Annotated in this window: 431 protein-coding genes, 67 pseudogenes, 2 riboswitches and 5 other annotated features (2 of these 505 only partly in view); of the genes and pseudogenes, 119 read left to right on the plus strand and 379 right to left on the minus strand. The window is 41.5% G+C overall.

Features of this window, described 5'->3' with window-relative positions; genetic code table 11:
• Together M5V91_RS16705 and M5V91_RS16715 are read right to left on the minus strand one after the other, a co-directional pair.
• Window positions 1-626 (minus strand): annotated as a pseudogene (locus M5V91_RS16705) (GerAB/ArcD/ProY family transporter) (it extends 495 nt beyond the left edge of the window).
• A 30-nt stretch (window positions 627-656) separates the two neighbouring features.
• Window positions 657-914: a hypothetical protein gene (locus M5V91_RS16715; RefSeq protein ID WP_284521350.1), complete on the minus strand. Its 258-nt coding sequence runs from the start codon at window positions 912-914 to the stop codon at window positions 657-659.
• 212 nt (window positions 915-1,126) lie between these two features.
• Between M5V91_RS16715 and M5V91_RS16720 the strand changes: the two genes are divergently transcribed.
• Window positions 1,127-2,653, plus strand: a complete 1,527-nt coding sequence (locus tag M5V91_RS16720; protein WP_251174004.1) for an FAD-dependent oxidoreductase — start codon at window positions 1,127-1,129, stop codon at window positions 2,651-2,653.
• Between the two features lie 476 nt (window positions 2,654-3,129).
• Here the strand turns inward: M5V91_RS16720 and M5V91_RS16725 are convergent.
• From M5V91_RS16725 to M5V91_RS16765, 8 genes and pseudogenes are all read right to left on the minus strand, one after another.
• Window positions 3,130-4,487 (minus strand): annotated as a pseudogene (locus M5V91_RS16725) (IS1182 family transposase).
• A 121-nt stretch (window positions 4,488-4,608) separates the two neighbouring features.
• A complete protein-coding gene (locus M5V91_RS16730) occupies window positions 4,609-4,743 on the minus strand; it encodes a hypothetical protein (RefSeq protein WP_019382593.1) in 135 nt (44 codons plus the stop codon).
• A 62-nt stretch (window positions 4,744-4,805) separates the two neighbouring features.
• The gene (locus M5V91_RS16735) at window positions 4,806-6,281 is read right to left on the minus strand and encodes an amidase family protein (RefSeq protein ID WP_284521351.1); all 1,476 of its coding nucleotides are present in this window, start codon (window positions 6,279-6,281) and stop codon (window positions 4,806-4,808) included.
• 128 nt (window positions 6,282-6,409) lie between these two features.
• Window positions 6,410-7,534 carry a DEAD/DEAH box helicase gene (locus M5V91_RS16740; protein ID WP_009334990.1) on the minus strand — a complete coding sequence of 375 codons (1,125 nt, stop codon included), beginning with the start codon at window positions 7,532-7,534 and terminating at the stop codon, window positions 6,410-6,412.
• A gap of 165 nt (window positions 7,535-7,699) precedes the next feature.
• Window positions 7,700-10,090, minus strand: a complete 2,391-nt coding sequence (locus tag M5V91_RS16745; protein WP_251174005.1) for an immune inhibitor A domain-containing protein — start codon at window positions 10,088-10,090, stop codon at window positions 7,700-7,702.
• A 232-nt stretch (window positions 10,091-10,322) separates the two neighbouring features.
• Window positions 10,323-13,887, minus strand: a pseudogene (locus M5V91_RS30560) (bifunctional 2',3'-cyclic-nucleotide 2'-phosphodiesterase/3'-nucleotidase).
• A gap of 212 nt (window positions 13,888-14,099) precedes the next feature.
• Window positions 14,100-15,338 carry an ATP-binding protein gene (locus tag M5V91_RS16760; RefSeq protein ID WP_019382597.1) on the minus strand — a complete coding sequence of 413 codons (1,239 nt, stop codon included), beginning with the start codon at window positions 15,336-15,338 and terminating at the stop codon, window positions 14,100-14,102.
• 138 nt (window positions 15,339-15,476) lie between these two features.
• Window positions 15,477-16,610 (minus strand): zinc-dependent alcohol dehydrogenase, encoded by a 1,134-nt coding sequence (locus M5V91_RS16765; RefSeq protein ID WP_251156785.1) that lies wholly within the window; start codon window positions 16,608-16,610, stop codon window positions 15,477-15,479.
• A 267-nt stretch (window positions 16,611-16,877) separates the two neighbouring features.
• Between M5V91_RS16765 and M5V91_RS16770 the strand changes: the two genes are divergently transcribed.
• The gene (locus tag M5V91_RS16770; RefSeq protein ID WP_284522285.1) at window positions 16,878-18,089 is read left to right on the plus strand and encodes a S8 family peptidase; all 1,212 of its coding nucleotides are present in this window, start codon (window positions 16,878-16,880) and stop codon (window positions 18,087-18,089) included.
• 66 nt (window positions 18,090-18,155) lie between these two features.
• On the opposite strand, the pseudogene tatC reads toward M5V91_RS16770, so the two are convergent.
• The 4 genes and pseudogenes from tatC to M5V91_RS16790 all read right to left on the minus strand — a co-directional run bounded on the left by tatC (window position 18,156) and on the right by M5V91_RS16790 (window position 22,406).
• Window positions 18,156-18,880, minus strand: a pseudogene (gene tatC / locus M5V91_RS16775) (twin-arginine translocase subunit TatC).
• Between the two features lie 45 nt (window positions 18,881-18,925).
• A complete protein-coding gene (locus tag M5V91_RS16780; RefSeq protein WP_284521353.1) occupies window positions 18,926-19,120 on the minus strand; it encodes a twin-arginine translocase TatA/TatE family subunit in 195 nt (64 codons plus the stop codon).
• A 9-nt stretch (window positions 19,121-19,129) separates the two neighbouring features.
• Window positions 19,130-20,770, minus strand: coding sequence for a PhoX family protein (locus M5V91_RS16785; protein WP_009335006.1), 1,641 nt, complete (start codon window positions 20,768-20,770; stop codon window positions 19,130-19,132).
• A gap of 178 nt (window positions 20,771-20,948) precedes the next feature.
• Window positions 20,949-22,406, minus strand: coding sequence for an alanine/glycine:cation symporter family protein (locus tag M5V91_RS16790; protein ID WP_009335008.1), 1,458 nt, complete (start codon window positions 22,404-22,406; stop codon window positions 20,949-20,951).
• 265 nt (window positions 22,407-22,671) lie between these two features.
• Here M5V91_RS16790 and M5V91_RS16795 point away from each other — a divergent pair, with 265 nt between their 5' ends.
• A complete protein-coding gene (locus tag M5V91_RS16795; RefSeq protein WP_009335010.1) occupies window positions 22,672-23,880 on the plus strand; it encodes an MFS transporter in 1,209 nt (402 codons plus the stop codon).
• Between the two features lie 39 nt (window positions 23,881-23,919).
• Here M5V91_RS16795 and M5V91_RS16800 read toward each other — a convergent pair whose 3' ends face one another.
• From M5V91_RS16800 to M5V91_RS16840, 9 genes are all read right to left on the minus strand, one after another.
• A complete protein-coding gene (locus tag M5V91_RS16800) occupies window positions 23,920-24,321 on the minus strand; it encodes a VOC family protein (RefSeq protein ID WP_139266796.1) in 402 nt (133 codons plus the stop codon).
• Window positions 24,322-24,368: 47 nt separating this feature from the next.
• Window positions 24,369-25,703 (minus strand): CoA-disulfide reductase, encoded by a 1,335-nt coding sequence (locus M5V91_RS16805; RefSeq protein ID WP_251174008.1) that lies wholly within the window; start codon window positions 25,701-25,703, stop codon window positions 24,369-24,371.
• Window positions 25,704-25,804: 101 nt separating this feature from the next.
• The gene (locus M5V91_RS16810; protein ID WP_284521354.1) at window positions 25,805-26,593 is read right to left on the minus strand and encodes a class II aldolase/adducin family protein; all 789 of its coding nucleotides are present in this window, start codon (window positions 26,591-26,593) and stop codon (window positions 25,805-25,807) included.
• A 204-nt stretch (window positions 26,594-26,797) separates the two neighbouring features.
• Complete coding sequence (locus M5V91_RS16815; RefSeq protein WP_439649943.1) at window positions 26,798-28,030, minus strand: S8 family peptidase; 1,233 nt, start codon at window positions 28,028-28,030, stop codon at window positions 26,798-26,800.
• A 433-nt stretch (window positions 28,031-28,463) separates the two neighbouring features.
• Window positions 28,464-29,525, minus strand: coding sequence for an S-methyl-5-thioribose-1-phosphate isomerase (gene mtnA, locus M5V91_RS16820; protein WP_019382605.1), 1,062 nt, complete (start codon window positions 29,523-29,525; stop codon window positions 28,464-28,466).
• Window positions 29,526-29,538: 13 nt separating this feature from the next.
• Window positions 29,539-30,762, minus strand: a complete 1,224-nt coding sequence (mtnK, locus tag M5V91_RS16825) for an S-methyl-5-thioribose kinase (RefSeq protein WP_019382606.1) — start codon at window positions 30,760-30,762, stop codon at window positions 29,539-29,541.
• Window positions 30,763-30,915: 153 nt separating this feature from the next.
• Entirely contained in the window at window positions 30,916-31,731 is an 816-nt protein-coding gene (locus M5V91_RS16830) for an STAS domain-containing protein (RefSeq protein ID WP_009335020.1), read from the minus strand.
• A 120-nt stretch (window positions 31,732-31,851) separates the two neighbouring features.
• Window positions 31,852-32,148 carry a hypothetical protein gene (locus M5V91_RS16835; RefSeq protein WP_009335021.1) on the minus strand — a complete coding sequence of 99 codons (297 nt, stop codon included), beginning with the start codon at window positions 32,146-32,148 and terminating at the stop codon, window positions 31,852-31,854.
• A gap of 147 nt (window positions 32,149-32,295) precedes the next feature.
• On the minus strand, window positions 32,296-33,060 hold the full coding sequence (locus M5V91_RS16840; protein WP_192908262.1) for a hypothetical protein: 765 nt from the start codon (window positions 33,058-33,060) through the stop codon (window positions 32,296-32,298).
• Window positions 33,061-33,185: 125 nt separating this feature from the next.
• On the opposite strand from M5V91_RS16840, the gene M5V91_RS16845 reads away from it, so the two are divergent.
• Window positions 33,186-34,226 carry a lactonase family protein gene (locus M5V91_RS16845; RefSeq protein ID WP_251174009.1) on the plus strand — a complete coding sequence of 347 codons (1,041 nt, stop codon included), beginning with the start codon at window positions 33,186-33,188 and terminating at the stop codon, window positions 34,224-34,226.
• 110 nt (window positions 34,227-34,336) lie between these two features.
• Here the strand turns inward: M5V91_RS16845 and M5V91_RS16850 are convergent, their stop codons facing one another.
• The 8 genes and pseudogenes from M5V91_RS16850 to M5V91_RS16885 form a co-directional block, all read right to left on the minus strand.
• The gene (locus M5V91_RS16850) at window positions 34,337-35,332 is read right to left on the minus strand and encodes a zinc-binding dehydrogenase (RefSeq protein ID WP_019382609.1); all 996 of its coding nucleotides are present in this window, start codon (window positions 35,330-35,332) and stop codon (window positions 34,337-34,339) included.
• Window positions 35,333-35,410: 78 nt separating this feature from the next.
• Window positions 35,411-36,667, minus strand: coding sequence for a tyrosine--tRNA ligase (tyrS, locus tag M5V91_RS16855; RefSeq protein WP_019382610.1), 1,257 nt, complete (start codon window positions 36,665-36,667; stop codon window positions 35,411-35,413).
• Window positions 36,668-36,715: 48 nt separating this feature from the next.
• Window positions 36,716-36,923: a binding site (T-box leader), on the minus strand.
• A 133-nt stretch (window positions 36,924-37,056) separates the two neighbouring features.
• Window positions 37,057-37,797 carry a type I methionyl aminopeptidase gene (gene map, locus M5V91_RS16860; RefSeq protein ID WP_009335026.1) on the minus strand — a complete coding sequence of 247 codons (741 nt, stop codon included), beginning with the start codon at window positions 37,795-37,797 and terminating at the stop codon, window positions 37,057-37,059.
• A 58-nt stretch (window positions 37,798-37,855) separates the two neighbouring features.
• The gene (locus tag M5V91_RS16865; RefSeq protein WP_251174011.1) at window positions 37,856-38,422 is read right to left on the minus strand and encodes a hypothetical protein; all 567 of its coding nucleotides are present in this window, start codon (window positions 38,420-38,422) and stop codon (window positions 37,856-37,858) included.
• 17 nt (window positions 38,423-38,439) lie between these two features.
• Window positions 38,440-39,072 carry an NUDIX hydrolase gene (locus M5V91_RS16870; protein ID WP_009335028.1) on the minus strand — a complete coding sequence of 211 codons (633 nt, stop codon included), beginning with the start codon at window positions 39,070-39,072 and terminating at the stop codon, window positions 38,440-38,442.
• Window positions 39,073-39,324, minus strand: a pseudogene (locus tag M5V91_RS16875) (DUF2268 domain-containing putative Zn-dependent protease); the annotation flags it as partial.
• A complete protein-coding gene (locus M5V91_RS16880; RefSeq protein ID WP_284521355.1) occupies window positions 39,294-39,893 on the minus strand; it encodes a DUF2268 domain-containing putative Zn-dependent protease in 600 nt (199 codons plus the stop codon). The gene M5V91_RS16880 and the pseudogene M5V91_RS16875, both read right to left, overlap by 31 nt.
• A 58-nt stretch (window positions 39,894-39,951) precedes the next feature.
• Window positions 39,952-40,362: a GNAT family N-acetyltransferase gene (locus tag M5V91_RS16885; RefSeq protein ID WP_019382613.1), complete on the minus strand. Its 411-nt coding sequence runs from the start codon at window positions 40,360-40,362 to the stop codon at window positions 39,952-39,954.
• A gap of 188 nt (window positions 40,363-40,550) precedes the next feature.
• Here M5V91_RS16885 and M5V91_RS16890 point away from each other — a divergent pair.
• The 6 genes and pseudogenes from M5V91_RS16890 (at window position 40,551) to M5V91_RS16915 (ending at window position 46,701) form a co-directional block, all read left to right on the plus strand.
• A pseudogene (locus M5V91_RS16890) lies at window positions 40,551-42,319 on the plus strand (LytS/YhcK type 5TM receptor domain-containing protein).
• A pseudogene (locus tag M5V91_RS16895) lies at window positions 42,288-43,018 on the plus strand (LytR/AlgR family response regulator transcription factor). The pseudogenes M5V91_RS16890 and M5V91_RS16895 overlap by 32 nt, the downstream one beginning before the upstream one ends.
• 107 nt (window positions 43,019-43,125) lie before the next feature.
• On the plus strand, window positions 43,126-43,611 hold the full coding sequence (locus M5V91_RS16900) for a hypothetical protein (RefSeq protein ID WP_284521356.1): 486 nt from the start codon (window positions 43,126-43,128) through the stop codon (window positions 43,609-43,611).
• Window positions 43,612-44,126: 515 nt separating this feature from the next.
• Window positions 44,127-45,578 (plus strand): carbon starvation CstA family protein, encoded by a 1,452-nt coding sequence (locus M5V91_RS16905; protein WP_217025791.1) that lies wholly within the window; start codon window positions 44,127-44,129, stop codon window positions 45,576-45,578.
• Window positions 45,578-45,724, plus strand: coding sequence for a hypothetical protein (locus M5V91_RS16910; protein WP_019382616.1), 147 nt, complete (start codon window positions 45,578-45,580; stop codon window positions 45,722-45,724). The genes M5V91_RS16905 and M5V91_RS16910 overlap by 1 nt, the downstream gene beginning before the upstream one ends.
• 56 nt (window positions 45,725-45,780) lie before the next feature.
• Window positions 45,781-46,701: a ketopantoate reductase family protein gene (locus tag M5V91_RS16915; RefSeq protein WP_009335034.1), complete on the plus strand. Its 921-nt coding sequence runs from the start codon at window positions 45,781-45,783 to the stop codon at window positions 46,699-46,701.
• Between the two features lie 42 nt (window positions 46,702-46,743).
• Here M5V91_RS16915 and M5V91_RS16920 read toward each other — a convergent pair whose 3' ends face one another.
• Window positions 46,744-47,145: a hypothetical protein gene (locus M5V91_RS16920; RefSeq protein WP_284521357.1), complete on the minus strand. Its 402-nt coding sequence runs from the start codon at window positions 47,143-47,145 to the stop codon at window positions 46,744-46,746.
• Window positions 47,145-48,569 carry a M6 family metalloprotease domain-containing protein gene (locus tag M5V91_RS16925; protein ID WP_284521358.1) on the minus strand — a complete coding sequence of 475 codons (1,425 nt, stop codon included), beginning with the start codon at window positions 48,567-48,569 and terminating at the stop codon, window positions 47,145-47,147. The genes M5V91_RS16920 and M5V91_RS16925 overlap by 1 nt, the downstream gene beginning before the upstream one ends.
• Window positions 48,570-48,851: 282 nt before the next feature.
• Between M5V91_RS16925 and M5V91_RS16930 the strand changes: the two genes are divergently transcribed.
• The 3 genes from M5V91_RS16930 to M5V91_RS16940 are packed head-to-tail and all read left to right on the plus strand — an operon-like array spanning window position 48,852 to window position 50,470.
• A complete protein-coding gene (locus tag M5V91_RS16930; RefSeq protein ID WP_284522317.1) occupies window positions 48,852-48,974 on the plus strand; it encodes a hypothetical protein in 123 nt (40 codons plus the stop codon).
• On the plus strand, window positions 48,974-49,168 hold the full coding sequence (locus M5V91_RS16935; RefSeq protein WP_009335037.1) for a YwbE family protein: 195 nt from the start codon (window positions 48,974-48,976) through the stop codon (window positions 49,166-49,168). The genes M5V91_RS16930 and M5V91_RS16935 overlap by 1 nt, the downstream gene beginning before the upstream one ends.
• A gap of 48 nt (window positions 49,169-49,216) precedes the next feature.
• Window positions 49,217-50,470 carry an ATP-binding protein gene (locus M5V91_RS16940; RefSeq protein WP_009335038.1) on the plus strand — a complete coding sequence of 418 codons (1,254 nt, stop codon included), beginning with the start codon at window positions 49,217-49,219 and terminating at the stop codon, window positions 50,468-50,470.
• 58 nt (window positions 50,471-50,528) lie between these two features.
• On the opposite strand, the gene M5V91_RS16945 is transcribed toward M5V91_RS16940, so the two are convergent.
• Both M5V91_RS16945 and M5V91_RS16950 read right to left on the minus strand, forming a co-directional pair.
• Complete coding sequence (locus M5V91_RS16945; protein WP_217025795.1) at window positions 50,529-51,137, minus strand: exonuclease domain-containing protein; 609 nt, start codon at window positions 51,135-51,137, stop codon at window positions 50,529-50,531.
• A 70-nt stretch (window positions 51,138-51,207) separates the two neighbouring features.
• Window positions 51,208-51,432, minus strand: a complete 225-nt coding sequence (locus M5V91_RS16950) for a hypothetical protein (RefSeq protein ID WP_009335040.1) — start codon at window positions 51,430-51,432, stop codon at window positions 51,208-51,210.
• A 114-nt stretch (window positions 51,433-51,546) separates the two neighbouring features.
• Between M5V91_RS16950 and M5V91_RS16955 the strand changes: the two genes are divergently transcribed.
• Together M5V91_RS16955 and M5V91_RS16960 are read left to right on the plus strand one after the other, a co-directional pair.
• Window positions 51,547-52,290, plus strand: coding sequence for a DUF3784 domain-containing protein (locus M5V91_RS16955; RefSeq protein WP_061791934.1), 744 nt, complete (start codon window positions 51,547-51,549; stop codon window positions 52,288-52,290).
• Window positions 52,291-52,374: 84 nt separating this feature from the next.
• Window positions 52,375-53,330 (plus strand): annotated as a pseudogene (locus M5V91_RS16960) (calcium/sodium antiporter).
• A gap of 34 nt (window positions 53,331-53,364) precedes the next feature.
• Here M5V91_RS16960 and M5V91_RS16965 read toward each other — a convergent pair.
• From M5V91_RS16965 to M5V91_RS16985, 5 genes and pseudogenes are all read right to left on the minus strand, one after another.
• Entirely contained in the window at window positions 53,365-54,588 is a 1,224-nt protein-coding gene (locus M5V91_RS16965; protein ID WP_284521359.1) for an MFS transporter, read from the minus strand.
• A gap of 80 nt (window positions 54,589-54,668) precedes the next feature.
• Window positions 54,669-56,138: a cbb3-type cytochrome c oxidase subunit I gene (locus tag M5V91_RS16970; protein WP_284521360.1), complete on the minus strand. Its 1,470-nt coding sequence runs from the start codon at window positions 56,136-56,138 to the stop codon at window positions 54,669-54,671.
• Entirely contained in the window at window positions 56,131-56,682 is a 552-nt protein-coding gene (locus tag M5V91_RS16975) for a cupredoxin domain-containing protein (RefSeq protein ID WP_284521361.1), read from the minus strand. The genes M5V91_RS16970 and M5V91_RS16975 overlap by 8 nt, the downstream gene beginning before the upstream one ends.
• Before the next feature lie 129 nt (window positions 56,683-56,811).
• Window positions 56,812-57,610: pseudogene (locus M5V91_RS16980) on the minus strand (GNAT family N-acetyltransferase).
• The gene (locus M5V91_RS16985; RefSeq protein ID WP_009335047.1) at window positions 57,591-58,088 is read right to left on the minus strand and encodes a DinB family protein; all 498 of its coding nucleotides are present in this window, start codon (window positions 58,086-58,088) and stop codon (window positions 57,591-57,593) included. Before M5V91_RS16985 ends, M5V91_RS16980 begins: the two are co-directional and overlap by 20 nt.
• A 141-nt stretch (window positions 58,089-58,229) precedes the next feature.
• On the opposite strand from M5V91_RS16985, the pseudogene M5V91_RS16990 reads away from it, so the two are divergent.
• Window positions 58,230-59,743: pseudogene (locus M5V91_RS16990) on the plus strand (glycine betaine uptake BCCT transporter).
• A gap of 39 nt (window positions 59,744-59,782) precedes the next feature.
• Here the strand turns inward: M5V91_RS16990 and M5V91_RS16995 are convergent.
• From M5V91_RS16995 to M5V91_RS17010, 4 genes are all read right to left on the minus strand, one after another.
• Window positions 59,783-60,646 carry an AraC family transcriptional regulator gene (locus M5V91_RS16995; protein WP_061791927.1) on the minus strand — a complete coding sequence of 288 codons (864 nt, stop codon included), beginning with the start codon at window positions 60,644-60,646 and terminating at the stop codon, window positions 59,783-59,785.
• A 381-nt stretch (window positions 60,647-61,027) separates the two neighbouring features.
• Window positions 61,028-63,115: a catalase gene (locus M5V91_RS17000; protein ID WP_251174015.1), complete on the minus strand. Its 2,088-nt coding sequence runs from the start codon at window positions 63,113-63,115 to the stop codon at window positions 61,028-61,030.
• A gap of 135 nt (window positions 63,116-63,250) precedes the next feature.
• Window positions 63,251-64,528: an MFS transporter gene (locus M5V91_RS17005; RefSeq protein WP_019382627.1), complete on the minus strand. Its 1,278-nt coding sequence runs from the start codon at window positions 64,526-64,528 to the stop codon at window positions 63,251-63,253.
• A complete protein-coding gene (locus M5V91_RS17010; RefSeq protein ID WP_019382628.1) occupies window positions 64,529-65,002 on the minus strand; it encodes an ArsR/SmtB family transcription factor in 474 nt (157 codons plus the stop codon).
• A gap of 261 nt (window positions 65,003-65,263) precedes the next feature.
• On the opposite strand from M5V91_RS17010, the gene M5V91_RS17015 reads away from it, so the two are divergent.
• Together M5V91_RS17015 and M5V91_RS17020 are read left to right on the plus strand one after the other, a co-directional pair.
• The gene (locus M5V91_RS17015; protein ID WP_284521362.1) at window positions 65,264-65,908 is read left to right on the plus strand and encodes a sensor histidine kinase family protein; all 645 of its coding nucleotides are present in this window, start codon (window positions 65,264-65,266) and stop codon (window positions 65,906-65,908) included.
• Window positions 65,909-65,949: 41 nt separating this feature from the next.
• Window positions 65,950-66,522, plus strand: a complete 573-nt coding sequence (locus tag M5V91_RS17020) for an ATP-binding protein (protein WP_369425991.1) — start codon at window positions 65,950-65,952, stop codon at window positions 66,520-66,522.
• A gap of 37 nt (window positions 66,523-66,559) precedes the next feature.
• Here the strand turns inward: M5V91_RS17020 and M5V91_RS17025 are convergent, their stop codons facing one another.
• The 7 genes from M5V91_RS17025 to M5V91_RS17055 all read right to left on the minus strand — a co-directional run bounded on the left by M5V91_RS17025 (window position 66,560) and on the right by M5V91_RS17055 (window position 70,417).
• Window positions 66,560-67,156 (minus strand): histidine phosphatase family protein, encoded by a 597-nt coding sequence (locus tag M5V91_RS17025; protein WP_019382630.1) that lies wholly within the window; start codon window positions 67,154-67,156, stop codon window positions 66,560-66,562.
• A gap of 87 nt (window positions 67,157-67,243) precedes the next feature.
• A complete protein-coding gene (locus M5V91_RS17030) occupies window positions 67,244-67,477 on the minus strand; it encodes a hypothetical protein (RefSeq protein ID WP_251174017.1) in 234 nt (77 codons plus the stop codon).
• A 47-nt stretch (window positions 67,478-67,524) separates the two neighbouring features.
• Window positions 67,525-68,046 (minus strand): signal peptidase I, encoded by a 522-nt coding sequence (gene lepB, locus M5V91_RS17035; protein WP_284521363.1) that lies wholly within the window; start codon window positions 68,044-68,046, stop codon window positions 67,525-67,527.
• A complete protein-coding gene (locus M5V91_RS17040) occupies window positions 68,043-68,582 on the minus strand; it encodes a DinB family protein (RefSeq protein ID WP_019382633.1) in 540 nt (179 codons plus the stop codon). The genes lepB and M5V91_RS17040 overlap by 4 nt, the downstream gene beginning before the upstream one ends.
• 58 nt (window positions 68,583-68,640) lie before the next feature.
• Complete coding sequence (locus tag M5V91_RS17045; protein WP_009335057.1) at window positions 68,641-69,465, minus strand: MBL fold metallo-hydrolase; 825 nt, start codon at window positions 69,463-69,465, stop codon at window positions 68,641-68,643.
• A gap of 94 nt (window positions 69,466-69,559) precedes the next feature.
• Window positions 69,560-69,958 carry a GNAT family N-acetyltransferase gene (locus M5V91_RS17050; protein ID WP_019382635.1) on the minus strand — a complete coding sequence of 133 codons (399 nt, stop codon included), beginning with the start codon at window positions 69,956-69,958 and terminating at the stop codon, window positions 69,560-69,562.
• Window positions 69,959-70,024: 66 nt separating this feature from the next.
• The gene (locus tag M5V91_RS17055; protein WP_217025808.1) at window positions 70,025-70,417 is read right to left on the minus strand and encodes a DUF3139 domain-containing protein; all 393 of its coding nucleotides are present in this window, start codon (window positions 70,415-70,417) and stop codon (window positions 70,025-70,027) included.
• A 137-nt stretch (window positions 70,418-70,554) separates the two neighbouring features.
• On the opposite strand from M5V91_RS17055, the gene M5V91_RS17060 reads away from it, so the two are divergent.
• Window positions 70,555-72,249 (plus strand): hypothetical protein, encoded by a 1,695-nt coding sequence (locus tag M5V91_RS17060; protein ID WP_251174018.1) that lies wholly within the window; start codon window positions 70,555-70,557, stop codon window positions 72,247-72,249.
• A 41-nt stretch (window positions 72,250-72,290) separates the two neighbouring features.
• Here the strand turns inward: M5V91_RS17060 and M5V91_RS17065 are convergent, their stop codons facing one another.
• The 5 genes and pseudogenes from M5V91_RS17065 to M5V91_RS17085 all read right to left on the minus strand — a co-directional run bounded on the left by M5V91_RS17065 (window position 72,291) and on the right by M5V91_RS17085 (window position 78,499).
• Window positions 72,291-73,136 carry an STAS domain-containing protein gene (locus M5V91_RS17065; protein WP_019382638.1) on the minus strand — a complete coding sequence of 282 codons (846 nt, stop codon included), beginning with the start codon at window positions 73,134-73,136 and terminating at the stop codon, window positions 72,291-72,293.
• 78 nt (window positions 73,137-73,214) lie between these two features.
• Window positions 73,215-74,522, minus strand: a complete 1,308-nt coding sequence (locus tag M5V91_RS17070) for an MFS transporter (protein WP_019382639.1) — start codon at window positions 74,520-74,522, stop codon at window positions 73,215-73,217.
• Window positions 74,523-74,818: 296 nt separating this feature from the next.
• Window positions 74,819-76,042 carry a C4-dicarboxylate transporter DctP gene (gene dctP, locus M5V91_RS17075; protein ID WP_232292531.1) on the minus strand — a complete coding sequence of 408 codons (1,224 nt, stop codon included), beginning with the start codon at window positions 76,040-76,042 and terminating at the stop codon, window positions 74,819-74,821.
• Between the two features lie 189 nt (window positions 76,043-76,231).
• Entirely contained in the window at window positions 76,232-76,918 is a 687-nt protein-coding gene (locus tag M5V91_RS17080; RefSeq protein WP_009335064.1) for a response regulator, read from the minus strand.
• A pseudogene (locus M5V91_RS17085) lies at window positions 76,908-78,499 on the minus strand (ATP-binding protein). Before M5V91_RS17085 ends, M5V91_RS17080 begins: the two are co-directional and overlap by 11 nt.
• 89 nt (window positions 78,500-78,588) lie before the next feature.
• Here M5V91_RS17085 and M5V91_RS17090 point away from each other — a divergent pair.
• Window positions 78,589-79,644 (plus strand): TRAP transporter substrate-binding protein, encoded by a 1,056-nt coding sequence (locus M5V91_RS17090; RefSeq protein ID WP_251174019.1) that lies wholly within the window; start codon window positions 78,589-78,591, stop codon window positions 79,642-79,644.
• Between the two features lie 51 nt (window positions 79,645-79,695).
• On the opposite strand, the gene M5V91_RS17095 is transcribed toward M5V91_RS17090, so the two are convergent.
• The 3 genes from M5V91_RS17095 to M5V91_RS17105 form a co-directional block, all read right to left on the minus strand.
• Entirely contained in the window at window positions 79,696-80,889 is a 1,194-nt protein-coding gene (locus tag M5V91_RS17095) for a class I SAM-dependent rRNA methyltransferase (protein WP_251174020.1), read from the minus strand.
• 106 nt (window positions 80,890-80,995) lie between these two features.
• Window positions 80,996-82,528, minus strand: coding sequence for a succinyl-CoA:acetate CoA-transferase ScpC (gene scpC / locus M5V91_RS17100; RefSeq protein WP_251174021.1), 1,533 nt, complete (start codon window positions 82,526-82,528; stop codon window positions 80,996-80,998).
• 132 nt (window positions 82,529-82,660) lie between these two features.
• The gene (locus tag M5V91_RS17105; protein ID WP_019382644.1) at window positions 82,661-83,305 is read right to left on the minus strand and encodes a LytTR family DNA-binding domain-containing protein; all 645 of its coding nucleotides are present in this window, start codon (window positions 83,303-83,305) and stop codon (window positions 82,661-82,663) included.
• Between the two features lie 139 nt (window positions 83,306-83,444).
• Here M5V91_RS17105 and cbpA point away from each other — a divergent pair, with 139 nt between their 5' ends.
• Window positions 83,445-84,089 carry a cyclic di-AMP binding protein CbpA gene (gene cbpA / locus M5V91_RS17110; RefSeq protein WP_009335070.1) on the plus strand — a complete coding sequence of 215 codons (645 nt, stop codon included), beginning with the start codon at window positions 83,445-83,447 and terminating at the stop codon, window positions 84,087-84,089.
• A gap of 36 nt (window positions 84,090-84,125) precedes the next feature.
• Here cbpA and M5V91_RS17115 read toward each other — a convergent pair whose 3' ends face one another.
• The 25 genes and pseudogenes from M5V91_RS17115 to M5V91_RS17235 form a co-directional block, all read right to left on the minus strand.
• Window positions 84,126-84,581, minus strand: coding sequence for a hypothetical protein (locus M5V91_RS17115; protein ID WP_009335071.1), 456 nt, complete (start codon window positions 84,579-84,581; stop codon window positions 84,126-84,128).
• Window positions 84,582-84,641: 60 nt separating this feature from the next.
• Window positions 84,642-85,849, minus strand: a pseudogene (lhgD, locus tag M5V91_RS17120) (L-2-hydroxyglutarate dehydrogenase).
• A gap of 18 nt (window positions 85,850-85,867) precedes the next feature.
• A complete protein-coding gene (locus tag M5V91_RS17125) occupies window positions 85,868-87,133 on the minus strand; it encodes a (Fe-S)-binding protein (RefSeq protein WP_019382646.1) in 1,266 nt (421 codons plus the stop codon).
• Window positions 87,126-88,541 carry an FAD-binding oxidoreductase gene (locus M5V91_RS17130; RefSeq protein WP_217025815.1) on the minus strand — a complete coding sequence of 472 codons (1,416 nt, stop codon included), beginning with the start codon at window positions 88,539-88,541 and terminating at the stop codon, window positions 87,126-87,128. Before M5V91_RS17130 ends, M5V91_RS17125 begins: the two co-directional genes overlap by 8 nt.
• A complete protein-coding gene (locus M5V91_RS17135; protein ID WP_284521364.1) occupies window positions 88,538-89,203 on the minus strand; it encodes a FadR/GntR family transcriptional regulator in 666 nt (221 codons plus the stop codon). Before M5V91_RS17135 ends, M5V91_RS17130 begins: the two co-directional genes overlap by 4 nt.
• A 66-nt stretch (window positions 89,204-89,269) precedes the next feature.
• A pseudogene (locus M5V91_RS17140) lies at window positions 89,270-90,961 on the minus strand (TRAP transporter permease); the annotation flags it as partial.
• Window positions 90,916-91,233, minus strand: coding sequence for a hypothetical protein (locus tag M5V91_RS17145; protein ID WP_284521365.1), 318 nt, complete (start codon window positions 91,231-91,233; stop codon window positions 90,916-90,918). The pseudogene M5V91_RS17140 and the gene M5V91_RS17145, both read right to left, overlap by 46 nt.
• 13 nt (window positions 91,234-91,246) lie before the next feature.
• Window positions 91,247-92,263 carry a TAXI family TRAP transporter solute-binding subunit gene (locus tag M5V91_RS17150; protein ID WP_009335077.1) on the minus strand — a complete coding sequence of 339 codons (1,017 nt, stop codon included), beginning with the start codon at window positions 92,261-92,263 and terminating at the stop codon, window positions 91,247-91,249.
• A gap of 236 nt (window positions 92,264-92,499) precedes the next feature.
• Complete coding sequence (locus M5V91_RS17155; protein WP_009335078.1) at window positions 92,500-92,997, minus strand: GNAT family N-acetyltransferase; 498 nt, start codon at window positions 92,995-92,997, stop codon at window positions 92,500-92,502.
• Window positions 92,998-93,015: 18 nt separating this feature from the next.
• Entirely contained in the window at window positions 93,016-94,299 is a 1,284-nt protein-coding gene (locus M5V91_RS17160; protein ID WP_251267252.1) for a M20 family metallo-hydrolase, read from the minus strand.
• Between the two features lie 193 nt (window positions 94,300-94,492).
• Window positions 94,493-94,945 (minus strand): hypothetical protein, encoded by a 453-nt coding sequence (locus M5V91_RS17165; RefSeq protein ID WP_009335080.1) that lies wholly within the window; start codon window positions 94,943-94,945, stop codon window positions 94,493-94,495.
• Window positions 94,938-95,759 carry a DUF3100 domain-containing protein gene (locus tag M5V91_RS17170; protein WP_009335081.1) on the minus strand — a complete coding sequence of 274 codons (822 nt, stop codon included), beginning with the start codon at window positions 95,757-95,759 and terminating at the stop codon, window positions 94,938-94,940. The genes M5V91_RS17165 and M5V91_RS17170 overlap by 8 nt, the downstream gene beginning before the upstream one ends.
• 25 nt (window positions 95,760-95,784) lie before the next feature.
• Window positions 95,785-96,645, minus strand: a complete 861-nt coding sequence (locus M5V91_RS17175; RefSeq protein WP_009335082.1) for an NAD(P)-dependent oxidoreductase — start codon at window positions 96,643-96,645, stop codon at window positions 95,785-95,787.
• 11 nt (window positions 96,646-96,656) lie between these two features.
• Window positions 96,657-98,153, minus strand: coding sequence for an aldehyde dehydrogenase family protein (locus M5V91_RS17180; RefSeq protein WP_251174024.1), 1,497 nt, complete (start codon window positions 98,151-98,153; stop codon window positions 96,657-96,659).
• A 108-nt stretch (window positions 98,154-98,261) separates the two neighbouring features.
• Window positions 98,262-98,801, minus strand: coding sequence for a PucR family transcriptional regulator (locus M5V91_RS17185; RefSeq protein WP_284521366.1), 540 nt, complete (start codon window positions 98,799-98,801; stop codon window positions 98,262-98,264).
• A gap of 10 nt (window positions 98,802-98,811) precedes the next feature.
• Entirely contained in the window at window positions 98,812-99,846 is a 1,035-nt protein-coding gene (locus M5V91_RS17190) for a GAF domain-containing protein (protein WP_284521367.1), read from the minus strand.
• A 72-nt stretch (window positions 99,847-99,918) separates the two neighbouring features.
• A complete protein-coding gene (locus tag M5V91_RS17195; protein WP_009335085.1) occupies window positions 99,919-100,302 on the minus strand; it encodes a MazG nucleotide pyrophosphohydrolase domain-containing protein in 384 nt (127 codons plus the stop codon).
• A gap of 56 nt (window positions 100,303-100,358) precedes the next feature.
• Window positions 100,359-101,372, minus strand: a complete 1,014-nt coding sequence (locus tag M5V91_RS17200; protein WP_284521368.1) for a benzoate/H(+) symporter BenE family transporter — start codon at window positions 101,370-101,372, stop codon at window positions 100,359-100,361.
• Window positions 101,258-101,563 carry a hypothetical protein gene (locus M5V91_RS17205; protein ID WP_284522318.1) on the minus strand — a complete coding sequence of 102 codons (306 nt, stop codon included), beginning with the start codon at window positions 101,561-101,563 and terminating at the stop codon, window positions 101,258-101,260. Before M5V91_RS17205 ends, M5V91_RS17200 begins: the two co-directional genes overlap by 115 nt.
• A gap of 105 nt (window positions 101,564-101,668) precedes the next feature.
• Window positions 101,669-102,058, minus strand: a complete 390-nt coding sequence (locus M5V91_RS17210; RefSeq protein ID WP_284521369.1) for an STAS domain-containing protein — start codon at window positions 102,056-102,058, stop codon at window positions 101,669-101,671.
• On the minus strand, window positions 102,052-102,453 hold the full coding sequence (locus tag M5V91_RS17215) for a GAF domain-containing protein (RefSeq protein WP_284521370.1): 402 nt from the start codon (window positions 102,451-102,453) through the stop codon (window positions 102,052-102,054). Before M5V91_RS17215 ends, M5V91_RS17210 begins: the two co-directional genes overlap by 7 nt.
• Entirely contained in the window at window positions 102,440-102,823 is a 384-nt protein-coding gene (locus M5V91_RS17220; RefSeq protein WP_284521371.1) for a cobalamin B12-binding domain-containing protein, read from the minus strand. The genes M5V91_RS17215 and M5V91_RS17220 overlap by 14 nt, the downstream gene beginning before the upstream one ends.
• Window positions 102,781-103,083, minus strand: a complete 303-nt coding sequence (locus M5V91_RS17225) for a B12-binding domain-containing protein (protein WP_284521372.1) — start codon at window positions 103,081-103,083, stop codon at window positions 102,781-102,783. The genes M5V91_RS17220 and M5V91_RS17225 overlap by 43 nt, the downstream gene beginning before the upstream one ends.
• Window position 103,084: 1 nt before the next feature.
• Window positions 103,085-103,450, minus strand: coding sequence for a globin family protein (locus M5V91_RS17230; RefSeq protein WP_019382658.1), 366 nt, complete (start codon window positions 103,448-103,450; stop codon window positions 103,085-103,087).
• The gene (locus M5V91_RS17235) at window positions 103,447-103,752 is read right to left on the minus strand and encodes an antibiotic biosynthesis monooxygenase family protein (RefSeq protein ID WP_009335090.1); all 306 of its coding nucleotides are present in this window, start codon (window positions 103,750-103,752) and stop codon (window positions 103,447-103,449) included. The genes M5V91_RS17230 and M5V91_RS17235 overlap by 4 nt, the downstream gene beginning before the upstream one ends.
• A 1,067-nt stretch (window positions 103,753-104,819) precedes the next feature.
• Here M5V91_RS17235 and M5V91_RS17240 point away from each other — a divergent pair.
• Together M5V91_RS17240 and M5V91_RS17245 are read left to right on the plus strand one after the other, a co-directional pair.
• A complete protein-coding gene (locus M5V91_RS17240; protein ID WP_251174028.1) occupies window positions 104,820-107,879 on the plus strand; it encodes an efflux RND transporter permease subunit in 3,060 nt (1,019 codons plus the stop codon).
• Window positions 107,880-108,066: 187 nt separating this feature from the next.
• A complete protein-coding gene (locus tag M5V91_RS17245; RefSeq protein ID WP_284521373.1) occupies window positions 108,067-108,363 on the plus strand; it encodes a hypothetical protein in 297 nt (98 codons plus the stop codon).
• Here the strand turns inward: M5V91_RS17245 and M5V91_RS17250 are convergent.
• Window positions 108,335-108,850, minus strand: a complete 516-nt coding sequence (locus M5V91_RS17250) for a CBO0543 family protein (protein ID WP_284521374.1) — start codon at window positions 108,848-108,850, stop codon at window positions 108,335-108,337. The genes M5V91_RS17245 and M5V91_RS17250 overlap by 29 nt on opposite strands.
• A 140-nt stretch (window positions 108,851-108,990) precedes the next feature.
• Here M5V91_RS17250 and M5V91_RS17255 point away from each other — a divergent pair, with 140 nt between their 5' ends.
• Window positions 108,991-109,350, plus strand: coding sequence for a hypothetical protein (locus tag M5V91_RS17255; RefSeq protein ID WP_251174029.1), 360 nt, complete (start codon window positions 108,991-108,993; stop codon window positions 109,348-109,350).
• A gap of 46 nt (window positions 109,351-109,396) precedes the next feature.
• Here the strand turns inward: M5V91_RS17255 and M5V91_RS17260 are convergent, their stop codons facing one another.
• Together M5V91_RS17260 and M5V91_RS17265 are read right to left on the minus strand one after the other, a co-directional pair.
• Complete coding sequence (locus tag M5V91_RS17260) at window positions 109,397-110,155, minus strand: MerR family transcriptional regulator (RefSeq protein WP_251174030.1); 759 nt, start codon at window positions 110,153-110,155, stop codon at window positions 109,397-109,399.
• Window positions 110,156-110,318: 163 nt separating this feature from the next.
• Window positions 110,319-110,690, minus strand: coding sequence for a hypothetical protein (locus M5V91_RS17265; protein WP_019379353.1), 372 nt, complete (start codon window positions 110,688-110,690; stop codon window positions 110,319-110,321).
• A gap of 134 nt (window positions 110,691-110,824) precedes the next feature.
• On the opposite strand from M5V91_RS17265, the gene M5V91_RS17270 reads away from it, so the two are divergent.
• Window positions 110,825-111,082: a DUF3949 domain-containing protein gene (locus M5V91_RS17270; RefSeq protein WP_009335096.1), complete on the plus strand. Its 258-nt coding sequence runs from the start codon at window positions 110,825-110,827 to the stop codon at window positions 111,080-111,082.
• Between the two features lie 52 nt (window positions 111,083-111,134).
• On the opposite strand, the gene M5V91_RS17275 is transcribed toward M5V91_RS17270, so the two are convergent.
• Window positions 111,135-112,235 carry an acyl-CoA dehydrogenase family protein gene (locus M5V91_RS17275; protein WP_284521375.1) on the minus strand — a complete coding sequence of 367 codons (1,101 nt, stop codon included), beginning with the start codon at window positions 112,233-112,235 and terminating at the stop codon, window positions 111,135-111,137.
• A 125-nt stretch (window positions 112,236-112,360) separates the two neighbouring features.
• Window positions 112,361-112,789 (minus strand): acyl-CoA dehydrogenase family protein, encoded by a 429-nt coding sequence (locus M5V91_RS17280; protein ID WP_284521376.1) that lies wholly within the window; start codon window positions 112,787-112,789, stop codon window positions 112,361-112,363.
• Window positions 112,790-112,881: 92 nt separating this feature from the next.
• Here M5V91_RS17280 and M5V91_RS17285 point away from each other — a divergent pair, with 92 nt between their 5' ends.
• The 5 genes from M5V91_RS17285 (at window position 112,882) to M5V91_RS17305 (ending at window position 116,769) form a co-directional block, all read left to right on the plus strand.
• A complete protein-coding gene (locus tag M5V91_RS17285; RefSeq protein ID WP_284521377.1) occupies window positions 112,882-113,070 on the plus strand; it encodes a MerR family DNA-binding transcriptional regulator in 189 nt (62 codons plus the stop codon).
• A 26-nt stretch (window positions 113,071-113,096) separates the two neighbouring features.
• A complete protein-coding gene (locus M5V91_RS17290) occupies window positions 113,097-113,270 on the plus strand; it encodes a hypothetical protein (RefSeq protein ID WP_284521378.1) in 174 nt (57 codons plus the stop codon).
• Between the two features lie 29 nt (window positions 113,271-113,299).
• Window positions 113,300-114,784 carry a class I adenylate-forming enzyme family protein gene (locus tag M5V91_RS17295; RefSeq protein ID WP_251174032.1) on the plus strand — a complete coding sequence of 495 codons (1,485 nt, stop codon included), beginning with the start codon at window positions 113,300-113,302 and terminating at the stop codon, window positions 114,782-114,784.
• 369 nt (window positions 114,785-115,153) lie between these two features.
• A complete protein-coding gene (locus M5V91_RS17300; RefSeq protein ID WP_175502191.1) occupies window positions 115,154-115,318 on the plus strand; it encodes a hypothetical protein in 165 nt (54 codons plus the stop codon).
• A 572-nt stretch (window positions 115,319-115,890) separates the two neighbouring features.
• Entirely contained in the window at window positions 115,891-116,769 is an 879-nt protein-coding gene (locus M5V91_RS17305) for an aminoglycoside 6-adenylyltransferase (protein ID WP_019379358.1), read from the plus strand.
• A 26-nt stretch (window positions 116,770-116,795) separates the two neighbouring features.
• On the opposite strand, the gene M5V91_RS17310 is transcribed toward M5V91_RS17305, so the two are convergent.
• On the minus strand, window positions 116,796-118,103 hold the full coding sequence (locus tag M5V91_RS17310; RefSeq protein ID WP_217036172.1) for a uracil/xanthine transporter: 1,308 nt from the start codon (window positions 118,101-118,103) through the stop codon (window positions 116,796-116,798).
• A gap of 285 nt (window positions 118,104-118,388) precedes the next feature.
• The gene (locus tag M5V91_RS17315) at window positions 118,389-119,615 is read right to left on the minus strand and encodes a DUF819 family protein (protein ID WP_251174033.1); all 1,227 of its coding nucleotides are present in this window, start codon (window positions 119,613-119,615) and stop codon (window positions 118,389-118,391) included.
• A gap of 206 nt (window positions 119,616-119,821) precedes the next feature.
• Here M5V91_RS17315 and M5V91_RS17320 point away from each other — a divergent pair, with 206 nt between their 5' ends.
• Both M5V91_RS17320 and M5V91_RS17325 read left to right on the plus strand, forming a co-directional pair.
• Window positions 119,822-120,511: an ABC transporter ATP-binding protein gene (locus M5V91_RS17320; protein ID WP_019379362.1), complete on the plus strand. Its 690-nt coding sequence runs from the start codon at window positions 119,822-119,824 to the stop codon at window positions 120,509-120,511.
• Window positions 120,508-121,845, plus strand: a complete 1,338-nt coding sequence (locus M5V91_RS17325) for an ABC transporter permease (RefSeq protein ID WP_009335104.1) — start codon at window positions 120,508-120,510, stop codon at window positions 121,843-121,845. The genes M5V91_RS17320 and M5V91_RS17325 overlap by 4 nt, the downstream gene beginning before the upstream one ends.
• A gap of 40 nt (window positions 121,846-121,885) precedes the next feature.
• Here the strand turns inward: M5V91_RS17325 and M5V91_RS17330 are convergent, their stop codons facing one another.
• The 6 genes and pseudogenes from M5V91_RS17330 to M5V91_RS17355 form a co-directional block, all read right to left on the minus strand.
• Window positions 121,886-122,287 carry an SRPBCC family protein gene (locus M5V91_RS17330; protein ID WP_439649944.1) on the minus strand — a complete coding sequence of 134 codons (402 nt, stop codon included), beginning with the start codon at window positions 122,285-122,287 and terminating at the stop codon, window positions 121,886-121,888.
• A 129-nt stretch (window positions 122,288-122,416) separates the two neighbouring features.
• Window positions 122,417-122,677 (minus strand): MerR family transcriptional regulator, encoded by a 261-nt coding sequence (locus M5V91_RS17335; RefSeq protein WP_284521379.1) that lies wholly within the window; start codon window positions 122,675-122,677, stop codon window positions 122,417-122,419.
• Between the two features lie 244 nt (window positions 122,678-122,921).
• On the minus strand, window positions 122,922-123,851 hold the full coding sequence (locus tag M5V91_RS17340) for an iron-hydroxamate ABC transporter substrate-binding protein (RefSeq protein WP_251174034.1): 930 nt from the start codon (window positions 123,849-123,851) through the stop codon (window positions 122,922-122,924).
• 245 nt (window positions 123,852-124,096) lie between these two features.
• Complete coding sequence (locus tag M5V91_RS17345) at window positions 124,097-124,312, minus strand: hypothetical protein (RefSeq protein ID WP_284521380.1); 216 nt, start codon at window positions 124,310-124,312, stop codon at window positions 124,097-124,099.
• A 71-nt stretch (window positions 124,313-124,383) separates the two neighbouring features.
• Window positions 124,384-124,563, minus strand: a complete 180-nt coding sequence (locus tag M5V91_RS17350) for an alpha/beta hydrolase (protein ID WP_019379368.1) — start codon at window positions 124,561-124,563, stop codon at window positions 124,384-124,386.
• A 292-nt stretch (window positions 124,564-124,855) separates the two neighbouring features.
• Window positions 124,856-125,584, minus strand: a pseudogene (locus M5V91_RS17355) (DUF1836 domain-containing protein).
• 175 nt (window positions 125,585-125,759) lie between these two features.
• Between M5V91_RS17355 and htpX the strand changes: the two are divergent.
• Together htpX and M5V91_RS17365 are read left to right on the plus strand one after the other, a co-directional pair.
• Window positions 125,760-126,640: pseudogene (htpX, locus tag M5V91_RS17360) on the plus strand (protease HtpX).
• 254 nt (window positions 126,641-126,894) lie between these two features.
• A complete protein-coding gene (locus M5V91_RS17365) occupies window positions 126,895-127,128 on the plus strand; it encodes a DUF378 domain-containing protein (protein ID WP_009335113.1) in 234 nt (77 codons plus the stop codon).
• 32 nt (window positions 127,129-127,160) lie between these two features.
• On the opposite strand, the gene M5V91_RS17370 is transcribed toward M5V91_RS17365, so the two are convergent.
• From M5V91_RS17370 to kynU, 6 genes and pseudogenes are all read right to left on the minus strand, one after another.
• Complete coding sequence (locus M5V91_RS17370) at window positions 127,161-127,748, minus strand: class I SAM-dependent methyltransferase (protein ID WP_251174035.1); 588 nt, start codon at window positions 127,746-127,748, stop codon at window positions 127,161-127,163.
• 73 nt (window positions 127,749-127,821) lie between these two features.
• Window positions 127,822-128,658, minus strand: a complete 837-nt coding sequence (locus tag M5V91_RS17375; RefSeq protein ID WP_009335115.1) for an STAS domain-containing protein — start codon at window positions 128,656-128,658, stop codon at window positions 127,822-127,824.
• Window positions 128,659-128,859: 201 nt separating this feature from the next.
• Window positions 128,860-130,202 (minus strand): annotated as a pseudogene (locus tag M5V91_RS17380) (sodium-dependent transporter).
• 79 nt (window positions 130,203-130,281) lie between these two features.
• Window positions 130,282-131,133, minus strand: coding sequence for a tryptophan 2,3-dioxygenase (gene kynA, locus M5V91_RS17385; RefSeq protein WP_019379372.1), 852 nt, complete (start codon window positions 131,131-131,133; stop codon window positions 130,282-130,284).
• Window positions 131,134-131,439: 306 nt separating this feature from the next.
• Window positions 131,440-132,069: an arylformamidase gene (gene kynB, locus M5V91_RS17390; protein ID WP_019379373.1), complete on the minus strand. Its 630-nt coding sequence runs from the start codon at window positions 132,067-132,069 to the stop codon at window positions 131,440-131,442.
• Entirely contained in the window at window positions 132,066-133,334 is a 1,269-nt protein-coding gene (kynU, locus tag M5V91_RS17395; protein WP_019379374.1) for a kynureninase, read from the minus strand. The genes kynB and kynU overlap by 4 nt, the downstream gene beginning before the upstream one ends.
• 117 nt (window positions 133,335-133,451) lie before the next feature.
• On the opposite strand from kynU, the gene M5V91_RS17400 reads away from it, so the two are divergent.
• Window positions 133,452-134,069 (plus strand): TetR/AcrR family transcriptional regulator, encoded by a 618-nt coding sequence (locus M5V91_RS17400; protein ID WP_019379375.1) that lies wholly within the window; start codon window positions 133,452-133,454, stop codon window positions 134,067-134,069.
• A gap of 144 nt (window positions 134,070-134,213) precedes the next feature.
• On the opposite strand, the gene M5V91_RS17405 is transcribed toward M5V91_RS17400, so the two are convergent.
• The 6 genes from M5V91_RS17405 to M5V91_RS17430 all read right to left on the minus strand — a co-directional run bounded on the left by M5V91_RS17405 (window position 134,214) and on the right by M5V91_RS17430 (window position 141,161).
• The gene (locus M5V91_RS17405; RefSeq protein ID WP_019379376.1) at window positions 134,214-134,912 is read right to left on the minus strand and encodes an ABC transporter ATP-binding protein; all 699 of its coding nucleotides are present in this window, start codon (window positions 134,910-134,912) and stop codon (window positions 134,214-134,216) included.
• A gap of 14 nt (window positions 134,913-134,926) precedes the next feature.
• On the minus strand, window positions 134,927-136,387 hold the full coding sequence (locus M5V91_RS17410) for an ABC transporter permease (RefSeq protein WP_251174036.1): 1,461 nt from the start codon (window positions 136,385-136,387) through the stop codon (window positions 134,927-134,929).
• Between the two features lie 13 nt (window positions 136,388-136,400).
• Window positions 136,401-137,279: a peptidylprolyl isomerase gene (locus M5V91_RS17415; RefSeq protein ID WP_251174037.1), complete on the minus strand. Its 879-nt coding sequence runs from the start codon at window positions 137,277-137,279 to the stop codon at window positions 136,401-136,403.
• Window positions 137,280-137,293: 14 nt separating this feature from the next.
• Window positions 137,294-138,493: a S1C family serine protease gene (locus M5V91_RS17420; protein WP_019379378.1), complete on the minus strand. Its 1,200-nt coding sequence runs from the start codon at window positions 138,491-138,493 to the stop codon at window positions 137,294-137,296.
• 310 nt (window positions 138,494-138,803) lie between these two features.
• Entirely contained in the window at window positions 138,804-140,345 is a 1,542-nt protein-coding gene (locus M5V91_RS17425) for a vanadium-dependent haloperoxidase (RefSeq protein ID WP_284521381.1), read from the minus strand.
• Window positions 140,346-140,699: 354 nt separating this feature from the next.
• Window positions 140,700-141,161, minus strand: a complete 462-nt coding sequence (locus M5V91_RS17430) for an MmcQ/YjbR family DNA-binding protein (protein ID WP_284521382.1) — start codon at window positions 141,159-141,161, stop codon at window positions 140,700-140,702.
• 190 nt (window positions 141,162-141,351) lie between these two features.
• Between M5V91_RS17430 and M5V91_RS17435 the strand changes: the two genes are divergently transcribed.
• The gene (locus tag M5V91_RS17435; RefSeq protein ID WP_251174039.1) at window positions 141,352-142,725 is read left to right on the plus strand and encodes a PepSY-associated TM helix domain-containing protein; all 1,374 of its coding nucleotides are present in this window, start codon (window positions 141,352-141,354) and stop codon (window positions 142,723-142,725) included.
• Window positions 142,718-143,212 (plus strand): FixH family protein, encoded by a 495-nt coding sequence (locus M5V91_RS17440; RefSeq protein WP_226280685.1) that lies wholly within the window; start codon window positions 142,718-142,720, stop codon window positions 143,210-143,212. Before M5V91_RS17435 ends, M5V91_RS17440 begins: the two co-directional genes overlap by 8 nt.
• Window positions 143,213-143,247: 35 nt before the next feature.
• On the opposite strand, the gene M5V91_RS17445 is transcribed toward M5V91_RS17440, so the two are convergent.
• From M5V91_RS17445 to M5V91_RS17465, 5 genes are all read right to left on the minus strand, one after another.
• Complete coding sequence (locus tag M5V91_RS17445) at window positions 143,248-143,487, minus strand: DUF3951 domain-containing protein (RefSeq protein WP_009335129.1); 240 nt, start codon at window positions 143,485-143,487, stop codon at window positions 143,248-143,250.
• Between the two features lie 230 nt (window positions 143,488-143,717).
• The gene (locus tag M5V91_RS17450) at window positions 143,718-144,839 is read right to left on the minus strand and encodes an NADH-dependent flavin oxidoreductase (RefSeq protein WP_019379384.1); all 1,122 of its coding nucleotides are present in this window, start codon (window positions 144,837-144,839) and stop codon (window positions 143,718-143,720) included.
• Window positions 144,840-145,061: 222 nt separating this feature from the next.
• A complete protein-coding gene (locus M5V91_RS17455; RefSeq protein ID WP_284521383.1) occupies window positions 145,062-145,307 on the minus strand; it encodes a GreA/GreB family elongation factor in 246 nt (81 codons plus the stop codon).
• Window positions 145,292-145,510 carry a hypothetical protein gene (locus tag M5V91_RS17460; RefSeq protein WP_284521384.1) on the minus strand — a complete coding sequence of 73 codons (219 nt, stop codon included), beginning with the start codon at window positions 145,508-145,510 and terminating at the stop codon, window positions 145,292-145,294. Before M5V91_RS17460 ends, M5V91_RS17455 begins: the two co-directional genes overlap by 16 nt.
• A gap of 222 nt (window positions 145,511-145,732) precedes the next feature.
• Complete coding sequence (locus M5V91_RS17465) at window positions 145,733-146,449, minus strand: DUF2711 family protein (RefSeq protein WP_284521385.1); 717 nt, start codon at window positions 146,447-146,449, stop codon at window positions 145,733-145,735.
• A 572-nt stretch (window positions 146,450-147,021) separates the two neighbouring features.
• Here M5V91_RS17465 and M5V91_RS17470 point away from each other — a divergent pair.
• Complete coding sequence (locus tag M5V91_RS17470) at window positions 147,022-147,171, plus strand: hypothetical protein (protein WP_157380255.1); 150 nt, start codon at window positions 147,022-147,024, stop codon at window positions 147,169-147,171.
• A gap of 106 nt (window positions 147,172-147,277) precedes the next feature.
• On the opposite strand, the gene M5V91_RS17475 is transcribed toward M5V91_RS17470, so the two are convergent.
• Both M5V91_RS17475 and norA read right to left on the minus strand, forming a co-directional pair.
• A complete protein-coding gene (locus tag M5V91_RS17475; protein WP_217025850.1) occupies window positions 147,278-147,721 on the minus strand; it encodes an SRPBCC family protein in 444 nt (147 codons plus the stop codon).
• Between the two features lie 89 nt (window positions 147,722-147,810).
• Complete coding sequence (norA, locus tag M5V91_RS17480; protein WP_251174043.1) at window positions 147,811-148,998, minus strand: multidrug efflux MFS transporter NorA; 1,188 nt, start codon at window positions 148,996-148,998, stop codon at window positions 147,811-147,813.
• Between the two features lie 99 nt (window positions 148,999-149,097).
• Between norA and M5V91_RS17485 the strand changes: the two genes are divergently transcribed.
• Window positions 149,098-149,925 (plus strand): MerR family transcriptional regulator, encoded by an 828-nt coding sequence (locus M5V91_RS17485; RefSeq protein ID WP_019379390.1) that lies wholly within the window; start codon window positions 149,098-149,100, stop codon window positions 149,923-149,925.
• A gap of 247 nt (window positions 149,926-150,172) precedes the next feature.
• On the opposite strand, the gene M5V91_RS17490 is transcribed toward M5V91_RS17485, so the two are convergent.
• Window positions 150,173-150,373: a cold-shock protein gene (locus M5V91_RS17490; protein ID WP_009335135.1), complete on the minus strand. Its 201-nt coding sequence runs from the start codon at window positions 150,371-150,373 to the stop codon at window positions 150,173-150,175.
• A gap of 573 nt (window positions 150,374-150,946) precedes the next feature.
• Between M5V91_RS17490 and M5V91_RS17495 the strand changes: the two genes are divergently transcribed.
• Window positions 150,947-151,480 carry an MEDS domain-containing protein gene (locus M5V91_RS17495; RefSeq protein WP_009335137.1) on the plus strand — a complete coding sequence of 178 codons (534 nt, stop codon included), beginning with the start codon at window positions 150,947-150,949 and terminating at the stop codon, window positions 151,478-151,480.
• Between the two features lie 91 nt (window positions 151,481-151,571).
• Here the strand turns inward: M5V91_RS17495 and M5V91_RS17500 are convergent, their stop codons facing one another.
• The 3 genes and pseudogenes from M5V91_RS17500 to M5V91_RS17510 form a co-directional block, all read right to left on the minus strand.
• Window positions 151,572-151,988: a GtrA family protein gene (locus M5V91_RS17500; protein WP_251263894.1), complete on the minus strand. Its 417-nt coding sequence runs from the start codon at window positions 151,986-151,988 to the stop codon at window positions 151,572-151,574.
• Window positions 151,963-152,998: pseudogene (locus tag M5V91_RS17505) on the minus strand (glycosyltransferase family 2 protein). The gene M5V91_RS17500 and the pseudogene M5V91_RS17505 overlap by 26 nt, the downstream one beginning before the upstream one ends.
• Window positions 152,999-153,014: 16 nt before the next feature.
• A pseudogene (locus tag M5V91_RS17510) lies at window positions 153,015-154,641 on the minus strand (DUF6044 family protein).
• Between the two features lie 170 nt (window positions 154,642-154,811).
• Here M5V91_RS17510 and galU point away from each other — a divergent pair.
• On the plus strand, window positions 154,812-155,672 hold the full coding sequence (galU, locus tag M5V91_RS17520) for a UTP--glucose-1-phosphate uridylyltransferase GalU (protein WP_034297303.1): 861 nt from the start codon (window positions 154,812-154,814) through the stop codon (window positions 155,670-155,672).
• On the opposite strand, the gene galE is transcribed toward galU, so the two are convergent.
• From galE to M5V91_RS17550, 6 genes and pseudogenes are all read right to left on the minus strand, one after another.
• Entirely contained in the window at window positions 155,667-156,659 is a 993-nt protein-coding gene (gene galE, locus M5V91_RS17525) for a UDP-glucose 4-epimerase GalE (RefSeq protein ID WP_251174044.1), read from the minus strand. The two genes, galU and galE, sit on opposite strands and share 6 nt — an antisense overlap.
• A 589-nt stretch (window positions 156,660-157,248) precedes the next feature.
• Complete coding sequence (locus M5V91_RS17530; protein WP_251174045.1) at window positions 157,249-159,111, minus strand: FtsX-like permease family protein; 1,863 nt, start codon at window positions 159,109-159,111, stop codon at window positions 157,249-157,251.
• Window positions 159,086-159,848, minus strand: a pseudogene (locus tag M5V91_RS17535) (ABC transporter ATP-binding protein). The gene M5V91_RS17530 and the pseudogene M5V91_RS17535 overlap by 26 nt, the downstream one beginning before the upstream one ends.
• 87 nt (window positions 159,849-159,935) lie before the next feature.
• Window positions 159,936-160,937: a sensor histidine kinase gene (locus tag M5V91_RS17540; protein ID WP_217025854.1), complete on the minus strand. Its 1,002-nt coding sequence runs from the start codon at window positions 160,935-160,937 to the stop codon at window positions 159,936-159,938.
• Between the two features lie 14 nt (window positions 160,938-160,951).
• Window positions 160,952-161,640: pseudogene (locus M5V91_RS17545) on the minus strand (response regulator transcription factor).
• Window positions 161,641-161,713: 73 nt separating this feature from the next.
• The gene (locus M5V91_RS17550; protein ID WP_071158027.1) at window positions 161,714-162,181 is read right to left on the minus strand and encodes a hypothetical protein; all 468 of its coding nucleotides are present in this window, start codon (window positions 162,179-162,181) and stop codon (window positions 161,714-161,716) included.
• A 189-nt stretch (window positions 162,182-162,370) separates the two neighbouring features.
• On the opposite strand from M5V91_RS17550, the gene M5V91_RS17555 reads away from it, so the two are divergent.
• From M5V91_RS17555 to M5V91_RS17580, 6 genes are all read left to right on the plus strand, one after another.
• Complete coding sequence (locus M5V91_RS17555) at window positions 162,371-162,529, plus strand: aspartyl-phosphate phosphatase Spo0E family protein (RefSeq protein WP_019379400.1); 159 nt, start codon at window positions 162,371-162,373, stop codon at window positions 162,527-162,529.
• A 123-nt stretch (window positions 162,530-162,652) separates the two neighbouring features.
• Window positions 162,653-163,204: a hypothetical protein gene (locus M5V91_RS17560; RefSeq protein ID WP_284521386.1), complete on the plus strand. Its 552-nt coding sequence runs from the start codon at window positions 162,653-162,655 to the stop codon at window positions 163,202-163,204.
• A 393-nt stretch (window positions 163,205-163,597) separates the two neighbouring features.
• Window positions 163,598-164,344: an ABC transporter ATP-binding protein gene (locus M5V91_RS17565; protein WP_019379402.1), complete on the plus strand. Its 747-nt coding sequence runs from the start codon at window positions 163,598-163,600 to the stop codon at window positions 164,342-164,344.
• The gene (locus M5V91_RS17570; RefSeq protein ID WP_284521387.1) at window positions 164,341-164,628 is read left to right on the plus strand and encodes a hypothetical protein; all 288 of its coding nucleotides are present in this window, start codon (window positions 164,341-164,343) and stop codon (window positions 164,626-164,628) included. The genes M5V91_RS17565 and M5V91_RS17570 overlap by 4 nt, the downstream gene beginning before the upstream one ends.
• The gene (locus M5V91_RS17575) at window positions 164,607-165,356 is read left to right on the plus strand and encodes an FtsX-like permease family protein (RefSeq protein WP_284521388.1); all 750 of its coding nucleotides are present in this window, start codon (window positions 164,607-164,609) and stop codon (window positions 165,354-165,356) included. Before M5V91_RS17570 ends, M5V91_RS17575 begins: the two co-directional genes overlap by 22 nt.
• A complete protein-coding gene (locus M5V91_RS17580; RefSeq protein WP_284521389.1) occupies window positions 165,356-166,294 on the plus strand; it encodes an FtsX-like permease family protein in 939 nt (312 codons plus the stop codon). Before M5V91_RS17575 ends, M5V91_RS17580 begins: the two co-directional genes overlap by 1 nt.
• Before the next feature lie 6 nt (window positions 166,295-166,300).
• On the opposite strand, the gene M5V91_RS17585 is transcribed toward M5V91_RS17580, so the two are convergent.
• The 16 genes and pseudogenes from M5V91_RS17585 to M5V91_RS17660 form a co-directional block, all read right to left on the minus strand.
• The gene (locus M5V91_RS17585; RefSeq protein ID WP_009335151.1) at window positions 166,301-167,296 is read right to left on the minus strand and encodes a sensor histidine kinase; all 996 of its coding nucleotides are present in this window, start codon (window positions 167,294-167,296) and stop codon (window positions 166,301-166,303) included.
• Window positions 167,293-167,967: a response regulator transcription factor gene (locus M5V91_RS17590; RefSeq protein ID WP_009335152.1), complete on the minus strand. Its 675-nt coding sequence runs from the start codon at window positions 167,965-167,967 to the stop codon at window positions 167,293-167,295. The genes M5V91_RS17585 and M5V91_RS17590 overlap by 4 nt, the downstream gene beginning before the upstream one ends.
• A gap of 187 nt (window positions 167,968-168,154) precedes the next feature.
• Window positions 168,155-168,463: a hypothetical protein gene (locus tag M5V91_RS17595; RefSeq protein ID WP_251174047.1), complete on the minus strand. Its 309-nt coding sequence runs from the start codon at window positions 168,461-168,463 to the stop codon at window positions 168,155-168,157.
• Between the two features lie 168 nt (window positions 168,464-168,631).
• Window positions 168,632-168,973, minus strand: coding sequence for a hypothetical protein (locus tag M5V91_RS17600; RefSeq protein WP_251174048.1), 342 nt, complete (start codon window positions 168,971-168,973; stop codon window positions 168,632-168,634).
• Window positions 168,974-169,079: 106 nt separating this feature from the next.
• The gene (locus tag M5V91_RS17605; protein WP_192908227.1) at window positions 169,080-169,565 is read right to left on the minus strand and encodes a nitroreductase family protein; all 486 of its coding nucleotides are present in this window, start codon (window positions 169,563-169,565) and stop codon (window positions 169,080-169,082) included.
• A gap of 51 nt (window positions 169,566-169,616) precedes the next feature.
• A complete protein-coding gene (locus M5V91_RS17610; RefSeq protein ID WP_019379407.1) occupies window positions 169,617-170,870 on the minus strand; it encodes a multidrug effflux MFS transporter in 1,254 nt (417 codons plus the stop codon).
• Between the two features lie 18 nt (window positions 170,871-170,888).
• The gene (locus M5V91_RS17615) at window positions 170,889-171,299 is read right to left on the minus strand and encodes a hypothetical protein (RefSeq protein ID WP_284521390.1); all 411 of its coding nucleotides are present in this window, start codon (window positions 171,297-171,299) and stop codon (window positions 170,889-170,891) included.
• 160 nt (window positions 171,300-171,459) lie between these two features.
• Entirely contained in the window at window positions 171,460-172,443 is a 984-nt protein-coding gene (locus M5V91_RS17620) for a DUF3231 family protein (RefSeq protein WP_251174049.1), read from the minus strand.
• Window positions 172,444-172,514: 71 nt separating this feature from the next.
• Window positions 172,515-173,404 (minus strand): annotated as a pseudogene (locus M5V91_RS17625) (EamA family transporter).
• 92 nt (window positions 173,405-173,496) lie between these two features.
• The gene (locus M5V91_RS17630) at window positions 173,497-174,189 is read right to left on the minus strand and encodes an AraC family transcriptional regulator (RefSeq protein WP_009335160.1); all 693 of its coding nucleotides are present in this window, start codon (window positions 174,187-174,189) and stop codon (window positions 173,497-173,499) included.
• A gap of 194 nt (window positions 174,190-174,383) precedes the next feature.
• Window positions 174,384-175,261: pseudogene (gene vanY, locus M5V91_RS17635) on the minus strand (VanY-A/VanY-F/VanY-M family D-Ala-D-Ala carboxypeptidase).
• An 89-nt stretch (window positions 175,262-175,350) separates the two neighbouring features.
• Window positions 175,351-176,479: pseudogene (locus M5V91_RS17640) on the minus strand (sensor histidine kinase).
• Entirely contained in the window at window positions 176,472-177,167 is a 696-nt protein-coding gene (vanR, locus tag M5V91_RS17645) for a vancomycin resistance response regulator transcription factor, VanR-F/VanR-M family (RefSeq protein WP_009335163.1), read from the minus strand. Before vanR ends, M5V91_RS17640 begins: the two are co-directional and overlap by 8 nt.
• A gap of 107 nt (window positions 177,168-177,274) precedes the next feature.
• Window positions 177,275-177,607 (minus strand): DUF4181 domain-containing protein, encoded by a 333-nt coding sequence (locus tag M5V91_RS17650; protein ID WP_284521391.1) that lies wholly within the window; start codon window positions 177,605-177,607, stop codon window positions 177,275-177,277.
• A 523-nt stretch (window positions 177,608-178,130) separates the two neighbouring features.
• A complete protein-coding gene (locus tag M5V91_RS17655) occupies window positions 178,131-178,628 on the minus strand; it encodes a methylated-DNA--[protein]-cysteine S-methyltransferase (RefSeq protein WP_019379412.1) in 498 nt (165 codons plus the stop codon).
• On the minus strand, window positions 178,618-179,193 hold the full coding sequence (locus M5V91_RS17660; RefSeq protein ID WP_251174052.1) for a bifunctional transcriptional activator/DNA repair enzyme AdaA: 576 nt from the start codon (window positions 179,191-179,193) through the stop codon (window positions 178,618-178,620). The genes M5V91_RS17655 and M5V91_RS17660 overlap by 11 nt, the downstream gene beginning before the upstream one ends.
• Window positions 179,194-179,312: 119 nt before the next feature.
• Here M5V91_RS17660 and M5V91_RS17665 point away from each other — a divergent pair.
• A pseudogene (locus tag M5V91_RS17665) lies at window positions 179,313-180,232 on the plus strand (DNA-3-methyladenine glycosylase 2).
• Window positions 180,233-180,401: 169 nt separating this feature from the next.
• Here M5V91_RS17665 and M5V91_RS17670 read toward each other — a convergent pair.
• Window positions 180,402-180,596, minus strand: a complete 195-nt coding sequence (locus M5V91_RS17670; protein ID WP_071158045.1) for a hypothetical protein — start codon at window positions 180,594-180,596, stop codon at window positions 180,402-180,404.
• Between the two features lie 87 nt (window positions 180,597-180,683).
• Window positions 180,684-181,292 carry a YitT family protein gene (locus tag M5V91_RS17675; RefSeq protein WP_019379415.1) on the minus strand — a complete coding sequence of 203 codons (609 nt, stop codon included), beginning with the start codon at window positions 181,290-181,292 and terminating at the stop codon, window positions 180,684-180,686.
• Between the two features lie 120 nt (window positions 181,293-181,412).
• On the opposite strand from M5V91_RS17675, the pseudogene M5V91_RS17680 reads away from it, so the two are divergent.
• Window positions 181,413-181,879: pseudogene (locus M5V91_RS17680) on the plus strand (GNAT family N-acetyltransferase).
• A gap of 72 nt (window positions 181,880-181,951) precedes the next feature.
• Here the strand turns inward: M5V91_RS17680 and M5V91_RS17685 are convergent.
• On the minus strand, window positions 181,952-183,841 hold the full coding sequence (locus M5V91_RS17685; protein ID WP_009335172.1) for a Xaa-Pro dipeptidyl-peptidase: 1,890 nt from the start codon (window positions 183,839-183,841) through the stop codon (window positions 181,952-181,954).
• A 269-nt stretch (window positions 183,842-184,110) separates the two neighbouring features.
• The gene (locus M5V91_RS17690) at window positions 184,111-185,367 is read right to left on the minus strand and encodes a YeeE/YedE family protein (protein ID WP_251174054.1); all 1,257 of its coding nucleotides are present in this window, start codon (window positions 185,365-185,367) and stop codon (window positions 184,111-184,113) included.
• Between the two features lie 664 nt (window positions 185,368-186,031).
• Between M5V91_RS17690 and M5V91_RS30565 the strand changes: the two are divergent.
• The 3 genes and pseudogenes from M5V91_RS30565 to M5V91_RS17705 form a co-directional block, all read left to right on the plus strand.
• Window positions 186,032-186,544, plus strand: a pseudogene (locus M5V91_RS30565) (DUF3298 domain-containing protein); the annotation flags it as partial.
• Window positions 186,469-186,642, plus strand: a pseudogene (locus M5V91_RS17700) (polysaccharide deacetylase family protein); the annotation flags it as partial. The pseudogenes M5V91_RS30565 and M5V91_RS17700, both read left to right, overlap by 76 nt.
• Before the next feature lie 33 nt (window positions 186,643-186,675).
• On the plus strand, window positions 186,676-186,972 hold the full coding sequence (locus tag M5V91_RS17705; RefSeq protein WP_284522319.1) for a polysaccharide deacetylase family protein: 297 nt from the start codon (window positions 186,676-186,678) through the stop codon (window positions 186,970-186,972).
• Window positions 186,973-187,007: 35 nt separating this feature from the next.
• On the opposite strand, the gene M5V91_RS17710 is transcribed toward M5V91_RS17705, so the two are convergent.
• Entirely contained in the window at window positions 187,008-187,490 is a 483-nt protein-coding gene (locus M5V91_RS17710; RefSeq protein WP_009335178.1) for a GNAT family N-acetyltransferase, read from the minus strand.
• Window positions 187,491-187,673: 183 nt separating this feature from the next.
• On the opposite strand from M5V91_RS17710, the gene M5V91_RS17715 reads away from it, so the two are divergent.
• From M5V91_RS17715 to M5V91_RS17730, 4 genes are read left to right on the plus strand one after another with little or no spacing between them, the layout of a single operon-like run.
• Entirely contained in the window at window positions 187,674-189,008 is a 1,335-nt protein-coding gene (locus M5V91_RS17715) for a spore germination protein (RefSeq protein WP_019379419.1), read from the plus strand.
• Complete coding sequence (locus M5V91_RS17720) at window positions 188,998-190,077, plus strand: GerAB/ArcD/ProY family transporter (protein WP_019379420.1); 1,080 nt, start codon at window positions 188,998-189,000, stop codon at window positions 190,075-190,077. The genes M5V91_RS17715 and M5V91_RS17720 overlap by 11 nt, the downstream gene beginning before the upstream one ends.
• Complete coding sequence (locus tag M5V91_RS17725; RefSeq protein ID WP_284521393.1) at window positions 190,064-190,627, plus strand: Ger(x)C family spore germination protein; 564 nt, start codon at window positions 190,064-190,066, stop codon at window positions 190,625-190,627. The genes M5V91_RS17720 and M5V91_RS17725 overlap by 14 nt, the downstream gene beginning before the upstream one ends.
• A complete protein-coding gene (locus M5V91_RS17730) occupies window positions 190,525-191,145 on the plus strand; it encodes a Ger(x)C family spore germination C-terminal domain-containing protein (protein WP_284521394.1) in 621 nt (206 codons plus the stop codon). Before M5V91_RS17725 ends, M5V91_RS17730 begins: the two co-directional genes overlap by 103 nt.
• Window positions 191,146-191,434: 289 nt before the next feature.
• On the opposite strand, the pseudogene dnaB reads toward M5V91_RS17730, so the two are convergent.
• The 4 genes and pseudogenes from dnaB to M5V91_RS17760 form a co-directional block, all read right to left on the minus strand.
• Window positions 191,435-192,744 (minus strand): annotated as a pseudogene (dnaB, locus tag M5V91_RS30570) (replicative DNA helicase).
• Entirely contained in the window at window positions 192,665-193,084 is a 420-nt protein-coding gene (locus M5V91_RS17745) for a replicative helicase loader/inhibitor (protein WP_500797328.1), read from the minus strand. Before M5V91_RS17745 ends, dnaB begins: the two are co-directional and overlap by 80 nt.
• Window positions 193,077-193,828 (minus strand): annotated as a pseudogene (locus M5V91_RS17755) (conserved phage C-terminal domain-containing protein). The gene M5V91_RS17745 and the pseudogene M5V91_RS17755 overlap by 8 nt, the downstream one beginning before the upstream one ends.
• Window positions 193,829-194,008: 180 nt before the next feature.
• A complete protein-coding gene (locus tag M5V91_RS17760) occupies window positions 194,009-194,449 on the minus strand; it encodes a GNAT family N-acetyltransferase (protein WP_019379425.1) in 441 nt (146 codons plus the stop codon).
• A 297-nt stretch (window positions 194,450-194,746) separates the two neighbouring features.
• Here M5V91_RS17760 and M5V91_RS17765 point away from each other — a divergent pair, with 297 nt between their 5' ends.
• Window positions 194,747-196,714: a M6 family metalloprotease domain-containing protein gene (locus M5V91_RS17765; RefSeq protein WP_251174057.1), complete on the plus strand. Its 1,968-nt coding sequence runs from the start codon at window positions 194,747-194,749 to the stop codon at window positions 196,712-196,714.
• A gap of 73 nt (window positions 196,715-196,787) precedes the next feature.
• On the opposite strand, the gene M5V91_RS17770 is transcribed toward M5V91_RS17765, so the two are convergent.
• From M5V91_RS17770 to M5V91_RS17820, 11 genes are all read right to left on the minus strand, one after another.
• Window positions 196,788-197,288, minus strand: a complete 501-nt coding sequence (locus M5V91_RS17770; RefSeq protein ID WP_192908210.1) for a hypothetical protein — start codon at window positions 197,286-197,288, stop codon at window positions 196,788-196,790.
• Window positions 197,285-197,911, minus strand: a complete 627-nt coding sequence (locus M5V91_RS17775) for a DUF5957 family protein (protein ID WP_251174058.1) — start codon at window positions 197,909-197,911, stop codon at window positions 197,285-197,287. Before M5V91_RS17775 ends, M5V91_RS17770 begins: the two co-directional genes overlap by 4 nt.
• Before the next feature lie 899 nt (window positions 197,912-198,810).
• Window positions 198,811-199,500 (minus strand): response regulator transcription factor, encoded by a 690-nt coding sequence (locus M5V91_RS17780; RefSeq protein WP_009335192.1) that lies wholly within the window; start codon window positions 199,498-199,500, stop codon window positions 198,811-198,813.
• A complete protein-coding gene (locus M5V91_RS17785) occupies window positions 199,466-200,425 on the minus strand; it encodes a sensor histidine kinase (RefSeq protein WP_284521399.1) in 960 nt (319 codons plus the stop codon). The genes M5V91_RS17780 and M5V91_RS17785 overlap by 35 nt, the downstream gene beginning before the upstream one ends.
• Window positions 200,419-200,589, minus strand: coding sequence for a hypothetical protein (locus M5V91_RS17790; protein WP_284521400.1), 171 nt, complete (start codon window positions 200,587-200,589; stop codon window positions 200,419-200,421). The genes M5V91_RS17785 and M5V91_RS17790 overlap by 7 nt, the downstream gene beginning before the upstream one ends.
• A gap of 248 nt (window positions 200,590-200,837) precedes the next feature.
• Window positions 200,838-201,038: a hypothetical protein gene (locus tag M5V91_RS17795; RefSeq protein ID WP_009335194.1), complete on the minus strand. Its 201-nt coding sequence runs from the start codon at window positions 201,036-201,038 to the stop codon at window positions 200,838-200,840.
• Window positions 201,035-201,235: a hypothetical protein gene (locus M5V91_RS17800; protein WP_019379431.1), complete on the minus strand. Its 201-nt coding sequence runs from the start codon at window positions 201,233-201,235 to the stop codon at window positions 201,035-201,037. Before M5V91_RS17800 ends, M5V91_RS17795 begins: the two co-directional genes overlap by 4 nt.
• A 280-nt stretch (window positions 201,236-201,515) precedes the next feature.
• Complete coding sequence (locus M5V91_RS17805; protein WP_284521401.1) at window positions 201,516-203,552, minus strand: Fn3-like domain-containing protein; 2,037 nt, start codon at window positions 203,550-203,552, stop codon at window positions 201,516-201,518.
• Window positions 203,531-203,962, minus strand: a complete 432-nt coding sequence (locus M5V91_RS17810; protein WP_284521402.1) for a S8 family serine peptidase — start codon at window positions 203,960-203,962, stop codon at window positions 203,531-203,533. The genes M5V91_RS17805 and M5V91_RS17810 overlap by 22 nt, the downstream gene beginning before the upstream one ends.
• Window positions 203,905-205,002, minus strand: coding sequence for a S8 family serine peptidase (locus tag M5V91_RS17815; RefSeq protein WP_284521403.1), 1,098 nt, complete (start codon window positions 205,000-205,002; stop codon window positions 203,905-203,907). Before M5V91_RS17815 ends, M5V91_RS17810 begins: the two co-directional genes overlap by 58 nt.
• 62 nt (window positions 205,003-205,064) lie before the next feature.
• Window positions 205,065-205,343 carry a hypothetical protein gene (locus M5V91_RS17820; protein WP_284521404.1) on the minus strand — a complete coding sequence of 93 codons (279 nt, stop codon included), beginning with the start codon at window positions 205,341-205,343 and terminating at the stop codon, window positions 205,065-205,067.
• Between the two features lie 758 nt (window positions 205,344-206,101).
• On the opposite strand from M5V91_RS17820, the gene M5V91_RS17825 reads away from it, so the two are divergent.
• The 4 genes and pseudogenes from M5V91_RS17825 (at window position 206,102) to M5V91_RS17840 (ending at window position 209,540) form a co-directional block, all read left to right on the plus strand.
• The gene (locus tag M5V91_RS17825) at window positions 206,102-206,287 is read left to right on the plus strand and encodes a hypothetical protein (protein WP_019379435.1); all 186 of its coding nucleotides are present in this window, start codon (window positions 206,102-206,104) and stop codon (window positions 206,285-206,287) included.
• 33 nt (window positions 206,288-206,320) lie between these two features.
• Window positions 206,321-206,961: pseudogene (locus M5V91_RS17830) on the plus strand (pyridoxamine 5'-phosphate oxidase family protein).
• A gap of 162 nt (window positions 206,962-207,123) precedes the next feature.
• Window positions 207,124-208,686 (plus strand): histidine kinase N-terminal 7TM domain-containing diguanylate cyclase, encoded by a 1,563-nt coding sequence (locus M5V91_RS17835; protein WP_284521405.1) that lies wholly within the window; start codon window positions 207,124-207,126, stop codon window positions 208,684-208,686.
• A 29-nt stretch (window positions 208,687-208,715) separates the two neighbouring features.
• Window positions 208,716-209,540 carry an MBL fold metallo-hydrolase gene (locus M5V91_RS17840; protein ID WP_251174062.1) on the plus strand — a complete coding sequence of 275 codons (825 nt, stop codon included), beginning with the start codon at window positions 208,716-208,718 and terminating at the stop codon, window positions 209,538-209,540.
• A 57-nt stretch (window positions 209,541-209,597) separates the two neighbouring features.
• Here M5V91_RS17840 and M5V91_RS17845 read toward each other — a convergent pair whose 3' ends face one another.
• The 3 genes from M5V91_RS17845 to M5V91_RS17855 all read right to left on the minus strand — a co-directional run bounded on the left by M5V91_RS17845 (window position 209,598) and on the right by M5V91_RS17855 (window position 211,277).
• Window positions 209,598-210,203, minus strand: coding sequence for a hypothetical protein (locus M5V91_RS17845; protein ID WP_284521406.1), 606 nt, complete (start codon window positions 210,201-210,203; stop codon window positions 209,598-209,600).
• Between the two features lie 172 nt (window positions 210,204-210,375).
• Entirely contained in the window at window positions 210,376-211,035 is a 660-nt protein-coding gene (locus tag M5V91_RS17850) for an NAD(P)H-binding protein (RefSeq protein ID WP_019379440.1), read from the minus strand.
• A gap of 56 nt (window positions 211,036-211,091) precedes the next feature.
• Window positions 211,092-211,277 (minus strand): hypothetical protein, encoded by a 186-nt coding sequence (locus M5V91_RS17855; protein ID WP_251174064.1) that lies wholly within the window; start codon window positions 211,275-211,277, stop codon window positions 211,092-211,094.
• A gap of 249 nt (window positions 211,278-211,526) precedes the next feature.
• Here M5V91_RS17855 and M5V91_RS17860 point away from each other — a divergent pair, with 249 nt between their 5' ends.
• Window positions 211,527-212,015: a pyridoxamine 5'-phosphate oxidase family protein gene (locus M5V91_RS17860; protein ID WP_019379442.1), complete on the plus strand. Its 489-nt coding sequence runs from the start codon at window positions 211,527-211,529 to the stop codon at window positions 212,013-212,015.
• 516 nt (window positions 212,016-212,531) lie between these two features.
• On the opposite strand, the gene M5V91_RS17865 is transcribed toward M5V91_RS17860, so the two are convergent.
• Together M5V91_RS17865 and plsY are read right to left on the minus strand one after the other, a co-directional pair.
• Window positions 212,532-213,011, minus strand: a complete 480-nt coding sequence (locus M5V91_RS17865) for a DinB family protein (protein ID WP_009335211.1) — start codon at window positions 213,009-213,011, stop codon at window positions 212,532-212,534.
• Window positions 213,012-213,106: 95 nt separating this feature from the next.
• Complete coding sequence (gene plsY / locus M5V91_RS17870) at window positions 213,107-213,682, minus strand: glycerol-3-phosphate 1-O-acyltransferase PlsY (RefSeq protein ID WP_019379444.1); 576 nt, start codon at window positions 213,680-213,682, stop codon at window positions 213,107-213,109.
• Between the two features lie 277 nt (window positions 213,683-213,959).
• Here plsY and M5V91_RS17875 point away from each other — a divergent pair, with 277 nt between their 5' ends.
• Both M5V91_RS17875 and M5V91_RS17880 read left to right on the plus strand, forming a co-directional pair.
• Window positions 213,960-214,766, plus strand: a complete 807-nt coding sequence (locus M5V91_RS17875) for a Ger(x)C family spore germination protein (protein ID WP_284521407.1) — start codon at window positions 213,960-213,962, stop codon at window positions 214,764-214,766.
• A 29-nt stretch (window positions 214,767-214,795) separates the two neighbouring features.
• On the plus strand, window positions 214,796-214,930 hold the full coding sequence (locus M5V91_RS17880) for a hypothetical protein (RefSeq protein ID WP_284521408.1): 135 nt from the start codon (window positions 214,796-214,798) through the stop codon (window positions 214,928-214,930).
• A 452-nt stretch (window positions 214,931-215,382) separates the two neighbouring features.
• On the opposite strand, the gene M5V91_RS17885 is transcribed toward M5V91_RS17880, so the two are convergent.
• The 3 genes and pseudogenes from M5V91_RS17885 to M5V91_RS17895 form a co-directional block, all read right to left on the minus strand.
• Window positions 215,383-215,619 (minus strand): hypothetical protein, encoded by a 237-nt coding sequence (locus tag M5V91_RS17885; RefSeq protein WP_284521409.1) that lies wholly within the window; start codon window positions 215,617-215,619, stop codon window positions 215,383-215,385.
• A pseudogene (locus M5V91_RS17890) lies at window positions 215,616-216,490 on the minus strand (helix-turn-helix transcriptional regulator). Before M5V91_RS17890 ends, M5V91_RS17885 begins: the two are co-directional and overlap by 4 nt.
• 251 nt (window positions 216,491-216,741) lie before the next feature.
• The gene (locus M5V91_RS17895) at window positions 216,742-217,188 is read right to left on the minus strand and encodes an Lrp/AsnC family transcriptional regulator (protein ID WP_217027610.1); all 447 of its coding nucleotides are present in this window, start codon (window positions 217,186-217,188) and stop codon (window positions 216,742-216,744) included.
• Between the two features lie 118 nt (window positions 217,189-217,306).
• On the opposite strand from M5V91_RS17895, the gene M5V91_RS17900 reads away from it, so the two are divergent.
• A complete protein-coding gene (locus M5V91_RS17900) occupies window positions 217,307-217,861 on the plus strand; it encodes a cysteine hydrolase family protein (RefSeq protein WP_251174066.1) in 555 nt (184 codons plus the stop codon).
• A gap of 107 nt (window positions 217,862-217,968) precedes the next feature.
• Here M5V91_RS17900 and M5V91_RS17905 read toward each other — a convergent pair whose 3' ends face one another.
• The 12 genes and pseudogenes from M5V91_RS17905 to M5V91_RS30995 all read right to left on the minus strand — a co-directional run.
• Window positions 217,969-218,217: a P-loop nucleotide/nucleoside kinase family protein gene (locus M5V91_RS17905; protein ID WP_251174067.1), complete on the minus strand. Its 249-nt coding sequence runs from the start codon at window positions 218,215-218,217 to the stop codon at window positions 217,969-217,971.
• Between the two features lie 7 nt (window positions 218,218-218,224).
• Window positions 218,225-218,500: a P-loop nucleotide/nucleoside kinase family protein gene (locus M5V91_RS17910; RefSeq protein WP_251174068.1), complete on the minus strand. Its 276-nt coding sequence runs from the start codon at window positions 218,498-218,500 to the stop codon at window positions 218,225-218,227.
• 306 nt (window positions 218,501-218,806) lie between these two features.
• Window positions 218,807-219,322 carry a DinB family protein gene (locus M5V91_RS17915; protein ID WP_217027605.1) on the minus strand — a complete coding sequence of 172 codons (516 nt, stop codon included), beginning with the start codon at window positions 219,320-219,322 and terminating at the stop codon, window positions 218,807-218,809.
• Window positions 219,323-220,523: 1,201 nt separating this feature from the next.
• The gene (locus M5V91_RS17920) at window positions 220,524-220,718 is read right to left on the minus strand and encodes a hypothetical protein (RefSeq protein WP_019379451.1); all 195 of its coding nucleotides are present in this window, start codon (window positions 220,716-220,718) and stop codon (window positions 220,524-220,526) included.
• Between the two features lie 153 nt (window positions 220,719-220,871).
• Window positions 220,872-221,603, minus strand: coding sequence for a class I SAM-dependent methyltransferase (locus M5V91_RS17925; protein WP_019379452.1), 732 nt, complete (start codon window positions 221,601-221,603; stop codon window positions 220,872-220,874).
• A gap of 225 nt (window positions 221,604-221,828) precedes the next feature.
• Window positions 221,829-222,239 (minus strand): NUDIX hydrolase, encoded by a 411-nt coding sequence (locus tag M5V91_RS17930; RefSeq protein ID WP_251174069.1) that lies wholly within the window; start codon window positions 222,237-222,239, stop codon window positions 221,829-221,831.
• Between the two features lie 146 nt (window positions 222,240-222,385).
• Window positions 222,386-222,731 (minus strand): annotated as a pseudogene (locus M5V91_RS17935) (HAD hydrolase family protein); the annotation flags it as partial.
• Between the two features lie 7 nt (window positions 222,732-222,738).
• Window positions 222,739-223,251: a DinB family protein gene (locus M5V91_RS17940; RefSeq protein WP_251174070.1), complete on the minus strand. Its 513-nt coding sequence runs from the start codon at window positions 223,249-223,251 to the stop codon at window positions 222,739-222,741.
• 239 nt (window positions 223,252-223,490) lie between these two features.
• Window positions 223,491-223,886, minus strand: a complete 396-nt coding sequence (locus M5V91_RS17945) for a DinB family protein (RefSeq protein WP_306576524.1) — start codon at window positions 223,884-223,886, stop codon at window positions 223,491-223,493.
• Between the two features lie 9 nt (window positions 223,887-223,895).
• Window positions 223,896-224,048 (minus strand): hypothetical protein, encoded by a 153-nt coding sequence (locus tag M5V91_RS17950; protein ID WP_019379455.1) that lies wholly within the window; start codon window positions 224,046-224,048, stop codon window positions 223,896-223,898.
• Window positions 224,049-224,123: 75 nt separating this feature from the next.
• A complete protein-coding gene (locus M5V91_RS17955) occupies window positions 224,124-224,255 on the minus strand; it encodes a VOC family protein (RefSeq protein WP_019379456.1) in 132 nt (43 codons plus the stop codon).
• A 214-nt stretch (window positions 224,256-224,469) separates the two neighbouring features.
• Window positions 224,470-224,535, minus strand: a pseudogene (locus M5V91_RS30995) (ABC transporter ATP-binding protein); the annotation flags it as partial.
• 199 nt (window positions 224,536-224,734) lie between these two features.
• Between M5V91_RS30995 and M5V91_RS17960 the strand changes: the two are divergent.
• Window positions 224,735-224,896 (plus strand): hypothetical protein, encoded by a 162-nt coding sequence (locus M5V91_RS17960; protein ID WP_019379457.1) that lies wholly within the window; start codon window positions 224,735-224,737, stop codon window positions 224,894-224,896.
• A gap of 210 nt (window positions 224,897-225,106) precedes the next feature.
• Here the strand turns inward: M5V91_RS17960 and M5V91_RS17965 are convergent, their stop codons facing one another.
• The 4 genes and pseudogenes from M5V91_RS17965 to M5V91_RS30580 form a co-directional block, all read right to left on the minus strand.
• The gene (locus tag M5V91_RS17965; RefSeq protein ID WP_019379458.1) at window positions 225,107-226,267 is read right to left on the minus strand and encodes a YycP family beta-propeller protein; all 1,161 of its coding nucleotides are present in this window, start codon (window positions 226,265-226,267) and stop codon (window positions 225,107-225,109) included.
• 77 nt (window positions 226,268-226,344) lie between these two features.
• Window positions 226,345-227,103, minus strand: a complete 759-nt coding sequence (locus M5V91_RS17970; RefSeq protein WP_019379459.1) for a YiiX/YebB-like N1pC/P60 family cysteine hydrolase — start codon at window positions 227,101-227,103, stop codon at window positions 226,345-226,347.
• A gap of 449 nt (window positions 227,104-227,552) precedes the next feature.
• Complete coding sequence (locus tag M5V91_RS30575) at window positions 227,553-227,735, minus strand: hypothetical protein (RefSeq protein ID WP_369425898.1); 183 nt, start codon at window positions 227,733-227,735, stop codon at window positions 227,553-227,555.
• Window positions 227,736-228,080: 345 nt separating this feature from the next.
• Window positions 228,081-231,127 (minus strand): annotated as a pseudogene (locus tag M5V91_RS30580) (efflux RND transporter permease subunit).
• A 130-nt stretch (window positions 231,128-231,257) separates the two neighbouring features.
• On the opposite strand from M5V91_RS30580, the gene M5V91_RS17985 reads away from it, so the two are divergent.
• A complete protein-coding gene (locus M5V91_RS17985) occupies window positions 231,258-231,602 on the plus strand; it encodes a PadR family transcriptional regulator (protein ID WP_019379462.1) in 345 nt (114 codons plus the stop codon).
• A gap of 4 nt (window positions 231,603-231,606) precedes the next feature.
• Window positions 231,607-232,122, plus strand: a complete 516-nt coding sequence (locus M5V91_RS17990; RefSeq protein WP_019379463.1) for a hypothetical protein — start codon at window positions 231,607-231,609, stop codon at window positions 232,120-232,122.
• Window positions 232,123-232,170: 48 nt separating this feature from the next.
• Here M5V91_RS17990 and M5V91_RS17995 read toward each other — a convergent pair.
• The 19 genes and pseudogenes from M5V91_RS17995 to M5V91_RS18085 all read right to left on the minus strand — a co-directional run bounded on the left by M5V91_RS17995 (window position 232,171) and on the right by M5V91_RS18085 (window position 259,143).
• Window positions 232,171-233,666: pseudogene (locus tag M5V91_RS17995) on the minus strand (aldehyde dehydrogenase family protein).
• A 2-nt stretch (window positions 233,667-233,668) separates the two neighbouring features.
• On the minus strand, window positions 233,669-235,036 hold the full coding sequence (gabT, locus tag M5V91_RS18000; RefSeq protein ID WP_251174073.1) for a 4-aminobutyrate--2-oxoglutarate transaminase: 1,368 nt from the start codon (window positions 235,034-235,036) through the stop codon (window positions 233,669-233,671).
• Window positions 235,037-235,215: 179 nt separating this feature from the next.
• Complete coding sequence (locus tag M5V91_RS18005) at window positions 235,216-235,428, minus strand: MbtH family protein (protein ID WP_019379466.1); 213 nt, start codon at window positions 235,426-235,428, stop codon at window positions 235,216-235,218.
• A gap of 22 nt (window positions 235,429-235,450) precedes the next feature.
• Window positions 235,451-237,100: a cyclic peptide export ABC transporter gene (locus M5V91_RS18010; RefSeq protein WP_251174074.1), complete on the minus strand. Its 1,650-nt coding sequence runs from the start codon at window positions 237,098-237,100 to the stop codon at window positions 235,451-235,453.
• A complete protein-coding gene (locus M5V91_RS18015; protein WP_284521411.1) occupies window positions 237,097-241,314 on the minus strand; it encodes a non-ribosomal peptide synthetase in 4,218 nt (1,405 codons plus the stop codon). The genes M5V91_RS18010 and M5V91_RS18015 overlap by 4 nt, the downstream gene beginning before the upstream one ends.
• A gap of 26 nt (window positions 241,315-241,340) precedes the next feature.
• Window positions 241,341-242,396, minus strand: coding sequence for an AMP-binding protein (locus M5V91_RS18020; protein ID WP_284522291.1), 1,056 nt, complete (start codon window positions 242,394-242,396; stop codon window positions 241,341-241,343).
• Window positions 242,333-243,697, minus strand: a complete 1,365-nt coding sequence (locus M5V91_RS18025; RefSeq protein WP_284521412.1) for an AMP-binding protein — start codon at window positions 243,695-243,697, stop codon at window positions 242,333-242,335. Before M5V91_RS18025 ends, M5V91_RS18020 begins: the two co-directional genes overlap by 64 nt.
• A pseudogene (locus tag M5V91_RS18030) lies at window positions 243,694-244,364 on the minus strand (condensation domain-containing protein). The gene M5V91_RS18025 and the pseudogene M5V91_RS18030 overlap by 4 nt, the downstream one beginning before the upstream one ends.
• Window positions 244,365-244,426: 62 nt before the next feature.
• Entirely contained in the window at window positions 244,427-246,181 is a 1,755-nt protein-coding gene (locus tag M5V91_RS18035; RefSeq protein WP_284521413.1) for a non-ribosomal peptide synthetase, read from the minus strand.
• Between the two features lie 134 nt (window positions 246,182-246,315).
• The gene (locus M5V91_RS18040) at window positions 246,316-247,347 is read right to left on the minus strand and encodes a condensation domain-containing protein (RefSeq protein ID WP_284521414.1); all 1,032 of its coding nucleotides are present in this window, start codon (window positions 247,345-247,347) and stop codon (window positions 246,316-246,318) included.
• On the minus strand, window positions 247,326-247,547 hold the full coding sequence (locus M5V91_RS18045) for a hypothetical protein (RefSeq protein WP_284521415.1): 222 nt from the start codon (window positions 247,545-247,547) through the stop codon (window positions 247,326-247,328). The genes M5V91_RS18040 and M5V91_RS18045 overlap by 22 nt, the downstream gene beginning before the upstream one ends.
• Window positions 247,548-247,561: 14 nt before the next feature.
• The gene (locus M5V91_RS18050) at window positions 247,562-248,584 is read right to left on the minus strand and encodes a TauD/TfdA family dioxygenase (protein ID WP_019379470.1); all 1,023 of its coding nucleotides are present in this window, start codon (window positions 248,582-248,584) and stop codon (window positions 247,562-247,564) included.
• Window positions 248,585-248,637: 53 nt separating this feature from the next.
• The gene (locus M5V91_RS18055; RefSeq protein WP_284521416.1) at window positions 248,638-252,780 is read right to left on the minus strand and encodes a condensation domain-containing protein; all 4,143 of its coding nucleotides are present in this window, start codon (window positions 252,778-252,780) and stop codon (window positions 248,638-248,640) included.
• 5 nt (window positions 252,781-252,785) lie between these two features.
• On the minus strand, window positions 252,786-254,333 hold the full coding sequence (locus tag M5V91_RS18060; protein WP_369425993.1) for a condensation domain-containing protein: 1,548 nt from the start codon (window positions 254,331-254,333) through the stop codon (window positions 252,786-252,788).
• A complete protein-coding gene (locus tag M5V91_RS18065) occupies window positions 254,330-254,578 on the minus strand; it encodes a condensation domain-containing protein (RefSeq protein ID WP_284521417.1) in 249 nt (82 codons plus the stop codon). The genes M5V91_RS18060 and M5V91_RS18065 overlap by 4 nt, the downstream gene beginning before the upstream one ends.
• 14 nt (window positions 254,579-254,592) lie before the next feature.
• Window positions 254,593-255,306, minus strand: coding sequence for a condensation domain-containing protein (locus M5V91_RS18070; RefSeq protein ID WP_284521418.1), 714 nt, complete (start codon window positions 255,304-255,306; stop codon window positions 254,593-254,595).
• A pseudogene (locus M5V91_RS18075) lies at window positions 255,303-256,404 on the minus strand (condensation domain-containing protein). The gene M5V91_RS18070 and the pseudogene M5V91_RS18075 overlap by 4 nt, the downstream one beginning before the upstream one ends.
• A gap of 20 nt (window positions 256,405-256,424) precedes the next feature.
• Window positions 256,425-257,618 (minus strand): amino acid adenylation domain-containing protein, encoded by a 1,194-nt coding sequence (locus M5V91_RS18080; protein ID WP_369425994.1) that lies wholly within the window; start codon window positions 257,616-257,618, stop codon window positions 256,425-256,427.
• A 145-nt stretch (window positions 257,619-257,763) separates the two neighbouring features.
• Window positions 257,764-259,143: a condensation domain-containing protein gene (locus M5V91_RS18085; RefSeq protein ID WP_284521419.1), complete on the minus strand. Its 1,380-nt coding sequence runs from the start codon at window positions 259,141-259,143 to the stop codon at window positions 257,764-257,766.
• A 553-nt stretch (window positions 259,144-259,696) separates the two neighbouring features.
• Between M5V91_RS18085 and M5V91_RS18090 the strand changes: the two genes are divergently transcribed.
• Window positions 259,697-260,971: a helix-turn-helix domain-containing protein gene (locus M5V91_RS18090; RefSeq protein ID WP_019379473.1), complete on the plus strand. Its 1,275-nt coding sequence runs from the start codon at window positions 259,697-259,699 to the stop codon at window positions 260,969-260,971.
• 8 nt (window positions 260,972-260,979) lie between these two features.
• Window positions 260,980-261,135 (plus strand): hypothetical protein, encoded by a 156-nt coding sequence (locus M5V91_RS18095; RefSeq protein WP_157888523.1) that lies wholly within the window; start codon window positions 260,980-260,982, stop codon window positions 261,133-261,135.
• A 49-nt stretch (window positions 261,136-261,184) separates the two neighbouring features.
• Here M5V91_RS18095 and M5V91_RS18100 read toward each other — a convergent pair whose 3' ends face one another.
• Entirely contained in the window at window positions 261,185-261,907 is a 723-nt protein-coding gene (locus M5V91_RS18100; protein ID WP_019379475.1) for a thioesterase II family protein, read from the minus strand.
• 50 nt (window positions 261,908-261,957) lie between these two features.
• Window positions 261,958-262,677, minus strand: a complete 720-nt coding sequence (locus M5V91_RS18105; RefSeq protein WP_157888522.1) for a 4'-phosphopantetheinyl transferase family protein — start codon at window positions 262,675-262,677, stop codon at window positions 261,958-261,960.
• A gap of 296 nt (window positions 262,678-262,973) precedes the next feature.
• Between M5V91_RS18105 and M5V91_RS18110 the strand changes: the two genes are divergently transcribed.
• Both M5V91_RS18110 and M5V91_RS18115 read left to right on the plus strand, forming a co-directional pair.
• Window positions 262,974-263,906 carry an arginine deiminase family protein gene (locus M5V91_RS18110; protein WP_251174079.1) on the plus strand — a complete coding sequence of 311 codons (933 nt, stop codon included), beginning with the start codon at window positions 262,974-262,976 and terminating at the stop codon, window positions 263,904-263,906.
• A gap of 377 nt (window positions 263,907-264,283) precedes the next feature.
• On the plus strand, window positions 264,284-264,514 hold the full coding sequence (locus tag M5V91_RS18115; RefSeq protein WP_251174080.1) for a tyrosine-type recombinase/integrase: 231 nt from the start codon (window positions 264,284-264,286) through the stop codon (window positions 264,512-264,514).
• A 359-nt stretch (window positions 264,515-264,873) separates the two neighbouring features.
• Here the strand turns inward: M5V91_RS18115 and M5V91_RS18120 are convergent, their stop codons facing one another.
• The 7 genes from M5V91_RS18120 to M5V91_RS18155 form a co-directional block, all read right to left on the minus strand.
• Window positions 264,874-265,371 (minus strand): DinB family protein, encoded by a 498-nt coding sequence (locus M5V91_RS18120; protein WP_019379478.1) that lies wholly within the window; start codon window positions 265,369-265,371, stop codon window positions 264,874-264,876.
• A 466-nt stretch (window positions 265,372-265,837) separates the two neighbouring features.
• Window positions 265,838-266,236, minus strand: coding sequence for a GyrI-like domain-containing protein (locus M5V91_RS18130; protein ID WP_026041533.1), 399 nt, complete (start codon window positions 266,234-266,236; stop codon window positions 265,838-265,840).
• Between the two features lie 164 nt (window positions 266,237-266,400).
• A complete protein-coding gene (locus tag M5V91_RS18135) occupies window positions 266,401-267,078 on the minus strand; it encodes a GNAT family N-acetyltransferase (RefSeq protein ID WP_284521420.1) in 678 nt (225 codons plus the stop codon).
• 330 nt (window positions 267,079-267,408) lie between these two features.
• Window positions 267,409-268,365, minus strand: coding sequence for an ATP-grasp domain-containing protein (locus M5V91_RS18140; protein ID WP_251174081.1), 957 nt, complete (start codon window positions 268,363-268,365; stop codon window positions 267,409-267,411).
• Window positions 268,366-268,380: 15 nt separating this feature from the next.
• Entirely contained in the window at window positions 268,381-269,430 is a 1,050-nt protein-coding gene (locus M5V91_RS18145; protein ID WP_217027598.1) for an LLM class flavin-dependent oxidoreductase, read from the minus strand.
• Between the two features lie 110 nt (window positions 269,431-269,540).
• Window positions 269,541-269,644: riboswitch (SAM riboswitch) on the minus strand.
• Between the two features lie 117 nt (window positions 269,645-269,761).
• On the minus strand, window positions 269,762-270,745 hold the full coding sequence (locus M5V91_RS18150; protein ID WP_251174145.1) for an ABC transporter permease: 984 nt from the start codon (window positions 270,743-270,745) through the stop codon (window positions 269,762-269,764).
• A 7-nt stretch (window positions 270,746-270,752) separates the two neighbouring features.
• The gene (locus M5V91_RS18155; protein ID WP_071157929.1) at window positions 270,753-271,679 is read right to left on the minus strand and encodes an ABC transporter ATP-binding protein; all 927 of its coding nucleotides are present in this window, start codon (window positions 271,677-271,679) and stop codon (window positions 270,753-270,755) included.
• Window positions 271,680-271,786: 107 nt separating this feature from the next.
• Here M5V91_RS18155 and M5V91_RS18160 point away from each other — a divergent pair, with 107 nt between their 5' ends.
• On the plus strand, window positions 271,787-272,557 hold the full coding sequence (locus M5V91_RS18160) for an SGNH/GDSL hydrolase family protein (RefSeq protein ID WP_251174082.1): 771 nt from the start codon (window positions 271,787-271,789) through the stop codon (window positions 272,555-272,557).
• Between the two features lie 111 nt (window positions 272,558-272,668).
• Here the strand turns inward: M5V91_RS18160 and M5V91_RS18165 are convergent, their stop codons facing one another.
• The 14 genes and pseudogenes from M5V91_RS18165 to M5V91_RS18225 all read right to left on the minus strand — a co-directional run bounded on the left by M5V91_RS18165 (window position 272,669) and on the right by M5V91_RS18225 (window position 282,915).
• Window positions 272,669-273,418 (minus strand): ABC transporter permease, encoded by a 750-nt coding sequence (locus M5V91_RS18165; RefSeq protein WP_217027590.1) that lies wholly within the window; start codon window positions 273,416-273,418, stop codon window positions 272,669-272,671.
• Entirely contained in the window at window positions 273,419-274,180 is a 762-nt protein-coding gene (locus tag M5V91_RS18170) for an ABC transporter ATP-binding protein (protein ID WP_251174083.1), read from the minus strand.
• 171 nt (window positions 274,181-274,351) lie between these two features.
• Window positions 274,352-274,693, minus strand: a complete 342-nt coding sequence (locus M5V91_RS18175; protein ID WP_009335229.1) for a DUF1048 domain-containing protein — start codon at window positions 274,691-274,693, stop codon at window positions 274,352-274,354.
• A 72-nt stretch (window positions 274,694-274,765) separates the two neighbouring features.
• Complete coding sequence (locus M5V91_RS18180) at window positions 274,766-275,086, minus strand: PadR family transcriptional regulator (RefSeq protein ID WP_019379484.1); 321 nt, start codon at window positions 275,084-275,086, stop codon at window positions 274,766-274,768.
• 265 nt (window positions 275,087-275,351) lie between these two features.
• Window positions 275,352-275,694 (minus strand): annotated as a pseudogene (locus M5V91_RS18185) (VOC family protein).
• A 99-nt stretch (window positions 275,695-275,793) separates the two neighbouring features.
• Window positions 275,794-276,441, minus strand: a complete 648-nt coding sequence (gene catA, locus M5V91_RS18190) for a type A chloramphenicol O-acetyltransferase (RefSeq protein WP_071157925.1) — start codon at window positions 276,439-276,441, stop codon at window positions 275,794-275,796.
• Between the two features lie 478 nt (window positions 276,442-276,919).
• Window positions 276,920-277,537: an alpha/beta hydrolase gene (locus M5V91_RS18195; RefSeq protein ID WP_284521421.1), complete on the minus strand. Its 618-nt coding sequence runs from the start codon at window positions 277,535-277,537 to the stop codon at window positions 276,920-276,922.
• Window positions 277,538-277,710: 173 nt separating this feature from the next.
• Window positions 277,711-277,911 (minus strand): hypothetical protein, encoded by a 201-nt coding sequence (locus tag M5V91_RS18200; RefSeq protein WP_284521422.1) that lies wholly within the window; start codon window positions 277,909-277,911, stop codon window positions 277,711-277,713.
• On the minus strand, window positions 277,887-278,252 hold the full coding sequence (locus M5V91_RS30585) for a hypothetical protein (RefSeq protein WP_369425900.1): 366 nt from the start codon (window positions 278,250-278,252) through the stop codon (window positions 277,887-277,889). Before M5V91_RS30585 ends, M5V91_RS18200 begins: the two co-directional genes overlap by 25 nt.
• On the minus strand, window positions 278,249-278,785 hold the full coding sequence (locus M5V91_RS18205) for a CopD family protein (RefSeq protein WP_284521423.1): 537 nt from the start codon (window positions 278,783-278,785) through the stop codon (window positions 278,249-278,251). Before M5V91_RS18205 ends, M5V91_RS30585 begins: the two co-directional genes overlap by 4 nt.
• Before the next feature lies 1 nt (window position 278,786).
• Complete coding sequence (locus M5V91_RS18210; protein ID WP_251174085.1) at window positions 278,787-279,332, minus strand: copper resistance CopC family protein; 546 nt, start codon at window positions 279,330-279,332, stop codon at window positions 278,787-278,789.
• A gap of 523 nt (window positions 279,333-279,855) precedes the next feature.
• A pseudogene (locus M5V91_RS18215) lies at window positions 279,856-281,990 on the minus strand (heavy metal translocating P-type ATPase).
• The gene (locus M5V91_RS18220; protein ID WP_019379488.1) at window positions 281,983-282,351 is read right to left on the minus strand and encodes an ArsR/SmtB family transcription factor; all 369 of its coding nucleotides are present in this window, start codon (window positions 282,349-282,351) and stop codon (window positions 281,983-281,985) included. Before M5V91_RS18220 ends, M5V91_RS18215 begins: the two are co-directional and overlap by 8 nt.
• A 183-nt stretch (window positions 282,352-282,534) precedes the next feature.
• Window positions 282,535-282,915 (minus strand): FixH family protein, encoded by a 381-nt coding sequence (locus M5V91_RS18225; protein ID WP_251174087.1) that lies wholly within the window; start codon window positions 282,913-282,915, stop codon window positions 282,535-282,537.
• 201 nt (window positions 282,916-283,116) lie between these two features.
• Here M5V91_RS18225 and M5V91_RS18230 point away from each other — a divergent pair, with 201 nt between their 5' ends.
• Window positions 283,117-283,614, plus strand: a complete 498-nt coding sequence (locus M5V91_RS18230; RefSeq protein WP_284521424.1) for a PCYCGC motif-containing (lipo)protein — start codon at window positions 283,117-283,119, stop codon at window positions 283,612-283,614.
• A 143-nt stretch (window positions 283,615-283,757) separates the two neighbouring features.
• Window positions 283,758-284,221, plus strand: a pseudogene (gene trmL, locus M5V91_RS18235) (tRNA (uridine(34)/cytosine(34)/5-carboxymethylaminomethyluridine(34)-2'-O)-methyltransferase TrmL).
• A gap of 398 nt (window positions 284,222-284,619) precedes the next feature.
• Here the strand turns inward: trmL and M5V91_RS18240 are convergent.
• From M5V91_RS18240 to M5V91_RS18255, 4 genes are all read right to left on the minus strand, one after another.
• Window positions 284,620-284,907, minus strand: coding sequence for a hypothetical protein (locus tag M5V91_RS18240; protein WP_217027571.1), 288 nt, complete (start codon window positions 284,905-284,907; stop codon window positions 284,620-284,622).
• A 158-nt stretch (window positions 284,908-285,065) separates the two neighbouring features.
• The gene (locus M5V91_RS18245) at window positions 285,066-285,689 is read right to left on the minus strand and encodes an FMN-binding negative transcriptional regulator (protein ID WP_009335243.1); all 624 of its coding nucleotides are present in this window, start codon (window positions 285,687-285,689) and stop codon (window positions 285,066-285,068) included.
• 21 nt (window positions 285,690-285,710) lie between these two features.
• Window positions 285,711-286,229 (minus strand): spermidine/spermine N(1)-acetyltransferase, encoded by a 519-nt coding sequence (paiA, locus tag M5V91_RS18250; RefSeq protein WP_251174088.1) that lies wholly within the window; start codon window positions 286,227-286,229, stop codon window positions 285,711-285,713.
• A gap of 12 nt (window positions 286,230-286,241) precedes the next feature.
• Window positions 286,242-286,667 (minus strand): MarR family winged helix-turn-helix transcriptional regulator, encoded by a 426-nt coding sequence (locus M5V91_RS18255; RefSeq protein WP_009335245.1) that lies wholly within the window; start codon window positions 286,665-286,667, stop codon window positions 286,242-286,244.
• Between the two features lie 279 nt (window positions 286,668-286,946).
• Between M5V91_RS18255 and M5V91_RS18260 the strand changes: the two genes are divergently transcribed.
• Window positions 286,947-288,722, plus strand: coding sequence for a beta/alpha barrel domain-containing protein (locus tag M5V91_RS18260; protein WP_251174089.1), 1,776 nt, complete (start codon window positions 286,947-286,949; stop codon window positions 288,720-288,722).
• A 61-nt stretch (window positions 288,723-288,783) separates the two neighbouring features.
• Here the strand turns inward: M5V91_RS18260 and M5V91_RS18265 are convergent.
• Both M5V91_RS18265 and helD read right to left on the minus strand, forming a co-directional pair.
• Window positions 288,784-290,303 (minus strand): annotated as a pseudogene (locus M5V91_RS18265) (DHA2 family efflux MFS transporter permease subunit).
• A 62-nt stretch (window positions 290,304-290,365) separates the two neighbouring features.
• Window positions 290,366-292,702 (minus strand): RNA polymerase recycling motor HelD, encoded by a 2,337-nt coding sequence (gene helD / locus M5V91_RS18270; protein WP_251174090.1) that lies wholly within the window; start codon window positions 292,700-292,702, stop codon window positions 290,366-290,368.
• 453 nt (window positions 292,703-293,155) lie between these two features.
• Here helD and M5V91_RS18275 point away from each other — a divergent pair, with 453 nt between their 5' ends.
• From M5V91_RS18275 to M5V91_RS18290, 4 genes are all read left to right on the plus strand, one after another.
• A complete protein-coding gene (locus tag M5V91_RS18275) occupies window positions 293,156-294,787 on the plus strand; it encodes an ATP-binding protein (protein WP_251174091.1) in 1,632 nt (543 codons plus the stop codon).
• A complete protein-coding gene (locus M5V91_RS18280) occupies window positions 294,784-295,311 on the plus strand; it encodes a response regulator (RefSeq protein ID WP_284521425.1) in 528 nt (175 codons plus the stop codon). The genes M5V91_RS18275 and M5V91_RS18280 overlap by 4 nt, the downstream gene beginning before the upstream one ends.
• A complete protein-coding gene (locus M5V91_RS30590) occupies window positions 295,308-295,478 on the plus strand; it encodes a hypothetical protein (protein WP_369425901.1) in 171 nt (56 codons plus the stop codon). Before M5V91_RS18280 ends, M5V91_RS30590 begins: the two co-directional genes overlap by 4 nt.
• A gap of 280 nt (window positions 295,479-295,758) precedes the next feature.
• Window positions 295,759-297,084, plus strand: coding sequence for a CitMHS family transporter (locus tag M5V91_RS18290; protein WP_071157922.1), 1,326 nt, complete (start codon window positions 295,759-295,761; stop codon window positions 297,082-297,084).
• A 367-nt stretch (window positions 297,085-297,451) separates the two neighbouring features.
• On the opposite strand, the gene M5V91_RS18295 is transcribed toward M5V91_RS18290, so the two are convergent.
• The 8 genes and pseudogenes from M5V91_RS18295 to M5V91_RS18330 form a co-directional block, all read right to left on the minus strand.
• Window positions 297,452-297,886 carry an NUDIX hydrolase gene (locus M5V91_RS18295; RefSeq protein WP_217027556.1) on the minus strand — a complete coding sequence of 145 codons (435 nt, stop codon included), beginning with the start codon at window positions 297,884-297,886 and terminating at the stop codon, window positions 297,452-297,454.
• Window positions 297,887-298,060: 174 nt separating this feature from the next.
• Window positions 298,061-298,387 carry an antibiotic biosynthesis monooxygenase family protein gene (locus tag M5V91_RS18300; RefSeq protein WP_217027553.1) on the minus strand — a complete coding sequence of 109 codons (327 nt, stop codon included), beginning with the start codon at window positions 298,385-298,387 and terminating at the stop codon, window positions 298,061-298,063.
• A gap of 448 nt (window positions 298,388-298,835) precedes the next feature.
• Complete coding sequence (locus M5V91_RS18305; protein WP_374940684.1) at window positions 298,836-299,399, minus strand: DUF402 domain-containing protein; 564 nt, start codon at window positions 299,397-299,399, stop codon at window positions 298,836-298,838.
• A gap of 38 nt (window positions 299,400-299,437) precedes the next feature.
• Window positions 299,438-299,914, minus strand: a complete 477-nt coding sequence (locus M5V91_RS18310) for a GNAT family N-acetyltransferase (protein ID WP_009335254.1) — start codon at window positions 299,912-299,914, stop codon at window positions 299,438-299,440.
• A gap of 107 nt (window positions 299,915-300,021) precedes the next feature.
• A complete protein-coding gene (locus tag M5V91_RS18315; protein WP_009335255.1) occupies window positions 300,022-300,645 on the minus strand; it encodes a class I SAM-dependent methyltransferase in 624 nt (207 codons plus the stop codon).
• 258 nt (window positions 300,646-300,903) lie between these two features.
• Entirely contained in the window at window positions 300,904-301,320 is a 417-nt protein-coding gene (locus tag M5V91_RS18320; RefSeq protein WP_009335256.1) for an NUDIX hydrolase, read from the minus strand.
• A gap of 294 nt (window positions 301,321-301,614) precedes the next feature.
• A pseudogene (locus M5V91_RS18325) lies at window positions 301,615-302,633 on the minus strand (flavin-containing monooxygenase).
• 210 nt (window positions 302,634-302,843) lie between these two features.
• Entirely contained in the window at window positions 302,844-303,371 is a 528-nt protein-coding gene (locus M5V91_RS18330) for a CueP family metal-binding protein (RefSeq protein ID WP_251174095.1), read from the minus strand.
• Window positions 303,372-303,552: 181 nt separating this feature from the next.
• On the opposite strand from M5V91_RS18330, the gene M5V91_RS18335 reads away from it, so the two are divergent.
• Window positions 303,553-304,506, plus strand: a complete 954-nt coding sequence (locus M5V91_RS18335) for an arsenic resistance protein (protein ID WP_071157912.1) — start codon at window positions 303,553-303,555, stop codon at window positions 304,504-304,506.
• Between the two features lie 115 nt (window positions 304,507-304,621).
• On the opposite strand, the gene M5V91_RS18340 is transcribed toward M5V91_RS18335, so the two are convergent.
• Window positions 304,622-305,161: a PadR family transcriptional regulator gene (locus M5V91_RS18340; protein ID WP_251174096.1), complete on the minus strand. Its 540-nt coding sequence runs from the start codon at window positions 305,159-305,161 to the stop codon at window positions 304,622-304,624.
• A 135-nt stretch (window positions 305,162-305,296) separates the two neighbouring features.
• Window positions 305,297-306,528 (minus strand): annotated as a pseudogene (locus M5V91_RS18345) (cytochrome P450).
• 546 nt (window positions 306,529-307,074) lie between these two features.
• On the opposite strand from M5V91_RS18345, the gene mleCBF reads away from it, so the two are divergent.
• Window positions 307,075-307,917, plus strand: a complete 843-nt coding sequence (mleCBF, locus tag M5V91_RS18350) for a CBF family alpha/beta fold macrolide esterase (protein WP_251174098.1) — start codon at window positions 307,075-307,077, stop codon at window positions 307,915-307,917.
• Window positions 307,918-308,380: 463 nt separating this feature from the next.
• On the opposite strand, the gene M5V91_RS18355 is transcribed toward mleCBF, so the two are convergent.
• Window positions 308,381-308,884 carry a DinB family protein gene (locus M5V91_RS18355; protein WP_251174099.1) on the minus strand — a complete coding sequence of 168 codons (504 nt, stop codon included), beginning with the start codon at window positions 308,882-308,884 and terminating at the stop codon, window positions 308,381-308,383.
• Window positions 308,885-309,213: 329 nt separating this feature from the next.
• Entirely contained in the window at window positions 309,214-309,693 is a 480-nt protein-coding gene (locus M5V91_RS18360; protein ID WP_251174100.1) for a GNAT family N-acetyltransferase, read from the minus strand.
• Window positions 309,694-310,151: 458 nt separating this feature from the next.
• Here M5V91_RS18360 and M5V91_RS18365 point away from each other — a divergent pair, with 458 nt between their 5' ends.
• Window positions 310,152-311,381: an IS110 family RNA-guided transposase gene (locus M5V91_RS18365; RefSeq protein WP_009333976.1), complete on the plus strand. Its 1,230-nt coding sequence runs from the start codon at window positions 310,152-310,154 to the stop codon at window positions 311,379-311,381.
• A 598-nt stretch (window positions 311,382-311,979) separates the two neighbouring features.
• Window positions 311,980-312,138 carry an aspartyl-phosphate phosphatase Spo0E family protein gene (locus tag M5V91_RS18370; protein WP_251174101.1) on the plus strand — a complete coding sequence of 53 codons (159 nt, stop codon included), beginning with the start codon at window positions 311,980-311,982 and terminating at the stop codon, window positions 312,136-312,138.
• Between the two features lie 508 nt (window positions 312,139-312,646).
• Here the strand turns inward: M5V91_RS18370 and M5V91_RS18375 are convergent.
• Entirely contained in the window at window positions 312,647-312,853 is a 207-nt protein-coding gene (locus M5V91_RS18375; protein WP_251174102.1) for a His/Gly/Thr/Pro-type tRNA ligase C-terminal domain-containing protein, read from the minus strand.
• Between the two features lie 626 nt (window positions 312,854-313,479).
• Between M5V91_RS18375 and M5V91_RS18380 the strand changes: the two genes are divergently transcribed.
• A complete protein-coding gene (locus M5V91_RS18380; protein WP_009333976.1) occupies window positions 313,480-314,709 on the plus strand; it encodes an IS110 family RNA-guided transposase in 1,230 nt (409 codons plus the stop codon).
• A gap of 206 nt (window positions 314,710-314,915) precedes the next feature.
• Here the strand turns inward: M5V91_RS18380 and M5V91_RS18385 are convergent, their stop codons facing one another.
• Complete coding sequence (locus M5V91_RS18385) at window positions 314,916-315,416, minus strand: DinB family protein (protein WP_251174103.1); 501 nt, start codon at window positions 315,414-315,416, stop codon at window positions 314,916-314,918.
• A gap of 274 nt (window positions 315,417-315,690) precedes the next feature.
• On the opposite strand from M5V91_RS18385, the gene M5V91_RS18390 reads away from it, so the two are divergent.
• A complete protein-coding gene (locus tag M5V91_RS18390; RefSeq protein WP_166672469.1) occupies window positions 315,691-315,840 on the plus strand; it encodes a hypothetical protein in 150 nt (49 codons plus the stop codon).
• Between the two features lie 403 nt (window positions 315,841-316,243).
• On the opposite strand, the gene M5V91_RS18395 is transcribed toward M5V91_RS18390, so the two are convergent.
• The 3 genes and pseudogenes from M5V91_RS18395 to M5V91_RS18405 form a co-directional block, all read right to left on the minus strand.
• Entirely contained in the window at window positions 316,244-316,633 is a 390-nt protein-coding gene (locus tag M5V91_RS18395) for a hypothetical protein (protein ID WP_009335265.1), read from the minus strand.
• Window positions 316,634-316,764: 131 nt separating this feature from the next.
• A pseudogene (locus tag M5V91_RS18400) lies at window positions 316,765-317,603 on the minus strand (tyrosine-type recombinase/integrase).
• A 236-nt stretch (window positions 317,604-317,839) separates the two neighbouring features.
• Window positions 317,840-318,862 carry an alpha/beta fold hydrolase gene (locus M5V91_RS18405; RefSeq protein ID WP_009335267.1) on the minus strand — a complete coding sequence of 341 codons (1,023 nt, stop codon included), beginning with the start codon at window positions 318,860-318,862 and terminating at the stop codon, window positions 317,840-317,842.
• Window positions 318,863-319,005: 143 nt separating this feature from the next.
• On the opposite strand from M5V91_RS18405, the gene M5V91_RS18410 reads away from it, so the two are divergent.
• Complete coding sequence (locus tag M5V91_RS18410) at window positions 319,006-319,914, plus strand: LysR family transcriptional regulator (RefSeq protein WP_034297479.1); 909 nt, start codon at window positions 319,006-319,008, stop codon at window positions 319,912-319,914.
• Window positions 319,915-320,206: 292 nt separating this feature from the next.
• Here the strand turns inward: M5V91_RS18410 and M5V91_RS18415 are convergent, their stop codons facing one another.
• Window positions 320,207-320,362, minus strand: a complete 156-nt coding sequence (locus M5V91_RS18415) for a hypothetical protein (RefSeq protein WP_009335269.1) — start codon at window positions 320,360-320,362, stop codon at window positions 320,207-320,209.
• Between the two features lie 124 nt (window positions 320,363-320,486).
• The gene (locus M5V91_RS18420; RefSeq protein WP_009335270.1) at window positions 320,487-320,930 is read right to left on the minus strand and encodes a hypothetical protein; all 444 of its coding nucleotides are present in this window, start codon (window positions 320,928-320,930) and stop codon (window positions 320,487-320,489) included.
• A 501-nt stretch (window positions 320,931-321,431) separates the two neighbouring features.
• Between M5V91_RS18420 and M5V91_RS18425 the strand changes: the two are divergent.
• Both M5V91_RS18425 and M5V91_RS18430 read left to right on the plus strand, forming a co-directional pair.
• Window positions 321,432-321,775: pseudogene (locus M5V91_RS18425) on the plus strand (PadR family transcriptional regulator).
• The gene (locus M5V91_RS18430) at window positions 321,766-323,037 is read left to right on the plus strand and encodes an FtsW/RodA/SpoVE family cell cycle protein (RefSeq protein WP_251174104.1); all 1,272 of its coding nucleotides are present in this window, start codon (window positions 321,766-321,768) and stop codon (window positions 323,035-323,037) included. The pseudogene M5V91_RS18425 and the gene M5V91_RS18430 overlap by 10 nt, the downstream one beginning before the upstream one ends.
• Window positions 323,038-323,345: 308 nt before the next feature.
• Here the strand turns inward: M5V91_RS18430 and M5V91_RS18435 are convergent, their stop codons facing one another.
• The 8 genes and pseudogenes from M5V91_RS18435 to M5V91_RS18470 form a co-directional block, all read right to left on the minus strand.
• On the minus strand, window positions 323,346-323,591 hold the full coding sequence (locus M5V91_RS18435) for a YciI family protein (protein ID WP_232292533.1): 246 nt from the start codon (window positions 323,589-323,591) through the stop codon (window positions 323,346-323,348).
• Window positions 323,592-323,894: 303 nt separating this feature from the next.
• Window positions 323,895-324,536, minus strand: a complete 642-nt coding sequence (locus M5V91_RS18440) for a uridine kinase family protein (protein WP_034297389.1) — start codon at window positions 324,534-324,536, stop codon at window positions 323,895-323,897.
• 186 nt (window positions 324,537-324,722) lie between these two features.
• Window positions 324,723-325,181, minus strand: coding sequence for a GNAT family N-acetyltransferase (locus M5V91_RS18445; protein ID WP_009335275.1), 459 nt, complete (start codon window positions 325,179-325,181; stop codon window positions 324,723-324,725).
• Window positions 325,182-325,443: 262 nt separating this feature from the next.
• Window positions 325,444-325,785, minus strand: a complete 342-nt coding sequence (locus M5V91_RS18450) for a DUF3221 domain-containing protein (protein WP_251174105.1) — start codon at window positions 325,783-325,785, stop codon at window positions 325,444-325,446.
• Between the two features lie 647 nt (window positions 325,786-326,432).
• Entirely contained in the window at window positions 326,433-326,804 is a 372-nt protein-coding gene (locus tag M5V91_RS18455) for a VOC family protein (RefSeq protein ID WP_009335277.1), read from the minus strand.
• 142 nt (window positions 326,805-326,946) lie between these two features.
• Complete coding sequence (locus M5V91_RS18460; protein ID WP_071157464.1) at window positions 326,947-327,315, minus strand: YunG family protein; 369 nt, start codon at window positions 327,313-327,315, stop codon at window positions 326,947-326,949.
• Window positions 327,316-327,397: 82 nt separating this feature from the next.
• Window positions 327,398-328,131 (minus strand): annotated as a pseudogene (locus M5V91_RS18465) (SDR family NAD(P)-dependent oxidoreductase).
• Window positions 328,132-328,261: 130 nt separating this feature from the next.
• Complete coding sequence (locus tag M5V91_RS18470) at window positions 328,262-328,987, minus strand: alpha/beta fold hydrolase (protein WP_009335280.1); 726 nt, start codon at window positions 328,985-328,987, stop codon at window positions 328,262-328,264.
• A gap of 629 nt (window positions 328,988-329,616) precedes the next feature.
• Between M5V91_RS18470 and M5V91_RS18475 the strand changes: the two are divergent.
• Both M5V91_RS18475 and M5V91_RS18480 read left to right on the plus strand, forming a co-directional pair.
• Window positions 329,617-330,629: pseudogene (locus tag M5V91_RS18475) on the plus strand (helix-turn-helix transcriptional regulator).
• Window positions 330,630-330,661: 32 nt separating this feature from the next.
• Window positions 330,662-331,450: an SDR family NAD(P)-dependent oxidoreductase gene (locus M5V91_RS18480; RefSeq protein ID WP_374940685.1), complete on the plus strand. Its 789-nt coding sequence runs from the start codon at window positions 330,662-330,664 to the stop codon at window positions 331,448-331,450.
• A gap of 762 nt (window positions 331,451-332,212) precedes the next feature.
• Here the strand turns inward: M5V91_RS18480 and M5V91_RS18485 are convergent.
• The 3 genes and pseudogenes from M5V91_RS18485 to M5V91_RS18495 all read right to left on the minus strand — a co-directional run bounded on the left by M5V91_RS18485 (window position 332,213) and on the right by M5V91_RS18495 (window position 334,485).
• The gene (locus tag M5V91_RS18485) at window positions 332,213-332,722 is read right to left on the minus strand and encodes a DinB family protein (RefSeq protein ID WP_071157454.1); all 510 of its coding nucleotides are present in this window, start codon (window positions 332,720-332,722) and stop codon (window positions 332,213-332,215) included.
• A 282-nt stretch (window positions 332,723-333,004) separates the two neighbouring features.
• Window positions 333,005-333,459: pseudogene (locus M5V91_RS30595) on the minus strand (NUDIX hydrolase).
• A 588-nt stretch (window positions 333,460-334,047) separates the two neighbouring features.
• The gene (locus tag M5V91_RS18495; RefSeq protein WP_071157452.1) at window positions 334,048-334,485 is read right to left on the minus strand and encodes an Lrp/AsnC family transcriptional regulator; all 438 of its coding nucleotides are present in this window, start codon (window positions 334,483-334,485) and stop codon (window positions 334,048-334,050) included.
• Between the two features lie 157 nt (window positions 334,486-334,642).
• Here M5V91_RS18495 and M5V91_RS18500 point away from each other — a divergent pair, with 157 nt between their 5' ends.
• A complete protein-coding gene (locus tag M5V91_RS18500) occupies window positions 334,643-335,695 on the plus strand; it encodes an alkene reductase (RefSeq protein ID WP_009335286.1) in 1,053 nt (350 codons plus the stop codon).
• Window positions 335,696-335,995: 300 nt separating this feature from the next.
• Here M5V91_RS18500 and M5V91_RS18505 read toward each other — a convergent pair whose 3' ends face one another.
• Window positions 335,996-336,142 (minus strand): hypothetical protein, encoded by a 147-nt coding sequence (locus M5V91_RS18505; RefSeq protein ID WP_251174107.1) that lies wholly within the window; start codon window positions 336,140-336,142, stop codon window positions 335,996-335,998.
• 152 nt (window positions 336,143-336,294) lie between these two features.
• Between M5V91_RS18505 and M5V91_RS18510 the strand changes: the two genes are divergently transcribed.
• On the plus strand, window positions 336,295-336,558 hold the full coding sequence (locus M5V91_RS18510; protein WP_251174108.1) for a hypothetical protein: 264 nt from the start codon (window positions 336,295-336,297) through the stop codon (window positions 336,556-336,558).
• A gap of 63 nt (window positions 336,559-336,621) precedes the next feature.
• Here the strand turns inward: M5V91_RS18510 and M5V91_RS18515 are convergent, their stop codons facing one another.
• The 6 genes and pseudogenes from M5V91_RS18515 to M5V91_RS18540 all read right to left on the minus strand — a co-directional run.
• Entirely contained in the window at window positions 336,622-337,128 is a 507-nt protein-coding gene (locus M5V91_RS18515) for a hypothetical protein (protein ID WP_009335288.1), read from the minus strand.
• Window positions 337,106-337,597 carry a hypothetical protein gene (locus tag M5V91_RS18520; protein ID WP_284521427.1) on the minus strand — a complete coding sequence of 164 codons (492 nt, stop codon included), beginning with the start codon at window positions 337,595-337,597 and terminating at the stop codon, window positions 337,106-337,108. Before M5V91_RS18520 ends, M5V91_RS18515 begins: the two co-directional genes overlap by 23 nt.
• 193 nt (window positions 337,598-337,790) lie before the next feature.
• Window positions 337,791-338,001, minus strand: a pseudogene (locus tag M5V91_RS18525) (cyclase).
• Between the two features lie 287 nt (window positions 338,002-338,288).
• Window positions 338,289-339,317 (minus strand): DUF3231 family protein, encoded by a 1,029-nt coding sequence (locus M5V91_RS18530; RefSeq protein WP_217034620.1) that lies wholly within the window; start codon window positions 339,315-339,317, stop codon window positions 338,289-338,291.
• A 202-nt stretch (window positions 339,318-339,519) separates the two neighbouring features.
• Window positions 339,520-340,452: a D-2-hydroxyacid dehydrogenase gene (locus M5V91_RS18535; RefSeq protein WP_251174110.1), complete on the minus strand. Its 933-nt coding sequence runs from the start codon at window positions 340,450-340,452 to the stop codon at window positions 339,520-339,522.
• A 136-nt stretch (window positions 340,453-340,588) separates the two neighbouring features.
• A pseudogene (locus M5V91_RS18540) lies at window positions 340,589-340,681 on the minus strand (GNAT family N-acetyltransferase); the annotation flags it as partial.
• A gap of 213 nt (window positions 340,682-340,894) precedes the next feature.
• Between M5V91_RS18540 and M5V91_RS18545 the strand changes: the two are divergent.
• Window positions 340,895-342,305: pseudogene (locus tag M5V91_RS18545) on the plus strand (PQQ-dependent sugar dehydrogenase).
• 67 nt (window positions 342,306-342,372) lie between these two features.
• Here the strand turns inward: M5V91_RS18545 and M5V91_RS18550 are convergent.
• The 15 genes from M5V91_RS18550 to M5V91_RS18620 form a co-directional block, all read right to left on the minus strand.
• Window positions 342,373-342,933 (minus strand): hypothetical protein, encoded by a 561-nt coding sequence (locus M5V91_RS18550; RefSeq protein WP_251174111.1) that lies wholly within the window; start codon window positions 342,931-342,933, stop codon window positions 342,373-342,375.
• Between the two features lie 179 nt (window positions 342,934-343,112).
• Window positions 343,113-343,490, minus strand: coding sequence for a cupredoxin domain-containing protein (locus M5V91_RS18555; RefSeq protein ID WP_009335296.1), 378 nt, complete (start codon window positions 343,488-343,490; stop codon window positions 343,113-343,115).
• Between the two features lie 181 nt (window positions 343,491-343,671).
• Entirely contained in the window at window positions 343,672-344,562 is an 891-nt protein-coding gene (locus M5V91_RS18560) for a mechanosensitive ion channel family protein (protein ID WP_217026138.1), read from the minus strand.
• Window positions 344,563-345,141: 579 nt separating this feature from the next.
• Window positions 345,142-345,621, minus strand: a complete 480-nt coding sequence (locus M5V91_RS18565; RefSeq protein ID WP_071157443.1) for an SRPBCC family protein — start codon at window positions 345,619-345,621, stop codon at window positions 345,142-345,144.
• A 231-nt stretch (window positions 345,622-345,852) separates the two neighbouring features.
• Window positions 345,853-346,179, minus strand: coding sequence for an RNA polymerase alpha subunit C-terminal domain-containing protein (locus M5V91_RS18570; RefSeq protein WP_374940680.1), 327 nt, complete (start codon window positions 346,177-346,179; stop codon window positions 345,853-345,855).
• Window positions 346,180-346,538: 359 nt separating this feature from the next.
• Window positions 346,539-346,832 carry an antibiotic biosynthesis monooxygenase family protein gene (locus M5V91_RS18575; RefSeq protein ID WP_009335300.1) on the minus strand — a complete coding sequence of 98 codons (294 nt, stop codon included), beginning with the start codon at window positions 346,830-346,832 and terminating at the stop codon, window positions 346,539-346,541.
• 189 nt (window positions 346,833-347,021) lie between these two features.
• The gene (locus tag M5V91_RS18580) at window positions 347,022-347,534 is read right to left on the minus strand and encodes a DinB family protein (RefSeq protein ID WP_019379525.1); all 513 of its coding nucleotides are present in this window, start codon (window positions 347,532-347,534) and stop codon (window positions 347,022-347,024) included.
• Between the two features lie 207 nt (window positions 347,535-347,741).
• On the minus strand, window positions 347,742-349,289 hold the full coding sequence (locus M5V91_RS18585; protein WP_251174112.1) for a glycine betaine uptake BCCT transporter: 1,548 nt from the start codon (window positions 349,287-349,289) through the stop codon (window positions 347,742-347,744).
• A 967-nt stretch (window positions 349,290-350,256) separates the two neighbouring features.
• Window positions 350,257-351,462: an aminotransferase-like domain-containing protein gene (locus M5V91_RS18590; RefSeq protein WP_251157288.1), complete on the minus strand. Its 1,206-nt coding sequence runs from the start codon at window positions 351,460-351,462 to the stop codon at window positions 350,257-350,259.
• Window positions 351,463-351,512: 50 nt separating this feature from the next.
• Window positions 351,513-352,781: an MFS transporter gene (locus M5V91_RS18595; protein ID WP_284522295.1), complete on the minus strand. Its 1,269-nt coding sequence runs from the start codon at window positions 352,779-352,781 to the stop codon at window positions 351,513-351,515.
• A 147-nt stretch (window positions 352,782-352,928) separates the two neighbouring features.
• A complete protein-coding gene (locus tag M5V91_RS18600; protein ID WP_251157286.1) occupies window positions 352,929-354,317 on the minus strand; it encodes an aminotransferase-like domain-containing protein in 1,389 nt (462 codons plus the stop codon).
• A 98-nt stretch (window positions 354,318-354,415) separates the two neighbouring features.
• Window positions 354,416-354,871: a VOC family protein gene (locus M5V91_RS18605; protein ID WP_251157285.1), complete on the minus strand. Its 456-nt coding sequence runs from the start codon at window positions 354,869-354,871 to the stop codon at window positions 354,416-354,418.
• Window positions 354,872-355,037: 166 nt separating this feature from the next.
• Entirely contained in the window at window positions 355,038-355,838 is an 801-nt protein-coding gene (locus tag M5V91_RS18610) for a peptidoglycan-binding protein (protein WP_217026143.1), read from the minus strand.
• A 192-nt stretch (window positions 355,839-356,030) separates the two neighbouring features.
• A complete protein-coding gene (locus M5V91_RS18615) occupies window positions 356,031-356,414 on the minus strand; it encodes a VOC family protein (protein ID WP_026041539.1) in 384 nt (127 codons plus the stop codon).
• Between the two features lie 111 nt (window positions 356,415-356,525).
• Entirely contained in the window at window positions 356,526-356,804 is a 279-nt protein-coding gene (locus M5V91_RS18620) for an ArsR/SmtB family transcription factor (protein WP_009335310.1), read from the minus strand.
• A 96-nt stretch (window positions 356,805-356,900) separates the two neighbouring features.
• On the opposite strand from M5V91_RS18620, the gene M5V91_RS18625 reads away from it, so the two are divergent.
• Complete coding sequence (locus tag M5V91_RS18625) at window positions 356,901-357,119, plus strand: DUF3231 family protein (RefSeq protein ID WP_009335311.1); 219 nt, start codon at window positions 356,901-356,903, stop codon at window positions 357,117-357,119.
• Window positions 357,120-357,217: 98 nt separating this feature from the next.
• Here the strand turns inward: M5V91_RS18625 and M5V91_RS18630 are convergent, their stop codons facing one another.
• Entirely contained in the window at window positions 357,218-358,105 is an 888-nt protein-coding gene (locus tag M5V91_RS18630) for a UCP032817 domain-containing protein (RefSeq protein WP_192908143.1), read from the minus strand.
• A 210-nt stretch (window positions 358,106-358,315) separates the two neighbouring features.
• Between M5V91_RS18630 and M5V91_RS18635 the strand changes: the two genes are divergently transcribed.
• Window positions 358,316-358,468 (plus strand): hypothetical protein, encoded by a 153-nt coding sequence (locus tag M5V91_RS18635; protein ID WP_009335315.1) that lies wholly within the window; start codon window positions 358,316-358,318, stop codon window positions 358,466-358,468.
• 411 nt (window positions 358,469-358,879) lie between these two features.
• Here the strand turns inward: M5V91_RS18635 and tatA are convergent, their stop codons facing one another.
• The 3 genes from tatA to M5V91_RS18650 form a co-directional block, all read right to left on the minus strand.
• The gene (gene tatA, locus M5V91_RS18640; protein WP_009335316.1) at window positions 358,880-359,116 is read right to left on the minus strand and encodes a twin-arginine translocase TatA/TatE family subunit; all 237 of its coding nucleotides are present in this window, start codon (window positions 359,114-359,116) and stop codon (window positions 358,880-358,882) included.
• A gap of 72 nt (window positions 359,117-359,188) precedes the next feature.
• On the minus strand, window positions 359,189-360,637 hold the full coding sequence (locus tag M5V91_RS18645) for an alkaline phosphatase PhoX (protein ID WP_226280678.1): 1,449 nt from the start codon (window positions 360,635-360,637) through the stop codon (window positions 359,189-359,191).
• A gap of 414 nt (window positions 360,638-361,051) precedes the next feature.
• The gene (locus M5V91_RS18650; RefSeq protein ID WP_009335318.1) at window positions 361,052-362,092 is read right to left on the minus strand and encodes an NAD(P)-dependent alcohol dehydrogenase; all 1,041 of its coding nucleotides are present in this window, start codon (window positions 362,090-362,092) and stop codon (window positions 361,052-361,054) included.
• A 244-nt stretch (window positions 362,093-362,336) separates the two neighbouring features.
• Between M5V91_RS18650 and M5V91_RS18655 the strand changes: the two genes are divergently transcribed.
• A complete protein-coding gene (locus M5V91_RS18655; protein WP_009335319.1) occupies window positions 362,337-362,747 on the plus strand; it encodes a MerR family transcriptional regulator in 411 nt (136 codons plus the stop codon).
• A 295-nt stretch (window positions 362,748-363,042) separates the two neighbouring features.
• Here M5V91_RS18655 and M5V91_RS18660 read toward each other — a convergent pair whose 3' ends face one another.
• The 10 genes from M5V91_RS18660 to M5V91_RS18705 form a co-directional block, all read right to left on the minus strand.
• Window positions 363,043-363,639, minus strand: coding sequence for a nitrite reductase (locus M5V91_RS18660; protein WP_284522296.1), 597 nt, complete (start codon window positions 363,637-363,639; stop codon window positions 363,043-363,045).
• Between the two features lie 125 nt (window positions 363,640-363,764).
• Window positions 363,765-363,956, minus strand: a complete 192-nt coding sequence (locus M5V91_RS18665) for a hypothetical protein (RefSeq protein ID WP_369425995.1) — start codon at window positions 363,954-363,956, stop codon at window positions 363,765-363,767.
• Between the two features lie 104 nt (window positions 363,957-364,060).
• The gene (locus M5V91_RS18670; RefSeq protein ID WP_284521429.1) at window positions 364,061-364,732 is read right to left on the minus strand and encodes a DUF8832 domain-containing protein; all 672 of its coding nucleotides are present in this window, start codon (window positions 364,730-364,732) and stop codon (window positions 364,061-364,063) included.
• Window positions 364,733-364,897: 165 nt separating this feature from the next.
• The gene (locus M5V91_RS18675) at window positions 364,898-367,315 is read right to left on the minus strand and encodes a heavy metal translocating P-type ATPase (RefSeq protein ID WP_009335322.1); all 2,418 of its coding nucleotides are present in this window, start codon (window positions 367,313-367,315) and stop codon (window positions 364,898-364,900) included.
• A gap of 111 nt (window positions 367,316-367,426) precedes the next feature.
• Window positions 367,427-367,642 carry a copper chaperone CopZ gene (gene copZ, locus M5V91_RS18680; protein WP_009335323.1) on the minus strand — a complete coding sequence of 72 codons (216 nt, stop codon included), beginning with the start codon at window positions 367,640-367,642 and terminating at the stop codon, window positions 367,427-367,429.
• 106 nt (window positions 367,643-367,748) lie between these two features.
• Window positions 367,749-368,039 (minus strand): metal-sensing transcriptional repressor, encoded by a 291-nt coding sequence (locus M5V91_RS18685; protein WP_009335324.1) that lies wholly within the window; start codon window positions 368,037-368,039, stop codon window positions 367,749-367,751.
• Window positions 368,040-368,163: 124 nt separating this feature from the next.
• Complete coding sequence (locus M5V91_RS18690; protein ID WP_009335325.1) at window positions 368,164-368,469, minus strand: metal-sensing transcriptional repressor; 306 nt, start codon at window positions 368,467-368,469, stop codon at window positions 368,164-368,166.
• Between the two features lie 265 nt (window positions 368,470-368,734).
• Window positions 368,735-369,214, minus strand: coding sequence for a GNAT family N-acetyltransferase (locus M5V91_RS18695; protein WP_009335326.1), 480 nt, complete (start codon window positions 369,212-369,214; stop codon window positions 368,735-368,737).
• Between the two features lie 84 nt (window positions 369,215-369,298).
• On the minus strand, window positions 369,299-369,856 hold the full coding sequence (locus M5V91_RS18700; RefSeq protein WP_009335327.1) for a GNAT family N-acetyltransferase: 558 nt from the start codon (window positions 369,854-369,856) through the stop codon (window positions 369,299-369,301).
• The gene (locus M5V91_RS18705; protein ID WP_009335328.1) at window positions 369,853-370,548 is read right to left on the minus strand and encodes an RNA polymerase sigma factor; all 696 of its coding nucleotides are present in this window, start codon (window positions 370,546-370,548) and stop codon (window positions 369,853-369,855) included. The genes M5V91_RS18700 and M5V91_RS18705 overlap by 4 nt, the downstream gene beginning before the upstream one ends.
• Window positions 370,549-370,637: 89 nt before the next feature.
• Here M5V91_RS18705 and M5V91_RS18710 point away from each other — a divergent pair, with 89 nt between their 5' ends.
• Entirely contained in the window at window positions 370,638-371,048 is a 411-nt protein-coding gene (locus M5V91_RS18710) for a VOC family protein (RefSeq protein WP_009335329.1), read from the plus strand.
• Window positions 371,049-371,124: 76 nt separating this feature from the next.
• Here M5V91_RS18710 and M5V91_RS18715 read toward each other — a convergent pair.
• A pseudogene (locus M5V91_RS18715) lies at window positions 371,125-371,655 on the minus strand (SF0329 family protein).
• A 197-nt stretch (window positions 371,656-371,852) separates the two neighbouring features.
• Between M5V91_RS18715 and M5V91_RS18720 the strand changes: the two are divergent.
• Both M5V91_RS18720 and M5V91_RS18725 read left to right on the plus strand, forming a co-directional pair.
• Window positions 371,853-372,632 carry an ABC transporter ATP-binding protein gene (locus M5V91_RS18720; protein WP_009335330.1) on the plus strand — a complete coding sequence of 260 codons (780 nt, stop codon included), beginning with the start codon at window positions 371,853-371,855 and terminating at the stop codon, window positions 372,630-372,632.
• A gap of 2 nt (window positions 372,633-372,634) precedes the next feature.
• Window positions 372,635-374,277, plus strand: a pseudogene (locus tag M5V91_RS18725) (hypothetical protein).
• 272 nt (window positions 374,278-374,549) lie between these two features.
• On the opposite strand, the pseudogene M5V91_RS18735 reads toward M5V91_RS18725, so the two are convergent.
• The 3 genes and pseudogenes from M5V91_RS18735 to M5V91_RS18745 all read right to left on the minus strand — a co-directional run.
• Window positions 374,550-374,648, minus strand: a pseudogene (locus tag M5V91_RS18735) (molybdate ABC transporter permease subunit); the annotation flags it as partial.
• A gap of 47 nt (window positions 374,649-374,695) precedes the next feature.
• Window positions 374,696-375,505, minus strand: coding sequence for a molybdate ABC transporter substrate-binding protein (gene modA, locus M5V91_RS18740; protein WP_009335332.1), 810 nt, complete (start codon window positions 375,503-375,505; stop codon window positions 374,696-374,698).
• A gap of 417 nt (window positions 375,506-375,922) precedes the next feature.
• Window positions 375,923-377,281 (minus strand): IS1182 family transposase, encoded by a 1,359-nt coding sequence (locus tag M5V91_RS18745; protein ID WP_284521432.1) that lies wholly within the window; start codon window positions 377,279-377,281, stop codon window positions 375,923-375,925.
• Between the two features lie 398 nt (window positions 377,282-377,679).
• Here M5V91_RS18745 and M5V91_RS18750 point away from each other — a divergent pair, with 398 nt between their 5' ends.
• Window positions 377,680-378,102: a hypothetical protein gene (locus M5V91_RS18750; protein WP_009335334.1), complete on the plus strand. Its 423-nt coding sequence runs from the start codon at window positions 377,680-377,682 to the stop codon at window positions 378,100-378,102.
• A gap of 544 nt (window positions 378,103-378,646) precedes the next feature.
• Here M5V91_RS18750 and M5V91_RS18755 read toward each other — a convergent pair.
• The 10 genes and pseudogenes from M5V91_RS18755 to M5V91_RS18800 form a co-directional block, all read right to left on the minus strand.
• A complete protein-coding gene (locus M5V91_RS18755) occupies window positions 378,647-379,414 on the minus strand; it encodes an SDR family oxidoreductase (protein ID WP_009335335.1) in 768 nt (255 codons plus the stop codon).
• Window positions 379,415-379,597: 183 nt separating this feature from the next.
• Entirely contained in the window at window positions 379,598-380,158 is a 561-nt protein-coding gene (locus M5V91_RS18760) for a DUF4256 domain-containing protein (RefSeq protein WP_034297489.1), read from the minus strand.
• Window positions 380,159-380,376: 218 nt separating this feature from the next.
• Window positions 380,377-380,520: a hypothetical protein gene (locus M5V91_RS18765; RefSeq protein ID WP_157380263.1), complete on the minus strand. Its 144-nt coding sequence runs from the start codon at window positions 380,518-380,520 to the stop codon at window positions 380,377-380,379.
• A gap of 290 nt (window positions 380,521-380,810) precedes the next feature.
• Entirely contained in the window at window positions 380,811-382,073 is a 1,263-nt protein-coding gene (locus M5V91_RS18770) for a cation:dicarboxylate symporter family transporter (protein ID WP_009335337.1), read from the minus strand.
• A 129-nt stretch (window positions 382,074-382,202) separates the two neighbouring features.
• Window positions 382,203-382,352, minus strand: a riboswitch (cyclic di-AMP (ydaO/yuaA leader).
• A 756-nt stretch (window positions 382,353-383,108) separates the two neighbouring features.
• Window positions 383,109-383,701 (minus strand): annotated as a pseudogene (locus tag M5V91_RS18775) (dienelactone hydrolase family protein).
• Window positions 383,702-383,878: 177 nt separating this feature from the next.
• Window positions 383,879-384,849 (minus strand): annotated as a pseudogene (locus tag M5V91_RS18780) (NAD(P)H-dependent flavin oxidoreductase).
• Window positions 384,850-385,023: 174 nt separating this feature from the next.
• Entirely contained in the window at window positions 385,024-385,236 is a 213-nt protein-coding gene (locus M5V91_RS18785) for a hypothetical protein (RefSeq protein WP_009335341.1), read from the minus strand.
• Window positions 385,237-385,544: 308 nt separating this feature from the next.
• Window positions 385,545-385,706 carry a hypothetical protein gene (locus M5V91_RS18790; RefSeq protein WP_284521433.1) on the minus strand — a complete coding sequence of 54 codons (162 nt, stop codon included), beginning with the start codon at window positions 385,704-385,706 and terminating at the stop codon, window positions 385,545-385,547.
• Between the two features lie 50 nt (window positions 385,707-385,756).
• A complete protein-coding gene (locus M5V91_RS18795; protein ID WP_284521434.1) occupies window positions 385,757-386,143 on the minus strand; it encodes a hypothetical protein in 387 nt (128 codons plus the stop codon).
• Window positions 386,144-386,264: 121 nt separating this feature from the next.
• On the minus strand, window positions 386,265-386,990 hold the full coding sequence (locus M5V91_RS18800) for a DUF421 domain-containing protein (RefSeq protein ID WP_009335343.1): 726 nt from the start codon (window positions 386,988-386,990) through the stop codon (window positions 386,265-386,267).
• Window positions 386,991-387,246: 256 nt separating this feature from the next.
• On the opposite strand from M5V91_RS18800, the gene M5V91_RS18805 reads away from it, so the two are divergent.
• Window positions 387,247-387,780, plus strand: a complete 534-nt coding sequence (locus M5V91_RS18805; RefSeq protein WP_009335344.1) for a GNAT family N-acetyltransferase — start codon at window positions 387,247-387,249, stop codon at window positions 387,778-387,780.
• A gap of 87 nt (window positions 387,781-387,867) precedes the next feature.
• Here M5V91_RS18805 and M5V91_RS18810 read toward each other — a convergent pair whose 3' ends face one another.
• The 10 genes from M5V91_RS18810 to M5V91_RS18855 form a co-directional block, all read right to left on the minus strand.
• Window positions 387,868-388,290: a VOC family protein gene (locus M5V91_RS18810; RefSeq protein ID WP_009335345.1), complete on the minus strand. Its 423-nt coding sequence runs from the start codon at window positions 388,288-388,290 to the stop codon at window positions 387,868-387,870.
• Between the two features lie 71 nt (window positions 388,291-388,361).
• Window positions 388,362-389,384, minus strand: coding sequence for a DUF4871 domain-containing protein (locus M5V91_RS18815; protein WP_009335346.1), 1,023 nt, complete (start codon window positions 389,382-389,384; stop codon window positions 388,362-388,364).
• On the minus strand, window positions 389,368-389,922 hold the full coding sequence (locus tag M5V91_RS18820) for a sigma-70 family RNA polymerase sigma factor (protein WP_009335347.1): 555 nt from the start codon (window positions 389,920-389,922) through the stop codon (window positions 389,368-389,370). Before M5V91_RS18820 ends, M5V91_RS18815 begins: the two co-directional genes overlap by 17 nt.
• 244 nt (window positions 389,923-390,166) lie before the next feature.
• Window positions 390,167-390,616, minus strand: a complete 450-nt coding sequence (locus M5V91_RS18825; protein ID WP_071157405.1) for a hypothetical protein — start codon at window positions 390,614-390,616, stop codon at window positions 390,167-390,169.
• 128 nt (window positions 390,617-390,744) lie between these two features.
• Window positions 390,745-390,978, minus strand: a complete 234-nt coding sequence (locus M5V91_RS18830) for a hypothetical protein (protein WP_009335349.1) — start codon at window positions 390,976-390,978, stop codon at window positions 390,745-390,747.
• Between the two features lie 77 nt (window positions 390,979-391,055).
• Window positions 391,056-391,229 (minus strand): hypothetical protein, encoded by a 174-nt coding sequence (locus M5V91_RS18835; protein WP_175502172.1) that lies wholly within the window; start codon window positions 391,227-391,229, stop codon window positions 391,056-391,058.
• 46 nt (window positions 391,230-391,275) lie between these two features.
• Window positions 391,276-391,452 carry a DUF5316 family protein gene (locus M5V91_RS18840; RefSeq protein WP_342026167.1) on the minus strand — a complete coding sequence of 59 codons (177 nt, stop codon included), beginning with the start codon at window positions 391,450-391,452 and terminating at the stop codon, window positions 391,276-391,278.
• A gap of 444 nt (window positions 391,453-391,896) precedes the next feature.
• A complete protein-coding gene (locus tag M5V91_RS18845; protein ID WP_251157273.1) occupies window positions 391,897-392,217 on the minus strand; it encodes a hypothetical protein in 321 nt (106 codons plus the stop codon).
• Window positions 392,218-392,488: 271 nt separating this feature from the next.
• Entirely contained in the window at window positions 392,489-393,142 is a 654-nt protein-coding gene (locus M5V91_RS18850) for a lysozyme inhibitor LprI family protein (protein ID WP_251157272.1), read from the minus strand.
• 225 nt (window positions 393,143-393,367) lie between these two features.
• Window positions 393,368-393,817 carry an NUDIX hydrolase gene (locus M5V91_RS18855; protein ID WP_009335354.1) on the minus strand — a complete coding sequence of 150 codons (450 nt, stop codon included), beginning with the start codon at window positions 393,815-393,817 and terminating at the stop codon, window positions 393,368-393,370.
• 151 nt (window positions 393,818-393,968) lie between these two features.
• Between M5V91_RS18855 and M5V91_RS18860 the strand changes: the two genes are divergently transcribed.
• Window positions 393,969-394,178: a hypothetical protein gene (locus tag M5V91_RS18860; RefSeq protein ID WP_019379571.1), complete on the plus strand. Its 210-nt coding sequence runs from the start codon at window positions 393,969-393,971 to the stop codon at window positions 394,176-394,178.
• 48 nt (window positions 394,179-394,226) lie between these two features.
• Here the strand turns inward: M5V91_RS18860 and M5V91_RS18865 are convergent, their stop codons facing one another.
• Both M5V91_RS18865 and M5V91_RS18870 read right to left on the minus strand, forming a co-directional pair.
• Window positions 394,227-394,757: a GrpB family protein gene (locus tag M5V91_RS18865; protein WP_009335355.1), complete on the minus strand. Its 531-nt coding sequence runs from the start codon at window positions 394,755-394,757 to the stop codon at window positions 394,227-394,229.
• Between the two features lie 188 nt (window positions 394,758-394,945).
• Window positions 394,946-395,472: pseudogene (locus tag M5V91_RS18870) on the minus strand (DUF6434 domain-containing protein).
• Window positions 395,473-395,646: 174 nt separating this feature from the next.
• Here M5V91_RS18870 and M5V91_RS18875 point away from each other — a divergent pair.
• Window positions 395,647-396,210, plus strand: a complete 564-nt coding sequence (locus tag M5V91_RS18875) for a restriction endonuclease (RefSeq protein WP_019379573.1) — start codon at window positions 395,647-395,649, stop codon at window positions 396,208-396,210.
• 130 nt (window positions 396,211-396,340) lie between these two features.
• Here the strand turns inward: M5V91_RS18875 and M5V91_RS18880 are convergent, their stop codons facing one another.
• On the minus strand, window positions 396,341-396,898 hold the full coding sequence (locus tag M5V91_RS18880; protein ID WP_009335358.1) for a cysteine hydrolase family protein: 558 nt from the start codon (window positions 396,896-396,898) through the stop codon (window positions 396,341-396,343).
• Between the two features lie 295 nt (window positions 396,899-397,193).
• The gene (gene proS / locus M5V91_RS18885; protein ID WP_071157399.1) at window positions 397,194-398,633 is read right to left on the minus strand and encodes a proline--tRNA ligase; all 1,440 of its coding nucleotides are present in this window, start codon (window positions 398,631-398,633) and stop codon (window positions 397,194-397,196) included.
• Between the two features lie 61 nt (window positions 398,634-398,694).
• Window positions 398,695-398,911 (minus strand) — a binding site (T-box leader).
• Window positions 398,912-399,115: 204 nt separating this feature from the next.
• On the opposite strand from proS, the gene M5V91_RS18890 reads away from it, so the two are divergent.
• Window positions 399,116-399,532, plus strand: a complete 417-nt coding sequence (locus tag M5V91_RS18890; RefSeq protein WP_251174130.1) for a DUF1284 domain-containing protein — start codon at window positions 399,116-399,118, stop codon at window positions 399,530-399,532.
• A 143-nt stretch (window positions 399,533-399,675) separates the two neighbouring features.
• Window positions 399,676-400,143, plus strand: coding sequence for a DUF3291 domain-containing protein (locus M5V91_RS18895; protein WP_009335361.1), 468 nt, complete (start codon window positions 399,676-399,678; stop codon window positions 400,141-400,143).
• Window positions 400,144-400,185: 42 nt separating this feature from the next.
• On the opposite strand, the gene M5V91_RS18900 is transcribed toward M5V91_RS18895, so the two are convergent.
• Window positions 400,186-400,740: a TetR/AcrR family transcriptional regulator gene (locus tag M5V91_RS18900; protein ID WP_009335362.1), complete on the minus strand. Its 555-nt coding sequence runs from the start codon at window positions 400,738-400,740 to the stop codon at window positions 400,186-400,188.
• Between the two features lie 172 nt (window positions 400,741-400,912).
• Here M5V91_RS18900 and M5V91_RS18905 point away from each other — a divergent pair, with 172 nt between their 5' ends.
• Entirely contained in the window at window positions 400,913-402,373 is a 1,461-nt protein-coding gene (locus M5V91_RS18905; protein WP_251174131.1) for a DHA2 family efflux MFS transporter permease subunit, read from the plus strand.
• 87 nt (window positions 402,374-402,460) lie between these two features.
• Here M5V91_RS18905 and M5V91_RS18910 read toward each other — a convergent pair whose 3' ends face one another.
• From M5V91_RS18910 to M5V91_RS18940, 7 genes and pseudogenes are all read right to left on the minus strand, one after another.
• On the minus strand, window positions 402,461-402,943 hold the full coding sequence (locus M5V91_RS18910) for a 2-thiouracil desulfurase family protein (RefSeq protein WP_251157270.1): 483 nt from the start codon (window positions 402,941-402,943) through the stop codon (window positions 402,461-402,463).
• A 131-nt stretch (window positions 402,944-403,074) separates the two neighbouring features.
• Window positions 403,075-403,344, minus strand: coding sequence for a hypothetical protein (locus tag M5V91_RS18915; protein WP_251157269.1), 270 nt, complete (start codon window positions 403,342-403,344; stop codon window positions 403,075-403,077).
• Window positions 403,345-403,479: 135 nt separating this feature from the next.
• The gene (locus M5V91_RS18920; protein ID WP_009335366.1) at window positions 403,480-404,448 is read right to left on the minus strand and encodes a DUF4822 domain-containing protein; all 969 of its coding nucleotides are present in this window, start codon (window positions 404,446-404,448) and stop codon (window positions 403,480-403,482) included.
• A gap of 29 nt (window positions 404,449-404,477) precedes the next feature.
• Window positions 404,478-405,185: an ankyrin repeat domain-containing protein gene (locus tag M5V91_RS18925; RefSeq protein WP_340999974.1), complete on the minus strand. Its 708-nt coding sequence runs from the start codon at window positions 405,183-405,185 to the stop codon at window positions 404,478-404,480.
• Window positions 405,186-405,374: 189 nt separating this feature from the next.
• A complete protein-coding gene (locus M5V91_RS18930; RefSeq protein WP_009335368.1) occupies window positions 405,375-406,061 on the minus strand; it encodes a response regulator transcription factor in 687 nt (228 codons plus the stop codon).
• Window positions 406,058-407,506 (minus strand): sensor histidine kinase, encoded by a 1,449-nt coding sequence (locus tag M5V91_RS18935; RefSeq protein ID WP_071157390.1) that lies wholly within the window; start codon window positions 407,504-407,506, stop codon window positions 406,058-406,060. The genes M5V91_RS18930 and M5V91_RS18935 overlap by 4 nt, the downstream gene beginning before the upstream one ends.
• Window positions 407,507-407,693: 187 nt before the next feature.
• Window positions 407,694-408,307 (minus strand): annotated as a pseudogene (locus M5V91_RS18940) (flavin reductase family protein).
• A 93-nt stretch (window positions 408,308-408,400) separates the two neighbouring features.
• Between M5V91_RS18940 and M5V91_RS18945 the strand changes: the two are divergent.
• Complete coding sequence (locus M5V91_RS18945; RefSeq protein WP_019379576.1) at window positions 408,401-409,096, plus strand: ArsR/SmtB family transcription factor; 696 nt, start codon at window positions 408,401-408,403, stop codon at window positions 409,094-409,096.
• 346 nt (window positions 409,097-409,442) lie between these two features.
• Here M5V91_RS18945 and M5V91_RS18950 read toward each other — a convergent pair whose 3' ends face one another.
• The 5 genes from M5V91_RS18950 to M5V91_RS18970 form a co-directional block, all read right to left on the minus strand.
• Window positions 409,443-409,841: a cytidine deaminase gene (locus M5V91_RS18950; RefSeq protein WP_019379579.1), complete on the minus strand. Its 399-nt coding sequence runs from the start codon at window positions 409,839-409,841 to the stop codon at window positions 409,443-409,445.
• Window positions 409,842-409,992: 151 nt separating this feature from the next.
• Window positions 409,993-410,337: a short-chain dehydrogenase gene (locus M5V91_RS18955; protein WP_071157384.1), complete on the minus strand. Its 345-nt coding sequence runs from the start codon at window positions 410,335-410,337 to the stop codon at window positions 409,993-409,995.
• 60 nt (window positions 410,338-410,397) lie between these two features.
• Window positions 410,398-410,622 (minus strand): hypothetical protein, encoded by a 225-nt coding sequence (locus tag M5V91_RS18960; protein WP_071157382.1) that lies wholly within the window; start codon window positions 410,620-410,622, stop codon window positions 410,398-410,400.
• Window positions 410,623-410,863: 241 nt separating this feature from the next.
• Window positions 410,864-411,067, minus strand: a complete 204-nt coding sequence (ynzI, locus tag M5V91_RS18965) for a small membrane protein YnzI (protein WP_019379583.1) — start codon at window positions 411,065-411,067, stop codon at window positions 410,864-410,866.
• A gap of 148 nt (window positions 411,068-411,215) precedes the next feature.
• Window positions 411,216-411,677: a GNAT family N-acetyltransferase gene (locus M5V91_RS18970; RefSeq protein ID WP_071157380.1), complete on the minus strand. Its 462-nt coding sequence runs from the start codon at window positions 411,675-411,677 to the stop codon at window positions 411,216-411,218.
• Window positions 411,678-411,895: 218 nt separating this feature from the next.
• On the opposite strand from M5V91_RS18970, the gene M5V91_RS18975 reads away from it, so the two are divergent.
• From M5V91_RS18975 to M5V91_RS18990, 4 genes and pseudogenes are all read left to right on the plus strand, one after another.
• Entirely contained in the window at window positions 411,896-414,055 is a 2,160-nt protein-coding gene (locus M5V91_RS18975; RefSeq protein WP_251174133.1) for a YhgE/Pip domain-containing protein, read from the plus strand.
• 67 nt (window positions 414,056-414,122) lie between these two features.
• Window positions 414,123-414,357 (plus strand) — a binding site (T-box leader).
• 40 nt (window positions 414,358-414,397) lie between these two features.
• Window positions 414,398-414,631: a binding site (T-box leader), on the plus strand.
• Window positions 414,632-414,671: 40 nt separating this feature from the next.
• Window positions 414,672-414,904: a binding site (T-box leader), on the plus strand.
• A gap of 51 nt (window positions 414,905-414,955) precedes the next feature.
• Window positions 414,956-416,154 (plus strand): annotated as a pseudogene (gene thrS, locus M5V91_RS18980) (threonine--tRNA ligase).
• A gap of 152 nt (window positions 416,155-416,306) precedes the next feature.
• Window positions 416,307-416,795 (plus strand): SRPBCC family protein, encoded by a 489-nt coding sequence (locus M5V91_RS18985; protein WP_009335375.1) that lies wholly within the window; start codon window positions 416,307-416,309, stop codon window positions 416,793-416,795.
• 164 nt (window positions 416,796-416,959) lie between these two features.
• Entirely contained in the window at window positions 416,960-417,316 is a 357-nt protein-coding gene (locus M5V91_RS18990) for a cyclic-phosphate processing receiver domain-containing protein (protein WP_009335376.1), read from the plus strand.
• A 185-nt stretch (window positions 417,317-417,501) separates the two neighbouring features.
• Here M5V91_RS18990 and M5V91_RS18995 read toward each other — a convergent pair whose 3' ends face one another.
• From M5V91_RS18995 to M5V91_RS19015, 5 genes and pseudogenes are all read right to left on the minus strand, one after another.
• Window positions 417,502-418,677 (minus strand): M20 family metallopeptidase, encoded by a 1,176-nt coding sequence (locus M5V91_RS18995; RefSeq protein WP_071157377.1) that lies wholly within the window; start codon window positions 418,675-418,677, stop codon window positions 417,502-417,504.
• Between the two features lie 3 nt (window positions 418,678-418,680).
• Window positions 418,681-419,943 carry a Zn-dependent hydrolase gene (locus tag M5V91_RS19000; protein WP_071157375.1) on the minus strand — a complete coding sequence of 421 codons (1,263 nt, stop codon included), beginning with the start codon at window positions 419,941-419,943 and terminating at the stop codon, window positions 418,681-418,683.
• Window positions 419,944-419,961: 18 nt separating this feature from the next.
• Window positions 419,962-421,168, minus strand: a pseudogene (locus M5V91_RS19005) (hypothetical protein).
• A gap of 247 nt (window positions 421,169-421,415) precedes the next feature.
• Entirely contained in the window at window positions 421,416-421,937 is a 522-nt protein-coding gene (locus tag M5V91_RS19010; protein WP_009335380.1) for a GNAT family N-acetyltransferase, read from the minus strand.
• Window positions 421,938-422,043: 106 nt separating this feature from the next.
• A complete protein-coding gene (locus M5V91_RS19015) occupies window positions 422,044-422,874 on the minus strand; it encodes a glycerophosphodiester phosphodiesterase (RefSeq protein WP_019380248.1) in 831 nt (276 codons plus the stop codon).
• Window positions 422,875-423,483: 609 nt separating this feature from the next.
• Between M5V91_RS19015 and asnA the strand changes: the two genes are divergently transcribed.
• Window positions 423,484-424,446 (plus strand): aspartate--ammonia ligase, encoded by a 963-nt coding sequence (asnA, locus tag M5V91_RS19020; protein ID WP_217026191.1) that lies wholly within the window; start codon window positions 423,484-423,486, stop codon window positions 424,444-424,446.
• A gap of 161 nt (window positions 424,447-424,607) precedes the next feature.
• On the opposite strand, the pseudogene M5V91_RS19025 reads toward asnA, so the two are convergent.
• Together M5V91_RS19025 and bla are read right to left on the minus strand one after the other, a co-directional pair.
• Window positions 424,608-425,461, minus strand: a pseudogene (locus tag M5V91_RS19025) (manganese catalase).
• A 529-nt stretch (window positions 425,462-425,990) separates the two neighbouring features.
• Entirely contained in the window at window positions 425,991-426,932 is a 942-nt protein-coding gene (gene bla / locus M5V91_RS19030) for a class A beta-lactamase (RefSeq protein ID WP_217026161.1), read from the minus strand.
• A gap of 291 nt (window positions 426,933-427,223) precedes the next feature.
• Between bla and M5V91_RS19035 the strand changes: the two genes are divergently transcribed.
• Window positions 427,224-428,957, plus strand: a complete 1,734-nt coding sequence (locus M5V91_RS19035) for a BlaR1 family beta-lactam sensor/signal transducer (protein WP_284521436.1) — start codon at window positions 427,224-427,226, stop codon at window positions 428,955-428,957.
• A 34-nt stretch (window positions 428,958-428,991) separates the two neighbouring features.
• Window positions 428,992-429,378, plus strand: coding sequence for a penicillinase repressor BlaI (blaI, locus tag M5V91_RS19040; protein WP_009335386.1), 387 nt, complete (start codon window positions 428,992-428,994; stop codon window positions 429,376-429,378).
• Window positions 429,379-429,652: 274 nt separating this feature from the next.
• Here the strand turns inward: blaI and M5V91_RS19045 are convergent, their stop codons facing one another.
• From M5V91_RS19045 to M5V91_RS19060, 4 genes and pseudogenes are all read right to left on the minus strand, one after another.
• Complete coding sequence (locus M5V91_RS19045; RefSeq protein ID WP_175502171.1) at window positions 429,653-429,811, minus strand: hypothetical protein; 159 nt, start codon at window positions 429,809-429,811, stop codon at window positions 429,653-429,655.
• Window positions 429,812-430,047: 236 nt separating this feature from the next.
• Entirely contained in the window at window positions 430,048-430,608 is a 561-nt protein-coding gene (locus M5V91_RS19050) for a sugar O-acetyltransferase (RefSeq protein ID WP_009335388.1), read from the minus strand.
• Between the two features lie 21 nt (window positions 430,609-430,629).
• Window positions 430,630-431,855 (minus strand): annotated as a pseudogene (locus tag M5V91_RS19055) (MFS transporter).
• Between the two features lie 13 nt (window positions 431,856-431,868).
• A complete protein-coding gene (locus M5V91_RS19060) occupies window positions 431,869-432,906 on the minus strand; it encodes an ROK family transcriptional regulator (protein ID WP_071157362.1) in 1,038 nt (345 codons plus the stop codon).
• A 313-nt stretch (window positions 432,907-433,219) separates the two neighbouring features.
• Between M5V91_RS19060 and M5V91_RS19065 the strand changes: the two genes are divergently transcribed.
• A complete protein-coding gene (locus M5V91_RS19065; RefSeq protein WP_284521437.1) occupies window positions 433,220-433,735 on the plus strand; it encodes a hypothetical protein in 516 nt (171 codons plus the stop codon).
• Between the two features lie 297 nt (window positions 433,736-434,032).
• Here M5V91_RS19065 and M5V91_RS19070 read toward each other — a convergent pair whose 3' ends face one another.
• The 15 genes and pseudogenes from M5V91_RS19070 to M5V91_RS19140 all read right to left on the minus strand — a co-directional run bounded on the left by M5V91_RS19070 (window position 434,033) and on the right by M5V91_RS19140 (window position 451,102).
• A complete protein-coding gene (locus M5V91_RS19070; protein WP_083390488.1) occupies window positions 434,033-434,962 on the minus strand; it encodes a bifunctional helix-turn-helix transcriptional regulator/GNAT family N-acetyltransferase in 930 nt (309 codons plus the stop codon).
• A 166-nt stretch (window positions 434,963-435,128) separates the two neighbouring features.
• Complete coding sequence (locus tag M5V91_RS19075) at window positions 435,129-435,338, minus strand: hypothetical protein (protein WP_009335393.1); 210 nt, start codon at window positions 435,336-435,338, stop codon at window positions 435,129-435,131.
• A gap of 156 nt (window positions 435,339-435,494) precedes the next feature.
• Window positions 435,495-436,200 (minus strand): annotated as a pseudogene (locus M5V91_RS19080) (DNA alkylation repair protein).
• A gap of 49 nt (window positions 436,201-436,249) precedes the next feature.
• Window positions 436,250-436,944: pseudogene (locus M5V91_RS19085) on the minus strand (Type 1 glutamine amidotransferase-like domain-containing protein).
• A gap of 118 nt (window positions 436,945-437,062) precedes the next feature.
• Complete coding sequence (locus tag M5V91_RS19090) at window positions 437,063-438,307, minus strand: MFS transporter (RefSeq protein WP_071157358.1); 1,245 nt, start codon at window positions 438,305-438,307, stop codon at window positions 437,063-437,065.
• Window positions 438,308-438,691: 384 nt separating this feature from the next.
• Window positions 438,692-439,753, minus strand: a complete 1,062-nt coding sequence (xylF, locus tag M5V91_RS19095) for a D-xylose ABC transporter substrate-binding protein (protein ID WP_284521438.1) — start codon at window positions 439,751-439,753, stop codon at window positions 438,692-438,694.
• Window positions 439,754-439,759: 6 nt separating this feature from the next.
• On the minus strand, window positions 439,760-441,331 hold the full coding sequence (locus M5V91_RS19100; RefSeq protein WP_284521439.1) for a response regulator: 1,572 nt from the start codon (window positions 441,329-441,331) through the stop codon (window positions 439,760-439,762).
• A complete protein-coding gene (locus M5V91_RS19105) occupies window positions 441,306-442,766 on the minus strand; it encodes a sensor histidine kinase (RefSeq protein ID WP_284521440.1) in 1,461 nt (486 codons plus the stop codon). The genes M5V91_RS19100 and M5V91_RS19105 overlap by 26 nt, the downstream gene beginning before the upstream one ends.
• Window positions 442,763-443,739: pseudogene (locus M5V91_RS19110) on the minus strand (sugar ABC transporter substrate-binding protein). The gene M5V91_RS19105 and the pseudogene M5V91_RS19110 overlap by 4 nt, the downstream one beginning before the upstream one ends.
• 212 nt (window positions 443,740-443,951) lie before the next feature.
• Window positions 443,952-445,127, minus strand: a complete 1,176-nt coding sequence (locus M5V91_RS19115) for a sugar ABC transporter permease (protein ID WP_071157352.1) — start codon at window positions 445,125-445,127, stop codon at window positions 443,952-443,954.
• A gap of 12 nt (window positions 445,128-445,139) precedes the next feature.
• Window positions 445,140-446,659: pseudogene (locus tag M5V91_RS19120) on the minus strand (ATP-binding cassette domain-containing protein).
• 81 nt (window positions 446,660-446,740) lie between these two features.
• On the minus strand, window positions 446,741-447,853 hold the full coding sequence (locus M5V91_RS19125; RefSeq protein ID WP_071157348.1) for a sugar ABC transporter substrate-binding protein: 1,113 nt from the start codon (window positions 447,851-447,853) through the stop codon (window positions 446,741-446,743).
• Window positions 447,854-448,082: 229 nt separating this feature from the next.
• Window positions 448,083-448,856, minus strand: coding sequence for a TerC family protein (locus M5V91_RS19130; protein ID WP_019380227.1), 774 nt, complete (start codon window positions 448,854-448,856; stop codon window positions 448,083-448,085).
• Between the two features lie 133 nt (window positions 448,857-448,989).
• Window positions 448,990-449,847 (minus strand): manganese catalase family protein, encoded by an 858-nt coding sequence (locus tag M5V91_RS19135; RefSeq protein WP_009335405.1) that lies wholly within the window; start codon window positions 449,845-449,847, stop codon window positions 448,990-448,992.
• 46 nt (window positions 449,848-449,893) lie between these two features.
• The gene (locus M5V91_RS19140; protein WP_251174134.1) at window positions 449,894-451,102 is read right to left on the minus strand and encodes an erythromycin esterase family protein; all 1,209 of its coding nucleotides are present in this window, start codon (window positions 451,100-451,102) and stop codon (window positions 449,894-449,896) included.
• Window positions 451,103-451,270: 168 nt separating this feature from the next.
• On the opposite strand from M5V91_RS19140, the gene M5V91_RS19145 reads away from it, so the two are divergent.
• Both M5V91_RS19145 and M5V91_RS19150 read left to right on the plus strand, forming a co-directional pair.
• Entirely contained in the window at window positions 451,271-451,594 is a 324-nt protein-coding gene (locus M5V91_RS19145) for a DMT family transporter (RefSeq protein ID WP_019380225.1), read from the plus strand.
• 1 nt (window position 451,595) lies between these two features.
• Window positions 451,596-451,943, plus strand: coding sequence for a DMT family transporter (locus M5V91_RS19150; RefSeq protein WP_019380224.1), 348 nt, complete (start codon window positions 451,596-451,598; stop codon window positions 451,941-451,943).
• Window positions 451,944-451,992: 49 nt separating this feature from the next.
• Here the strand turns inward: M5V91_RS19150 and M5V91_RS19155 are convergent, their stop codons facing one another.
• The 8 genes and pseudogenes from M5V91_RS19155 to M5V91_RS19190 form a co-directional block, all read right to left on the minus strand.
• Window positions 451,993-452,832, minus strand: a complete 840-nt coding sequence (locus M5V91_RS19155) for a MurR/RpiR family transcriptional regulator (protein WP_217034757.1) — start codon at window positions 452,830-452,832, stop codon at window positions 451,993-451,995.
• A 156-nt stretch (window positions 452,833-452,988) separates the two neighbouring features.
• Complete coding sequence (locus M5V91_RS19160) at window positions 452,989-453,681, minus strand: N-acetylmannosamine-6-phosphate 2-epimerase (protein WP_009335410.1); 693 nt, start codon at window positions 453,679-453,681, stop codon at window positions 452,989-452,991.
• 24 nt (window positions 453,682-453,705) lie between these two features.
• A pseudogene (locus M5V91_RS19165) lies at window positions 453,706-455,237 on the minus strand (maltose/glucose-specific PTS transporter subunit IIC).
• A 393-nt stretch (window positions 455,238-455,630) separates the two neighbouring features.
• Window positions 455,631-456,173, minus strand: a complete 543-nt coding sequence (locus tag M5V91_RS19170; protein WP_192908118.1) for a GNAT family N-acetyltransferase — start codon at window positions 456,171-456,173, stop codon at window positions 455,631-455,633.
• Between the two features lie 185 nt (window positions 456,174-456,358).
• Complete coding sequence (locus M5V91_RS19175; RefSeq protein ID WP_009335413.1) at window positions 456,359-457,477, minus strand: sensor histidine kinase; 1,119 nt, start codon at window positions 457,475-457,477, stop codon at window positions 456,359-456,361.
• Window positions 457,467-458,150, minus strand: a complete 684-nt coding sequence (locus tag M5V91_RS19180; protein ID WP_009335414.1) for a response regulator transcription factor — start codon at window positions 458,148-458,150, stop codon at window positions 457,467-457,469. Before M5V91_RS19180 ends, M5V91_RS19175 begins: the two co-directional genes overlap by 11 nt.
• A gap of 20 nt (window positions 458,151-458,170) precedes the next feature.
• Window positions 458,171-458,734: a VanZ family protein gene (locus tag M5V91_RS19185; protein ID WP_009335415.1), complete on the minus strand. Its 564-nt coding sequence runs from the start codon at window positions 458,732-458,734 to the stop codon at window positions 458,171-458,173.
• 188 nt (window positions 458,735-458,922) lie between these two features.
• Window positions 458,923-459,123, minus strand: a complete 201-nt coding sequence (locus M5V91_RS19190) for a hypothetical protein (RefSeq protein ID WP_009335416.1) — start codon at window positions 459,121-459,123, stop codon at window positions 458,923-458,925.
• A gap of 159 nt (window positions 459,124-459,282) precedes the next feature.
• Between M5V91_RS19190 and M5V91_RS19195 the strand changes: the two genes are divergently transcribed.
• Window positions 459,283-459,753 carry an SRPBCC domain-containing protein gene (locus tag M5V91_RS19195; RefSeq protein ID WP_009335417.1) on the plus strand — a complete coding sequence of 157 codons (471 nt, stop codon included), beginning with the start codon at window positions 459,283-459,285 and terminating at the stop codon, window positions 459,751-459,753.
• 45 nt (window positions 459,754-459,798) lie between these two features.
• Here M5V91_RS19195 and M5V91_RS19200 read toward each other — a convergent pair whose 3' ends face one another.
• The 4 genes from M5V91_RS19200 to M5V91_RS19215 all read right to left on the minus strand — a co-directional run.
• On the minus strand, window positions 459,799-460,002 hold the full coding sequence (locus tag M5V91_RS19200) for a ChaB family protein (protein ID WP_251174135.1): 204 nt from the start codon (window positions 460,000-460,002) through the stop codon (window positions 459,799-459,801).
• A gap of 112 nt (window positions 460,003-460,114) precedes the next feature.
• On the minus strand, window positions 460,115-460,441 hold the full coding sequence (locus M5V91_RS19205) for a hypothetical protein (RefSeq protein WP_192908115.1): 327 nt from the start codon (window positions 460,439-460,441) through the stop codon (window positions 460,115-460,117).
• 12 nt (window positions 460,442-460,453) lie between these two features.
• Window positions 460,454-460,789 (minus strand): hypothetical protein, encoded by a 336-nt coding sequence (locus M5V91_RS19210; protein WP_251174137.1) that lies wholly within the window; start codon window positions 460,787-460,789, stop codon window positions 460,454-460,456.
• A gap of 261 nt (window positions 460,790-461,050) precedes the next feature.
• Window positions 461,051-461,373, minus strand: the 3' portion of a protein-coding gene (locus tag M5V91_RS19215; RefSeq protein WP_009335421.1) for an Lrp/AsnC family transcriptional regulator. 154 nt of this gene lie beyond the right edge of the window; the window shows 323 of its 477 coding nt (coding positions 155-477); its start codon lies off the right edge, out of view; the stop codon is at window positions 461,051-461,053.

Genomic DNA, 461,373 nt, shown 5'->3' on the forward strand with positions numbered 1-461,373 from the left:
GTTGGTTACAACTGGAAGAATGAGTGTAAATGCAATAAGCTCTCCGAAAGGGAACACGATCAAAGTTGGAAATAGCGCATTCAAAACCGGTTTAAGCCCATCTCCGAGCACAGGCTTAATCTCATATAAATTGGCATTGCCGCTTGCAAATAATAGGATGGTCAAAAGAAACAAAAAGCCGAATAAATAAGGAGTAAAAATTTCCGAGGTTCTGCCAAGGACTTCAAGACCGAGATATAAAATATAGGCCATCAGCAGACAGATAGTCAGCGAGATAATTTCAATCGGCGTCGACGGCAGAATGGCCGAAGCAATCAATTCGCCAAAATCACGGACCACCCTGCAGGCAAGGTATAAGAAATAAACCACGTAAGTAATAGAAAAAATAATTGCAATCGGCCTTTTAAAGCCAAACTCCATAATCTCGAAAAAATTTTTCCAGGCACACGGCTAATTAGGAGGTAATAGAATAGCATGACTCCAAACCCTATCATTATGGCGGCTGCGATCGCAATCCAGGCATCCTTCTTGGCATCCCCGCCTACTCCGACAACAATGGCGCTTCCTAAAAGGAAATTGATCAACAATGTCAGCAGCTGGCTGAGAGAGATATTCTCTTTTAACATTCCATCACCAATCCCTTTTAAAATGTTCGTTCAGTTAGCATGTCCCAGCGATTCCTTACCTGGATGACCCTGATTTTTTTTCGCTTTAAAAAGACGAAAATCAATGACTGCACTTGAAAGCAGTCCAATAAGTACAGAAACAACAACGATCATTCTTCCAGTGGCAATTTCTGTATACAGTAAATTCCTCAAAGCTTCCAATATCGTATAATCAAATATTTTCATATCAAAAAGTGCAGCTAATATAGTCAATAGCAGAAAAATGCTCAGATAGCTAAATGTAATCATGACTGTACCCCATTAACATTCGATACTGTATATCTTTTCTCGGCCTGCACATTTTATCCAGAAATGATGAAAAAAACAGTGAAAAACCGGTTTCACCCTTCCACCTGATTAATTAACAATTTAATGGGTATGGTTATAGAAGGAGAATTTGTATAGGAATAGGGTTTGCAGGAAAAATTATGAACGAATATAACGTTACAGGAGGACAGGGTATGACGACATCCAACCACAAAACGCCCCAATATCCAGAGCCTTATTGGAGGGAGGAGGAACTTCCGGCCTTTGATAAGCTCAGAGAAGATGCTCAAACGGAAATTGCCATTGTAGGCGGCGGCATCACAGGCATTACAGCGGGTTACCTTCTTGCCAAAGAAGGCTATAAAGTGTCCATTCTTGAAGCCGGCAATATATTAAACGGGACTACCGGCCATACGACAGCAAAATTAACAGCACAGCATGGATTAATTTATGATGAATTGATCAGTCATTTTGGCGAGGAAAAAACCAAACTCTATTATCAGGCTTCAACAGATGCTATAGAATTTGTCCGGAACATTGTATCAGAAAAACAAATTGATTGTGATTTCAGTAACGAAGAAGCAATCATATATGCTGTTTCAGAAGAGTATGCACGAAAAGTTGAAAAAGAGCGGCAAGCATACGAAAAACTCGGAATTCCAAGCGGAATGAAAGAGAGCATTCCTTTTAACATCAACACAACAGCGGTGCTCTCCATGTTTGATCAAGCCCAGTTTCATCCGCTGAAATACCTGAAAAAGCTTCTTAAAGAGTTTGTGGATTTGGGCGGTATTGTTTATGAAAATACAACAGCTGCAGACATTGAAGATGGCAGCCTGCCTGATGTCGTGACCAGAGAAGGCCATCGCCTGAAATGCAAATATGTCATTGCAGCTTCCCACTTCCCTTTTGCGGATAAGAAAGGTTTTTATTTTGCCAGATTATCTCCGGAAAGATCTTATGTACTTGGCGTAAAAACTAAAGAGGATTTTCCTGGAGGCATGTATTATAGTGCCGATTCACCGACCCGCTCACTGAGGTACACACCCTATAACGGAGACAAACTCATTTTAGTGAGCGGCGACAGCCACAAGACGGGTCATGGACCAGATACGATGAAGCATTACGAAGCCCTTGAAGCCTTTGCGGAAGAGGTGCTCGGCATAACCGATTATCCTTATCGCTGGTCTGCCCAGGATTTATATACGCTTGATAAAGTCCCGTATATCGGCCCAATTACGTCCAAACAGAAGAATATCTTTGTCGCAACAGGCTACCGGAAATGGGGAATGACAAACGGGACAGCAGCTGCAATGCTGATAAAAGATCAGATTATGGAAAGGGAAAACCCTTATGCCGAGCTGTTTACCCCATCCAGATTTCAGGCTGACCCAAGCATCAAGAAATTTATTGCAGCCAATACTGATGTAGCTGGACAGCTGATTAAAGGGAAGCTTGAGTTTGTGCCTAAAGAAACGGCAGATCTGTCTCATGATGAAGGCGGGGTCGTGATGATCAATGGGAAGCGGACAGGTGCTTACAGGGATCCTGAAGGCAGCCTTCATCTTGTAGATACAACCTGCACCCACATGGGATGTGAATGCGAATGGAACCACGGCGACCGCACCTGGGACTGCCCATGCCACGGCTCCCGCTTCTCCTATGACGGAACAGTCGTTGAAGGTCCGGCAGCCAAGCCTCTGAAAAAGGTTGAAGAATAACTTGAAGAAAAAGACAGTTCTCCTGAGAAAACTGTCTTTTTCTATGGATTTATCAGCATTTTTGCGAGGATTCACTTGCTTGTTTTGGAGATAGTACCAATTTATGAGCGGATAAGCACTTTTCTGTGCAGATACCCCACTTTTATGTGCGGATAGCTTATTTTTATGTGCGGAAGCACTTTTACTATATAAATCTGGCTGCCTGAGAGATTGTGACTGCTTTTACTTTCGGATAGCTGGGTTTTACTTGCAGATAGCTCTTTTTTATTTTCGGATAAACCCTTTTATTGCCGTATAACTCATTTTTATTTTCAGATAGCCTTTTTCACGCCTAACAAAAAATCCTCCTTCTATAAAGGAGGATTCAGTTTGTAGACAAAAAGAGTTCGGAATAGTCTCATTCCGAACTCTTTTTTTGATTTTTTGTAGGACTTCAAGTAGTTACAGAGAATTGCAGACCTCTCCGAGGTTATCATTTAGGCCATTTCTGGACCTTGCCAAGTCCAGTTGGCCATTTTCTTCAAATTCATGGCAGCGAAAGTAAGCATCGCCTGCATCGACATTTTTTTAAGTCCCCTGAGGGTTGTCCAACGCATGCCATGCTTTTCTTTTGCATCTGCGAATACTCGTTCAATTGTTTCTTTGCGTTTTTCATAGATCGGTTTGACGTCTTGATGGTGGCGAAGATGATCTGCTTCTTCCACATGTTCCTCCCACACATGACGTTGAATCAGTTTTTGATGTGCTTGACTCTGTGTGCATTGAGACAAGAAAGGGCATCCAGCACAAATTCGAGGATCTGATTTATATTGACGATAGCCTTCCTTTGTAGTTGTAGTATATTTTAATATCTCACCAGTTGGGCAAATGTAACAGTCAAAATGCTCATCATAAACATACTCATGTTTTCTGAAGAAACCCTCTTTTGTGCGAGGTCGTGTGTAAGGTAAAGCAGGTGTGATGTCGTTTTTCAATAAGTAGCTCGTGATAGCAGGTGTTTTATAGGCTGCGTCTGCCGCAACAGCTTTTGGTTTACTAACTTTCTCAATGACTTGTTCTACCAATGGCTCTAAAATATGACTATCATGCGTGTTACCAGGGGTTACAATTGCGCCTAACACGAAGCCGTTGCGGTCTGCAGCCGCATGGAAAGAATAAGCGAACTGTTTTGTACGCTCATCTTTTACATAGTAGCCACTCTCTGGATCTGTTGTACTTTCCTTGATTTCTTTGTATTCTTCTTTATCAAACTTATCAGGTGGAAACGGCTTTTTCCATGATCCTCGCGGTCTTGGTTAATCTCCTCTTGAAGGCGTTCTTGATAAGCACGGGTTTCTTTTCGAACAACTTTCTTTTCAAATTTGCGTTTATTTGCACTCGCTTTTACATGAGTAGAATCTACAAAAACGTGTTCAGCACTAATTAAATTCTTTTCAGCTGCGGTTTTTAAGATTCGGTAAAATATTTGTTCAAAGAGATCGGTGTCTTTAAATCGGCGCTCATAATTTTTACCGAAAGTTGAGAAGTGAGGAACTTTATCGTGAAAGCCATATCCTAAAAACCATCGATAAGCCATATTCGTTTTCAATTCTTCAATTGTTTGACGCATGGAGCGAATACCGAAGGTATATTGAATAAATGTGAGTTTAATTAATATTACAGGGTCAATACTTGGGCGGCCTTTTTCTGAATACTTATCTTTTACCAAGTCATAGATGAATGAGAAATTAATCGCCGCTTCAATTTTGCGGACCAAATGGTCCGCCGGTACAAGTTCGTCTAAAGCAACCATTTCAATTTGATCCCGTTGAATTGGATTATGTTTTGAAAGCATTTAAATCACCTCAAGCATTGTATTACTTCTATTTTAAAATAAAAAAGACTGCAGACAAGCACGATTTTCATCGAGTTTGTCGACAGTCTGAATCCTCCTTCTATAAAGGAGGATTTGCTCATCAGTCCTGCACGTTGTTTTCTTTCTTTTCTTTGCTTCCCGTTGTGAATTCAACAAGCTCTTCGCTTGTGCGCTGCGGTCTGTGTTTATTGTTATTGCGCTGTGCATTGCCGTTTCCGCGTTTAGTTCTGCCCATATTCTCATCTGCTCCTTTTTTGTTTTTCAGAAGTAGTATGAGTCAATTAACCGGCAGTTATTCTATGCCAGCACTCCAAGTTCTGGAGCTTTCCTATGCCTGGTGGCATGCTCAAAGGCATAAGCAAGCTTAATAAGGAGCGGCTCACTGTAGGCAAGTCCTGTAAATGTAATGCCCACAGGCTCACCTTCAGGCGTATAGCCGGCCGGTACTGTGATGGATGGATATCCCGCTTTTGCAGGGATGCCTGCTCCATAATTATTCGGAAACACGATGGCATCGAGGTGATGCTCTTTCATCACGTAATCAATGCCCTTCTCTCTTGAAAAATAAATATCTTTCTCAAGTGCAGATATATAGGCCATTTCCGTCAGATTTCCGCTTGTCTCCTCTGCCTCAATCAGGATGGATTGGCCGTATTTTAAGCACTTTTCGCTATTATTTTCATTAAAATGAATGACATCGGACAGGGTGCGAATATTAAGGTGCGGTGCGACCGTTCGCAGGTAAGCATTCAAATCTGCCTTAAATTCATATGTCAGGACATCTCGGCTCCACTCCTCTTTAGTGGATGGGATCACCACCTCGTCTACCACCTCTGCACCCAGCTCCTTTAAATCGTTTACTGCCTTATTCATGACTGAGAGCTTTTCAGAACTTAGGTAGTCAAAATAAGTCTCCCGGGCAATGCCGATTCGTGTACCTTCTAATCCGGCTTCATCAAGGAAAACGGTAAAATCCTTGCCCCGCAGATCTTTATTTGTCATGGTAATCGGATCATTTTCGTCAGGTACTGCAAGTACGTTTAATAATAAAGCGGCATCCTTAACCGTTCTCGCCATAGGACCGGCAGTATCCTGGCTATGGGCAATTGGAATAATGCCGGTTCGGCTGACAAGTCCGACTGTCGGCTTAATTCCAACGAGAGAATTCTGACTGGCAGGACTTAAAATGGAACCTGATGTCTCCGTTCCGATGGCTGCGGCCGCAAAATTAGCGGCGATGGCTGCACCCGATCCTGCACTGGAGCCACCCACATCAAATTTACCCGGTCCATATGGATTCAGCGTCTGTCCGCCTCGTGAGCTGTATCCGCTTGGCATCCCTTCCGTCATAAAATTGGCCCATTCTGTCATATTGGTTTTTCCTAAAATGACGGCTCCCGCTTGCCTTAATTGAGAGGCCACAAACGAATCCTTCTGTGCACAATGATTCTTCAAGGCAAGTGAACCTGCAGTTGTCTGCATTTTGTCCCCTGTATCGATATTATCCTTTAACAATATGGGAATGCCGTGAAGAGGGCTGCGCGGCCCCTGTTCTTCTCTTTCCGCATCTAGAGCAGCTGCAATATGCAATACATCCGGATTGAGTTCTAACACAGAATGAATGTTTTCATCCAGCTGTCCAATCCGGTTCATGTACATCATTACAAGGTCTTTGGAGGTAATTTCCCCATTCTGCAATTTTTCCTGCAATTCATCTATCGTCGCTTCAAGCAGATCTTCATCATGAAAGCTCTTTAGCCTTGGATTCTCCATTATTTGATTTCCCCTTATTCTTTAGTTAAATAAAGCTCCACTTACTAATTCGCTTAGAAAAGGGGAAATTCCTTTATATAAGAAAAATGCCAGGCACCAACTGATATAGGTGCCTAGCTGTTTGATCTTTATACGATATGGCCGCCTCGCATTACTTTCTTTTCTGCAGTGTGGCCTAGTTCTTTTGCCATTTTCTTGAGTTCGCGCTCTTCTCTTTCAGTAACCAGAGAGATAACGGTTCCGCTTGCACCGAATCTTCCTGTTCTTCCCGAGCGATGGACATATTGATTCATATCTTTCGGGAAGTCGAAATGCACCACATGGGTGACTCCTTTGATGTCCAGCCCTCTTGCCGCAACATCTGTAGCAATCAGCATATTGGTTTTGCCTGTGCGGAAGTTTTTGATTGCTTTCTGTCTGTCGAATTTGCTCAGATCGCTGTGCAAAGTGCTTGAAGAGATGTTTTTAAAATCAAGCTTTTCTGCCATGACGGTCAGGTTGCCAATATCCTTAACGAATACCAGTGCTTTAATGTCCTCAAGCCTTGAGATTTTTTCGAGCATCTTAATTTTATCCCTTGCTTCTGCCACAAAATAAATATGGTCCACACCTGCAGCCTGAATGGTTTCATCCTTCTCAACACGAATCACTTCAGCATCAGCTGTCAGCTCTTTCGCAAGCTGTTCAACAACCGGAGGCAGTGTGGCTGAGAATAGCAGGACCTGGCGTTCTTTAAGCGTAGACTTAACAATATTTTGGACAGTCTGAGCATGTTCTGGAACAAGAAGCTGGTCTCCTTCATCGAGAACAACTGTTTTCACTTCATGCATTTTCAGCTTTTTCTGTTTAATCAGCTCAAGCACCCGGCCTGGCGTTCCCAAAGCAATATGCGGATGCTTCTTCAATTTTTCAAGCTGCCTTTTTACGTTGGCTCCGCCAATAAAAGAAGCGGCTTTAATCCCACTGCCTTCTGCCCATTTTTGGATCTCGCTTAATATCTGCATCACAAGCTCCTGTGAAGAGGCTAAAATGACGGCCTGAACCGCCTGTTTATCCGGGTCAATATTTTCAAGGACCGGCAGCAAGTAAGCAAGTGTTTTGCCTGTTCCAGTCGGGGACTCGGCAATAATATCCCTGCCTTCCAAAGCCAGCGGAACCGCCTCTGCCTGAACGGTCGTCGGCTGTGCAAATGCAGACTTTTCCCATGCCTTCTGGATAAATGGCTTCATATCTTCAATAAAAGATTGTGTCATATGTTACTCCTTTTAACTTTATTACGTGTAATCAAATAATTATTTTTAGTATAGCCGAAAATCGGAAAAAACTAGTATCGGTAATGATACTAGCTTATAGGCAGGAAGTTGTCCACCCTTAACAGAAAAAGGCGCGAAGCCATTTCTGGCTCGCACCTTTAAATCTTATTTGTGAATCCATACGGCTCCGGCAGAGTTGTCCTTTGCTTCACCGACCACTTGGAATTTCAGGCCATGTTCCGGAACAATTCGTCCAGCATCAGGAATGAGGCTGTTGATGTATGTTTTAGAATCATCAAAAACAGATATTCCCTTTAAACCTGGGTAGTCATAATCACCGCGGGTTGGCGAGCTTACTTCCCATGCTGGTGTTTTGTCCAAGGAAAACGCAGCATCTGCAATCTGATATCTTGTGCTTTGAGATACCGTTTCTTTTCCATCTAGCAGACCGGTAATGGCTTCCGGATGTGAATCCACCACTCCAAGGAAACCTTCTCCAGGATGCACGCCAACCCAGTTATCTGTGTGGCTGTCATCTGCATACCAAACAACTAAACCAGTGTTATATTTTACTCCTCTTGATTGGGCAAGTGCCGTATCAGAGCCTGAGTAATTTCTCCACTCCAGATAATAATGGTTCTTCGCATAGCTGATTCCGTTGGAAACAATGAATCCGTCAAGAGTCATCTGAGATTCGCCTTCAGCATCGTCGGTAAAAATAACTTCCTCATCAGCCGTTACGGAAATATTATCAATAGCAAATCCATCTAATGCCAGTCCGCCATCTGTTACATATTCGAATGTCAGGCTAACTTTTTTACCGGCAAATTCGCTTAAGTCATATGTCTTATCTGCCCATTGTCCTTTTGAAGATTCAGCACGGGCATCGCCATCTGTATCATCATCACCAATGACATCGAGCTCAGCTTCTGTCCCATCGGCTGCTTTTGCAGTAACCGTTAGATAATCATAATCAAACTCAATATCATAATAAACTTTCGCATTGAAGGCAGCTGTTTCAGCATTTGTTAAGTCAAATTCAGGTGTCGTCAAAGTGGTATGAAGGTCATCGCCTTTTGTGCTGTAGTAATATTTCTCACCGAACGCAGGTGCAATTCCCTTCACTTCTTTTTCAGGAAGATTTACTTTTACAATTCCCGGGTTTTTAGATTTGGTTACACTTTGGTCAATAACAGTTGCCAAGCCTTTTTTATCAATATCTGCATAATTTATTTCCATAATATTGGCCCAGTTTCCGCCCATGCCTTTTTGAAAGAATTCTTTGTTTTGCGGCGAGAAGCTTGTAGGCTCAGTACCTGCAATTTTTCCGTTCCAGCTGCCGCCGCTCATGATGGACCAGGAAGCAACCGGCTCACCTTGACCGGTGTATTGTGTATCATACTCATCCGGCAATCCCAAATCATGTCCGAACTCATGTGCAAACACCCCGACAGCTCCGTCTTCAGGCTGAATCGTATAATCAAATGCGCCCATTTTTCCGCCCCAATAATCTACCTTGGCAGTTGTATTCGGAACTGCAAATACTCCGTCAAGCGTCCAGCGGTGAGACCAGATGGCATCATCACCGAGCGCACCTCCGCCAGCTTCCTGCCCTGTACCAGCGTGGATAATCATGAGATGGTCAACTAATCCATCAGGCTCATTAAAGTTACCATCTCCATCTAAATCATATAGATCAAATTCATCGTATGCAGAAAGATCCATTCCAGCGTCTGCAGCTGCTTTTAAAGCCTCTTTTACTAAGTCCCGTGGCCCAAGAGGAGATAGATTGTCATGGCCTCCGTTAGGGCTATCATCACCATAATCACTCGCATTTCCAGGGATCGTCAGCCATTCAGAAACAGTGCCGTCAACCGTATAGCTGCCTCCGGACTGTTCTTCATAGAACTGCTTAAATGTTTTTACTTTATCTCCATTAAATAATTCAAACTCAGTATCGCCAAACATTAGTTTTTCATAGTGCTCTTTGCTGAAATCATCAGCATACATATAGCCCTCTTCCTGTATTACATTGTTATGCTTGAAATCTTCAAATTCAGTTAATAGCACAAGCACTTTGTCTGTTCTGACACCGCCATTGTAGTTTGCTTCTTTGGCCGGATCTACTTTTACATAGCCGTCCGGTTTGCCCTTTTTATAGTTTTTATGGCCTTTATTCAGCTGCTTTGACAGCTTGTCTTTTTGTTTGGTTAAGAAATCTTTTGTTTTTTTGTCAAACTCATCCTTATGGTCATGGCTATTTTTTGTACTTCCAGGCTGCTTTTCACCTTGTTTTTCATTTATGTAATCCTTTACTGCCTTTTCTACTTCTTTTGAGGAAGCATCCTTTTTAACTAATCCTCTTTCTTTTAATGCCTTTCCCAGGCGTTCTTCATTCACAATGTTCAAATCAATCGGTGCAGAAAGTTCCTCAGCTGAAGCTTTTGAAGGAGCTGCTGTTGTCCCGGCAAAAGATCCCGCAAATAGTGCAGCTGCCATCATCGTGCTGGCTGTAATGGAAGATACAACCTTAAAAGGTTTATTCTTATTACTCATTCTTATAGCCTCCTATTTAGTTTTTCTGAATTTTCGAAGTGCGAGATTAATTCTATCAAACTAACATAAAGTTTTTAATAGTCTAACAATACTGTTATTTTAATATTTTGATAATATTTGAATGGGTAATTGTAATTAATTCATTCGCTGAAACGAGAAAAATAGGTACTTTCACCTATTTTGAGGACATATAGAAAAGGGAGCATCAGACTGCTCTGATGCTCCCTTCCTATTATTTATTCAATTTTGTAATCCTTCCTTCAACCGCTGGGTTTACTTCTTTCTGTTCTTTGATGTAGCTGATTAAAGCATCAAGGTCGACAATATCCACTGTGCGGTTTTTACCGTTTAAAAGAGCGCTGTAGCCGTCTCCGCCATCAGCCATATAGTTGTTTACCGTCACAGAATATTCCTGTTCAGCAGCGATTGGCGTTCCATCTGTCTTTACTAAAGATACGATCCGATCTCCGGCAGCTCTCGAAGAATCATACGTTACCTTTAAGCCGGAAACATGCATGATTCTCTCTTTTGAACCCCATTGCTGTTCAAAAAGTTCTTTTATCTGGGCACCGGTCAATGTCAATGTCACAAGGTCATTTCCGAAAGGCTGTACCGTAAAAGCTTCTTTCCACGTAATATCTCCAGCATCAATGCCTGCACGGACGCCGCCTGAGTTCATGAAGGCAAAATCGGTATTGGTCTGCGCAATCATGGAATCTGCAATCAGGTTGCCCATCGGAGATTCTCCATCAGCATTTACCTCTCTCGTAATACCTGTTGAAGAATGACCGATGACTTCATTTAAAATCGGAGCGACATCAGCAATATAAGCATCAAGCATTTGCTTAATTTCTGCAACAGGTTCAACGTCACGTGTGGCGCTTACGATTTCAGCCTTTTTAGCAACAATATCTTTTGTCACTGGATCAATTGTTAAGTCCACATCGGAAAAAGCAGTTCCATACGAATAAGATTGAACAAGCAATTTCCCGTCCACCACAGTATTTGTGTACTGATGGTTATGGCCGCCAAACATCACATCCACTTCATCATCAACTGCATTCGCAATGTCAGCGAGTTCCTCTTGAGGGTTAGACCCATCTATATCGGACTTTACAGGGTTATGAGTAATGACCACAATCGATTTAACACCCTGTTCCTTCAGCTCAGCTGTGTACTTGTTGATTGCTTCCGCTTCGTCCGTGAATTCTACACCTGCCGTTCCGCTTGGCGTAACAATTCCAGGAGTATCGGAATAGGCAATGCCAATAAAGCCGACTGGCACTCCATTTACTTCTTTAATTACATAGGGATCAAGGATTGGCTCCTTTGTTGTTTCATCCACTACATTAGCTGCAACATACGGGAAGTTTGCTCCTTCAAACTCGCCATACTTCTCCACAGTTTTTGGATGGGCCCCGCCATTGATAAGGCGTCGCATTTCGTCTACCCCTTCATCGAATTCATGGTTGCCGACTGTACCTATATCAAAGCCGATCTCATTAAGCATTTTAATTGTTGGCTCGTCCTGAAGAAGGGCCGAAACAGGGGAGCTCGCCCCTACTGCATCACCTGCATGCAGCATAATTGTATTGGGATTCTCTGCTTCACGCTGTTTTAAGTGTGCAGCTAAATACTCGATTCCACCCGCATTCAAACCGGAATTAAATGTATCAAGCTGACCATGGATATCATTGATCCCCAAAAGTTGGACTTCAAATGGCTTTGGCTCCGGGAATTGAAGCGAATATTTCGCAAAGCCATTGGCTGCTTCCCCGCATAGCCGATTCCGCTGCCTTCAGCAATCGCATCCTTTGCATCCGGTGAAGATTCGAACGTTACATTTACGCCACCGGCAACCGGTGCAAATGACCAATTGGCATCTGCAGAAGGATCGATGGTTTGTTCTTCTCGGATATAATCAATGATCGCCTGGCGGTTTTCATCCGGATAAAGCTCTACTGCCGTGTTGTTTCTAACTCCAGGGAAAGTGCCGCTGGCCCGATAATTATTTGTCACAACGATGAATTCCTGATCCGGATCAATAGGTGCTCCGTTATACTGAAGATTTTTGATTCTGTTTGCATCAGCATTAACCTGCTTGCCATCTTTATCATACTTAGCAGGTTCTGTTACATCGATCTCATATGTCACACCATCGATTACATCATAGTTATAAGTAGGGAAATCATTATTAATGAGTGACTGTTCTCCCGCTTCATTATCTTTTATCTGATTGAACTGGCCTGCAGACATTTCAAGCCATTCCTTCACATCTGCCCCTTTAATTTTTACCGTAGCGACTGTATTCGGATACAGGTATAGATCGGCTACATTTTTAATGGCGATTGTGCCTTCAGGGATATATGTGTAATAGCTTGCCCCGTTGCGGCCGCCTGCTTTAAAAGGAGCTCCCGCCGAAAGCACTGGTGTATTTTCATCTGGTGTTCCTTTTAATTGCTTCTCAATATACCACTTCTGTGCATTCGTCACAATTTGAATGGACGGGTCATCTTTTACAAGTGCAAAATAGCTGTGGATATCAGCTTTTGTTTCCCCGACAGGCTGGCGGACATAATTCACGGTTCCTTCATGCTCTTCCTTTACAGCTTTCAAAATAGCAGGATCTGCATCTGCAAGACTTTCCTTGACGGTCGCGCCGGATTCATTTTTATAACTTCTAAAAATAGACCTTAAAGATGACTGGGAATCCTTAACCTCCCACTTGCCCTTTACCTTGGCAATAGTCAGGTCCATAACGCCAAGCTGATTGCCCCAGCTGCCAGGCATGATGAAGGGCACCCCGTTGACCGTTCCCTTTTCTGCATCCACTTCAGGAAGATCGGTGAAATCTCCCGGAAAATTCTTATGGTTGTGTCCGGAAATAACCGCATCAATGCCTTCTACTTTTGTTAAGTCGTAGGCTGCATTCTCTTCCATCTCAGCATATGCTGCGTCCCCCATGCCGGAGTGCGCAAGTGCAATGATAATGTCCGCACCTTCTTCTTTCATTTTAGGAATATTGGCTTTTACTGATTTTACAATGTCTTTTGTGATGATTTTTCCATCAAGATTGGCTTTGTCCCATTGTGTAATCTGCGGAGTCACAGCACCGATAACCCCAACCTTAATGACCTGTTTTCTTCCTTTTTCATCAACGACTTTTTCTTGATGATTTTATATGGTTTAAAGTAATTTTTATCGTTTTCCGGATTATTATCATCGTCGTCTTTGTAGACATTGGCATTTACATAAGGAAATGGCGCATCATCCAGAACCTCATCCAGATATTCGAGGCCATAATTGAATTCATGGTTTCCTACCGTAGCGGCATCATAATCTAATAGTTCCATAGCCTTGAACACGGGATGCATTTCCCCATCCTCAAGCTGATCTACTTTTGCTTTATAATCGCCAAGCGGATTACCCTGAATGAGGTCTCCGTTGTCAAATAATAATGTATTCTTTGCTTCTTTTCTTGCCTGTTTGATTAAGGTAGCTGTTTTAGCCAGACCAAATTCAATGGTTTCTGCATCTTTATAGTAATCATAGTTATAAAGGTGTGTATGTATATCTGTTGTTCCCAGTATCCGCAGGCTTACTTCATGGCTGAATTTAAGTTCCGGTTTCCCTGTATGATCAGGCTTTGCCGCCATGACAGAATCATATGAAATAGGAGCTGCTAAGACAGATAGGGCCATCGTTGTTGCGAGTATCGTCTTTCCAAGTTTGCGCATAGGCTTTTTCAAATGAATACATCTCCTCAAATTATAGTAGATTAGGATGATAACATTCATAATTCTATCTATTTTTAGACTTATTTGAGAATGAGCAATTAGTCGGAATTAACATAGGAAAATTATTAAATTTTTGTAAAAAGAAGCCTATTTGCCTAATAAAATACAGCACCCTCATAGGGTGCTGTACGATTTCGAATAGTATTATTATAATGTCAGTTACTAATTTCCAGGTCTGCCCTGTATATTAAATGACATCACCCTGAATTCTTTTATTGGGTTGGCTGCTCTATAGGAATAGTAAGAGTCACAATTGTCCCTATCCCCTTTTCACTTTCAAACGTGATTTCCGCCTTGTGTTCATCCACAATCTGCTTGGTAACCATCAGCCCTAAACCGGTTCCATCCGGCTTAGTTGTATAAAATGGATCCACGACCCGTTCCATATTCTCAGCATCAATCCCGCAGCCTTCATCTTTAATGCTGATTAAAACCTTGTCACCCTCCGCCACTTTGGCCGAAATCAGGATCGTGCCGCCTTCTGGCATAGATTCCATCGCATTCTTGATCAAATTAATAAAAGACTGCTTCAGCATATTTTCGTCACACTGAACTTTAGGAACAGCTTCCAGATTTTCTGTTTCGACACGGATATTCTGATTGGCTGCCTGTTCATGTATGATCGAGATGACATAGTTAATCACTGCATTCAGTTCAACTTTTTTAAACAGAGGAAGCCTTGGCTTGCTTAGGATCATAAGGTCATCGGCAATCAGATTAATGCGGTCGATTTCCTCAATCATGATCTTGTAGCGGTCCTGGTCTTCAGGATGTTTTTCCATCTGCAGCTGAGTAAATCCTCTTAAAGCTGCTAAAGGATTTCTTACTTCATGGCCGACTGCGGAAGCCATCTGTCCGACAGCAGCCAGCTTTTCAGTCTGGCGGAGCTCCTGGAAAACATGTGTAAGCGAGTGAATATAGGAATAGAAGCGATTCAGCAGAACATATGAAACACTTGAAAAAATGGCCATAAGCACGATTGGCACCATTACCTTTTGGCTGCTCAACAGTAAACCAGCCAGAAGATACTTCGCAATCATTCCGCCGGTTACTATCCAAAAATAGCGCTTATTCACAAAAATCGGCGCAAATATAATAAATAAAAGTTCTACTGCGCTTCCGCTCTGAAATTCCTTCGACTCACCGAAATAGATCAGCATGCTGTTACTAAAATCTATCAGGAAAAAGCCTGCAAAAAATAAGTATTTTACCTGAAAAGGGCGTTTTGTCCTGATTAAATACAGCGCTAAGGGCAGGAGTCCGATAATAGCCAGATAATACCCCCATCCAAGCCCGCCCTTTGGCAGGCCGGTACTGCCGCCAGTATTGAGGGGAAACAGATAATAATAAAACAAATCATAAAGTGTTAATATAATAAAGAATAGCCATATAAAAAGCTTAACTGCTTTTGTTTCTTCTTTTATCAAAGTCTGTTGGTTAAAGCCTTTCATTTCCATGCTCCTTGGTTAACTCTATTAATAATGTGTCTTTAGCACTATTATATACGTTTATGTCGAAATATGTATATTATGTTATATTCTTAAACTTCAAAAAACCAGCCAGGGTATATCCAGGCTGGTTTGTGTTTGTTAAGGTTTTAAGATGACTTTAATGCAGTCATCTTCATGGTCATTAAAAATTTTATACGCCCGATCAGCTTCTTCGAGCGGAATCTGATGGGTGATGATAGACTTCGGATCGAATTCCTTATTCGTTATTTTTTCAAATAGCTCAGGCATGTAGTGAACCACAGGCGCCTGGCCCATTTTAATGGTGATGTTTCTCGAGAAAAATTCCTCCAGCGGGAACATATTATAAGTCAGCCCGTACACACCTGTCAGCTGGACAGTTCCGAATTTGCGGACAGCTTTCGTCGCGATTTGGATCGGGCCCAGCGTTCCGCCCTGGAGCTTAAGCTTCTGCTCGATTTTTTCAACAGCGGATTTCTTCCCGTCCATGCCGACACAATCAATGACTACATCAGCTCCGCCCTGGGTGATTTCTTTTAGATAAGCTCCCATGTCATCATATTTCGTAAAGTCATAGACTTCCACATCATTGGTAAGCTTGGCGTGATTGAGACGGTAATCGAGATGATCTACTGCAATTACCCGTTTAGCTCCTTTCATCCAGGCAAATTTCTGGGTCATTAACCCGATGGGACCGCAGCCGAGGACGACGACTGTGTCTCCCGCTTTAACGCCTGAATGTTCTACACTCCAATAGGCTGTCGGCAGAACATCCGATAAAAAGAGCAGTGATTCATCCTCCAGTTCGCACGATTCCGGTATAACAAATGGCATGAAATTGCCAAACGGCACCTTTAGAAACTCTGCCTGGCCGCCCGGATGGTTTCCGTATTTCTCGGTATAGCCAAAGTAGCCGCCTGAATCATTATGCGGGTTCGAATTATCACATTGGCTTTCCATATCATGCTGGCAATAGAAGCAATGCCCGCACGATACATTAAATGGGATGACCACCCTGTCGCCTTTTTTTACCCGTGTCACATCAGGACCTGTCTCCTCAACGATCCCCATGGGTTCATGCCCGATAACATAACCTGGCCGCAATGGCATATTCCCCTGATATAAATGAAGGTCCGATCCGCAAATGGCGGTTGACGTGATGCGGACAATGACATCATCCCGCTTTTCAATTCTGGGATCCTCTACATTTTTTACTTGAATATCTTTCGCTCCCTGGTAGGTTACAGCTCTCATATTTCACACTCCTTTATTGACTTAATAGGCTATACCCTCGTTGGGGATCAAATAACTCCATTTATATCCAATTTACAGATTGAAATATTTTCCTCGAATGTAAATTTTCATTAAAATCAGAAAAATAGTACAAAAGGTCCGTTTAATTATTCTGAATTTTGTAAATATAATAGAGTCACAGCTATTCAGCTGTGACCATACATATTCTGAGAGGAGATTTTGGATGAAGAAAAAAGAGTCATTGGGTCAGCATTACTAAGTGCAGCAATGGGACTATCTGTATTTGCGTCAGGGGCATTCGGTCAGCAGGTTGAGAGCAATGAAACCTATCGGGTTGTCATTCAGGGCCCAAGTGCAGAAAAAGCAAAGGCAAAATCGAACTATGGAGCACGATGGGATTTTGGCCAGAAAGGTTTTACTACTACGGTTAATGCTAAACAGTATCAGGCACTTTTAAAAAATAAAAACTTAAAGATTGATAAAGTTGAAGAAGTAAAGAACTCACCTGTGACCGCAGCAAAACCTGGATCAGGGGCTGCATCAGCTCCGGCAGACGGTACACCTTGGGGAATTGAGGCCATTTATAATGACAGCTCCATCCAAAGCACTTCAGGCGGAAACGGGGTAAAGGTTGCCGTGCTGGACACAGGTGTAAATACAGCACATGCTGATCTTGCCGGACAAGCTGAACAGTGTAAGGACTTTACACAAAGAAAGTCACCTTTAATTGACGGCAGCTGCGGGGATAAGAACGGACACGGCACACATGTTGCGGGTACTGTACTGGCTCATGGCGGTGATAACGGACAAGGTGTTTATGGGGTAGCCCCAGACGCAGATCTCTGGGCATATAAAGTGTTAAATGACAGAGGATCAGGGTATTCTGATGACATCGCCGGAGCTATTAAGCATGCGGCCGATGAAGCGGTCCGCACAGGATCTAAAGTGGTCATTTCCATGTCATTGGGTTCAAGCTCTAAAAGCACATTGATTGCAGATGCAGTTGATTACGCCTACAGCAAAGGTGTCCTGGTAGTTGCTGCTGCCGGAAATGATGGTCCTGCCGATAACACGATTGGCTATCCTGGCGCATTGGTGAATGCTGTTGCAGTAGCGGCTCTTGAAAATGTTCAGCAAAATGGTTCTTACCGTGTTGCAGATTTTTCATCAAGGGGCAACCCTGCTACTGATGGCGACTACCTAATCCAGGAGCGTGATGTCGAGCTCTCTGCACCAGGCAGAGCAATTGAATCCACCTGGTATGATGGCAGCTACAGCACAATCAGCGGTACATCCATGGCTACTCCTCATGTATCCGGATTAGCTGCTAAGATCTGGGCTCAGAATCCATCCATGAGCCACACCCAGCTTCGCAGCGAGCTTCAGAACCGGGCCAAGCAAAATGATATTCTTGGCGGAACAGGAGCTGCAGCTGGTGACGATTATGCATCAGGCTTTGGCTTCCCTCGTGTTAAGTAAGAGAATAATAGAAAAGCTTGGACATTTACGGTCCAAGCTTTTTTTGTGTTTTGATTTTTATTATAGTTACTGCAAAACAGCCTGCTTTTTCTGCTTTCGGTTATAAATGATTTTGGACAGGCTTACACTCACCTCGTACAGCAGCAGGAGAGGCAATGTAACCAAAATATCTGAAATAAAATCGGGCGGTGTAACTAAAATCGCCACCACAATCAGCACGAAATAGGCATACTTCCTTATCTTCTGCAGCGAATAGGGATTGAGGATGCCAAGGCTGGTCAGGAACATAATCACAACCGGAAGCTCGAACAGAAAGCCGAATGGCAGTGTTAAATGCAGCACGAATTGAAAGTATTTTTCCGTTGTAAAAAAGGCGGTGAACATATCTCCCGATAAGGTCATTAAAAAATTCAGAACCAGCGGCAAAAGAATGAAATATCCGAATGCTATACCGGTAATGAACAGGAAAAATAACGCGGGAATATAGGATAAGGCTACCTTTTTTCCATTCCGGTAAGCGCCGGGCTGACGAACAGCCAGATTTGATGGGCAGCTACCGGGATGGCGGCTGCAATGGCGACAACAGACGCAAGCATAAAATAGACCCATAGAATCTCAGAAGGACCGAGAACAGCCAATTTAAAATCCAGATCCCTAACCAGCCACTGGTAAATGTCGCTGACAAAAATAAAGGATAGTGCCAAGAACGCTATAAAGACAGCCGCTATAATCATCAGCCTCTTCCGAAGCTCTTCAAAATGCTGGAGGACATTTACTGCCTCATTATTCATATTATTCACCTCACTATAAAAGGAAGGAAGATATCTCTCCCTTCCCTATTCATTCTTATAGCAATTCTTTTTCTTTTCTTCCGGCTGTTCGTCTGAAACCAGTTCGCGTGTGGATTTTTTAAATTCTTTCAGGGTTGTGCCGAATGCCCTGCCGATTTCAGGAAGCTTGGATGGGCCGAAAATGATCAGCGCCAGCACTAGAACAATAATCAATCCTGGTATCCCGATATTTGATAGCATAATAACCTCCTAGTATTTGAAGCCTGTAATCGCCACAACTCCCGGGCGCGGCATAGTATCTCCCTTGCGGTGCGGCCATTTGCTTGTCAGATTGTTCAGGTCTTCCGTCTCTTCTCCCGGATGCTGAATGGACAGGAACAGGGTTGTTTCGTTTGGTGTAAAGGATGGTCCAGTTAGTTCTGCTTCAACGGGAGCTGAAGCAAACTGAAAGGCTTCGCCGGTATTTTTTCCGATAGTCGGGATGACGAACATGCCATTGTTGGCGAAATGCGTGTAGATTCCTGTATTCAGCTTGCTTGATGACATATCTGTTACCGTCCAGAGATTGCCAAGGCTATCGAAAGTTAGATTATCAGGTGCACTGAAGCCACTCTGTTTTCCGCCGGCTGCGAAAATTTCAAAATCAAAAGTCAGTGCACCCAAGTCATCTCCCTCTTCAATAAATCTAGTAATATGGCCGTGGAAGTTGCCATGTTTGTCATTGTTGGTGTGGGCAATGAATACCGTTTTATCAAACGGGCTGATTTCCACATCTTCCGGACGGTCAGTAGGTGTTCCGCCAACAAGCAGAGCTGCTTCATGGCAGTGAACAGCCACATCGGCCTGTGTTTGGAATTTCTTTAAAAGATCTGCATTCCCCTTGACAGCTTTCTGCACATTTTCGATAGTTAATGGCACCCATTTTCCGCTGCCCATATTAGCCACATAAAGCGTCCCTTCTTCAAGAAGGTCTGCATTTGCTTTTCCGCGGGATTTTACATATTTATTTTTGCTGATGAACTTATACACGCATGCATCTTTCTTATCATCACCCATATAAACCACAACCCGATTGTCATTGGTCAGGCCGACTGCTGCATTTTCATGGTTAAAGCGACCAAGGGCGGTGTGCTTGCGCGGCTTGAAATTAGGATCAAACGGATCGATTTCCACAATCCAGCCATAATGAGTTTCATTTAATCCTGCATCCTTTGAGGTAGATTCGAAATTCTCCTCAGCTGATAAAACCGTGCCCCACAATGTCATGCCGCCAGAACAATTAGCAAAAGTTCCCTGTACATTCGTTGCACCACCCACTGCTTTTGAACCTTTGGCAGGACCTGTGAGCTGGAATGGAGTCAAGCCTGTAATACGGCGCGCATATTTGGAATCCGTGTCCATTTTCCAGGTGCCTTCTTTATCACGGTATACCTCGATAATTGATCCTCCCTGGTTGTATAGCATTTTCTGAATTTGCGCTGCCGTATACTTGCCATTTGCCGGCCTTGCACCATGAACAAATAGATCGCTTGAATATTCATGATTCACCCATAAGAGACCACGCTTGTCCTTATCAATTGGAAAATATAATGTAAAGTCATTGTTAAAGCCGAATGTATCGCCTTTTTTGTTAATGACATCTCCATATGCTGCCACAACATCGTATTTGTATCCACGTGGTAAAACAAGGTCATCTTTATCTGTCGGGTCAATCGGCTTAAAATTTAATCCAGAGATTTTCTTCTGGAATCCGAATAAATGGGAGGCTGCCTCAACACCCTTAGCTTCCGCTTTTGGAACCATTGCCCCCAAACCTGTCGAAGCGACAGTCAATGCTCCCACACCTGTACCTACATACGTTAAAAACTTGCGGCGATTCAATTCAGTCATCCTAAGCACCTCTTCATATTATTCAATAATATTTGCATCGTATTTATGTACCAAACCCAAGTACAATACTAAAAGATGAATATTAAGAGAATGCTAAGAAATAACCTGAAAATTGTAAAAGTAGTTTAAAGATTGTAAAAAAATGCCCGGCATCAGCCGGACATCTCTTATCTTTCTATTAAGATACTTTTTCTTCCTGCGGCTTGTATTCCTCTTCCCAATACTCAGCATTTTTAATGCCAAGCTTTTTGGAATTGAATACTGGATCAAGACCTTGTTTCTTCTGGGCTTCGTAATCTTTCAGTGCAATCAGAGCCGGTTTTCTTAAGATAACGATGGCAATTAAGTTCAGCCAAACCATCAGTCCCAAACCAACATCTCCGAGAGCCCATGCCAGGCCTGCTGTTTTAACAGCGCCATAGAATGTTGCAGCAAGCAAGACAATTTTCAGGATAAACATAGCCAGCTTGCTGTTCTTGCCATTAATTAAGTAAGCTACATTTGTTTCAGCTATATAATAGTAAGCCATAATTGTTGTAAAAGCGAAGAAGAACAGAGAAACAGCAACGAATCCGGCACCAAAACCAGGAAGTGCAGATTCAACTGCCGCCTGTGTGAAACCAGGGCCGGCTTCCACTCCAGGAAGGTTTTCTACAATTGGAGTCTTTCCATCAGCTCCAACTGTATTGAACATGCCTGTAAATAGAATCATGAAAGCAGTTGCGGAACATACGAATAACGTATCAATGTATACAGAGAATGCCTGCACGAGACCTTGCTTAGCAGGGTGGGAAACCTCAGCAGCTGCAGCTGCATGCGGGCCTGTACCCTGACCAGCTTCGTTTGAATAGATACCGCGCTTGACTCCCCATGCGATCGCGCTTCCGATAATTCCGCCAAACATGGAATCTGCACCAAAGGCACTGCTGAAAATTAACGAAATAACACCAGGCAGTTCGCCAATGTTCATGCCAATAATAATTAAAGCGACTAAAATATAACCCACAGCCATAAATGGTACAGCATATTGAGCAACATTTGCAATACGCTTAACACCGCCGAAAATAATCAGTGCAAGTAACCCGATTATAATAAGGCCTGTTACTGTTTTATCAATGCCAAACGCATTTTCCATTCCAAGTGCAATTGAGTTTGACTGGATGCCAGGCATTAAAAGCGCCATAGCCAGCAATGCAGAAATAGCGAAAAGGACGGCAAACCATTTAATTCCGATTCCCTTTTCAATATAATAGGCCGGACCGCCTCGGTATAGCCCGTCTTTTTTCACTTTGTAAATCTGTGCCAGCGTCGATTCAACGAATGCACTGCCTGCTCCGATAAAAGCAATGGCCCACATCCAGAATACAGCACCAGGTCCACCCATTGCGATGGCAGTGGCAGTACCTGCGATGTTACCAGTTCCTACACGGCCGGAAAGAGCAATAGATAAGGCCTGGAAAGACGAAACGCCCGCTGCGGAACTTTTCCCTTTAAACATGAGCAGTACCATATCCTTGATATGGCGGACCTGTAAAAATCGAGTTAAGACAGAGAAGAACAACCCTATAGCTAAACAGATATAAATAACAGGTGTACTCCATAAAATGCCGTTTAGCTGATTAACAAAAGCTTCCAAACAACTTCCCCTTTTTCATATATATTCTGAATCTTTTTCCTATTAGGAATTATAGAATAAATACTGTTATAAGACAATGTTTTTTTCACGGACTCTGGTAAAAATGTCATAGAAAATTCGGCCTTTCCTTAAAAAAGCCGTTTTTATCATGGTTATCAGGATATATAAAAATTAGATTGATAGCATACCCCTTCCTCTTTTTAGAAATTTTTAGTATTATATATTTAGGGAAACGAAATGTTTCCCGGAAAGAAGTGTTTCAAATATGATAAAACAGACGAAAAGAAATCTAATGATCATGTGGTTTGCCAATTTCTTTGTGGCAGGCAGCATGACGATGGTGCTTCCCTTTATTTCGTTATATATAGAAAGTTTTGGCGACTACTCTCCAACTTATGTACAGCATTGGTCAGGGTGGACATTTGCGATCACATTTGTGACTGCATTTCTTTTTTCTCCTGTGTGGGGAAGAATCGGGGACCTTTTTGGGCGCAGGAAAATATTGATACTGTCCGGAATCGGGATGGGCATATCCATATTCCTGATGGGGTACGTGACAAACGTCTGGCAGCTGTTTTTTCTCAGACTGTTTACGGGGATTTTTACCGGCTTCATCGGAATGTCCCAGGCGTTTATATCCACACAGACTCCGAAGGAAATTGCCGGCAGGGTGATGGGGACACTGCAGACCGGAAGCATTACAGGTTCATTGATGGGCCCCCTTCTCGGCGGAGTCCTAGCTGATTTATTCGGTTTTTCAGATACCTTTAAATGGACCTCCATCGCCATCTTTGTTTCTGCCTTTCTTGTCTTTTTTACAAAAGAACACAAAGTCCAAACAAAAAAGGGCGAGAAAACGCGGTATTCAAGCAAGGCGGTCATCCAGCATATTATCAGCAATCCCGTTTTGCTGACAGTTATGCTGATCTCAACGCTTGTTCAAATCGCACACTTTAGCATTCAGCCTATATTATCTTTATATGTCAGTGAATTGCATGGACCTGAAAATCTGGCGTTCTTTGCGGGAATTGCCTTTTCGGCTGCAGGGCTTGGCAATCTGCTGATGGCCAGGCAATGGGGAAAAATCGGGGACCAGCATGGCTATATAAAAACATTGGTTATTCTCCTCTTCCTCGCAGGCGTGTTTTATCTTCCGGGAGGATTTGTCTCAAACATGTGGCAGCTTGTACTTGTCCGCTTTGCGCTTGGAATAACCATCGGGGGCATCATCCCTGTCCGGATCGCTTATATCCGCCAGGAAGCCCCGGTTGCCATGCAAGGTGAAGTGCTCGGCTACAACACTAGCCTCCGCTTCTTCGGCAACATTATCGGTCCGGTCATCGGCGGTTTGATCTCCGGCTATCTGGGTTTTTCTGCAGTCTTCGTTGTCACAAGCTTACTCCTCATCCTGAGCGGGCTGATTCTGCTCGGAGCGATGAATCGCCATCCCAAGCTTGCGAAGGATTCTTATTGATAACTGAAAAAGCTGCCATAAAGTGAGGCAGCTTTTTCCTTATTCTTTAAAATGGCATACCCCCAGCTTATTGCCGTCAGGGTCTTCAAACTCAAACCACTTTACCGTTCCATCATCCTGGATTGGGCCGGCTTTCACCTTATGCCCTGCCAGATGCTGATGTGCTTCAACAATATCGGAAACATAAAAGTTAAATGGCATATGAGAGGAAGGAATTACTTTTTCAGAACGGACAAGGGTTAAAGGTGTTTCCCCGATTTCCAAGGCTGCATACCCTCCCTGGTCATCCCTCCATCTTACCGGGAAGCCAAGCACAGTGCTATACCATTCAATGGCTTTTCCGAAATCAATTACCTGCAGAAAGACTGTATCGATTCTTGTAAACATTTCAGCCTCCATAAAAGGGATTTTATATGGACAATATTCAACATCTTCTTGCAAAAACCTCCTGAGAAAACTAAAAAGCCAGCGTTTCCGCTGACTTTAATCTATTTTTTCGCTGCGTTGCTTGCGATATGGACAGCATCCCAGACACCCGCAAAAGGCGGGGCATAACAAAGATCCACCATGCCAAGTTCTTCTGCTGCCATATTATTATGGATGGCAACGGCAAATACATCGATTCGGAGGACCGCCCCTTTATTGCCGATGGCGTGGGCTCCGAGGATTCGGTTTGTTCCTTTTTCACAGATCAGCTTGATCCAGATAGGGGTCTGATTCGGGTAATAGCTTGGATGATCTGCGGCTTTCACAAATTCAGTTGTATAGCTGACGCCAAGCTTCTTTGCATCTTCCTCGGAAAGTCCCGTTCTTCCAAGCTCCATATTAAAAATTTTAATCGCGGCGCTTCCCAGAGTTCCCACATAGTTTTCATGGCTGCCGGCTATATTGGCCCCAGCCAGGCGGCCGCATTTATTCGCGTTTGTTCCCAGCGGGATATAATCATTTTCTTCAAGCACTTTGTGATAAACCTGAGCGCAGTCCCCCGCTGCATAAACACCTTCAATATTTGTCCGCATTTCACGGTCGATGATGATGGCTCCATTTTCCGCCAGCTCTATACCCGAACCTTCCAGAAACTTGGTAGCAGGTTTTACACCTACAGCAACAAGCACTAAATCAGCTTTATAAGTTCCTTTATCCGTTTTCACACTCTCCACTTTCCCATTGCCGCTGAAGCTCTCTACCTTTTCTCCCAGATTCAATTCTACACCGTGATCACGAATTTCTTTTTCAGCGATATCTGTTATTTCCTTATCGAAAGGAGCCAGGATTCTCTCTCCCATTTCAATGACACGCACATTTTTGCCGAGGGTTTTCATCGCTTCGACCACTTCGATTCCAATATAGCCTCCGCCAACAATGACAACATCTTTCACTTCTGATTTGCGGGAAATTTCTTTTAATACCATCCCATCTTCCATTGTTTTCAGCACCTGAACATTCTCAAGATCAGCTCCAGGAAATGGAGGCATGATGGGAAACGTGCCTGTTCCGATCATCAGCTTATCGAATGTATCCGTAAACATTTCTCCTGATGCAAGGTCTTTAACAGTTACTTCCTTCTTGCTTGTATCCACTTTTAACACTTCATGCTGAAGATGTGTTTTGATGTTCCTCTCAGAAAATTGCTCCTGTGTTCTTGCGATCATTTTTCGGTAATCATCATTTTCTCCAGATATATAATAAGGAAGACCGCAGGCACCGTAAGATAAAAACTTGCCTTTTTCGTAGACGGTAATTTCAGCTTTTTCATCCATTCTCCTTAATTTTGATGCGGCTGACATACTTGCAGCCACCCCGCCAATGACCAGCAGTTTCATCGGAATCTCTCCTCGCGTTTCAATAAGGTATTCAAGATAGGTTTCGTTAAAAGGTTGAAATTATACAACATTACTATACCCTTATAGCTATCCCACTTCGGCTATTTTAAAACGTTTTTCAAGACTTCTTCGGTTACTTTTTGAACAATGCTTTCGATCATTTCTTCTTGCAGACCGGGAGCTGTCCGGATATTCTTATCATTGCCAGGAACCGGTATTCCGCCTGTTTTAATGCCCATTTTCTCACGGATTGAGATCAAATCTGCAATTTGTCCTGTGCTTAGTTCGTTTGACTTCTGCATGATGTGTTCTGAATACATCAGCATGAGTGCATAGTGTTCCAGTGATTCCATTCGAAAATAGGCCTCTGTGATATCCCTGCCCCAGGTCAGGGCGCCATGGTTGGCAAGAAGAACGGCATTGTAATCCCTGCAGTATGGGGCAATTGAATCAGGAACTTCCTGTGTGCCCGGAGTGGCATACGGGGCAACCGGCACTTTGCCAAGCAGGACTATCACTTCCGGTGATACAGGTTTTTCCAGGCTGATTCCGGCTATGGCAAACGTAGTGGCGACAGGCGGATGGGCATGGACAACTGCCTTTGCTTCAGGGTTTTCCTGATACACTCTGAGGTGCATCTTCACTTCGGAAGAAGGCTTCAGATTGCCCTCTAGCACGTTGCCTAAAAGATCCATTTTGACCATCATTTCAGGGGTCATAAATCCTTTGCTTACTCCAGTTGGTGTTGTCCAGAGTTCATGGTCGCCCACCTTAATGGAGATATTTCCGTCGTTTGCTGCAACGAAGCTTTTATTGTACACTCTTTTGCCGATTTCACAGATCAGTTCCTTTGCTTCCCGATCGCTTATATATGTATTTTGAACAGCCATGGCTGTCAGCTCCCTTCTATTTACATCCACTCCCTATTGTATATTCAAAAGTGATTTGCATCAGCAATTTTTACAAGTTTTCATCTTTCGCTAAAATATGATCATTTCCGCGGAAATATTATGTAATTCGAGGAGATTCATTCTACTAAAAAAACTGCCCGATCAGAGGATCGGACGGTTCTTCGGGGGTATGTTGCTGATTGCTTATTTCACGCGGGGATATCCAAAGCCTGATGCATAGTCATCACCAGCTGCTGCTCCATATCCGCCTTTAATGTCATATTGCTTGGCACGGTTTTGAAGCTCTGTGCGAAGCTGAGTATGGCTCATGGATGGGCTGGATGACCAAATTTTTGCTGCAAGGCCAGCTACGTGAGGTGTAGCCATGGATGTTCCGCTGATCGTGTTATAGCCTCCGTTATACCATGTAGACTCGATGCTTGCTCCCGGTGCAGACACTTCCACGTCTTTTTCCTGAATGACATAGTCACCGTCAGTGCTAGGATTTCCGCGGGACGAGAAGTTGGCTACACGGTATGTACCGTTTTGCTGGACGTTTTCAAGGGCTGCAACTGCAATCGCATTCTTTAATGCTCCAGGATAGCCGATTGTATTAGCGCTGTATCCGGAATTTCCTGCTGCGGCAACAACAAGGACACCTTTGCTGTAGGCATAATCAACCGCACTGCTGATTAGAGAATCTTTGCCGCTTGAACCAAGTGACATATTAATGACTACTTTTGATCCTGTGCGGGATGCTTCGTCCGCAACGTGGCGGATTGCTGCTGCAATATCATCTGAGTAGCCTGAGCCATTATCGCCAAGTACTTTGTATGCCCATAATTTCGCCTGTGGAGCTACTCCATAGATTCCCTGGCCGTCGTATCCACCATGTGCTAAAACCGTCCCAGCTACATGTGTACCATGTCCCTGACGATCAGTACATGAGCCATTTACAATCGGGCTGGATTGAGTGAAATCCTTACATTGCTCTGCAGAGCCTTCCAGGTCAATATGGCTTGTATGAACGCCTGTATCAAGAACAGCAACCTTAATGCCGCTTCCGCCTGACGTACTGGTAATGCTGCTGTTATTATAGATGGAAGCAATTCCCCATGGTGTCTGATCACTAGGATATCCCGCTGCCTGAATAGAAACCGAATCTTTCTTGGACACTTCCGTTCTGGCAGTATCAAGAGTAACTTCGCTTACCTTTTCAATCTTTAAGTTCTTATTTTTGAGCAATGCCTGGTATTGCTTTGCATTGACTTCAGCAGTCATGCCATCACTGCCAAAATCCCAGCGCTTGTCCACCTGTGAATTCACAGAAGCTTTAGCGTTTGACGGCCCCTGGATCAATACCCGGTAGGTTTCGTTTTGAGTCTCTGGTTCTTTTGCAAATGCCCCCGCTGTAAAAACTGATAAACCCATTGTCATACTTAGAAGTGCTGCTCCTAATGCCCTTTTTTCTTCATCCTTTTTCTCCTCTCGAATCTATATTTTTTCTGTCGGTTCTTGTTGTATTTAAAGTATATTTAAAATATTCAGACTCTAACAATATGCTAAATTATTTAATTCTCATACTTTAGAATCAGGTACAGAAACATAGTTTCTTAAAAAGTATCAGGTATTTTGGAGGGTTTACAAATACTTTCTACTATCTGAATGGTAATTACTTCATAATTTTTCCATAAACTATAGGATTACCCCAAATAAAATAGTACTTTTGATTGATGGAAAGAGTTAAATTACACTCTATTTTTATCGGAATCAGGGATATTTTCCTAGTTAAACGCTTTAAAGATATAAAGAATAGAAGTGGAAGCATGAAAATGCCCCCTGACCACTTGGCCAGGAGGCGGAATTCTTCCTATTTAAACATCTTAGACAGACTTTCAGTAAACGGTGCATAAGCTATGCCATTCTCCGTAATAATGCCTGTAATCAAATCATGATCTGTGACATCGAATGCGGGGTTATAGGTTTGTACACCTTCTGGCGCCATCGGCTTTTCGTACCATTTAGAAGTAATTTCTTCTGAATCTCTTAATTCAATATGGATATCGTCCCCTGTTTTGCATGCGAGATCGACTGTTGACAGAGGGGCACAAACATAAAAAGGTATTTTATAATGTTTTGCGAGAATCGCAACGCCAGAAGTTCCAATCTTATTGGCTGCATCCCCATTGGCTGCCACGCGGTCACAGCCGACAAGTACCGCTTGAATCTTGCCTTCTTTCATTACGATGCTGGCCATATTGTCACAGATCAGCGTAACATCGACACCTGCTTCTTCGAGCTCCCATGCTGTCAGGCGGGCCCCCTGCAAAAGCGGGCGGGTTTCATCAGCGTATACTTTAAAATCATATCCCTTTTCCTGGCCTAAATAAATCGGAGCAAGAGCTGTTCCATATTTAGCGGTGGCAATCGTACCTGCATTGCAGTGTGTCAGAATACCCCAACCAGGCTCAAGTACAGAAAGCGCGTGCTGTCCAATCGACTCGCAAACCTTTTCATCCTCAGCCCGTATTTTTTCTGCTTCCACTTTTAGGGCTTGCTTTATTTCGGCTGCAGCTTTGCCTTCTTCCTTCAGGAAACGGGCTTCCATGCGGTCGAGCGCCCAAAACAGATTAACTGCAGTTGGCCGTGATGACGCCAGGTATTCCTTCGCCTTTTTAAAATCCATATAAAGTTCTTCATAGCTTACTGCTGCTGATTGCTTTGTGCCCAAATAGACACCGTAAGCCGCCGCTATTCCAATGGCAGGTGCACCCCGGACCTTCAAATGATAGATTGCTTCCCATATATCCTTTAATTCTTTCAAATGCAAAAAGTTCTTTTCATTCGGCAGAACTGTTTGATCTAATAGAATGAGCGTGTCGTTTTCATCATCCAATCTGACAGACTGGATGACATCCACTGGTTTTCCCATCATGCTGCCTCCTTTAGAACCTTTTTTCACAGTCTTTTAGAATACGTACAAAATCCTCACCTGTTTTAAAAGATTCCCTATCCATAATAAACATTTTTCCGGCTGCCAGACAAATCTTTTCCGCTGCAGCTCTGCTGCTGTATTCTTCAATGGAAGTGACATCCTTGACAGATGCCAGCCCGATAATTCTTCTGCACAGTTCAAGTCCCGTGACAGCTGCTGTGTCACGCAGGACTGCATCCAGATAATATTCTTTAAACCCATCATAACGGGCTGTTTGCTCAGTTGCTTTCTCCTCCCATGCCCGGAGGAATTTCTTTTTGAACAAGTCTATAATATCTTCCATTGTATTTTCGAGATATTCCAGCTGAACCTGTCTTTCTTCACCATCTGCCATTGTATATTTCGCGTTCACATAGGCGAAAATCAGGTTGGCGATCACGTTGCCGACATCGTAGCCGGCAGGGCCGCAGAATGCGAATTCGGGATCAATGATTTTAGTAGAATCTTCTTTTACAAAAATCGAGCCTGTGTGCAGATCGCCATGCAGAAGGGACTGGGCATGGGTCATAAACTCGAATTTAAGCTTTGCAGTTTCAAGCTGAAGCTTCGGGTCTTCCCATATTTCCCTTTTGGCAAATTCCCTGGTGCCTTCAAACACTTCATTTCTCGGACAATCGTAAAACGGTTCTGTGAAGACGAGGTCCTCTGAAATTTCGCATAATTCCGGGTTGGTGAATTTTTGGACCAGCTCTTTCTTTTCCTTATGCCCCATTACAACATCGGAAGTAAGCAAAAGGGTATTTACCAGGAAAGTCGAGATATGGTCAGCAAACAGCGGGAATTTTTCATGCCGCATTAAGGCTGTTCTCATGATGGTATAATCAGACAGATCCTCCATCGCGGTACAGTTCATAATGGGATCGTAGCTAAACACTTTTGGCACAAAACCTGGAGCGAGTTTGTTTTGCAGATCCAGAATTTCGTATTCAATGCGGTTGCGGTCAGGAGACAGCTTAAATTCATCAGAGATTCTGGCAACCGGACCAGCCTGCTTGATGATCAGAGACTTATTGTGTTTATGGTCCGTCAGCTTGAACACATAGTTTAAATTGCCATCGCCAATTTCCCTGCAGTCCAATTCGGCATCTGGAGCAAAATAATTCAGTCTTGTTTTGGCATATTCAATGGCTTCCTGTTCAGTCATTGTAAAATAGGCGGATGTAAAAACAGTCATGCAAAAAGCCTCCAATACGAATCTTTTTTGATAGTAGCTATGTTTTGTGAATTTAATATATTTGAAAATATCTAAATACTATCATGGGAGTGGGGGTTCGACAATATTTTTTTATATAAAAAGAAGCCGCTTCAGCAGCTTCAATCATTTAATTTATTTAATGCTTCTAATCGCCTGCAGGACGTTCGAATATACTTCAAGGGATGATAAGTCAATGCCAAGGGTAACGGCTTTCTTTGCCAAATCCGGTCTGACACCTGTGGCAATGGTGTTGACACCGATCAGCAGGAGGATATTCCGGATATCAAAGATGTGCTTGGCGATTTCAATATCTATATTCACCGTGCCGGAAAAGTCGATAATTAAGGTTTCAATTCCCAGCTGGCTTACCCGCGGGACTGTTTTCTCAATGATGATTTGTGCTCTGTCGTAGTCTATGCTGCCGATCAACGGCAGAATGGCAATGCTGTCCTGAATCGGTACAATTGCAGCAGACAGTTCATTTACCTGGGATTGGGTCTCCTTTAATTGTTCCTCCGAGTGCCGTTCAAAAGCAAATACGGTTTCATTAATGCTTATGTCGAGTATGTAGTTTACTTTTTTCACAATAGAAATAACTTCATCCGCTGTTAACTCAAATTCCATCCCTATATTACGTAATCTATCAGTAAAAACAATGCGGGTGTCCGGATATCGGGTGACTATATCGGAAATTTTTCCTCCCAGGGAGGCAGCACGTTCGCCGTTTCCCTTACTCCACTCGACCAGTCCTTCAGGAACCCGATTTTCGCTGTTAGCAATCATGACTCCCAGATAATTTATAAACTCAACATACATCGAAACGGCCGCATCAATTTCCTGTTTGGGAATTTCGAAACCAAACCGGCTTACGATTTCTGCAACAATCTCTTCTGATAATACCTCCGCATTTTGAGTAAGATACGCTGAAACTTTTCGAATAGGCTCCATCTGTATGTATATCCCCTCTCTTATGTCCTGCTTCGATTATATCCTACTATATCTTCAAAATAACAGAATGGAGAATAAATAGGAGGATTTCCTTAAGAGGAAGAGTCATTAACTATGGTTTTAAAGCCATTCCTCATAATCTTCTTCCTTTATTTCGCTGATCAGCAGAGATTCAAACCTTCTGTAAAGCTCCTGAATGTCGGCATTGCTGTTAATCAGCGGCAGCTTGTTTTGATAGTCTTCTTCCGACTTAAAAAAACTGATTTCTGTCCACTTTGTCTCATCTATCTTGTTTTTTAACATTTTGGTCTGAACATCGATGTAATTCCGGTAGATATGACCGGCTTTCCGCTGGAGCAGCATCAGTTCCTGTTCGTTTTCCGGGCGGATATGATATTGATAGAGTTTTATGTACATGGCAGCTCCTTTAGTTCCTGGCGTTATGGGCAAGCTTGAGATGTTTTGAGTGATTTTTTGTGTTTATGGGCGAAAGTCAGATCTTATGAGCGAATCCAGTTTTTGAGTGACATTCAGATAAAAAGATTCTCAACCAGCATCAGTTTTTCAATCTCCCAGCTTCTTATAGAAGCCCAATGCTTCAATTAAAAATTCCTTATCATACCCTGTCTTTTCATGAATCCGGGCAGACCATTCTTCAATAGTATCCACAGGAGCGTCATGATACAGGCCTTCTGTTGTACTGAGGAAGCTTTCCCAATTATAAAATTCCCAATGGGCGGTTTCATTTTTATAGGGAATCCGCTGTTCCAGCAATGCCTTTGGATAAATAGTGTTCTGAGATCGTTCAGCTGCTTCCAGGAAAATGTTCATGGCTGCCGGATCCGTATCATAACTCTGCCGCGATATTTTTCCGTTTGGGCGGTGATAAGCAATTTCCAGCTGTCCGTCTTCAGATGAGACCTGAACATCTGCTGCCGGGAAAAATCCGCTTACTTTTTCCGGCGTAAAGTCTCTTGCCTCCGGATCAATTAATATGGGCTGCAGCCATTGGTCGCCCAGGTCACATAGAAAGCGGCGCCCCTCTTCATCCACTGCCACCACTGCTGCATGGGCTGAAGATGTTTTCAATTCGTGGCCAACCGGATAGGCATCGATTCCAGCCTGCTTAAATTCATGAAGAAGCCAGATCGCCAGGTCAAAACAGTTTCCGGTAATGCCATACTGATCATGGTGCTCCTTCATTAAGGAAACCTCCCGCTGCTTTTTAATGCCGGCTTTATCGTAAAACCATGCTTTTGTCAGGGTCTCCATCGGAAAGCGATCAAATTTTTTCCAAACTGACAAAATCGAATGGGGTGCGTTCAACATAATCATCCTTTCGTATATATACCATTTTACTATTCTTTGTCGATTGTAAATTTCCTCTTCCTTTTGTTTGAACCGCTATGTATGATAGAGTAATTTTAGAAGAAAGCATTTAAAGGAGGCTTCATATGGCCAAGTACAGAGGATACATAGGAACATACACAAAGGGTGAAAGTGAAGGGATTTATTCATTTGTTCTGGATGCAGAAGCAGGCAGAATTTCCGATGTGAAAACGGCAGCAAAACTGGATAATCCCACTTATTTAACAATCAGCCAGGATAATCAATTTTTATACTCGGTTGCCAAGGAAGGCGAATCCGGCGGAGTAGCTGCCTATCGTTTGGACAGCAGCGGTTCACTTGAGAAAATCAACAGCCAGGTGGCAGATGGCTCTCCTCCTTGCCACGTCAGTGTCGATACATCTGTCCGAAATGTTTTCAGTGCAAACTACCATAAAGGGACAGTGGAGTCCTACTTAACAAATGAAGACGGCTCTCTAAACCCTGCCGTTTCGGTAATTGAACATAGCGGATCCGGACCTGACAGCAGGCAGGAAAAACCGCATACTCACTATGCAGGACTTACTTCGGACGAAAAATATTTAGTTGCAGTTGACCTGGGAACGGACCAGGTGATTACGTATGAAGTGAATGATGGAATTCTGAAGGAAAAAAGCATCCTGTCTGTAAAGCCGGGCTGCGGTCCGAGACACCTTGTGTTCCACCCAAATGGAAGGTACGCCTATGTAATGACTGAGTTTAGCTCAGAGGTTCTTTTGCTTCAGTACCATGAGGATGGAAGCTTAGTTCAAAAGCAGGCTATTTCCACGATTCCGGAAGGTTTTACGGAAAATAACCAGGGAAGCGCCATTCATATTTCTTCAGACGGCCGCTTCATTTATGCCGGCAACCGCGGACACGACAGCATTGCGGTGTTCTCCGTCAATCCGGATAATGGAGAGCTTGCTTTTGTGGAGCATACCTCCACAGAAGGAAACTGGCCGCGCGACTTTGTGCTTGATCCAACCGAGAAATTTGTGATTGGCTCCAACCAGAATTCCAGCAATATTGTTTTGTATTCCCGTGATGAGAATACCGGGAAGCTTTCATTACTTCAATCTGATGTTATGGTTCCGGATCCGGTTTGTGTGAAGTTTTTACATGTGTAAGAAAAGCGAAAGAGCCTTGCCCGCCCCCGGCACCTCGAGGGGGCAGGCTCTGGAGCTAGACAGGAAGAAACAGGGTGAGACACTGCTTTTCGCAGAATCTCACCCCTTTTTTATACACTAATTTTAAAAGCAATCTTCCCCCATTGTTCTGCGTTATCGAGTCTGTCAAAAGCTTTCTCGAATTCTTCCAGCGGAAGCGCCTGATCCAATACCGGCCTGATTTGATGCTTTTCAATAAACTGGAGCATTTCATGGTATTCCTCCGCGCTGCCCATTGTTGAGCCAAGCAGGTTTTGCTGGGCATAAAAAAGGCTGCGGAGATTTAGTTCCAGCTGATCTCCTGTGGAGGAGCCAAATGTTACGATGGTGCCGCCATTACGCAGGATTTCGAGCGATTTATTGAATGTCGCAGGGCCAACTGATTCAATGACAAGATCCACTTTTTCCCCGCCAAGGACTCCATTCCAGTCTTCACTGCTGTTCAGGGCTTTATCCGCACCGAGTTCAAGTGCTCTCTGACATTTTTCCTCCGAACGGGAAGCTGCGTAAACGGTTGCTCCCGCTGCTTTTGCAAATTGCATTAAGAAGGTTGCAACTCCTCCTCCAATCCCTGGAATGAACACCTTCATGCCTGACTGAAGCTTTCCTCTTGTGAACAATGCTCTGTAGGCGGTTAGTGCAGACAGGGATAGGACGCCCGCTTCCTCCCAGGTTAAATACGCCGGCTTGGGTGCTGTGTTTTCAGCAGGAATGGTGATATATTCAGCGAATGTGCCATGAAACGGCAAGCCGACGATTTCAAAGCCTGCTGGCGGTGCATCGCTCTTTTCCTTCCATCCCAGTCCGGGATTGATGATGACCTCATCACCTGGCTTCACGTGTGTAACGCCTTCTCCGACTGAGTCTATGACTCCCGCTCCGTCTGAACCGATGACAAGCGCAGGATCTTCTGGCTTGTGGCGGTTCAGGACAAATAAATCACGATGATTCAAGCCTGCCGTTTTTAATTTCACCCTCACCTCGCCGTTACCCGGATCGGACTTTTCCAGTTCACCATAAGATAATCCCGCGCGGCCTGCTACTCCTTCATGAATGATCGCTTTCATTTCCTTCACCTGCTTTTCTTTAAAAATTTCGTCTATTCTATCATATCTTGAAAGTGCCAGGAGGAAAAAGCGATATGCCTACTTTGCACTGCTAAGCCTTAGTTTCACAAATTTTCTTTTGCCTGCCTGCAGAACTAATCCGTCTGTGATTTTCACGAGCATCTGAACATCGCCGACTTTCTGTCCGTTTAAACGGATGCCGCCGCCCGCAATCATTTTTCTGGCTTCCGTTTTGGAGGAAAGCAGGCCGAGGCCGGCAAGCAGGTCTGTAATGAGGACTTCACCTTCACCCTTCCATTCGGCTTCCGGGATCTCATCCGGCATGGCTCCCTTTTGGAAAATAGTTTTGAAATGCAGTTCGGCTTTATCGGCTTCACCTGTGCCATGGTACATGCGGACGATTGTTTTACCTAAAAGCATTTTGGCGTCACGCGGATGAAGTGTGCCGTTTTCGAGCCCCTCTGCGATTTGCTGTTTTTCTTTTACTGGCAGATCTGTTGCGAGATTGAAGTATTTTGGAATCAGCTCATCCGGGATGGACATGGTTTTGCCGTACATATTATTGGGATCTTCATCGACACCAATGTAATTGTTTTTTGATTTGGACATTTTCTCTTTGCCATCCAGGCCTTCAAGGAGCGGCATCAGGATGACCACCTGCTTTTCTTTTTGGAAATGCTCCTGCAGATGGCGTCCCATCAGGACATTGAAGTGCTGATCATTCCCGCCAAGCTCGATATCGCTTTCGAGTACAACCGAGTCATATCCCTGCATCAGCGGGTAGAAAAATTCATGAAGAGAGATCGGTTTGCCTGTGGACAGGCGCTCTGAAAAGTCATTGCGTTCCAGCAGGCGGGCAACTGTTATGCTGGCAGACAGGCGGATGACGTCTTCAAGCTGGAGATCCGAAAGCCATGCTGAGTTGTAGTGAAGATCGACCTTATTCATGTCCAGCACTTTGCTGAATTGCTCGAAGTATGTTTTGGCATTACGTTTCACCTCTTCATCGGTGAGCTGGTTTCGGGCTGCGGATTTGCCTGTCGGGTCGCCAATTTTTCCGGTAAAATCGCCAATAATCAGCTGGATGATATGGCCATTGTCCTGGAACTGCTTTAGTTTATTCAGCACAACCGTATGGCCGATATGGACATCCGGTGCAGAAGGATCAAGCCCCAGCTTAATTTTTAAAGGCTGGTTTTGAAAAATGGACTTGGCTATTTTATTCTTTAGCTCTGCTTCAGGCAGAATATCCTGGACACCATTGCGGTATACCTCCAGCTGCCTCTCTGTTTCGTGTTTTTGCTGGGCTGTTAATTTTCCAAAAAAATCCCCCATGTCCCCCATCCTTTCTATTATCGGAATACAAAAAACCACGCCCCTAAAGAAAGGGACGTGGCTAACGCGGTACCACCCTTTTTGAAGATTGCTCTTCCACTCAGCGGATTAACGGCCCGTGCCGTTCCCTGCTACTCCTGTTCACAGAGAAAGTTCAAGAAGGTAATTCACTGTTATCTTTGTGCTGATTTTCACCAGGCATCAGCTCTCTAAAACAGGGAGATAAGCAGCTACTTGTTTCTGTCATTACGTTTAAATTTGAAATTTTTATTATTTTAGCGGAATGGAGGACATTGTTCAAGTGTTTTTTCTCAAGCAATATTAGATGAAGGTTTTTCAACCGTAATACTATATAAAAACCAGGAACATGCAATGCCCCTGGTCCATGGTTATTTCGTTAAGATAATCGGTCCTTCTTTTGTGATGACAACGGTGTGTTCACATTGAGCGACATGGCTTTTGTTAGGTGTAACGAACGTCCAGCCGTCGCTCATTTCCCTTACTTCTTCATCACCGCTTGAGATAAAAGGCTCAAAGGCAACAACCATGCCTTCTCTTAACAGCTGTTTATCCCATGGATCAAAATAGTTCAGGATATGGTCCGGCTTTTCATGAAGGGAGCGGCCGACACCGTGTCCAGTCAGATTCATGATAACGTTGAATCCATTGTTTTTGGCAACCTTGTGAACTGTCTTTCCGACAAGGCTCAGCTTGCCGCCCGGCTTTAATTTTTTCAGTCCTTCATCGAATGCCTCCTGAGCCGCATCACATAATTTTTGCAGTTTCTCGTCTTCACCAACGACAAATGATAGGCCTGTGTCTGCGAAGTAGCCATCTTTTGATCCTGAAACATCAATATTTACAAGATCGCCCTCTTTAATCACCCGGCTTCCAGGAATGCCATGGGCCACTTCTTCATTCACGCTTATGCATGTGAAGCCTGGAAAATCGTATTCTCCTTTAGGGCCTGAAATCGCTCCGTGCTTTTCAAAAAGCTCTCCGGCTAAGTCATCAAGCTCCTTGGTTGTTACACCTGGCTTAGTTTTTTCAATCATCTCATCGCGGATCTCCGCGACAATTCTGCCGATTTCCTTCAGTTTTGCTAATTCTTCTTCATTTTTTACAATCATAAGAATCCTGCCTTTTCAATAGTTGTTATTTCTCTATTATAATCTAAATGTGGCGTGCTTAATAAGATTTCGCCTTTTCTGTTGCTAAAAACCTAATAATCAACAGGAAAGTGATAAGGCCTGTTAAGGAAAACAGCAATGCTTCGAGCAGATGTCCTCCATCATTATTAGATTCTGCACGACTTGGTGTTCTTGCTTCACCGCTCAGTATTTTTCCGTAAAAACCCTCATGACCTGATAAAATTCTGCCATCCTGCACTTGGACCATTCCATTGGGACCGGCAACGGGAACAAGAAAGCGGGCTTCCTTTGTTTTCTCCCAAAATAACAGGAACTTGCCTCCATCCTGCTGATATTCCTCAGCCCATCCTTTATCGTAAACATCAATGCCTGCCGTGATGGTTTCTGTTGCTTTTCCTTTATATACTTTCTCGACTTGAAACTGCCTTCCGTAAAAATTCCCCTTGCTTGATTTTTGTTTGCTTTTAAAATTATATGTTCCCAGCACAATAACTTGTGAGCGGGATTCGACCATTTCGGGATTAAGTTCAAGCCATTTTGTTGCGAATGATGATGAACCCCCTGCCAGCAAAAGCGCAAAAAGTATGAAGAACACCTTTCTCATTGTCTTCTTCCCTTCAATCATACCTTTGATTGAACAATCTGTTCACGCATCGAATGCAGCACACGCTTATAATAGTAATCCTGATGCGGGACAAAGTCCGTTTTCCTTACATTTATGGAGTTGGGGATTCTTATGCCATTATCCACCTGGAATCCTTCTGCCTCAATGAGTTCTTTTCCGCCAAACCACAGTCCATAAAACTCCTCCATTGCAATCTGGTATATCCCAGTAACCTCTTCAGGCTGCGGGCTAAACTCTTCTAAGGAATAATTGCTGTGATACAGGAAAACGTGGGCCAGTTCTTTGTCGATAAAATTTTCTTTCTCTGCTATGTAATCAATGACGCCCAGTGGCACCAAGTCCGCAAAATCAACATGAATCCCCAGTTCTTCCTCCACTTCTCTCATGCCGTCCATGACAGATTCATGGCTTAAGAGGTGGCCAGCAGCAGTTATATCCAAAAGGCCAGGGTAATCCTTTTTCTCCTTGCTGCGGTATTGAAAATAAATATAATCCTGATCTTTTTCCCTGCTGACGAACCAGCAATGGAACGTTTCATGCCAGTGGCCTTGTTTATGGACCTCTTTACGAGATGCGACACCGATTTGTTTTCGGTTATCATCAAATATATTCAGAAGTTCTGTTTCCAATTAAATGGCCTCCTTGATTATATAGCTATTAAATATTTCATGCGGGTCTGCCTGATATAAATCCCGATACCTCTCAATCTTCTCCTGCTCCGCATAATGCCTTACCATTTTATAAGCAAAAGAATAGCCGGCAAATACCGGGATTCCCATCTCTTTATTGCCAAAACAGATTTTGCTTTTTAAGACATCGTCTGCTGTACTCAGGTTTTGCCGGGCAATTTCTATATAATTCTGCTCGATTTCCTCAGTAAATTCCTTCTTCCACCAGCGTTTATCCTTATAAAGCGAAAGACTGAAATACTCGGCGCCCCCTCCATTTTATACCAGTCCGCGAGAGTAAAGGTTTCCAATGTAAGATTGTAGATCGGATTTTCAGGGGAAGCATGATGGAGCTCATGGGCAATCATATAGTTTAAAAAGTCGGTGTCCGGCTGTGGGGGAATAGCTATAATGATGGTATCTGGACCTATTGTGTAGCCATTTGTCCACATGGATTGATCAAAACTCTGAAACCATGGGAAAGGAAGTGCTGGAACGATTGTTATGGTTAGGCTTTCAAAGTGAAGATGGCTCTCAGCTTCTTTGCACGTTTCTTCAACGATCGCTTCGATTTCCTTAGGATTCCAGCTGTATTTAAGAGCCTCCGCTTCTGGCAAAGCTGCAAATGCAAATAGCTGAAATCTTTTGGCGAGCTGTTCCCAGTCCTGCATCCAGGATTTCCTGCCGATTAAGGGACTGATCTGAGATTGAAGGAAGCCCTTTAGGTTTATCCGGTTTTCAATTAGTTCTTCAGGTGTAATTTGATTGAGGGTGTACTTCATAGAAAGTCCTCCTTATTAGAGGTAAGCAGAAGGGATACTCATCTTCCGCCATCCCCTGTCACTGCTTTCCTGATTGGTTCTGATAATTCCGCTGCACCATTCCGGATGATTTAATCATTCCGAACTTTTCATAAAACGGCTGTAATTCAGGGTCACACATAATATCGATCATATAAATACCGTCCAGCTCTTCCAGCATGCGGGTGACCAGCTTTTGACCGATTCCCTGCTGCTGATAATCAGGCAGTACTTCAAGCAGCGGAATGTAGGCTGATAGCACTCCATCGCTGATTGCTGTGATGAACCCAACCACTGCATGTTTATCACGGTCAATGGCAAGCACGATTTTCGTGCTGTTTTTTAGAAGCTTCAGATGCTTTTCAGGGCTCGGCGGATTTTGCCACCCATCAAAAAAACCGTCCAGCATATCTGCTGATATTCCTTCTGGATCCACTGCATATTTGATCATTTTATCAGCTCCAATTTCTATCAGAAAGAAGCATCCAAAAATCCTCCTGACCTTTTAATCAATTAATTTTCGACAAATATGCAGGAAAAGCCTGTACATTTTTTTGAAAAATTCAAACGGGTTATTTTTCATTTACTCTTTAATCCATTAGAATAATGTTAACTAACTTGGTTAAAGGGGTTCTGAGGATGCTGGAACTGCTGATTACGATGCTGGAGCGGCTTGGAATCATTGTCACCATTGCGCTGATTCTGACAAGGTTCCGCTTTTTCAGAGAGATGATTTATGGCGAAAGATTAAAACGGCAGCAGGAGTATAAAGCCATTCTTTTTTCGGCTTCTTTGGCATCATTGGAACCTATTCAGGGCTGGCCTTCAATACGGACACACTGCAGTTTAACCGCTGGGCATCCGAACTTGCTACAGATGAAGCCATTGCCAATTCCAGGGTGATCGGGGTTGTGCTCGCCGGATTGCTTGGCGGTCCTAAAGTAGGAGTTGGGGCAGGAATTATAGCAGGATTCCACCGATTTACGCTTGGCGGCTTTACCGGGATTGCCTGCGGTTTGGCATCGATAGTGGCGGGGCTACTTGCCGGATTTTTCCGCCGGAAAAATGAACATGTGAAGCTATCGTCGGCATTCTTCATCGGTGCTACGGCTGAAGCCGTGCAGATGCTGATTATTCTCGGTATGTCACGGCCTATAGAAAAAGCAGTTGCGCTAGTCGAAATGATTGGAATTCCCATGATTATAGCAAATGGTCTTGGCAGTGCCCTATTTTTACTGATCATAAAAAATGTCATAAACGAAGAAGAAAAAGCAGGAGCTTTTCATGCACAGAAAACACTTCGGATTGCTGACCAGACGCTTGCACACCTTCGTGAAGGGATTAATCATAAGTCCGCACTGGCAGTCTGCCTGATTTTACATAAGGAACTTCAGATGAAAGCAGTTGCAATCACCAATCACACCGAAATCCTTGCCCATGTCGGCCTTGGAAATGACCACCACCGCTCCGGAAGCCCGATCCAGACACAGATAACACGGGATGTCATTCAGAACGGGGAAATTGTGGTTGCCAATGACCAGACCATTCACTGCCGGCAGGAAAACTGTCCTCTTGGCGCAGCCATTGTCGCTCCTTTAAAGCTGCGCGGCGAAACCATCGGAACGCTGAAGTTTTACTTCACTTCGGAAAAAGAAATGACTAATCTCGTGATGGAGCTAATTTCCGGGCTAAGTGTACTGCTCAGCAATCAGCTCGAGATCGCTGAGGCTGATAAAGCCTACCAGCTGGCAAAGGAAGCTGAAATTAAAGCACTGCAGGCGCAAATATCACCGCATTTTTTATTTAATTCATTAAATACGATTATTTCCCTTGTGCGGATCGAGCCTGCCCAGGCAAGGAAATTGCTCGTTTCCTTATCTCATTTTCTGCGGCAAAATCTGACGGCCACAACAGTCAGCTGTACGACCCTTGAACAGGAGCTCAGACATGTAAAGGCCTATCTGTCAATTGAAGAAACCCGGTTTGTGGATCGGCTCGAAGTTATATACGACATTGATGAAGATGCCCTTTTGGAAAGAATCCCGCCGCTCACTCTGCAGCCGATTGTGGAAAATGCCGTAAAGCATGGGATTAAGAACAAGGAACAGGACTGTATCATTATGATCAAAATTCAGAAACAGGATGGAATGACGTTAGTAAAAGTGAAGGATAATGGACAGGGAATGAGCCGGGAAAGAGCCGAACAGCTCGGCAAAGAAACCCTGCAGTCAGAATCGGGCTCCGGACTTGCATTGTACAATGTAAACCGCCGGCTGACCATGATGTTTGGTGAGGAAGCTTCGCTGCAAATTGCCAGCACTCCAGGCTTCGGCACTGACATACAATTCGCCATTCCGCAAACGGAGGAAAAAACTGATGGAAAAAACGATCCGAATTTTAATCGCTGATGACGAACGATACAGCAGAGATGAATTAAAGCATTTACTCGAGGAGTTTCCTGCTATCCAGGTTGTCGGCGAGGCTGAATCTGGCGAAGCGGCCGTGATGAAAGCCATCCAGCTTCAGCCGGACGTCGTTTTCCTTGATGTGGAGATGCCCAGGATGAACGGGATGGAAGCTGCCAAATCATTGCAGGAGCTAAAAAAAGTGCCGCTCATTATCTTTGCAACCGCCTACCCGCAGTTTGCTGCTGAAGCCTTCCGCTATGAAGCAACCGATTATTTACTGAAGCCCTACGACGAGGAGCAGCTCGAACAGACCATCAGGCGAGTGGAAAAATTGATTGGTGCCAAAAAAGAAAATGACACCAGCAAGCCCGCCGGCAAACTGGCTGTTGAAGAAGATGGAGAAATACTTTACTTGGAGCCAAAAGAAATCCTCTATATCTACCGGGATGAAAAAGTATCCAGAATTATAACCAGAACCGGTGAGCATGAAACTAAAACCCCCTGAAAGATTTGGAGAGCCGGCTGCTTCCCTTTAGCTTTTTCCGGATTCATAAAAGCTATCTGGTGAATCTGGATTATGTCACACGACTCACCCCCTGGTTCAACGGGGCATACCAGCTTGAGATGGAAGGCCGGGAAGAACTTCTGTCTGTGAGCCGGAACTATGTGAAGGCACTGCGGGTGCGATTGGAATTGTGAAAATGCATCGGTGACGGTGCCTTTTTGTTTTTTGTGGGGGAAGTTTTTGAGGGGGATTGCAGTGATTCAGAGATTGATTGCTTTTCTGAGGGGGTCTGAAATCGGGTTTGGGCTCTTTTATTGGGAATTGCGCCAAAATCGATGGGGATTGCGCTCTCCTGCTTCGGTTTCGCGCTGTTATTGTGTCTGTTTGCGCTTATCTGGGATGTTTTTGCGCTTTGAGAACGGGTTTGCGCTCTTTTTACTGGGAATTGCGCCAAAATCAATGGGGATTGAGCTTCCCTGCTTCGGTTTCTCGCTGTTATTTTGCCTGTTTGCGCTTATCTGGGAGGTTTTTGCACTTCGAGAACGGGTTTGCGCTCTTTTTACTGGGAATTGCGCCAAAATCAATGGGGATTGCGCTTCCCTGCTTCGATTTCACGCTGTTATTGTGTCTGTTTGCGCTTATCTGGGATGTTTTTGCGCTTGGAGAACGGGTTTGCGCTCTTTTATTGGGAATTGCGCCAAAATCGATGGGGATTGCGCTCTTCTGCTTCGGTTTCGCGCTGTTATTTTGCCTGTTTGCGCTTATCTGGGAGGTTTTTGCGCTTTAAGAACGGGTTTGCGCTCTTTTTACTGGGAATTGCGCCAAAATCGATGGGGATTGCGCTCTTCTGCTTCGGTTTCGCGCTGTTATTATGTCTGTTTACGCTTATCTGGGATGTTTTTGCGCTTTAAAATCGGGTTTGCGCCCTTTTTACTATGAATTGCGCCAAAATCGATGGGGATTGCGCTCTTCTGCTTCGGTTTCGCGCTGTTATTTTGCCTGTTTGCGCTTATCTGGATGTTTTTGCGCTTTGAGAACGGGTTTGCGCTCTTTTTACTGGGAATTGCGCCAAAATCGATGGGGATTGCGCTCTCCATATCGCTTTGGCACTATATATTTAGTTTAACTGGACTGCTAACCACTAAATATAACGAATTTTCTATACATTCCCACCCTTCGATGCATGTTAATCCCCCATCACTGCATTTTAATCTTTGTTTTTTACATGTTGGACACAAATTGTTCAAATTTCCTTCTCTTCTTATATAATTAATGTAAACGCATTCATAAAGGGGGATAATGATGATTACTTTTTTAGTCTGTATTGCACTTTTAATTATTGGTTATTTTACGTACGGCAAGTTTGTTGAAAAAGTATTCGGTGTGAAGGAGGCACGGACGACTCCGGCCTACACGCATGCTGACGGTGTGGACTATATCGCAATGAGCACACCAAAGAACTCGTTGATTCAGCTATTGAATATTGCAGGTACTGGTCCGATTTTCGGCCCGATTATGGGAGCGCTTTACGGACCTGTAGCCTTTATCTGGATCGTGGTCGGCTGTATTTTTGCCGGTGCCGTTCATGATTATTTAACTGGAATGATTTCGATCCGCAACCGCGGCGCGCATTTGCCTGAGCTTGCGAGCAAGTTCCTCGGGAAAGTCATGAAGCATGTTGTGAACGCTTTCGCCGTTCTTCTTCTGTTATTGGTTGGTACGGTGTTTGTTACAACTCCGGCTGATCTGCTTTATGTGGTAATGGATCAAAAAATCTCACTAACTCTAATCATTGCTGCAATTTTCATCTATTATATTTTGGCGACTTTGCTGCCTGTTGATAAAATCATCGGACGCCTGTACCCATACTTTGGCGCATTGCTTTTAATCAGCGCATTTGGCGTAGGTATTGGTTTAGTGGCAACTGGTGCCGATATTCCGGAAATTTCTCTGCAGAATTTCCATCCGGCTAACGCACCTATTTTCCCATTGCTGTTTTTCACTATCACTTGCGGTGCTCTTTCCGGTTTCCATGCAACACAGACGCCGATTATTTCCCGTACAACTCAGAATGAAAATCAGGGACGCAAGATTTTCTATGGCATGATGATTGCAGAAGGTGTTATCGCCATGATCTGGGCTGCTGCCGCAATGAGCTTATTCGATGGTTATAACGGATTAAGTGATTTCCTTGCTAACGGAGGTCCTGGTGCCGTTGTAAGCGAAGCTTCTACCTTAATGCTTGGGGCAATCGGCGGAACACTTGCGATTCTTGGTGTCGTGGTCCTTCCGATCACTTCCGGAGATACAGCTTTCCGAAGTGCACGAATGATTATTGCTGACTATATTAACTTCTCCCAGAAGAAAATTTCCAGCCGTTTGTGGATCGCTATCCCATTGTTTGCTCTTTCTTTGGCACTTACGCAAATCGACTTTAACATCTTATGGAGATACTTCAGCTGGGCTAACCAATCAACTGCGGTTATCGCGCTGTTTGTCGGTGCCATGTACTTGTATATCGCGAAGAAAAATTACTGGATTTCCCTTATACCTGGAATCTTCATGCTGTTAATGGTCCTAACGTATATCTTTAATGCGCAAATCGGGTTCGGTTTATCAATGAATGCTTCCTGGATTGGCGGAGCCATCGGTACCGTCATTCTAGTGGCACTATTCTTCTCCGCTGCTAAAAAGGCTCGGGCGAATAACCTGCCGCTGGAAGAAGATATTTCCGGCTGGAAGAAATCCGCTTAATGGGCTGCTGCAGTCCAAAATACCGTGAAACGGTAAATGAGGAAGAGAAGAAAGTAAACGAAAAAGGGACAGATTCTCTTCCTCTCCTTGCTAAATTGATTTTTGGTGCAATATTTGTAATCGGATTATTCTACTATTTAACTTAGCAAAAGTGCACGTTCATGCGTGCACTTTTCCATTTAACCTAAGGAGGCACAAAAAAATGAGAATATTAGTTGTCGGAGCCGGCGCCATTGGCGGCTATTTTGGCGGAAGACTTTTGGAAAAAGGCGAGGATGTTACTTTTTTGGTAAGGGAGAAACGAAAGCAGCAGCTTGAGAAATACGGGCTTCTAGCGGAAAGTGTGCATGGGGATATGACTTTTCCTGAGCCGAAAACGATCCAGGCCGGAGAAAAGGCAGATGCATTCGATGTCATCCTGCTCTCTACAAAAGCCTATCATCTTGAGGGAGCTATAGAGGATATCCGTCCCTTCACAGGCGATAGTACCTTGATTCTTCCTCTCTTAAATGGAATCGCACATATGGATCAACTAACAGCCGCTTTTGGGGCAGCGAACGTTCTTGGCGGCCTTTGCTTTATTGAAACCACTCTTGGTGAAAATGGGAAAGTGATTCAGACAAGCCCGGTCCATGACTTTGTTTTTGGGGAACGATCCGGTGAAAAAACAGAGCGGATCCTGAAGCTTCAAGAGGCATTTTCAGGTACAAAAGCAAACTTCCGCCTATCCGAAAATATCGAGCAGGAGATGTGGCATAAGTACCTCTTTATCTCCACACTTTCTGGTGTCACTTCCCTGTTCCGTTCACCCATCGGGCCGATTCGAGATCAGGCATTCGGATTAAATACCGTTAAAATAGTTTTGAAGGAAGCATCTGCTATTATGAGGGGCTTGGATGCTCCGCTGGCTGATGGGATTGAAGATGCGCAGGTGCAAAAAATAAACGAAATGGGCTATGAAATGAAATCCTCCCTGCAGCGCGATATGGAAAAGCAGCAGGCTATCGAAGCCGATCATTTCTTTGGATATTTGCTGAAAAAAGCTGAGCTGCTGGATTTGGATGCTCCTGTTATCGGTGCGATTTATGCTAACTTAAAAGTTTATGAAAAAAATAGTCTTTAAACCAAAATCCGAGCAGGCCAACCCGCTCGGATTTTTAGTTTATTATTTTTTGCTGCTGTTTGTATTATAGTAGAATTTCGCCGTGATGGATCCATCGGCATTTTCTTTAATGTCAGTTACATGGATTCCGGAATCAGCCGGCGTTGAGCTATAGCCCTTCCAGAAGTAGTAAGAACCAGTGTGAACATTTCCGGATACAGGTGTGATTTTCCCTCCGGTTTTGAAGAAATCTCCTGCATCACCGCGGTTTAGATTTTTCTCCAAGTCATACTTGCCATCAGCCTGAAGAACAGATAAACCGTAGTGAGTTACAACTGTACCATCACTTGCTGTTTCAGATTGGTTGTACTGGAAGCGTTTGTTCATCCAGTTTTCCACATTATTCGGACGGAAGCCGGCAGTCTGGTACAGGTTGATGATGTTCTCATCTACGTGCCATGCCATTAACCCTTTAGAATCTGCCCCTGGCGAATTAAGCCTTTGTTAAAGCCATCCTGCTGAACGTTTTCAAATAGGAAGTATTCAGTGCCATTAGAGCCCGGCACTTCCATTTTGACGATGCCGTTATCAGCAGTTGCTTTATTGATCGCCGGAAGCGTGATTTCTTTCACGCCATCTTCAGGCTTTACTTCAATTGGATTTACCCACCCCAAGAATATCTTAGAGAACGGATCAAAGTGCGTTGGAGAGTTTCCTGCATAAGCTGCAGCATCCGGATAGCGCATCCAGGAGCCGCCTGCCATCATTGAGTAGTTTCCTACACCTTCAGAGCTGTAAACCGTATCATAGAAATCAGGCAATCCTAGCGCATGTCCAAATTCATGAGCGTAAACCCCGGTTTGTGCAGGGAATGGACCCGTTTTTGCTTCTTCTTTGTAGGTATTAGTAGCTGCATCGAAACCGGCAACGTTTCCGCCGATGCCTGGCTGAATGTTGTAGTTATTGACTACTACTCCGTCATAGGTCATATCTTCTGCAACTGTTTTATTAATCCATTCATTTTGAGACATGCCAGCATGTACATCTGCAGGTTTGCCAGTTTCATAGTATTTCCCATAATATAAAGCACTTAGCAGGCTCCACTTATGTGACCAGAACTGTGCCGGGTCACGGCTGAATTCAGCTCCTGTACCTTCATGAATGACGAAGATATTAGGCACTTCCCCATTCTCAGCATACTTCGAGAAGTCAACCTGCTCGTCTGCCGCTTTCAGCAAGTCACGGATGAATTCGCCTGTATGGGCATCCCCATTCACATTGCCATTAACGTATGTACCATTTTCAGCATATTTACCTTCCTGATCCAAGTAGTATGAAGCACCTTTAGGCATCTCTACCCATACAAATTCGGTGTTTTCCTTGCGGACCAGGTTGGTTTTTCCATAGCTGGATTCTTTATAAGCATTTTGCATCGTGCGGTCCTTTGGAACATTCTCACCATCATATTTCTGGAATTGAGGAAGCTCATAAGGATTATACTCTGTTCCAAAAATTAAATCCTCATAATACTCAGCTGGAACTTGTCCAGGCATATCACCGACCGGCTCATCACCATCCGAATACTTTGCCAGAAGAACAAGAACCGGTATATCTCCTGTTGCTGCTTTATACGCCACATGATTGTCACCAGGCTGCTGGAACTTGGCTCCTGCCTTTGCTGCTTTCTCAGCCGGATCGACCTTTGATAGATCGATTCCCAATTCCTTTGCTTTTGCAGCAAGCTCCGGCGACGCACCTACATGATGGGCAAGACTGATTTGATATTTACTTTCCTGCTTTGCCTGAGTATCTGCCGGTCCCGCTCCTGCAAAAACGGCACTTCCTGCTAAAGCAAGGGATAAAGCTGAAGTGGATAGAACTTTTAACATTTGACTCACTCCCTATAATCTGTTTCTGTAATCTAAATAGTACAAAATATTCAGTATTTTCAAAATAGGAACAAAGGATGGTTTATAAGATTTCTCGTGGTCTAAAAGACTTATTTTTCTGAAAAGTTACAGGTAAAAAGATTATTTCTCTGTGAAATTTCCTTTAACTGTTTAATGATTTATAATAGAGGGATATGTAGATAAAGGAGACTCTAACATGACTCATATAGAAGACAATAATCGAAAAAAATCAGCTTAAAAGAAGCAATGAAACAGCAGCTTATGAATAAAAAACAAGAGCAGGCAGGCGGAAAGTTCAATAATACTCCGGTTAAATCGGCGAAAGCATTGAAAAGCCAGCAGACAAAGAAGACCAATAACCAGCGGAAACGGACGGGTGTATAATGGAAGGGCAGAATCGCGCTGCAATCGCGCCTGGGTTAAAAGTAAAAATTGTTCTTAAAAAGGATCAGCGGACAGGTGTGCTGACAGAAGGAATAGTGAAAGACATTCTAACAAAGTCACCTTCTCACCCGCACGGTATAAAAGTGAGACTCGAAGATGGACAGGTTGGCCGGGTAAAACAAATTTTACGTTAATAGGGACAGTTCCCTTACACTAGATTTGGTTATACTGGGAGGAGACTATTGGTTACACTGATCAAGCCTTTACTGGTAAACATTACAATACTTTTTTCATTTACGTTTAACGGGAATTTGTTTTTTCCATATCAGACAAAGACCCCTCTTACCCTTAAACAAAAATTGATTTACGGACTTCTCGGCTCATTCGGAGCACTTTTATGCATGTTTTATCCTATTGAAACGCTGGGGGAAACCCATTTTGATTTGCGCATGGTCGCCATCATGATCGTGACGCTGTATACAGGATGGCTTCCCGGCTCTATTGTGATGCTGAGTACCGTCATTACCCGCTATTTAATAGGCGGACAGTTCATTTATATTGGAATTTTGGTTTCCATTCTGGCATTTGTGATTACCCTTTCCCTAAGACGAGTGTTTCTTAATTCCAGCCATCGGGTAGTGACTGGTTCTTTTATTCTGTTCTTTTATTTTTACTTATATATATCCATCATTGCCACAGCCGTCATTTTTCTTGATACATTCTTTTACCTGACTTACTTCGTTGCGTTTTACCTGACATTTATTGCACTTATTTTTGTCATCGAAAATCTTTTCAAAACGAATAAACAGATCAGTGAAATGATGTATATGGATAAGCTGACAATGGTCGGCCAGCTGGCAGCTTCCATCGCACATGAAATCAGAAATCCTTTATCCACTGTGAGGGGCTTCATTCAATATTTGAGCCAGGATACGTCGGATGAGAGCTTAAAAAAGTTCTCCCCGCTCATTATTGAGGAATTGGATCGTACAAACAGCATCATTACAAACTATTTAAAAGTCTCAAAGCCCGAGCAGTTCCATCTGGCTAATGTCCCCCTGCATGACGTGATTCAGGATTGCGTACTGCTCATGAGACCCCTTGCTTCTTATGCCAATGTGGTGATTGAATACGCGGATAAAGGGCCTTTTTATGTGCAGGGAGATGAACACCACCTAAAACAGGCCATCATGAATGTGATCAAGAATGGTATAGAATCAGTCCCGGAAAAGGGAAGGATTCAAATTTTCACCTCTGCTGATTATTTTCACAACACGGTTGAAATAACCATTTCAGACAACGGCCGGGGCATGACATCCGAGCAATTAGAGAATATCGGACTGCCTTTTTATACAACAAAGACGAAGGGAACTGGACTTGGCAGCATGGTTACGAACAAAATCATCCGTGAAATGCAAGGAACGATAGAATATGACAGCGATATTGGCAAGGGAACGACAGTGAAAATCATACTGCCCCTGCTGAAGAGTGAATAAGGAAAGAAAAATTGCCAAAAAAAGAGTGCCTGAGTGCACTCTTTTGCTGTATTGCCTTTTAACCAAGCCGGCCCTGCATCGCAGGCTGGTATTTTCTCATCGGACCTTTTGCCAGAACATCACGCATATAGAAATCCCCGGCAGGATTTGTTTTTTTCAGCAGTTCTAAGAGGTATGTAATATCATCCATAGCCCTATGCGTCTGGCTTTCTGCAATCTGATGGGACTGAAGGAGCGTCAGCAGCTTGCTGTCTGTAAAACCATATTCCTTCCATGGGACACTTCTCATTGTGCAATACCATTTTAATTCGTTGATGTCTTCAGGATACATCCGGTATAAAAAGCTGCGGTCAAAGGATGCATTATGAGCGAAAACGGAATCGGCATGAAAGAAATATTTTTTTATTTTGATATCATCAAAGCATTTACCGCTGACAGCTTCATAAGGAATTCCGTGAACTCTAAAAGCGCGGCTGTAATTGTTTTTGGCCGATTTGCTTATGGGCTCCCGCAGGAATGCAGCTTTATCCTTAATATCAAGGATCTCCCCTGTATCCGCACGGTAGGAAAACAGCTTTAATGCCAGTTCGATGATTTCATCGGAATTTGGTCCAAGTCCCGTCGTCTCCACATCCAGCAGCAGCCCCATCTTTTCCTGGTTTCTCATTGCCAGCCTCCTCTATTCATTTTAAATTAAGCATATAATAGAGGAGTGCTGAATGCCAGCGGAACCGCTCTTAGATCTTTTTATCGTTCTTTAATCGGTCCACATAGTCGGCATGATAATTCTGATGCATATATTCCCGGTTTTTCATGGAATAGAAATATCCTGTGGAAAGAGACAGAAATGCGAACAGAAACCCTACCCCAAAGCCGAAGGTATGATAGCCCATAACAATGCTGACAACGGTAGTGAGCAAAAGTACCAGCAATATATAAAATAAAATATTTTTGCTTTTCAAGGATGTTCCTCCCCTTATTTCAATACATTTTTTAAAAGATACTGTCTTATTATTATACCAAATACGAAACAAAACGGCGGTTTTCTCCGTAAGAATAGTAAGGAGGTTTTTCCCATGATCGGACTTGTCATTACACAAATTGCCGTGATCGCGCTCTTCCTGATTCTCGGGTGGGCTGTAAGATTCAAAAAGGCTTACTGGCTCATTTCCGGATTCGCATCGCGGCCCGAAGAAGAGAAAGAATCATTAATAGAAAACAGGTATCCGCAAAAAATCGGAAGCCTGCTTATAGGCACCGCTATCGGAATGCTGGTGCTCCTGCCTCTCTCGTTTACCGAATTCAGATTCGCAGCCGAAGCGCAATTCGGCTTCATGCTGGTCATATTGCTTGGCGGACTCGTCTACTTATCCAGATATGAAGTGCCGGCCAAAAGAAAACGCAGTTATATAATTGCCAGCATTCTCTTCATTGTAACGTTTGGCCCTATCGTTTATCTGACCGTCTCCAGTCATAAAGGCTATGAAATGGCATTAGAGGAGGATTCATTTGAAATCTCCGGGATGTACGGAGATAAGTGGGATTATCGGGATATTCAGTCCGTACAATTATTGGAGGAGATGCCTGAAGTAACCTGGAAACAAAATGGTATCGGCCTCCCTACTCTTGCACAGGGACATTTCAAAGTGACTGGCTATGGCAGCAGCCTATTATTCATCCAAAAAGAGCATACGCCCATTCTATACATTGAGGTCAAAGATGAGCAGATATTTGTTAACAGCAAAGATTCCTCAGAAACTCAGATCTGGTATGAGGAGCTCAAAAAAGAAGCGGAAAAACAAACGAAGCCGCCGGCATAACATTCCGGTGACTTTTAGTTGAAGATTTACTAAATTCAATCCATAATTGGATAATCATAGTAATTATAGGAGGTGCTTCGAAAAGTGTCATATTTACTTCTGATCATAGGATTTGCCCTTTTAATAGCAGGGGCAAACTTCTTTGTGGATGGCGCTTCAAAAATTGCCGGGTTTCTCAAGATTTCTCCGCTGCTGGTCGGGCTGACAATCGTTGCGTTTGGAACAAGTTCGCCTGAAGCCACAGTCAGCATTCTGGCAGCGCTCGATGGCAATGCCGATGTGGCTATCGGGAATGTCGTCGGCAGTAATATTTTTAACATCACACTGGTTGTCGGCATTACCGCCATGATTTTTCCCCTGAAAGTGGAGAGCACCACCATCCGCAAGGAGATTCCATTCACTTTGCTTGCCACTGCCGCACTTATGATTTTCATTAGTGATACATATCTGGACTCAATCGGCAGCAATGTGGTTTCACGCAGTGATGGCCTTGTTTTGCTGCTGATTTTTGCTGTATTCATGTACTATTTATTTGAAGTGGCCCGGGAAAGCCGAAGCAGTAACCATGCTGATCCTATAAAAACAAGCGCTGGACAATGGACGAAGCAAAGCCTTTTGACGATTGCCGGATTGGCTGCCATTATTTTTGGCGGTGATTTGGTAGTCAGAAGCAGTACAGAGATTGCTTACTCTTTGGGAATGAGTGAAACATTGGTTGGCTTAACGATTGTTGCCATCGGAACCTCTCTGCCGGAACTGGTGACCTCTGTCGCCGCAGCCATAAAAAAGAAAGTGAAATCGCTCTTGGAAATATTGTTGGGAGCAATATCTTTAACATCCTGTTTGTCCTCGGGGCTTCAGCCGCCATATCACCGCTCCCTGTGGACCCTAAGATATTCGTCGATATTACGATATTAATTTTAATCACATTTGTGCTCCTCATCTTCTCAAGAAGCCATTATGCTGTAGGAAAATATGAGGGCGGCTTTCTCGCAGCCTCTTACATTATGTATTTGATTTATATCATTATGAGGAATTAATGCCCGCGCCGGTCCAATTGGGCCGGCGTTTCTTTTAAGAGGAGGTAGTTTCTGAAAAATACTGCTGCTTCCCCGGCTTCAGCAGCTGCCGGCAGACATAAAGAGCAAGGATTAAATTCAGGACTGCTAAAATGACAATCGTATAACGGAGCGGAAACAGATCTCCGAGAACACCGATTCCAAAGAGCAGGATAATCTGAGCAAAGCTTTGGATGACACCGATCACACTTGTCATTCTGCCCATAATTTCCACAGGCACATTATTCTGATAAAAGGTTTGGTATCCCGCACTTGAGAAAGCATTAAAAATGCCCAGTACAGTGAATCCCATGACCACCAGCATAAAGGAGTCTGCCAATGCATAAATCAGATAACCCGCTGCGGTCAAAAGCATGCCATAGCCCATGAGCTGTTTGATGCTAAGCATTCTTGAAACGATGGTGATAAAGAGAGCTCCCAGCGCAAAACCAATTCCACTGATGCTGACAAGGAAACTATAATCCGCTTCTGTCAGCCCCACAACATCCTGGATAAACACAACTTCTTGGGAATCCATTGCGAGCGAGAACAAACCGAATGCCAGAAAACACCCGTAAACAGAAATGATAAAAACCTCTCTCCCGGCAAACATGATAACCTGCTTCCAATCATCCCGGAGCGTTTCATAGGCTGATGTTTGTACAGAAGGGGACTTTAAATCTTTATCCATATCTGGAAGCACCCAGATGATGACAGCTGAAAAGACAAAGGAAGCCGCATTTAAATAGATGGCAGTTTCGATGGTTCCAATCAGAAATAATCCGCCTGCGATGGCTGGCCCCACGATAAAAGCGCCTGAGGTAACAAGACTGTTGATGGAGTTGAACCTTTTTCTGGTTTCAATTGGAACCAGCTTGGCTATATACGTTGCGGAAGCCGGCATAAATAGAGCCTTCGCCATACTGATTAGAAAGAGGACTGCATAAATGAAGCCAATGCTTCCGAGAAATGGTATCAGAGCTACACCCATGGCTCTGGCCAGGTCCGTCCAAATCATTATGCTCTTTTTATTTTTCCGATCTATCAAGCCTCCGCTCCATGAATTAGTTAAAACGGAAGTGACTGGACCTATGATCCATAATCCTGCTACAGCAGCTGCTGATCCGGTCATGTCATAGACAATCAAATTAATAGCAATCAGGTAAATAAAATCTCCCAGCCTGGATATTCCAATCCCTGTCAGCAGAAAGGACGCCATTTTCCAATTAAATATTTTCATAGATCACCTTTATGTATTTATAATATTCCTAATTATCACTATATCATAAAAAAAGCCCTGGAGAAGAATCTCCAGAGTGCCTATTTCTCAGCCAGCTGCTGATTTTTTTGGTAAGGAACCTGACTGCCAACATATCTTAACCCGGAAAAAATCTTGCGGTGAAGATGATTGCGGCCAGAACGATAAAGATTCCGCTGACTGCGCCTACCTGGTCGGACAGCACCCATTGCGGCAGGTGTTCTGACCATCTTCTTGGTGCACTGATTCCGCCTGCATAAAGGAAAGAGCCCACAAGTCCCATAAAAAACAAAATAGAGAGCAATGGTGAACGTATCGATTCCCCTGTGCTCCTGATTGCCTTCGGTCTTATTAAAATAATACATAAACCCAATAATCATGGCGACTACACCCATTCCCATATACGTATGGAAATGGCCCGGAACCCATTTCGTGTTATGCATCACATGATTGACGACAATGGTGGCATCAATGATAGCCGGGATTGCTCCTGCCACCCATCCGAACATGGAAAGGAAAAACAGGCTTGATGCAAAGTCCCATTTCATCCGCGAGCGGTAGACAATCATCAGCGCTCCGTAGGCTGTAACGACCATAACGGGCAAGCCGTTTGCATAGGAAAACACCTGCCCGATGATGAGCATCCATTTTGGCACCGCAAAGTCCATCAGTAAATGGTGCGTATAGATCATTAAGGTAAAGAGTGTCGAGCAGTTCCACGCAATTAAAAAAACCTTGTTAGCTTTCCACGGTCGTTTTGTATATTCTGAGAGGACCTCATAGACGGCAATAACAGCCATATAGATGGTGCAATTGGCAAAGATATGGCCGAACGCATACGTAAGATGCTTGGCAAGCAGGGGGTCCATCGTGACGGCCGGGTTGATAATATTTACGAGGGATGCCGCCAGCACCGTGGCTCCTGCCAGCAGTGCAGTCGAATTGGTTATAATGACCATGGCAGTCGCCACGACAGCAGCAGGCGGACCATATCCTTTTTTCCCCCTGAAAATGATATCCCATCCGAGTGCCTTTCCAAGGCCCCCATAAACTGCTGTCAGTCTCGCAGCCAGGTACATGTAAAGAATTAAAAAACCAAAGCCAAGAACCAGCATGCCCGATAAGAAGAATACCGCACCTGCCGCCCCATACATTTTGGCTGACTGAGCAGGAAGCGGATATAAAAATGTCCAGCCATCGGAAAAGTCAAAGACAAAAATGGCGATGAGAACCATCGAGACTCCGGTTAAAAAAAGGACAAAGTTTACAATGAGGATGGCAGGGTTCAGTTTTACGTATTTAGACAGGAAGTACCATAAGATGGCCGTTCCTCCCAATGCAGCGATGCCGACCATGCCTGTTCCGTGCGCAGTCATGATTTTATAAAACCACTGCGGCGTGATGCTGATCATTTCACCCTGATTCATCAGCATAATAACACCAAAGATCATCATAAGAATTAAGACAAGTGAAGTTACAGCCAGATGCCAGACCACTGTTTTCCTGGCTAATGGGTGAATCGCTTCATTCATCAGAAGCTCCCCCTTCCGGTTCGACAACAATTTCTTTAACCATCACATGATGTCCGGCTGAACAGTATTCAAGGCATAATATTTGATAAGTTCCAGGTTCTTTAAAAGTATAATAAACTGTATTCGTATATCCAGGCATTGCCTGAGTTTGTGCAACAAGCTCCATATTCTCATTGTATAAGCCAAAACCATGGGTAACATCCGAAGCCGTCACATCAAATTGGACCTTGTCCCCTGCTTTAAATGTTTCCTCACTCATCTCCCACGCATATTGTATTCCAGTTACCTTCACTACTTTCCCTTCATTTAAGCCTTCCGCTTCGGCCTGATTGCTGTCGTACGGCAGCCTGCCAAGCGTCATAACAGTGGCAAAAGCCATAATGGCAATTAGCCCGAGAAAATAGAATTTCCTGATTTTATATCCTTTTTCCTGGATGGTGCTATACTCTCCGCTGCGCTTGGATTCTCCGTAGACAAACGCAAATGCCAGCGCCAGCAGGAACACAAAGAAAACAGTCGCATACATGGCGATTTGCTGATACATTCCTACCCCTCCAATAAAATTTTCAAATCCCCCCAAACTTTATTTTATGGAAGCTCATTATTTAATTCGGTGATATATGTCCTATTTGACGATTTTTTTGAAATATTCCAGCAAAAAAAATGCCCTGGATCAGGACATTTCCTTTTCTATCGTGTACATCATCCAAAAACCGATATCTTCAAACCCAATGCGTTTATAGATGGTGCCGGCAGCCGGATTATCATAAAACAGACATAGTTCTTTATGCTCCGAAAGAAGCTGGCGGCAGAGCTTGACCATGCATTGGGTGGCATAGCCTTTCTTTTTGTAATTACGATCTGTTGCGACGCCGACGACCATGGCAGAAAGGGAATTTTCGGCTGCAGTTGAAGCGGTGCTGACCATTTTTCCCTCCTCCGTAATAAAAAGAACGGGATGAGCCATCCTTTAGACCCCTGCGTTTTCGTTCAACAGTAATGGCTGAATCGCTGAATTCAGGAATGCTGTTCAGAAGCTCCACCAGCTGTTCAGCATCTTCAGGGCCAGCCTGGCAAACTGCTGATGCATCAATACCTTCGTCCATTATTTCCACGCACTTTGCATAATAAGTTTCCCGTTTTCTTTTTATGCGATTTGAAAGATGAGGTTCAATTTTTGCAGTTACAGCTTTTAGGCCAGACATCATCCCAAGATTCGGATCCCCGAGCATGATTTCCGCAAACCCCCTGGCATCAAAATCTCCTGCTGCAAAGGGGATGTAATTTTCTTCATATTTTAATAATACTGCGATTAAATTTCCGCTTTCATCGAACTCTCCCCACACCTTTTGGAATTCCTGCTCATAGCCGTATGCTTCAATATCTCCAATAATAAACAGATTCTCAGCCGGCTGCTGCTTTAAAAAGCTGAAGCAAATTTCATCGTCTAGTTCAGTTAGCCTTCTGATCATTTTCCATTCCCCTTATTTGATTCAAGTTCCTTCCTATCAGATTTGCTGATATCGGCGTTAGATTCATCTCTCTTGCCCATACAGACAGCTGGCCGATATGATGGATTTCATGGGCAATGACATGATTCAGGATATCTCCCTTTTTATATTGCCTCTCCATCCATGGCGGTGTAACAAACTCATTATATGGAACCGGCCATTCCTCCTGAAAAAAACTTTCTAATTCCATGCGGTATTCTTCAGAAAGTGCCCTTACTTTTTCCAGTTCATCATAGTCGGAAAACAGGGGGTCTTTCACTTCCTTGCCCTGAATGGCACAAATCCAGCTGTATTCTACATCCACGATATGAAAAAGGGTTTCCAGAATGCCCCCAACTCCTCCAGTCCGATTGGCATTCAGCTCTTCGGCTGAGAGCTGGCGGCACCATTCAAACCACTCATCGCGCACTTGCCAGTTATAGCGAAATAATGTCAGCATATTCTCTTACCTCCTTGTCCAGATACCTATGGAATTTCGTCAGCATATGGTAATTTCCTGCAAATTTCTTTTTCCTCCGCATAATTACTTGCCATATATTTAATCCTAATGGAAGCGGTATTAGAAGAAAGGAGATTGTATGTGAAGCAGAACTTAATGGTTTTCTATATATCGGTGGGCATATTATTATTGCTTGTTTTATTCGGTGTTTTTGTCCCGGATTCGCTGGAGAGAGTGACAGCAAATGTACAGGCTTTTATCACCGATAAATTCGGCTGGTATTATTTAATTCTTGTATCATTTATCGTTATTGTTAATTTGTACTTTTTAATAAGTCCATTAGGCAGAATTAAGCTTGGGAAGCCGGATGACAAACCCGAATTTTCCCGCCCTACTTGGTTTGCGATGCTGTTTAGTGCGGGAATGGGGATCGGCCTGGTTTTCTGGGGTGCAGCTGAACCGATTTATCACTATGCAGTTGGGTCTCCAACTGGCGGAGAGGTAGGGACTGACCAGGCCATTAGGCATGCCATGAGATATACTTACTTCCATTGGGGAATCCATGCATGGGCGATTTATGGAATTGTGGCGCTTGTTTTGGCTTACTTTATTTTCCGCCACGGGGAACCTGGTTTGATCAGTGCCACTTTAAAGCCGATTTTAGGCGACCATACACAGAAAGCAACAGGGAAGATCATTGATATTCTTTCAGTGGTTGCGACTGTGATTGGTGTGGCAACGACACTTGGGTTTGGGGCTGTGCAGATTAACGGAGGGTTGTCTTATCTTTTTGGCATACCGGTTAGCATTACAGTCCAGTTCATTATTGTGGCTATTGTTACGGTTCTTTTCATGATATCCGCATGGTCTGGACTTGGCAAGGGCATCAAAATCTTGAGCAATGCCAATATGATTTTAGCAGTGATTCTATTTTTGCTCACTTTTTCCTGGGACCTTCTTTGTTCATCTTAAACCTGTTCACCAATACACTTGGGTCTTATCTGCAGAATTTGCCTGGCATGAGCCTCAGAATTGCGCCGTTAGATCCAGAAGTCAGGGAATGGATTAATGCCTGGACGATTTTTTACTGGGCCTGGTGGATTGCCTGGGCACCCTTCGTAGGGATTTTTATCGCCCGTGTTTCAAAAGGGAGAACCATCCGGGAATTTGTTTTTGGGGTCCTCCTTGTGCCATCGCTAATAGGCTTCATATGGTTTGCAACTTTTGGCGGGACAGCAATGATGCAAGAGCATAACGGTGTTGCCAAAATTTCCGAATTGGCTACTGAGGAAGCTTTATTTGGTGTATTTTCCAACTTGCCGATGGGAACGATCCTTTCTGTTATCGCCATTCTGCTCATTTGTACATTCTTTATTACCTCTGCCGACTCCGGCACATATGTCTTAGGAATGATGACAACAAATGGCTCACACCATCCTGGCAATAAGATAAAAATGGTCTGGGGAATATTGCTTGCTGCCATCTCATTGGTTCTGCTTTATTCCGGCGGGCTTCAAGCACTGCAGAATACGATGATTGCAGCAGCTCTTCCTTTCTCCGTCATCATGGCATTAATGACCTTCAGTCTGATCAAGGCTCTGCAGAAAGAAGCGAAGGAGCTGGGGATTGGAAAAATCCCGAAGAAGAAAGTGTAAAATAAAACCTGCAGATATGGCGTCTGCAGGTTTTCCTGTTTATTTTACCGGGATCCAGATCTCTGAATAATAATCAGAATTGGAAGCATCACCTGCCGTATAGACTTCCAGCTCCGGTGCAGCAGCATGTTCATAGCCGCTGGATGGAAACCATTCTGAGAAGATTTTTTTCCAGGTGTTTTGCATGGCATGCGGCATGGCGCCATGTACTTCAAATACCGCCCATTTGGAGGCCGGGACTTCCAGGCACTCGAAGCTGTCAGGCTTTTCGCCTTTAAAGCTTGCCCCGATCCAATAATCCATGCTGTCAGGCTTCTTGCTGCGGTTATCGACACACACACCGAGAACTCCTTTAATCTCGCCATTATTCAGCATAAATAGCTTGTCAGCAGTCCCGTTGCTATTCACTTCATCCCACATTTTCGGGATGCCGGCCAGATTCTCTTCATTGCACAATGAGAACTCCCTTTTGATTCCTGCTACTTGGAAAGCTTCTTTTTTGACAATTGCATATTGCATTGGTTCTGCCCCTTTCAGACTCACCTGAATTACCAGGCGGTTATATGATTTCAGCTTTCCGGAGAAATTTCTTGCTTCAGTCGGGGTCATGCCATGCTGCCTGCGGAAAGCCTTAGTAAAAGCCTCGGGAGTGTCATAGCCGTATTTATAGGCAAGATCAATCACTTTGCGGTCTGTTCGGACCAGTTCCTGTGCTGCGAGGGTCAGTCTTCTTCCCCGTATATATTCGCCCACCGGCATATCCGTCAAAATGGCGAATGTACGCTGAAAATGAAATACGGAGGAGTTGGCTTCCTCCGCGGCTTTCCCGATGGAAAGATCCTCATCCAGCAAATGCTCCTCTATATAATCAATCGCCTTCTGCAGCGATACGATCCATGACATTACTGATCACTCCCTTGATTATATCCTACCTTTTTCTCTTTTTGTCTTCCTGTCATTTTTTGCTTTGTTTTGGCAGGTTTGTATTAAAGAATTCTTATTTTAGAAGGGGAATACCTGCATGTTGGGAAAATTTTATGCGGCTGCTGGCAGACCGGAGCAGAATTATGAAAATAGCGGCCAAAATGGGGGATTTACCGGCCTATTTTGCCGTTTCACCGGCCAAGTTTAGGAAAATACCGGCCAAAGTGGGGAATTTACCGGCCAAAATCACTTCATCATATTTATCGGTCAGTTTCCAACTATATCGGTCAGTCCTTTATCTATCAAGAAATCAGAAAAAAGCCAGCCTCCCCATAACGGGCAGCTGGCTTCGATGGCACCTTATATGGCACGTCCCCAGTGCCGGTGCATGGCAATGCTATTAATTAAATTTTCGCTTGCGGATGCATCGCCGGCTTTGATTTCGACGATTCCCATTTCCGATAGGGTTTGTGATTGCCCCAGCGTGTTCATTGCTTCTGGAGGCAGCAGTTCGGCTCCTTCGCCGCCAAACGCAATGGTTTTAAGATGCTTGTAGGCTTCGCTGACGAATTCCTTGGCCTGCGGCACCTTCTTCAGGGCTTCAGCACTTTCTTTTCCTCCTGCCACATAGATGCCGTCATACATTACTGAGTGAGAGGTCAGGAATGTTTTCACTGCTTCCAATTCTCCGCCGTCTCCTTTGATCATGCCCAGGTTTTTGCTGACAATCTCCGGCATGATTCCTGCACCTTTCAAAGCTTCCATTACGCTTTTGACTTCAGAATAGTTGAATCCATTATCAGCGAGAATGGCGACTTTCCGGGTCTTAGGTGATTTAGCTGTGTTCATTTGGCTAAGAGCAGGCGAAGAGAGCGTCACTTTGGATTCATTCGCAGCATCCGGCACTTTTACGCCAACTCCGAGGGCAATTTGCTCGGCAAGGAAGCTATCCACATTGCTGAACATGTCTACAACCTGCTGCTTCACATCCTTGTTCATCACCTTGCCCACTTCAAAGCGGAACGCCTCGATCATATGCTGCTTTTCCACTTCAGACATGCTGTTCCAGAACATTTTCGCCTGGCTGTAATGGTCTTTGAAGCTGTCGCTGCGCTCGCGCACCTTGCGTCCTTCGACTTTTTCCTGGTAATGAACATAGCCGCCCTCTTCTGCTGTGGCAGGGCTTGGATCATTATTCTGCATCGAGTTTTTATGATAGGCAACCGGCCCTTTATTAATCGTCATGCGATGGTAGCCGTCATACTGATTATTGTGGAACGGGCAGACCGGACGATTGATCGGGATCTCATGGAAGTTCGGACCGCCAAGGCGGATCAGCTGGGTGTCGGTATAGGAAAATAAACGTCCCTGCAGCAGCGGGTCATTTGAAAAATCAATGCCAGGTACGACATGTCCCGGGTGGAACGCGGCCTGCTCTGTTTCAGCAAATACATTATCCTGGTTACGGTTCAGGGTCATTTTCCCGATGATCTTAACCGGGACCATTTCCTCCGGCCATAGCTTTGTTGCATCCAGAATATCAAAGTCAAAGGAGAATTCATCTTCCTCCTCAATCATCTGAACTCCAAGCTCAAATTCAGGGTAATTCCCCATTTCGATGGCTTCCCAAAGATCACGTCGGTGGAAATCCGGATCCTTTCCGGCAAGTTTTTGGGCTTCATCAAAAACCAGGGAATGTGTGCCCAGAACAGGCTTCCAGTGAAATTTCACAAAACGTGCCTTGCCCTGCTCGTTCACAAATCGGAACGTGTGAACGCCAAAGCCCTCCATCATGCGGAAGCTGCGCGGGATGGCACGGTCTGACATTGTCCACATGATCATATGGGCTGTTTCAGTATTGTTGGCGGCAAAATCCCAGAACGTATCATGGGCCGTTGAAGCCTGCGGCATTTCGTTATGCGGCTCCGGCTTGAATGAATGAACCAGATCAGGGAATTTGATGGCATCCTGAATGAAAAACACCGGAATATTATTGCCGACTAAGTCGTAGTTGCCTTCTTCGGTATAAAACTTCGTTGCAAAGCCGCGGGCATCACGTACAGAGTCTGCCGAGCCGCGGGAGCCTGCAACTGTGGAGAAGCGAACAAAGACCGGGGTTTTCACAGATGGATCCTGCAGAAACTTTGCCCGGGTATATTCTGCCATGGGTTCATACACCTGGAAGTAGCCATGTGCGCCAAAACCGCGGGCATGGACAACCCGTTCCGGGATGCGCTCATGGTCAAAATGCGTCATTTTTTCCCTGAAGTGAAAGTCCTCCATCAAGGTCGGGCCGCGGGAACCAGCTTTTAACGAATGCTCATCCTCCGAAACCTTGACTCCCTGGTTCGTCGTAAGCTTCTTTCCTGTATTATCCATGCGAAACTCTTCAAGCTGCCTGTCCTTGCTGTGCTCATTTACACCTTTGTTTTGCGGATCTTGTTTCAAATGATTTTCCTCCTTATATATAAGAAGCAATTGCTTCTGGGCTACGATTCAAACTATGTATCTATATGTTGAAATACCCCAGAACTTAGGCGATAAACGGCAAAATAAAAGAAAGCAGCGGAAAACTGCTTTCTCTCAGGCTTGTGGGCTAATCTCTGTTTTAGGCTGATCTGCATCTCTCAGCAGCTGGATAAAGGTTCTTTTTTGCAGATGATACAGGATGAGCACCAGAATACAGCCTCCGCATGCAGCCATCAGGATCCAGACAGGCATTTTTTCAAGCAGGAAGCCAAAAAAGATAAAGCCGAGTGGTGTCATGGCACTTGCTCCTGTTTCAAGGAGTGACATAACCCTGCCCCGATAGGCATCAGGCGTGCCTTTTTGCAGTAAAACCATCACCGGAATATTGATTACCATGATAACTGATGATAACAGCAGGACCATACCAATTAAAAAAGGAAACATGATGCTGTTTGAAATGCCCATTAAGCCAGGAAAATTCGGGATGCCAAGCAGTGCAATGATGAGGGACATGGCCATTACGCCCCCAAAGATGGTTACTTCTTTTCTCTTTACCTCGGGACGGGCAGATAGAACGACCGACATAATCAGCATCCCGACGGAAAAGGCCCCTTCAATAATACCCAGCTGAAGGGAACTCATTTCCCGCACAGTCAGAACCAGATAAGGCATCGCAACGGGAAAAACCGCGAACCAAAAATTCAGCCAGATGCTAATGATAATGAGATTTTTAATGAACGGCTGATTTTTCACATATGAAACGCCCATTTTCAGATCGTAGATCATACTCTTTTCTTCTAGTCTTTCTTTTTTCTCTGCAAATAGATTGTATTGAATTAGTAAACTGGTGATGCCGGAGACTGTGAAGGCGATGATGTTGATAAGCATGAAGAATGATAAATGAAAGATGCCAAAGAAGACGCCCCCAAGAACAGGTCCCAAGATGGCGGATGATGAAGCTGCGGCCTGATTGAGTGACATCGCTTTTTGCAGAGTATCAGGACCGACCATGTTGTAAATCGCTGAAGTGACTGCCGCTGAATAAAAGGTATTCAAAATGCTTAGAACAGCTGTGGCTGTGTAGAGGAGCCAGATTTCCTGTGTGACAAAAAGATACAGCAGCAAAATGGCAAGCAGCCAGACTGCACAGGCAAAATCGGAAATAATGATGATTTTTTTGCGGTCCCACCTGTCACTGAGGGCGCCCGCAACAGGGGAAAGCAGAATTCTTGGCAGTGCACTAAGAATGAGGGTTATGGCAAAGTTCAGACTGGATCCAGTTTCTGCAAGGATATATAAGCCAATGGCAAAACCGTAAATGGAGGAACCGAGCACTGCTGTCATTTTCCCTGTCAGAAAAAGTGTTATATTTTTTTTAATCTGGGTTTCCATCTAATCTTCCTCCTCGGAATTAAGCAATTTGAAGCTGCAGGAGATTTCATATGAATTGCGCTTTATAGCCCCCTTTACGCTTTTTTCCATGTATTTAACCATCAGATCATACAAATCGTCCTGAAAATCCTTTAATTCATCATCTGTGAGGGAGATGCTTATTCCCATTGATCTGCTGGATCCTTTTTCCTGCCCTTTCTCTTCTTTCAAGTTGAATTGCGTCGCTTTTGAACGGTAATACTTCTCGATAATTCCCCTGTTTTCTTTCGTTTCCTCAATCTCCAGTATTTCGCCTTTATAAAGCTGCTGAATATGGTAATGAATGCTTCCTGCAGACTTCCCTAGCTCTTCAGCAACCTGTTTGGCTGTCATGGCTTTTTTAGCGAGGAGGTAAATAATTTTTATCCTTAGCGGGCTGGATATCAGCTTCTGCTGTTCCAGATTAATCTCCATCGTTTTTTTGATTAAATCCAAAGAGGATTTCACCCTTTCTAATCTATTTATTTATTTTAATTTTATTATATGTTCTAAAAATTTAGAATGATACATCTTTTTAAAATAAATAACAAAGAGGTTTCGGCAAACCATATTTCACTCGCATTGAAATATTAATCTTCACCCTCGACAATTTTGTATTTTCTGACAATATTATATAAAAAAAGCAAATGAGTATTGTCATAAATAGTAAAACAATATAGAATTTTCTTATAACCTCACAAAGAGGCAGGTGAAACGGTGGAAATCACAAAGCATTTTTTCTTTAATCTATCGCTCTTGATCGTCATCTTGTTTATTGTGCTGGTATGGGCGGAAAAAAGCTCTAAATTCCGGTTTTCCAAAGGCTGCTCTTTTATATGGCTTTTGTTCATGATCTGGATATGCTTTCAGTTTTCCTATCAGCCAAGCCCGCATTACTTTTTTGATTTACGATTGATACCTGTCATCATCGGCGGTTTATATGCGGGAATCGGCCCCGCATTGGCCGGGTCTGTGATTTTGATGAGAAGTTTTTATGGAGTAGAACCTGGGTTTTATTCTAATATTCTTTTATATTTGCCCCTCGGGATTATTCTTTGGAGACTCTATCCTTGGTTTTGGAAGCAGGTGCCGCGAAAAAGGATTCGCCTTTCGATTATCATAACCCTGATTTTAAGTGTGCTGACCGTTGTCGTTATGGAACTATCGGTGCCGCCACAGAACCGGTTTGATGCCTGGTTTGCCTACCTGGTGATTCCGCCATTGGGTGTCTTCATGATTTCATATGTATTCGAGTTTGCCAAAAGAAATCTGGATATCCGTGAAAATCTCGTAAGGGCAGAAAAGCTTGAAGCTGTGGAGCAAATGGGAGCAGCCATCTCACATGAAATCCGCAACCCCTGACGGCTGCAATTGGATTTGTACAGCTATTACAGGAACAGCGGCTGCCGCCGCGAAAAAGGGTTGAGTATTTGGGCATCGTGAAAGCAGAACTCGAATCGGCGGAACAGGTCATTCAAAATTATTTAACCTTTTCCAAGCCTTCCTTAGATAAGATCGAAGAAATTAATGTAAAAAAAGAACTAATGCAAGTCATGAATATATTAAAACCGACCGCCAATCAGAATTCCGTAGAGATTAATGCCCATTTTGCCCTCCTCGGATCGATTAAAGGTGATCGGCAAAAATTCCACCAATGCTTTCTGAATGTAATTAAAAATTCAATCGAGGCCATGCCGCGCGGCGGGCAATTATACATAGAAACACACTATAGCAGCAGCCAGATCACCATCGAAATAAAAGACACCGGTGTCGGCATGACGTCCGATCAGCTTCAGCGTTTAGGTGAACCCTACTATTCTACAAAAGGCTCCAAAGGGACCGGTCTCGGTATGATGGTCGTGTTCAGTATTGTAAGGGCCATGGATGGCAATGTTCGCGTCAAAAGCGAAGTGGGTAAAGGCACTGTTTTCAGGTTTACATTTCCGAACTTTAAGTCGAAGATACATAATGAATAAAAAAACAGCAGCGGCAGCCTGCTGTTTTTTTACTGGCTTAACATGATTCTATCTGCTTCACCTCAAGATGCTTCGTGCAGTTATACAGCTCACAGATCCACTGGCTATCTTTGATCAAAAGCTTTGTGATGGATGTGTTTTTCAGCGGGGAGGACAGATCCGTGTGCGGCACAAGTTCCCTTAACAGATGGCGGATGAAGGAACCGTGGCTTACGATCAGCACGTTTTCGCCCGGGTGCTTATCTGTGATTTCCTGGAGGAACTCAAGTCCTCTATGAATGATGCTTTCTTTCGGCTCAAAACCGAGGTCCATTTCCCGCCAGTCTTTGCCCCATTTTTCAAGACGCTCTGCTTCGGTTGTGCCTTCAATCATCCCGCCGCCGACTTCCCTTATTCGGGGATCGAGGTGAAGGGGAATGGAACCGGTTTTCTTCTGGATGGCTTCCGCAGTCTGCTTTGCCCTCAGGAGATTGCTTGAATAAATCACATCCCAGCTTTCTCGGCCAAGCCGTTCTGCCAGGCGTTCCGCCTCAGCCAATCCTTCTTCATGGAGAGGAATATCCGAGCTTCCCTGTGCCCGTCCCTCCTTATTCCAGGCTGTAATTCCGTGCCTGATCAATCCGATTTTTGTCATCTATAACACGTCCTTTCTTTTCACTTGTTTCGGTATTTAATTAAAATAGCAATTTCCTTTTGGAGGATGCAAATAGAAGGGCAGCTTTCATAAATAGAATGTCGAAATCTGCAAATAGAATAGTGGCTCCAGCATACAGGCTTCACCCTCATCATCTGCCGAACAGAAATATCCGCTCAGTATTAAGAAGCTGATCAAAAAGATAAAGCTCTTGTGCCTTAGCGCGTGTTTTCCAGCCGGTTTTCTTACTCCGCCGAAAAAGAAATAAAAAGACCCGGCAGCAAAGATAAAATAGGCAGCTACCTGAAGAAACAATTCCACAAGATCCCCCTATTATGTAAAAGGAGCGGTGCCTGCCGCTCCTGAAGCTAATCTACTTTTCTTACGTTTGAAAAAGGATACCAGACAAATTCGCTGACGCCGATAATCCGCTCCTTCTCGATGTATCCGAGTCCATTACGGCTGTCCAGGCTGACAAGGCGGTTGTCGCCCATCACAAAATAGTGATCTTCCGGAACAGTTAGAGGGCCGAAGTCACCGGTCAGTTTGTTGACAATTCCTTCTGCTTCTTTGCGATTTTCTGAGAGATAGTCTTCATCCCACTGCTTGCCATTTATATACAGATGGTCATCTTTCATCTCCAATTCATCGCCGGGGAATCCTATTAATCTTTTAACATAGTTTTTTTCTTCGCCCTTGATGATGACAATATCGCCTCTGTCCAGTTCTTCAAATTTATTTACGAATATTTTTTCCTCGTCATGAAGGGTCGGATCCATGGAGGCTCCTTCCACATAGTAAGGTGAAAAAAGGAAGACCCTGATCACCATAGCGATTCCAAAGGCAATCAGAAGGGATTTCAGCCAGCTCACTATTTCATGCTTATTCAATGTGTTCCACCAAAGCCTTCTGCACCCATATACCTGTCTTTAATGAAGGTGCGGTGATGAAGTTCATGGCCGGCAATAATATAGGCGATGGCCCGGGCGGTTACTTCCGTGCCGTTTGCATTCCCTCTCCTTAGCAGTGACTCATCATCCATGCTTTTTAGTAGAGCAATCGTGTTTTGGCGTACATAGGACAGCTGCTCTACCAGTTCCCGGATGCTGAAACGGTTGAATTGCCCATTCTTCACATACTCATTATCATCATAGCCAGGCAGCTTGGCCATCTCCCCTCTGCCAATGCAAAGCAGGCGGTAGCTCATGATGCGTTCGGTATCTGTGATATGGCCGATAACTTCTTTAATGGTCCATTTTTCCGGAGCATAACGGAATTGAGCCTGATCTTCATTCAGGTCTTTTACCAGATTCATCGTTTCCTTTATTTGCACATCGAGGATCTGCAGCAGGTCCCCTTCCGGTACGGAGCTGACATATTTCTCATAATAGGGTGCATATTCATTGGATTTAGGTTTTTTTAACATCGCGTTCCCTCCCATTCTATTACCTTATTTTACTAAATATCTATTTACAGAGCCAATATTAGGTTTGAAAAAGCTCGCCCCGGACTGCTTTTATATAGCGTTTAGCTGACCGCTGCACTGCAAGGTCTGCCTCTTTTTCTATAACTCTGTGAAACGCGTTGTAGATCCGGTCAAATGATAGCGTTTTTATTCTGCCAGCCATTCGTTCTACCGTTTCAGCCGGAAGAGGGATGAGATTCGGGTAGCTGTACATGAAGCTGACCCACCCACTATCTGCGACAACCTGAATGATGTCGCCGGTGAGCAGAACGCCTTTGCCCTGGCTCCCATTTTCCCAATGAAGGACAGCACCGCCTTTAAAATGTCCGCCAAGGCGGTGGATGACCAGGCCATCTTGAACTTTGAGCGATTCTCCGCTCCAGAAAATAATGTGTTCACTGTCCCTCATCACCCATTCCCTGTCGTCTTCGTGTATATAGATCGGCACATTGAATGTTTCCGCCCATTCCGCCTGAGCTGAATAGTAATGAGGATGGGACAGTGCGATTGCGTCTAATCCGCCTAGATCTTTTATGGTGTCAATCGTGTGCTCATCGAGATAGGTAATACAGTCCCACATCAGATTAAAACCGTTATGCTGAATAAGATAAGCTGTCTGGCCGATGGCAAACTCCGGCACTGTTTTCATGCTGTAAAGATTGGATTCCTCCTTCTGTATTTCATTTATATAAATTTGGCTTTCCGTCATTTCATGTAATGTTGTCCATTCCTGGCCACGGGGTCCAACGTACTGGCGCTCTTCCATGCAGATCGGGCAGCTTTCAGGCTGATGGACCGAAGGCGGAAATTGCGTTCCGCACGTTTTGCATATATATTTTTCCATTAGAATTGCCTCCGTTTCTCATACTTTACATTACCCATTTTAATGCTGGAAACTTTATGCTAAATCGCCGTTCTGACTGAAAATGGCTACAACTTTAGCCTGAAAACTTATACTTCAAGCCTAAGGTAAAAACCTCAAAGTCCAGCTTTTCATAATAGCCCGCTTTCTCTTCCTCAGCCATCAATTGTACATGCAGCCGTGCCTTCGAGCACTCCACTGCCAGCCTGCGCACCATTTCCTTTCCGATGCCCTGGCTGCGATAACCTGGATCAACGATTAATCCGCAAAGATAGGCATTAATCACTCCGTCTGAGATAATGCGCCCTGTCCCGATCAGGCAATCTCCATCATAGGCACTGATCACCAGCCAGCTCTGCTCCATCGCCTTATGCAGTTTTTCTTTCGGCAGCTTCAAAAATTCATTCCAGCCGTCATTTTCATATAACTGAAATAATTGATCCTGATCCGGTAAGGCAAATTCATATTTGATCATAAAAAATCTCCTTAAGTATGTAATGCTAAACCTATTCTGGTTCAAGGAGGAAGAATCCTTTTTCTTTTAACGGTTATCCAGCATCGATACACAGACTTCTTCACTATGTTCCGTATTCCCCGTTACAAACTCATATGTGGAAGCGTCCTCTTTTTCACAAAACTGAACAACATCCCCAAACCACTTCTTTTTGCCATAGTAATAGATTATGTTCGGTTCATCTTTGAAAATGACATAATAATGGGTATGGTAAAAATCATGATTGATGTCCATCTTAGGTATGCTATAGCTGTGTTCCTGAAAATCACTTTCGTCATAGTCTGTTCCATCCAGATGCTTCTTCACCTCATGGGTTATCCACTTGTTCATGATGGGATTGCCATTATTTAATACATAAAGAAAAAGGACGGGTGAAGCCAGAATTAACAAGCCTGCTATTATCAGCAGTAATTTTTTCATATATTTGTCACTCCCAACCGTTTATATAGTGTAATTTTACACTTCAAGTAACTTGGAGTGGTAGTTTTTTCTATATGAAACTTTTTTGTCTGCCGTCCGTATTAAATAGTAAAGAACTTACTTTAGGAGAGATTCTTATGGGAAATATTTTTATTTTTTCACTGATTGCCGGACTGGCGGTTGCTATCCTGCTGATTCCGTTCAGCTATAAACCGAAGGCAAAGGAAAAGGAAAAGGAAAAGGAAGGCAGGAAACTGGGGACCGGAATTATGGCCGGCACCGCCGCTGTATCTGTGCTGCTTGTTTTTGCCGTGTATTATTTCACCAATCTGGACCGGAACTTGACCAGCTTATGGCTGCTTGCGGTTATCGCTTCATTAATTGGAGCTGTTCTTGCGACAGGCAGGGAACGAATGATAAAAACAGGTGTGTTTGCCGTCAGTCTGATTGCAGGGATTTTCTTTCTGACAGCTTTTCTATTCAACGCAGATGATAAATATGAAAGTGCCAAAATGAATGAAAAAACGGAGATTGAGACGTTTGATGAAAAAGAAACACCGGCAAGCGTGCCGCCGCAGTTTGCACGCAATAAGATGAAGAAGGCTTTCGGGCAGGTTCCGAATACGAGCTATTATGAGCTTGGCAGCCTGCAGATCCAGAAAGTCAATGGAGAATATGTTTATATAGCGCCTGTAGAGTTTTCGGGCTTTTTCAAATGGTGGAATGGAGATAAAACACCTGGCTATTTTACAATCAGCGCAACTGACTCCTCTGCCAATCCAAAGTTTGTGAAAAGTGATATGGTGTATACACCATCCTCTTATTTTAATAAAAATATTGAGCGCCATATTCGGATGCAGTATCCGCAGGCCATTTTTTACGGAGATGTGCAGCTGGAGGTGGATGACGACGGAAAGCCGTTTTATATCCGTTCATATGGAGAGTTTATTTCGGCGAGAAATGGCTTTGATGTTCAAGGGGTGGTCATGGTTGACCCGCTGAACGGACAGACGGAGTCCTATAAACTTGCGGATGTGCCGGCCTTTGTGGATGGAGCTGTTTCCCCTGAAACTGTCAGTCTGCAGAACAGCTATTTCGGGAATTATGTCCACGGCTTCTGGAACAGCAAATTCGGAAAGTCAGATGTTAGGCTTCCATCGGATGAAGGAACAGAAGCCAATGTGAGTCCGATTTTTGATGAAAATGGCGACATGTATTACTTCACAGATTTTACAAGTCCCAAAGAAGGCGTCGATTCGATGCTTGGCTATTCTCTGACAAATTCAAGGACGGGCGAAGCGACCTTCTTTACAGGTAATCTTGAGGAATCTTATATGGATTCGCAGGGTGCCCTCCAGATTATCGAGAAGAAATTCATCGAGAAAAAATGGAGCGGTGAAATGCCTGTTCTGTATAACTTCTACGGGGAAGCGAGCTGGCTGACGCCTGTGCTTGATGCCAACGGATTCCTGCAGAACTACTTTATTGTATCAGCTGCCAATCCGGAAATATCTGCTTACGGGACAACGCCAAATGAAGCATTGCGTTTATATAAAACCGCATTGCAGCGAGGCGGAGGCACGGTAGACGGAAGCTCAAAAGCAGAGGAGAAACAGGTGAGCGGCACTGTACTGCGGGTGTACAATGAGAAATCCGGCGAATTCACCGTCGTATCATTCCTCCTGGATAACCGCCAGAGCTATGTGGTTTCATCTGAAACCGTGCCGATGGCCATTTATCTGAAGGAAGGCGATCAGGTGGACGTGAACTATCTGGATACAGGTGAGGCATTCCTGCCTGTGAAGGAAATGACCATTAAAGGATTGGAATAGACGCAAAAACACGATGAAGGCATCCTTCATCGTGTTTTTTATTACCCTGCTATTATGTTTGCTGATTTAATGGCACTGGATAGTGTGGATTTGATGCTGACATGATCAAATGTCAAACCGAGCTGTACTGCAGTCTGGGCAATTTCCGGTCTTAAGCCGGAGATTGTCGTCTTTACGCCGATCAGGCTTAGCGCTTCTATCAGCTGGAAAAGCTGATGGGCTACCATAGTATCAATCATGACTACGCCTGAAAGGTCAAGGAACAGCTGGCTGACACCTATTTTATTGCACTGCTGAAGTGTATTTTCAAGCATGATTTTCGCTCGTGCTGTATCAATATCCCCGACAAGAGGAAGAAGTGCGATATCTTCTGTCAGGGAAATGACCGGGGAACTTAGTTCAAGGATTAAAGCCTGCTGTGCCTGCAGCCTCTTCTGGGAATGGTTATTATACTCCTCCGTGAACCAGGTAACCACCTCACCGATGGTTCTAATGATCATCCTGCGCCATAAGGCAATTTGTTTTTCATCATATTGACCCTGGCTGATTTCAACAAACTGCTCAAGCAGGTTCAAATACTGTTCCTGGGTGTTAAAGAACTCCTGCAGGATCATCTCCAGAGGCGTACGGAGGTGTTCATCATCCTGCGCCACTTTGACAATCCAGCTTTCCAGCTCACGAAAGAAAGCTTCTTCTTCTTTATGGAAGACTTCGGAGAACTGCTTGTGGAATTCGTAATTTTGCTTCTTTACTCGTTCAATCACAGCGGGATCTTCTGATGTATATATCCCGCCGCTCTCTTCTTTGTCCACATTTTTATACCATTCTTCTGTTAAGTCCCAGGTTTTTTCAAGGAAAAATTGATATAGATCATGATTACGATGCATGCCTGTCTCCCCTAACCGAACTGTTATTTCAATATTAATATTTTAACCGATGAGAAATAAAGTGTCGATTTTAAGCTCCTAACGATTTTCCGCTAATTCCCTGCTGTTCGCATACTGATAGTCTGCTCCTGGTCTCGGAAGCATTATGCTTAAGGCGGATGCCAGAACAAGAAGAATGATGGATGCAATGAAAGAACTGTCATAGCTCCCTGTCAGATCAAATATGACACCAGGGACGAAGGAACCAAGAGCAGAACCCAGCTGATGGCTCAAATAAATCCAGCCAATCACCGCTCCGGCGGACAGATGCCTGAAATATTCCGCAGCCAGTTTCATGGTCGGTGCGACAGTGGCAAAATTGACAATCCCAAAGCTGATGGCAAACAGAATCAACAAATGGGATTGAGTGACGAAAAAGCCAAACAGGGAAGCATCATTTACGATGATGAGCAGAAGAACAATGGTCAGGGCCCGTACTCCGTAGAGAAAGGCAAGGATCCTTCTGCAATTCCACCTATCTGCAAGAAACCCGGATACGACTGTGCCGAGAATGTTGAAGCCGGCCAGCAGACTGACAGCGGCTCCGGTAACGCCAGGCGTAAATCCGCAATACTGGGCAAAGGGAATAAGATGGGTATCCATCAGGCCTGTAGTGGTGACGCCGCACACGAAAAACGGGAGCATGAGAAACAGGAATTCTTTTCGCTTTAAGAGCTGGAATATAGATAGCGTTCCTTTTGGTGCTTCCTTTTGCCTTCCCTTCTCATTATCACTCACCCTCGCTCCATAAGCCTCGATATGGAGATCAGCCGGGTTCGAACGGATAAAGAGCAGAAGAAGCGGAAAAATGAATACAATCAAAAAGCAGCCGAGCACGAGCACAGTTGTCTTCCACCCGAGCTGGTCAATTAGGAATAAGGACAGCGGGACAAGAATAAGCTGTCCTGCTGCAGTGCCTGCAGACATCAGTCCCATGGCCATACCCTTTTTATCGGCAAACCAGGTCGCCACCGCCATCGTTCCCGCAACATTGGATGCACCTCCAAAACCAACCGAGGCGATTACACCATAGATGATAATCAGCTGGACGGCATTAGTGGTGAAAAAGGTGAGAAGTGTTGAAAAACCGATCACCAAAATGCTGCAGGATAGAATATAGCGGATGCCATATTTGTCAATCAGCCTGCCAACATACGGCTGTGAAATGGCAAAAACAATATAGCTGACGAAGGCAATGAAGGATATGACACTGCGATTCGCAGAAAACTCATGCTCCCATGGCGCCATGAACGCCCCGAACGACAAACGTACACCCTGTGCAGCCAGCAACGCCAAGAACGTCAATATTAAAATAATCCACGCATAATGAACCTTAAGGCGCTTCACGATGTGAACCTTCTTTCGGGTGACAGGCACCTATACCAGTTAGCTTAAGTGGTATAGGCGCCTATCACTTTTTTAAGAATAATCATATCATATAATTTTTATAACTTTCTAAATTTTGTCTGTTTTTCGCGGTAATTCAACAATTTACTTTTCAATCAAACGTTTGATTGAAAAGGCAGACAACCCTTCTTATACTTGATTTTTTCCCGGGAAATAGGTGCAGGAAATGTCGTCAGCTTAGGAATGTTTTCGACAATGAATAAAGCCATTTCCTTGTTGGAAATGGCCTTTACCTTTTATACTGCCTGTTTTTGCTGTTCCTGCTTCATTAATTTCATTTCACTAATGGCTTTTTTAGCCTTATTTTCATCAAATTCATTTTCGCTCTTTGCTACAACCATCGTTGCGATTCCGTTTCCGATCAGGTTCACTATTGCTCTTCCTTCACTCATGAAGCGATCTACACCAAGAAGAAGCGCCAATCCTTCAAGAGGAATAACCTGCAGGGCGGCAAGCGTCGATGCCAATACAATAAATCCGCTGCCAGTTACTCCCGCGGCACCTTTTGAAGTCAGCATGAGTACTAATAGAATGGTAACCTGCTGGCCGATTGTCAGATCCACTCCGAACACTTGTGCAAGGAAGACAACTGCCATGGACAGGTAAATGGATGTACCGTCCAGGTTAAAGGAGTACCCTGTTGGAATGACCAGACCCACAACCGATTTGGAGCAGCCGATGCGCTCCATTTTATCCATCATTCTCGGAAGCACTGATTCTGATGAACTTGTGCCTAATACGATTAAAATTTCATCTTTGATGAACTTCAAATAATTCCATAAGCTGAATCCGTACATTTTGCAGATAATATTTAAAACAACAAAGATAAATAAGAACATCGTCACGTACACAGAAATCATCAGTTTGCCAAGCGGAACAAGTGATGCCAGTCCGAAATGCCCGATTGTATAGGCCATGGCTCCAAATGCTCCAAGCGGGGCTGCCTTCATTACATAGCCGATGATTTTAAAGAAGACCAATGATAGCTTATCCAAAAATTCAATGACGATTTTGCCCTTTTCACCAAGAGCAGCCAAACCGACACCAAATAAAATAGAGAAGAATAAAACCTGCAGGATATCCCCTTTTGCAAAGGCATCCACCATGTTGGAAGGAACAATATGTGTTACAAACTCAATCCAATTGATGCCCTCTCCGCCATTGGCTGTATACTGTGAAACATCTCCTTTTTCCAATTCATTAAAGTTCAGGCCTGCACCTGGTTTAATGACATTAACGACGATCAGACCGATCATTAAAGCAAGTGTAGTAACAACCTCAAAATAGATAAACGCTTTGCCGCCAACCTTGCCGACTTTTTTCATATCACCCATTTTGGCGATTCCAAGGACGATAGTCAGGAAAATAATCGGGGCGATGACCATTTTAACTGCGTTGATGAAGGTATCGCCTACCGGCTTCATCTCTTTTCCGACTTCCGGCCAAATCAGTCCGACCATAACACCGATAAAAATAGCCGTTAACACCTGAAAGGTTAAATTTTTATAAATCCGCTGCTTCTTCACTTTGATCTCATCTCCTTTTTTCTAACTATTCATTCTATTAGGAATGATAGCGTTTTCAGATAAAAGCGAGAAGTTTATGGTCATAACGGATGTTTTGTTCATTTTGGTCTCGAAATATAATAACTAAACTATGACATACCGATTGACAGGCCTGCCCACTCCTCCGTACTGCACATCCAGCCGGATTGCTCCGCTTTTTTCAAGGTAATCAAGATAGCGGCGGGCGGTTACTCTGGCAATGCCGATGCCGTTGGCAACTTCTTCGGCAGAGCGGGGTTCGGTCTGCTGCTGCATAAATGCAGTAATTTCATTTAAGGTGAATTCATTCAGCCCTTTTGGCAGACTGTTTGCTTCTTTCTTCGCCTGCTTTGCATAAATCAGGGCATCCAGCTGCTCCTGTGACAGTGTGCCTGATTCCTTCAGGCTCTCTCTGTAATGGCGGTATTTTTCAAGAGCCTGCTGAATTCTGTTCAGCTTAAAAGGTTTAATGATATAATCTCTTGCGCCATTTTGAAGCATCAGCTTGATGGTTTCCTTATCCTTTGCAGCGGAAACGACGATGACATCAGAATCGAGGTGCTGCTTTCTAAATTCCTGAAGGGTTTGAATGCCATCTTTTTTCGGCATAAAAATATCCAAAATAACCAGGTCAGGCTTCAGTTTTTTCGCAAGGCTGATTCCTTCCTCACCATTTCCGGCTGCCGCAATGATCGTGAATCCTTCCACACTTGCAATGAATTCTCTATTCACTTCCTGGACCATTGGGTCATCTTCAATCAGCAGCACATTGATTTCTTCTTTAACCGCCATATGCCTCTCCCTCCGCTTCCATTGGAAAAGTGATCGTAAAGGAAGCTCCTTCATCCCGGCCTGTTGAAACCTCGATCGCTCCTCCGCCTTTTTCTGTAATTTGTTTGACAAGGTAAAGCCCATAGCCTGTCCCGCCTGATTTATTGGCAGTAAATCCTTTTTCATATAGCTTCGGCAAAATCGCTTCCTCTATCCCGCTGCCGTTATCTTCCACCAGCACCGCACAAATCTCATCAGTCTGCTCAATACTGATATCTATTTTTCGATCTTCACGTTCACTATGCTCAAAAGCCCCAAACGCATTTTCAATCAGATTGCCCAGCAGCAAAACAAAGTCATGGTGGTCCAGGCGGCTTGGAAACTCCTCCAGATTGCTGTTTGGGTCGATGACCACTGTGATGCCCAATTCCTTTCCGCGCCGCACTTTGCTTAATAATAGGCCTGCAATGGCATCGTTCCTGATTTTATCGCTGAGGAAATTCGAGAGGTTTTCCTGCTCTTCAGACGCATCGAACGTCAGCTTTAAAGCTTTGTCTGCTTTCCCGAGCTGAATCAATCCGGCAATGGTGTGAAGCTTGTTCATATGTTCATGGTTCTGCACTCTCAGCGCCTCAACAAAGCTTTTTACACCGGTCAGCTCTTCGGCTAGCTTCGTGACTTCCGTGCGGTCCTGGAAAATAGCTACCGCTCCGATCATTTCGCTGTCTTTCCGGATGGGAATTCTGGTGCTTAAGATGACCTTGCCGCTTACAATGATTTGTTCATTATAAACTGCACGGCTGCGCTCCACTATTTCAGGGAGCCTGGTGTCTTTTAAAACAGATCTGATTTTTTTGCCGGCGACATCGCCAGTTACGTTAAAAATTTTCTTTGCCTTTTCATTGAAAATCGTAATGTTTTCCTGGTTATCGATCGCGATTACGCCTTCATTGATCGAATGAAAGGTGGCTGTCCTTTCCTCCAGCATCCGTTTGATTTCATGGGGCTCCAGCTGGAACATCTGCTTTTTAATATGATTGGCAAGCATCAAAGAACCGATCAGTCCAAATATGAGCGTCAGCAGGACAATAATGCTGATTTCGCCGGCCAGATCAGCGATAATTTCCGTAATCGAAGGGATCTTATTGCCGACAACGACCACACCGATTTGATTGAGGCTTTCATCTTTAATCGGGATGAATGCGCGGATAAAGGTACCGACGTCTCCCTCTGCCTTGGAAAAATAAATATGTTCGGCAAAAGCCGGTTTCTCATCCTCACCTGCAGATGGCTGGCCGATCAGTTCCCTGACCGGATGGGAATAGCGGATACGCTCCATATTCATGATTACGATATAGTCTGTTTCATTAATGATCCGGATTTCCTCTGTGACTTTATTAACCGTCTTCCAGCCCTGCGGCTGGAGGATTCCTTTTTTACATCTGACAGCTCTGCCACCGTTCTGGCTGTATTCATCGAGCGTATCCTCAGCTCTTTTTCTTCCTGCTCCTGGATGTTTGCAATAACCACCATTCCGCCAATCAATAAAGAAAAAATAACGACTGCATAAGACAGGATGGTAATCTTCCAGCGGATGGGCATCTGATTCACAAGGGACCCTCCCTTCTGTCTTTACGGATAGAATTCTTGTAAGTATGATAACATTAATAGTTTTAAAAAGGAGGATTCAAATGAAAAGCGCCACAGGCTATATTCTCCTTGCCGGTATGGTTTTGCTGCTGGCTGCCTTCTTTGGCTATCAAAGCTTTTTTCCAAGGGATGCGGTTCCCTACGATGATGACCAGGAAGGGCTCAAGGATCAAATTGTCTTCAAGTTCAGCCATGTGGTGGCTGAAAATACCCCGAAGGGCCTTGCAGCCCAAAAGTTTGCAGAGCTTGTCGCCGAAAAGTCGAATGGCCATATTAAAATAGAAGTGTTTCCAAACGGCAGTCTCTATTCCGATATTGAAGAAATTAATGCTCTTAAAGAAGGACAGGTTCACTTTATTGCCCCCTCCACATCCAAGCTTGGCATGCTTTCACCGCAATGGGGAGTGCTGGATCTGCCTTTTGCGTTCCCTTCGCGTGAAGCTGCTTTGAAAGGCCTGAACGGGAAAATCGGCGAGCAGCTGCTGAGATCCCTGCAGGGGGACGGCATTAAAGGGCTCGCCCACTGGCCAAATGGATTTAAGCAGATCACTTCAAATCAGGGTCCCATCCAAAAACCAGGGGATCTGAAAGGGCAATCCTTCCGGATTATGCAAAGTGATGTGATATCTGCCCAATTCAGCCGCCTGAAGGCAAAGGCAGTTCAGGATTCATTCAATTCCACTTATAAACTCCTGGAAGAAGGCGATGTGGATGGTGAAGAAAACACCATTTCCAACATCTACTCAAAGAAATTTTATAACCTGCAAAAGCATATGACAATCAGCAATCATGGCTATCTTGGATATGCAGTGATGATGAGCGAGAAGGTCTGGAATGAGCAGACAGAGGAAACAAAGAAGATTCTGCTCGAGGCAATGGAAGAAACAACCGCCTGGAACAGCCGGATGGCTTTTGAAATGAACGAAGAACTGCTTGAAAAAATCAGGCAGAATTCCTCCATTCAAATTCATGAGCTTACATCTGAAGAAAAACAGAAATGGCAGTCTAAGCTGGATCCTGTCTATGAAGACTTTTCACAGGAAATCGGGAAGAAACTTGTAGAAGAGATGAAGGAACTGCGGGCTAAATATCAATAAAAGGTGACAGGCACCTATACCAATTGGTATAGGTGCCTGTCATTCTTTTATTTACAGCTTCTGTATGAATGCTACTTTAAGATAGTCTCCTTCTTTGAATTCCTTAATGGTGCGGAAGTCTTCAGGAAGGGTGAATTCCTCAAGGATTTTGTAGCGGTCCCCTGTTTGTGCGAATGCTTTTTTGATAAAGTCTTTGAATTTTTTCATGTTGAATGTGCTGCAGTTTGATGATGCCACAATGATTCCATTCTTTTCTGTGATTTGAATGGCCTGTGCGAGCAGTTCCGGGTAATCTTTTCTGGCGCTGAATGTATGCTTTTTGGAACGGGCAAAGCTTGGAGGGTCAAGGATGACCATATCAAATTTCAGCTGCTTCCGAACGGCGTATTTGAAGTAGTTGAACACATCTTCCACAATAATATCCTGTGCCTCAAAATCAATGCCATTGACGCTGAACATTTCGATGGTTTTGCTTTTGCTGCGGTTGGCAAGGTCGACACTGGTTGTTTTCACTGCTCCCCCTAATGCGGCTGCCGCTGAAAAAGCGCCCGTATAAGAGAACGTGTTCAGTACCGTTTTTCCTTTAGCATACTTATCCCTGATTGTCTTCCGGACATGCCTCTGATCAAGAAATACACCTACCATGGCGCCATCATTGAGATAAATGGGAAAGCTGATTCCATTCTCCTTCACCATCAGCGGAAAAGATGCCCGTTCCCCTGCTGCGAAATCATCATCCTCTATATAGGTGCCTTTTACAGCAAACCGTTTCTTTTCATACAGGCCTTTGACATCAGCACTGTTCATCAATGCCTGAATTACTGTATTTCTGAAGCTGTAAACCCCTTCACTGTACCAGCTGATCACGTAAAAGCCATCGTAATAATCAATCGTGATGCCTCCGATTCCATCTCCTTCTCCATTGAAAACCCGAAAAGCGGTTGTTTCTGGGTCATGGAATAGAGCTTCCCGCTTTTTTAAAGCTTCTTTAAATTTATTTGCAAAAAACGCTTCGTCGAAGGTTTCCTGAGGATTACGCGAGAGAATCCAGCCTCTGCCTTTATTCTGCTTTCCATAATACCCTTTGCCGATAAACCGCCCGCTCTCATCAGTCAGTTCAATGACCGCACCCTCTTCAATCCCCTTAGGAATCCGCTGCACCGATTCCTCCGTTACCAGGGGATAGCCATCCTTAAACTCATTCTTATATTTAAAAGCTGCAATTAATTTGATAGCTTTACTCATATTTCCACCCAATCATTTTGTTAGTATAGCTATCATTGTAACATTAAAAGTGCCAGGCACCTATACCAGCTGAATGAAGCGGTATGGGTGCCTGGCACTGCCTGCTTTAGCAGAAGCTCCACTGAGGAGCAGCTGCTGCTGTTTCTTTTAGCATGGTTCCATTCCTGGTGAAGTCTGTGTGCCAGGAAAGGGCTTTTTCCAGTACGTGCGGAGTCTGTCCCCCTCTTGTGAGGGCTTCCCGGTAATATTCGCGAAGCTGGTCGCGGTACAGAGGGTGTGCGCAATTCTCGATGATCAGTTCGACGCGCTGCCTTGGAGCCAGCCCTCGCAGGTCTGCATAGCCTTGTTCTGTCACAATGACATCGACATCATGCTCAGTGTGGTCGACATGGGAAACGAATGGGACGATGCTTGAAATCTTGCCGTCTTTGGCAATTGATTTTGTCACGAAGATCGCAAGGCGCGCATTTCTGGCAAAATCACCGGATCCGCCGATGCCGTTCATCATTTTCGTTCCAAGCACATGGGTGGAGTTCACATTTCCATAGATATCAAGCTCCAATGCTGTATTGATCGAAATCAAGCCGAGGCGGCGGATGATTTCAGGATGGTTGGATATCTCCTGCGGACGCATGATTAAACGGTCCCTGTATCGGTCAAAGTTCTTGAAAACCTGTTTCATTTTTTCATCTGATAGAGTGATAGAACAGCAGGACGCGAAGTCCACTTTTCCGGCATCCATCAAATCAAATACCGCATCCTGCAGCACTTCTGAATAGACTTCCAGATTCTCAAACTCAGAGTCGAGCATTCCATGAAGCACGGCATTCGCTACGGACCCAATACCCGACTGCAGCGGTGCCAGGCTATTTGCCAGCCTGCCTGCTTCAATTTCCCCGCGGAGAAATCGAAGCAGATGCTGTGCCATGATGGCAGTTTCTTCATCCGGCGGCACGATCGTCGACGGAGAGTCCTGCTGATTCGTGAATACGATACCCCTCACCTTATCCAAATCCACTTTAATTCCCGGAATGCCGATCCGGTCGCCGGCTTTCGTCAGCGGAATCGGATTCCGTTCCCCCTGCCTGCCAGGTTCATATAAATCATGCAGGCCTTCCAGCTGCGTGGATTGGGCAAGATTGATTTCAATGATGATATGTCTGGCATTTTCAGCGAAAGATAACGAGTTTCCTATTGAAGTAGACGGAATGATCAGCCCATCCTCCGCAATAGAAACCGCTTCCAAAATAGCGAAATCAATAGGATCCAAGACCTTCGCGCGCACAAGCTCTGCCGTGTGGGACAAATGCTGATCGATAAATAAGAAATCCCCCTGGTTAATCCCTTTTCTCATGGTCGGATCGGCCTGAAATGGCAGCCTTTTTCCCAAAATTCCTGCTTCCGCAAAAAGCTTATCCACATCAGATCCCAAAGAAGCCCCAGTATACACATTCACTTTAAAACTCTCATGCCTGGCACGGTCAGCCAGCGCGAATGGCACCGCTTTCACATCGCCCGCACGTGTAAAGCCGCTTAGCCCCAGAGTCATACCATCCTGAATCCAGGATGCTGCTTCTTCAGGTGTAACTACCCGGTCATGCAGGCGGCTGTCGCGAATCCGATCTAAATTTTTCTCCATGTTGCTCCTCCCCTTTGCCATGATATATATAATCATTTTACCCGGATAAAGAGGGAGCCAGGACTTTTCCGATAATCTTACGGAAAATTCGGATAAAACAGCAAATTATAAAGCTGAAACAGAAAGAATTTTCTAAAAACCAAGCAATTTCCGGAAATAGCTGGAGTAAGACTGGCTGACAGGCACCCGGTCCCCATTTTTCATGACGAGGAGAAAGGTGGAATGCGTGTCAGGAAAGATTTCCTTGATATGATTGACATTTACAATGTAGGAGCGGTGACAGCGGATAAAACTGTCCTTCGGCAGCGAATACTCAAAATCCTGAAGCGAGTATTTATGGGTGCCTGAATTGCCGCCAGTATGTACATAGGTCTTCTTATCCTTTGCCTCAAGGTAGACAACCTCGGAAAAAGGAATCGGAATCCAGCCATCATTCGTTTTCATTGTCACAACCGATTTGCCGTCCGTCAAAGCCGGAAAAATAGCGGTTACGCAGCCTTCAAGCTTTCCTTCATGCAAAAATGGAACCGCCATGCCGTGGTACGGAACACCGAATACATCGCGATCAATAAACTCCGACACTCTTTGCTGTGTCCCTAAAGCCTTATAGGCGATGGTTCCTTCCTTCACCCTGTCACCCGGCCTGATTTTCAAATCGATGCGCTTGCTCGGCCGGTAATAAATATATTCACTTGTATTGGAAACCGCTATGGAAATCTCATCGGAAAACAGTTCTCCAATCACATCCAGCAGCGACACAACTGTAATGCTTTCCACGTTCTTTTCAGCACCTTTCCTGATGATGGCTTTTTCTTATTTTACAAGTTTTCGCAGGGGGATTCACTTAATTTCTTATCATTGCCAAAAAGGCACCGGCATAGAATAGAGAAGGTTAGGGGTAAAGGAGGATGCTGGAATGCTGATTCGCCATCAGATGGTAGAGAAAAGAGATGTCCGGTTTTGTGATGAAACCTTTAATTTGGAACAGGCGCTGCAGTTTCTAAACGAAACTGGTTACCGCTGTGTCCCTATTCTGGATGCCACACATACAAAGTTTGCCGGCAACATCTATAAGGTTGATATTTTAGAATATAAGGAGAATCATTCTTTGGATGAACCCATTACGGCTCTGGCTAAAGACCAGCAGACCGTAATTGATGAGGATGACTCTTTCATGAAAGCCTTTTTCACGCTGAAGAGATATCCTTATCTGCCGGTTGAAAATGAAAATGGGCAGTTTGTCGGTTTGCTGACACATGCGGCCGTACTGGAACTGCTGGAGGAAGCGTGGGGACTGAACCGCGGAAGCTATACCCTGACTGTGGGAAGCTATGGCACACAGGGAACACTGAAAAAGATAAGCAGCATCATCAGTAAATATAGCGATATACAGGGAGTCATTTCACTGGACTCATCCAACTTCCATGTCAGCCTGATCCGCCGTATCCTTTTTACATTGCCGAAGGATACGACAGAAGAAACCTTGGATAAAATCAAGAAAGAACTGGATGCAAATGGCTTCCGTGTGATCGGGGTCGAGTGTCATAATGGAGAATGCTAACGAGAAAAGCCGTTCCATGATGGAGCGGCTTTTTTCTTATCTGTGGTTCCGATGAAAAAATTCCTGGTATCCATAAATAATCCATGCGTAGGTGGTGAAGAACAGGAAAATATAGATGGGCTTAAATTTGACCAGCTTATATAAGTTAAATTTTTCATACAAATAATTAAGCGGATAGGCGAATAGAAAATCCATGATAGCGTTGACAGCCAGATAACGCTTAAAGTTTCCGAAGGTAAAATGAAAAATCCATAAGGTCCCGATAAAAAACGGGCCCAGTATGAAGGTTAAATCATTGAGCAATTTCTTGAAGTGTCCTCCCTCCACTGTCCACCATTTAAAAGGAATGGCCAGGATGCTCATAATGAACACTAAAATTCCGGCAAAAACCGAGACGGTGGAAAATTTATTGAAGGACTTTTTAGGCAGAAAAAATATGGTCAGCCAAGGAATGACCAAATGAAGCAGCCTGATCACTGTAGTAGCTTTCATGTAAAAATCCCCTTTCTTCCATATTATGGTTCAGGGGATTTTGAATTATTCTCCAATTACTTAAACAGCTGATTCCATCTTAAACATTCCGTCCATCTTCCTGACGATTTCTTTTCCAATTTCAATGGATGCCGTAGCGGCCGGAGATGGTGCATTTAGAACATGAATGGAGCGTTTGCTCGGCACAATGAAAAAGTCATCGACTAATGAGCCATCATCCTTCAAGGCTTGCGCTCTGACACCGGCCGGCCCGGGAACAATGTCATCCTTCTGGATGTCCGGCATGAGCTTCTGGACATTTTTCATGAAGAGCTCCTTGGATGCTGAGCGGATCATTTCTTCCACTCCCTCTTTCATATATTTCTTTGCCAGCTTCCAGAATCCTTTATAAGCCACAACTTCCATAAGGTCTGCCACATTGAGATCCGTCTTTTTATAGCCCTCCCGCTTAAAGCTTAGAACGGCATTTGGGCCAACATCAATGGCTCCGTTAATCATGCGGGTAAAATGGACCCCAAGGAACGGGAAGTTGGGATTTGGCACAGGATAGATCAGATTTTTGACGAGGCTGCTTTTCTCCGGTTTGAGCATGAAATACTCGCCCCTGAATGGCACTATTTTGACATCCGTTTTCAATCCGGCAAGCTTGGCGATCCTGTCTGACTGCAGGCCGCCGCAGTTTACATAGTATGCTCCCCTTACCTCTCCCATGCTGGTCTGGACGATTACTTCCTGAGCCGTTTCGTCAATGGCTAGTACTTTATGATTCAGCAGGATGTCCCCGCCTTTTGCTGTGATGATCTCAGCCATTTTTTCCGAAACCTGCTTATAGTTGACAATGCCAGCCATTGGCACATGAATTGCCTTTTTCCATTCACGTGCGGCTCGATTTCATGGAGCTCGCCATGGTCAATCATCCGGATGCCAAGACCATTGTCTAAACCGCGCTGATATAGATCGTCCAATAGCGGGAGCTCGAAATCTTCGCTCGCGACAATGACTTTTCCGCAGATATCCACTTCAAGACCATGCTCCCGGCAAAATTCCGTCATGGATTCACTGCCTTTTTTGGCAAGCCTGGCTTTATAGCTTCCGGGTTTATAGTATATTCCGGAATGGATGACGCCGCTGTTATGGCCCGTCTGGTGGGCCGCTATATGGCTTTCCTTTTCCAGGATGGCCACTTTTGCTGAAGGAAACCGGCTCAGCAGCTCCATTCCTGTTGACAAGCCAACAATGCCCCCGCCAATAATGATGTAATCATACATGATCCTCCACCCTTTCTCTTATTTATGATCAATCCCGCAGGCTTCTGCCAGTAATTCAATAATATGGACAACACGGACCTTGTCTTCAAGCCCTTCGCGTTTAACCCCGAGGCCCATCTGCAAATGGCATCCAGGGTTGGACGTGACGATGATGTCCGGCGAGATCTTTTGGACATGTTCCATTTTGGCATCAAGGATTTCCATGGATTCTTCGTAGTGGACAATATTATAAATCCCCGCCGATCCGCAGCACATATCCCCTTTCGGAAGCGGAACATATGTAATGCCTGGTATGCTTTCGAGGAGCTGAACGGGATCGTCCGCCACCTTCTGCACATTTAACAGATGGCAGGATGGCTGATAGGTCACAGCACCTGAGAGTTCCCGGCTGAAACTGATTCCGAGTTTGTTCAGTATTACACTTACATCCTTATTCTTTTGTGCGAACACCTTGGCACGCTCTGTCCATTCCGGATCATTTGCGAGAAGGTGATCATATTCAACGAGCATCGCACCGCAGCCGCCAATCGCATTAACCACATAATCAAAGTTCCCTTTTTCAAAAGCCGCAATATTTTCCTTCGCCAGTTTCCTGGATGTTCCCGTATCTCCGCTATGGTTCTGCAGCGCGCCGCAGCAGGTCTGTTCCTTGATCACAGTGACTTCACAGCCAGCATGCCTCAGCAGCTTGATGCTGAGGTCATTGATCTTGGCAAAAAACACATCCATAATGCACCCTGTAAAAAAAGCGACGCGGGCTTTCGGCTCACGCCGAAGGCTATGGCTGCCTGTTCTCAGCTGTTTATTTGGCATTTCCACAGGAGGTGCTATTTCTTCAAAAGCACGAAGCTGTTCGGGAAGAATGCCTAGCACCTTGCTTTTGCGGGCCAAGGTGTCCATACCCGTTTTTTGATAGGCCCGAAGTGAAGCTCTCATGGCTGACAGCAATTTTTTATTCGGCAATGCCTTCTGCAGAGCCAAGTTCTCCATGAATGGAGCTGGTGCTTCGGCAGCCTTTACTTCCTTAAATGATTCGAGAATTTTTCCATATTGCACATTCGTTGGGCATGCCGTCTCACAGGCGCGGCAGCCAAGGCAGAGCTCCATCGATTCTGTCATTTCATCGATGGTTATTTTTCCTTCCGCCGCCATTTGCACAAGATTGATCCGGCCCCGTGGAGAATGACTTTCTTTCCCCATGCTGGCGTATGTGGGACATGCTGGAAGACAATAGCCGCATTGGACACAGTCGAACGTTTCTTTATAGGCAAGCTGGCTAGTCATGGACTAACACCAGCTTTTGTCCTTTTGTCTCGGGAAAAATCTTGCCCGGATTCATAATGTTGTTCGGATCCCACGCTTTTTTCATTCGTTTCATCATGTCCAGTCCCGCTTCCCCAAGCTCCATCTCCATAAACGGCGCCTTCATGGTCCCGATTCCATGCTCGCCTGAGAGGGTTCCACCCAATTCAATCGCTGCTGTAAAAATCTCCTCTACTGCTTTTTCCACACGCTTCATCTCTTCTTTATCCTGCTTATCTGCAATGATATTCGGATGCAGATTTCCATCACCCGCATGGCCGAATACGACTAAGTCAATTTCATATTTTGCTTTGATTTCCTGAAGCCTTCTGAACATTTCAGGAATCTTGCTTCTTGGAATGGTAGCATCCTCGGAAATTTTCGTTGGCTTTTTCCTGACAATCGCAGGGGAAACGAGCTTTCTCGCTTTCCACAGGTTCTCGGCAGATTCCTCATCCCTAGCAATGATGGCTTCCCTTGCCCCGACGTCCAGGCACACCTGCTTCACCTGTTCGCTTTCATCCCTTATGGCAATTGGATGGCCATCAAGCTCAATCAGGATAATGGCATCCACATCTATTGGAAGACCGATCGGCTGAAACTCTTCCACCGCCCTGATGGAAGCCTGATCCATGATTTCCATTTTGGAAGGCAGGATGCCGGAAGTGAGCACAGCCGAGATCGCTTTTCCGGCATCAATAATGTCATCAAATATGACCATCATCGTCTGGGTGGCCTGCGGCCTTGGAATCAGCTGAAGGGTGGCCTCTGTGATGATGCCCAGCGTCCCCTCCGACCCAACGATCAGCTTCGTCAGGTCATAGCCTGTGACGTTTTTGACCGTCCGCCCGCCTGTTCGGATAACGTCCCCTTCTGGCGTGACGATCTCGAGGCCCAATACATAATCCTTCGTAACTCCGTACTTTAAACCGCGCGGCCCGCCGGCATTCTCAGCAAGGTTCCCTCCAATTGTAGAAACATGGGAACTGCTTGGGTCTGGCGGATACATCAGCCCATTCCGCTGCGCTTCACGGTCAATATCAGCTGTGATGACTCCGGGAGATACAATCGCAACGGTATCCTCCGGATCAATGATCAGCTTCTGTGTCCACCTGGAAAAATCAAGGACCATCCCGCCATGGACAGGGAGCGGGCCTCCACTTAGACTCGTTCCCCTGCCTCTTGGATAGACTGGTATTTTCATGTCATTGGCGAGCTTTACTATGCCTGCCACTTCCTCAGTCGAAACTGGCTGCAGGATGATCTCCGGAATATAGGCTCCAAATGAGCCATCGTATGAATAAGAAACCAGGTCTGCTTTTTCAAGCAAAACGCGATTTTCTGATCCCATGATGCTTTTCAGCCGCTCAACAATTTGTTCGGTGATCACAATGGCACCTTCTTTCCTTCCCCTTCGTTCACCTTCAATTTCTTTGTAACATTCTCAAGATGCACTCGCATCGCCTTTGCCGCTCTTTCTTCATCCTGTTCTTTAATAGCTGTAAAAATGCTCATATGCTCCTGAAAAACCTGTTCGCGCTTTGCCGGAAGACCCACATTCTTCTTAAGGGAAAAGGCAATTGCTTTTCGGTACAGATCATCGATATTTTCCATTACCTGTATCATGAAACGATTTTTCGTTGCTTCGATCAGGTGTTTATGAAAATTAACGTCTGCCAGATCGCCTACCGCTTCAGGATTCGTCAGCGTAATCTCAAATTGATCGAGCGCCAGTTTCATTTTTTCCAGATCGGCCTCATCACGACGCAAGGCAGCAATAGCTGCTGCCTGTGTCTCCATAATCCTCCGCATTTCCAATAGCTCAAAAATCTGTTCCACGGGGATATATTCAATCGCTAACGAACCAAGCATGTCTGCCATATTAACTTCTTTGACGAAGCTGCGGCCGCCTTGCCTGGATTCAATAATCCCGCTGGCAGATAATACGCTCAATGCTTCTCGAACAGGCGCACGGCTGACGCCAAACAGTTTGGCCAGCTCATTCTCGGATGGCATCGGCTCATTTGGCGAGAACTTGCCGTCTTTTATCATTTCCTTCAGCTGATCCAGCACCTGGGCCGAGATTTTTTTCGTTCGATTTTCATGGATGTTAGCTCCTTATATGGTGATTTCGACTGAACTGCTTTTCTTTACTCTGATGATGTGGAAGAGAATCGCAAACACACAAAGCCCAAGTCCGGCAATATCTGTGATCATGCCTGGTTTAATCAGCATTAATGCCCCTGCAAACATTAGGAATCTTTCAAGTATCGTCAGCTTAGCATTCAGGTAATTTCCAAGCGAACTTGCTAGGGCGTAAATGCCCAGTGTGCTTGTGATGACCACTAATGCGACTGATAATATGGATACCGTTTCTCCCTCTGCTGCCTGAAGCAGAATAATAGGGTTATAGGCAATCATGAACGGGATGATAAAGCCCGGAAGTGAAATTCTAAGCGCCTCCCATGATGTCTGCATCGCATTGGCGCCGGCCAGTCCCGCTGCGGTATATGATGCCAGAGCCACAGGCGGCGTAATGTTGGACAATGCACCAAACCAGAACACAAAGAAATGGGCAGCGATTGGATTAACGCCAGCCTCCACAAGTGCAGGAGCTGCCGTAACCGCAACGACGATATAAAGAGCTGTGGATGGGAGCCCCATACTTAAAACGATGCAGGTGAGCATGACGACGATTAAAATCAGCCAAAGCTGACCACCCGTTAATTCAACAATATTATAAGCTAATGTAGATCCAATTCCTGTCATGGTGACAACGCAGATGATGATTCCGATGGCGGCGCAGGCAATCCCGACTTGAATCGTCCCTCTTCCGCCTTCAATGAAAGCTTCAATTGTTTTAGAGATCGTGATTCTTGAAGATTTATCCTTTGCCAGCCAGCTCGCCACAATGACTGCACCGATTCCGGCAAATCCGGCAAATAGAGCTGTCTTTCCCATTAATAGTGTTGTGATGACAACGATGATTGGAATAAGCAGGACACCGCGTTCCTTCAGGATTTGGACGACATCCGGGATATTTTCTTTACTGATGCCTTTCAGGCCTTGCTTTTTCGCTTCAATATCAATGGCAAAAATCAGTGCGATATAGTAGAGAAAGCTTGGAATGATCGCTGCCAGGATGACCGTTGTATAAGAGATTCCAAGGAAACCGGCCATAATGAATGCGGCAGCGCCCATAATCGGCGGCATGATCATTCCGCCTGTTGAAGCAGCCGCTTCTACGGCACCGGCAAACTTAGGCTTAAGACCAATGGATTTCATCAATGGAATCGTAAAAGCTCCTGTTGTCGCGACGTTGGCCACTGCACTTCCGCTCAATGATCCTGTCAGTGCACTGGAGATGACCGCCACTTGGGCAGGGCCTCCACGCTTTCTGCCTGCAATGGAAAGGGCGAGATCATTGAAAAGCTGGGTGGCACCGCTGACAGACAGGAAGGCACCAAACAGGACGAACATGACGATGAACGTGGAGGCCGTCGATAGTGTTAACCCCAGCACGCCCTCCGTCGTCATATAAAGACGGTACAGCAGGCGTTCCAGTGAAAAGCCGGCATGCCCGAAAATCCATGGGAAGTAGGTGCCAAACAGGGCGTATACAATAGCGCCTCCACACAGGATCGGGATAAAGATCCCAACTGCCCGTCTTGAAGCTTCCAGGAGGACGATGATCGTTATGGCTCCAAAGATATAATCAATCATAATCGGCTGGGAGCCCCGGTCCACATGAATCGTTGTGTAATTCAGGAGCAGGTAGCCAAGACCTGCAATGGCAAGCGCCGCAAATACGTAATCAGGGGCTGTAAACCTTTTTTGATTGGAAGATTTTCCGGCCGGATAATAGAAAAAGTCATAACCAGCAGGATGCCCAGGAAAATCAGGTTTCTATAAATCTCTTGAATATTGGATAATCCATTCGAATAAATAGCAAAAACAGAAAACAGAACAGCAATGATGGCAGCCGCTTTTTTGTATGGACCCTCCAGCAGCCGCATGCCGCCGCCTGCTTCTTTATCCAGATCGGCTGGCTGTACAATGGGTTCGGTTGTTGATTTTGTCATCGATTTCCCTCCTTTATTTCGCTTCCGGCGGAATTAGATTTTCAGGTATATCAAGACCTGCTTCTTTAAAATATCTGTAAGCTCCGGCATGCAATGGAACAGATACTCCATCAAGGGCGGTTTCCAGTGTCATTTCCTTGGCAGAGCTATGTACCTCATACATTTCATCCAGATTTTCATAGAGCGTTTTGGTTAAAACATAGATTGTTTCTTCGTCCATTTCTTTTGTTGTGGATAAAAGGTTCGGCTGGGCAATGGTGTTGATATCTTCGTCAATACGCGGATATGTTCCTCCAGGAATCACATAGCGGTACCAGCTGTCAGATACTGCATTAATGGCATCCAGCTGCTCGTCAGTTACTTCCAAAATCGATGCTTTCACATTACTTGCATACATATCTGTTACAGCGGAAATCGGAATACCTGCCGGAAGGGAACCTCCATCCAATCTCCCGTCGCGCATCGCGGAAACCGTGTCACTGTAGCCAAGATACTCAGGAGAAATATCCTTTTTCGTGAGCGCAAGGCCTTCCATCATCACGACTGTAGATTGCTCCGTACCGCTTGCCTGCGGCCCTACAGAAAATTGCGTTCCTTTTATATCGTCGATAGTTCCGCTTTCGATCTTGCTGTTCATCAGCACAAAATGCTCCACATTTGGCCAGAGCATGGAGATCGTGCGCAAATCCTCATAGCGCTTACCTTCAAAGGAGCCATCACCGGCATAGGCCTGGGACGAAATTAACCCCTGAAGAATGGCGAGCTGTGCTTCCCCTTCACGAAGCAGTTCAATATTTTCAATGGAGCCGGCTGAAGACTGGCCGCTCGCCTGGATTTTCTCTCCTTTTAAATGGCTGCTCCAAATATTAGCCATTCCAACCCCAATCGGATAATATGTACCTCCTGTTGAAGCGGTGGCAACGGATACGAACTTTTTATCCTTGTTCTCGGCCGCTGTCCGCACGCCAACAATGGCAATGAAAACAAGTGTCAGAACCGATATGATAATCTTCCACTTTTTTTGAATCATAAAATCCTCCCTTTCCATTAGAAATGTAAGCGCTTTTTCAAACTTGTATTACAAGTATACAAGATTACAGGATTAGAATTCAATTAAAATTCTGATTTTTTGTTTTATTCCGTGAAATTTTATGGGCCCTTCCCTTGATATTTCAGGGTTTTTAAATGTTAAAATAGGATATTTTACCTGGCAGAAGTACAAAAAAAGAAAGGCCCATTTTCTGTGTTCAGAAAATGGCCTTTCTTTTATAACAGCTTACCCATATAGTATTCATCGACAAATTCACCGTTTATCAAAAGCGAATGTTTCTTAGTGCCTTCAATCTGGAATCCCGCCTTTTTGTAAAGGGCGACTCCTGCCTGATTACGGATAACAACTGTAAGTTCCAGCCTGTGGATATCGTGTTTACGCGCCCAGCGGTCAAGCTCTTCAAACAGCTTGGTGCCGATGCCCTGGCCTCTGTGTTCGCTGAGGATACCGGCAACGAGATAGGCTGAGTGCTTATTTCTCCTTGCCGCACCGCCAATTGCCATTACAAAGCCGATCAATCGGCTATCTTTTTCCGCGACGATGATGGTCGAATGATCTTCTTTTTGAATGGCTTCAATTCTTTTTCCTTGTGCCTCGGCTGAGGTCTTCCTTTCACCTGGCTCGAAAAGCATGTAGTCTGATTCGTTTTCTGCTTGTGTGATCAGGCCGGCCAGCGCCTCGGCGTCTGCTGGTTTTATATGGCGGATAATCATGGGGATTTCTCCTTTTTACTATTTTTTCATAAGCCCTTCAACAAAATCTTTCAAAACATGTACACCATGTACACAGTCATTTAATGATGTCCATTCCCGCGGATTGTGACTGATGCCATCCCTGCTGCGGACGAACAGCATGGCGGCTGGCATTTCCGTGCCGACGATCATCGTGTCATGGCCGGCTCCGCTCGGAATGTAAACAGGATTAATATTGAACTTAGTCAGGGATTCTGCTATACCTGCCTGCAGACTTTCATTAATTGGCAGAGGTTTGATTTTGGCATTCAGCTTCATTTGCACATCAATACTTCGTTCCTCTGCTATTTTCACCGCTTTGGCCTTAATTTGATCAAGCAGCTGATCCCGGGTTTCTTCAAAAATATCCCTGATATCAACGGTTAGTATTACTTTCTGGGCAATGACATTGAAACCATTTGGATGCACGTTCAGCTTGCCGACAGTGGCAACAGCTGTATCACTGACCTGCTTTGGAAATTTCTCAATGGCAGCTACAAACAATGAGGCAGCCACCAGCGGATCTTTTCGTCCAGCCATCGGCGTATTTCCTGCATGTCCAGCTTCTCCTGTAAAGGTAACCTCCAGCGAGGCTGGCCCTGCAATGCCTTTTACCACTCCAACTGGCTGATTCTCTCTTTCCAGCACCTTCCCTTGCTCAATATGGACTTCCACAAAGGTTTCGATTTCACGTCTGTTTTCTCCTGCCTTTAAGCACGCTTCCGCACTGCTTCCATATTCGTTCAATACGTCGCGAAACGATTTGCCATTCTCATCCCGCAGGCTATCCATTTCTTCCGGCTTCAGTTGACCCATAAATGCCCGACTGCCTGTTAAGCTGCTCTTGAATCTCGAACCCTCTTCATCTGAGAAAATCACAACCTCATACGGCTTCTCTGGTATGTATCCTGTTTCTTTCCATGACTCTACGACCTCCAAAGCCGAAAGAACACCCAATGGCCCATCAAAGTGCCCTCCATTTGGAACACTGTCAACATGGGAACCCGAAGCGATTGAAGGTCCTTCCGTGTTTCCTTCCAATCTGCCGAATACATTTCCTGCTCCATCTGCCGTCACAGTAAGACCAGCGTTTTTCATCCACTTGATTACTAGCTCTTTTGCTTCTTTCTCTTCGGCAGAATAGCCTGGGCGTGTCACCCCGCCGCTATCCAAGAGGCCTATCCTTGAAAGCTCATCAAGTCTTGAGGCCAATCTTTCACCGTTTACACCTGAGTGGGTTAGTTCCTGGTCATAATCTTTTATTAACTGTCCATAAAGGTTCATGCTATTCACTCTTTCTTATTTGTTTTTTCTCTGTGAGATTAATAGATTGTTGATGGAACGCGAAGTAACCGATATATCGGAAAACCGGCCGATAAAATGGCATTTTTGACCGATATATTTTGAGGCAGTGCTAAAAAATGACAGATGCAGAGCAAAAAGCCCGGCAGATATCCGCCTGCCAGGCCGCAATTCATTAAATAATTCCCTGCATACGTAAAATAATCTCAGCAATAACTGCAGATCCGATGAAGGTTCCGAAAAACACGAAGACTGCAACAATAATGCTTCTCCAGCCCAGCTTGGAAAAATCAGCCCAGTTCTTTCCGATTGAGATGCCTGCATAAGCCAGAATTGGGGTAGCAAGAGCCAAAATATTGACCTGGGTTGTCCATTCGACAACATATTCAGATCCTGGTACTCCTGGAATGGAAACGATGATTCCGATAATCCCGATATATCCGACGCTCGGGATATTGCCTGGCAGCACTTTTTCAAGAATCAGCCCGAGCACACTGATGACAATTAATACAAGCATGCCTGGAATGGCTGCAGACGGCAGGATATCGTAGCCTACCCAGTTGCCTATCAGCGCCGAAAGACCGAATATGCCTAAAATCAGGAACCACTCTGTTATGTTTTTAAGCATGGATATCTCCCCCTTTTTCCGCAGCCTTTTTCTCTTTACGCTTCATCATGATGCTGTACAGCTTTTCAGTAAGAGGCAATCCAATGAAAATACTTGCATACAGCCCTGTAGAAAGTGAAAGCAGGTTACTGGCGCCTGCGAAGGCAACAATCTGCGCCTCCATTTCAGGGAAGGCAGCGACAAGCGATCCACTGGCAGCAGCCATCATGCTGCCGCTTCCCACCCCTGATGCCATCGCGAAAGACAGCGGATGGAGCGGGGTAATGGTGGCCAGAAATCCGGAAATCAATCCCAGGAAGGCAGCACCAAACACAGTACCGAAAATATAAATTGCCATTACTCCTCTGCCTTCTGGCGAATCAAATCCGTATTTATTCATAATCAGCCCGACGTTCGGCTCCCGGCCAATCGAGTGGGTCATGCCAATGGCTTCTCTTTTAAAGCCAAGAAAAATGGCCACTGGCAGTGCAAATAAGATCGTTCCCAAGTTACCAAGTTCCTGCAGCAATAATGATGGCCCTGCCGCAATGATTGCCTCGATTTGCGGCCCAATTGTTACGCCAATTTTCGCAATTAAAAGAGTAACCCCAAGCACGATGAGGGGCTCTGCATTTTTAGCCTGTTTTTCCTTAATAAGCGGAGTGAAATAAAGACCCAGCCCCAGGAAAAAAGCATAAAGCATAGGCAGCAGCAGAATAACCCCTGCGCCTACTTTAAAGCTGATCTGTCCAATCGCTTCGGTGGCCGCAACCAGAACCAGCACAACGGCATGCAAGCGCCAATCTTTTAAAATTTCTGTCTTTTCGTTTTTCATGTTCTCCCCCTGGATTAAAAGATTACTAGATAGATCCGCACACGGCGGAAGAATCAAGCTTGCCCTTCCCTTGCTCCATCGCCTTTTCATAGATATCGCACACCAGCTGGCCCAAAGGAGAATCTTCGCTATAAAATTCAGCTGTGTCTTTGTATAAGTGAATATCCTTATTCATGTGCTCCAGGCTGAACAGCACATTCTCGTATGTATCCTGAAGGATATTTTCACCGAATACGGTCAGCACGCGATTATGCGCAGACCCGCTTTGAATGACTTCCGCCAGCTGAGACCGGCTGACACCTGCTTTCTCGCCCACTGCAAGGACCTCCCCCAGGCCTGCAGTCGTTAATGCAACCAGCATATTATGGCACAGCTTTGCCACCTGGCCTGATCCTGAAGGGCCGAGCAGAAAGATATCCTTTCCTACGCTCTCCAGGACCGGGCGAATGTCCGGCAAATATCTATCGTCTCCCCCAACCATTATGGTCAGCGTACCGGCATCAGCACCCTTAGGTCCCCCGCTTAACGGACAGTCATAAAAATGGATGCCTTGCTCCTTTGCAGCCTGATTCAACTCCTGGGCTGTTTTTGGGTCAATGGTGCTCATATCCAGCACGAAACTGTGAGGCTTTAAAGCAGGAAAGACTCCGCTTCCACCCATCATAACATCTCTCACAATACTTGGTCCAGGCAATGAAGAAATTACTAGATCCGCCTGTCTTGCTGCCTCGAATGGAGAAGGCTGGGGAATGGCCCCCAGCGTCTCGCATTTCGCCAGTGCATCCTGACTTGGATCATAAGCAAACACCTTATACCCGTTTTTGATTAAATTTTTCACAATACCCTTTCCCATGGCCCCGCAGCCAATTACTCCTATGTTTTTCATCCTCTCCCTCCTCAAGGTTTTATATAAACTGTTTTTGTATCAAGCCAGAAATCCAATGCGGTGCTGCCCTGTTCACGCGGCCCAATGCTGGATGTTTTTTTGCCGCCAAACGGGAGCTGGTTTTCATAATGGTTGGATGGGATATTCACATGCGTGACCCCTGTTTCAATTTTCCGGACAAAATCGAATGCCTTCTGAAGGTCATTTGTAAAAATGGCGGATGACAAGCCAAATTCCGTATCATTTGCAAGCTCAATCGCCTCTTCGTAAGAATCCACTTCCATCACAGCCACAACCGGCCCGAAAATCTCTTCCTGGGCGATTGTAAAATCCTTCGTAACCTTACTGAAAACAGTCGGAGCGACGAAATAGCCCTTCGCCATATCGCCATCTGTCAGCTGCTTTCCGCCATATTCGAGCACCGCTCCTTCTTCGATGGCGCTATTCACATAATGGAGATACGTATTCATTTGATGCTTATTCGCAACCGCACCGTTGTCATTTCCTTCCCGAACCCCATCGCCAACCTTTACTTGCTTTGCTTTTTCAACCAGCAGCTCAATGACCTTTCGTGAAATGGACCGGGGCACAATCACGCGGCTGGTTCCCGTACAGCTTTGGCCGTTATTATAAAACCCGCTGATGACCACGCTCTGGACAGCCTCTTCCAGATTGGCATCCTCCAGAATAATTGTCGCATTCTTCCCGCCCATTTCAGCCTGCATTTTTCCGCCATGGGCTGTCACAAGCTTGCCAAGATGGATGCCGACATCGGAGGAGCCTGTAAACGAGACTGCCTTAATTTCCGGATTGGTTCCAAGCTCTTCTCCCACGACAGAACCCGGGCCCGTGATCATATTCAGCACGCCCGCTGGCATTCCAGCCTTTCCAAACAGCTCGACTACCTTCACTGCGATTAGAGACGTATCGCTTGCAGCCTTATAGATGATCGTATTTCCAGCCAGCATGGAAGGTGCAATTTTATAAATGGCGATTCCGAGCGGAAAATTAAATGGCGTAACAACAGCCACCACTCCCAGCGGCTCCTGTATCGTGCAGGCAAAGGTTTTCGGATCAATCGCAGGCACGGTTTCACCTGAAATCCGATTCGCCTCGCCGCTGAAATGCTTCAGAGCCTGAACCGTTGCATCCACTTCCTTTCGGGCTGCCCCGATCGTTTTGCCGACTTCCTTCGTAATGATTTCTGCTAATTCCTCTTTTTCCTGCTGGATGAGAAAAATCAGTTTAAAAAGGATGTCCCCCCGGCTGATTGGAGATGTATTTTTCCATTCGGGAAAAGCCCTCTTTGCACTCTCGATTGCTTTTTGCACATCAATCTCATTCGATTTCTGAAAGTAACCCAGTACCTCATCTGTATTGGCTGGGTTCACACTCGGATACGTTTCCCCTGTCACTGAAGGTACCCATTCCCCGCCAATATAATTGTAAAAAGTTTCTGCACCGGCATTGACGGCCACTGTTTTCTGGCTATTAACCTCTGTACTCATCCAATCTCTCCTTATCATAACAAGTTTAGGTTATTATAATATTTTGAATATTCGATGTACATGTGCCAACAGCCAAATAATCCTTCTTTTCTTTGTGACTAGCACCAATTATGGGTTTAAAAAATCAAAGACCTGGAATGCCAGGACCACTGTAATCCAATCTTCTTTCCGGGAAAAATCCAGCTGCAGTTCACTCTCGATTTTTTTAAGCCGGTAGGCAAGGGTATTGGGATGAATATGCATCTCTTCTGCTGTTTGTTTATGGCTTTGATTATTTGCCAGAAAGGCTTGCATCGTTTTTAAGTATTCAGGCTCCATTTTTAAAAGAGAGCCTATTTTATCGGAGACAAATTTATTCAGCAAGCTGCGGTCGGTGTTGAGCCACAGTCTTTCAGCACCAAGCTCAGAATAAGTGATGCAGGTTTTGTGCTGATGGTTTTTGGCAAATGATAAAGCCTCGACAGCTTCCTGATAAGTATCTGTCATATCTGTTAAAGCAACCTCTCTGCCCAAACCAATGACAGCTCTGCTCACTTTTCTCTGAATATCATCAGCTAGAGACTGGTCATACCGTTTTCGACCATTCACTAGAAGTGCAATGATTTGGTTTGATTTCGTAAAAACGATTGAGGTTTCACAGTATTTCATGATGATCTGCTCAATCGAGCGGATGAGTTTTTCTTTTGAAGGATGGAGGCTGCATCCCATAAAAACCAGACTTGCAGTCCACCATCATACAAGCGATGCTGCTTTTCTCATTCATGCGGAACTTTTCCAGAATCCTTGCATTCAGGCGTCCGCCATTGATCAAATCATGAAAGGCCTCTTCCCTTAGGTGCATTTCCTTTTCAAAAAGCGTATTCTGCCTGACAAACTCCAGTGACAAAGCCGTTGAAGCATGCTCAAGAGCAGCCTTCTGGATATTCGTCAAACGTTCAACCGGCCCATCAAGAAGGAAATATCCGAAAAGCTCGTTGGAGTTTATAATCGGAAAAGAACTGGATGGATTTATTGGTGACTCTGCAAAGATGACAGGGGAGCCCAAAATGTGACTGATGGTATCCAGGATATACGAAGTCCCCCTTCCCTCCAGCAGAATCTTCGTAAATTTTCGGTGGATATCAAGGGATTGGCTCAGTTCCTCATTTTTCCGCCTTACTTCTTCGTAAAGCTTCGAGTTCATGATGGCAATAGCCGCCTGGTCTGCCACCACCTCCAGCACTTGAAAGTCAGCTTCAGTAAACTGTACATCCTTGTCGAAGTTATCCACCACAAGCACACCGATGCAATTCTCCTTATAAACCAATGGGACAACGATACCGCTCTTTACTTCACGCCGGTAGACTCCATTAAAAAAATGAACATAATTTGTCTCAGACATACGGCTCATATGCTCCCTGAACTCAGGTCCTGATGCAATGACGCCCTTTTTAGTCAGAAATACCTGTCCCGTCAAGGATTCACCAGACTCAAACTTCACCTGGCTCATAAAGCCTGTCTCCACCCCAACCCCGCTGGAAAAATGCAATAATCCATCTTCCTTTAACGTGTAAAGAATGGTCGTGTCAGCATGGTCTACTAAATCAAAGGCAGCTTGCACCAGCCTCTTTAGAATCTCCTCCAGGTCAAGAGACTGGGTTAAACTGCGGTTTATTTCCAGAAGGCTTGTGATTTTGTCCTGCATGATGGTCATGGCTGTTCTCCTATCTAATAAGTTTCGTGAAATTCACTCAAGGACATTACAATCTATATTGCTGCAAACTATCTATTTTTCTGCCAAACTCCCATCCTTATTCCTTCTTTTCCTGACTTCATCCATTTTCCCGTAAAAACTCTCCTCCAAGTCAATGCCAAAGAAGTTATAGAATTTAATCAGATAGGCCAGGCAGTCTGCGAGTTCTTTGCCAAGTTCTTCTTTTACTTGATCACTAGCTAATTGAAAGGCCAGTTCTTCATCCATTCCTTCTTCGGCATATTCGCGGACAAGGTTAAAGGCCTTGCGCAGCTCTTCAGCAACCTCCGCTACTTCGGTTGTCAGCAGCATATAGTTATTTAATAGGGAATCGCGGCTCCTGGCATAATTCTCATCGCTGATCTCCCAGCCCATCTCTTTTTGATACTCTCTCATAAAGCTTTGCAATTCTTTCAATCTATTAACACCTCTTCGATATATTCGCCAGATTTCGGGTGGTGCCTGTCAACCACTTATCTTTCTATTGTCCGGGCCAATACCGCCCCGGCAATGAGTCCCCATACGGGTGCGCTGATATGGAGAAAGCTTATGCCTGACAAAGTGACGATGAAGGCTGCGAGCGCGCTTAGCCGGTAGCGGTTTTCGGAGAAGCCCATTTGCAGGCTGGAATGCAGGACGCCGATCAGAGCGAACCCGGCCAGCAATGAAACGAAGGCCTGCGGAAGCGATTGGATAAAGGGCACGATTTTCCAGGCAAATATGCCAAAAACAATCGTAATAGCACCTGAAACAACAGCTCCCATATACCGCTTTTCCTTAGGCCCTGAATCCGGCCCGGCACAGATGGCGCTCATCATGCCGGCGATATTGGCACACTGGCCGCCAAAGAAGCTGGTGATTATGGAGAAGGCGCCGCTTGACGAGACGATTTTACGAATAGGCGGCTTGAAATCCTCACTTTCCAGTGCCCCAATTCCTGGCGCAGCGTCATTGCTCAATATCAGCATCGCAAGCGGCAGGGCAATCGTCACAAACCCCATCCAGCTGAATTCCGGTACTTGAATAGATGGCAGGAAATAAGCAATCTCCTTAGCCGGATTTAAATCAGCTGTCAAATACAATACCGCAAAGGCAATCGCGACGGCCGCGAGCACAGGCGGGAACTTCTTCACATATCTCGTAAAAAGCAGAAAACTGATTAAAGCCGCTCCCCCGATAACAGGCATTTCCTGGATGGCCGGTACGAGCTTCACGACATAGCCGGCAACCAATCCGCCAAGCATGGATGCGATGACTTCTTTCGGCACCCAGCCAATGATTTTTGTAAACAGCCCTGAAATGCCAACCAGAAAAATCAGCAGCCCGGACATCACATACCCGCCTATCAGTTCCGGATACGAATATTGGGCAGTCACAGTCGCCAAAAAGGCCGCTCCAGTAATCGAATGCCCTCCTGTAATGGGAATCCTATATAGAAGCGGCAGGAGGATGCTGTATACACCCCCGAAAAAATAAACCGCAAACATCCAGTTAATCGTCTGCTGATCAGTAAATCCCCTGCTGACGCAGCCTGTAAAATGATCAGGGCCGGCCCCGTCATAACCAGTGTGCTTGCAATGATTCCAGATGAAATGTTTTCCGCTGTCAGATCCCTTAAGAACGAACCCTTCTGTACTTCTTGACTGTATCCGCTATGCCTTTCCTTCGGCAAACCCATTTTTCCTGCCCCCGACTTCCGATTATTTTACTTACTATCATGATTTTAAATAAGGTAATTGTCAAACTATTTCGCATTCAGAAGTTTTGACAAAAAAAGGACCTCCTAAGAGGCCCCTAACTCATTCCGATTAAAATAAACATTTAAGACTTGCTTCAGGGATTGATCGATCTGCACCCATTCATCCAGCTTATAGGTATTCAGCACTTTTGCCAGGTTTGGCTTAATGCCAATCAATTTGATGATGCTGCCTGTCATGAAGTTGAGTGTTTTAAGCAGCTGGGTGAATTTCTCAATGCCTTTTCCTTCAATTTCCCCAACCGCCGTCAGATCAAAGAGAATTTCTTCATATTCGCCGGCAAAAACGGCTTTGAGACAGCTTTCGGAAATAACGTTTATTTTATCTGCTGTAATATCCCCAAATAAAGGAATCATGCAGAGCGTTTCCGACAGCGGAATAAACGGCCCGGACAGCTGATTTAAGCGGATCAGCACCTGCTCCAGCTCTTCTTTTTCTCCAGAAGTTCAAAGTCTGTTGAGGACAGGCGCTGCTGCAGCTGCATCAGCTTATCCATCAAGTTTTCATTAGAGCTGTCTTTTGGCAAGAATAGCATATTGGCATAATCCTCGCTGTCCCATTGAATATGGACCTCAAATAAAGATAGCGGTGTTTCCCTGGTCTTCATATTCAGTTCCAGCTTCACAGGATCCAGCCCAGGCTCCCAGCTGTACTGAATCAGCTTTTCTATGCTTTCCTCATCGATGATTCCTTTTAAATGCCCCTCGCTCAGGTCAAAGCTTTCCCGTGCTATGCCAGAGTAGCTTACTATTTTTCCGTTCCTGTCAGCTTTTAAAAACGCAAGCGGAAGCGGCTGATCAAAATATTGCATTTTGCTGTCCTCCCGCTTCATTGTTTTGCAGCCATTCCTTTGTTTCCGGCAAATCCTTTAGAATGACCGTATGATCGGAGCAATAAGGAAGCAGGTCATACTTCCCGGCTAAGCGCCCGCCAAGAAGAACAGCCGGCTTATGCGTCAGCTTGGCAAAGGCTTCGGCATATTCCTTCAGCTTCGGCAGGTGATAGACGATGCTGACCGATAGACCGATTACACTCGGCTTCCAGTCCTTTGCCGTTTTCAGTGCATATTCCAAAGGAAGGCTCGGGCCAAAGTACTTTGTCTCCCAGCCGTGCTCTTCAAAAAGGCTGTTGACCATTTTCAGGCCAATATAATGCTGTTCCCCATCCAGGCAGAGAAACATGGCTTTTTGGTTTGATTGTCTTTTTCCTGCCGGTATGCGAGCTTTGAGAGGACAAAATCACATGTTGCTGTTGCCAGATGTTCATCTGCCACAGTGATTTGATTCGTCTCCCATAGGTGGCCGATGTGCTGCATCGCAGGTGTAATCAGATTTTGATAAACTTCAAGGCGCGATAGCTGCGGTTGCTTTTGAATGTTCTCCCAAACTTTCGCAGAATCACCTTGAAGCAATAAGGAAGCGAGTGTTTCAGCGTGGTTCATCTTACACTCCTCCCTTAACAGGTTCACCTTTCAAAACAGCAATGGCTTCCGCCAGATAAAGATGGAATCTCTCTGCCTTTTCAGGAGAATCGTTATCTTCAGCCAGCACAGCCTGAATGATTTCGAAATTGTCGATCAGATGCCGGGTATTCATCCCATGCTTCTTTAAAATGCCATCAAGCCATACGGCATAATCAGTGAAAAAAGCAGATTGGTTCAGCTCATACGCTGTCTCGAGATGCTTCATATGATGATGGTTATCTTCGCGGCACTTCTCTTTTCCTTGTTCGCCAAACCGCTCCAGCAGGAAAGGCTCGCGTTCATAGATCTTTTCGGTTACATGGTTTACGATCTTTTCAAAGCTCACTTAGCCACCACCTTGAATTGCGAAACTTTTGGAACCACTGCTGCCAGTTCCTGATCCGGATACTTTTTCTCTAAATCATGGATTCTCTTAAAATCCTCGCTGCGAACCCAATTTAAATAATTTTCCTTTGTATCAAAGATGAGCTGCACCGTCAGTTCGCCAGGGCGCTTATCATTCTGCAGCAGCAGAAAATCGATAAACCCCTCCGCCTGATCGACCGACCGCGAGCGATTTTTATATATGCTAATGACTTCCTCCGACTTTTCGTCGGGTACGTCAAATGTTGAAAAGACTGTATACATGAACTCTCCTCCAAACTTGGGAGTTTTCTGTTTTTTTTTCAGTATAACATACTGATTGGGATTGTCATTTTGGAAGGGTTATAGGGAATGGCTGAAGTTTTTTGTTTGCTGGAGGAATAACTGAAGCTTTTTCGTCGTTATTTTGGATGATTAACTAGCATTTTCTCGCTGCTCTCCACATTTTCCTCTATAATCCGCTTGATTAGCTACCATTTTCTCTACTCTCTCCACGTTTTCGTCGTTAATCCGGTTGATTAGCTACCATTTTTCTACCTCTCTCCACGTTTTCGTCGTTAATCCGGTTGATTAGCTACCATTTTTCTACCTCTCTCCACGTTTTCGTCGTTAATCCGCTTGATTAGCTACCATTTTCTCTACTCTCTCCACGTTTTCGTCGTTGATCCGGTTGATTAGCTACCATTTTCTCTACTCTCTCCACGTTTTCGTCGTTAATCCGGTTGATTAGCTACCATTTTTCTACCTCTCTCCACGTTTTCGTCGTTAATCCGGTTGATTAGCTACCATTTTTCTACCTCTCTTCACGTTTTCGTCGTTAATCCGGATGATTAACTACCATCTTCTCTCCTCTCCCCACTTTTCGTCGTTAATCCGGTTGATTAGCTACCATTTTTCTACCTCTCTCCACGTTTTCGTCGTTAATCCGGTTGATTAGCTACCATTTTCTCTACTCTCTCCACGTTTTCGTCGTTGATCCGGTTGATTAGCTACCATTTTCTCTACTCTCTCCACGTTTTCGTCGTTAATCCGGATGATTAACTACCATCTTCTCTCCTCTCCCCACTTTTCGTCCTTAATCCCCCTTCTTCTCAGCCTCAAGCCCGATGCCAAGATATGTCTCTGGCTCGTTATGACTCGAGTTAATCCCGGTTAAGATAGTATTTGTAAGAATTGTTAAGTTTTTCCTGCAAACAAGATCATATTTTGCCGAATTAGGTCGGTCGAATTATTGGAAAATTAAAGAAAGAGCAGTTATTAATACCTATTTTCCTCTGTATAAATAGGTCTTGGGTGCAAATTTTCACTATTAGGGAGTAAGGAGACTGTTTATGAAATTATTAAAAATGATTGTGCAGAGAAAGATTTTGGTTGCCCTTATGACGGTGCTGATTTTGGCCATCGGCAGCTTTTCCATTATCGAATTGGATAAAGAGCTGATGCCGCCGGTAACGATGGATGGCGCTTATGTGGAGGTCAATGCCGGTGAAATGGCAGCTATTGAAGTGGAGCGATCGATAACCAACCCCCTGGAGCAGCAAATCAGGGGGATTGAGGGAGTAGAATCGGTTGACTCCACATCGGCGATTGGACGGAGCTCACTTCAAATTACGTTTGAACAGGGTCGGGGCGATGAACTTTCTAAAGAAGTAGAAACGGCTGCAAACGCCGCTAAAGGTGAGAATGCCGCGATCACGGATGTTACTTCAGGGCAGTATGGGACCACGCAAAGCTATGAATTCTATATGGATGTATCCGGCGGCAGCATGGAGGATATGACCGCTTTTGCCAAAAAGGTTCTTGAACCGCGCCTGGAAGCATTGCCGGAAGTCCGCGACGTATCGCTTGCAGGAGTTCAGGAGCACGAGGTAATCATTGAACTGGACCGCAGCAAATTGGCTGAAAAAGGGCTGGATTCTACAGCTGTGATTGGTGCGATTCAGCAGGTTAACAGCGAAGCCACACTGGGAGAACTCAGCAGGGATGCCAGCTCTCCTTCCCTCCGCTGGAATACGAAGCTCGAAAATGTGGAGGATGTACAGAATATTAAAATCCCATCACCAAATGGATTTGTTGATTTGAAAGATGTTGCAGATGTTCAATTTCAGCCGATTGAAAGCTCATCGTTCGTCTGGAAAAACGGAACAAAGGATTTCATCTTTGTCCAGGTTGGCCGTGCTGCTAATGCCACGCAAATTGAAATGGCAGCTGCGGTCCGCGATGAAGTGAAAAACATCCGCGAAGACGGGCTGGTAAAAGGCTTTGAGCTGAACGAAATGGTGGCACAGGCAGATTATGTGCAGGAATCAATTGATGGCGTGACCGGCAACATTTTAACCGGCGGCGTCATTGCCATTGCCATTCTTTTAATCTTTTTGAGGAATGTAAGGGCCACCTTTATCATCGGACTGTCGATCCCCACTTCCATCCTTCTGACGTTTACGGCGATGTGGGTTTTTGATTACAGCTTTAATATCCTGACCCTGATTGGGCTTGGCCTGGGGATCGGGATGATGGTGGATTCTTCGATTGTCATCATTGAATCCATCTATCGAAAAAAGGAACAGGGACTTGGCAGGCTTGAGTCCGTTTTGGAAGGAACGAAAGAGGTTTCATCAGCAGTTATTGCTTCGATGCTCACTACGATCGTGGTATTCCTGCCGATCGGCCTCATTGGCGGCGATGTGGGTACATTCATGATCATGCTGTCTGCAGTTGTAGCCATTACACTCATCAGTTCGGTTATTGTCTCGTTTACTTTGATCCCTTCGCTTTCAGAAAAATTGCTGAAACTGCCCAAGCCGAAGAAGGAGCGCAAAGAAGGGCCGATTATGCGCCTTTATAGCCGGATTGTGGCCTGGACCATCCGGAAAAAGCGGTACAGTTTTGCAGTCATTGCGATTTTCTTCCTGATGTTTGCCGGTTCATTAACGCTTGTGACGAAAATTCCGATGACGATTATGCCGGATATGTTTAACCGCTACACAGAGCTGATGGTTGACCTGGAAACAGGTATTTCTGTTGAAGATAAAGAAGACATCGCTCAAGGAATCAATCAGAAACTGCAGTCGATTGAAGATGTAGAGTCCAATTATGTCATGGACAGCGGCGGCATGTTCTATGCAATCATCAATATGACAAAAGGCGATGACATTTCAAGAGAGCAAAAAGATGTCAATGAAGATATTATGAAGCAACTTCGCAGCCTATCGGATTCCCTTCCGGTTAAAAATGTCCAGAGTGCGATGTCGGCTGGCGGCGGATCACCGGTCCAGGTGAATATTACGGGCGAAGATTTTGCAGATCTGCAGAAGCTTACCGGTGATTTTTCTGAGGAGCTCGAAAAGATTGACGGCATCGTCGGTGTGACCAACTCAATGGAGCGTACGTCTGAGGAGCAGGTTGTTGTATTAAAAGAAGAAGCGATTGAAACGGCAGGCTTAACCCAGCTGCAAATCAGGCAGTTTATTGAGCAGGCGTTCATGGAAATGCCTGTCGGGGAAATGTCCATGAATGAAGAAAATGTGCCGCTTGCCTTGAAATGGGCTGAGAAGACAGATTCCAGGTCAGATCTTCTGGATTTAAAGGTTCCAACTGCCCAGGGCGAGAAAGCATTATCTTCCTTTATTGAATTGAAGAGTGTAGATACACCAAATGAAATTTCCCATCATGACGGGGAGCGCTTCATCTCCATTTCTGCTGATATTGAAGGCAAGGACCTTGGTGCCGTGAACCGGGATGTCCAAAAGCTGATCAATGATTTTGATGCACCTGCTGGCTATAGCGTGGCAGCTGCCGGGGATCTTGAACAGCAGCAGGAATTAATCATGGATATGGTGTTTGTTTTAGCAATTGCGATTTTCCTTGTGTACCTGGTGATGGCTGTCCAATTTAACCACCTTGGCCATCCGCTGATCGTCATGTCTGTCATTCCGATGACCATCGTCGGGGTCATTCTCGGTTTGTTTCTGACACAGATGGAGCTTAGCGTAATGTCAGGAATGGGAATTGTGATGCTGATTGGGATTGTGCTCAATAACGCCATCCTGCTGATCGACCGTACGAATCAGCTCCGCCTGGAAGGCTTCTCTGTTGAAGTGGCCCTTCTGGAAGCAGGCAAAAACCGGATCCGGCCGATATTCATGACTACCCTGACAACGGTTGGCGGAATGCTGCCCCTTGCCCTTGCATCGGGAACTTCCGGCAACTATCAGGCGCCAATGGCAACGGTCATTATTTCCGGCCTGCTGTTTGCGACCTTTATCACGCTGCTGCTGATCCCGGCGGTTTACCGCTTGTTCACCACATCCAGCCTCCGCTTTGGCTGGCTGAAGAAAAAGCAAGAAAAGAAAAGCAGCGATGTTAAAGTGATTCCTGAGACCATTAATTAACATACTTCCGCCCCCTCAAATACTGAGGGGGCTTTTGCGGATTTTCAAGCACTATGGACAAGGGCTCTTTCCTTCTGTTTTTTCCTTCATATATTAGTAGGAGAGAAAGGAGTGAATCCCATGTGCCAATATTGTGTTGAAGAATATTATTATAAGAAGAAAGTCTGCTGCAAAAAGAAGGACAAACATGAACATCACGGCTGTAAGAAATGCACGAGTGATTTTAAACCTCACTGTCCCTGTAAAAAATGCTCTGATGAGCATAAAAGATGCTCCTGCCAAAAATGCTCACCGGAAATTCATCATTGCCCTTGCAAGAAATGCTCATTCGAACACCTGCATTTTTGCTGCTGTAAAAAATGTTCCCATAGATATGACTATTAATCCAGTAAAACAGCGGCCAGCTTTGCTGACCGCTTACTTTATTTTTTCTGCCGCACGCTTTAAGGAAACCATTAAGAGGCGGACGCCAAGAAAAAGATGATAAAACCGATGAAGGAATAGGTGTGCTTCCAATTGATAAGGACAAACATATTCAAAAAGCTGAATAACGGTTCAAAGATATAAGCAAACAGGATTCCAAGGCCTACCGCTGCAGCTGCATAGCTTTTCCACGTATTAAAATACTGATAAATCAGCATTCCCGATATGGGTATCACCACAAAATCTGCAGGCACTAACGGCGGAATAAAATGGAACAGCTTATCCGGATATCCCCACAAAATAAAGTTCAATCCTACAACATCAAGAAAACAGGCGAAGATTGCACATAGCAGCCCGAAAGCAAGTATTTCAAAGAACCGGCCCTTATCCACCAGCCTCCACCAAATAAAAAACGGCAAAATGCTCGCAGCCAGCAGCAGCCACCAATTAAAGCTGAACAAATCCTCATTCAGCCAATGCTCAAAAGAAACATCTCTTAACTTTTCCCTTAGGTTTTGCTCATCTTTATATGAAGGAATGCGGCTCATCTCATCACCTGCCTGCCCGAGTTGGTATCATGTTATTCATCTTTCCCCATGCAGTGAGTTACATACAGTAAGCCGATGGTTTTAGTGAAATATTGGCGGGTTAGTGGGATTGCATAAATATTCTGCTGGCGGGCGCAATTATGGTGGGGATGGCGCAATTGTTGATTGAATCGGCATATATTTGGTGTGATGGCACAATTACAGGTGATGCATACGCATTTAATTGGGCGGAAGTTGCGGGTCGGCGCACATATTGGATGAAGCGGCGCATATCTGGCATGATGGCGCATTTACTGGTGATGTTGACGCATTTTACTGGGCGAACGGCACTATCACGTTGCGGGTCGGCGCACATATTGGATGAAGCGGCGCATATCTGGTATGATGGCGCATTTAATGGTGATGTTGATGCATTTTACTGGGCGAACGGCGCAATCATAATGCAGAATAGCGCAATGATCCATCAAAACAACGCAATAATCAGCAGCAGCGGCGCATAAAGTTTTCACACAAAAAAGCAGCTGGCAGAGCCAGCCGCTTTCATTTCTATTGCTGTCCAGTATAAATGTTAATCGCATCTCTTAAAAACTCGGCCGCACCTGGGCGAATTTTATCATAATAGGCTTTAAACCTTTCATCTGCCACATACATTTCCGCAAGACCGGCGTGGGCCTCTTTGCTGTATTCACTCCAGTAGAAAGTGATCCACTGCTTGTGCAGATCGGCTGCTTTTTGTGCAAGCTCGCCTGCCGGATCGCCAGTTTGCATGGCTTCGGCTAGAGCAGTGTTCACCTCTTCAGCCAGTTTCGTTACGGCCTCATGCTCCTCCTGGGTCATGTTCATGAGTTTGGCATTGGATTTATCAACCGTCTCATCACCATATTTCTCACGGATTTCTTTTCCGTATTGTTCCTCATTATCTTCAATCATTTTCTTTTTGAATCCTTCAAACTTCTCTTTGTCTGACATGGTCGTTCTCCCTTCAGCTGACGCTATGGTTTTTTCTACATTCGTAATAAGCAGATCGAGCTGCTTTCTTTTCTCAAGGAGTTTCTCGCGGTGCTCCTTCAGTGCATCGGCAGCATCGAAAGCGGGTGCTGAGATAATTTCCTTAATTTGATCAAGGCTGATGCCAAGTTCTCTGTAAAACAGAATCTGCTGCAGTCTGTCAACTTCCTGCTGGCCATAAATCCGGTATCCTGACGAGGTTCTTGCCGGCTTAAGAATGCCAATTTCATCATAATACCTGAGGGTTCTCGAGCTGACCCCGGCCATCTGCGCAAGCTTCTGCACTGTGTATTCCATGCGATTGCCTCCTTTCAAGAAAAGCGGAAGCGCCTTGCACAGTAAGACGAAAATACTGGTTAGGCGCTGCAGCTAGACATTGAAAAATCTAGAAAGTACTTTCTGTTTATTACGATACACCTTTACGCAGCGTGAAGGTCAAACACTTTTTATAAAAAAATGATTAATCCAGCTTTTTAATTAGGAGAGCTGCGGTCGTTTTAGAAATTCTGCATCCTTCCAGGTCTGACTCCTTAATCAATCCCAGATCCACAGCGGATTTTATTTTCCCTTCATCAGGTCGCTTTTGAATCAGGTCGAGAAGATTCAGCTCCTCCAGTTTGCTGACAGTTGGAGCGGGGTCGAATTTTTCTGTCCTTCTAATCTGCCTCTGCAATTTGTAGCTGTCAATCTTCACTTCTCCTTTTTCATTCTGTCCCACTGCTGTATCGAAATACTGGTGGAACATGTCTTTAAGTTTATCGAGTTCGGCTTCCAAATCTTTCTTCCTGCGGTTCAGCTCATCAAAACGGACCAGCATCTCTTTTGTAATCATGTGGATCGCCTCTTTTCTTGGATGATATTTCATCTTATTTTGGAAGAGGGAAATTTATGCATAAAAAAAGAACATACGTTCCTGAATACAAACACAAAAGATTTGGTGTAAAATGGAATTAAATAGGAGGGGACATGATGCTTTTAAACATTTTTTGGGGAATACTCGGACTTTATGTATTGCTATCTCTCCTGATCCTGCCGATGCAATACCGCTATTTAACCGCTATAAAAAAAGAAGAAGCTAAAAATAAGGCGAAGGGGAAAAGACAGGGAGAAATGTATGACAATATGAGAGCGGGCGAACTGGTTCTGCATGAAAACATTCAGGGAAACCCGGTCTTTTTTCTGGCTAATTTCCTGGCATCGGTTATCTATCGGATTAAGCATTGACCGGTTTCCCGGATAAGATTTAGATTTCGCGTTTATATTGAAAATTTCGCGATTAAGTACTCAAATAGCCTGGCGGGCTTCCGCCAGGCTTCTCTTTACTGCAATTCTTCCAGCGCAATTTTCTGATACGCTTTAAAAATGGAATCACAGAACACATCCCATTCTTCAGCCGCTTCCATGGAAGCTTCGCTGACTCCCCGCACACCGGTCGCTGGAGCAGATCTGTCAGCTGCTCGGCAAATCGATCAATCGTTGCCTGAGATGCACCTTCCAGCACGTTCGCAACAAAATCAGCTGGCGGATACCAGTCTGTCACTCTCTGAATATCGCGGTAAATTTGCGTCAGCAGCAGATTGCGCGGGCCTTCCCACTGTTCATTGACAACAATATCGCGGAAAATGCGCGGCAGTGAGGAGAATTCCTCCATGACGCCATGGCCGGCAAAGACGGAGATGGCATCGCGCAGCACCTCTGCTCCTTCGTTTGTTGCACAGATTTTCTGCAGAAGCACAAGCTCCCTCAGGTTAAACAGCTGTTTTCTCAGTTCAATTGGCTGATCAACCGGAATACCGGCATTCAGCGGCTGATCAAGAAGCAGGAATTGATCATAGATTTTAAAAGCGCCTGCCGCTGTGCGGTGTGCAGCGTTTTCAATTTTCTTCAGTGTTCTCGCTGATAGCGGATAATCTTTTACCTTTTTGCCAAAAACAGTCCGGAAATTTCCATACAGACTGGCTTCACGTGCTGCCCGGAGCATGAATCCTGCGCAGGCAATGCCAATTTCAAGGCGGGATAGTGTCAGGACGATACCGACCGCAACGGCCACCCCTTTTCCTGCCGGGCCAACCGGATAAGCAAGAGCCCCATTATACTGGAATTCCCCTGTCGGAAGCTCGGCCGTTCCCATTTTCCACTTGATCCGGTTGATTTCATACCCATTGCGTTTTTCTTTTTCTTTATCTCCCGGAAGCCAGGACGGAACAATAAATGTCGATACTTTATCAGTGCCGGAAATTTTCGCAGTGACCACCGAATAGTCGGCATGGGCAACCGAACAGAAAAATTTATTGCCGTAGAGGCGATAGATTTTTCCATCTGGAACAGCCTCAAGTACATTGGCAGGCAAATCCGATCCTCCCTGGATTTCTGTCATGAATTGGGCACCTATCGCAAAGTCCCCACCCAGCCCCTCTTTCGTATGCTGTAAAATTTGCTCCAGCTCTGGAATATCTTCATTCGGATATTGTTCAAGGAGTGCAATTAATCCAATCGTGCATGTCAGCGGGCAGGCGACACCGGCTTCCCCAGCTGATGTATCAGCATCCGCTTGGCAAAACTTTCCCAGGCTGGCATTTTGCTTGAAAAGAGACCTGTACTGAACACTTCTTTTTCCAGCTGATGTGTTTCCATTGGACGGATGACACGGTCAATGCGGTGATTGAAGGCATCAAAATGAAGCAAATACGGACGGACTTCCGGCCTTGCCGCTCTTTCTGCAAGGGTGCTCCATCTGGAAGAAACAGCAGGAGAAAAATGCTGCAGCTCAATATGTATCTGTTCATATTGTGAGCCTGCATATTTCTTTAAGGCCTTTTGCAAAAATGGATCATCCTTATACCAATCCAGATTGTTGCGCTTCTCTAAAAATTCATCAAATGTGTATGAATTCTTTCCTCTTATCTGCTGGTCCTGGGAAGTTATCGTCATGGAAAAATCACTCCTTTTTTGATTGACAAATACTAATTTTCAGAATTATTATAAAACTAAGCTAACGTTAACGTCAACTAGGAGGATACATAATGACAGTAGAAAAGATTTTCACCATCAGCGAGCTTGCGACGATGTTTGACATCAGCTCAAGGACGATCCGCTATTACGAGGAAATTGGCATGCTGACTTCGGAAAACCGTGACAGCATGACTAAACAGCGCAGCTATACGAATCGTGAGCGCCGGCGGCTGAAGATGATTCTGCGCGGAAAAAACTAGGCTTCAGCCTTCAGGAAATCAAGGAAATGATTGATCTTTATGAATTAAATCCGGAAGGTGAAGCGGAAAAAAGCAGGATTATTGCATTCGCTGACAGCAAGCTAAAGGAAATTGAAGAGCAGATCATGCAGCTGCAGATGCTGCGGGAAGACATTCTGACTTACAAAGAAAAGTATGAAAACAGCCGGGTGAAAACATAAAATTATTCATTTAAAAGGGGCTGAGCTAAGTGGGAGCAACGATTCACGGAGTATTGGAGAGAAATGCAAGGAAGTTTCCTGAAAAGGACGCCTTTATTACGGCGTCGAACCGCCTTACCTACGCAGACATGAACCGTACATGCAACAGACTGGCACGATATCTTCAGGGTGAAGGTATCCGGCGGGGTGACCGGATTGCAGTGATGTCCCGCAATAATGAGCACTTCTTTTATGCTTTTTTTGCCTGCATGAAGATCGGCGCCATTCCAATGCCGATGAATGTCCGTCTGACACCGAAGGAATTGGGGGCTATTTTTCAAAACGCGAGTGCTGCAGGGGTTCTGTATGAGGATGAGCTTACTGAAACGGTGACAGCATTAAAAGAGAATTTGAATTTCTATGTTTCGATTCAGGATGCGGTTGAGGCTTCAGTTCATCTTTCTGACGGCAATCTTGATGTGCCAATTGATTCACGGGATGTCTGCGAGATTCTTTTTACATCCGGAACAACCGGTACGCCAAAGGGAGTTGTGTTTAACCATGAACGCATACTTTCGATTGCCGCCGCGGTTTCGGTTAATTTCAGCTTATCGCATTGTGATTCCATGCTTACCCTAATGCCGCTCTCCCACTCTGCTCCTTTGAATACTTTTTTCATGAGCGGGTTTTACTGCGGCGCCTCTCATGTAATTGGGGACTTTACGCCTAAAGGGTTCCTGAACTGGATTCAGCAGGAAAAGACGACCTTCTCATTTGCGGCTCCGGTTGCCTATTTGCTTGCGGCAAAGGATCCGGATTTGGCTTCTTATGATTTATCCAGCATGCGTGTTTTTGCATATGGCGGCGGTCCGCTGGCACTTGCCTCCTATCATCATGTAAAAAAAGCATTTCAGAACGAAAACTTTTATCAGGTTTACGGGTTGACGGAAGCGGGCCCGAATGGAATTTTATTATATCCGGAAGAGCATCTGGAAAAGGCGGGAAGCATCGGCAAAAATCCGACGGTTAATATGGAAATCCGGGTCGTCCGTCCGGATGGCACCGATACGGCTCCCAATGAATACGGCGAGATTCTTCTGACAGGTGACAGCCTCATGCTGGGGTATGACAATAACCCGGATGAAACAAATGCCGCGATGAAGGATGGCTGGCTCTATACTGGCGATATTGCCTATCGGGATAAGGATGGCTACTTTTACATCGTCGACCGTAAAAAGGATGTCATCATCTCGGGCGGCGTCAACATTTATCCGCGTGAAGTCGAAGAAGTACTCGCGAAGCATGACGCGGTTTTGGAATCCTGTGTGGTCGGTGTGCCGCATGAAGAATGGGGCGAAACCGTTAAGGCTGTTGTCGTGCTGAAGGGAGATGCTTCAGAAGAGGAATTGCGCGCATTTGCGGCTGAACATCTGGCTGAGTTTAAATGTCCGCGGATATATTCCTTTGTGGATGAATTGCCGCGGAATGCGAGCGGGAAGATTTTAAAGCAGCAGGTGAAATTGGTGCATGCTTAATTGTATTGGGGATCAGGAGCTTAGGAAGGCACCTGGTTCTTTTTTTATGGAGGATTTATGGCGGCCGTTTTTCTGGCTCTGGCTCCTTTTTCGGCTTCATGAGAGCTTCATGGCGACCATTTTTCTGGCTCTGGCTCCTTTTTCGGCTTCATGAGAGCTTCATGGCGACCATTCTTCTGCATCTGGCTCCTTTTTCGGCTTCATGAGAGCTTCATGGCGACCATTTTTCTGGCTCAGATGCCTTTTTCGGCTTCATGAAGGCTTCATGACTACCATTTTTCTGGCTCTGGCTCCTTTTTCGGCTTCATGAGAGCTTCATGGCGACCATTCTTCTGCATCTGGCTCCTTTTTCGGCTTCATGAGAGCTTCATGGAGACCATTTTTCTGCCTCTCGTGCCTTTTTCGGCTTCATCGGCGATTCATGGCGACCATTTTTCTGGCTTTGGTGCTTTTTCGGCTTCATCGGCGATCCATGGCGACCATTCTTCTGCTTTTGGTGCCTTTTCGGCTTCACGAAGGCTTCAAATTATTTAATCTCAAGGTATAACGACAAAAAGGGAAATCCATCCATGAGGAATGATCGTTAGTCCATGCTATTAACGACCAAACAAGAGATACACCATGAAATATGGGAGTTAATCCTAATCATTATCGACCAAACAAGAGGTGCCACATGAAAAATGGGAGTTAATCCTAATCATTATCGACCAAACAAAGGTGCCACATGAAATATGGGAGTTAATCCTAATCATTATCGACCAAACAAGAGGTGCCACATGAAATATGGGAGTTAATTCTAATCATTAACGACCAAACAAGAGATGCCACATGAAATATGGGAGTTAATTCTAATCATTAACGACCAAACAAGAGATGCCACATGAAATATGGGAGTTATTCCGAATCATTATCGACCAATTGAGAGATACACCATGAAATATGGGAGTTATTCCGAATCATTATCCGCCAAATGAGGGATTCAGCAGCAATACTGAAGCCCTTCCCTCCCACTCAGTTGCCCTTTTTCGGGTTTATGATGAAAACAGGAGGAATTCCCCCTTAAAGAAAGTATCTTAATAGTATAACCAAACAATCCAGGAGGCCACATGAAATCAAGAACCGAAACCGAGATGATGAATCTGATTTTATCAACAGCCCGGGAAGATGAACGGGTGCGCGCGGTTATTCTGAATGGCTCGCGCGCGAATCCGAATGTGAGGAAGGATATTTTCCAGGATTACGATATTGTGTACATAGTTAGGGAAATGGAGTCCTTTACCTGTGATCATAGCTGGGTGGATGTATTTGGCGAGCGGGTTATGATGCAGATGCCGGAGGAGAAGGTGCTGCCGCCTGCCGATGGGCACGGACGCTTCCCCTATTTGATGCAGTTTATGGACGGGAACAGGATTGATCTGACTTTGATTCCGGCTGACGAGATGGATGAGCTGCTGGAGCCCGACAGTCTGAGTGTGCTGCTTCTTGATAAGGATGGACTGATTGGGTACCTGCCGCCAGCCAGTGACCGGGATTATCTGATCAAGAAACCGGATGCCCAGGAATTTGCAGATCTCTGCAATGAATTTTGGTGGATCACGATGAATATCAGCAAAGGGCTTTGGCGCAGGGAGCTTACTTATGCGATGTTTATGCATGAGCAGATCAACCGCAATGTGCTAATTACCATGCTCGAATGGAAGGTTGGCATCACAGACGATTTTACAAAGAGCGCAGGCAAAGCCGGCAAGTATCTGCCCGATTTTCTTCCTGACGAGGTATGGGAGCAGTTCGAATCCACCTATTCAGACGCCGATTTTCATCACATATGGGAAGCCCTTTTTACAATGTGCTCCCTTTTCAGAGAAACGGCCGTCGAGGTCGCAGAAAAGCTGGGCTTCGAATACCCGTTTGAAGATGATAAGCGTGTAACTGCTTTTTTAAAGCATGTCCGCATCCTGCCTGCCAATGCATCATCCATCTATTAAAAAAATCCCCTTCACAGGGGATTTTTCTAGTTATTCTTCAATTCCAGCTGTTCGAACGCAGACCAGTTCACCATTTTTTCAAGAAGAATGGAGATCAGGACGCCCATCAAAAGCCCGTTGGATAGGAATGGCTGAATCAAAACCGGCAATTCTGCGAATACCGCGGCCGGTGTATTCATCAAACTGATGCCGATCAGGACGGGTGCGGCTAAACGGAATATTGTGTCTGAGTTGAACACTTTTCCGCTTAAGCTGTTGAAAGCTGTCCCGAATAACTGCAGATATGCGACAAACAGCACGGCGTTCCCGACTGTTACCGGCATGCCGGCCAGCCATGACCCGAGATGCGGAATCAGGCCAATGACCGTCAGGAGCGCGCCGCCGATGAAGAATGGTGTTCTCATCAATATTCTCGTGCTTTGCAGAAATCCGATCGATGAGGTGAATGGCGTATACGGCACGAGACCAAACCCGCTTCCCATCACTGTGAAAACTGCGGTGATAAAAATCGATCCGCGGTATTCGCGTTTCCCGGATTCTTTTTTAAATAAACGGTCACTGGAGCTGATGGAAGCGACTGTGTTGCTCAGGTTCATCAGACTGGCAAAAAAGGCGACGGCCACAATTCCGATTTCGAGGTTAGGCTGTCCCAGCGGAAACAGTGTAAAGCTCACATCTCCGGACGCTGTCCCCTGCATCGCTTGACCGGCAAACAGTAGATCATAGCCTATCCATCCTGCCAGCAATCCTATTAAGATGGAAAAATTGCTGATGACGGCGTTCCCTTTTAATTTTAATAAACTCACAAAAATGACGAGTGCAAAGGAATAAAGGGTGATGGGAACATCAATGGTGCCCTGTTCACTGACCTTCATCATGCCTTTGAAAAAGATGAAAATCAGCTGGAAGGTTAATAGGAACAGGTAAACGGACATCACCATCGGGCTGAATATCGATTTTAGCAGAGAGATGCCGTTGAAGGCTGCTAGAATTAGAGTGACAGCCGAAGCGAGCAGTACGCCTGTCGCAATTCCGCCCCCGATTTCCGTATAGCTCATGCCAAGGGACGATGCCGACAGTCCAAGGTTTAAGATGACTCCCCACAATAAGCCGGAATGGCCTTCCATGAGCGGATACCGATGCCCTTTCCAGCCTTGAAAAATGGTTGCCAGCCCCGTAAAGATAAGCGAGGCTCTCAGCATCATCGCAATCGTTTCTCCCGGCAGCCCGAAGACTGTTCCAACCGAAATTGGGACCATCACTGTATTAGCAAAAATAAAAAATAGCCATTGAACAGAAGAAAATATCGTTACGGTACCAAACCGTTTATCCAAGGTATCAACACCGCTTTCTATTATTTCGTTTCTCTAAAAATAAACTAGCTATTATTATAGTACAAATCGCGAAAAATTTCTTTGGATTTTTCTTGCAGAAGGATGGAATTTGGAAGAAAGCGGAGCTGGAGCCTGGAATATCGGCGGCTGAGCGATATATTGAAAAGCTGACCGATAAAGTGAAATTTTGACCGTTATCCATTAATTGACCGAAATACTAGAGATGTTAACGGCCATGCAAAATAGAAAAAACCCGCAAAATCCATTGCGGGCGCTTCTCCATTTTTACATAAACCCCGAAAACCACAGTCCGAGCGCGGTTCCAACGTAGTTGCCGATGATATAGCCCAGCGTTCCGACGACGAGTATCGGTCCGATCAGATCCTTCCAGCCTTTGGCGATGGCCATGGCGGCAGCGGTAGTCGGGCCGCCGACATTGGCATTGCTGGCCAAAAGGATTTCTTCGAGGTCATATTTTAGCAGTTTGCCTGCTGTTAAAGATACAGTCAGGTTCACTACGACGATAATGAACACAAACACCAGCAGCAGCGGGGCATTTTCGATAATCAGCGGAATCGATGCCGGGATGCCGATCACGACAAAGAACAGGTAAATCAGGAATGTGCCGATTTCCTGGCTTCCGTTAATAGACTCGAAGTACCTCGGAAACATGGCCAATACCAGGAACGTCAGAGTGGTCAGCATCAAATACTTGTCTCCAAACAGCCCGTTTACGAGATTGATAAAGAAAGAAACGTCATCCCCGGAAGGAATGGCGGAGTCCAGGAATTCAGCAACTTTAAATGAAACAATCACCAGCAAAAAAGCTGTTCCGACGGATAACGCGATATCCTTTAAGGAGATGTCCTTTCGCTTCCAAAAGCTTTCCGCAAGTGTCTTCCCCTCTACTCCTATACTGCCGCTTTCCACCTGGTCTACATGCGGCGTTTTAAACCGGCGCCGGAAAAAGCCAATGGCCGGTACCATCATCAGAACGACGAAGTAAATGGCCATCATTAAATTATCGGCGACAACTGCGGCTGATACCATTTCTCCAGGCGTCTTGAACTTTGCCGCCATGGCCGCGAAGTTTACCCCGCCGCCAATATAGGACGCGCTGAGCATGGCTCCTAGTTTATCAAGGACAGGTATATGATCTTTCAGCAAGAAGAAGCTGATGATCACCCCTGCCACTGTCCCGATGGAGCTGATCAGAAAGATAATCAGCAGACGGCCGCTTTCCTGCCAGATTCTTTTAATCTTCACATGAAAAAGAAGCAATGGGATCGCAAGCGGAATGATAAAAGTCCAGACTGCATCGTATACAGGTGATGCTGTCGGAATAATGCCGGTATTGGATAGAATGATGGCGCCAATCAGGGCAACAATCGCCCCTGAAATTTTTGCTGCCCAGCTGTAACGCTGCTCCAGATAGATGCTTGCCGAGGCCCATACCACAATAATTCCCCATAGTGTTACATAATCATCAGCTTTAATAAGTGTCTGCTCCAATAACATTTCCTCCTTTTTTACAGTGTCACTACTACTCATAGTAGCTCTATCTCTTTTAAAATTCAAAATATTCAAACCGGACGGAATTGATTCAACAAAATTCGGGTGGTGCCTGTCACCAAAAATTATTTTATATTTTTTTGAAGCCGAAAGTGCCCTTTCGTACGTCTAGATTGCAGACACTTTTTTAGAAGGAAGGTTATTGCGTGATAGAAGTTAGAGAATTAAGCCATGCGTTTGAGATTGGCAAAAAAGAAAAGAAGACGGTAATTCCGGTATTGGAGGATGTTTCTTTTTCAGTGGAAAAAGGCGAGATTGTCACGATTGTGGGCAGGAGCGGATCCGGGAAGTCGACGCTCTTGAATATCATCAGCGGTTTTATTAAGCCAAAGCATGGGGAGGTCTGGATACAGGGTGAAAAGGTCAGTGACTATAACGAAGGCAAATTCGCTGATTTCCGCCTGGCGAATCTCGGATTCATTTTCCAGAGCTTTCAGCTGATTCCGAGCATGACGGCTTACCAAAATGTCGAGCTCCCTCTCATTCTCAAAGGGATGACTGAAAAGGAAAGACAGCAGAAGACGGAAGAGACGTTAAAGCGGGTAGGCCTTATCGAATATAAAGATCATTATCCAAGTGAGCTTTCCGGCGGACAGCAGCAGCGCGTCAGCATCGCCCGGGCGCTTGTGGTAAATCCTCCCCTCATTCTGGCTGATGAACCGACAGGCAGCCTGGACAGTGAAACAGAAAACGAGCTGCTGCAGTTCATTCAAGAGCTGAACCGGGATCTGGGCATCACGTTTCTGATTATTACGCACGACGAAAAAGTGGCAGCCATCGGCCATAAGACAATTGAAATCACAGATGGAAGGGTTATGGAGGGTGTATTGGCATGAATTTAAAAGATCAATTCAGATTTGTAAGGCAAAATATGAAAAAGAATAAAACAAGGCTGTTTATGACGATTTTAGCCACAGCGATTGGATGTACCTTTCTGATTGTGCTGGCATCGGTCGGATTCGGGCTTCATAAATCGATCATCCAGGATGTAATGGAAGACAGCCTTGTTACGGAAGTCCAGGTTCACGGCAAGGAAGCGGGCGAAGGAAATTTCCAGGGCATCAAAGATGAAGATATCAAACATTTTCAAGAAATCACCGGGGTAAAAGCAGTTACCCGCAGGCAATCTCTGCAGCAAAGCCCGATCTTTAAAACAGGGGATTATACCTCTCAATCAGAAGCTGTTTCGGCCTATTTCCCGGAAGAAGTGAAAGCAGGATTCGAGCTTTCTGAAGGAAGACTCCCGGAAAAAGGGAATGAAGTGGTGGTTGGCTCCTCCTTTGCGGATGGTCTGTCTCTGGAGCCGAAAGAAGGAGAGAATGCCTTTAATGAGGATGGAACGATAAAAGAAGAATACGCCTACAAGGGTGAGTTAGTCGGAAAGACGATTGAAATGGAAGTTATCAAAATGGAGGATGGCAAGGAAATCAAAAAGTCCATTCCCCTGACCATAACCGGGGTCACGAAAAAGCCTTCTAAAGAATGGATGCAGATCCGCACGGTCTTCATTTCCGAAGATATTTTTAAGGAAGTGGAAGCATTCACCGGTACACCTGCCGGCAGTCCGGAGCAAGTGGAGGGAGCTTCCGAGGATACTGGCCGAATATACGATACTGTCAGCCTTTACGCTAAAGATGTCGAGGCTGTCACAGGCATCAATGACCAATTGAAAGACGGCAATTATATGGTTTATTCCATCGTGAACGAGATGAAGCAGATTAATATGGTTTTTACGATTTTAAAAATCGGTCTTCTCTTCATCGGTACCATTGCTTTGATCATTGCCTCCATCGGCATTTATAATACGATGACGATGGCCGTTACGGAGCGCGCCCCCGATATCGGGATCATGAAAGCGATCGGCGCCCATCCGAAAACGATTAAGCGGATCTTTGTCCTTGAAAGCAGCTATATCGGCCTGCTTGGCGCCCTGTTTGGGACGATTGTTGCTTATGGAATCAGCTATGCGGTCAACCTGGCCCTTCCGCTCGTGCTGGAAAGAGTATTTGAGGAAGCCCCGCCTGAGGGCCTCATGCTTTCCTACATTCCGTGGTCCCTGACATTGATCAGTGTGGCGATTTGTCTGACAGTTACCATCTTCTCAGGCTGGCGTCCGGCCAAGCGCGCGACACAAGTGGATGTGCTGAAGGCAATGAGACGGGAAGTTTAATAGATAAAACATCGCTGGTATGAGCCGGCGGTGTTTTTTATTATAACTTGAATGCTTCTTCGCGAACCTTCTGCAAAAATTCTTCAACCACTTTCAGGTTGTTTTTATCGCCGCCAAGCTTCAGCATGGCCCTTCCTACGAAGTTAACCCCTTTATTTTCCCCTTCATAAATAAACCTGGTATGGGAGTCATCGATTTTGACCAGCGTAAATGCGAGGGTGATTTCAAAGGCCTTTCCCAATACAAAATGGATCTGCTTATGCTTTTTATCCTCTGCATTCTCATATGCCAGCGTTTCGACAATATAAGTTTCCTGGCGCTTGCCTTCTCTGTAGGTTTGCCTGTGCTTTGCCCCTGCTTCATGTTCCCTTTTTCGATCAGGGTGTGCTCTTCGACCTTGGGCATGATTTTCTTTATGTGCTGGTCGGAAAACAACCTCCACACCTTTTCAATATTCCTTTCAATCATGATTTCTTCTTTCCATTGAATCACGATTCTTCCTCCTTCCCCGATTCCAAAAAGGCATCGATTTCATCTATTTGGCCTTGAAGCTCTTCCATTTGTTTCTCGATCAGTTTTCTTTTTGCAGCAGCAATGCTTCCAGATTGGCGAATGATTCATCCTCCATCACGGAAATCATTTCCTGAATGGTGAAGCCTAGTCTTCTTAGTTTTATTAACAGAATAGCCAAAAAATAGCTGCCGTCATCGTAATACCGGTAATTGTTTTTTGAGTCAATAAAAGCAGGCTCCAGCAGCTTCACTTCTGCGTAATATCGCAATGTTTCCTTCGTTAACCCGGTCATTTCCGAAAACTCGCTGATCTTGTACATCGCTTCCTCCCATTTATCTTAAACTGTGGGGTGCACCACACGGTCAATGCTTTTTTAAATAATATTTTGTATTATGTATATCACAATGCACATCCGATAGAAAGAGATAGAAAAAGCCTCAGGCGGCATGAACCGCTGAGGCTTTATTCCGTTATAGATTTCAACCAGGGAGCGAATCGCTTCCTCTTCCTATTCTTATTTTGCATACTCGCCAATATAGGATTAATCGATTGAATTGCTGCTATTATTTTCCTTTAGTTAATTCATTCACTATAAATTCCAGCTGATTTTCAAGGGAAATGGCATCGTTAAACCAAAATGATTCGGAATCAAATTCTATCACCTTGTTGTTTTGTACAGCAGGAATTTCCTTCCATACACTTGTATCCATAAAGGATCCCTTCCCTGTTTCATCTCCTGTTCCAACAAACATAATGTCACCGGCGTATTCTGGGATTAACTCAGTCGATATGGATTTATAGCCGGGTCCAAACACATCCTTTTCTACCTTATCAGGTGCCTGAATTCCAAGGGCCTGATAAATGATTTCCGTTCCCCGTCCCCAATTCTTTCCGTAAATATATGTTTCTTTTCCCATTGTTTCGAGTACTGTTACAGTTACATCCTCACCAATGGCAGCTCTTACCTTTTCCTTTTCTTCTTTAGCTTTTTCAGTCCATTCTTCTACCCATTTTTCTGCTTCATTTTCTTTCCCTACAATTTTCCCAATTTCAATATGCTGCTGTAAATAATCGTACTCTGTATTTGTCAGGGCAACAGTTGGAGCAATTTCCGAGTATTTCTTTAGATTCTTATCAGACGAAAAAGCAATAATTAAATCTGGCTCCAATTCTATTAACTTTTCGATGGACCCTTCCGCAACAACTTCTGTATTTTCTAGTTTATCCCCGAAAAATTTGTTTCCTTTTACCCATTCATTCACGGCAACAGGGGTAATTCCAAGCTTCAATACATTCCCCACATAGATATGTGCCAATACCGCCACCCTTTTAGGCTTGGCAGGAACCTGGACATCTCCATCTTCTCCATGGTATGTCCTTGTGCCAGAGTCAGCGCTTGCCCCTGATGTTTTGCCTGAGCTTTCTCCGCAGGCAGATAAAGTACACGCTAACAACAGTGTGATGACAATTAATATAAACTTCGTTTTTTTCACTGGTTTTCATCTCCATCATATTTTTCTATCAACATCAAGTGTAAATGATTATCATTATCAATAAGAATAAAACAGTTCAGCTCGTTTTTCAATTCATTTTTATCATATATTTTATTTTTGATAGAATTTGAACCGCATCTATTCTCCATTTAAATATAAAAAACCTCAAAAGCAACAACCGTTAAGGTACTTGTACTTTTATGGTTTTAACACAAATCTCAAAGACCTGCTTAAAGCGGCAGGCACTACAGAGATATGGTTTTTTCCCCCTCGGCGATATCCAGCATAATATCAAGCCGTGAATCCTTCAAGAGGGTTAAGCGCTCTGCCAATTCCTTTACATCCTCCACCATGAATCGTTTTTCCTGAGCTCCGGCTGAAAAATAGATTTTAAGATTGCCATCTCTCAATCGGTCTATGAATTCGGTTCCAGCTCCAAAATACATTGCTGATTCCACCAAATGGTTGGGCTGCTAATCATATAGCTATGAAAAGCTTCCGGCTTTGTAAAAAGCGCATACAGACCAAACAGTCACCCTAAGGAATGGCCAAAGAAGATGTGCCTCGCAGGATCAGCCTCAAACATTTCATTCACCTTCGGCTTCAGTTCCTGTTCAATAAATTGCAGGAATTTCCCGCTCCCCCGCTCCTTGGCCATGGCTTCCGGAGAATCTTCTGTGATTTCAAAAGTGAACTCCGGCGGGGAATCCAATATCCCTTATTCTCCTTAAACCGGAAGCGGTCCTTTTCGATCGTTAAATCTCCCGCTCCGTTCACAACGGCGAGCAATATATGCTGATTGGTAAACTGATCCTCCAGCTGCCACTGCATTTCTTCTTTTATATTTCTATTTTTCTCAGCCTGAATATGAGGTCTTCTAACGCAAAGCAATCAGTATTTATTTCTAACACTCCTGTTCTTTCTATCAATAATGATCATCAATATCACTTTATAAAACAAGAGCACAAAAAAACATCGCCCTCTAGTTGCGATGTTTTCTTGGCTTACCCATTTAAAAATAAGGTAGCTGTTACATATTTCTTTGTCAGCGACTTGTAGTAGGCCGATAAAACTGTCAGTGAAGCCGTTACAAGAATATTGGAAACGATGTCTTTCTGGTTTTCAGTAAAATCCTGGAAACTCTCCATTGTTTTCAATGCTTCTTTTGATGCACTGTTCTGTCTGATCGTATATGCTTTTTTCGGCACCATTGTGCTGATGGACTTTTTCAAAAATGGCCGCGTAAGCAGAATAAAAAGGGATCGGCCCAATCAGGTCGTCTGTGCGGTCATCCAGATCATTAAAAAGGAGGGCAAGAATTTTTCGGATCGAATCGAAATCAAGCGTCGCTTTCAGATCCTCCACGATAAAAAGCATGGCAGCCTGGTCGGCCGAATATTTCTTGCCGAGCTGCGGACTGCCTATCAGGTCCTTAACATCCCGCTTCACCCAGTTTTGCACAGCAGTCGAAGATAGATGGGTAAATTCAATCTGGTTTCCCAGTGCGACAATTTCATTGATGGAAAAGCCGATTTTCTGCAAATCTGCCCGCAGCAACTTTTCAAATATAGCCGGCATTTTGGTATCCAGAAAAGCTTCCGTTGATATTCCTTTCTTTTCATGAGCGGCCCCCCATGCCTGCTGGAGAATTTGTTTGGGTGAATGCCCCCTTCCCCCTTCAGCGACAGAAGGAAATCAGCCATGCTTTTCCTCGATAGCTGGAATAATTCCAAGATAATCAGCCCCTGCGTTCTCTTTTCGATGCTTTCATCCTAATGGTTTACATGATAACAGTCAACGTCTATTTCCTTACCGCCTAGTTTTTACTTGTCATTTTAATCGAAAAATTGTATTATATAGTCAGATGACAAGTTCATATGAACTCAAAATAGATTAAAGGGTGAGGAAATGGGTAAACGTATTTTTTACTTTTTATTGACGAACGTGCTGGTTCTATTGACCATCAGTATTATTTTCTCGCTGATTGGCGGAGGTAATTACATCAATGCCCAGGGCGGCATTGATTTCGGCGCATTGCTTGTGGTCAGTGCCGTAATTGGTTTCACTGGCTCCTTCATTTCCCTGTGGATGTCCCGCTGGATGGCCAAGAGAATGATGAATGTTCAGGTGCTGGATCCGAATAGTTCCCTTTCAGCAGCTGAACGCGACATCGTGGAAAAAGTTCATCGCCTATCAAGAGCAGCAGGCTTAACACATATGCCTGAAGTGGGAATCTACCATTCCCCTGAAGTGAACGCTTTTGCAACAGGTCCTACGAAAAAACGCTCTCTTGTGGCGGTTTCAACTGGATTGCTCCAGGAAATGGATGACGATGCCATTGAAGGTGTCATCGCCCATGAGGTCGCACACATCGCGAACGGAGACATGGTCACCATGACCCTTCTCCAGGGGTTGTCAACACATTCGTTGTCTTCCTTGCTCGAATCGCAGCCTGGGTGGCATCCCGTTTTGTCAGAGAAGAAATGGCGCCGATTGTACACTTTATAGCTGTAATCGTGTTCCAAATCGCCTTTTCAATCCTTGGAAGCCTTGTGGTCTTCGCCTACTCCCGCCACCGTGAGTTCCATGCGGACCGCGGGGGTGCTGACCTTGCCGGCAAAGACAAAATGACACATGCCCTGCAGATGCTGAAGGCCTACTCCAGCCGCATCAAGGGTGAAGAGCAGACAGCGATCTCCACTTTGAAAATTAATAACAGAAGCAAAGCTTCACTGTTCTCGACGCATCCGGATTTGGATGAGCGTATCAGACGTTTGAGTGCGAAGTAAGCAGAAAAGCGCACGCGCCTTGTCCACCCCGACACTCGAGGGGGAGGCTGCTTGTGTTAGACATATGAAAAGGGTGCCCTGGATGGGGCACCCTTTTCATATTCTTTCATCTCTAACTCTCTGAAAATTGTTTGTCCCCTCAATATCCGGGTAATCTCCTAATAGACAGCAGGAAAAGCATCGGGACTAAAGCTGTGACGGTTTGTCCCGATGCAGCACCCTGGAAAATTTTTTTACACGAGGAGGCTATGAACATGAACGGTTTCCAGCGCATTGCACTTGTACTGACGATTATTGGAGCCATCAATTGGGGGCTGATTGGGTTTTTCCAATTTGATTTAGTTGCCAGCTTATTCGGAGGACAGGATGCAGTTTTATCAAGAATAATCTATGGTTTAGTGGGAATTGCCGGATTGATCAATCTGGGACTCCTCTTTAAACCGAGCCGTGAATATGAAAGAGAACCGGAATCAAGGCCTGTTCGATAAAAGAAATTCCCCCTCCAATATGGCTGGGGGGTTCAATCAAACGTTTGATTAAACCGATAGACCAAAAAACGCTCATTTTCATCGCCCTCGAGGACCACCTCTTTTATCAGCTCAAACGGGGTGCTGTTTTCCAGATAAAAAATATAATCTTCTGAAGGGTAGTATAAGATGATGTCCATTTTGCGCGGGTTCTCTTCGGCTGAGAGCAGGATGCTGTTGACGACTTTCATAAAGATCTTCACCGAAAACGGATTGAAAAAGTAAAAGTGGCTGTCCTGCGGTGTTATTTCATACTCCTGAGCCAGGATGCACTGAAAGCTGATTCTGGCTTTTTCTCCTTTGTAAGTCCGCAGGTTTTCCAGTGCCTCACGGTAAAAGTCCTCACTCATCTCCACGCCGGCAGCAGATGCCCGAAATGTATGGTGAATATAAAAAGGCAGCCTGCCTTTGCCGCAGCCGAAATCCACCAGGCGGTCGCTGCTTCTTAACCCGTATTCACTGAACAGTTTTTCCAGGCCTTGATATGGAGTTGGCTCGTAGCGGTGGTAGTGGAAAGATTTATGGAATCCTATTTGGTCACCGCTTGTATGGATGTTGATTATTTCATCAAAATTTTTCATGCTGGATTCCTCCGCTAAAAAATGCCTGCCGCCATCCCAATTGGACAGCACCAGGCATTGTGATATGTTGTATTTATTTCGATTCATTCCCTAGATATTCTTTTAAAGTCTGCTGCAATGTTCCCTTTGTTTCCGCCTGATTTTCGAATGAAACGCCGGCATGGATCATTTTTCGGACAAGTTCAGCACGAAGGCCTGTAAGAACCGCCTCGCATCCCATCATTTTGATGCCGCTGAGGATCTTTTTGAAGTGTACAATGACATCAATTTCCATATCGGCAATTCCGGAGAGATCCATGATTAAGGTCTGGATTTTAATGGATGAGATATCCATCAGAACTTTCTCTTCAATCGTCTGAATCCGGTAGGAATCAATCATGCCAATCAGCGGCAGAACAGCAACAGAAGTGCTGACTGGGATAATCGGCACTGACAAATGCTCAACCAGTTTGCGCTGTGATTTAAGCATCTCATCTTTATAATCAGAGTAGCTGATGAAGAAGTTATTTAAAAATTGGTCAACATGGTCATTTACATTCTTTTCCAGATTATAAAAGTCCTCTCCTACTCTATTCCTCCCTTTAATTTTGTCGTATTGGAATAAGAAGTGCCACAAAGTACGCCGGATCGCCTGTACCCATTCCAGCTTAAATGAAAGTGTCAGGGAATGCTCGGCCCAGGCAACACCTTCCTGCCTGGCAAAGGCAATCAGCTCTTCTTCTTCATTTTCGACAACATATAAAGCCAGCCTCTCGGCATTTTTTAAAAGATCGATATTGCCTCTTTGCAGAATTTCATTGATTTTAGAGGCAACATTTACAGCCTCGGACAGTAATTTCGCTTGAAAATTCTCACGATTCACAACAATAAATTCTGCTATATCCTTAGTTTCTTTGTAAGTTGCTTCCATTTTAAGCATACGCCCCTTTGTTTTATATACTATACACTTTCGTTTTAATCATGGAAAATCCTTCTTGAACTTAATATGGAAGATAATAGCACCCTTTTATCAGACCCCAAAATTTTAATACCCTTTCTAATTTGCCCATAAACCTTTAATTTGATTTTTTTAAAATTACTGAAAAAAAGCGCCAGGACTTGGCGCTTCTTTTTAAAAAATTCCGGATGTGCTGATAAACACAACAACAATAGTAGCAGGGACCAATACTTTCATAAGGATGTTCCACGCTGTGTACATGGCTGGAGAAATATCGCTGCCGAGCAGAAATTCCTCTTTTACTAGCTGTTTGTCCATTCTTAAAGAAATAAAGAGGGCAATCAGCAGGCAGCCGAGAGGAAGAAGGATGTTGCTGACAAGGTAGTCGGTTGCATCAAATATATTTTTCCCGAAAATGGTGAAGTCCCCAAGCAGGCTGAACGACAGCGCAGCAGGAATCCCGGCGGCGAACATGACAATGCCGGAGATCCAGGAGATTTTTTCCGGGAATGCTTTCCGTTCTCGATGAATGCAGAGACGATGATTTCCAGCATGCTGAACGATGATGTCAAAGTGGCAAATAAGAAAAGCAGCAGAAAGATTGCCAGAAACATTTCCCCTAATGGGATCTGTGAAAAGACGGCCGGCAGGACCATGAAAAGAAGCCCCGGGCCTTCCGCCGGTTCAAAACCGAATGCAAACACAACCGGGAAAATCGCCAATCCTGCCAAAACAGAGATAATAATGTTCATGATGACAACAGAGCCCGCTGAATTTGGGATGCTTACTTTTTTATCCAGATACGAACTGTAAGTGACCATGCATGAGAAGCCGACTGCCAGTGCAAAGAACGACTGTCCCAATGCATAAAGAGCCGATTCCCCAGTGATTTTGCTGAAGTCCGGGTTCAGGAAGAACTTGACTCCTTCCATCGCACCATCCAGTGTCAGTGCGCGTACCACAAGCACGATAAAAAAGATGAATAATAGCGGCATCATATATTTGCTTGCAGCTTCAATCCCATTTTGGATTCCGAATGTGATGACCACAATGTTAATAAGCAGAAAAGCTGCCAGCCCCATTAGAGTCCAGCTTGGCGTGGATGTAATCATGCCAAACAGTTCCGGATAGGCTGCGCCCGGCGTAATGATTTGGCCGCCAATCGACAGGACTGTATAAATCAGCACCCAGCCCCCAACAACCGAATAAAAACTCAGCAGCAGGAAGCAGCCGACAACGCCAAGCTTGCCGGTAATGGTCCACGGACTGTTTGGAGCCAATTTATAATAGGCAGACACTGCTTCTTTCTGTGCCCCGCGTCCGATAATAAACTCTGAAATGAGCATCGGAAGACCAATCAAAATCGTAAACGCGATAAACATCAGCAAAAAGGCGCCTCCTCCGCTCGTTCCGGCTACATACGGGAACTTCCAGATCGCTCCCAGGCCAATCGCGGCACCGGCCGAGGACATGATAAAGCCGAATTTAGAAGACCATTGCTCTCGATTTGTACTCATAGTACCCCCTGTTCTCTATTTTTATGCAAGGCCCGATTCAGGAAGACTTTCGGGCCCCGATTCCCCTTTAAATCCTAGATTATAACTCTGTGCGGATATCCCAAAGTTCAGGGAAGAAGCGCTGATCCAATACTTTTTTCAAATAACCGACACCGGATGAACCGCCTGTTCCCATCTTGAAGCCGATGATTCTTTCCACCGTTTTCATATGGCGGAAGCGCCACTGCTGAAGCCAATCTTCGATATCCACAAGTTTTTCCGCAAGCTCGTATAACTCCCAGTACTTTTCAGGATTTTTATACACCGTCATCCAGGCTGCGCGGACCGAATCATTTTCTTTATATGTTCTGGTTACGTCTCTGTTCAGAATGTCTTCATCAACTGGCAGGCCTGCTTTATGAAGCGCGCGGATGGCTACATCGTATAGGCCCGGCTTTTCGAACGCTTCCGTTAACTTTGCATGCAGATCCGGGTCTTTTTGATAGATTTTCAGAACATGCTCGGTTTTATAGCCTAACGCAAATTCTACCATACGATACTGGTAGGATTGGAAGCCAGATGCCTGGCCAAGTGAATCGCGGAACTCCATATACTCGGATGGCGTCAATGTGGACAGCACATCCCATGCCTGAATAATCTGCGATTGTGTCTTCGAAACGCGCGCCAATCGCTTCTGTGCTGTGGATAAATCATTGTTTTCAATCGATTCAATGGCTGCACCCATTTCATGAAGAATCAGCTTCATCCACAGCTCGCTCACCTGGTGGATGACGATAAACAGCATCTCATCATGATGTCCGGAAAGCCTGTTTTGCGCGGATAGGATTTTGTCGAGCTGCAGGTATTCACCGTATGTCATGTTGTTGGTGAAATCTGTATGGATGCTCTTTTCAGAGGTTGTCGCGTTTACGTCCTGGTGTGTTTCTTTCATGTTATGTCCTCCTTGAGATTTGTTCTTGTAGTTCCCGATTCGGGCCGTGCCTGTTATTTCAGCGACTGACCGATATATTGGGAAAGTGACCGATATATCTGATGCGGATTGCAGCCGGACTTCATTTGGCCGGTAAACCCGCATTTTGGCCGGTATTTTATCGAAATTGGCCGGTGATTGTACGTTTTTGGCCGGTATTTCCTTCAAATTGGCCGGTAAAGGCTATTTCTGCTGGCTGCTGCACTTCCAGCAAGGCAGAAGTTTAGCGTTTGGCCGATAAATTCGAGGTTTTGGCCGTTCCCCCGCTTAAATTGGCCGAATAACCGCCCGCACCGGGCTGCCATCTCCGTCTTTTATTGGGAGCGGCAAGGCAATTAGCTCGTAATTTCCTTCTTCTATCTCATCCAGCATGATATTTTCCAGAATATGAATGCCATTTCGATATAAAGCATGGTGTGTTTCCATCTCTTTGCTGTCGAGCGCATCGACGGATGGCACATCCACTCCGAGCAGGCGCACCCCTTTACTGCCGAGGTAGTCTGCCATATCCTCGGTCAGTTCAGGGATCTGATTCGGAAACACTTCCGAATGATTCGGAACCGAGGTCCTGAGCAGAACACGTTCCACACCTTCGAGATCAAATCCTTTCAGAACTTCCGAATCCACCGTTTCATAGGCTGATACATCTATCACACACGCCGGCCCGATATACAGCTCGATATCCAGGTCCAAGATCTTTTCGCCTTCGTCATTAAAATGGAACGGTGCATCGACATGGGTGCCGGTATGCAGGCTGGTCGTAATCCTGCCAATATTGACAGAGCCGGTTTGTTCTTTTGTAAAAGCTGTTTCATAGCTGAATGGCGTATCTCCGGGCCAGTGGGCAATGGCATTAGTCAGCGGCTGTGAAATATCGATCCATCCCTTTTTCATCATGCTACGACTCCCCGCTTATTTTCGAATTGCTTGTATTTTTCTTGATCCATAATACCTTTAAGGATCTGAACTGTTTTCCAGACATCTTCAAACGTATTGTACAGCGCTACCGGAGCCAGACGGATTCCGTTCGGGGCACGGAAATCCGGGATAACTCCCTCTGCCTTCAGCGCCTTGCAGATCCTTGCTGCTTCCGGGTGCTCCAGATAAATATGGCCGCCGCGCCTCTTTTCATCAAGCGGGTTGCGCAGGATAAATCCGTGTCCGTCAAGCTCATGCTGAATCAGCTTAATCATATAGCCAGTCAGTTTAAGTGATTTTTCGCGGATTCTTTCCATGCCAGCTTCATTAAACATGCTGAGTGATCCAATAATTGGCGCCATGCTAAAGATATTCGGAGTTCCAATCTGATATGCGCCTGCATCTTCAGCAGCAGTCAGCACATGTTCCATATCAAACTGCTTATCCTTGCGGGAGCTGAACCAGCCGGCAAGTCCCGGCACTTGGCCAAAATGGCGCTTGTTCACAAACAATCCGCCCGTCGAGCCAGGTCCGCCATTCAGATGCTTATAGTTGCACCAGAACGCGAAATCCACATCCCAATCACTTAGGGAATGCGGGACAGATCCAACCGAATGGCATAGGTCAAAGCCAATCTCAATCCCGCGCTTATGTGCTTCTGCAGTCAGATACTCCATATCCAGCACCTGGCCGCTTCGGTATAAAACACCCGGCAGGACAATCAGCGCGATTTCATCTGTCATCTCAGCGACAATGTCTTCTTCCTTCAGCGTATGGCCATCCGCGCTTTTTACCTGGACAAGATGCTCATCAGGATCATAGCCCTTCAGCTTTACCTGGCTTTGCAGCGCATAAATATCGCTCGGAAAATTCAATTCATCCGCCAGTATCTTCGTTCTTTTTCCTTGCGGCTTATAAAAAGTCGAGACAAGCTGATGCAGATTAACGGTTGTGGAACCGCTTACAATAACTTCCTCCGGATGTGCTCCCACGATTGGCGCCAATTCTTTTCCTAGTTTTTCAGATAAATAGAACCAGGGATTGTCCCCTTCTGTCCAGCCATCAATAGCATGGTGCTTCCAGGAATCCAGCAGGTCAAGGAGTGACTTTTCCGCACGCTTTGAAAGCAGTCCAAGTGAATTGCCATCCAGATAAATTCCGTCTTCTTTTATATAAAACTCTTCCCGGTAGGACAGCTCATTCCCAGCATCCAGTCCGATTGCATACTCTCTTGTAAAATCCATAGATTTCCAACCTTTCAGAATATTAATTATTTACGAAAATTATATGGTTTGATTGACACTATGTCAATGATATAATGTCAGTATAGTTGCCAGAAACTGAACGAAGGAATGAAATAAATGAAGAATCCGATCGATCAATTGCCGGCAAGGCAGCAGCAGGCCCTGAAAACACGCCATAAGCTTCTCGAGGCCGGAAAAGAAGTTTTTCTCGAAAATGGCTTCCAAAAAGCAACCATCTCCCAAGTGATCAAAAAAGCAAATACAGGCTACGGCACGGCGTACGTCTATTTTAAGAATAAAGATGAGCTTTTCATTACCTTAATGGAAGATCTCATGAACCAATTTTACGAAGTGGCAGAGATGCCCTTTAAGCCGCAGGCCAAAGAAGAGGCCTATGAAAATATTAAGAAGCAGGTCAGGCTGTTCCTGCGGCTGGCTTTGGATGAGCGGGACATGATGAAGGTCGTAAAAGAGGCAATCGGCGTCTCACCTGAGATAGAGGAAAAATGGTACGGAATCCGCGAACGCTTCATCGAGCGGATTTCAGTCGATATCCGCTACGCACAGGCGCAAAAGCTTGCCAAAAAGCAACTCGATCCGGCCCTTACCGCGAGAGGCTGGTTTTATTCAAATGAGATGTTCATGTGGGAGCTGGTGATGAATGAGGAAAAGTATCAGATGGATGACGTGATTGTGAATCTGACCAGAATGTATACGGGCGGGCTGTATGATTAAAGACTCATGTCCCACTTGTCATGATTTGTGTGCCCCTCTTCCATTTTACAATCAAATTTTGCTCATTAATGCGCCACTTCCCATTCCACCGTCTGTTTTAAAATTTAAAAAAGGTGCCTCCTCCCTCAGGAAAAGGCACCTTTTTCAATTCGAAACCAGCTCGGGGTCATTCGCTGTAACCGTAATACTCCCTTTTGAAAGCTTCACAACCACATCCGAATCTCTCGCAATGTCGGGATCATGCGTAACGACGATCACGCATTTCCCTTCTTCATGTGCCAGTGCCCGTAAAAGACCGACAATCTCCTGGGCCGTGTCTTCGTCCAGGTTGCCGGTCGGCTCGTCCGCGACAATCAGTTCGGCGTCACAGCACAAAGCCCGGGCAATGGACACACGCTGCTGCTGGCCGCCGCTTAAAGTAAGCACTTTTTGCCGGGCCTGGATTTCAGAAATCCCGACCCGCTTCAGCATCTCCACAGCAATCACCTTTTTATTTTTCGCAGAGGATCCGGTAATCTCCATTGCGGTCAATACATTCTGCAGAGCCGTCATATACGGAAGCAGATTATAAGATTGAAAGACAATGGAGACAAACTTATTTCGGAATCTCGTCAGCCCAATTTTCCGGATATCCTTTCCTTCGTACAGCACTTCTCCGTCCTTCGGAACATCCAGGGCACTGGCCAGAGCAAGGAATGTCGTTTTCCCGGATCCGGACGGCCCGATTATGCTGTAAAAATTCCCTTTTTCAAAACTCACATTAATATTATTCAAGATATCGTGTTTTTTATTTTCATGTTTATACCAGTAGCTGATATTTTTGAATTCCAGCAATGAACTCATTTTTCCATCTCCTTTTAATCCTGCTTGCTTAGAATGGCTTTTGGCTGAAGGCGCAATACGGTTAACGAAGGCAATAGTGCCGACAATGCCGCAATCAAGAGGCCAATTAGTGCAAGGAAGCCAAGATCTTCTCGTGTCACCTGAACATTCATTTCATCTACCGTCTCCACTGTTTCCTGAGTCTGCATCATACCCGGACCGAAGCCGCCCATGCCCCTTCCTCTGAAGGACTCCGGTGCATTCGTCTGTTCTGCTGATGCCAATTCCTGATTCAGGAGCTGGTCGCCAAGCTGGCCCGCCACCACATCGCCGCTTGCTGTGGCAATGCCGAGCGATAACACAGCCACTACTAAAATTTCCGCCATAAACTGGCCTGCAAGCTTCCACCTTGTTTCCCCGATCGCCAGCAGGACGCCCATTTCATACTTCCGCTCACGGATTAACATCATGACGATCAGACCCAATATGACTGCTCCGGCAATGGATACCAGGTACACAATATTTTTCGAAAATCCGGCTACATTCTCAATCGGGCCGACCATCTGCTGATAAAGCTGGTCATCGGCATCAAGCTTGAACGTTTCGAAATCGATGCTGCTCTCTGCTTTTGCCTGATCGATAAAGTCCTGCATATCGGCAGGATCCTCTATGTAGTAGATGGCGCTATCGATTGTATTTTCATAGTCAGACCCCTTTAGTGCTGCAGCAGCAGTGTATGGAACATACAGCTTGTTATAAGGATTCAGTGCTGTAAAATCCATTGCCTGATCAGATCCGGCAGAAGCTGTCTGATAGATTCCGATCACTTCAAGCTCCATTTCAGCCGTTTCATCACGCGGGTTGATGACGGTAATCTTATCGCCAACTCCCAGCTCGTTTTCTTCCGCCAATGTCTGTTCAATCAGCGTGACATTTTTACCGATATGCTCCTCTGTGATCCCGGTTCCTTCAACCATCGATGAGGTCCCATCCATAAACTCCGCAACCGCGTCTGTAAATGCAACCCCCTGCAGGCTCACATCCCCCTGCATCATTCCGCCCGGCATGCCTCTCCCAGGCTCCTGCCCTTCACCGCTTTCCTCAGATGTGTCAGAGGCAGCCGAGTCGCTTTCAATCGGATCAAAACCGAAGGCCAGCCCAGTGGTGGATGAGTAGAAATTATAGCCTTTAATCTGGTCATAAGAAGCCAGTTCCTCTGCGGCATCAAGCGGGACAGGAACTGACTGGAAACGCATCCGCTCCCCTCTGCTCTGCTGCCGGGACATCGCCTGCTCTCTCAGTTTTTCCATATCAGCCTGCAGGGTGACATCTGCCCCCAGCTTTTGGCGGGCGAGATCTCCCGACTTTTCGGCAGCTGTCTGGATCGATAAACCTGCCAGCACTAATACACAAATCACGGTAAATACGAAGATCTGCAGAATGCTTTTCCCTTTTCTGGCCTTCACGCTTAAAAACGCTCGTTTTAAAAAATTCATCTCAAGTTTCCCCTCAGCCCTCTAAATAGTTCTTAATCTCATATTCTTCAAATTTTTCTTCCAGCCAAGCCGTATATTCTGTTTGCATCTCTGTTTCAAATAATGTATTTTTAACCTCTTCTTTCACATCTTCATAGGCTGCTTCTTTGGCTTCCTGCTTTTCTGCCACTTTGATTACGTGATAGCCATATTCGGTTTTAAAAGGATCGCTGATTTTTCCCGGTTCCAGCGAGAAGGCGACCTCTTCAAATTCCTCGACCATATCTCCCTTTCCGAAAAAGCCGAGGTCCCCGCCAGCATCTTTGTTGCTTTCATCGGTCGAGTATTCAGCCGCAAGCTTCGCAAAATCACCGCCATCATTCAGTTTTCCGATGACTTCCTTTGCCGTTTCCTCATCCTCTACTAAAATATGGCTCGCTGATACCTGTTCCTCCTGGGCAAAACTTTCTTTGTTTTCGTCAAAATAGGTTTTCATAGCTTCTTCTGAAATCTCAATCCTTGGTTCCAGCAGCTTCTTGGTTGCCAGGTAGGATTCGATATCCTCCTCAAAATCAGCCATTGAGAGGCCGCTTGATTCGAGCGTCTGCTTTAAAGCATCCTCACCGCCGTATGACTCCGCATATACAGCCTTTTCCTCATCAATTTCTTCCTGTGTCACTTTCACATTTTCTTTCTTCGCTTCCTGATCAATCACTTTCTCGGTGATCAGCGAATCCAGAAGCTCCTGCCCATACTGGGCAACGAGACGCTCATGCAGCTCATCCCTGCTGATTTCTTCCCCGTTTACGGTCGCAGCAGCATCATCCTCCTTTATTGTAAAAAAGATGGCTGCCGCTGCCCCGATCGTTACTACACTGCCTAAAATCCAATAGATAACTTTCTTATTCTTCATCCTGTTCCCCTCTCCTAATTCGCTTTCTGGTTGCTTGTCAGCGTGACTTCCGCCGTTTTCAATTCGCCGCCGCGGTAAAATTCGATTTTCACCTTATCGCCAATCGAAAAACCGCTGTATAAATGCTTGCGCAAATCTCCGGAATTCGTGATTTGCTTTCCGCCAATGCTGACGAGAATATCCTCTACCTTAAGTCCGGCTTTGGCAGCGGCCGAATCCGGATCAACATTCGCCACTATTGCCCCGCTAGTCACGCCATCAGGGAGATTTCTTAAATATTGAGGCGGCACTTCTTCAAAGCTCGCCAGGCCAACACCAAGATACGGGCGGACCACTTGTCCATTTTCAATCAGCTGATCAATCAGTGTTTTCACTTCATTGCTTGGGATGGCAAATCCAAGGCCTTCCACCCCGCTATCCGCGATCTTCAGGCTGTTGATCCCGACCAGCTGGCCGGATGTATTCATCAATGCGCCGCCGCTGTTGCCCGGGTTGATCGCTGCATCTGTCTGAATGACATTTAAGTTCCATTCCCCTGCAGACGTGCTGACTTGAATCGAGCGGTCGACCGCACTCACGATTCCCTGAGTCACTGTTCTGGATAAATCCAGGCCAAGCGGATTGCCGATCGCCAGCACCTGATCACCAGCTCTCAGCTTGGAAGAATCGCCAAACGTCATGGCTTGAGCGTCTACATCCCCTTTGATTTTCAGCACCGCAATATCTGTCAGCGCATCGGTTCCAATCAATTCTGCCGTTGCCTTCTCACCATCATGCAATGTCACCTGAATCTCACTCGCATTTTCAATCACATGGTTATTGGTCACAATGTATGCCGCATCATCTGTCTTTTTAAAAATTACACCCGAGCCCGTACCGCTTTCTGAAGCTTCACTCGACTGGCTGAACGGATTATTGTTTTGCTGCTGCATATTCACAACGCCAACAATCGCTTTCGATGCCTGCTCAATTGTATCCGCCAGGGATTTGGATGAAGAAGATACTGGCTTCACATCGAGATTGGATGAGCTTTCAGCTTGTCCAGTTTCTTCCGGAACGCTTGCCTGCGGCGTATCCTCCTGGAAATAAGGAACGGCTGTCAGCGTAAGCGCCGAACCCAGCACACCAGCCGCCACGGTTGACAGGAACCCTTTCCAGACCGGTTTTTTGGCCGCCCGATTTTCCGTTCTGCTTTCTTCGTTAAACTCTGTCATGATTAAACACTTCCTTCTTATCTATTTTGAATTTGAATAGTTTTCGTTTGCCTTACAAGTCATACTTTAAAGGCCCAATGTGTCAGGAAAATGTCAAAGGAACTTTTTCGAAAAAAACTTGTCCCACTCTTGATAAATAGGGATTGGGCTCTACAAGACGCTTCTGAGAATTTCCGCTCCCATCAAATAAATGACGAGCCGGAATGGCAGATGCCAGGATCAGGATTTTTATCCAGATCCCCTTTCTTATTGCACAAAAAAACACATGGCGCTGAGGCTCGCACATGTGTATATAATGCTTAGATAATCGTTACTTTTTTCCGTCAAATTTGGTTAGCGTAAAACCGTTAAAATGCTCATTAAAGGATGAGCTGTAATCCCGCAGGAGCCCAATGGCCACTGCTTCACCAAGCTTTAGCCCTTCTATGCCATCAGAGCGCCAATGAACACCTGCTGTGTCTCTGCCCAGGGAAATATTCACACCAAGCTTATTAAGCTCCCCTCCTGCTGTCAGAGGTTTGCCCGGATAAGGAAGCAGTGAGAGTCCATCCAAACTTGCTTCCACCGGATCCGGAATCACAAAAGATTCGTTGAAAAATGCTTTAAGGATCGTAACCCCTGCACCGGCTATGCACGCATGACCTGCAGGATAGGCAGGATGGGTCGGGCATCCTTCCGGATAGGCCATAGGCAGAAGATAAGAGCCATATTTGCTGAATACTTTAGAAAGGGCTTCAGATTCAAGAAGCTCTGAGTGGATCGGGTATTTAGCCGCTCCATTCATATGGTTATGATCACGCCCGCCAAATTCTTCTGGACGGAGCCTGCGGTGGACGAGAAACTTTTGGAACCAGGAAGCTTCCAGTGCCATCCTCCCTGCTTTTGTGACCATGTCCAATATATGAGCAGCCCCGAAGGTAATGAAACCTCCCTGGGTAGCCGACTTAAGATAAGGGTTGTTCCGATCGAGAGCCTCAGGCCCATAACTAAGCAAAATTAAGCAGGCCGATAACGGACATTGAAATGAAAAATCATAATGTACATACTCACCTAAGTCACGCCCGTTGCGGATATAACGGGGCACCGGATCTTTTATCGATTCTCGGGGTAATGAACCATTTTGGATGTCCAGCCATTCTTCATAAGAAGTCATATAATCAGACCCAGCCAAAGCGGTGCGGTATTTCTGGGGAATGACTGCAGAACCAAATGGAATGTCCTTCCAGAGGAACTGTGAAAGATAGGGACCTGTAAGATTACCTGGAAACTCACTGCGGAACAAGGTTTCAGGAGTGACCTTTCCGTTATCTTTCGGTCCCCGAAAATCAGAAAATCCTGATAGGTCACCAGCAGCCTCGGCAATCAGGGGATCACTTTCATAAGCCCGGAAAGGAATATCCCTGGTAAGCGCCTGCCAGTATAACTCTGCCATTTCTCCCGCCTCCAAGGCGCTGCTGAAAGCTGGAGGCTTGGACAGATTCAATTGATGGCAATCAGGACCTATTAAATCATACACATAGGAAGCCTGGGGATTTGAAAGCTTCACCTTCCCACCCATTGGGATCGATTCAAAATCTTCTGGATTTCCGGACTTTAAAGCTTCCATATACTGTTCATACGCCTCGGATACAACTTCTCCAAGAGAATTATGGGGAAGCCCCTTAGAGTAGCTGCCTATTTTCCCGGGAAGCTGTTCATCTCCATTGCATGAATGTTCTTTTGGCGGCACAAGCAGGTGAGAAGCAGCAGACATAAGACGGATGCAAAAGGCTGCCTTCATTCGCTTCCACCCTGTTTTAGGTGCTATTAAGCAGCCCTTTTCCTTATGATAGTAAATTTTCTTTTCTTCCATATTAGCTCCTCTGTAACTTCTATTTGTTATTTCATGATGATTATTTCATTATATTCACAGGCTAGTTGTAAGCTTGGGCATCAAACTAGTAACTCCTAACCATTTTATTCGTCCTCCTCCTAACTAGCCGGAAAAAAGAGTTTGGGAATGCTATGCCGGATGAAGGAGAGAATGGGAATCTCTTTCCATAAAAAAATGCGCAGAGAAACTTTCTCTGCGCATGACATTTTTTCAATCCCAAATCGTACTATAAATATAACTAACTAAAAGTGAGGTGTGAAAATGTTTATTAGACTTTTTCATAAATCAGACCGCACAGGCAAAATCGCCATTCTATCAAGTACCATTCTTTTATTAATAGGCGGATTGACTGCGCTTTTCCTTTAGCTGAATCATGACGGTTTGTGTCGGTTTTATGCTACTAGGATGGACTCCCCCTATTTTCAAGTTTTTCAGGATGGATTTAGGCGCCGTCCGCAAATAAGCTTCTTTTATCAAGCCTTCAACCTCAACCCACTCTAGTTCATGATCACCTAAAATCGAGGTCCAGCCATGCTGTCCAATATAGGGTGTCTTGAAAAAACGGCTGCCTTCCTGCACTAAAAATTCCTGTGTTTCTTTCGATGTTTTCATGGCAATGGACGGAATGCCCTCTTCGTTCTCTCCCAAAATAACAAAAGGCTTATCTTTTACTCTAAATGAAGTATGTCCAAATTTATCAGCCTGTTCGGCGGTTTCAGGAAAACCAATGGCAATCTCCCTTACCTTTGTCAGAATCTCTATGCTTTTTTGTGATTTTAATTGTTTATGGATCATCTTAACACTCCCTTGCCAGTTCTTTCATGATAATATTCAACACTATATTTAGAAACCCTTGTCTAAAAAAGAGAGTTTCTGGCTGTTATGACAGCTTTTTGCCAAAAAACTTTTTCAAAACTTCATTCATTTCTCACATTCCCCTTTTAAGATATGAAAAGAAGATTAACGAAGAGGAGTTTTTGATGACATGGAAACGGTTAAAGAAACGGCTGATATACAGAAACCGCCGCAGACTAACACCTCTCTATACAGAACGGTTTGGAGATGGCACTTTTATGCGGGCATAATTTTTGCGCCATTTCTTTTTATTCTGGCGGTAACCGGAGCAATCTATTTGTTTAAGCCGCAAATCGAGGGTGTCCTCTATCAGGATTATTATGAAGTCACCCCTCAGGATGAAAAAATTTCAGCTTCACAGCAGATTGAAGAAGTGAAGAATCAATATCCGGTTGCAGCAGTGACGGTGTACCGTCCCGGGGAAAGCGCCGATCGTTCAAGTGAAGTCGGCATTGTGAATAACGATGAATCGCTTACTGTTTTTATCAATCCTTATACAGGTGAGTCCCTCGGGGCCTTAAACAGCGAGGACCGGATTATGGATAAGATAGAAGAGTTTCACGGGGAACTGATGGCCGGCACGCTGGGAGACCGGATCGTAGAGCTGGCGGCCTGCTGGGCAGTTGTGCTCATTGTAACAGGACTGTATTTATGGTTTCCGAAGAAAAGGCCTGGCATGGGCGGCGTCCTTTTTCCCCGGCTGAATAGAGGGAAAAAGACTTTCAGAAGAGATTTGCATGCAGTGCCTGCCTTCTGGGTCACTGCTGGGATGCTCTTTTTAATCATGACAGGATTGCCTTGGTCCGGATTCTGGGGCACAAACTTTCAATCGATGGCAACCAATACCGGGGAAGGATATCCCCCTAGTGTCTGGGTTGGAAGCGGACCCCAGTCAACCATCCAGACGAAAGACATTGCCGATGTTCCATGGGCTGCCGAAAATCTGGACGTGCCTGTGTCAGACCTTCAGGGATTTATTCCGCTTTCGATTGATGATGTGGTTTCTGCTGCAGAACGTGAAGGCGTCCATCCCAGCTATTCCATTTATATTCCACAGGATAAAACGGGAGTGTATACAATTTCAGCTTTCCCGCCAAAAGCGCAGGATGAAATTACGATGCATGTCGATCAATATACAGGTGCGGTTTTAACAGATTACCGCTATGACCATTACGGGTGGATCGGGAAACTAGTCGCATGGGGAATTACGCTTCATAAAGGGACACAATTTGGCCTGATTAACCAATTAATCAGTTTATTCATCTGCCTTGGCATCATCCTTGTGGTGGTAAGCGGCTATTATTTGTGGCTCAAACGCAAGCCGAAAAAAGACATGGGCGCACCAAAAACAGCTGGGTTTAACAACACAAAGGGATTCTTCCTTCTGTTAATTGCCATGGGAGTCCTCTTCCCATTAGTCGGCTTAACGATCATCGCTGTTTTGATAATTGACTTTTTCTTAATCCGGAGAATACCAGCGTTGAAGAGGTTTTTGAATGCGTAAGTTTATGATAGGGGAGTCTAATGCCGTGAAAAAATATGTCTTTATGATCCTGCTGCTGTCTTTTCTGAGTGCATGTTCACTTAATGAGAATGCAGCAGAGCTTTACAAACAGGAAACTCCGCTGAAACTGGAAATACAAACACCGGACACTTTTACAGCCGGAGAACAGGAAACAGTTAAAGCCACTCTCACACAGGACGGCAAACCGGCTGATCATACTGATTTTGTTCATTTCGAAATTTGGAAGCAGGACGGCACTGTCCACTATGGGATGGAGGAAGCAGGCAATGAGGGCGGGGGCGTCTACAGCATCAGCAAGGATTTTGACAAGGATGGCCTTTACTTTGTAAAAGTGCACGCCCAGCAAGGCGGCAGCCTGATCATGCCGCAAAAGCAGTTTATTGTGGGAGAGCTGTCGAAAAGCGACGTGGAATTCCTGCAAAAAGGAACAGGCAAGCAGGAAGCGGGGCAGGGTCATCATCATTAATTTAGAACAAAAAGGATAGAGTTTGTCAGGAGAGGTTACCTGCTATCTATCCTTTTTCTTCTCTCCTGCTTCTTTTTATTTCCCTGAATTTCATCTTCAGCCAGGATTTCTTGTTCTTCGTGAAACTCCACTTCAGATTGACCTGTAATTTCATCAAATGGGGTATAGAAAGGCTGAACACTTTTCTTTTTTACAAACACTTTATAAAACCCTATAAGCACTAGTATGACTATGGCTGCTGGGAAACCGGCTGCCATTAAATCAATCAGGTTCATTTGCCCTCCCCTTTTCATATGGATATCTGGTATATGTTTATAGGTTTCGTTTGCAGCTAACCTGCCCTGTTAACTTCAATAAAGAAGGCGTTTATTCCTGCTTGAGCTCGAAGCACTAATGACTGCTGCTCTCCAACAATTATGGCCACCACTGATAAATAAAGAAAAGGGACTTCAGCAGTCCCTTTTCAAATATTTTTTAATATAAGCGCTCAATCCTGAAGACATCCTCAATCTACAACCGGAAACCACCCAGGAGTGTTTACAATTGCCTGCCAGAGCGGATCAGGGATGACCAGCTTTTCCTGATCCTTCTTGGATAAAGTGGTGGCAATTTCAGACTCTTTTCCTTCCTGCACCTTCTGCACCCAATCCGGCTCCATAATCAGTTCCCGGCCAAGGGCGACCATGGCCACTCCCGTTTCCAGTGCTTTTACAGCTTCATCAGGAGTATGAATGGACCCTACTCCGATAAGCGGCAGGCGGTTATTCATTTTTTCTAACAGATGCTGAATTCTTGGCTTAGCATCATCAGCCCCGCGTCTCGGTTTGGACCAGAAGTCCATCAGGGAGACATGAAGATAGTCCAGCCCTTTATCTGACAGTACATCGACCAATTGAAGAGTATCTTCCATGGTGATTCCTGGCTCAGTAGGCTCTTCCGGTGAAAAACGGTACCCCACAATGAATGGCTCTTTCGCATGTTCTTTTACCGCTTCTTGGACTGCGTCCACCACAGCAAGAGGGAACGTCATGCGCTTTTCAAGGCTTCCTCCGAATCGGTCCTCACGGCGATTTGAATGCGGAGAAAAGAACTGCTGAATTAAATAGCCATTGGCTCCATGGATTTCAACGCCATCATAGCCTGCCTGGATGGCCCGGCGGGTTGTTTCGCCGAAAGCGGCAATGATGTCCTCCACTTCCTTTTCCGTCAGTGCTCTTGGAGTGTTCCCGCTTCCTTCAGATGCAACCGCACTGGCACTGACTGTTTCGCCATTTGGAACGAGCTCTGGAGGGCATTCCCTTCCGCCATGAAAGATCTGGAGTATTGCTTTGGCACCCTGCTCTTTAATGCTGGCTGCCAGCCTCGAAAGACTTGGAATCATCCCATCGTGATCGCCGCCAAATTCACCATGGAATCCTTTTCCGTTTGCTGTCACATTTGTACAAGCCGTAATCACCATTCCTACCCCTTTGGAGCGGTGTACGTAATAATCAATCTCGGCATCTGACACGGTTCCATCCGCATGGGATGAGAAATTGGTCATTGGAGCCAGAACCACTCTGTTTTTTAACTCCACATTATTCTTTATCTTAAGAGATTCTAATAGCGGTTTATAGCTTGGATTCACAAAAAAACACTCCTTTTTATAACCTTTCAAACCTAGTTTGTTATTTATTTCTTCTGTTTACGCATAGTAAACTGCGCAAATTGAGAATTACCCTGCAAGAAGGCAGCGAAAGATTACTGTAATGTTATATGTTACAGTTTAAGAAGTCAATTATTTGAATCGGAAGCTCTCTCCGCCTGGGACAAAGGGACAAATTTGTCCCTCCGCTCCAAATAATATCCGTTAACCTGTCTCCTTGTCCCAGTATGATATTTTTTCGATAACTACATCCAGCTGGCCGCTTGGGATAATCAGGGATGTTTGTTCACCCATATTTTTTAACAGAAGCTGCCTGCCAACCGGGGATAAGAATGAAATGCAGCCATTATCAGGGTCAGACTGATCGGGCAGACAGATATGATAATCCTCCCGGTCATCCTCCCCGTCGAATAACACAGTTACCTTTGTTCCAATCAATACTTTTCGCAAAGGGGTTCTGCTGGAGCTTGATTACAAAGTGTAATGTATTTCTCCACTTCACTTACATAATTACTAAGGAAGTCCTTTTTCCTCTCCTTGAGCGGAGTGGAAGATAAATAAAGGCTATTCAGATCCTGATAGTTATCATCAATAAACGTCAGCTGCTTAATAAAGTACTCTTTTTCAGTGAGGGCGGGGATACTATGGTTCATAGTAGATAACCCCCCTGCTGGGATCAAACACCTTGCAAAACTTCATTTCTACTGTCATTTCCATGCACCATCCTTCTTTTGAATATATAAAAAGCAGACCTTTCCCGTTTATAAAGAAAGGTCTACTATATATTTACAACATAGCATATATGTACCTGAAAAGCCAGCTAACTTGTGGGTCATTGGCAGGCTTTCGGAGGATTATCTTGAAATCTTTTTATGCTAATTACCTTCTGACAAACTCCAATAAATCTCCGTATCTTCTTTACAATAAAACCCTTCTAACCGACAAGAATCAACCAAAGATTCTACAGTGACTTTGTCAGAACACAATAAAGAAAAATGGCTATCCCAATGTGTTGTTATCAATATTTTATTATCGTGAGTAAATAGGCTGATACGGCCGTCGATTAGATTGTTGTCGCTAATTAAATCATCGATATTTTCCAGTTTTCTTTCTGTGCAAAATTCATCTCCAAGCCAAATCCAGCTGTGTCCAATTGCTTTTATACCTCTAAGTAAATGGTTCATTATAAATTCTGGCAATACCCCTTCAGCTGGCTCTGCAATTCTATTTTTCAAACATGTCTCTTGAATGATATTAGCTGTTTTGACATCCTGGCGCTCATCTATTAGCCCCAAAATGCTTGTCCTTAGGCCAATATCCAACTGTTTATAACTTTTTATCCCTGATAATGACAAAAATTGTTTCCAAGAAACCATTTCGCAATGTTCTCTTATCTCATTCCTGCCCGGATATGTTTCTGGGTTAAATAGATCGAAATCCATCATTTTTGGTCTGATAAAGGGATGAAAAAAAACAAAAATTTCTTCAAATACTCCTTTATAAAAATCCTTAATAGGAATATCTTCTGCAGCACAGACTGCATATCTATGTGGTTCAGGCAGTATTCTCACATCGGACATAAATCTTCCCATTCCTTTCCCTGTGTACGATGAAGATTCTTTTACTTACATAATCGCATTCAGCCGCTTGATTGCCGAATGAACCGTCAGTCTATGAAAGGTAATAAGCTTCTTTTTATAAACAACGGAAAACACACCATAAGGAGTAGGGGATATTGTCATTAATTCTTCCCTGTTCTTAAAATCAATTATTTTGACAGGAATGCCTAATTTAGCCGCTTCCGTGTTTATGTTTTCTGCAGCAATGTCAACGTATGGGTTCGGACTCCTTTACTCGGATTTGTCCTTCTTGTGTCCGAAGGTCCACTAACTTCAGACTCCATCCATTTGGTTTTCCATCTATCTTGTCCGAAGGTCCGCCAACTTCGGACTCTTCCCCTAGGATTTCTACCTAATCCGTCCGAAGGAAAACCCGCTTCGGACTCCTCCAACCGGATTCCCTCCGGTCTTGTCCGAACAGTAAAAAGAGGGACAGATGTCCGGTCCCTCTTATCAAATATCGCTCCAGCTACACTTCTCCTCATCCCACTTGAATAGTTTCACAATTATTAAGCAATCTAAACTGTGTATGGGAGGTGAAGATATTGTCACATCAGAACGGCAAGTCAGAGAAGCAAGCAGCGAAACCCTCAGTTGAAAATCGTCAAGGTTCAGGTTCAGAATACGAAAGAGAGCGTGCTGGGAAAGTAGAAGGGTACGGTCAGCCATACCCGGATAATGGTGCTAAAAGTTAATGATAGGCTAAGAGTGAATTAGACGTTAATTCACTCTTTTTGCTTTAAGCATGCAAGCCTCCCAATCATTACGCCTGGTACAGTCGATAACAGAATCGAAATCTTATTAATGGATTAAAGCTGCTCTCAAATCACTAATGCCATGTTCCAAATAGCCCTTAAGGCAAGTCAGCATGTAGATCCAGCCTTCTTTTTGCCCCAGCATTTTGCTTACGGCTTCAGGGTCATTTTCGTCAAGACCGGATTCGTTCACCTCAATGATGGTACTCAAATGATTCGTCTCATTCAGTGTAATGGCAACAACTGTTTCTTCATTCGTTTCTCCGCCCCATGAAAACACGATTTTCTTATTTTCCTCAAAATCTAATACATTTAAAATGCCTTCTGCGCCATATTCATCATATTTCACAGTAATGGACTTGCCTTGTGCCCATCTTTCGGAACTCGATGAGAACCAGAAATGACCGATTTTAACTGGGTCAACGATGGCATCAAACACCTCGCTGGCTGGCTTATTTATTTTTAATTTCGCAGTTATTTGAGTATCCACAATAAATCAACTCACTTTCAGGTAATTAATATTCTTTTATTATATCCTGAACTCTTTTATTTTTGTGGAATGAGTATGTTAATTAGCTGCTATACTGCTTTCACCACTTTGGATGCCTTCTCTGCAGGCTTTTTCCAGAGCAGGGTCAGCCCAATCCCCAATGCCATTATGACCGTCGCAAAATAGTATGGGTAGTTAATATCGATATCAAACAGCATCCCTCCTATAATAGGTCCGCTGATATTCGCCAGACTTGTAAACATCGAGTTCATGCCGCCCACGAAGCCTTGTTCATTGCCGGCGATATTGGAAAGATAGGAAGTGACAGCCGGACGGAATAAGTCGAATCCTACAAACACAATGAATGTTACAAGTAAAATCGCGAAGTAGGAATGCACTACAGTCATTAAAAACACAAGCAGTCCGGATAGTATTAGGCTGTAGCGGATCAGTTTGATTTCTCCCCAAATACGGGTCAGGCGGTCAAACAGCAGAATTTGCGATACAGCTCCGAAAATGGCTCCGCCTGTAATCACAATGGCGATATCTGATGGTTTGAAAGCAAACTTGTGATCCACAAATAAGCTAAAGAATGACTCAAACGCAGCCAGCCCAAATGAGGCAATGAAAATCAGAATAAAGGCCAGGAAATATTTTGGCTCCATTACGCGTCTGAAGCCGCTTCTGCCCTCTGCAGCCCCTTCTTGATTTTCTTCTTCACTTCGTTCAGGCTCAGATAATAAAATCATCGAAAGCGCAGCTGCCAGTGCACCCATTGCTCCTGCAAAGAAGAATGGCACACGCGTTCCAAATTCCGCTAAAAATCCGCCGATGCCGGGACCGATAATAAATCCCGTACTAATGGCCGCTGACATATACCCGAGTGCCTTTGGACGGGTATCCGTCGTCGTGATATCCGCGATAAAGGCTGTCACGGCCGGCATAATAAAGGCCGCACTAATTCCGCCCAAGATCCGGGAAACGAATAGCACCTCGATCTCTTGGCCGATCCCGAATAAAAACTCCGATAAACCGAAAATAAATAGGCCCGTGACAATCATGATTTTCCTGCCCCATTTATCGGCTGCTCTCCCTGCAAACGGGGAAACAATAAGCTGAGCCAATGCAAATGCGGCTGTTAAATACCCGATCGTTGTGCCCGTTATGCCCAATTCATTCATCAATGTAGGCAGAACAGGAATGACCAGGCCAATTCCCAGAAAGGCTATGAATAAATTCGTCAATAATAAACCTAAAGTGATTTTTTGTGTCTTCATCTATATCATGCTCCTTACAAAACAGTCAAACTTGATTTATTTATACGTTTTATCCTAGTGTATATAGTAACTATATAGTCAAGGGCGGTGATGTAAAAAATGAGTAAAAAAGATGGCAAATATTTAACGACTGGCGAATTCGCAAAGCTTTGCAAGGTTAACAAGCAGACAATCTTTTATTACGATCAAATCGGGATTTTGTCCCCTGTAAAGAAAAGTGAAAAAGGCTATCGCTATTATTCCATTCATCAATTAGAGTTATTTTTTGTGATTGATTTATTAAAGGATCTTGGCATGTCGCTTAACGATATTCAGCAGTATATGCAAAACAAATCGCCCGAAAGCTTTTTATCCATCATGTACCGGAAAAAAGAAGAGATTATAAAAAAACGGCAGGAGATCGAAATGAAGGAGAAAATGATCGAGGCCAAAATCGGATTAATGGAAGAAGCTTCCAAGCTTGATTTTAATCGAATTGCGCTTCAGCCATTGCCGGAAGCAACCCTCTATCTAAGCAGGAACATCCAAAATATATCTGATGAAGAATTTGGGGAGGTCATCTCGGATTTCATTAATGAATTGCAGATCTCACAGCTTGATTCAGGGTATCCGATTGGAACTATAACGAAGCGGGAACAGGTGCTGAAAGGGGAATTCTCCAATTACAGTTACTTGTATATCGAGCAGCCAAATCCAAAGGAAGGACATCCGTATTTTCGGGCTGTAAAAGGTGATTTTCTCATCGGCTATCATGTTGGGAGCGAAAAAACCATCAGCCATACATATAAGCGGTTTTTCTCAGAGATGGAGCGGCTGCATTTAACCTTAGGGGAGCATGTTTTTGAAGAGTACATTTATGATACCGTTGTACAGAATAATAAGGAGCAGTTTGTCACTAAAATTATGATGCAGGTTATCAGGGGATAGGATTTCCGTCCATCTTTATCAAAGGTGTTAGGAAAATTCACAATAATATGATACACTTTGTTTACCATTTGATTTACTGTGTACATGTGCCCTGCTCATTCGTGAGCGGGGTTCCTTATTAGAAAAGCGTAACGCCTTGTCCACCAGCTGGAGCTAGACAGTTATCAACGTTCAAAATTAATACTTCCTTATTTTCACATACAAAAAAACAGGCCCATAAAGAGCCTGCCCTGAGTTTTGGTTTTAATTAAGCTTTACGCACGTTAGCTGCTTGAGCTCCACGCTGACCTTGCTCAACATCGAAAGTCACTTCTTGACCTTCTTCTAAAGATTTATAACCTTCGCCTTGGATAGCTGAGAAATGAACGAATACGTCTTCTCCACCTTCGCGTTCGATGAATCCGAAGCCTTTTTCACTGTTAAACCATTTTACTTTACCATTTTCCATTTTTGTTGCCTCCTTGTGCGTATAAACACACATTGTGTTACTATCCTTGCTCTCAGTGATCATCAAGACGTAAAGTTTTACTCAAACTATCCTTTACACCGAACAAAAATAATTCTTATTTAGTTTAACACTTTTCTGAATTATATGCAAGAAAACACAAAAAGGAAAACATTATTTCTCCATGCGGGCATGCAAAAGCTTCGAAATTAACCATAAAAAAGACTGCTATTTCATAGCAGTCATGGATAGTGCCTTAAGAAGTAATAGAATATCCTGATGAATGCTGTTGCGTACTTGATCATCGCTACAGTTCTCAAAATCAGCCTGTAAACGTCCAAGTTCTCTAATGAATAGTAAGTTTTCTTCCTTACTAAGCATAGTGTATTCGCTCCTTTTTACATAGGGAAAAACACTATGTCGTTTCAGGGTAACACTATTGCATTTGATTTACAATCAATCAACAGGGCTCTTAATAAGCAGAGTTTCTCCTTTCGCTGGTGAACCCTTTCAATATCAAAGTATGATAAACTAAATTTGCAGGCATAAAATGACAAAATTCAATGGGGTGCAAATTTGGAAAGTTTACATTTAAAAGAAGTCCATGAAATTCAAGACCTTACTAAGGGACATGTATTATATTTTTTCAAGAATCCGGACCACTATATTTCAAATGTCATTGAATTTGTTCTTTCGGGCTTAGAACGAAATGAATACTGCATCATTATAGAAAATGACCGAATGACTCCATTGATTAAGAAAAGTCTCACAGAGAAATTGAATAATAACTGTCTGAAAAAAGTAATGTTCGTCAATAATTATGACTTCTATTATGCCAAGGGGGACTTTAGAGTTAATTCTATTTTCGATTATCTTCCGAACTTAATTGAAGGTTATTCAGAACAGGATTTAGCTGTCAGAAGCTGGGCTCATGTCGAATGGCGTGAAGAACCGGAAGTCTGTAAAAAATTATCGGTATCTGAAAAAGAAGCGGATCTAATCGTTGCCAAAACAAAACTTCTATCCGTTTGTGCCTACGATTCAGAAAGGGTTAGTAATGAATTAAAAGAAAGTCTCCTATCTTGCCACAATTTTCTTGTAAATGAATGATAAAATTAGTCTCACCTTTAATAAGTGAGACTAATTTAGCTCCCCTGTGAACCTTCTCCTAAGAACCTGCTCTACTGGCAGTTCACTTTCTCTATTTAGTAAAAACGAGGTATTTTTGTCCGATATAGTTAGTTAATGTGTAAATGCCAGCTCCTAAAAGAACCGCAAGCTCTTCAGGTGAAACATCATGCCTGAGAATCGTAACAGTCTGCATAAATTCTGCAGCCATGCCGCTTATGGAATAAGAAAGAATATAGCACAGAAACAAAATAAGAATGAAGCGCACCGCACTGCTTTGAAGGCTGTCCCTGCTCCTGAAGGTGAACGTTCTGTTAAGGAAATAACTGACCGCTGCCCCCATACTGTTCCCCAGAAATGTTGCAGTCCAATACGTCAGCCCCGCTAAATCCAGCAGCATAAATATCATGGATAGCCCGACAATTGTATTGACTGTTCCCACAAGCAAAAATCGAATAAAGGTATTAGTTCGTTTCAGATAATGTTCCAAAATGAATGTCCGCGTGCTCATCATCATGGTCTCCGTCCGTAATCAAATGGCGGGAAATCGGCAGATTAAACGCATCTACTTCAATAGAGAATTTAGGTCTGCGTTTCGTTTCTTTATAGATCTTCCCTATATATTCCCCCACCAGGCCAATGGCTGTCAGCTGAAGTCCCCCAGCATCCAAATCGAGGTGATTAACGAGGTCCAGCCGGTTTCGGTTTCACCATAATAACGCAATCCAAGAAAGTAGAGGCCAAAAAGAAAGCTTATACAAAAAGAGCCGATGCCCAATGCCAATACCATTCGAATCGGTGTAACGGAAAAAGAAGTAATGCCTTCAAAGGAAAAGGCCAGCATCTTTTTCAGCGGATACTTTGTTTCCCCGGCAAGACGCTCTTTGCGGTCATAATAAACATTGGCCGTTTTAAAGCCCAGCAAAGGCACAATTCCGCGCAAAAAAAGATTGGTTTCCTCATAGCGCTGCAGTTCTTCCAACGCACGCTTGCTCATCAGGCGGAAATCAGCATGATTATAGATAAGATCGACACCCATTTTCTTCATTATTTTATAAAATCCCTGTGCCGTGTTTCTTTTAAAAAACGTATCACGGTCCCTCTTTTTCTTACTCCATAGACAATGTCATATCCTTCGCGGAATTTCAGGATAAACTCCCGGATCACGGTAATATCATCCTGAAGATCGGCATCGATGGACACCGTGCAATCCGAAGCCTTCCCTGCAGCTGTTAAGCCCGCAAGCAGAGCATTCTGATGTCCCGCATTTCTGGCAAGCTTCAGCCCTCGCACTCTGGGGTTATTCAGGCTCTGCTTATAAATGATCTGCCAGGTCCGGTCCCTGCTGCCATCATCTACAAACAAAATTTTGCTTTTATCAGAAACAAGTTCATCATCCAGCAATTCTTCAAGCAGCCCATTCAGCTGATTAATTGTATCCGGCAGTACCTCCTCTTCGTTATAGCAAGGAACTACGATGGTGAGTACTGGGTTGGTCATTCTTAATTCCTCCTGCTTATATGGCTTTATAAAGGTAGATTTTCCACACAGAGCTTTTTGATTCAAAAACCTTCTCCAGCCGAAGCAGATTCTCTTCCGCATTATCGATCGGTACAGATGAAAAAAGATAGGAACCGCCCATGGCCTTAAAGGCTTCTGTATTTAACTCAAGATTCTTCAGCCTTTTTTCGTCCGCTTTTTAAACATATAATGCTTGCCAAGCTCGTCCGTGAAGAGATAGCATCTTCCGCCCCATTCATCAAAATAAATTCGGAGTGTTTTATTTTTTCAGCTCTTTCTCAATGATTTTCCTAAACTGATATTTGTATGTTAAGGGGTAGAAATTATTATACGAATCCAGCGTGTAAAAGCCATTATACTGGGCAATGGCCGGATGAAGCCCAATGCTTGCCACCCGGTAATCCTCCTGCGGAAGCCCAATGTATTCTTTAATAGCCGAGAATTGTTCTTCTGCGTAAAATTGCCTGACCGTTGGCTTATCCTGAAAAAGAATTTCCTCGTTGAAAAAGGAAACGGTCATGATCTGTGCAAGCACAAAAACCGGAACAAGGCGCCTCCAGAACGGTCCATGAGACCAAATGATTTTCAGGGTCAGCGCGAAAAGCAAATAGATAACCAGCGGCCTCAAAAAGTGATACCTGGCAAAGTTGAAGGTATCAAGAACATGAAAACGCTCTGTCAGAGGCAGCCAGCCTTTATAAAACCAGAAGGCATACCATGCTGATAGGGCAAAGTTAAGAAGAAACAGGAACAAAAACACCTTGTCCTTCTTCCCCTTTTTCTGCCTTAGCGTCATAAAAAGAGCTACAAACATCAGCGGAAGAATGACCAGAGTATGCATCGAGGCAGCATGGTGGTGCCCCAAAGCAAAGTTCTTGAATGTCAGCCTGACGCAATGCCAGAAAGTGAGCCTCGCATGGAAGTACTCATCCCGGCTGTTTGGCTCATCGTCAAAAAGAAAGGAATAAACCAGCCTGTATTCCACGATGAAAAAAATTCCGGTCATATAAACAATCGATAAAAGAAATGGCCAATTCCATGCTTTTTTCCTGATGACGTCCGTCAGCCAGAAGATCCCCATCGCGCTCAAAAAAAGAAAAACCCAAGGACAATGCTCGCATAAAAAGGCAATAGGGTTAATACAAGGACATTTTTCCACGACCTTTCCCCCTGCCTGATATTTAAGAAGGCCCACAGAGCAAGCGGCATCCCAAGCGTGCTCAGCATACCGGAGGGCCAGAATGGCGTGAAGGCAAAAGCAAGGGCTGTCCCAATCGTAATGGGCGCCCACTTTTCTTCTTTAAGAAAGTGCTTTTTCAAAAGCAAATACATACCGATAAAAGCAAACACCCTTGTGATCGTCTGGCTGAGTGCATAAGCAATCATCGGCGGAAAAAGGGCATACAGCCAAACAATTAATGTAAATTCCGAGCCAAACGCATTGCGGGACAAATTTCCGTTCATAACTTGTGGAATGACAGCGTCAATCGGTCCTCTCAGCTGTCCGCTTTCAGCAAGGACTTTATACCATGCCAGATTGCTGTCAAGATTATCATGAACGCGGATATGCGCGTCTTCACCTAATATGTATAGGGGGATACAAACAGGACCAGGGCAATCATGGCCAGAATAAGGAGATTTTTCTCGGCTTTATTTTTTTCAAAAGCAATCTCTACACCTCTGGGTTCAAGATTATTTACAATTTTAGGGTTCACGAACAGGGGCAAAATATTCAGGAAGGGATAATACAACCCTCCACCTACATAAAAATAGAGTGGAAAGGGGGATTTTTATGATTAAAAAAGCGGTCATTCCCGCCGCAGGCCTCGGAACCCGTTTCCTGCCTGCCACAAAGGCACAGCCAAAGGAAATGCTCCCTATTGTCGATAAGCCCGCCATTCAATATATTGTGGAGGAAGCTATTGCTTCAGGAATTGAGGATATTATCATCATAACGGGGAGAAACAAACGGGCCATTGAAGACCATTTTGATAAATCGGTTGAAATGGAGCTGCTCCTACAGAAAAGCGGAAAGCTTGAAATGCTTGAGGAAGTGCGCCAAATAACCAATCTGGCTGATATCCATTATGTCAGGCAAAAGGAGCCGCTCGGATTGGGGCATGCCATTTTATGCGCGAGAAAGTTCATTGGCAGGGAGCCGTTTGCCGTCCTCCTTGGCGATGATATTATTGATGGGGAACCTCCTGCCATGCTGCAAATGATTGAGCAGTATAACCAAACGGGGGCAAGCATCCTCGGATGCAGTGAGGTCCCCCTGTCTGAAGTCAATAAGTATGGAATTGTCGGCTATTCAGAACAGAGGGGCCCATTATATAAAGTGGATAGCCTCGTTGAAAAACCTCCTGCTGAAAAGGCACCTTCTGCGCATGCAATTATTGGCCGGTATATATTAACACCCGCAATTTTTGACATGCTTGAAAACGGAAGCCCGGACAGCAAAGGCGAGCTGCAGCTGACAGATGCCCTCGATGCTTTGCTTCGCCGGGAAAGAATTTATTCGTATCTAATCCAGGGAAAGCGTTATGATATTGGAGATAAATTCGGCTTTCTTAAAGCTTCGATTGATTATGCCCTGCAAAGACCTGAACTGAAGGAAAAGCTTTCACTATACTTAAGGCAAGCTCGCTTATGATTTACGATATCCGTCAGGATGGGACCTGTGCCAGCTCCAGGCATCCTCGACGATCTGGCGGATACTTGTTTTTTTCGGCTGCCAGTTCAGCAGTGACCTTGCTTTTTCTGATGAAGCAACCAGTTCTGCCGGGTCTCCAGACCGGTGGGGAGCAATCGTCACTTTAAAGCATCTGTTTGTTACCTCTGCAGCGGTTTCAATCACTTCTTTTACAGAGATCCCTTTGCTGCCTCCAAGATTAAAGACATTGCTTTCCCCTCCAGCTTCCAGGTAGCGGAGTGCCAGCAGATGGGCTTCAGCCAAATCCTCTACATGAATATAGTCCCTTATGCAGGTACCATCCTTTGTTGGATAGTCATCTCCAAAAATGGAGACAGATTCTCTTTTTCCAAGTGCCGCCTGCAGGATAATCGGGATCAGGTGGGTCTCGTTCTGATGGTCTTCGCCAATTTCCCCTGAAGCTTTTGCCCCTGCAGCATTAAAATAACGGAGCGACACGAACCTTGCCCCTGATGCCTGCGCCCACCAATGGAGCATTCGTTCAATGGCAAGCTTCGTCTCGCCATACGGGCTTGCCGGTTTGAGGGGCGCGTCTTCCTGTATAGGCTGGCTTTTTGCCTCACCATATACGGCTGCAGTTGACGAAAACACGAGCTGTTTCACCTTATGCGTGTCCAAAGCCTTTAGAAGGTTAAGAGAACCAAGTACATTATTATCATAGTAATGTAACGGATTTTTCATCGATTCCCCTACCAGGGATGAGGCCGCAAAATGAAAGACTGCCTCTATTCGCTCGCCTGAAAGGACACTATTCAGAAAATCCTGTGATCTGATATCCCCCTCATAGAAAGCTGCCTTTGGATGGACCGCCTGCCTGTGGCCCGCAGCCAAATGATCAACTACCACTGTTTCATACCCTTTTCGAATGAGAAGATCTACTATATGTGAACCAATATAACCTGCTCCTCCTGTAACCAAGATTGCCATTCCATCACTCCTGCATAGATTTACTTTCCCTTTTCTATATGCAGGTGTGAGGTTGAGTATGATAAAACTGCGGAGTCCCTCCTTCCCCGAATGAGTATCAGGTTCGGCTCTTCTGTTCGGATTCTCCTTCTCATGTCCGAAGTGGGTCTAGGTTCGGACTGCTCCGCGCGGGTTTCTCCATCTCCTATCCGAAGTTGCATCAGGTTCGGACTGCTCCGACCGGCTTTCCTCTTCTCCTGTCCGAAGTTGCTCTAGGTTCGGACTGCTCTGAACGGGTTTCCTCTTCTCCTGTCCGAAGTTGCATCAAGTTCGGACTGCTCTGAACGGATTTCTCCTTCTCCTGTCCGAAGTTGCATCAGGTTCGAACTACACTGACCGGGTTTCCTCTCCTCCTGTCCGAAGTTGCTCTAGGTTCGGACTGCTCTGACCGGATTTCTCCTTTTCTTGTCCGAAGTTACATCAGGTTCGAACTACACTGACCGGGTTTTCTCTTCTCCTGTCCGAATCAGCACCAGGTTTATTCTATTCCCCTCTCCCCTGTCATTAAAAAAGGGCCAGATTCATCTGGCCCCCACAATTCTAATTAAATTTAAATCGATGCCTTTATCTGCTTCGTATAGAAAAAGCGCACTATAAAGAAGTAAACAACCTGGATGGCCAGGAAAACACTCAGAACAGCAACTGATTCCTTAAACAGGTTAAAGTAGAACAGGTTCGATAACGCTGTCAGGGCTACAGCACCATGGATAAGAGCGACGAGGATCGGTGCGAAAAACAGAATCATGGTCTGTCTGTTTAAAACCTTTTTCAGCTCTTTCTCGGTTAACCCCATCTTGGAAATCGATCTGAATTTTTGTTTATCTTCATCCAGGTCCATGTAGAGCCTGAAGTACAGGAAGCTGCCGGCTGATACAAAAAAGACAATCCCGATAAACAGACCGACAAATAAAATGGGCCCGTAGCCTTTCATAATCTCATATATTTCGTAGTCTACTGATGTAATTTCATATCTTGGCAGTTCCTTGTACAGCTTTTCAGAGGCAGCCATTACCCTTTCCTCTCCATCTGTTGCCTGCCAGGCGTAATAGCTTTCCTGAAACTCTGGTTCAGGAAGCTTTTGATAGTCTACATCTGACACGATAAAATAGGAATCTGTTGCCGGCAGTGCTTTCGAATGAATGACTTCCTTTGGCTTTAAAACAGTGCCGGACTTCAGTGTAATCGTTTCATTCAGGAGTTCCTTCGTTTGCCCGAAGTTGGTCCCTTCAAACTCAACTGTCATTACTTGCCCGTCTTTTAAGTCAATCGGATCTTCGTCAATGAGCGCGGCAAAGCGGTTAAAATCGGATTGACCCGCAATCAGAATGGAATCCTCGCCAACTTCAAAGTAGCGTAAAATAGTATGCTCCGAATCCGCTTCAATCTTTTCTTCCTTTAACGTTTGATTGATAAACTCAACATTCTTCACTTCATTTTCTTCAGAAGTTTTATAGGAAAACGTTGTGGAATTGACATTTTTTATGTTTGAGGTCAGCACGGTTTGAAAACCGAATAAAGAACCAATTGCACTGAACGCAACTGTTGAAACCATCGCAACCATGAAGAAGGTTCGCGCATTATCCTTCATGCGAAAGGCCAGATCTGAAAACAGCAGCATATTGGTCTTAAACCAAAAAACACGTTCATTCTTCTTTAATCTTCTAATAATATAAACACTTAATTGCGTAAATAACAGGTAGGTGCCAATGCAGACAACGATGATCACCGGCACCATTGCCGCTACAACGACTAACCCTTTTGCGATTAGTGCAACAGCATACCCCGCACCTAATAATAGGACAGCCAGCATCGTTAAGAAAAGATTTGCTTTTGGCTCACCCTTTGACATTTTATTTCCCTTTATTAATTCAATCAGCTTTTTGCTGCGCAGTACATACGTCACAAATAAGGAGATAAAGAAAAATAAAATAATAAAAGAAATGAAGGTGATCAGGATGGCCTTCACTGGAAAATAAAAAGACAGTGCCCGCTCAATAATCAGCACATTTTCAGCCAGCAGCAAAATCGCCTTTGCAAATACAACACCGAGGAGGATTCCGCTTAGGGTTGCCAGAAAGCCAATCAGCATATTTTCCAAAAACACCATGAGACGAATCTGTTTCATGGACATGCCCTGCATCATTAATAACCCAAACTCTTTTTTCCGGGACTGCAGAAAAGAACTCATAGAATATAAAACAAAAAAGAACGAAAACACATAGATAATGCCTGCTGCTGCATTCATTCCCTTCGTTACAGTTGAGTTCATGCCATCCCCGCTTAATGCTGGATGATTCGCAAAAATCGAGAAGGTAAAGAAGACCATAACTGTAAATAAACTGCTGAGGAAGTAGGCTGCATATAAGCGTTTGTTCCGTATGACGTTATTAAACGCGAACTGACGAAAGGTCATGTGCATCCCCTCCAAGCAAAGAAAGTGTATCGATGATCTTCTGGAAAAAGGCCTGGCGGTTATCACCGCGGTGAATCTCCGAATAGAATTTTCCGTCGCGGATAAAAATGACCCTGTTGCAATAGCTCGCGGCCTGCGCATCATGTGTGACGAGCATCATGGTTGTCTTCTCAGTCTTATTAATCGACTCAAGCATTTCCATTACATCTTTGGAAGACTTGGAATCCAAATTCCCTGTAGGTTCATCCGCCAGCAGCAGCTTCGGCGTATGAATCATCGCTCTAGCCACAGCGGCTCTTTGCGCCTGTCCGCCTGATATTTCATACGTCCGCTTTTTCATAATGCCTGTAATTCCCAGTTTTTCAGCGATTTCGTATGCCTTGTCTTTCATTTCCTTCACTTTTTCCCGTCCAATGTTAGCGGCAGGACTATATTTTCTTCAACCGTCAAGGTATGAAGAAGGTTGAAGTCCTGGAAGACAAATCCTAATTCACGGCGGCGGAATTGGGCCAATGCCTCTTTTTTAAGACATGGGGATTTCTTTCATTGATCAGGATTTCCCCTGTTGTCGGTTCATCAATGGTGGCAATCATGTTCAGCAGTGTCGTTTTTCCGCTTCCCGAAGGACCCATGATTCCGACGAACTCACCTTCATCAATGGTTAAGTTAATATCTGTTAACGCACGATAGGCGATCTTTCCTTCATAAATCTTGCTTACTTGCTTCACTTTTAGCATCACAAGTTCTCCTTTCACATTCAGTTGACTTGTGATCAGTATATCTACTATACCCATTTCAAAAAATCGATTTCTCTTTCACTTACCTTACAAGGCTGTAAGGTTCTGTGTTTTTCCAAAGATCAGCCGGAAAAGAGACCCTTCCCCCATCTTGGATTCCAGCTCAATGCGATGGCCAAGATGATCGGCTGCCTCCTTCGTCAAGTACAGCCCCATACCTGTGGATTCTCTGAATTTCCGTCCATTTTCACCCGTATAAAAGGGTTCAAACACACGGCGCTTGTCTGCTTCCGGGATCCCGGCGCCAAAGTCCTTCACTTCTAAAACAGCTTCTCCGTTTTTTTCAAAAATGGAAATATCAATTCGATTGCTCTTCCCTCTGGAATACTTGACCGCATTATTGATCAGCTGAGAAAGCATAAAGAAAAGCCATTTCTCATCTGTCTCCACGATCATGTCCTGCTTCTCCTGCAGGAGATTTGGATACACCCCGTTCCGGATATAAAGCCGTTTGTTTTCTCCATTCACTTCATGAATGATTTGGGATAAGTGTACAGGTTTGATATGAAAATCCTGTTCGATCGTCCGGAGTCTCGCCATATAGAGGATGGTGTTCAAGCCCGTTTTCATCCGGTCCGTCTCTTCTCGAATACTGGAGGAATCAGGTTCATCCAAGTTTTGCGCAATCAGTTCAATGACAGAAAGCGGGGTTTTCATCTGGTGGACCCATTGATCCATAAACTTAAGATGCTCCTCCTGCCTGGATTCCAGCTCTTTAATTCTCGTCTGGTAATGTCTGTACTGTTCCTTCAGCAGATGATCCAGCGCCTGTGAAATCGGTGAGTTCTCTGTTGTTTGAAAGGAATCGTCAAGGGAAGCAAGTTCCTCCGTCAGCCTCTTATAAAACTTGCGGCGGCTAAAATAGTGGTATGTCAGATAGGCCGTGAGAAGGAATAACCCGAGAAAGATGCCATAGAGGGCTGGCAATAGATGACGATAGCCATCCAGCCAGTAAATGGCCAGAATTATAAAAAATTGAACGACCTGTACAGCGATTAGTAACGCATGCTCTTTAAGGAATAATTTCATGTTTCTCCAGCCTTTCACCAGGTTACGATCAAACGGTAGCCTGCGCCTCTCACTGTTTCGACCGCTCCTGAAAGCCCGATTGCCTCAAATTTTTTCTTACCCTCGCCATATTCACATTCAGCGTATTTTCATCCACATAGACCTGTTCATCCCACAGCTTTTCCAGCAAGTCTTCACGGCCGGCCACACGCGGGTACCGCTCCAGTAAATTCTCAATAATATCAGCTTCTTTTTTGGACAGCGGAACGGTTTTATCACGGAAACACAATTCCAGCCTTTCCGGAAACAGCTTCAATCCCTCTGCCTCGAGAACTCGTTCCTGGGCCTGCGTGGCATATTCCCCGTAAGCCCGCCGAAGCTGGCTGCGGATTTTCGCCATCACAATTTCCGGATGGAACGGCTTGGTGATGAAATCATCGCCGCCATTCTCAAGCGCCATCACCTGGTCCATCTCCCCTACCCGTGCGGAAATGAAGATAACCGGACAAATCGACTCCTTCCGGATTTGCCTGCACCAGTAATAGCCGTCAAAGCTCGGGAGATTAATATCCAGGAGCACAAGATTCGGTTTATGCTTATGAAATTCCCCCATCACATTATCGAACTGTTCCGCAGCCGCAGCTTCATAGCCATATTTCACTAAGTGTGACTGCAGGTGCTCCGCGATTTTCGGATCATCCTCAATAATGAATACTTTCTGCATCCTCTCACTCCTTTGTCTTAGAAAATTATGCCATAAGGAGAATAGGAAAAAAGAGCTGCCTCAGCAGCCCTTTTTAGACACAAGCTTTCTTTTCTAATGCACTAATCCATTTGTAATACCCTATTAGTATCGTTAATAAAATCGGATTAACAATGGCAGAATGCCATATACTCCACCATCCATAATGAAAGAAACCAAATGGATGAGGCAGCATGGCAGCAGCTTCATAGCTCAGGAAAAAGATTTCCCAAATAATAAAGTAGCGTATCTTTTTCATGAAAGAACCCGTAAAAGGATACCAATTGATAAACATCAAATTTACTGGCGGGACTAAGATTGTGTAAGCAGGAAATGCTACCCAATCTATCTCTTGTGTAAAGTACCAGTATCCTTTGTATTTCAAATCGATAAAAATATCAAATAATAATTGGAATGCAATAGTAAAAATCCAAATATGGACAATTTTATTGGCTGATATCCCCTTAATGGTCTTATATATAATAAAATTAAACAGAACAACTGAGGTAATTTGTAAGATCATTTTCCACTCCGGAAAGTTTTTTAGATATTATTTGCATTTATTGGGAATTTAATCCTTCTAAATCACTCTCTGACCTTTTATTCATAATTTTTTTGTCAGTTAGAGACTAGTTTTGTCGAAATGATTCAATGTTTTTCCTTTGTTTGCAATAATAGTTCCTGGACTTTTATTATTTAAAGGAGTAAATCAATGTGTCATTTTTGCAGTGAACTTAGAAAAAAGATTCAACTTTTTAGAAAAACACTTATTGAAACTGGAATAAAAAAAGGATTAGAGCATCCTGAGACTATAAAAAACAGTCAGATATTGGATCAACTTATCTTTAGGTTCCAGTCCAAATGTAAATAGGACTCATTATCGTAAAAGATATACTTTTAATAGAAACTCACTTTACCGCCAAATAAGCAGATAAAATTTTAAAAGAGGGCAAGATAGATAAGACATAAATATATAAAAACCCGGAGAATCTGTATGGTCTATATCTATACAATTACAACACTTGCTATCAACTCCATATTGCTGTTCATTATTCCGTTAAAATTAACCCGGCAGGAGCTTTACACAACCTGGCTGGCTGTCACTGTAAATGTGCTTCTTGCAGATTTAATTTTTGGCCATGTGTTAGACCTATACGACTTAATGGATTCAGGCCCCCAGCCATTTGATTTGTTTATTGAAATCACCTTGCCAGCAACATTTGGAATCCTATATGTAAACTTCATGCCTAAACCTAGGAAGAAATTTTTGCTTTACCTTTTGTTTTGGGTCGGTTTTTCTGTATGTTACGAAGTCCTCTCCAGTTACTTTGGCTACGTAGTTTATAAGGGCTGGCATGTATGGTGGTCAGCCCTCTATTATATTGGTGCCTGCCTTTATATGCGCTGGCATTTTCGTTTTATGAGGAAAGAAAAAAGCCACTATAAACAAGGATCGGTACACAGTCAAAGTTACGCAGAGAAACAGTATCTCAAAAAAATGCATATAAAGATCAATGCAAAAACAAGCAGTTTCTCACTAATGTGAACCGCTTGTTTTTCTTCATTTTAGGCTGTTTCGCAAGGTGTGTTACATTTTGTATATTATATGCTGAGTTGATTGTAGCGAAAGGTGCGAGATCCTCGAAATGCTATCGCATATTCCTCGTGCGGTGTTTTTCCGAGGAAGCTTATTCAATGTCCTGCGGGAGTAGCGGGGACAAGTGAGACCCCGCGGAAAGCGGGCAGCCTAGAGGAAATCAACGGACAACATTGATAGGCGCAAAATACCATTATGTAAGCAAAGAGCCTTATTTTATATTGGACACGTTTATGCCGATTCTTCCCCCAACATGACAAAATTGTCACTTTAGATCCTGTTACATCGATGGTTCGCGGGAAAAATAGCCGATATAGTATGGTAGTGAAGGAGGTCGAAACCATGACTAAAATGATACAAACCAAGAACTTATCGAAATCTTATGGAAAAACACAGGTCTTGAAAAATATTGATTTGACTGTTGAACGAGGGGAATTCACTGCCATTATGGGTCCCTCCGGCTCTGGAAAAACGACGTTAATGAATACCCTATCAACCATTGATGCCTTTAGCGGGGGGAATGTTTGGATTGAGGGAAATTCCCTTTTAGATATGAAAAAGAAAGCCCTGCGGGAGTTCCGCCAAAAAAGAATGGGATTTATTTTTCAAGACTATAACTTACTGGATACCTTAACGGTGAAGGAGAATATCCTCCTCCCGCTCTCGCTGCAAAAAACACCTGTTGCAGAAATGGAAAAGCGATTAGCGAAATTGATTGATGCCTTAAATATTGAATCAATTTTACATCAATATCCTTCTGAAATTTCCGGCGGACAGAAACAGCGCACGGCTGCCGCGCGGGCGATTATTACCAGCCCCGCAATTGTATTTGCTGATGAACCAACGGGTGCACTCGATTCCCGATCTGCTACTCAGCTGCTGGAACAAATTCAATTGCTCAATGAAACCTTCAAGACAACCGTTCTGATGATTACGCATGATCCGTATGCAGCCAGCTACTGTCAGCGCGTAGTTTTTCTCCGTGACGGAAAAATCGTCAATGAGATGTTTAAAGGCGAGCAGACGGAAAAGGAATTCTTTGACCGCATCCTGACGATCCAAAGTGCTATAGGAAGTGACTGGCGATGAACTTAGTAGATTTATCATGGAGGAACATGAAGCGGAACTTCCGGCTGTATACCATTTATTTCATTTCCATGTTTGTCGGGGTTGTCATTTACTTTACCTTCTCCGGTCTAATGTTTAACAAAGATGTAGTCGCAGCCATTCAAAATAAAGAAAACTACAAAATGGTCATTTCCCTTGCTTCGGTAATTGTCTTTTTGTTTATTGTCTTCTTTATTTTGTACGCGAACTCCTTTTTCATGAAGCAGCGAAAAAAGAATTCGGCATGTATTTACTTTACGGAATGAAGGAAAGACAAGTTGCTGCAATGGTCTTCTTTGAAACATTATTCTTGAGCGCCATTTCGGTCTTCAGCGGTATATTAATCGGTGGCTTGCTATCGAAATTTTTCGGTGCGGTATTAATGAACTTAATGCGCTACAATGAGGACATTTCTTTTGCTTTTCCACTGGAAGCCATTGTATCAACAGTTCTGTTATTCGCCTTATTAATCATCATTATTACAATTCAAAGTTATTTTAACGTCCGGCGTGTCCAGTTAGTGGAATTGTTTCATGCAAAGGAAAAAAGGGATAAACCGTTTACATTTTCTTTTGGCCTGGCGTTATTGTCCATTATATTGATTGCCGGGTCTTACTATATGATTACCATAGGAGATACGGACATCTGGAAAGATCATTTTAAAGAAACATTAGCAGCTGTAACAGTGGCTCTGATTGCCGGGACGTATTTATTTTTCCGCCAGTTTTCCGGTTGGATGTTACAAAAGCTGAGTCAAAGGAAAAACTATTTTATTGGCAGTAAGATGTTATGGATCTCCTCTCTCCGTTTTTCTATTCGAGGAAATACAGTCAATTTTACATTCAATTCACTGATTAGTGCGATTGTCATCTTTACAGTCGGATTTATTGCTGTAGATTACGCTGTGAAAGGCGAGGTTGTGAAAAAGAATTTCCAAATCATATTGCCTTTTCGACCCAGGATGATGCAACTCAAAGACAAATTGAACAGCTGATGAATGACTCACATCCAATCATTGATCATGAAACCATTACAGGGATTCAAACAGAAAAAATCCAGAATAGAAACGCATTTTTTAGCCATCCCGAATATTACACCGAAGAGTTTTACCTTTTTCCGGAGTCCCAATTAAATGCAATTGTTGATTTACGCAAAGCTGGTGAAAAAGCAGATTTAGAAGGTGAAGAGGCAATTGTATTAACAAGAGGAATTGATGAACCGGAAAAATATAAAAGTTCTCAGCCTGAAATGACCGTATTGGAAGACAATACATTTCGTGTAGTCGAAAAAATACGATACCCGCTGTTAAGCATCCCAACGAGCCCAGGCGGAAATACCCAGCCCCAGCCTTCTGTACTCATTATTTCAAACGAAGCTTTTGAGAACTTAAGAGAACATCACACCCTTTCTTCATTTGAAATTTATCAAATCGAAGATCCTAAAACATCCAATGATGTTTCACGGGAAATATACGACCTCGTTATGAAAACAGAAGGAGCCTATTATTCGGCCTATATTGATATGTATTCCATTGATACGGAGTCTTCTTCTTTAATCTTGTTCTCCGTTGCCTTTTTTGCCGTTATTGCATTGTTTGCATTAGGGAGTGTCATTTACTTTAAACAGCTGCGAGAAGCTACAGAAGAGCGGGAGCACTACGCCATTTTACGAAAAATCGGTGTAGACGACAAAGAAATGAAAAAGATTATCCGAAAACAATTGCTGTTCGTATTTTTGCCGCCGCTCCTGCTGGGGTTGCTGCACAGCTGGTTCCTTTTATATTACACAGTCATCCTGGTGATAAAAGATTTGCCTTCTTTAACGGCGATTATTTTTTCAGTCATGGGACTATATGTGTTAACGTATCTAATCTTTTACATTTCATCCGTATCTATTTACTACAAAATTGTCAGCGAAAAAAACACACGATGAGTTACATTACTCATCGTGTGTTTTTTGCATTATCAAAAACGGATCGCTATCGAGCGGGAAGTGAACGATAAATTGGGTGTACTCTCTCACATTCGACGTACAGCTAATGTAATGCCCTAACTTGTTGCTTAACTGCTGGGCTAAATATAATCCCATTCCGGTCGACTTCGAATACAATCGCCCCGTTTCTCCGGTAAAACCGCGATTAAATACCCTCGGAAGATCTTTCTGGCTGATGCCAATCCCATTATCCCGAATCAAGAGCTGTTTTTCTTGTGGGGTTTCCGATATGGAAATGGTGATCTCTCCGCCAGGTTCTGTATATTTCAAACTGTTTGTCAGAAGCTGATTGACGATGAACTGGAGCCATTTAGGATCACTTTGAACCTCCAGCATATCTGCCTGAATGTGGATGCGGATATTTTTTGAAATAAAGGTTTTGGAGTGAGACTTTACAATATCCTTAAGAATCTTGATAATATCACATTTCTGGATATCGTAATCCTGATTAAAGCTGTCTAGTTTAGCGTAATAGAGTGCTTGATCAACATAATTCTCAATTTTTGTGATTTCTTCTCTTAAACTGCCTGCGTCCATATCGGTTTGCTGCAGCAGGCGAAGAACAGCAATCGGTGTTTTTATTTCATGGAACCAGGAGACGATAAAATCGTAATGTTCCTTCTGCCTGTCCTGAATCCGATTCATTTCACGTATATGTTCACGCTTCAGCTCATCGATGTGGGTTTTAGCGAACTCTCCTTCCAGAGACAGGCTGTCATAATCCGCCCTTTCCAATTGCCTAATCACGCGCAGGTTTTGCTGGTACCGATATAATAAAAACCCGATCAATACAATCGAAGATAAGGCGAAGGCATAAAGGAATGTCCCCCATGCCAGGCTGCCATTGATATCAGTAAAAAAGATCGCTGCTGAAATCAGGAAACTGATCAGATAGAGGACTATATAAGGTTTTTCATAGGATAGAAAACTAAGGAAGTTCATTCAATTAAATACCCTAACCCTTTCCGAGTGACAATGAAGTCCTCTAGTCCAATTGCTGCAATTTTCCTGCGCATCCGATTCACATTCACGGTAAGTGTATTATCATCGACAAACTGTTCCTCATTCCATAGTGCCTGCATTAAGTCATCCCTCGAGACAATTTTCCCGATATTCCGCATCATCAATTGCAAAAGGATGAATTCATTCCGGCTTAGCTCATTGCTTTGTCCATTAAATTCAATCGTTGAATTGGTCACATTTAATTTCAGGCCGCGATGGATAAAACGGATATTCTCATCTTCCTGATAAGTATACTTCCTGCGGATGAGCGCACTGATCTTCGCGAGAAGGATATCCAAATCAAAGGGCTTCTGGATAAAATCATCCCCGCCCATATTAATGGCCATTATTATATCCATATTTTGATTTCTGGAGGAAAGGAAAATGATCGGCACTTTTGAAACAGAGCGTATTTGCTGGCACCAGTAGTATCCATCAAAAACGGGAAGATTGATATCTAATAAAATGAGGTGTGGACTTGTCTGCTCAAATTCCGTCAGCACCTGGTCAAATTGGGTTACCTCCACCACATCATATTGCCATTTTTTTAGCGTATCAGCGACAATCCGTCTTATTTTAAGATCGTCTTCTATCATCATGATTCTATACATAAATATCCCTCTTTACTGGAATAATGGTCACGTCATTCATTCTGGCACAATTTTTTTAAGTCTTAGGCTAAGGCAGTCTCTATTATTCCACAAGCAGTATATTTGAAATGATCTTTTTTCCATTAGTGATTAAGCTCATCAATGGTCTTAAAAATTCTCGAATACACATCATGAATAGATTCATCAGTCATTTCGTCATTATACAACCCATACCCCCAACTATGAAATGAATTATTTTCTTTGGATTTAAGAACTCCCACAGCATAGCTTTTACCGGCTTCCCATTTCCATGAATCATTATATTCTGGGTCTTTAACAGTAAACGGGATATGACTGTGGCTGATATAAAAAAGACTGGAATGGATGAATCTGAATATGTATCTGCATATTTGGCTTCAGCAGCTTTAGGAAGATTTTCTTCCGTCATTATAACTGCATCATAAGAGCTCAATTCCTCATTTGTAAGTTCATCAAAAGAAATTTCATGAAACTTCACTTGTTCTTCATTTGCTTCTGGCGGTTCTCCAACTACCGCAATCCTTTATGCCCTTCCATCATACGGCTCGAAGTCAGGGGTTTGAGTACAAGCAGTTAGTAACATGGGTAGAATTAGCAATATATAAGAAATCTCTCTCGTCATTCTTGTCATACTCATCACCTCTGCCTAGATACTATAAACAATTGTGCCAATTATCCCAACAATCATTAAGGCCAGGCCCTTTATAACCTTCCTCTGTCTGAAAGCAGCCATACATCCTGAAACAAAGCCGATGAACACTAAGCCTGCACCTATATGCTGAATGATTTTGATTTCTGAAATGCTGCCGGTAATAAAGACTTGAAAACCAATGCAGCCGCCTACAAAAATCAGGAGAAATGAAGGGCTTTTCAACTCTTCTCTAGCATCCTGCTGTTCCTCTTTTTCCATTTTTTTATATGTTTTTATAAAAAGGAAAATCGGAATCGCCCATATTAAAATGATTATAATAGCCTGAAAGATCATCATATGAACCCCTCTGGGAAGATATAAATCTATTACTTCAAAATCATACCATATTCTAACAAAAACAAAAAAGAGCACCATCCATTGGATAGGCGCCCTATAAAAATACTTATGATAAATGCCTTATTTTCCTTTCAATCGGTGTACGCTCCTTCGCTTCAGGTACCTCCTCAGGAAAGCCTACTCCTAAAATACCAACTACATCGCAATCATCCGGGACATTTAAAGCAGTTCTTGCTGCAGCTGAAACCCCCAGGGAAGACCAGAATGTCCCTACTCCTGAGTCCCACGCCATCAGCATGAAGTTCTGAATAAAGCATGATACTGCAGCCATATTCTCAGTTCGTTCCAGGTCGGTTGCTCCATGCCTGGACAGGATGGCCAGCACGACTGGCGCCTGGCAAAAATCGGTTTTGTGATTCAGCTTTGCCCTTGTTTCCGGACCAACAAATAATATCTCCCATGGCTCCGTCATTTTATGGTTGGGTGCCATGCTCGCAGCCTCTAGCCAGGAGGTGATTAAACTATGCTCCACTTTATCAGATTTGAACTTTTTTATGTTGCGGCGAGTCGTGATTATTTTCTGTATATCCACTGTTAATTTCCCCTTTCATTTATAACTCATTTTACTAGATTAATAGGTTATTTACATGGCAGCTTTCTCATTATCAATGGATTTCCCACTAGGCCGGGCTGCCAGGAACATATAGGACAGTACAGCCCCGGTACTTGCACATGCTATGACAATCCCCATCGATATCGCCGGTCTGTCTCCTAAGCCAACAAGGGGAGCCACACCTCCTCCAAAGATTAAGGATAGTACTCCCAGTAATGCGGAGGCACTCCCTGCCGACTTGCCCTGATTTTGCATGGCAAGCGAGAAGCCTGAAGTACTCACCACCCCAATACTTGCAACCACAAAGAATAACGGCGGCAAAATAGCGTACAAGCCTGCATCTAAAAGAAGCATGATTAATAGAGCAATAGCTCCAATGAAAGAGATGCATATGCCAGCCGTAAAAAGCTTCCTTTCGCTGATCCGCCCCGCCAGCCTTCCCGTGATTTGACTGGAAATGATGATTCCTAGACCGTTGATGGCAAATATCAGGCTGAACATCTGCGGGGAGGCCCCATACATGTTCTGAAGGACGAAAGGTGAGCCGGATATATACGCAAACATGGCAGCAAACACCAGTCCTTGAGACAATGCATACCCTATGAAACTTCGATCAGATAAGAGCTGCTGAAAGGTGGTTAATGTGTTTTTTATACCGCCCTGTGAACGGGAATCTTCAGACAGCGTCTCTGGCAGACCGAATAGTACGACAAGAAACATCACCAAGCCGATTACACTCAAAACGATAAACACTCCCTGCCAGGGAGCAATCCGCAATAACTGGCCGCCAAGTATAGGAGCAAGGATGGGGGCCACACCATTCACTAAAGCCAGCAGAGAGAAAAATTTAGTCAGCTCAGTGCCTGAGTAAAGATCCCGGACAATCGCACGGGAGATGACAATTCCTGCTGCCCCGGCCAGACCCTGAATAAACCTCAGCCCAATCAAGCCCCAGATGGACTGGCTAAAGGCGCACAAGAGAGAAACAGCAAAATAAATCAATAGCCCTATAAGAAGCGGCTTCCGGCGTCCGCGCACATCACTGAGCGGCCCTGCAAGCAGCTGGCCTAGGGATAGACCGAGCAGGAAAAAGGTTAAACTAAGCTGGACCAGGGACGGCTTGGTATGCAAATCATTAGCTATATCAGGCAGAGCCGGCAAATACATGTCGATGGATAACGGGGCAAACGCAGCTAAAGTACCAAGTACGATCGCCATCCATAATCGCCTTGACTTTGAAGGTGCACCCGGGGCATTTCTTATATTTCCTAAAGAATCATTCATTGATTGTCCTGCCTTTTCTTATGATTTTTGGACTTTAAGCTCAAAGGTTATGGATAAGAATCCGTATGGCTTCTGAAACATCCACCTTTTTTCCTGGCAGAAATGATTCAGCTTTTTGAACATTTCTTCATCCAGCCGGACATGGATGGAATGCTTAAGCTTTTGGCCTTCAGGCTTCTTGGGCCGGCCCCTTCCAATTTTCCGCTGCCCTGTTTCGTCCCTCCAGACGGCTATGGTCACATACCCGTCTTTTTCCAGCCATTTCTGAAGATCGTTTTCCTTCCAAATACGCGCTGCATCATTCTCATGTTTTTTCAGATATTCTGCAAGACCCTCACCTTCCAGACCTTTCCTTTTTGCTTTATAAATCATCTTATTTCTAAGATACTCTTCATATTGTTCGAATGATGTAAAGGTTTGTTCTTTCATAAACCCTCCGGATTATTTTTTGTTCTACAAAAAATAATAAAGAATATTAATTCACAATGCAATCTTTTTTGTAGAACAAAAAATACTATGGAGAAATAAGCATAAAAAAAGCCTAACTCTCTCCGGCACATCAGGAAGAAATTAGGCTTTCATTATATTTTTATACATCCATCCGCGGTGCTTCCTCAAGCCACCCATTGGAAATCATGATCTTTACACCTTCACGTATATACTCAAAAACCTCAATTCCAAATTTACCAAAATTCATATTTAGATCATTGCGAAGGCTGAAGCCGATGCCAAATCCCTGTCCGCCAATACTAAACCCGCATAAAAGATAGGTGCAAAATATCATTAGCTTATCCGAAAATGGAGCCTCTGTTGAATTTATCACTGTTCCCCCTGAAGTGGCAGGCGGCTGGATATCGTTTTGAAGGAGCTTTTCCCCAAACTCTTTAATAATTTCTTTCGAAAGCTCTTTCCCTTTTAAAAAATATTTTCTAACTTCTTCTCCTTCTGCACATTGAGCAAATCCAGCCATCAGCTGCATGCCGGTGATGTTTGTTTCAATCCCGTGATACAGCAGCCCAAATTCCACCGTATTAATGGGGCGCTTCTGACCAAGAATATTAGTTCCTTTTAAATAGTTATTACTGGTTACAAAATCAGCTGATTTAGGGAAGTTTATAAAGGTGGGACTTGGAAGCAGCCCTTCATCCAAAAGAAATTGGGTAAATTTACCATAATATTCCTGAGTTAAATCGGTCATGTCCCTATAAAGCTTAATAATATCCTTTCGATAAGCCATGGTTAAATGGAGGACATACATGCCCATGCTAATTTCCTTTAAGATCCGGCAAAACATTATATCAAATCCGTTCTCAAACAATATAGGAGCATTTAAATTAACGTCCTGATCCGTAAAGCCGTTAGGGACAGCCGCCCCCTCATTTTGCAGCAGTTTTTTTATTTCAACAACTTTAGGATGAAGTTTTTCCCTCAATCCTGACATCAAATTTTTCGCTTTTGGGTTTTTCGATTTCTCAATAAAATATTCTAATATACGAAGAATCATCGTTTTTTTTTGATACGTCATCCATAATGCACCCAGTTCGGATGAACTGATTTTAGATTTTTCAGGCATAAGAACACCTCCATTTTGACTAAATAATAGTATGTGTTCTTTTGGAGTTTTTATACGATGAATGGTTTCCATTAAGACTCTGCTGCTCTTATTTTGCGGCCCGAATTTTGAGATGAACCGATTAATACCCCTATCCCCATCATTATGAGGAATATCCCTAGCCAGGAAACTGCGGTTAACGATTCTCCCAATAGGAAAACTCCTAATAATGCTGCAGTTAAAGGCTCCGCCAGCGCAAGTGTGACAGCCGTTGAAGAGGAAACATGGACAAGCCCTTTTGAAAAAGAAAATAGGCAATTCCCGTAGCCAGAATCCCCAGGTGCAGGCTGACAGTCAAACCCCGAACACTCCCAAGCCAGGACATGTCAAAAATAAATAAGAATGGCGAAAGAAAGATGGCACTTAAGGTGAAAACAACGGCCACTACTGACAAGGATGAATAGTTTTCAACCAGGTCCCTGCTGACAAGCGTATAGCCTGCAAATGTTAAACCAGCCCCCAATGCCAGTAATAGGCCAGCCGGGTCCATATGAACCGAGTTTTTGTTCATGAAAAGCAGGACACAGCCCAAAATGGACAGGAAGGTAGAACACCACCAAATGGCAGAGGGGCGTTTTTTCAAATAGAGCCATTCAAGAAGACCCGATAAGACCGGTGCACTCCCGATCGCTGTCACAGTCCCAATGGCTACCCCTGTAAGAGTGACCGCTGAAAAAAACAATGGCTGGTACAGGGCCATACAAAGTGATGCCATCAAGGTGTTCTTAATAGGCCAATTTTTCAGGTCCAGTTTCCCCGCCAGAAAAACCATGCATAATAAAAATAAACCGCCTGCCGCCAGACGGGCAGCCCCAATGGCAATCGGGTGTGCGCTTTCCGGCGCAAATGCCTGCGTGGTACCCGTAGTCCCCCAGAGCACTCCGGCAAGCAATATGAAAAATGGAGCCGTTTTCCCGTTCATGTTATCACCTCAATAAAAAAAGATAAAAGGAATCATTAAACTTATCTTAGAAAATTCCCTGAGAATTTTCTTTACCAAGTTTAATATCCCTTTTATCCATTCTTAAGGATTCTGTATTTTTGTGGTGCTATTCCTTCACAGCGGGTAAACCACCGTGTAAAGGAGGAAGAATTTTCGAAGCCTAATTCCCCGCTGATCACCGACATAGACCAGGAGGTTGACATTAATAAATGCTTCGCCTCTTTCAAGCGCAGATCAGATATATAGCCTTTTGGGCTTTTCCCGGTTTTCTTCTTAAACCATGCGGAATAATAGGCAGGATGATAATGTTCGATTTTCGCTAGACCCTCCAATCGGATCGACTCCTTATAATGCTTATGAATATAATCAATCGACGGAGGCTTGGCGATTTGCAGTTTGCCGGCCACAAACCTGGTCAAATCAGCCAGGGAGGATGCATTCCCCTGATTCCCCGCCTCTTCCAGCAGCAAATAACGGATCGAAGACCATTGCTGATCTAGCTGAATGTACATACTGCTGGACTCCTCCGGCAAATAGGCCGTCGGGATATCCAGGATCAAAAACTCATTCCGGTCCATCGACCGATAGTTATGATCAGACCCTGGCGGAAGATAAAAACAATAGTCGGGGTCAAGCTTGATATCCTGCCACTTCGTCTTGATATCCAGGGAGCCCTGCAAGGGGAAAAGAAACTGGCCAAACTCATGCTGGTGCGAATGAAACTCTCTGGAATAGGATCTTTTTTCGCAGGTGATGCTTTGCATTTTACTCCCCCTCATCATGCTTTGAGTATATTATCATTCTAATGAAATAAAGGTGAAAGATGAAGCTAAATGATAAAAATAACTCCCATTAAGATGTTTATTTTAGCCTGGGATTTCCAGCGAAAAAAATGTTATTTCCACATTCTTGCCTCTCGCACCCCTGTCGGCAACTGCTCCGAATCAGACATTAATTTTCATTCTTTCACGGTCACTATGACTCCATCCATATTGTTTCCTGAAATTTCAACATGACTATGAGCCGGTACGTTAATCGTCTTGCTTTGAGAAATTGGATAATAGGCAATATTGTATTTTTCGCCATTCATACTCATGGAAATGTGTGTTTCTTTCTTTAGGTAATCCAAATATTCTTCTAAAGCAAAATTCTTTTTCTTCATAATTGCACTATGCGGAAAACCAACATAGCGAATATGCCAAGGTTCATATTGAATTCCTGTTACATCCGTTTTATCCTTTGGATAGCGTAAAATAAACCCGTATTTCCAGGCGTTTTGTTCGATCCACTTTCCTTCGGGTGCTTCAGCCATTCTCATTTGAGTGGAGCCTACGTCAAGCGATAGACCCAGATTATGTTCGCTATAGCCGGCTGGCAAGGCATAGTCAGAACCCATTTCCTGATAAAGTGCATTCTGCTCGTCAAAGTCCCGAAATCCACTCGTAATAGAGAAATTGCGAACTCCTTCTTCTTCTGCAGCAGCCATCATCTCTGAAAATCTGTGTGCTATATCCTCTGATAAATAAATTTCACTGCCCAGCAATCCGTAACCCTGTGTCAATTCACCGTGAGCAGACAGATTGATGATATCCGATTTAACACTTTCCGGCTGTACCGGATAGCTGCTGTTGACCAAAAGCAGATTTCCCAAATAGATTTGATCTTCTGTTATCTCTTTTTTGAGCTGTTACTTTCAGTCCTCTCATCTTCTTCCTGATCAGGTTCATATTGATTATATTGTTGTATCTCTATTTTTGGCTCAAAAAGAGAATCCATATTTATATAAGATAATCCCAAGCACAAAACTAGCAGCAATAAAAATCCCCACTTCTTCATTTTCAGTTTCCTCCTAAATCTTATTTGATTAAAAGAATAGGAAAAACTATTAAAATAAAGAGTAGGGAAAAGATTAAATTTTTCTTAAATCATGTAATGGAAGTTACTAGTTCTTTCGTATCCAGTTCATTGTCTTTTGGTAAACGGACTTCAAAAACGGTCTGAATGACGCTGCTCTCAGCCGCAATCGATCCATCATGCTGTTCCACAATATTTTTCGCAATGAACAATCCAAGACCTGTGCTATCTTCTTGATGTGTTCGTGCTTTATCACCGGTATAGAACATATCAAATAGATAAGGCAGTTCATTCGAAGGAATGCTATCTCCATAATTCACAATTTGGACGACTACTTCCTCCGCCTCTATATACCCGTTAATATCAACATACTGTCCTTCATACCCATAGCGGATTGCATTCGTCATAAGATTTTCAAAAACGCGTGCGATCAAATCTCCATCACCAAAAATCGGCAAGTGGGGCTCACTATTCATCCGTGCAATCAAATGATTTTTTCGAATACAGGGTACAATTCTTCCTTTAATTGATTAAGCAGATCTGTTAAATTGATTCTCTTTTTTCTAGAGGCAGCATTCCATAGTTCATCCTGGTAATCTCGAATAATTCATCAATCAGCCTTTCTAATCGTTGAGATTTAGTAAAGGCAATGGTTAAGAAATGTCTGACTTGTTCTTTTGTCAGGCTTTCATCCTTAAGGATCAAATCCAAATATCCTAAAACGGATGTAAGAGGGGTCCGCAAATCATGAGCTAAATTAACAACCAATTGATCCTTGCTGCTTTCCGAAAAGTCCCCCCGCTTAATTGCTTCCTGCAATTTTTCACTTGCCAAATTAATGTCCAGCGCAATATCCCTGAATTCATCATTTGACTGGATATGCACCTTGTGTTGAAAATCACCCCGAGCAAGATAACGAATGCCGCTGGAAATCTCATTAAAATAAGCAGAATAGGGCTTCGTAAGGAAAAAGAAAAAAAGGAAAGATAGTAAAATGAATAAGATGAAAAAAAGATTAAAATCCCCGAATCTCCCCAAAAAGATGCGGAACTGAGCCATAGGATCCTCATACTGCACCATCGTGTGATAATAGTATTGCAGTCCTTTGAAGATTAGATAAGTTACGAGCCCTGAGAGGAGCATACTCAAACCGAATAACAGCACCATTTTTGAGCGAAAACTGCGCATTATCTTACCCATTGAAGGTATACCCTACTCCCCATACAGTCTTGATCCATTTGTCTTTTCGTTTGTCTTCCTCAAGCTTTTTTCGAAGCGTCCGTATATGGACCATAACGGTATTTCCGCCTTCAAAATAGGCTTCGCCCCACACCTGCTGAAAGATATTTTCCACATTAAACACCTTCTTTGGATGGCTCGCCAGTAAATACAGAATATCAAATTCTTTCGGTGTCAGGTCGATGGTTTTTCCATAAAGAGTGACTGTACGCTGATCAGGAGTAATCACTAATCCGCCATATTCCAGGCTGGTTTTAATATCTGCTTTGGGCTGATTCAGCTTCATAAAACGCCGGAGCTGGGCATTTACACGAGCAACCAATTCTATGGGGGTGAATGGTTTCGTCATATAATCATCTGCTCCAATCACCAGGCCCTGCACTTTATCAAAATCAGATGTTTTCGCACTCAAAAATATGATCGGCATATTATGCTGTTCCCGAATGCGGCGGGTTACTTCATATCCATCCATCTTCGGCATCATAATATCCAAAACCAGCAAATCAATCGACTGAGTCTCAACAATACGTACGGCCTCTTGTCCATCCGATGCTTTAATAACATGGTACCCTTCTTTTTCTAAATGAATGGCAATCAGATCAGCAATCTCCTCCTCATCGTCCGCAATCAATATCGAAATATCTCTCATCATTCCACTCCTAAATAAAGTTAACCAAAAGCAATAGATTAGGTCTTATTCATTTTCTATTATTTCCTATTCTTTTTCAAAAATTTGCTGACGCCTGTTTAGCAGCTCTACAGCATCCAGAAAAAGTCAGTCTTAATAACAATGAATAACAAAAATAAAACAAAGGCCAGGTGGAAAATCGTTACAAGATAAGCCTTGCGATTTTCTGCAAATTTCCACTCCATAAAAGCTCGGGCCGTTTCGGAAAGAACAATAAAAACAATCAGCAGAACCGCTGGCTCCAAATACCATATAAATTCCATCGGGTACCGCTTCATGTTAATAACATATCCGGTCAAGAGGGTAACTAAAAAGCCAATCCGAATGGTCCAATCCACCTTTTTATGTTTATCATTGATATGGTTATAAGAAAAAATTTCTTCTTCTCCACTTTCAGCCATTTTCTTAAACCCAATTCGAAGAAATACATCAATGCTACAACAATAGCTATTAAAAGAATTAACTTAGGACCGGCCAATGGATCAACTGCATACATCCTTTTCCCCTCCTCCGCCTTTGCAAGAACACTGCATTCACTTACCTATTTCTACGGATACGAAGGGAAAAAGTTTCCTTTGTTAATTGACTGCTTTCTTAAAAATCCTAGTAAATGTGAGCGAATGCCAACATCGGACTCTGGATCTTTGATTTCTCCCTCATGTGTCCGAATGAGCTCCCGCTTCGGACTCGATCACTCTGATTTCTCCCTATCCTGTCCGAATGAGCCACTACTTCGGACTCAGATCTTTGATTTCTCCTTATCCTGTCCGAACGAGCTCCTACTTCAGACTCGAACACTCTGAATTCTCCCTCTCCTTTCTGAATTAATCCGTGTTCGGGCTTAATTTGAAGAATCCATTTAATGCCTCAAGCTATATACTCATTTCCAAGCTGCTAAACACGAAAAATAGCCGAAGAGTCTCTTCAGCCTTGTTTCTCCAATTCAAGCAAATGATGCTTCATTTCTATGCCCCCGCGATAGCCGGTTATCGCACCATTTTTACCAATGACACGATGGCATGGGACCGCGATTAACAGCGGATTGGCACCGATTGCTTTCCCTGCTGCCCGGACTGCCTGCGGCCTGTTTATTTTCTCTGCGATGTCCGAATAGGAGACAGTTTTACCGTAAGGAATCTGAGTTAATGCCTCCCAGACTTCCTCTTGAAACGGAGTGCCTTTCACATCCAGGTCCATTGAAAAAATTTGTCTTTTCCCGAGAAGAAATTCCTGTAATTCCATCATGTATGGCTGCAGTGCTGCTTTATTTTCTACAAGCACTGCAGCTGGAATATATTTTTTCAGTGACCTTTCAAAATCCTTAAACTCCGGGTCAGAGCCTATATAGCAGAGACCTTTTTCTGTTCTAGCGAGATACAGGCTCCACTCACCTTCCTGCATGTTCGCCCATTCAATGTTCATTCTTCCGCTCCTCCCTTGTTTTGTTTCGATATGCTGCAGGTGTTGTGCCCAGCTTCTTTTTAAATAAAGAGATAAAATAAGGGGTGCTGGGGAATCCTGCTGATGCACCGACATCGGCTATCGATTGCTCACCTGCCTCCAGCATATGAACGGCTTTTTCAAGCCGGATATCCTGAATATACTCTGTGGGCGACTTCCCGGTGACCCGTTTGAACACCCTCTGCAGATGATATGGACTACCATGAAACAGGTCCCCCAATTGATGCAATGTAATCGGGGCGCAATAATGCTGATCGATCCACACAATTATTTGCTTAATCCATTCTTCTGCAGGCAGGCTGAGCCCTTCCGGTTTGCAGCGCTTGCACGGTCTGAAATTTTCCGCCAGTGCTTGAGCGGCATTTTGAAAAATAGCGACATTGCCGATATTCGGAACTCTCGACCGGCACGATGGCCTGCAGAATATCCCTGTCGTTTTAACACCATAAAGAAAAAGATCATCATAGGATTTGTCGCAATCCTTTATCGCGTTCCAATATTCTTCCGGAATCTGTTCATAAGCCACCTGCGCTCACCTCTGCTAAAAAGTATACACAAAAAATGTTCATCATCAGCGATTTCCTAAATATAAACGCAAGATAACGTAATCCTGAGGATTTACAATAAAGAAAAGGAGGAATCCAAATGAGCTCTCATACTGTTAATTGGAAAGAGGATGAAAATGGCCTGGTCCTTTTCACTCCGCATGAATTCAGCTTTTCCGAAAACCTGCGATACTTATCAAGATCGGCAAACGAATGCCTTTATGAGATTTCCGGCGAGACCATTAGACGTGCCCTTTCCTTTGGGAAGGATAAGCTGCTGCTTGAAATAAGTGGTGAGTCAGATCAGTTCCTATCCGTCAGTATTCATAAGCCTGTCACGCATCAATTGAAAGCAGAAATTGCGGCATATGTTCATGATTGGTTCGACCTTGGAGCAAATCTGAACCCATTTTATGAGATGGCACAAACAGATCCCTTGCTGCAAAAGCCCGCGGAGCAATTTTTCGGGCTCAGAGTGATGGGAATTCCCGACTTATTCGAGGCTCTTGCGTGGGGAATCCTGGGGCAGCAGATCAACCTTACATACGCATATACACTAAAACGGCGGCTCGTTGAAAAATATGGGGAGTGCCTGGAATACGGCGGGAGCAGATACTGGCTCTTTCCCGCAGCGAAAACGATTGCCGGGTTAACCATCGAAGATCTGGCCGACTTAAAAATGACCGTTAAAAAATGCGAATATCTCATTGATGTGGCAAGCTTAATTGCAAATGGCAAGCTTTCAAAAGAGGACTTGCTGAAAGAGGGAAATGTAAAAGCTGCAGAAAAAAGCTAACGAGAATACGCGGGATCGGCCCATGGACCGCCCATTATGTCCTCATGCGGTGCCTGCGCTTCCCGAATGCTTTTCCAATCGATGATGTCGGCCTTCATAACGCAATCAAAGGGATCACAGGCTCTGAAAGAAAACCGGCCAAATCGGAAATCTTGATTTATTCGGCTGCATGGAAGAATTGGGAAGCGTATGCTACTTTTTATTTGTGGAGAGTATTATATTAAATTATTTTCACCATGACATCTTTGAAAAGCTAATGTGGAGCGGAGTGGCCGATATATTGAAATTCTGACTGATATCCTTTTAAAAAGTGGCCGATAAAATGAAAATCCGTCCAATATCCATAACATCTTGGCCGATAGATCTGGTAGAGGACAGGTTCCCCTGTCCTTTCTATGTCAGAAAAAAATATAGTGGTGTCATCACAAGAAATAAAGCCTGAAAAAAGCATCCGCCGGCACAGCCAAGACAGCCCTCATCCGCCAGCTGCTCCCCTGCTTCATACGTATTCTCGCCTACATCCCAGCCATTATCCTCTTCTTCATTATTCTTCTTGCTATTCTCCTTATCTTCTTGCAGCTGAATCATTGTATCCCCGCTTTCCTGTTATTAACCTGGAATAGTAGTAAATTATTTTTTTCCATTAAAAAGAAAAGGCCTGCACGGCCCTTTCTTTTAGTAATGAATTTTATATTTCTCCGCAAGGATTTTTATATCAACCTTGTAAATAAGATCAATCATCCGCGTCCCAATCATCTGGCAGATCACCGCATAAACAATAACCTTCCAGTCCACGACAACCCCTGTAAGCAAAAGCAGACTGCCATTTATGTAAAATAACGTCCGTCCCGGCGCACTTCCCCTTGCTTTGGAAATGATTAACGCGAGGATATCCATGCCTCCTGACGAAGCGCCCATCCGGAATAAAATGCCGACTCCTGCTCCAAAGACTACCGCTCCAAGCAAAAGATCCAGGAGAACCGAATTCAGCGGTTCCGTTATGTATGGTGTCAGAGAATCAATCGTAACCGAAGTAACCGAAACACAAAACAGCGTCCAAATCACACTGCTTTTCCCGAGCCATTTGGCCGCTGCCAGCAGCAGGCCCGCATTCAAAACCCACAATGTCACCGAATAGGGCGTGTCCAATAGATAATTGAATAAAACCGCCAGACTTGCCGCACCGCCGGACGGGATAAAATGCGGAAACAAGAAAAAGGTCATCGCGATCCCCTGGATGCTGGCGGCCATTCCCAAAATCAAAGATTTATAGAGTACATGCATGACAAAAACTCCTAACGTTTTTCCTTACTCTATCTTATAATATTTTCATAGAAGAGAAAACCGCACGAGGTGAATAGAATGACCATTCCTTTTGAAACGGATCGGCTCCTGCTCCGGACCATGCAGGCCGATGACCTGGATGCAGTTTATGAGATTTGGGGCAGCCCGGAGGTAATGAAATACTGCGGCGGCGCCAGCACAAAAGCCAAATCCAGCGCTCCATCAAATTTTACCGGCGGCTGCAGAATGAAAAAGGCTACTCTGTTTATACTGTTTTGCTAAAAGAAAACTCCTCCATCATCGGGGTTTGCGGGTTTAATCCGGCAGAAAATGAACACGAAGCCGAGCTCCTCTATCATTTTAATCAGCTTTGCTGGGGAAAGGGATATGCAGCTGAAGCTGCCGCTGCATGCGTGGCCGCTTTAAGGAAAAATGGCCCGAACGTCCGGAAAATAATCGCGGCTGTGGATCCGGCCAACCCTGCATCCGGAAAAGTGCTCAGGAAAATCGGCATGACTGCGGCCGGAATGAAATGGTTTGAAGATACACAGCAGGAAGAACTTTGTTATGAAATGGAACTTGCGTAAACAATTATCCTTCTTATTTTGCTGAGAAAAAAACGAGTCTGCTCTTGCTGCAGACCCGCCTCTTCTATTCTATTAAAATCCAACTGCCTTTTTTCCGCCCACAACAGGCAGGCTGATATAACTTTGCCCAAGCTTTACTTCAAACGTGGCCCCTGTTGTTGATGGAATCGTACGTCTTCGATCGCTTCCAGCGATAATGATGCCGATTCGGTGACCTTCCTTAAATACGTAGTCTTCAGGCAATACATCCCATTCAAACTTATAGCTCTTGCCTACTTTTAAAGGGTCATCCTTCTCAATCGTTTTCCAGTTCTGCGGATCAAACCATCCTCTTGTCACGACTTCATATGGTGCTGTGTGAGTGGTTTTTTCTGTTTCTTTGTAACATCCATCATCTGTTGAAATACTTTCTCCCCAACAGCTTTCTGTATTCAGAGTTCGGACTCCCTCTCCCGGGCCTTCATGATGAATGCGGGTATCCTCTCCATAATCGACAATGAGAACTGTCAAATTAGAGTCTTCTTTATTGACCTTTGCCCGAAGTGAAATTTCAGGTATGCCGCTCAAACGGACATCTTCTTCAAGCTGTGGAGATAAAAATGCCAGGCGGTCGCTTTTGACAGCCGTTTCATTGGTTACCATCTGCTGCTCGGTTTGTGTTGGGTTATCTGTAAAGGATTGCTGAAAATTCCCCTTTACAGGCCCTGTGGTCAGCATGCCATTTGTCTGATCATTCTCGCCTGGCGCTAATCGTATTTTAACATTTGCCGCATTTTGATCCGGCCATGAGGACTGGGTTTCCCAATTATCCGCACCTCTTTCAATATCAACGGCAGGCTCGTCCATAATGCCATTCTCGATATCCATCAGCCAGTAGTCGAACCAGCGATGCAGTGTATCAACCCACTCTGCTCTGCGGAAGTCAAATGGATCGACATGGCCAGTTTGGGTGAGCCAAAGTTTTCTCGGAACCTCTTCTTTGGATAGGGCTAACCACCAATCCGCGAGGTGATTCATTTTCACATTGAAATCATTTAATCCATGGACAGCAAACACACTTGCTTTTACATTTTTTACGTCCTTAACGTAATTTCTTTCATCCCAGAACTCATTATAATCTCCTGATGGATCATCCGCTTCCGCATTCAAGCGATCGAACACGGGCTTACAGACATCTTTGCGGGAGCTGCTGGCAACTCTGCTGGCCAAGCCTCCTGGTCCGTTGTTGTAATATGTAAGTCCCTCATAGCGGTAATAATTGTACCAGCTGCTAATGGCTCCAATTGGAACAATTGTCTTTAAGCCTTCTACGCCTGTAGCCGCTACCCCATTAGCCAGCGTGCCATCATAGGACTTTCCGATCATTCCGACATTCCCGGTTGTCCAGTCTGCTTTCACTTCATTATTATCTTGATCCCAAGCTTTTGCCCTGCCATTCATCCAGTCAATCACGACCCGGATGCTTTCAATTTCCTCATATCCGCCTGTTGTCGGGCAGCCATCCGAATTGTTCGTTCCAACCATCTCTGGCAAAGCGACTGCATACCCTCTTGGAACAAAATAATTATCATAAAATAGAGGAAACTTCTCATTAATGCCATCCTTGTCCCGGTCTTTCACTTCACTTTCATTTCCACGCCCCATGCTTTCATAATATGGACTCGCATCCATGATTACGGGAACCTTCAGGCCTTCTTCTGTTTCCTTCGGACGGATGATATCCACAGCAATCCTATCTGCTTTTCCGTTTTCATCCGAATCAAGTGTGGATTCGACATACACAGTCTCACGAATCGCCTCCTCATATGAATAGATTGGCTGAGACTTTACATCCTCAATTTGTGCTGTCTGTACCGGTTTTTCTTTCGCTGCTGCATTTCCGGGTGTGTAGGCAAGTGATGATAGAGTCATAGAAATGACAGCTAACACAGCTGCAGGTCTGAGAAGTTTTTTCTTTTTCATATAATCCCTCCTCTACTATTTGCCACTCATTATATTTCGAGTATGGAAATATTAATAGATTACTTTTTCCTAAAATTCAATATTTTTCAAAAAATGTTACTCGGTTACTAATAGTAGGAAAGTCTGGGGAATAGCGGGATTCCTATCAACGGAACGGTAAAAGACTAGTCGGGGATTTCCAGGTGCAGCTGGAGAGTAATCATTTATGGCAGCAGAAACTAATTACTTTGCAAAAAAACTGGCACTCATTGAGAGTGCCAGGCTTTCCATTAACAAACCGAATCAGTAGATTTCGGGTTCTTCAATCCAAACAGCGGACGGATGAACAGCGCCACGCCCGTTCCAAGCATGGCCATGATGGCCCATACCCAGCCGTGCAGGCTGAAAGATGCGATTCCGCCGAAGTAAGCGCCGATGTTGCAGCCGAATGCAAGGCGGGAACCATATCCCATCAGCAGTCCGCCGACAATCGCAGCACCGGCAACACCAGGCTTGATTTTCCCAGGCTTGAACGTTCCCTGTAATGCCGCTGAAATAAAGGCACCCAGGATGATGCCGAAGTTCATAACGCTTGTAGAATCAGCAAGAACAGTATTTTTTAATGCGGCTAAGTTCGGTTCAGTCGCAAAATAACCCCATGATGTTACGTCAATGCCCATTGCCTTCAATGTTTTACCGCCCCATAATGCGAATGCGGATGTGATGCCCCAAGGCGTTCCGCGCACAGTCAGAGTCAGTGCATTCAGCAATGCCAACACAATCGCTGCTGCAAACAATGGCCAGGATCCTCTCAGGATTTTTTTCCATCCGGCTGTTGTAGGCAAAGCTTTCATCATTGGTGCTTTTCGCTTTTTCGCGATTTGCAGAGTTACCCAATAGATTAATGCAAATAGAGCAAGCTGCAGAACCAATGCTCCGCCGTAGCCGAGTCCCGTAGATGTAGCCAGGGAGATTGGCGGCAATGCCGGTGTTTCTTCCATCCAGAATGAGAAGTGGTACGCCCCGATCGTGGAACCAGCGATGAAAGAAATCAGTGTCAGAGTCATCGAGGATTGTCCTCCGCCTACCGAATACAAAGTACCGGACGCACAGCCATTCCCAAGCTGCATCCCGATCCCAAAAATAAATGAACCAAACAGGACGCTAACTCCTACAGGAGACACATATCCTTTAGGCTCGATTCCTGTAAAACTAAAGCCAGTGCTTAAAATAACCGCAAATAGGGCTGAAGCAACTGCCAGCATCAGCATATGCGCCTGCAGCCCCTGCCCGTTTCCGACGCTTGCGAAGCGCCTGAATGCAGATGTGAAGCCGAAGCGGGCATGAAGCAAGGTCATGCCGAGTGCAATTCCAATAATAAATAGAACTCCCTGTGTCATGTTCGCTGCATTTATAATGGAAATGAACAAAATGATAGCTGCAAGAACGCCAGCTGCAACAAAAGGCTTTTGAATTGGATTTAAGTTTGAAACAACTGTTGTTGGTGCTGAAACCCATGATTTGCTTTTAACTTCTACTTGAGCCAACCTCATTCACTCCTTTTCTTATCTTTTTAGTCGGATTAAAGTGTTATTTTATACTATATTTTTTTAAAAGTAAATGGTGAATTTTTCACAAGACCGATGATTTTCCCTTTTTCACCTGATATAATTATATATTTGGAGAGTCATAATTTTACAGACAGGAAAGGAAAGGATATCATTGCTTAAGCGGTTAAAATGGCCATCATGGGCATTATTTTGCATCCTCATTGCAGGCATCTATTATTTCATCAGCTCTGGAGCTGACACCAGCCTGCAGGCTTTTTCCAGAACAGAAACCACTTCCCCGGCAGCTTTCCCCGGATTAAACCTTGAAACCCGGACAAAGGAAACGAAATCTTATACCCTTGCGATCAGTACTCCGATCACTGAAATTGAGAATTTGAACAAACCCATGAAAGAATGGATTCAGGCGCAGGAAATGGAATTCCTGGAACTTGTGAAGGCAAACCGGCAGGTGCTGGACAGTGAAGAATTCCGTGCCCATCTTAATATCAAGGCGGAGCCGAAAAAAGTCTCCGATACCATGTACACCCTAGTATTTGAAGCCTACCAGTACACAGGCGGCGCAAATGGGCAGGCTGCGGTCAAAACGTTCACTATCGACCTTGCGAATCAGAAAATGGTACATCTTGCCGATGTGATTCGTATGGATGAGGAGTCCCTGGCGACTCTCAGGCCGTTGATAAAAAAACAAATCGGCGAGAAAGAAGAACTCCAGGACTATCTGTTTGAGGACCTGCTTGACGAAGCGCTGGAAAATCCGTCGAGCTGGAAATGGGCACTGAGCGGCAAGAATTTCACCCTTTATTTTAACGAATATGAAATTGCGGCCGGTGCAGCCGGAGCGGTCAAAGTGAAAATTCCAATCGAACAGATCCGTCCCCTCTTAAAGGATGAAATCGCCCAGCACTTGAAGCTCCCTGACATTCAGCTTCCTGAACCGGAATTCAAGGAACCAGAAGCGGCTCCGCTGGATCCAAACGGCAAGTATATTGCCCTTACCTTTGATGATGGGCCACACCCGAAAGTCACACCGCTTATTCTGGATATTCTAAAAAACATAACGCAAAGGCTACCTTTTATATGCTTGGCAGCCAGGCACAATTCTATCCTGCCCTCGCAAGCCAAGTGGCTGAAGAAGGTCATGAAATCGGAAATCACAGTGACAGCCATGCGGACCTTTCATCCCTCGGTGAAATCGAAATCCGCAAAGAAATGGAAGAAGCCAGCACCAAAATCAAAGAAGCAAGCGGCCAGCTTCCAGCAACCGTCCGCCCGCCTTATGGGGCCATGAATGAAGATGTGAAAAAAATTGCCGGAATGGCCCATACACCGCTTATTCTATGGTCGGTCGATTCACTGGACTGGAAAACACTTAATGCCTCGGCTATTCAAAAAATCGTGAAGGCCAATGCAGTGCCAGGCGCAATCGTTTTGATGCACGATATCCATAAGCCAACTGCTGAAGCACTTCCAGACCTGCTGACCTATCTTGAAAAAGAAGGCTACGAATTCATTACCGTCTCCCAGCTTCTCTCCTTGCAGGAGCAGGAAGTGACCGGTACGTTCTTTGGAAAACGGCAATAATCATTCAACAAGACGCTCAGGAAATTCCTGGGCGTTTAGTTTTTGTCGTTCCTGCTCGAAGATGCGCCAGTATCCTTTTCATATAACTTAATGGAATCCCCGCTCGCCCCGTACACCTCTCCGCTATGTGTCCAGCCGTATTTTTCATAATACCCTTGCAAATCCGTCTGGAGATGGAGCTTCTTAAATCCAAGCTTCGCCGCTTCTTCAATAGCATGATCAAGCAGCCGGGCGCCAAGCTTCTTTCCCCTGCTGCTGGGATCAACGTACAGACATGCCAGCCACGGATGCAAATCCTGCCGGCTATTGAGGTCATTGCGGATTAACGCATACGTGCCTATGATTTCTTCATTCTCGATCCCAACATAAAACCTCGGGATGCCGTCCCCCGATTTCCCTGAATGGATCATGCAATCCTCATAAAAGCGGAAGTTTTGCTCATTCCCCCACTGTTCCCAGAAAAATTGGACTGCGCCCTCAACTAAATGCGGATGTTCGTGAACTGCGATAATTTTCATTTAACTTCCCCCCACATTAACTATTCCTCTCGAGTTTTGATAATTCCTGGCTGAACTCTTGTTCAAAGACGAAAGATACCTCTTTAGCCGAGGTTTAAAACGCCAGATAAAGTTTATAGGAATAAAATTTTCCAGCAAGCGAAACTTAATAATATTTATGTCTTTATAAAGGGGTAACCCGCAATGGATCGATTTGTTATTGAAATAAAAGCAGAGCTTGGAAACAATGGCGATTTTCATCTTCAAAGGGACTATCTTGCGGATGCTGCCGTGATGCTGATGGGATTTAATACACTCATTGATTTTATCAAAACGAGAACGGTGCTTCACAAGCATGCGGAGAGCATCCTTTCGCAGAATCAGCCTTCTGAGGATTTATGGCGGGCCATAGGGGAAGTGATTGAAGGCGATGTCCGGAAAGCCATTTCATCCATATATGAAGGCAAACTGATTATCCATTTTGAAAACACCTCCCGTTTTATCATTATGGAGCCTGTACCTGCTATGCTCGATCGTTCGATTGATACGCCAACAAATGAAAATGTTATTAAAGGAGCATTGGATTCGTTTACAGAAGGTATTGATGCCAATATCGGCATCGTCCGAAAACTGGTGAACTCGGAGGAAATTAGAATCGATTCTTTTTCGGCCGGACACAGCCGCAAAAACAAACTTTCCTTGCTTTATATAGACGGCCAAGCGGATATGGATCTAGTTAATAGCATACGTGATAATATTAAAAAAAATATCCAAATGGAAGCATGTGATCTTCAGGGGCTGGCTAAAATGCTGGGGTTTCCATCATGGAATGCTATATCAAAGTTTAATACGACCGAGCTGCCCCATCATGCGGTTCAGAATCTGAGAAAGGGAAAAGTGGTTCTATTCGTGGATCGCTTGCCTTTTGCGCTCATTCTTCCAAGTCTGTTCTGGGATATGTTTGCTATTGAAAATGACCGGAATTTTCCCCTGCCCCTCATGTTAGCCATTCGGTTAATTAGAATCATCGGCATTTTAATCACGCTGATAACACCAGGGCTGTATGTGGCTCTGGTTTCCGTAAACCCTGAAGTCTTGCAGCTCCAGCTTGCTTTATCAGTTGCCCAAAGCCGTGAAGGAGTTCCCTACCCGGCATTGGTGGAAATTTTCTTCATGCTGCTTATTCTGGAATTAATCCTGGAAGCCAGTGTAAGGCTGCCTAAATCCATTGGCCCCACCATTACCATGGTCGGGGGAATTATCCTGGGACAGGCTGCCGTGGAAGCGAAATTAGTCAGCAACCTGCTGATCATCATTCTAGCCGCCACTACCATTGCCAACTCAACCATCGTCGGCTTTCAAAATTCTGTTTCCATTCGGCTGTTCAAATATGCCATTGTGGTCCTGGCAGCAATTTTTGGCATTTTAGGACTGGTTGCCGGTTTGGTTTTCGTAGGCGCTTACCTGGCAAGCCTCAATACTTATGGCAAGTCCTATCTCTACTTAAATTTAAAAGGGAATGAGAGCAATGGCGGATAAAAGTTTGCATGTCATGCTGATGTACGTCATCAGTCATTTGGGCCTTATTTTCTTTATGTATCCCGGCAATGTTATTTCAAGCACAGAGCAGGGCCATTGGCTTCCTGTTCTGGTCGGTGTGGTCATTCATTTCATTTTTATTACTATTTATATGAAGGGGCTAAGCTATTTTCCGAAAAAAGACATCATTCGCATCTATGCAGGAATCGGAAAAGGGACAGCTATCCTTTTTATTGCCCCTGTTTTCTTATATTTCTGCATGATTTTATTGATAACACTCCGGGCTTATTCAGAAATTATTACGATTGTCTTTTTATCAAACACACCATTATGGGCCATCATGCTATTATTGATATCCATTTCGACCTATATAGCAGCCAAAGGAGCCGAAACCATTTTTCGCACCGGTCTTCTTCTATCCCTTTTATTTCTTCCCATCATTATCTTTATTTTCTTCACTTCTTTTCAAAACGTGGATTGGAGGTACGTGGTTCCTTTAGATGCAGATTTCGGATTTATTATAAAACGAACATATTTGGAAAGCTTTTTTGCTTTCTCCGGAGGCTTTTTGTTTCTGGGTTTTGTTCAGCCTTATTTCTCCTATAACAGAAAATATATATTATGGGCCGCTGCCTTCCTTATTCCCTTTTTCCTTTTTTCAGTCTATATTCCCGTGCTGACTTTTGGGCAGGCCACCTCAGCCACAACCTTCCTTCCATATGTTGTGGCCGTGGACGCCATCAATATTAATTGGCTGATGTTCGACAGGGTCACGATGTTTTTTCTATTGAGCCTCATCTCCTTTATCATGCTTTACCTTGCCCTTGTGTCCTGGAAGACAATCCGTATCTTAACTCATTACCTTCCTTCCATTAAACCGGTAAAATTGTTGCTAGCCCTATCTGCCGCAGTCTATCTTTCATGTTTCTTCATCCAGGACTGGAAGGATGTCGAGAAATTATTTTGGTGGAATACGTTTCTGAGGTTTTACATTTTGATTGCAGTCCCATTTTCAATCTTTTTCTTTGGACGCCGCATAAAGAGGAAGGGTAAAAATGAAACCAATTAATCTAAAATCTAAAGCCCCTATTACGGTCTGTCTGCTTCTGGCAATGATGACTTTAACCGGCTGCTGGGACATTAGGGATATCAATCACCGGACACTCCCCGTTGTCCTTGGCATTTCTACAGATGAAGATGGCAAATACAAGGTATTCTTGAAAATCGTTGAGCCCATCGAAGATAATTTGGAAGTGAAAGTCGTTACCGGAACTGGAGAAACTATCTCCCACGCCGTCGATGTGATCAGCCGAAACATGGAGACTAGCGTAGACCTGCTTCATGTAAAAGTAATCATGATTGAGCGTAAAACGGCTGAGGAAGGCATGAAGGACATTATTGCCGGTTTCATGAGATCCCGGGAAGTTTCACCCAAAGTGCTAATCGCCATTTGTGACCAGAACATGGATGAGTTTTTTCAATACTTACAGAATCAAAGGAGCTTCACGGAACCAACATGTTCGATTACTTCGAAAAAAATGCAGGCTGGAATCCGGAAATTGCCCTTACAAGGATATGGGAAGTCTACCGAAGCATTCATTCCTATACACGCGATGTAGCCATCCCCCTGTTAATGACGGGAGAAACGACAACTTACAAGCAAGTTGGCTCTGCTGTTATCAAAAACGGAAAGATGGTAGAGCAGATCAGCAATGACGAAACCCTGCTATTCAATGCATTTAATAATGAAAGCACCCATGGACAAATCGAAGTCCTGGATCACGCAAGTGTCATGATCATCGGCAACTCCATGGACCAGCATATTGAATTGACTGATAAACAGCCGTTTTTGCAGAGCCGAATAAACCTGAAGGTTGTCGTCCTCGAAACACGGGGCAAAACATCCAGTGCCATGATCAAGAAAGAATTAAGCCATCTCCTGTCAGGCCGATTCAGCAGCATGTTAGCCAAACTCCAGGAAAGCGAAGCAGATATTCTGGGCTTGGGACAATTGTATCGCACTAAAATCGATCGAAACGAGCTAAAAAACTGGAGATCCATTTACTATCCAAATTTGAAATCTGATATCCAATTTCAGATAGACATTCAAAATGAAGGGTATTTAAAAACAACCTGATGGGACAGTGAACCTGTCCCTTTTCCGGTTACGCGTTTAATAAGTGTGACAATTAATTGTGCTTGATGCCGGTTTGCTTTATTTGAGGATACTTTTCAGCTCGATTAGTTCCGTTCATTATCAATTTTTCATTGCGAAGGGAACGATTTCACCCAATTCGTGCGCTCCATTTTTCCGCACAAGGGGTATGATTCCACCTCATTCGTGCCCCTCATCAACAACTTCCCCACCCAAAGGACGATTCCCTTATTCGTCCCGCTCACAACTCTCTTCCCTAAAAAGCAGCAGCTCACCCAAACTCCCCCGGCGGCAAATCCCCAAATTTCCCTATTTCCTTCATAAAAGCCAATCTTACTGTCCCAATCGGTCCATTCCGCTGTTTGGCGAGAATGATCTCAATTGTATCCTTGCGGTCGGATTCCTTATGGTAATAATCATCTCGGTACAAAAACGCAATCACATCCGCATCCTGCTCAATCTGCCCGCTTTCCCGCAAATCTGAAAGCATCGGCCGCTTGTCCTGCCTGCTTTCCACACCCCTGCTAAGCTGAGACAAGGCAATGACTGCTACATTCAAATCCCTTGCCATTGTCTTCAGCTTCCGGCTGATCTCGCTTATTTCCGCCTGGCGGTTCTGATGCCTGGGATCACCCGCAATCAGCTGCAGATAATCAATCACCACCAGTATCCGTTTACCCTCGCCGTACTTCCTGCGAGCTTTCCGGACCTTGGACCAGATGTACTGAATATCCATTCCCGCCTGATCGAAAATATGCAGATTCACCTCGCCGAACGCTCCATCACACCGGATAAATGAGCCCAGTCTCCATCATTAAAATACCGCTTCGGGTTCCTCATTTTAATCGAACTGATCTCCCCTTTGCAGCTGATCATCCTTTTCAGGAGCTGCTTTTTGGACATTTCCAGTGAAAATATAAGGGCCGCTTCCTGATCAGCCGCGTTCAAGGCCATATTCAGAGCAAAGGCTGTTTTCCCGACACTTGGCCTCGCTCCGACAATGACCAAATCAGACTCCTGAAACCCGCCGGTCAGCCTGTCCAGGTTCCTAAAACCAGACGGAATCCCAGTCATTTCGCCAAGATCCATTTCCGCCTCCCCGTAAAGCTCAACCAAAGCAGGCATGATCTCGCCCAAGTCATCATCCCCAAGATGATCCTCAACCTGCATGAGATCATGGATGCCATCCCTCAAAGTGGAGGCAATGTCGCCATTCTGTGCATGTTCCTGAATCCGCCCCGCAATTTCTACCGCCTTGCGCTTCTGGTAATATTCAAGAACCGTGTCCTGATAAAATGTAAAGTTCGCCACAGTCGGCACACTTCCGGCAAGCTGGGTGATATAGCTGCTTCCACCAATGCTCTCAAGATTGTGCTGGCCCGCTTCCTCCACAACCGAAATCACGTCAACAGGCTTCCCCTTCGCATCAAGCTGCAGAATAAGCGACATCAGCCGTTTTAGTCTGGCCAAATAAAAGTGTTCCGGCCGCAGCGTGCAATCTTTAATAAGCCCATCCTCCAAAAACAGCGCTCCCACTGTCGCCTCTTCTGCTTCCTGGCTGTAAAGCCCGTACCCCTGCATCAGACTTCCCCCTGACTATGCCGAGAATCTGCCGCATTTTCGCCAGTTCAGCCTGAACCACTTCCTCGCTTGCCGGCTTCCAGGAAATCGGAACAATAAAGGCCGAATCCCTACAATCTGGAATCGCTCTCGAAACAGCCGCAGACTTTCGCATCAGATCCGAAATCTTCGGAGGATAAGGTGACACCTCCACATGCTGAAGCAAATTCTGCCGCAGGTCTTCAACCTCATGATGCCGCAGCACCTCATGCCAGTAATCAATTTTTTGCTGATTCACCTCAAACTGCTCGTAATAAACGGCAATCAGCGCAAGCAGCGTATACGTCTCCCGTTTAGTCATCAAGGTTAAAATCCTCCTCCCGCATCCGCTTACCAAGCGGCTTTTGATTCAAGTACGATTCAAAGCGGGTGCCAAACAGCGTCTCCGGTCTCAGGAACTTCCTCCAATACGGATCATGCAGCCATTCCTCCGACTTCAGGTCGATCACTTTTTTAAAATCCTCGAGCCTGAATCCCTCCAGCCACCGTGCCCGGATCAGCTTCTTCGTTTTCTTCGAGCCTGTCCGGTATGCTGAATGGGTTTGGCTGTTCAGGTATTCGATAACCGCAGCATAAGCAATATCTTTTTCTCTGTTGCAGTCTCTGCAGTAGTCTCTGGTATTGGTTGTTCCGACCCGGCATCCTCCATAGGGCGTTCTGGCTGGCTCGACAGTTCCATCTGACTGGTTCCAGATGCCAGAAAGTAATCTTGGCAGCCCTCCACCTCAGCAGCAAGCTTCTCATAATCAATCGTGTACCATTTTGTCTTATCCATCTTTGAAAAATTAAAATTCCCCGATATCAAAAAGCCTTGATCTTCAAGCGAGCGAATCGTCCGCTTAATGGTCGTCTCAGACCAAAATGTCATTTGCTTTTTCCAATCTTTATATGTATTAAAAATCCAGGTTCGTTCTTCTATTACATGCTTGCTGTTCAACAGCCAATAATGGATCTGCTGAAGCATCACAGCTTCATTGAAACCAATCTTTTCTGCCAGAGAAGGCAGAATCATAATTGGATTCTCCTTCACCAAAAGTTTGCTCATCTTAACCCCTCCACCCGTTTTTTGTTTTTGCACCGTCCGCAAATTCTTTTTGGAATTACGATTAGATCACACTTATAAAATCGAAATTAACCATTAAAAAAGGCAGGGTTTATAAATATTTTTAATTAATTATGAAGATTTCGTGAACAAACAAATAAAGGCTGCCCATTTTCGGCAGCCTCAAGTATGTAATCGTTTCTCCAGCACTATCTTATGCAATCCTTTTACATCCGTATAAGTTTCAATCACATCAAATCCATGCTTAATATTTAAAATCAGCATGCTTCGCCATTTGTTCATCGTCTTCGTCCTGACCACTTTATAGCCCTTTTCTTTTAGGTATCCGTGCTGCTTTTCCATCAGCATGGAAGCAATCCCACTTTTCCTGTAATTAGGGGCCACCCCGCCAAGCCAGCTATAAAACGTATCCTCATCAATGGCATACCCCATTTTATACCCGATCACCTTTTCTCCATCCATAGCCGTCAGCACCAGTAATTGGGGTTTGCTTTTCATTTTGCTCACCAAATCATCAGAATCACCGAATATGTTTTTATGAAGTTCTAAGATTCCATTTAATATGCCAGCATCTGGCATCGTGCAAAAGATAGTTATTTTCATTTGTGCCTCCAGCTTTTATCAATGATATATATATTTTTTCAACCAAATTCTCACCAGACCTTCTTTCTATGTAAAATTTCTCAAATTCTTCCCCGCTATTTTTTTAGGTTAGCAACTCTATTAACTAAAGAATACCCCTGCTTCCAGCAGGACCTTTTCGACAAATTTCGGGAGGTGACAAGCACCAATTTTAGGACTTCTCTATCATTTTGAATATTTTAAATATTTTATATTTTTAAAAACGAAATAAAATTGTATAATTTACCAGAATGCTAGAATTAAGGGAGGCGAATTAAGTTGAGGCAATTGAAAAGGTCTTTTATCATGCTAGTTACATTTCTTTTACTGACAGTCTCTTCTGCAGCATATGCAGAAAAGCCAGGTCTCGAAGACTTCCCGGATCCTGCAGATGCGCAGTCATGGGAACTTCCTGAAAATATGACCTGGGAAGATTACCGGCCAGTTCCGGGAATTGACTGGCGCACGGCTGATATTGAACCTGAAAGAGTATTAAGGGGAGCACTTGTTATTGTCGATTTTCCTGACAGGGAGTTTATTTTAAGTCAGCCTGAAGGTTCTGAAGTAGCAGGCAACCCCATTGGCACCGGCAATATCCCACGGGATGAAATCGGCCAGTTCTGGGTGGATTTCCTGAACAAACCGCAGCCATTGAATAATTACCGGACCATAAATGAATATTGGAGAGAAAATTCGTATGGCAAATGGGCTGTAGAACTGGATTCATTTGGAACTTATCGGATGGATCACAATGAATTCCAATACGGACTTAACGAGTTTGGACAGCAAGGCAATATGCCAGGAGAGTACGAAGCAAAAAATTTAAGAACTGAAGCTATGGAGAAGGCGAAAGCTGATATTGCAGCTTCAGGAAAGAATTATGATTTTACCTTCATCCTGCATGCCGGATATGATGAGTCAGGTGTCTGGCAGGAGTTTGGGGAAATGATGTTCCAAACCGCAGAGGATGTAGCAAAGGAATTCGGCCCGCCTTTTGAAGGGTTCCCTAATTCCGCCAATACACGCTATGTTCCCTGGACTTCATGGCTTGCTGCGAAAAGCATCTGGTCAAGTGCCAGCCGCGGGGTTTCGATCCAAGGCGAAAATGATGGAATGGGCACCTTCGCTCATGAATTTGGCCATATTATGAATTTAGGGGATAACTACAACAATCCATATGGAAAGCCTGTATCCCGCTCCTATTCCGGACCTTGGGAATTAATGAGCCGCGGAAGCTTTAATGGGCCTGCAGGGCCGCATACGCGCTGGATGGTACTCCCTACTCTAGGCGGGTCAGCGCCGTCCCATCATATGCTCCGGAACAAGATCAAGCAAGGCTTCTTATCGGAAGACCAATACCTGAACATCAGCCGGGAAGAATTGGCTGAATCCGGACCTGTGTTTGCGGATATCCTTGCACGTGCCGTACCCGCTGGTGAAGAATTTGGCCGTAGTGCCCTTCACGGCATTAACATCAGCATGGAGGATCTGACTCCGAAAAACTCGCTTGAGGACGACTGGCGTGCTGATATGCAGCGCGGGGAAAAATGGTATAACAACTATACTGTTGAAGTTGTTGACCGAGTAGGATTCGACTCTTTCACTCCAGATTCCGGCGTTCTTCTTGCAAAGACAAAAAATTCTGAATCAGCACCGAACATTTGGGTCATTGACTCGCATGCGGAAGATATTAACCAGGTTGACTTTAAACGTCCTGACGGAACAGAAGCCATGTATTCCAAAGGGGATTACAGGCAGCTTTCCGATTCCCTCTTTAAGGCAGGTACTGCAGATGGTGTTGTCAGCGAATATAAGGACGAGCATAACCGGCTTCACTTTTACATTTTAGATAAAAAGCTCGATAATCAAGGGGCACTCTCCTATCGAATCGCTGTACGACATATGGATGACTCCGGCTCGTCTATGAGGGGAGTTGCTGCAGAGAACAGCAAAGTCCAATTTGCCGCTCCTGGCAGGGTTGCAGCCTATTATTTCAAGGTAACCAATACGGGCAATGCAGTGGATCTTATCCGCCTGGATGCAAAGACAGAAGCTGGATGGGAGCTCATGCTCGAGCATAATGTCATTGAAGTGCAAGCCGGCGAAACCGTGGAAGTTCCCGTTTACGTGAAAATTCCAAAAACCAAGCCTGTTCCGACAAACCTTACATTTACAAGTACATCTGAAACAGATCCCGCCAAAAAAGATACTGCTGCACGACGGGTTGGTCCAGGGGCAGGGAAATAATCTATGGGGGGACACTCTTTAGTGTCTCCATCTAAATGAAAAGGGACAGGCCCCGCCTGTCCTTTTCATTTGCCTACTCACTATAACGCAATCTGCACTGATAAAATTTCAAAAACCCGACAAACACCATGATTGCCCCGAACGTGTTGCATGCAACCCTTATCCAATTGATCATCAGAAATTCACGCGCTGTCTGTTTCAGAAATTGAACTGAATGGACAGTCTGCCCCTCAATAAACATAATTTCGTTTCTCGGCCATTCAAACACCATGGATATGACACCTAGCAGAATCATGACAAGGATACTTCCCAGAACCCAGTTACGGGCAGCTTTCATTTTCCAAACCAGGAGTAGCGCCCCGGCTCCAGTGACCCAGCTTGCAAAACCGAGCGGCGGGAAAAAGGTATGGGGACTTGCGGCCTCCATAAAATCCATCGATACTTCAAACGATTTCGGGATGTTATGAAAGATATTCGGATAAACCATGAACACCTCCAATATAAAGGCACCCAGCATAATGAACGTGATCCATAAATACGCAGCCATAAAGAAAAATGTCAGTTTTTGTTTCATTCCTTTTCCTCCTCCATTTTGCGTCTCTTTTTTAACTGCCAAACCGGCAGAAGCACTGCGGAGCATGCAGCCAGATAGAACGGCAGAAATTTAATGCCCATTGGTTTATCGAATAAAATCAAGCCAAAAATCCCGATTAAATTGGACAAAATGACGCCCGCCGTTAATCCGCCGGCTGCACCTGCCAATGCCCAAATCAGCATCCCTTTGTTCTTTTCTTTTGAGTGGCCTGCCTCCCGATGCCCCTTCAAGACCTTCCAAACCGCTGCCGCGCCTGCCCCCAGCAGCAGAACCCCCGCAATCGGGTGAAAAGCACCCAGCCAGCCGACTCTCCAGCCCATGTTTGCCGTGAAATACATGGCAAACAGCAGCAGGAAAATGACCATGATCTCCTTATAGATCAGCGTGAAAAACCCTCCTGCCAGCGCAGTTATGATCATAAGCACTGGAATGGCATAGCCAAACATATGCACAAAAAGTTTATGGGCGGCCCACTTGGATGGATCATCAAAAATCGACATGCCCGCCAGGAAAAATTGAATCAGCAGGCACCCCAGATAAACCATGCCCAGTCCTATATAACTATTTTCAGCCAATGTTCTTTTTGGAAATTTCTTCTTCACTTTGTTCCCTCCCCGCTCTTTTCTTGAATGTTGAACTTTATGAAACACTCATGGCGACCATTTTCAGCCCTACTCTTGATTTTTGGGCTTCATGATGCACTCATGGCGACCGTTTCGGCCTTCTCCTCGATTTTTCGGCTTCATGAAGCCTTCATGGCGACATTTTCTGCCCTACTCTCGATTTTTGCGCTTTATGATGCACTCATGGCGACCGTTTTCGGCCTTCTCCTCGAATTTTCGGCTTCATGAAGCCTTCATGGCGACCGTTTTCGGCCTTCTCCTCGATTTTTCGGCTTCATGAAGCCTTCATGGCGACCCTTTTCAGCCCTACTCTCGATTTTTGGGCTTCATGATGCACTCATGGCGACCGTTTTCGGCCTTCTCATCGATTTTTCGGCTTCATGAAGCCTCCATGGCGACCATTTTCAGCCCTACTCTCGATTTTTGGGCTTCATGATGCACTCATGGCGACCGTTTTCGGCCTTCTCATCGATTTTTCGGCTTCATGAAGCGTTCGTGGCGACCATTTTCAGCCCTACTCTCAATTTTTGGGCTTTATGATGCACTCATGGCGACCGTTTTTGGTCTTCTCCTCGAATTTTCGGCTTCATGAAGCGTTCATGGCGACCCTTTTCAGCCCTACTCTCGATTTTTGGGCTTCATGATGCACTCATGGCGACCGTTTTCGGCCTTCTCATCGATTTTTCGGCTTCATGAAGCCTCCATGGCGACCATTTTCGGCCTTCTTCTCGAATTTTCGGCTTCAAGAAGCTTCATGGCGACCAGATTTCCTTTACAAAACCTATTCTAAGCGAGGGTTCTAACATCACTCTTATCAATTTCTTACAAAAATATTAAATCCGGGAATATAAAAAGAACGCATAGAAATCTATACGCTCTTACCGCTTAAATCGATAACCCACACCCCAAACGGTTTCAATATAATCAGGATCGGACGGGTCTTTTTCAATTTTCTCCCTCAGTCTTCTGATATGAACTGTAACGGTTGTCACATCCCCATAGAAATCAAATCCCCACACCTGCTCCAGCAGATGCTCTTTGCTGAAAACCTGGTTCGGTGATGAAGCCATAAACAGCAGCAGGTCAAACTCTTTGGCCGTAAGCACTTTTTCCTGGCTGTTCACAAAAACTTTCCGGGTCACCGGCTGAATATGCAAACCCCTGATCCTCATGTCTTCTTCTTTGTTTTGTCCGCGGGAAACCAGCCGGTCAAACCTTGCTATGTGGGCCTTCACCCTGGCGATTAATTGATTGGGATTAAAGGGTTTTGCGATATAATCGTCCGCTCCGCGGCCCAATCCCCGAATCATATCAATTTCCTCATTCTTGGCCGTTACCATAATAATCGGGATCTCTGAAATCTCCCTGATTTGCCTGCAGATTTCATACCCGTCCATATCCGGAAGCATCAGATCCAATAGAACCAGCCGGTAGGAGCTCTGCTTTAATCGCTCCAGCCCTTCCTGTCCTGTTGCAGCAATGTCGGCTTCATAATGATTCAATTCGAGGTAATCCCGTTCCAGCTCGGCAATATTAAGCTCGTCTTCTATAATTAAGATTCTTTCCAATCGTTACCCCCTTTTTTAACGTGAACCATATACTCAGTCCATGTCCGGTGCCTCCTCTTGCCCAAATGGTCCCCCCATGGCCTTCAATGATCTTTTTCACGATCGAAAGCCCCAGCCCGGTGCCTCCTGTAGCAGAGTTTCGGGATACATCTGTACGGTAAAAACGGTCAAATAAATAGGGCAGCTCGTCCTTTGAAACACCTGCTCCATTATCCCGAATTTCAACTATGACTTCCTCCGCTTTTGACGACAGCCTGAACATTAATTCTTTCTTTTCCTCATTCATGTATTTCAAGCTGTTTTGAACAATATTGGCAACGACGCGATTCAATTTCCCCCTGTCCGCATGCACCCGATAGGATTGATTCGGCTGACACTCAAGGCTTAGACTGACATTTTGTCCCGCAAGATTAAAACGCAGCTCCTCCAAATAATGATCAAAATAGGACACTAAATCCATCTCCCTCATATCATAAGGCACATTTGGCAAGTCAAGCTTAGAATATAATAAGAGCTCAGAGATTAAGGATTCCATTTCATCCGATGTCTTTTCAATCGTGCGGATATATCGATCCATTTTCTCTGGTGTATTGGCCACACCATCTGATATTCCTCTGATATAGCCTTTAATGCTCGTTAACGGCGTTTTTAAATCATGGGAGATGCTCGCAATCAATTCCTTCTGATTTTTTTCATATTGCATTTGTATGTCAGCGGCTTCCTTCAATCTCCCGCGCATGATATCAAATGCCATCGCCAATTCGTTCAGCTCATCCTTTTTCCCGGAAACCTCTATTTTTGTATCCAAATTTCCTCTGCTGATATCGTTAGCAGCTTCTTTCAGCCTGAGGAGCGGCTTAATAATGCTTTTTGAAACAAGGTATGTTAATAGCCCGTTTGTTAAGACCAGCACCCCAACTAACAAATAAATCCGAATTGACCGAAAAAAATGAGATCCTCCTGATCCACCTCGCCTTTCACAGGATAAAACAATAGATATCCAATAATCATTTCCAGTACTAAAAATAAGACAACAGGAAGCAGAACCATCCCTATATTCGATAAAAGCAAACGTCTTTTTATGGACACTCTGTCACCCCAATTTTTTAAAAATTTACTATCGCTCCCAGCCAGGCACTCTTTATTCTTTACATCATAGTCCGGGAATAATAAGTGTAACCAAAGGTTCTAACCAAATCATTATGTAGTTATTACATTTTTCTTAACAAAAAGCTGATATAAAAAGATTGATGATCGGGCTGCTTTCAACTAAAAAAGTGTACAGATTTCTTTCTGCACACCAACATTCGGAAAGCCATTTTTCATTTAATTACCTTCTACCCATTCTTCTCTTCCATTTTCAAAAGGAGATGATCGATTTTTTCCTCCATACGCTTCAGTCTGTCGTTTCTTCTCTTGAAAATGAAAAATAAAATAACGAGAATCGCCGGAATCCTCAGTAAAAAGACAAAAGCCAACAGCTGAAATAAAATATCGCCAGCATTAAATCCAGCCTGAGCCAGAATTAAGAAATTCATGAAGATTCCCCTTTCTGAGATGCCATTGTTAAATTATATAAATGCCTGAGGGATACAACGAGAGCAAAAACAGCCAGAGCATTAGTCACGGAAAAGAATTCTATACCCGTTATCATGTTTCTAATCATCAATAATATGGCTATTACAGAAATGATGATGGCCGAGTAAAAATCAAACCTGCCGCTATTTTCTTTCAAAACTACTCCCCCTTTTATGATAGTTTACGATTTTACTGAAGGGAAAGTTTCATGGCCAGTTCTAAAAATGCCCGGCAAGCTGCAAAATCTTATTTACAAAACTACTATTTGGAGGATCGGGGACTCTATTTGCAGGTTCAACGTTTCTAATTGCAGGTTTCCCCATCCTATTCGCAAAAACAGTCGATCTATTTGCAGGCTGCCCCTTCCTATTTGCAAACCACTCCCCAAAAAGAAAACCCGGCTCCTCTGAAAGGAATCCGGGTTTCTCCAAACCTATTTATTTATCTTTCTTCCCATTCCCTTTCCCAGGCTTTGCCGGGCCATCAGGGGTTTCATGATTCTGGGGTGGCTGCTCGCCTTTTTTCAGCTTATACAGTTCGACTGTTTTGGTCGTTTTATTTCCTGCCAGGTCCTCAGCTTCGAAAGTAAAGACATTTAAGCCTTCTTTCAATGAGAGTTTAATGTTATTGAATTCTTTTTCAATTCCCCTCATTGCATACGGTTCCTGGAATTCCTGGTAGAAAAGCTCGCTGCCGTCCTGGTAGAAGCGAAGCTGGTCAAAGTTATCTGTCACGGTGATATTGATGACAGGGTCTTTTTTGTTGTGCTTAATGTACTTGCTTGAAGGAAGTCCATCGATTTCGACAGTTGGGCCAGTCGCATCGACGATGATTGTGCGCTTGAAGGAAATCGCATTATTCGCAGTATCCACCGCTTTCACTTCCAGGCTGTGAACGCCATCTTCAAACGTCATCGTTGTTTCAAATTCATATTCCCCTTTTGCTTCATTGTAAGTAGTCTCAATAGGGGTTCCGGCAATGGTGAATTCCTTCATGCCAGACTCTTCTTTGATCGTGCCGCTGACATTCAGTTCATTTGTGTTGTACACTTCAAGCGCTTCAGGCTCTACGAGGTACACGTATGGAACTGTCTTGTCATTGCTCACTTCGCCTATTTCCACAGTTGCTTCTGAAGAGTTTCCGGCAAAGTCATAGGCTACAACCTTAACATTTGTGCCAGCTTCTAATTCTTCCGGAAGTGTAAATTCTTCTGTATCGCCGCTTAGCGCTTCATCCAGAATAGACTCTTCATCTACGAAAATATCAATATACGAAATGCCCGAACCTTCAGGGTTATCAGCAGCTTCCAGCTTTAAGGCTGTGTTTCCTTTGATAAGTTCAGCCTGAACACTTGGGGCTGCCGTGTCCACTTTCACAGGGATTTTCACGGACTGCCATTCAGCCCCTGCATAGTCGATAACAGATTTGATCTCAAAATAGTACTGTCCATCCTGTGCAAGCTGATTGCTGATTTTTCCATCCCAGCCCCAATTCGGGTTAAGCGTATAGTTCGGACCAAGTCCTCCATCGTAATAATGCTTGCGAAGACTGTTTTCCGTGCGAAGCTTTCTTAGTGTTTTTCCATCTTCATCTGTAATCGCGAATTCTATCTGTTTAGCATTTCTCAGGAATGAAAGAACCGGGATCAATTGATCCTGAACTTTGTCTCCGTTCGGAGAAATGGCAATCGCGTCACCGCTGAATGTGTCATTTACCGGATCATATCCTAAATAAGAATAGCCCTCGGCCGTTTCAGAAACAGCTCCTGCCATTCCGTAGAATGAACTGTCATCATATTTCATGCCGTCAAGGATCGGAGCTTTATCCCAATCACCCTTGAAGCCTACATAAGGAACCGTTAATTGCGGGTTCACATCAGAAGAATCTGTCAAAGTGACATACCCTTCAACAAAGTATCCGTTCGGGAATATCTCTTCAATATCTACAGGTGTTTCAAAGTTACCTGTTATCGAAGGATCTACCACTTTTGCATTGCTGACATCCACACTTACTTTAAAGCTTACAGATCCATTCGCAGGAACGGTTACCTCTGCTGCATCCTGGCCATCCACTTTTACAGAAGCATCTAAAATCTTCTGAGCTTCAAGCTCATCTGCTGCCCAGCCCATCTCTCCATAGGCTGCAAAATCAGTCTGCAGATTTGCTGCCACATCATAATCCACATCTTCATCACTGAAGTTTTGTGCTTTTAACGTGAATTCAAACGTATTGCCAACCTCTTTTAAAGCCACTTTCCCTTCATTCGTTGAAGCCTCCGTTACGATAACAGGAGAAGATAATGCCGAATGAAGCTGCATGATGCCGGAACCCTGGCGGCGTGGAGAATAAGGGATATTCCATTCAAATGCACTGTTTACGGTTCCTTTATCCATGACCGGCGCCGCTGTATTCATCATCAGGTTCTTCGCAACGTTAACACGGTCAAAGCCGGTTACGCCAAATTCTGTATCCACTCGCTCAAGAACAAGTGCCGCACCCCGGAAACATGAGGAGCTGCCATGGATGTACCGCTCATCATTCCGTACTGGTTATTCTCAAGAGTTGAGTAAATTTGTCCGCCCGGAGCTGTAATTTCAGGCTTAAAGTCCAGGTTAGGCGTTAATCCCCAAGAAGTGAAGGCGCTCATTTTGCCTGCTTCAGGGTTTGCTGATTTTGTCTTTTCCCCGTTAAAAGAAAGCGTGACTGTCTGGCCACCCTGTATCGCTGCTGCCAGCTTGTCTCCGTCTGTCTTCAGCATGAACAGCTGCGGGATTGTAATGGACGGATCACTCGCCATGTTGACATATCCGTCAGCATTATTGTAAATTATGACCCCAAGGGCTCCAGCTGCCTGGGCATTAATGGCTTTATCAACAAATGCCAATTCCCCCGCTGAATTAATGCATATTTTCCAGCAACACCGGACAGCTCTTCAGGCTTGCCCAATCCGCCGTAGGCCACTTCAAATGTTTTCGTCTCAACATCGTTCGGGTGTACATTTCCAGCTGACAAGAATGCAGCTTTTCCAGACTCTTCACCGAATTGGTAGTTGACTGCATCCAGATCCATGAAAGTATTCTCAATGGACGCTACCTGAAGAGAATCATAGGAAACACCAGGTGATCCGGAAACACCGATATCCGGGTTTTCACTGCTTGGATTTGCAAAACCATTTCCAAAGTGAGCAGAGTTCCCTGCAGAAATAGACATTAAAATACCATTTTCCACAGCTCTGGCAATTGCTTTTTGCTCAGCTGATTCAGGGCTGACAAACCCGGCTGTAGAACCAAGGCTCATGTTCAGCACGTCTGCACCAAGGATAATCGCATCATCAATCGCCTTTACATAAATATCACTGTATGTAGAAGGCATATTCGGATCATTTCCGAATACTTTAAGCGCAAGGATCTGGGCTTCAGGAGCTACCCCTTTAATGCCGCCATTCTCCTCATCGCCATTCGCTCCGACAGTACCGGCAACGTGCATTCCATGCATAGAGGCATCCGGGCCGATATCGCCGATGGTGTCATTTTCATCCATATAGTTGTATCCATATGGCACTTTTTCAGAATAATATTTCCCAAGAAGGCCATTGTCTTTCTTAAATTTGGAGATTTCAGCCTTCGTTAATTCCTTTTCCGTTTCCTCTGCTAATACCATGTCGCGATGGGAAGGATCCATACCGGTATCGATGACACCGACTACCATTCCTTCACCTTTAAAGCCGTAATCACGCCATACTTCCTGAGCTTGTACAAGCTCTTTGCTGTAAAGCATATCCGGCTTTTCCTGTGGCTTTTCGTACTCGTTTACCACTTGTACTTCGGCCACTTCCGGCATTTCTTCAACAAGCTCAATGTCTCCATACATCATCTCAGCACTGAAACCATTTACTATTGTAGTAAAGCTTTCACGCTCAATCATCTTAACTTTATTCTTTTTAGCGCGATCCTTTACCTTCTGCTGTTCAGAAAGCTTTTCAGTTTTCAGCTTCTGCTTCGTTGCTTCCGGAAGTTCTTTATACTTCTTTTTTGCTTTTGGGCATAAAGGACAGACGGCTCTGTCTTCATCTCCACTATGACCCTGACTATATCTGTTTTGCTGTACTGCTTGTCCAATTCACTTTTCTTTATTTCCTGGATGGTCTTGCGGTTTTCTTCTCCCTTGGTGCTCGGTGACTTTTCGGGTAAAATGGCCCCTGACACCGAACTGGAGAACATTAGCATGAACATTAATAAGGCCACTGCTGATCTTTTAAACCTCATCCCCTACCTCCTAGTTATATTATTCAGAATTTTTCTAATACACTATAAAGGTATCAAATCCAATTTTTTCATATAAGGATCAAAAGACCTAATTAACACTTCGACAAACGGTGAAAAAGTCCTATTTTTAACGAAAAATGCTGTTGTAAAATTTCATATTTTAACAGAATATGAGATTTAACGGGACAGGCGAACAGGTTCTTTGTCCCACTAAAGGACCCAGTCATGAACAAAGAAAAAAGGCATAACCAGACAGCAGCCCTGCCTGACCATACCTCAGCCAGATTGATTCTAGTTCCGATATTCCGTTTCAATATCCGGTTTCGTCTGGCGGTCTTTGTCAGCTTTCAAAGGCATACAATATAATCTCAATCCCGCTATGTGTCTTACGCCAATCATAAACGACCAGTACGCTCTTATCTGTCCTGTTTTCCACTTCAGCCTTAAATCCGTTTTTAAACCTCCTCGATAATGATTCTCTTATCCTCATACTTTCCTGAGTTTACTTGCCTTCGATCATCATAAACAATTGCATAGTCTAATAACTTGTTAGAAATATTCATTTACTCCCTCCTTTAAATATGGATATTTATGTTAAAATATAGTTTACAGCCTTTCTTTATTCTTTAATTCATCCAGAATCTCATGATTTAATTTTATGATATATTCCTGCTCTTTCTTCATTTCATGCTGCCTATAGGCAACGAATATGAAAAAACGCACACACAGATTTTTATAGATTTGAAGGCGGTGAAAGTTTGACTAAATCGCAGCGATTTTTATTAACCCTATTAGCCATCATTTTGAGCTTTGCCCTATTTGTTGTTGGAATACTATTTGCTGAAAAAGTGCCTTTCCTGACTGTGCTGGGGATATTGGGGCTTAGCGGGGTTTATTACTTTGTTTTCCGTATTGTCAAAAGATCACCTAAGACAAAACACTAAAGATACCTATTCCAATAGAAAAAGGTGAAATTTATGAGGTCAAAATATACAGATATTATCACTACCAAGGAAGAATTTGCATCTTTTCGGGAAGAAATCGGCCAGCCCAGTGCGCGTGCCGCCAGCAAAGTCATTACTTTCATCGATGAGCATTGCAATGATTTTATTTCCAAATCCCCTTTTTTAACCTTGTCCACTTCAGATTCTGACGGAAAATGTGATGTTTCTCCGAGGGGGATTCCCCCGGATTTGTGACGGTTCTTGACGAGCAGCATCTTTTTATTCCGGAACGGCCGGGCAATCGAAGAATGGATTCCGCTCATAATATCATTGGAAATCCCAATATTGGACTCCTTTTTCTCATACCCGGGCTTGGAGAAACGCTAAGAATAAATGGCAAAGCTTATATTTGCCGTGACCCTGAGCTCTTAGAGAAGAGCAAGGTTAAAGGCCGAGCTCCTTTATTTGGAATTTTAGTAGAGGCAGAGGAATGCTTTATCCATTGTGCGAAAGCATTGATCCGATCGGGATTATGGAACGGGGAATCATGGCCCGCGAAAGAAGCCCTTCCTTCTGCCCCTGCAATGCTGGCAGCTCATGCAAAATTGCCGAATGATACATCCGAACAAGTGGCGAAGGACCTCAAGGATAGCTATAAAAATAGATTATATTAAGGCAGCCTCCAGAAAAGAGCGGCTGTCCTGGCACTTGGCGCTGCTGCTGCAATGAAATGACCTTTCCGGAAACGCAATGAGCCCCTATATCTAATAAAGCTAGTTTTATAGAAAAAGGAATTATATAATAGGAGAAAAATATTTTCATTGGAGAAAACTTATATGGGGCAAGAATTATGGATGTATATCCTCATTCTCACTTTTTCAGGGACACTCAGCTTATCGCTTTGTCTCTTTGCACATTTTAAACTAAGGAATGCACCGGGTGCCGGACCTTATAAGATCTTAACACTGCTGTCCGCAATTTTTGCCTTTTCTTATGCATTCGAACTGTCGGGCTCCACTTTAGCAGAAATTCAATTCTGGCTGGGCATTGAATATTTGTTCATGCCATTCATTCCTGTTTTCACTTTATTGATGTGTCTGGAATATGCCGGACACAAGCTGGGCAAGCGCCTATATTTTTCCCTGTTCATCATCCCGATTTTAACCATCTTTATGCATCATACCAATAAGCTTCATCATTTCTACTACTCAGCAGTCAGGCTGAGAGAGGATACGCCATTTCCCGTATTGGATCTGGAATATGGATTCTGGTTTTACGTGCACGCCATTTTCCTTTTCATGTGCCTGATGTTCAGTATGATCATCCTGCTTCTGCGCTTAAGAAGATCCTTCTGGCGTTTCCGAATGCAAATCCTTTTGATGACCGCCGGACTAGCTGTTCCGATTGTCGCCAATCATTATTATCTGAATAACCTGAGTCCCTACGGCATTGATTTAGGCCCTGTATCCATGAGTATTTCCTTCATCCTGCATGGCATAGCGCTCTTCTCATTCCAGATGTTCAATCTCGCTCCAATAGCAAGGGACACGGTTTTTGAAAGCATGAAGGAGGGTGTCATCGTTCTCAATCAGAACGGGGCAATCGTGGATTATAACCAGGCGATGCTGCCTGTTATGCCTGATCTGAAGCAATCTGCCATCGGCAAGCATATTCATGATGTTCTGCATGGAAACAGCACGCTTAGAAAAGTTATCTGTTCTGGAAAGAATGGGGATTATGTATGGGAAAATGAGGGGGAGCAGGTCCATTTCCAAGTACAATTTTCACCCGTCTATTCCCTGAACAAAGACCCCATTGGACGAATTATCTCATTGGCTGATGTAACTGAAAAAGTAAATATGCAGAAAACCCTTAAACGTTTGGCCAGCGTTGACAGCTTAACCCAGATTTATAATCGGGCCTATTTTTTAAGTGAGATGGAAAGCTCCCTGAGCACCCTATCTCCAGGTTCGGATGTTTCACTTATTATGTTTGATATTGACCACTTTAAACATGTCAATGATACATATGGCCACGAAGCTGGCGATCTCGTGCTGGTTCAGATTGCAGGCCTCGTGAAAAACAGCCTTCGAAAAAGGGATATCATCGGGAGATATGGCGGAGAAGAATTCATGATTTATTTGCCTGACACGCCTGCACACGATGCACACCTGCTGATCGAAGCGATCCGCCTGGACATTGCCGGGAGCCCGATCATTGTGGATGATAACAGAATTTCCATCACCTCAAGCTTCGGCCTGTCACATACAAACGTCTCAGCGGATAATCTGGATAATCCATCCAAAACCCTATTGAAGCACGCCGATCTCGCACTTTATGATGCAAAAAGGAATGGCAGAAACAATGTACAGCGTTATGGCGAAATACTTCATGCATGACCCTGATATCAGGAAAGGAGCTGAATGTTTTGTTTGTTAAGAAAAAGGCATCCACGGGAGAGAAACACGGTGTTTCCTACCTGAATGGCCAAATTAAGTTTCAGGGTGTTTCCTTAAATGTCTATAGCTATTTAACGGATGGAATCTTAATTGACACTGGCGCCCAGTCCTTACATACATTTTTCCAGCCATTTATGGATGAAGGCGATTTTGACCAGGTCATGATCACCCATTTTCATGAAGATCATACAGGCTGCGCGGCATATGCTGAAAAAACAAAGAAACTGCCTATCTTTTTAAACGAAAAATCTATCATTTCCTGTGCTAAAAGGGCAGATTACCCTTTATACAGGCAGCTCTTTTGGGGAAGAAGAAAGCCATTCAATGCCCAGGCCATGCCTGACTCATTTTCATCCCGTAAAGCACAGTGGGATGTCATCGACACCCCCGGCCACGCTTCCGATCATAAAGCCTTCTTAAACAGGGAAACAGGCCAGCTGTTTACTGGCGATTTATTCGTCAGCGAAAAGACCAAGGTCGTTTTAGCGGAAGAAAGCATACCGGAAATTATCCGATCACTTGAACGCGTTCTCACTTACGACTTTGAAGATGTATTCTGCAGCCATGCAGGCTATGTAGAAGATGGACGCGCAGCACTCAAGCGAAAGCGGGATTATCTGTTATCTATCCAGGATGACGTATTCGCTCTGCACAAAGAAGGGAATTCAGCCGACGCGATTCAGCAAAAGCTTTTTCCGAAAAGATATCCGATCGTCAAGTTTTCAGGCGGGGAATGGGATTCACGGCATATTGTCACATCAATACTGGAGGAAAGCAGCACACGCACACCGTAAGTGAACTCGCCAGGGGCGAGTTTCTTATTTGTTTGATCCACTGAGTCACACTTTTTCTTAATGAGGAACCTTTTCCACCAGTGTAATTTCTTCAACCCTCCACTTTTCCTCACTGTCATATTGTCCCGGCGCCTTGGCCATAACAAATTGGTAATCCTGTGTAACTTCTTCTGCTGTTTGATAGGTGAGGCGGATTTTATCTTGTTCGATTCTAAACTCTTTAAGATCAAGAACGGAATTGGGTATCCATTCAAACCCCTCACCATTGAATATAAACCCGCAATGGCACTTGCCGGATCTTTCTCCTGCATAGTATCCCAATCCATCTATTCTGGCTATAAACGCATTCGCCTCCTTAAATGATTGTGCTGCCTTGTAGGATTCAATCGTCTTTATCGCTGCTAAAAATTCCCTATATTCAATAGCAGACCTTAAAGATTCGATTTCCTTCTTCAATTCATCAATCTCCTTCCTTGCCACATCCAGCATCTTAGCATTATTTTCATATTCTTTTTCGAAACTTGCGGCTTTCTCAGCTAATCTATCTTTTTCTTTTCTCAGCTCCTCAGCCGCATTTGAATTATTTAAACCGTCCATGATAGCCAAAATGGCAATCATCAATAGAACGGCAAAAGCATAAGTTATGTAGTTTTTTTCAATCAAATCCCTCCTATCCCAGCCAGAAATTCTGGCTTGCACCGCCATCCCGCATCATAACTATATTCCCAAATATCACCTAAAACACCATATAAATCCCCTGTTCACTTTATAAAAAAATAACTTTGACCTTTTTGTCCAAAGTTATTAGTATCTTACTCTATGAGGTACATATTGATTACTCGATATTATTTAGCCCTGCACATTCCCAAATCGCTTTGCCTTCTAGTGTGAAAAATCCGTTATCCATTGTTTTAGCGGAATGGATCATGGCTTCCGCCAATATTTCTGTCGGCAGAGGCTTTTGAGAACGAAGTATTCCAAATTTATTAAAAAACTGTATGGCTTTCAATCCGGCAACTTCCATTGTTCTATCACTATTTTTTCGTATCAATACAGGCGGCTTGAAGATTGATAGCTTTGGGAACCCTAAAGCCTTTACAGCCTCTTCTAACTGCCCCTTCATCCTTGTATAAAAAATGGGAGAATCAGGCGAGGAAGAACCTGATGATACTAATACATAATGACTCACATTATTTTCTCTGGCAGCTTCCGCAAACTGGTATTGATAATCGTAATCAATTTTCCATTGAGCTTCTTTACTTCCCGCAGCTTTTAGTGTAGTTCCCAAACAAGAAAACAAAACATCCCCCTTCACCAAATGCTTCCATTGTTCCGAGTTGTCAAAGTCAATCACATGCACCTTTAATTTTTCATGCTGGATATGAAGATCACGCCTGGCAAAAATATCAACCCGATGAAAAGAATCATCCTCCAGCAATATATCCAGCAAGTCCTTGCCAGTTGCTCCCGTTGCTCCTATTAATAATGCGTGCATTTTTTTCTCCTTATATTTTATATAGTCTATTCCAAATTATATACCACGTTCGTTCATTATTTGTCATTATCTAAATCACGATCAAGAAATGAATCCCTTTTCTTATTAATCCCATACTTTGTTTCGATAAATTGACCCGCCACAGACTTGTTAATACCATCCCTGACTGCTGCGGAAATGACTATATACAGAATAAATATTCCAGCAATCCAAAGAATGATAGAAAATAAGAATGAACCCAAACCATTTATACCTCCTCCTGACTTTTAAGCAATTCGCTTTCAATCCGCTTTCTTTCCTTAAGTATGTAATGCTATTTATTTGACTTCCTTGTTCGATTACCCTGCCTCTATGTTCAAAAAGAAAAAAGTTGCCAAGCAGTGGTCTGAACATGGTTTTTCGGTTTCACTTTGAATATAGTTAGGCTACACCTGAATAATAGCAGGAATGAAGGGTAATATACCTCTATATAACTTTAACGAGGTGATGGAATGTCTAATATGATAAATCAAGAAGAAATAGAAACATTAAGAGAGTTAATCAAAGACATAGACACGGCCATGCTGACAACGGTAACTGAAGAAGGGCTTGTGTCCCGGCCCATGAAAACACAAGAAGTAGAATTTGATGGTGACTTATGGTTTTTCACTAAAAAAGAGACTAATAAATATGATGAAATTTTACATGATCAAGATGTTAATGTAGCCTATGCAGGTAAATCCTATGTTTCCGTCCGTGGAAAAGCGGAAATAGTTGAAGATTTAGATAAGAAAAAAGAATTGTGGAGCAAAGCATATGAGGAAATTATGCAAACTTCTTATGATGATCCAAACGTTGTCCTGATAAAAATAAAAGCAGAAGCAGTCGAATATTGGGAAACCGGTAACTTTACGAAGAAAGTAGCCTTTCTCTTTAAACGCATGACAGGGCAAAGTTCTAAATCGACAGATGTAAATGAAACGGTTGAATTGAATAAATAACAGCAAAAATGGGTTGTCTAATTATAGGACAACTCATTTTTGTTGTGTAATTGCTGATCCATTTGTTTCTATATTAATCTCTGGGTTTTCTTTAGCTGATTTTTAATTTAGTACTTTTAAATACTGAAAAGTAGACTGCCTTTGTCATTCCTTATCAGACTAAGCCTAGCTCCATCTATTTAACAAGAACTATTTTCACTTGAAACCTTTCGCAATAGTTCATCTTGTAAAAAAGACCCCTGCTATGACGACCCAGGTTTAATTTAATAAAAGTATATAGAAGAATGAATTGGAATCAACGCCTCAGCATGTTTAATGCTTTCGTTTTAAGTTCCTAGGTGTTTACTAATTCCTCTGTAGTTAACCATAACACCTCAAAACAAGCTGCCTTGTGGCAATTGCTCATAAATTTACTTTACATCTATTTCGCTAACCTGCCCTGATCTTGAATAAAAATGATTGGCTTAGCTGCTGAATATTTTTTCTTTTGATACTTTCGAAACCTCATTAATTATCTTACTTATTTTTCCAACTCCTTTGCAGTTTCCGGACGTAAATGATTTGTCCTATATGGTAGGCGTTATGAGTGGATAGATTCCCAAGTATTGCCCACCACTCTGCAGCTTCGGGGAAACCCTCAATTTCACTTTCCAGTTTTTCTTGGGAGAGCAGTTCCTGCCACTGCAAGAGTACCTCTAATAGCTGTTCTTTTAAGTCAGTAAACTTTGCATTTTCCGGAATTATAAAGCTTTCATTATTATCAGCTAGGGGTGGAACAGCATTTACGTGAGATTTTTGATACCTCTTTTGCCAGGTTTCATTCCAATAAAGCAGATGCTGAACAATTTCTGCGATGCTATTGCTCTCCTCATTGGGTTTCCAAAACGCATCTTCCTCTGATAAGTCTGCAACTGATTCTGAAAATGGAATGTACCAGCTAGGGTCATTTGCATTTGCTGACAATTGATCGGCCAAAACATCGATAGCATGAGACATATTCGCCACGCTCCCTTTGATTAGTTACTATTCAGCAATCTCTAAATCCAATTATTTTTTGCCTTTGCCGAATACCTTGTGTTTTTTGAATATCATTACCATAGTTTGTTTTCAGTTCCTGTTATCAATCTTTTGATATTTTGTCTATGCAAAATGATCACTAATACACTAATAAATAATGAAAGAGCAATAATGACTTTATCCTCAAATATAAGGCTGTAAATAAATATGGCTATTCCAGCTAACATTGAACTTAATGAAACATACTTAGATAGTATCAAAGTTAATAGAAATACAACAAAGCCAGTTAAAGTACCGAAGGGTGTCAAAAATAATAAGACACCGGTTGCTGTCGCAACAGCTTTCCCGCCTTTAAACCCTGCAAAAATAGGGAATACGTGGCCCAATATGGCCAATAAACCACAGATAATGGGATTAACCGCAGAATTAAGGATTTGAGGAAGTAAACAAGCAAATGTACCTTTTAATAAATCAGCAATTGCAACAATTAGTCCTGCTTTCTTTCCAAGAACCCTATAAACATTGGTTGCACCAAGGTTCCCGCTGCCGTAACCTCGAATATCGGTTTTATAGAAAAGTTTACCGATAACTAAAGCAAATGAAAATGAACCAATCAAATAACTTAAAAATAGAGTTAAAATATTGAGCATGCTATTCCTTTCTTACTTAGCTTATGTATATGGGTATTCCAGTTAATAGCCTTATTTTCCTTCCTTCATGTTCAACTATTTCTGCCCCTTTCGCACAAAAAGCTGTAACCGATCTGCTAAACCTTTATAGAGAAGCCAGCCCCCTAAAGCGTCTACTTTCATCTTAATAACTAAAACCCCTTATTCAGGAATCCCCTTATTACGAATATTCTTCCACACAAAGATTCATACTAATTTTGTACTTATTTTCATTGAAGGCAGTAACCATGACATAGTTATGATCATGCCAATAGCAATTGGCATAGCGATTCTAATTATGTTGAATGGAATCCGTATTGCCAATATTAAAGGTGAAGCAGAAATGAAAAAGCTTATACTAATATGCCTGTTCTTGCTGCTTTCGGGCTGTGTTGATAAAGAAATCATTGATGATATAAATATTGAAGTAGGTGTCGGCTACGATTTAGCAGAGGATGAGAAAGATAAGTTTAGAGGAACTGTATTATTCCAGGAATTCCAGCCAGATCAAAGTGTAATTAACAGAACATTTTCTGGAAATGGAAAACTTGGGCAGGACGTACGTCTCGATGTTTCTAAACAAACATCAGAACCAGTAGTCACAGGTGGATTAAAGCTGGCTATATTTGGACCTGAAATTTCCAAAAAAGGAATTTTCGACTTGATAGATTCTTTTCAGAGAGATGCAAGTATGGGGGCACGCGTATTTGTTGCAACCGCAGAGGGAAAATCAGAAGAATTGTTAAACGGCGATTATGGAACCAGGGGAAACGCTACGTATATCTCTAATTTGATTCAGCATAATATTGAACATCGCGATATTCCAATAACCAATTTACATATTTTTTCCCGTGATTACTATCAGGATGGTAAGGATCCCTTCTTGCCCCGACTAAAGAAAGCCGGGAATGATAAGGTGAAGATAACTGGAATTAGTCTTTTCCAAAAGGATAAAGAAGTGGCCATCCTCCCTGTGAAGGACATGTTCTTTTTTAAATTGCTGGTAGATAAATATAGCGAAGGAAACTTCGATGTTAAGTTAAAAAAGAAGCATATGCTGCTGTAAAGAGCATTAAATCAAAGAATAAAACAAGGGTGACTAATAATCATGCCGCCATAACCATTAATCTTGAAGGTATTATTGATGAATATACGGGAGATATTTTAACCCCACAGATTGTTGGAGAGGTTGAAAAGAAACTGGAGAAAAAATTGAAAAGGAATGCTTAAGATTATTACTGCAATTTCAGGATCTCGGAATAGATCCTGTTGGCCTCGGTCAAAAGAAAAAAACCGGAATCGGAACTTTGACTTTAAAAAGTGGGAAGACGATTACAAAATGTTAAGCTTCGATGTTAAATGCAATGTAGTAATTGAAGAAACAGGCGTTCTTGAATAAGAGCGGACCATAAGTCTGTATTCCCAGCTTTCCAGGTTGAAAAAATGTTTTTTTAAAATAGATCGAAATAAAATTGAAATGGTCGAAAGAATGTTGTTGAAATGCAATCTAACACTCTTTTTTATCGATCTGTTATTTAATCAGTCCCTCACAACCTCTTTTAAATGACAACTTAATGGAAGGCGCTTCCTTTATTTCAGAAAAGCGCCTGATTGCTGACGTCTGTTACATGCCATACTCTTGCACCTGATTGTTTAAGTGTAATCTTTAAAACGCTGATTAACTAACGAGACAAATTTCTTTTTTCTAATTCGCTTTTTAAATTTAGACTTAGAACTAACTCTGCCAGGTTATCGTCAGTTTCAAAAATTCGTTGATTGTGCTGATAGCATTGCAGCATATTAGGATACTCTTCACCTAGTTTTTCCATTTTCGTTTGAATTTTATATTCCTTTGTCCCAAAGCCTAGTGATGTATAGAGTGTAAAAAATAAATCAATAACTAAATCAATAATAATCAATCTTCATCAAATCCTAAATTAATCGGCTCTAATGGTAATTTATCCTGTGTAAGCATATTTGTTGATGCAACGGATAAATCTGCTTCTTCAAACTTAAATCCATCAACCCAAACCTTGCCTGTTCCCGTTAATAGGATACCAAAGTGAATAGAAGCACTTTCTTTTGGAACATCTAATACAATCGAATAATAGTTCCAGTCCGTTGTACCGTGAATCGGACGATTATCCATATTATCAAACTGAATCACATCGCTTGAAGCATTATCTACTCGACACCAAACTCCACATTTTACGACTTCCTCTGTCTTTAAGAAACAAGACACTTTAATGCGTTTTCCTTTCCAGTTATTTGCTGAAAAGCTTTGCATCATTGTCCCGAAATGTTCTTCACCTGCATCCGTTTTTGAAGTCAGTAAACCTGATTTCGTACCCGTATGAAATACTTGTCCATCCGTTTTCATTTCATAAAAAGCTGGGTGATAACCACTCAAAATCCAGCCTTTGATTGCTTCAAAATCACTCATATTTTTTCCTCCATCCCTTGAAGAGTTCGCATTTGTTTGCGATATTTTCCAGGCGGCATATTATATAGCTCTTTAAAAGAACGTGTAAAAGCTTCTTGTGATTGAAAATGTAATTTAAACGCAATTTGAATAATCGATTCATCTGAATGTAATAAATACATTGCTGCTGTGGCCAGTCTTCGTTTTCGAATATATTCGCTTATCGTCAATCCAGTTTCCTGTTTGAAAATGCGTGATAAATGGTATTTCGAATAACCAATTTGCGATGCATAATCATCTAAATGCCAATCATCTAATAAACTTTGTTCTAAAAAATAAATTACATCTTGAGTTACTTCGCTATACATATTGCTCACCTCACTTACTGATTTTAGAGGAATTATAAACGATTTTTTTGATATCATTTGCTATTTTTACTATTATTTTCATTATATATAATCTCAAAGGCAGCTATGGTGTAAAATTAAATTCCTTATTCCACTAACCTGCTCCATTTGTTAAAAAATAAAAAGCCGCCTAGTTTGGCAGCTGATCTTGAGCATTTGGACCCGTTAGCTTAAGTACAAATCATCACAATCTGTGTTTTTCATTAAGATTTCTATTGTATTGCAGCAATCAATGGGTGAAGCTGTTTTATCTCTTGTATTGATAGGTGTAAACTATAGTTTCCATGCTCGAGAAGTTTATTAAGAAAAAGATTTAATTGTTCTTGGGATTTAACTTTTATTTTTAAATGGTAACAGCCTTCTCCAGATACTCGGTGAGCTTCAACTACCTCTATTCGACCTTGAATAAAACGGATAAACGCATCATGATTAGCTGTTTTCATATGAACAATGACAAACGCTGTATAAGAAAGCCCTAGTTTCAGTTCATCGATTATAAGGGAGTAGGCTTTAATTACACCACTTTCCTCAAGTTTTTTAATACGATTCCCTACTGCCTGGCCAGTCATATGAATTTGTTCTCCTAAGTCCTTCCATTGAATACGTGAATTTTCAGTTAGTAACCGGAGGATCTGAAAATCAATTTGATCAATATCCATAATAAAATCCTTTCACCGTGAAATTATTTGATATAAAAGTCTTTCATCAAAGTATCGATAAAAATGAAGATATTATTTATCATTTTATTATACTGAATCTTTAAATGAGGTGGAAAAAATGAGCACAGCTTTAATCATTGTCGATATTCAAAATGACTATTTTCCTAATGGAAAGATGGAATTAAGCAATCCTGAAAAAGCAGCCGCTAATGCTGCTAAAGTTCTCAATTGGTTTAGACTGAATAACAAAGATAATATTTTCCATGTGCAGCATATCGCAAGTGATCCAGGGTTAGGCTTCTTCCTTCCGAATACGGAGGGAGTTAAACTAAATGAAGCTGTTCTGCCATTAGAAAACGAAAGCATTATTATTAAAAATTTCGCTAACAGCTTTTTAAAGACACAATTAGAAAGCAAATTAAAAGAAAAAGGAATAACCAAGTTAGTGATCACAGGTATGATGACACATATGTGTATTGATGCAACAGTAAGAGCTGCTGTGGATCTAGGCTTTGAAACTACATTGATAGAAGATGCGTGTGCGACAAGAGACTTATCTTATCAAGACAAGGTCGTGCCAGCTGAACAGGTTCATTATGCGTTTATCAGCGCACTTAACGGTATGTATGCCAATGTAATTTCGACCGAGGATTTCCTGCAGCAGAACAACTAATTAAATTGAAATGGGAGTTTGTTTAAAAACAAATTCCCTTTTTGGCTGTTGTTTATAGAGTACAAACCTGCTCAGTTAATTGAATAATTTTTTCCTTTTTGATAGTTCTAATTATCAATCACCATTTCTCCTTCACCATTTGGTATTTCAAAACCATTAAGGTAAGAAGTTAAGATTTCTTCTGAAATAGGGAACGCGTTTGCATCAAATCGTTTGTTGCGTAACTTAAGCCGTTCAAGTAAATCATTAGGCTGAACTTTTAAATAAATAAGTTTCCATTTACCCCCAGAATCCTCAATAAGTTTTTTATATTGGTACCTTCTTGCACGATCCCAAAAACTGAAGTCGATTACCACCTGTTGTTTATCGTGTATTAACTTTATTAATTAAACGATTGCGTAAATTTTTTTCTGCATCTTTCTTGTATTCCTCAATTTTTTCAATTGGGAAATCAATCCCATAACGACCATTAACAGCCCATATTTCTTCATCAATAGAAAGACGTACAAAACCTTCTTTTTCCAATTTTTTTGAGAAAGTAGTTTTCCCAGAACCAGCCACACCACACATCATCACCACTAATGGGGTTAAATTATTTCGTTCACCATAAATCAAGTCAAAATTAAATTTTCCAAACACCTTTATATCCCCCATTCAATTAGGAATTCCTTCCTTACCTTTATGGTAAATGCCCTTTCTATATTTAATGAATCGTGTCAAGAACCAGCATGATTATTTTTTAATCGTTCTCTTTTATCTTCAGGCGTTTCAGTACCAATAGTTTCTACAGTGAATATATTCTATATTTTATCGTCTATACCTTTTAAAGCTAACCTGCCCCTGTAGTTAAAAATAAAAAGCCGCCTAGTTTGGCAGCTGGATCTTAAATCGGTTATTATGTCTTTCTATATTGATTAAACCTACTTACAATAGTGGCTCTAGAGTTTAATCAAATAAAGTTTGTCTAGGTTCAGCCATTCCAAATTGTGCCCATTCTTCTTTTGAGGGACCATAAATCCCTGGAACACTAAGTCCTGCTTGTCTCATTAGTATAGTCATTTGTCCCCGGTGATGAGTTTGATGTTGGTTTAAAAATAACAACAGACTTCCCTTTGTCATTTTCATGCCAAAGAAATCAATTTGTTCCAACAGGGTCTCATCGGCCCATTGAGTTTCCAACGCCTCAATTAGGTTATTTGAAGCATTAGTATAGCTCTCAGCAATGAAATTAGCTGAAGATGGAACAGACCAGTCTTCACTAGGAGCTGCAAACCTTAAACCTGCCTGTGAACTAATCACTTTAATAGCAGTGACGGTATGCCACGCTATACGCCCTAAAGACCATTGATTTGAAGTGACTTCCTGCTTTAATGATTCATCTGTGAGATTCTTAAGAACCCTGCTTGTAGCCCCAGCCTCAAATTCCCAGGATTTAAAAAAATCGCTTAAGCTATGATACATTTTCAGACTCCTCTCAATTTATACTCATATTAACATTCTCTCTCATACTTAAATTACCTCCTCTTTTTTCATGGCTGCACCCCAGAAGTTTGGGATTTCCAATCATTAATTGCCTCGTATTTTTAATTAACTTAAAAAGTAAAGTACATAATTTTTATACCTGCTAATTAAACTAAGAAAAAAGTGGTGAATCCGAATGGCTAATTCAAGAACTAACCGACTGCTTATTGGAAGTACAATTTTATCTAGTGCTCTTAGTATCACAATTATTGCTTTAACAATATATCACCATTTTACAATTCAAGATAAAATCGATGAACTGAAGAAGGCTTAGGAAACTAAGCCTTCTTTAACTACTTGCCCCTTTTTAACCAGCAGCAATCATAGTTAATCGGGATGTATTACGACGAAAAGGACGGGGATCGAGGGGAAAATGTAGTTAATCGAGAGGAATAACGACGAGAATAACATGGAGCCAGGGAAAATGGTAGTTAATCGGGAGGTTTAACGACCAAAAGGACGAGGGTCAAAGGAAAATGGTAGTTAATCGAGAGGAATAACGACGAAAATGACATGGGTCCAGGGAAAATGGTAGTTAATCGGGATGTTTAACGACGAAAATAACATGGGTCCAGGGAAAATGGTTGTTAATCGGGAGGTTTAACGACCAAAAGGACGAAGGTCCAGGGAAAATGGTAGTTAATCGAGAGGTTTAACGACCAAAAGGACGAGGGCCAAAGGAAAATGGTTGTTAATCGGGATGTTTAACGACGAAAATAACATGGGTCCAGGGAAAGTGGTAGTTAATCGGGATGTTTAACGACGAAAATAACATGGGTCCAGGGAAAATGGTAGTTAATCGGGAGGTTTAACGACCAAAAGGACGAGGGCCAAAGGAAAATGGTAGTTAATCGGGATGTTTAACGACGAAAATAACATGGGTCGAGGAAAAATGGTAGTTAATCGAGATGTTTAACGACGAAAATGACATGGAGCCAGGAAAAATGGTAGTTAATCGGGAGGTTTAACGACCAAAATAACATGGGTCGAGGGAAAATGATAGTTAATCGGGAGGTTTAACGACCAAAAGGACGAGGGCCAAAGGAAAATGTAGTTAATCGAGAGGTTTAACGACGAAAATAACATGGGTCGAGGGAAAATGATAGTTAATCGGGAGGTTTAACGACCAAAAGGACGAAGGTCAAAGGAAAATGGTAGTTAATCGAAATGAATTACCAGATTGATTAGTAAAAGAACAAATTAAAACCCCGGATTTTTTCAATTGCTGTATTGACTCTGCAACATCGGAAAACAATTTAAAGTCTCCTGGATAAATAACACTGCCACTTCCACCGATAGTTCCATCCCTATCCATAAAAACTGCTTGTAAAAACATAAAATAATTCCTCCGAAATACCTGTAATTTTTAATAAATTATTCTGTATTAATTAAAGGAATTCCTGTATTTTGGAAAATACTGCTTTAACTAACCTGCATCGCCTGTTAAATAAGAAAAACGTCCTGCATTTGCGCAGGAACGTTTAAACAATTACTTTTCTGCTGAGATAATTAAGAACATAGGTCTACGGAGTTCATCTTTCATTTCAGGAATACTGATTAACATTTCCTCAGAGGGAATAGGTTCCTTAATTGTCCTTATATTAAATCCAGCATTAACTAAGGCATTGATATAAGTTGAAAATGTGCGATGGTATTTTATAACGTTTTCAGTTAGAAATGTTGTTTCACGTAATCCTTCCAATTGGTAATTGTCAACTGCCCAATGCAAACGATACCCTTTGTCATCATGATGCCAATCTTGTTCGTTCCGAGAAGTGAAGATTGGATGTTCAACTGAAAAGACAAAAGAACCTCCAGGCTTTAAACAATCATAGACCTTCTTACAAATTGCTTCAAAGGACTTAATATAATGAAAAGCCAATGAGCTGATGACAACATCAAATGGAGAGTCTGAAAAATCAATGTCTTCAATTGGCATTTTAATGTATGAAATGAAGGAATCATGAGTCATTTCACGAGCTTGGTCAAGCATTTTTTCAGATATATCTACTCCAATAACAGACCTTGCCTGCTGTTCACGAGCATAACGGCAATGCCAACCGAAACCGCATCCCAAATCTAGTACACTTTTGTTTCGGAGCTCGGGTAAAAGTTCTTTTAATACATGCCATTCTCCAGCAGCTTCAAGTCCTTTGACTGAACGTGCCATTTTTTTATATTCAGAAAAGAAATTCACATCATCATACTTGTTTTGCTTCAATTTATACAACTCCTAAAATATTCGTTAGCCTCCTAAAATTAAAACAGCATCTAATTCAGGAGGCTATCTTTCTCCTTCTAATCATTTCTTTCACCTCATTAAAAATTTCACCTAATATAACACAATGCTTCTTAAACAAACCTGCCCTGTTTATTTAAGAAAACAAGCGGCCCCGTATGCTGCTGAGCCTAGCCAAAACACCCTTTTGCAAAGAAAATCAAGTGACTATGATTGGATAGTGTAGGCAGAAGACGATTTAAGCAGACCTTCTACACCGTTTGGAAAGTAGGGCATTAATTTATTTGCCCTTTGTAAATCAACCCATTTTATTTCTGTGATTTCCTCTTCATATCTAAATTCACATTCTCCCTCCAATATATTTGCTTCAAATGTAATAAATAAAGCGTGATGACCTTTCTCCTGAAAAAATGCTTCATTAACTGCTAAAACATTTCCTGCCTTAATAGTTAGTCCTGTCTCCTCTTCGACTTCACGAACAACAGCTTGTTCTAAGCTTTCATTTTTTTCAACTGCACCACCAGGAAGTGACCAACCTTGTCCTTTATTATTAACCATTAAAATTTGTTCACTATCTTTGTTGTAAATAAGGGCGTAAACGACATCAACTCTTACCATATTATCCTCTTCACCTCTATCTATTGTTTTAGCTAGCACTATTAGTAAAAACATATACCTTCTTAAACAAACCTGCCCTTTTGCCTAATAAGAAAAACAGCGATATTCTAAATTGAACAATCGCTGTCCGGACCAGGGCTTAATAATTAAATAATTCCATACTTTTTTAATGTATAGTCAATTCCATCTCCACTTGATTGTTTAGTGACAAAATCGGCAGCCTTTTTCAATTTTTCGTTTCCATTCCCCATTGCTATACCTAACCCCGCCAATTCCAACATATCAATATCGTTTTCACCGTCACCAAAACGATAGCTTCCGACTTATCGATTTCAAAGAAATCTAAAGTTTTCATAATAGCTTAAGACTTTGAAACATCCTCCTGCAAAACATTTAACACATAAGGATGCCATCTTTTAATGTTAGATGCGGAAACTTTAGTTCATACTTCTCAACTGTTTCATCATTTGCAAACAAACACAATAAGAATATATCTTCATTATGAAGTCTGGGGCATGAATAGGTAAAGTCCATAATCCTGCATCACGGAGGTGTGTCCCATTTGCCGTAACATGGTAGCTATATTGCCACGATGATAAGATCCGTGAGTAACAACATGCAGCACCGTTTCAGAAACAGAAGTTTCAAGTAATCCAGCATAGGGGTTATCAACCACTATCACCTTTTCAATATTTTCCTGGCTGTTCAAAAGTTCTTTGTAACGTTCAGATAACTCTAAAATGGTCTTTTTCATTTCTTCAATACTTTTTGTTTCTACCTGCTCTTTTAATTGTTCTGCATACGCCAATGCTTCTTTCATATTTTCTCCTGAGATAATATTGAACCATGTGTAATCTGTGGTATAAATGTGAGTCAGCACCTTTGATATTGAAGAAAAACCTGTTTGAATTTCCTTATGATAAATGTCTTGGGGAAGTTCTTTTAAACGGTCAATTATAACTCCATTTGCCCATACGTGGTAATCGTACATTTTTAATACGGGATGCGTCATTTTAAACCCCTCCTTTTTTCGATCATGCTTTATTTTCAATTGATTTTCTAAGGTAAATTGCCTGATGTTTTTTAAACACCTTTATTAGTGAACAGTTTCTGTTTTTGTATTTCAATTATCTATGCTTTTCTCCTGCTAACCTGCCCTATGCTCAACAGAAAAAAACTCCTCGATTGCCAGTTGAATCTTTAGCACTTGTTCTTTAACCGTGCTTCTCCCTAAAAGCCTTTTTTACTCTTTCAATTTGACCGATATGTCCTTGTATATGGTTCGACTCGGAGTTCCAGTAATTCTTTGAATGTAAATCGCAAAGCATCAGCATACACTCCAACTCTTTCAAGTTGTTCAGCTTTCAAATTATGGAGGATAGGAAGCATACTGGAGAGAAGCATTTTAAACAGAAGAAGGTATTGTTCACGGTCTAATTGATCATAATTCAATGAATTCACCAAAGCGTCTTGGTCAGGCGATGTTAAAAGCGGTTCAGGTTCTGACATAACTTTTTTCAGTCTATGTGTAGACACCAATTCAGAATCTGTTATATGAATAATAATTTGGTGTATACTCCATTTATCCTTTCCTGGCTTGAACCTAATCTCTTCCCCAGACAACTCTCTAATGGATCCTCTTAACATCTTATGTCCTTAACTGTACTCTTCAATTAACTCCTCCATTTGTTCCTCCTTGATATAAATGTAATATAATTCATTTACTTTGTAAGTGATCCCATTTAATTGGTATTTCACTGCTTCAATGAATTTTCTCCAATTCTTCTTTACTTGTCTTATAGACTTCATCTTGTCTACAAAACCTATTTCATTGCCATCTAAATCTAGTGTTCCATTATTGCAAACATTGCTTCTCCTTCATGCTCAAAATGTATATATTTGGATTTCCCGGGGCCAGGAGTCTCCAACAGAAAAGCCTAAAACATCTTTATACCACTCCAAAGCTCTGCTTAACTCTTTAACATTTGCTCGAACATGTAATAGTCTTGTTTTCATTTTCGCTGCCTCCCTAACCACTATCAATATTAAAATGGTTATGTAGATTTAATTCATCAAATATATAGAAAATCCTTGTTCACCTATGTTTGTCCTGTAACATAAAATTTAGTTTAATTGTCTGCTTTCCCATTGTTTAATTCCATTACTGAATAAAAAAGGACCGGCTGCAATTACAGCCGGTCTTAAAAAAGAAAGAATTTCTCCATATTTTCTACATAGATATTATTTTTGTAGCAACTGTTTGTTGAAATGCCTGATCATGCTCAACAATAACCATTTCTTTCTTAAGATGTTTTTTAGGCGCAAGGCGATGCTGACTCGAATGAATTAAATAAATTTTTTAATAAGCGCAATTTTTCACTGTTTGATAACTATGTGAAACTGGGTATCAATATAAATTTAAAGTATGTTGTATTTTCTGGAAATTAGATTTAGTCTATTAATATATAGTAAATCTTTAAAGAGGAGCTGTCAGGATGGAAAATTGGAATAAATTAATCGAAGATATCAAAGACCAATATTCCCCAGAGGAAGTAAGAAGAATATTGTACGTATACAGTGTTTATAAAATAATTGATGAAGAATCTAAGGACGTATTTGGAAAAAGGATTATGGAAAGTGTAGAGATGAAAAACTGAAAAGAATAATATAGGATTAACATAATAAAAGCCCGCTAGCTTATAAAACTTCTTTATAATCTTTTAGACTGCCTGAGAATAATAAATTCCACTTAAGAAAGTCCTTCTTATTGCTGGCAATGTTTTTTCTTATTAAAAATTCATTAGTCTCCTATTTTACTTAAACTTACTTTGATAAACAATTAATTTAACAGAAGACCTGAAACCGGTTCATTTCAGGTCTTGTAACATAACAAAATCATACAGATACACCTTTTTATTAAAAGTATTCAGCTCTGGAAAATGCTTTATCAGCATTTCTCCTGATTTCCTTCCTTCAGGAAGACTGTACTGCTCAATTTTAGCAGAGTTATCTTCATGATTAATAGAAAAAACATAAAGATTGCCGTCCCGATAAAAAGTTTCTAAGCTTCCTGCCATACTATCTTCCGATAGAGAAAAGACTTTAACGCTTTCTCCAGACCCTGTTTGAATTCGATATACATCACCAAAACCGTCTATAAAATAAAGATCTTCATTATGAAGAAAAACGCATCGTTTAAAGCTAAAAGGTGTCTGTTTATACAGGGTTTCCTCATCGTTGGAATAGGAAGCTACTTTTGTAAAGGTTTTCTCCCCTGTCTTTCGGTCAACTTTCACCATTTCAGTTATATTTCCTGTCTGTCTGATGAAATACAGATTTTTCTCATCTGCCTGTAGCTGGCCGAAAGTTGTACTATTCTCATTCTTTTTTATCTCAAAAAGTGTCTTTGGAGGCGTTTCTTCTCCAATTTTCACCTCGCTGATCTTATACGTTTTTTCATCTTCTGAAGATGAGAGTGTATAAAGAGTACCTTTATGCATAACAGATGCTTCTATAAAAAATGGAATAACACCTTTTTTAAACTCTCCATCCTCTTCCCAGTAATAATCAGAGCGGTATCCGCCTGACTCTTTATCATAACCGGAATTATAAAGAGCATAGAAACCATTCTTTTGGTCTAGATAGCCAATATGGTCTCCTGTATGCTGATATTCCTCTTTCCGAATCTTCCTAAAGCCATTAGCAATACTATAAAAATTCTCTTTGTCTTCTAGAAGGACTTTCCCATCTTTCACACCAATGCTACCCAGTTCAAGCCCCTTCATCTCAAAAGTATTTGGGGTTCCCATCTTATCGAAAAACACGGCAAAACTTTTCCCCTTGCCATCCATATCCTGATCAGCAGTAGTCGAGAAATACACAGCAGCTTTCTTATCTTCTAGAAAATCCTTCTGATCCATATCGTTTTCGCTTGTCTGCCCAAAAGAGTCAGAAAAAGCGAAGAACAAACCGATCAACAGCGTTAGTACAAAAAGGCACCCTGCAAGTACCATCCAACTTTTCCTCATAATAATCCCTTCTCACTTTATAGTAAGAACAAGAAATACACTTATGAATATCCTATCCATAAGTGTATTACGGTTCTTTAATTGATTGTAGCAATCGTACTAGTGTAGGATGAGGCAGTAATATCGCGCGGATATACTCCAAGACCACCATTGTTGTCAATATCTATGTTTGCTTTAAGTGTAAACGCGGACCAAAGCAGCTTTGAGCAGTTTTTGTCTCCATCATGGCCTGTTAACCTATTTGTAGCAAAGTTAAAAGAATAAGAGTCTCCTACCTGGCTAACCGCCCAATCCGCTGCATTGCTTTTTTGGGTGGAGGTTACATTAACTTTTTGAATAATGCTGTTTTTTTCAACATTACGTCCATTATATTTAATCTGCCGAACTCCATCACCCGGAACTGCCTCTACAATTTTATCGGAAGTAGAATACATACCAACATGCCCATGGTTATAATAAGCTGTATAGGAATCTGTATAATAGATGTTTCCTTTACTACTCATCGGCAGAGTATAAGAGCCAGCAGATCCTCCAAAAATGACAATATTCTCTTTGTCGTTGCCATTTTCCTTGGCAACTTTGTCGCCTTCTTCTTTATCTCGTATCAGCTCGGAGTGGACCATTTTTATAACCTCATCTTTTGATAGTTTTTGAGATTTGGCATACTCAGTGACAGATTCAAGAATTTCTTTTTCTGTGGTACCTGGCTGAAGTTTAACTATTTCTTTGAGGTAAGTACTGATCTCTGAGGATTTAGCAAAGCTTGAAGGTGAGAACGAAAGTGAAAGTCCTAAAGTTACTGCAAGTGCTACTAAGGCTTTTTTACTTTTTTTCATACCTTTCTTTCCTCCTTTTTAGGAATATTATGATAAAAATGGAATTTTTATCTATTTATATTGTAGTCTAGAGTAACCTTACCTGTGTATTGAGAAATAACATGTAAATAACCACACCTATACCTGTATTTTTTTCTCTTTTTTCAATAAGATGTTGTTATTTCTTAATGCCATTTTCTATAGGAAAAGATCAAGTTCCTTAAGTTCCTTAGTTGCAATTATTAAGTTTAATTCCATATATAAATAACAGAAGGCTTCATGCCATCTGCTATTCTAGTTAATCTTTAGATTATTAATAAATCGAATTCAGTTTCAGAATCATCTTGAGTATTTTGAATAATAACAACGGACTCGAATTAAACTTAAAAGCCAATTGAGTAGTCTCTTCAATCCATGCTTCCGCCGTATCTTTAGGGTCTAATTGGCTACAGAAATCCAAGAGAGGGATATCAATAGGAACATTTTTTGAATGTAGTTTTTGGTAGACTCCTTTCTCTTTTTGTATATGTTGCACAATTTGAATCATTCTCTTCAATAAATTGGTGAACAGCTCTTTTTAATAAGGCAGGGTAAACTTTGGATGAAAATCTTACAGATCCAGCTAAGTTCATAAGCCCTGAACCAGGATACATTTTTTCAATAAACCAGACCCTTTTTTGAGCATTAGTTAAAGGGTAAAGTGTTTGATTAATCTTGGATTATAATCAAAAAGGAAATAAAAAGCATTAGTTGTGACTATATGGTTTCCCTTAGTTAAAAGTCACAACTCATTTAGGTGACTTTATTAAATGCAGGGAATTAAATTGTGTAAGACTAATTAAATCTTATAGGACCTTTACTGTACTTTGTATTAAAAAAATCCATACATTTAATCAGTGTTCATCAAATGGGGAATATTCCATTATTTCAACTTAAATATTTGTTTTAAGTCAATAACAAAACCCCTATACTTTTAGCAGTACAGGGGCTTTTGCATATTAGATAGATGTTTTTTCATCCTCTATATCTTCTGATACAGAGTGACTTTTCTTACTTATAGTTTTTTTAATTTTGTTAACAGCATCTTCAAACAATACGTACACAACTGGTACAAACATGAGTGTCACGAACACTGAGAAAGATAATCCAAAAATTAAAGCGATTGCCATTGGTTTCTGATATTGTCCAGCATGACCTGTTGTAATTGCAAGTGGAATGGCACCAAAGACTGTTGTAATAAAAGTGATTAAGATAGGTCGAATCCTTTCTTTACATGCTGTTTTAATACTCTCATAGCGCGGCATATCTTTTAGCCTCAGCTGCTTTATGCGGTCTATCAATAGAATGCCGTTGTTGACTACAATACCGATTAGAATTAGCATACCCATAGCCGATAGGAGGTTTAGCTCTGTCTGGGTGATAAATAGTCCGATTAAGACCCCTGTCAGAGTCATTGGTATCACAAACATTACAACTATAGGATGAATCAGGCTATTAAACTGAATAGACATTATCGCAAACACTAGTAGCAGTGCTAAAGCTAGAACCAGATACATCTCGTTAGAGCTTTCCTGTTGCTGCTGAATACCGCCACCTAATTCAATAGAGTATCCAGGGGAAAGCTGAAATTGGCTCACAACTTTTTCGATTTCGTTGCTAACGGCACCCATGTCCCTACCTTCAATGTCACCTACAACCTGAATGGTTCTTTCGCCATTTTGATGCTTAATTTCATAAGGAGAAGAAACACTTTCATAACTAACGTATTTACTTAATGGCTCATCACCATTTATTGTAGTGATGGTTACATCCTCTAGTACAGCGGGATCCTCTAAATCTGTACCAAAAGACAGATATACCGGCAACTCATTTCCTTCAGTCGTAATACTTCCAAGCTGTTTATTAACAGAGAGGAGCTCCAGCTCTTCCTTTATATCCGCTGGTGATAGTCCATCCCCCAGAAGATTAGACCTATTAACTCTTACAATTTTTTCTTCCTGGCTGTTTTCCAGTGTGCTCGTAAGCCCCTGCACCCCATCAATTTTGGAAAGCTCCGTTATAACGTTTTCGGTGATTGATTGAATCTGATTAAACTCCAAGCCTTTGATACTTATTTGTATCGGATAGGTGACAGATCCAGAAGACGTAACAGGGTACTCGTCGGACATCCTTTTTAAATTTTCATGAATACTTTGGTTTATTTCATCTTGGGACTTCGTTGCTTGTTCTTCTGGGGTCATTTTCACATAGATGTACATGCGGTTTCGGTCAAGTTTACGAACATTATAACCCTCAACATCAGGCGTATCAGTTAAAAAATCTGATATTCCCTGCGCTACTCTTTCGCGTTCTTCAGGTGTTGTATTCTGTTCAAGCCCTACATAAAACTCGGCCTGTCGGTTGTAGAAATCTGGGACGAGGGTAACTGGTACTGCAAAAGTCAGCAAAAGTGAACTGGCTGCTACAAGAATGAACAGAAACATTACGCCCAACTTTCTCTTGGCATTCTTGCTTATCCAGTCAATATACTGATTATATTTAGTAAAAAGTTTGTTTTCCTTTTCCTTTTTTCCTTCTTTTTCACTTTCAAGAGCTTTTCAGACAGCACCGGGATAAGTGTAAAAGAAATAATTACAGAAGTTATCTGGCTAAACACAATGACGATTGATAAGATTTTAGCAAATTCCCCAATCTCTCCACTTATCAAGCCAATTGGCAGGAAGACGGTCATAGTTGTCATTGTAGAAGCGAGAACAGGTGTGAATACTTCCTTTGTTCCCTGTAGAGTAGCTGTTCTGTCATCTAGCCCCAACTCTTTTTTCTTGTATATAGACTCAAGTATTACAATGGATGAGTCTACAATCATTCCGAGCGCAATCCCCAACGCAAGAATACTTATCAAGTTCACACTGAGATCAAACAGAGCCATCAATAAGAATGTCAAAAGAACCGTAACCGGAATACTCATTCCGATAATAGCAGTTGCTCCGAAGTTGCGAAGAAGGAGCAGGAGAACCACCACAACTAACACGCCCCCGAAAATCACGTTTGTTTGGAGGCTACCAATAGAATCTTTGACAAAATCGGACTGTACAATTGTCTCTTCTATTATGAAGTCTTCCGCTTGGCCTTCTCCTTTGATCTTGTCCAATTCAGCACGGACGGCCTCAGTCATTTCTGCTTGTGTAACATCATTCGTGCGGCCAATGGATACCCAAACATAATTTGCATTTCCGTCCCGCCATAGTTCCTGGCTGTTTCTGCTCTCCTCCAATGTGACTTCTGCGATATTATCCAGATAGACGATTCCCCGTCCAGCCGGTATGATTATGTCCTCAATTTCTTCCACTGTCTTTAGCCTAGTATCCCATCTTAAAGTAGGGAGGCTACCGTTATCATCACTTTTTCCTAAAGAAACGTTGGTATTCTGCTGTGTTAATACTTTCTCGACATCATTGAAATCTAGATTGTACCTTTTCATCTGCTCATGATCTAATTTAATTTGAACTCTTGTTTCATTTTGTCCTACAATTCGCACCTTCAGGACTTCAGGCAATGCTTCTAGTCTTGGTTTTAAGGTATTTTCTGCAAATGCTGTCATCGAGCTAAGTTTCCCGCCATGTAAATCCATGAACATCTCATAGAATTGGGCAGTGGTGCTTCGAGTAGTCTCCAGTTCACTCACCTTTGGAAGATCCCTTTGAATTTCGCTCATGGCCTCTTTTAATTGGTCATATGCTTCATCCCCACTGTTTTCCTGGAAGGATACTTCTATAGTACTTAGACCTTCTGAAGATATAGACTCGTAGCTTTTAATCCCTTCAAGCCCTTCAATCTTCTCTTCAATAGCAAAAGTAATCTGTTCCTCCACATCGAGTGCCGGCATATTATCGGCATATGCAGAGATTGTGGCTGTGTCATAATTGATTTCTGGATAGAACTGGTTCTCAAGCTTATCAATAAAGACAAAGCTTAAAATAACAAGGAGCAGGAGAGAAAATCCCACAATTAATTTTCTTTCTAATAACAGCTTTAGCCAACCCATAGTGTCCCTTCTTTCATGAAATAATTTTAAAATATGTAAATAGTTTACAACACACAACTACTTAAAACAATTATATTTTTTAAAAAGATATATATTTGACTGAAGTATATAGTTTGGTTATAATGAGATCATGGATAGAATAACGATTATAAAAGGCAGCCTAGAAATTTGTGTTTTAAGTATTCTTTACAAAAAAAGGAGCTATGGTTATGAAATCATGAAAGAATTAGAACAATTCAACATCAAATTGAAAGGAGTAGGAAGTATTTATCCCATACTCACCCGTATTAAAGAAAAACAGCTTGTAAATGTTTACAAAGAATTTGGTGATGACGAAAGACCGCGTATTTATTATGAGCTTAACGACTTAGGAGTTGAGTTTCTCAGGCGGGAATTGAATGAATGGTTCGAAATCCAGCATGACATACAAGCTCTACTAGCTAAGAATGCAAGTAATCTTAAGGAGGAAAAGTAAAATAATGAAATCTGACCTAACTGTCCAGGAACAGCAATATGTAAATCAAATCCTTGATATTTTAAAATCCAGCGGAGTCAGTCCATCTTATCGAGAGGATGCCAAGATTCAATTAATCGAGCATATCCGCGAAGCCCGATTACATAATGAAGACTTCCGTAAGGATCTCGGCTCCCCCGAAGATTTTGCTCTTCATTTTATGGATACTGCAATCACAAAAGAGGAACTTCCAGGACATCGGATAGAATACCCATCTTCTTCTTACAAAAAGCCCGTCTCCTTTAAGACTCCTTTTGCTTTCATTCTGCTTGCTGGCTTCTATTATTTTGGACTTCAGTTTATAACTGTTTTGGCTTTTACACCTGTATTGGCTCCAGGAATTGGCTCTGAGTTTCATTTGTTCAAAGTCTCAGATTATCTTTGGTGGAATCTTTTGGTAATTGGTATAAATGCGCTCCTTGCTTTAGGACTTAGCGGCATGACTATGAAACTTCTAGGCAGGCGTTACCGTTTTTCCTGAGTATCACCTGAAAGGGGTGTCCGCCCCCGGCACCCCTTTCATATGCTACTAGTTTTTAATCATACTGCTTAACAAATTCTCTGTATCAATCTGGGCTCGCTGCAGCCGGTCACTGTAGTCAACATAAATGCTTTTCCATTCGCTGAATGCATCCAACGCAGCCTGCCCGGCTTCTCTTAATCCGTTCCCAGTATCTTTTGTACCGCCAAACGGCAACTGAATTTCTGCTCCCGTCGTTCCATGATTTATATAAACAATTCCAGTATCTATTCCGCGAATACCCATAAATGACTTATTTACATTTCCTGTGAATAGAGCTGCTGAAAGACCATAGCGACTGCTATTATTAATTTGGACTGCATGCTCAAAGTTATCAGCTTCAATAACACATAGTATTGGGCCAAAAATTTCCTCTCTTGCTAGCTTATGCTCAGCACTAATGGGTCCGAGAATTGTGGGCTTGAAGAAGTATCCTGTTTTGTCTTCAAATCTTTCTCCCCCATACAAAACCGGAATTCCAGATTCTTTTGCCTGATTCACATAGGACTCCATTTTCTGAACAGATGCCTCATTTATAAGAGGACCAACGTTAACATCGTTGTGACTTCCATTACCAACTTTTAAATTACTTGTCCTTAAAATAATCTTTTCCAATAGTTCATTATAAATTTCTTTTTCTACTATTACGCGGCTAGCAGATGTGCATCTTTGTCCGCTTGTTCCAAATGCAGCCCATACTACACCTTCTGCAGCCAGATCCAGGTTTGCATCTTTCAATACAATGACGGCATTCTTTCCGCCAAGTTCAAGCGAGACTCGTTTTAAGTTTCGTGCTGCCTGCTCATATACATTTCTTCCGCTTTCAGTTGAACCCGTAAAAGAAATATGAGCAACTCTCGGATCTTCAACAATTATCTCTCCGATTTCTTTGCATCCAAGAATAAGATTTACAACTCCTGGTGGTAATCCTGCTTCTTCAAAACAGCGGATAAACTCATTTGCAATAGCTCCTGTTTCAGGTGAAGGCTTCCATACTATAGTATTTCCAAGTATTATAGCCGGTAATATTTTCCACGAAGGGACAGCTACAGGAAAGTTAAATGCGCTAATTGCCCCTATGACTCCCACAGGTTCCCGAATAGTCATTGCCCATTTATTCGGCAACTCAGAAGGAATTGTATTGCCATACATTCGCCGTCCTTCTCCGGCCATATAATAAGCCATATCAATAGCTTCCTGGACCTCTCCTTCAGCCTCGATATTCGTTTTGCCAATTTCTTGAACAATGATATTAGCAAGCTCTTTTTTCTTTTTTTGATAACATCTCCAATTTTGTAGAGAATCTCACCTCTTCTTGGAGCAGGAATCTCTTTCCACTTGTAGAAAGCGCTTTGCGCCTTTTCAATTGCCTCTAATACATCTTCCCTAGAAGAAATTTCTCCTGTAGATATTTGTTCTAATGTAGCTGGATTGCTGTTGATGAACTGACTTCCTCCAGTTCCACTTTTCCATTTCCCGCCTATATAATTCTCACACTCTTTCATTCCTACACACCTGCCATACTAAGCCTGTTTGAATAGAAATTCTCGGTAACTTCCATTACTGATTCTTCAATAATATCTAAAGCCTCTTCCAGTTCCTTTTCGGATATAACCAAAGGGACAAGAAAGCGGATTACGTTATTATAAAGACCTGCTTTAAAGAGAATGACTCCTTTTCGCAGACATTTCTGAATAATTTCCAAGGTTTCAGTATCAGCCGGCTCAAGAGTGTCGTGATCTCTTACTAGCTCAAATGCTAACATTGCCCCAGCTCCCCGAATATCCCCAATGAGAGTGGATTTATCTTTCATAGCCCTTACTTTTTCGAATATCTGATTACCTATTTGCTGAGCTTTTTCTCCTAGCTTTTCTTCTTCATAAATATCCAGAACTGCAAGCCCAGCAGCACATGAAATCGGATTACCAACAAATGTTCCACCAACGGCTCCATCACCTGCTGTGTCCATTATGCTTTTCCTACCGATAACAGCCGATAATGGAAGTCCTCCAGCAATAGATTTCCCGAGTGTAATGATATCTGGCTCAATGCCAAAATAATGTGAGCCTAGGAATTCACCTGTCCGACCATAGCCCGTTTGAACCTCATCAGTAATAAATATTATTCCAGTTTCATTGCATATTTTCTGTAAAGCCTTCAGGTAGCTAGCCGGCGGAGTAATAAAACCAGCCTCTCCCTGGATAGGTTCAATAATTAGGGCGGCCACTTCACTAGGAGGTATCTGTGTTATAAAGAGATTTAACAAAGCTTCTATCGCTTGTTCTGAAACTTCCTCCGGGTCATTTGTACCCATCCAGCGGTAGGGATTCGGATAAGGAATACGGTATATATCATTAAAAAACGGACCCATTTTCTCCTTATAAGGTTTTACTTTGCTTGTCAGTGAAAGTGAAAGCATTGTTCTTCCGTGAAATGCCCCTTCAAAGCAGATAATACCTCTTTTTCCGGTTGCCTTTCGTGCAATTTTTATGGCGTTCTCAACCGCTTCTGTTCCTGAGTTGAAAAAGGCAGCTCTTTTTCTTTCTTCACCCGGCATCATTCTACATAACCGGTCTGCAAGCTCAATGTAAGATTCATAGGGTATAACAGTAAAATCAGTGTGTGTAAAACGCTCGGCTTCTCTCTGAATGGTCTGAACCACTTTTGGATGGCTGTGACCGACATTGAGGCATCCAACTCCACCTGCCATATCCAGAAATACATTTCCATCCAAATCCCACACACGGGCTCCTTTGGCATAATCAACAATGGAAGGGACAAAAGTTCCGAATGCACGTGCCACAGAACCTTGTTTTTCCAATATTTTTACGGATTTTGGTCCTGGTAGATCTGTATGAATCTTCGCAAAAGCCATATTATCGCTCCTCTTAAACTGTATTCTTTTTCTAACGATTTTCCCTATTGTATTTTGAGATTTGTTTTTGAAAATCATATTCCGCTCTGCATATACATCCTCGGTGCCGGTGGCTTTACTGATTATACAGGTCCGTTTACTAATACTTAAAACGTGTTATGGTTTTACAGATATTTAATTTATTTAACTGCATAAACAGAAGAAATAGCGTTACGCAAACTAAGAGGTCTCATGTCAGTCCAAACTTTCTCAATGTGCTGCAGGCAAACCTCCTTCTCTCCTACTGTGCCTTCTTCCGTCCAGCCTGGTGGTGTATTTTTGTGCGCTGGCCAGATGGAATATTGTTCTTCATGGTTAAAAACAACTTTGTATAAAAGCGATTCCTGAGTCATCTTTCTCACCTCCTTAAAAAATTTAATATTCAGCCACTAAGTGGCGGTATTTACTTGATTCCATCCGTTCATCACTGACAATCCGTCCGTAATCGACATTAATAACTCTTTCGGCCAAGTGAAAATACTGGTCATCATGCGAAATAACTAGAATTGTTTTCCCACGTTCTTTAAGATCCTGGAGAAGATGCGTGTAAAAAATCTCCTTAAATACCGGGTCCTGATCTGCAGCCCACTCGTCGAACACATAAAATGGCCTGTCTTCAAGATAAGCTGTCAAAAGAGCTAGTCTTTTTCTTTGCCCTTGAGACAGCCTCGTAGTCGATAGCTTCCCATTTCGGATAGTAACTTTGTGGTCCAACTGTAACAGTTCCAGATAATGTTGAGCCTCTTCCTGTTGTTTTTCTAAGTCTATTCCCAGAAGATTATCAAATAGATAAAAATCACTAAACACGACGGAGAAGAGTTGACGGTAATGGTCTATACTATCTTTTGTCACTTCTTCGCCATCAAGAATAATAGACCCAGAGTCTGGCAGATAGAGGCCGGTAAGCATTTTCGCAAGTGTGGTCTTACCGCTTCCGTTCCCACCGACAAGAAAAACAATCTCTCCTGGTGTAAAAGTTAAGTTGTCTATTTTCAAAGTGAAATTCAGGTCTTCTTTTTCTCTGTAATACTGATGAGTGAGCCCTTTAAATTCCAACTTCTCATAACCTCTTTTTTCCAGGTTGTTTTCTGTCAGTACATCTTCTCCAAGGGATAGGCCAAGGCTGTCTATTTTCTTCAGTGAGATATTTGCCCGTCCAAAGTTTGGCATAATGTTTAAAATAGTTATAAGCGGAGTCATCATATATAAAATCGCCAATGTATACCCCACCAAAATTTCTGAACTGACCGAACTGAAGACAGGACCCAGAAAGAGTACGAATCCTATGAAGAAGAGAAATAGCAGCTGCCCCCAATTTCCAGCAAATGTATACAGTGTCATCCCACGGACTGTACTTTGGTAAACTCCATGTACCGTTGGCTCTAGTTCATCCTGAAAGAAACTCAGTCTTCTTTTTTTATTGGTTTTGAGCTCTTTTGTACCCTGGGTAAGGGCATTAAAATGATTAAACAGCTCATCTTGTTTCTCCCTAGCCTGAATCAAATACTTATTGGCGAATTTCATCAATAGCTGGTAGCTTAGAAAAGCTGTCAGCATAAAACCGAGACCAATGCCTAAAACAGGCAGGGAGAGAAAACCCATATACCCAAGACATCCAAGGACAATTACCAAATTGGTTATGAGCATAGGGCTAACACTAACTGCATTCATAATCGCTGCTACGTCATCCGTAAGACTAGCCAAGAGTCTATGAGGACCTTTTTCTTCCAGAACGCGAAGAGGTGTAGAAAGAATCCTTTTGCTTAAATCTAGTCTTAACTCGATGATCGAACCTTGTGCCAGACGTATTAGGAGGTAGCCAGACACAAAACTAGTCAGCAACATAGCTAGGCATAGACCCGCGAACCCCAAAATAATACGGAGCATACCAGGATTCTCTAGTGTCAGAATATGATTGACCAGAGCAATTACCAGAGTACCGCTGCCTCCAGAGATAATGCCAGCAACAATGGCAAGTACTACATTTACCTTTGAGGTGCTAAATAAGAATTTAAATATTTTCATAGTTCGTTTCTCACCTGTTCCTGGTAGGAATTCTTTGGTTTGACCAGCTTTGTCTTTAATCCCTCAAGATGTAGAGGAGAAAATCTAATAGTATCTTTTGGCAATTCTTCATACATAACCTTTCCTTCTGTTAAACTTGTCCAGAAGTTTCCTTCCTTGGCACCAGAAGTAAGGATAAGAAGATTAGAGCGTACTTTCCCAGGAAAACCACTATTCCACAATTGTTTTTTTATCTGTCTATTGAAATGGTCAAGCTGGAATATAGTATAAATATCCTGGTATTGGACTTCTTCACTAATCAAATCCTGGTCAACAAGAAGCTCCCTTGTTTTTTCCCATATTTCATCTTCCGGTAATTCCTTTAAGGATTGAGGATAGCTTTCATCCCCTCCTGTCTTGCTGATTGCCCTCCGGAGGAATTCTTCCTTCACTAAGGGATCGTCTGTTTCTCTCTTTAACGGTTCCGAAATAGCGTTATCTTCTATTAAAAACAGTGTCTCTATCTCTTCTCCTTCAATCTCCAGAATCTTCACAACCTCTAATGCAAGCAAGCATCCTGTTGATTGCGCACCGATTATAAATGGCCCTTGCGGTTTAAATTTCCTGATTCCATTTACCGTTAGTTGCGCTATTTCTTTTAGGTTTATATATGGTTCAGCCAATTCAACTTTTAAGGTTCCCACTTTTCTTAAGTCTGCCTCTTCAAGATCTTTCAGAAATGGAGGTGGCTGGATAGCAATTATCCGGTAATCTGACCCAATTGCCTCTGCGAGATCTGTTGCTTGAGGAATCATTGAAGACGGGTATATGGCTTCCATCTCTGATATAAAGAATAGCGTTGGACCCAAATCTGTCACTTCAGTAAACAATTCACCATGCCTACTAGTAAGTTCATTCTTAGCAAATGCATTAATTCGGCCGACAATGGAGTTTCTTCCAGTCGCTTCTTCCAAAATCTCATGAATAGTCGGCTTTTCATAAATCACATCTAATGGAATTTTTTGACCAAGCAGCTTTTCAATCTGCCCCATTAAGTGAACAACATTTAGGGAATTTCCCCCTAGTTCAAAGAAGTCGTCGTGTATTCCGATTTGGTCCACTCCGAGAATTTGCTGAAAGATTTTCACCATTTTTCTTTCCATAACAGTAGTAGCAGGTGTTATGTCTCTCTCACTTACAGTTCCAAGCATCGGTTCTGGCAGCTTACTTCTGTCCAACTTTCCATTTGGGTTTACTGGAAGCTCTTCCATCAAAATGATCCTCTCTGGCACCATAAAGCGTGGAAGACCTTTTCTCAGAACTCTTTTGGCTTCTTTTTCGTTTAGTTGCTCTCCATTTTCAGGTATTACATAAGCAACCAACATTCCATAAGGAGATAAATCATCTTTACGGTAGATAACCACACCTTCTTTAAACTCAGGCTGTTCTCTTATGATAGATTCAATCTCACTTAACTCTATTCGCAGGCCTCTCATCTTCACCTGACTGTCTTTACGGCCGATATATTCAATTTCTCCTTCGGGGCTATACTGAGCAAGGTCGCCAGTTTTATACAAACGTTCTCCTAATGAAGAGAAAGGATTTGGGATAAAACTCTCAGCTGTTAAACTTGGTTTTCCGTGATAAGCAGCAGCCAAGCCAAGTCCTCCGATATAGATTTCTCCAGGTACTCCAATTCCAGAAGGATGTAAGTTATCATCCAATATATATATTTTTGTATTGGACATCGGTCGTCCAATCCGAACAACTGCATCCTCTCTCCTACAAGCAAAAGATGTCACTTCAACTGAAGCCTCAGTTGGTCCATATTGGTTGTAAAGTTCAGCATCAAACATTCTAAAAAATGAATCTTTTATTTGTGAAGTTAAAGGTTCCCCGCTGCACATTACTCTTTTAATCGTAGTAATAGAACCAGCTTCCAGTGCCTTCAGGAACTCCTGTAGCATTGTTGGAACAAAAAACAGTGTAGTTATTTGGTGCTCTTTAATCAGGCCGGCAAGATAGCTGCTGTCTTTGTGGCCTTCAGGCTTCGCAAGTACAAGAGCTCCTCCTGTGCAAAGTGTACTGAAGATTTCAAATACGGAATAATCAAAGCTTAATGGCGTTTTGTGAAGTCCCCGTTCTTCCTGTGAAATCCCGTAGTGCTTTTGCATCCAGAGAATCCGGTTAACAACCCCTTTGTGGGCAACCATTGTCCCTTTAGGCCTTCCTGTTGATCCCGATGTATAAATCATATAAGCAAGCTTTGGCGCTGATTTTTGAATAGGAAGCGAGCGAGATGCATGCAGTATATTTTCTATATCGATAAGGCTGTCAGTGATTCCTTCAAGCTCTGCTGAGCGTTTTTCTGTAGTAAGGGTGCACTTTACTTTTGAATCCTTCAGCATATATTTGATTCGGTCTTCGGGATAAGAAGTGTCCAAAGGTACATAAGCACAACCAGATTTCAATATCCCAACCAAACCTGCGATCATTTCAGCTGAACGATCCATATAGATACCGATAAAATCATTGGTCATTCCCCTACTTTGCAAGTAAGCAGCTACTTTATCACTTTCTCGGTCAAGCCATTGATAAGTGTACTCCTTGTTCCTTTCAATCAGTGCCACCCTGCCTCCATCCTGTTTTTGAATAAGCTCATGAAGGGAAAGGTGTTCATCATTAAATGTTTCTTCATTTGAGTTCCAACCAAACACTACTTTTTCATAAATATCATCAGGCAGAAAAGGTCGATCATTATGCGGTTCTTCTGGGCATTCCGCAATGGACTTCAGAATAGTATGATAAATCCCTGCGATCAAATCCATTTGGCTTTCTGTAAATGTACTCTCATCGTAGGCCAGCGTTAGACGAATTTCATAGTCTGGCGGATGGTTCGAGAATGTGACCATTAATTTAAAATGGGTATCATTAGCTGAATGGCTGTTATATCCTTCAACCTGTATTTTGTCAGAAGTCAGCAGTGGCTCCATTGAATGAAAATACACATAATTAAAAGCTGTATCAAAGAGCGTAGACTGGTTAATATGACGTTGTATCTCCGGCAGAGGAAGTCTCCTGAATGGTAAGATCTTTTGCTCTGTTTCAAAAATCATCTTCATATGATCAATCCAGCTTCCTGAAAATACCTGCTGCCTGAATGGCAGTGTATTTATAAAAAGACCTTTGACCTTTTCCCCGTCTTTTTCCTCCATTCTGCCGTTAGAGACCATTCCTGTTACTATATCGCTTTGGCCCGTGATAGACTGCAGAGCTTTGATATGCGATCCAAGCAACATACTTTTTACAGGGATTCGATATTCCTCTGAAACTTGCTTTAGTTTTCTGGATGTTTCCTTTGACAGTTCTACAATCCTTCTTCTCACTCTAAAAGTGCCTTTTTGCTTCCGTTTTTCTTCATAAACCGGGAGCTTAAGAACTTGACACTCCGCTAAAAATTCTTTCCAAAATTCAATGTGCTCTGCACTATTAATAGCTTCCTGCTCAAGATAAATAAAATCCCTGTAGTCAATGGCCAGTTCTTCCCTGTTGGCTATTTCTTCCCCTTCCAGCAAATTGAAGTACACCTCAAAGATCTCAGCAAGTGTTGAAGTCAGGCTCCAACCATCAAAGATAAGATGGCACTCAGTTAAGCTGAACTGAAAAGTTTCCTCTGAACGCTGATGAATAAAAAAACGGAGCAGGCTTGGCTTTGTCAGGTCAAAAGTGTTCTTCTTCTCTTCCTGCACATATTCATCAATAATATTTTCCTGATCCGGATGGTCTAAATGTCTTATATCCATAAAGCCAACAGGCAGAAGTGCATTCTCGTGAACCATCTGCATGGGAATGCTAAAATTCTTAAGATCAAACGATGTACGAAGCATCACATTCCCAGCAACCACTTTCTGTACCGCTTTTGAAAATAAGGAGTAATCAAACTTCCCTTTAAGCAGCACGCTGTCAATATTATGATAAAGAGGCTGTTCAGGATATTGTTCCATGTGAAAGAACATTCCTTCTTGAACTTTTGCGAGAGGATACACATCCTTGACTCCTTCAGGAATAAGAGTCTTTTCTTCTTCAGGAACAAGAGCAAATGGTTCAAGAGAAGCTTTTCGGTTCACTTGGCGACCGGGCTCATTCAACAACTGGACAAGCTCTTCTATGGTTTGATTTTGAAACAGATCCTCTAGAGTGAAGAGGTATCCGACCTCTTCCGCTTTTGATATCACTTTTAGGCAGCGGATACTGTCACCACCTAGAGAGAAAAATTATCATCGAGGTATACCTGTTTTTTGTTTAATATTTCCTGCCAAATGCCTGCAAGTGTTTTTTCCTTGTTAGTTTCCGGCAACCTGGCCGTTCTTCCAGGATGTTGGCCGCAGAGTTTTAGCAGCGCTGCCTTATCCGCTTTTCCGTTAGTCGTTAAAGGAATTGAATCAACAGAATGTAAATGTGCAGGGAACATGTACTTCGGTAAATCGTGAAGAAGCCTTTGCCTCAGTCCTTTAATTGCTATGTCATTAGCAAGTTCTTTAAAAACAACAAAAGCCGCTATTTCTTTTTCATTATTTTCATTGATCCTTACAGTTACTTCACAATCCTTTATCGAAGGATCGTTAGATATATAGCTTTTGATTTCTCCTAACTCAATCCGGTGTCCCTTGATCTTTACCTGGTCATCCGCCCTCCCGATATACTCAATATCACCACTCGGGAGTATCCTGCCAACGTCCCCTGTACGGTAAAGACGCCCGCCCTTATTAGAAAATGGATCCGGGATAAACCGCTCTGCAGTCAGAGCAAATCGGTTATTGTAACCTCGGGCAACGCCATCTCCGCTAACAAATATTTCTCCTTGTACTCCAATTGGAACAGGCTGAAAATCCTCATTAAGAATATAAATCTTAAGGTCGTTTAGTGGGCGGCCAATCAAACTTTTAGATCCCTCATGCGTTTCTTCTAATCGTACCTCCCGCCAAGTCACATGCACTGTAGTCTCCGTAATGCCGTACATATTGATTAGGTGAGTCCTGTCTCCGTACTTTTCAAACCAACGTGAGAGGTCATCAAAATGAAGCGCTTCGCCGCCAAAGATAATATATTTTAAGTTGAGGTTTGCAGGTACCTTTTCCATCTCATGTAACAGCTCTTTGAATGCTGAAGGAGTTTGATTCAATACGGTGATGTTTTGCTGAAGCAACAAGTTTAAAAATTCATTTGGGCTTCTTCTCACTTCGGATGGAACAATCACAAGTTTCCCTCCGTAAAACAAAGCTCCCCATATCTCCCAAATTGTAAAGTCAAAAGCCAGTGAATGAAAAAGTGTCCAAGCATCATTTTCAGAAAATGCAAAATGTTCCTCGGCGCTCCAAAAAGTCTTCTGACGTTATGGTGCGTATTTAAGACTCCCTTTGGTTTTCCTGTCGAACCAGAAGTGTATATAATATATGCCACCTGTTCCGGATAAACGTCCATGGAATTTCCACCACTGCCCTCTAAATTCCAAGGATCTTCCTCGTAAATGATTGATTTGTAATTCCCACCCAGGCTAAAAGTATTTTTGAATTTTGCATGAGAAATTACAATGTTACACCGAGAATCTTCTATTATATATAGCAATCTGCTCTCAGGCTGTTCAGGGTCGAGAGGTATATAGGTACCGCCTGCTTTCAGAACACCAAGAATGCTGATGATATATGAAATTGAACGGTCCTGCAGGATAGCTACCCTTGTCTCTCTTCCAACCCCGTTTTTTCTTAGGTAGTTCGCCATCCTGTTACTTTCTTGGTCCAACTCAGCATATGTAATTTCTTCTGTTCCATAGACGATAGCTGTCCGATTTGGAAATTTTTTAACTTGTTCAGCAAATCGTTCATGTATATTACCTTCTTTTGGATATTTGCAGCTCTTTTCTCCAAGCAGATAACTCTCTTCAATAGGAGTAATGGCTTTAATCTCTCCTAATCGTTCATTTGGAGAAAGGATCATTTCTGATAGAATCTGAAGATAACTATTAATCATTCTATTGATAGTTTCTTCTTCAAAAATTGTGCTATATTCAAAGAAACCTTCTATTCTCTCTGGTGTATCCAATAACGATAGTGACAAGTCAAATTTGCTAGTTCCCGTTTCTACTTCATAAGGTTGAAGAAGGCATTTATCCAGCCGGAGTGTGGACTGCTCTTTCCGCTGGTAAACAAACATAGACTGAAACACGGGATTATTAGTTAGGCTTCTTGTCACATTTAAGAGGTCAACCAGTTTATCGAATGGAAGCTCCTCATGATCCTGTGCCTCCCGTACTATTTCGGATATTTTCCTCATAAAGGCAACGGATGTCTCTTGGTGATCAATATCTGCTTTAAGAGGTAGAGTATTGGCAATACATCCTATCAGTCTTTCAGTGTCCATCTGCTGGCGATTGGCAACCGGAACCCCAAGTATAAGCTCTTTTTGATTAGTGTATTTGTATAAAAAAACATAATAGGCTGCTATGAAAATAACAAAAGGAGAAACCTTATACTCCACGCTCGCATCTCTAATAGCACTTACAATGACGCTGTCTACTTCAAATCTTTTAATGCTTCCTGCAGATTTCCCTTCTTTGTTCATGCCAGAATCTGCTGGAAGCATAAGGAGAGGAGGATTCTCCCCGATCTTTTTTTCCAATAAGCAGACTGTCTGTCTAAATCCCCATTTTCAAATCTTCCACGTTGCCATTGTGCATAATCGGCATATTGTATGTTCAGTTCCTCAGACTTTTTCCCTGTAAAGAGGTCTGTTATCTCCTGCATCAGGACTCCTGTAGACCAACCATCAAATACTATATGGTGAAAAACCAATAACAGGATATGATCTTCTTCAGTAAGCTTGTAAATTTCTATTTTGTACAGAGGGCCGGAAGAAAGACTGAATGGGACAGATGCTGATTTTTTTATCTGTTCATTTGCTTTTTTTCCTTTTCCTGCAATGTTTCCCCATTGATTTTAATTACAGGGATTTTCACCTCTTGATAAGGATTGATGTGCTGAGTTGGTGTACCCTTAGAATTTTCGAATCCCGCCCTCAGAACTTCATGTTTTTGTATAATCCTGTTAAAAACTTGTTCCAATTTATTAAAATCTGCCGGTCCAGTCATTCTCATGGCAAGCGGAATATTATAAGCTGCACTTGAACTTTTAAGTTCGGAAGCAAACCACATTCTTTCCTGCGCATAAGATAAAGGATATTCATTTTGATTCTCCCGCTTAGGAATGGTGTTTGCCGTTCTTAGTCCCATTTGCTTTTTCAATTGCTTTAATATCTCAAGTTCTTTTTCCAGACTCAAAGGTTACCCTCCTTTCATATCTTTGCTTCTTCGGAAGCCATTTTTTCGGCTTTTAGATAAGCTTCGGAAACCAGTCGAATATACTTATCTTCATGCGGGTATAGTTCTTGAATACCCTTTGCCAGATTTTCAACTGTCTCTGATTCAAATAACAGACTGACCGGTACATCGAGCTCATAAATTTTCCTTATACGGGAAATGATTTGCGTAGCGTTCAATGAATGCCCGCCCAGTTCGAAAAAATTGTCTCTGATTCCTACTTGCTCTTTTTTAATGACACTTTTCCATATCCCTGTTATTACTTGTTCCAATTCAGTTTTCGGAGAAACATACCTTCCTTTCTCAAGCCTATTGTATAAGGCCAGCAGTGAACTTCTATCTGTCTTGCCGTTATTATTAAGCGGAAACTCGGCTAAAACGATAATTTTGGCTGGCACCATATACACCGGCAGCCACTTTCTTAAGTACTCTTTTATCTCCTCTTCTTCTGCATTCCCAGTGCAGAAAGCAAGGATCGTTGTTCCTTCTTGGACAAGCGGAAAGACGATTGCTTCTTTCACAGAAGGATGTGTCCTCAACACCGCTTCCACTTCATTTAAATCAGCCCGTTTGCCATTAATTTTTATCTGTTCGTCAATGCGTCCGACAAATTCAAGCTCACCGTTTACCATGAGGCGGGCAAGATCTCCAGTTTTATAAAGCCTTTTTCCGTGTTCGAATGGATCAGGCAAGAATTGAGTTGCGGTCAGGCTCCGGTTTTCAAAATAGCCGCGGGAAACAGATGTCCCTCCTATATAGAGCTCTCCAGTCTCCCCTACAGCTGTTCTTTCCATTTCCTTGTTCAGCACCAACACCTTCGTATTTCTAACTGGTTTTCCCATTGGCACAAACAATTCATTTTTGATAGAGGAGAACGTTGAATTCGAAGTAGTTTCTGTAGGGCCATATAGATTAATAACCTGTATATTCGGAAACAGCTCCCATGTATCTTTGAGCAGAACACTGCTGATTTTTTCTCCACCTACCAACAGATGAGTTATTCCTGTTTTTACTTTTTCTGCTAGGATATCATCTTTAAGTATTTCCCCCACTAGAACATTCCATAGAGAAGGAACTAGGTTCAAAGTATTCAGTTCATATTCTAAAAATTTCTCAAGAAAGCGAACTGGCTCAAGAACATCTTCTTCTGAAAAGAGTGTTACCTTTTTTCCCCTCATCAACGGATAAAACAGTTGTTTTAAAAAGGCGTCAAATCCAAGTTCTGAAATAAAAGGTAGCTTTAAGTCCTCGTTTTTGAACTGCTGATCCACCCATAAAATATAATTTAGCAGGCTGTCATGCTGAACTGAAACGCCTTTAGGCATACCGGTTGAACCTGAAGTGAAAAGTACATAAGCTAGTTGTTCAGGAAGAACGGAAGATACGAAAGGCACTTCAACTTCCTGCTGAATTTTTAATCGCTCTGCTTCCAAGTCCAGGACTTTAATGCCTAAGTTAATATCTTTCAAACCAGCTTGTTCTTTTGTAATCGCTAAGGATGCGCCACTGTTCTTAATAGCGTATTGTACTCGGTTAACAGGCCACTTCACGTCAATTGGAACAAAGCAGCCTCCCGCCTTTAAAACTGCTAATATACTAATGACAGCCTCTTCAGATCTTGGAAGAAAGATAGCTACACGGTCCTCTGGATTGATATATTGTTTAATATATCTTGCCAAACAGTTCACTTTGCTGTTAAGTTCCCTGTAAGAAAGCGTTTTGCTATCCACAACTAGAGCTGGTAGATCACTATGGGCTTGAAAGCTTTCTTCCAATAGCTCTAAGATAGAACTCCTTTCTCGAACAGAATCTAGACTATATGTTCTGTTTAGTTGGTCTTGTAGGAAATTCTCTTCTGTCTCAGTTAAGAAAGACAGGCATTTAAGTTTTTCTCTGGGGAATCAGCACAAACCTTAAGATGATGGATAAATTCATTTAGCAATTTTTCTGCATCATCTCTTCTGTAGTTGCATGCATTAAATTGAAGAATCATTTTATATCCTTCTTCAGCAGGAAAAATTGTCAGAAAGAGTTTATGCTTTTCAGAATAGGTGGCCAAATCTTCGATAGATACAGAAAATGGTTCTGGCCAGTCAATCTTATCGATATAACGCGCCTGGTACGGAATAAAGTCTTCAGACTTTGACATAAGTGTCAGTGGATTCACATATTCTGCTTTATCAAACAGAGCCTTTGTATGCTTTTGCCACTTCTCCGCATATTCGATATACGTATAGTCGTTATAATCAAGCTGTACAGGCAACACTTTCTCAAACTGACCAACACTTTCTTTCAACTCTTCATATTCCCTTCCCTCTGCTACAACCCCGACCGGCATGTCTAAACAAGACAGTTTGGATAAGAACACTTTCCACCCGGAAAGAAGAAGAGAGGAAACAGAAAGGTTATACCGCATTCCTAAATTTTTTATTTCAGAGGATAGAGTCTGGTCTATCTGTTTTTTAATTCTTTGGAGACTAAGGTTTTTTGACTGCTCATTAAGTCTTTCGTAAGGAAGCACCGCTTGCCGCGGGATTTCTATTTGGACCTCTTCACTTTCATATATGTCATACTGCCACTGGCTAAAATCTACATACTGAATAATTTCTTCTTCTGGTAACTGAGTGTTCCCAACATAAAGGCTGATAGCCTGATGGATAATCATTTTTAAAGAAGCTAGATCTGTACATAAACTTAATCCATAAAGATTAATTTCATATTCTTTATCTTTTAATTTTCTTATCTCAATATGAACGTTTTTGCCTGCCCCAACATCTAATCTATTGCTTACAATCTGCTGGATGGACAAGTTATGGTCTTCCTCTTTATTTGAACTAGGAGAATATGAAAAACTAAAAGGCACTTTTTCATCAATTATTTGAAGAGGGTACTCCATTCCTCAACCTCCTGGAACCTTGTTCGCAGGATTTCATAGCGGTTCATGCATTCTATTAAGCACTCTTTTATTCTTGGGATAGAAAGGATCCCATTCATTTTGACAGATAGAAAACTATAAAACGGAGCTTCATAGACACCTTGCAATTTCCAGATCCTTTTCTGATGGTTTGACAAAGAGTAGCCTTCCATCGTTTTCATAAACGTCCCCCTTATTATTTATTCCAACTGCATGTTTCTGTCATTCCCACCAGTGTTCTTCGGTTTCCGGTATATGGTGAACGACCATGTGCCGTAAGCATGTTATCGAGCATCAGAATATCGCCTTCTTGCCAGGAGAACATCACTGTTTCTTCTTCGTACACTTTTCGGATATGCTCCAGTACTTCTGGCTCAATCTCTGTTCCATCTCCATAAAAAGAATTTTTGGGAACATCCTGGACATCATATTGCCTTAAAATTTCTTCCCTAATTTCCTTGTTAAGTGTAGTAAGGTTAAAAGCGGTTATTTGATTGAACCAGAGAGGTGCTCCGGTCACAGGATGATCTGTTATAGCGGGACGTATCTGTTCTATCCTCAAGTGATCATCCGTTTTCCAGATACAATCCATTGCGTTTTGTCTGCAAATCTCCTCTACTTCCTCCTTAAGTTCCGTTTGAAATACATCTTGCCATTTCATTCCTAGGGTAAGTCCAAGATTTCTTACATACATTACTTGTTTGTCTTCAAACTTTTTTCTTATCTGCGGATCAATCTTTTGATAGATTCTCCGGCTATCAGCTATTGGTGTTTCCCCACCTGAAACAGCTGCGATGTTACAGTAAAAAAAGATTTTCATTGGCCATTCGTTGCTGTAGGCCATTTCATTATGCAGCTCTATCCACTGATCTGAATCAAAATCAGTTGAAGTGTAAATTTGATTCTTTACTGCGCTTCTTGGAGTAGCATGATCTTTGTATTCAAGGAGGTCCCCTGCTATTTCACGAATAAAGGTATGAAAATCCCTAATACCCTCTACCTTAAAGCCTCTAAAAAGTATTCCTCCATGCTTTAGCAGGAAAGCATTTAGTTCTTCACGACTCTTACTGGCCCATTTGAATAAGTCTACTTCCTCAGAGTTCGGAGTGATTACAATAGGTAAGAACTTTCCTTCCTTTAGAAGATTCTTGGTAACAAGTGGCTTATTCATCTGTACAGTCTGCCTTGTTCTCCGTTCCACTTTTAGTGTTTTTGTCATTGTTTGGGCTCCCTTTTAACTTAATATTGATATAGATGTTCTTTTCCGGCTGCTTAATCTGCTCCGATTCCGTTCCTTTTTTGGGACTCTTGTGATTGATTATGATAAAGTAGAAGCTTTTCCATTTCTGCCATCAGCATTCCTACTTCACACCCTGAATCAGTTCCCATTTGTGAAAGGACTGCTACAAGAAGATCCAGGTACAAATTAATGTCATCTTCATTAAAGTGAGAGCAACTGTAGTTAATATCCAACGAGAGGCTATCTTCAGGCACGATGGAAACTGTTAATGGAAAATTCGTTTGCTCAGCAATCTCCACATCCTGCACGCTGACACCTTCAAGAAGCTGCTGTTTTCCATCCGATGACAACATATTAGGGAAATTGGCAAAAATAAGACATGTCTCGAATAAGGGATCTTTTGATTTATATCCGATTATTTCCTTAATTTCTGTTAACGGCATATGCTCAATCTGACTTATTTTTCCTTGCAGGTTTTGAACTTCGGACAAAAGGCTCCTTACAGACTTCCTTTTAGTGACTTTAACCCCGATTGGAAGGGTATTAATGAACATCCCAACCATTTCTTCAATCCCCTTTACAGGGGCTGATCGACCAGAAAATACTGAACCGAATATTACCTGCTCCTTTTTCCCGAGAAAGCTAAGTAATAGTGACCATCCGCATTGAACAATAGTATTCAACGTAGCTTTTTCTCTAGAAGCTAAAGTCTTTAAGTTACCAGTGAGATCCAGTGAAAGCTTCCTCTTTATTTCCCTATGCCCACTGCTCGCCAAGTTTGATTTAGTTGCAGTTCCAACAAGTATCGCCCTTTGATCGTAATTTAATAAATTCTCTTTCCAGAACTCGTCTGTGTTTGAACGATCCTGTGTGCTTTGCCAGAAAGAAAACTCGCCAAAAGAAAGGGATGCCATTCTTCTTAGCTCTATGCCTGAAATGATATTTCTGTATGCTTCTGATAGCTGGTTAATTACCATAGGCATTGACCACCCATCAAGAAGGAGATGATGATAGGTCCAGATGAAATAATGGGTTTCTTCATTTAAGCAAATCAGTTTAAGCTTTAGCATCTGATCCCTACCTGGAATAAACCCTGTCAATCGCTGCATTCTTCTTAAATCTTCTAAATCAGTCTCGGCACTCAAACTAGATTTTCCTGACCAGTCTTCATACTCCACCTGCACTTTAGGTTCTGAATTTATTACATGAATCGGCTTGGTGAAGCCTTCCCATAAAAAGTCCGCCCTGAGAATACTGTTAGAAGCCAATACATGATCCCATGCTTTTGAGAACGCCTGTACAGAGAACTCCCCGCAGATTCTAAACGCCATCTGTTCTACATAGACGCCTGAATTCGGGTGCATAAGTGTATGAAAAAGCATTCCTTCCTGGACCGGCGATAAAGGAAAAATGTCTTCTATATCAGTAGAATGACTACTAACAAGTTCCCATTCATCCTCTCTGAGGCTGATTTTTGGAAAAGATTTTGGCAATAGCAGCTTATATTCAAATTGCTTGGCGAGGGCAATAATGTCCTTCACAGTTGAAACAAAAGTGGAAATAAGTATTTCAATCGTTTCATCTTTATGGACATAACTACTGTACATCCAATCTAAAGAAAGCTTTCCTCCTATGACTGCCCCCTCGACATCAATTAGATATGCTCTTCTGGACTCTTTACTTCTGATCGGTTCCGCACTCCTGTTGGAAATTTCAAAGAAATCATTTTCCCTAGAGTGCATTACTTGGCCTAGATAATTAAAACTGACATCAGATGCATTGTCTTTAAGCTCTTTATCTGTTAAATATTTCAATATTCCAAACCCGATACCATTTTGCGGTATACTTCGGATTTGTCTTACGGTACTTGTCAGGCTTTCGAGAAGTGATTGATTTTTACCTGTGTCAGACAAAAAAGGGAAAAGTGCTGTAAACCATCCAACAGTCCTGCTGAGTTGAACGCCTTTATTTATTTCTTCTCTACCGTGTCCCTCTAGGTCTACTTTGACTTGTTTATTTCCGGTCCATTTTCTTAAAGTAAGGATTAAACTTGTAATAAGTATCTCCTGAATCTTGGCATCCAAAGTTTGATTGACACCGGTTAATAGATATTGTGTTTCTTTTTCAGTAAAACTGATCGTTTTCTTGACCTTGCTTCCCTCTGTGTTTCGAATATCCGAGTTAATGAAATCTCTAGGTATCTTGGTACTGAATGCCGCTGTTTTTTTCCAATAGGGATACTCTTTCGCCAGTTTTTCACTTTTCGCATAATTCTGGAGAAAATGACCCCACTCTTTGAAAGACATTCCTTCATTAGGCAATTTCACTTGCTCATTCTTTAATATCTGATTGTACGCTGATTGCAGGTCCTCTAGTAATATTCTCCAGGAAACACCATCTACGATTAGATGATGGGCAGTAAAGAAAACTTCATATTTCTTTTCTTTTTCATTTCTGAAATATAGAACCTTCATCAATGGACCATTACTAAAGTCAATAGATGACTGGGCTTCCTGAATTCTTTTATTCTGGGAATCTAACGCAGCTTCACCATTTATGTCTATCACTTCAAATGTAAAACCAGGACTATCATCCGGAATCTGTACCCACTCATCACCGTTATGGATGAACCTTGTTTGGAAAGCTTGGTGGGCTTCAACCATACACGTTAGAGCCTGCTTAAATTCACGAACAGCAAGATCTTCTTTTGAATTGATAAAGACAGATTGGTTCCAGTGATGTGGATTTGCAAGTTCCTTTTCAAAGAACCATTTCATTATTGGTGTAAACGGCTGGCCATTTGCTCCTCCCAAATCTGTTAAATTAGAATTCAAGTATTCGTCGCTCTCGTTCTCCAGAGCAAGTGAAATATTTTCAATGGTCTGGTGTTCAAACAAGTCTTTAGTTGTTAGATGAATGTTTACTTCCTGACACTTTGCAGCAATTTGAAGTGCTAGAATGGAATCTCCGCCAAGCTCAAAATAATTATCATGGATCCCTACTTTATCAACCCTAAGTACTTCTTCCCATATGCAGGCCATTTTTTCCTGAAGAGAGTTCACCGGAACAGCAATAGAAGTACGTGTATTTTCAAGAACTTCAGGCAACGGAAGAGCTTTACGGTCAACCTTTCCATTTGTAAGCATTGGCAGTTCATCCAGTACTATAATCGATCTAGGGATCATATATTCCGGGAGCACGCTTTTGAGTGATGCTTTTAATTCCTCATTAGATATTGCTTTGTCCAAAGTTACATAAGCGTAAAGTGTTTTTCTTCCTGAAACTGATTCTGCTTTTACAATGGACTGCCTTACTCCAGGGATAGTTAACAGTGCTTTTTCTATTTCTCCTGTCTCGACCCTGTAGCCACGTATTTTTAGCTGGTCATCGTTTCTTCCAAGAAAATCGATTTCCCCTGTAGGAGAAGATGCTACTATATCCCCCGTGCGATACATCCTCCCTCCTGGAACTGTGCTGAATGGGTCCGGCAAAAATCGTTCGGCGGTCTGCGCTGGTTTCAAATGATAACCGCTTGAGAGGATAGGTCCTCCAATGTAAAGTTCCCCCGGCTTCCCATCGGGCACTAGTCTGTCCATGTTGTCCAGAATATAGGTTTTTCTGTTTGGGAATGGGATACCTATACTCACAATTGGTGTATCAGGCAGTTCTTTGCTAATTTTATAGTAAGTACAGGTTGTCACAATTTCTGTTGGTCCATAAAAGTTATAAAGTTCTGTTTTCCCTTTATTTACCAGGTTCCATGCTTCAGCGTGAGCTTTGGAAAGCTTGTCCCCTCCAATTGCCAGCATCCTTAACGAAGGCATTTCCAGCTGTCTATTGGTTAGACGGTAATACTGTACAACTTCAGTCCAATATGGGGTTGGAAGATTCCCAATAGTTATTTCATATTCATTCACTTTGTCTACAAATTCTTGAGCATCCCACAAATGTTCCCCCCGGATAAATACTTCTCCCCCACTAAATAATGTCGGGAAAATTTGTTCCGTTGAAGGATCAAATGTTATAGTGCCAAATTGAAGCACTTTATCCGATTCTTTCAATTGAAAAGTTTCCTTGAAAGATTGATAGTGAAGTAGAGCAGCATTATGGGTGACCGTCACTCCTTTAGGCTCACCTGTAGAGCCCGAGGTATACATCAGGTATGCGGAATGCAAACTGCTTACCTCCGCTTTTGCTGTTCTACCACCAATGTCTTGTTTAACCGAGACTGGGATACAAGTAATACCAGTGAAACTAGCAGTCTGCCCTTTTTTCCTACAATCATGAAACGAGCCTCTGAATCATGAAGAATATATCTTATCCGTTCTTCTGGCATATGCTTGTCAATAGGAACATAAACTCCGCCTGCCTTTAAGATACCCAATATGGCAATTACAAGATCGGCCGACCTTTCCATCATGACAGCAACGTGCTGTCCTGTAGTTAGCCCTTTTTCCACCAGATGTGCTGCTAACTGATTGGAACGGCGGTTAAGCTCTTTATATGTATAAGCATCATTTTCACTTCTCACAGCAATCTTGTTCCCGTAGATAAGAACCTGTTTCTCAAATTGTTCATGTAATGTAAATGGTCCCGTTATCTTCTGTTTTAAAGTTCTTCCATGTATTACTGTTTTTTTCGTTTCTTTTTCATCCTTTAGCTGAAGGCTATCCACTGTTTTGTTTACATCATCAAGAACCTGATTCATAAATAAAGTTAATCTGTTCAAGATAGCCTCGGCATCATCATTATTGATTGCAGAGGAAGAAAAATGGAGGCGGAGAAGGAGTTTCCCTTCATATGGAATTACCGCTAAACTAACAGGAAAATTGGACTTTTCCTCTACCTGGAAACGAGTAATGGCTAGGCCTGCTTTTTCATCTGTAAAAAGCTTGGGATCAAATGGATAGTTCTCGAAAACAATGATGCTGTCAAATAGCGGTTTATCTGCGCTTAGCCCACTGACTTTTTGCACTTCGAACAATGGGGTATATTCATACTGAAGCAATTCAGTCTGCTCTTTTTGAACCTGCTGGATTACTTCCAGCATTGTATCTTCCCTTTTAAGTCGAATTCTTAAGGGGAGTGTATTTATGAATGGACCGACAATTCTATCGGAGTTTCTCACTTCAGGCCTGCGACCGGACATTACTGTCCCCATTACCACATCCGTAAAGTCAGTCCTGCTGTTTATCAATAAAGCCCATAGGCTCTGTAAAACCGTAAACAGAGTTACGTTATGATCACGGGCAAGTGATTCAAGTCTTGTTCTTTCCTGTTCAGATATAAAGCAATCCCTGTACTGATCCTGAACGGAGTGCATACTATTACCCCGTTTTGTTTTGAGATAACTGGGTTCTTCCAATCCTTCCAGCTTTCTTCGGAAAAATTCAAGAGCTTCACTAAGCTCTTGTTTGTTAAGCCAAGAAATATATTCTCCGTACTGTGGAGTATTTTCTAAACTAAGTGGCTCATCTCTTATTGTTGAATGGTAAAAGTCCAGAACATCCTTTAGTACAAGGGGCATAGACCAGCCATCCATCAAAAGGTGATGAAAGGTCCAGATGAACTCATATCCATCAGTTAGCTTTATTAAACAAAACTTCATCAAAGGTCCCTTCTCAAGGTCAAAAGGTTCTACTCGTATATCCTCAGCAGTTTTGTTAAGTTTTTCATCGGCTTCATATAGCGGGCAATCCCATGACTTTTCCTCCCACGGAACTTTTATTTTTTTTGTACTACCTGAAGTTGGCTGTTAATCCCTTTCCAATGAAAAGTGGTCCTTAGAGCATCGTGCCGCTCGACGGTCTTTTCCCAAGCCCGACGGAAAACTTCCTTTTCAAGAGCATCTGATAATGAGAACCGAATCTGCTCAATATATAAGCCTGTTTCTGGCTGATGTACAGCATGAAACAGCATACCTTTTTGCAAGGGAGAGCATTCATAAATATTTGCAATATTTTTTATATCCATAAAGGGACTCCTTACTAGTTACTTTGTTTAAGAGAAAGCAAAAATTTATCCAAAGCTCCTTGGTCCAGGTTTGCTTCAGGAAAATCACTTGCTACCAGGCCAATTTCTTCCGTTACTGTACAAAAACGTATCAACTCACGGATATTAGTTAGAATATCTGTACAAAGGCGACCAATATCTTCTTCAGAAAAACTTGGACTATAATGTATTCGCACACATAGTTGCTCATTGAAGATATATGGTTCAAATTCTAGGAGATAGACTCTCTTTTCAGAAGGGTTTTTTACAGACTCGCTTAGATAGCTGTGAAAAGAAAAGTGTTTTGAACGGAAAAAAGTCTGATCCACTTTTCCAAGATAGTTGTAGCTGAAGAGGCTATTACTAAGCTGCGGCCCCTCCATTTCTTTTAGCCACCGTGCGACACCATAGGTAATTCCTCCATTTGGAAATCTTCTCAAGCTGTTTTTCGCATGTTTTAACAACACATTATCTTGAGCCTTTAAAAGGCTACCTTCCAGAAAGACTGGATAAACACTTGTAAACCACCCTACAGTCCTTGAAAGATCAATATCAGATGTAAAAGGATCACGCCCATGGCCTTCGAGATCAATCACTAAATTTTTGTCACCTGTAAAAGTTTTCAAAGACGAAGCAACCGCTGCAAATATGACTTCATTGGCTTTTGTTTCAAAATATTTCGGAACCTCTTTTAGAAGGGAAAGGGTCAAATCTTTTTCGAGCCACCCTTCTGCTTGCTTTTACTGCCTTCAGTCCCTTTATCCACGTTAGCCAAGACGCTTTCATCCGCCTTAAAAGACCTTGTTACAAGCCATTGATTCTCTTTCTTTAATTCGTCTTCATCCAATTCTCTTAAATAACGAGACCATTCAGAGTAGGTGAAATTTTCAGGCGGCAGTGCCAGTCGATCACCTTTCAGTTTCTGTTCTAATAGTAAATCCAGATCTTGCAACAGGACCTGCCAGGAAATCATATCAACGATCAGGTGGTGGGCAATTATTATGAGTTCATTTTCCCGTTTACCATCACAATCAATATACGCAGCTATTAATAGAGGGCCTTCTGTAATGTTTAAAGATGCTTGAAGTTCTTTAGCAAACCTGCTGACTTCACTTTCAATGTCCGCAGACATATCCATTTTTATATAGAATCTGAAAAGAAGATTTATCGTCTTTGTATTTTTGTACCCAGCTACCATTCTGTTGGAAGAACCTCAGTTTCAAAGATGGATGTACTTTCATCAAATAATCGAAAGCATCCTGTAATAGGCCGTATTCGATATCTTTTTGAACCTCTAACCGAAGTGCTTGGTTCCAGTGATTCTGATATAAGAACCCCTGAGCAAAAAACCACTGCTGAATCGGTGTTAACGGAACTGTTCCATGATCTACTGCATTTATTGACTTCTGCTTTACTTTCTTCATTGCTCTTGCCATATTGACAATTGTTTTCTTTTCAAAAATATCCTTGGGCTTTAATGTCCACCCTTTTTCTAGGAGTTTTGAGGATATCTGAATAGCGAAAATCGAGTCTCCTCCTATTTCGAAAAAGCTGTCATTCATGCTTATTTCTTCTCCGAGCAACTCGGTAACTACGTTACTAAGAACTCTTTCTTCTTGAGTCTCCGGGAGAAGAATATCCTCACGCTCTTCCTTAGCGGATATTTTAATTTTCAATAGTTTCTTTTTATCAACTTTTCCATTTTGAGTTAATGGAAGTTCATCCATCACTATAAACTGTGAAGGTACCATATAATGAGGCAGGCGGGCAGCAAGTTTTCTTTTTAGCTTACTAAGCGATATGCCCAAAGGAACAACAATAAAGGCTGCTATTCTTGATAGATTATTTTCTTTTTTAAGAGCACGACCGCTTTATCAACATCCACTTGTTCTTCAATTGCTGCTTCAATTTCCCCTACCTCAATGCGGAATCCATTCACTTTAACCTGTCCGTCAATCCTTCCAAGAAAATGAATGCTTCCATCTTCGTTATAACGAGCCAAATCACCGGTTTGGTACAGACGTTCCCCTAACCCGAAGGGATTTGGAATAAATTTATCTGCAGTTTGAGATGGCCGATTATTATAACCCCTAGTGATGCCACGCCCGCAAATATATATTTCGCCTTCAGTGCCTTGAGGAACCATATTAAGATGTTTATCGAGAATATATATTCTTGCATGTGCAGGAGGATATCCAATTGGAACCGCAGGATGATTGCATGTTTCACCGAGTCTGTAATAGCTGGACCACACTGAAGCTTCCGTGGGACCGTATTCGTTATAAAGGTCTATATTCGGGAATTTTTCCTTCTGAGATGTATGTAGACTCTTAGGAAAAGGTTCTCCTGCGACAATTACACATTCAAGGCTTCTCAATTGTGCTGTTCCTGCCTGGTTTAGCATTAACTGAACAAACGAGGGGACACTTAACATATGAGTTACTTTTTCTTTTTGAATTTTACCAAGCAGCTCCGGTACATCAAGCTGATTGTTCAAGTCTGTCAGGATAATTTCCCCGCCGACCGTCAGTGTCCAGAAAATACCTACCATTGAGCTGTCAAAGGATATCGAGGACAGCAGCAGAAAGCGGCAAGCTTTGTTCAATTTATATACTTGCTCTCTTGACTTGGTAGAATAATAAATGTTTTCATGGCTCACCATAACGCCCTTAGGTCTTCCAGTTGAGCCTGACGTATAGATGATGTATGCCAGCTGCTTTGGATTTAGTTCCATTAGTGGTTCTTCCGCTGTATGAAACAAATCGTCCAATAATAGAAAATTTATATTAGGTACAGATAAGTCCATTATTCCGTCTGTGATGATTTTCGAAATGCCTGCATCCATTATCATGTATTCGAGTCGTTCTCTGGGATACTTAAGGTCTAGAGGAATATAGACTCCACCGGCCTTTAGAATTCCGATGATCCCAACAATGGCTTCTACACTTTGGGAAACTGCAAGCCCTATCCTCTCCTCCTGACAGATTCCAAGTTTTTCAATCCTCCAGCCAATTTGCTGGATTTCTCAGAAAGTTCACGGTATGTAAGGGTATCTCCTCCCATAGTTACAGCAGGAGAATCGGGATTTAAACGGGCCTGCTTTTCAATTTCAAGTATAAGATTTGGCTGATTGGTGTTTTTAAGAAGTTGGGGGTGATTAAGGGAATTCAACTGGTGTTTTTTTCACTCTCCAGCAGTAGGGGATATTCCTCCAGTACTGCGTATGGATTTTTAGCAATCCCTCTAAGTAGCTGGATAAAGTGGCCGGTGAAGCGTTTCATTAAGTTCCCATCATATTTTTCCGGATCAAATAATAAGCGGAAAGTAATCCCCCCATTAAACTCAATACCATCAAACTCAATTTCAAATTGTGTAATATTTCTTTTAAGTGGATAAACTTCGAATTCAAGTGATCCGAACTTCCCTTTTGCCCCGCCTATACCTAGAAAAGCTGGCCCCAGATTGTTCTTCGTAACACTTCTCATATTTGGAAAATTAAACATTACGTTCGCACGACCCTGTTCTTCTGCCAGTCCATTATCCTGCATCAGTCTCATAAGGCTGGAATAGGTAATCTCTTTATGCTCCTTGCTTCCTTCGAATTTCTTAGAGATTTGTTTGAGTAACTCTGAGAAGGTTAAGCCCTCTGTAAAAGCTCCATCTATATAAAGTGTGTTAGCGTAGAAACCTACGGATTTTAATGTTTTTCTGGTTCTATTAAAGAAGGGAGTGCCAACCCAGATATGCTTTTGCTGACTGTATCTGTGAAGTAAAACTTGAAAAGCAGAAAGAAGTATTATATATAAGCTCGAATCATTCATTTTTGCTGTTTCTTTTAATGCGTTTGCAAGCTTTTCATCAATTGAAAAGAATAAACAATCCCCCTTAAACGAATGATGATCAGAACTTTTTGCAGGGAGATTAACAGGATGTATACCCTTACCTCCTTGAAGCCTTTTCTTCCAATATTCTAGACTCTCTGTACTAGGGTATGCTTGTCCTTCTTTATTTGCTGAAAATTCAAAATATTTTAAGTCTACTTCCCGCTCTTCCGGTTCCTTTCCCTGAGAATACAAATCATAGAACCTGCCAAATTCCTTCATTATAACCATCATAGAAATTCCATCTATTGCAATGTGGTGTATATTGATCAAAAGAACTTTCTGAAAAATACAATTCTCCAAGATCCTGACTTTCATCGTGCATTTTTTTAGATCAAAAGGTGTATGAGCTTCCTCGCTTAGACTCTTGTTAAATTCTTCAAGACTTAAGTGAGAAAGGTTCTTTTGCTGGAAATCAAGTGTTTGATTTTCCATTATTTTCATAACAGGTATTCCATCTACCATTTCGTAAATCGTCCGTAATGAAGCATATCGATCTAAAACGCTCTGAAAAGAAAGTTTCAAAGCAGATATGTCTGCATCCGCAGGTAACAGCCAAGATGTAAACATATTTAAATGGTTCTGCTCTGAGGACAGATAGTGAGAACGCCAGAGATTTTCCTGATTTGGAGACAAGGAATAACTTTTTCCTGCGGTTATAGTCATATTAACGCTCCTTTAAAGATAAATGCCTTCTTTTAGAGTTAAGGCAGATAATGTATGGGAAACCAGTAAAGTAATATAGGTATCAAAATGTAACTTAGTTTCTAGAGGCTTAATAAAGTACTTAAAAGAAATCTTGGCAATGAATACTATCAAAAACTGTAGAAATTTCGCTTACATACTAAAAGTTTCACCATTATTTCAACACCAACGAAATTTTGTCTTGATTTCTTTTAGTTCATTTAACCTAACTTACTATCACAATATAAGTAATGATTCTATATACACACTTTCCCTTTTAATCATTAATTTTTAAATTTACAAAGCACCCATATCTCCTTTATAAGCTGAAACATTAATCCTCTCCAATATAGTTCAGATAGCCTACCTATAAGATAATCCTGTAACCTTTTACACTTTTTATATTAATTGAATTGTAATTGGTTGACTATTGAGAAAATGCACGGTTAGAATTAATAGGAAATGGAAAAATTTCCATTAATTTTCTCAATATGGAAATTTTCTAAAATCCTATAAAATACATACGGGAGGAATTATGCAAATAAGGAACTCCGAAATAGACTTTGGAAAGCTGGTGTTTTACACAAGGACAAAAAAAGAGATGACTCAGCAGGAATTATCCTTGGGGATCTGTTCCATCACTTATTTAAGCAAACTAGAAAATTCTAAGATTGATCCAAATGAAGAGACCTTGGCCTTGCTGCTAAAGAGGCTGGATATTGATATCCACGATATCCATCATAATAATCTTGACATCATCCAAAACCTTGAATTATGGTACCTTTCGATTATAAAAAGGGATGAGCCAGAATTAATTGAGCAACTGAAAGAGATTAATGATTCAGTGATCAAGAACGTATATTCAACAGATCTCATTTTTTATTCTTACCTGGTGAAGTTACGCTACTATATTCATAGGAAAAAGAAAAATGAGGCAACCACTGTACTAGAGACACTAACCAAAAGCAAGGAGAAGTTAAATCAGCACCAAAGCGCTTACTTCACCTACTTACATGGTCTTTATTTATGTACTATTCTGTTGGATTTTCCAAAAGGCCTCGAGTACTTTGAAAACATAATTTACTTCTTTAATGACCCTCAGCACGAAGATCCTGAGTTTTTCTATCATCTGTCTTTGACCTACACAAAAACGTACAATACAAGAATGGCAGTGACTTATGTGGAAAAAGCTCTAACTATCTTTAACAGCAAATTGTTTTTTAAACGAAGCTTGGAGTGCCAGCTGCTTTTAGGAGTAAACCTAGGTCGGCTTAAAGAGTATAATAGGGCTATTGAAATTCTAACCCAGATTACCGAAGTCGCTCCAGGCTTAGACGAAAAGTTAACTTTTGCCAAGGCTCTCCATAATCTCGGCTATTTGTATAGTAAGATTGGAAGATTTAATGAAGCTATTGATTACTATCTGAAAACTCTTAAATACACCGATTCACAAACAGATTTTTATCTCAATACAATAATTGAACTTTCGACTGTTTTAAAAGAAAATAACCGACTTAAAGAAGCAAAAGAGTGGATAGAACTAGCCTTTAAAGAGTACAAACCATCCAATGAACAATCTAGTAAGCTAATCCAATTAAAAGTATTGGAATTCCAAATCTCAAAAAACACTGATGAGCTCATTGATTTTTTAGAAAACACCGCAATTCCTTGTTTTTTAGAAATAAATGAATTTGGTTTGCTTTCAAAGTACTATGAACTTTTGGGGAACATCTATAAGAGACTGCATCAATACAAAAAAAGTAGCTATTATTTTGAATCCTGTTTGCACCTTCAGAAAAAAATGTCCTAGGAGGAACAATGATGAAAAAAATATTAGGTTTAATTATACTCTCTTCTCTTTTTACTTTTGGTGCTAGTGCTTCTGCAGATACAGCTGGACTTCCGGCTGATAAGATTTACCTAAAATACGGAGAAGAACTTCCTGAGTACGGAGAAGAACTTCCTGAATACTGAGAACATAATATGACAAGCAAAAACCCCTCCATTTAGAGGGTTTATTATTTCAATTTAAAAGAACTTTAGTAGGCAATAAAATAGATACTATTTTCTTGAGAACTTCTGCTTCATTTTCCCTAATAAAAAAGTGGCCTCCTTCAAATACGTGATCCTCAAAAGACCCTTGTGTATGGCATGACCATTCCTTCCTCAGTTGATAGACTTTTAAGTCATTGTTTCCAGTAAAAATATGTAGATTATTTTTCATTATTGACGCCTTCGGTTTATAGATATACTGAAACACCAATTTATAATCTGCATACAAAATTGGAATAAATAAATTATACAAATCCTTGTCTTGAAAAATAGTTTCAGGAATATTGCCGCTTTTTCTCATTTTCTCTGCAAAATCATTCATTGGCAGCAAGTGGATATCTCCCTCCAGCTTGATATGAGGAGGCTGAAAAGCAGAGACAAACAGATTCTCAGGTAAAGATAGTCCTTCTTCATTTATCCTCTGACATAATTCATATGCCAGGAGCCCTCCCATACTATGTCCAAATATACTGTAAGGTTTCCCCTCTTGCAGAACGTCAATATTTTTTTCCATTAGGTCATCTACGGCTTCGTCAACGCTTTGAAATAATGGCTCCCGGATTCTCTTTCCTCTTCCAGCGAGCTCCAAAGGTATTACCTCAACATACTCTTCAAGCTTTTTTTTCCATGATAAATAAATAGATGCAGCAGACCCTCCCGCATAGGGCAAACAAATTAATCTGGTCTTTTCCACAAATTCACCTTCCCTCAAATTATTTCTTATAATTTTGAAATTATATGTGCTTACTTGCCGTTTATTAGGGCTGGGGTCTTAAGAGAAACCATAAACAAGGTGTATAGTTCTTCGAGGGTAAGTACTTTAAGATTTTCGAAGCAACCAGAATCGGAGCTGACTGCCAGCTTGTAGGATGAATCAAGGTGATATAACTTAAGATAGATTTCCTTTTCTTTTAGATAAGATTTGTAAATACTGCTATCGATCCTTTCTAGAATAATAGAATCCAGCGACAGAGACAGGCCTTTTCCTGCTGTTTTTATGTAGCATTCCTTTAAGGTCCACAAGTCATAAAATAAATGCGCTCTTTGGTTTCCTTTCATTCCCAACAGTTCTATATATTCTCTTTTACTATAAAATCGCTCAGCCAATGCAAGATCTACATCACCCATTTCTTGAACATCTATGCCATTTTCATTAGTGTCCAGCACAGCTACTACCCAGTATCCTGAATGAGATAAATTAAAGTATAAAGGGTATTCTTTTAAATATGGCTTACCGAACTCATTATGAGAAAAATTTATTTCTTGTGGGCAAATTCGCAGATAGCTGGCAAGCATATAGCGGACTAAAATATCGCCAATCAGGCATCTCTCTTTATCTTCATATCGATAAAAGGATTTTATCCGCGATTGTTTTTCACTATCAATATAATTTAATAAGGTTTGCATCTTAGCTACTTGCAAAGATTGATCCAGTTTAACAGCTATAACCTCCAGAATATTCACCTCCATCTTCATGGGTTTAAGATTAAAAAGAAAATAGATTGACGAAAGCAAATTGAAACTCTAGAATCTAACATATACACTACTTTCCCCTTTAATTGGTTATTATGGCAAATTTTTTCAATAATTAAAAGAGTTTTTTAAAGAACCTGTTTCTTTATTAAGTCCTATGAGGTTTTCACTGCCCTTCTCATCCTTTAGGGAACACGATATTCTCTCTGTATTTTTATATAATTTAGCCTATTCCTGCCTTATACACTTTAGTTTTTACTATTGCTTTGTGAAGGAGAGAAGGATACTTGTTAAAACAGAAGCTTAAACCTTATTGTTATTCTGAGAATGGGACTTTAAAAGAGGTTTTTGTTTGTTCCCCTGCGAATCATAATGTATTAGGATCTGAAGTTTCAGCAGTTGGGTTTGCGGAGGAATTTATTGCCGAAAAAGCATATGATCAACATTATCAAATGAAAATGAAACTAAAAAATTTCGGCTGTACCGTCCATGATCTTAGTACAGAAGTGATATCTCCTCTCTGGGATCGGTTAGTAAACCGCATTTTCATTAGAGATGTTGGCGCTGTATTCGGAGAAAATATGATTCTAGGTACTCCTGGCAACGAGTTAAGACAGCCGGATTTTTACTTTTCTCAAATTTTTTTAAAGAGTTTTACAGAAAATAGGGCTCTACTGTCAATACCTTCTTCGAGTTCACTTGAGTTTGGAGATTTCCTGATAATTAGCCCTGAATGTGTCTTAATTAATACTGGACATCGGTCACAAAACCGAATTGAGCTTGCAAATTTTTTATTCTCAATAGGTGTGGAAGAAGTTGGGTTTGTTTCACTCCCAAAAACTATAGAGTCTCTTCATTTGGATGTTGTCTGTAATATCCTGGGCAAAGATATTTTCATAGCAGCTTCTTTTTTAAGATTTTCAGCCGTCTCTATTTTTAAATCATCATCAGTTAGTTATGAACCTGAATACAGCACAATTGACAATTTTATAGAACGTCATGGTTATTCTGTATTTTGGCTTCCAAACAAAGATTACCTGCTTGATTATACAAACTTTATTAATCTTAATAAGCAAACGGTACTGATCAGCAATGAATCAGTCTCTTATTATCAGGAAATTTTCCCACATATAGAGTATATAGGTGTAGACGTGAAACAACTTCAGCATGGCGCTGGTAGCATTCGCTGTCTAACTATGCCGTTTGTTAGAGAGCAATAGTAACAAGCAAATGTAAAAGAGTTAAAGTTGCTAAAAAAGGAGTAATAAGAAATTACTCCTTTTTCTATTAAACTGTTAATAAATCACATATTAGAAAATCAAGCTTTTAAAAGCTTGTTTCCCTGGGTCTTTTTCGACTGAACTATAAAAAAGAAAGCACCTTTAACGATCATACTTAAGGTAGCAAACTTTTCTCCTTTTCTCTTAAATCCAATCCTCTGATAAAGACCTTTCTTAAATATAGATTCTTGTGTTTACAAGACAGAGTAAATGATCAAATTTAGTTCATCTGAAAGAAATAAACGTAATCGAGGTTTTTTTAGGAAAAGCATATGGATATAAGTATCTATCGAATTATTTAATCAAAAAAATAAATAGTGCTGATCTGGACTTTATTAAAATGCGTAAAAAATTATATTACACCACATAGCTTCAGACATGTTTTTGCTCTTATTAGTGCTGATCAGGGTGCGGATTTGTTGACCATAAAAGAGAGTCTTGGTCATTCTGATATCAAGACGACCCAGATTTTCTTACAAAGAAAAATGCTACGTAAAAATAATACAGCTCACTCATGGAAGGACTCTGATATTATTAATAAGATATAATTTAAAAGACCACATAATCGATATTATGTGGTCTTTATTAGTATTAGCTTATTCAACAAAAGCACCTTTTACTTTAAGTACAGGACTTCACAATTTTTTTACACATCAATAAACTCAATCCCTAAATGTGCTGTACACGCAAAAAGACCCCTTCTTATTTAAGAAAAGCGCCCGACTGTTAAACAATGAAATAGGAGAAAGATCCCTCTGCAAATACATTCTATTTATTTGACTAACACACCCATTTAGCCATCCATAAAGCAGGAATATCACCCGCTTCACCATAGAGAATGAAAAGAGCTTCACACCGTCAATACTGCTTCTACCGCTGGGCGAGGAAGTCGCTGAATTATGGTGCTTTACGACCAATCAACGCCACCCCAAGAGGATTGCAACTTTCGCAACAGAACAATTTGGCCGAGATGATACGCATCGTGCATCATGATATTGCTGAGTAAACGCTCAATAGAGTACCTGTTAGCTGCATACGGAGCTTTTAACTTTTCATCGTCAAGGTCCGCCATGACCGTTTTTAATTTATTCATGACTTTATTAAGGCGCTGCACTGTCTGAGCCCACCCAATCTCGTCTTCTGGATCCCCCGGATTTCCAAAGGTTTCTTCATTGTCTTCTGCCTTATGCGGATTCTCTGTGCCCTTAATTCGATGGATTACGTCCTCATTCCAAAGTATCAAGTGGTTGACAATCTGCCAAATCGAATTGCTGATTCCCGAACTTGTCCATGCTGGGTCAGCTGCGGTCACTCCATGAATCGCCTGATCCATAGATGCAAACCAATCATTCTCATGGCAATGCATCTCGAGTTGTTCTAAAAACATTTTGGTTACAACTTGCATACAACCAATCTCCTCACTGTTTAGTGTAATTTTTCATTTTCGACTGTCGGCCATAACGAAAAAATAATCTTAATTAAATACTATCATGACAAATAAAGTACCCTATAGGGCAGACCTTATTAATTGTCTACTCAACTAAACAGTGAGGAATAGGGTACATTTTATTTTTCTGGTTGACTGTTGGCTAAACGAAATACCTGGCCTTTGATTTTAAAATTGGCTTAATTCAAATAATCTTTGGCATAGATGGCTGTCGATTTGATTAAATCATCGATTTCTATAAATTCACCAATTTGGTGAGAGCTATTTACCTTACCAGGGAAAAGCGCACCTTAAGCCACTCCGTTTTTCATTTACGCTGCATATGTTCTCCCGCCCAAACCCGTTTCTTAAGAAAAAGGAAAAAGCCACCTGGAATGGCAGCTAGATCTAAAAGCAAGGCAAAAGTTCAATAAAAAATTGTCAACTACTTTATTGCTATGTGAATTTCAACTTCCCCATTCGAGTAGTATTTTTCAAAATCATATGAGTAAGCTCTTTTTAACGAACCTGTTTCTTCCTGATCCCATATTTCTCTCCAAGTATTATAAATACCTTGTTCTTTAGATGAATCCACTTTATAGATTTCGTATTTCTCGTTTTTCGGTATGTCTATAATAGTTTCCCCATTTTTGTCTTCAATAGCAACGCTTAATGAATAATCACCTTTGTAGTCACTCTCATATTCATAATACACACCGTATGTAATGCTTTCATTTTTAGTTAGACGTTCAGAAGCTTCCTTCCACAATTCCGTGATTTTTTGCATTATACGTTCATCATTAAAATTATTCGTTCTCATGCTATTTATAATTGATAACTTCAATAATCTCACCCTTTCAATATAGTTATTTCTTATGATTTCAAGAAATAAAAACAAATTCCTTCTTCAACCAGCCTCCCCCGTTTGTCCAATAGTGACTTTAACAAAAGCAGCACTAATCCCTCCTGGATTAATGCCCTATTAGATGCAAAAGCAGTCATGTGTAATCAGCTTATATGAATGTCTGTTCCATACTGAGCTAATTGCAGCTTCCTTGCCACAGATTGAGAAGCTAAGTTGTCCTTAGAAGTGCTATATAGAGCAATGCGTCCTTGTATCTGAACTTCTGCAGCCCAGGCCTTTGCAACATCTGCACCGTATGCTCTTCCACGGTAGTCTTCATTTGTAAACAAACTTGCTTCGTCGGCTTTTGAAGTCTTCCTTGAACTACAGCAAATTGAAACTGGTATATTGTCTTCAATTATTACAAAACAGGGTTGCTTGTATTCAAAGTCTTCATAGGTATATGGAAACTGAGACTTTAAAATTTCTTTGTTTTCATGAGTTATTTTAATTGCTCTTGAATAAGTCCTGTCCCTTACATCAGGAAATACATACGCGGGCCCAGTCCATACATTGCTTAAAAGATGGTCAATGCTTAATGCCTTTATTATTTTCCCTGGATGAGCACCAGGGTTAGCTCCTATAACTTGGTCTAACTTCTCTATAGTACTCTTATCCAGTGAGTTTGAATACCTTACTATACTACCCATTCTAGTGGCACCAATGAAAATTCGTGGCGCTGCACCGTAAGGGGGTTCATTCACAGCTATCAGTCGATTTTCACTATCATGTCTAAATAACACATTCACATGAAGCTCCATCAATTCTAAATCAGAGATCATACTATTCCTCCGCAATCTTCATTTCTGTCTAATATTCAAGATTACACTGTCATCTCCTGCAGCGTTTTCATTTATAGTCCAATCCTATGTATGGATAATTCCTTTATCTCTTAACAACCATATCTATATTTTTAAAGCTAAATCAATAAAATCCACCTATTTTTCCAATTTCTAACCTGCCCAGTTTGTAAAAAAAGCTGCCTGGTTTAGGCAGCTCTCTTAAGCACTAAAGAAACAATCCCTCTCATCGCAAGATTGATTGGGATTGCTTCTTTATAAAACATGCTGCAGTAAAAGACAATAGGACCTGCTATAGCAGGTCCTCACAAATTAAGCCGTTGCAGTTGCAGCGTATTTTTCTTCCAATGTCTTCTTTAATAATGAAGCTAACTCAAGCATTCCATATTTTCCAGCTTTCACTTCTGCATCAGAGTTATAGTTTGTGTTTGTATTAATATCATAAGTAAAAATGTCACCTTCAGCATTTCTGATAAATTCAATGCCAGCGACTTGAATATGATTCCTGGCCAGAACGTCTTTATATTTTTCTAAAATTTCGTCCTCAAAACCTTCAATGATTTGGAACTTTGGCTTCTCTTCTGCTTCTTCTCCAACAGGACAGAATAAGTCGCCAATCTGGCATGCGTCCGCAGGGCATAGTTCAAATCCTTCCGATGTATCAACCCTGACGGCATAAACAAAGTTGCCTCCGACAAATTCACAGCGGGTGATATAGCTTTCGGGAGATTGAATATATTCCTGAACAAGGGTAATGCCATCAACAGGCTCTTCGAAGGAAGGTCCCTCCACATAAGCTTTTAGAGCTTCAATACTATGGAATAATTGAACACCCAGGCCTTTGCCGGCACGGTTATGCTTCGTGATAAACGGCTGTCCGGCAAATGCTTCGGCCGCCTTAATAATATGTTGTTTTCCAACCGCTGCAATCGTTTTGGGAGTCCTGACACCAGATTTGTTTAATTCCAAGTACTGCAAAACCTTACTAACTTCAAGCTTCAGAGCGCTCGTTCCATTCAACACTGTACGGCCATGTGCTTCAAGCCAGGCCAATACTTGTCCCGAAAATTCAGCTGCAAAGCGATGATCACGGGTATGAGAAGAAGCACTCATCCGGCTATAGAAGATTCCTTCTGGAGGTTCTGCCGATAAATCTACCGTTCCTTCGTCCAAATGCCATTCTTCATAAGGAACACCCAGTTCCTCCAGCCTTTTTGTCAAATGGACTGTCCACTCACTATTTTCATGAATTACATATACCTTGCTCATTATTATGGCCCCTTTCTAGCTCTTTATTAAACTGCGTTTTTGTTCCACTAATGGCATAACCGTCTTTGCAAAGCGTTCCATTTCCTCCAGCTGAGGTGAAAATTGCAATAATAATAAGTCTAGGCCAGCTTCTTCATATTGTAAAATCCGATCAGCAATTTGCTCTGGTGTTCCTACTAAGTTTGGCCGCAGACCTCTGTTAGAGACAGAGTAATCCTGCAGCTGAATCTGCTGCTCTAATTGTGACTTTGTAGTGAAATCCTTAAAACCGGCGTAACCGCTGGAATCCTTCACAGCCGTGATTTTTTCAAGCTCAGCAAGAGCTTCTTCTTCTGTATCACGGCAAATAACATAAGCAGCCATTCCGAAAGAACTGAATGGCGCATTGCCCGTTTGTTCACGCCGTGCCTTCATTTCTCCTATTTTCAGATCAATCTCCTCAGCCGTTCCGCCGTGCATAACATAAGCATCACATTTTTCTGCAATGGTCTGCTTGCCTTTTTCGCTTTCACCGCCTGCATAAAGAATCGGGTTAGGTCTTTGAACTGGCTTTGGAGCAAGCTTCGTGTCCCTTAAGTCGTAAAATTGACCGGAATAATGGAAGGTTTCTTCCGTCCATAACCCTTTTAGAACATCAATGAACTCCTCAGTGCGGGCATAACGCTCATCATGTTCTGTAAAAATACCGCCATATTGACGCGCTTCTTCGGCCCACCAGGCAGAAACCACATTTAGAGTAAAACGGCCGTTGCTGATTTGATCAATATTGGCTGCCATTTTTGCTGCTACAGCAGGATTATGAAAACCAGGGCGGATCGCGGTCATAATTTCAATTTTTTCCGTCACGGCTGCAAGTGCGGCTGCCGTGGACCAGGCTTCAAGAGAATCATGGTCCGGTCCTTTAATATCATTTAAATATAATTCAGCTATTAACGTAGTCGAGTATCCCCATTTTTCAGCCGACTGAATGACGTTTTTAGCATATTCAAAGGTTGGCGGCATATTTTCGTCTTCTACATTTCGCAGCCAGCCTCCAAAAATCGGCAACCAGAAACCATATTTCATTTTTCTTCTCTCCTCTTGCATTTTTAAATATCTACTTTTCGCATAACTTAAGTTGGATTTATAAGCAATTAAAAAACTCTCCTCCTAAGAAGAGAGTTTTATCAACCCTCTTCTCATCTTTCAAGCGATGCGCTTGCTGGAATTGGCACAGTATTCATCAGAACCTGCTGCCGAGGCTTCAAAGGGCCAGTCCCTCCACCTCTCTGGATAAGAAGAAAATATTCAATTTTTTAATTAATTAAAGCGATAATAATTTAAATTCACCCAATTGTCAATCAATTATTTCTGAACTCTAAATACTAATAAGGATTATCCTTATATAATGACACTCTTAATACATATCCTTCTGAGTAAAATTCCAAAACGCAACAGCAAGACAGGCGGCAGCCCAAATCCCAAGCATGGTTAATGAAAATGGCAGTGACATCCCTTCAATCGGCGGAGCTTGACCTTCTAAGTAGTTAATCAGATCAAAGTTCAAGTTCACTAAATACTTGGAGCTCGTCCAGCTCGAACCGATAGAAGATAACAGGGTGCCTGCGATTAACACGGCCATCATCGCCCCAATTCCAGTCGCTGTATTTTTCACCAGAACCGATATCATGAGGCTTATGGTTCCAACAACCGCTGTTACCACCCAGGCAAGCCCAACTGACATCAGCAGGTATTCCCACATCGGCAGGGTATGGATGTATTCCGTTGAAAACTCACCAGATGCAGAAGCTTGAAATCCGGTCAAAATAGGTGCAGTCCAGCCATCATAACCGAGTACGATTCCTGAAACCCCATAACAGACAATCACGGTTGCCGCCATCAGCATGGAGGTATAAAGCAAAACCGTCAGCCATTTAGCCATTAGGATTCTCCATCGTTTAACCGGCCGGGACAGCAATGTTTTGATGGTGCCATCATTATATTCCCCGCTCACAATATCAGCCATTATAATAATAATGAATAAAGGCAGGACAAGCGTGATTCCCTGTGAGAAAAAGATGCGGATAAACGTAGGGGCTCCAGGATAGTTTGGATTAATATCGTTGTCCAGATAATACTGCTTTTGCTTCAGATCAAATTCAAGGAACTGTCTGAACTCGTCCTGGATTCCGCTCGATGCCAGCCGATTTTGCCGATCGACAATCTCCTGCTGAAGCTCCACTCTCCAGTCCAGAGTGCCCTGTTTTTCGATTTTCTCCTGTATCTCCCGGTATTGTGCGTATGTAAACATAGAGACTAGAATGACTAAAATGACGGTGACAACCGCCATGCGTTTTTTGGAAGCAATCTTCATCACTTCATTATGAATCAGGCCAATCATATTTGGATTAGACAATATGATCGCCTCCTGTCAAACTAATAAATAGATCCTCCAATGTCTGCACTTTCCTTTCGATCGTCCATACATCAATACCCGCCTTCATTAAAGCTTCATTCAGGAGCGAGGTTTTGCTGTCATCCATAAGAGTGTGTATAGTATGGTCATCATATAGTTCTGCAGCCTGGACATATGGGGATTCTTTAAGAATAGCAAATGCACGAAAAGAATCACTGACTCTCCAATCCACACCAGATGACAGTGCACCAACTAAATCGCTGACGCTGCCGACCTTCACGATCTTCCCATGGCTCATAATAGCCACACGGTCCGCCAGCAACTCGATTTCACTTAAAATATGACTGGATACGAGCACCGAAAGGCCCGTATCATCGACCAGCTTCCTGATAAATGTCCGCAGATCTTTGATTCCCATCGGGTCCAGTCCATTTGTAGGTTCATCCAGTATAAGCACATCCGGACGGCCTAACAATGCTTGTGCAATACCAAGGCGCTGACGCATTCCCAATGAATAGGTCCGAACCTGATCATCAATTCTTACAGTCAGATCAACCAAATCAATGACCTCTTGGATCCGTTCTTCATCCACATCAGGCAGCATCCGTGCAAAGATTTGCAGGTTTTCGCGGCCGCTCAAATACTTATATAACTCTGGATTTTCGACGATAGAACCAAGCCGCTGCATCGCTTGAACAAATTGCTTTCTCACATCAAATCCGCAGATGTGAATCTTCCCGGACGTTGGCTTAATGAGCCCAACGAGCATCCGGATCGTGGTGGTTTTACCGGCACCATTAGGACCCAGGAACCCAAATACTTCTCCTGGATAAATGTCAAATGATATATTATCAATAATTGTTTTCTTTCCAATGATTTTCGTTACATTTTCCAATTGAACTATCGGCTTTAAGCTCATAGCATCACCCTTGTTCTATTCTAACTAAATTTTCGAATAATGACTCTTTTAAATACTCAATTTGAGAAAAATTTAGATACAATTACATTAAAAGGAGAAGTCAAACGATGAAAAAATGGATGTGGCAGTTATTTTTAACATTGTCCCTTGCGCTGACAGTTCTTTTTGGGTATGGCCTAGTCAGTGCCTACATGGATGTTACCAGTCCGCCTCGAGCAGAGATATTAGCTAAAACAGAAGAAGTTCCTGTCACACCTGGTGATACATATGTTGCACTTGGCGATTCATTGACCAGAGGTGTCGGCTCATCAAATGGGGAAGGTTTTGTCCAGCCGGTTGGAAATGAACTTAAAGAAAATAATACTATAGAGCGTTTCCAAAACCTGGGTGTGAGAGGTGCCAGAATTGAAGATTTGCTGGCCCAGTTAGAACAAAAAGAAGTCAAGAGATCTCTTAAAGATGCCAAAATCATTACCATTACAATAGGGGGAAATAACCTTTTTAATAGCGGGGAGATCCTCGAAAAATATTCAGAAGAAACCGTCCTTGGCATCCTGGAGACCGAAATTCCGAATTTGGAAAAGACGTTTAAAAACATTCGTGAAAGTAATCCCAATGCAGTCATACTCTATATGGGGCTATATAATCCATTCAAGCAATCGCCCAACGGGGATTCATTTGATTCCATCATCCAAAAATGGAATGAGTCTGCCCGTACACTAGGCTTGAAATACAAAGTTCAAGTAGTGGATACTTTCAATCTGGTCACAGACGCCAAACGCCATCTTTCCAGTGATGTCTTTCATCCGAATGATGCTACTTATCAGCAAATAGCTGAAAGCATGTCACTTGTCATTGAAAAAAGTATCATACAATAAGAAAAAGGTGAATCCACGGCAGATTCACCTTTTTCATAATTTGTATGCTTCATTAACCTTTAGCCAAAAGGTCCTATAGGGCTATGAATCCGTTATCCTATAATGGTGTGCTTACCCTAACTGGCGTTTGAATTCCTTAACAGCGAAGAAGTAAGAGATGAGCATGATGCCGACGCACCAGGCAAGCGCGATCCAGATGCCGCTGCCAACAGACCCTTCATACAAGAGGGCACGGATCGCATCCACGATTGAAGTCACGGGCTGGTTTTCAGCGAACGCACGGACTATTTTAGGCATGGTGTCGGTGGGAACAAAGGCCGAACTGATAAACGGCAGGAAAATCAGCGGGTATGAGTAGGCTGTCGCCCCTTCCATAGACCCCGCTTTCAATCCGGGAATGACCGCCAGCCATGTCAGCGCCAGTGTAAACATCCCGAGTATTCCAGCTACCGCAAGCCACTCCAGGACATCAGCGCTGGAACGAAAACCCATCAAGAGAGCAACGAGGATAACCACCACGATAGTAAGCGCATTGGAAACAAGCGAGGTCAGCACGTGAGCCCACAATACCGACGAGCGCTTGATGGGCATCGTAATGAAACGCGACATCAGCCCGCTCTTTACATCCGTAAACAGCCGGACGGAAGTGTAAGCAACGCCGGACGCGATAGCCATCAGCAGAATTCCCGGCAATAAATAATTGACGTAGTTGTCCGTTCCTGTCTCTATGGCGCCGCCAAATACGTAGACAAACAGCAGCATCATCATAATCGGCGTAATCGCCACCGTGATAATCGTATCCGGACTGCGCATAATGTTGCGCATTAAACGACCTAGTAATACCCCTGTTTTGCTTTTCATTTACATTTCCTCCTTTTTGCCGATGATTGCGAGGAAGATTTCCTCCAATGTCGGCTGCTTCTCGATATACTCCACCTTCGCTGGCGGGAACATCTCCTTGAGTTCGGTTAGAGTACCGGTCGTGATGATTTTTCCGCCATGCAGAATGGCGATTCGGTCCGCCAATTGTTCGGCTTCCTCCAGATACTGGGTCGTCAGCAGGATGGTCGTGCCGCCGCCGGCAAGCTCCTTGACGGTATCCCAGACTTCAATCCGCGCTTCCGGGTCAAGCCCTGTCGTTGGTTCGTCGAGAAAAATGACTGCCGGCGTCCCGATCAGGCTCATGGCAATGTCAAGCCGGCGCTTCATCCCGCCGGAATAATTGTCAGCCCGGCGGTTGGCCGCCTCGGCCAGGCTGAATCTTGCAAGCAGATTGTCAGCGACTTCTGCGGGATTGGAAACTCCCCTCAGCCTGGCGATCATCATCAGGTTTTCCCGCCCGGTGAGCATGCCGTCTAAGCTTGAGAACTGCCCTGTCAGACTGATGCACTGGCGAACATGATCCGGTTGCCGCTGGACGTCAAAGCCGCAAATACCTGCTTCTCCGCCATCAGACTTCATCAGCGTCGAGAGGATGTTGACGGTCGTCGTCTTGCCCGCTCCATTTGAACCCAGCAGGGCGAAAATTTCGCCGCGCCTCACCTCAAAATCCACCCCCTTTAAGACTTCCTTATCTTTAAAGGATTTTTTTAACCCTTTTACAGAAATCGCTGCACTGCTCATACTTTTTCCTCCTTATAATTAGCGCCTTGCGGAGCTGGATTGCCTACAAACCCCTACTTAGTCTAACAGATATTCTGTATAACTTAGTACCGAGGTAAAAATGAAACTGAATAGTGCAGGTGACAAATCACATTTGTAAAACACCTATTCAGTCGGTATTATATATAGAATTTATTTTTTCCCCAATCGCTTCATGATACTCTCATTCAAATCCTCACGATACTTGGCAACATAGGTTTTAGCATTTGCCACTAGTTCGTCGGCAAAGGATGCCACGTCATCTCCGGTGATTTCCAGCACTTGTCTGCCTTCCGCCGCACCGGCTTCGAACAAATCGATTAATTCATACTGCATGTGCAGCATATCCATCCCGTTGCCCGCTGAGAAATTCCACATATAGTTTTGAATTTTCTTAAATACAAACTGGTAATCCTCTGGAAGGGCTTCAACCCTCGCCATCATCATCTTGTATTCTTTTTTATCACCAATCATTTTTTTAAACATATCAAACATGTTATTTTTCCTCCTTTTTTTATAAAGCTGAACAAGACACTCCAAAAATATCCGACAGAATATCTTATGAAACTAGGTTGACTTCAAGACGTTGATTTTTGAAGATACAAAATCCCATTTTTCCCAAAATAATTCAAGTTCCTGGCGGCCAGCATCATTTAGTGAGTAAAATTTGCGGGGCGGTCCCATATCTGAAGGTTTCTTTTCCACGTTCACCAGCTTTTTCTTTTCTAATCGCACGAGGATGGTGTACACCGTCCCTTCCACTACTTCGGTAAAACCAAGCTGGTTCAGCCGGCGGGTAATCTCGTAGCCATAGGTTTCATGTCGGCTGATGATTTCCAGCACACAGCCTTCAAGCGATCCCTTCAGCATTTCAGTTAAATTTTCCATATTCAGAGCCTCCTCTATTGTGTCTGACTTATATTCAGTGATACTTAGTACCAGGGAAAATTTTTTTACTGAACAGCACTTGTAAAACTCCGCTATTCAGTATTGCTTATTACAGGTATATCGTAACACCGAGTAGCAAAGAGTGTCAACTATTTTCATAAGAATAATTTAATTTGGTCAACTGCCCCACAAGCATAATAAAAAAACCTGCCTGATTAGTAGCTTATGAGCAACGATAGCTCAGTAACAATTATATGACAACTAGCTATTTCTCCCAAAGCTCGACCAGTCGGCCATCAGGGTCTTCGATCCAAATAAACTTTCCAAACCCACTAACCTCTTTTTCCTTAGCAAGAGGGACACCAATTTGTTCAAGATACTTAATAGTTTCGTTTAAATCACCTACTTGAAAATTTAACATCACTTGTTGCTCTGCTGGAAAATAACTGTCATTCCCGGCAAAGAAAGAAAAGATAGTCACATTGCCTAATGGGGGTTTAATCAAGGTCCCATTCCAATTTTCTATTTCAATCTTCAGCACTTCACTGTACCATTTTTTCACAGCATCAAGATTCTTAGTTCTCCATTCCGCCGAAACCTTTTATCATCGCAACTAACTCCTGTCTTTTTTATTTACAAACTTTAGTATTTCTATAAAAAAGGAACTGCTGCACACAGTTCCTTCGATATACTCCACCAATGACCAGTTAAATCCAATCTGCACTTTCGTCGGCAAGCCTTTGTAAATCATTCATAAAAACACCAGCATGATAGCCATCACAAACAGCATGGTGCATTTGTAAAGAGACAGGCAGGAAAAATTCATCATTTACTTGTGAATACTTCCCTCCAGTTATTATGGGTAAGAGAAAATCCCCGCCATTATTTATATTTAAATTAAATGCGGTAAAAGAACTCCAAGGAATCATAGAGATCGGAATAGTATTATCTGGTATAGGTATTTTTGGAAATAATCTCCCCGTACCATTGTATTTTTCTGCATCTTTTTCATATTGAGAATGAAACTCAGAAAAAATAGATAAGTTTGGTGACCAGATTCCAGAAAATGTGTGTGTCTTTTTATCAAAAATGGTATAGAGAGGGCATATCTCTGTCCAATAACCTAAATTACCTTCTGAGTTGAAATTTATTCTAAATTCTCTGTGGGCGTTAACGATTTTTGTCACCATAAAAATAAACGCAGGATATAACTTATAATTCTTTTTCTTTAAGTTCTTCATAAGCATCGTAATATTTATTTCATTCGTCAGACTGAATGTTGTCTGCTGCTGTATATAGTGTTCAAAATATTCCTTTCGATCCCAATTGTCACGATTAATACTGTTAAATTTCATACTCAACGCCTCCTAATATAATCAAATTTATCTTAGGAGGCTATATTCACTGCTTTTTTCATAACAGTCATCCTTTTTTATTAAATATTTCTTTATATTAGGCTCTTTTCGTATAAATTGTTGTTTTTCACCTATCAATGTTGTCCGTTGATTTCCGCTCCAGGCTGCTCGCTTTCCGCGGGGCGGGCGGTGAGCCTCCTCGACGCTCCGCGTCTGCGGGGTCTCATCTGTCCCGCTACTCCCGCAGGACATTGAATATGCTTCCTCGAGCAAACACCGCACGAAGAAAATGCAAATGCATTTTCGAGGATCTCGCACCTTCCGCTGCAATCAACTCAGCAAATAATATACAAAAAGCAACAAACCTTGCGAAAACAGCCTTATATTATCAAGTATCCCTAACTAGTTTCAACCAGCTTTCTCCACTAACAAGCTCCTCAGTTCAAAAAGCAGTACTAAAGATTAGCCTATTCAGATATTAAAACTCATTAATATTTGATATGACACCTTTTAATATTTCAATTGATTTTATAGGTTCTTCATCAAGCTCTAGACTGTGATTTCCACCCTCAACCACTTTTAATATAAGATTTTGGTTCTTTTTCAATTTTTCAAAGCGCTCCTCAATGAAACAACTATCTCGATCTCCAATTATACAAAGTCCCTTATGATCACTATTACCCATTGCGTTAAATACGTCTTCTCTTTGCAGCAATGGCGTCAGCCATACGGCTTTTGCATCTTTCAACATAGTATTATTTAGCAGATAACTCAAAGCTATTGTTCCGATTGATTTAGCCACTACATAATAATTACTGTATTTCTTGTTCTTGATGGCGCTATCGATTGCATGTTGTACATCTCTCGAGAAATCCTCTTCACTTAGAACAGACATCTCTTCCCTGCTAAGTGTATAGTTAATGTGTAATACATCAAAACCCTTTGAGTAAAATAACCCTGTGGCAAAGTGCAGCAGCGGAGCTTTTGTTGTGTAGCCAGCCCCAGGCAAGACAATAACTAAACTGTTTGTTTCTCTCTTTTGTTCTATCAATCTAAAAGGAATACTTTTTGAACCAGCAATACTGCGATTAGTCACCGTTTACTCACTTCCTAAGTTTTTAATGGTATCTATTCTTGACTATTACCAAATATTCCTCCTTCATATGAACTGCACCGATAGCAGAAGAAAAGCTGCCATAATGACAGCTCCGAACTTTAATTCATTGTTTGTTCCAGGGGTTTTGACCACTTATCTTTTGACACCGCATATCATATAGATAGAGAAATCATCAAACCAAAATAAAGGGCAAAAACAAAACTCATTCCGAAAAGAATTGCAATATAAGGTTTTACTTTCTTAAAGCTGATCACAATTAAAGCTAAGAAAAGCAGCGAGTTAGCCAATAGAAATAATGATAAAAAATTTGGTGTTAAATGAACATTATTTACAGAAGGAATGTCAGTCCCCAAAAGCCATTCCACCCAAATCGAAGCACCTTCCGACTGGACCGTAAATTCAACTTCGTGGGGTGGCGATAAAGTTCCCAATACACTTGTAAAACAAAAAACAAGGAAAATAATAATACCCTCCCCTTAATCCATGGCCGAGGGTCAAAAGAGGAAACTCTTAATGATTTTCTGGTTAGCACTCCATTTAAAAATGCGAATACCAATAAAGGAATAATGCTTAGATGTTTTAACAGAAGCATTTGCCCATATGGGAGAACCCATGAATTCACATAATCCTTTGGTTCAACCACATAGAACATTAGAGCAAAGCCGCTTATAAGCAAGATCATTAAATTTATCATGGCAAATGGGGTAAACCACCGCAGGAACAATGGCCACTTTTTTCATCACTTGAAAACCAGGCGACGTGGATTAGAATCCCTGTCCAAAGTGTCACCATAAGAAAATGGATGGAGTGTGCAATAAACCCGTTCCAAAAGGACAATGAGGCAACATGACTGGAGTACCCAATGGCAAAAACCATCAGCAGCAGCCAAAGCGCCTGCAGATATTTTGAACCATTTAATAACAATGTCATCCATAGGAATACCGACATAAACCCAATGAAGATCCAGGCTCTACCTACTTGAAAATCTGTCAGAACTGAATACGCTGCGAGTGTAAGACCTACGTCATCGCTAAAATAAGAAATCGTCTGTGCGACCGGTCCAAATGTAAAAATATAAATGCCTAACGATGATAAAAGCAGCGTCTTTTTAGAGATATATGTTTTGGGCTTTTTCTTTTCAGATATAAACTGAAGTGCTGTGTTTCCGATTAAAATCGAAAATAAAAGATACGTAACGACTTCGGCTAACGGTACGGCTACACTCATTTTAACGCTTCCTTTTGAACAGAAGGAACAATCCCAACACTAATACAGCCAATGTCAAAATTGGAATAAAGATATTCATAATCCTATTTGGAGAGGATTCTTTTTCGCCCTCTGCACTTTTCTCTGTTTCTTCTGTCTGCATCTTTTCTTCATCAGAGATTTGAGATTCTTCCATTTCTGATTCTTGACTTGTATTTTCTTCAGATTTTACAGTAAAGGGGATTTCCCCTGTAATCTGGTGCCCGTCTTCCCCGACTATCTTCCAGCGAATAACATAGGATCCGTTTTCAAGTGGTGCTTCTAATGTTCCGCTCATTTGCTTGCCATTTGGTTCAACATCGGAAAAAGGGATTTCTTGTCCTTCCATGACTAGCGTCATTGTACTCAAAGATTCAATTTCACCAGCAAAGGTAAGAGTAATTTCATTTAGATCTTCCGTTACTATTTGTCCTGGTTTTGGAGTTGAAGATTCCAGCCCAGTGTGAGCAGTTGCCATTGATGGCAATATGATGAAAAAACATAGGAATGACATTAGGATCTTATTCATAGTAAAATTCCCTTCTCATTTACTTAATTCCCAACAGAAGTATACCATTATTATTTTGACTTTAATCATCACGGAGAGGCTGCAGGTTCTTAACCATTTCATGAACTAAATATCAGCAACCTCCCCACCCCCTTGGAGCAGCGCCGAACCCCTTCTATATTGCCAAGGGAGCCCTAAAAAGTATAACCCTTGACTATCAGTAACTCCTCTTTTATGTATTGGCATCTCTTTCTCCTTAAAGATTGCGGGAAGCTTTATCCTGCTATCACCCGATTTAAAGCCAGTGGACCAAATCAGATTTCCTACTTTCACTGTGCTTTGGTCCTTAAAGAAGGGGCTATGATCATTGGCAGATAAAGCCTTCGATTTCTGCTTTATTCCTCCGTCTTTGAGCAAATTTTTCTCCTTTTAGGATATTAGCCTGCAGAAAGGCTTGCTTGGCCTGCCCCAGTAACCAAAACGTCGTATCCCAAAGTATCCCCCTAGCAAAAGAGCTTCCCATGAAAAATGGGAAGCTCTTATCTTATTTATCTTTAATTCTGAGTAATCTCAAGCCGTTTAATGTGACAATAAGAGTCGCACCCATATCGGCAAAAATCGCAATCCAAAGCGTTAGCCAGCCTGGAATGACCAGAAGTAATGCGACTAGCTTTATCCCTAATGAAAACGTAATATTTTGCTTAATAATGCTAAGGGCTTTTCTGCTTAACTTCACGGTAAATGGCAGTTTGCCAAGATCATCTGCCATCAGGGCAATATCCGCTGTTTCAAGAGCCGTATCTGTTCCAGCTCCCCCATGGCAATTCCAACAGCAGAAGCAGCCAATGCAGGGGCATCATTTACACCGTCGCCAACCATCGCCACACGGTCATATTTCTTTCTAAGATCTTTAATATACCTTAATTTATCCTGTGGCAATAATTCGGCTTTAATATCTGATACGCCGACTTGTTCTCCAATCGCGTTTGCAGTTCCTTCGTTATCGCCAGTAAGCATAATGGTTTTTTGAATCCCCATAGAATGGAGATTTCCAATAACATTTTTGCTGTTTTCTCTTAACACATCCGCTACGGCAATCAGACCCAATACTTCCTTTGAGGTACCTGCTGCCATGACCGTTTTTCCCTGCTTTTGAAGGCGGGCAATGGTTGCTTTTAATTCAGAAGGAACGCCGTTTGATAATAATTCCTCAAACAAATTCGGGCTTCCAACATAATACATCTGATTTTGAAAGATTCCTTTAATACCTTTTCCCGTAATGGAAGAAAATTCTTCAATACTGATGTCCTGGTATGCCGCATTTTCATCTTCCGCTTTTTTCATGATAGCTGAAGCCAGTGGATGCTGTGATCCTTTTTCCAATGCGGCAGCAATGGACAAAAGCTCATTAGAATTTGCATGGGATTGCGGAAGGTAATCTGTTACCATGGGAATCCCTTTTGTTAGTGTTCCCGTTTTGTCAAAGGCAATGGCTTTGATTGCGCCCATCTCTTCTAAATGAATACCGCCTTTAATCAGTACGCCATTTTTTGCCGCATTCCCAATCGCAGTCACAATTGCAACAGGGGTCGAGATTACGAGCGCACAAGGACATCCAACCACAAGTGCAGCTAACCCCTGGTAAATCCATGTATCCCAATCAGCTCCAAAAAACAGCGGAGGAACAACGGCCACACCTAAGGCAATAAGCATGATAAGCGGCGTATAGTATTTAGCAAATTTGTCGACAAAGGCTTGTGAAGGTGCTCGCTCAGCCTGAGCCTCTTCCACTAAGTGGATGATCTTCGCAATTGTCGTATCATCTACATGCTTTGTTACTTTAACCTCAAGCAGTCCCTCTTCATTCAAGGTTCCTGCAAAGACTTCATCTTCAGCCGTTTTGGCAACAGGGACCGACTCACCCGTAATAGCCGCTTGGTTGACGGATGACACCCCTTTTACTACGATGCCATCCATCGCGATCTTTTGCCCGGGCTTGACAATCATAATGTCGCCAAGCTGAATATCATCCACCTCAACCATCATTTCTTGATTTCCTCTTCGGATTAAGGCTTCCTTTGGAGCAATATCCATTAAAGAGCGAATGGATTGACGCGCTTTATCCATGGAATATGTTTCAAGTGCTTCACTGATGGCAAAGAGGATGACGACAGTCGCTCCTTCGCCCCATTCCCCTATAAAGGCGGCACCAATGACAGCAATAGTCATCAGTGTTTTCATATCAAACTGAAGGCGGATTAGATTTTTTAACCCTGTTGTGAACAAGCGGTATCCGCCAATAACCATCGATGCGCCATACGCTAAAACGGAGAAAATGCTCCCTTCCCCATTCAGTTCCCCCGCAGCCCATCCAATAACGAGGAGGACAAAGGAAGCGATGACAGTCGCATGCTTTTTCAGAAAAGGTTCTTCCTTCTCTTCAAACCGCTCCTTCTCAGGGATAATTTTTATATTCTCAAAAGCTCCGGCCTTTTCCAGTTCTTCAATGGTTGCATCTCCATAAACGGTCAGCTTTGAAGCACCAAAATTTACACTTGCATCAGAAACACCATCCAGGTGTTTTACGTTCTTTTCGAACTTTGTGGCGCAGCCTGCTCAGGTGAATCCCTGCACACGATAGACCGTTTTTTCATCTGACTTCGCTAAAGCCTCACTCATAGTGCGCCACCTCCTTTTGATGTGTAAAGGCAATTTGAATCAGCTGTTTGACATGATCATCATCCAGTGAATAAAAGACCAATTTGCCCTCCTTACGATACTTCGCCAATCCCATATTCCGAAGAAGCCGTAAATGGTGAGAAGCCGTAGCCGTTGTGCACCCCACAATATTGGCTACATCACAGACGCACAGTTCTTCTTCCTCACATAGGGAAAAGGCAATCTTAACCCTAGTTTCATCAGATAATGCTTTAAATATTTGGGCAACAGCAGAGGTATTGTGGTGTGAGGCAGATTCTTTAACACGTCTTACTTTTTCTTCATCTACACAGGTTACTTCACAAACATCTTCGTGCTTCAAGGAAGCCACCTCCTTAATCAAACGATTATTTGATTATTAGTATATGCATCTATTATCAAACAGTCAAACATTCATTTGATTATTAGGAAGATATTTTTATGTCATAAGAAAATGAGTATCCAACAGCACAAATGGTTCATCCAAATTGAAGGATGAACCATTAACTGAAAATTATTATTTGCTTTATTCTACCTTAAATTCTTTTGTTGGCATATTATGCATACCTCTTGCCGTTACATGTGCTGTTACTGAATAGGTTCCCGCCTCTTGAAACGTTGTTGTAATAGAATAAACACCTCTGCCCTGATGCTCCCCAATCATTTCTTCTGATGTATCTTGACCTGCTTTTTTCACTTCAAACTTAACCCCATTGGCATCTTCAACCTTTTCCTCCCCCTGTGTGACGGCGGCCTGGATGACTGCCTCTTGATTTACCTGTATCACTTCTGGAATGTTAACCGAAACCTCCAATAAATCAGGAACTTTTTCAGCAGCGTCATTCTCCTTTGAACACCCTGCCAGCAAAAATAAAACACAGGCAAAAAGAAAAATGGCTTTCCTCATATATAGCACGTCTCCTTTGTTTACATGTTCAAAAAATTGTATGTACCTTTTCATTATAGCGATGGCTGGTGTTTTATTTGTGACTATTCTATGAATTCATTGTGCCCTTGGTAATTATTATTAGGCATAGAATCATTGAATCAGTAATTAGAATTAGGTATTCTTACATTAAAATAGCAATTTGATAGAAAGGAAGGTTTAATGAAGAATTTCATTTTCCCTATACTAACAGCCATTGCGCTAGTTTCTGGCTGTTCGCCGGCAGAAGATCAGGCATCAGAGGATAGCCATTCACATAGCGGCCATCAAGAACAGGCTGCTCCTGTCTTAACGTATGAAATCGGCAGCAATGACTGGTCAGCCGTCACCACATACAGCGACAGCCCTAAAGTTTTAGAAGCATATCAGTTCGCTGTCGCACATCCAGAGGTATTGGATTACATGCCATGTTATTGCGGCTGTTATGAAGAAGATGGTCACACCAGCAATACGAATTGCTTTGTTGATAACGTAGAAGGGACCACGGTAACACTTGATACCATGGGCTTCGGCTGAGGGGTTTGTGTGGACATAGCCCGTGAGGCTAAATCAGAGTTTGAAAAAGGCACAAGCTTAAAAGATATTCGTCATATGATTGATAAAAAATACGAAAGCATGGGGACAGAATCTACTCCAACACCTATGCCTGAAGAAGTATAAAACACGCTAACCATCAGCGTGTTTTTTAATCGTCAGCAGATCCTATTATTTAACTAACATCCCTGTCCCGTTAGCATATTACTAATACGCCCAATCAATATGCTATAATTTGGAGGGTAAATTGAAGATAGAGGTGACAATCCTTGGCCATACATGTCGTACTATATCAGCCGGATATTCCGGCCAATACCGGAAATATTGCTCTAACTTGTGCTGCAACGGATACATCCTTGCATTTAATTCGGCCGCTTGGCTTTTCAACAGATGAAGAAATGATCAAACGGGCAGGCTTTGATTTCTGGAACTCTGTGAACATAACGTATTATGATTCAATGGATGACTTTTTTCAAAAAACCAAGGCGAGTTCTACTATATTGAAACCTTTGGTGAACAGGCACATTCATCCTTTGATTTCAGCGATGCTTCAAAGGAGCATTATTTCATGTTTGGAAAAGAAACAACGGGCTTGCCAAAAGACTTACTGGAAGAAAATAAGGATCACTTTTTAAGAATACCCATGAATGATAATGTCCGTTCACTCAACCTTTCAAGCACAGCTGCTATATTGGTGTATGAGGCTCTGCGCCAGCAGGATTTCCCCATCTGAAATAAAACATCTTCCTCGCTGGAAGATGTTTTGTTTGTTTTCATTCCAATTAGCACTTTAGTAGGTCACGCTTATTAAATTATGTTCTGCTTAAACGGAATGCTGTTTTTCTTTCTTGTTCCTCGCAATAATAACAGCTAATAAATTTATCCCAGCCCCAATTAAATTCATAATAAAGTTACCTATCTTACCAAAGTTATCGATGGTTAAACCAATTAAAAAACTCCCAAAAAGAATTAGTAAAATAACAATAAATAACCTCAAGTCCCTTCCTATCCCCCTATTAAACTCATTAACTTATATTGTCCAAATATCCCGCTATCTCCATAAGAAAAAGCTGCCGAATGACAGTCCAGAATCCAGCTATCGAATTGATTAACTGAGCACCTTCAGGTCAGTCACTTTTCCGGTTTCAGAATAGTTCTTTGCAGGGGAACGCCTCCCATCGAAACATTGCGTTCTATGAAAATATAGGTCTGGCCATCAATAATAAATTTTCGATTCCCCATATAACTGACCTCTCGCCCTTGTTTGATAAGTTCACTCTGAATCGCTTCAACATACTCTTTAAAGTCCACGTACCTCTCATCCAAATCAATGGTGATATGATTTTTTCTATAGCCCATAAGCCAATTAAAACCAATCAAGCATAAACCGAGTATGGCCAAAAATAAAATGATTTCCATATTCGATGCTTCACTCCCTTTTAATAACTACTGTATGAGAATGATATTAATTCGTTTCATGAAAAATAAGATCAACGTCCTCGCCTCTATACTAACATAATATTCCAGATGATAAAAAAACAGAGGACATCCTGGTTCCTCTGTTTTTTCCTATAAACTTACAATCTCTTTTTTACCTTACCCTCCATCAGTTGGGCCATTTGCTTAGAATTAAGATCATTCTCTTCATGGAGTTTATGAATTATATTTTGATAGTCTCTTTCATTGCGGTTCTGGCTTAGTTTATCGGCAGCTTGAATTTCCTCTACCCTAATCTTGAATCCAACAATTCCTTTTAGCTGCTGTTCTAAAAGCTCCGGAGAAAGCTTATCCCATAAAACTGGATTCCTGCGATGCTTTTCATATTTTTGAAGCAGCATGGCCAGGTCCTGCTTTAATTCCTCTTCACTCAGAATATTGGCTCGACCATATACATGGACAGCCTGATAGTTCCAAGTCGGGACATTTTCTTCCTCATACCAGGAGGAAGAAATGTAAGCATGTGGTCCCTGGAACATCACCAGAACATCTTCAGAGGCTTCGAATGTTCTCCATTGCGGGTTTCCATAAGCCATATGCCCTGTTAAATAGCACGTATCTCCTTCTTTTATTAACTGCAATGGCAGATGAGTGGCTATGGGTCTTCCATGTTTGGTCGTGACCATCGTGCCAAACGAATTACTTTGAACAAACTCCCATATTTCATCCGCATTTGTGACTTTATAATATTTAGGAATATACATGATCATCCGCCCTTCAAAAAATTAATTGAGAATCTTGGCCATTATAAAATCCGTTTGTTCTTCATCACCCATATAAAAGGAATGGGCTCCCGTTTGGACAAATCCCATTTTCTTATAAAAGGCAATTGCCTTTTCATTTTTTTCCCATACACCCAGCCAAATTTTCTTTTTATTTTGTTCCATCGCAACTTCCAGGGCTTTATTGAACAGATATTTACCAAGCCCCTGTTTCTGAAATGGGCTTCTGATATATATCCTCTCAATTTCGAGTGCTTCATCGCCCATTTCTTCAGTCTGAGCCTCATCGGTATTCACCTTTAAATACCCGGCAGTCTCGCCATCAATTTCAACAAAGTAGAACTGTGATGAACGTTGAGATAGTTCAGTCTCTAATTGCTTTCGGTTAAACGCCTTTTCCAAATAGGCTTCCATGTTTTCGGGAGAATTCTGTTCCTTAAACGTTTCATTAAAGGTTTCATAACTAATTTCCTGAAGTCTGCTTAAATCTTCAAGTGTACATTTTTTTATATTAATAGTCATTATGCCTCTCCTTTAATAATTTCTCTTGTTCCCCTTTTTCACATATTCCCAGTCTTTCTCTACATTTTTTCTAACCCTTTGAAGCAGCTTGAAAATGGTTTCTGCTTCTTTCTCGGAAAGCCCCTCTAAGCAAATCGCATTGGAATATTCATGTTCTCTCTTTATAAGAGGAAAAACTTTTTTCCCTTTCTCTGTTGGGAAGAGCTTCCTGATTTTCTTGTTCTGTTCATCATCTTTCTTTTCTATAAAGCCATTCATTTCAAGCTTTTTAATCGCACGGGCTGCCGTTGTCCGATCAACTTTTATCATCTCAGCTAACTTTTCCTGAATAATTCCTGGATTTTCACATATTCGCACCAGGTACAGGTACTGCCCTTTTGTAAGGTCAAGCTCTTTAAATTCGATATTGCTTATGGAATCCAATGCCCTAGCGATCATGCCAATTTCACGGAGAATTTCCAGTGTACTCAGCTCCTCAACATGAATTTTTGTTGTAAATGCAATAATAATACTATATATTCAATCTACCTTAATTTTGTTGCATTTGCAATAAAAATAATATAATTTGTATTACTTGCTATGAAATTCAATGATCCAATTGTCATTAGTCCTTTATTGACGGTCTGTTTAAATAGAAGGAGCACTCTTTCACCACAATAAACTGCCTATCCATCCAAACTCGTATGCTAAAATAGATAAAAATGGGAGGTGTTTTATTTGTCGGATTGGTCGTATCATCCTATTTTTAAGCCCATACTTCAGAAGCTCCCGCCTTCCTTCAGCCGGGAGTTTATCCATCGCGGAATGAGCATGATTTCATCCAGCCGTATAGGGGAAGGATTAATCGAATTTCTTAGTCATATGGAACCCTCCGGCATGCATGCGAAAAGTCTATTTGGCGTTCATTTTTCCACTCCAGTCGGACTTAGCGGCAGGATTGATCCTCACTTATCAGGGATGAAGGCTTTTCAGAATCTGGGCTTTGGTTTTATTGAAGTTGGGCCTGTTTCCATTCGAGGGTCATCAGGAGAACTATTTATGGACCCGAAACTAGAGAAGATATATAGATTAACTGACGCTTCAATGGAGTTAATGGCAGCTAAGGAACAGCTGCTTTCCTTAAAGAAAAAGAAGATTCCGCTTCTTATAAACGTTGAAGGAACTTATCAGGAAGCTATGCAAATTTGTGAAGAATTGCTTCCTTTTAGCGACGGATTTATTTTGGGCAGCCATATTTTTCAATCAGCGAGTCAATTTAACCAATTTAAATATGAATTAAATAAACCTATCATCCTTTCTATTTCACAGGATGATACACTCAGCCTGGACTATGGCCCGGACGGAATTCTTCTTACAGGCAATGCTTCACCAGAAGAACTCATTCATAAGCTGTCAGCTCTCAGAAAGCTGTACAGCGAAGAATTGCCCATCATTACTTCAGGCTGTGTAAAAGAGCCTTCAGATGCTATTAAACTGCTGGAAAGCGGAACTTCTTTAATCATGTTAGGCGATGAGTACATTTTCACTGGACCTGGATTGCCGAAGAGGATTAACGAGGCTTATACAAGCACATTTACGAAGGAGCCTGTCGAAGTGAAAGGATGGCGCTGGTACTGGCTGTTCGGCTTAGCTATTGCCGTTGCAGGGCTCATTGCCCTGTTTTTCAGCATGACTTCGGTGATCCTTCCCTATGACGAGAGCTTTCTGGGGATCTTTAGGAAAGATATTATTTCCTTTAACCCTGCCATTTTATACTTTATGGCTCATGACAGAATGACGCTGTCAGGAACAATGATTTCAGGCGGAATCATCTATATGCAGCTTGCCAGGCATGGAATAAGAAATGGCCTCCACTGGGCAAGAAAAGCGGTAAATATAGCAGGAGCTATCGGCTTCCTGGGCATTGTCCTGTTTATTGGCTACGGTTATTTCGATTGGCTCCATGGGCTGTTTTGGCTTATATTACTGCCCTTGTTTATATTGGGATATGCAAAATCAAGAACAGCAAGTGCATCTCCCTCCAGTTCAAATCTTTTCAACAGTCCGCAGTGGAAGCTGAGCTTATTCGGCCAGCTTTGCTTTGTGATTCTGGGGGTTTCATTAGCTATTGGCGGGATGATCATTTCCGTCATTGGGGCTTCACATGTATTTGTACCAACTGATCTTACTTATCTTTGCATGACTCCTGAAGCTCTGAACGAGTTTAACGATCGGTTAATTCCTGTGATCGCACATGACCGTGCAGGATTTGGGAGCGCACTTTTAAGTGTAGGCTTGCTCGTCTTGATGCTGGCTTTATGGGGGATCCGCGAGGGGGAAAGATGGGTGTGGTGGACCTTCACCATTGGGGCGATTCCGGCATTCGCCGCCGGGATCTTAACTCATTTTTTTATTAACTATACGGATTTTATCCACCTGCTTCCTGCTTATTTCGCATTGGTTTTATATGTGATTGGCGTTATCGCAACCGCCCCTTTTTTATTAAAAAAATAGTGGGTAAATAAAAAACCGGGCGGGATCAGAACTGGATACCGCCCGGGTTTCGGCCTTTTGATCAATCTTTAACTGCCGCTTCTTCACCTGTTTGATTTTCATAATGGGGTTTCACTCTTTTAATAAAGAAAGCAAGTATGAGTGCAATCACCGCAATCAATGCAGAAATGAAGAAAGTGAAATTAATGCCATGCAGCATCGCTTCATTCATGATTTGCTGCTGCATGTCAGCTGCGGCCTGTGCAGATGGCTGAGCTGCACTGGCACTCATATTGGCCAGTGAGTCAGCAGCCAGTTCCTCTGCTTTTTCTTTCGTACGGTTGTTCATGACGGTAATCAGCAGTGCGGATCCAATGGCGCCGGATACCTGCTGCAGCGTATTATTCATAGCGGTTCCGTGCGGATTATTTATCGCCGGCAGCTGATTCAATCCATTTGTCATGACAGGCATCATGACCATTGACATCCCGAACATCCGAAAGGTATACAGCAGAACAAGAGTAGAATAGGCCGTATTCATGCCGATTCTGCTGAAGTAATAAGATGTTACAACGGTAATGGTCAGCCCAATTACCGCCAACACTCTTGCCCCATACTTATCAAAGAGTTTCCCTGTAATGGGAGACATGACCCCCATGACAATCGCTCCCGGAAGCATCAATAGACCCGACTCCATTGGTGAAATTCCCCGTATGGTCTGTACATAGATGGGCATCAAAATCATCGCTGAAAACATGGCGACGGATATCACGATTGAAATGGCCGATGACAGGGCAAACATCGGATATTTGTAGATGCGAAATTCAAGCATAGGGTCATCCATCCGAAGCTGACGGAGTACAAAGGTAATTAAAGCAAGTGCCCCAATCACAATCGTGCCGTACACGAGGGGCTATCCCATCCTTTTTCCCCTGCTGAACTAAAGCCATAAAGCAAGCCGCCAAATCCGATGCTTGATAAAACCAGCGAGATGAAATCAAGCTTAATAGCTCTCTGGGGTGTGATATCTTTTAATTTAAAGACTGCCAAAACGACGGTTAACAGGGCAATTGGCAGAACAAGGTCAAATAACATCCTCCAGCTGTAATGTTCAATCAGCCATCCTGAAAGAGTCGGCCCAATCGCTGGAGCAGTAATCATGACAAGACCAAACATCCCCATTGCCGCCCCTCTTTTTTCGACCGGAAATGCGGTAAGCATGACATTCATTAATAATGGCATCATAATCGCCGATCCTGAAGCTTGAATCATCCGAGCCCCTAATAACACACCAAATGCAGGCGCAATACTGGCCAGGAATGTTCCCAAAGTAAATAATGCCATGGCTGTAATGAATAATTTCTTATCAGAAAATCGCTGAATGAAGAATGCACTCGCCGGTATTAAAATCCCGTTAATAAGCATATAGCCTGTAGACAGCCATTGTACGGCTGTTGCATTCACACCGAATTCTTCCATGATGGATGGGAGGGCAACGTTCAGTAATGTTTCATTCAATATCGCAACAAAAGCCCCGATAAATAAAATGGCGATCATGCCATATGGCGGTTTGTTTTGACCCGTATTGGTTTCCTGCGGCATATAGAATCAATCCTTCTTTCTATGTTAAATATAGATTTGTTAATCGGATACACCCGACCGAGTCAGACCTGGATGAAACCTTCCCGCAAAACGTCTTGCAAAAACGGGCTCGGTGCCCCTACGCTGTAAAGCTGCAAATCATGCATTGCTCTCGTGCAGGCGGTGTAGAAAGCTCGGCGCAGGCTTTCATCACCATAGACATGCTCTGATGCATCATAAATAATGACGGCATCAAATTCGATGCCCTTGGATAAATACGACGGTACGACAACCACTCCTTGTTCATATTCAGTCGAGTTGCTTTTCAAGAGTTTAATTCCATCGATGCCGGACAGAGCCCCATATGCACGCAAACTTTCTTCAGCCGATTTGCATATGATTGCAATAGTTTTAAACCCTTGGCTTCGTAAATCCGCGACTTTAGAGGCGATGCAGCTGTGCAGCTGTGCGTGATCGGTTATTTGTTTCAGCTCGGGCCGCTTGCCGCTGCGATCAAAAGGGATGATCCTTTCGCCGTTTGGAACGAGTCTTCGCGTAAATTCAATAATCGGCTTTGTGGAGCGGTAGCTTCGTGCTATATTGATCACTTCTGTTTCATCCGGTCCGTACAGGCCAGCAAGCGGTTGAAAATCAGCCATTTCGCTGGCATGGGCAAAGATCGCCTGATTAAAGTCGCCGAGGACCGTCATCTTGGACGCAGGAAACAGGCGCTTTAGAAACTCAAATTGAAATGGCGAATAATCCTGTGCCTCATCAACGACGATGTGCTTAATCGAGCTGTTCGTCTGAAAGCCTTGAATCTGCTCCTTCAGATATAAAAACGGGGTAGCATCTTCATAAAGCAGGTGACCTTCATCCAGCATTTTCAGCGTCGCCTGACAAATATCCGTCCATTCTGCTGGTATCTCCCCTTCTATCCACTGTTTGATCTTTATGGGATCAGTAAAAATCTGTTTGTATATTCCCTTAAAATCGACAAAACGCAACGCCCGGATTCGTTTTCGCAGCGGCTTCAGCTTTTTCCGGACAATCAAGCGGGCTAACGCTTCAGGCTCGATTTCATAATCATGAATCGAATCTCCTTTAAAGCCGCGTTTTTTCGCGAGATAGGCATGTGCCTTATGATATTCCTCATTGCTGAGCAGCTCGATTTCCTCCTGTACCCACGGCTTATTCCGTTCCGCCTTTTCAGCTTCATTAATTTGCTTAATAAGCCATTCCATCAGCTTTTCAAGTCTGTTATGAAAGCGAAGTGAAGTGTCGCTGCTATAAAACCTGTCTGCCATTTGCTGCGCGGAGACAATCGGCTTTCCTCTGAAGACTATGTCCTTAAATAGCATTCCGGATAACTCCAGCGACTTCATGTATGCATGGATCGCTTCAAAAAAGCGGACAGATGCTTTGAATTGAATGCCCGAAACCCTTGCCCTGTAGGAAGAGGTATGGTCTGCAGTTAACACGTATTCCAGCTGCCCGTATGGATTTTCAACTTCAAACTCTTTACTCAGCCGGTGGTCCAAATATTCCTGGAAGGTGACCTGCTGCATATTCTCTTCACCGAGTTCCGGGAGCACATTGGACACATAACTGTTAAACATTGAGTTAGGCGAAAACAAAATAATTTGCTCCGCATTTAAATTATCCCGATCTTTGTACAGCAAATAAGCAATCCGCTGCAGGGCAGCCGATGTCTTGCCGCTCCCAGCCGCACCGTGAACAATGAGCAGCCTTCCGCGATCATGACGAATGATCCGGTTTTGATCCTGTTGAATGGTAGCTACAATATTGTGCATATGTTTGTCAGTACCCTTGCCCAGAACCTCCTGCAGGATCTCATCCCCAATGGTGAGACTTGTATCGAACATGGACTGCAAAACGCCGCCGCGGATAAGATATTGCCACTTCTTCTCCAATGTGCCCTGGATTGTGCCTCCCGGTGTTTCATACTTGGCGGGACCGGGCTGGTAATCATAGTAGACACTGGAGATCGGTGCCCTCCAATCGTAAATAAGGAATTTTTCGCCGCTGGCATCCCTTAGCGAGCTGATCCCAATATAGATTTGATCCTGATCTGATGAACCTTCTTCCATAAAATCAATACGGCCGAAGTAGGGAACCTCCTCCATCCTTCGCAGCGTGGACAAGCGCTTGGATGCATGTCTGTGGGTGCTTTGGCTGACCGAAAGAGCTTGAGCCTCCTGCCTCAACCCGATGATGGTCTCCAGGTAATCATCAAAGGTATCAATATTCACCTTGACTTCATCCCAAAAGTGTTTGCGGATATGAACCACTTCGTTTTTACGCCTGGAGGTTTCCTCTTCCAATCTGCTGACTTCCTCCGCAATTGTCCCCATGACACTGTCCAATCGTACTTGCTCCTGCTGAAGTTTCGAATTCATAGCAAACACTCCTTAAAAAATTTATTAAAGGGTTGACAAACGAATTGATTGCATTATATAATTAAGATAGGGAAAATATATTTATTTTTTATTACATAATGCACATCTATATAAATTTACCACAGGGTTTCACTTTTTTCAATGGTTTTTACTTAATTCTTTGATTGTCGATTTTCGACAGAGCCGTATTTAACGTTCCCCAATGTTAAGTACGGCTCTTTTAATTTTATTTACCCCTATCTTTATTTGTACTGATCCCTCCCCGTTAACCATCAGGACAATTTCTTAATAGCTTCCCCATCCGTTACATTGTTAACGAATAGTCTGGCCTTTTAAGGAGAGATCACCAGTCTTGTCCTGCATCCAAAGCTTTATTCATTTATAGTAAGTGAACTTTACCTTGCCGAAAGCATTTGCCTCCTTTAATCTAGTAGTAAAATAAAATTGCTAGAGGTGGCCATTTTGTCGAAACCTTTTATATTTAAGCAGCCTGGGCTTTTCGGGCAAATGGTTCTGCTCGTGCTTACTGTACTCTTAATTTGCATCTTGTTAATTATCATTTCCTTTTCATCCATTATTGACCAAATGATTGAGAAAACCACCGGACAGCAGGCGCTGACAGTTGCGGAATTGGTTGCCGAAAACGATTCCATCATCGATGCGTTTAATACAGATCATCCAGCACAATTGATTCAGCCTATTGCCGAGAAGCTTAGAGAGCGGACAGGCGCTGATTATATTGTAATAGCGAACGGGGATGGTATCCGTTATTCCCATCCCTATCTGAATCAAATTGGCAGGCCTACAGAAACAAGCAATAAAGCCCCGCTGGCAGGAGATTCTATTGTTTTTATTGGAAACGGCGTTTTAGGAGAAGCAGTTAAAGCGAAAACACCCATTTATGATGAGTCAGGTAAGATTATCGGTGTTTCTTCCGTTGGCTTCTTGACGAATGAATTAGAAGGGAAAATTTTCGTCTATCAATTGCGGGTAGCCGGTTTCGGAGGACTTGCCCTTCTCATTGGCATACCAGGAGCCTTTTATATCGCCCGCCGTGTCAAGAAGCTTATATTTAACCTGGAGCCAGAGGAAATTTCTCATGCCTTCTCTGAAAAGCAGGCAATTCTGGAATCAATCGGGGATGCCACGCTTGCTATCAGCCCTGATCTAAAAATTTTATCAGCCAATAAAAAAGCGCGCAGCATTTTAGGTGAGCATGCAAAAGATACGCTGACTGAGCTGCATTTGAAAGCGCTTATACAAAATGCATTGGAGAATCCCAACCTTTTCATCCAGAAACAAGTACTCATAAACAACTCGATATACATTGTAGACATATCGCCCATCCAGGCTGAAGAAACGGCAATAACAGGATTCGTCCTGACTATTCGCCCCTTCTCTGAAGTTGAAGATTTGGCGAATGAACTTATTGAAATCCGGCAGCATGCCAACCATATTCGGGCGCAGACCCATGAATATTTAAATAAACTGAACACATTAAACGGTCTCCTGCTATTGGAGCGTTACGAAGAAGCAAAAGCGCTTATGAAGATGGAAGTGCAAGAACTGCAGCAAACTGTCACCTTTTTAATGTCTACAATTAAAGATCCTTTGATTGTTGCCCTTCTTCTAGGGAAAGTGAACCGTGCCAAAGAAATGAAAGTATTGATCACATTTGACGAAAACAGCCAGTGGTTAGACTTCCCTGACACCATACAAAGCGAACATGTCGTGACAGTGGTTGGTAATTTGATTGATAATGCTCTAGAAGCATCTTCTGCATGGAAAGGAAAAAGCGCCACTGTCCACCTGTCCTTTACAGACTACGGAGACGAGCTGATTATGGATATTGAAGACAATGGCAAAGGCATGACCTCTGAAGAAGAAGCTTACTTTTTTACAGAAGGAGCGACAACCAAAAATGACCCCCAGCATGGTCTAGGCCTGACCATTATGCAGCATGCATTGAGCCAGCTTGGCGGGGAATGGTATCGTACAGATCGTTTAGAAGGAACATGTATGACAATCGCCATTCCAAAAGCTAATCCTGATTTCACAACTGCGAAGGAGAGAGAAAAATCATGACTAACCCATCCATCGGGGTGCTGATCGTTGAAGATGACCCTGTCGCTTCGTCTGTATATGAACAGCTTATTCAAAACAGAAAAGATTTTACTGTCATCGGAAAAGCACAAACAGCTTCAGAAACCATTCAATTGCTAAACGTTATCACTCCCGACCTGATCCTGCTCGATGTTCATCTGCCAGATGCAAATGGAATTGATTTGCTATTTCAAATCAAACACGCACACCGTCATGTAGATATCATTATGATAACCGCTTCCAATGATGCCAAAACAGTAAGAGACGCCATGCGTGGAGGAGCATATAGCTATCTGCTGAAACCGATTATGGTTGACAGCTTTTTTCAACATTTGAAGAGTACAGCCAAACGAGGCATGCCCGGCAAACAAATGCCCATATCAAACAAGATGAAATACAGCGGCTCTTTCAAAAAAACACTCCAGCTGCCGAGACAAAGCACGAGGCCGAGAATTTGCCAAAAGGCATCGACAAACACACACTCCGCAAAGTTACACAAGCAATGAAAGCTGCATCCACAAGCCTAAACGCTGAAGAAGTAGGGTTGCAAATCGGAGCAAGCCACTCCACGGCAAGGCGCTATTTAGAGTATCTGGTTTCTATTAACTTGGTGGAAGTCGATATTGTCTATGGCAGCGTGGGCCGTCCGGAACGCCGATACAAACAACCTTAGCAAGCCCTCTTATAAAGGGGCTTGCTTTTTTTAGCTATGTCTTAAAGAAAGCTTCTATAGGATAAACATTGCCTGACCAAGAAGTTCAGTTTAAGGAGAAAGCTCCTAGTGAATGATAGATATCTAACATATTACGGTATTTCTCTTATTTTCATAAAAAGTATGAAAATTATGAAACTATTGCTTTTTATTCAAATAAAACAACTAATCTATTCTTACGAGAGCAGCCCTGTTAAAGTAATTCGAAAGGAAGCGCTTACAACTATTTAGGAGGGTTCATATGCTCGCGTTGCTTGGATATATTATGGTTGCTGTTTTTATGGCTTTAATTATGACAAAACGAATGTCTGCACTACTGGCATTAATTATTGTACCAATTGTCTTTGCTTTAATTGGAGGTTTTTATACCGGAATCGGGGAGATGATGCTCGAAGGGATAAAGCAAGTTGCTCCTACAGGCGTTATGCTTGTGTTTGCTATCCTTTATTTCGGTATCATGATTGATGCCGGCTTATTTGAACCAATTGTGAATACGATTTTGCGGATTGTAAAAGGGGATCCGCTAAAGATTGCCCTCGGAACAGTTGCTCTCGCGTCACTTGTTGCCCTGGACGGAGATGGGACAACAACATTTATTATTACTGTCACAGCCATGCTGCCTCTATACAAAAAGCTAAATATGAATTTATACATGCTCTCAACACTCGCACTTCTCTCCATCGGCGTCATGAACATGACACCATGGGGCGGACCGACAGCCCGAGTCATCAGTTCTTTGCAGCTCACAACCGAGGAAGTATTCCTTCCGCTTATTCCTGTAATGGCAGCTGGAATAGCCTTTGCCTTTCTCGTTGCTTGGCATTTTGGATTAAAGGAACGGAAACGGATTGGGATCTTCAAAATGGATGATCCAATTGCCAGTGAGATTCAAGCGGCAAAGGAACAAACCGCTGCCGCTATAGATCATGGAGAAAAGTCCGCAGAGCTGCAGCGTCCAAAGTTAATTTGGGTTAACGCCGGACTGACAATAGGCCTGCTGATTGCCTTAATTGCCGGATTGCTGCCTCTCCCTGTTCTATTTATGTTAGGGTTCGCGATTGCGGCGATGATCAACTATCCAAACCTGGTACAGCAAAAAGAACGCATTGCCGCCCATGCTGGAAATGTTCTCGCAGTGGTCGCATTAGTCTTTGCCTCTGGTATATTCACAGGAATCATGAACGGGACTGGAATGGTAGATGCAATGGCGACAGCACTTGTTCAAGTCATTCCAGAACAATTGGGAACCCAGCTGCCTTTAATTACAGCTATCACGAGCATGCCATTTACGTATTTCATGGCAAACGATCCCTATTACTATGGAATTATCCCGATCATTGGAGAAACTGCTGCCAGCTACAATATTCCTATGGCTGAAATTGCCCGTGCATCAGTACTCGGCCAGCCCGCTCACGTGTTAAGCCCGCTCTATGCCGCAGGTTACCTTCTAGTCGGCATGATCGGAATTGACTATGGCCAGAATCAGCGTTTTGCTTTAAAATGGGCAGTTGGCTCTTCAGTATTTATGATTATTGCTGCCATTGCATTTGGCGTTATTTCGATTTAATAGTTAGGGTGATGCATATTATTTGTATCACCCTATAAATCTGCAAAGCATCCTATAGTTTAAATATAATTCTACATAAATCTTATTTAACATTATTTATTTTACAGCTATAAAATGAACCAAAGTCAGATGCTGCGTTTTATGTTTTTTACGCGATTTAAGTAATGATCGTCTACTGTTTTAAATGTTTGTTATAAAAGTACATCTAAATATAGAATAAACCTTCAAGTCCTTATGTTCCCCTTTAACATAAATTACTCTTCTGCTTATACCTTTAAAAGACATACCTAACTTTTTTGTTCAACAAAAAGAAAACCACCTATTGGCAGCTGAATTTTACGATAGTCCTTTTGCTTCACAATGAGAGTCATGTCAATTGAATTGGAATCAGTGCCTCGGCTTTCTTAATATTTTCTTTTAAGTAAATAGGTGATTTTGGGTGGTTTAAAATTTCTTCTGAAGTTAACCAAAACACCTTTTCTACCTCATCAGGAATAATAGGTAACGCCTCACCAGATTCATATTCGCAAAGAAAAACAACATCCACCACATTTTGACCAGTATCTGTTACAAAAGAGGTGCTATTTACATAAGTTAAACTGTCTTTTACTTTTACACCGACTTCTTCTAAAATTTCACGTTTTACAGTTCTTTCTAGTATATTAGATGAACTTCCTTCTATATCCACCTTACCTCCAACTAGGGAAAGCAGACCTCCAGCGTGTTCCTCTTTTTTACTTCTTTCAATTATTAGCCACTTGTCATTTTTCCTTATAGCACCTTCAACATTTACAATAAACATTTTAAGTCCCCCAATATTTAATTGTATTTATTTTTCTTTAAATCTCATTAACTTCCCTTCCATTACTATGTTTTTATTTCAGCTAACCTGCACCTTCAGCTGTACAAAAAAACCGACTGGGTTTGGCAGCTGAACTCGAACATCAGCATCCACCATTGTATAAGACAAGAATCATTATATTTCGAAAAAGTTATCGCGTTCTACTTTACACACTCTTAGTGCGAAACTCTTATACCATTCATTTTTACCTCTAACCTGTGCAACTTGATGTGCCGAGTATTCCTTCCAATTCTTTATTGCATCCAATGAAGCCCAATATGAAACTGTAATTCCCAACCCTTCATCACGAGCACTTTCCAGGCCTAAGAATCCCTTTTGCTGAGAAGCTAACTCTGCCATTTTTTCCGCCATTTTTCCGTAACCTCTATCTCCCTCAGTTCTCTGTGATGAAAATATTACTGCGTAATAAGGTGGTTCAGGAGTTTTTACAATTCCATTCATACATTGTTTCCTCCAGTTTAATATTTTTATAATTCCCGCTATTCTATTATAAATATTTTTAAACAAGAAAAGCGACTGCCTTATTGAGCAATCGCACACTATTTAATAAGATATTTACTTATGGTTTCATTTGGTCATTTGCATCCATTTATAATCTGCCTGGGGTCGCAGTCATTATCAAGACATGCTCGGCTACTTTTCATTAACTTGAATATTTTTATCAAACGCATAAATGCTGACAAGCTTCGGCCTGAACTAATTCCTCCAATTTTTTTACTTTAGCAGAATCCTCATAAATTCTTTTCACTAATGTGGTCCTTGCCGTGATTCTCCAGGATGAGGTCAGCGAAAAAGACACACAGTCAGGCAATTTTACATTACATAACATCCATGAACTTTTATTTATATAAATATCACTTAAATCCCCTATGATTTCGGGATAATGACTTTACGTATGCTTTTTCACAAACTGCTCCAACAAAGGAATAAATTTCTCATGCGCATAAATGCCTTCAGATTCTGAAATCGTTTGAAGAAGAACATGATGAATAGATTTTGTTAATAAGTTTAAAGCCTGCTGGACAGAACCATTCTCAAATTTCTCCAATGACTCAGGCAATTCATCCTCGTCTAGAATAAAATATTCTCCATTCGGAAGTACTAAAATATCGATTATTAAATCTTCAAAACATACCATTCTATCGCTTATCAATGTATTTTTTACAATGTTAAAATATGAGCCCAAATACTTTCCTTTATGGTCTCTCCAGAAATATAGATTATATGGGCGATTTTCCCAGTAATAAGCAATTGTATAGCTGCCTCTCGGTATTGTTAATTGAGTTTGATTGGCTTTCATTGTAAAAGTGTCTTCAATAATATGAAAAAGCACCGCACTTTGATTTTGCACTGTCAACAGCATACAATTATATTCCACGACTTCGGAATCATACCTTATTTTTCTTTCTATTATTTCAGCCCCATTGAATTGATGAGTTCTTAGATTTGTTATAGTAGAAACCTCCCAATGGCAAATTAGAAAAGATGTATTTACAACATTAAATTCATTATGTACTGTTCGCCAATTGGCCCCATTTTTCTGCGTCCTGTATCCTGAAACCCAACTTTTACATACAGTTTTTGAGCAGCAATGTTTTTGTGATTAACAGCTAACACGATTTCATTACAGTCAGGGAATTCGTCAGCAGCAAATTTTCTTAATAATAACATAGCCTGCTTTGCATATCCTCGTCCTTGCTTAGCCTGGTTAATGGATAATGATGTTAGCAGCATCGCCTGCGGATTGTCCGAATACTCCTTTACTCTTTCAGTTGAATGCAATAAAAAGAAGCCCACTGGTTCTCCATCAAAAAGGATAACGATCCGATGCTGGCCTTCTGTTACTTCTTTATAATTGCTTGGCAGTGAAGTGAATTGAACCTGCTCTTTAGGAAGCTCAAAAGAATTCAAGATATCCATATGTTCATTAGAGAAATGTTTCAATTCCAAATAATTTGTCTTTTTCATTTATTCTCCCCCTCGGTACAATAGTATGATAAGAACAAATGTTTGTACAGTTAAAATTTAGTTATTAAACCAAAACAAACAATAAGCTGCCGTGATGGCAGCTGGCACTATTTTTTCTTGCATTTTATCATGAAGAAATTTATTGATGGTTTATTTTTCATATCCTTATTTGGCTCGTCAATTTCTGAAATCTCTATCAGGCCGTAATGTCCAAATTCTTGTTTTATGGTGTGAGAATCATAAAAAAACATTTTCACACCTTCCATGATCTCAAAATAATCTTTATCCAATTGTTTGCCCTTGCCAAACATGGGGGCTTTTTTTGAAACAGCTGTAAAAATCATATAGCCATTTGGCTTTAATTGATCATAGCAATCTTTAATAAACTTCTCTCTCTCATCCTTATTCAATAAGTGAATAAGGGCATGGGAGAATACACCAGTGTAAAGCTGGTCATCAAAAGGCATGTCAGTTACTGAGCCATGAAAAATTCTGCTGTCAATCCCATGTTGGCTTGCCAGATCAATGGCTGTTTTTGAAATCTCAATGCCTGTCACATTTATGCCATTTTCAATAAAAACCTTCGCATTTCTTCCATATCCAAAACCCGGCAACAGTATATCCTTAACATTCTCTTCAAGGAAAAAGTCCTTTGTTAAGATAGCGGAATCTGCAGCCTCAAATCCCCACATCGTTTGTTTTTCTATAAAACTGGATTCCCAGAATTCCATTAGATCTCTATCTCCTTTATGTTTTATTTTCATTGCAGCACTAGCGGCTTAACACTTATATATTTTTTAATAACAGACATAATGACTCTTTAATAACTATAATTGTTTTTTATTTTTTTGTAAATGTAATTCCTTAACAATTAACAGAATGTATTCTTTACTACAATTAAGTTAAGCCAGCCTGCTCCTTTAAGTAAACAAAAAGCTGCCTGATTTGGCAGCTGCTATGAAAAAGCACATGATAATTAAGGAGCGATATTATGTACCTTCAACCCAATAAGTAGTTTTCCTCAAGATAAGATCGTTTTTAAATAATTCTTCATATACAGCCGATAACTCATCCGGAAATTTCACTATCCCAGCATCACTTACAAATCGGATTCCCTTTATCTTATTTAATTCATTCATACAAGGTACACCGCTGACAGAATCTGCAAAGTAGAAGTAACCCGTCCACTGGATATTTCTGAAATAGAAATTTCCCTGATACACCTCAGTAAGTGCATGAACGGTTAATCCGATTTCCTCTTTTACTTCCCGTTTTGCACACTTTGATGGAGTTTCGCCTAATTCCTGTTTTCCCCCTGGAAAATTCCACAGATCCCCTCTATCTTGTACTACTAAAATATGATGGTCCACATCTTTTATCAGGACACGGGTGAAAATATTTTGCATATACGCTTTTTCCTCTCCACTAAAAGAAACAATTTTATGGCATAGAAGATACAGCCAAATCAATAAAAACGATTGCAAAAACTAAAAAACCATGAAAAAGCTAGAATACAATACCAATTTTGGCTCTCTTATTTGTTTATAAAGGGTAAGTCCCGACTCGATCGAAATAATCCATGTAATCATGCCCCATAGGGAAAATAAAAAGCCAAAATTTGCAATCAATAACAATCAAATGAAAAAATAATAAAGACCAGGATACCGTTTAAATTCTTTCAATCTCATCACAGGAGTTACTCAACAAAGGCACCCTGACTTTTGGGATCTAATAGAAAGAATTGCCGAAAGCAAATATTCAGCGTCCAATCCTACTCCGCAAATCAAAGCCGAGCCTCGCTGATATTGCCAGGGTAAGCCTATAAAATACAGGCCCTTAACTTCAGTGATCCCCCTTTTATGTATTGGTTTTCCTTCATTGGAGATGACACCTTTTATATTAATCCAGTCGTATGAAGGAACGAAACCAGTGGACCAGATAATACTATCGAATTTCCTCCGAGTCTGATCTTCAAATAGAACTTCTGTATCATTGATGTGTAAAACTTTAGGTTTTACATCAACCTTTTTGACTTTTATGAGTTCTTTCAGTTCCTTTCCAAAAATCGGGTCCTTCTGTTTTTGAAACCAGCTGCCTTTTACTGTATCTTTTCCTGCAAACAGCAGACCGAGTTTATCCAGCCAATAAAAAACACTTCTTCCAAGTATCGTTAATGGCAAAAATTTCATACTGTGACCAACAGCTATTGTGACGCTCTTATCTTTTGCTAATTCCACGGCGATTTGTGCCCCGGAATTGCCGCCGCCCACAACCAATATCTTACTTCCTGGCACTTCACCTGGGGAATGATATTCAGAAGAGTGAAGCTGAAAGGTATTTGCCCCCTTTTTATGGCATTAGGTATATATGGTTTTTGAAATGCTCCAGTTGCAATGATTACTTGCTTAGCAATCATCTTCCCGCTATTAGTTTCTAAGAGAAATGAACCATCAGGCTGTTTATTTAACTTAATTACATTAGTGTTAAGCATGACTGGAAGATCAAAATGCTTAACATAGTCAATCAAATAGTCCGCCATCTCATCTTTCGCTGGAAGTTCATTTGATGAACCTCCCATTTGTAATCCAGGCAAACTGCTATATCGGCGTGGGGTAAATAAAACCAGGGAATGGTATCTTTTCCTCCAGGAGTCCCCCGCGTCCCCAGTTTTTTCCAATATGACAAAGGATACATTTTCTTTTTTTAAATAATATCCCATTGCTAATCCTGCCTGACCTCCACCAATAATGGCCACTTCATAATTTATTATGTTCTCACTCCTCTCACACAAAAGTTATTCAAATATTGATTTGAATATTATTATATAATAACCAGAAAAAGGAATACACATTTTAAAAATAAAAACAGCTGCCTCTTGGCAGCTGTTCATAAAAAATGGACCTTCTTTGTCGATGAACCGAAGGCCCCTTTAAGTTAATTGCATGGTTGTAATACAAGTACCCTCATTCTCAAAAGTTAAAATTTCTGATTCCGATGTTTTTCCATCATACTTAATCTTTATTTGATATGTTTCATCTCTTGGGAGCCATAAATCAAAAAATCCATTTGCTTGGGACTTTACTTTTTCGTTCAAAATGACATTGCCTTTCGTATCTTCGATATATACATCAAACTCTTTATCAGCTAATTCACCTTGACAACCTGTCAAGCTATGATTAGTTCAAGGGTGGGTTTCATTAACGTAAGGTGCAATTGAAACGAAAAACTCTTCTTTCGGCAGATCATAGACTAATTCTTCACCATCCGCTTTTTTTACCAGTAGCTGCTGTGAGGTAATCGAAGCAGACTCGCTCTTAACGTTTCCTGCACTATAATCATTCACCAATTCCTTGATGTTATCAGCCTTCAAAGCGGCCTCATCATTTGAATCGGCTTGTCCACAGCCAGCTAATACTATTGAAATGAGTAAGACAGACAGAAATAGTTTTACCTTCACCTTTGTTCACATCCTTATTCAGTTTCATGCTTAAATGACTATTGCCAAAGTAAACAATAGCAAATAAATATGGAGAAATTATGGAGAAATGATTTGCAGCACCCGCTGCTTAAATAAGCAATTCGAATGTAACTATGCTAAAGTTATCATGCATAGATATTTTCAGAGGCTGTGAGTCAAATTGAACTTAATTGAAAAATTATATACTGTTATAATATTTTTAGCAGTGATTTTTGGTATTAGTATAGGGCAAGCAGAGTTAATAAGGGCTAATGCGGAAAGTTTTATTGTGCCTTTATTAGTAGCAATGCTATATATTACTTTTTTACAAATTCCTATTGAAGATATCAAGATAGCTTTTAAGAACATAAAATTTACATACACTTCAATCCTCATAAACTTTGTCTGGACACCCATCCTGGCATGGCTGCTGGCAATGGTATTTTTAGGCGATAATCCATCACTATATATTGGATTTATTATGCTGATGGTTACACCATGCACTGATTGGTACCTAATCTTTACAGGCATAGCAAAAGGAAATGTTGCCTTATCAACTGCTATCCTGCCTCTAAACTTAATCTTACAGGTCATATTGCTGCCTATCTGCCTTCTGATCTTTGGCGGAACGACAGGAGTAATAGAACTGGGGTTTTTAGTTGAAAGTATTCTGGTTGCATTAATCATACCGTTAGTTCTGGCTGTTTTAACAAAGATACTCTTAAAAAACAAGGATCAGTTAAGAGAAAGCCTTGTATCCAGCCTTAGCGTGCTGCCAATTATTTTTCTAAGCTTTGCCATCGTGGCAATGTTTGCGTCACAGGGACAATTATTGCTTAACCATTTAGATTTACTGTGGAAAATAACAATACCTATCCTTTTATTTTTTATGATTAATCTTTTTGTCAGTCAAAAAGCTGGACAGCTTATGAGATTCCCGAACTCCGACAGAGCCAGTTTAAGCTTGACCACTTTAGCCAGAAATTCCCCGATTGCTTTAGCCATTGCTATGACTGCATTTCCAGACCAGCCTTTGATTGCGTTGACCTTAGTAGTAGGCCCTCTGCTGGAATTGCCTATCCTGGCAGTCATCACCCAGATTTTATTATTTATCACTAAAGAGAAAAGAACATAAAAATGAAAGCACATATCCTTTTTATTTATGAATATGTGCTTTCTTAACTTGTCTCAATAGCACAAAAAAGGTTGTTAATCTAACATTCATGTGAATACATTAGTTATAACACCCCTCATATCTTCCCTTCTCTAATCTGCCCAATCAGCTTATCCAGCCAATAAATAGCGTGCTCTGCTTTGGTCGACACATACCCGCCAAGAAACTCGATCAGTTTCTCATTATCTTTGTCTTTTTCAATCAGCTGTTCAAAACTTTTATAATACTCCCACTTAGCCTTGGAGCTCTTTAATTTCTCTTCAAGGATAGCGACTGCTTTATCTTGATCTACATATTTGATGTTGGCTAAACCCACCAACATTTCACCGATCGAATCGGCCGTTTCAAACAATTTGTAGATTTTTTTCGGCAGCTCTTCCCGGCCTTTAGCTGTGATTTCAAATATTTGTTTATCCGGCCGATGTTCTTCTTTAATTATTTCGACTGTTGCAATTAAGCCCTGTTTCGCTAATGAATCGAAATGGTAGTACAGCTTGCTTTCTGTCAATCCAGCTAGCTGATCAAATGGAATAGGCTCTGAAAGCTGCTTTTTTATTTTATAAGGATAATTCTTACCCTCCATCAGTTTGGTTAATATAAATATTTGAATGGTCATTCTTTATGCTCCTTCAAGAGAATTACCCTTATTTTAGCAAAATGAATCTGGCATTTCAGCCTCATCCTTTACCTCTCCAATATTAAAACTCCCTTAAAGCAGTCAGTGTGCCTGCTTTAAGGGAGCCTTTATTCCTTACTTATACACGTTCATCGGCAGATTCGTTAAAGACTGGCCAGTGGCTGATGCCGTTAAATTCTTTTCTAATTCAAACCCTTCCACTGGTTCGATGCTGGAGAACTTCTTCACGAAGGTCTCCAGCGCTATTTTCATTTCCAGGCGTGCCAGAGGTGCACCCAAACAGAAATGCGGGCCATTTCCGAATGTTAGATGCTTTTTATTGTTAGGACGATGTATGTTTATAGAAAAAGGATCATCAAACATCCGATGGTCCATATTGCATGCACTCATCCAGGCAATAACGACATCCCCTTCTTTTAACTCAACGCCCATTAAATTGTTATCCTTTTTCACAGTTCGGTCTCTTCTCGACATATGAAAACGATAGCGGAGCATTTCTTCAACTGCATTTGGCACTAATTCCAGGTCATTACGCAGTTCTCCATATAAAGACTCATCATCATAAAGCAATGAATAAAACGTATTGGCAATCGCATGACTGGTTGTTTCCACTCCTGCGCCTAAAAGCAGCATGGTCACCTGCACAATTTCATTATCGGTAAACTTTTCACCATCTACTTCAGCTTGAATTAAATCAGAGATAATATCATCCGAAAGGTTCGACCGCTTTTGAACAACAATCGGATAGAGATATTGGAAATATTCTTTCGCAGCATTCTGTTTTTGAAGCTCTATGTCTTCCAGTCTCTCTTTATCGTAAGGCTGGAAAAGGATATCCACCCATTCTTTGAATTGAGCTCTGTCCTGTATCGGCACGCCGAATAAATCTGCAATAACCATACTTGGCAGCGGGGCTGCTAAAGCCTCAACAATATTAATTTCATTATTATCCTGGATGTTTTCTACTAGCTCCTCGGCAATCTGCTTGATGCGCGGCTCCCAATTCTTTAAACTGCGGGGAGTAAAAGCTGCTGCTAACAAGGAACGCCCTTTCCGATGATCCGGCGGATCTACAAGTGTAAGATTTGTTAAAGGCGACGCTTTCTCATGCTTGTCATTTGCCCCAACAAATATCGTTGTTCTCGGTCCGGCACTTGAAAAAATTCATAGTTGCCCAGCACCTGTTTCACACCCTCATAGGTAAACACATTCCATGTATTCGTTTGTTCATGATAATACACGGGATGATGGTGAAGCATGTCCTTATACCACTCAATAGGAAAAAACTCTTCTGCACGTGACTTAAAATTAGTAATCTCATTTACGGGAATGACTTCTTTCAACATACTATTTCTTTTCCTCCTTTAAGATGATGGGGATTCACTGGGCTGCACCAAAATAAGATTTAATAATCTACTAAGGTAAATGTACCTTCCGTATTACATTACTCTAAACAAAGTAGTTTAAAAAGAGTAATTTCGGCTAAAGATTTCCATTTTTTTATTTGAGGGGAATTTTATATATAGTCCATGTAACCTACATATAGGGAGAGGTTTTTTCAGAAAACATACGTATAAGCAGCCTCCCTATGCTGTTTATACGAAGTCTGCAACTCATAGATAGGTACCTATTTAATTCACTGCCTAAATATAGTATGACAAGTGGCATATCCAGAAAAAAACACATGGGAATTTTGGCTTTTTAGTGATTAGACATATGTTAAGGAATAAATATAGAGATGAGTCCCTTGTTAAATAAGATTTAAAAGGAGGCCTCGTCATGATTATCAAGGGGATTCGGCACAGATAATTAACAGGGGCAGGGCAACCATGCTCCGGAAAGAATTTGATCTGCCACATAGTAACGATGATTAGATAATACGGAGGTAAAAAATGACTGAACGAATTCTGAAAATAAATAATGTGGATATATGTACAGAAAGCTTTGGAAATGCTAAGGATCCAGCCATCCTTTTGATCATGGGCGCAATGACTTCACTGGACTGGTGGGATGAGGAATTCTGTCTCCGCCTTGCTGATAAGGGTAGATTTGTGATTCGATACGATCACCGGGATCTGGGACGATCGACCATTTATGAACCTGGTACTTCAAATTATACAATAACGGACTTGGCTGACGATGCGGCCGGTGTACTGGATGCTTATCATATAGAGCAGGCACATATCGTTGGCATGTCCATGGGCGGCCTAACTGGCCAAATTCTTGCCTTAAGATATCCGGACCGTGTACTGACGCTTACGCTGATTGCATCAAGTGTGTTCGGGACTGAGATGGAAAAGCTGCCTCCAATGGATCAGAACATACTGGATTACCACGCGAAGAGTGCTTCTATCAATTGGTCGGATCGGGATGCTGCAATTGCTTTTCTTGCGGGCGGCTGGAAAACTTTAGCCGGCTCCAAACCTTTCGAGCAGGAAAGAATATATAAACTTGCTTCAAGAGAAGCAGACCGCGCCAAACATCTGCCGAGCAGATTTAACCATGCCATGCTGCAAGGTGGAGACGTATATTTCGATAGAATGGATGAGATCAGTGTACCGGTGCTCATTATTCATGGCACAGAAGACCCAGCTCTCCCATACGAGCACGGGCTTGCTCTTAAGAAAGCCATCCCTCATTCTGAATTAGTGACACTTGATGGAACTGGGCATGAGATTCATAGTGAAGACTGGAATCAGATTATAGATTCTGTTATAAAGCTTAGTGCGAGATAAGAAGAATAAGTGGAAAGAAAATACACCTTCACACAAGAAGTCTTGGTTTAGTTGTATTGAATTATTTTTTTAAAGGAAAGTTCAAAGCCCAATTTCTCAATGTTATGAGCGGGAAATTGGGCTGCTTTTACTTCAGAATTACGGCATTAAAATAAAACAGCCATTGTGATAAATGCATTTGTTTAAAAATTTTAGATTACACTATATCAGAAAAGGGCTAAAGCCTATCCAGCAATTTTGCTCCTTTCACAAAGAAAATACGCATTTCTTATTTCAAAAAGCGCCCGATTGTTGAAGTTCTTAATTACTATGTCTTATTGAACTAAAGCACCCTTTAGCTTAAGTATAATTCTTTCACAATCTTGTATTAATAAAATAGAGGCTGCTACAGTTAGCAACCCTAATGTATATTATCGTATTCTTTGTTCTAAAGTTTATATTATTTATCTCCCCAAAATTTTAATTACATTTTAGGAGCTTCCCTTCCTGTCATAGCCCATTCCTCTTTTGATGGACCATAAAGACCAGGGACGGTTAAACCTGCTTGTCGCATCAAAATGGTCATTTGTCCTCGATGGTGAATTTGATGTTGAATCAAAAAAGTTAACAGTTCTAGATTGGACAATCTCTGCCCAAAAACATCTTGTACATCACTAAGATTTTTGTCACTCCAATGATTTTTTACTGCTTGCGAAAAAGCATTCCTTGCTTGTTGATAGCTATCAGAGATGAATTTTGCTGAGGTTGGCACAGGATAATCTTTTGTAGGTGCGTCAAGGGTAAGGTCAGTTCGAGATGAGATAACACCAATCGCTGTTACAGTATGCCAAGCTATTCTTCCTAATGTCCAATTTTGAGATGTAACTTCTTGGGATAAGGACTCATCTGTAAGTTGATTAAGAATTTTCTGAGTGGCATCTGCTTCAAAATTCCATAATTTAAAGAAACCATCTAATGTTTGAAACATATTCATCCTCCTCACTTGAATACTTCATAAATATATTCTGCATAGACTAAAAATTATCCCTTAATTTAACAAAAGATAATAATCAGAAAAAAATCTACTTTAATAGCTATTCTTGAAAAACTAACCTGCCCCGTTAGTCGAAGAAGAAAAAGGGTTGCCGTTCCAGTGGATTTTCAACTCTTGCACCCGTTTAGGATATAAAAGAACTTGAAATTTTTATGCTAATATACCAAGTAAATCTAATTGAAAGACTATCACAATCTCTACTGATTTTAATTTATCAGCATCAGTAAAATTTAATTGTCTTATTTCTTATCTTATACCTTCCTTTACGATAATTCTTTTATATACCAAGCGTCCATAGCATTATGCTCTGACCCATCTAGTGGTCTTTCAAGTTGTTGGAAACCTAATTTGATGTAAAGGAGATTAGCTGCTTGGAGTTTCTTCAATGTTTCTAAGTAACAGTGTGTATAGTGTTCCTTGGCGAAGTCGAGTGCTACTTTCATCAGCTCCTTCGACAGACCCATACCTTGAGCTTCGGGTGTAATGTATAGCTTTTGCAACTCGCAAATCCACGTCTTCTGTCCAAATGCTGCAATACCCACACCGCCTACCACTTCATCTTGTTCATTCACTGCAACCCAATACTTTGCATTTGATTGTTGCTTGTAAAATTGTGCTAGACTGCTCAGTTGGGGGTCAAAATATGCTGTTCCTGGAATATTTAAGTTAAATGATTCCAATGAGCGTTTTATAATTTGCTCCATTGTATGATTGTCCTTTTCTTCAATTTCACGAATTTGCAATGTTTCATCCCCCACATCTAAATAATTTATGTATTCTAATATTATTCTTCTAATAATTCCATACTACTAGCTCTTTGTTCAAGTAACCTGCCCCTCGTATATTATGTTTAACTCCTTAAATACCATTCTCTTTTTCATCTTTTCTATCAATATAAGGTGGTCTGTTTGGACGTCTCGAGATATTTCTAGATAATGGTCTTAGGATCATTTGGGACAATTCTTCCTGCCCCTGTAGCTTGACTACATCTAAAGACTGTTTCTCAGTGTACGTGCGGCACTTCATACTCGCAGGCTGAGCGCACTGCCTCTCGAACTCAGGTGACAAGCAGCCCTGAGGCGGCTTTCGATGCAGATGCAGTTCTGATACACGAGGTTGATGATCGGCGTCCATACTAGAGATATCTCGAGGCGTCCAAGGAAATACCCAATGATTCCACAATGAAAGGAGGGTAACCCCCATGCGATTATTTGTTGGTTTAGACGTAAGTTCGTTTGACATGAAAGGCTGTATCCTTGATCAGGAAGGATCAAAAGTGGATACCTTCACGGTATCAAATGACCTTCCAGGAGCCACAGTTTTGAAGGAACGAATCCTCGGCCTTGCGAAAGGACGTAAAGTTGAAAGCGTTAAGATCGGTTTGGAGTCCACTTCGGTCTATAGCTTCCATCCTTCTATGTTCCTTCATTATGATGAAGACCTTAAGGTCTTTGACACTCAAGTGTTCGTCATTAATCCGAAACAGATTGCCAACTTCAAGAAAAGCTATTCGGATATGAATAAGACGGATGAAATTGATGCATTCGTGATTGCCGATTATGTCCGATTCGGCCGTAACCAGATGTCCATTGTCAAGGAGAGCCAGTATGTCGCACTCCAACAGTTGACCCGTTCACGTTATCACTTGGTTAAGATGATGACAAAGGAGAAACAGCACTTTCTCCAACATCTGAATTTCAAGTGCAGCAACTTTTCCCATGAGGTGGACTCTTCCGCCTTCGGAAATGCGATGATGGACCTCTTCCTCGAAAGATACAGCCTGGAAGAACTGGCCCAGATGCCTTTAGATGAATTGGCTGCGTTCCTTCAGGAACACGGGAAGAATCGTTTCTCTGATCCCGATAAAGTAGCTACTTCCATCCAACGGGCAGTCCGCTCTTCCTACCGCTTAGATAAAGTGGTAGAAGACTCAATGGATCTCCTTTTAGGTACTTCCATTGAGCTGATCCGTTCCTTTCAGAAACAGATCAAGGAAATCGACAAAGCCATTACCCGTCTAATGACAGGCCTTTCCCAGACCTTGGAGACTATACCGGGCATCGGACCTGTATATGCCGCAGGCATTATTGCCGAAATCGGCCAGATTGAACGTTTTGAAGATGAAAGCAAGATTGCCAAATATGCAGGTCTATACTGGCGGAAACACCAGTCTGGCCGCTTTACAGCTGAAGACACTTCTCTTTCGCGACAAGGAAACGAATATCTGCGCTACTACCTCGTTGAAGCCGCCAACTCGGTTAGGAGACAGATTCCCGAATATCGCGAGTTTTACCAAAAGAAATGTCTTGAAGTTCCAAAACATCAACACAAACGTGCCCTCGTCCTAACAGCAAGAAAACTCGTGCGATTGGTGGATGCGCTGCTTCGCAAACGCCAAGTCTTTGCGCAAGAAAGGTGCGTGAAGATCTGACAAATATACTTTGTCAGCGCAAGCCTTCCTGATTTCCAGTAAATTACATTTATTTACTGGTGTAGTTCCTTACGGTCTTTTTTAGTCACAAGTAAATTGAAAACTAAACATCTTTAAACTTTTGGAGTTGACATATTACCGCAGGTCTTTTATGGAACAAGAAAAGATGCCTGTTTTGGCAGCTGTTCTGAAACATAAGCATCCTATAGTCTAAGTGCAATGTTTCACAAATCTAATTAGAAATAAAAAAGGGCTGACTCAAACAGCCTACTCTTGTCAAATCTCTATTAAATGCTTTAAGAATAGATTTAATCATCTCAACTCCGGGTCTATTGACAAAAATAGTAATCAAACCATATTTCTGTGGAACAATAATATAAGAGACAATAATTGTTAAACCAAAAATTAACCAACCAATATTATGTCATTTAAAGTAGGACTTGCCTATCCTTGCTCTGGATTTAACTATTTTACTGAATCTATCTTGTGTTTTTTAAGAATTTGTCGTTTCTAGGCAAGTTTTGTCGAAGCCATTCATAGTTCACCCTAAATCTGTAATAATAGTTCCTGGACTTTTATCATTTAAAGGAGCGAATTAATGTGTGATTTCTGCCGAGAGCTTAGCAAAAAGATTCAATTTCTTAGAAAAGCACTCGTTAAAACTGGTATCCAAAAAGGATTGAAACATCCTGAAACTATAAAACATAGTCAGATGTTGGACGAACTAATTTATAGGTTCCAATCCAAATGTAAGTAGTAATTCTGACTCTTTTTCCAAAATATAATTCATATTACCCTGCCTCTCTTAGAGGATTTTTTTATTTCTTAAAAATTTTGTCTCCATATTCTGACCCTTGCTCGCACCAGTAATAAGGTATGAACATATACTACAAAGCATGAATCGCTCAATTACCGCAGAGATGCGGTTTTTTTATTGGTATAAAATATTCTCCAGCTGGACAAACTAGCTGCACGAGCAAGACCAATCCTCCACATCCAAAAAGCTCCTTAGATTAGGTCCTTGCTCGCATACTGATGAGGTGAAAATATGTTTAACTGGATTGATCAATATACTTTTAAAAATGTATATTTCGTGACACTTGGAGTTCCAAGTATATTGTCAGCTTTTTGGCTCTTAGTAGTTGCTTGGACTTTTAGAGCTGAGAAAAAGGGAAATGAAGCTAATTGCTTATTTTGTTTATTCCTCATCTTCTTCGAGGGATTCAATAAACTCAGTACAGGCTACTTGAATTAGAATTTTTAAATCATTTAAACAGATATGATTCAATCCTTTCTTCACCTGATGACATATCTTTTATTTTGTATTGATTATTTTTCACCTCATTCTCTCCAATAATTATTACGTAAGGAATGTTCTCTTTGTTTGCTTTATCAAGAGCCTTGCCTAATTTTTTGTTGCTCATTTCATATTCGACTTTATAGCCTTTATTTCTTAAATAATTTGCTACCAACAAGGATTCTTTTTGAGTACCTAGTGGAACTATATAATAATCTATATTCGGATTCTCTCTTAATTCCTTCTCAGATGTAAATAGCCTTCCTATTTACGATTTTTATAAATCGAATAGAAAGGCTACAAGATATGATGATGTAATTGTGAGAACGATATAGTTATCTTCTTTATTGAACGCATATTTATCCAATCCTAATTTCCATTAAATGTATCATGCTGTAATTTAAATTTCAAGAATCTTTTTTCAACTAACCTGCCCCTCGTATATTATGTTTAACTCCTTAAATACCATTCTCTTTTTCATCTTTTCTATCAATATAAGGTGGTCTGTTTGGACGTCTCGAGATATTTCTAGATAATGGTCTTAGGATCATTTGGGACAATTCTTCCTGCCCCTGTAGCTTGACTACATCTAAAGACTGTTTCTCAGTGTACGTGCGGCACTTCATACTCGCAGGCTGAGCGCACTGCCTCTCGAACTCAGGTGACAAGCAGCCCTGAGGCGGCTTTCGATGCAGATGCAGTTCTGATACACGAGGTTGATGATCGGCGTCCATACTAGAGATATCTCGAGGCGTCCAAGGAAATACCCAATGATTCCACAATGAAAGGAGGGTAACCCCCATGCGATTATTTGTTGGTTTAGACGTAAGTTCGTTTGACATGAAAGGCTGTATCCTTGATCAGGAAGGATCAAAAGTGGATACCTTCACGGTATCAAATGACCTTCCAGGAGCCACAGTTTTGAAGGAACGAATCCTCGGCCTTGCGAAAGGACGTAAAGTTGAAAGCGTTAAGATCGGTTTGGAGTCCACTTCGGTCTATAGCTTCCATCCTTCTATGTTCCTTCATTATGATGAAGACCTTAAGGTCTTTGACACTCAAGTGTTCGTCATTAATCCGAAACAGATTGCCAACTTCAAGAAAAGCTATTCGGATATGAATAAGACGGATGAAATTGATGCATTCGTGATTGCCGATTATGTCCGATTCGGCCGTAACCAGATGTCCATTGTCAAGGAGAGCCAGTATGTCGCACTCCAACAGTTGACCCGTTCACGTTATCACTTGGTTAAGATGATGACAAAGGAGAAACAGCACTTTCTCCAACATCTGAATTTCAAGTGCAGCAACTTTTCCCATGAGGTGGACTCTTCCGCCTTCGGAAATGCGATGATGGACCTCTTCCTCGAAAGATACAGCCTGGAAGAACTGGCCCAGATGCCTTTAGATGAATTGGCTGCGTTCCTTCAGGAACACGGGAAGAATCGTTTCTCTGATCCCGATAAAGTAGCTACTTCCATCCAACGGGCAGTCCGCTCTTCCTACCGCTTAGATAAAGTGGTAGAAGACTCAATGGATCTCCTTTTAGGTACTTCCATTGAGCTGATCCGTTCCTTTCAGAAACAGATCAAGGAAATCGACAAAGCCATTACCCGTCTAATGACAGGCCTTTCCCAGACCTTGGAGACTATACCGGGCATCGGACCTGTATATGCCGCAGGCATTATTGCCGAAATCGGCCAGATTGAACGTTTTGAAGATGAAAGCAAGATTGCCAAATATGCAGGTCTATACTGGCGGAAACACCAGTCTGGCCGCTTTACAGCTGAAGACACTTCTCTTTCGCGACAAGGAAACGAATATCTGCGCTACTACCTCGTTGAAGCCGCCAACTCGGTTAGGAGACAGATTCCCGAATATCGCGAGTTTTACCAAAAGAAATGTCTTGAAGTTCCAAAACATCAACACAAACGTGCCCTCGTCCTAACAGCAAGAAAACTCGTGCGATTGGTGGATGCGCTGCTTCGCAAACGCCAAGTCTTTGCGCAAGAAAGGTGCGTGAAGATCTGACAAATATACTTTGTCAGCGCAAGCCTTCCTGATTTCCAGTAAATTACATTTATTTACTGGTGTAGTTCCTTACGGTCTTTTTTAGTCACAAGTAAATTGAAAACTAAACATCTTTAAACTTTTGGAGTTGACATATTACCGCAGGTCTTTAGTAGAATAAGAAAACAGGCTCGCCAAAACAATCATATCCTCAACTTACACACTCGTTACTTAACAAGCCTTTGTTCTAACTCTTCTTTTTGACGCAAGTGATGACGAAAATGCATACCAACCAAATCATACCATTCCCTTGCATTTAGCCATCCGAACCCTCCATGCTCGACTTTATAATTTGGATTTATATTGTCCACTTTCGATTCCCATTGACTTAACCTTAGAATTACTTGATCCATTCTGCTGATAAGATCGTCCTTGCCATCTGAATTATTAGGTGGAGTATTTAGTTCATCCGGTAATTTAATTTTAATTGGCGGAAACCCTCCAATCTTATATAAATGCTCACCAAACTCCGTTTTCCCAAGGGGCCGTTCATCATTTAAGGTGGAACATGTTACTATATTATCTAGATACTCATGGGCAACAAGGATTAAATGGTCATACATTTGCCCAATAGACCAAACTGTTTCTTCAGATTTATATCTTAGCTGTTCCAGCGAGTAATCTTGAAGCTCGTTTTTGTAGGTCTTAATTAGTTTAAGTTCGCTCAATTTATATCCTCCTTTATATTAATTAACTCAAATCTAAAAATTTTACATTTTTTTGTATATGTTACTAATTATTCAATTTTCGATTACAAATACCTTCTTCAACAAACCTGCCCTTTTGTTCAATAAGAACCTCTATAAAAAAGGCGTTAACCCTTGGATCAATATCCCTTTACATCCTTTAAAATTTTTTCTTTCAGTGAACATAAATTTAAGTTTCAATGAGTCAGTTTTTAGGTATAAGTATCTAAAACTTTAATCACTGGAGGCATCTCTTTTGGCGAACCAAGAAATAGTCATTTATCACGGAAAAGAATATATAATTGTGCATCAATACGATTCTGGCTACGTAGAAATCAGAAATCCAAAAAACAGGAGAATTGAACTGGTACACCAGTCGGAATTAACACGGCTAAAACAATCCTAATTCATAGTATAGTAATTGCTTATTTTTATAAAAGATTTATTCATAAATTTAAGGTGATCGGTTTAATAAATCGTCTATGAGGGTATCTGTAATCAGTTGTAAAGTTATTAATTTGTTGGAAAAAGATTCAGAAACAAGAGGGACTCATAAAGACACATTAAAAATTTATCTTTAACTTGCAGGAAAAAGACCGGTTCAACGGTCTTTTTCTTTTATTTTGACATTACAATTCAACCTGTTACTTATGTTCACCAACAAAATGTCATATTGTTTTGCAGCTTGTTCAACTTTCTATATCCCTCTTGTTGAACTAACCTGCCCCTTTAATTCAAAAAGGAATTCAACAAAAAAGGCGTTAATCCTCCCCTAGATCAACGCACCCGATAGGTTAATAAAAAGCCTCTCAAGATTTTTTGAAATTACCTGGGATTTTAACGAGAACATAATTTCCAGTCCACATTTGAGTGGTGGCAATTAATATCCTTCCGTCTTTTTCAAAGAACAGACCAGCACCATCTCTTTCTTTAAATTCCCATCCATTTGAACTAATCATTTGTTTTATATTTTCATCAGCAATCGAAACACCTTGGTTCTCACTACTTGTGATATACCAAATAGAATCGCCTTCTACTGCAATTTCTGCTATTTTACTTTCCGATTCTTTCAGTATATCAATCGCTTCTTTTGCAGACCTATCAGCTATCGGAAGAGAAGGGTAATGCAATTTATTTACAAATACGAACACTGCAATAACAGCTATAAATAAACCTAAAATCATTCCACCCTTTTTCAATTCATTACCTCCTTTCTAACAAGACGCTTATCACTTATCATAAGTTCCTAAGCATTTGAACTTACCTTTGGATTGGCTACTTCAACAAACTTGTCCCTTTAGTTCAATAAAAAATTCTGCATCAGCAGCACCTAAAAAAATTTCTTATATAATTCACGTCTCAAGTGTCCGCTCAGGTATGCATAGACTCTAGTGGTTTCGCTTTTTTCGTGTCCCATTAAATTTTGTATAACCTCTAATGGTGCCCCATTATTAATAAGTGTAGTTGCATAGCTATGTCTAAGTTGATGTGGGTGAATGCACTTATTTATTCCTGCTCTTTTGGAAATCTGTTTTATGACATATCTCATTTGTGCAATACTCATTCGATGTGGTGCTCGAATCGTAACAAACAAAGCTTGTTGATCATCAGCTCTTTCTTCTAGATATCTTTTTAACCAAATACTACATCGAGTATTAAAATACACTTCTCTTTCTTTTTTCCTTTTCCAAAAACGATAACGGATTGTTCTGCCATATTTATTGAGTGCTTATCTAAGTTGACAGCTTCTCCTATCCTACAGCCTGTTGAATACATAAATTCAAATAAAGCTTTCTCAAAAGTTGTTTTACATGCTTCACGAAATAACTCAATTTCCTCTTCCGTAAGAAACTTAGGAATTGTACTTTCTGGCTTAGGTTCTTTAATAGTAGATACCGGGTTAATCGAAACGTATTTCTCTTCTTGAGCCCATTTAAACAATGATTTTATAAAACGTATCCGATGACAGAGACTAGAAGCTTTTAACTCCGCAGCAACTTCTCCAAGATATAATTTAATGGATTCTGTTGTAATATCAGTGATTTTAATATCTCCAAAGTACTTGATTAATAAAGACATTTGCACTTTATATACCTTTAAGGTTTGAGAAGAATATCCCTGAATTTGTTTATCTGCTTTATAAAGATTCCAGGCTTCAGATACAAGCATAATGAACAACTCCCTGACCGTTCTATTATTAACATTATCCGCCTGAAAACTAAAAAATATACTAGTTTTATAGAATTTTATTAAGTATTTGCACCCGTTTGTTTAAGTGCATATGTTCACAAAGTTAGCGCTATTACTGCCCAGTATCGTTGTACTAAGCAATAGCCCTTGAGTAAAAGAAAGAGACGATTAATTCTAGGGTAACCGTCTCATAATAATAGTATATAAAAAACACTTTACCTGTTTTTTCGAAGTCCTAATAAGCGTTTTAAATTTTCATCAATAAATTTATTATCGGTTCTGTTAATTCCGCGACCAGCAAAATGACCCCAGACTGATTTGATAGGATGATATTCAGCATTAGGTACAAGATTAGCTTCATATTCGTTATTTTCTGCCGTACAGAAGAGATCAGTACTTCCTGGCATGATATAGGTAACCGCTTTAATGCTTTTGAGTGCCTCATCAAACGCTCCGTTATATGCTGCGTTTGCACTAATATCTGCATGTTGTCCCGTCCATAACATGGCTAGAACATTGTGTGGATCCATACTCATAAAGCTATTTTCCCAAACTCCAACCGCAAAATCTTCCAATTCCTCAAATCCCATTTCACGATAAAGTTCCTCTTTATAGAAGGTTTGCGATAATCCCCATCCTGCATAGACACGGCCCACTGCACGCATATCTTTAGAAGTCAACTGGTTTATTTTAGTAGATTCCGAGCCGACTGAGGCCATGAGTGCAGCCTTCAGTCCATCGAGAACCACATAGGTTTGCGGCCAAGTCTTTGCATTCCCGCAGAAAGAGGCAATTCGATCCACCATGTCAGGATAACTGGCCGCCCATTGGAAAGATTGAAGACCACCCATTGACCATCCAACTACAAGAGCGATTTTCTGAATGCCGAATTTTTCGGTCACAAGTCGATACTGCAACTGAACGTTGTCATAGATGGTTACATGCGGAAAATTAGCTTTTTCGAACGGTGCAGGAGTATTGCTTGGAGAAGAGGATAAACCGTTCCCTAATAGATTCGGAACGATAATGAAATATTTTTGTGGATCTAGTGCCATGCCGTCTCCAATCAACCATTCATTATTAACATGCTGGTCGCCAAAAGCGGTTGGATAAATGACAACATTATCTTTAGTTTCATTCAACTTCCCATAAGTCTTATAAGCAAGGAAAGCGCTTGGTAACGTCACTCCCGATTGTAAGGTTACATCACCTAAATTGAAAATCTCATAATTATCCATTGAGTTGTCACTCCTTTTTAAATGAAACACAAACACTTTAGAATGTATTTCTTGTATTTAGTATAAAGTCGTGTTACTTTCAATAAAAGTGAAGAGAATTAAAAGCAGCATTCAATAAAATTGAAAATTGAAGGGGGATTATGGTGGAATTGCGCCAGCTGAATACGTTCAACACGGTGGCAACAACATTAAATTTCAGTAGAGCTGCTGAAGCACTAAACTACGTACCCTCCAATGTTACGATGCAAATAAAAGCATTGGAGGAAGAACTAGATGTTCGTCTCTTTGATCGTTTGGGAAAGCAGCTTGTTCTCACAACTGCAGGTAAACGTTTTTTAACTCACGTCCAGGAGGTTCTAAACAAATTGGACGAAGCTCGGAGTGTCGTTCATGACAATGAAATTCTAAGTGGTACCTTAACGATTAGTGCTAACGAAGTTGTTTGCGCCTATCGACTTCCAGATATCTTTAAGCTTTTTCGTTCGCGGCATCCTGGTGTTCGTCTCATCTTTCGCTCGGTTCCAAATCAACAACTCAAACAAACACTCTTTGAGGGAACCTCGGATGTCACCTTTATACTCGACGAACCCATTCAATCAACGGGACTTGCAGTAGAGCCATTGACAGAAGAAATTTTTCGCTTTTTCGTTGCTCCAGATCATCCACTTGCTAAACAAACTGCATTACAGCTTGACGATTTTCACGGAGAGGTGTTCCTGATAAACGAAAAGGGTTGTCCCTATAGAACAATGTTTGACCGAACGTTTAAGAAAGGAGACATTGATAGTATTTCATCATTAGAGTTTCAGAGTGCAGAAGCCATTAAACAATGTGCAATCTCGGGAATCGGTATTGCCTTTCTTCCTAAAATAGTAACTGCAGTCGAAGTTGAACGTGGCGAACTTGTTGCTCTTCCTTGGCGATTTCAAAACTTGGATGTGTATACACATATGGCATGGCATAAAGACAAGTGGCTTTCACCGATTATATTATCTTTCATTGAAGCAGCAAGGGAGGTTCTAGCTCTAACGGAAGACAATATGTCAAAATAGTTTAAACCATTTTGACATATTGTCTTAAATCCTTACATAAAGCTATTGGACGACGCAGTTAACAACTATATAAAATCTACCACCCAAATAATACAATGGCTTTACTATAAAATACACTCTTAAATTCATGAAACAAATTATTGCGCAGTAAGAGTCTACTCCGTTACAAGAATTGCCGAATCCTTATTCCATAAACCTGCCCCATTGTTTAATAAAGAGCATACAAAGTCCTTTACTTTAATAAAAAAAGCATCCATCTGTAAAGGATGCCAATTTTCAGTCCATTTTGTTTTTAAGACCTAGCAATCTGTTCTGCTGTTTTGTTCATATCTTTTTGTTCAATCACATAGACTAGCTCTTCAATAATATCGTTTAATCTCATCTGACTAGTATCTTTATTTAAAATGATTGAAGTTTTGTATAGCAACCTTTTCTCTTGTTCAGTCATTCATATTCCTCATCTCTACCTGGTCTTACTCTTCAGTATACCCTCGCTTCATATTAATATACTTATAGTTTCGAAGTTGAATTTTTTGACATATTGATGAAGTGTAAACTTTGCTATAGCCATTTTACTTTTTCGAACTATCCTCTAAACGTAAAATATTATTAGACGAGTTAAACGAAAAGTCTTCCTTATTAGTTTTAAATAGATCTTCAGCTTTCAAGTCCTTAGTCTTGTTCTCTACATCCTTTTGAACAGACTGTTTAAACTCATTAAACTGTCGCTCTAAATCCTCCATTTTACGAGCATAAGACTCAGCTTCTTTTTTATAGAATTCTGCCTCTTGCGCATACTTTTTCTTCTCATCTGGATCACTAGAACTTTCTGCCTTGCTGTAAGCCTCTTCTGCTTGCTTTGCTTTTTCCTTTCCTAAGTTACTTAACCAATTTTTTATAAATCCAAAGGCTTTGGAAAAAATAAGTTCAGCCAATTCTCTCCCATATTTAACTAGTAACTTTAGAACCTCTGGCCAAATTTTTTCAATAAAGAATTTAACTATCACTTTCCACATAGTAAAATATACCTCCTCGTATGCCTATATCCATTATATTACAGATTTTTGGGTATACAATATAATTTCCTGTTTAATGCACACGTTAATTTAACCGCTGTTTCACCGCAGTTACCTCTTATGAAGAGCCCCAATAGTTCTCTTATTCAACAAACCTGCCCCTTTTGTTTAATAAGAAAAAGCTGCCTGGTACGGCAGCTGGATCTTAAAGTAATGCACCCTATTGTTGAATAAGCAATGTTTACTTCATAATCATAAAAAGCATATCTGATAGGAATTCTTATTGTTTGTTATACCTTTCTTTACTGAGACCACATTCGACTATTAAAAGTAACTTGTAATATGAAAAGAATGTGCTCCAACAATTACTTAAAGAATCTTTGTTATATAAATCAAGCCGTTTTTCTTTATAGATATATTGACAGGAATTAATTTATATCATAAATTATACATATAAAAACTATGCATAGATTTACTATGCATTCGGAAGGTGGACTGTTTATGAAGATAAGCAAAGAATTGCTAAAGGGTAGTACCACTACTCTTATTTTGAGTTTGCTTAATTCTAAACCAATGTACGGCTATGAAATTATCAAAGAACTGGAATCGAAGTCTAATGGAATTTTTAGTTTTAAGGAAGGCACGATCTATCCCATCCTTCACAGCCTTGAGGAAAAAGAATTAATTGTATCTTACTGGGGCGAAGGGAACGGAAAGAGAAAGAGGAAATATTACAAGATTAATAACCAGGGCAAAGAATTTATTCAAGAAAAAAAGAAGAATGGTCCGTTTTCAAGAATGCTGTTGACGAAGTTTTAAGTGGGGAGAAAATCGTATGGGATTAGATAATAAGTTTGAAATTTATATTAGAGATTTGTGTAAACGGATAAAAAATAAGGATGTACATGCCCATATAAAACTGGAAATTAACGATCACCTTCATACGCTCAAAGAGGAGGCCATGAGTACAGGACTTTCAGAAGAAGAGGCTATAGATCAAGCATTGGCACGTATGGGAGATGCAGTAGTTTTGGGAAAGCAGCTTAACAAAACACACAAAGCCCCTATGGATGTGAAAACCTTGTTGCCAGTGCTGACAGCTTCTCTATTTGGGCTACTGGTTATGTATTATTTGCAATTCCATTCGGCTTTTACAGAGCTTCAAGAACTGAAAGTTTTCAATAAAAGTCTTAGCTTCTACTCGTTGGGTGTCGTGCTCATGCTAAGCCTATTTATGTTTGATTACAGGAGATTGATGAAATACTCCAAGCACTTCTATGCGGCAACAATCCTCATACTTTTATTGACCGTTCTCATTGGTGTTAGAGTCGATGATGTGCCATTTTTAAATGTAGGCTTTGCCACTATTAATTTCACCGAAATCACTCCATTCCTTTTGGTCATTGCCTTTGCTGGAATGTTTCATTCCTGGGATTGGAATGATAATCGAAAGTCTTGGTTTGGATTAGGTATTATGTCAATACCAATTTTACTAATGGCGACTACAGGAGCCTTCGCAGCTACTATTATTAGCATCATTGTATGCGCTGTAATCATGCATACGTCAAGGTCCAGCCTTAAACAAACTATAACATTCGCAGTTGTTGCTTCTATATGGCCCATCTGGAATCTGCTGTCTCTTTCTCAGAGATACTCCATGGTAAACTCCTATACAGATCTTAAAATAGGTGAGGCTTATTTTATAGGAAGTGCCCTTCAGGTGACCCCAAGTTTCATTTCTGAGGTCCATACAGATTTTATCTTGGCGTACATCATCTATTCGTTTGGGTGGCTAGCCGCAATCACGGCTTTAGCTCTGGTTATATTTTTTATTTGTAGAATATCGATTACCGCCAAAAGTGTGAATCCCCCTTATGGTAAATTGCTAATTACAGGATTGGCAGCAGTCTTTTCAGCTCAGTTTATACTAAGCCTACTGATGAATCTCGGTTTATCTCCACTGAGTGGTGTACCCGTACCATTCATGAGTTATGGAGGTTCACATTTATTGCTGGAGATGATATCCGCAGGACTGATTCTAAGCGTATATAGAAGACGAAAAACCAAGGAGACAGTTTCCTTGACTCACGGTCCGCAAAGTAATTAAAAGCAACCCATAATGGATTCAATGCTGCAAGAAGCCATTACTAAAAATCTCAGACTATTTGCCAGTCTGAGATTTTTTAATGGATTATTTTATTAGTGATAAAAAAGTGCCAGATCCTTTATACTCAAACTGTTCTTACCGATGCGGTCTTTAATTACCTCTTACACGAACTGCTACATCTTTTAATAAATTCATTATAAAATGTGTTTATCCTTCTTGAATTAACGCACCTTTTAGTTGAATAAGGTAAATGCGACTAATAGCTATTGAGTTTTACACCTGATACTAGAAGAAAAATGACTTGACCATTATTCTCTCTTCTCGAAGTAGTGGATAGGGCGGATTTCAATCCTCCAGTTAAACTGCTCACCTGCATCCAATTGTGTGGTCGGATGTAAGGAGACCACCCTAATTGCATCCTTAATATCAAGTGCCTCTATGATGAACACACTGCCTATCATCTCATTTGTTTTGTCAAAAGGACCCTCAGTAACCTCAACCTTCCCGTTCATCCGCTTCAAGCATTTTACTTCTAAGTCAACACCAACATCCATAATTACTTGACCGCTCTTGTAAAGTTCCTTTAGGTGGGTTGACATTCGCTCAGGACAGTTTCGATCTCCGCCTTGGGGCTGGCATCCATTTTCTCTGGGTTGAAGTAACCCAAACACAAGTATTTCATTTTAACTTCTCCTTTTTATAGAAGCAGTTTTTGACTCTAATGGTATTCTTTACTATTGAGTAAAATTCGACTAGTCTTTATAAAACCCTTCTTGAACTATCCTGCCCCTTTAGTTTAAAAGGGATTTAATATAAAATGCACCAATCCTTCTTATGGATATCAACGCACCGCTCTTTTAATAAAATGTATTTTTCTCGACAAAAATTGTTTCCTTGGTACTTTTAATAATAATGTCGAAATGCTTACTGTATGGATGCATAAATACTTCGTACTGAATACGTCGCTCATTGTGAGATTGATTTAAATAATCAATGTCTGTTCCTCTTTCCTCTATATCTCGACCCAATCGTCTTTCAAGTTCTGTATCGCCATCAGTATAAAAATAAATTAGTAAATCAAATAGCTTAGGATTAGCAAAAGCAACACTCATACCTTCTATAATGGTTAATTTATTTTGTGAAGAGAGTATTTTACTTTTTAAATAATGTGTATCAATCGTACGTAAATTCATATTTTCCTTTAGCATCAGTACATCTCTTTCTAAGGAAGGTACATGATGTGCCGCGGGATGGCATGCTGTCATTTTAAAATGATGTATTGTTTCTTTATATTTATAGTTAATTACTGCGAATTTCCGAATTGATGAACTCACTATGTATGGGTCCGTATTAAGATAGTTTACATCGTACTTTAACTCTTCCATTAATTTATGTGCAAAAGTCGTTTTTCCAGCAGCTCCATGGCCAGAAATTCCAATAATCAGCTTCTTCTCCGAGTTCTCGATCCAGTGTTTGATTTCTTGAATTAATTTAATCATCATTAACTCTCATTTCTCTATTTTATTTATGTCCATTTGAAGAGAGCGTCTTCTTCATCTCGCAAATACGCCCCCTTTCCTGTTCCACAAACCTGCCCCGTTAGTTTAAAAAGAAAAGCTGCCCGGATTGGCAGCTGGTATTAAGGTCAGATTTCTGAAGGTAAAATTCTTTGGCACTACATTGCATTAAATCTCTTTTACCATTTTTAGAACTTCCGTTTCGTAGTTTAAATGCTTATAGAAATTTACCGCACGATCATTCTTGGCAAAGACATTCAGGATGATTTGATGGTACCCTTTTTGATGAGCCCATTCTTCTGCCTTCTCCATAAGTCTCTTACCGACCCCCTTGCCTTCACCTTTAGATGAAACTGCAATGGCTACAATATTTCCTTGTTCTATACCACTTAGAAAATCTTTATGTGGCTTTACTTCTATGAAACCTAATAATTCACCTGTCTCTTCCTCTGCCACAAAGATCTCTGTACCAGGGGCAGGATCGTTTAGTGATTCTTTAGCTATTTTTAATTGTGCCTCTTCCATTTTTTCAGGATCACGCCAGCCCATTAGGTTGGATTCAGCAAATCGTGTTGAAAGACTTACAAGAAAATCTTTATCTGTCTCTTTATATGGTCTGATATTCATAGTATTCCCCTTTTATTATTGAAGTTTTTAACCGTCAAGGTTAATAATTCTTCTCTCTATAAAACAATCCCTTTTTTCACTAACCCGCTCGTTAGTCGAATAAGAAAAAGCGATCCTCCATTATTGAAGAATCGCACCGTTAGCTGAAGAACAATTCCTTTTAGGGATAATGTAAATGATTCGACCCTGTTCCCAGAAATCCTTTCTTAACTAAACTGCCCCTTTAGTTAAACAAGAAATCATTCTTTAACCACTTTCCCTATTATTTCTTCTCGACTTTAAGAACCTTTATTTTGGCAGGATGTGATTCCAATACTTCACCGAACCAAACCTTCATTTTTTGACCGTCTTTATACGGGGAAAAAGAAAATGGAACACTATCTAATTTATAAATTCCTCCATAGCTTCGGATGAATTCTTGATTTGATTGTTCCTTAGCAGTTTTAACATCAAAGTCCTCATCTGTAATCAAATACCATACTCCTTCTTTATTTAGGATATATCCTTCTACTGTCATTTTTTCATTTGCACCGATTTTATTAACGAGGTCACCAAGGATAATAATTGCAAATAGAATTACCAAAAGTATCACTAGTTTTTTCATAGCTAACCCATTTATTCACTCCCTTGATTTCAATTATATGAGTATTTCAACTCCTATCCTTAGATTCCTCTTTTACTAAACTGCCCCTTTAGTTTAATACTTCATCTTCATAACACCTTATTATAAAGGGGACCTTCAGTTCTGAAATTGGTTCAAAAGCCACGTTGCATTGTCCTTCGAAATATACGGCAATGTCTAAATAATTGCTTCTGCACCACATTGTATTATGGTACTTATACCCGCACCAACTTTTTTCACAATCCACTTCAAGCCTGCTTCTCCGTCATCACTACTAGACAAACTTTTCGCTGGACAAAAAATTGCACACTCAAAATCTTTTCAAGATAGTATCCAACCTGTTTTCTTGTCTAATAATGCAGGTGAGAAAATTTCCCCATGCATTACAAATTTATACGTCCATTCGAATTGTCATTTATTTTCCCCAAAGTATAATTCTGAGGTTAAAAATTCTATATTAGTTGAAGTAATCCTTTTTCAACTAAATGCCCCGTTTGTTTAAAAAGAAAGGCTTTGTTAAATAGTATTGTTGTTTTTCAGGCAAAAAATATGGGAACGTCTGATTTGGACGTTCCCGTTCATATTCCGTTAAAGGACCCGTTAATGAAATAAGGTAATTTATTGTAATCTTACCAATGTACTTGAAGTTTATTACCATTTGGGTCATAAAAGTGGAAAAAGGCATGACCATTATCTTCTTTTATATCCTCGACCTTAACTTGATTATCAATTAAGTGTTGATGAAATTTAGATAATTCTGGACTTGTAAAGCCAATGCTAAATTCTTGTTCATTATCAATTGTAAAATGTGCAAATGTTTCATCTTCGGTAGGAACTAAGATAAGTAAGAAAGGTCCTTCATTTACTTTTAAAATTGCAAGTTCCTCAGTATTGTTTAGTAACTGGAGCCCTAATATATCTCTATACCATTGTGCAGACAGTTCTAAATCTTTTACGGGAATTCTAATATAATGTACTTGATCAATAAATGATTTACCCATAGCCTTCTCTCCTTTATTTAATCCGGTAAATCAAATAGTTCCCTTTCTATATACCTTTTTCCTTCCGCTTATTGAATTAACCTGCCCCTTTACTTGAATAAGAAAAAGCCACCTTACTTGGCAGCTGTTCTTGAAATAAAACTCACCATGAGATGAATAAAGTATCTAAATTGATTAAAACATTCTGTTTTAGATAATTATACTGTTTATCATTAGTATCTTTATATGCTTCTTCTCTATTTGAAGGAATATCCATATATAAGATGTCTTCTATAAATTGAGAAGCTGTAAAGTCGTGTCGTCTTCCATTAATCATATTATAAAAATGCCATCCATCAGGTAATTTAGTTTTCTTTATTTCTCCACCTAATAGATCATTTACTACTAATGTGGTTACACCACATTGCCCCTTTGCAGGATTATACTTACTCCATTTTGAACTTGATTCTAAAGACCAAGATTTAGACAAAGCATTCATTATTTGTTCTATTTTAAACGTGTTATTCTCCATAAAAGTCCCTTCTCTTACATCTAAATACTTATCTTAATTCTAATTAACCAGACCTGCCCCGTTAGTATAACAAGAACCAGAACTACCGTAGATAACCTCCATTATTAATATCGAACGTTGCGCCTGTATAATGTTTGGCATTATCTGATAATAAGAAGATAACAGTATCAGCCACATCTTCAGGCAGGACAGGCGTGTCGATGAGTTGATGACCTAAATACTCCTCTTTTCTCCAATTAGGTATCATACCCATCATTGGCGTATTAACCATCGTAGGAGCAACAGCATTAACCCGGATGTATGGTGAGAAATTCATGGCACAGCTTTTAGTTAAACCTAGTATAGCAGCTTTTGATGACCCATAAATTGCATCTGAGCTGCCCTCCATGCCTGACACTGAAGACATATTTATGATGACTCCCTTACGATGGCTTTGGAACAATTTTTTGCCGAACATTTGTGAGAAATAAATAAATCCCTTAACGTTTATATCTAAGACTTTATCAATTTCATCTACTTGATAATCCAATATATTTTGCGCCAAATAAATCCCGCATTATTAACTAAACCATCTACATCAGAGTGTTCTGCTTCAACATATACAAAAAATTTAGCGACCTCTTCATAGTTACTTACATCTAATTGATATGTATGTAGATCAGAGCGATCATCCATTGACCGTTTCATGCCATATAAGGAATGTTCATTAATATCGCATGCAATAACTGAAGCACCCTCATGTAGGCATTGCTTGACAACTTCTTTTCCTATCCCAGAGGCCGCACCTGTTACGATTATTTTTCTATTTTTGAGCACTTATCAAAACTCCTCACTCTATTTATTACTCCAATTAACTAAGTTTTATCAAGAGCGTTACTCTTTTACCTTATTGTACTAACCTCCCCTTTTGTTAATTAAGAAAAAAGCCGCCTGATCAGCAGCTGAACTAATTATTCTCAATTAACTTTTTTATCGCACAGACTACCACTTCCGGTTCATCATTTTGTATATAGTGAGCACTGTTTTCAGCAATTACCAATTCTCCATCAGAGGATATTTCAAGAATTTCTTTCTGCATTTCATTCCATAAATTTTGCGATTCCACAGAATAATGAGCTTTCTTACCCGCTGAAAGAACAATTAATGGTACATTTAATTTTTGTCTAGTGTCTTTCAACTGCTTTAGGCTTTCCATAAATTCATCATAATTTCCTTCGTAAACGAATTGCTTGTTATATGCTTGTTGAAAATCTTGTGACATAGTAGGGAGAAATCGTTCTCTGTAATCTTCGGGAGTAGAGTCAATCAAGACTAGTCCACAAACTTCATTTGGATATTCTGTAGCAAACATCCGCATATTTACTCCACCAAATGAATGACCTGCTAATATGTAGGGAGGTTTAATCTTGGCTTCACTAAGCAGTTCCTTTAATTCTTTTACCATTTCACGGCTGGTTCTGGGATTAGAACTTGATTCACTTTTCCCAAGTCCAGCTCTATCATAAATTAGTACACTAGAGAGCATTGAAATCTCCCTTAATACTGAATTCCAGGCCTTAGAAAAGTCTCCATATCCAGCATCCATTATGACTGTTGGCTTTCCTTTATTTTCTCCCACCAATTTAGCATATAGTTTACATTTACTTATATGTATAAACATCTCCTTATCCATTGGTTCATTCCTCTCGTTTTGCCAACTATCCTTAGTTAAAATTTAACATTATTAAAAACTCTTATTCAAAAAACCTGCCCCGTTTGTTCAATTAAAAAAAGTCGCCAATTGGCAGCTGAATCTTAAAAGTAAGGCAACCGTTTGTTTAAGTACATTAATTCACAAACTCAAAAATATTTTCAGTTATTAAAGGAATACTAATTGATTGCCACTTTGCCAAATAAGTAACTAGATAATGAAGAAACCTCGCTAACTTTACTTTCTAACAGTATATTATGTTCTAATCAGAAGGAAATTCAATAAAAAATATATCGTGTCACTCGAAAACTTCTAATTCATCGAATAAACAGTAATATCTACCGTAACATAACAAAATCAAATTAAGTATTCCTCTAATTTACTGGTTACTGAACTATTAAGTGAAATGACATCTATATCTTCAGTGAGTAGCTTTAAGCAATTATTAAAGTTGTTATAATTACAATAGAATTCCTCATTCTTGGCGTCTTTTGCAAATGGATTGTCGTTCCTTGCTAATTACAGAAAGACAATATATAAGTAAAATGAAATAACTATCCCGTTAACAGAGCTGGCTGTAATGTGCTGATAGATAGAGAGGTGTAATAGGAATGACTATAAATTCTCGTATTAGAATACCGGATGGACTTTGGAGGGGGCTAAAAAACTTGGAATTAATGCTCATGATTTGGTTCGGAAATCAAAATTGCCTCTTACTGTAATAACTGAACAAGTTGTCACTGTTGACCAATATTACGCATTATGGCAAGCATATTCCGATATCATCGGTGACATGGAAGTTGGAATGCTGCAACTTCCGACAGTATTTGAAACAACGCAGTATCCCCCGTCTGTACTGGCAGCTTACCATGCCCGCGATTATCGGGATGCTCTTGAAAGAATGGCTCGGTACAAAGAAATGTGTCCACCTGAAAAATTACGCATTATGGAGGAAGACACAAATTGTGTAATTGAACTGGAATGGTTTGATACGGAGCATGCGGGACCACCCCTACTTGTTGGGACCACTCTCGCGTTTTTATTGGAACTTGGACGACGAGGCACCGGTTATTCTATAAAAGCGGAATTAGTGGAATTTACACATTCATTTGGTCAAGTACAGGCGCTTGAAGAATACTTTGGCTGCCCTATCCACATTGGAGCAGAACGTAATAGTCTTACATTGCAAAGTGATGACCTTAATCGCCCTTTTACTTCCTACAACGCTGACTTACTGGAGATCTTAACACCAGTATTGGAGCAAACATTAGAGGAACAGCGACACAGTCACTCCATAACAGAGATAGTTAAGTGGATATTGAAACGCAATTTAACAGGAGAACGACTCGACATACAAGATATAGCAAGTGAGCTCGGCATGAGCGAACGAACCTTACAGCGCCAGCTTACTAATGAAGAGACCAGTTTTAAGGAGCTGCTAAAGGAAGCCCGTCATGAACAGTCAAGACAGTACTTGGCTAATCCTAATCTAGATATTAAAGAAGTGGCATTTCTTGTTGGATATAAAGATCAGAGCTCGTTTTATCGAGCCTTCCGTAGCTGGGAAGGTATGACCCCATTAAATTGGCGCGCTGAATATGCACTTATAAACGAACTAAGTTGATAACCAGCTTAAAGGAGAAATGTATCTTGGAAATGGAATTATTGAAAAAAACCGCTTTAGTAACAGGCTCTACAAAAGGCATAGGTAAAGCAATAGCGAAAGAATTGGCTAAAGAAGGAGTTAATATTCTCATAAATGGACGCAATTATGAGGAGGTAGAACGAACTGTACAGGAAATCAAATCAGAATTCCCGCTAACTTCTCCTCAAAATGCTGCAGCCGATATTGTGGATGTTCAACAAAGAGAGGAATTATTTAAAAAATTCCCGAATGTAGACATTTTAGTTAACAATATGGGTATTTACGAAATCATGCAATACGAGGATGTTACGGATGAACTATGGCAAAAATACTTCGAAACTAACGTATTAGCCGCAAATGGATTATGTAAACATTATCTGCCAAAAATGCTGGACAATAATGATGGCCGCATCATCTTTATTGCAAGTGAAGAAGCAGTAATGCCCTCCGGACAAATGCCTCAGTATTGTATGACAAAATCAATGCTGCTATCATTGGCAAAAAGCTTGTCTATACTAACAAAAGGAACAGAAGTTACCGTCAATACGATTATGCCGGGACCAACACTTTCTGAAAATGTCCAGGATATAATTGAGGGTATTTACAGAAATGAAAACATAACCTTTTCAGAAAAAGAAAAACAATTCATGGTCAATAATCTGCCACAATCTGAAATACAGCGATTTATCAGACCGTTTGAAATAGGAAGACTAGTTGCATTCTTATGCAGTCCCTATGCATCTGCATTTAAAGGCTCACCAATCCGTATGGATGGAGGAATGGTCCCGACCATTTTTTAATTTAAAAAGCTGCCAGGAGGAGAATTTTAATATTATAACATAGGTTACGAGTGGCCTATTTAATTTGTTATAACTCTCGTGCAGTACTTACCTTAGAAGTAAACTTCCGAATTTATATGAGCTTTCAAAGTTCACGGCAAAGTTCGGAGCGTTTACTTTTACTAACCCTTTACCTAAAAAAAGGCCTCGTATGGATTCTTTCAATGCCTTTATAATGGTTTCGCAGCGTACCTCCTAACGCAATTTCTCCCCAGTGATACTCATTTAATTTGTTATAACCATATCATTAGACGTTTTCTAAATATAAATATTATTCTATTTTCTTCTCGAGTGCTAAAATTCCCATAATTCGCTCTCCGTAATATTGAGGTATCTATTCCTACTTTCACTGGATATAACATTATCCTTCTTGTGCTAAACTGTCCGTTTTGTTGAATAAAAAAAGCTGCCCAATTCGGCAGCTGATCTCGAATATAAGCACCCTTAAGTTGAATCACCACCTTCTCCGTCTTTTGCCATTTCCAAATAAGCGGCGGTCATCATTTTAAGGCTATTTAACTTCTGACTCATCTAAGGCAATGATCTTTTCTTTTGTTTTTCTAAATCCAACATAAATTATCTCTTTAGTTCTAATTGAAAGTATAATAAGTTCGCTATAAAGGGTAGCGTCAGGAAAACAACGTTAAGGAATTTTCAATATTAAAAAACCTAATTTTTCAGCATTAAATGAGAAATTAGGTTTTTTTATTAATAGAAAAAGACTTATAAGTATTTATCACGAATCACTTTCATATGGTGTAACTCGTGCCCGGCAATGCCATATGCAATGGTACCTACCGAAACTGGGCTGTTCATTACAGTTCCATTACGAACCCACGCTGCATCATCAATGGTTGAAATAAGGCTTAAGGTGTTGGAGCGTATCGTGTCTAAACCAGCTAGTAACTGCTCCCAGGATAATTTGTTGAAGTTTGCCGCAGAAACGTATTGATCCTGATCCATTGCTGGGAGTGGTACACTTTCATTTCGTGCAATGGCAAGCATTCGATACGACATCACACGTTCCGAGTCGGTCATATGCCCAATCACTTCTTTTAAAGTCCATTTCCCTGATGCGTACGCCTTCCTTGCTGAAACCTCTGATACGCTGCTTAAGAGGGTAATGGTCTTAGTTCGTTGCTTACTAAGTATTTCTTCAATATCTCCATCTGGCACAAGACTAACATACCTATCCTGCTCTGGATTTTCAATAAATAATGGTCGTGGACGCACAAGAATCCTCCCCATCGGAATAGTTATTTATGGTTCTAGGCTAATATTCGACTGTCAAAAAGATATGTCCTTTATTTTTGATATTTAATTTCATTACCGCAAAATAATTGCAAATTAAACAACTTTATTATCTCTGTACAAATGATTTATGCAGTTAACATAATAATAATAGATTAATTCACTTTTTATTCCACTAACCTGCCCGGTTAGTCGAATAAGAAAAAGAGCTGCCGATCCAAATTGATCTTCAACTCTTGCACCCTTTAGTTGACCAAGGGCGATTCAAATTATTTGCTCATTATACACGCTAATTGGGTGTATTTTCTCTTGTAATAAGTTATTAATTATTTGCTTTATTACACTGGGTTCTCGCAGGTCTTTGTTTTGAAATGTTACAAGTTCATTTACTTTTATCCACTTGCTTTCAGAAATTACATTTTCTTCGAGATTTAGGGAGCCCCTGTAACCTCACCAACAAAATGAAATAAAATAACTTGATCGTTTGTACTACTAACAAAATTATATACTCCAGTAGTTCCAATCAGTTTTACTTCAAACCCTGTTTCCTCTTTAACTTCCCTCTGAGCTGAATAAATAATGTCCTCACCGTTTTCGATATGACCACCTGGAAAGTTCCACTTATCAATAGCAGTAGGTTTATTCTCTTTTATAATCAAGACTTTATCGTCATTAAAAATTGACACACTTGCTACTAGAACAATTCCATCTTGCGACATTTGATTCTCCCCATTTCCCTTTTATAGTTACAGTGATTTCTTTACCTGTTTTGCTTTCTTTCACTAACCTGCTTCTATAGTTCAATAAAGCAACTATATCGAGTTAATAACCGAAGTCCATGCTGAAGAAGTTGGTTCAATAATTTTAAAGTGGTCTATATCTGGGAGAATAACTATCTTTACATTTTCCCCTTTTCAACAGCACTTTTGTAATAATCCTTACTTAATTCTACTGGAACATGTTGATCCATTTCACCATGTATTAATACTTGTTCAACATTCATTGGCAATAATTCAGCTGGAGAAGATAATTTATAACGCTTAGGGACTTCTTCAGGGGACCCTCTAATAGTGCAGCTATGTGACTCTTTATTTTCCTTTGTTCATGTATATTCCACATCTTTACTAAGTCTGTAACTCCTGCTAAGCTAATCACTTTTTGAATAGAAACACTAAGTGGCAGCTGGATCTTAAGGTAATGTACCCGTTTTGTTTAAGTGCATTTTTCACAATCTATTCAACCTTGACTCGTTAGAAAATAGTAATTTTTACCGCCACTATATCTGTTTACTCAGTATTTATTGTGATTTAGTTGTTTATTATTGGAATCAATTTTTTATTTTCTATTGGTGAAGATAGTACTATTAATGTGGTTGAATCTCCGTAGGTACCCATCTCGTTAATTGCAACCTCTAGCGACTGAAGTGTTTCAGTAACTACTTTTACCAAAAAGTTATATTCACCGCTTATTCTATGTAATTCTACTACTTCATTTGATTTATTACAGAAGTCCACAAAGTTTTCACAGCTCTTAGTATGGAATAACAGAAAGGTTGTTATAGGTTTGTTTATTTTTTCTGGCCTTACAATAGCACGATAGTGATCAATAATTCCCTTTTCCTCCATTCTTCGTACTCTCTCGGTAACTGCCGGCTGAGAGAGAGCTACCTCTTTCCCCAGTTCCGTCATGGATATTCTTCCTTTCTCCTGTAATACCAAAAGAATTTCTTTATCCAGTTTATCCATAATGATCCCCACCTTTAATTTCTAAGTAAAATATTTAAAATAAAATTAATTTAAAACTAATTAAGACATTTTAACTGAAATTTTCTATATAACTTCTTTTTAAAATTATATAAGATTATTTACGAAGTTAATACTTCTATAAAGGAGTTAAGGCAAATTGGAAAACACTGAGTTATTAAAATCAATTAATATCGGTAACTGGTACTTGAAAACAAAAATTGTGATGGCTCCAATGACACGAAGTTTTGCAAATAACAATACAGGTACTGTTGGTAATGATATTGTCACCTACTATCGCAAAAGAGCTAAAGATGGTATTGGTCTCATTATTACAGAAGGTATTAACCCTTCCCCTAGAGGCAAAGGAACTTTTGGTGTTCCTGGCCTATACACAACAAGCCAAGTAGATGCTTGGAGGAAAGTAACTGAAGCTGTTCATGAGGAAGGAGGAAATATTGTGGCACAGCTTTGGCATGTAGGAAGATTAACACATCACGAACTGACTGGAGGACTCCCACCACAAGCACCTTCCGTTATAAAGGCTGATGGTTTAGTTCACCGATTGAGAAAACCTTATGAGACACCTGAAGAAATGTCTTTGAATGATATAAAAAATGTCATCCAAGAATATGCTATGGCTGCTAGAAACGCAATTAAGGCTGGATTTGATGGAGTTGAAATACATGGAGCTCATGGTTACTTAATTGATCAATTTAATTCTGAAGTTACCAATAAACGGACTGATGAGTATGGTGGGGATATATTGAACAGGTTATTATTTATGAAGGAAGTATTACATGCGGTTATTCAAGAGGTCGGCCAAGATAGAACTATTATTAGATTTTCTGAAATAAAAGATGATATCCCCGGTTATAAGTGGACCAATCCTGAAGTGAATATAAAGGCTTTAGTTCAAGTGTTTAAAGAAGTGGGAATTCAAATTATACACCCCTCAACAAATAATTTTACTGAAAAAATGGCTAGTGGCATGACTTTTCATCAACTAGTGAGGAAACATTGGGATGGTATTATTATTGGGGTGGGAAATCTAAATACAGAGATTGCTTCTAAGGCGATTAAGGATGGTACAATTGACCTTGCTGCCTTTGGACGCCCTCTACTAGCTAATCCTGATTTTGTTCATAAGATAAAAGAAGGACACCCTATTAAACCCTATCAAGCAGCAATAGATTTAAAATACTTGAAATAGGAAACCTTAATCATTTCGTTGGGCTACTATTATTGTTCAGCGAAATGGTTATTATACTATAAACAAATTTATTAAAATTTTTCTTGTTCAGTAAAAGGAACCGTTATGTAAAAGATTTGGTTAAATAAGAAAAAGCTGCCTTACTTGGCAGCTAATCTTGAGCATAAGCACCATTAGATTAAGTACAAGTATTGACAAAGTCGTTAAAGAGATAAAAAAAGGCAGCTTCTCTGCATCTATCTATATTCTCAAAAACCATTGCTGCAGTGGCCGGTTCTTTTTTAACGGGTTTTCTTTGTCTTAGGAATTAGGAGAGGAGTTTTCCGCTATAGAGTCAGAACTTCTATTTTTCAGAATTTCATTGATTTCGCCAACATCGCCTTTGGCATTTATTATTTCAAATACCTGATTCAGTCCTTCGCTAGTTTCCTGCTCATTGTCTTTCATTCGAATCCCTCCTTTTAGAATTCATTCATTATAGGTTTTCCAACTTTACCTTTTATATCCAGAGCGAATACTATTTTTCAACTCACTTCACAATAGAAACCCATAATTGCTTTGGAAGTTACCTGCCCATTTATAAATAGGAATGAAGATGTTTGTCTTTATTGCTGCACTCTTTGTATTTAATTATTAATAATGAAAATGCTCCTACTACTAAGGAAGATAAAAGCACCCTTATCATATCGGCTCTAGATGCAGATCATAATGAATTTGATTTATTTTTCTGTATTTTTATGGATGCAGGAGGGAAAATGCTATCAAAGCAAATTGCTAACAAAGATTTGGAACAATATAGATATGCCATAACTAAAAGAACTTTGGAGGAAATTGTGGCAGAGCTGTTCTATTTCAAAATATGATTAGCTTAAGAATACCTTTTCTATAAATAATTCCTGGCAATTCCCAAACATCTCCATTTCAATTTAAAATTGTTTTTCTCCATATGCTTTAATAATCCTGTAAAATCTCACCCATAAACTTTGGACCACCAAATAAATAACAAAAGAATAATAGCTGTTATATCCATTCTGATAGTGAAAGATCCCTATGTACTCAGAAAATAGCTCTATCCCAACACTTATAAACGCCCATCCCAAAATGAATAACAGAGATAAATTTGGCTTTATATTAAAGAAGTCATATATATAAAAGAATAGATAGCTGAATGGTGCATACATCACATGAGATAAAAAATCCATCAATTGAAAGGAAGAATTATCATTAATATCATAATAACTAACTGGCAGCACACTTAAAATGTGATCGAAAAAGAAACCAGTAAACACGCCACATAAAAGGTACACACAGGTTGTCTTATTTGTAAAACGTTTTGGCAGTTTTAACACCACTAAAGTTCCAACAATGAGCGAAATGACGATAAACCACTCATTAGCATTAAAATTATGATCATAATAACGAATTCCATTCATGTTTTTTAAATTCTCCTTTTTCCAGGCAAACAAACCAGCGGGCTATCAACCATACTAAGGCAATAGATACCACATACATAAGAGCAGAGTACAATTGATTCCACCTTTGGAAAGTAATGAGGCCAGCCCACAAATATATCCGGTCTCCCAAGCATAGGGAGATTACGATTGTGGCTGATAAAACCCATCGCCATTTTGCTTTCATGTGCGAATTTAGTATGCATGCTGACAAAAGAATTTGAAAAGGTATCACAATAAAGCGGCAAATATAAATCGCGAAAGACCCTTCCACACTTCGGGTGACTGGAACCCAGTGCAGATTGACATCAAGTATGGTGAATTGGGTAATAGTTAATATTCCGATGATGAAGTACAAAAAAACCATCTCAGTAAGAGTAAATCCTTTGGGAACAATAGCGAATACAATCATTACTAACCAGGCAAACATTGCTAAAACAGCGATTGACATAGTGATCATCCTTTAAATAGCTGTCAGATACATGTATTATTCCCAAAAGCCATACCAACATTTACAAATATAAAAAAACAAGAGCGATACACTCTATTCCCTCCTTTACTAGCCTGCCCCTTTAATTAGACAAGAAAAATAGCCGCCTATTGGCAGCTTGATGTAAAAGTTTAATTCCATGTCTTGTAAGTTGTTATGATTTACGTTTGTGTTTTTCAATAATTATTTTTTTGTTAAGTATTCTAACTTCTCCAACCATAAGCAACCTCATATCCTCTACAATATAATTCGCTAACTCTTCATCAGTAATGTCGTTACCATCAATATCAAGACGAAAATCCTGTCCTTGTAATCCACCCATTAGTAAATTCGATTTCAAAGTCGAATATCACTCTTTTATCCATTTTTATCCACCTCGTCTTAGTCTCGGGTTATTATATATATTCTTGTTTAATGAAACCATTACCTTCTTGAACTGCCTGCACCATTTGTACAATAAAAAAAGCCGCCAATTGGCAGCTGGAACTCTATATTAATGCACCCGTTCGTAATATACGAGGCGAATAGGGGCCGTGGAGAGAAAGGATTTCTGACGGACTTTATTAGGAGAAGACCTTTTTAACTATACTGCACCATTTAATGCGAAGAAAGCCCCTCTCCGGCGAGGGGGCTCTCAAAATCATAGCAGTAATTAGGATAACTTGTCTCTATCAGCTGCAGCTGGAGGTTGTTCAAACCATCCTTTCTCAATCATAATTCTTGCAGCATTCTCAACAAAATATGAATTTTTCATAATGGCCTTCAAATAAACCATCCCGATATCATGCCGGCCATTTACAGCCACAGAATTTCCGAAGGATCTAACTTTTATTGAAAACATATCCATCTTATGAAAGAGCATTAACTTATCAGAAAAAGGTGAAAAAGTGGTATTAGTTATTAAGTCATCCAGATAAGGTGGGGAAGGCAAATCTTCATCATGCAGTTTTTGCTTATAATTCTCAATATTATTTGTGGTAAGATCTTTTCCTCGTTCGAACAATTTGCGTATCTTTTCATCCTTTGCTACTTGTGCGAATGCCATAATGAGTGCTTTACTTGTTACATTATTTTCTATGTTATCGTAAAGATGTGTGATTTCCATAGCATGCAAAGGGCGTTTATTTCCAAGATAGCCGTTTAAAAAATCCTTATGAACAAATTCCACTTTTTCTGGAACTGGAATCAATGGGGGTTTACTTATTAGCCCTTTATGCATTAATATTTCTTTGATTTGCTCCATCAAATCCATGGTGGAATCCATACAATGCCTAAAAAATTCTTTTACGTCCTCTCTAAACACAAGAGGTATTGCAATACTGTAAATACTCAATCCAGCTTTTGATGCATACTTCAAGTAGTGGACATAGAATTCATCCAAAAACAGTCTGGGAGCACCTAAATTCACATCCTCTTCCGTAAAACCCTTAGGGATGGGAAATCCATCTTTCTCGAAAATACCTTTAATGGTTTTCATGAATTCTTCTGATAGTTGTAAGGCATTTTCTAATAAGGTCTTAATATGTTTATCATCAACATGCTGCAGAAAGTATTTTAAAATAAATGATGCCATGCTATTTCCCATATAAGTAGCCCAAAGCTTTCCCATTTCTGCTGATGTTAGTTTTTCGGAGGTGTTTGTTTTGTAAGAACTTAATTTAATGGGTTTAATCTTTTTCATGTGAACACCTCCTTTTTTATTTAATATTTCCTCCCTTTAAATTCATATACTTACTAATATCCATTTCGTTTTTTTAGACATAAAAAGCCCTTCTCAAATGAGAAGGGCTTCCTCCTTTTATTTTTATAACAGTTATTAATTCACCTTACCTTTATTATCTGCTTCGTTTTTTTCAGTTTCCAATCGGCATACTTGCCTTTTATTAGTACCCCTTCAAAAAATCCACCCTATTAGGTATGGCATCATTATTTTCGATTCTCTTTAATGTATCCCAAAAGCATGAGATCGCTTCATTCAGCTCTGTCACAGCCGATATATGAGGAGTGATGATGATATCGTCTCTTCCCCATAACTCGGAAGTCCCTGGCAGCGGTTCTGTTTCAAGAACATCTAACACAGCATAACGGACTTTTTTGGAATTGAGCGCTTCAATAAGGGATTGCTCGTCCACTGTTTGGCCTCTGCCGACATTGATGAAGACCGCTCCGTTTAAATGACTGAAAAACTCACGATTAAATAGCTTACTTGTTTCTTTTGTCAAAGGCAATGTGCTGATAATCCAATCTGCCTCTGCAGCCAGCGTGCTTCCAGTGCTGGTTTTTGCCACCTTTTCGAAATACTCCTTTGGTTTCCCGCTTTGCGAGACACCATAGACGGCGGATCCAAAGCTTGAAAATACTCTGGCCGCCTCCTGCCCAATCTCCCCTGTACCATAGATAACAATCGTTTGATCCTTCATCATTTTCGGAGTTTTTGGAGCCCATTCCTTCTCCCTTTGTTTTCCTTCAAAGTAGTGGTGAGCTTGAAGATCTCTTAAAATATAGCTTAAACAATACTCGCTTATTCTTTGTCCAAACGAGCAAACAGTTCTGGTTAGAAGAATCTCATGTTCCTTCCATCCATCAATTTCCAAATAATTATTTACACCCGCATTAAAGGAATGTACCCATTTCATATCGGCCAAGCGGAAGCCACGACACGGCTTGGAACCGACATAGGCATCTGCCCATGATAAATCCTCTTCTGTAATATCAGCAACCTGCTTAAAACGAAAGCTCTGAGATGTATTAGCTGGCAGCTGTTCCTGGAATTCCTTTTCATAGCTTCCTGCAACCAATATATTATGTATGTTCATTCGACTTCCCCCACCCTCTATGATATTTGCCCCCTGCGATTTTAAGTCATTAGACATTATTTTTCACGCTATATAGTTAAAGACTTTCCCATGATTAACAGATAGTGCAGTGCAATTATAGTGTTCGGATTATCTAATACTTCCTTACTCGTTCTGTTGAAGGTAAATAGAAGAAGCCTGCAGGCTCATCCTCACTTAAAATGACAATCCGATGCTGGCCTTCTGTCACTTAAACGCAGCGTGGCCATGCAATGAACTGTTCTTTTAAACTTATGTAATCCTTTTTCATAAACATTGCTGCTCCTTGATTTTTTTATTTCATTTTAACACGAGAACTTACATCCGTTATCTTGTTCCGATTTGTTCCCTGCCTAATTTGGTACTAATAGCCAGTTCTAATCATATTCTTATAAAAGAAAAAAATGAAGGGGTGCAAAGTCAATTGATAAAAGTTAAGGTTGGTTTACGGCCCATTGCCAGTAAGATAAATTTACCTACTGTTTTGAAAACAGCTATACTTCCTGGTGATTCCAAGGAAAGGCTATTTATTGCAACCCAGGTAGGAGAGGTCTTTTACATAAGAGACTCAAGCATAAGGACTTTTTAGATATTCGCCCCCGAATCCTAAAACTAGGTGCTTCTGGTGGCGGATATGATGAACGGGGATTGCTGGGACTAGCCTTTCATCCCGAATTTTATTATAACGGTCTGTTTTATCTTCATTATTCAGCAGCCGGAGCACAAGGACCGGGTGCACTTTCTGAATCGTTTAATCCTGACCCTTGTGATCCTAAAACTTTAAACCTAAGGTGGATGAATAGGGAAACACAATATGACCATATTGATACAATCGAAGAATGGATTATACAATCCAATGGCGGGCCCCAAAAACGAAGGACTTTACTTAACTTAAGAAGGCCATTTTCAAATCATAATGGGGTCAATAGTTTAAATTTTTCACCAGAAACAGGCAGACTTGTTTTAACAACCGGAGATGGCGGATCAGGCTATGATCCATTTAACTTAAGCCAGGATGATCTGGAGATTGCCGGTAAAATAATTGAAATTGATGTAGATAAGAATACTTACATCATGAATCCCCCTATTGTCACACGCTTTAATGAACTTCCCGCAGCGATTCAGGAAACCCTCACGGTAATGGCCAAAGGGGTTCGCAATATTCCAGGTATTTCATTTCAAAGATTTTATAATCAGTATATTAAATATGCAGGAAATGTCGGCCAGGATTTGGCCGAGTCGATTTATTCATTTGTTCATTATAAACCCATACCGGTTACTCAGCTTATTCAAGCATCTTTGATGAATTCTGAACCTGACAAGGAAGGATTTATAAACTTTGGCTGGCGGGGCTGGGAAGGTGATTTTCCTGCTTCGATTATAAGAGACTGCACTAATAATCAGAATTTGGATGAGAAGACAATGGCTTTTTACAATGAAGCAGCAGCACTTTCAGCGAGTCGTCTTCAGCCTTTAACTAGTTATTTTCATAAAGATCCCAGACCCGATAAGTTTGGAGGAACTGCACTGACAGGAGTGCAAGTCTATATGGGGAAAAAATCCCTGCTTTAACAGGAAGCGTTGTGTTTACCGATCTTGCCCGGAAAGAATCACAGCCTCAGGTTAGAGGGGCTTTAGCTTATACCATCATTAGACCTAATGGTAAACAAAATGACTTTAGTGTGATACAAACCGATTATAATTTTGGGTCGCAATCAGCCTATTATGTTAATTTGGGGACGAATCTGAAACAGACCAGATTATATTTAGGGGTTTATGGCTCTATGAAAGTGACTGATTTACATCAAGGCACTGTTTTTGAAATAGTTCCATAAGTATAATGATAGAATTATGCTTAATCTGATAAATATCTTATATGGATTGCCATCTAAATGAAAACCACTACATGATCATCATTTTTAATCTTTTAATAATGATTAAAGCAATCTCAACCCATAACCAGCTATAAAGGAAAACAAATAAAAAGATACCTCCCGCTGAAAGAAATGAAAAGGAATCAGAGACGGCTGGACCTAAAACTGGAAAGTGAAAAATAAATAGTAAACCCATAATTCCTAGCATTAAAAGGATTGCACCAGCAGCAATAATACTTATTCTCATCCTGAAAAAGGAAAAAGATACTCCGATGCCAAGCCCTAACAATCCTGTAGTAAAAGGAAAAATAATTAGTTCAGATGGCTGCAGGATCAATAACAACATAATTGTCAGAGAATAGGACATTACTCCAAATGGAATGGAAAACATGGAACATAACAGAATAGGTGCAGTGGCAAGCGGACTTAAAAAATATCCTATACCTGGCAAGAGGCCTCCAGCAGCCTGCAGAATAGCAGCAATACAGGTAAAAATAGACACTAGAATGAGCTTCATTGTTTTTTTATATTTATTCAATATTTTTTGAAATAGATAAACCTCATCCGTGATAGGCTTTAAAAAATACACCTGTTCACCTCTTCTATAATGGTTATATGTTACCCTACATTATATTTGCATTTTATAGAGGCGGAACAACTTTTTATGATCCATTTGCAGAGGAAAGTTAGCTGTTATGGTGCTATCTGGATAATACTATGCAAATACCTGCAACCATAAAAAAACAAGGGCCTTATTGGCCCCGGTTATTATTTGACTATTACGTTTCCAACCATTCCTTCCTGGAAATGGTACCGGCATATCAGTTCATATGTACCGGGCTGTTTTGGCTTCACGGAGATACTCGTTTCTTTTCCTGGCTGAATCTCGGCGTCAATTCCGAGCTTTTCTACTGTAAAGGTGTGCTCCTTCTTACCTTTATTTTTCAATATTAATGTTGTGGATGTTCCATTCGGAATAGTGATGACCTTCGGATTAAAGTAATCATCGTTCAACTCGACCTCAATCGATTTCCCCTTAGTTGAAACATCGGATTCGGCAAATACGCCGAATGAGCCTGGAGTTGACAAAACCACAAGCATTGCAAACACAAAGGCCAATCCTGTTACCCGCTTTTTCACAGACATTCGCAATCCCTCCTTTCCTAAACCTATTTTTTTCTGATTCACAAAATTTTATCACCATAAATTATGTTCAAAAGTGCTTTCTAAAACTGTGAATAGACCAAGATCACTGCAGAAATCCACACTTTAAATAATTTGCTGCCGCTCCTCATAAACGGCTGGGCTCCCAAATCAGCTGGTTCTTTTACGTGCTGGGTGAAGGCTGCTCAAGAGTGTCCTGTGAATTCTCAGTTTGAACGAACATGTTCGCGGTTGGCATTTGTACTTGACTCTTATGAAATAAAGACATTAGTTCAAATCTTACCTGCCTGGACGTTTCAAAATACTCTTCAGGCTTAACCAGGCCAACAATACAAAATTCGTACCCGACATGTTTATGGTTTGGATTTAAGTCTGTAATCCCGATATATTGAAAGGGTTCAACAGCCTCGTCCCCTAGCCTATACAGGCTATGAACTAATTTTTCATTGCAGATCACACTTGCTTTCTCTAACAATTCCTTTATTCTTGCTGGATCTTCCTGATAACTTACCGTAATCCGTTCAATAACCCGCATCCAGCCTTTATTAAAATTTTGTATCGCTCTAATCTCTCCATGCGGGATCGTAAGGAGTTTTCCCGACCATTCCCGAATTTGCATAAAGCGAATACTTATCTCCTCAATGGTACCTGAACTTGTCCCGTTGAAAGTAACAAAATCACCGACACGAAACTCTTTATCCGTTAATCTTGCGAACCCCAAAATAACGTCTTTTAGCATCTGCTGTGCTGCAAAACCGATGACCACACCGGCAATCCCTGCACCTGCAAGAATGCCTTTTATATCAACAAATTGACTTATTAGATAAATAACAAGGCTAATCGCAATTCCATACCTAAAAATGGATCGGGTCACACCTTGTATCGTCTGTTCTACCTCTTCATCAAAGAAATTAGACTTCCTAAAGAACCAATCAATCATACGGTTTATGGCAAATGAAAAGGTGATGAGAACCAAAGCAAATAGAGTAAATCTTAAAAGTAAAAACTCCCTTATATAATTAAAAAATTCCTCTGTAAAAGTTAGCAGGTCCATCCCAGCCACTCCTTAAAAAGGAACATATCAAGGATCATCTGTTACCTTCTCCTTAAATATCGTTTCCTTAACATATATTTTCTTTATCATTCCCCATTCATCTTCAATAATTTGGCCCAAATAAAAAAGACACGTCCTGTGGAAACGTGACCGTAATGTCAATAATACAGTTAAGCTGCTTACTGTCAGCACAATAGAAAATCGGCCTAAGATGGCAGCTGGATCTGTTTTTTATAGTCATTGCAAATAATGTAGTAGTTAATATCTATATATAATACTGGCTCAAGAATTAATTATTGTTTCAGCCCTTCATTCAACAAAGACAGCTTAAGTATCCTAATAAACCTGCCCCTTTTAACAGGAAAACACCTTAAGACCTTTTTATGATTCATCTATGAATACCGCTCACCCTTGTTCATCTTATCTGCCCTGAAGCTTAATGGTGTCTCCACTCTTGCAGAAACGCCACTGTTTGATTAAGTGAGATACTCACTATATTGCCCTCCCGTAATAATAACTAAACTCTTAATGTATAGGGGACACCGAAATACGCCTTCTTTATAAGAAAGGCGCACTATATTAATTTCCCATATTAAATGCTTCACTATAGATTTTACGCAGCTTAATTGAGTTATCGTCCCACTTAATTGGTTCACCATTGACGATTTGGACCAATACATCCAGACACCTATGCCATCCTGCCGCTGTATTAACTGCCCATGAATCATCTTTAAAAGTATGGGTAAAGATCATTCGACATCCTTTCCCCTCTTCCTGCAATGAAATGTTTATCAGATCATCAACTTCACGGAAACCAAATAAATATGGCTTTTCTAATTCTGTAATGATACCCTCATATGTCGTTCCTTCCCCATCATCGAAGGCAATTTTTCCACCCAGTCTGAGATCCATCTCCCCTTTTGCAAAAGGGTACCATTGAGAGAAGGAATTGGGATTTGTAATGACAAGGAAAACATCTTCTGGATTATGGGAAAAAAATCGCTCAAATCTTAAAGCATAACTGCCATTTGACTCATGTAATGCACCAATTTCATTCATCCCTTCATCCTCCTTCTTCTAATCCTTGAGGTATTGCTAAAACAAATAAAATTAAAAATTTGTATAGGTTCAGAAAAAACATCACTATATTCAGAATTGTTTCTTTTACAAAACATTTTTTTAACTAAAAAAACAATAATCATAAAGTGTTCAACAATCTTGCCCTTTAGTATAAAAAGAACAAAACTGCCTGATCAGCAGCAGTTCTTGAAAAACCTGCCAGTGAAGCTTTTATTCTTTAAATGAAAGCCCTTCCTCTTTTAAGGAAGTTCTCATAATAGGTAAGGAAGCTGGTCCAATACCATGAATTTTTAATATTTCTTTTTCAGTGAACTTTGACAGTTTTTTCAAAGTGTCTATTCCTTCGTGAACCAATGCATTCCTTGCAGGAGCGCTGAGCTTCGAAAGGAAGCCACTTTTAGGCTTATTCTCTTTATCACAGATAGGACAGCTTTTACACTCACTGCTTTTGTAAAACTTATGTCCCTTTTCACAAACCCTTAAACTTTTATCTGCTGTCAAAATAATTCCTCCAAACAGTTTCTGATCCAGTATCATATATTATTAATTGTATATTAGATATATAAACTCGACAAAAACTATGAATGGCACTTTTCAACAAATCTGGCCAAGAAAATGAAGGATAACCTTTGTACCTTTACGGCCACTTCTTCGGGTCGTAAGCAAGACTGGAAAACCAGTAGAGAAATCTCCAATCATGGAGACGATGAATTTTACCCAAGTTTTACACCTGACCCAAAATAATAAACCAGAATAGCAGGACCTCCTATATGATCTCAGACAATGATGAGGTTTCCTTCATACGAGAGAAACTGGATGATCCGCCAATGGGTTAGCTAAATATTAAAATGATAGCCTCCTTATGTCTGTATGGAGGCTGTTTAATTAAAAACCAATTAAAGAGGAACGTTTTCAAAATGTTCAACTGCAGGAAACGGATCATAAAAATGATGCAGCTGTCTTTTCCATTCCTGATACTCTTTCGATTGTCTAAACCCAACTGTATGGGCCTCTAATGATTCCCACTTCACAAGTAATAGATATTTCCCCTTAATTTCCATACATCTCTGCAGCTCGTGAGATATGTACCCTTTCATGGAAGCAATAATTTTTGATGCCTCACGGAATGCTTGTTCATATTCTTCCTCCATCCCTTCTTTTACTTGTAGCATTACTGCTTCTAAAATCATGTAAATTATCCCCTTTCCCTGATTGTTCATTTACTGTATAGTTCCGATTTCTGATTAATGATTACAAGAGAATGTTCTAATTATTTTCCATACTTCATTTATTAAAGGAATGCAGCCCATTAGGATAATAATACAGGTGATTCCTCCATTATAGAAGACTCACCCCTTATGTTGATCAAAGTGAAAATTTCAACTTTCATTAAACCATTTGCGTAATTGATTTATATGAGCCTGATGATACCTGCTATGGTCTGCTATATGCCATATACCCCATTGGATTGTTGCTTGGTTTCCATTTTCATATTCAATTATTCGAGTTAATTGCAAATCTGTTAACTGCTGACATAACGTCTTAATCATATCCATAACGTCATCGTATTCTTTAAGCAGCACATCCAGGGGGATTCCATCAAACTGCGGTAATCGGTTGTCTTCATCCAATATTGGTCCATATTTATTCTCCAGATTTAACGGCATTATCTCACCCTTTATTCTAAACACCCAGTTCAGGTCGACCAAAGCTAGATGTCTAAGCAATTGGGCTGTGCTGTTATAATTCTGTTTAGGGCCTTTATAATCCAACTCCCTTTGGGACATACCTCCCACGATAGACTTCAGCCGTCGATAATTCCCATCCACCATAGAATAGAGCAGCCCTACAATAGGTTCCATTGTTAGCTCGCCTTTTAAATCTAAAATCATTCAATAATACACCTCTCGTTCTGTTTTTCATAATTTGTTAATATTGGAAATTAATAGACTCACATATTATATTAACCAACCTGTCCCGGTTGTACAAAAGAGAAGGCCATTTGGAAACAGATTACGATATACGATCAAATTATTGATTTACTAAAAAAAGCAACATCCCAACCGAAGTTGACATGTTGCCAGTTTAATAAATATTGTTTATCCAGCTTCCTGAACATCCTCTTTGCTTTGCTTTTCCTTCCGATTCATTCTAATCTGACCTAGTCCGAGCTGTTTTGCTTCCTGTTTTAAAGATTTTAGCAAGCTGACTGTCATTAACACTAAAATGACTGAGAATGGAAGAGCTGCGATGATCATGGTGTTTTGAAGAGCCTGCAGGCCCCCAGAATAAAGGAGAGCAATCGCAATAATCGAGAGAAGAACTCCCCAAGTTACTTTTATGGGTGTACTTGGATTTTGCGATCCATTCGTTGTCATCATCCCTAGAACAAATGTACCAGAGTCAGCTGATGTCACAAAGAACGTAACAATGATCAAAATGGCTAACAGAGATATTGCCATGCTGAGCGGAAACCCTTCTAACACGCCAAAAAGAGATTCCTCGGGAGATAATGACGAAATCGAAAGCAGCCCTGTAGATTCAGTGAAAATGGCTGTCCCCCCAAAAGTTGTAAACCAAAGGAATCCTATTAGTGACGGAACGAGAAGGACACCTACAATAAACTCACGAATTGTTCGGCCCTTTGAGACTCTGGCAATAAACACACCAACAAATGGAGACCAGGCAATCCACCATGCCCAATAAAAAATCGTCCATCCATTAATCCAGCTGCGTCCCTCTTCATTCAGGGGTGCTATCCTAAAACTCATGTCAATGAAGTTTTGCATATAAGTCCCGATCGTATCGGTGAATAAATTAAGGATAAAAAGTGTCGGTCCAAAGCTAAAGACAATCAAGAAAAGGACAGCCGCAAGCCCCATATTCAAATTGCTTAGCACTTTAATTCCCTTACTTAGACCTGTTAAAGCCGAAATCATAAACAAGACTGTCACAATGAGGATAATAATGGTTTGGTTTGTTATCGTACTAGGTACATCAAAAAGGTAGGACAGTCCCCCGTTGATTTGCATGGCACCAAATCCCAAAGAGGTAGATACCCCTAAAACCGTAGCAATAACCGCAATGACATCAATTGCCTTCCCGACTGCCCCATCCGCATGTTTTCCAATCAGCGGCCGTAAGGTTCGGCTTATTAAACTCAGCTCCCCTTTTCTGAAAGTAAAATAAGCCAGAGCCATCGCAATCGAACCATAGATAGCCCATGCATGGACCCCATAATGAAAGAAGGTAAATCTCATTGCATCCTTAATTCCCTGATCAGTACCCTCTTGGCCTGTAGGAGAACTTATCATGTAATGGCTAATGGGTTCAAATGTTCCATAGAAAATTAACCCAATCCCGATACCTGCACTAAAAAGCATCGCAAGCCAAGTTGGACGGGAAAACTCAGGCTTATCCTCCTGCTTCCCGAGCTTTATCCGGCCAACTGGACTTACTAATAAATAGAAGCAGACGAACACAAATAGCGAAACAATCACTAGGTAATACCACCCAAACGAATCCGTAATCACGCCTTGTGTACTGCTCGTGACCTTTTCTAACGACGCTGGCATTGTAATTCCCATAAGAACAAGACCAGCCATTATTGCTAATGATACATAAAAAACAGTTGAAGCATTTTTCATATAAAGTTTTAACTCCCATCTTTGATATATTCGCAGTGGGTTACTTCGAATGGTGAACAAATAAAAATGCAAAACAAACAAAAATATTTTTTGTGAAGTATTACGAAACGCACCCTTAAAAAATTTGCGAAAATTCATTTATTATTATCTTCGTCATTCTTACTAACATAAAATCACCATTGTCCATCTTTTGGGTATTGGAAAAATAGATAGATAGATAAATACGGCAGAGGTATTTTGGTTGTGAATTATTTTACAGGCTTGTTGGGGAATATTTAAATTTTAACAAAATGCGCTAAACCAATCACATACAAAAAAGAGGCTTATTTGGGATTCTAGACTTTCATTCCCTGCTCAGAAAGATTCTATAGGACATAATCTTAATATAACTCCCGAATCCTCTAATAGAGTCCATATTTCAAGAGAGAACAGTTTTCAACGGTTTAAAATCCTGATTTCACACGGCTTAAAACCCTCCTGTCTCCTTCAATACTTTCAAAAGTGATTTTATTGGGAGCACTATAAATAATGTTTGAAGTATTTTTTGCAGATAAGGAAATAATGGATATCGGAATTTCACTATCATTTCCAACTGCCGCTTTTTAACTTAATTAAGAAAAGCCCGCTTTTATGAAAAAATTGGGCTCTTCTTTTCTTATCATTATTTAACAATATACACGGCACCTTACCTTTAATGATGGCCAGTTATTGGGTGAGGAAACTTATGGGTCTTCCAGGATTTTTTTACATTCCTCTTTCTTGCAGTGTCTATGCTGTATGAATGCACGTGTGAAAGATGGGCCTCTTTCTGATTGAGTATTCCCGCTCATCCAAATTTCAAACTCCATGAATGTACCCCCGATTTTGTCGATATTGTTGAGGTTCAGATTGAATGCAGGAATGGAGTAGTTATTGAGGCTTACATACAATAAACTATACAGGATTGTGACACAGCATCTTGTTTCCGTCAGACTGTCAGCATTGAATCATTTGCTAATTCCCGATGCAATACATCTCCCATGCGCTTCATCCCTTCAATGATTTTCTCTTTAGGCATATTAGAGTAATTTAAACGCAATGTATTTGTTTGTGTGCCATTTGGGAAAAAGGGAGCACCAGGTACACAAGCAACATTGTTTTTCAGGCACTCTGTAAATATATGTGCTGAATCAATGCCCTCTGGAAGCTCAACCCAAATAAATAATCCGCCTTCCGGCCTACTGTAAGATATATTATTGGGGAAAAATTCTTCAATGCAAGATAACATAGCTGTGCATCTTTCTTTATAAACAGCTTTTATTTTATGAATGTGCTCTTCGATATCGTAAAGCTCCATATACTTTGCCGTAATTCTTTGAGCAAAACTATCAGTGTGCAAGTCAGCTGTTTGCTTGAAAGCAACATACTTATCAATGAAAAATGTGTGTGCACAAATCCATCCAAGCCGAAGACCGGGAGTGAAAATCTTCGAGAAAGTGCTTAAATAAATGACTCTGCCTTCTGTGTCAAAATGTTTTACTGGAGGGAGTTCCTTTCCAGCAAATCTTACAGCACCGTAGGGATTATCCTCAACAATCAGCACATCATATTGATTAGCAAGCTCAATCATTCTTTTTCGCCTTTCGAGTTTTAAGGTCCGGCCAGTAGGGTTTTGGAAATCAGGAATCGTATAAATAAATTTTGCATTGGGATGCTCCTGCAGCCTTTTCTCCAGCTCTTCCATCAGCATTCCATCATCATCCATTGCCACTTCAATAAATTGGGCCTTATATGACTTGAATACATTAATGGCAGCTAGATAAGTCGGACTTTCGCAAATAATAGTATCTCCCTCATTGATAAATAATCTTCCAGTAAGGTCGATTGCCTGCTGGGATCCTGATGTAATAAGAACATTTTCAAGGCTAGAGTCAATCCCAGCCATTTTCATTCTCTGACAAATAGCATCTCTCAAAGGAATATATCCTTCAGTCGTACCATATTGAAGGGCAGCCGCACCTTCTTCGTTCAATACAGCACTGCAAGCATCCTTTAAAGGGTCTACAGGAAACAGCTCTGGAGCTGGCAGTCCTCCCGCAAAAGAGATTACTTCTGGTCTTTCTGTTACTTTTAATATTTCACGTGTCTCAGAAGATGTTACAAATCGAGCTCTCTCAGCAAATTTATGTTCCATTTATAAACATTCCTTTTATATTTTTTGGAGTTAATGATCATACTGAAAATTCAGTCACTTATACTTATACTTTTCTCTTTTTGATGGATACCTGCCCAAAAAACAATGGGAATCAACAGTAATGAAAGAATAGCACCAGAAATTGAAAGGGCTGCAAAGCTGGAATATGCTACAACTATTCCCGACACACCTCCTCCTAATGCTCCTGATAAAGCAATCCATACATCGATAGAACCCTGCGTCTTAGCCCGAGTAGAAGCGTGAGTTGAATCTACAAGAATGGCCGTTCCGCTAATTAAGCCAAAATTCCAGCCAAGTCCGAGTAAAACAAGGGCTAAATTGAGTGCGGCCATTGAATCAGCAGGTCCCGCTGCAGCCAGAATGCCAGAAGCAAGCAGCGTAATAGCAGAAGCAATAGCCATAGGAGCACGGCCAATTTTATCAACAAGGAAACCAGTAAGTAACGAAGGCAAAAACATCGCACCTATATGAAATCCAATGACAAGCCCAACTTCATTCAAAGCATGGCCATGGTGTCCCATATGAATGGGTGTCATCGTCATAATGGCCATCATCACAAATTGAGTTAAAACCATTACGGCAGCTCCTGCAAAAATGCCTCGCCTTTTTATCGATGCCAAATTAGAACTTTTCTCTAAATGATTCGTTTTATTTCGTGCATCTGATATTGCTTTTGCCACAATAAAGGGATCAGGACGGAGGAACATAAATAGAACGAAACCAGCAAGTATATACGCTGCAGCCGCTAATATAAAGGGACCTGCTAAAGCAGGAACTCCTATGGATATAGCAAAATCCCCCATTACATCCACCAGGTTTGGCCCGGCAACAGCTCCGAATGTGGTGGAGACCATGGCCAGGCTAATAGCCTTTGCCCTTTGTGCCGGGTTTGCCATGTCAGTTCCAGCGTAGCGTGCTTGTAAGTTTGTAGCCGTTCCAGCCCCGTAGATGAGCAGTGAAATAAATAATAGCAGAATGCTATTTGTTAATGATGAAACCACTACCCCAATGGCACCGATGCCTCCAGCCAAAAATCCGGCGGCAAGTCCAGGCCGGCGGCCAAACCGCTGAGAAAGCCGTCCTACCAGCAGCGCAGCCCCTGCTGACCCTAAAGTAAATAACGCTGTTGGAATTCCCGTTACACTATCTGTCCCCATCATGTTTTGCGCCAGAAGTGCCCCTACTGTTATCCCGGCTGCAAGTCCTGCTCCACCAAAAATCTGGGATATGACAATGACAATTAATGTTCTTTTGTATAGTTGCTGCTGTTTTTCTGAAGAATTTATGCAGCTCTGCAGCCAAGCAGATTGGGGGCTAAAACTTTTTCACTATTTTTAACCGGCAAAATCTAACCTCCCTTATTTTCATAATATTCCAACTAGATTTCAATCATCTTAACACGTGCAAAAAAGCCATACAATATTATAATTGTATGGCAAACAATATTAGATAAGACTGTCTAACAGTCGTTTAAGGATAATCAATCCTCTCTCAAGCTCTTCAAGCGTTTCCGGGGCACAAACAGAAACTCTTACTGCCCTCTCCGGACAACTGTTTCCTACTACAAACCGTTCTGCTGCAAATACCTGAATTCCTTGCTGTTTAGCTAACGCTTCAAATTCAGCCCCTGTAATCTTGCCTGGCAATAGCAGCCAGCGAAAGATGCCTGTTTCAGCACCTAAGCACGTAAAGTCTGCCAGGTACCTGTTTACAAGTTGATTTCTGCGAATCGTCTGCTCCTGATGGCCCTCAATCAAGGCTTCAAATTGATTTGATACAATTGTACGTGCTGCCAGTTCTGCCAATAATGGCGAAACGGAAACATTCAAATTATAAAGTGCCCTTGAAATTGGCTCCTTGAATTGACTCGGCACTGCAGCATAGGCCAGCCGCAGACCCGGTGCAAACGATTTGGATAAACTTGCAATATAGATGACCTGTTCTGGTGCAAATGATGCGACTGCCGGCAGTGGTTCTTTGCTGAGAAGATGGTATGAAGCATCTTCGATAATGAACTGATTATACTTTTTGGCAATGGCTGCGATCATTTTTCGAGTCTCAACCGACATAAAGGAAGCTGTTGGATTATGATAATCCGGAATCAAGTAAATGCCTTTAATATTTTCAGTTTTACACGCATATTCAAAAGACGCTGGACACATTTCATAGTTCTCTGTTTTTATTGGCACCAGCTGCACACTAAGCATTGCTGCAGCCGTTTTTAAGCCAGGGTATGTATGCTGGTCTACTCCAATGCGGTCTCCGGGCATACATAGACTTGCCAGTGCAGCAGCAATGGCATTTTGACCCCCATTCGCAAATAAAATGTGATCAGCGGTAGTTTCTAACCCGCCTCTGCGGATTAGCTTTACCGCTGCATCCTTTTGCCAATGGCTTTCTCCTCCCCTGCCATAACCAAACCATTTTTCATAATCTGTCTCCTGCAGCATACTTTTCAGCTGGAGCATCAGCGGCTCGAAAGAAGCATTATCCGGAAGTGTTGCCCCCATTTCAATTAAGTGCTTCGGCTTTGTATCTTCTAGTAAATACGCATTCGATAACGCACCATACGATACAAAAGTGCCGCTTCCGACCGTTGCACTTAATAAGCCCTTTAACTCACAAACTTTAAATGCTTTTGAAATAGTGCTCAAATTTAAATCTAAATAATCAGCCAATTCCCGCTGTGGAGGGAGCTTGGTTCCGGGCAATAGCACTCCGTTTAAAATATCCTGTTCCAATTGCCCTGCCAGCGCTTGATAAATGGGCTTTTCTGTTTTATCAATGAATGGCTTCCACGTCATAGGATAGTTTTCAAAAGAATTAGTCGGCATGGTACGCACCCTTTTTTGTACAAGTTTTCAATGAGCTGTTTCTCCAATTATAACCCTTGTTCCACTCCACTGCCCATTTCATTTAAAAAAGAAAAATTTTAGTTTTTATTCTTCAAATACCTTTCCCAATCGCTTAGATACATCATAGATTTATCTTCAGGCTTAGATGGTAATTTACAGATAAACTCCAATGAGTTTCCATCTGGGTCATGAAAATAAACCATTGCATGTGTCTGGTCTGGCATTACAATGGGTTCAAGAGGTTTAAAGCCGAATTCTTCACGCATTTCAATGCCGCGCTTTTCCAGCCACGTTTTGGCATTCTTTAGATCTTCTAAATCTACTCTAAATGCAATATGTCTGATGGATGGATGATAAGAAAATTGTACTTGTTCACATTCCCATAACCCAAGCCAGCTTTCATTCTTAACGATCCAAAAAAATGCAGTTTTCTCATATTTTATGGCTAATTCCATTCCCAAGCCCCTGTAAAACTCAATTGACTTGCTGATATTACTTACCGGTAAATGTGCTTCGTACAGTCCTTTAATCATTTTTTCACTCCTGTCCTTCATTTTCTTAGCATTAATATACCAGTAACGGATCCATATTTCGTCCACAATATGGATGATATTTTCTACTGCTTTAAACGTATTGACCTCTTAAGGACTTTCCAAAACAAAAAAGCTGCCCCGCATGATTGTGCGGGACAGCCCATACCTATTCGATTACTTCCACACGCACGCTTTTTCGCCCCCATTGGAGGGCATCGCTGCGATTAGGAATAAACACATCTATTGAACTTCCATTTATGCCGCCGCCTATGTCCGCTGCTATCGCAACTCCATAGCCTTCAACTTTTACGATAGATCCTAGCGGAATGACACTGGGATCGACAGCAATCACTTTCGCATCAGGGTACTTATTTAAATCCAGACCCATCCGTGTCACACCTGAACAGCCCTCACAATCTGCCGTGTACGCTGTGCTTTCCACAGTCAATGTTTTACCGGCTGCTGAACCGCGCTTGGCCTTTCGGTCCAGCTCTGCTCTTGTTCTCGGGCCGGCAATTCCGTCTGCAGTTAGACCTCGCTGTTTTTGAAAGCTCTTGACGGCGCTCACTGTGCCATTTCCATAAATTCCATCTAAATTAGATTCATAGTGACCTGTTTGTTTCAATTGATATTGAATTTGGATGACCTGCTTCCCAATGTCTCCATATCTCAGCACTTTTAACGCATGGCTTGTTTGCGATCCTGCAATTCCATCAACCTTCAGATGCCGCTTACGCTGAAAATCCTTGACGGCTTCCACTGTGATAGATCCATAGTATCCTGTCGATGTATGGTACGGGAAAACCCCTTTTGTCATCAGGTAATCCTGCAATTCGGCAACATCTGACCCTGATGATCCATTGGCAAGTGTCCGATCTCCAAGTGCCGCTTCTGTAAATGAAGGAGCGGCAAGCATGAGAACTCCAGCCGCAAGAACCATTAGCATGTTTCTACATCTCTTTAACATAAAAAATCCTCCCCAATTTCTTTTTACATAAAAGAATTCGGGAGGAAATGACATTATTCGTGTATAGAAAGCAGAATCACAACGTTCGGCCCTGTATAATCCATTAATTTGAAATAATGTGTTCTATTTTGTCTGAGTAAATATTACGCGACATAATGAGAAAAAAGATCACAAAAAGTGCCTTTTTTCAAGCTAATTCTGCGCTATTTGAATAAGGTTGCCGCATGTATCATCGAAGACAGCCAATGTGACATCGCCCATTACTGTCGGCTCAATCGTAAACTTCACTCCCAGTTTTATTAATCGGTTATATTCTTCGTGAACATCAGCAACGCCAAACATTGTTGCCGGAATTCCTTCTGCAAATATCTTCTTTTGGTATTCTTTGGCGGCCGGATGTGCATTCGGTTCCAGCAATAGTTCCGTACCTTCTTGATCTTCTGGAGAAACAAGGGCGATCCACCTGTGTTCCCCGACTGGAATGTCATGCTTTTTTACAAACCCCAGCGTTTCTGTATAAAATTTTAATGCCTTATCCTGATCCTGGACGAAAATACTGGTAACAATTACTTTCATCATGTTTTTGCCTCCTTTGATATTTGTGACGGATGATTCTGTACTAACCATCTGAGCCCCAGCAAAACAAGCCCGCACATTAGTTAGAATACCTATTCCGCCTTTAGTAAATTACTCTAGCCATCCTTTCAGCAAATTTTTAAGTGGCTGGTTATTGAAAATAATTACGCGATATTTTCCCTTTCGTTCGGATTTTATAAGCTCTGCATCTTCCAATACAGAAAGATGTTTAGCTATTGCCTGCCGCGAAATGGAAAGATCGTGCTTCATAATGAGACGAGCCGTTAATTCATACAGCGTCATCTCTTTACGTTCGGACAGTTCGTCCAATATAAGCCGCCGAGTCGAATCACCAAGTGCTTTGAATATAGCGTCTTTGTCCCAATTCATATTTCGATTATAAGCAACCTTGTGGTTACTTGTCAACACAAGCAACTTAAGGGTTGCGTAATGGTGGTGCCGTATCAAACTCGACGGTAAGCACCAATGTTGTACCATATGGGTTTTCTGGCTCAAACTGCTCAAGGATATTACGGAACAGGCCTAGCCGAATCCAAGCGAACAGACTTGGCCTTAGCTTATGAAGAAGCCAATCTAAAGACATTGGGAATCACCAGAAAATGGTTCGGTATCATGGCGAAAAACAAGTGGTTTGAACAGCCGCCACTTGCTCCCAATAGAAAAGAGCTTGCTCAGGATAAATAAGTTTTCCCCCTCATTTGTGTGAGCGATGTTCCCCCAGTCAATGTTTTACCGGCAGCTGAGCCGGGCTTGACCTTTCGACCAGCTCGGCTCTCTTTTTATTAATCTCCGCCCCCGCCGCAGCTTGAACAGGAACTGCAGGATGAGCAGGAACTGCAGGAGCTGCCCGACCCGCAGCTTGTACTGCTTGATAAAAGCTTGCTGCTGATTTTCATGTAACTGGAAAAATCATCATAATGAAAATAGGACACAGATAAAAAAGGAACAAGCATTGCGTTATAATTTTGCTGATTTTTTCTTTTTCTCATCATTTCTTGTATAGCGCTTTTTTCGTAATTTTTTACTTTCTTTGCTGTTTTTTTCATGGCAGAAATAAGTGAGATCACAGTAGCCATATACTTGCTATCACTCTTAAAATAGAGCTCTATTAGTTCATTTTCCGGCAAACGTTTAAACTCATCAATTATATTTGGAGGTACAGGGAATCTGTAAAATCCCTTATAAAGATGGATATTTTCATTTCTTATGAAAAAGAGCTCACCATACACCCAATCAAAAAATCCGCGTAAATCAGGTTCAGGCGACTTTTTTAGATTCGGACTATGATGAAGAGTGCTTCCTAAATATTCTTTTGAAAAATCATCATATTCACGGGTAAACATGAGCATCTGATGCCACAAATCATCAACCTTTTCGCTGAACATAGGGGACTCTTTTAAAAGAGAAGTCAAAATAAAGTAGCGTTTTAAATCCAGCAAACGCCAGCTGTACTCATTTTCTTTTAGTTTAATTTCTTTCATTACCCTCTCTTCTACGTTCCCCATATAAGTTTTACTAAGAGATCTCTCCAGGTGATCACTTAGCTTTTTTAACCCTTTAATCGGCTTTATATCTAATGATTTTGGAGATAAACCAAATTTAAATGAGACCTTTTTTCGCAAAAATAAAATAAACCAGATAACCACTGGAAGCATGAGTAACCAGACCATGTAATCCCCCTTATACATTTCTTTATTACTATTACGAATTTCATTGTCGAGGGTTCCATATTTTTCAATTTTTATATTCATTAGTCCAAAAGAAAAGCCGCCTTCACGGCAGCGCCCAATATAAGAACTATTTAAGATAATATTACACCCGCATAATCCCCTCTTAGTACTTGTTTCTCATTCTGGTTCGAACAAAGGAAAGAGGCCGCAATGGCCATTCTGTTATGGACATTAAATCGCACCTTCAAGAGTATGTCGAACTCTCTGATTGCCAATGTAAAAGTTGTTCCTGGCGTATATGGATTTGTGAAGAAGGCAGGTCAAATGATACTTGAAGGGAAGGGACTAAGGGAAGTTGAATAAGTCCTGCCTTTTCTATCTTTCGTACAGGCCCGAAAACAACTATTGGTTCTCCATCGAATATTCAAATGATTTTGGTTCTATATCGTATAGGTTTTAAAAAAATTAAAGGCTGTCCATAAAAGACCGTAACTTAACGATCTTCAGGGACAGCCTCCATCACTTTTGCTATATTCTTTCCTGTTTTGGAACAAAGACGGCAGGTGAAGCACTTATTGCAATGAATCTCTTTTACGGAAGTCTCCTTGCTTTCTTCTTTTAATTTGAGTGGACTAGTGGCAGTCATTAAAAGAACACCCTTTCTATTGGACACAGGTTGAAATTTTTCAATTCATTTGATAAACAGGGAGAGAAATTGTCTCTATCCCCCTCCCTGTTCTTTAAAAAAGCGAGAATTCCGGTAAAAAGCAGGCTTTAATTCACAGTCTTACTTTCCTTTGTCTCTATTGCCTTTAGATGGGCTTTCTCTTTCACATTTTTCGTTTCTTCATTCTCTTCAGCACCATTTGCTAAGTCACGGGTCGCTTTCTTGAATTCCTTCAACGTATTGCCAAAAGCTCGTCCAATTTCCGGAAGCTTTGAAGGTCCAAATATAATTAACGCAATCACCAGGATTAAAATGAGCCCGGGTATCCCGATATTCTGCAGCATCCTGCACCTCCGTAATCTGGATGGCTATTATCCTCCAGAGAATTCCCATTAAAACTCATATAAATTTAGCACTTATAGAATTGGCATTCCATGACGCTCTAATGCAGCTGCTTCCAGTATGCTCATTCCTTGCTCTTCGGCAAGTGATGCGACTTTGCCGGACACAATCGGGCCGAGGCCGGCAGGCGGAGCAGCATGTCCCATGGCCCTTTGGCGGGCAGAGTTTCGCCTCGCAAATGGTCCCCAAATCGCAAATGTGATACCTGGGGTTTGAATATTTACAAAGAACGTATTTCCATCAGGGGAGAATGCCGGTCCGGCAAATTCAGAGCCATTCAATGTGTTCTCAGCAAAGGTATAAACCTTTCCCTCAGGTGTCAGGCCAATGATTCTGTCATTCCCGCCGCCATCTTCAGCAATCCAAAGGTCACCCCAGGGACTCATACAAATATTGTCTGGCATTTCCAAATCATTTTTATCAGTGGATTCATAAAAAAGTTCTAATGTATTTGTAGCAGGAATGTAGCGGTAAACACGGCCAAGGCTGCCATCCCCGGCACTCGTATCGTCAAACCAGAACACACCAGCAGAAAAGAACGCACCTTCTAAGCGGCTAAACTGAATACAGCCTTTGTCTTTGGCATCCTGCTGTGCGCGTTCTGGATTGATTTCCTTCCACACGACGCCAAATTTTTGTCCTTTTTCAAACGAACTTGCTTTAGATGCCGGAAGTTCATCGATTGCCAATGCCTCCAATTTCCCTCCTTTTTGAAGGGAGCCGAGAGTCCGGGTACGGTCATTTGGAGTAAACCGATAAAGGAAGCTTGGGCTCGCATCTTCTGTCAGATACCATATCCCTGTTGCAGGGTCGACTGCACAGGCTTCATGAGAGAAGTAACCCATATCACGGATTGGGGTTTTCGACATTTCGTTTTCCGGATCAAGCGGGTTGACTTCAAAAACAAAGCCATGTCCCAATTCCCGTGTCTCTTCACATGTTAACCAAGTCCCCCAGGTTGTGGAGCCACCGGCACAGTTGCGGATTGTACCAGAACTTGTCACATACTCCTGAATAACCTCTCGGTTCGAACCAACGACTAATGCAGTTGTACCTCCTGCAGCACCTTTGCTCCAAGGATTTTTTCCGTTTACAGGGTATTGAGAATTTGTGCTGTTTTCATGATTCCGTACAAGAATGGTCGTGTTTTTCTCTCCTCTATAAGCAGCCATTCCATCTAGCATGGCAGGCACGAGGTCCCCGTTTGACATTTTATCGCCCGTTTTGGATATAATTTTGTAATGGAACCCTCTAGGAAGATCTAATATTCCGTTTGGATCTTTTACTAATGGGCCATATCCGCCAAAACCACTAGTTGGATTGTTGCCTGGTGCTGCAGCTAATGTCTTTGTGATGCCGCCTAAAGAATAGACACCCGACGCTCCTAAAGCAACTGCTAACGTACCTGCTCCTCCAGCTTTTAAAAAGTCCCGTCTGTTCATGCCGCTATTGTTCAATCTCATCCGCCTCCTGATAAATAATTTGATGACTTATGATCCTTTGCTTCCGTGTCCACTATCATAAGTTATCAGACTATTCTTAAATGAATATTAAATATATGTAAGGCTTTAGTAAAAACCTATTAAAAATATCGATTAATTTTTCATTGATGAACTGGTTAGGATCTTGAAATAGGCGTTAAAAAGATTCTCATTTTCATAGATTTAGGATCTAATTTAAAAGACTTATAAATAAAAAAGGACAGCGAAACTTTGACCTGCTTTTGTCAGCACTTTATTCATATGGGATCTATCTGTAGTTTGGGGGATTATTGGAGAATGGCTTCAACGCTACTTTTTGTACGATCATTCGAAAAAAAGTGTCTTGAAAGCCAGCCTTTCAAGACACCTTACAATGATTAACTTATCATTCACACATCACATTGTACTAATATCAATTACAAATCGATACTTCACATCTGAAGCTAATACTCGTTCGTAAGCATCATCTATTTGATCAGCTGTAATGACTTCAATCTTTGGAACGATGTTATGTTTTGCACAGAAATTCAGCATTTCCTGAGTCTCACGGATGCCTCCAATCATTGAACCCGCAAAGGAACGGCGATGGCCGATGAGTGAGAACACATTGACTGACAATGGCTCTGCAGGAGCACCCACGTTAACCAATGTTCCGTCAAGCGTGAGCAGTGAGAAGTAAGCATCTATGTCGATTTTCGCACTTACCGTGTTAATAATTAAGTCAAACGTTCCGGCAAGTTTTTTGAAAGTTTCCGGGTCGCTTGTGGCAAAGTAATGATCTGCTCCGAATTTCAGGCCGTCTTCTTTTTTATTCAATGTTTGCGAAAGGACTGTCACTTCTGCACCCATGGCATGTGCAATTTTGACAGCCATATGGCCAAGGCCGCCCATACCGACAACCGCTACTTTCTTGCCCGGCCCAGCTTCCCAATGATTTAACGGCGAATAAGTAGTAATACCCGCACAAAGCAGCGGGGCTGCCGCATCAAGCTCAATGCTATCAGGAATTCTGAGTACGAACTCTTCCTGTACTACAATGTGCGTAGAATAGCCGCCTTGAGTAGGCTCGCCGTATTTGTCCACACCCGCATAGGTTTGGATATTTCCTTTGAGGCAGTATTGTTCTTCTCCTTTACGGCAGTTTTCACACTCACCGCAGGAGTCAACCATACATCCGACTCCTACCCGGTCTCCTGCCTTGTACTTTGTCACCTCAGCTCCTACTTCCGCAACAATTCCTGCAATCTCATGCCCGGGTACGAGTGGATAGTTCACAGGCCCCCACTCCCCGTGAGCAGTATGAATATCGGAGTGGCAAATGCCGGCATATTTAATTTCAATCAGAACATCATGCAAATCCAGATCACGCCTTTTAATTTCAGCCGCTCTAAACGGCTTGTCGGGACCATCAACAGCCCGCGCTTTAGCAGTTATCATAAATAAGACCTCCTGTATTTTTTAAGAGAATGATAGATTTAAAATAGTACTCAATTATGTCCCATCATTTATCTCTTTTCACAACCATGTTAAGGCTTATAGTTAACTCTAGGTCAAGCGATAAATTTAAAATTTTTTTCATGCTCATTAAAGTGACTTTGACATTTACAAAATACCATGGTAATCTCACGTCAAACCTTATAGTTAACTCTAGGTCTATATCTATAAGAATAGGAGATAAATAATGAAGACATACACGATCAGTGAAGTGGCAAAGGAATTGAATCTGACAGTATATACCCTCCGCTACTACGATAAGGAAGGTCTGATGCCTTTTGTAGAACGGACCCCCAGCGGAAACCGCTTGTTTAAAGAATCCGACCTTAGCGCTCTAAAAGTAATAGAATGCCTGAAAGCCACCGGGATGCCTATAAAGGAGATTAAAAATTTCATTGATTGGTGTTCTGAAGGGGATGCCACACTGCAGCAAAGATATGACATGTTTCTGGAGCGAAGAGCAAATGTAGAAGCACAAATGGAAGAACTAAGAAAAACAATGGAAGTCATCGAGCATAAATGCCTATACTACAAGACTGCACTGGAAGCCGGAACGGAAGATATTCATAAAGAAGATAAAATAGAGATTAATAGCTGACAGAAAGCCGCCTGTATTTAATACAGATGGCTTTCTTTTTAACTAAAAAAGGTCTAATAAAAATCACAGTACACAATCCAGTCATGTTTTTCTTGATTATAAAAAAATTAGAAACTGCCACTATCTGCAATGTTGAAATGGGCCTTTTCATCAGAACTTAATTGAAATACAAAGGGGTACTCTTCTCAAAAAAATTCCACCTTGTGCAAAAGCAGGATACTTTTAATCTTTCATCACTATAGAGATTGAATGAAAATTCCCGTTAGGTTAATTGGCAGCTATATTTCAGTTGTTATTAACTGATTAATTGACCTCTGCCAATCCGTTTCAAAAATTTATAGAATGTCTCCCGCTTTTTCCCCATTTGTGAGTAGACAGATATAATCTTTTCTACAACAGCGTACAGTTCTTCTGGCGTAAGATTCTCCACCAACAAGGAACCAACCTCAGCGTCTTTGCCTTTTGCTTTGCCTCCAACATATAAATTGTAATGCTCTCTAATTTTCATAATACCTATATCGCTTAACAGGGGCTCACCGCAGCCAATAGGGCAGCCAGTATACGCAACCTTTAAGGTAAAGGGAACAGGCTTGCCGGCTATACGGCGATTTATCTCTTTTGCTACTGGCATTCCCTCTTCCTCTTCCCCTTTGCAAAAATTACAGGTCCTCAAGCTTTTAACAAAGGATCCAACTGGATAACATGCTAATCCGACATGCTGGAATTCCGCTATAATCTCTTCCTTTTTATTTTCTGGAATCTCTATATAGAGTTGTTGAAAAGTTGTTAACTCAAGTTCTTCATCTTCATCCATATACTTTGAAATCATCAATAGTTGTTTAGAGGAGAGTTTTGCACCAAATCCTATTCCTCCGTTTATAGCTAGCTTTATTTTTTTGAATCATTCTCCATTTTTTTCTCCCCTTTATACTCCTTTATTTACCCTACCAACAGAGGGTATAATAAATGGTTAAAAGTATAACCTCCTCAGTATCTAGCTGCAGGAAATATCTAATTTTAAATTTTTAGTATCTTCTTTATTTCACCTATATTTTGTTCAAACCCAATAAGGACCTTAGGCTTACTCATCCATCCTAATAAGGATTTATTTTTAAACACAAAAGCTGGAACAATTCTAGTACCCGTAATTTTAATTAGATCTTCCTCTTTATGCGGTTGTTTTGTTAGATCGTATTCAATATAGGATATTTTATTTTGGGAAAGAAACTCTTTCCCCGCCTGGCAGTCTGTTCATGTAGGTCTTGTATAAAGCTCAAGCTGAACTATTGTCATAATCACTTCCCCTTTTTTGTTTATTTAACTTCTATAACGAATGGGTAGACATTCACTTGTCCTTCAAATTTGAATTCAGCCCAAACCTTATAAATGCCCGGCTTATCAAATTTCGTGTCAAATACTGTTTTATCATCTGCCACAGGGTGAACATGGATATATTTTTCTCCATCTTCATCCAAGACAACAACATGGCCTAAGGCGCCTAAATGAGGCTCAGGTTTTGCATCCTTCAAATCAAAATTAAGAGTTACCTCTTTGCTGATCTCAAATGATTCAGCAGTTAATTCAACCGTTTTACCATTGATTGTCTTTGTAAAATCCGTATCGGCAGCGAGATCGTTATTACCGTGTTCATGATGCGCTTCACCAGCATGGAATTCAATAGGCATTACTGAATATTGAAGACCTTTTGGTTTTATATCAACGAAAGCTTTATATGAATTACCCTCTAAACTTACTTTCTGTTTGTAGATTCCATCTCCCATTTTCTCTGGATGTAAATGATGGTACTCTTGTAAGTCTGAACCTACGACAATAAAGTGCATGTATTTTTCATGGGAAACTTCCAGTTCCGGAACATGGTTATTTTTATCTTTTAACTCAATGGTGATTTCTCCGTTAGCGTAGGATACTTTTGGTGTAACTTCGCTAATAGTATTTGTACTATGGTCCCCGTGGTCGTGGTTCATATTTTCTCCCTCCTGATTAGTAGTTTTTTGATTAGCGTGTTCCTCAGTTTTTGGATTTATACTTGCATACACATTGTAGCCTGCGATAACTGCCCCAAGGTACACGATAGCCGAAAGCGTCCAAATCAAAATACCTTTTTCAAAATAGGTCCCTCCTTTCTACATTTAAGCTTTTAACTTAATCCTTTGAAGCCTTAGTGCGTTAAGAACAACCGATACAGAACTAAATGCCATCGCTGCCCCCGCTAACCAAGGAGCTAAGAAACCAGCTGCTGCGATTGGAATTCCTATGACGTTATAGGCAAGTGCCCAGAATAGATTTTGTTTAATATTCGTGATTGTTTTCTTACTCATGAAAATCGCATCTGCAATACTCGATAAATCGCCTCGGATGAGGGTGATGTCGGCTGCTTCCATTGCCACATCGGTACCTGTACCAATCGCCATACCGATATCAGCTGTCGCAAGTGCAGGGGCATCGTTGATTCCATCCCCAACCATGGCCACTTTTTTACCAGCTTGCTGAAGCTTTTTTACTTCTTCAGCCTTGCCTTCTGGTAAAACCTCCGCAATGACTTTCTTAATTCCAACTTGGTCCGCAATAGCTTTTGCTGTTTGGGTATTATCCCCTGTGATCATTACTACTTCTAAGCCCATTTTGTTTAAGCGGGCAATGGCTTCTTTAGATGTATCCTTAATGGTATCAGCAACGGCAACCATACCTGCATAGCTGCCATCAATTGCTACTAACATAGCTGTCTTCCCTTGCTTCTCCAAGTTCTCCATTTTGGACAATACTTCATGAACATTGACACTATATTTAGCCATGAGTCTTCGTGTCCCGATTAATAACTGCTTACCTTTCACCGTTGACTGGATACCGAAACCAGGGATAGCTTCAAATGCCTCCGATGACCCAAGATTAATTCCTTTTTCTTTGATACCTTCCACAATGGCTTCTGCAAGTGGATGTTCGGAGTTTCTTTCAGCTGTGCCAACCAGCGTAAGAAATTCGATTTCATCTATTCCTTCTGCTAAAATGACATCCGTTAAGGACGGCTTACCGTTTGTAACTGTCCCTGTTTTATCCAGGATAATCGTATCTAAACGATGTGTTGTTTCAAGGTGTTCCCCACCTTTAAATAAAATCCCAAATTCAGCTGCACGGCCTGAACCGGCCATAATCGAAGTTGGTGTTGCAAGACCAAGGGCACAAGGGCAAGCAATAACTAGAACCGCAATGAATTTTTCAAGAGCATCTGCAAAATCTCCAGGATTGATATAGAAAAACCACACAAGGAAAGCAATAATCGCTATACCAACTACAATCGGTACAAAAATACCTGAAATTACGTCTGCCAATCGCTGGATTGGTGCTTTAGAGCCTTGGGCTTCTTCAACTACCTTAATGATTTGAGCTAAAGCTGTATCTTTTCCAACCTTTGTTGCTTTAATTTTCAAGAATCCATTTTTATTAATTGTTGAACCAATAACGCTATCTCCAATCGTTTTATCAATTGGAATACTTTCACCCGTTAACATTGATTCATCAAGGGCTGATCTTCCTTCCACAATCTCACCATCTACCGGTACCTTTTCACCAGGTTTCACATAAACAATATCCCCTTCTAAAACTTCTTGGATTGGGATAATCATTTCTTGGCCATCACGAACGACTGTTGCATTTTTCGCCTGAAGTCCCATTAACTTCTTAATCGCCTCAGATGAGCGGCCTTTCGCCTTCGCTTCAAACAGTTTACCTAATAGAATTAAGGTAATAAGAACAGCACTCGTTTCATAATAGAGCTCAACCATGTGGCCATCGGAGCCTATCGATGCAAAGCTTAGATACAAACTATAGAAATATGCAGCTGATGTACCAAGAGCAACTAGCACATCCATATTTGCACTCTTGTTTCTTAACGCCTTATAGGCCCCAACATAAAACTGTTTACCAACCACAAATTGAACTGGTGTCGCCAGGGCTAGCTGTACCCAAGGATTCATAAACATGTCGGGCAGCCAAACGAATGACGTAAATTCAAAATGACTAACCATTGCCCACAATAGCGGGAATGATAAAATGGCAGAGAAAAGAAACTTTCCTTGCTGCTTTTCTATCTCTTTTTGTCGATGGTCAACCTGTTCCCCTGCATTTTCTTTCTTTTGTTCAAGGTTATAGCCTAACTTTTTAATTGCCTCTTTCATTTCAGGGATAGAAACTTGCTCAGGATTATATTCAACCAGAACAGTTTCTATTGCATAGTTAACCCCTGCTTTTTCAACTCCATCCAGCTTATTTAAGCGTTTTTCAATTTTATTGGCACAGGCTGCACAGGTCATTCCTGTAATATCAAACTCTACTTTCTCACTTACAACGTTATACCCTAAAGATTCGACTTTCTCCTTAAATTTTGCTGTGCCAGTTTTATCTGGATCATATTTGATGTTTGTTTTCTCAAGGGCAAAGTTCACGTTGGCGTCTTCGACTCCCTCGATTTTCTTCAATCCTTTTTCAATTCTTGTTGCACAAGCAGCACAAGTCATTCCAGCAATTTGAAGGGTTGCTTCCTTCTGGCTCATATTTTTCACTCCTATCGTCCTCATACTCCAGTGGGGTATGTTTTTTTCCGAAAACAGATCGCGCTGAAAAGGGCACGATCTGCTTCATTTTTATTTAACAACTACATAAACTTAGGCTGGTTGTTCGATATCATATCCTTGTTCTTCAATAACATCTGTAATTTCGTTCAAGCTTACTGTATTTGAATCAAATGTCACATCCACCTTACCCTCTGAAAGATGAACCTTGACAGACTCAACACCCTTTAACTTCCCTACATTACCTTCAATTGAATTGACACAATGCACACAAGACATTCCTTGAACGTTAAGTGTTACTTGTTCCATAAAAAATTCCTCCTTAATCATCGGTATATATACTATACCACCGCTGGGTATAAAATAAACAAAAAATTTTATTTAGTAATTTTAGAAATGGTCGTTAAAAACTCCTTCACAATGTCTGGATCTTCTTCTTCAACCTTGTAATGACACACGTGTTTATATGACTCTCTAACAAAACTCTGGAAACGGAATCTAATGCAGCCTGAGCAGCTGTGATTTGATGCAAAATATTATCACAAAAAGTTTGCTTAATCGTCATATTTTTTATTCCTTTAATTTGCCCTTCTATTCTGTTCATCCTTTTAATTAGCTTTTCCTGTAAAATATTCGGATAATTACCTGTGCCTTTTTCTTGACAGCTACAACAGGATTCCTTTGAAAACACCAGTAGTTCTGCCAATCATTCCACCCCTTTCATTTTTTTGTTTATGTGATTAATTTGTATTACGCTTTAAATTTACCATACCCATGATGGGTATGTCAATATATAAAAAATAAAACCAGCAATCGAGTGCTGGCTTTTGTTATTGTGACTTAGAAAATCGTTTAAATACATCCATTAATTCCTGAATCGCTTCTTCTCCATTACCATCTTTAATAGCATCTGAAACACAATGTCTTGTATGATTTTCCAGCAGATGAAGCCCAACATTATTCATGGCTGAATTAATTGCAGATATTTGAGTTAGGATATCTACACAATACCGGTCATTTTCAATCATATTTTGAATGCCGCGTACTTGCCCTTCAATCCTTTTTAATCGAGTGACTAACTTATCCTTTTCTTTTGTTGACCTATGGGTCAACTTTTCTTCTTCAGAATTATGCATAAACTCTCTCCTTCTTATACATTAAAGTATACTCGTCTGGGGTATGATATATTGTACCATATATTATTTAAAGTTCTATTTAAGAGAAATTTTAAGTCTGTGTTTTTCATTTGAAGATATCCCGACTGTCGGTGCAAAAGAATAATACCAGTAATGGGGAAGGGTTAACATTTTTTAAATAATTCGTTTTTGAACAAAAATTCCCAGTTAGTTGAAAAAGAAAAAAGCTGCTCGATTCGCAGCTAATTTTGTATATAAGCACCCATTAATTCAATACCTTTACCAATTCAATTTCATCTCTGATCGGAATACCATCATTTCCAATTAAGGGTATCTCGGGTTTTAACTTTCTTGCTCTCTCCACCGCATTATTAATAATTTTGGACAGGATAAATCCTCGTTTCTGATAAAACTTTAGTGCTAATAAATTATCGTTTGTTGTTATGAGTTTAAGGATTTTGCAATTATTCTTTATTGCAAGATTTTCTACTTCTTGAACTAACGATGTACCTATCCCCTTACCTTCTTCCATACTATCTAATGATATAATTTCGCATTCCTTATCTTTAATTATGTATGTGATTAAGCCAATGATATTGTCTTCTTCATTTACAACAGTAATACCATCTAATGCACTACAATCATAAATTCCACTGGATGTAACCATTTCTGGGCTTCCCCATTGCAACTTAAAAAACTCTGTTATTTTATTTCTCGGTAAATCCTCAACTGCGTAAGTGTTCATTATAAGCCACCTCAAATGTTATAAAATCTTTTTCCCCTCTTGTGTAAAATGAAAAAAACAACTGGCTGGCAGCTCTTGAATCTTTCACATAAAGTCATCATGTAGAGCCTGCCTATTATCTTTTAGAATAGAATATACATAGGTATCGTGTGCTTCCCCATTTTGCTGCATATAACCTCTTAGAATACCCTCTTTTTGAAACCCGGCTTTAGTCAGCAATTTATTAGATGCCTCATTATCCATAAATACAACTGCCCCAATACGAGTAAGATCCAATTCTTGAAATCCATATTGAATAACTTTCGACACAGCTTCGAAAGTATACCCTTTTCTCCAATGTTCAGGATGTATTTCATATCCTATTTCTGCACGCTTATGTTTATGGGACAATGCATTGAAGCCAACAGTCCCGATTATTCCTTTCTTTCCTTTTAATTCAATTCCCCAGCGCATTCCTTTTTTCTCCCTGTAGCTATTTGCAAAAAAGTCAACAAATGCTTCAGCTTGTTCCCTCTTTTCTAATGTTTCCTGCCCATAGTAACGAGTTACATTGTCATTAGAAAAACAAGCGTATATACTCTCGGCATCTTCTTTCACTATTTCTCTCAGCTTTAATCTTCTAGTCTCTAATGTCGGTATCACTTTTCTCTCCCCTTAACTCCTATAGCTATACTCTTTCTTGAAAATATCTGAAGAATATTTCCATCAGGATCTGATATAAAAATGGCAAGGAAACCCTTCTCCCTATTGGTCATCACCTTGAAATTTTCTGTTTGCAGCAGTCGATAATAGTAAAATATCTTTAAAGGCTGATGGTTTTTAACTGCTGATGAAAATTCATTTATTATATTGTCATTGTATGGCTGTTTATTAGTAACTGGAGAAGTATTTTTCTTTAATGAAGTTCTTGCTCGGTGAAGGGCTGTTTTAATTGATTCATTACTGACTCTCAGCATTGCGGCGATTTCCTCAGAAGTATATTGGAACACATCTTTTAACGTTATTAGCATAGCCTGACGGAGTGGAAGTGTACTATATAAGATTTCTAATAAACTGTCCCACTCCGTAAAATCCCAACTTTTCTCAAATAACTCATGAGGATCGATCAGCATTTCACTTTTCTTGCGCTTTTCATCAATAAAAATATTTTTGGCAATGGTGTACAAAAAGGTTATGTTAATCACCCGGTCTGGCTCTTTTTCTTTTATTTTGAAAAATTTAATCAGTGTCTCCTGGGTTAAATCCTCGGCCAGCCATTCTGAGGATGATAAGGATAAACAATATTTATACAGCCTCAAAGAAATCTCCTCAATAGTTAAAGATTCTGTAATCATTATATCCCCCGAAAATTTTCATTATTTTGTAACTTTTCTTTCATTATAATCGTTTGTATAGGAACAAAAAATAAGGAGTGTGATTTTGCATGTTTAAGGTAGGCAGTGTTTTTATTCCGGTGACAGATTTGGAAAGATCTAAAAAATGGTATGAAGTAAACCTTGGTCTAACGAAGGTAGATGAGTGGCAAGAAAATGGGGCTGATCATGGTGTGGGTTATGTTTTTGAGAATGACGTCACAGGTCTTGCTTTAATAAAAACAGAAAAACCCCAGCCAACAGAATTTACTGTAAAAGGAAAAAATAAAAACGTATATTATAATTTCGAAGTAGATAATATCCAGCAAGCTTACGATCGGTTGAAACAAAATGGAGTGGAAACAACAGACATCCATGATTATGGGATTATGAAAGGGTTTGATTTCTTTGACCCTGATGGGAATACCTTCAGTGTGGTAAGCGAAGAAATGAATTCGCCCTATCATAAAGACAATTTGTAAACTTAAATAGTGGAAGCAGCGAATGGTGTGCTTCCACTAACCTGGTTTTTAGCATGCGTGGATACCTCCTGCTCCATTAACCATGAAGTCTTATACCTTCAGCTTTACATCGCAATGTATAAAAGAACTGGACGATTTCTTTCTCGCAAAGAATAGACTGCTTCATTTTTTCTAAAGTCCTTTTCCCCGTCCGCCTATCTATCAAGGCGAATATTTTAATCAGCATGTTGTTGGATTTTAATGATTTTTCAATAGGCAGCAGAAAGTATTCCTCTACGGCATCAAAGAAATCATACTGAGCAAAAATCCCTTCGTCTAATACCCATTCATGTGCTTCATCCTAAATCACTGATTCCTGGCTCCAATCGGTATAAGGGATATGTTTCTCTCTTTTTATTTCATATGTTCTTCTGTTTAGAGCGGTCTCAGAAGTAATGGTACACATATTGAGTACTTCCTTTTTATCAACCGTAATAAAGGCTCTCCCCAATTGATCGTGAGCCCTCCTGTAATTGGTTACTGTAAACTGCAGCCTTTCTTTCAGAGAATCACATTTAAAACTGTCTAATCTTTTCTTTACCTTGCTCCATTGCTGATTCCGCAACATTTAATCCCCCTAAATATTTTCCATTATCAAAATCCCTTCAGATTAATTATCTTAAAGGGTCATTCAGTTAACAACCTTTTTATTCCATCTCCAGTAAGCAGGACAAAACCAAAAGAATTCCCAAATCCCCTTTAGCCAACAACAATTCTAATGTTACACTAGAATTAATGGAATAATTTTGAAATGAGGTTAAGGGGATGGAGGAAGTTATTTTAGAAATTAGTGATTTGAGAAAGAACTATGGTCCGAAGTCCGTGCTGAATGGTGTATCTTTTCAGGTGAAAAGCGGGGAAATCATCGGGTATATCGGCCCGAACGGCGCTGGGAAAAGCACCACTGTCAAAATCATGCTTGGCATTGAAGATGATTATTCAGGACAAGTCAAAATCTTTGGCCAGGATATTTCAGATGGGAATATTGAATATAAAAGAAAGATCGGATATGTGCCGGAAATCGCTGAAGTATACGATAATTTGACCGGCCAGGAATACTTAACCTTTGTTGGCGAATTGTATGGCCTTGATAGAGACCTCGCCAGTGATAAGGCAAAAAGCCTGATGGAACTATTCGGCATAGGGGAAGTCTACCATTCCCGGATAGCCTCCTATTCAAAAGGAATGCGTCAAAAGCTCCTCATTATCTCGAGCTTACTGCATAATCCGGAACTTCTGTTCTTTGATGAACCCATCAATGGTCTGGATGCGAACAGTGTTATGATATTCAAAGAAATCATGGCGCAGCTTGCCGAACAGGGAAAAACGATCTTTTATTCTTCTCATATTATGGATGTGGTTGAAAAGATAAGCAGCCGCATTATTCTTCTGCATGACGGCAGAATTGCTGCTGATGGCACCTTTGAAGAGTTAAGGCAGCAAAATACGGAAGGTTCACTCGAACAGATCTTCAACCAGCTTACGGGATTCAGTGAACATAAGGAACTTGGTGCCAGATTTGTTTCAGTAGTAAGGGAGATGTAGGGATGCAGGACTATCGCACTCTTAAACTATTGGATCGTTTTGAGCGAATTTTCAGCGGCTTTGGCGTAGACTACAAGATAATGAGAAGACTCCTGCAAGTAAAGCTGACGATGGATGGACGGCGTGTGCCCACCATTTTCTCGCAGAATGCCAAAAAAGAAAACAAGGAAAAAAACAATCAGTATATAAAATCTCTATGGATTTATGTATTGTTTGGGCTGTTTTTGATTCCATTTGTGCTTATGGGGGACAATTACCTATTCCAGATGAGCCTCTTTTATGGGATTTTCACCTTTTTCGTTATGACCTCCATGATTTCCGATTTCTCTTCGGTTTTACTGGATATTCGTGATCGTAACATTCTGTTTCCAAAGCCAGTCGACCGAAAAACGATCAGCACGGCAAAAATGGTGCATGTTACGATTTATCTTTCTTTCCTTACTATTGCGCTTGCTGGAATCCCTTTGATAGTGGGACTTATCAAAAATGGGCTCTTATTTTTCCTTATTGCTGCGGTAAACATCATCCTGATTGACCTATTGGTTGTTGGTTTAACCGCACTGATCTATTTATCAATCCTGCGATTTTTTGATGGGGAAAAATTAAAAGATATCATCAACTATGTCCAAATTGGGCTTTCCCTTATGATCATGGTTGGCTATCAATTGCTTATTCGCTCTTTTGAGTTAATTGACTTAACGGTCTCTCTTCAGCCAAAGTGGTGGCAGGTGTTCATCTTTCCAATGTGGTTTGGGGCAAATATCGAAATGATGATGAAGGGCACCTTCCAGCCGTTTTATCTCATTTTTTCAGCATTAGGACTCATTGTTCCGATCCTGTCCATCTGGATTTATTTGAAATTTACCAGCACTTTCGAGCAAAACCTGCAAAAGCTTGCTTATCATGGAAAATCCAAAGAAAAGAAACGAAGTAAAGTAGGGCAATTCCTTCTCAACATCATTTGCCGCTCACCTGAAGAAAGAGCAGTTTTCAGATTTGCCGGCAGCATGATGAGAAATGAACGGGATTTTAAGCTAAAAGCCTATCCGTCTCTGGATTTTTCCATCGTGATTCCGTTTATTATTATCATGAATACTCTTCGTGAAGATTTTGTACAGCTATCTGACAGCAAGTCCTATTTAACGATTTATTTTAGCTTAATCATCATTCCGACCATCATGATTCTTCTAAAGTATTCAGGGAAATATAAGGGTGCCTTTATTTACCGGGTTGCCCCCTCAAACAGCTAAAGCTGGTGTTCAGCGGTACCATCAAGGCATTTATCTTTAAGTTATATTTGCCAGTTTACTTGCTTCTGAGTGCACTATTCCTTTTCCTGTTCGGGGCAAAAATTCTGCCTGATCTTGTCGCTGTATTTATCAGTGCCTGTCTATATGCGGTCATTTGTTTTATGGTCTTAAAGAAAGCTCTGCCCTTTTCGGAGTCTTTTGATGAGTACAATCAAAACGGCAATAGTGCCATTATTTTCGGATTAATGCTGATTGTAGCCTTATTTGCCGGACTTCATTTCGCCAGCACATTATTGCCATATGGAATCTATCTGTATTTGGGGGTTTCGATTATTTGCCTGGGTATTTTTTGGAAGCTGGCTTTCAATATTAGTTGGGAACAGATTGTTGAATAACCCGATTGGCGTTTAACAAAGGATGGTCATTTTGATATCGGGATAACCGCATAAATTCTCCTTCGCAGATTTTAATCTGAATATGTTATATGCTTTAGCTGCCAATATTGGCAGCTCTTTTTTTGCCTCTTTTAGTAGTGTCACCTGATGTTTTACGAATTCCAGTCTTCTTGCAATAAAAATAGACATCCCGCAAAAGGATGCCTGCTAATATAAAAGCATTTTAAGATTTTATTATCTGGACCAAACTAACTTGATAAACGACATCCCAATCATTCTCGCCCCCATAACCAGGCCACCTCCATATTGCCTAAGTTAATAGCTACAACTATAGCTGTTGGGATCGTTTGTGTTTTTCCTGGGATATTTCCGGTAACATTCATAACAACTGGTGACCAAAAATCAGCAGCCATTTAATTTATTTAAGGCCTTTAAACCCATACTCTTCAAAAATACTCATTGATTTTTCATTCTGAAGATAATCATAGAATAAATTGGCTTCCTTTGGATGACTTGTATCCTTAACCACTCCCAAAGGATAAATAATGGCATCGTGAGTGTTTTCATCTGCCGTGTCCACGATGTTAACTTTTTCAGATACTAATGCATCCGTTTTATAAACAATTCCAGCATCCACATTATTTGTCTCTACATATGTAAGTACTTGCCGAACATCTTTGGCATACACCACTTTTTCTTCCATGTTTTTCCAAATACCCGTATCTTCTAAAGACTCCTTCGCATATTTCCCTGCAGGAACAGATTCTGGAGTGCCGATAGACACTTTATCTGCTTCAGCAAGATCATTAAATGATTTAATTCCAAATGCTGAATCTTTCGGCACCACTAGTACCAGTTCATTCCCAACTAAATCAATCCCATTCTTTTCCTCGATGAGCCCGTCCTGTACTAATTTATCAAATTTATCCTCTGCTGCTGAAAAGAAAAGATCAACAGGTGCTCCCTGCGAAATTTGCTGCTGAAGAGAGCCTGATGCTCCAAAGTTAAAGTTTACAAGTACATTCGGATGTTCTTTTTCGAAGCTTGCTTCAATATCTATTAAGGCATCCTGGAGGCTTGCTGCTGCCGAAATAGTCAATTCCACTTTCTCTTCGGTTCCTTCCTGCTTCTCCTCTCCTGATTTTTTAGTTTGGTCATTATTTGAACATCCAGCCAATGATAAAAAAAGGACTATTAATGAAAAAAATAACAGGTACTGCTTTTTCATTATAAATCTCCCTTCCCAATTTGTTATTTCTGATTATAACTAATTATAACTGCTAATGCCCTGGTTATCGTCAGATACTCTGGGCAAATACAGTGAAAAAATCAGCCTGCAAGGCGATAAGGTCTATTTACCGGAAGCTTCAACAGCTATATTCAATAAACAGCTGAAAGAAACCGGCTAGTATCCATTATGAAAGAAATTCAATCTTCCACACAGTTTCAGTCAGAAGTAAGTCATTAGAGGATTATAATACTTCCAAGACAGGAGTATGAATCATACTAAAAAGGAAGGCACAATGCCTTCCTTTCAGTTTGTAGACAAAAAGAGTTCGGAATAGTCTCATTCCGAACTCTTTTTTCATTTTTTGTAGGACTTCAAGTAATTACAGAGAATTGCAGACCTCTCCGAGGTTATCATTTAGGCCATTTCTGGACCTTGCCAAGTCCAGTTGGCCATTTTCTTCAAATTCATGGCAGCGAAAGTAAGCATCGCCTGCATCGACATTTTTTTAAGTCCCCTGAGGGTTGTCCAACGCATGCCATGCTTTTCTTTTGCATCTGCGAATACTCGTTCAATTGTTTCTTTGCGTTTTTCATAGATCGGTTTGACGTCTTGATGGTGGCGAAGATGATCTGCTTCTTCCACATGTTCCTCCCACACATGACGTTGAATCAGTTTTTGATGTGCTTGACTCTGTGTGCATTGAGACAAGAAAGGGCATCCAGCACAAATTCGAGGATCTGATTTATATTGACGATACCCTTCCTTTGTAGTTGTAGTATATTTTAATATCTCACCAGTTGGGCAAATGTAACAGTCAAAATGCTCATCATAAACATACTCATGTTTTCTGAAGAAACCCTCTTTTGTGCGAGGTCGTGTGTAAGGTAAAGCAGGTGTGATGTCGTGTTTCAATAAGTAGCTCGTGATAGCAGGTGTTTTATAGGCTGCGTCTGCCGCAACAGCTTTTGGTTTACTAACTTTCTCAATGACTTGTTCTACCAATGGCTCTAAAATATGACTATCATGCGTGTTACCAGGGGTTACAATTGCGCCTAACACGAAGCCGTTGCGGTCTGCGGCCGCATGGAAAGAATAAGCGAACTGTTTTGTACGCTCATCTTTTACATAGTAGCCACTCTCTGGATCTGTTGTACTTTCCTTGATTTCTTTGTATTCTTCTTTATCAAACTTATCTGGTGGAAACGGCTTTTTTCCATGATCCTCGCGGTCTTGGTTAATCTCCTCTTGAAGGCGTTCTTGATAAGCACGGGTTTCTTTTCGAACAACTTTCTTTTCAAATTTGCGTTTATTTGCACTCGCTTTTACATGAGTAGAATCTACAAAAACGTGTTCAGCACTAATTAAATTCTTTTCAGCTGCGGTTTTTAAGATTCGGTAAAATATTTGTTCAAAGAGATCGGTGTCTTTAAATCGGCGCTCATAATTTTTACCGAAAGTTGAGAAGTGAGGAACTTTATCGTGAAAGCCATATCCTAAAAACCATCGATAAGCCATATTCGTTTTCAATTCTTCAATTGTTTGACGCATGGAGCGAATACCGAAGGTATATTGAATAAATGTGAGTTTAATTAATATTACAGGGTCAATACTTGGGCGGCCTTTTTCTGAATACTTATCTTTTACCAAGTCATAGATGAATGAGAAATTAATCGCCGCTTCAATTTTGCGGACCAAATGGTCCGCCGGTACAAGTTCGTCTAAAGCAACCATTTCAATTTGATCCCGTTGAATTGGATTATGTTTTGAAAGCATTTAAATCACCTCAAGCATTGTATTACTTCTATTTTAAAATAAAAAAGACTGCAGACAAGCACGATTTTCATCGAGTTTGTCGACAGTCTGAAAGGAAGGCACAATGCCTTCCTTTTAATATTTTTGAACCAGCAGTGCTTACTTAAATGAATCCCGCTAATACAGCTTATTACTGTCCTCTGCAGCTCCTATCGCCTCAGATAATTCCGTTAATGAATGGTATAAAACATTGCTGTTTTCCGTTAATATAATGAAATTCATATTATTATAGAATCGGAATCCAACACCCGTTAGCTAAATAAGAAAAAGCTGGCTCCTTCAGCCAAGATTTCATTAGCACAACAAGCTCATACATAACTTAATAATCGATGGTGATAATAACAAACGAGGTGAAATTTGTGGTTCATAAAATATTGCTTTCATTCATTCACATGTTTTTGCTAATGAATCTAATCGTAGTAAATGCACAAACCAGGCCGAATATTGAACTTCTTGATATTGAAAAAAATGAGATAACAAAGACAGTCCCAACAAATCCTAAGGTACAATTCGAAGCTGAAAAAATAATTAAAGAAATTGATAATGTTGTTAAAAAGTTAAAACCAATTCCAGACAAAGGCTACATGATTAAAATCCCCTTAGAGCCGTCTCATCGAGTAGAAAACAAATGGATATATGCTTTGATTGATGAAATGATCATTATCATTCCAAAAAACGAAAAGCCATATTTACTCTTATTTGATGATGAAAATAAATCTTGCTTTTTCACCTTTGACTCAAAAATTGATCCGTTACTAAAAACATTAGATTTTTCTCTTTAACAACCCCTTATCGGTCTTTGTAACATTTTCAACAAATCTGCCTATTTAGTTAAAAAAGCAGGTCGCAGAAATAGCTCTCTTTAACAAAATTAATAATTCATCTATTTTATTTAAAAATAAATGATTTCGATGTTAAAAATCCATCTAGAAGAACAGTTGTCCCAGAAACCCTGCAAATAGGACTGATATGATAAAAACAGGTATTGAAATGAATATTTTATTTCGTAATTTAATAACCTCGAATCGTCTATATAACTTACTTACAGCGGTAAAAAGAATAAACAGGATAGGCACACTTATACATATGGCGATTAAATCAACACGAGTAAATGGTTTACTGATATATTTATCAAGGTTAATGTTAATAACAAAGAGTGTGGAAAATAAAAAGAATTGATAAAAACAAAATCTAAAATAAATCATAGGTTATTACCTCTATTATGTATTTTTTAATCTGGATCCTTATTAACCTGTATATTAAGGCAGTTCCAAAAAAATAGCGTTAATCCCCTCCTGGATCAACGCCTCAATCATTAAGAGCGCACTACTGCCCCTTTATCTTTTCACTTAGATATTCACCGAAAGTGATTTTTCCCATTTTTCGAGCAGGATTGGTATTTTTCCCATCACAGAAAGATTTATATAGTTTTCCAGTTAGAGATAAGCTTAAAACTTTATTTGGTTCATTATTTAGTTTGATTTTCAGTTCAGCCATTTCTCTTAATGTCATTACATCTGGTCCGCCAAAATCCTCCGCTCTTCCTTGTGGTTCTTTATCCACTAAACCTATTAGATGCTCAGCGAATTCACCCGCATCTACACTTTGGCACTTAAATTTATCCGGGACAATATATCTTTTAAGAAAGGATTTGGATAGGAATAAATGATCAATAAAATGGTGGAACTGAGTTGCGCGTACAATTGTATGAGAGATAGAGCTGTTTTTCAGCAATTCTTCTGCTTCTAATTTTAGCTTATAATAGTTAAATGGTATTTCATCAATCCCAACAATTGACGGATAAATAAAATGTTTTACGTGCTGTGCTTTTTTTAATAGCTCCTTAAAGCCTGAAACCTCAACACTTTTTGAATTCTTCATTGGACTTGTTGCTGCGTGAAGGATGACATCTGCATCTTTTACTGCTTCTTCTAACCCTTCACCTGACGATAAATCGCTATAAATCCACTTGAAATCTTCAATTCCATCAGGTTTTCTTCTAGAAGTTAATTTTACTTTATAACCAGACTCCTTTAGTTGATTAAGTAAAGCTGAACCTAGTTGGCCTGTGGAACCGGTGACCAGTATTTTCAAGTACAACACTCCCATTCTAATGGGTTTCCTTTATATTGTATTATTCAGATATTTGGTGCTATATTCAACTAAACTGCCAGTTTTTAAATAAAGAAAAAGCCGCCGTAATGGCAGCGAAATACAAAACCTGTTCATTAAACTGTAGTCTTCAGGAAGTCAGGCCCCCAAATTTCTGCAATGAATCTAAACCCTCAGCGAGCCCCGGAAACCCCTTGCCCCATAGTACGAATCGGCTCCATTGTGATACACAAAAACAGTGTCGTAGCGCCGGTCACAAAAGATCGCCCCGCCAAGTTTTCTGATATTCTCAGGCGTTTGCACCCAGCTAGAGGTTTTCTTATCGACATGTTCAAGCTCCTGAAGCTCCCGGTATTGCTCTTCGGTTAAAAGCTCAATGCCCATGGCAGCTGCCATATCCATAGCACTGTTTTCCGGCTTGTGTTTCTTCCGTGCCTCCAGCGCTTCACGATCGTAACAAACACTTCTCCTGCCTTTTGGACTTTCAGCTGAACAATCATAAAATACGTATTCGCCGGTCTCTTGATCATGGCGTACAACATCCGGTTCGCCTTCAGTTGCTTCCATTTCATTGAGTGACCACAATTTTTCAGGATTAGCCTCGAGCTTAGCTTGTACATCAGCCCACTCCACACCTTCATGACGGTGCATGTTTTTCTCAAAACGCGCTTTCAGAGTTTCCAGCAGTTCTTCACGCTGTTCTGGTGACAGCTCCATATTTCCCATTGTCAAGTTAACTCCTCCTAGTTTTTACTCCATTATAATATAATTATGACCCTTAAGGGCTATTTGATAAAAGTGGAACAGCATTAACTTTTCATAAGCCACCTTCGGACTCGCTCAAGTTGATTTCCCGCTTCTCTGTCCGAACCTCCTTCACCTTCGGACTCGCTCACGTTGATTTCTCCCTTTTCTGTCCGAACCTGCTCCACCTTCGGACTCACTCACGTTGATTTCTCCCCTTTCTGTCCGAACCTGCTCCACCTTCGGACTCCTTCACGTTGGTTTCCCGCTTCTCTGTCCGAACCTCCTTCACCTTCGGACTCGCTCACGTTGATTTCTCCCCTTTCTGTCCGAACCTGCTCCACCTTCGGACTCCTTCACGTTGGTTTCCCGCTTCTCTGTCCGAACCTCCTCCACCTTCGGACTCGCTCACGTTGATTTCTTCCCTTTCTGTCCGAACCTCCTCCACCTTCGGACTCGCTCACGTTGATTTCTCCCCTTTCTGTCCGAGCCTGCTCCACCTTCGGACTCCTTCACGTTGGTTTCCCGCTTCTCTGTCCGAACCTGCTCCACCATCCTCTCTTTATGGAATAACACAAAGATACAAAAAAAACACTAACAAATATGCTGCCATTTGTTAGTGTTTTCCAATCTATTATGAAGCTTGTTGCTCAAATCTTTCTTCTGCTGGAGGGTTAAATTGCCCTTCCCACTTGGCAATAACAATAGCCGCAAGTGAGTTCCCCACCACGTTAACAGCTGTTCGGCCCATATCAAGGATACGGTCGATGCCGGCAATAAAGGCAAGGCCTTCTGCAGGCAATCCAATTGTGCTGAAAGTAGCCAGCAGCACGACAAAGGATACGCCTGGCACTCCCGCCATTCCTTTGGATGTCACCATCAGTACTAACATTAACGTAATTTGCTGTCCTATGCTTAATTCTATGCCAAACATCTGTGCAATAAATAAAGAGGCAATTGCCTGGTATAAAACGGATCCATCCAGGTTAAAAGAATAGCCTGTCGGAATAACGAATGACGAAATATGTTTCGGGCTTCCCGCTTTCTCCATTTTGTCCATGATTCTCGGAAGCACTGTTTCAGAACTTGCAGTTGAGAATGCCAAAATCAATTCTTCTTTAATCATCTTCAATAATTTAAAGATGCTGAACCCGACAACTTTGGCCATTATCCCCAATACAACAAGAACAAAGAAGATCATGGCTCCATATACAGTAAGCGCCAGCTTGCCCAATGGAATTAATGAGGCAAAACCATACTTGGAAATCGTTACACCAATTAAGGCAAATACTCCGATTGGTGCATACTTCATAAATAGGTTTGTCACATAGAACATAGCCTTTGCCGTGCCTTCGAAAAATCTCAGTACTGGTTTTCCCTTTTCCCCAATTGCTGCAATTCCAAGGCCAAATACAACAGCAAAGAAGATAATCGCCAGCATATCGCCTTCAACCATGGCTTGTACAGGATTAGTAGGTACGATATGCAAAAATGTATCTGCTATCGACTTGCCTTCCTGCTCTTTATTGGTTTCAACATAGCTCGAAATGTCACTTTGCTGCAGGCTGTCCATATTCAGGCCGGCACCAGGCTGAATAACATTACCTGCAATGAGGCCCACCACAATAGCAACCAAAGTCATGCCAATAAAGTAAGTCAATGATTTACCGCCAAGCTTCCCGACGGCTTTTAAATCACCCACACCAGCAATGGCAACAATAATTGTTGATAGTACAATAGGAACAACAATCATTTTAATTAAGCGGATAAAAAGATCGCCAAAGGGCTGCAGCACACTTTGCGCCGTTTCACTTCCATAGAAAATACCGCCAATAGCGATTCCTAAAATAAGACCGATGAAAATTTGAGTGGCTAAACTTAATTTAATTTTTTTCATCAATTACCCTACCTTCTTGTTTAGTTTTATACGTGCTGCGCAGGCAAGGGAAACAAAGATGAGATCCTGATAAAAAAGAAAATCGACAAAAATGCTGGGTTTTGTCAATTCACACTATTTCATATTCTCTTATGTTTCCTTAAACGCTGACGAGGTTAGCTTTCGGGTTAGGACTGCGGAAACAGTAAGCCCTTCCATAGTAGGATTCACCCCAAGCGGAAACTCCGCTGTAAATATTGGGTCCCCCGTTCTTAAAATAAGATTAAGCATAAATCACTATATCATTATATTATTTCAAGATATTTTTTGTAAATAGTTAAGTTTTCCCGGCAGTAAACTAAATGGCCTCTTTAATACACCAAAAAAAGCTGAAATTCAATGAATTTTCAGCTCTAGGACTTGTTATGGGAAATCAATATTAATAGCAATAATAAATATAAGGACTATCACGGATAATGCTGTATTTACTGACCACCACCTTATTTCTGCTTTTGTCAGTACACGGTCAATGATGAAAAAAAGACAGCAGAAACAAGACTAAGTTCTTTTAATACTGAACCGAATAAACAATGGAATAAAAAGGAGGCAATTTCACGATTAGTGTTTGCAATGAAAATCTTCTGGCTCAACCAATCACTGAACATCGAAGTGATTACTCCATAGGCAGCGACAAACATAAGATTTAAATAATATAAATTAACAAATGCATTATATCAAAGCCTGTTAGCACTGAGAAAATCAGTGCAAATAACACACTGCTAAGAATGGATGTTAAGATCTTTCTCCTCAAAATAATGGACATTTCCCACTTCATCCTTTATAGAGGCTAAATAATAGAAAGTAAATTTATAAATTGAATATAAGCAAAACAAAAAAAGGCATTTGGCTCCGCCTGCGCCAAATACAATGATAGCCACACATGCTATCCCCGCTAAATCTAAATTAGCACCCTTGTATTAAGAAAATTGAACGGGCTTGTAAACTTTTATTAAAATTCAAGGTGATAACACTCACGGTTAGCTTCATAATAATACCTCAATCAATATGCAATAAAAAATCCATGGCTTTGCTAAATGCTTCTTGTTCTGATTCTGCATCATATCTGGAGGAATATGGATCACTGAATCCATGTTTCCCTTTAAATTTATGTACTTTAATTTTCTTTTTTCTAAAGCTAATAGTAACTCATCAACATTAAAAGACTGCTCTTCTTGTGGAAAGAATAGCATTATGGGACACTGGGGTGTTAACTCTAAATAGTCCCTGATCCTTGAGCCATAGTATCCCACTATACCATCAACACAATCTCCCTCACTGCACAGCCAGGCAACAGTTGCACCTATACTAAATCCAATGATATATATTTTTTCGTATTCATCTTTAACATCCAATAATAGATCTTTTATTTTTTGGGCAGCTCTGTCGAAACCTGCATGTTCCATAAAATGGCGATAAGCGGCTTCCTCATGAGAATATTCAAAAGGTATCTCTCGCTCTAATAAATGGGGGCATGTCACATCAAAACCCTGCTTTGATAATAATTCGCAAAAACTTTTTATATGTTGATTAATTCCATAGATTTCGTGGATTACGAGTATTAAAGAATTAGAATTACTCTGTCTTATCATGATTATGACCCTTTTTCTCCATATTTCTTCTCCCATTCACCGATCCATTTTTACACCTTATTCCATAAGAAAAAGTATTCTATATTTAAATGTTTTATTCCTTCAACATCTAACACCCTATAAATCAGAAAAGCCGCCTATACGGCAGCTAGACTTTAAAAATGCACCATTATGAAATTAAACAAAAGCTTCATATTCAGCTTTAAGGTTATTGATGATCGTCTGAACAGGCAGGATTTCTTTAATTTCATGGACTCTTGCCCCCGCAAATACAAGGCCATTCTCGCAGTCCCCATCCATGGAAGTAATCAAGGAATCCATTGTACAAAAGCGATAAGAGCAGTTTTTCAGGCAATCGATACAGTTCTTTATTTTCACCTTTTTATTGTCAGCTATCTGCTCTGTAAAGTGGTTCTTAATGGCACGGCCTTCCAGCCCTACGGTGGTTTTCACCATGACGATATCTTCCTGTTTGGCCCGGACATACTTTTCTTTAAAAGATAATGGTGCATCACATTCGCGGCTTGCGACAAATCTTGTTCCCATCTGAACACCCGAAGCACCGATACGAATGGCATGAGCGATATCTCTTCCTGTCATGATTCCTCCGGCAGCAATGACAGGAATCTTAACTGCTTCCACGACTTCCTGTAAAATATCGAATAGTGGTCTTTCGGTCCCTAAATGCCCTCCCGCTTCATTGCCCTCTACAACAACGGCAGAAGCACCAAGCCGTTCTGACATTTTGGCCAGCCTTGCAGATGACACAATCGAGATGACCGGTATACCAGATTCTCTGCCCCAGCTGTACATATCTCTTGATATTCCAGCACCTGAAATAATGAAATCAACCTTTTCCTCAATGGCTGTTTTCATTTTTTCAGCAAAATCATTCATGGCAAAAAGAACATTCACCCCAATATAGCCCTCACCCTTGATAGATGCCTTAGCCTTTCTTATATGCAATCTTAAATCTTCGATGCTAATTCCTGTTCCAGAAATAGTTCCAATCCCCCGGCATTCGCAACAGCTGACGACAGACCACTTAAAGAAATACCTACGCCCATACCACCTTGCATGACTGGAAATTCAGGCTTCATATGACCAATTCTTAATTGCGGAAATCTCAAAAGAATACCCCATTTCATCGTCGAATTATTTCTTCTCCATTATTGTGTGAATGGGGTTAATTGAATAGTGATAAATATAATACCTGATACTAAAATCAAGTGGTAATTTAGCGATCGTCACACAAAGTTCAAGAAAGAACAAAGATGGGGGCTTAATTCTTTTTATCGTATAACTGATATACCAGAAAATCATCACAACTTATCTTTTTCTTTTGCAGTTACTATACTATAAGAAATATTGAGTTTATCCCAAACCCAAGCATGAAAGATTTCGTCTAATTCTTTTTCCAAGGCCATATCATCCAGACTCGCTTCAAGGCCTAATTTCTCAAAAGTGAATGTCTCTGTCGCCTTAGCCCCCTCATACCGGGCACTGCTAAATGAGAAAGTAACTGTTCTGCCCATCGTGTTTCCCCCTATATTAAATCATCAAGTATTCTTTTTATCAGCACTTACTCGCATGAAAAGCTTTTACCTGCGTTTTTGAAATATAAAATGCAATAGGTAAGCTGATCCTAAGAAAGTAATAATGAAAAATACTTTAACTATAGAAAATTGCTCTATTAAAAGGGCGTGCGTTGAACGATCCGATGAGAAGATAGACCACCAGCTTGGTTCGGGAAATAGAAAAGATACTATAACCCAGGTGCAAAATAACACTAGAAACCAATGGAATCTCATAAGTTCTCCCTCTTACACAGTTAATCCAAAAACTAATTCAAAATCCTTACACCATTAGGATCCACTAATGGGTTTGATGAGAAATCCTTTATAACAGCTTCCCTGATTGTAACTGTCTCACCAATTATTGACTTAATAGAATTGACAGGCTTTCCAAACAAAATGGAAAGGTCACCTTCTAACCCTTTTTTCATTATTTCTAATCTTAATTCCCCTATTTTTATGTTATCAGTCACCGAATCTACTAAATCTTTGTTTGTCTGAAGTTCAATCCTAAAAGAATAAGGGGTTGTAATAAACGTTCTTCGTTCCCCCTATCAACATTCCAATTCAAATTAACTGCATTTTGACATATAAACTCTTGTTCTTTTTCATTTACCAAAAAGCCTATATGGTCAAATATACTCTTCTTTCCATATCCAAAAGTGACATTTATGCACCCTTTTCTTGCTTCAATTATCCGAAAAAGGATATCTTTTTCCCGAAAGTCATCCCATACCAATGGAGGATCAAAGTTCTGGAAATCCCCCTGGTATTTTCCGATACGCTGATATATCCGAAATCCATTATTTGTGTAAAACCTCTCTGTCTCTTCTACATGCGGAGTCCAAAAATGATAATGAAAAAGCACCGAAGTCACCTCTTTATTAAGTTCACTCCCTTACATATTCAATACAAAAGAAAATATTTCCTTTATAGGAGGTTCCCTGACTTTTCACGGCGTGCTGAAACAGGTTTTCCAAGATGGATAGTTAATGATTCAAAGGTGGTATGGATTCTGCTTGTTCATTTTTCATGGAAATATGAAGCTCTTTCTTAGAGTTGATGGAGGCAAAAAATATATCCCCGAACATAGAGACGCCCATTCTGGCCAATTCCCGTTCAAGCCAGGCTCTATCCAAGCCCAACTGATTAAGGACAGTGGTGTAAACTTCTCCTTCAACGACTACTGGAAAGGCAATTTGATCGGAGTGTTCAGTAATTTTTAAATCTCCCAGGGTGACAGGCATCATTGAAGGTTTCAATTGAACACTTAGCATACCGCTCCCTTCCAGTACTCCCAATTCTACATTTTGGACATCGAAGATATTTTTCTCCCTCAGCATTTGAAGAATGTTGTCGATTGAATAATTAGTCCGCTTTAAATTGGCACGAAGCAATTTACCCTTATTAATTACAATCACCGGTTCGAAAGTAATCATTTTTCCAATCTTTCTGTTCGATATTTTTACTTTCCCAATGATTCGCTGAAAGACGCCTATGGCAATAATGGCAAAGCCTGTTTCCAGATGCCTGATAGACGGATCTGCTATATCCGCCCCAGCCACTGCACCCAGTGTAAGAATCACCAGGTAGTCGAAGATTGGAAGCTCCCCAATCGAACGTCTCCCCATATAAAGAGTAATAAAAAGAAATAGAGGCAGAATGGTAATAATTCTTCCTAAAATAAGAAGACAATGATAAAAAAATTCTCCCATATTTTACTCCTCCCGTTGGTTGGTTGGTTGTTCTTATCTTTTCGGTCTCAGGTGGAGATTATACGGCAGATAGGCGCATTCGAAAGGAAGTTGACCACTGCAGCATAACTTTATAAAATGAAATCATCCCAAATTGGAGGTTTTTTGTTTGTTGAACTTATGTTTAGAGCTGGAGGAGTAACACGTTCTTCATGGCTGCATGCATGAGAAAGTGCCATTTATATCGAACTTTATAAATAAGAACGGGAGATTATAAATGGATATTTTAATTCGGCAGGAATTCCCTGCAGACTATCATTCGACGGAAGAAATGATCAGAGAAGCTTTTTTAAATGAAGAATACAGCGACAAGACAGAACATTTCCTTGTTAAAAGGATTAGAAATTCAGATGCTTTTATTCCGGAGCTTTCTTTAGTAGCTTTAACTCAGGCTAAGGAGGTTGTGGGTCACATACTTTTATCAAAAATCACCATAGCTGATGGCGAGAAGGCTGCAGATTCTCTGGCACTTGCCCCCGTTTCGGTTGCTCCCGGTTATCAAGGAAAAGGCATCGGCAGTCAATTGATTCGTTCTGCACTTAACAAGGCAAAAGAGGGCGGATTTCAATCCGTAATCGTTCTAGGTCATAAAGATTACTATCCAAAGTTCGGCTTTAAGCCAGCCAGCCTTTGGAATATCCAGGCCCCGTTTGAAGTGCCTGACGAAGTGTTCATGGCTCTGGAATTGACGGAGAATGCTCTTGAAAAAGCTGCCGGTGTTGTCCATTATTCAAAAGCTTTTTCAGAATAAGAGGCCTGGATGAAAAAAGAGCAGCCGATCCACATACTGGATCTTCAGCTCTTGTACCTATTTGTTGATAAAGACATTGCAATGGACTTATTCTGTAAGTTCCCAAGCAGGATTCCAAACTACTTCCCACAAATGTCCATCTGGGTCTTGGAAGTATCCAGAATATCCACCCCAAAAGGTGTCGTGAGCTTGAACCGCAATAACAGCCCCTGCACTCTCAGCCTGTTTCATTACCGTATCTACCTCTTCTTTACTCCCAACATTATGCCCAATCGTAAATTCAGTTGGGCTAATCGCTGTCTGGTTCATGCTTGTATCATGAGCAATATCTTTACGTTTCCAAAGTGCCAGTTTTAACCCTGATTGCAAATCAAAAAACGCCACAGCACCATGCTCGAATTCTCTCCCTACTATCCCCTGTGTTGGAAGTCCAAGACCCTTTTCATAGAAATGTAAGGACCTTTCTAGATCATCTACACCTAATGTAATAACTGAAATCCGCGGTTTCATATAAGACCTCCAATAAACTCGTATAAAATAAAACTTTCAAATCTTTGCAAAGAAAAGATCATAAAGCATAATCATTCCTTTATATCGTAAATCAATTGATCGAATAACTCCCCATCCACATAAAGCAAAATGGCCCATTCTCCCTTTTTAGGAATTTTAACAGATGATGGTGTATGCGCATCTGCCCCGTTGTTTGGACCGTAAGCATGGATGGTCCATCCCATTCCATTCGTTAAAATTTGATGGACAGTTTGCGATTCTTTATGAAATCCAACAATCGTCAGATCTGCATCTTCAACTCCCCAAAGATGCCACATCCACTTTTGGCCGTTTAGACTTGGCATGCCAGCGCCTATCACACCGGACTTGTTTTCATTTCCGATAATGCCCCTGTCACCGAACTCCACAGCTTTTCTCTCCCAATCAATAGTGTCAAAATCGCTCTCTTGCACAAAATCTGGTATGTCCTCTGGGAAAGTAATAGGGGCGTCTTTTGCTTTTTCAGCCACACTGACAACTACATCCCCATAGGCTTTGCCATCCAGGTACACTTCATACTTCCACAAGCCTTCGTAAGGAACTGTAAATGTGGTTGTAAAACGCTGCAAACTTGGGTAGCCGGATGATGGTTCTGTTATTTCTTGATGAGGCAAAACTTGTATTCTTTCACCAGTTTCTTTATGAAGGGCAGAAATGGAAAGTTCTTTTCCTTTATAAGTATCAAAAGGCTCTGCGAAACTAAAAATATAGCCATAAGGCGTTCCTGCTTTCAGATTAGGATCGGGTAATATGCTAAATTTTATATTTTGATTCACCTTATATTCATGCCGTATTTCCCATTCATTATTCATGCCTCCATTTATCTTTTCGGGATCGTTCCTGACAAAAAACTCGGTTGAAACGAAGAAGGCCAAGAGACAGATGGCAAAAGTGGAAATAGTGAATATAACGAATTTATTGGGTTTGGCTGGCTTCACTATTCTATCTGTATGGACTGCTTTTCTAATATTCATTTTTTGAAATTCCGTAAAGTGGCCACCTTTGTGAGTCGTCGAGTCCATCGCCCTCCGCAGCTGCTTAAGCTTGCTCTCCATTATATCCCCACCTCTCCATCATTTTTTTCAGCTTCATCCTGCCTCTGCTCAATCTCGTTTTGATCGTATTGTGGTTCACGCCTAATATTCCTTGGATCTCTTCAATTGAGCATTCTTCATAGTAATAAAGCGTAACGACTTCCCGGTACTTCACAGGCAAAGACAATACACACAAGGAAAGAAATTCTTCCTCGCTGCGCTTCAGCAGATCTTTTTCCGGCGACATTTCCTTAGATGAAAAAAGAGCAAACATGCTTGAATTCATCAACACTTTTCGAAACGCATAACTCTTCAAGACATCCTTTGATTTATTAATAGCCAATCGATAAATCCATGATTTAAAGGAGATCACTTCATCGATTTTGTCATAATTTCTGTAGCACGCGATGAATACATCCTGAACAATATCTTCAGCCAGCTTCCAGTCCTTCACATAGTTATAAGCCAGCTTTGTGAGCCGTTCACCATACTCATCCATAATAAACTCCAGCCAAGCATCACGATTTTCTAATGGGCCTTCATCCCTGACCTTTCTCACACACTTCCCACCCCATTTTCACTTTAATGCTAAGACGAATGATTTAGATATAGGTTTCATTTTTTCCATATCTTTTAGAAAAAAGGCCCTTACCCTTTTGCGGATAAGTGCCGGTTTCGTTCCTGTCTATAATAACAATTGCCCGTATTTTTCCCGTCCTCATCTAATAACTTCCTTTCATTCTTCCTCCAAATTTCCATATGATAAAACCTTTTTGATTAACAAGGCCGAATAACATGGAGGACTATTCTTTAATGACTGATTTGTATCTTCTCACCTTACCCATCCAATCACTTGCATCCCGCCATTTAACCTTTTTAGCTGAAATCCAAGTAACTTCTCCATTATAGTCATTAGGTGTCCAATCAGAAGTGTCTGCCCAATATAAGGTACCGTCTTTCAGTATTAGGGTGGCATCATAGATGATTGAATCATAATTTTCCGGACTTGGTTTAAGTTGAAAATGTGTTACTTGTTCAAACAATATTTCTATTGCCGACGGATTATTAAATTGTCTATGAAAAAGCATTTGCATTTTGGTATCAAGCCCTAGTCCAACACTCATTGACCGGTTATGATCTACATAACTGTCAGTCCACATCATCAGCTCTTTCAAGCAGCTATCGTGGAAATAACCAAATAACTCTAGAAGTCCTTTGATATCATCATTTCCTTTTATTTCAACCCACTCCATATTTGCCTCCTCTTAGACAAATTCATAAATATAAGAAAGGTTCGTCATATTATTTTCAATTCCTTCTTTAGCTCACTGCCCTGTTTATTCAAAAAGAAAAAGCCACCTGGATTGGCAGCTTTCGTTTGCTACTCATTTTTCTTCATTGAAGCCAAATAAGCAATTGCAATGAGAACTGCAATGATTGAAGTGATTACAGAATATCGGAAAATAGTAAAAAAGAACTCAGGAAAAGGTGTTATAACACTTGAAGTCATACCATCAACATCAGTTGTGCTTTCTATCCGCTTCATAAAGGCCACTAATAAGAAAAAGGAGACAATAAATGAATATATCCCTGTTTTCACTATTATTTTCTCCATAAAATCCCTCCTAATTTTCCATGACTTACTTTTTCAATTACAGTTACCTGGAAGCAAGGAATCACGAGTTCATAAAATTATTGAAATCCTCCTGAGTCTTTATTTTCTCCCATCAAATAATTTGAGCTCTCTCCTGGTTTTGCATTAGGATTGAATGGGATATGAGGATTATTATTGTTTTTCTTGCGTTTCCAATCAATAAATAAAGCAAATAGTATAATTCCAACAATAAAAATCACTAACCACCACATGGAATCAATCCCCCTTGTTAGAAAGGCCGCCTTTATTGATATACACTTATTTAGCTAAGAAAAGATAAAGAAGCAGCGCAGTCATAATATTTGGCAGACCAATTAAAACGGAGCCGATGCTTGTTCTTTTTCGTTTCTGTCTTTCGTCTGGAGAATCAGGTGCTTCTAGGCCTGCCCTTATTCGGTGGGGGCCAGGTATTGAACCTGACATAAGAACAGACATGGCCAAAAAAATAAGCCAATTGCTCCTGTCACTAAGTAAGCCTTACTTAATTCCCCAAAACCAAATGATAGTAAAACACCAGTTATTGACAAAACCATTCCGATAATTAGATACTTCAAACCAAACCTCCTTTTTCCTAACTATATACGGTTGAAGCCTTGGATTGTTTCAATTTTAATTTTATTCAGTCTTTTTTGCCGAGGACAATATAGACAGTTGCGAAATGATAAAACCTATGTAACATGCCAGATTCGGCTCCCTCTGAAAAAAACTTGACCACAATTGATCAAGTTTATGTCAACACACACACCTAGACGATGTTTGTTTAACATTTTATTGGCTTATTCCAGCATACTACGCGACAGTCATCTTTGCATGGTATTTTCTCCTTATGCCAAACAATTTTGCGTCCATCGTTACAGCATTTTTCTTCTTTACGCCAAACTATTCGGTAGCCATTTTTGCAGTGTTCATTATGCTTATGCTGGCAAATGGTTTTGCAGTGCTTCTCGAAACATTCTTTCTTTTTGCAGCAGCAATCATGATGGCAAGTATGATGTTTACACTTGTCATATCTGCATCCACAATCATGATGGCAAGCATGATGATTGCATCTGTTCTGTTTATTTCTGCAATCATAATGGCAATCATGGGGTTTGCACTTATCCTGTCTACATCGATCATAATAGTAACCATGATGATCGTACTGGTCCTGCATATATCCATCATGATGATAGTAGTCATTCTGATTATAGCTATAACCACTATGATAAATTGTTCTTCCTTCAGAATGCCAAGATGAACTCAACATAATCCACTCCTTTCTTGATAGATTACTATATCTTTATTCAAATTTATTACCTTTGCTTGTGTAATTATCTATTAAACATATTTATTATTTAATGACCAAATACAAATCTGCCCCGTCTGGCCGAAGAAAAAAAGGAGCTGCTATCCCTACTGGATTTGCAACTCTTTCACTCGTTTAAAATAAGTACAAAGGAGATGGAGGCAACCTGCTCGTTAGTGCCAAAAATTACTTCATATACTTTGCAACCAACAAATAACACCTTTCTCTTGTAAGACTTGCTTGTGTAGCCACATATTCCAATGGCTCCATCGAACCGCCTTTGTATTTCAGAGAAGACTTTTTCGCAGCTTCATCTCTTTGTTGGATCCAGATCCGCTGTTCTTCTCTTAACTGGTCCATCTGCCCTTTATCAAGCTGATCTTCTAGCAGACCATAAATTTTGTTTAATTCCTCATCCCAATTTCTATATCTTTCCGCCTCTTGCTCCACCAATTCTGCGGTGGTTGTCTTGGCTTCTTCATATCTGTCCGCTTCTTCCATTTTGTTTAGTTTCTTTAGATATTCATCCTTATTACTTTCATGATTTTCATTTTGATTACTGGACTCCACTGACTCTCCATCATTTGAGGCTGCAGATGAATTGTCTGTATTTTCTTGTTCATTGAGCTGTGTGTTGTCACTGCTGCCAGAAGAGTTTTCTTCCTCATTTTCCTCTGAATCTGCAGAATCCCTATCAGTTGAGCCGCCATCTTCATTTTGAGCCGAGCTGTTATTAGCTGGCTGGCTGCTCGATTCTTCAGATGAGTCTCCACAAGCAGCCAGTACACCTGATAATGCTACTGTTATCAGTACCGTCAAAAACTTCTTGTTTTTTTCCATATTCCAACTTCCTTTTTATATTTAGTAACGAAATTTATACTATTAAATTTTTGAACAAATCCTTCAGTATCGAGCATAATTAGATGATCTATGTCTTCGAAAATGATTATTTCTGCCCTCCCTCCTTCTAAATTAATCTTATCATTTTCTTCATAGAAAATTATCCCAATTCCATTATTTTCTGTTTTTCAGCGAAGAAAAAGAGCTCCGGTTGGGAACTCCTTCTTAAATAGAATTAATATAATCCTCAATCACTTTACGATCTGGAGGGCTTATATTTGAGGGAATATCATGAACATGATAAAAGCGTAAATCATTAACCTCTTCGTTATCGATTGTAAGTTCTCCATCATAGTCGGTGCAGATATAGGAGGCAATGACATTATATACTTCATCACCGTGAGGATATTTATAGTAAAATTCATCTCCTGAATAGATATTAAACAACCGCAGATCATTTGCTGTTAACCCAGTTTCTTCAAGCAGCTCTCTCTTAGCCACCTCTTCCAATGTCTCTCCGGGCTCCAGAGAACCTCCCGCCAATCCCCAGCAGTTATTATCCTTCCTTAATTGTAATAACAGCCTATTATTCTTATCCAAAACGATTACACTCGCTCCAGTAATAACAAGAGGACGGCTTCCAACTATTTTTCTTAACTCCATGACATACCCCATAGTAATCTCCTAAATATAAGATTTCCCTATATAATTCGATATTTGGAAGATAAATCCTTTTGAAAGATATTAATGGGATTTTATGTTAATATGTAGATATATGTTATTTAACTAACAGACAGTTATTAAGATTAATCGAAAGGAGGATTTTATGAACACTCAAAATAAACACACCACAAAAGCAATAGGAATTTCATTGTTAATAACTATATTTGCCTTTTTCAATGTGGATATTCCTAAACCTTATACAGTAATTTATTTACTCTTCGTATCTGTTGCTTCATTCATAAGCATTTATTTAATTTCAATGATTACTGCAAAAGCATACCAAAAGTTTGTTAAGCACATTGGCTGTAATTAAAATCCTTTTAACCTAATGCCATAATTGTGAAGGAATGAGAGCATATTGCTATTCCTCTGCATTTAATTTCCTTGCTTCCCCAGACCAAACAAGTGCTTTTTTCTCCATTTCCTTCACAAATGCCTTTTTTGCTTGGCTATACTCACTTGTGTCATCAAACCTTTTTGCTAATTCTTCCTTGAATTTAGTGTACCTTGCTGCTTCAGCAGGATGGGACCGCAGATAATCTCTAAATATTAGGTGCCGTTCTATTTGGGGGTTATCAAATTGATAGAAATGCAAATGATGAGATCGGTTTTCCCCGCCTTTTCGAAATAATCGTCTTCCTGTAATTCCCCATTCGCCAGCAGCCTCATATCCTAGGTTTTTCATTTCTTCATTAAAACTGTCTATCTTTTCGATGTCCTTCACAATAAATATCATATCGATTACAGGCTTTGCCTTCATCCCCTGGACCGCAGTACTGCCAAAATGTTCACATTTTATGATGTCATCTTTAAAGATGGTTTTGAGAAACTGTGCCTCTACTTCATACATTAAAGCCCAATTATCGCTAAATTCCGTAAGCCGAATCTTCATTTGGAGACCTCCATTATAAAACTTACATTGGGTAATTCATCCACAATTAGTTGTTGCTCCAAACCCTTTCAACCACACCCATTCCTGCCCATTAAATTCCATTCTGCATCTACTCTAATTAATTGATTAACTTCAAACCTGCTTTCATATGTAAATCAGCCTCTGTATTTGTTGCTTCCTGGCAGTTTTTATAAAACATTCCAGGCTTTAATGGCCTCTTCTCGATTACTGCCTTTGTTTTTTGGGTCTGCAAAATAATCTCTGGTGAACTGATTATATTCGAATTGAGACCCTATTTGTTTTTTATAAGACGGATTCTTTTTTCTTTCTTCCTCTTCATACCAAGCATGAACCACATCACGATATGTTTTGCCTGCATTTTCTTTAAAATAATTTTGAATATAAGTCGAAAAATGAAATTTAGGGATAATTGATTTGAAGAAGGCTCTTACAGTCTGGCTGCAGCGGTGATTTTCTGTGATGACAGTATCTAAATTTAATTCTGACAAAACATCTTTAGAAGGGGACTTTTTTTCTTTGCTGGCTTGTTTATTTCTCCTGTCTGAAGAAATGCTGCTATTCTATCCGTAATCTCCATTTTAGAGCCAGCAGCACTCATTCCATTCTCTCTGCAAAAAACTCGCAGCTCTTCTTTTAACCAATAATAGCTGAGGAAATCTTTTACTTCCAAATCCTTTCTTAGTTCCGGCCTCAAGTATTCTACCTCCATTTTAAGATAATAATATTATAAAACACATGTTCGTAAATGTAAATTTTACCAATATATTTTGGCTATTCCAATCTTTTTAGATATTCCTATTCTTGCCGCCCAAATGATTTGTGATATAACAAGATTAGAAGACTTTTAGAATGAAGGATGTGTTACAGGTTGAATGAACGTCATCATCTAATACTTTGGTTTATGATCATCCTGGTGCCGATTATTGTCTTTATGAATACGAACAATTGGGAAAATGCATTTCTGACTTTTTTGGGAGAGGTGATTTTCTATCTCGTTTACGGATTGTTTTGGTTTCGCCGTGATCAGAAAAGTCAGGCGGATTCCGAAATCTGGCTGATCAGCAAACTTTCAGATGAGCAATTAGAGGATTTCTCCATCTCTCTATTATCCAAACTTGGTTATATAGTTACAAAACCGATTGATGAGAATCCGGATATAAGTTTTTTACTTGCCTCTCCATCGGGGTATCAAGTGATTGTTAAAGTCAAAAGCCATAAAAGAGAAGTCGGAATACGCCTAGTCCAAAAAACTTTAAGGCAAATGGATATTTTTGATGCTGCTGAATGCTGGGTCATCACAAATGAGCGTTTCACCCGTCAAGCAATTGAATTTGCCGAAGCAAACAATATGCGTTTATATGACAGGCAACAGTTTATAAAATGGATTCTAAAAGCGAAAAAAGGGGAAAAAATACGGGGGCAGCATTCTTGATGTTCAGGAAATTCCTGTATACCTCTACTTTCATGAATGCCTATCTTTCACAAATTAAATATCCCAATTTCACAGTAAGAAATTGGGAATCTATTGTTAATAAGGAATATCTCTATACTATAAATTCAATTCACCTATATGAATCATGTATCGGATGAAACAAGTCTTCCGCTGCATTTCTGACAACTGAAAAATGTTCCACATTGTAATGGCCGTGAAGAGTATCATTATGATGCTTGATAATTTGTTCTGCACTTAAAGCATCGCTGTCCGTTGTTGAATGTCCATCACCTACTAATGTTACATCCAATCCACTAATAGTTGCGGTTCTAACTGCACTGTCTATACAGTGCTGGGTTTTACACCCCATTATAACAACATGCTTGACCTTTTGAGATTTAAGGTGATCCAGCAGTCCTGTTCCATGGAAGGAATTCGTCGCAGCTTTATCAAAGAACTTCGTTTCCGCAGGCACATTAATTTCTTCGTGAACCTGAAATCCTTTGCCTTTCCCTTCAGCAACATCTAAATCCCTAACAAAGACAACTGGAATACTGGATTGCTTTGCCTTTTCGATCACTAAATTGATATTCCCAATAAGCCGCTCTTTATTAAAAACTTTACTTTCTTTTATATTCCCATCAATTAACTCCTGTTGGGCATCAATAATTAATAATGTTTGATTCAAATGATTTTCCCCTTTCAATACCTATAAAGTTATTTGAGATCTGTTCCCCATAGTATTTTCATGCCAATATATTGATTGTCATAATAACATTGTCCGAAAATGTTATCTAAATTTTTAGACATTTTTGATTTTAACATATTAATCAGTTCAATAAAATATGTTTAAGTTCCTTATTCGAATGCTTTACTGTGAAACCTGGACGTTCATTCAATCATCTTTAAGAAAAAAGTCCGCCTGAGTGAGGCGGACCTAAATAATTGACCCTGAAAGATCACGTAATATTTCACATTCAAGCTTAATAAGCTCGCGCAAACCAAACCGTATGCTTCGCTTCTTTACCACAATGGATGCATGTGTCCTTAGTTGCCGGCGGATTGAACGGAATGTTCCTTGTTGTGAATTTTGTTTTTTCTTTGACACTTTCTTCACAGGCGTCTTCTCCGCACCAGCCAGCCAATATCCAGCCAGGAATGGTTTCATTTAATTCGGATTCTGCTATGTGCTGTTCTAACTGGTCCATTGTATCAATATGTGTGTGTGAATTCTCCGAGCGGAACGCTTTTGCATTTTCGAATAGACGATTCTGCATGGTTTCAAGCTCTTTTTTAATGCTGTCAATAATGGCTTCAAGCGGTACCGCAACTTTGTCTCCAAGATCACGGGCCTTCATTAAACATTGATTTTGGTCTAAATCACGTGGACCGAGTTCTATGCGGACAGGTACACCTTTCAGTTCCCACTCATTAAATTTATAGCCTGGTGATTGATCAGAATCATCTAGGCGGACGCGGATTCCTTCTGCCTTTAATGCTGCAAAGATTTCATCTAACTTCTCCATAATGGCCGGGTTCTTTTTCCATGGCCCGACTGGAATCAGTACAACTTGAGTCGGTGCTATTTTTGGAGGCAGCACAAGGCCTTGCTCATCTCCATGAACCATGATGACGGAGCCAATTAACCTTGTAGACGTACCCCAGGATGTTGTATGGACAAAGGTGTGTTTATTTTCTTTATTCAAATATTTGATATCGAAAGCTTCGGCAAATTTTGTACCTAAGTAATGGGAGGTACCTGCCTGCACCGCTTTTCCATCTTTCATCATCGCTTCAATGGAAAAAGTATCAACCGCACCGGCAAAGCGTTCTGATGGTGTTTTTTGGCCATCATAAACTGGAATCGCAAGTAATCCTTCTACAACCTCTTTATAAATGGAAAGCATTTGCATTGTTTCCTTACGCGCATCTTCTTCATCCACATGAGCCGTATGGCCTTCCTGCCATAAAAATTCAGAAGTGCGGATAAATGGAAGAGTCTTCTTCTCCCACCGGAATACATTTGCCCATTGATTTATTAATACAGGCAGATCCCGATAACTCTTAATCCAATCTGAATACAAATGTCCAATCATTGTTTCAGAAGTTGGGCGCAGTGCCAGACGTTCCTCCAGTTTCTCACCTGCCGCTTCTGTTATCCATGGAAGCTCTGGCGAGAATCCTTCAATATGATCCTTTTCCTTCTGAAAGAAGGATTCTGGAATTAACATGGGGAAATATGCATTGCGATGACCGGTTTCTTTAAAACGCTTATCCATCTCTTCCTGAATATGTTCCCATATTTCATAGCCATCCGGCTTAAAGGCAATACAGCCGCGAACTGGGGTGTAATCAAATAAATCGGCTTTTTGAATCGTATCAAGATACCATTTTGAAAAGTTGTTTGGCTTTTGTTGAGACATCTTCTTTTCCTCCTTGGAAAATGAAATTTGTTTAAAAAATAAAAAAGCATAAAGAGTCCTTCAAAAGGACGTCTTTACGCTAATAGACGTGGTACCACCTTAGTTCGACTTTAATATAAAATCTAAAGTCCTCTAAACGTTTGTAACGAAACGACCCGGTTAGCTTTACTAACAATCTCCGTGGCAGGGTTCAATAAGGAGGGGTGATATAGCTTTCAGCCCAGGCTATATTTTCTGTTTCACAATCCTTATTTACTTGATCACATCATTGATTTCATATATATAAGTTAATATATCAACTTGTCACAGGCAATTCAATATTTACAGTAGTTTATTTTCCATTTTAAACAGCCTGCCCCAAAAGACTTTAAAAAAGACCCTCAGCTGATCAATTTTAAATGTTATGATAAACAAGTATGTTAACTATACATTTTTTAAGTTAACATTCAAACGTAAACGAACCATTTCAATTGGGGGATTTTATGTATAAGCTGCGAGGCCATCATCTTTTTTGCCTTCTGGGATATCGGGGAATGGGCTACTCTCAGGAATACGTGGAAAATATGACACGTTTGCACCAAGCCTTGAGAGACAACCCCAGGACATGGATACAGCTTGTAAAAGGGCCAGATCAACTGTGTAAAAAGTATCCCAACTCAGGTGAATACCACTGTGAACACAACGATATTTATGAAAGAGATGCCGTTATTTTAGAAAAACTTGGACTTAAGATCGGGCAAATCCTGTATTGGAAGGACATTGAGTCGAACATTCAAAAATATGCCCTTCCCTCAGATATTCAAACTGTTTGCGAAACGTGTTCCTGGCGTTCATACGGCGTTTGTGAAGAAGGTATTCAAGATATTCTTGAAGGGAAGGGCTTAAGGGAAGTAAAGTGACCCTCCCCTGTTAAATACCCATTCTTAAACTTGCTTGAGAACTGTTTTAAATCTGCAACAACCATTAAATTATTATCCTGTTTATACAGGAATTAATCGAGTCCTTTCAGAATATATGTAAAAAAGGTAATGGAGGGATTAACATGGCATTTGTGGCTATTTTGACGGTTGGACGGCTGAAGCACTCAGAAGAACATCCTGCCTCCCGGGAGTTTTTTGAAGCGGGAATTGAAGTCATGCGAGAGGCTGCTAAAACAGGGCACCTCATAAAAGAATTCTCACCAACTAGAGCTAAGTTCCCTGAAGAAACGATTAAAGGAGAGGGTACCCCCATTCTCACCTTAACAGTATGGACAAACCTTCAATCTTTATATCAGTTTACCTATTCTGGCCTGCATAGGCAGGCATTGCAGGACAGGAATAAGTGGTTTGGGCCTCTTCCAGAGAGACAGCCAAATTATGTGGTGTGGTGGACGGATATGTTATCGGATGTATCCTGGAAGGAAGCTTTCAATAGATATGATTTTTATATCCAGCATGGACCTGATTCTTTTGCATTTGACTTTAGACATGCATTTGATCAATTTGGGAAACCGATCCTGCTTAAATAGCTGGGGTTAATTCTCCTGCACAGCGTTTTTCCTATCAGCACTTTACTGCGGCCTCACCTTATACATTAAATGAATTTCATTAGCCATATAATCGGAACTAAAATGAAGTCCCTTCTTTAGCCACCACATGATGATGCCTACCAATGAGGCTGTTTTAATATCTATAGAAACATATTCGCCGGGCAATTCCTTCTGTGTATTCTTTCTTCTTATTTCTACTAACTGTTTTAATAATACGAATAGTTTTTCCTCGAATTGATTCATCTTGAATAAGATCAGCAAATACTTTCTGTGGATATATAAATAATCAAGCAATTGGGTCAGCTGCTGCTTTTCTGATAGATCTTCCGATTGTATCAATGCTGCAATTTTATCAGATAGCCCGCTTAAAATTTCTCCGGTAATTTGCGTTAGAAAATCTTGAATATCCTGATAGTGCAAGTAAAATGTTGTCCGGTTTAATCCTGCTTCGGCCGCAACTTTCTGAACGGTCAGTTTTGAAATATCGGATTCCTCTGATAGCAGGGAAAAAGCTGCTGTTTTGAACATTTCCTTTGAACGGATTGTACGGGGATCTTCCTTTTTCGGCGCAGACATTCTAACCCTCCTTTATAGATTTTCATGGACTTTCTCAACAGCCCCTATTCATGCTGTCGATTAGTGAACACACACAAGAAAACTGTTCATGGTCAAGAATAGATGGTTTTGTTACTATGAATTTTATCGACAACATGTTGAGAATACAAGTTCAGAACGAAGGAGTTTATGAATGAGCAATGAAATAACAGAAAGCAATAAAAAAATATTATTAATCGTTCTGATTGCCGGCTGTTTCTTATCCACCTTGAATCAGACTTTATTAAATGTGGCATTGAGCAGTTTCATGGAGGAATTCAACGTAAAAGCAGCAACGGTCCAATGGTTATCAACCGGATTTATGCTTGTAAATGGGGTATTAGTCCCCATCACAGCATTTCTGATGCAGCGGTTTACAACAAGGCAGCTGTTCATTAGTTCAATGTTCTTTTTACTCATCGGATCTGTCATTAGCGCCTGTGCACTGAACTTTGGCATGCTGCTGGCAGGGAGGATGATTCAGGCAATCGGCGCCGGAATTATCATGCCCCTGATGATGACCGTCATTCTATATTTATACCCCGCCGAGCATCGCGGAAGTGTAATGGGGAAAATTGGCTTTGCAGTAATCTTTGCACCGGCCATTGCTCCTACCCTATCCGGTTTTATTATTGAATTTGTTTCATGGAGATGGCTGTTTATTGGGTTAATTCCCTTTTTAATCATCGTCATCGTTCTGGCTTTCAAATATTTGATGAATGTATCGGAAACATCAAAAGCGAGATTGGATCTCCCAAGTGTTATTTTGTCCACGATTGGCTTTGGATGCATTTTATTCGGATTTAGTGCCGCGGGAAGCAAAGGATGGCAAAATCCTATAGTCCTTACAACGATCATTGCAGGAATATTCTTTACAGCTCTATTCTGCTTGCGGCAGATGAAATCAAAGGAGCCTTTACTGAATTTATCTGTATTTAAGTACAAAATCTTCACTCTCACATCGCTTATCAATGTCCTAATTACGATGATTATGTATGCGGATTTAATCCTTCTGCCTATTTACCTGCAGGACGGGCGCGAGTTCACGGCTTTCGAAGCAGGATTGCTTTTATTGCCCGGAGCTATCATCAACGCGTTCTTATCTCCAGTTACTGGAAGAATGTATGATAAATACGGTGCAAAACCACTCTTTATTACAGGATTAGTATTTGTAAATATTTCCATGTGGGGAGTAATCGATTTGAACGAATCGACTACTTATATGTATTTAATGGTCCGCACCATTATTTTGAGAATAGGACTAAGCTTTATTACTATGCCTTTAAATACAGCAGGATTGAATGCTCTGCCAAGAGAGCTGGGATCTCACGGTTCAGCCGTTAACAACACCATTCGCCAATTGTCAGGTGCGATTGGAACTTCAGTTGTCATCACTTTATATACGATCCAGGCAACATCATATGCTTCGGAGTTGTCCAAAGAAAACATGACAGCAGGCAAACTGGAGAGCTTAGCTTCGATCTTTGGTTCAAGTTCTGCCTATGTCTTTATGTTAGTCCTATCCCTTGCAACACTGATTTTAGTTTTCTTTGTGCCTAAAAAATCGCCAAAAAACACCCATGATAAAGGATTGGCTCAACAAAGCCAGAGTTAATAACACGAGCATACCTAAGATTTCTTGGGTATGCTTTGCTATTTCTCGATTATAAAAAATGGGTGCTTAAGCGCAGTCTCTTGATTTTTAGTCTGTATAATTGGACCCTTCTTCCAAAAGTAAATCTGCCAGCCCCTCTTCTGATACTACGTTAATGCCATTCCTTTTAAGCAAGGCCGACGTGACTCCATCTCCAGGAATTTTGTTGCCCTTAAACTCGCCGTTATAAATCATTGAACTTCCACAGGAGGGACTATATTCTTTTAGCACGACTGCAGTAACTTGCAGCTCTTGGGCCTTTTTTAACGTGATATAGGCTCCTTCTATGTACAAATCGGTAACATCTCTGCCTGATTTTTCAATTACCTTAGCTTTGCCATCAAGAACATCTGCTCCGTCACCGTCTATTATCTCAGCAGGTTCTCTTGGTGTTGAAAAACCTCCAAGCAACTCAGGACAAACAGTAATTGCCTTCTTCTGCTCCAGCATTTGACGGATTTTTTGATTTAAGCAATGAGTGCCGTTATATCTTACTTCCAACCCTGCTAAACAAGAACTGACTAATATCATTAGTGACACCTCAATCTAATAGTTATTCTTCCACTAAGCGAAAATAAAAAAGAGTCCTTAATTGTCTAACCGGACTTTACTGCAATTATTGTTAGTAACTATACACATCGAATTGCCATAAAGGCAGGGAATTACCGGTTCTTCCTAAACAAATCTATTAAATAGTAAAGCTGTGAAATTATAAATGATAGCAGTAATACAATTATGGTTCCAAATATATAAACCGCTTCTTCTGCCGGATTGCCTCCACCCATAAATACGGATCCAAACATAAAAAAGAGTAAGACACTTACGATTGCAAATAAGAAAAAAATACTAATATACTTTGACATAGACTCCCCCATAAAATCCATTCTTTCTTTAATTTCATTCGTTTCTTCTTTAGTATTTCCTTCTTTCATTGCCTTGTTATGCTTTTTATTTGTTCTTAAACATACTATTCATTTCCAATAAGAAAAGTTTAAGTTAAAGAAAACAAAAAAGGAACGGAAAAAATCCATTCCTTCATGAAAAGATGCTGCTCTTATTTAATGTTTTTATTTAGTGAATTTCGGTTTAAAATCACCCTTATAAGGTTCATGTTCAACAAACACAGTTATATCTTTGCCATCTTTGTCTTTACCCGTTCTTTTATAAGTAAATTTATTCTTATTAAGTTCGGTAAGTTCAAGCGCTGCACCATACTTATTAGCCCCAATTGAAACATGGGCTCTTATTTTATTTTCGTTCACAATATCGAAGTAGCCAAAATCACCGCGGCTTTTCCCTGTTTCAAGATTGAAAAATTCGTATTGATTCGTTTTGTCATCAAACTTTGCCAGACTTATAAACATCGTATTATACTTTGTTACATCATTGCCGTCTTCATCTAATACCTTTGTTCCGTTCCAGAGGGTACTGCCTAAAATTTTATCTCCATCTATATCTTTAACGATATCCCCCGTAACAGCGTCCAGCTGCTTGTTGGGATCAGTAAAAGAAAGCTCATTTTCTTTATAGGGAATATGTTCAACAAATACCTCTACGTCGTTGCCTTTAGCATCTTTCCCTATTCTTTTATAAGTAAAAATATCTTTATTTAGTTTTGTCATTTCGACAACAGCTTGATAATTCATTGATTCTGAAATTAATATTCTTTTCTTCCCATCATTGGTAATAAAGAAGGTTCCCTTGTCGCCACGGCTTTCGCCTGTCTCCGCATCGAAAAATTCATATCTTCCTGATTTCACATCATATTTCGCAAGACCTATGAAGTTTGCATTCTCTTTTGTTAAGTCGTTCTTATTTTTGTCATACACTCTTGTACCTTGCCAATTTGTGCCGCTGAGAATGTTAGCCATTTCCTGTCCTTTGGTTAATTTATGATCCTTTTTAGTCTCTTTAACCACTTGTTCTTGCTTCTGCTTACTATGATTTTCCTGGGCATTTGCACCAGCGCTGCACCCCGTTGCTACTAATGTAAATCCAAGAAGTATGGATGTTATTGCTTTTGCTTTTTTGTTCATTTATATCGTCTCCTCATTCTCATTTTTGCCTATTTTGCTCCTGCTCTTAACAAAATCTGTTCAATCTCTTTAAACCCTTTCTCACGTGCATGCTGCAGAGGAGTAACATTCTTTCTATCCGGAGTATTCACATCCGCCCCGTGATCGATTAGTAATTGCACAGTTTGCTGCTGTTTTACATTTCCATTATTCAAAATAATTGCTTCTAATAAAGCTGTCCAGCCGAGATCATTTACATGACTTACATCAATATCAGTCTTGTTGAGAAGTTCCTTGATGGCATCTATATGGCCATGTTCTGCAGCAGGGATCAATGCAGTTCCACCATACCGGTTAATTATCACCGGATCCGCACCTGCTTCGATCGTAAGCTTAAGAATTTCAACGTATCCTTCTGCGCCTGCATATAAGAAAGGGTTGTTTTTCATGTTATCCTGAATATTGACGTCAGCCCCCGCTTTAATCAGGATTTTGGCGGTTTCGACATCATTATTGTAAGTTGCAATCATAGTAGCAGTTCGTCCGTCTGAGTCCTTTTTATTTAGATCAGCACCTTCCTCAATCAATCTCTTTATTGTTTCTGTTTCCCTGCGCTCTGCAGCTTGAAGCAATGGTTCACTCATATCCATATCTTCCCGTACCTCTTTTTCCTGTGTTTTTGTATCTGCATTATTATCTGAGACACAGCCTTGAAGGAGAATAACGCCTCCAATCACTATTGTTAGCCACCTCCTCATCTACTTCACCTGCCTATCTTCTTTAAATAAAATGACTCAGACTAGTTACTGCTTCTATTATGTTAGTATCAAAATGTGAACTCCCTCTAAAAAAATTCTTAAAGAAAGTTAAACTTAATCTTAAAATTTCTTCATATATAAAAAAATAGCCGTCACCTTTGTGACGGATCAAATTAAACACAGATTAATTTAAACATTGAATCGATAACCGGCTCCCCAAACGGTTTCCAGGAATTTCGGCTGTGCAGGGTCTCCTTCAATTTTCCCTCGTATTTTTCTAATATGAACGGTGACTGTTGAAACATCTGCAGCTGACTCCAGCCCCCAAATCTTTTCATAAAGCTGTTCTTTGCTCAATACTTGATTTGGATGCATTAGAAGAAATACTAATAAATCAAATTCCTTTGTTGTAAACGGAGTTTCTTCTCCGTCAATATAAACTTTACGTGCTGACTTATCAATTGTGATCCCATGTACGAAAATTGTATTTGTTTGAGTCTGTTTTCCTGCTAAACGTTCATATCGCTCTAAATGTGCTTTCACTCTGGCTACCAGTTCACTCGGACTAAAAGGCTTGGTAATATAATCGTCTGCCCCTAAGCCGAGACCCCGAATTTTATCGATATCTTCCTTTTTGGCTGACACAAACAAGATAGGAATGTTTTTAACTGCGCGTATTTGTTTACATATTTCAAACCCATTTACTCCTGGAAGCATGATGTCCAAAATAATTAAATCATAGTGTTCTTGAAGAGCCTTTTGGAGTCCTTCCTCACCAGAATGTTGAATATCGACACGAAACTTATTTATTTCTAAATAATCTCTTTGCAATTCTGCAATACTAATGTCATCTTCAATAAGCAATATTTTTTTCATATTTTTTCACCTTTCTTTAGGGAAAAGAATACACTTGTACCTTTACCCATCTCGCTTGAAGCCCAGATTTCCCCTCTATGCTCCAAAATTATTTGTTTCGCGATCGCAAGTCCTAAGCCGCTTCCGCCTGTCTCGGAACTTCTTGATTGTTCTGCACGGTAAAAACGTTCAAAAATATTTGGCAAGGCAGAAGGTTCTATCCCTTGCCCATTGTCTTCGACTTTAACAATTACATCGCCTAATCGATCATGAAGAGAAATAGAAATCTTCTTCCTGTCTTTATTCATATATTTAACACAATTACTTATTAAGTTGGCCAATACTCGTTTCAATTTCTCTCTATCCACTTTCACGAAGATTGGTTTATTCAAAAGATGAAGCTCCAAATGGATTCCTTGCTGAAGTAAATCCAAATAAAGTTCTTCTGCATAGTCTTTCATATATTTATCCAGTTCGACAGTTTCGAAATGGAATGGTTCTTTTTTCAAATCCAGCTTGGAAAATAAGAAAAGCTCATCAATTAATGAATCCATGTCTTTTGCTTTAAAGTGAACAGTCGACAAATACTTTTCCATCTTCTGAGGGGTATTGGCTACACCATCTTTTATCCCCTCAACATATCCAATAATCGATGTGATAGGTGTCTTCAAATCATGCGAAATATTGGCCAGAAGCTCTTTTCGATTTTCTTCATACCGAAGCTGGAGGTCTATCGATTCTTTTAGTTTAATTCTCATTTCCTCAAATGCTCTATTTAATTGTCCGATTTCATCATTTGAAACAGCTCCGATTTCAAAATTTAAATCTCCTGATTTTATTCTTTCAGCACCTTCTTTAAGAACTGAGATAGGTTTAATAATGCTTCGTGAGACTAAATAATTTAATATACCAATAATCATAATAAACAGAAACAGTAAAAGTCCTGATAAAATAGGAAACAATTCTCTAATGACCTCAGCATAGGAACTGGCCTTCCTTAATACGAAAACACTTCCTTCACTTTTATCCGGAAAATAAAAATCAAACTTTACATAGGTAAAAAAATAGTCGTTGAGTTTAATCGTATCTCGAGTATTGATATTTGTTTCTTCAAAACCTGGAAGGGATTTAACCAATGCCTGTTTGTCAAGAGCATGGGAAGCGTACTCAACTTTTGTGCCTTTTCTAACAACAATGTCGATATCCTCTTTCTCAATCTTTTTAAGCTCCTTTTCATTTAGGAGCTGTTTCGGATTATTTTTAGCAAAAAGCTTTAAATCGAGAAACACACTTTCTTCAACTGTTGTCAAAGGTTTTTGTATATATGTTTTTTTGTAAAGATGCTCTATAGATCTTACATCACCTGTTATGGCAAAAATAATTAAAAAACCTGCTGCCAATAATAAAGTGATCGAAAAAAGAATCACTCCAATATAAGACAGCAGAAACCTCATTTTAATGGACATCTGTTTCACTCACTCTGTTATAAAAATTTTCATTAGATCATACCTTATTCTTAGCATTCAAGATAATTTTATAAACCCTATTATCCAGATTAAGAAATTAAAAGAACTATATCACATAAATCTTAAAACTTTCTAAAATATGTATGAAATATTTCTAAACAGCTTAGCAAAAGTGATTTCCATAGAACTATGCCCGAAATGTTTTCCCCAGATGTTCTCCTAGTCCATAGTAGTGCCTGAAATTATAAATGAGGGGACTCCATTCATGAGGGTTCACATGATGATCATCCTTAAGGATGGATGTATGCGCATGGACCTTTAATGCCGTTACTTCCACAATGGCAAAGTGAGAGTCATGTTCCGGAACTCGAATGTGCTCCACCCTGCTCTCGATCTGAAGTGGACATTCCAGGATTCTAAAGGGCTTTACAATTTCTGCTTCCTTCTTCGTAAGGGAGGCTGCAGAGAATTTATCTTTTTCAAAGCGGAATGAATTAACCCGTTTGTATTCCGGTACTGGGCACTTGCCAGTCAGTGGCGCTAATGCCTCTACATTCTCCCAAAGGCCAGGGCCAGGAACGTTTACGACACATTCGGGATGATTGCGAAGATTTTCCAAAGCCTTTCCCCCTCCCCGATTCCAAGGACAATGCATTCCCCTAATGCCCATGACGAGGATAAGGGGCTGATGTTGGATGTCCCATCCTCATTAAGTGTTGTTAACAATATCACCGGAGTTCCATAGTATAAGATTTTAGGCTGAATCGACTTGGTGATTATTTGGTTTTCTTCCTTTTTCATTGCAGTTTCCTCCTGAACTTTTTTACAAATATCATTGTAAGGGGTAGATATTTCAATTATCATCGAAATATGGATTACATGGAGGAATAAGATATGAATATGAATTCAAATGTAGCAAAAGTCGCTTCTCTGGTCAGTGAACCAAGTCGGGCAGCCATACTGACCGCCTTATTGGATGGCCGGTATCACACTGTAAATGAACTGGCCCATATGGCACGGATTAAACCGCAAACGGCCAGCTTTCATCTCAAAAAAATGCTGGATGCTCAAGTGGTGTCAGCAGAAAAACAGGGAAGGCACCGGTATTATGGCATCATGAATCAAGAGGTTGCCCAAGTGATGGAATCCTTTCTATCCATTGCCCCTGCTGCAGAAATTAAATCTTTTAAACATGCCTCTGAAGATAAAGCGATCCGCTTTGCCAGGACGTGCTATGATCATCTCGCTGGAAATTTAGGAGTGCAAATAACTGAATCACTAAAAAGAAAAGGATTTATTGCTGAAGAAAATGACACATTCAGTGTTACGGAAGATGGAATAGCATTCTTTCACTCTATGCAAATCGACCTGACCTCTTTGAAAAAGAAGCGTCGTTCTTTTTCCCACAAATGTCTCGACTGGAGCGAAAGACGCCATCATCTTGCAGGCGCACTGGGGAATGCCATCCTGGAAAAATTCCTAGAGCGAAATTGGATACAGCGCATCCCCAAAACACGTGCCATCAAAATAACCCCTCAGGGAATGAAGGGCTTCAAGGAAAACTTTGCTATTGATTTGGATAGAAAATAAGAATGGTTCTCACACATTCTAGGTGTGAGAACCATTAGCAGTCCTATTGTCACACTTAATTTACAGCAGCAACGTTCTTTTTTAGCCGGACTATGATTTCAACCAAGCCACTGAAAATTGTAAGCAACAATTCGGAAGACCCTTTACTATTTGGATGGGAAATGGGCAGCTTTCCCACTGAAGCCAATAGCTTTTCAGATTCAATGAACAGATCTGACCAAGCGTTATATAAGGCAAAGAGGAGGGAAGAAACAGAGTGGTTATCGCAGATGAAGACTAACAACTTTACTAAAAAATAAAGAAGGCAAGCTTTGACATATCTCTCAAAACTCGCCCTCCATTTATGCTACATCTCTAAATCCGTAAATGCATACGGCAATAAATCCTTTAATGTCAATTCTAATATTTCTTTTTTCTCATTTGTTAAATAAACCGGCATTTCCGGCAAACAGAATTCGGCTAAAACTTGTCTGCAGATGCTGCAAGGCGGAAGAAAATCTGCCGTATCTCCTGCTACAGCTATAGCCTGGAAATCACCTTTTTTGTAACCATTCGCAATTGCAGTGAAAATAGCTGTTCTCTCGGCACAGTTCGTCGCACCAAACGATACATTCTCCACATTCACTCCATTAATGACAGTGCCGTCTTTCAGTAATAAAGCGGCTCCAACCGGAAATTTGGAATACGGAGCATAAGCTCTTTCCCTCATACTGCGTGCACTTTCCATCAATTGCTCTTTATTCATAGTTACCCATCCTTTTCAAAGAAGAATGAACTTTTCACAGTCCCCTTAGGCCAATGTAAAATTGGCAGGATTTTTAATATATATTTTTTGAAATGTTTGTCAATAAAGACTTGATATTTTCATACATGAATAGAGGAAGGGGCTCAATATATCATATTCCATAATGAATCATATATTTTCTGCCTTCATATGCCTCTTTAATCTTTTGTGCTAGTTCATAAAGTTCAAGGGAGTTTTCATACAAGTTCAATGAAATAACCACATCATAGAATAATGATAATGATTCTGGCGGAATGATCGTGATGCCGCTAAATGCCAATCCAAACTCTGGGCGGTCAAGTGAATGAAAATAGGTTTTTACAATAAGTAATCTCTCATATATAGTATCAATTATTTCATCATCAACAGAAATACAATCATATTTTACCGGTTCATACGCATTTCCAATTCTACTATTATTTATATCTTCAATTATGCCAAATTCGTGGACAGGCACTGTGTTTAACTCCTAAAGCAAAGGGTGCCCCATCTAATTCCTTGGATTCCCGCATGTAGCTTATTTTATTTTTACCAATTCCTTATCAACAGAAATAACCTCTTCTTCAGCATAAATCACATATGCACACCCGCTCTCATATTTCTGTGAACTGAATTCACCCAGTATCTGGACAGGGCCTTTTTTCAAATGGTAAATAAGCTGATGATCATTCTCTTCACTATCAAATGCTGTTAAATCATTTACCAAAAAGCCGTTAATGGCTTGTTTATATATGTTAATCATATTTATTCTCCTATGCATATAAATCTATTTGACAAGCACCAAGGGGGGATGGATATGCACTGGAGAAAATACTTTATTCTGTTTATTCCAGCCCTTTTGATATTTATAACCTCCATTATTGTGGTTCCAGATTATAAATTTTATCTCGTATCAATAGTTCCCTTCGTTTTTGGATGAGCTACTACTCATGGGTTTATTTAGAGGAAAGGCAAAAGAAGCAGTAATTTCTTTTTCTTCCGCTTTACAGCCCATCATCAACATATTTCACTTCTATAATTCTTACATCTCTTTCCATGAACAGCGAGCCAGAATTAAATAAAAAAATGAAAATGATTAAAATGAAAATAAAAAAGATTCCACCCTTATATTCCTGGGATTCATTTATGCTGCTCATTTTTTCCCGATATTTTCGCTGGACTTTTCTTCTTTTCTCTTCAGCGTTCACTTTGAATCCCCTCACAAAGTTGTTCCAATCTAACACAAAACACGGACATCCTTTAATTTCCATTTTAACACAAAAAAGAAATACCTTTAATTGAGGATTCTGAATTTTCTTTGCATATAAAAAAAGCCGCCTGCACTGGCAGCTGATTTCATAATAGTAACTCCATCTCAGAATCCTTATCAATAAAACCCATTTTCTTATAAAGATGATAGCCATCCTGTGAAGAATGCAGCCAAATACGTCCTACCCCCAAACTCCTGCAATTATTAATACATTCGTTTAAAAGTGAACGACCTAGCCCATATCCTCTATATTCCGGTTTAGTATACATATTCATTATATATGCTTCTAATCCGCTTATATTTTCCCCATGCGGTGGTCTTTCAAAAAACACTAAGCCGCTTATGGCAACAACTGTCCCCCTAACATCAGCTACCCAAGCAGAATAACCGCCCTTAGACAGCTTTTCTTGAAAATATCTCCTGTTTGCATCAAATACTATTGCTCTGTTTCCTTCAATAACGTCTCCTACCGCCTTTAGGAGCTCTATTCTTAATCCAGTAATTGCATCAACATCCTTAAGTGCAGCTTTTCTGATATTCCAATCCATTTTACCCTCTCCCAGCTTTTTATTCTTCTCATCCAGAACAGTTTACCAAATCAATCCATAATGTCTTCTCCTCCTTTAGACCCAAAAGTAATTACTCACGCCTTTTTGGTTTTACACATTTTTTATAGGGGTAGAATTGTTGTGCACTGAGATTCTGAATATATTTAACCGATTATTCACAAAATCTATAGGAAGACAAGCAGATTGGACTGAACAGCATGTGGAAAATTTACAAAATGGATATTAGAAGTATTTTTACTAATTGGGTTGCGGCAGTATTAATCGGAGGCTTGACGTTACTGCCTTCTTTATATGCCTGGTTTAACATCGAGGCTTCTTGGGATCCCTATAGTCAAACGGATCAGCTTCCAGTAGGAATCGTGAATGAAGATGCCGGAGCAGTGGTTCGTGATAAGGACATACATATTGGAGATGACATCGTCAAGGAATTAAAGAAGAACGATGATATGGACTGGCACTTTGATAACCGTAAAGACGCGATGGATAAGGTGGAATACGGCGACTATTTTGCTGTCATTGTGATTCCGGATAATTTCTCCCAGAAGCTGGGAACCGTCATTGAAAACCAGCCCGAAAAAGCGAAAATCGAGTATTATGTGAATGAAAAAATCAATGCCATTGCACCTAAAATCACAGAAAAAGGTGCAGGCGGGATAGTCGATACGGTTACAAGCAATTTCATCTCAACCGTTAACGGCACTATTTTTGAGAAGTTTAATGAATTGGGTCTGGAGATTGAAAAAGACCTTCCGGATATAAAGCGGTTCGAAGAGTATGTTTTTCAAATGGAGGAAAAGCTTCCTGAAATCCATTCCTTATTAAGCAGCTCCCTGTCAGATGCAGAAAATGCCCAAAAAATGATTGATAAGGCACAAGCACTCGTTCCTGATGCCAAACGCGCAACAGGAAACGGTCTGCAGACCATTAATGAAACGATGAAATTTATAAATGAGGCTGAGAATCGCCTGAATGCAATGGAGCCCCAGATTCAGGAGAATCTGGAGAAGGTCCAGAATATGGCGGTAAAGGTGAACGATTTTATCTCCTCGGTTCAATCCTCTGATTTGAACCTGAACCAGGGAAAGGAAATAGGCAATCAAATCAATGAGCAGATAGCAGGTTCGCTTCAGAATATCGAGACTATCGAAACAGCGCTAAAGCAGCTGCAGGAATCCAATAAGGAACAAGGCACAAGCCAAAATCAGGAACAAATCAATCAGGCTCTGGAACAAATAGCCTTATTAAAACAGGAACTGCAGACTATCCAGGAAAACGGACAAAAGATCAATGCCTTTCTTTCAGACAAGCAGAAGGAAGCAGATGATTTAATCACCCGGCTTCAGGAAAATTCAGCTGTAACCGCAGGCAGGATCGACGCATTCGTTAAAGAATATAATGAAAACATCCGGCCAGCCATCAAACAGGAAGTGGCCAGCGCCAAGGAAACATTGAGTAATGCCCGGAATATCCTGACTGAAATACAATCCGCCATGCCTGAGATCGAAAAAATCCTTGCGAATACAGAGGGGAACTTAGGTGAAGGAGAAAAAACGCTTAAGCACATTATCGGAGAGTTTCCATATATAAGCGAAAAGATTAATCAATTAGCCGATCGGATTCGGGACATCAAGGGCGAGACAGACATCAACGAGATCATTGAGCTGCTGCAAAATGATCCCGAAGCAGAGAAGGGTTTCTTCGAGGAACCTGTTCAGCTTAATAAAAACAGCCTATTCCCAATCCAAAATTACGGAACAGGAATGACTCCCTTTTATACCGTACTTGCGATATGGGTAGGTGCCCTTCTATTAATTTCCCTTTTGGCTACAGATGTTCATCATCATGAAGAATTTACGGGAAAACAAATCTATTTCGGCAAACTGCTGACCTTCCTAAGCATTGGATTTGCACAGACCCTCGTAGTGACAATAGGGAATATCTTAATTCTCGGAGTGGATGCAGCTGAACCAGTATGGTTTATCCTGTTTGGACTGATAAGCAGTTTAGTGTTTATATTAATTGTTTATACATTAGTATCTGTATTTGGCGATGTAGGAAAAGCCATGGCGATTGTCTTGCTGGTGCTTCAGATTGCAGGTGCTGGCGGAACCTATCCGACCGCCTTGCTTCCTGAATTTTTCCAAACCATCCACCCCTTCCTGCCCTTCTCTTATGCCATTGATTTAATGAGAGAAGCTGTTGGAGGCATTGTTTGGGAAAGAGTTTACAGAGACCTTCTGGTCCTGACGCTATTCGGTTTCATTGCACTATTAATTGGAACCTTCCTGAAAGAGCCATTAAGCAGAAAAACAAAAGCGCTAATGAAAAAATCAAAGGAATCGGGGTTGTTTCATTAGGATTTAAAAGTTTTATTAACCCTCTTGACCTTTTCCAAAATGTGTAATAAAATCAGTAAAAATATAAATATGAGCTATGATAAGGATACGAATCTTTCTTTGTTTTCTTTCCAGAGATCAGGGCCATTTGGCTGCAAGCCCTGAAGAAAAGGGAATGATTTACCGCCTTGGAGCTATTATGGGGAATTGATCTATACCAGAGTATCCATAATCGGGGAATCCGTTATCTTTTTGAGCATAAAGCAGTCTTTCGGCATGCTTTATGGAATTAGGGTGGAACCACGGCCGCACTCGTCCCTTTTGCTGGGATGAGTGCGGCTTTTTATTTTAATTAAAACTATATAATTAGCGTTGATAAGGACATGAATCATTCTTTATTTTCTTTCCAGAGATCAGGGTCACCGGCTGCAAGCCCTGAAGAAAAGGGAATGATTTACCGCCTTGGAGCTATTATGGGGAAATGATCTATATCAGAGTATCCATAATCGGGGAATCCGTTATCTTTTTGAGCATAAAGCAGTCTTTCGGCATGCTTTATGGAATTAGGGTGGAACCACGGCCGCACTCGTCCCTTTTGCTGGGATGAGTGCGGCTTTTTATTTTAATTAAAACTATATAATTAGCGTTGATAAGGACATGAATCATTCTTTATTTTCTTTCCAGAGATCAGGGTCACCGGCTGCAAGCCCTGAAGAAAAGGGAATGATTTACCGCCTTGGAGCTATTATGGGGAAATGATCTATATCAGAGTATCCATAATCGGGGAATCCGTTATCTTTTTGAGCATAAAACAGTCTTTCGATTGCTTTATGGAATTAGGGTGGCACCACGACCACACTCGTCCCTATGTTTGGGAGGAGTGTGGTCTTTTTTTATAACTAAAAATCAGGAGGAATTGAAATGGAAGCAGAAAAAATAAATCATAGAAAGTTAGGTCAAGAGCTGGAGCTTTTCACATCCATGGAGGAAGCCCCAGGAATGCCTTTTTCCTGCCAAATGGAATGGTGATGCGAAATGAACTTGAAAGTTATTGGAGACGAAAACACCAGCGGGCAGGCTATCAGGAAATTAAGACACCGATTATGATGAAACAGGAACTTTGGGAACAATCCGGCCATTGGAATCATTATCATGAAAATATGTATTTCTCAAATGTGGATGAGCAAAATTATGCGATAAAGCCCATGAACTGCCCGGGTGCGATATTGGTTTTCAATAGCAAACGGAGAAGCTACCGGGAATTGCCTCTCCGCTATGCGGAGCTGGGATTAGTCCACAGACACGAACTCTCGGGTTCTTTGAATGGACTGTTAAGAGTCCGGTCGTTCACTCAAGATGACGCCCATTTATTTGTGATGGCTGATCAGATTGAGGCCGAGATTGATAAAATACTTGTCCTAATTGATGAGTTCTACTCCCATTTCGGTTTTGACTATAAAGTTGAACTTTCAACACGCCCGGAGGAATACATGGGATCACAAGAAATGTGGGAACGTGCTGAAGGAGCTTTGGAATCTGTTTTGAAAAACAAAGGAGTAAACTATCAGATTAATCCTGGTGATGGGGCGTTTTACGGGCCGAAAATTGACTTTCATATATTGGATTCGCTCGGCAGAAGCTGGCAATGCGGTACTGTCCAGCTGGATTTTCAAATGCCGCAAAAGTTTAATTGTGCATATGTTGGTGAAGATAACAAACTTCACCTTCCCATTATGATTCACAGGGCAATTTTTGGTTCAGTTGAACGTTTCATGGCTATTCTAATTGAACATTTTGCAGGCGATTTCCCACTGTGGCTGTCACCCGTTCAAGCAAAGATCATTCCAATCTCTGACTCGCATGCTGAATATGCAGACTATGTGAAATCACAATTGGAAGAAGCAGGCATCCGTGCTGAAGCCGACTTTAGAACAGAGAAAATGGGACTCAAGATCAGGGAAGCCGCAAAACAGAAAGTTCCCTACATGCTGGTGATTGGTGATAAAGAAATGGAGCAGCAATCCCTGTCACTGAGAAAACGTAAAGAGGGAAATATCGGTGTGATGAGCATTGAGGAAGTAATTGAGCGGTTTATTAATGAAACAAACGGCGGCAGATAAATCTTTCAAGCTCAGAAGGAATTTATTCCTTTTGGGCTTTCCTCTTTACAAATAATCTATCTCTCCGAATTTTCTCCAGTTAACAATATCTTAATTTTCAAAATAATGTTATTATTTAAATGTAATAATTTTACACTTAGGGGAGGATTATTTTGAAAACCACTGCAATTGAGAAAGCCATTATTAATGAGACAACAATCAATTCACCACTCAATCTGGTATGGCTCGCTTGGACAATCTCTGATAGGGTATCTGAATGGTTTGCACCTGAAGCGAAAGTAGAAGCTAAGGAAGGCGGAGCTTATGAGCTTTATTTTATTCCCGGAAATAGTACGGGCATGAATACGAAGGGATGTAAAATTACTAAGCTTATTACTGAAAATGAGCTTGAGTTCACATGGAAAGGCCCAGACCAATTTGAGGATTTAATGAATAATGAGGATGAATTAACAACTGTTCATGTAAGTTTCCAGGCAATCCATGAAAATTCATCAAAGGTGATTGTTGAACATAGAGGATTTAAGAATCATGAAGATTGGATTGAAGCAATAAACTGGCATCAAATGGCCTGGTCAGGTGTACTGGACAGTTTAAAATCAGCTCTTGAAAAGGGCGAAGGAAACCTCTGCTGCCAGCCTTGAAAGCAAATACCTGCGGACACTCTTTTTAAAACCGCAGCCAATTTTCTTCCAATTAATCCCTCTTCGGTATCTTTACTTACATATGTATGTTACAATGAAAGGTGAATCAAACCCTTAGGGTCAACTTGACTTTTCTTAGTCACCCCTTCGAAAGGGGGATAAAATTGGAGAAAATAAGCGTATTCCTGGATGATTATCGGAAAGCGCCTGATGGTCATGTATTAGTTGAGACCATTGATGAGTGTATCCATTTGCTTCAGACCTTTGAAATTGACCACTTGTCTTTAGACCATGATTTAGTAAGTAAATCGAGAAATGGTCTTATGCTCGTTCATTTAATGGTTCAAAAACAGTTATTTGCGGATCGCATAACTGTTCACTCTGCCAATTCCGCAGGCGGGAAAGCTATGTATCATTATTTAAAACAAGCACAGCAGGATTTTGAAATGCCCACTGATATTAAAGTAATCTTAAGGCCACTGCCCCTAAACTTCATTCCGCCAAATCATCTGCAAAAATAGTAGAATTCACCATACCTATTCCCCTTGATCACAGGATATATATATGTCACCAGTATATGGGAAGCAGAGTTTATTAACTGCTTCCTTTTTTCATGACTTTAAAAATGATATGAATAACTGGAACCAGGCAAAAATAAATCCGCTTCTCCATATAGAGGAGCGGATTTAGCTTTAAGATTTTACTCCTATACGTTCAAATATGCCCAGGCATATTGTGCATATAGCTCTGCGCCTGTCGATAAGGCGTCTTCGTCAATATTGAATTTGCCGTGGTGATGAGCCCATTCGGTGTCTTTCTCTGGATTGCCGCTGCCGACTAGGGCGAAGCTGCCAGGTGCTTTGTCCAGGTAAAAACTGAAATCCTCCGCCCCCATTGTTGGATTTTCATTATATAGAAAATCTTCCCCGAAAGCTTCAGAAGCAACTTTTTGCACAAGGTTTGCACTGTATTCCTCATTAATTACCGCTTGGGAACCCCGAATGTATTCCACTTTTGCACCAGCACCATAGATCGATGCCGTCTTCTCAGCATAATTCTCAAGCTGTTTTTCAATATGATCCCTTGTTTCAGGATCGAAGCAGCGGACTGTTCCCTCGATGACTGCATTTTCAGCGATGATGTTAAACCTTGTGCCCACCATCATTTTTCCAATGGTGAGTACGGCAGGCTGCTGGGCATCAATGGTTCTGGACACAACACTCTGGACATTCATGACAAAGGATGAGGCCACTATAGCAGCATCAATGCAGTCATGCGGCATCGCCCCGTGCCCGCCTTTTCCTTTGAATGTCACCTTGAATATATCAGCTGATGCGAAGGATGGCCCAGGTGTACAGGACACTTTATGCGTCGGCATTTGCGACCAGATGTGGATGCCAAAGACATTGTCCACACCTTCCATCGCTCCCTGTTCCACCATCATCTTCGCCCCTTCCGCTACTTCTTCGGCTGGCTGGAACAGCAGGCGGACATTCCCCGGCAATTCTTCTTTTATCTCATTTAATGCCTTGGCGGCAATCAGCAGCATCGCGGTATGGGCATCATGTCCGCATGCATGCATTTTTCCATTTTCCAGGGAGGCATAAGGCAGATCCTTATTCAATTCCTCCACCTGCAGCGCATCCATGTCTCCCCTTAAAGCTACCGTCTTTCCGGGCTTCCCGCCTGCTATTTCAGCAATAACACCTGTTGGTTCCGTTCTTTTAAAGGGAATGCCCAGTCTATCAAGGTACTCACAAATAAATTGGGTGGTTTTAAACTCCTCCCATGACACCTCTGGTTCACGATGCAATTTTCTTCGCAGCTTCGTTAATTCATCACTATATGCTCCAATTAATTCTTTTAGCCCATTATGAATCATCTCTTACTCCGCCTCCGTTAACTCTATTGCTGCCTCAAACAGGATTTGAACAGCTTCGGCAATATGCCTGGAATCCGACCATTCTTCCGGACAATGGCTCAGGCCATTTTTACTTGGAATAAACAGCATCCCAGTACTTGTGTAATCAGCGAAAACCATTGCATCGTGCCCGGCGCCGCTATTCATGGGGCATGAAGTGAAACCCAGTTCACTGCTTTTCTTCTTTAACAGACTCACAATCTCTTTATTCATCTCTTTTGGCTGAATATATAAAAGCTGTTCAACCGTTATTTCTACTCCGCTATCACGATAGATCTCTGCTAATTCTTTCACTTTTTGAATAACATTCTGGACATGTTCTTCCTTGCCGGAGCGAATGTCTACAGAAAAGACCGTTTGATCCGGAATTACATTGGCTCCATTTGGATAGACCTGCAATTGCCCAGTGGTTACTACCGTTCCTTCTCCTTCAGCCGCCGCCAACTCGGGAAATTGGGCTATCATCCCGGCGGCCGCAACCAGCGCATCAGACCGCCTGTCCATTGGAGTGGTCCCGGCATGCCCGGCCTGTCCTTTTACGGTTACTTCCAATTGCGTTAAGCCGACAATCGCTTCGACTACCCCTATTGGGATATTCTTTTCTTCTAAGATAGGTCCCTGTTCAATGTGCAATTCCAGATAAGCCTTTACTGACTGCTGGTCTCTTGTTTTCGGAAGAGACGGATCGAGCCCGATTTTCTTCATGGCTTCAACGGTCGTAATGCCATCGTTATCCTTCAATGATTTAAAGTCTTCCTCAGCCAGCAAACCGACCATTCCGCGTGAACCCATTAAGCCGCCGCCAAATCTGGAGCCTTCCTCTTCGATAAGGGCGATAACCTCCAGAGGATATTTTGGCGTTAATCCGTTCTCAGTGAAAAGTGCAGCGACTTCAAGTCCTGCTACAACTCCGGCAGGCCCATCATAGGATCCCCCATTCGGGACGGAATCAAAGTGAGAACCGATTAGAACACTTGGTGCATCTTTTAGGGACCCTTCAAGCTTTCCAAAGATATTGCCCAATCCATCTTCACGGACAGCCAAGCCCGCTTCCTTCATTTTCCCCTTAATATACTGCCGTGCAAGAAAATCCTCCTGACTATACGTCAGCCGGGTTGTTCCTTTGCCTGGAGTCGCTGTATAAGTGCTTAATGTGTCAATATGGTTTTCGATTCGCCCCTGTACTTTTTCCAGATTCACATTTTTCCCTGTTTGAACTTCACTCATTTCGATCCAATCCCTTTCTTATAATAGTCCGACAAAAATTCCGGCTAATACCACCGACACAATCGTCACCGTGATGAATCCCCCGACAAGCATAGGCGGAAGCATGTTGCTGGTCAGCATTTCCCTCTCTTTTTCATCTTCTGTCAATGATTTAATCACTTCATTTGTAATAATGTAGTCAGCCGGGAAACCATATAGTGCCGTCAGCGAAACCGCGAAAGCCATTTCCTTGCTCACCTTTAAAATTTTCCCTGCGATGAATGAGAAGATATACATTCCTATTACGCCTAGAATAATGCTTCCTGCCAGCGGATAAATAATCTCAAGCATCATCCCGGGTGTAGCCTGCTTTAAGCCGTCAAAAATAAAGAGCATCAGGGCCATGATCGCAAAGCCAAAACCATTTGCTTTCTGCAGTACCTGCTTCTCAAGAAAGCCAATACTTGTGGCAATAACCCCGAACAATAGACAAAGTACAAATGGACTGACACTCGCAACTGGAGCCAGCAGTGTTGATGTCAGATAAGCAAGGTAGGATACTGCCGCCAATCTTAAAAATTTGAAGAAATCTGTATTATATTTCTCCGGCATATTTCTAAAAAGCTTAAGCTCAGGTTTTGGAGCTGCCTCTGCTGCTGCAGCCGTCTCTTCACTCGCCATGCCCTGTGTCTTATAAGCAAGCTTTCCGCTTCGGTACTGCTGTAAAAGCCGCTTTCCTTCTTTTTCAGGACAATGGAGGTGAGCGGATATCCAGCAAATCCCTGCATAACATAAATCACGATTGCAAAGACAGATAAAGAAGCCAGTCCCGCTTCTTTCGCTCCTTCGGACATAATCAGGGCAGATACAACGCCTCCAACCAATGGCGGAATGGCGACAACCACCGTTTTAAATCCAAAGATAAAGGTACCGATTCCAAGTAATATCGCGATAATTCCCAAAATCCCTGACAAAGCAATCACAATCGTCTTCCACTGATTTTTCAATTCCTGAATCGATAGCAAAGTCCCCATATTGGTAATCAATAAGTACATCATCATCGTAGCCACAACCGGCGGAACTCCTGCCAAAGCTACGATGTCCTGCGGAAAAAAGTCCAATAGCCGGCAAGGAACAGTACGGCACAGACGAAAATGGACGGCACCCATGCCTTCGTGCGAACCGCAACCAAATCTCCAATAAATAAAATAAACAAAAGAATTACTAACGCTAACAGCTGTGACATAAACCCTTCCCCCTCTATGTTGAATACCTATTCATTCGTGTTGCGAAAAATATATATTGTTAGAATAATAATACAATTATACTTTTCAGTCAATTTAAATTATTGAAAATTTTATGTAAGCGATGTCATTCCAGTTTTTGTATGGAGCTTAATTCTTTATATAGTTTGGTAAAATAATATTATTATTTTATAAGTTCATGAGAGCTGGAGAAAAATAAAAACTCGTCAATATGACGAGTTTTCTGGATTAGAATTTAATTAATACATCCCCAATGTTATTCCATTCATATATAAGAAGATTCAATTCAGCACCTGCAATAGTAATCTTTTCTGTTTTATATAATTCTGCACCATAATACTCATAGAAATGGCGGGTTTTATTATCTTCAAGTACCTCAACAAAAATTCTATTAAAGCCAAGTTCTTCAAATTGCAGGAAAACCTTCCTTAATAGCCTCTTGCCAACTCCCTTACCTTGATATTCCTCTAGGAGGTAAATGGCAGTTAAGTCACCGGATTCCGGAACATGATTACTTTCTCTCTTGCCGCAATCAGCAAATCCGATGATTTTACCATTGCTATTTTCCGCAACAAATACATAATTTCCCTTTTTTATAATATTTTCATTCCATAATTCCGTACGCCTGTCATAGGATAGCTTCTTCAAAAATTCATCAGGAATGATATTTTTATAGGTTGTTCTCCAGCTATCAACATGTACCTTCGCAATACCCTTTGAATCAGCTAAAACAGCTTTTCTTATGTTCATGAGCTTCACCTCTGAAAAAGGATAAGGTTTATATTCCATAGAAACACAAATAATCCCTTTCCCAATTCAGCAAAAAAAGGAGCAGCAGCTGCTCCCTTTCCTGATATTAGTTTCTAGGATCAACATAATCCGGATAATCGGTAATAATGGCGTCAACATCCATTTCGAACAGGAAGTCGGCGGCATCCTGGCTGCGCACTGTCCATGATCCAATTTGCATGCCAAGAGAGTGAACCTGATTCACTAATTCTTTTGTGACAATTCCATAGCTTGGATTAAACCAATCTGCATAGGCTGAAAATTCCTGTAAAGCTTCCGCTGTAGTATCCGCACGATTAGATGTCAGTACACCAATGGGAACATTAGGCAGAAGCTGATCCATTGTTTTCATGGATTCAAAGTTAAAAGATTGGATAATGATTTTTTCATTTTGCGGTTTATCAAGATTTCGTTCTTTTATTTTATCCGCCACTTGTTCTTCAATGCCAGGGTAAAGCTCTGGAGCCTTCAATTCTATTAATATTCCAACCTTACCATGGTAGCGATCCAGAATCTCTTCAAATGTCGGGATTGGTTCCCCGGCAAATTGTTCCCCTTTCCAGCTGCCGGCATCGAGACTTCTTAAATAGTCAAACGTTAAATCCCCCACTTTTCCGGTTCCATCTGTTGTACGATCCACAGATGTATCGTGAATTACCACTAATTCGCCATCCTTGCTTCTTTGAACATCAATTTCGATATAATCAGCTTTCATGTCTACAGCCAGATCAAAGCCGGCTACTGTATTCTCCGGTGCATACCCTGTGGCACCGCGATGCGCTATATTATCCACTTGTTTCCTTTCTCCTGTTGTCGGTTCTGCTGCGAACGCCTGGCTGATTGGGCTGAACAGCAGTGACAAAGCCACCCCTGTACCAATTAATAATTTTTTGTTCATGCTCTCCATCTCCTATCTAAATATGTATTCAACCATATTCTAAAAAAGAGATGTTGATCTAGTGTGTTGATGTCTTTATAGATAAATAAAGATAGTATGAAAAAAACCAGCCTTTCTCCCTAGTTTTTTTTACAATTACACTTATACAATTTAGTGAAAATGCTTTATCAGTCAATTTTACCTGTATCCAGGAAATAGTATTTGATGTTTGGGGATGGTTGAAAACCAGCATGGCTATTATCAGCATCCAATGTTTAATACACAGCAAACTGCAAAAATGGAAAACATTTCTTCCAGAAAAGGAACGACGTGCATCATACATTATCCATATACAGGGCAGCCTGCAATATAGTCAAGGCGGAGGGGAAATGTCCTCCACTCACTTTTTGCTGCTTATTCCCCATAAAAATTAACAGTAACGATTCGAAAAAGAATACATAACATAATTTAGTTTTTAATATTAAATGGTTAAGACTCATCCATTCATAAAAATAGCCTGAAAATTATCAGTTAGGGTTTCAGTCTTGTTTTCCAAAAAATTTGGAGGTGATTAAAATACCTAAGACATTAGTCATTCCAAGAGGTGGATACAAACCTATACTTAATGTAATGAATACAGAAATTGCTGTTAATGAATTAAAAAAGCATTTTGAAGCCAGGCTTTCAGAGAACTTAAACCTGATAAAGGTATCACCACCTTTATTAGTAAGTGAAGGCAATGGAATAAACGATAACTTAAGCGGAAGCGAACGAGTTGTTTCATTTGATGCTTTAGATATTAAAGATCATCAAATTGAAATCGTTCAATCTTTAGCAAAGTGGAAAAGAGTCGCTTTAGGCAGATATGGGTTTACTATTGGTGAGGGACTTTACACAAATATGAATGCCGTTAGAAGAGATGAGGTATTAGACAACCTTCACTCAATGTATGTGGATCAATGGGACTGGGAAAAAATAATCTCAAAAGATCAGCGAAATCTGAAAACACTCAAAGCCGAGGTAAGGAATATCTATCAGGCAATGAAGTCGACGGAAAAACACATGTATGAGTTTCACCCCGCCCTTAAGCCGGTATTGCCAGAGGATATTTATTTTATCACAGCACAGGAGCTGGAGGACCTCTATCCCCACCTGACCCCAAAGGAGCGAGAGGATTCCGTTTCAAAGGAATACGGCGCTGTTTTTCTAATGCAAATCGGTGGAGCTCTGCGGTCTGGAACAAAGCACGACAGCCGTTCTCCAGACTATGATGACTGGTCATTTAACGGAGATATTTTATTTTGGAGCCCACTGCTGGAAAGGTCTATTGAAATCTCTTCTATGGGTATCCGGGTAGATGAAAATACGCTGCTAAAACAATTAAAGCTTGAAAATAATGAGGAACGAATCTTACTGGAGTTTCATAAATCTCTTCTTAATGGAGAACTTCCTTATACACTTGGAGGAGGTATAGGGCAGTCCAGATTATGCATGTTTTTATTAAAGAAAGCACATATTGGGGAAGTCCAGGCTTCAGTTTGGAATGTAGAAATACTAAGATACTGCCAAGAAAATAATATTAACCTGCTGTGAATTACCCCTTTTTGATTTATAAACAATACTGCTGATAGCTTCCTGCCAAGTTATCAGCTCTTTATTTTCCTCCAAATGTCTAGTGTAGGCTTGACTACACAGTATCCCATATTAAAAGATGAAAATTCCCTGCTTTTCATACGAAAAGTCAGGGAGTAGTTTTATGAAAGACTGGGAGGAATTTGATCCTGCCTCATAACTGAAGGCGGTGTATTATATATATATGGAGGAGCTGGCTTAAGCTTAGGTTTTTTTGCAAATGGCTGCGGATTTTTAACATATTGGAATGTTCCCTGGCCATCCATGCTTGGCCCGCTTGCCCAGCGCCCCTTGGCACTTTGATCGCCATCTGAAAAATTGAATAAAACATATGAGACTTCCTGTTTTTCTAAGTGTTTAGGGAATGTACTCGGAACCACGATATTTTCTTTTGATTCCAATTCCCGAATCGCTGCGATCCACTGATTTTGGTGCATAGTGTCCCTTGCAAGGAGCCAGGCCAGCATGTCTCTTACACCTGGATCAGTAGTTTCATTATAAAGTCTGGCTACCTGAAGACGCCCTTGGGATTCTGCTGTAAGATTCGCCCGGAAATCAGCTAATAGGTTTCCGCTCGCAATAATATAATCCGCTGTCCACCTATTGCCGACACTATCAGCAGGCATTGCCCCCAATCCAGAAACGATTACATGCTGAGGGTTCATCCCTCCTAAAATTGCTTCCAAAACAGGATCTTTGGCTGCCTCCTCCTGTGCCCCCACCGGTGCTCCATCAAGCAATCTTGCTATCATCGTTGAAAGCATTTCGATATGTGCCAATTCTTCTGTCCCTGTGTCCATTAAAAGATCGCGGTATTTCCCATCCCCCGGGTATTCCAGCCTTGAAACAGATATTGCATCGCTACAGAAATTTCGCCGAATTGGCCACCAAGTACCTCTTGAAGTTTCTTCGCATAAACAGGATCAGGTCTTTCAGGTTTGGCATGATATTGTAATTCTTTGATGTGATAAAACATATAAGCCCTCCCTAATTTTTCTCATACCATATAACTTTATGAATGCCTGCTTTCGTTTATGCTCAGTACCTTGGATTAATGAAAAAGGAATATATAGAGACGCGCAGTGGTTACTACATGGTGATGCTTAACTTTAGAGCTAGTTATGAAAGCAGCGCTAAAGTGAACTCATAAATTGCTTGGCTGCCTATTTATATACAAAATAATGAAAATGCTTGGTAAGACTCAATTGAGTCAAATAGTACCTTTCGCTATAAACCGATGAAAATTCGGATTTAATATCCATCATCCTAACACCATGAAGATACTCCTCCCCCATAACTCTTTCCACTCAAGGACTTTCCATTCACCTAGTTTAAGTCCCGCTGTTGAAACAGTAGAACTCCTCCAATAGTGCCCCCATCATATTTATCAATTCGGATATGTTCTAAATCGAAACTATCAATTTCATGTCTATTTTTCTCAGATTTCGAATATAAAATCTGGCGGGAGGAGGAGGAAAACATAATCTTTGTCCTTCCCCAATCATTCAAGCTTCATCATCCAAAGCCTTTATTGCCATCTCCGCTGCCTCTGCAATCAGAGCGTTATCATATTCGGCATCCTTTGAATCCCGGCTGGAAAGGATCGTCATGATAATCGGCTCCCTGTTCGGCGGCCAGACAATCGCAATGTCATTACGTGTTCCGAAGCCTGCTGCACCGCTCTTATCAGCTACTTCCCAGCCGCTTGGCACACCAGCACGGATTAATGGATCCCCAGTAACGTTACCCCGCATCCACTCGGTTAAAATGTTCCGCTTTTCTTCAGTCAGAAAATCGCCAATTAAAACTTTCTGAAGGCTTGCTGCAAGTGCTTCAGGTGTACTTGTATCCCGAATGTCCCCTGGCTCTGCCTCGTTCAAATCCGTCTCGAACCGCTCAGGCTTTGTAACAGTATCCCCCATTTCTTTCAAAGCTGCTTCGAATCCTTCAGGCCCTCCTAATTCCTCTAAAATTAAGTTGCCTGCTGTATTGTCGCTAAACCGGATTGCCGCTTCACAGAGTTCCCTTAAAGTCATGCCAGTCTTTACATGCTTTTCTGTAACAGGAGAATATGTCACCAGGTCATCACTTGTGTATGTAATGATTTCATTCATTTCCTCCAGTGATTTTCTCTGCAGCAATATTGCAGCTGCCAGCGGCTTGAATGTAGATGCGTAGGCAAATCTCTCATTAGACCTGTAAGTAATTGTCTTTTTCGTTCCTGTGTCATATGCATACACACCAAGCCGTGCGTCAAATTCCTTCTCCAGCTTTTTGAATTTTTGTTTTGTATTTACAGAAGTTTCTTTGGAGTTTTCTGCCGCACTGACATCTGATTGATAACTGCCATTTGCACAGCCAGTCAGGGCAAGAAGCAGAACCAAACTGACTAGCCGGACTGCTTTTAACCTATTCTTACTAAAAACAGAATGATATTGTTTCCTCATATTATTACCTCTCTCCATAAAAATTTTAAGCTTTTTACTTTTAAACAACGCATATAGACTACAAGTGTAATACAATACTACATTTGTAATCTTGTTTTGTCAACCGCTAGAAACCCATGATATTATGGTGTTTCACAAGATCACCATGATTTGATAAAGTAAAAATAGAATGCTAGCAGGATTGGTATTCATTTTATCCAGGGAATTAAAACTAGATGTAAAATTTTAGAAGGAAGGTCTGAGGATGATAACAAGCTCACAGTTCTTATCTGTTTTTTGGAATGTCTGCTGGTGTCTTCTTTTGCAATCGGAGTCATTCTTCTGTTAAAAAGACTTTTAAAGAAACATTTAACAGCCCAAGCTCACTATAATCTTTGGTTTCTAGTATTGCTTGCTCTGCCACTGCCTCTTATTCCATTACAATTCATGCCATTTGCGGATTCATTATCCTTTTGGAATAGCAATAGCAGCCTTCAATCCCAAACTGCGCCATCTGCAGAGGTTCCATTAAGGCAAAATAATTGGATGGAGGACATAACCGTCTCGGTGGAACGCTATGATTTAACATTATTAAATAATGCTTTATTCTTTATTTGGATTTCAGGAGTGGCTATTTTAACTGTATTTACGCTGCTCGCAATGCTTAAGATCAGTAAAATAAAGAAACACACAAACAGCCTGAGAAATAACGGGCTTTTATCATTATTCGAGGACTGCAAACACAAACTGAAGATTACTGGATGTATTATTGTCGGAGAGTCATCTCTCGTTAAAACCCCAATGACGTTTGGCCTTTTAAAGACTTATGTGGTGCTTCCCCGCCATTTTGACGAGTGGCTTTCTGAAAAGGATATAGAATATATCTTTTTACATGAACTGAGCCACTATAAAAATAAAGATTTTGCAGTCAATTATTTTATGGTGATTCTTCAAGTTTTATATTGGTTTAATCCTCTAGTTTGGCTTGCGTTTAGGAGAATGAGGCTGGATCGCGAAATCGCCTGTGATGCTAAGGTTTTAAATTCTTTGGATGAGAAGGCTTATATGGAGTATGGAAACAGCATTATTCATTTTGCCCATAAAGCCTCAAGGGCAGTGACTGTCGATTTGGCAAACCATTTAAACGGGTCAAAGAAACAGATCAAAACGAGAATCGAAAAAATTGCCTGTTTTAAACCGGAATCAAAACTGCTGAGATGGAAAAGTGCGGCAGTACTCCTTTTTGCGGGGATATTTATTGCAGGCCAAGCTCCATTTATCTCTGTAATGGCTCATGAAAATAGCAGCTATAAATTTAAGGATGATAACATTATTTATGAGGATTTAGGCAATTATTTTGCAGGGTTTGATGGAAGCTTTGTGTTGTATGATAAAGAAGCAGACCAATATCTTATTCATAATCGGAATAAAAGCACATTAAGGGTTTCACCAAATTCCACTTATAAGATTTATAGTGCTCTGCTTGGTTTAGAATCAGGCACCATAACGGTTGAAAACTCGTCGGCCAAATGGAACGGACTTAAGTATCCTATTGATTCCTGGAATGCGGATCAGGATTTAACTTCTGCAATAAGAAATTCTGTTACATGGTATTTTCAATCGTTAGACCAGCAGGTGCAGCCCGGTACTATTCAAACCTTCTTAGACCGAATCAAGTACGGGAATCGTGATCTAACTGGTGGAATAGACGAATATTGGCTGGAATCTTCCCTTAAAATTTCTCCAGTGGAACAAGTTCAGCTGCTTAAAAAATTTTATGCAAATCAATTTGGATTTAAAGAAAAGAATATCCAAACAGTGAAGGATTCCATTAAACTAGAGAGAAAAGAGGGAGCCCTCCTTTCAGGAAAAACAGGTACAGGCACTGTAAATGGAGAAAACATCAATGGATGGTTCATTGGATATGTTGAGTCAGGGCAGGACACATACTTTTTTGCAACGAATATACAGAATGAAGATGACTCTAATGGAAGTAAAGCAGCTGAAATTACATTATCCATTTTGAAGCAGAAAGGCATTTATTAATTGCTTCATCTCATTAAAGAAGGAGGGCGGTAATATGACTGATAGGATTCCCAGCATCTCAGAATCCGAGTGGGAAGTCATGACTGTTCTTTGGCACGGCGCACCCAAAACGGCTAATGAAGTCATTCTATCCTTACAAGAGAGTACAGACTGGAAGCCCAAAACAATCCGTACTCTTCTGGATAGGCTTGTCCATAAGAATGTAGTCGGCGTAAATAAAAACCAGAGAATCTATACCTTTTTCCCGCTCTATTCACAGGATGAATGCCAGCGGGCTGAAGCTCAATCCTTTATCAAGCGAATCTATGGCGGAACGGTGAAATCCATGCTAGTCCAATTCATCCAGGAAGACTCCCTGTCTGATGAGGAAATTAACGAACTGCGGACGATTTTGGCAAAGAAACAAGAGAAGGATCAATAACCTACATGCGTGGCCCTCTACAATGGCTGGGGTTTTTAGCTTCTTCTATCCTTGCTGGAACCTAAATACCTGTTACCGGATTACCTTAACAATAATACTAAAAAAGAAGAAGAGCATTGTGCAAATCCATTGCTCTCCTTCTTCTTTATACTTTGTAATTCATGCTTACTATTTCATTCGGTCTTTACCTGTTCACTTTGTATGTTTATTGCTAAATCGCAGCCTTCCTTTTGAATGCCTGTTTCAGATCAATCCCAAACACTAGGCCATTACCCTATAACTCTCCACAATTGGGCGGTGTATCCTTTTCCCCCTCAGCGAAATCACAGCCTTCAGCAACTGATTCAAGTCCGTATTCAGTATTGCTTATTTCATATAAATCCTGAGCATTTTTTTGGATATTCTCGAGCTGCTTTTCTTTCTTTTCTCTCATGTCTTTCCTCCAATGTTTTTATTTAAAAGTTTTATCTTAGATGAGCAATATTATTCGTGTTGAGGAGATTCATGGGAGCAGCACTTCTAATGAGCAATAACGCCATATTCATGCAAAAACCACTGTAGTAACGGAAGCTTGAAAAATAAAGTCAGTTTCCCTGCACCTTGAAACATAAGAAAAGCCAATTCCGCAATGGGAATTGGCTTTTCTTTTTATTGATGCTTTAGGAGAATTCAAAGCTCAATTTGTTTAATTATCTTAGCTGGATTTCCGCCAACTACTACATTATCAGGCACATCTTTCGTAACAACTGCACCTGAAGCGATAACAACATTGTCCCCAATTGTTACACCTGGATTGATTACGGCACTTCCGCCAATCCATACATTGTTTCCAAACATGATCGGCTTTGCGTATTCTCTGCCTGAATTGCGATCAGCAGGATGAAGCGGGTGTGTTGCCGTATAAATTTGCACTCCGGGTGCAAGCATGCAATTATCTCCAAAACGAACTTCACTGACATCTAAAATAGTGCAGTCGAAGTTCGCGAAAAAGTTTTCTCCTACATGCGTATTATAACCGTAATCAAATCTGATATTTGGCTCCATATAAACGTTTTTCCCGGTTGAACCGAGCAGTTCCTTTAATAATTTTGTCCTTTTTTCTCCTTCAGTCTCCAGAGTTTGATTATAAATTCTGACCTTTCCCCTTGCTTCTTCGCGCTCCTTTAGTAATACCGGATCAGCAGGATCATACATTTCTCCAGCCAGCATTTTCTCTTTTTCTGTTTTCATTTTAATGGCCTACTTTCAAATTTATCTATTTGTGCTAAAGGTAACATCCTCAGAGCTATTAATCTCTTTCTTATTCAGCAGGCGGTTCAGTTTTTCAGAACTTAAGAACATTGCTGCAGCAAGAAGAACAATACATAACGGGAAAATCCCAATTGTTGAATGAGAGGCAATGAAGCCTAGAACAGGCGGCAGAAAGGTACTGCCTGTATATGCAACAGCCATTTGATAACCCATGATGGTCTGGGAATGCTTCTTCCCAAAACGCGCTGGCGTTTCGTGCAGCATACACGGAAAGATTGGTGCCAATCCTAATCCAACCAAAACAAAGCCTGCAAGCGCGAAAACGGATGTAAATGGCAGGAAAAGAAGGATGGCACCAGCAAGTGCAAGAATTTGCCCCATCCGAATGAGAGTACGATTATTCACTTTAAACGTAATGAAACCAGTAATAAATCTGCCAATTGTAATGCCTGCGAAATAAAAGGAAACCCATTGGGCAGCCTCCGCTGCCGGCAGGCCCTTCATGCTTACCAGAAAGCTGCTTCCCCAGAGCCCCATCGTGGCTTCTGCCCCGCAATAAAACAAGAAGGATAATAAAGCTAATTTAACTCCTTTGATTTGGAGCGGTTTTACAATTTCAGCATGATCCACTCTTTCTTCTGATTCCTCCGCCTCTCCAACTAAAGCTTTATTATTTTTCTTTCCTTTATTCCATAAAGGCAAAGTCAGCAAAAGGATGATTGCCAGCACAAATTGTATTCCTGCAATGGCAAAATACCCATTGCTCCAGGAGTTCCCCCTGCTATATACTGGGCCATGATGATCGGGCCAATAGTGGCTCCGACTCCCCAGAAACTGTGCAGCCAGCTCATGTGATGTGCTTTATAATGCGCAGCAACATAATCGTTTAATCCTGCATCAATTGCACCTGCCCCCAATCCGAGAGGTATGGCACATAGAAACAGCCAATAAACCGATGGAGCAAAATAAAAGCCAAGTAACGCGGCAGCAGTCATTAACGTACTGAAAAAAGATACCTTCCCAGTTCCAAACCGTTTGAGTATTCTTCCGCTACCTAAGCTCGAGATGATTGTACCGCCAGCTATTGTCATAAAAAGCCATCCGGCAGTCTCCAGCGGGGCGCCTAAGTCTGCCTGCATGACAGGCCATACCGCCCCTAACACTGAATCCGGCAGACCCAGACTAATAAAAGCCAAATATATGATCACCAAAAGGATTGTTGCCATGCTTCAGCCTCACCTATTTTCTGATATATTTTTCAGGCGACTCAAGCATAAGCGCCAGCCCCAGACTCTGCAATCCGTATAAATAGTCCTGTTTCCAATCACTTATTGCCAGAATGGGCAGATGTTCTGCCGGGATGTATTCTGAGCTTGCTGCTGCAATTTTTTCTACCAGGGTCTCTTCCACTTCATCTTTGCAGAAGATGAACGTATGAGGATTAATGATAGCCGTAATTGAGGCTACTAATCTGCTGATAGCATCAACCTGATTATCTCTGGATATCAGCACCTCTTTATGACTGAATCCATTTTCCAAGGCTTCGCGGAAGTTTCGGTCATCATATTGAGGAACAAATGAAACTTCCCCGGCAAAAAAAGTGTTTCCCCGCACAACATCCCCGTTGATCATAAATCCCGCACCAGGACCATTTTGACCGGAATATAAATACACAAGGGATTGATGATCTTTTATCCCCTTAGAATGGTGATATCCAAGAACTGCAGCATTCATGTCGTTCTCTACAACAACTGGCATCGAAAAGAAATTCTCAAAATATCCTTTAATATCGAAGTCTTGAAACTGTTCATAGCCGGGTATATAAAAGATCCGCCCATTCTTAACGGAACCCGGCACCCCAATGGCAAGCGACCGGATTGCTTGTTTATCCGCCAATAATTTTTCAATCGAGCCCGTTAATAAATTCAGCCCGCCGTCAGTCAATACACTTTGAAGGGTTCCTTGTTCCTTCACTTCTCCCGCACAATTAAAAATGGCATAATTCGTCTCTGTCTTCTCTAAGAAAATTGCCAGGCCCAGCATATAGTCAGGATTGTATGTATATCTTTTCGCTCTTCTCCCGCCGCTGGATTCATCCAGTCCCGACGACAGAATTTCCCCATCCTTCTCCATCTGTGAAAGGAACTTGCTTATCGTCGGAAAACTGATTCCCAATTTATCACTTAGTTCAACTTTGGTTGCACTTCCCAGGTCTAAAAGTGATCTGCGAATACCAGAAAGGATGCCCAGGCTTAAAGCTTTTGGAGCAGTCTTCATTATTCTCACCACCTGCAAATCATACTTATTAAACAGATTTAAAAGTATTCAATAATAAACTTATTAAAGGTCTTTAATAAGTTTATTATTGGAAATATATCATTAAAATTAACCGAAAACAACCTTCCCTTTATCAGAGATGTAATTTTTCAGCAGACTGTCTTTACAAGGTTCCTCGTTGAGCTTGAATACTAATTTTATTTACCTTTCTAGACGCCCCTGAGAGTCAAGGAGAAAGCTATTCCTTCCAATATATTACTCCCGACTATATAATAATACTAAGAACGAATCTATTAAAGGAGCAGATTCAGGCATGCAAAAACTTACCCTGGCTGAAGCAGTAAAATTAAAAAGTGTTCTGGCTAAACGAATTCACGAGTTAGAAGAAGAAATGGACCGTGTAGCATTTGCCGATATTGAAAAAGGCAGCAAGCTTCCTGAAATGCCAAGATCGCTTGGTATGGTGGAAAAAGAGATGGATGAAGTCCGTAAAGACATGAGACTGCTGGATAAGCTTGTATATAAAGCCAATATTGAAAATGACATCACCTTTAACAATGAATCATTGCCAATCGTAGAAGCAATTGAGCTTGCCACCCAATATCGGGCAAAGGCCCGCAAATTCAAGAAATATGGCACAGCAGCCAGAGAGGAATTCCTTTATACAGTGTCGGAAAACGTGTCGATGGTGAAAATGGCGCTATTTGATCCGGAGCAGTACCGATTAAAGGGCCTGGAAGCCGAACGCCAGGCGAATCGTCTGTCCAACTTAATCAATAACAAGAATTATTTGATAGAATTAGAGTTTGACAGCGAAAAGTATTTCTAGACCTTGAAGTGGTGAGACTCTGCTTCAAGGCATAGAAGGAACACCCTCCTATTGTGTACAAAGGTACCTTGTAATGGCAATGGCAAACCGATTATCCATGACCCATTACAACTTCATCCGTAACCAATAACCAACCATGGCTACTGGAGGCCGACGGCCATTCATCCGTAATCCCGGTTCCTTCTATGAGCCTCCATTCAATTTGAATGGAGGCTTTTTATTAATCCAATGACCTGAGGGGGACACAATTTCTCTGAAAGATCAGCAAAAGGGACAGTGTACCTGTCCCCGTGTCCCTTAAAGCAGCAGTTCCCACGTTTCTCCAACTAATTCGTGCCCAAAGCTATGATGTTCTTCCTCCTTAACAAGCTGAAATCCCTTTTTCTGATAGATATGCCGCGCTTCTTTAAGAACACTGTTTGTCCATAGAACGAGTTTCTTATATCCTGCTTGTTTGGAAAAGTTTATGCATTCTTCAACCAATTGTGAACCAAGGCCCATTCCTCTCGCCTTTGGGTCTACTATTAATAGACGAAGCTTAGCTGTATCCTCACTTCCTTCTACAACAAAAATAGAACCCACTATTTCTCCGTTCATTTCGGCAATCCAGCAGCGTTCCCGCTTAGGATTATAGTTGATTATAAAGTCCGCTGCAATTTGAGATACAAGAGCTTCAAATCTCTCATCCCATCCAAATTCTTGTGAATACAAAAGACCATGCTTGTGTACAACCCACCCCATATCACCAGGTTCATGCTGACGAAGAAAATACGGGCCTGAAAATTTTAGGCTTTCATTCTTGCTGATCAGTCCTTCAACGGTTTTCATAGCGTTAATTAATTGCTGCTGTTCACTTTCCGATAATTTCCCAAGAAGATCCGCTATTTCATTGTATGAACGTTCATTTAGTTTAGAAAAAGCTTTTTCTCCCTCTGGCGTAAGCTTTAAAATGCGCTGCCTGGCATCTTTAGCAGAACGTTCTTTCTTTATAAGGCCTTTCTCTTCAAATCGGGCTAATATTCGACTTAAATAGCCTGCATCTAAACCCAGCTCTTGAGTTAAATTTGATGCTGCAGGGTCCTCGTTAGTGGCGATTTCAAACAGGATTCTGGATTCTGTCAGTGAATAGGGGCTATGTAGTAACCCTTCCCGCAAAGCTCCTATTTGTCTGGTCATAAAACGGTTAAAATGGCGAACAGCACTGATTCTTTCCTCAAACGGGATCATGGACAAAGAAATCACTCCTCGGAATATAGTTGCCTTTGTCAAATATAATAATTAATTTACTTGCTTCAGTCAACTTCTTTCCGGAACAAAGAGGAAGCTTGTTAAAAGAAAAAGCGCCAATTTCTTTAAATTGAAATCGGCACTTCGTTTATTTCCTTATATTCGTTTAGCGTGATGCTTTAGGCGGCTGGCACACATCACATTTACGCTGGTGATTATTTTTAAATTTCGTAAATGTTTTTTCAAACTCACTGCCGCATGCACATTTAAAAAGCAGTTTTTGAGAAAAACCATGATATTCCGTCGATAACAGCTTACTATCTGAATTTTTCTCAACAAATTCATTAATTTTACTGATTGTCCATCGTTTATTCATACTACACACCTCCATATTTAATCACTAGACGGAGGCTTTTCTGGGCATCCGTTCCACCATGAGCACTACTCATAATTCCTAAGTTCCTCATTATAACATGGTCTGGGGACAAAGGAACAGGTTCATTGCCCCATCCATTCCAGTATCACTGATTGTTTAACATCTTACATATTTTCGTTTAAAGCCAAGCTTCCCTCTATCTACTTCCTTCTGGATATTTTCTGAGGCGTGCAGGAAACTGCTTTTTTCTTGTCCCGCTTCATTTCTACCGGCCCGATGGCTTTCGCTGTCTCAACTGCTTTTTCATGGAGCGGCAAATAAGAAACACCCACTGTATAGACAAAATTATTCATGGCGGATTTTGTACGCTCCGGAGAATCGTGGATGGTGTCTTTCACTTTATCAAGCATTTTGGCCAGTTTCTCTTCGGAAAATTCAGCGTCCGGACGATTCCCCAAAAGCCAGCAGTAGCAGCTCCAGCCCCTGACATCCGCAGCTCTTCCCCGCTTTCGATCCATTTATCGGCAACAGCCTGTGCAATATCTGCTTCAGCTAATGTAACGGCCACCACATAATCGGACAGCATATAAAAATATGCATCATCCATCCAGCGGTCAAAATCCGCTTCGGTCATGGCTTCTGGATCTGCAATGATGCCTGCAAAGTACATGGCATCGTAGTTCCCTGTAGCGTATAGCTCCTCTGCCAAAGGCTGATTTCTTTTAATTTTTTTGGCGATTGGCTTCATTGCACCTGTTGCCACTCCAAAAAGCGGCTCGCGCGCGCCGTTTGATATGTACATTTTCTTGGTCCGTTCCTTGCTGAGAGCTTCGAGCTCCTGCATAACCGTTTGTAAATCCATCTTTAAGCACTTCCTTCCATTTTAATAATGTTAACTTCACTTGTGCGCCTCAAGACCCCAAGTATTCTGTTTTCAGTTCAATCTCTTTTACTTCTTTATCGTAATAGACCTTATAGGCCCTGGCGTTGGGTCTTGAACTTACGATTCGGCTGACCTCTTCCTCAATAAAGTGGATAGCCACTCCATCATCCGCTGCAATTCCAGGCTTTATTTTATCAGAAGCCAAAAGCTCATGATAGGCAGGCCTTCTTTCCGCTTCCCCATCGTAATGAGGGCAATTGCTTCCTTTTAAGAAGCCCAGGCATGTTAAGGGCTCCAGTTTATCGCCATATGAATCCGTAACCCCTTCTTCAAACCAGCAAATGGATCCTGCGCTGATGCCGGCTAATACGATCCCTTGGCCCCATGCCTTTCTTAAAATCTTATCTAGTCCCCATTCTTTCCATAAAGCCAATAAATTCTTCGTATTTCCGCCTCCAACATAGATGATATCTTTATCCAGTATAAACCCTCTATATCTCTTGTTGGCGGCTTAAATAAAGATAAGTGGGACGGCTGGCACTTCTGATTTTCAAAAAAGTCATAAAACCACTTGATGCAAATGTCGGAATCTCCTGTAGCCGTAGGAATATAACAGATTTTAGGATTTTCTTTTCCTGACTGCCGCAAAATATATTCATCTAATAATGGATTCTCCGGTTCCATAGAGAATCCCCCGCCTCCAAGAGCGATTATTTGTCTCATATTCCAGCTCCCCCCAAACATGTTTAGTATAAATATTCTCCTTCATGACTGACGTTCCTTGTTCAACTAACTAAAAAAATGGAGCTGCCCATATGACAGCTCCATTATAAAAGATATCTTACGATTCACTCAGCGCTGGCTTCCCCGCTTCAAGAAGCACCTGATCCCGCCCTAATATGAATGCTAATAGGATAATGAATGCCCCTGTTCCAGCAAGAAGCCATTCGACGGCAATGATATCTGCAATTGGTCCAAATATCAGCATGCCGATCGGCATCATGGAGGTGGAGATCATCCCCATGACTCCAAACACCCTGCCTAAATAGTTCTCTTCAATTTTTTCCTGCAGCATGACAGTAGTTGGCGTGTTGAATATTGGCATCGCCACACCGAACAAGGCCATGAACACTAAATAGATCCAGAAGACCGGGACAATGCCAAGCGCCAAAGTGCATATTCCCATGATGAGACTGGCGAGGGTCATCGTTTTAATTTTATTTGGATAGCCTCCCCAGGAAGCAATGATTCCTCCGCCAATCATCATGCCGACTGAAAAAGCAATTTCAATGGCTGTCAGCTTCCATACATCTCCGCCAAAGGTGCGGGTAACCTGCAGCGGCGTCAAAAAGGCGGCAGGCGCCATCAGCACGAAGAAGACAGCAAAGAACAGGAAGAACTTTTTCAGAAATGGATTGCTGTTTACATATTGCAGACCTTCTTTAAAGTCGCTGAAGTAGCTCGTAGTCTGTTTGGCCGTGGCCTTTTCGTGCACAGCAATTTTGACAAAAGTCATCAGTGTAACAATGGCAATCGCTGCTGTGATGACATCGATGAAAAAGATGATTTCAAGTGATGACATTGCCAGCAGAGCAGCACTGACCATTGGCGAGACAAACATGATAACGGCTTGAATGCTTCCGTTTGCTCCGTTTACCTTTGTGAGCTTATCCTTCGGGACAATCTGAGGCAGAATCGCCCCGACAGCAGGAGTCTGAATCCCTGTTCCAAGGGCACGGATCGCTGCCATGACAAATAGAAGCCAAATGGATTCATAACCCATAAAAAAGAGGATAGCGAGAATCAGTGTTGAAAAGGCAATAAGACCATCTGCTAAAATAATCAGCATTTTCCGGTTATACCGGTCTGCCCAGACACCCGCGACCGGTGATAAAAAGAAGGTCGGAATAAAACCGCATATGATGTAGAGCGTCATCATCAAACCAGATTCTGTCGTTAAGGTAATATGCCACATAATGGCGTATTGAACGAGGGACGATCCAAACAGCGAGATCGTCTGACTGCTTAAAAAGAGAATAATATTCTTAAGCCAATTCTCCTGCAGATTAGGATTTTTTGTACTCATTGTCTAATCACTCATTTCTATATTAGTTAATAAAAACAAGCTTTGCCTATATTCAGTTGATTAATCCGCTCTATACATTCTATTTCTAAAGACAGCAAAAAAGAGGAGAAATTCATCTCCTCTTTAAAAATAACCGTTAAATTTAGGTTTCCTTAAATAGACAGACCAATCCCGTTGCTCTGAACATAGGCAGAGCCTTCAAACGTATTCAATTAACGATTGAAAAGCGGGTTTCTTAATCTCATTGATGCTGTCAACAGGAAAACCTCCATTTCATTTTAATTATATTAATCATACCAGCGCAGACCCGTTCATGCAATAGGGACATTAGGACAGGTTCCTCGTCCCAGTGGGGGCCGGGAATGTGTACATGTCCTATCGTCCCTACTTATAAACTTCTTCTCTGGAATGAAACCCATCTGCAATAATGGTACGATCCATATTGTGTTTATCGACAGCAATTGGCGAAAGAAGGACCGAGGGCACCTCGATTTTTCCATTATTAATTTTTCGGCTTGCTTCTATATTTTCTCCCTTCGCCATCCTGACCGCTAGTTCAGCAGCTTCTTTGGTGAGCGTGCCGATAGGTTTGTATACCGTCATCGTCTGGGTACCTCTGATGATCCGCTGGGCAGCGGCAAGCTCAGCATCCTGTCCTGCTACAGGAATTTTCCCTGCCAGCCCTTGCACTGCCAGTGCCTGGATGGCTCCGCCTGCGGTAGCATCGTTGGCTGCGATCACGGCATCTATTTGATTTTGGTTGGCTTTAAGAGCCTCTTCCATATTTACAAATGCATTCGCAGGCGTCCAATCTCTGGACCACTGATCATATACAATCTGTATATCGCCTTTTTCAATTAAAGGCTGAAGCACGTTAAAGACTCCTCGTTTAAATAAATGGGCATTATGGTCAGTGATTGCTCCGCCAATGTACACATACTTCCCTTTAGGAACCAGTTTGGTGATGGCCCTTGCCTGCAGCTCTCCAACCTTTTCATTATCAAAGGATATATATAAGTCGATATCGGCATTTTTCACTAGCCGGTCATATGAGATGACTTTGATGCCTGCCTCGTGAGCTTTTTTGACGATCGAAGCGGTGGCTTCAGCATTATGTGGAACGACAACCAGCAGGTCGACCCCCTGTTTAATCAATGTTTCTGCCTGTGATATTTGGACCGCATCATCCCCATTCGCAGCCATGATCTCCACTTCGGCTCCGAGTTCTTCTACGGCCTCTTTGAACAAATCTCTATCCTTCAGCCAGCGCTCTTCCAATAAAGTATCCATTGAAAAGCCGATCTTAACGGCTTTCTCCCCATCCCCTCTTACTTGCACTTCGCCTGCAGAAGGAATTGCTTTCCTGGGATTTTTTTGAGTGCTGTTTCCGTTTGGCAGGCTGACAGGAGGCAAACCAGAAACAGCGCAGCCAGAGTCAGCTTCCATTGAATCCTATCCATCTGTTTTGCCCCTTTTTCTTCCATCATTCTTTTTTCCCAGAAGGGTTTTGCGGAATTCCGTCGGTGACTGGCCGCACATTTTTTTGAAAACCTTGCTGAAATAGTTCGGTTCATGATAGCCCACTTCAAAGGTGATTTCTTTCAGGCTTTTTCCGTGATCCGCCATCAGCTTCTTTGCTTTTTCAATACGGCATTCAGTCAGGAAATCGATATAATTTATCCCGAGTTTCTCCTTGAACATTTTACTGATATAGATCGGGCTTAGCTCCACTTTCCTACCCAATGCTTCAAGAGAAATATCCTCGTGGGAATGTTCGGTAATATATTGTTTCAGCTGGTGGATAGTATCCGCTTCCAGCCTGTCGTAATGCTCCATATACGCCTTCTTCATTTGCTTTACCAATTGACTCGTTTCAGCGCGCAGCTGCCGGAAATCCTGGGTTTGATACGCAAACAATGGCGCAGGAGCTTCAACCCCTATCTCACTCATTACACGTGAAGCAATCCAGAGCAGCTGCAGCACCCGCTGCTGCGCTTGAATCACCCCTTCCCTTTCTGTTTCACATCGCTGGATCATTTCCATTACACTTAAGCTGATTTGCTGCCATTTACCAAGCCTGACTTGATCGAAAAACTGTTTTTCCCGCTCTTTGGTCAGCTGCAGATCTTCCCCTGCGCTAAGCACTGGCACATCGGAATAAAATCGGTATTTAACAGGGAGGGTTGAATCCAGGGTGGCAATAAGAGATTCCTGATAGGACTGACGGATGGACTGCATTGATCCACAAGCGTTCCCAATCCCGACGAACCAGCCTTCTGATAAGCCTTTTTTCGCAAGAGACAGAATTTCTCCGGCTATAAATATGGCCTGTGAACGGAATGATTGCTGTTTTTTCCTAAAAACGATGATGGGAAGCTGGCGGCCATATAGTGCACCTACCCATGCACTGCCTGCTAGCCTGACCTTCTCTTTGACCGAGGTATAGAGGTGTTCTTGTCCATCAGGGAGCAGGATGCTCATGACAAACTGTTCATCTGTTGAGCGAATATCGAGCATTTCCACCAGCATATCCAGATGAACTTCATGGACATGATCGAACAGCAGCTGTGTCACTACATCCGTCTCAATGACCGGAAGAGCCTTTTGCAGCGCATCCTGCTGAAGCTTCGTCATTTCACGGAATCTCCGCTCTTCCTCAATCTGTTCAAGCACCTTCCCAACTGTTGCTTCAATTTCCGTTATCTTGCTTGGCTTCAGTAAATAATCCTTGACCCCAAGCTTTATCGCCTGCCGGGCATAATCGAATGTATCGAATGCTGTAATCATAATAAATTTAATATGCGGATCGGCTTCACTGATTTGCTTAATAGCTTCCAGGCCATTCAGCCCTGGCATCTGAATGTCCATCAGGATTAAATCAGGGTTAAACGCTTTAGCCAATTGAACGGCCATCTTTCCATTTTTGGCCTGGATGATTTCAACGCCAGGAAAGGCCTTTTGCAGAATCACTTCCAGTCCTTCCCGTTCAATTTGTTCATCATCCGCGATCAGGAGTCTTGTCATGCTGCCCCCTCCTATCTTTCGGTATTGTTATTACTACTTTTGTGCCGGCAGCACTGCTCTCAATGTTCATGACATCTTCATTGCCGTAAAAAAGGCGCAAACGCCTGACAACATTGGTAAACCCTATGCCCGTAGAGTTTCCATCTTTTTGAATGAACTGCCCTTGAAGAATCTGTTTAATTTTAAATTCCTCAATACCTGGACCATCGTCTTCCACTTCTATAATCACACAGTCATTTCCGTCCTGAATGCGAAACCAGATAATTCCCCCATCTTCTCTTGGCTCGACTGCATAGTTGACGGCATTCTCGATGATCGGCTGCAGTGTGAGACCCGGAATGTCCACATTCAGACACGTTTCATCTATTGACATTTTCAAATGCAGGCGATCTGTAAATCTGGCTTTTTGAATATCCATGTATTGCTGCAGGACCATCACTTCTTCTCTAAGTGTTACTGGCCTATCAAGCCTTTTTAAGTTATAGCGCAGCAGGCCGGCAACACTAACAAGCAGGTCGCTGGTTTCATGAGAGCCTTCCAGATAGGCTTTCTTGGAAAGGGTATTTAATGTGTTAAATAAAAAATGAGGATTAATCTGGCTTTGCAGGTTCAAGAGCTGGCTTTCCTTCAGCAATAACTTGCTTTCCTGCAGCTCATGCTCCAGCTGCGCCTTATGCTGGATCTCTGAAATTAGGTTATTGATATTAATCCGCATCCGGTCAAAGGTCTGGGCAAGAAAAGCAATTTCATCATTCGAATCAACCTTTATCGGCAAGTGAAATCTGCCCCTCGATAACTCATTGGCTGCCTGGGTCAGCTTCTGTACAGGCTTCGTAATGCTTAAGGAAAAGCCATAGGTTAAGAACATTAAGAGGCAGGTGATCATCAGCATCAGCCAAATCCCCAGTTTTTTGATTTCTTCGGACTGGTCAATAATCCCCCGGTAAAGCCGTTCATACGTATTCAGTTCACTATCAATCAGCGTCAGCGTCATCTCGGAGATATACATCGAGATGCGCGTCGCTTTTGAGAATTCCTTTGCCGAATCCTCTGTCTCCTTTTCATTAAAATAAAGAAGGGAGCGGTCAGTTGTCTCAACCAGGCTGTCAATCAAATTCATATAATTTGTCAAAGCGAAATCATTTTCTGAATTTCGAAGATATGAAACTTCCCTTTTTGCATTTTCTATTTTTCTCCTACTTTTGTTCAGTTTGTCCAGATTTTCGGGAATAGGCGTGATGAAGTAGTTATTCAAGTCTGCAATCATCTGCTGGCTTGTTCTTGTAACTTCATTCATTCGAAGGTACCGCTGAAGAATTTCATTATATTGATTCTGAGTTTTCTGATTATAATAGGTGAGTGTGATCCATATGGCTGCCATAATCAATAGAATCACAGTCGTGAGTGTCCAGATTTTCTTATGAATTTTGTTCATTGCTTTTCCATCGCCTTTAATATCCTGATATCGGTAAGATAGCCTTCAGATTTCAGCGGCACTTCTTCATCCCTAAGCCATTTCAAAATCAGCTCTACACTGAGGCTTCCCATCTTTTCAGGAGACTGTTCAATGATTCCATCAAGTTTCCCCTGAGTAAGCAAAGATATTGAATCCGGACCATCGTCAAAAGAATAGATATAATAAGGTTCTACCTGTGATCGCCTTCAATTTCCTGAATCATCGCTCCGGCTATATTTGCCTTAATAGCTATAAAACTATCAGTATCCGGATTTTGATTCAGCATGTTCTGAGTGGCAGCGATAATTTCCTCCCTAACATCAGTCGTTTCCGCATAGACTGTCTGGATATTTGGATAATCCTTCAGTACTTCATGAATGCCATCAAGGCGCTGCCGCTGATAAAACTCTTTATGCTTGTCACCCATGAGAATGACTTTTCCTTTATGGCCCATATCGTCAAGAAGCTGTTTCGCAATTAACTGCCCGGCCAGATATTGATCCGAGCCGACGTACGTTTTTCTCAAACTTTCAGATTTGGCCACGTCATTGGCCACCGTAATAATCGGGATTCCATAAAAAGCTGCTTTTATCTTTGTTAAATCTTTGAATTCCTGAGTGTCCAGACCCTGAACAATGATGCCGTCCACTTTTGATTGAATGGCTATCTCTAACTTTTTCAAAAATTCCTCTTGATTCTTTCCATAACTTCCCCAGACTTCCAGGCTTGCCCCATCCTTCCGTGCTTGTTCCTGTGCAGCAATACCTGCCTTATCCCAGAAAGGGGTCTCTAATTCCTGCGTTATCAGGACAAGCCGATATTTCGCTTCCTGGCCATCTGATGCAGCTGGGAGGTCCCACTCGGATGTAAACGCTTTCTTTGATAGCGTAAATGTAAAATAACCAAGGACGATACATGTAAGACAAAATACTAAAATACCCGTTTTACGCAAGGCTGTATCTCCGTTTCCTAAGTATGAACAGCTAAATAATTTTAATCATATCACCTTTTTAAGGCTTATAGAAGAGTTAGAAAGAGAGAGGATTTTCTGCTGTTAACAGGAGGATAATCGGTGCTTTAGGAAATGCTGCCCACCTGCATTTTAAGGGCATCCTTTTGCCGGATGCCCCATTTTCGAAACTGCTAATGCAGGAAACTGGTAATCTACCCTCTCTTCTTCCGGGTCATGACATCAAAAATCACAGCACCCGCCAATACGCCTCCGCGGATCATATACTGGAGGGAAACCCCTACCCCGAGCAGATTCATGCCGCTTGATAAAGAGGCCATGACTACAGCACCGATAATGGCACCAGTGATTTTGCCCACGCCCCCTGCAGAAGAAACCCCGCCGACATAAGCAGCTGCAATGGCATCGAGTTCAAATAATGTCCCAGCTGTTGTAGTCGCTGACTGAAGACGTGAGGTGAATAATATGCCGGAAAGAGCTGCCAGCATCCCCATTGAACCGAATACTATATACGTAATTTTATTTACATTGATTCCGCTCAGATGTGCCGCTTCCGGATTGCTTCCCACAGCATATATATGTCTGCCAAGAACGGTTTTCGTTGTCAGAAAGTGATAGATGACAACCACTAAAAGCATAATGACAACCGTCCAGGAAAATCCATTGTAGCCTGCCAGGATCCAGGTAATATAGGAAATGATTGCAGAAACAAAAACTAATTTGACAATAAAAATCCCTTTTGACACTACCTCGAATTGATAGTTGATCTTGTTTTTCCGCGTGGAAATTTCACTGTATATATACAGCAATATGGCCAGTACACCCAGAATCAGTGTCAGGAGATGCAGTCCATTCACTTGCATAATCGAAGGAATGAATCCGTTTCCGATTGCATTAAATCCATCATCCTTGACGATAATGGTCCCGGTCTTCTCTGTTACCTGAAGGAGTGCACCTCTAAAGATCAGCATTCCTGCAAGAGTAGCTACGAAGGATGGGATACCAAACTTTGCAACTAAAAGGCCATTGAATAGCCCGACAAAAATACCCATCACCAGGATAATCGGAATGGTGATATAAAACGCTACTCCCATTCCCGTCAGGAGAATCGCAGCAATCGCTCCCAAAAATCCAGCGACGAACCCGACTGAGAGGTCAATGTGCCGGATCACGATAACCAGCGTCATCCCCACTGCAAGGACAGCGATATATCCCGTTGAATCCAGCAGATTGCTTATATTTCGCGAAGACATAAACAGACCGTCAGTCATCATGGTGAAGGTGAGCATAATCACGAATAAGGCAATGTACATGCCATAGTCACGGATATTATCTTTAAATAGCGTTTTCGCTTCGTTAATAAATTCCATTAGTTTAACCTCCTATTGCGTAGCAAGCTGCATGATGCTTTCCTGATTTGCTTCTTCAATCGACAGCTCGCCTTTAATTTGGCCTTCCGCCATGACATAGACACGATCGCTCATCCCCAGAACCTCACCCAGTTCTGAAGAAATCATAATGATGCTCATACCTTCCTCGATCAATTGATTCATAATCGTATAAATCTCGAATTTAGCGCCAACGTCAATGCCCCGCGTCGGCTCGTCCAGGATCAGCAATTTCGGCCCGACAAATAGCCATTTGCCCAGGGACACTTTCTGCTGGTTCCCCCGCTCAAATTGCCGACAACCTGTTCAAGGGAAGATGCTTTAATATACATGGACTTTTTATATTCCATTGTTTCCTTTACTTCTTCGTTATCATTAATCACTCCATTTACAGCAATCCGTTTGAGGTTTGCCGCAGAAATGTTGTTTTTAATATCCTGTATTAAAAACAGGCCGTCCCCTTTTCGGTCTTCCGTCACGTACGCAATCCCTGACCTGATGGCGTCACTCGGATGCTTCAGCGTTTTTGGAACGCCATCCACCAATAGTTCGCCGTGTAGTTTATAAGATTTTGGATTTCCGAAAATACTCAGGGCAAGTTCTGTCCTGCCTGACCCCATCAAGCCCGCAATCCCGACAATTTCTCCTTTCTTAACATGAAAATTAACATCTTTTACAACCTGCCTGCCCAAATGCACAGCATACGCGGACCAGCTGCGAAGCTCAAGAACAGGATCGCCAAATGTTTTGTTCGGCCTCTTTGGATAAATATCTTCAATCTCCCTGCCGACCATGTTTTTAATAATGACATTTTCAGAGATTTCTCCTTTTGAGGCGTCCAGGGTACAAATGGTTTGGCCGTCACGAAGCACAGTCGCTTTATCTGCAATCGAGATGACTTCTTTCAGCTTATGGGAGATCATGATGCAGGTAATTCCCTGCTCTTTCAGCTCCCCTAACAAATCTAGAAGATTTTCGCTGTCATCCTCATTAAGTGCTGCAGTCGGCTCATCCAGGATAAGCATTTTCACGTCCTTGCTTAAAGCTTTGGCAATTTCAACTAATTGCTGTTTTCCAACGCTCAGGTCTTTTACGAGCGTTTCTGGATTCACATCGAGCTTAACCTTATCCAGCATTTTATTAGCTTCAGCAATGGTCCGGTTCCAATCGACAATTCCACCTTGCTTAATTTCATTGCCCGCGAAGATATTTTCATAGACTGTGAGATCCGGAAACAATGCAAGTTCCTGGTAGATAATGACGATTCCTGCTTTTACACTGTCACTGATCTTGTTGAATTGCTGCACACTGCCCTCAAATACAATGTCACCCTCATATGTGCCATATGGATATACGCCGCTGAGCACCTTCATCAGTGTGGATTTACCTGCTCCGTTTTCACCAATCAAGCAGTGGATCTCACCTTTCTCCACTTTGAAATTGACATTGCTGAGCGCTTTGACACCTGTAAATTCCTTGGAAATCCCGTGCATTTCCAAAATATTATCGTTCATTATGATTCCCCCTAGCCAAACAGCTATCAGAAGGAGAAATAGTGATAGAAGCATCTATCACTATTTCTCCTCCTTTATTGATTAAAGTCCTGTAAATTCATCCGCTTTATAGTATTCAGAATCAATCAGTTCTTTTTTCACGTTATCTTTGTCGACAACGATTACATCTGTTTGCTTTGCTTTTACTTCAATCTTGCCGTTGTCGTAAGAACCAGTTGTCTCAGGGTCTTTGTCTTCAAGGATATCGATCGCCATGCCCATTGCATCTTTCACGAGAGTACGAACATCCTTGAATACTGTCATGGATTGCTTTTCATCAATAACGTATTGAATGGAAGCCTTCTCTGCATCCTGACCTGTTACAAGATAGCTGGATACTGCACTGTCAGTTCCAAAAACATCTGCAATGGAACGGGCCGTTCCGTCGTTCGGAGCAAGAATTGCCACATCGCCCTTCATATCGTCAGAAGCTGCAGTCAAATGCGTTTGTGCCTTGTTCTTCGCTTCGTTTGGATCCCAGTTCGTTGTCACCTGGCCAATGATTTTGCTTAGCTGGTCACGGGACAGATCAGCTGTCTCTTTCAAAGCTTCGGCTTCGCTTGAATTAGCAATCTTGAATGTGCCATCTGCAATCTTAGGCTGAAGCACACTCCATGCTCCCTGGAAGAATAGGAAAGCATTGTTATCAGAAGCAGCGCCTGCGTATAGATACAGAGGCACGTCCTTGCCCGTTGCGTTATCTGCCAGGTATTGTGCCTGTGCAGCTCCTACAGCAAGGCTGTCAAATGTTACATAATAATCAATTGCATCTGTATTGGTAATTAAACGGTCATAGGATATGACTTTTACCCCATCTTTCTTCGCAGCCTCAACCGCTGCAGCAGCTGCATCGCCATCTTGCGGACAGATAATCAGCACATCAATCCCTTTGTTCAGCAATGTCTCTACATTTTCTTTTTCCTTAGCCGAAGATCCCTGGCTAAACAAAATCTCAGTTGTATATTCCGTTCCTTTTAACGCATCTTTAAATCTTTGCTCATCCTGAACCCATCTGGGCTCATCTTTCGTTGGCAAAACGATTCCGACACTTACCTCACTGCTTCCGCCGCCAGTGCCCTGGCTGCATCCTGCTGCAATAAACGCAAACATCATAACCGTCAGCATAAGAGAAATGACTTTCCACTTTCTTTTCATTCTTTTTCCCCCTTTATAATGGATAAAAATTACCTGCCTACAGGAAAAATTATAACTTTATTACCAGCCCGTGAAAGCGTTATCACTAGCACTCTTTTAATATCACCTGTAATTTTTTATACTTAATTCAATCTCAAATTTTTTTCCACAATAAAAAAGACAGCTGCACTAGCTGCATTTTTTATGTCCATAAAAAAATGCGTTAATCCAAAGATCAACGCATTTCTCTTTATAAAGCTTCACCCTCAGTTTGCTTCTTACCCGGCGCAAACCAGCCAAACAGGGCAATGGCCACCAATACGCCATAAAAGACCAATGTCCAGCCTGTACTATGAGGAAAATGATGATCAAGGACACCGATATCCTCATGGGCAAGTGTAATAACAGCAAGCTTGACACCAACCCAGGCGACAATCGCATAAGCAGTTGTTTCTAATGCCGGCCGTTTAGCAAGGAGTTTAACAAACCAGGTAGCCGCGAACTTAATCAGGATCAGTCCGGCAATCCCGCCTAGAACCACTACAATAAACTGGCCGCCATCCATGCCGCCGAAATCGTCAAGCGGTGAATCCGGCAGACCTAGTGCCAGCGCAACAGCAGCAAGAATCGAATCGATGGCAAAGGCAAGATCGGCTAATGCAATCTTCCCTACAGTTGGCCAAAATCCTTTCCCTGCCGCTTCTTCCTTCACATCCTCACGAATATTTTCGTTTTCTTTTCCGAACTTGGCCTTAATTACATGTTTTAAGCCAAGGTACAATAGATAGGCTGCTCCAATCGCCTGGATCTGCCAGACGTTTGCAATAAATGAAATGGCAAAAAGCGCACCAAACCGGAAAACGAAAGCCATAATGATTCCATAATTAATTGCCTTTTTCTTCTGATCTTCCGGTAAATGCTTCGCTATGACGGCTAAGACAAGAGCATTGTCAGCCGACAGCAATCCTTCCAGACCAATTAATATCAATAATGCCCAGGCATACTCGAGCCAAATGGACTCCATCCGCGACACTCCTTTCTGCAGCAAAAATGTTCTTCATTGATTCGATAACTATAGATTCCCCAAAATTGCTGAAGGAAACCTTAAAAATATATAATAAAATGGCGTCCTATATTCAGGACGCCAGAAGAAAAAACTAATTATTCAAATCAAAAAGACCCGGGGCATGCTCATTTGGCATATCAGGCATTTCAGGAACAGGATAGCCTTTTGGCGGTTCTACCACGGCAAGGTCTCCGCCATTTCTGCTTGGAGTGGTCCCCTGGAAAACCTCACCGATCCGGGTATCATCAAGCCTGAAATTAAACTGGGCATTGTGGAAGCCCATTTCCACATATTTTCGGCATTCAGGGTATTTATTTAAATCGTAATTAGGAATCGGGAATATTTTGCCCCAATCCACTCCTAACGTTTCCAGTGCTTTTGCGAATGCATTTTGATGGGCATTATCCCGGACAATCAGGAAGGCAATCGTCTCTCTTAGCGTCTTATTGCTGCTCATCTCGTAAATCCTTGATTTCTGGAGAACACCTGTCGATTCAAGAACGACATTATTCAGGAGGTTGGCCACCAGGTTGCCGTGGTCATATACCCAGGATCCGTTCCACGGGTTACCGCCAGCATCGACAGGAAGAGATGCCTTTGCCCCCATAATAAAATGATGAGGGTTAGCTCCTCCTTGAATCACATCGTCCAATGGAGCCCCATCTTCAGCCTGATTGCCTGGCATACTTCCGCCAGCATCATTTAGAAGCTGATTAATCGTAGTTTGAACGAGTTCAACATGACTTAGCTCTTCCAAAAACACACCTCTGATCAGATCACGATATTGCTTCGCTTTTCCTCTGAAATTTGCACTCTGGAATGAAAACTGCATCAGCGTCCTCATTTCGCCAAACTGCCCGCCCAACGCCTCCTGCAGCACTTTCGCCGCATGCGGATCCGGCTTATCCGGCACAATCATATTAATTAAATCTTCTTTATAAAAGTACATGTTCATCATTCTCCTTTTTCCAGCATTCTTAATTAGAATGCCTTGCCTAAAGGAGCCTATTCATAAAATAAGCAGGAGGCTTAACCTTTCTGCAAAACATGATGCCGTCATAGTGCTTTTGCGGATATATGGCAATAGGCAACAGCCCTATCATGCCAGCTTCGAGGAGCCGCCACCTCCGATTCAGCCAGTTCCGCTTTGGAAGCCCCTTTTCACATAAAGGCACAAAACTGTCATGCCTACAGGCTTCCAGAAGTAAACTTTCTAACTGTTTTTTAGACAAATTAATGGGAAAGTTCACTCTAAGCAGGGAGGCAAGCTCACCTTCTCCGGCATAATAACCTATGGAGTAAACTTGATCGCCATAGCATTTTGATAGCTGCTGTCCGACATTCGTGATACCAAACAGCTTAGAAGTGACTGTTTTGCTTTTTCTAATATGAAAATTATGAGCCCACACAATGACCTTTTCACCCTTGTAATACTCTTCCAATAACCACTGCAGATTTCTGAACATATACGTTCCCCGCATGACTCCTGAAGCAATCCAGCTTTTTGTATTGATTTCCAGCCACTTCAAACGGTTCTTGAGTCCCCGCCCTATAACCTTAAGGTTCCTTTCTTTTTCTATATCATCTTCCTTCAATCTGCTCTCAAAAAGCTCCAGACTGGACTGATATAGATCCATACACATTTGAATCTTTTCTTTAGCCTTCTTAGCTATTTTCGTTTGTCCCCTTATCTCCTCATCAATATTGAAAAATACTGTTTCTGCCTGATGAATGGAAGCATATACTTCTTCATCTGTATTAAACTTGAGCCATTCCAGCATATTTTGCGATATCAGCGGGTATGCGGGCTGTATATCCATACCGGCGATATGCAGGCGGTTCGCCCAGGATTCCTGAAATAAAGGGAGCATTTCTTCATTATGAAAAATATCCAGAAGGCCATGCTGAATTTTCTCCTCAGCAGGGAGGTCTTTCAAAAGCTTTCTGCAAAATACCGCTTCAAGCAGACCGCTCTCCATGACAACCACATTAAATCCATGGACACTATGCAAATACTTAATCATATTTATTTTGCCTGTGTAAAAATCCCCGACTCCATGGCTGCTCTCTCCCAGCATCACAACCCTTTTCCCCTCAACATATGGATCCATACAGGTAAAATCAGATGGAACCGTTATTTCACAGCTCTTGCTGGCTATTTGATCTATCCAAAGTGATCTTGTTTTTCTTGTTATGAAATTCATGAACAAACCTCCATCACAAAACCGGGGAGATCTCCCTATAAGATAACTATGATTACGAATTGGAAATTAATTGGTTTCACTTTTTCTTTCATTCATATACTTGGCAAAGAGAACCTTCGAAAAGGTAAAATAAATTGAATCCATTCGGAGAAGAATTGGGGAGATATTATGAATGCCTATTTACTTTTAGCATTAGCCATTGTAAGTGAAGTGTTTGGCAGTTCCATGCTTAAAGCAACAAACGGATTCAAAAAACTACTGCCATCCCTTGGTGTAATCATTGGATACGGTGTAGCTTTTTATTCGTTATCATTATCGTTAAAAACACTGCCGCTTGGTGTGGCTTATGCGATTTGGGCTGGCCTCGGGACCGTGCTGACAGCCTTGGTCGGAATCACCATCTATAAAGAGAATGTAAATGACAAAAAGATTCTGGGACTGGCTTTAATAGTTGGAGGAGTTATTTTATTAAATAGCGGTGGAGGCCATTAATATGAGAGGATACTTTTATTTAACAGTCTCAATCGCAGGAGAGATTTTTGCCACCACCATGCTTAAGCTGTCGGATGGCTTTACGGTGCCGCTGCCATCTGCAGGAGTCTTGTTTGGCTATGCACTTTCATTTTATTGCCTATCATTATGTCTTAAAACCATTCCATTAAGTCTGGCTTATGCCATTTGGTCAGGAGCAGGAACAGCGTTAACTGCGTTAATCGGTGCCGTACTATGGGGAGAAGCATTCAGCAGCCTCAAGATACTGGGAATCATACTGATTATCGGCGGAATAATCGCATTGAATTCTTCCAGTAATGAAGAGACTGCAAAAGAGCCTTCACGTTAGGGCTCTTTTATGTTTCCATGACTTATCTTCATTTATGCCTTTTCCCTTATTAGATATCCTTCAAGGCCCTTAATGTCTTATCCCGAATCTGAACACGATTGATATAGTCCTTCGCCACAAGTTCTGTGTAAAGCAAGTCAAAGAGCAGGAAGAGCGGCAGTGTTGGAGAGATGTTCTGGCCCATATGCATACTGTTTTTACTAGTAACCAGAAGGGATAGATCTGCCAGCCGGGAGAGTTCGGATGTTTTATCACTTGAGATAGCAAGGACTGACGCACCTTGTCTCTTGGAAATTTTGACAGCATCGATTATTTCTTTTGTTTTCCCTGAAACAGAAATGCCAATGACAAGGCTTCTGTCTGAGCTTAATGCTGCATCCATCACAGCTTGATGAGGGTCTGTAATCGACTCAACCTGGATTCCGATCCGAAAAAACTTCCATTTAAACTCCTGTGCTGCAATCCCTGAGTTGCCGATGCCGTATACATGCACTCTCTCCGCTTTCGTTAACAGGGTAATAGCTTGCTGAATATCAAAATAAGTCATGTTCCGGAAAGTCGTTTCGATGATCTCTAAATGGTTTTGATAGAGATTGGAAAAATAATCAATCTCTTTGATGTCACTGGACGCTGCCGGCTTATTTCTTAAGTCGATATATCTCTTTAATTCGTGCTTGAATTCATTAAACCCTGAAAAAGAGATTTTCTGACAGAATCGGGTAATCGTAGCAGGAGAAATATGAATTTTTTTCGCGATTTGATTGATTGACAATTGGCTGATTTCATCAGGATTTCCGATTATATATTTTGCTAATTCCGACTCCGAGCTTGTGAACTTTTCCATCGAGCAGGCTATGCCATGAAGAAGGTTCTCACCGAGATATTCCATATTCCATCTCCTTTTTATATCCTTAGGTTCATTATACAAGATGATAACCATATTTTTGTTCAAAGGGCAGAAAACTATGAAATATCTATAACTAGCCTCACTAAAGCAAAAAGCTGAAAACAACAGTCAGAAGACTGAGTTGTTTTCAGCTGATCCTTATTTTTTAATAGCCTCTACAAATCTTTTCGTGATGATCTGCGGTCTTGTTATTGCACCGCCTACCACAACCGAGTGAACATGAAAGTCCAGTACTGAACGGGCAATCTCCGGAGTGGAGACATTTCCTTCAGCTATAACCTTTGCATGCTTCACTTCTTTGACGATTTGTTTGATCACGGAGTAGTCATGATCATCGATTTTCAATCCTTTTGTCTCTTCTGTATATCCGTATAATGTTGGTGCGACAATATCAAATCCAAGCTCATCGGCCAAAATGGCTTCTTCTACTGAAGAGACATCGCCCATCAGCAGTATATGAGGATACTTTGATCTTACCTCCTGATAAAACGATTCCAGATCGTTTCCATCCGGCCGGATCCGGGTCGTTGCATCTGTTGCAATGATTTCGGCACCCGTCTCAGCTAAGGCATCGATCTCTTTCATCGTTGGTGTAATAAAGACAGGATGGTCCTTGTATACTTGTTTGATGATGCCAATCACAGGAAGATCAACTTGTTCTTTTATTTCCTTAATATCAGGGACAGAGTTGGCACGAATGCCAACAGCCCCTCCCTCCTTTGCAGCCAATGCCATACGTCCCATAATGAACGAGCTGTGAAGCGGTTCTCCTTCTAAAGCCTGGCAGGAAACAATTAGCCCATTTTTGATTTGTTCCAGCACTTGATGCATTTAAAAACACGTCCTTATTATTTATTACTGACCCAGATACTCTTCTATCTCGTTTTTAACAATGGTGACTTGAGGTCCATAAATAATTTGAACTCCCGTTCCCTTTTTCACAATCCCTTTTGATCCGGTCTGTTTAATGATTTCATCTTTTACCATGGATTCATCCTTTACGGTTACCCGCAGACGAGTCGCACAGCAATCAACAATATCAATATTATTTGTTCCGCCTAATCCTTCTACAATCGTTTTAGCACGATCTGTAGCTGCAACTTGCTCCGCAGCCTGTTCTTCATCTTCACGTCCCAGAACTTTGAAATTCTTTTTCTGATTAAGAATTTAAATGTAAAGTAGTATAGGAAGAACCATGGAATACCTACCATCAATACATATGGCCAGTTTGTTTTATCTGTCCCTTGAAGAATTCCAAATAAAATAAAATCAATAAATCCGCCTGAGAAGGTTTGGCCGACAGTAATATTGAAAATGTCCGCCATCATAAAAGCAAAACCATCGAAAATGGCATGTACTAAATAAAGAAGAGGTGCCACGAACAAGAAACTAAATTCAAGCGGCTCTGTGATGCCTGTCAAAAATGAGGTTAATGCTGCGGATAACAAAATTCCAGCAACCACTTTTCTGTTTTTCTTTTTAGAGCAATGATAAATGGCCAATGCTGCACCCGGCAACCCAAACATCATCGTAATAAAACGGCCTGACATAAATCGTGATACCCCTTCGTAATATTGTTCAGTCGAAGGATCACCCAGCTGGGCAAAAAAGATATTTTGTGTACCGCTGATTAGCTTCCCGCCAATCTCCAGTGTTCCTCCAAGAGCCGTTTGCCAGAATGGAAGATAAAAAATATGGTGCAGACCAAGCGGTCCAAGCATACGTAAAATAAATCCGTAGAATAGAGTTCCGATTTCCCCGGTGCCAGTAACAACTGATCCAAGCCCATTGATTACTGCCTGGAAATATGGCCAGATCACAAATAGAATGGCTCCAACAAAAATCGAAGCAAATGAAACGACAATAGGAATAAAGCGGGATCCTCCAAAGAATCCTAACACTTGAGGCAGCTGAATTTTATTGTATTTATTATGCAGGGCAGCTGCCGCTATCCCGACGATAATCCCCCCAAAAACACCGGTTTCCAAAGTTTGAATCCCGACAGCCATCCCTTGGCCGGCTCCTGCCAGGTTATCCTTCGCCAGATCTCCGGTTAAAGAAAGCAGCGCACTAATGGTGCTGTTCATAACAAAATAACCAATCATGGCTGCTAAACCAGCCGTTGCTTTATCTGAACGGGCTAAACCGATCGCTACCCCTACCGCAAATATGATCGGCAAGTTGGCAAATACAATCGATCCAGCAGCACTCATGATCGTAAAAATGGCCTGAAGCCAGGTGATATCTAAAAATGGATAAGCTGAAACCGTATTCGGATTAGACAGCGCTCCGCCAATCCCTAATAACAAACCCGCTGCCGGCAAAACCGCAATAGGCAGCATGAACGATTTACCAAATTGCTGAGCTTTTTCAAAAGCTTTTTTCATTGAATAAACCCCTTTATCTTGCTGAGTAACCTGATGCTTTAACCTTCTATCCGTATCATATATTCCCAGCTGCAGCAGTTCAATGGGATTGAAATCGTTTTCAATCCTTTTCATCATTCTGCCGGCAACGCTGAAAATACGTTCAGTTGCTAAGGTGCCTAAAAAACATAAAGCGACATTTGTATGCCGTTAAAAGGAAAAATAGTTAAAAATAAACTTACTTGATTAATATATTTACGTTAAATCTTCATTTACAATACTGGACCAGCCAGAAAATATCTGGCTGGTCTTTTGAAATTGGAATATCGCTAACAGAACCTTCCTTATTAAGGATAGAGTGACATTTAGCCATTAACCTGCAAAAGGAGATGTCAAATAAACAGCTAGGCAAGATTATTTAATAGAATTAACCTTGATTCGCCAAATCATATGATGAGACCCTTCTCCCCAATAATCCTTTAATAAATAATCCGGTTCTCCAAACTTCCTTCTCCAGATCTTTTGTGAATGTTTATATCCTGAATCTAAACAGAATTCTTCTACTCCTTTATTCCTTAAGGTCAAATACATAGCTGCTAATAATTGATTGCCTATGCCCTTTTTCTGATAATCAGGATGTACAAAGACTGTACCCACTTCATAAAAGCCATTAAGTGCCTGATCCGAACCTCTAATTATCAGCTCATTGGCTGCTCCGTATTCTATTGAACCAACGATTTTATCGCCAAGTAGAGCGATTAGAAAATACCGTTCTTTACCGCCGCTTTTCATATCCATATTCAAATAGTTTTTCTTGGCTATAATTTCTTCTTCCATGTCTTCCAGCAAATCACCAATGCCTTCTTTAAGAAACGTATCGGTTATAACCATTCGAAAGAAATGGTTTAGATCTTTTGCATCCTCAGCAGCTGGCCTTCTTATCATGACATTATTCACTATTAATCTGCCCCTTTTATAGTTACTCCTTTGGATACTTCCTTCCATTTTGTTTCTCTCATTCTACTATACCCAGGAAAAGACTTAGTAAAAAAATGTATCCTTAAGGTTTCCTGCTTATTCATCGATCAGGCCGCAGTCAGCCATTAAAAAAGTGCGTTAATCGAGGATTAACGCACTTCTGCTCACTTACTTCGATATTTCTTGAATAACTTAATAGTAAAAGCCGTTTTCCCTGGTGCACTCTCCACATCTATGTACCCGCTATGAAGATCGACGATGCTTTTGGAAATCGCCAGTCCCAAACCCGAACCACCTGTATACTGGGATCGTGACTTCTCAACGCGGTAGAAGCGATCAAAGATATGTGGAAGATCAATGCGAGGTATGGCCTGGCCATAGTTAGCAATTTCGATCTCAATCATGTCTTTTCTATCATGTAGCGCAGCATCCAGATACCTGCCATCACTTCCATAGCGGATTGCATTTTGTATAAGATTTTCGAATACACGGGCCAGCTTTACACCATCCCCCTCTACAACAGGATCATCAACAGATGAAAATAATCGGAACTCCATTCCTGCTGCTTCCAATTGCACCTTTGTCTGTACGGCTATCTGATTAAGCATTTCCTCGATATTAATAGCTTCCTTATGCAGCTTGATCTGCTGGTTCTGCATATAAGTGTATTCAAAGATATCATTAATTAACGCATATAAGCTTGATGTCTTTGCATGAATGATTTGAACATAGTGGCGAAGCTCGACCTCATTACTGTACCGGTCATTATTAATAAGATCCAGGTATCCTATAATGGACGTAAGCGGAGACCTTAAGTCGTGCGCTACACTCGTTACAAGCTCATTTTTCAGCTGCTCTGTCCTTTTGACTTCCTTAATTGCCTCCTCCGATTTTTCAATTATCTTTTGTATGCCATCTGCGAGTGCCTGAAATTCCGGCTGCACGTAAAAACCTTCTGAAGCATTCTCCTGCCTTACCCATCGCTGAACATCCTCTGTCACTTTAATAAGATTAAGTGCAAGATATCGTTTCCGCTCAAACTGATAAAATATCAGCAAAAATAACCCGGTGGCCAAAAGATAGAAAACAAGGAAGAAGAATTCACGAAAATAGGATAGGATGAAAAACAGGCTCTCAAAAAATCTGGAATTGTCCTCTAAAAACCATACTGCCGGCAGGAGAACAGCTCCCATAACCACCGCCAGGAAAAGTGACAGCAGGATATACATCATGACTTTCCACTTAGGCAGATATCGGAGCAGATTCATAATATTATTTTTCAATTTTATACCCCACTCCCCAGACGGTCTGAATGACCGATTCACCTGGCAGCGCCGCTTCCAGCTTTTCGCGAATATTGCTGATATGAACCATGACAGTCTTGTTTGACCCTTCACCAGGTTCATTCCAGACCTTTTCAAAAATCTCCTCCGATGCATACACACGGCCGCGATTCTTAGCCAGCAAATATAAAATCTCAAATTCCCGTGCTGTTAGCTTTATTTCGCTTCCCTCAGCGGTAACGCCATGGCTCCGCTTATCGATGGCGACAGATCCGATATATAATACATCATCAGCTTTTCCAGTTGTTTTATAATTTGCCCTGCGGAGCAATGCCTTTACTCTCGCAGCCAGCTCCAGGGGATTAAACGGCTTAATCATATAGTCATCGGCACCAGTCATTAAACCCATGATTTTGTCCATATCCTCTGCCTTGGCACTGACCATCAGGATCGGCACCTGATTGTTTTTTCTGACATATTTGCAAAACTCAAGTCCATCCATCTTCGGCATCATGATATCTAAAACAATCAGGTCAGGAGGATCCTGCTCCAGTTTCTTAAGTGCTTCCATTCCATCCCCGGCTTTATCAATGATATAGCCATCATTCTTCAGATATACTTCTATCAAATCAGCAATTTGCCGATCATCATCAACGATCAGGATTCTTGTCATTGCCTGTCTCCTCCCATCAGCTAAAGCTGAAACTGTTTGAGCATACTATTTAAAGGAGTTACCTTAAACATGCGCTTAACAATCAGATATCCAATAACTGCTCCCAGAGTATTCGCAAGCAAGTCATTGATATCTGTGCTTCTTCCGCTTCCCAGCGTCACTCGAATGATCAGCTGCAGAAGCTCAAAGGAAGCACTCAGCAGAAATCCAAGCTTTGCAGCTTTCTTAGAACTGTCTTTCGACTTCATTATAAACGGTAAATACATGCCAAAAGGAATCAGCATAATAATATTTAACAAAAACGTTTTCAGATCGATTGTCAAAATGGGAATAAAATTGATTGCCTTATACCAGGGCGTCCGATTTGCATACATCCCTATATTCACATCGATTGGGAAAAAGACCAGATGCAGGACGCAAAGCAAGTAGATCCCGAAGGAAATCAGAACGGCAAGTTGTAACGGCCTTATCTTTTCCTTACGGTGCCTCATCCAGATCCAGAGCCCTATTAATCCCAGTAAAGCAGCTGGCAGAAGTACATACCATGATGGAATGGAAAACATTATCGACATTGTTTCTTTCAATTTAACTTCCTCCTTATCTTTCAATAAACATAGTATAGGAAGAAGTTCTAAAGAGTTTTTAAAGAAGAGATTAAGAATCAGTAAAAAGTTAGTACATAAATAAAACCCGCCCTGATTGGCGGGTTTTGTATTATGGAATTTAACACAATCTTTAAATTTTGCATACAGATGTTAAAAAAAACAAATGACTAATCGCCTCCCCCGCAGCCTCCGCCATCTCCGCCAAAGCCCCCTCCAAAACTATCACAATTATGCGAACTGCTATAATCTCCTGTATGGTGATAGGAAGAATGATTTTTTCCGCTGCCATAAGAACGATTCGATGGTCTGGAATCACCAATAGCGATCATGATAATAAGAAGTAAACCAATAATAATGAATCCTGACATTTCCATCACCCCTTATTTTTATATACGGATGATGGTTTATTTAGTTTCAGAAAATTAAAACAAAACAACCGATCCATTTATAAAGTTAATAACAGGCAAGTTCTGCCGAAAAAACTATTAAGATGCCTTTGAATAAATAGAAAGAAAGAGGACTTTAAAATGAAAGAAATGCTGGTTTACAGGTATGAAGATGTAATTCATGCCCCAATAGATTTGGTTTTTAAGTACGTCGATGATGATGAAAAAATAAAGCTCTGGAATACCATGCTGATCGAAAACATCTATGACAATGAGGAAAATAAACCAGTCCCAGTGCCTGGCACTAAGTTTGTCACCGTTCAGAAACTTGATAAAAAAATCATCAAAATCGATTCCGAATTAATTGAATATAAAGCTCCCCATAAAGTTGTTATGCACTCTCATTCCAAAGAAGGCTTAAGTATTTCAAAGTATCTCTTATCAAGAGAACACAACGGCACGCGCCTGATCGTGGAAGCAAGCCTTGTACCAAGCAACTTCTTCTATAAACTGACAACCAGACTATTAGGATGGACGGCTAAATTTGTGTTTGAAGAGCAATATCAGAACTTGAAGAGATATGTGGAAAATGAAGCGGTTGATGATGAATAACAAAAGGTGTCCTGGAACGGGACACCTTTTACTGTAAAAGCATATTTACTCTTCCTTCTTCACCCATTTATCATCATCATTCTTCTCATATTTCTTCTTCACTGCACTCCAGGCAACCTTAAAGGCCGTTTCTTCCTCGCCATATTCTTCGCTTGCAGAATTAAACGCTTCCTTAAAGATCTCCTGTGCGTGATGCGGAAGATTATCTTTGACGGAATCAGGCAGATCGCTTAGTTTATCATAAGGCATTTTTGCTTCCTCCCCTGCACATGTTCTTTTATGTATTTTTCCTAATTATGTGTGTTTTAAACACATCCCAGGAAGTCCCCATGTCCAGGAATAGCCACTCAGCTGCCCGTCATCACTCGGAAGGATTATTAATTAGTTCATCATAATACGCCTTCGGATTATAAATATGGTTATCAATGAAAAACTTCGCCTGATCTTTGAACATATCAATGTAAGACTCTCTGCTAATGGCTAAATCCCCTAAATCAGCAGTGTCTCCTTGAACTTGTACTGTATCTGCCTTTACGTCAACAACAACAGTCATATATATTTTATCCTTGTAAAGAACAGTTCCCGTCACTTGTTGTTTCACCAAGTCGACAAGAGGAAATTCATGGCGTACACCTGTTGGTTTAAACAGTGTATACCCTGCATTAGGTTTATCTTTATGATCATTCATTCTTCCACCTCATCATGTCACAATTCCCTTTCCATCGAGCCAAACTTCAGCAGAGTCAATAAAGTCAGGTCTTTTCCATGCAGTGATGGCATGTCTTTCTTCCATCCGTTCAACAAGGCTTTGGAAAAACATATCCCCCAAAAAATATCCCAATCGGCTATATCCAAATCTTTCACCGCCACGGATGGAAAACCATTCAAGAAATATCGCATCCGCTGTTTTAGATACATAATCTTCAGCAAATTCCAGCTTGATATCATGCTGTTTGGATATTGCGAATTCCAGCCACTCGTCCCCTCCATCATCGAAGGAAAAATAGACAGACGTGTTTAAACCAGGCTCTGTCATTCTGGAAAAATGGGTAGCCGCTCCTTCCTGATAAAGCAGCTGCGCATAAAAAACGGAAATGTATCAATAATTTTCATCGATTAGATCCAATCTTTCACATAAGCCACTAATCCGATCACAGAACCAATTACAGCGCCAAAAAGCACATAATAACGTGTTTCGAGCTGCTCGAGCTTTTTTGTCAAACTAATCCCTCCTGACCTTTGTTCCTGCTTTCTACGATAATTATTGGAAAAGGTTTCAAGGCATTCGTTAAAGACTCTAATCCTGTATTGGCAGCACCGTCGAATCCTTAATCTCCCTCAATGCCAGGCTGGTCTGAATCTTCGTGATTCCCAATTCATTCAGCTTCCTGATAAACATCTCCAGCCCCTTGCGATCCTTGCAGGCTACTTTCAGCAGATAATCATACTCCCCTGTTAAACAATGACATTCTAAAACTTCCTTCATTGATTCCAGCGTTTTTTCAAGAGATTCCAGTTTTTCAGCCTGGTGCATATTGGTGCTCATGAACACGAAGCATAATAAATCAAAGCCCAGCTTCTCATGGCTTAAAATAGCCACATGCTTCTGGATATACCCTT

This window comes from Cytobacillus pseudoceanisediminis, from assembly GCF_023516215.1.
In the GTDB taxonomy this organism is placed as follows: Bacteria; Bacillota; Bacilli; order Bacillales; family Cytobacillaceae; genus Cytobacillus; species Cytobacillus pseudoceanisediminis.

Coding starts and splice junctions, on each gene's coding strand:
- M5V91_RS16715 (WP_284521350.1), bottom strand. CDS start 914: ATGATTACATTTAGCTATCTGAGCATTTTTCTGCTATTGACTATATTA.
- M5V91_RS16720 (WP_251174004.1), top strand. CDS start 1,127: ATGACGACATCCAACCACAAAACGCCCCAATATCCAGAGCCTTATTGG.
- M5V91_RS16730 (WP_019382593.1), bottom strand. CDS start 4,743: ATGGGCAGAACTAAACGCGGAAACGGCAATGCACAGCGCAATAACAAT.
- M5V91_RS16735 (WP_284521351.1), bottom strand. CDS start 6,281: ATGGAGAATCCAAGGCTAAAGAGCTTTCATGATGAAGATCTGCTTGAA.
- M5V91_RS16740 (WP_009334990.1), bottom strand. CDS start 7,534: ATGACACAATCTTTTATTGAAGATATGAAGCCATTTATCCAGAAGGCA.
- M5V91_RS16745 (WP_251174005.1), bottom strand. CDS start 10,090: ATGAGTAATAAGAATAAACCTTTTAAGGTTGTATCTTCCATTACAGCC.
- M5V91_RS16760 (WP_019382597.1), bottom strand. CDS start 15,338: ATGAAAGGCTTTAACCAACAGACTTTGATAAAAGAAGAAACAAAAGCA.
- M5V91_RS16765 (WP_251156785.1), bottom strand. CDS start 16,610: ATGAGAGCTGTAACCTACCAGGGAGCGAAAGATATTCAAGTAAAAAAT.
- M5V91_RS16770 (WP_284522285.1), top strand. CDS start 16,878: ATGGGACTATCTGTATTTGCGTCAGGGGCATTCGGTCAGCAGGTTGAG.
- M5V91_RS16780 (WP_284521353.1), bottom strand. CDS start 19,120: ATGCTATCAAATATCGGGATACCAGGATTGATTATTGTTCTAGTGCTG.
- M5V91_RS16785 (WP_009335006.1), bottom strand. CDS start 20,770: ATGACTGAATTGAATCGCCGCAAGTTTTTAACGTATGTAGGTACAGGT.
- M5V91_RS16795 (WP_009335010.1), top strand. CDS start 22,672: ATGATAAAACAGACGAAAAGAAATCTAATGATCATGTGGTTTGCCAAT.
- M5V91_RS16805 (WP_251174008.1), bottom strand. CDS start 25,703: ATGAAACTGCTGGTCATTGGCGGGGTGGCTGCAAGTATGTCAGCCGCA.
- M5V91_RS16810 (WP_284521354.1), bottom strand. CDS start 26,593: ATGGCTGTTCAAAATACATATATAAGCGATCGGGAAGCAAAGGAACTG.
- M5V91_RS16815 (WP_439649943.1), bottom strand. CDS start 28,030: ATGACAATGGGTTTATCAGTTTTTACAGCGGGGGCATTTGCAAAAGAA.
- mtnA (WP_019382605.1), bottom strand. CDS start 29,525: ATGGGAAAACCAGTGGATGTCATCCAGTCTGTCAGATTGGATGATGAA.
- mtnK (WP_019382606.1), bottom strand. CDS start 30,762: ATGACTGTTTTTACATCCGCCTATTTTACAATGACTGAACAGGAAGCC.
- M5V91_RS16830 (WP_009335020.1), bottom strand. CDS start 31,731: ATGGAGCCTATTCGAAAAGTTTCAGCGTATCTTACTCAAAATGCGGAG.
- M5V91_RS16835 (WP_009335021.1), bottom strand. CDS start 32,148: ATGTACATAAAACTCTATCAATATCATATCCGCCCGGAAAACGAACAG.
- M5V91_RS16840 (WP_192908262.1), bottom strand. CDS start 33,060: ATGTTGAACGCACCCCATTCGATTTTGTCAGTTTGGAAAAAATTTGAT.
- M5V91_RS16845 (WP_251174009.1), top strand. CDS start 33,186: ATGGCCAAGTACAGAGGATACATAGGAACATACACAAAGGGTGAAAGT.
- M5V91_RS16850 (WP_019382609.1), bottom strand. CDS start 35,332: ATGAAAGCGATCATTCATGAAGGAGTAGCAGGCCGCGCGGGATTATCT.
- tyrS (WP_019382610.1), bottom strand. CDS start 36,667: ATGGGGGATTTTTTTGGAAAATTAACAGCCCAGCAAAAACACGAAACA.
- map (WP_009335026.1), bottom strand. CDS start 37,797: ATGATTGTAAAAAATGAAGAAGAATTAGCAAAACTGAAGGAAATCGGC.
- M5V91_RS16865 (WP_251174011.1), bottom strand. CDS start 38,422: ATGAGAAAGGTGTTCTTCATACTTTTTGCGCTTTTGCTGGCAGGGGGT.
- M5V91_RS16880 (WP_284521355.1), bottom strand. CDS start 39,893: ATGAAGTACACCCTCAATCAAATTACACCTGAAGAACTAATTGAAAAC.
- M5V91_RS16885 (WP_019382613.1), bottom strand. CDS start 40,362: ATGATCAAATATGCAGTGGATCCAGAAGGAATATCAGCAGATATGCTG.
- M5V91_RS16905 (WP_217025791.1), top strand. CDS start 44,127: ATGATTACTTTTTTAGTCTGTATTGCACTTTTAATTATTGGTTATTTT.
- M5V91_RS16910 (WP_019382616.1), top strand. CDS start 45,578: ATGGGCTGCTGCAGTCCAAAATACCGTGAAACGGTAAATGAGGAAGAG.
- M5V91_RS16915 (WP_009335034.1), top strand. CDS start 45,781: ATGAGAATATTAGTTGTCGGAGCCGGCGCCATTGGCGGCTATTTTGGC.
- M5V91_RS16920 (WP_284521357.1), bottom strand. CDS start 47,145: ATGGCATGGCACGTAGATGAGAACATCATCAACCTGTACCAGACTGCC.
- M5V91_RS16925 (WP_284521358.1), bottom strand. CDS start 48,569: ATGTTAAAAGTTCTATCCACTTCAGCTTTATCCCTTGCTTTAGCAGGA.
- M5V91_RS16930 (WP_284522317.1), top strand. CDS start 48,852: ATGAATAAAAAACAAGAGCAGGCAGGCGGAAAGTTCAATAATACTCCG.
- M5V91_RS16935 (WP_009335037.1), top strand. CDS start 48,974: ATGGAAGGGCAGAATCGCGCTGCAATCGCGCCTGGGTTAAAAGTAAAA.
- M5V91_RS16945 (WP_217025795.1), bottom strand. CDS start 51,137: ATGAGAAACCAGGAAAAGATGGGGCTGCTGCTGGATGTGGAGACGACG.
- M5V91_RS16955 (WP_061791934.1), top strand. CDS start 51,547: ATGATCGGACTTGTCATTACACAAATTGCCGTGATCGCGCTCTTCCTG.
- M5V91_RS16965 (WP_284521359.1), bottom strand. CDS start 54,588: ATGAAAATATTTAATTGGAAAATGGCGTCCTTTCTGCTGACAGGGATT.
- M5V91_RS16970 (WP_284521360.1), bottom strand. CDS start 56,138: ATGAATGAAGCGATTCACCCATTAGCCAGGAAAACAGTGGTCTGGCAT.
- M5V91_RS16975 (WP_284521361.1), bottom strand. CDS start 56,682: ATGTATCAGCAAATCGCCATGTATGCGACTGTTTTCTTTGTGTTCCTG.
- M5V91_RS16985 (WP_009335047.1), bottom strand. CDS start 58,088: ATGCTGACATTATTTCGCTATAACTGGCAAGTGCGCGATGAGTGGTTT.
- M5V91_RS16995 (WP_061791927.1), bottom strand. CDS start 60,646: ATGTCATGGATCGTATCGCTGCAGAAGGCGATTGATTATATAGAGGAG.
- M5V91_RS17005 (WP_019382627.1), bottom strand. CDS start 64,528: ATGGAAACCCAGATTAAAAAAAATATAACACTTTTTCTGACAGGGAAA.
- M5V91_RS17025 (WP_019382630.1), bottom strand. CDS start 67,156: ATGACAAAAATCGGATTGATCAGGCACGGAATTACAGCCTGGAATAAG.
- M5V91_RS17040 (WP_019382633.1), bottom strand. CDS start 68,582: ATGTTAAAAAAACCTAAATCCAATGAATATGCACCCTATTATGAGAAA.
- M5V91_RS17045 (WP_009335057.1), bottom strand. CDS start 69,465: ATGGAAAAATATATATGCAAAACGTGCGGAACGCAATTTCCGCCTTCG.
- M5V91_RS17050 (WP_019382635.1), bottom strand. CDS start 69,958: ATGATCAAATATGAATTTGCCTTACCGGATCAGGATCAATTATTTCAG.
- M5V91_RS17055 (WP_217025808.1), bottom strand. CDS start 70,417: ATGAAAAAATTACTGCTGATAATAGCAGGCTTGTTAATTCTGGCTTCA.
- M5V91_RS17060 (WP_251174018.1), top strand. CDS start 70,555: ATGGGAAATATTTTTATTTTTTCACTGATTGCCGGACTGGCGGTTGCT.
- M5V91_RS17065 (WP_019382638.1), bottom strand. CDS start 73,136: ATGCATCGTAATCATGATCTATATCAATTTTTCCTTGAAAAAACCTGG.
- dctP (WP_232292531.1), bottom strand. CDS start 76,042: ATGGTCGGACTGATTTGGCCGGAAGTCGGAAAAGAGATGAAGCCGGTA.
- M5V91_RS17080 (WP_009335064.1), bottom strand. CDS start 76,918: ATGGCGGTTAAAGAAGAAATCAATGTGCTGCTGATTGAAGATGACCCA.
- M5V91_RS17090 (WP_251174019.1), top strand. CDS start 78,589: ATGAAAAGCGCCACAGGCTATATTCTCCTTGCCGGTATGGTTTTGCTG.
- M5V91_RS17095 (WP_251174020.1), bottom strand. CDS start 80,889: ATGAGTAAAGCTATCAAATTAATTGCAGCTTTTAAATATAAGAATGAG.
- scpC (WP_251174021.1), bottom strand. CDS start 82,528: ATGGAGAAAAATTTAGATCGGATTCGCGACAGCCGCCTGCATGACCGG.
- cbpA (WP_009335070.1), top strand. CDS start 83,445: ATGCTGATTCGCCATCAGATGGTAGAGAAAAGAGATGTCCGGTTTTGT.
- M5V91_RS17115 (WP_009335071.1), bottom strand. CDS start 84,581: ATGAAAGCTACTACAGTGATCAGGCTGCTTCATTTGGTCATTCCTTGG.
- M5V91_RS17125 (WP_019382646.1), bottom strand. CDS start 87,133: ATGACTAGCCAGCTTGCCTATAAAGAAACGTTCGACTGTGTCCAATGC.
- M5V91_RS17135 (WP_284521364.1), bottom strand. CDS start 89,203: ATGATAAAAGACGGCAAGTTCTCGCCAAATGAGCCGATGCCATCCGAG.
- M5V91_RS17145 (WP_284521365.1), bottom strand. CDS start 91,233: ATGACAAAATCAACAACCGAACCCATTGTACAGCCAGCCGATCTGGAT.
- M5V91_RS17150 (WP_009335077.1), bottom strand. CDS start 92,263: ATGATTCAAAAAAAGTGGAAGATTATCATATCGGTTCTGACACTTGTT.
- M5V91_RS17155 (WP_009335078.1), bottom strand. CDS start 92,997: ATGATTATCCGCCATATAAAACCAGCAGACGCCGAGGCGCTGGCCGGC.
- M5V91_RS17160 (WP_251267252.1), bottom strand. CDS start 94,299: ATGAACCTTTATGGACAGTTAATAAAAGATTATGACCAGGAACTAACC.
- M5V91_RS17165 (WP_009335080.1), bottom strand. CDS start 94,945: ATGCTTAAAAACATAACAGAGTGGTTCCTGATTTTAGGCATATTCGGT.
- M5V91_RS17170 (WP_009335081.1), bottom strand. CDS start 95,759: ATGAAAAACGAAAAGACAGAAATTTTAAAAGATTGGCGCTTGCATGCC.
- M5V91_RS17175 (WP_009335082.1), bottom strand. CDS start 96,645: ATGAAAAACATAGGAGTAATTGGCTGCGGGGCCATGGGAAAGGGTATT.
- M5V91_RS17180 (WP_251174024.1), bottom strand. CDS start 98,153: ATGAGTACAGAGGTTAATAGCCAGAAAACAGTGGCCGTCAATGCCGGT.
- M5V91_RS17185 (WP_284521366.1), bottom strand. CDS start 98,801: ATGAAATACTGTGAAACCTCAATCGTTTTTACGAAATCAAACCAAATC.
- M5V91_RS17190 (WP_284521367.1), bottom strand. CDS start 99,846: ATGACCATCATGCAGGACAAAATCACAAGCCTTCTGGAAATAAACCGC.
- M5V91_RS17200 (WP_284521368.1), bottom strand. CDS start 101,372: ATGTTTGCGGTTTATTTTTTCGGGGGTGTATACAGCATCCTCCTGCCG.
- M5V91_RS17205 (WP_284522318.1), bottom strand. CDS start 101,563: ATGGGTTTGCCGAAGGAAAGGCATAGCGGATACAGTCAAGAAGTACAG.
- M5V91_RS17215 (WP_284521370.1), bottom strand. CDS start 102,453: ATGCAATATTTTGATCAGCCGCTTCCGCTTGCGTTTTTAAAAGCTGAC.
- M5V91_RS17220 (WP_284521371.1), bottom strand. CDS start 102,823: ATGTTTCTCTGCCTGGATGGGGAACAGCATTATATTGGCCTGAAAATG.
- M5V91_RS17225 (WP_284521372.1), bottom strand. CDS start 103,083: ATGAACCACGCTGAAACACTCGCTTCCTTATTGCTTCAAGGTGATTCT.
- M5V91_RS17235 (WP_009335090.1), bottom strand. CDS start 103,752: ATGTATACAGTCTTTTCAACATTTGACGTACCCGACGAAAAGTCGGAG.
- M5V91_RS17240 (WP_251174028.1), top strand. CDS start 104,820: ATGAAATTATTAAAAATGATTGTGCAGAGAAAGATTTTGGTTGCCCTT.
- M5V91_RS17245 (WP_284521373.1), top strand. CDS start 108,067: ATGAACATCACGGCTGTAAGAAATGCACGAGTGATTTTAAACCTCACT.
- M5V91_RS17250 (WP_284521374.1), bottom strand. CDS start 108,850: ATGAGCCGCATTCCTTCATATAAAGATGAGCAAAACCTAAGGGAAAAG.
- M5V91_RS17255 (WP_251174029.1), top strand. CDS start 108,991: ATGGTGGGGATGGCGCAATTGTTGATTGAATCGGCATATATTTGGTGT.
- M5V91_RS17260 (WP_251174030.1), bottom strand. CDS start 110,155: ATGGAATACACAGTGCAGAAGCTTGCGCAGATGGCCGGGGTCAGCTCG.
- M5V91_RS17265 (WP_019379353.1), bottom strand. CDS start 110,690: ATGATTACAAAAGAGATGCTGGTCCGTTTTGATGAGCTGAACCGCAGG.
- M5V91_RS17270 (WP_009335096.1), top strand. CDS start 110,825: ATGATGCTTTTAAACATTTTTTGGGGAATACTCGGACTTTATGTATTG.
- M5V91_RS17275 (WP_284521375.1), bottom strand. CDS start 112,235: ATGACAGAAATCCAGGGAGGATCGGATTTGCCTGCCAATGTACTTGAG.
- M5V91_RS17280 (WP_284521376.1), bottom strand. CDS start 112,789: ATGACGATAACTTCCCAGGACCAGCAGATAAGAGGAAAGAATTCATAC.
- M5V91_RS17285 (WP_284521377.1), top strand. CDS start 112,882: ATGACAGTAGAAAAGATTTTCACCATCAGCGAGCTTGCGACGATGTTT.
- M5V91_RS17290 (WP_284521378.1), top strand. CDS start 113,097: ATGATTGATCTTTATGAATTAAATCCGGAAGGTGAAGCGGAAAAAAGC.
- M5V91_RS17300 (WP_175502191.1), top strand. CDS start 115,154: ATGGAGACCATTTTTCTGCCTCTCGTGCCTTTTTCGGCTTCATCGGCG.
- M5V91_RS17305 (WP_019379358.1), top strand. CDS start 115,891: ATGAAATCAAGAACCGAAACCGAGATGATGAATCTGATTTTATCAACA.
- M5V91_RS17325 (WP_009335104.1), top strand. CDS start 120,508: ATGAATTTAAAAGATCAATTCAGATTTGTAAGGCAAAATATGAAAAAG.
- M5V91_RS17335 (WP_284521379.1), bottom strand. CDS start 122,677: ATGTACAAGATCAGCGAGTTTTCGGAAATGACCGGGTTAACGAAGGAA.
- M5V91_RS17365 (WP_009335113.1), top strand. CDS start 126,895: ATGAACGGTTTCCAGCGCATTGCACTTGTACTGACGATTATTGGAGCC.
- M5V91_RS17370 (WP_251174035.1), bottom strand. CDS start 127,748: ATGAAAAATTTTGATGAAATAATCAACATCCATACAAGCGGTGACCAA.
- M5V91_RS17375 (WP_009335115.1), bottom strand. CDS start 128,658: ATGGAAGCAACTTACAAAGAAACTAAGGATATAGCAGAATTTATTGTT.
- kynA (WP_019379372.1), bottom strand. CDS start 131,133: ATGAAAGAAACACACCAGGACGTAAACGCGACAACCTCTGAAAAGAGC.
- kynB (WP_019379373.1), bottom strand. CDS start 132,069: ATGATGAAAAAGGGATGGATCGATATTTCACAGCCGCTGACTAATGCC.
- kynU (WP_019379374.1), bottom strand. CDS start 133,334: ATGGATTTTACAAGAGAGTATGCAATCGGACTGGATGCTGGGAATGAG.
- M5V91_RS17400 (WP_019379375.1), top strand. CDS start 133,452: ATGAAGAATCCGATCGATCAATTGCCGGCAAGGCAGCAGCAGGCCCTG.
- M5V91_RS17405 (WP_019379376.1), bottom strand. CDS start 134,912: ATGAGTTCATTGCTGGAATTCAAAAATATCAGCTACTGGTATAAACAT.
- M5V91_RS17410 (WP_251174036.1), bottom strand. CDS start 136,387: ATGAATTTTTTAAAACGAGCGTTTTTAAGCGTGAAGGCCAGAAAAGGG.
- M5V91_RS17415 (WP_251174037.1), bottom strand. CDS start 137,279: ATGAAGAATAAGAAAGTTATCTATTGGATTTTAGGCAGTGTAGTAACG.
- M5V91_RS17420 (WP_019379378.1), bottom strand. CDS start 138,493: ATGACAGAGTTTAACGAAGAAAGCAGAACGGAAAATCGGGCGGCCAAA.
- M5V91_RS17425 (WP_284521381.1), bottom strand. CDS start 140,345: ATGGAAGAAAAGAAAATTTACTATCATAAGGAAAAGGGCTGCTTAATA.
- M5V91_RS17430 (WP_284521382.1), bottom strand. CDS start 141,161: ATGATCCATAAACAATTAAAATCACAAAAAAGCATAGAGATTCTGACA.
- M5V91_RS17435 (WP_251174039.1), top strand. CDS start 141,352: ATGGAAACGGTTAAAGAAACGGCTGATATACAGAAACCGCCGCAGACT.
- M5V91_RS17440 (WP_226280685.1), top strand. CDS start 142,718: ATGCGTAAGTTTATGATAGGGGAGTCTAATGCCGTGAAAAAATATGTC.
- M5V91_RS17445 (WP_009335129.1), bottom strand. CDS start 143,487: ATGAACCTGATTGATTTAATGGCAGCCGGTTTCCCAGCAGCCATAGTC.
- M5V91_RS17460 (WP_284521384.1), bottom strand. CDS start 145,510: ATGAACCATAGTATCCCCGCCCTCACTGAAAAAGAGTACTTTATTAAG.
- M5V91_RS17465 (WP_284521385.1), bottom strand. CDS start 146,449: ATGGGAAGATTTATGTCCGATGTGAGAATACTGCCTGAACCACATAGA.
- norA (WP_251174043.1), bottom strand. CDS start 148,998: ATGAAGACACAAAAAATCACTTTAGGTTTATTATTGACGAATTTATTC.
- M5V91_RS17485 (WP_019379390.1), top strand. CDS start 149,098: ATGAGTAAAAAAGATGGCAAATATTTAACGACTGGCGAATTCGCAAAG.
- M5V91_RS17490 (WP_009335135.1), bottom strand. CDS start 150,373: ATGGAAAATGGTAAAGTAAAATGGTTTAACAGTGAAAAAGGCTTCGGA.
- galU (WP_034297303.1), top strand. CDS start 154,812: ATGATTAAAAAAGCGGTCATTCCCGCCGCAGGCCTCGGAACCCGTTTC.
- galE (WP_251174044.1), bottom strand. CDS start 156,659: ATGGCAATCTTGGTTACAGGAGGAGCAGGTTATATTGGTTCACATATA.
- M5V91_RS17530 (WP_251174045.1), bottom strand. CDS start 159,111: ATGACCTTTCGTCAGTTCGCGTTTAATAACGTCATACGGAACAAACGC.
- M5V91_RS17540 (WP_217025854.1), bottom strand. CDS start 160,937: ATGAAATTATTCCTTAAAGAGCATGCGTTACTAATCGCTGTACAGGTC.
- M5V91_RS17550 (WP_071158027.1), bottom strand. CDS start 162,181: ATGATCTTACAAATTACCTCAGTTGTTCTGTTTAATTTTATTATATAT.
- M5V91_RS17555 (WP_019379400.1), top strand. CDS start 162,371: ATGTGTCATTTTTGCAGTGAACTTAGAAAAAAGATTCAACTTTTTAGA.
- M5V91_RS17560 (WP_284521386.1), top strand. CDS start 162,653: ATGGTCTATATCTATACAATTACAACACTTGCTATCAACTCCATATTG.
- M5V91_RS17565 (WP_019379402.1), top strand. CDS start 163,598: ATGACTAAAATGATACAAACCAAGAACTTATCGAAATCTTATGGAAAA.
- M5V91_RS17570 (WP_284521387.1), top strand. CDS start 164,341: ATGAACTTAGTAGATTTATCATGGAGGAACATGAAGCGGAACTTCCGG.
- M5V91_RS17575 (WP_284521388.1), top strand. CDS start 164,607: ATGTATTTACTTTACGGAATGAAGGAAAGACAAGTTGCTGCAATGGTC.
- M5V91_RS17580 (WP_284521389.1), top strand. CDS start 165,356: ATGAATGACTCACATCCAATCATTGATCATGAAACCATTACAGGGATT.
- M5V91_RS17585 (WP_009335151.1), bottom strand. CDS start 167,296: ATGAACTTCCTTAGTTTTCTATCCTATGAAAAACCTTATATAGTCCTC.
- M5V91_RS17590 (WP_009335152.1), bottom strand. CDS start 167,967: ATGTATAGAATCATGATGATAGAAGACGATCTTAAAATAAGACGGATT.
- M5V91_RS17600 (WP_251174048.1), bottom strand. CDS start 168,973: ATGATGATCTTTCAGGCTATTATAATCATTTTAATATGGGCGATTCCG.
- M5V91_RS17610 (WP_019379407.1), bottom strand. CDS start 170,870: ATGAATGATTCTTTAGGAAATATAAGAAATGCCCCGGGTGCACCTTCA.
- M5V91_RS17615 (WP_284521390.1), bottom strand. CDS start 171,299: ATGAAAGAACAAACCTTTACATCATTCGAACAATATGAAGAGTATCTT.
- M5V91_RS17620 (WP_251174049.1), bottom strand. CDS start 172,443: ATGCCTGAAAAATCTAAAATCAGTTCATCCGAACTGGGTGCATTATGG.
- M5V91_RS17630 (WP_009335160.1), bottom strand. CDS start 174,189: ATGCAAAGCATCACCTGCGAAAAAAGATCCTATTCCAGAGAGTTTCAT.
- vanR (WP_009335163.1), bottom strand. CDS start 177,167: ATGAGAGATATTTCGATATTGATTGCGGACGATGAGGAGGAGATTGCT.
- M5V91_RS17650 (WP_284521391.1), bottom strand. CDS start 177,607: ATGGCTGAAAGTGGAGAAGAAGAAATTTTTTCTTATAACCATATCAAT.
- M5V91_RS17655 (WP_019379412.1), bottom strand. CDS start 178,628: ATGAACATTGAATGGGCGAACATGCAGGAAGGTGAGTGGAGCCTGTAT.
- M5V91_RS17670 (WP_071158045.1), bottom strand. CDS start 180,596: ATGATTCAGCTGCAAGAAGATAAGGAGAATAGCAAGAAGAATAATGAA.
- M5V91_RS17675 (WP_019379415.1), bottom strand. CDS start 181,292: ATGCATGTACTCTATAAATCTTTGATTTTGGGAATGGCCGCCAGCATC.
- M5V91_RS17685 (WP_009335172.1), bottom strand. CDS start 183,841: ATGAAAAAGAAAAAACTTCTCAGACCTGCAGCTGTGTTAGCTGTCATT.
- M5V91_RS17705 (WP_284522319.1), top strand. CDS start 186,676: ATGAATGAAGATGTGAAAAAAATTGCCGGAATGGCCCATACACCGCTT.
- M5V91_RS17710 (WP_009335178.1), bottom strand. CDS start 187,490: ATGAAAATTATCGCAGTTCACGAACATCCGCATTTAGTTGAGGGCGCA.
- M5V91_RS17715 (WP_019379419.1), top strand. CDS start 187,674: ATGGATCGATTTGTTATTGAAATAAAAGCAGAGCTTGGAAACAATGGC.
- M5V91_RS17720 (WP_019379420.1), top strand. CDS start 188,998: ATGGCGGATAAAAGTTTGCATGTCATGCTGATGTACGTCATCAGTCAT.
- M5V91_RS17725 (WP_284521393.1), top strand. CDS start 190,064: ATGAAACCAATTAATCTAAAATCTAAAGCCCCTATTACGGTCTGTCTG.
- M5V91_RS17730 (WP_284521394.1), top strand. CDS start 190,525: ATGTTCGATTACTTCGAAAAAAATGCAGGCTGGAATCCGGAAATTGCC.
- M5V91_RS17745 (WP_500797328.1), bottom strand. CDS start 193,084: ATGACTAAACGGGAGACGTATACGCTGCTTGCGCTGATTGCCGTTTAT.
- M5V91_RS17760 (WP_019379425.1), bottom strand. CDS start 194,449: ATGAAAATAACTATCTTTTGCACGATGCCAGATGCTGGCATATTAAAT.
- M5V91_RS17770 (WP_192908210.1), bottom strand. CDS start 197,288: ATGAAACAAAAACTGACATTTTTCTTTATGGCTGCGTATTTATGGATC.
- M5V91_RS17795 (WP_009335194.1), bottom strand. CDS start 201,038: ATGAATTTCTTAATTCTGGCTCAGGCTGGATTTAATGCTGGCGATATT.
- M5V91_RS17815 (WP_284521403.1), bottom strand. CDS start 205,002: ATGATTGAGCGTGAAAGCTTTACTACAATAGTAAATGGTTTCAGTGCT.
- M5V91_RS17820 (WP_284521404.1), bottom strand. CDS start 205,343: ATGAGGTTTAAAAGATCAGCAGTGGCCTTATTAATGTTCATGCTAATG.
- M5V91_RS17835 (WP_284521405.1), top strand. CDS start 207,124: ATGGGGCAAGAATTATGGATGTATATCCTCATTCTCACTTTTTCAGGG.
- M5V91_RS17850 (WP_019379440.1), bottom strand. CDS start 211,035: ATGCACGCATTATTAATAGGAGCAACGGGAGCAACTGGCAAGGACTTG.
- M5V91_RS17860 (WP_019379442.1), top strand. CDS start 211,527: ATGTCTAATATGATAAATCAAGAAGAAATAGAAACATTAAGAGAGTTA.
- M5V91_RS17865 (WP_009335211.1), bottom strand. CDS start 213,011: ATGTCTCATGCTATCGATGTTTTGGCCGATCAATTGTCAGCAAATGCA.
- plsY (WP_019379444.1), bottom strand. CDS start 213,682: ATGCTCAATATTTTAACTCTATTTTTAAGTTATTTGATTGGTTCATTT.
- M5V91_RS17875 (WP_284521407.1), top strand. CDS start 213,960: ATGATCATGCCAATAGCAATTGGCATAGCGATTCTAATTATGTTGAAT.
- M5V91_RS17895 (WP_217027610.1), bottom strand. CDS start 217,188: ATGGATATTGATCAAATTGATTTTCAGATCCTCCGGTTACTAACTGAA.
- M5V91_RS17900 (WP_251174066.1), top strand. CDS start 217,307: ATGAGCACAGCTTTAATCATTGTCGATATTCAAAATGACTATTTTCCT.
- M5V91_RS17915 (WP_217027605.1), bottom strand. CDS start 219,322: ATGTATCATAGCTTAAGCGATTTTTTTAAATCCTGGGAATTTGAGGCT.
- M5V91_RS17920 (WP_019379451.1), bottom strand. CDS start 220,718: ATGTTTTTACAAGCAGTTTTTATGGATAGGGATGGAACTATCGGTGGA.
- M5V91_RS17930 (WP_251174069.1), bottom strand. CDS start 222,239: ATGGTAAGAGTTGATGTCGTTTACGCCCTTATTTACAACAAAGATAGT.
- M5V91_RS17940 (WP_251174070.1), bottom strand. CDS start 223,251: ATGACGCATCCCGTATTAAAAATGTACGATTACCACGTATGGGCAAAT.
- M5V91_RS17945 (WP_306576524.1), bottom strand. CDS start 223,886: ATGTTAAGAGGATCCATTAGAGAGTTGTCTGGGGAAGAGATTAGGTTC.
- M5V91_RS17950 (WP_019379455.1), bottom strand. CDS start 224,048: ATGAAGTCTATAAGACAAGTAAAGAAGAATTGGAGAAAATTCATTGAA.
- M5V91_RS17955 (WP_019379456.1), bottom strand. CDS start 224,255: ATGAAAACAAGACTATTACATGTTCGAGCAAATGTTAAAGAGTTAAGC.
- M5V91_RS17960 (WP_019379457.1), top strand. CDS start 224,735: ATGGAAAATTGGAATAAATTAATCGAAGATATCAAAGACCAATATTCC.
- M5V91_RS17965 (WP_019379458.1), bottom strand. CDS start 226,267: ATGAGGAAAAGTTGGATGGTACTTGCAGGGTGCCTTTTTGTACTAACG.
- M5V91_RS17970 (WP_019379459.1), bottom strand. CDS start 227,103: ATGAAAAAAAGTAAAAAAGCCTTAGTAGCACTTGCAGTAACTTTAGGA.
- M5V91_RS30575 (WP_369425898.1), bottom strand. CDS start 227,735: ATGTATCCTGGTTCAGGGCTTATGAACTTAGCTGGATCTGTAAGATTT.
- M5V91_RS17985 (WP_019379462.1), top strand. CDS start 231,258: ATGGATAGAATAACGATTATAAAAGGCAGCCTAGAAATTTGTGTTTTA.
- M5V91_RS17990 (WP_019379463.1), top strand. CDS start 231,607: ATGAAATCTGACCTAACTGTCCAGGAACAGCAATATGTAAATCAAATC.
- gabT (WP_251174073.1), bottom strand. CDS start 235,036: ATGGCTTTTGCGAAGATTCATACAGATCTACCAGGACCAAAATCCGTA.
- M5V91_RS18005 (WP_019379466.1), bottom strand. CDS start 235,428: ATGACTCAGGAATCGCTTTTATACAAAGTTGTTTTTAACCATGAAGAA.
- M5V91_RS18010 (WP_251174074.1), bottom strand. CDS start 237,100: ATGAAAATATTTAAATTCTTATTTAGCACCTCAAAGGTAAATGTAGTA.
- M5V91_RS18025 (WP_284521412.1), bottom strand. CDS start 243,697: ATGAACAAAGAAGGGAAATCTGCAGGAAGCATTAAAAGATTTGAAGTA.
- M5V91_RS18040 (WP_284521414.1), bottom strand. CDS start 247,347: ATGGAGTACCCTCTTCAAATAATTGATGAAAAAGTGCCTTTTAGTTTT.
- M5V91_RS18045 (WP_284521415.1), bottom strand. CDS start 247,547: ATGAAAACGATGGAAGGCTACTCTTTGTCAAACCATCAGAAAAGGATC.
- M5V91_RS18050 (WP_019379470.1), bottom strand. CDS start 248,584: ATGACAAAAACACTAAAAGTGGAACGGAGAACAAGGCAGACTGTACAG.
- M5V91_RS18065 (WP_284521417.1), bottom strand. CDS start 254,578: ATGGATATAAAAAATATTGCAAATATTTATGAATGCTCTCCCTTGCAA.
- M5V91_RS18085 (WP_284521419.1), bottom strand. CDS start 259,143: ATGACTATAACCGCAGGAAAAAGTTATTCCTTGTCTCCAAATCAGGAA.
- M5V91_RS18090 (WP_019379473.1), top strand. CDS start 259,697: ATGCAAATAAGGAACTCCGAAATAGACTTTGGAAAGCTGGTGTTTTAC.
- M5V91_RS18095 (WP_157888523.1), top strand. CDS start 260,980: ATGATGAAAAAAATATTAGGTTTAATTATACTCTCTTCTCTTTTTACT.
- M5V91_RS18120 (WP_019379478.1), bottom strand. CDS start 265,371: ATGCAAGTTGTAACCAAAATGTTTTTAGAACAACTCGAGATGCATTGC.
- M5V91_RS18135 (WP_284521420.1), bottom strand. CDS start 267,078: ATGATCTCTGATTTAGAATTGATGGAGCTTCATGTGAATGTGTTATTT.
- M5V91_RS18140 (WP_251174081.1), bottom strand. CDS start 268,365: ATGAGCAAGGTATATGTAATTCATGAAAATAGTGAGTGGACAGTCCAT.
- M5V91_RS18145 (WP_217027598.1), bottom strand. CDS start 269,430: ATGAAATATGGTTTCTGGTTGCCGATTTTTGGAGGCTGGCTGCGAAAT.
- M5V91_RS18150 (WP_251174145.1), bottom strand. CDS start 270,745: ATGATTGGCCTGATTCATAATGAAGTGATGAAGATTGCTTCCAAAAAA.
- M5V91_RS18155 (WP_071157929.1), bottom strand. CDS start 271,679: ATGAGCTTAAAGCCGATAGTTCAATTGGAAAATGTAACGAAAATCATT.
- M5V91_RS18160 (WP_251174082.1), top strand. CDS start 271,787: ATGAAAAAATGGATGTGGCAGTTATTTTTAACATTGTCCCTTGCGCTG.
- M5V91_RS18165 (WP_217027590.1), bottom strand. CDS start 273,418: ATGAAAAGCAAAACAGGGGTATTACTAGGTCGTTTAATGCGCAACATT.
- M5V91_RS18170 (WP_251174083.1), bottom strand. CDS start 274,180: ATGAGCAGTGCAGCGATTTCTGTAAAAGGGTTAAAAAAATCCTTTAAA.
- M5V91_RS18175 (WP_009335229.1), bottom strand. CDS start 274,693: ATGTTTGATATGTTTAAAAAAATGATTGGTGATAAAAAAGAATACAAG.
- M5V91_RS18180 (WP_019379484.1), bottom strand. CDS start 275,086: ATGGAAAATTTAACTGAAATGCTGAAGGGATCGCTTGAAGGCTGTGTG.
- catA (WP_071157925.1), bottom strand. CDS start 276,441: ATGAAATTTAACAGTATTAATCGTGACAATTGGGATCGAAAGGAATAT.
- M5V91_RS30585 (WP_369425900.1), bottom strand. CDS start 278,252: ATGATAAATTTAATGATCTTGCTTATAAGCGGCTTTGCTCTAATGTTC.
- M5V91_RS18205 (WP_284521423.1), bottom strand. CDS start 278,785: ATGAGTGTAGCCGTACCGTTAGCCGAAGTCGTTACGTATCTTTTATTT.
- M5V91_RS18210 (WP_251174085.1), bottom strand. CDS start 279,332: ATGAATAAGATCCTAATGTCATTCCTATGTTTTTTCATCATATTGCCA.
- M5V91_RS18225 (WP_251174087.1), bottom strand. CDS start 282,915: ATGAGGAAAGCCATTTTTCTTTTTGCCTGTGTTTTATTTTTGCTGGCA.
- M5V91_RS18240 (WP_217027571.1), bottom strand. CDS start 284,907: ATGGAAATCATTTTATTTTTGGCCATACTCGGTTTATGCTTGATTGGT.
- M5V91_RS18245 (WP_009335243.1), bottom strand. CDS start 285,689: ATGTATATTCCTAAATATTATAAAGTCACAAATGCGGATGAAATATGG.
- paiA (WP_251174088.1), bottom strand. CDS start 286,229: ATGACTATTAATATAAAAAAATGTACACTTGAAGATTTAAGCAGACTT.
- M5V91_RS18255 (WP_009335245.1), bottom strand. CDS start 286,667: ATGATCGCTAGGGCATTGGATTCCATAAGCAATATCGAATTTAAAGAG.
- helD (WP_251174090.1), bottom strand. CDS start 292,702: ATGAATTCGAAACTTCAGCAGGAGCAAGTACGATTGGACAGTGTCATG.
- M5V91_RS18280 (WP_284521425.1), top strand. CDS start 294,784: ATGACTAACCCATCCATCGGGGTGCTGATCGTTGAAGATGACCCTGTC.
- M5V91_RS30590 (WP_369425901.1), top strand. CDS start 295,308: ATGAAAGCTGCATCCACAAGCCTAAACGCTGAAGAAGTAGGGTTGCAA.
- M5V91_RS18290 (WP_071157922.1), top strand. CDS start 295,759: ATGCTCGCGTTGCTTGGATATATTATGGTTGCTGTTTTTATGGCTTTA.
- M5V91_RS18295 (WP_217027556.1), bottom strand. CDS start 297,886: ATGTTTATTGTAAATGTTGAAGGTGCTATAAGGAAAAATGACAAGTGG.
- M5V91_RS18300 (WP_217027553.1), bottom strand. CDS start 298,387: ATGAATGGAATTGTAAAAACTCCTGAACCACCTTATTACGCAGTAATA.
- M5V91_RS18310 (WP_009335254.1), bottom strand. CDS start 299,914: ATGAAAAAGACAAATTATTTGGAATTGAAACATTTCTCTAATGAACAT.
- M5V91_RS18315 (WP_009335255.1), bottom strand. CDS start 300,645: ATGGAATTCTGGGAATCCAGTTTTATAGAAAAACAAACGATGTGGGGA.
- M5V91_RS18320 (WP_009335256.1), bottom strand. CDS start 301,320: ATGCAAAATATTTTCACCCGTGTCCTGATAAAAGATGTGGACCATCAT.
- M5V91_RS18340 (WP_251174096.1), bottom strand. CDS start 305,161: ATGACCATTCAAATATTTATATTAACCAAACTGATGGAGGGTAAGAAT.
- mleCBF (WP_251174098.1), top strand. CDS start 307,075: ATGACTGAACGAATTCTGAAAATAAATAATGTGGATATATGTACAGAA.
- M5V91_RS18355 (WP_251174099.1), bottom strand. CDS start 308,884: ATGTTTCAAACATTAGATGGTTTCTTTAAATTATGGAATTTTGAAGCA.
- M5V91_RS18365 (WP_009333976.1), top strand. CDS start 310,152: ATGCGATTATTTGTTGGTTTAGACGTAAGTTCGTTTGACATGAAAGGC.
- M5V91_RS18370 (WP_251174101.1), top strand. CDS start 311,980: ATGTGTGATTTCTGCCGAGAGCTTAGCAAAAAGATTCAATTTCTTAGA.
- M5V91_RS18380 (WP_009333976.1), top strand. CDS start 313,480: ATGCGATTATTTGTTGGTTTAGACGTAAGTTCGTTTGACATGAAAGGC.
- M5V91_RS18405 (WP_009335267.1), bottom strand. CDS start 318,862: ATGGATAATTATGAGATTTTCAATTTAGGTGATGTAACCTTACAATCG.
- M5V91_RS18415 (WP_009335269.1), bottom strand. CDS start 320,362: ATGACTGAACAAGAGAAAAGGTTGCTATACAAAACTTCAATCATTTTA.
- M5V91_RS18420 (WP_009335270.1), bottom strand. CDS start 320,930: ATGTGGAAAGTGATAGTTAAATTCTTTATTGAAAAAATTTGGCCAGAG.
- M5V91_RS18430 (WP_251174104.1), top strand. CDS start 321,766: ATGGGATTAGATAATAAGTTTGAAATTTATATTAGAGATTTGTGTAAA.
- M5V91_RS18435 (WP_232292533.1), bottom strand. CDS start 323,591: ATGGATGTTGGTGTTGACTTAGAAGTAAAATGCTTGAAGCGGATGAAC.
- M5V91_RS18440 (WP_034297389.1), bottom strand. CDS start 324,536: ATGATTAAATTAATTCAAGAAATCAAACACTGGATCGAGAACTCGGAG.
- M5V91_RS18445 (WP_009335275.1), bottom strand. CDS start 325,181: ATGAATATCAGACCATATAAAGAGACAGATAAAGATTTTCTTGTAAGT.
- M5V91_RS18450 (WP_251174105.1), bottom strand. CDS start 325,785: ATGAAAAAACTAGTGATACTTTTGGTAATTCTATTTGCAATTATTATC.
- M5V91_RS18455 (WP_009335277.1), bottom strand. CDS start 326,804: ATGGGTAAATCATTTATTGATCAAGTACATTATATTAGAATTCCCGTA.
- M5V91_RS18460 (WP_071157464.1), bottom strand. CDS start 327,315: ATGGAGAATAACACGTTTAAAATAGAACAAATAATGAATGCTTTGTCT.
- M5V91_RS18470 (WP_009335280.1), bottom strand. CDS start 328,987: ATGGATAAGGAGATGTTTATACATATAAGTAAATGTAAACTATATGCT.
- M5V91_RS18480 (WP_374940685.1), top strand. CDS start 330,662: ATGGAATTATTGAAAAAAACCGCTTTAGTAACAGGCTCTACAAAAGGC.
- M5V91_RS18495 (WP_071157452.1), bottom strand. CDS start 334,485: ATGGATAAACTGGATAAAGAAATTCTTTTGGTATTACAGGAGAAAGGA.
- M5V91_RS18505 (WP_251174107.1), bottom strand. CDS start 336,142: ATGAAAGACAATGAGCAGGAAACTAGCGAAGGACTGAATCAGGTATTT.
- M5V91_RS18515 (WP_009335288.1), bottom strand. CDS start 337,128: ATGAATGGAATTCGTTATTATGATCATAATTTTAATGCTAATGAGTGG.
- M5V91_RS18520 (WP_284521427.1), bottom strand. CDS start 337,597: ATGTCAATCGCTGTTTTAGCAATGTTTGCCTGGTTAGTAATGATTGTA.
- M5V91_RS18530 (WP_217034620.1), bottom strand. CDS start 339,317: ATGAAAAAGATTAAACCCATTAAATTAAGTTCTTACAAAACAAACACC.
- M5V91_RS18535 (WP_251174110.1), bottom strand. CDS start 340,452: ATGAACATACATAATATATTGGTTGCAGGAAGCTATGAAAAGGAATTC.
- M5V91_RS18555 (WP_009335296.1), bottom strand. CDS start 343,490: ATGTCTGTGAAAAAGCGGGTAACAGGATTGGCCTTTGTGTTTGCAATG.
- M5V91_RS18560 (WP_217026138.1), bottom strand. CDS start 344,562: ATGGACCTGCTAACTTTTACAGAGGAATTTTTTAATTATATAAGGGAG.
- M5V91_RS18565 (WP_071157443.1), bottom strand. CDS start 345,621: ATGAATGAAATTGGTGCATTACATGAGTCAAATGGCAGTTATGCTTTA.
- M5V91_RS18570 (WP_374940680.1), bottom strand. CDS start 346,179: ATGATACTGGATCAGAAACTGTTTGGAGGAATTATTTTGACAGCAGAT.
- M5V91_RS18575 (WP_009335300.1), bottom strand. CDS start 346,832: ATGATTTTAGAAGCAGTAATGCTACAAGTAAAAGAAGGGATGGAGGAA.
- M5V91_RS18580 (WP_019379525.1), bottom strand. CDS start 347,534: ATGATTTTAGATTTAAAAGGCGAGCTAACAATGGAACCTATTGTAGGG.
- M5V91_RS18585 (WP_251174112.1), bottom strand. CDS start 349,289: ATGAAAAATGCTTCAACTGTTTTTTATGTATCATTAGCAATAATGGCT.
- M5V91_RS18590 (WP_251157288.1), bottom strand. CDS start 351,462: ATGGAACATAAATTTGCTGAGAGAGCTCGATTTGTAACATCTTCTGAG.
- M5V91_RS18600 (WP_251157286.1), bottom strand. CDS start 354,317: ATGCCGACTAATTCTTTTGAAAACTATCCTATGACGTGGAAGCCATTC.
- M5V91_RS18605 (WP_251157285.1), bottom strand. CDS start 354,871: ATGATTAAAGGACTGTACGAAGCACATTTACCGGTAAGTAATATCAGC.
- M5V91_RS18610 (WP_217026143.1), bottom strand. CDS start 355,838: ATGTTAAAGAGATGTAGAAACATGCTAATGGTTCTTGCGGCTGGAGTT.
- M5V91_RS18615 (WP_026041539.1), bottom strand. CDS start 356,414: ATGAAAGTAATTGTTACCAGTATTTTCGTCCAGGATCAGGATAAGGCA.
- M5V91_RS18620 (WP_009335310.1), bottom strand. CDS start 356,804: ATGAATTGGGACAAAGACGCTATATTCAAAGCACTTGGTGATTCGACT.
- M5V91_RS18625 (WP_009335311.1), top strand. CDS start 356,901: ATGTTGTACCATATGGGTTTTCTGGCTCAAACTGCTCAAGGATATTAC.
- M5V91_RS18630 (WP_192908143.1), bottom strand. CDS start 358,105: ATGGTCTGGTTACTCATGCTTCCAGTGGTTATCTGGTTTATTTTATTT.
- M5V91_RS18635 (WP_009335315.1), top strand. CDS start 358,316: ATGGCCATTCTGTTATGGACATTAAATCGCACCTTCAAGAGTATGTCG.
- tatA (WP_009335316.1), bottom strand. CDS start 359,116: ATGCTGCAGAATATCGGGATACCCGGGCTCATTTTAATCCTGGTGATT.
- M5V91_RS18645 (WP_226280678.1), bottom strand. CDS start 360,637: ATGAGATTGAACAATAGCGGCATGAACAGACGGGACTTTTTAAAAGCT.
- M5V91_RS18650 (WP_009335318.1), bottom strand. CDS start 362,092: ATGATAACTGCTAAAGCGCGGGCTGTTGATGGTCCCGACAAGCCGTTT.
- M5V91_RS18655 (WP_009335319.1), top strand. CDS start 362,337: ATGAAGACATACACGATCAGTGAAGTGGCAAAGGAATTGAATCTGACA.
- M5V91_RS18670 (WP_284521429.1), bottom strand. CDS start 364,732: ATGAACCACGACCACGGGGACCATAGTACAAATACTATTAGCGAAGTT.
- M5V91_RS18675 (WP_009335322.1), bottom strand. CDS start 367,315: ATGAGCCAGAAGGAAGCAACCCTTCAAATTGCTGGAATGACTTGTGCT.
- copZ (WP_009335323.1), bottom strand. CDS start 367,642: ATGGAACAAGTAACACTTAACGTTCAAGGAATGTCTTGTGTGCATTGT.
- M5V91_RS18690 (WP_009335325.1), bottom strand. CDS start 368,469: ATGCATAATTCTGAAGAAGAAAAGTTGACCCATAGGTCAACAAAAGAA.
- M5V91_RS18695 (WP_009335326.1), bottom strand. CDS start 369,214: ATGAACACTTACGCAGTTGAGGATTTACCGAGAAATAAAATAACAGAG.
- M5V91_RS18705 (WP_009335328.1), bottom strand. CDS start 370,548: ATGATTACAGAATCTTTAACTATTGAGGAGATTTCTTTGAGGCTGTAT.
- M5V91_RS18710 (WP_009335329.1), top strand. CDS start 370,638: ATGTTTAAGGTAGGCAGTGTTTTTATTCCGGTGACAGATTTGGAAAGA.
- M5V91_RS18720 (WP_009335330.1), top strand. CDS start 371,853: ATGGAGGAAGTTATTTTAGAAATTAGTGATTTGAGAAAGAACTATGGT.
- modA (WP_009335332.1), bottom strand. CDS start 375,505: ATGAAAAAGCAGTACCTGTTATTTTTTTCATTAATAGTCCTTTTTTTA.
- M5V91_RS18745 (WP_284521432.1), bottom strand. CDS start 377,281: ATGCTTTCAAAACATAATCCAATTCAACGGGATCAAATTGAAATGGTT.
- M5V91_RS18760 (WP_034297489.1), bottom strand. CDS start 380,158: ATGGGAAATATGGAGCTGTCACCAGAACAGCGTGAAGAACTGCTGGAA.
- M5V91_RS18770 (WP_009335337.1), bottom strand. CDS start 382,073: ATGAAAAAAATTAAATTAAGTTTAGCCACTCAAATTTTCATCGGTCTT.
- M5V91_RS18785 (WP_009335341.1), bottom strand. CDS start 385,236: ATGGGCAGAACAGTTACTTTCTCATTTAGCAGTGCCCGGTATGAGGGG.
- M5V91_RS18790 (WP_284521433.1), bottom strand. CDS start 385,706: ATGAAAAAAGGGTTAGAAGGTGACCTTTCCATTTTGTTTGGAAAGCCT.
- M5V91_RS18800 (WP_009335343.1), bottom strand. CDS start 386,990: ATGGGAGAATTTTTTTATCATTGTCTTCTTATTTTAGGAAGAATTATT.
- M5V91_RS18805 (WP_009335344.1), top strand. CDS start 387,247: ATGGATATTTTAATTCGGCAGGAATTCCCTGCAGACTATCATTCGACG.
- M5V91_RS18810 (WP_009335345.1), bottom strand. CDS start 388,290: ATGAAACCGCGGATTTCAGTTATTACATTAGGTGTAGATGATCTAGAA.
- M5V91_RS18815 (WP_009335346.1), bottom strand. CDS start 389,384: ATGGAGAGCAAGCTTAAGCAGCTGCGGAGGGCGATGGACTCGACGACT.
- M5V91_RS18825 (WP_071157405.1), bottom strand. CDS start 390,616: ATGGAGTGGGTTGAAATAAAAGGAAATGATGATATCAAAGGACTTCTA.
- M5V91_RS18830 (WP_009335349.1), bottom strand. CDS start 390,978: ATGGAGAAAATAATAGTGAAAACAGGGATATATTCATTTATTGTCTCC.
- M5V91_RS18835 (WP_175502172.1), bottom strand. CDS start 391,229: ATGTGGTGGTTAGTGATTTTTATTGTTGGAATTATACTATTTGCTTTA.
- M5V91_RS18840 (WP_342026167.1), bottom strand. CDS start 391,452: ATGTCTGTTCTTATGTCAGGTTCAATACCTGGCCCCCACCGAATAAGG.
- M5V91_RS18850 (WP_251157272.1), bottom strand. CDS start 393,142: ATGGAAAAAAACAAGAAGTTTTTGACGGTACTGATAACAGTAGCATTA.
- M5V91_RS18855 (WP_009335354.1), bottom strand. CDS start 393,817: ATGGGGTATGTCATGGAGTTAAGAAAAATAGTTGGAAGCCGTCCTCTT.
- M5V91_RS18860 (WP_019379571.1), top strand. CDS start 393,969: ATGAACACTCAAAATAAACACACCACAAAAGCAATAGGAATTTCATTG.
- M5V91_RS18865 (WP_009335355.1), bottom strand. CDS start 394,757: ATGAAGATTCGGCTTACGGAATTTAGCGATAATTGGGCTTTAATGTAT.
- proS (WP_071157399.1), bottom strand. CDS start 398,633: ATGTCTCAACAAAAGCCAAACAACTTTTCAAAATGGTATCTTGATACG.
- M5V91_RS18890 (WP_251174130.1), top strand. CDS start 399,116: ATGTATAAGCTGCGAGGCCATCATCTTTTTTGCCTTCTGGGATATCGG.
- M5V91_RS18895 (WP_009335361.1), top strand. CDS start 399,676: ATGGCATTTGTGGCTATTTTGACGGTTGGACGGCTGAAGCACTCAGAA.
- M5V91_RS18900 (WP_009335362.1), bottom strand. CDS start 400,740: ATGTCTGCGCCGAAAAAGGAAGATCCCCGTACAATCCGTTCAAAGGAA.
- M5V91_RS18905 (WP_251174131.1), top strand. CDS start 400,913: ATGAGCAATGAAATAACAGAAAGCAATAAAAAAATATTATTAATCGTT.
- M5V91_RS18910 (WP_251157270.1), bottom strand. CDS start 402,943: ATGATATTAGTCAGTTCTTGTTTAGCAGGGTTGGAAGTAAGATATAAC.
- M5V91_RS18915 (WP_251157269.1), bottom strand. CDS start 403,344: ATGAAAGAAGGAAATACTAAAGAAGAAACGAATGAAATTAAAGAAAGA.
- M5V91_RS18920 (WP_009335366.1), bottom strand. CDS start 404,448: ATGAACAAAAAAGCAAAAGCAATAACATCCATACTTCTTGGATTTACA.
- M5V91_RS18925 (WP_340999974.1), bottom strand. CDS start 405,185: ATGAGGAGGTGGCTAACAATAGTGATTGGAGGCGTTATTCTCCTTCAA.
- M5V91_RS18930 (WP_009335368.1), bottom strand. CDS start 406,061: ATGAAAAAAATATTGCTTATTGAAGATGACATTAGTATTGCAGAATTG.
- M5V91_RS18935 (WP_071157390.1), bottom strand. CDS start 407,506: ATGTCCATTAAAATGAGGTTTCTGCTGTCTTATATTGGAGTGATTCTT.
- M5V91_RS18945 (WP_019379576.1), top strand. CDS start 408,401: ATGAATATGAATTCAAATGTAGCAAAAGTCGCTTCTCTGGTCAGTGAA.
- M5V91_RS18950 (WP_019379579.1), bottom strand. CDS start 409,841: ATGAATAAAGAGCAATTGATGGAAAGTGCACGCAGTATGAGGGAAAGA.
- M5V91_RS18960 (WP_071157382.1), bottom strand. CDS start 410,622: ATGATTAACATATATAAACAAGCCATTAACGGCTTTTTGGTAAATGAT.
- M5V91_RS18970 (WP_071157380.1), bottom strand. CDS start 411,677: ATGGATTGGAATATCAGAAAAGCTGCACTTAAGGATGTTGATGCAATT.
- M5V91_RS18975 (WP_251174133.1), top strand. CDS start 411,896: ATGTGGAAAATTTACAAAATGGATATTAGAAGTATTTTTACTAATTGG.
- M5V91_RS18995 (WP_071157377.1), bottom strand. CDS start 418,677: ATGATTCATAATGGGCTAAAAGAATTAATTGGAGCATATAGTGATGAA.
- M5V91_RS19000 (WP_071157375.1), bottom strand. CDS start 419,943: ATGAGTGAAGTTCAAACAGGGAAAAATGTGAATCTGGAAAAAGTACAG.
- M5V91_RS19010 (WP_009335380.1), bottom strand. CDS start 421,937: ATGAACATAAGAAAAGCTGTTTTAGCTGATTCAAAGGGTATTGCGAAG.
- M5V91_RS19015 (WP_019380248.1), bottom strand. CDS start 422,874: ATGAACAAAAAATTATTAATTGGTACAGGGGTGGCTTTGTCACTGCTG.
- asnA (WP_217026191.1), top strand. CDS start 423,484: ATGAATACAGAAATTGCTGTTAATGAATTAAAAAAGCATTTTGAAGCC.
- bla (WP_217026161.1), bottom strand. CDS start 426,932: ATGAGGAAACAATATCATTCTGTTTTTAGTAAGAATAGGTTAAAAGCA.
- blaI (WP_009335386.1), top strand. CDS start 428,992: ATGACTGATAGGATTCCCAGCATCTCAGAATCCGAGTGGGAAGTCATG.
- M5V91_RS19045 (WP_175502171.1), bottom strand. CDS start 429,811: ATGAGAGAAAAGAAAGAAAAGCAGCTCGAGAATATCCAAAAAAATGCT.
- M5V91_RS19050 (WP_009335388.1), bottom strand. CDS start 430,608: ATGAAAACAGAAAAAGAGAAAATGCTGGCTGGAGAAATGTATGATCCT.
- M5V91_RS19060 (WP_071157362.1), bottom strand. CDS start 432,906: ATGAAGACTGCTCCAAAAGCTTTAAGCCTGGGCATCCTTTCTGGTATT.
- M5V91_RS19065 (WP_284521437.1), top strand. CDS start 433,220: ATGCAAAAACTTACCCTGGCTGAAGCAGTAAAATTAAAAAGTGTTCTG.
- M5V91_RS19070 (WP_083390488.1), bottom strand. CDS start 434,962: ATGATCCCGTTTGAGGAAAGAATCAGTGCTGTTCGCCATTTTAACCGT.
- M5V91_RS19075 (WP_009335393.1), bottom strand. CDS start 435,338: ATGAATAAACGATGGACAATCAGTAAAATTAATGAATTTGTTGAGAAA.
- M5V91_RS19090 (WP_071157358.1), bottom strand. CDS start 438,307: ATGAGTACAAAAAATCCTAATCTGCAGGAGAATTGGCTTAAGAATATT.
- xylF (WP_284521438.1), bottom strand. CDS start 439,753: ATGGAAGCTGACTCTGGCTGCGCTGTTTCTGGTTTGCCTCCTGTCAGC.
- M5V91_RS19100 (WP_284521439.1), bottom strand. CDS start 441,331: ATGACAAGACTCCTGATCGCGGATGATGAACAAATTGAACGGGAAGGA.
- M5V91_RS19105 (WP_284521440.1), bottom strand. CDS start 442,766: ATGAACAAAATTCATAAGAAAATCTGGACACTCACGACTGTGATTCTA.
- M5V91_RS19115 (WP_071157352.1), bottom strand. CDS start 445,127: ATGGAATTTATTAACGAAGCGAAAACGCTATTTAAAGATAATATCCGT.
- M5V91_RS19125 (WP_071157348.1), bottom strand. CDS start 447,853: ATGAAAAGAAAGTGGAAAGTCATTTCTCTTATGCTGACGGTTATGATG.
- M5V91_RS19130 (WP_019380227.1), bottom strand. CDS start 448,856: ATGGAGTCCATTTGGCTCGAGTATGCCTGGGCATTATTGATATTAATT.
- M5V91_RS19135 (WP_009335405.1), bottom strand. CDS start 449,847: ATGTACTTTTATAAAGAAGATTTAATTAATATGATTGTGCCGGATAAG.
- M5V91_RS19140 (WP_251174134.1), bottom strand. CDS start 451,102: ATGAATTTCATAACAAGAAAAACAAGATCACTTTGGATAGATCAAATA.
- M5V91_RS19145 (WP_019380225.1), top strand. CDS start 451,271: ATGAATGCCTATTTACTTTTAGCATTAGCCATTGTAAGTGAAGTGTTT.
- M5V91_RS19150 (WP_019380224.1), top strand. CDS start 451,596: ATGAGAGGATACTTTTATTTAACAGTCTCAATCGCAGGAGAGATTTTT.
- M5V91_RS19155 (WP_217034757.1), bottom strand. CDS start 452,832: ATGGAATATCTCGGTGAGAACCTTCTTCATGGCATAGCCTGCTCGATG.
- M5V91_RS19160 (WP_009335410.1), bottom strand. CDS start 453,681: ATGCATCAAGTGCTGGAACAAATCAAAAATGGGCTAATTGTTTCCTGC.
- M5V91_RS19180 (WP_009335414.1), bottom strand. CDS start 458,150: ATGACAAGAATCCTGATCGTTGATGATGATCGGCAAATTGCTGATTTG.
- M5V91_RS19190 (WP_009335416.1), bottom strand. CDS start 459,123: ATGTCAGGATTCATTATTATTGGTTTACTTCTTATTATCATGATCGCT.
- M5V91_RS19195 (WP_009335417.1), top strand. CDS start 459,283: ATGAAAGAAATGCTGGTTTACAGGTATGAAGATGTAATTCATGCCCCA.
- M5V91_RS19200 (WP_251174135.1), bottom strand. CDS start 460,002: ATGCCTTATGATAAACTAAGCGATCTGCCTGATTCCGTCAAAGATAAT.
- M5V91_RS19205 (WP_192908115.1), bottom strand. CDS start 460,441: ATGAATGATCATAAAGATAAACCTAATGCAGGGTATACACTGTTTAAA.
- M5V91_RS19210 (WP_251174137.1), bottom strand. CDS start 460,789: ATGACAGAGCCTGGTTTAAACACGTCTGTCTATTTTTCCTTCGATGAT.